Genomic DNA, 461373 nt, shown 5'->3' with positions numbered 1-461373 from the left:
CGATCTCCGGTCATCTGCGGGAACTTCGCGGACAGGTCGAGCACATCGCCTCCCGTTTCCTGGAGTTCACCACCGAGCATGTCTTCGCCCGTTATCTCGGCCATCGTCCGCCGACCGAGGCCGATGCGGCCGAAGCGGCGTCGATGGTGCGGCGGCTGCGGCCGCTCGCGCAGCAGACGGTGGACGCCGAACTGGCCCGGGCCATGCGGACGTTCGCCACCCGTCATCTTCAGCACCATCTGGGTGCGGAGGGACCACCGCCGGCGGACAGTGAGCCGCGTTCGGTGTCCCTGCCGCCGGAGACAATGCGGGCGGTGCACGGCCTGGTTGGGCAGGTGCACGCGGCGGCGTTCATCGCGGCAGCGACCGAACGGGAGGTGCAGGCCCGGACATTGGACGCTCTTGCCTCAAAAGCCAATAATTCCCAGCAATTTGATCAAAGAGCTTGAAACGGGGCGCCGTTGTCCACAGAAGCGTCAATTCCCTTGTGGATAACTACAGTTGGCTGTGGATCAAACCTGTAGAGCGATTTTTTTCGGTGGCACCGGGACGCGACGCGAGGCACGCTGACGGGATGAACGAAAGACCCGACGAGTCAGACACGACCGGCGCGACCGACGAAAGACGCACCGTCAAGGTGTCGAAGTATCTCTCGAAGCATCTGCGGCACCAGCCGGAACGGATCGGCATCACCCTCGACGAGAACGGCTGGGTGGCGGTCGAGGAGCTGATGCGCGCCGCGGCGGCGCACGGCTTCCGGTTCACCCGCGCCGAGCTCGACGCGTCGTCGCACGCCGCACCGATTGGGGCGCTTCGGCGATCGACGAGCAAGCGTGCATCCGCTGCCGGCCAGTGGCCACGCCATGCCCTGAGGTCGACCTGGACCTTCCCACCGCCGAGCCGCCCGCGTATCTCTACCACGGCACCGTCGCCCGCAGCCTGGACGCGATCCGCGCCGAAGGCCTGCGCCCCATGAAGCGCCACCACGTCCATCTCTCGCCCGACCGCGAGACCGCGACCCGCGTGGGCGCCCGCCGAGGCCGACCCGTCGTCCTGTCCGTGGACGCCGGAGCGATGCACCGGGCGGGCCACCTCTTCCGCGTCAGCGCCAACGGCGTCTGGCTGGCCGACGCCGTACCGCCGGAATTTCTGCGCTTCCCCGGCGCATAAGCGGGACGGGGAAGCGCGGCGGGGAAGCGGCGCACTCAGCGGCGCAGCTGGGCGAGGCCCTCGGTCGCGATCTGCTCGAAGACCGCCTGGTCGGCGGCGAAGTCCGAGTCCGGGATCGGTGCGTGGATCACGATCTCCGTGAAGCCGAGCTCGAAGTGCTTGCCCGCGAAGTCCACAAAGGCGTCGAGGGACTCCAGCACCTTGCCCGGTTCCGGTGTGAAGCCGGTGAGCATGATCTTGTCCAGCTCGGCCACGTCCCGCCCGATGTCGGCGCACGCCTTGCCGAGCTTCTCGACCTGCCCGCGGATCGCCTCGACGGACTGCTCGGGCGTGCCCGTCTCGAACAGCTTCGGGTCACCCGTGGTCACCCATGCCTGCCCGTGCTTCGCCGCAAGCTTCAGCCCGCGCGGCCCGGTGGCGGCGACCGCGAAGGGCAGCCGCGGCCGCTGTACACACCCGCGGATGTTGCGGGCCTCCACCGCCGAGTAGAAGGTCCCCTCGTACGTCACGGAGTCCTCGGTCAGCAGCCGGTCGAGGAGGGGGACGAACTCACCGAAGCGGTCCGCCCGTTCGCGAGGCGTCCAGGCCTCCTGGCCCAGCACCGTCGCGTCGAAGCCCGTGCCGCCCGCGCCGATGCCGAGCGTGATCCGGCCGCCGGAGATGTCGTCGAGTGAGATCAGCTCCTTGGCGAGGGGGACCGGATGCCGGAAGTTCGGCGAGGTGACCAGGGTGCCCAGTCGCAGCCGCTCGGTGGCGGCGGCCGCCGCGGTCAGCGTCGGGACCGCGCCGTACCACGGGCCGTCGCGGAAGGTACGCCACGAAAGGTGGTCGTAGGTGTACGCGGTGTTGAAACCGAGCTGCTCGGCTCGGGTCCACTCGTCGCGGCCACCCTGGTGCCAGGGACGGACAGGAAGGATCACGGTACTCAAACGCATGCTTCGAGGTTACGTGGCTCAGAAGCGGCCCGTGCACTCTCACATGTGCGCCCGCCCGCACACCCGTGCGCCGGCGTACGGGAGAATGGATCTGTGACCTCAGCTACCGATCCCCGCGCCCTGCCCGCTGCCCCCCGGCTGATCGCCACCGATCTCGACGGCACTCTGCTTCGTGACGACAAGTCCGTCTCGGACCGCACCATCGCCGCACTCGCCTCCGCCGAGGAGGCCGGGATAGAGGTCTTCTTCGTCACCGGCCGCCCTGCCCGCTGGATGGACGTCGTCAGCGACCACGTCCACGGCCACGGTCTGGCGATCTGCGCGAACGGCGCCGCGGTCGTGGATCTGCACGCCGGCGGGAAGGTGATCGAGGTCCGCCCCCTGGAGCGGGATACGGCCCTCGATGTCGTACGCACGCTGCGCGATGCCGCTCCCGGGACATCTTTCGCGGTCGAGACGACCACCGGCATCCACTACGAGCCGGACTATCCGCCGTTCCATGTCGACCCGGGCGCCACCGTGGCGGTCGCCGAGAAGCTGCTCCGCGACGAGGGGCCCGGCTCCGCAGCCCCGGTGATCAAGCTGCTCGCCCATCACCCCGAGCTGACGCCCGACGGTTTCCTCGCACTGGCCCGTACTGCGGCCGGCGAGCTCGCGTCCTTCACCCGCTCCAGCCAGACCGCGCTGCTGGAGATCAGCGGCCTGGGTGTGAGCAAGGCAAGCACGCTGGCACTCTGCTGCGCCGAGCGCGGGATCTCCGCCGACGAGGTCGTCGCCTTCGGTGACATGCCCAACGACGTGGAGATGCTGACCTGGGCGGGAACCTCGTACGCGATGGGCAACGCTCATCCGGACGTGATAGCCGCGGCGTCCGGGCGGACCGTCGCCAACAACGAGGACGGCGTCGCGGTCGTCATCGAGCAGATACTCGCCCGCCGCCTGGAGCACGACAAGCACGGCAAGGGCTACGAAGGCAATGAGCACAGCGAGGGCAACGACAGCCACTAGAGCGGGACCCCGTGCTCGCGCAGCCAGACCGCCGGATCCACCCCGGACCCCAGATATGGCGTGAGCCGCACCTCGAAATGCAGGTGCGGCCCCGTCGAGTTCCCCGTCGTGCCCGTCTGCCCGATCCACTGCCCGGTCCGCACCTGCTCGCCCTGATCGACGGTGACCGCCGCCAGATGCGCGTACTGCGTGTAGTAGCCGCCCGGGTGCTGCACCACCATCTGGATCCCGAAGGCGCCGCCGCAGGAGACCGAGAGCACGCGCCCCGCCCCGACCGAGCGCACCGGGGTCCCGATGCCCACCGCGAAATCCTGTCCGGTGTGCCGGTGTGCCCAGTGCTCACCGGCACTGTCGAATCCGGCCGACAGCTCGTAGTGCTCCACCGGCGTCACCCACTCGGTGCCCGGCGGCGGCGCGCCCCCGGTCTCTTTGAGATCTACGGCACCCGCGCACTTGCCCGCCGCGACGCTTTCGTCCGCCTCCGCCTGGAGCGTCCACTGCGCGGCCTCCAGCTTTGTCTCGATGCCCTGCTTGATCGCGGCGAGCTTCTCCTTGCGTACGTCGAGTTCGCGCCAGGCCGACCTGGCCCGCGCCTCGGCGACGGAGAGCCGCCGCTCGGCCGCCCGGGCCCGGCCGATCAGCTGGTTCACGGCCCTCTCCGCCTGCCATGCCAGCCGCTGTCCGCGCATCAGCTCATCGGGGTTTCTGGCGAGCAGCATCCCGGCGGTGAGCGCGAGCGGGCCGCCGGTGCGGTACTGGGCGCGCGCCACACCGCCCACCGCGTCGTGGATCGCGGCGAATTCGAGCCGCTGCCGGTTCAGGCGCTCCTGCAGCAGGCCCGCGGCGGTGCGCTGTGCGTCGGCCGCGCGCCTGCCCTGTTCGTACGTCGCGGTGGCCTTGGCAGCGTCCTCGTACAGCCGCGCCACCTCGGCACTGGCGCTCGGCCCGTCGGACGCCGTGGCCGGGGCCACAGCCGTACCGATGAGCGCGCACAGCAGCACCGGGACGAGCAGCAGCCGGTCGCGGTGTCTCAGGCACATTCCCGGATCGTCACCCGGCGCCGGGACGATTCCCGGTACCCGTGAGGTGTCGTACGCCCGACCGGCCCAGCAATTAGTCCTATTTCGTGAAGAAAGCCGGTTGCGCGGCCTCTCCGATCCGGGCGGAGAGCAGGTCAGCGGCTCGTTCACGCTCCAGCATCCTGCGCAGGGGGCCATCGGCCGCGGCGAGTTCCGCGTACGAGCCGCGCTGCACCGTACGTCCCGCCTCCAGGACGACGACCTCGTCCACGGCGTCGAGACCCTGCAGCCGGTGCGTGATCAGCAGGGTCGTCCGGCCCTCGGTCGCCGTCAGCAGATCCGCCGTCAGCGCGTCCGCCGTCGCCAGGTCGAGATGCTCGGCAGGCTCGTCGAGCACGAGCACCGGGAAGTCGGCCAGGAGCGCACGCGCCAGGGCCAGCCGCTGCCGCTGGCCGCCGGAGAGCTGCGCACCGTGCTCGCCGACGAGGGTGTCGAGACCGTCGGGGAGCGCGTCGACCCACTCCAGCAGCCGGGCCCTGTCCAGCGCCTGCCGGAGTTCGTCCTCCGTCGCCTGCGTCCGCGCAAGCCTCAGGTTCTCCCGTACGGAGCTGTCGAAGAGGTGGGCGTCCTGCGCGCACAGCCCGACGAACCGCCGGACCGCGTCCCCGTCGAGCGCGGCCGCCTCCACACCGCCGAGCGTGTACGCCCCCTCCCTGGCGTCCAGGAAGCGGAGCAGCACCTGCGCGAGGGTGGTCTTGCCCGAGCCCGATGTGCCGACCACGGCGATGCGCCTGCCCGCGGTCAGGGTGAGATCGAAGCCGTCGAGCGCGTCCCGCTCCTGACCTGCGTACCGGGCACTCAGTCCCCGCAGTTCGAGCGGGAACGCCGTTGCGGGCGGGGTGGCAGTGAGCTCCGGCTCGTGTACGGGAAGAGGCGCGTCCAGTACCTCGTGGACGCGCTCGGCACTGCGCTTGACCCGCTGCCGGTACTGGACGGCCAGCGGCAGTGAGGTGACGGCCTCGAAGGCTGCGAGGGGGGTGAGCACCACGACGGCGAGGGACACCCCGTCGAGCCGTCCGTCCCGCACCGCCTGCACGCCGGCGAACGCGGCGCACACAACGGTCAACCCGCAGGCCAGGGCGGAGAGCCCGCCACCGAGCGCGGTGGCCGCGGCGCCGCGCGAGGCGATCCGCGTCAGCCGCGTGTCGGTCGCCCGCGTCCGCTCGATCCGTCCCTTCAGGGCTCCGGCGACCGTCAACTCGGCGCTCCCGCCGAGCAGATCAACGACATGGGTAGCCAATGACCCGCGTGCGGGGGCGAGTTGCCGCTCTGCCCGCCGGGCGAAGGTCCCGCTGACCAGCGGTACGGCAACACCTGCGAGGAGCAGTCCGACGGCAAGCACGGCCCCGGCCTCGGGCAGCAGCCATGCGGTGAATCCGACCGATCCCGCACCCACGACGACGGCCACGCCCGCGGGCAACAGCCAGCGCAGCCAGTAGTCCTGCAGCGCGTCCACATCGGCGACGAGCCGGGACAGCAGATCCCCGCGCCGGGTCTGCCGCAGCCCGGCGGGCGCGATGCGTTCCAGCCTGCGGTAGACGGCGACCCTCAGCTCGGCGAGCATCCGCAGCACGGCGTCGTGCGACACGAGGCGCTCGGCGTAGCGGAAGACGGCCCGCCCGATACCGAAGGCCCGGGTCGCCGTCACGGCCACCATCAGATAGAGGACCGGAGGCTGCTCCGAGGCCCGCGAGATCAGCCACCCCGAGACGGCCATGAGCCCTACGGCGGATCCCAGCGCGAGGCTCCCCAGAAGCAACGCGAGCCCGAACCGCCCCCGCAGCTCCCCGGCCATCCCCCGCACCCGCGCGAGCCCAGCGGTTCCGGACGGCGCGAAGCCGGGCGTATCGCTCCCGGCAGGGCCACGCCCGGAGAGCTGTCCGACACCGTACGGCGCAGCCGCCGCGGGCCCCAGCACGGAGGGACGGACCACACTGTCAACGGCACCTTCCGGCGAAGCCGACGGGCCCGGCACCACAAAAGAGCCCCGCGAGCCCCCCACCTCCACCACTCGGTCGGCCACCGCGAGAAGCGCCGGCCGGTGGACGACCAGAAGCACCGTCCGACCGGAGGCCAGCCGCCGTACCGCGTCGACGATGCCTGCCTCGGTCTCGCCGTCCAGCGCCGCCGTCGGCTCGTCGAGCAGCAGCAGCGGCCGATCCGCGAGGAACGCCCTGGCCAGCGCGAGCCGTTGCCGCTGACCGGCCGAGAGACCGGCCCCGTCCTCGCCGAGCGGCGTGTCCACGCCCTGGGGGAGTTCCGCCACGAAGTCGTGTGCCCCCGCCTGCCGCAGCGCTTCCTGCACCGCCGCCTCATCGGCATCCGGCCGCGCAAGCCGCACGTTCTCCGCGACCGTTCCCGCGAAGAGATACGGCCGCTGCGGCACCCACGCGATCCGCTCCCGCCACCGCTCCATGTCCAGGGCGGAAAGGTCCATGCCCCCGACCCGCACGTGCCCCGCCGCGGGCTCCACGAACCCCAGCAGCACATTCAGCAGCGTCGACTTCCCGCCGCCGCTCGGCCCGACCAGCGCGACCGTCTCCCCGGGCTCGACCACCAGTGACGCCCGGTCCAACGACGCCTCGCTGCGCCCCGCATGGCGGACGGTCACCCTGTCCAACTCCAGCCGCAGGCTGCCCGGAGTCTCCCCGGTACCGCCCGCCCGCGGCTCCCTTTCCAGAACCTGGAAGATCTCCTCCGCGGCCGAAAGCCCCTCCGCCGCCGCGTGGTACTGCGCCCCGACCTGCCGGATCGGCAGATACGCCTCGGGCGCGAGGATGAGGATCACCAGACCCGTATACAGATCCAGATCCCCGTGCACGAGCCGCATCCCGATGCCGACGGCGACCAGCGCCACCGAAAGAGTCGACAGCAGCTCCAGCGCGAAGGACGAGAGGAACGCGATCCGCAACGTCCGCAACGTGGCCCGCCGGTACTCCGCCGTGATGGAACGGATCGACTCGGCCTGCGCCTTCGCCCGTCCGAAGACCTTCAGAGTGGGCAGACCGGCGACCACATCGAGAAAGTGCCCCGACAGCCGGGACAGCAGCCGCCACTGACGGTCCATCCGGGCCTGGGTGGCCCAGCCGATGAGGACCATGAACACCGGGATCAACGGCAGCGTCACCACGATGACCGCCGCCGAGACCCAGTCCTCGGTCACAATCCGCGCCAGCACCGCCACCGGCACCACGACCGCGAGCCCCAACTGCGGGAGATAGCGCGAGAAGTAGTCGTCGAGCGCGTCGACTCCACGCGTGGCGAGCGCGACCAGCGACCCGGTGCGCTGCCCGCTCAGCCAGCCCGGCCCCAGCTCAGCGGCCCGCTCGAGCAACCGCCCCCGTAGCTCCGACTTGACCGCCGCGCTCGCCCGGTGCGCGGCCAGTTCGGTCAGCCAGGAGACGACCGCCCTGCCGATGGCGACCGCGGCGAGCAGGATCAGCGGTGTCCCGAGACCGGCGGTGGAGAGCCCCTTCTGGAAGGCCCCCACCACCACGTCGGCAATCAGCATCGCCTGGGCGACGACCAGCGCCGCCCCGACAAGTCCGAGGAGCACCACCGCGATCAGGAATCGGCGGGTGGCCCGGGCGTACCGGAGCAGACGCGGGTCGATCGGTTTCACGTGAAACATCCCCCACTAGTGGGCATCGACGATGTGCTGCGTACCGATCCGCTTGCGGAAGACCCAGTACGTCCAGCCCTGGTAGAGCAGCACCAGCGGAGTGGCGATGCCTGCGCACCAGGTCATGATCTTCAAGGTGTACGGACTCGACGAGGCATTGGTGACCGTCAGGCTCCACTCCTCATTGAGCGTGGACGGCATGACGTTCGGAAAGAGCGTGAGGAACAGCATCGCGACGGCGGCCGTGATCGTGACGCCGGAGAGCGCGAACGACCAGCCTTCGCGCCCCGCCTTGATGGCCACAATCGCGCCGACGAGCGCCACCACCGCGACCACCACCGCGACCAGACTCTTGCCGTCGCCGTGCGAGGCCTGGGTCCAGGTCAGGAAGCCGAGCGCCAGGGCGGCGGTGAGCAGCCCCAGCTTCAGGGCCAGGACACGCGCCCGTACCCGGATGTCGCCCACCGTCTTCAGCGCGGCGAACACGGCGCCGTGGAAGGTGAACAGGGTCAGCGTGACGAGCCCGCCCAGAATCGCGTACGGGTTGAGCAGATCGAAGAAGGTACCGACGTACTCCTTCTGTCCGTCGATCTTCACGCCGCGCACGATGTTGCCGAAGGCGACGCCCCACAGCAGGGCGGGCAACAGCGACGTCCAGAAGATCGCATGCTCCCAGTTGGTCTGCCAGCGCTCCTCCTCCCTCTTGTGCCGGTACTCGAAGGCGACTCCGCGCAGGATCAGGCAGACCAGGATGAGCAGCAGCGGCAGATAGAAGCCCGAGAAGAGGGTGGCGTACCAATCGGGGAAGGCGGCGAAGGTCGCACCGCCGGCGGTCAGCAGCCACACCTCGTTGCCGTCCCAGACGGGCCCGATGGTGTTGATCAGGACTCGCCGCTCGGTCCGGTTCCTGGCGAGCATTTTGGTGAGGACGCCGACCCCGAAGTCGAAGCCCTCCAGGAAGAAGTAGCCGATCCACAGGACGGCGATGAGTACGAACCAGACGTCGTGAAGTTCCATGCCTCAGCAGCTCCTCAGGGCCTCAGTACGAGAAGGCCATCGGCCGGTCGGCGTCACGGTCGTCGCCGCCGATCTTGGTGGGCGGGTTGAGGTCGGCCTCGGTGAGCTCGGGCGGTCCGGCCTTGACGTACTTGACGAGCAGCTTGACCTCGATGACGGCGAGCACCGCGTAGAGCAGGGTGAAGACGAGCATCGAGGTGAGCACCTCGCCCTGCGAGACACCGGGGGAGACCGCGTCACGGGTGCGCAGTACGCCGTACACGACCCAGGGCTGCCGCCCCATCTCGGTGAAGATCCAGCCCCAGGAGCTGGCGATCAGGGGGAAGGCCATCGTCCACAGGGCGATGATCCAGTACCACTTGGTGAGCAGGGGGTTCAGCGCCTTGCTCTTGAAGAGGACCAGATGGGGCACTTCGTCCTCGCCCGTCCGCAGGCTCGCCGACAGCATGAACTTCTTGCGGGTGAGCCAGAGCCCGATCAGGCCGATGGTGAGGGACGCCATGCCGAAGCCGATCATCCAGCGGAAGCCCCAGTAGGCGACGGGGATATTGGGCCGGTAGTCACCGGGCCCGAACTTCTCCTGCTCGGACTTGTTGACGTCGTTGATGCCGGGGACGAACGAGGTGAAGTCGTCGTTGGCCAGGAAGGACAGCAGTCCCGGGATCTCTATGGCGACCTTGTTGTGGCCCTTTTCGACGTCGCCGTAGGCGAAGACCGAGAAGGGCGCGGGCGCCTCGCCGTCCCACAGCGCCTCGGCTGCGGCCATCTTCATCGGCTGCTGCTTGAACATGACCTTGCCGAGCAGATCGCCGCTGACAGCGGTGAGCAGTCCGGCGACGACGATGGTGACCAGCCCGAGCCGCAGCGAGCTCCGCATCACGGGGATGTGCTTCTTGCGCGCCAGATGGAAGGCGGCGATGCCGACCATGAAGGCGCCACCGACGAGGAAGGCGGCCGTGATGGTGTGGAAGAACTGGGTGAGCGCGGTGTTCTGGGTGAGTACGTGCCAGAAGTCGGTGAGTTCGGCCCGCCCGCGCTCCTTGTTGATGCGGTAGCCGACGGGGTGCTGCATCCAGGAGTTGGCGGCCAGGATGAAGTACGCGGAGAGGATGGTGCCGATCGACACCATCCAGATGCAGGCCAGGTGGATCTTCTTCGGCAGCTTGTCCCAGCCGAAGATCCACAGTCCGATGAAGGTGGACTCGAAGAAGAACGCGATCAGCGCCTCGAAGGCGAGCGGGGCGCCGAAGATGTCACCGACGAAGCGCGAGTAGTCGGACCAGTTCATGCCGAACTGGAACTCCTGGACGATGCCGGTGACGACACCCATGGCGATGTTGATCAGGAAGAGCTTGCCCCAGAACTTCGTGGCCTTGAGGTACTTCTCGTTCTGTGTCCGCACCCATGCCGTCTCCAGGCCGGCGGTGAGCGCGGCGAGCGAGATCGTCAGAGGAACGAAGAGGAAGTGGTAGACGGTGGTGATGCCGAACTGCCATCGCGCCAGAGTCTCGGGCGCCAGAGCCAGGTCCACGTCGTCTTCTCCTTACATCGCCGTAGTGATCGGCAGCTTGCCCCTCCAATCCCATCGATCTCGGGACAATCAGGGCGAGCTTGTGAACGCGTTCACATTCACAAGCAATTATGGCTCATGCGAAATCCATACCGTCGGGCGGGGTACCCCTTCCCCGAAAGCTCAACATCTTGTTGAATTCGGCGCATGCAGATACGTATCTCATGGCCCGCCGGGCACCTGACCGCAACCCTCGACGAAACCCCTACGAGCAAGGCGCTCGCAGGGGCTCTGCCGCTCACGTCCACCGCCCTGACCTGGGGCGACGAGGTCTATTTCGAAACGACCGTCTCCCCCGCCCTGGAGGCGGACGCACGACAGGTGGTCGAGCCGGGCACGGTCGCGTTCTGGACCGAGGGCAACGCGCTCGCGCTGCCCTTCGGCCCCACCCCGATCTCGGAGTCCGAGAAAGAATGCCGCCTCGCGAGCCCGTGCAATGTCCTCGGCCGGATCGACGGCGACCCCCGCCTGCTGGCGACGGTCCGCTCCGGCGACCCGGTCCGCGTCGAACGGGCCGAGGCGGCTTAGGCCCCGTCCGGCTGATCTTGCCAGGCTCGAGGGCGTCCCCCTAGAGCTCCTTGCGGAACGCCTGGGTGGTGTGCAGGAAGAGGTCGTTGGCCTCGGTCTCCCCGATCGTGACCCGCACGCCCTCACCCGCGAAGGGCCGGACCACGACACCGGCCTTCTCACACGCCGCCGCGAAGTCGAGCGTGCGCTCGCCCAGCCGCAGCCAGACGAAGTTCGCCTGGGTCTCCGGCACCGTCCAGCCCTGCTGGACCAGACCGTCGTAGACCCGCGCGCGCTCGCAGACCAGCGAGCCGACCCGGCCGAGCAGCTCGTCCTCGGCACGCAGCGAGGCGACCGCCGCGTCCTGCGCGAGCTGCGAGACACCGAACGGCACCGCGGTCTTGCGCAGCGCCGCGGCCACCGGCTCATGGGCGATCGCGAAGCCGACCCGCAGTCCCGCCAGGCCGTACGCCTTGGAGAAGGTGCGCAGCACCGCCACATTGGGGCGGTTGCGGTAGATCTCGATGCCGTCCGGGACCTCGGCATCGCGGATGAACTCGCGGTACGCCTCGTCCAGCACCACCAGGACGTCCGAAGGCACCCGGTCGAGGAACCGTTCCAGCTCGGCCCTGCGCACCACCGTGCCGGTCGGGTTGTTGGGATTGCAGACGAAGATCAGCCGGGTCCTGTCGGTGATCGCGTCGGCCATCGCGTCCAGATCGTGCACCTCACCGGCGGTCAGCGGCACCTGCACCGACTTCGCTCCGCTGATCTGGGTGATGATCGGGTACGCCTCGAAGGACCGCCAGGCATAGATGACCTCGTCCCCCGGGCCCGAGGTGGACTGCAGCAAGGACTGCGCGACGCCGACCGAGCCGGTGCCGGTGGCCAGATGCGTCACTGGCACGGCGAAGCGGTCCGCCAGTTCGTTCATCAGGCCGGTGCAGGCCATGTCCGGGTAGCGGTTGAACCCGTGCGCCGCGGCGATCGCGCTCTCGATCACACCCGGCAGCGGCGGATAGGGGTTCTCGTTGGACGACAGCTTGTACGCGACCGGGCCGCCGGCAGCCGCGGGCTTGCCCGGCTTGTAGGTGGGGATGCCGTCCAGCTCAGCGCGCAGCTTGGGGCTCGTCTCGCTCACCGCAGGTCCTCCTCGTGCCTTCTCGTAGCTTTCTCGCACCTTGGGCAGGTTCGAATACTGCTCACCTTATGAGGATTCCCGGCCACTGCGAATGGCCGTGGCCAGGAAAGGGGGAGCGCTCACCTCCGCGGCGCGCGCCGGTAGCTCACGCCGTGGCGCGCATCACCCGTAGTGGTGAGTTGAGACCTCTTCGAAACATCGACCATTCGACAGGCCTGCGCGACCCGGCACCCGAGACGCCCTGGGCGTACCCCCCAACTTCCTTGACTTCCAAGGTAGTTGGGCGTCAATGATCATGCAGAAACGTGCCTGTCAACGCGTGCATATGCGACCGGCTCAACCACCCACGCGAGCCCTACTATCGGCTCGCCATGACAGCAGCAGGGAAGCACCAGGTGAGCCGGACGGAGACATCCCGCCGGAGCAGCCGGCAGAGTCGGGCGGGCATCCGAGACGTGGCCGCCGCGGCCGGTGTCTCGATCACGACTGTCTCAGACGCGCTCAACGGCAAGGGCCGGCTCCCGGACGCCACCCGCCAACATGTCCGCGAAGTCGCCGACCGGCTGGGCTACCGCCCTTCCGCGGCGGCCCGAACCCTCCGTACCGGAAAATCAGGCCTCATCGGCCTGACGGTGACGACGTACGGGGATGAACCTTTCACCTTCACCGAATTCGCGTACTTCGCCGAAATGGCGAGAGCCGCAACCTCGGCCGCGCTCGCCCGCGGCTACGCCCTTGTCATCCTGCCCGCAACCTCACGCCACGACGTCTGGTCGAACGTCGCCCTCGACGGCACCGTCGTCATCGACCCCTCCGACCATGATCCGGTCGTCACCGAACTCGTCCGCCAGGGCCTGCCCGTCGTCTCGGACGGCCGGCCGGCCGGAACCCTTCCGGTCACCGCCTGGGTCGACAACGACCACGAAGCCGCCGTACTCGATCTGCTCGACCATCTCGCCGACGCGGGCGCCCGCCGGATCGGCCTGCTCACCGGCACCACCACCGACACCTACACCCGCCTGTCCACCACCGCCTATCTGAACTGGTGCGAGCGCGTGGGCCAGGATCCGGTCTACGAGTCCTACCCCGCCCACGACCCGTGCGCTGGCGCAGTCGCAGCCGACCGGCTGCTCGCCCGCCCCGACAGACCCGACGCGGTCTACGGGCTCTTCGACCCCAACGGCACCGATCTGCTGGCCGCCGCCCGGCGGTACGGCCTGCGCGTCCCCGAGGATCTGCTGCTCGTCTGCTGCAGCGAATCGACCGTGTACGCCACCACCGAACCGCCCATCACCACGCTCTCGCTCAAACCGCGCAGGATCGGCACAGCGGTCGTCCAGCTCCTCATCGACGCCATCGAAGGCATCAACGAAGACCGGCCGGTTGAACAGGTGATACCCACCGAACTGATCGTGCGGACGTCCTCGCAGCGCCGCCCTCCGCGAACGACCGTGAGCGCCCCGCGATCACCTTCACCGGACTAGACCTGATAAATCGGGATGAAACAACCGGCGCACCAGGGATGCTGACGGATTCACCACCCCTGGTGCGTCACACAGCGCGGAGCTCATTCCTATGATGGGCGCACGACACCGCGGACCACCCCGACCAGGCTGGGCCGAGAGGTGAACGGCGGCGCGACGGTGGTGGAGGGGTCGATGACTCAGGGGGCCGGTCAAGGACCCGTGGTGCGGACGGCGACATTGCGCGATTTCCGTGTGCCGCCGTATGCGCAGGTGCCCGTGCAGTCACAACAGTCACCTCAGTCGAGCCATCCCGGCAACGCGGTCCCCGAGGGCGAAACCCCGGACGGCTACACCCCCACCGCGCGCGACCTCCCGGTGATCAGCGCCGGCGGTCCCGGCGACACCGTCCAGGTGCAGATCGCGCCCGACGAGGCGCCCGCGCCCGAAGGCCTCGGCCCGCTCTATGTCGTCGGCGATGTCCATGGCTATCTCGACGAACTCGTCGCCGCCCTCACCGAACAGGGCCTCATCGACGCCGAAGGCCAATGGGCGGCGGGCCATGCCCGCCTCTGGTTCCTCGGCGACTTCACCGACCGCGGTCCCGACGGGATCGGCGTCATCGACCTCGTCATGCGGCTCTCCGCCGAGGCTGCGGCCGCCGGCGGCTACTGCAAGGCCCTGATGGGCAATCACGAACTGCTGCTCCTCGGCGCCAAGCGCTTCGGCGACACCCCGGTCAACTCCGGCGCCGGCACCGCCACCTTCCAGGCCGCCTGGCTGCTCAACGGCGGTCAGAAGTCCGACATGGACCGGCTCCAGGACGTCCATCTGCAGTGGATGGCGCGCCTCGACGCGGTGATCGAGGAGGACGAGCATCTGCTGATGCACTCCGACACCACCGCGTATCTGGAGTACGGCTCCAGCATCGAAGACGTCAATGACACGGTGCACGCGATCCTCACGCGCAATGACGCCGACGAGTGCTGGGACCTGTTCCGCAAATTCACCAAGCGCTTCGCCTTCCGTGACGACGCGGGACCGCAGGCCGTACGCGAACTGCTTTCGGCCTATGGCGGCAACCGCGTCGTGCACGGCCACAGCCCCATTCCGTATCTGCTGGGCGAGGTGGGCACCGAGGACGGCGAGGACGGAGCACGTCCGGTTGTCGAAGGCCCGCACGTATACGCGGACGGGCTCGCGATCGCCATGGACGGCGGCGTGACCATGGCCGGAAAGCTGCTTGTCGTCCAACTTCCTCTGTCCAATTGAGCAGAGCCCTGCAGGCGATTTACGGAAAGCCCCTGTCACCCCGTGCCGTAACCGCTCTACCATCGGCTTATCCGTAGCAGGCTCTCCTCCGTTTCTGCCCAACCGCCCGATCCATGCGGGCAACCCGGCCCTACGGAGCATCGGGGGATGCACATGAACAGCGCTCCGCACCTGCTGACCGAGGACCGCGCCGAGTACGAGCGCATCCTCGACGACGCGCTGCGCAACGCCCATGACCGTCCGGACCTCGCTGCCGTGGGGCAGCGCCTGAACGCCGAACAGCTGCGCACGATGGCCCTGAACGCGACGGCACTGATCACCACCGCCGCCGCTGCCGAGTACGAGCACTACACAAAGGTCCGCGAGGAGATGCGTTCCCCCGCGGCCGCCGCTTCCACGCGGATCTCCGTGCCGGCCTCCGCGGCGGACGGGGCCTCCCAGAACGGCGCCGGGTTCGCCGCCGTCATAGCCGTGCTGGCCCCGGTGCTCGCGGGGACAGCCGCACTGATCTTCCTGCTGGTCGGCTACATCCTGAAGATGCTCAGCCCCACGCCCTCCTTCGCCGCGACCATGGTCGCGGCGGGCTGGTTCTTCGCGGCCCTCACAGCGGCCGCCATTCTGGTCGCCGCGATAGGGCTGCTGCTGACCGCGTTGCGCAATGGCGCGACCCAACTGCCGGCCGAGGAGTCGACGGGCGAACTACCCGACGAGGTGTCCCGGGCCAAAGAGGCCTGGCGGCACGCCCTGCTGGAGCGCGGTCTCCTGCCCTTCCTGCGAGCAGCGCTCGCCGACCCCAGCGCCGACCCGACCTCCGCGGCCCCGCCGCGCCATGTGAGCCGTATCCCGAAGGTCGGCTACAGCGGCCCGGACTACTCCAGCCCGAGCGAGGGCTCGACGTCGGGCCAGCGCCCCACCTTCACCAGCCCGGACTTCACCAGCCCGGACTTCGGCGGCCCCGAGCACCAGCCGGAGTGACCCCCGGCCGGTGCTCGGGCGACACGACCCAGCGGCGGGGCATCACTCCGCGATCGGCAGATAGACGCGATTGCCCGCGGCGGCGAACTCCTTCGACTTCTCCGCCATACCCTCCTCGATCTCCTGCTTCGAGCCACCGTGCCGGCGCCGGATGTCCTGCGAGATCTTCATACTGCAGAACTTCGGACCGCACATCGAGCAGAAGTGCGCCGTCTTCGCCGGTTCTGCCGGGAGCGTCTCGTCGTGGAACTCCCGTGCCGTGTCCGGGTCGAGGGCCAGATTGAACTGGTCCTCCCACCGGAACTCGAACCGGGCGTCGGACAGCGCGTCGTCCCACTCCTGGGCGCCCGGGTGCCCCTTGGCGAGGTCGGCCGCATGGGCAGCGATCTTGTAGGTGATGACGCCCGTCTTGACGTCGTCACGGTTCGGCAGGCCCAGGTGCTCCTTGGGCGTGACGTAGCAGAGCATCGCCGTGCCCCACCAGGCGATCATCGCCGCCCCGATGCCGGAGGTGATGTGGTCATACGCGGGGGCCACGTCCGTGGTGAGCGGGCCGAGCGTATAGAAGGGGGCCTCCTCGCAGATCTCCTGCTGGAGGTCGATGTTCTCCTTGATCTTGTGCATCGGGACGTGACCAGGTCCTTCGATCATCGTCTGCACATGGAAACGCTTCGCGATCGAGTTCAGTTCCCCGAGCGTGCGCAACTCAGCGAACTGCGCTTCGTCGTTGGCGTCCGCGATCGAGCCGGGTCGCAGACCGTCGCCGAGGGAGTACGTCACGTCGTACGCGGCGAGGATCTCGCAGAGCTCCTCGAAGTTCTCGTACAGGAACGACTCCTTGTGGTGCGCGAGACACCAGGCCGCCATGATCGAGCCGCCGCGCGAGACGATGCCGGTCTTGCGGTTGGCGGTCAGCGGGACGTACGGCAGCCGGACACCCGCGTGGACCGTCATGTAGTCGACGCCCTGCTCGGCCTGCTCGATGACCGTGTCCTTGTAGATCTCCCAGGTCAGTTCCTCGGCCTTGCCGTCGACCTTCTCGAGCGCCTGGTAGAGCGGCACGGTGCCGATCGGCACGGGAGAATTGCGCAGCACCCACTCACGGGTGGTGTGGATGTTGCGGCCGGTGGAGAGGTCCATGACCGTGTCCGCGCCCCAGCGCGTCGCCCAGGTCATCTTCTCGACCTCCTCCTCGATGGAGGAAGTGACCGCGGAGTTGCCGATGTTGGCGTTGACCTTCACCAGGAACCGCTTGCCGATGATCATCGGCTCGATCTCCGGGTGGTTGACGTTGGCGGGAAGAACCGCGCGACCTGCGGCGATCTCCTCGCGTACGACCTCGGGGGAGACGTTCTCGCGGATCGCGACGTACTCCATCTCCGGCGTGATCTCGCCACGGCGGGCGTACGCGAGCTGCGTCACCGCCTGCCCGTCGCGTCCCCGCCGGGGCTGGCGCGGGCGGCCGGGGAAGACCGCGTCGAGGTTGCGCAGACCGCCCCTCGGCGAGGTGTGCTTGATCCCGTCGTCCTCGGGGCGGACGGGGCGGCCCGCGTACTCCTCGGTGTCGCCGCGGCCGATGATCCAGTTCTCCCGCAGCGGCGCAAGCCCGCGGCGGACGTCGGTCTCGACGTTCGGATCGGTGTACGGGCCGGACGTGTCGTACAGCGTCACGTCCTTGCCGTTGGTGAGGTGCACCTGGCGGACCGGCACCCGGAGGTCGGGACGCGAGCCCTCGACGTATCCCTTGTGCCAGCCGATGGACTTCCCGGCCTCGGGCTGATTCGAGGCAGGCGTGCGTGCATCCTGAACGGTCATCGTGACCTACTCCCTACGCCGGCATTACCCGGTAACAGGTTCGGCGGTCGGCGCAGCCGCTTCCGTACAGTTCGTACGGATTTCAGCGCCCTCTCAGCCCGGTGCTCCGAGCTCCCGCGTGTGCAAAGGTGCCACCACGCTAGCGTCATTTCTGGCGTGCTGAACAGTGGGCCCCGTCGTTCTTGCGATGATCGGTCGGTGACCTCATCGCCGACACCCCCGCCGCAGACGCCCGAGCCCCATGGCCACTCGCACAGCCATGGGCCCGCCGCACCCGTCTCGCAGCACCTCCGCAAGGTCATCGCCGCGGTGCTGATTCCTTTCGCCACGGCCGTCGTCGTGGGCCTCGTCGTGCTCTGGCCGGGCGGCGCTCCCGGCCATGAGCGCACCGGTGTCGGCTTCGACCGGCAGACCGAGCAGGGCAAGGTTGTTCGGGTCGACAAGGTCGACTGCAAGGACGTGAACGCCGCACAGGTCCCGCCGACCGGCGACACCTCCACACCCGAGGGACGTGAGGCGGTCAACGCCCAGCAGGGCACGTGCAAGAAGGCGACGGTCAAGGTCACCACCGGCAAGGACAAGGGCCGCACCTTCGTCGAGATCGTCCAGCCGGACGCGACCCGTCAGTTGAGCGAGGGCCAGGGTGTGGTGGTGGCGTACGCCCCCGACGCGCCCCGTGATCTTCAGTACTCCGTGACCGACGTGGACCGCGAGTTCCCGTTGGCGCTGCTGGCCGGGATCTTTGCGCTCGTGGTGGTGCTGGTGGGGCGGATGCGCGGTGTGATGGCGCTGATCGCGCTCGCTGCTTCCTTCGCCGTACTGACCCTGTTCATCCTGCCCGCGATCCTGCAGGGCTCCAATCCACTGATCGTCGCGGTGGTCGGAGCGAGCGCGATCATGCTGATCGCGCTCTACCTGTGCCACGGACTGAGCGCGCGCACGTCGGTCGCGGTGATCGGCACCCTGATCTCGCTGCTGGTGATCGGGCTGCTGGGCTCGCTGTTCATCGGCTGGGCGAGTCTCAGCGGCAACACCGACGACAGCACCGGCCTGATCCACGGCCTGTTTCCGAACATCGACTTGAGCGGTCTGCTGCTGGCGAGCGTCATCATCGGCTCGCTCGGAGTGCTCGACGATGTGACGGTGACCCAGACCTCGGCGGTGTGGGAACTGCATCAGGCGGACCCGGACATGGGCCGGCGGGCGCTCTACCGGGCCGGTATCCGCATCGGCCGGGACCACATCGCGTCCGTCGTCAACACGCTCGTACTGGCTTACGCGGGCGCCGCATTGCCGCTCCTGCTGCTCTTCTCGATCGCCCAGAGCAGTGTGGGGACGGTGGCCAGCAGCGAGTTGGTGGCAGAGGAGATCGTACGGACCCTGATCGGTTCGATCGGCCTGGTCGCCTCGGTGCCCGTGACCACCGCGCTGGCGGCGCTGGTGGTCTCCGCCGACCGGCCGGGTCCTCTCCCGGCGACGGGCCGGGCTGCGATGCGTGGCGGCAGTGGCCGCCGCCGTAAGAGGTAGCGGGCACAAGCCGTAGATGCCCCGGCGCCGCTCAGCCGGCGTTCTCCTCCGCGAGAATGCGCCCGAGGGCCTCGTCGAGATTGCACTCGAAGTCGACGACCGTACGCTCCTGCCCCAGCGGCACCAGCTTGTCCGTGCGGTCGAGGAAGGCCACGAGCGGCGCAGCACTCACCCGGAACAGCGCCCGGTCGCAGCCGACCTGAAGCCGGATGGCCACATCGGACAGCTTCCCGGGACGCGTCGGCGCGATGTGCACATCGCCGTCCCCGCTCGGACCGTTGATGCCGTCCACCAGCAACTCCCGACCGAAGGTCCAGGTCACAGGCGCATCTCCGGGCAGGTGAAAGGTCATCCGCACGGCGAACGGATCCTTCGTCTCGTACCGGATCTCCACCGGGATCCGGAAGGAGAGTTCCTCGGAGACAAGGAAACTCATGAGGACCTCGGCCTGGACCGACTCGCGCATCATGTACCCCGCAGTGGATGAAGCAGTGAACGGAAGCTCGTCAAAAAGGCCAGGAAAGATCCCCATGGCCCTCTTGACGTAATCGTCCAGTACGCGCTCGAAGATCACAAGGAGTGAGTTTTCAGATACTGATAGAGAGCGTCAGGGAGCTGAGCACGTCCCACACCTCGACTGCAGGGGTACATGGGGTGTCGGTGACGGCGACGACAGGAAGCGGAGGGCCCGCCTCGCGCGCGAGCTGCCTCGCGGGGACTCCGTCCCGATGGGAGCCCGCAGCCTCCAGAAGCCGCAGCGCCCGCCGCGCGGGGTGTCCTCCCGGCCGGGCTAACGCCCGTCCGGATATGTCCTCTTGGTCACTACCAGTCGCTGCGCGAGCTGGAGGACGACATGAACTTCCGTACGACAAAGACGAGTCCACCGACAAGTGCGGCGAACAGCAGGACCTTGAAGAGCAGTCCGATCACAAAGCCGATCACGCTCGCGATCAGGCCGCCGAACAGCACAAGGGCGATGACGGGCACCGCGACCCACTTCACCCACCACGGCATCCCCGCGAATATCTCCCGCACAGCCATCGTCCCTACCTCTTTTCTCTGGGTTCCTGGCTTCGATGCTATGCGCGAGGGGTGACGTCCGGGGGCCCGCGAGCCCTTGATCTCCCCTGAGCGAACCCCTAGGGACCGGGCAGGGTTCCGGTCAGCTCTCAGGGGGAGAAAAGACCACCATGACCCGCAGATCCTCGGTGATGTGGTGGAACTTATGGGCCACTCCGGCGGGGACATAGACCACACTGCCCCGTCCGACCTGGGTCGTCTCCATCCCGACCGTGATGGAGGCGCGGCCGCTGACGACGAAGTAGACCTCATCCTGGCGGTGGGGCAGCTGGGGGTCGAGATCACCGGCATCCAGCGCGTACAACCCGACCGACATGTTCCGCTCGCGCAGAAACTGGAGATATGCGCCGTCGTTGGCGGCGCGCTCCGCCTCCAGCTCATCCAGTCGGAATGCCTTCATGGTCCGTCCGCCCCTGCCGTAGGTCCGATCACGTCTGCCACGATCAGACACATGATGAATTTCCTAGTCAAGACGATCGCCAATGCGGCAGCCCTGCTGGTGGCCATCTGGCTGCTGGAGGACATAACCCTCACCGGGGACAGCACCGGCAAGAAGGCCTGGACGCTGGTCCTGGTGGCGCTGCTCTTCGGTCTGGTCAACTTCCTCGTCAAGCCTGTCGTGAAGCTGCTGACCCTGCCGCTGTTCATCCTCACCCTCGGGTTGATCACGCTGGTCATCAACGCCCTGATGTTGCTGCTGACCTCCTGGCTGGCCGACCAGTTCGACCTGAACTTCCACGTCGAGGGCTTCTGGACCGCCGTGCTCGGCGGCCTGATCATCTCTGTCGTTTCCTGGGCGATGAATGTCGCTCTGCCGGACAAGGACTGAACACCGAGTGAGTTCTGCGTATCGCGTCTGCTTCGTCTGCACCGGCAACATCTGCCGCTCACCCATGGCCGAGTCCGTCTTCCGCGCGCGCGTGGCCGAGGCCGGACTCGACGGGGTGGTCGAGGTGGACAGCGCGGGCACCGGAGGCTGGCACGAGGGCGACGGCGCGGACGGCCGCACCGTCGCCGTGCTGGAGGCGAACGGCTACGAGTCCGGGCACAGCGCCCGGCAGTTCCGCGCCTCCTGGTTCCCGCTCCTCGATCTGGTGATCGCGCTGGACGAGGGGCATCTGCGGGAGCTGCGGCGGCTCGCGCCGACGGCCGCGGACGCCTCAAAGGTGCGGCTGCTGCGGTCGTACGACCCGTCCGCGGCCGGAGACCTGGATGTTCCGGATCCGTACTACGGCGGTATGGACGGTTTCGAGGAGTGCCTTGAGATGGTGGAGGCGGCGAGCGAGGGGTTGCTCGACGTCGTACGGATGGCAGTCGAGGAGCGTGCGGCATGAGCGGCGGCATGAGTGCAGGCGACGGCGGAAGCCTGGGCGACGGCACCAGGGCGGTGCGGGCCGGGCTTCCCGAGCCGGTGAAGTACGAACCGACCCTGCCCGGACCGGTCTTCGCGGCCCACTTCCACCTCCCGGGCGAGCCCACCGGTCCTTACACCTACGGCCGTGACGAGAACCCGACCTGGACCCATCTGGAGCGGGCGATCGGCGAGCTCGAGGCGCCGGGGGAGTCCGTAGGCACCGTGGCCTTCGCCTCGGGGATGGCGGCGATCTCGGCGGTGCTCTTCTCTCAGCTGAAGGCTGGGGAAGCGGTGGTGCTGCCGGACGACGGCTATCAGGCGCTGCCGCTGCTGCGGGAACGTCTCGAGGCCTACGGCGTCGAGGTCAGGACCGCGCCGACGGGCGGCGACGCTCAACTGGGCGTGCTCGACGGCGCGCGGCTGCTGTGGATCGAGACGCCGTCCAATCCGGGGCTGGACGTGTGTGACGTACGGCGGCTGGTGGAGGCGGCGCACGCGGCCGGCGCGCTGGTCGCGGTCGACAACACCCTCGCGACGCCGCTCGGTCAGCGGCCGCTGGAGCTCGGCGCGGACTTCTCGGTGGCCAGCGACACCAAGGGCATGACGGGCCACGGAGATATCCTGCTCGGCCATGTGACCTGCCGGGATCCGGAGTTGGTGGCGGGTGTACGGCGCTGGCGCAAGGTGGTCGGGGCGATTCCCGGCCCGATGGAGGCGTGGCTCGCGCACCGCTCCCTGGCCACGCTTCAGCTGCGGATCGAGCGGCAGTGCGCGAATGCGCTGGCGCTTGCGGAGGCACTGGGCGGCCGGGGCGAGGTGAGCGGGCTGCGGTATCCCGGGCTGCCGTCGGACCCCTCGTACAAGATCGCTTCGCAGCAGATGCGGCGCTTCGGCTCCGTGGTCTCGTTCGTGCTGCCGGATCGGGGGCACGCGGAACGCTTCCTGGGCGGGCTGCGGCTGGTGGACGACGCGACGAGCTTCGGCGGAGTGCGTTCCACCGCTGAGCGACGCGGTCGCTGGGGTGGCGACGCGGTTCCGGAGGGCTTCATCCGCTTCTCGGCGGGCGCCGAGGACGCGAAGGACCTGGTGGCGGATGTGCTGCGGGCGCTGGACAAGGCGGCACGTTAGGGCGGAGTCGCTGGTTCCGGACAGTTCGGGTTGAGGCCGGCAACTCGGGGCGGGGCGCACGAAGCCGCGCGCGGTAGTGGACCGGGGGCGTACGCCGGAGTACAACGGCGCGCTGAGCGGCACTACGCAAAACGAGCGGTCCGAGCCTCCCCCCTCATGGCTCGGACCGCCCTCGGTTCTCTGCGCGAAGAACCGCGCGAACAAGGCTAGTTGACTCTGCGTCAGTGTCCAATCACAGTAGCGACAGCGACCTATCGACTTATTTATAGTTGTCCGGTCCGCGGGCATCGTCGGTCGAGAGGGGCTTGGCATGGATCTGGCCCTGCTGCGCACATTCGTCACGGTGCACCGGGCCGGCTCCTTCACCCGTGCCGCCGCACTGCTGGGGCTCTCCCAGCCCGCCGTGACCGGGCAGATCCGCACGCTGGAGAAGCAGCTGGGGCGGCCGCTGTTCCTGCGCCAGGCCCGCGGAGTGACCCCCACGACCATCGGCGACGAACTCGCGCACCGGGCCGCCCCTCATCTGGACGCCCTGGTAGAGATCGCCGAGACCGGTCTCGACGAGGAGTCGGGCGTACGGACCCTGCATCTGGCGGGTCCCCCGGAGTTCGTGTCGCTGCGCGCCCTGCCCGCCCTCACCCCGCTCATATCCCAGGGCCTCGCGCTGCGAGCCTCTTTCGGGAACGCCGAGGAGACGCTGGAAGGTCTGGCCGCCGGACACCACGATCTGGCTATCGCCACCGCCCGTCCGCGCGGCGAGCTGCTCACGGCGACGCCGCTCTGCGACGAGGAGCACGTCCTGGTCGCCTCGCCGCGCTGGGCGGCCCGGCTGGGTCCCGGAGTGCTGCGCGGCGGGCATGTGGTGCTCGAGCAGTTGCCCGTCGTGGAAGTCCACGAATCCCTGCCGTTCGTCTCGCGCTACTGGTCCGCCGTCTTCGACTCCCGGCCGGCCGCCGCGGGCGCCGTGATCGCCCCCGACCTGCGGGCCGTCCTGGAGACCGCGGCCTCGGGCGCGGGCCTCGCCGTGCTGCCGCGCTATCTGTGCGAGGGGGATCTCCGCAGCGGGCGTTTGGTGGCACTGCTCGACCCTCCCGTACCCCCGCTGCGTACGTACTTTCTCGTCGTCCGGACCGGCACACTCGCACTCCCGCACATCGCGCGGGCGCACGAGTGGCTGCTGCGTGCTGCGGTCGACTGGTGACCGCATGGCTGCCGGGAGTTTCAGAACGGGTCTGGCGGGCCATTTTCTAGCCATGACCGAACGGCCAGTGGTCAAGCGCACCGCACGCGCCATCCTGCTCGACGGCGACGATCTCGTCCTGATCAAGCGCACCAAGCCCGGCGTGGATCCCTACTGGCTCACGCCCGGCGGCGGAGTCGAGCCCGAGGACGCCACCGTGGTGGACGCGCTCCACCGGGAGGTGGACGAAGAGCTCGGCGCCAAGATCACCGACGTGGTGCCCTGCTTCGTCGACACCGTCGAGCACATCGCCGACGGCGGTGTGACGGGGGTCAAGGTGCAGCACTTCTTCGTCTGCCGGCTGGAGTCCATGGACCCCTCGCGACGGCACGGCCCGGAGATCGACGAACCCAGCGGGGAGTACGAGATCGTACGGGTGCCGTTCAGCCGGGTCGGCATCGCCGCCGTCCATCTCGTACCGCTGTCGCTGCGGCACTACCTGGACGGCAATATCGAGGGTGTGCGCGCGATGCACGCCCCAGACCTGGGCTGACCCTGCCCGCCTCGGCTGTCGTGCGCTAGTCGCCCGCCGCGACGAGCTCTTCGAGGGAGTCGTGGCGGATCCGGGCGGACGGGATACCGATGCGGCGCAGCGCGTCCACACCGCTGCGGATCATGCCGGGCGGCCCCGAGAGATAGGCGTCGTACTCGTACCACGGGCCGAACTCCCGCACGGCGTCCGGGAACTGCGCACGGTCGTCCACCACCGGGCGCACCGACAGCCACGGGTGCGTCTGCTGGAGCCGGAGCATGGTGTCGATGTCGTACAGGTCGTAGTCGGTACGCGCCCCGTAGAAGACCTCCACCGGGCGCTGCTCACCGTGCTCGGCGACGTCCTCGACCAGTGCCTTGATCGGCGCGATACCGGTGCCGCCGCCCAGACAGAGCAGGCCGTTGTCGGTGGAGTGGTCGACGGTCATGGATCCCGCAGGAGGCCCGAGCCGCAGCATGTCGCCGGGGCGCGCGTGGCGGACCAGGGCGTTGGAGACCCAGCCCGCCGGTACCGCCTTGACGTGGAAGGAGAGCAGACCGTCGGCGCGGGGCGCGCCGGCGAAGGAGTAGTGCCGCCAGATCCGCGGCCACCAGGGCGTTTCCAGGCTGGTGTACTGCCCGGCCACGAACGCGTACGGCTGGTCCGGGCGCACGGTGATGATCGCGATGTCGGGGGTCCGGAGATCGTGCGACACCACCTCGGCGTGCCACCAGGCGGGCGCCGTCCGCTCGTTCTCGGCGGCCGCGTCGATCATGATCTGCGAGATCGTGGTGTAGGTGCGCACCCAAGCGGCCTCGGTCGCCTCGTCCCAGGTCGAGGTGGCGTACCGGGTCAGCGCTCCGAGCAGGGCCTCGCCGACGGCGGGATAGTGCGCGGGTTCGGTGCCGTACTTGCGGTGGCCGCGGCCCAGGTGCTGGAGGTAGTCGGTGAGCACCTCCGCGTTGTCCATGTGCTCGGCGGCGGTGAGCAGGGCCTTGAGGAGCCGGTCGCGCTGGGCGTCCATGGCGGCGGGGAAGAGGCTCCGTAGCTCGGGGTGGCGGACGAAGAGCAGGGCGTAGAAGTACGAGGTGACCTTGTCCGCGACGGGCCCGATCTCCGCCATGGTGCGGCGGATGAGGATCGCGTCGGGCGAGGCGCCGCCGGCGGGCGCGACGGGCTGCGGGTGGGGATTGTCACGGGGGGCTTCGCGCGGCTGGCCGGCTTCGCGTGGGGCCTCGCGCGGCGCTTCGCGCGGCTGGGGGACTTCGCGCGCTTCTACGGCTTCGTAGGGCCGTTCCGCGGCTTCCTGTGGTCTGCCCGCTGTGCCGTGAGGCTGTGCCGCGGGTTCGTGAGCCTGGTCCACGTGGCCCGCGCTATGGAGACGCCGCGGGCTCTCGACGGGCCAGATCGCATCACGGGGCCAAGGAGCTTGATGGGGGTGGGGCGCTTCACGGGGGCTCGGCACGCGAGGATCCGCCCGGCTTTCGCGGGCACGGGGATCCTGGCGCCCACCCGCGGTCTCGGCCGCCCCGGCCGGCGGGGCTTCGTCGACGGGAGTCGTGGGCCGCGGCTCATCCCTCGCCGCCGGCCGCGCCGGACGAGAGGTGACGGAGCCGACCGGGCGTATGGAAGCGACAGGACGCCTCGGGGCCGTTATCCGCTCCTGGCCCGCGTCACCCGCGGAAGCCTCCTCACCAGGGTCGGTCCGGCCCTGGACCGGCCGCTTACGAGGGGTGAACCATCCGCCCCCGCTGCTCTCGTCCGAAGTGCCATTGTCGGCCGACGTGGTGGTCGGAGCGTCCATTGTCTGCCTCGCCTCGAACATCTTTCGGTCGGTCCGCACTTCCGTGGCTCGGAACGTGCTTCATTCCCCGCTTCGCTCAGGACTACTGCCAGCCCACACTAACCACGACCGCAAGCTGAATCGGGACGACTGAGCAAGAAATGTGACATTGCCCGCAGCGCCCGTTGTCGCAGCATGCCAGGGAGCACCAACACAGGGGACAAAGAGCGGAAAGTCCGGGCATCCGGACCCGCTTTTTCGTTAGGCTCCATTGCCCCCATGTCCAAATTCCGGGTCGCCCGGACCACCTCCGGGCTCCTGAACTAGCGGCGGAATCGCACCAGTTCGTAGGCCTCGCGCAGATCGCCCCCCGTATAGGCATGCGTAGCCAGGCCCGACAGATGGTGATCGGCGTTCATCGCCACCGTTGTGGGCACTACCGCGAAGATCTCCGCGTCGGACATGGAATCACCATACGCAACACATGTGTCCAGACCTACCCCGAACTCTGCACAGAGCCGATTCGCGATCTTCACCTTCGCGGCCGCATTGAGAATGCCCGCCGGCTCCACAGGCCGGGTGAACGGAACGTCGGGAAAGCGTGATCCGTGCGCCGCATGAGCCCCCCAGCCCAGCAGCCGCTCCACAAAGAAGGAGGGTGAGAGTGAAATGACGGCGCAGTAGTCCCCGCTGTTACGGATCTCCCGCCACACGTCCTGGATACCGTCGAGCCAGGGTGCAGCCTCGAACGCTGCCGAGACATGAGCCTCCGTGAGACCGCCCCAGAGCGCATGCACATGCACCGCATACTCCGGCGGGCCTATCGTTCCGGCGATCAGTTCCCGCTCCAGCTCGCCGATCTCCTCCAGCAGCCCCAGCTGGCGGGATATCTCCACGGTCGCCGCCGAGCCACGGATCAAAGTGCCGTCGAGATCGAAGATGTGAAGTCTGGGTCTTCTCTTCCGGTACGCCATGTACGCCGAGGTTAGTACGCGGGGCTACTCCCGCTGTCAGACGCGATACGTCTGCCCGCCCGGCACGGTGTTTCACGTGAAACCACTCAAGCGCCCCGCCCGCCGGGCTCTCCTCGTCGTCCATGTCGCCGCATCCGCCGGCTGGCTGGGGCTCACACTCGGCCTGCTCGCGCTCTCCCTCACCGCAGCCACCACAGAGTCCGCCGCCATGATCGAGGCCGCCTGCCGCTCGATGAAGGTCTTCACGGACTGGCTGGTGATTCCTCTCGCCCTGCTGACCCTGTTCAGCGGCCTCGTGCTGTCGCTCGGAACACAGTGGGGTCTCGCGCGACACCGCTGGGTCTACGCGAAGTTCTGGCTGACGCTCATCACCATCACCGCATCCATCTTCGCGCTGCGTCCGGGTGTCAATGCCGCGGTCGACACCGTGGCCTCCGGGGCGACGCTGACGGACCCTCTGGGCCTGGTGATGGGACCCGTCGTCTCCTTCACGACGTATGTCTTCATGACGGTTGTCTCGGTACTCAAGCCATGGGGTCTCACCCGTCGCGGTCGGCGCTTGCGCGGCCTGATCACTTCTCGGAAAGCGCTGGACGAGCGATCACTACGTCCGACAGCCTGACCCTTATGTCGACACCGCTCTCCGAGCTGCCCATCCGCCGTCTGACCACCGACGACCTCACATCCTGCGCAGATCTCTCCGAGGACCGGGGCTGGCCGCGCGAGGAGCACAAATGGGGTCTGCTGCTCACGGCCGGTACGGGGTACGGAATCGATGACCCGGAGGGCAAGGGTCTGGTGACCGCCTGCGTGGTCACCTCCTACGGCCCCGGGCTCGCCGCGATCGGGATGATGCTTGTTGCCGAGCGGTACGCCGGCCGGGGCGTCGGGCGCCGCCTCATGCAGCACGTTGTGAACGAGGCCGGGGACATCCCGCTGACGCTGCACGCAACGCCGTACGGGCAGCCCCTCTATGAGCAGCTGGGCTTCGTCGAGACCGGCCGCGCCGAGATGGTCCGCGGCCACCTGCGGGTCCCGGAGTCTGCCCCCGAGGCAAAGGTGATCACCCGGCCGGCGACGGCCGAGGACCTTCCCGCGATCGTGCGTCTCGACGCCGAGGTCTTCGGCCTCGACCGCACCCACATGATCACGCGGCTGCCGGCCTTTGCCGATCAGCTCCGCGTCGCGGAGGAGGACGGGGTCCTCACCGGGTACGCCGCGGCCTGGCCCAATATGCAGACCCATGTCGTCGGACCGCTGATCGCCCGGGACACGGAGACCGCGAAGGCCCTGGTCGCTTCGCTGGCGGCGGGCACGGACCGGCCGCTGCGTACGGACATCGACGTACGGCACGAGGAGCTCATCGCGTGGGTGAAGGAGCACGGCCTGGAAACGGTCGCCTTCAACACCGTGATGACCTATCGCATCCCAGACCTTCCCGGCGACTGGACTCGCCGCTTCGCGCCGCTGTCGGTGGCCGCGGGCTAGCCTTTGGGCAGGCGAGATAATTGCAAACGCGGACTATTGCGTTCGTCGTCTATCCTGGGCAGAGCCGCTCCGGCACGGAGGAGGAAGACAGATGACCGCGACCGACCCCGCACTCACCGCGCTCTCCCAGAGCTGGTGCGCCCTCTCTCTGCTCCACGGGAAGATCGAGGCACACGTCGAGCGCGCCCTGGAGAACAAGCACGGCCTGAGCATGCGCGAGTACTCCCTCCTCGATGTCCTCAGCCGCCAGCACAGCGGCCCCGGCGGCCATCTGCAGATGAAGCAGGTGGCGGACGCCGTCGTCCTCAGCCAGAGCGCCACCACCCGGCTCGTCACCCGGCTCGAGGACCGCGGCCTGCTGACCCGCTATCTCTGCGACACCGACCGCCGCGGTATCTACACCGATGTCACCGAGTCCGGTCTGGCCCTGCTCGCCGAGGCCCGGCCGTCCAATGACGCAGCGCTGCGCGAGGCCCTCGACGAGGCGGCCAAGAACCCTGAGTTCGCTCCCCTGGTACAGGCCGTCGAGGAACTGCGGGTCCCCGCGTAATCTGCGGACCATGAGCGATCTGGACATACGGCCCGCGGTTCTCGACGACATCCCGGCGATCGTGGCGATGCTCGCCGACGACCCGCTGGGCGCGCAGCGCGAATCGCCGGACGACCTCGCCCCGTACACCGCCGCCTTCGAGCGGCTGAGCCAGGACCCGAACCAGATCCAGGCCGTGGCCGTGCGCTCGGACCAGGTCGTCGGGACCCTCCAGCTCACGATCGTCCCGGGGCTCTCCCGGCGCGGCTCGACCCGCTCGATCATCGAGGGCGTACGGATCCACGCCGACGAACGCGGCCTCGGTCTGGGCACCCGTCTCATCGAGTGGGCCATCGACGAATCCCGCCGCCAGAACTGCCAGTTGGTGCAACTGACCTCCGATACCTCCCGCACCGAAGCCCACCGCTTCTACGAGCGGCTCGGCTTCGAGGCATCCCATGCAGGTTTCAAACTCCTCCTCTGACCAAGGGAGTTCAGCGTGCACCGGATCAGTGACGAGCAGCGCCGCATCCGGCTCGGCCGCCGCCATCTGCTGGCTCCGTCCGTACGAGCCGACTCACCGGTGGCGGTCGCCGACGCGCTCGTCGCGCTGCATGCCACCGATGCCGCGACCGTCTTCCTCTCCGCCTGCGCACGCCTCAACGACCCGAGCGTCCAGGCAGTGGAGCAGTCTCTGTACGAGGACGTGACGCTGGTCCGGCTCCTCTCCATGCGGCGCACGCTCTTCGCGGTCTCCGCCGAACTCGCCCCGTATGTCGACGCCTCCACCGCTCGCGCCATCGCGGCCAAGGAGCGCAGGACACTGCTCAGCCACCTGGAGGAGGACGCGAACGGTCTGGACGAGACCTGGCTGGCCGAGGCAGAGGAAGCGGTACTCGCCGCCATCGCCACGCGTGGCTCCGCCACCGGCAGCCAGCTCTCCACCGACGTGCCCGCACTGAAGACAAAGATCACGGTCTTCCCCGGCAAGAAGTACGAGACGGTGCAGGGCGTCGCCACCCGTGTGATCCGGCTGCTCGCCGCGGACTGCCGCATCCGGCGGGACCGGCCGCGCGGCTCCTGGACCTCCAGCCAGTTCCGCTGGACGGCAGGCGACCCCTGGCCCACGCTGTCGCCCACCGAGGCATGGTCCGAACTGGCGCGACGCTGGCTCCAGTCGTACGGACCGGCCACCGAGTCCGACCTCAAGTGGTGGACGGGGTGGAGCCTCGCAGACTTGCGCAAGGCACTGGCTGCCGCCGGGGCGGAGGAGGTCGACCTCTCTGAGGGCACCGGTTATGTGGCTCCCGGCGACACGGCATCCGAGGAGCCCCTGGAACCCTGGGCCGCCCTGCTGCCCGCGCTCGACCCGAGCGCCATGGCTTGGGCCGACCGCCGCTTCCACCTGACCGCGGACCACAGCGTGGCGCTCTTCGACCGCTCGGGCAATGTCGGACCCACGGTGTGGTGGAACGGGCAGATCATCGGCGGCTGGGCTCAGCGCGCGGACGGTGAGATCGTCTGGCGGCTGCTGACGGACCCCGGCTCTGAGGCCACCGCCGCCATCGCAGCAGAGGCCTCGCGGCTGTCGGGCTGGGTGGCCGAAGCCCGGATTACGCCGCGCTTCCGTACCCCGCTGGAGCGGGAGTTGACCGCCTGAAGCGGGCCCGGGATCCTCCTCGCTCCCGTTTCACGTGAAACATCAGCTCCGTCTCACGCCTTGAGTCCGCGCCAGCCCTCCTTGTCCACGCCACCCGGAACAGCCGCCCCCGGTTCATACGGCTCACGCGTGAAGACGAACGAGGCCAGATCGAGATGGCTCACCGAGCCGTCCTCGAGCCGCACCGCACGAAGCGTCTCCCCCGCGTAGTAGCCGGTGAGTCCGGTCCAGGTCCCATCTGCCTCCGCGGCGAAACGCGACCCGCGGCCGGGACCGCCGAGCGGCTGCAGTTCCACGCCTCGGTCGGCGACCAGACGCAGCCCGAAGGATTGAGTCCCCCAGTACCAGGGCCCGGTCAGCTCGAGCAGCGCGTGGTCGACCTCCGGCAGCGGCCGCCAGGGATCGGGGATACGCGGTTCGGCCTCGGCCACGATCCGGACGAGATCGGCGGCCACGGCCCCGGCGGACGGCCCCGAGGTGGCGTTGGCGAGCGCGACGGCCGCGATGCCGTCGTCCACGCTCACCCAGAGCCCAGCGAGGAAGCCGGGCAACGAGCCCGTATGCCCGACAAGGGTGCGGCCGTCCTTCCGTACGATCTGCATCCCCAGGCCGTAGGTGCTGTCCCACTCCCCGGCCTCGGCCGGCACGGACGGCGTCCTCATCTCCCGCACGGACGCCGCGCTCAGCACGCGCTCGTCGCCCTCGGCGAGGAACGCAGCAAAGCGGCAGAGGTCGGCGGCGGTCGACCAGAGCTGTCCGGCCGGGGCCATCAGACCAAGGTCCTCGGAAGGTTCGGGGAGCATCACATCGGCCCAGGGATGCACCGCCCAGCCACCTGCATGAGGGGCCTCGGGCCGCGCGCTCGTACGGCGCAGGCCCAGCGGTTCCAGGATCTCGCTCCGCAGGACGTCCTCCCAGGAGGCCTTCCGTACCGCCTCGATCAGTGAACCCAGAACGGTGTAGCCGGGGTTGGAGTAATGGTGGCGCCGCCCGACCGGATGCATCCGCGACTGGTCTCCGAGAACGTCGGCGAGTTCGGGGCGCAGCGAGCCAGGCGTGCGCTCCCACCACGGCGCCGTGGTCTCCGCGCTCAGGCCGGCGCTGTGACCGAGCAACTGAGCGATGGTCACGTCCCCGACCCCGGTGCCGGGAAGGTGCTGCTCCAGCGGGTCGTTCAGGTCGAGCAGACCTTCGTCCCGCAGCCTCAGCACCAGGACGGCCGTGAAGGTCTTGGTGATGGAGCCGATGCGGTACTGGGTGTCGGCGTCCGGCGCATGTCCGTCGACCGAGCTGCGGGAGCCCGACCACACGAGCTGCCCGTCGCGCTGCACCCCGGCGACAAGGGAGGGCGCGCGCCCTTCGGACTGGGCAACGGCGATGCGATGAAACAGCGCCCGCCGCGTGGCAGGAAGGAGCTCGTCATAACAAGAGGTCATGAGGCAGGTCTATCTGGGCCGCCACGTCACGTCGAGCGCATGACGTGACATTACGCGGCGCGCGGACGAGAAGCCGTCCGTAACGAACGTCGTCCGGGCAGCGGCCACCGGCTCAGGCTTGCAAAGCGGACCGGCGGTCCGTACGATCCAGCTATGCGGACTGTCGGTCCGAATATGTTCGAACAGCCTGTCGCGAGGAACCACCATCGCGGGAGGTATCGCCCATCTCATGACGAGAGGCGATGTCCCGACGGGTCAGGATCGCTGCATCCTCGAGCGGAAACGGAAACCTTGATCATGACCATGCCCATGACGCCTTCCGAGCTGTACCGCCACGGCCTGCAACTGCTGCTGGAGAAGGACATCCCCGGCTGGGTGGACCTGTGGGACGACAATGGCGTCCTCGAGTTCCCCTTCGCGCCCGAAGGCTGGCCCAAGCGGCTGGACGGCAAGACCGCGGTCGGTGACTACATGCGCCACTACCCCGACCACGTCGACCTCCACGACTTCCCCGACGTGAAGATCCACCAGACCACCGACGCCGAGACGATCGTGGTCGAGATGCGTGGGGTCGGCCGCCTGGTGGAGACCGACAGCCCCTTCGACATGACCTACATCGCCGTGGTCACGGTCAAAGACCAGCGCATCACCTCCTACCGCGATTACTGGAACCCCCTCGCCGTTCAGCAGCCCGGCGCCGACTTCGCAGGAGCGAACTGATGAGCACCCCCAGCGCCACCCTTGTCATCGGGGCCACCGGCACCACCGGCCACCGCGTCGCCGCCGGCCTGATCGCCGAGGGCCACCGCGTCAAGGCCGCCGGCCGAAGCGCCACCCCGGCGGAGGGCACCCAGGCTGTCCGCTTCGACTGGAACGAACCCGCGACCTGGGGCGAGGCCATCGACGGCGTCGACCGCGTCTACCTCATCCCGCCCATCGGATCCTCGGACCCGGCCGAGGCCATGCTGCCCTTCCTCCGCCGGGCCCGCGCGGCCGGCGTGCACCGCGCGGTGCTGCTCAGCTCGTCGGCGATCCCCGCAGGCGGTCCGGCGGTGGGACGGGTCCACCAGGCCCTGCCCGGCCTGTTCGAGCAGTGGGCGGTGCTGCGGCCCTCCTGGTTCATGCAGAACTTCACCGGCTCCACCCCCCACGCGCGCAGCATCGCCGAAGAGGGCGCCATCATGTCGGCCTCGGGAGACGGCCGCGTCGGGTTCATCGACGCGGAGGACATCGCCGCCGTCGCCGTACGCGCCCTGACCGACGATCAGGCCCCCAACACCGACCTGATCCTCACCGGGCCGCAGACGCTGAGCTACGCCGACGTCGCAGCGACCATCGCCGAGGTCACGGGTCGCCCGGTGGTGCACCGGCAGCTGACATTTGAACAGCTGCGCGACCGTTGGGCGGCCGAGATACCGCTGGAGTTCGCCACGATGCTGGCCGGCCTGGACGTCGCCATCGCAGAGGGGGCCGAGGACCGCACCTCGGACACCGTCCAGCGCCTCACCGGGCGCCCCCCGGGCACCTTCCGTGCCTTCGTTGAAAGGGAGGTGTCTTGAAGCAGCTGATGTTCCACGACGACCCGGCGTTCTGGTTCGAGACCCTGCGCAACCTCGGTCTCGCCGCCTACGGCGGCTCGGACGTCGGCGAAGTCGTGGCCACCGCCTCCCGCGTCACCCCCGGCGACTACGACGGCTGGCACGACGCGTGGCTGTCCACTGCCGGGCGCCTGGAGACCGAGGCGCGCGGGAGCCACCCCATCAGCGCCCGCGACGGACTGCTGCGCGCCTCCAGCTACTACCGGGCGGCCGAGTTCTTCCTCCACGGCAACCCCGACGACCCGCGCATCGACCATGCCTACGAGCGCAGCGTCGCCTGCTTCCACGACGCCGTCGCCCACTTCACCGACATCACGCCCGTGGAGATCCCCTACCAGGACAGCGTCCTGCGCGGCTACTTCTACCGGGCGGCGGGCGAGGGCCCGAAGCCGGCACTGGTGATGCACAACGGATTCGACGGCGCAGCCGAGGAACTGCACTTCTTCGGCGCACTCGGCGGACAGGAACGCGGCTACCACGTCCTGACGTTCGACGGCCCCGGGCAGCCCTCAGCCATCCACCGGGACGGGACGACCTTCCGTCCGGACTGGGAGAACGTGGTCGGTCCCGTCCTGGACTTCCTCACCAAGGAACCGGGCGTCGATCCGGCCCGCATCGCGCTGCTCGGCGTCAGTCTCGGCGGCTATCTCGCGCCCCGCGCGGCGGCTTACGAGCCGCGCCTGGCAGCCGTTGTCGCCGTCGACGGTGTCTTTGACGCCGTCTCCGCTCTGACCGCTCACCTCCCGCTGTCGCACGAAGAAGCCGTCCGGCGCGCGGCAGCCGAGCACGACGAGGAACTGGACCGGATGATCGCCGCCGCCCGCGCCGAGAGCCCGATCATGCGCTGGGCCTTCGACCACGGCCGCTACGTCACCGGGACCTCGACGGACCGGGAGTTCCTTGCCGAGTACGCCCGCTACAACTTCAGGGACGGGAGCGCCGCGAACATCACCTGCCCCGTGCTGGTGTGTGAGGCGACCAACGACCTGTACTACTCCGCCACCGAGGAATCCGATCCGCGCAAGCTGTACCGGCACCTCACCGCACCGAAGACACTCCTGAGCTTCACCGAGGAAGAAGGCGCCGACGCCCACTGCCACCCGGGCGCCCTCCGTCTTTCGGTGGCGCGCATCTTCGACTGGCTCGACGACACGGTCAGACCCGTTTCGCGTCACGCGGACCGCTCGGCTGCCCGTCCCTGCATGCGGGAAGGGCAGCCGGGCGCGAGCCACTGCTGACGCGAACCCACCGATACCATTCCGGGGGGCCGGGACAGGCCGAAGACCAAGGAGGACCCGTGGCCCAGCGCACAGAGCGCGCGGACGCCCTACGCAACCGAGAAGCGATCCTGGCTGCCGCCGACGCCCTGTTCGCCCACAGCAGCAGCCCCCACAGCGTGTCGATGGACGACATCGCCGCGGCCGCGGGTGTGGGCAAAGGCACCCTCTTCCGCCGCTTCGGCGACCGTGCCGGCCTGATCGGCGCCGTGATCGCCTCCCGCCTCGAACCCCTGCAGCAAGCCGTGCGAGAAGCACAGGATGCAGGCGGGTCCTCACCGCGGCAGCAGGTGCTGGACCTCCTCAACGCCTCGCTGCGCTTCAAGATCGAGAACCGGCGCCTGATGTCGGCCGCGGAGGACGCCGGGCTCAGCAGCCCCTACCAGGCCGCGCACTACGGCTGGTGGCATGAAATCCTCCGCGTGGCACTGGAGCACGTGCCCGGCGTCCACAACGCTGATTTCACCGCACACGCACTGCTGGCCGCCATCCGTGCCGACCTCGTGGCCCACCTGATCGACGATCAGAAGATGGCGCCCGAAGCCCTGCGCTCCGCGCTCGCGGCCTACATCGACAACGTCCTCGGCAACAGCCCCGACACCAGCCAGCACGAGCAATGAGGCCTGGAGCGACCGCTCCCCGGTTCATGGACCCTCAAGGATATTGAGCGCGCGTCTCGCGGTCGGCCGTCCGGCGAGGTCCGGGACCGGTACTCCAAGAGGCCCGGGCAATGCCGGGAGTTCGTGTCCTACTGGGCCGCGTCAAGGGCCGCGAGGACGGCGGCCGGCTCACTGCGAGCGGTGCAGTCGGGGTGGATGTCGATCCAGCGCAGGATGAGCTCGGCATCGGTAATGACAACGGTGGGCATCGGCATCGTGTCAGTGCCGTCAGCCCGCGTACCGCAGCTCGGGATCCCGCACTGCTCCTGGGTCAGGTCTGTGCCATGTCCACGAAGCGGGAGTAGTGCCCCTGGAAGGCGACCGTGATCGTCGCCGTCGGGCCGTTACGGTGCTTGGCGACGATCAGGTCCGCCTCGCCCGCGCGCGGTGACTCCTTCTCGTACGCATCCTCGCGGTGCAGCAGGATGACCATGTCGGCGTCCTGCTCGATGGAGCCTGATTCACGCAGGTCGGAGACCATCGGCTTCTTGTCCGTACGCTGCTCGGGACCACGGTTCAGCTGCGACAGCGCGATCACCGGGAGCTCCAGCTCCTTCGCCAGCAGCTTGAGGTTTCGGGACATGTCCGAGACCTCCTGCTGACGGCTCTCCGCGCGCTTCGAACCACCGGACTGCATCAACTGCAGATAGTCGATGACGACCAGCTTCAGACCATTGCGCTGCTTGAGGCGTCGGCACTTCGCCCGGATCTCCATCATCGAGAGGTTCGGGGAGTCGTCGATATAGAGCGGGGCCTGCGACACATCCGGCATACGGCGCGCGAGCCGGGTCCAGTCGTCGTCCGTCATCGTTCCCGAGCGCATGTGGTGCAGCGCCACTCGGGCCTCGGCGGACAGCAGACGCATCGCGATCTCGTTGCGGCCCATTTCGAGGGAGAAGATCACGCTCGGCAGGTTGTTCTTGATGGAACAGGCACGGGCGAAGTCCAGCGCCAGCGTGGACTTACCCATGGCGGGACGTGCCGCGATGACGATCATCTGGCCCGGGTGCAGGCCATTGGTGAGGGAGTCGAAGTCCGTGAACCCGGTGGGAACACCGGTCATCTCGCCACTGCGTGACCCAATCGCCTCGATCTCGTCGAGCGCGCCCTCCATGATGTCGCCGAGCGGCAGATAGTCCTCACTGGTGCGCTGCTCGGTGACGGCATAGATCTCGGCCTGGGCGGAGTTGACGATCTCGTCGACATCTCCGTCCGCCGCGTATCCCATCTGCGTGATCTTGGTGCCCGCCTCCACGAGGCGCCGCAGCACCGCGCGCTCATGGACGATCTCCGCGTAGTACGAGGCGTTGGCCGCGGTCGGGACCGACTGGACCAGGGTGTGCAGGTACGGCGCACCACCGACCCTGGTGATCTCGCCCCGCTTGACCAGTTCGGCGGCGACGGTGATGGGGTCGGCCGGCTCGCCCTTGGCATAGAGGTCGAGGATCGCCGTGTAGACGGTCTCGTGAGCGGGCCGGTAGAAGTCATGGCCCTTGATGATCTCCACGACATCAGCGATGGCGTCCTTGGAGAGGAGCATGCCGCCGAGGACGGACTGCTCTGCGTCCAGGTCCTGCGGAGGCACGCGCTCGAAGCCGGGGGAACCGCCGTCCCAGCCCCCGGTGTCCCTGCCCCGCTCGTGCTGGTCTTCGCGGCCACCGCGGCCTTCGCCGCGGCGCTGGCGGGAGACGGAAGGACGTTCGCTGGGACCGCCGTCGGCTGCCCAGGGGTCGTCCAAGGGCTCGGAAATGCTCACCCGGGCCACCTCCTCCCGTCCGCCCCGCGGACCTCGCCGTGCCACTCTTTCTACGGCACGACACTGACAAAACGAACGGCCAGACTCCGCTTCGGGCGCGTCGGGCGACGGTCCACGGTAGGCCCGTCTGCACCGTCAGCCAATCTGGTTATCCACAGGCCATGTGGACGAAGGTCCAGATGCTGTGGAGAACCCTCCGGAACCTGTGCACGGACCGGGGGACAGCACTGTGGACAAAGTCATAACCATCCCGCCACACATGCCCTGACCTGGAATTTCTCCGTCCACCGGCTGTGGGGGAGAAAAACTTTGCCGACTGGATCAAGATCAGAACAAACGGCACACAGTCGAGCCCCTATATTGACCATCGGTAAGGACTGCAAGACAGTTGCATCTCTTACCTGTGGAAGATTAGATTGCCGCCATGACTCAGGCTCCGACGGCACCGAAGGCTCTCCGGCGACGCCACGACCGAGAGATCGTCGCACTCGCCCTCCCCGCCTTCGGCGCCCTCGTCGCCGAGCCGCTCTTCGTGATGGTCGACAGCGCCATCGTCGGCCATCTCGGCACACCACAACTCGCCGGTCTGGGAGTCGCGGCGGCATTGCTCATGACCGCCGTGAGCGTCTTCGTCTTTCTCGCCTACGCCACCACGGCCGCCGTCGCCCGCCGCGTCGGCGCGGGCGATCTCGCCGCCGCCATCCGCCAGGGGATGGACGGCATCTGGCTCGCGCTGCTTCTCGGCGTCGCCGTTGTCGCCGTCACCCTGCCCACGGCGCCCTGGCTCGTCCATGCCTTCGGGGCCTCCGACACCGCCGCCCCGTACGCCACCACCTACCTCCGGATCTCCAGCCTCGGCATCCCAGCGATGCTGATCGTGCTGGCCGCCACCGGAGTACTGCGAGGCCTCCAGGACACCCGGACCCCGCTGTACGTAGCCATAGGCGGCTTTGCTGCCAACGCGGCACTCAACGCAGGACTCGTCTACGGTGCCGGCCTCGGCATCGCCGGCTCCGCCTGGGGCACCGTCATCGCACAGGCCGCCATGGCCGCCGCCTTTCTGATCGTCGTCGTACGAGGAGCCCGACGGCACGGCGCCTCACTGCGTCCCGACGCCGCCGGCATACGGGCCGGCGCCCAAGCCGGCGTCCCCCTCCTCGTCCGCACTCTCTCGCTGCGTGCCGTCCTGATGATCGCCACCGCCGTGGCTGCCCGCCTCGGTGACACCGAAATCGCGGCCCATCAGATCGTTCTCTCCCTGTGGAGCCTGATGGCCTTCGCGCTCGATGCGATCGCCATCGCCGGACAGGCGATCATCGGCCGCTATCTCGGTGCGGGCGACGCCGAGGGCGCCCGTCAGGCCTGCCGCCGGATGGTGCAGTGGGGCGTCGTCTCCGGTGTGGTGCTCGGCATCCTGGTCGTGGTCTCGCGGCCACTCCTCATCCCCCTGTTCAGCAGCGACTCGGCCGTGCACAACACCCTTCTCCCGGCCCTGCTGGTCGTTGCCGTCTCCCAGCCGATCGCGGGCGTGGTCTTCATCCTCGACGGCGTACTGATGGGAGCAGGCGACGGCCCCTACCTGGCCGGGGCAATGCTGCTGACCCTGGCGGTCTTCGCGCCGGTGGCCCTGCTCATTCCTGCGCTGGGCGGCGGACTGACCGCCCTGTGGTGGGCCATGACGCTGATGATGACGGTCCGCATGCTGACGCTCTGGCAGCGAGCGCGCTCCGGCCGCTGGATCGTCACTGGCGCGACCCGCTGAACCGTGACCCGCTGAGCGTCGATGTTTCACGTGAAACTTGCTGTTTCACGTGAAACTTTGCTGAACGCACAGCAGAAGGGCTGTACCCCACGGGGTACAGCCCTTCGTACTAATCAGCCGAGCGCAGCGTTACGCGGCGACGACCTCGACGCCCAGCTTTGCGGCGACCTCGGGGTGCAGACGCACGGACACCTGGTGCGAGCCCAGGGTCTTGATCGGCGAACCGAGCTCAACGCGACGCTTGTCGACGTCCGGACCACCGGCGGTCTTGATCGCCGAGGCGATGTCGGCCGGGGTGACGGAGCCGAAGAGACGGCCGGCGTCGCCGGAGCGAACAGCCAGACGCACCTTCACGGCCTCGAGCCGGGCCTTGATCTCATTGGCCTGCTCGATCGTCGCGATCTCGTGGATCTTGCGGGCGCGGCGGATCTGCGCCACGTCCTTCTCGCCACCCTTGGTCCAGCGGATCGCGAAACCACGCGGGACCAGGTAGTTGCGAGCGTAGCCGTCCTTGACGTCAACGACGTCGCCGGCAGCACCGAGGCCAGAGACCTCGTGGGTGAGGATGATCTTCATGATTCGGTCACCCTTCCCTTATCGCGCGGTGGACGTGTAGGGCAGCAGCGCCATCTCACGGCTGTTCTTCACGGCCGTGGCGACGTCACGCTGGTGCTGCGTGCAGTTGCCGGTAACGCGGCGGGCACGGATCTTGCCGCGGTCGGAAATGAACTTCCGCAGCATGTTCGTGTCCTTGTAGTCCACGTATACGGTCTTGTCCTTGCAGAAAGCGCAGACCTTCTTCTTCGGCTTGCGCACAGGCGGCTTCGCCATGGTGTATCTCCTGTGTGATCAAGAAGTGGGGTACGAGCAGCCCTTAGAAGGGAGGCTCGTCCGAGTAGCCGCCGCCGGAACCGCCGGAGCTTCCGCCCCAGCTGCCCCCACTGCCCTGCTGCTGGCCGCCGCCGGCCGGCGCGCTGGTGGCCCAGGGGTCGTCGGCGGGTGCACCGCCGCCGCCCTGCTGCTGGCCACCGCCACTGGGACCGCCGCCCCAGTTGCCGCCGCCCTGCTGCTGACCGCCGCCGTAGCCACCCTGGCCACCGCGACCGGTGGTCTTGGTGACCTTGGCCGTGGCGTTCTTGAGGCTGGGGCCGACTTCCTCGACGTCCAGTTCATAGACCGTGCGCTTGACGCCCTCGCGGTCCTCGTAGGACCGCTGCTTCAGCCGGCCCTGCACGACGACGCGCATGCCTCGCGTAAGCGACTCCGCGACGTTCTCCGCCGCCTGACGCCAGACCGAGCAGGTGAGGAACAGGCCTTCGCCGTCCTTCCACTCATTGGTCTGCTTGTCGAAGATGCGGGGAGTGGACGCGACACGGAACTTCGCGACCGCCGCACCGGAGGGGGTGAAGCGCAGCTCGGGGTCGTCGACGAGATTGCCGACGACCGTGATGACGGTCTCGCCTGCCATGGGTGAACCTCTCGGCGGGATTGCTGCTGGCTGCTTGCTGCTACTCGAAACCCGATGACCTCTGAGCTAGGTGCTCAGTGGGTCTCGGGACGGAGGACCTTGGTCCGGAGGACCGACTCGTTCAGGTTCATCTGGCGGTCGAGCTCCTTGACGACCGCAGGCTCGGCCTGCAGGTCGATGACCGAGTAGATGCCCTCGGGCTTCTTCTTGATCTCGTAAGCGAGACGACGACGGCCCCAGGTGTCGACCTTCTCAACCTTTCCGTTGCCCTCACGGACGACGGAGAGGAAGTTCTCGATCAGCGGGGAGACAGCGCGCTCCTCGAGATCGGGGTCGAGGATGACCATCACCTCGTAGTGACGCATGTGGAACCCACCTCCTTTGGACTCAGCGGCCACGGTCGTTCCGTGGCAGGAGGGTCGTGATGCGTAAGCAACGGTAGCCGCCGCCACTGACAATCCCGGGGGATCGTCTCTGGCCTGGACAGACACCGGTGCAGACCGTTCAGACTACCCGCAGACGTGCTTCCGGTTGAAATCCGGTGGTCACGGGCCGCACCCTGTACGCATCGGGTGTGCGCGGCGTCACAGTGTGCCGCGTTCCGGACCGCCAGGAGGTGCTTCATGGCACAAACAATGCGACCGAACCCCACAGGCTCTCTCTTCGCCACGGACGGCAAACCCCATCCGCTCCAGGACACTCTGATGGTGGTGACCCTGGTGCTGGGCGCGCTGTCGTTCACGACGGCGCAGTTCGACAACCTTCATATCCTCAGCTCCTGGTCCGGTCTCATCGGAGTTCTCACGGGCGCATACGGCCAGTTCATCTCGGCCACGACCCGTGAACGCTTCCTCCTGATCCTCGGACTCGGCGCCTCCGCCTTCGGCTTCTACCTCGCCATGGCAGACGGCGGGCTCTTCGGTGGCTTGATCGGCTACTAGCCCCGTTCTCCCACGGCAACGCGGGGCGTTCCCACGGCCCAGTAGGCTTCGGCGCGAGAGCCGGAGCCCCTGTACCCATGGGGACACACCTGCCGAGGAGCGCCCCGCATGAGCCTGACCCTGAGGACCATCAGCCGAGAGCAGCATCTGGCGTACATCCAGACCCTGCCCTCGGCCAGTCATTGCCAGGTCCCGGCATGGGCTGATGTGAAGACCGAATGGCGGTCGGAGAACCTGGGCTGGTTCGACAGGAGCGGTGAACTGGTGGGCGTGGGCCTGGTGTTGTACCGCCAGCTGCCCAAGATCAAGCGCTACCTCGCGTACCTGCCCGAAGGCCCGGTGATCAATTGGTACGCCCCGAACCTGGACGACTGGCTGCAGCCGATGCTCGCCCACCTCAAGCAGCAGGGCGCCTTCTCCGTGAAGATGGGCCCCCCGGTGGTCATCCGCCGCTGGGACGCACCGGCGATCAAGGCCGGCATCCAGGACCCGGATGTGAAGCGCCTGCGCGATGTCGAGGCGACGCACATCGAGCCCCGCGCCTTCGAAGTGGCCGACCGGCTGCGGAAGATGGGATGGCAGCAGGGCGAGGACGGCGGTGCCGGCTTCGGTGACGTACAACCGCGGTACGTCTATCAGGTGCCGCTGGCGAACCGTTCGCTCGACGATGTCCTCAAGGGCTTCAACCAGCTGTGGCGACGCAACATCAAGAAGGCCGAGAAGGCCGGCGTCGAGGTCGTCCAGGGTGGTTATGACGACCTGGCCGAGTGGCAGAGGCTGTACGAGATCACTGCTGTACGCGACCACTTCCGGCCGCGCCCCCTCTCGTACTTCCAGCGCATGTGGACGGTCCTGAACAACGAGGACCCCAACCGCATGCGGCTGTACTTCGCGCGGCACGACGGCGTGAACCTGTCCGCGGCCACCATGCTGGTCGTCGGCGGGCACGTCTGGTACTCCTACGGCGCCTCCGACAACATCGGCCGCGAGGTCCGGCCCTCGAACGCGATGCAGTGGCGGATGCTTCGCGACGCCTACGCGATGGGCGCGACCGTCTACGACCTTCGCGGCATCAGCGACTCGCTCGACGAGACCGACCATCTCTTCGGTCTGATCCAGTTCAAGGTCGGCACGGGCGGCGAAGCCGTCGAGTACGTCGGCGAATGGGACTTCCCGCTCAACAAGCTGCTGCACAAGGCGCTCGACATCTACATGTCGCGACGCTGACGATGCGGCCGACCTCTTCACGGGCGACGCCGTAATCTCGTAGATCTCGCTCATACCTCTGATACACCGCAGCCACCAGAAAGGTTCCGGGCCGGCCATGGCGCTCTCCCTCTACGTCGACACCGCGCGCTGGCGGGCGCACCAGAAGTCCGTGATCGACCAGTTCCCCGGCCTCGTACCGGTCTGCAAGGGCAATGGCTACGGCTTCGGTCACGAGCGCCTCTCGGAGGAGGCCTCCCGCTTCGGCTCCGACATGCTGGCCGTCGGCACCACCTATGAAGCGGCCCGGATCAAGGACTGGTTCAGCGGCGATCTCCTGGTCCTCACACCCTTCCGCCGGGGTGAGGAGCCGGTTCCGCTGCCCGACCGCGTCATCCGTTCCGTCTCGTCGGTCGACGGTGTGCACGCGCTGGTGGGCGCACGGGTCGTCATCGAGTGCATGAGCTCCATGAAGCGCCACGGCGTCAGTGAGCAGGACCTGGGCCGGCTGCATGCCGCCATCGAGGATGTACGGCTCGAAGGCTTCGCCCTGCATCTGCCGCTCGACCGTACGGACGGCTCCGACGCGGTCGAGGAGGTCATCGGCTGGATGGACCGCCTGCGTGCTGCCCGGCTGCCGCTGCACACCATGTTCGTCAGCCACCTTCGCGCCGAGGAACTGGCCCGACTCCAGCAGCAGTTCCCCCAGACCCGCTTCCGCGCCCGCATCGGCACGCGGCTGTGGCTGGGCGACCACGAGGCGACGGAGTACCGCGGCGCGGTCCTCGACGTCACCCGCGTCGCCAAGGGCGACCGCTTCGGGTACCGCCAGCAGAAGGCCGCGTCCGACGGCTGGCTGGTGGTGGTCGCGGGCGGTACGTCCCACGGCGTCGGCCTGGAGGCCCCGAAAGCCCTGCACGGTGTGATGCCGCGCGCCAAGGGCGTCGCACGCGCGGGCCTCGCGACCGTCAACCGGAACCTTTCGCCCTTCGTGTGGGCGGGCAAGCAGCGCTGGTTCGCCGAGCCCCCGCACATGCAGGTCTCGATCCTCTTCGTGCCCGCGGACTCCCAGGAGCCCAAGGTGGGCGACGAGCTGGTGGCTCATCTGCGCCACACGACGACGCAGTTCGACCGCCTCGTGGACCACTAGGCCGTACGAAAGCGGTGGCCCGGGGTCCGGGCCGCCCGAGGCTGCCTTAGGCCGACGGGCGGGCGTCTCCGGGCGTCTTGGGCTGCGTCCCCCACTCGACTCTGGGTCCATCCACCGCGTGCGCCGCATGCCGCGGCGGATGGGCCGCCCGTCCCACCACGAAGATGTCCTCGGCCCCGTCGAGCACACCGCCCGACGGGTCGTCCGACCCGTCCTGCCGTACGCCGTCCCGCTCCGGCATCAGGATGTCCCGTACGACCACCGCGCACAGATACAGCGTCCCCAGCAGATGCAGAGCGATCGCCAGCTGGTAGCCCTCCGGCGGCAGCCCCTGGTGCTTGGGGCTCGTGGTGTACGCGAGATACATCCAGATGCCCAGGAAGTACATGACCTCGCAGGCCTGCCAGATCAGGAAGTCCCGCCAGCGCGGCCTGGCCAGCGCGGCGAGCGGAATCAGCCACAGTACGTACTGCGGCGAGTAGACCTTGTTCGTGAGGATGAACGCGGCGACGACCAGGAACACGAGCTGCGCGAAGCGTGGCCGCCTGGGCGCCCCGAGCGCCAGCGCCGCGATTCCGGCGCAGGCCAGGAGCATCAGCAGCGTCGCGTAGGTGTTCACCGAGTCGACATCGAGCGGCTCGCCCGTGCGCTGCGTGATGATCAGCCAGAACGAGCCGAAGTCGACCTGCCGCTCCTGGCTGAAGGTGTAGAACTTCTTCCACCCCTCGGGCGCCATCAGCATCACTGGCAGGTTCACAACCAGCCAGGCGCCTGCCGCGCCGAGCGCCGCCGTGGCGAACTCCCGCCATTTACCGGCCCGCCAGCACAGCAGCAGCAGCGGGCCCAGCAGCAGTACGGGATAGAGCTTGGCAGCGGTCGCCAGCCCGATGAGGATGCCGAAGGCCAGTGCCCGGCCCCGTGACCACATCAGCATCGCGGCGGCCGTGAGGGCCACCGCCAGCAGGTCCCAGTTGATGGTTGCGGTGAGCGCGAAGGCGGGCGCCAGAGCCAGCAGCAAGGCGTCCCAGGGGCGGTGGCGGTGGGTGCGGGCCACACAGACAGCGATGACCGCGGTGCAGATCATCAGCATGCCCGCATTGACCATCCAGTACGTCTGCTCCTGGTTCTGAATGGAGCCGCCGGCCAGATTGAGCCACGAGGCGACCTGCATGAACAGCCCCGTCAGGACGGGGTACTCGAGGTACTGCATGTCGCCCGGCAGCCGGTCGAAGTACGGAATGAGCCCTTCGGAGAAACCCCGCCCCACGTAGAGGTGCGGAATGTCGGAGTAGCACGCGTGCGTGTACTGGGAACTGGTACCCCTGAACCAGGCCCAGTTGTAACACGGCATCTTCTGCACCATGCCCAGCGCAAACATCCCGATGGCCACCAGAGCGACGACGCGTACGGGCGAGAACCAGCCACCGCTGCCGCGCAGGGCGAAGCGGCCTGCCGGACCGCCGATCAGCTCGCTTCCGGACGCGGCGACGGAGTCCCGCCGCGTGGGCCGTACGTCCGGCCGCTGCGTCCGGTCCTGGTACACGCTCGTCTCTTCTGCGCTGGGCATGCTGCACATCCTGCCGTACGAAGTCGGGGACACGGCCAGGGCCGCCGCCCCGGAACGCACATGCTGTGCGTTCCGGGTGCGGCGGCCCTGGCGTTACGCGGAGCTGATCACGGGCCGCTACCCCGAGCCTCCGATGAAGCCTCCGTTGCCATTGCCGCCGTTGCCGTTCGTGCCTGGCGATGATGTCGACGGACTGATCGTCGGCGTGCTGGTGGGATCGGTGGTGCTTCCGCCGCTGCCGTTGCCGCCATTGCCACCCGTGGTGCCGCAGGTGAAGTCCTTCCACGGATCGCAGGACTGGCTCGGGCTGGGCCTTCCGGACGGGAAGCCGGACGGCGTGTTCGACGGCGTCGGGGACGGGGTGCCGGACGGGGTGGCGGTCGGCGACGGCGGCGGGCTGGAGGCGCCGCCGCCCCAGACGGCCTCACCGTCGATGGGCTCCGGCTCGGGGAAGGGCTCGACCGGCTGGTCCTTGAGCGCTTCCGACATGTACGTCTGCCAGATCTCGGACGGGAAGGACGCACCGTGGATCTTGTCCTGACCGCCGGTGCCGTACATCTCGAGGAATTTGCGCTTCTTGTTCTTCTCGTTGTCGTCGAGGCGGTACATGTCGATCGCGGTCGACAACTGCGGCGTGTAGCCCACGAACCAGGCCGACTTGTTGCCGTCGGTCGTACCGGTCTTGCCCGCGACCTGACGGCCGGGAATCCGGGCGTTCTTACCGGTGCCCTCGCGCTCGTCGACGACGGACCTGAGCACGTCGGTCACATTGCTCGCGACAGCGGTGGTGAAGCGCTGCTTGGGCTTCACCTCGTGCTCGAAGACCGTCTTGCCTTCGTTTTCGACGCGGGTGACGGAGAACGGATCGTTCTGCTTGCCGTTCGCCGCGAAGGTCGCGTAGGCACCGGCCATGCGGATGGCACTCGGGGACGAAATACCGATCGAGAAGGACGGGACGTTCGACTTGTTCAGGCTGGACTCGAGCAGACCCGCGTCGATGGCCGACTGCCGGACCGTCGGGATACCGAGGTCCATGCCCAGCTGCACGAAGGGCGAGTTCGCAGAGTGGACCATGGCTTCACGCAGATCGATGTCCCCGTACGACTCGCCGCCGTCGTTCGTCTGGAGCCACTCCTTTCCCTCCTCGTTGTGCCAGATGGAACCGTCGTAGTCCTTGATCTTGAGCTTGTTCTTGCCGCTGTACCTGCTCTTGTCGGGGTCGACGATCTTGCGCTCGGACGTGCCCTGCTCCTGCCCGAGCTCGGGGTTGCGGACCCCGTCGCGCAGCGCGGCGGCCAGGACGAACGGCTTGAAGGTCGATCCGACCTGGGCACCGGTCTCGTTGGCGTTGTTGGTGAAGTGCTTGGTCGCGTTCTCACCGCCGTAGATGGCGACGATCGCCCCGGTCTTCGGATCGACCGACGCACCGCCGAACTGGACATGGGTGTCGGTGTCGGGGCGCTTCTTGGGCTTGATGTTCGCGTCCTGGACCTTCTTGACCGACTCCGCGAGCTTCCTGACCTTGGCCTTGTCGAAGGTCGTATGGATCGCGTAGCCGCCCTGGGAGAGCCTGGTGGCGTCAATGCCCTGGTCGTTGTTGTTGAGGAAGTACGACTTGGCGAGGTCGACCAGATAGCCGACCTGGCCACCCAGCTGCGCCTTCTTCGTGATCGGGTTGGGCATCTTGAACTTGGTGAACTTGGCCCGCTCCGCGGGAGTGAGGTGCTGGTCCTTGACCATCTCGTCGAGGATCCAGCTCCAGCGTTCGACGGCTCTGGCCGTGTTCGCCTCCGGCGTCGCCGTGACGTCGATGTCCGTGGCGCCGGCGGGGTCGTAGTAGGTCGCGCCCTTCAGAAGCGATGCGAGGAAGGCGCACTGCCCGGCATCCAGATCTTTGGCGTCCTTGCCCCAGTAGGTACGGGCCGCGGCCTGGATTCCGTACGCACCGCGTCCGTAGTACGACGTGTTCAGGTAGCCGGCCATGATTTCCGGCTTCTCCAGGTCCGTGCCGACCCTTATGGAGATGAACAGCTCCTTGAACTTCCGGGTCAGAGTCTGGGACTGGTCACCGAGCATGGCGTTCTTCACATACTGCTGTGTGATCGTGGAACCACCCTGGGTCCGCCCGCCCGTGGCCATGTTCTTCAAGGCTCGGGCGATGCCCATCGGGTCGATGCCCGAGTCGTTCTTGAATGTCTTGTTCTCCGCCGAGATCACCGCGTTCTGCATGTCCTCGGGAATCTCAGAGATCGGGACAATCTGCCGGTTGATCTCACCACCGGTGGCGGCCATCTGCGAGCCGTCGGCCCAGTAGTAGACGTTGTTCTGCGCCTTGGCGGTCAACTGCGGGTCCGGCACCTCAACCATCGCGTACGCGATGGTCGCCGCGGCCATCAGGCTTCCGATGAAACCCAGGGTGAGCCCGGTGACCAGCTTCCACGACGGCACCCAGCGCCGCCATCCGTACTTGTTGTGGCGCGGATAGTCGATCAGGCGCTTCTTGGACGGCCCTCCGCCACGACCGCGGCCGGGGCCGTCATGCCCCCCACCGCCTCCGCCGCGGCGTCCGCCGCCCCGGCCTCCATGACCGGCGCCCGCGCCTTCGTCGACGCGCCTGCGGCTACCGCCGCGCTGGGCGGCCCGGCGGGCCTCGGCCCGGCTGCCGTACGGACGCTCCTCGCCGTACGAAGCGGAGGGTGATCCCGAAGTGGAACCCCGGGACGGGGCTGCGCGGCGGCCGGAGGGCTGCTGGGCAGCGCGCCTGGACCCGGCACGCCCGCCACCCTGCGGCTGCGGCGGTTTGCGTCGGTGCTCGCTCATCGAACGACTACTCCTCGGGCAGGCGAGACGCCTGGAAGCGGCAGTTGAGTTCCGGTCCCCCCGAAATGAATACGGACCAGCCCCGCGAAGGGCTCATCCGCTGTGCATCCACGACGAGGACGCACACAGGCGTCACTTGGTTCCCGGCGGTCTGCATGGCGCACATGGCGCACAGACTACGCACGGTCAAAACCCGCCCAGCGCCAAAGTTCCCCACAAATCAGGCATATCGCCGCCTGTGAATTAAGGATGTGACGCCGTTCACCATGGCCCCTCTTGTCGCAGGAGGCACGTCGTTCTATCGTGCTGATGTATCGAGTCGATACATCAGCGCGGCATAGGCGACCGAGACGGCGAGGGAGGCAAGGGTGAGCAGACGCTCGGGCATCCTTGAGTTCGCCGTGCTCGGTCTGCTCCGTGAGGCCCCGATGCACGGGTATGAGCTGCGGAAACGGCTCAACACCTCGCTGGGAATCTTCCGGGCCTTCAGTTACGGGACGCTCTACCCCTGCCTCAAGACGCTGGTTACCAACGGCTGGTTGATCGAGGAGCCGGGAAGCGCTCCCGAAGACGCGCTCGCCGCCTCACTCGCAGGGCGCCGAGCCAAGATCGTCTACCGGTTGACGGCAGAAGGTAAGGAGCACTTCGAGGAACTGCTCTCGCACACCGGCCCGGACACCTGGGAGGACGAGCACTTCGCGGCTCGTTTCGCCTTCTTCGGGCAGACGGAGCGCGAGGTGCGGATGCGGGTGCTCGAGGGCCGCCGCAGTCGGCTGGAGGAGCGCCTGGAGAAGATGCGCGCCTCGCTGGCGCGCACCCGTGAGCGCCTCGACGACTACACGCTTGAGCTGCAGCGACACGGAATGGAATCCGTGGAGCGCGAGGTGCGCTGGCTGAACGAGCTCATTGAGAGCGAGCGAGCGGGGCGGGATCAGCGACAGCCCGCCCCCGAGAGCTCAGCTCAGCAGGACACCACATCTGGAGAGACGGGCGGCCTGCCCCGGCACAGGGGTGCCGAGTCATCCGGGGGCACACCCCCCGGAAGCTCCACCCCGCCGGATCCGTCCGACGACACCGCCAAGTGAAGCGCTGCGATCCGCAGGGTTTCATCCGGAATACCGAGAACACACAGGGAGCAACCGGAATGGGTTCGGTTCGCGTAGCCATCGTCGGCGTGGGCAACTGCGCCGCCTCGCTGGTGCAGGGCGTCGAGTTCTACAAGGACGCCGACCCGGCCGGCAAGGTGCCGGGTCTGATGCACGTCCAGTTCGGCGACTACCACGTCTCTGACGTCGAGTTCGTGGCCGCCTTCGACGTGGACGCCAAGAAGGTCGGCCTCGACCTGGCGGACGCCATCGGCGCCAGCGAGAACAACACCATCAAGATCTGCGACGTGCCGAACACCGGCGTCACCGTGCAGCGCGGACACACCCTGGACGGCCTGGGCAAGTACTACCGCCAGACCATCGAGGAGTCCGCCGAGGCCCCGGTCGACATCGTCCAGATCCTCAAGGACAAGCAGGTCGACGTTCTGGTCTGCTACCTGCCCGTCGGCTCCGAGGACGCTGCGAAGTACTACGCGCAGTGCGCCATCGACGCCAAGGTCGGGTTCGTCAACGCCCTCCCGGTCTTCATCGCCGGCACCAAGGAGTGGGCGGACAAGTTCACCGAGGCGGGCGTCCCGATCGTCGGCGACGACATCAAGTCCCAGGTCGGCGCCACCATCACGCACCGGGTGATGGCGAAGCTCTTCGAGGACCGGGGCGTCATCCTGGACCGCACGATGCAGCTGAACGTCGGCGGCAACATGGACTTCAAGAACATGCTCGAGCGTGAGCGCCTTGAGTCCAAGAAGATCTCCAAGACGCAGGCCGTCACCTCGCAGATCCGTGACCGCGACATGGGCGAGGACAACGTCCACATCGGTCCGTCGGACTACGTGGCCTGGCTCGACGACCGCAAGTGGGCGTACGTCCGCCTCGAGGGCCGTGCCTTCGGCGAGGTGCCCCTGAACCTCGAGTACAAGCTCGAGGTCTGGGACTCCCCGAACTCCGCGGGCATCATCATCGACGCCGTGCGCGCCGCGAAGATCGCCAAGGACCGTGGCATCGGCGGCCCGATCCTCTCCGCGTCCTCCTACTTCATGAAGTCCCCGCCGGTCCAGTACTTCGACGACGAGGCTCGCGAGAACGTCGAGAAGTTCATCAAGGGCGAGGTCGAGCGCTAAGCGTTCAGCTGATCGTCTGCCGAGGGTCCCCGGGTAATCCGCCCGGGGACCCTCGGCGTGTGTGACGCTTGATCGCATGCCTGTCGTACGTGATCTGCGCGTACTCCTGCGCCTTGCCGGCTTTCGCCGGCTCCTGACGGTCCGGCTGCTCTCCCAGTCGGCCGACGGCGTCTATCAAGTCGCGCTTGCCACGTACGTGGTGTTCTCCCCGGAGAAACAGACCTCGCCGGCTGCCATCGCCTCGGCCATGGCCGTGCTGCTGCTGCCGTACTCCGTGATCGGCCCGTTCGCGGGCGTCCTGCTGGACCGCTGGCAGCGCAGGCAGGTCTTCCTGTACGGGAATCTCCTGCGGGCCCTCCTCGCGAGCGGCACCGCGGTGCTGATCCTCCTCTCCGTACCCGACTGGCTCTTCTACGCCTCGGCCCTCTCAGTCACCGCCGTCAATCGTTTTGTGCTGGCCGGTATCTCCGCCGCGCTGCCGCGGGTCGTCGACGCGGACCGACTCGTCATGGCCAACTCCCTCTCACCGACAGCGGGCACACTCGCGGCGACCGCGGGCGGCGGACTCGCCTTCGCGGTACGCCTGGTGTCCGAGGAGTCCGATGCGGCGGTGGTGATGCTCGGCGCTGTGCTCTATCTCTGCTCGGCGCTTGCCTCGCTGCGGATGGCGCGTGAACTTCTCGGCCCCGACCAGCAATTGGTCCAGCCCCGCCTGGGTGCCGCGCTGGCGTCGACGGCACGCGGTCTGGCGGGCGGGCTGCGGCATCTGGCCGAGCGCCGCGCTGCCGCCCAGGTGCTGTTCGCGATGACTCTGATGCGCTTCTGCTACGGCGCCCTGACCGTGATGGTGCTGATGCTGTGCCGGTACGCCTGGTACGCGAACGAGTCGGACGGCCTCGCCCTGCTCGGTGTGGCCATCCTCATCTCGGGCGCCGGATTCTTCGCAGCGGCGGTGGTCACTCCGTATGCGGTCGACCGACTCGGCCAGTTCGGCTGGGTGGTGGCGTGCGCGGGAGTGGCAGCCGTCCTCGAGCCGGCCCTGGGGCTGCCCTTCGAGCCCGCGCCGATACTGGTCGCCGCGTTCATCCTGGGGCTCATCACCCAGGGCGCGAAGATCGCCACGGACACTGTGATCCAGACGTCCGTGGACGACGCCTACCGCGGCCGGGTGTTCTCCCTGTACGACGTGCTGTTCAACGTCGCCTTCGTGGGCGCTGCGGCGATCGCCGCACTGATGCTGCCCCCTGACGGCCGGTCGGTTCAGCTGGTGGTCGTGGTGGCGGTCATCTATGCGGCGGTGGCGGCAACGATGGCCCGTTGGAGGCATGTTGGCGCGGTGATATAGCGTGCCCGCGTCAAAAGATCGACGCACACGCCAATCGGGGGACTCCCACATGACCTATCCGCCGCAGCAGGGCCCAGGCCCCTACGGACAGCCTGACCCGTACGCACAGCAGCCTCAGCAGCCGTACCCGCCGCAGCCCGGCTACGGATATCCGCAGCAGCAGCCCCACCCGCAGCAGCCTCAGGCGGGATACGGGTACCCCCAGCAGCAGCCGACGCAGCCTTACCCGCCGCAGCAGCAGTGGGGGGCGCCGCCGCCCCCGGCGCCCTCGTCCGGACGCCGGGGTCTCGGCATCAAGAACATCCTGAAGATCATCGGCGTGGTCATCGCCCTCATAGTCTTCGCGATCGTCTACTTCACGAGCCAGGACGACGCCGAAAACGCGAAGGTCGGCGACTGCATGCACAACAGCGGCTCCAAGATCACTCCAGATCTCGAGGTCGTGAAGTGCGGTGACGCGAAGGCCGATTACAAGGTGGTCGAGGTTCACGCCGACACGACCGACCAAAAGCTCTGCGAGGGCAAGGCCGACGTCGGTTACTTCGAGCAGACGCGCGGCGGCCGGCGCAGCTCGGGCAAGCAGTTTGTGCTCTGCCTGAACGAGATCAAGAAGTAGTCGCGGAAGCAGCCGCATACTCCGAGGGGCGATGTTTCACGTGAAACATCGCCCCTTGCTCGTCGATCGGCGCCATGTTTCACGTGAAACATGGCGCCGTTTCAGGCTCAGCGGGCGCGCTCGGCCTCGGTCGCCCACCATTCCTTCAGTGCTGCGACCGCCGCATCATGCTCCATCGGCCCGTTCTCCAGGCGCAGCTCCAGCAGGAACGCGTATGCCTTGCCGATCACGGGGCCGGGACCAACACCCAGGATCTCCTGGATCTGGTTGCCGTCCAGATCGGGCCGGATCGCGTCCAGCTCCTCCTGCTCCTTCAGCTGAGCGATGCGCTCCTCAAGCCCGTCATAGGCCCGGGACAGGGCACTCGCCTTGCGCTTATTGCGCGTGGTGCAGTCGGAGCGGGTGAGCTTGTGGAGCCGGTCCAACAGTGGGCCTGCGTCGCGTACGTACCGACGCACCGCCGAGTCGGTCCACTCTCCGGTTCCGTAGCCGTGGAACCGGAGATGCAGTTCCACGAGCCGCGAGACGTCCTTGACCATGTCGTTGGAGTACTTGAGAGCGGTCATCCGCTTCTTGGTCATCTTCGCGCCCACCACCTCGTGGTGATGGAAGGAGACCCTGCCGTCCGTCTCGAAACGCCGGGTGCGCGGCTTTCCGATGTCGTGGAGCAGCGCGGCCAGCCGCAGGACCAGATCCGGCCCGTTCTCCTCCAGGTCCATGGCTTGTTCCAGGACGGTCAGAGAGTGCTCGTACACGTCCTTGTGCCGGTGGTGCTCATCACTCTCCAGCCGCAGCGCCGGCAGCTCGGGCAGCACATGGTCGGCCAGGCCCGAGTCGACGAGCAGCCCCAGCCCCTTGCGCGGATGGGCGGAGAGGATCAGCTTGTTCAGCTCGTCGCGCACCCGTTCAGCGGAGACGATCTCGATACGGTCCGCCATCTCCTTCATCGCGGTGACGACGTCGGGCGCGACCTCGAAGTCCAGCTGCGCGGCAAAGCGAGCGGCCCGCATCATGCGCAGCGGATCGTCGGAGAAGGACTCCTCGGGCGTACCGGGAGTCCTCAGGACGCGCTCGGAGAGATCCTCCAGGCCTCCGTGAGGATCGATGAACTCCTTCTCCGGCAGCGCCACAGCCATCGCGTTCACGCTGAAATCGCGCCGTACGAGGTCTTCCTCGATCGAGTCGCCGTACGACACCTCGGGCTTGCGTGACGTCCTGTCGTACGCCTCGGAGCGGTACGTGGTGACCTCGATCTGGTAGCCCTGCTTCTGGCAGCCCACCGTGCCGAAGGCGATCCCGACTTCCCACACCGTGTCGGCCCATGGACGGATGATCTTGAGTACGTCCTCGGGACGGGCATCGGTCGTGAAATCCAGGTCATTGCCGAGCCGGCCGAGCAGCGCATCGCGGACCGAGCCGCCGACCAGGGCAAGACTGAACCCGGCCTCCTTGAAGCGGCGGGCAAGGTCGTCGGCGACAGGGGACACCCGCAGCAGTTCGCTCACCGCGCGGCGCTGCACCTGACTCAGTGCAGTGGGGTTGTCTTCATTGGCGTTCGGCACAACAGAAAAGGGTACGTGCCCCGGCCGGCCGGAGCGTCCCTGTTTATGGCTGACCGACGGCCCATCCGATCTTGTGGGGCACTCCGCGGCACTTCGACACAGCGCACCTCGTTACCATGCGTGGACGCAGGAACCGAGAACCACCACCGGCAGCAGACGACAAGGGACGGGCGAGCGCGTGGCCGAGGCGGCAGACTTCCAGGGGATGAGTCCCTCTCCTGCCCGCCGGTGGCTGCGCCGCACAGCCTCCCTGATCCTGGGCGTACCGCTTGTGGCCGGACTGCTGTGCGGTCCACTCACACCGGCCGCACAGGCAGCCGAGGGCGCCTCCGGGTCCCACGGAGTCGATGTGTCTCTCGACACTCTGACGCCGGCCACCCCCGGCAAGAGCGACACGCTCGCGATCTCCGGCACGGTGATCAACAAGGGCAAGCAAACCGTCACCGACGCCGAGATCGATCTACGGGTCGGACCGGTGCTGTCCGGCAGGATCGCCGTCGACCGCGCCGTCGAGCGGACCGGCAATACGACGGACCTCGATGCTTCAAAGGTCGACGCCAAATACACGATCAAGATGCCGAAGCTCATCTCCGGCGTCGGGAGGGACTTCACCCTCCATGTCCCGGTCAAAGAACTGAACCTCGACGACGACGGTGTCTACCAGCTCGGTGTGTACCTCTCGGGCCAGACGGCGGCCCAGCCGTTCGAGCAGGTGCTGGGCGTTGAGCGGACCTTCCTGCCCTGGCAGCCCGACGCGACCGAGAAGAAGACCCAGTTCACCTATCTCTGGCCGCTGATCTCCTCGACCCATCTCACCTCCGAGACGGGGTCTGACGAGCAGCAGACCCCCGTCTTCGAGGACGAGACGCTGGCCACGGAGCTTGCCCCGGGCGGCCGGCTGGAGCAGCTCGTCTCACTGGGCAGCCAGCTGCCCGTCACCTGGGTCATCGATCCGGACCTGCTGGCCACGGTCGACGCGATGACCAGGAGCTACCAGGTCAAGAGCGGGAACACCACCGTCGCGGGCAAGAACCAGGCGATCGCCAAACGCTGGCTGAGCTCCGTAGAGGCCGCCGTCCGGGGCAGCAAGGTCGTCGCCCTGCCGTTCGCCGACCCGGATCTGGCGTCTCTGGCACACCGGGGCAAGAACGTCTCCGGATCCCTGAGCCATCTGCAGCCGGCCACCGAAGTCGCCGAGACGACCGTCGAGACGATCATCCATGTGAAGCCGTCCACCGACTTCGCCTGGCCCGTGGACGGCGCCATCGACTCGTCGATCGTGGATGTCGCCACCTCGGCAGGCGCCCACAAGGTGATCGCCCGAAGCGACAGCCTGAGCGACAACCTGTCGTACACGCCCACCGCCGCACGCCCGATCGGCGGCGGAACAACGGCCGTGGTCGCCGACACCCGGCTCTCCATCGCGTTCCAGGGCGACATGATCAAGACGGAGAACTCCACGCTCGCAGTGCAGGAGTTCCTCGCCCAGACGCTGGCGCTGACCCTTCAGGACACCGACAAGCAGCGGAGCATCGTCGTCGCCCCACAGCGCCAGCCAACCGCGTCCCAGGCGCAAACCATGGCACGCGCACTCAAGGCACTCGACGCTCAGCGCTGGACGCAGCCGCTCGATCTGATCGCGGCGGCGGGCGCCGCCCCCGACGCCGATGCCACGACCGACGTGCCCGTCACGTCCCGCTACCCCGATCGGCTGCGCAAGCACGAGTTGCCGGTCCAGGCGTTCCAGGACATCAGAGCCACGCAGAACACCCTCGACAACTTCAAGGTCATCCTCACCGCGAAGGACCGGGTGGAGACCCCCTTCGGCAGGGCGATCGACCGGGAGATGTCCACCTCGTGGCGCGGCAACCGGGTGGAGGCCCAGCTGTACCGCGACAAGGTGCAGGGCTATCTGCTGAGCCTCACCGACGAGGTGCAGCTGGTCGAGAAGTCGCTCATCACGCTCTCGGGGCGCAGTGCGACGATCCCGGTCACGGTGCAGAACAGGCTGGTCCAGGGGATCGACCATCTCGTGCTGCGGCTCAGGTCGGAGAATCCCACTCGCCTCAACCTCGACGACGACAAGGGCGTCGCAGAGCAGCCGATCAAGGTCGAGGGTGGCCACAGCCAGTCGGTGAAGTTCGCCGCGGCGGCCAACGCCAACGGTCCGGTGCAGATGAGGGCACAACTCTTCACCGAGGACGGCAAGCCGTACGGCGACCCCATGATGTTCACGGTGAAGGTCTCCGAGGTCACCCCCACTGTGATGCTCGTCATCGCCGGCGGGGTCCTGCTGCTCGTCCTCGCAGGGATCAAGATGTACAGCCAGCGCAAGCGCGCTGCTGCCCGCCAGGCGGCCGCGGAGGACACGGAGGGGCCCCAGGCCCCCGATGCCTCGGAGGAATCGGCAGACTCGGACCACACGGACGGCACAGAGGGCTCGGGCGAAGGCATCGACAGTCCTGATGCTGGGCAGCCGAGTGACCCGACACCGGACACCGGACCCGAAAGCGGTGACCCATCGGGCGCGGGTGAGAAAGTGGACCGTTGAGCGATGTCGTGGCCGGTCGGCCGGGGACGATGAGGTGGGGTGGCAATGAACGCGCCGTACGACGGTGACCGCGGTCAGGGCGCGGGCGGAGACCCGGCTGCCCAGGGTCCGCCGCCGCCCCAGCCCACCCCGGACCCGTATGCACAGGACCCGTACCTCCAGGAGGCCTACGCCCCCGATCCGTACCGGGCGCAGGACCTGTCCGCGCAGGACCCGGTGGCCGAGGCCCTCTACGACCGCGCCTCCCACCCGCCGCCGCCCCCCGGCACCTACCAGGAGCCTCAGTCGCTCTACCAGCAGCCGCCCAACCCCCAGCACGCTCCGGACCCCCGTATTTGGGCGCAGACCCCGCCGCCCGAGCCCTCCGGTCCCTCCCGCCACCTGCCGTACGGGGACGACGCCAGGACCACCCAGTTCACCGGTGTGGACGACCTGGTGACCCGGGCCGGTGAGCAGGAGCCCGAGCCCGACGCCTTTGCCCACCTCTTCCGGGACCAGCAGGACGCGGGCCGGCCGGCTCCGGACCCCGAGCCGAGCCCGGCGGCACCCGCGCCCAGGAAGCCCGGCGGCCGAGCCTCCGGCCTGCTGAAGTCCAGTGCGGTGATGGCGGCCGGCACGCTGGTCTCCCGCCTTACCGGTTTCGTACGCAGCCTCGTGATCACCGCGGCTCTCGGTGCCGCCCTCCTCGGCGACACCTTCACGGTGGCGTACACCCTGCCGACGATGATCTACATCCTCACCGTCGGCGGTGGCCTCAACTCCGTCTTCGTCCCGCAACTGGTGCGCGCGATGAAGAACGACGAGGACGGCGGAGAGGCGTACGCAAACCGTCTACTGACGCTCGTCATGGTGTCGCTCGCCGCCATCGTCGCCGTCGCGGTCTTCGCGGCCCCGCTGCTGATCCAGCTGATGTCGGACACCATCGCCGGCAACGAGGCAGCCAACAGCGTCGCTGTCACCTTCGCCCGCTACTGCCTGCCCACCATCTTCTTCATGGGCATTCACGTGGTCATGGGCCAAATCCTCAACGCCCGTGGCAAGTTCGGCGCGATGATGTGGACCCCGGTCCTGAACAACATCGTCATGATCACCACGTTCGGCCTCTTCATCTGGGTGTACGGCACCTCCGCCGAGTCGAACATGGGTGTCCAGTCGATCCCGCCGGAGGGTGTCCGGCTGCTGGGTATCGGCACCTTGCTGGGCCTTGTCGTCCAGGCGCTTGCGATGATCCCGTACCTGCGTGAGACCGGATTCCGGTTCCGTCCGCGCTTCGACTGGAAGGGCCACGGCCTCGGCAAGACCGTCAAGCTCGCAAAGTGGACCGTGCTGTTCGTCCTCGCGAACCAGGCGGGTGTGCTGGTCGTCACCCAGCTCGCCACCGCTGCCGGTGAAACCTCCGGCAGGCAGGGCGCGGGATTCATCGCCTACACCAACGCACAGTTGATCTGGGGCATGCCGCAGGCCATCATCACCGTCTCGGTCATGGCCGCCCTGCTGCCCCGTATCTCTCGTGCCGCCCACGACAACGACCCGGGTGCCGTACGCGACGACATCTCCCAGGGGCTGCGCAATTCCGCGGTCGCGATCGTCCCGGTCGCCTTCGCCTTCCTGGCGCTCGGCGTTCCGATGTCCACGCTGCTGTTCTCCTCGAGCGGCCTTGAGGCCGCCCGGGGCATGGGCTTCATCCTTATGGCTTTCGGCCTCGGTCTCATTCCGTACTCCGTGCAGTACGTCGTGCTGCGCGGCTTCTACGCGTACGAGGACACCCGCACGCCCTTCTACAACACGGTCATCGTCGCCGCCGTCAATGCGGCCGCCTCGGCGCTCTGTTACGTGCTCCTGCCCGCCCAGTGGGCCGTGGTCGGCATGGGTGCCTCCTACGGTCTCGCCTATGCCGTCGGCGTGGGCATCGCCTGGCGCCGGCTCAAGAACCGCCTCGGCGGCGATCTGGACGGTGCCCATGTCATGCGGACGTACGCACGCCTGTGCATGGCTTCCGTCCCCGCCGCGGCGGCCGGAGGCGCGGTCGCATACTTCGTCCTCAAGGGGCTGGGCAACGGGGCGCTGGCTTCGCTCGCCGCGCTGGTCGGCGGTGGGATTGTGCTGCTGGGCGTCTTCTTCGTGGCTGCGAAGCGGATGCGTATCGATGAACTGAACGCCATGGTCGGCATGGTGCGCGGGCGCCTCGGACGCTAAGAGCGCGCCGTCCCGCACAACCATCGTCGGCCGCCGTGTGTCGTGCATAGCGGCCGACTGTGGGCACAATTGGCATGGCTGTTGGATATGCACAACGGATGGGGAGGCAGGAACGACGGTGGCGGAACGTAGCACGGCTGCCGTCGACGTGGCCGACAACAGCGGAGATGATCCGCTGACCGCGAAGGCGGGCAAGGCCACGACCGACGGGGCGGCGGAATCCCAGGACACGGCGGAGAAGACCGCACCGGACACGGGCAGCGAACGGCAGGGCACCGAACCCACCATCGCCACGCCCGAACTGCACAGTGGTCACAAGCTCGCCAGACGCTACAGGCTCGAGGAGTGCGTCACCCGTCTGGACGGTTTCAGCAGCTGGCGTGCGGTCGACGAGAAACTGCGCCGCGCCGTCGGCGTGCATCTGCTCCCCGCCGACCACCCACGGGCCCGCTCCGTACTCGCGGCGGCCCGCTCCTCGGCACTTCTCGGCGACCCGCGCTTCGTACAGGTCCTCGACGCCGTCGAGGAGAACGACCTCGTCTATGTCGTCCATGAGTGGCTTCCTGACGCGACGGAGCTCACCGCTCTGCTCGCCATGGGGCCCATGGAGCCGCATGACGCCTACCAGCTCGTCGACCAGCTGTCCCAGGCCATGGCCGCGGCACACCGTGAGGGGCTGGCTCACCTCCGGCTCACCCCGGGAGCGGTGCTGCGGAGCTCGACCGGGCAGTACCGGATCCGCGGCCTCGCCGTGAATGCCGCACTGCGCGGAATCACGGCCGACGGGCCACAGCGCGCCGACACCGAAGCCATCGGCGCCCTGCTGTACGCGGCGCTGACCCAGCGGTGGCCGTACGAGAGCGACGCATACGGTCTCTCCGGGCTGCCCAAGGGCGTCGGGCTCATCGCTCCCGACCAGGTGCGGGCCGGCGTGCACCGCGGGCTCTCCGAGCTCGCCATGCGCGCTCTGGTCAACGACGGCGCCACGGCCTCCCGCCAGGAGCCGCCCTGCACCACGCCGGACGAACTGGCAAAGGCCGTCGCGGCGATGCCCCGCATCCGCCCGCCGGAGCCTGCGTTCACCTCCCCGCCCGAGTACCAGCGGACCACGTACCAGCAGGGCGCTTACGGCCGCCCTGCGCCCCGTCCCGGCCCCGCGGCAACCCAGCCGGTGGCCGCCCCGCCGCCACCGCTCCAGAGCCGCACAGGCAGGGTCCTCAAGTGGACCGTGGCCGCTCTGCTCATCGCCGCACTGGGGCTGGGCAGCTGGCAGATCGCCGACAAGCTGATCGACCGCGACAAGGACCCGGTCGACCCGGGCACGTCACAGTCGAACAGCGGCGAGAAGAACAGCGAGGACAAGTCCGGTAAGCCGGTCGACATCACCAGTGCCCGTGACTTCGACCCGCTCGGGGACAACTCCGAGAAGCCTGACGGGATAAAGAACAGCTACGACGGCAACCCGTCGACCTACTGGAACACCGACGGTTACCGGGGCAGCGGCGACTTCGGGAATCTGAAGTCCGGTGTCGGCATCATTCTGGACCTGGGCGAGGTCCATCAGGTCGGCACCGTGGACATCTCCTTCCTCGGCGGCGACACGTCCGTCGAACTGCGGACTGCTGCCGAGGATGCCTCGTCCGAGCCCACATCCCTCGACGGCTTCAAGAAGGTCGCGGACGGATCCGGTTCGAATGTGTCCCTCAAGCCCGGCAAGCCGGTGCAGGCACGGTACGTTCTGGTCTGGCTGACCAATCTGCCACGGAGCGACGAGGGCAACTTCCGGGGCAAGGTCTCGGAGATCAAGATCACTAGCTGACGGCACCGAGGGAGGGGGCTCACCGTTGGACGACGCGACACTCGGCGACGCAAGCGACCAGGACCTTCTGGCACGCCATGTCGCGGGGGACCCGGATGCCTTCGGTGAGCTCGTACGGCGCCACCGCGACAGGCTGTGGGCCGTCGCCCTGCGCACACTGGGCGACCGCGAGGAAGCAGCGGACGCGGTCCAGGACGCTCTGGTGTCCGCCTTCCGGGCCGCCCATACCTTCCGCGGCCAGTCCGCCGTCACCACCTGGCTTCATCGCATCACCGTGAACGCCTGTCTCGACCGGGCCCGCAAGGCGGCCTCACGCAAGACCTCCCCCGTCGACGACACGGAGCGTCTGGAGCAGCTTCTCGAGCCTCATGAGTCCGCCGAGGCACCGGCGGAGCGGCAGGATCTGCATCGCGAGCTCCTCGCCGCGCTGGCGAAACTGCCCGTCGATCAGCGGGCCGCACTGGTGCTGGTGGACATGCAGGGCTATCCGGTCGCCGAGGCGGCCCGTGTCCTCGATGTACCGACCGGAACCGTCAAAAGCCGGTGTGCTCGCGGTCGGGCACGGCTGTTGCCGATGCTCACTCATCTGCGCGGTGATGCCGGGGATAACACCGAGCTCAGCGTGGGAAGGAACCGGACGCCGGGGACATCCGTCCCACCGGCGTCGGGACAAAGGGACGCAGGGCCGAATGACCCTGCAGCCGTGAAGGGCGGAGGTGGGCGCGCGTGACATCGACGACCGACACGAGTCGGCACCCTGACGTCTCGGAAATCTCCGACCTCACCGAGGGTCTGCTCCCCCCGTCCCGTACAGCCGATGTGCGCGAGCATCTGGACGGCTGCCCGTTGTGCGCCGACGTACGCGAGTCGCTTGAGGAAATCCGCGGACTGCTCGGCACGCTGCCGGGCGCTCATCGGATGCCCGCCGATGTCGCCGGTCGCATTGACGCCGCTCTGGCTGCCGAGGCTCTGCTGGACTCCACCGCACCCGAAGAGACGGCACATGTTTCACGTGAAACAGCGCCCGCCCCTCAGCCGGCCGACACCACTCCCGCCGACCGCCCCTCGGGACACCCGCGCGCTGCCACAGGGCCCGGCCGCAGCCGACCCGGACGGCGGCGGCGGAAAGCCGTCCTCGGCGCCGTCTTCGGCGTAGCCGCAATCGGAATGAGCGTCCTGCTCCTGCAGTCGCTGCAGTCCACCGGTGTCAACGACGCCGACTCTGCGAAGAAAGATGCGGGCGTCAGTTCCGCGGCGGGCTCCTCCCAGGACTTCTCGGACTCCGACCTCAAGGGCCATGTCCAGGCGCTGCTCACTGCCGGCTCAGATCAGCCGGAGCCGCGGATCGAGAAGGGCCCATCGCTCAACAGCGAGGCCAATCCCCCTTCGCCCAGGCACAAGCCGACCGTGGCAGTGCCGCCCTGCATCCAGAAGGGCACCGACCGCACCGATGCCCCGATCGCCGTCGAGAAGGGCGAGTACAAGGGCGACGACGCCTACCTCGTCGTGCTGCCCCACTCCACGGACAGCCAGCAGGTCCAGGCGTACGTGATCGATGCAGCCTGCGTCGAGTCAGCGCCCACATCTGCGGGGAAGCTCCTGCTCACCAACTCGTACCCTCTGCGCTGACACACGCCGCCGCGCCGCGCGGGCGTCCCGGGAATGCAAGCCCCGTAGGATCCGTTGGGTGGGGTGAGGGTCACAGACCCGCCCCGGTAGGCAGCAGGCAGTTCGCAGAGACGAGGAAGAAACCCGTGAGCGACGTCCGTAATGTGATCATCATCGGCTCCGGGCCGGCCGGCTACACGGCGGCGCTCTACACCGCGCGCGCATCGCTGCAGCCGCTGGTCTTCGAGGGAGCCGTCACCGCCGGCGGTGCACTGATGACCACGACCGAGGTGGAGAACTTCCCCGGCTTCCGCGACGGCATCATGGGTCCGGACCTGATGGACAACATGCGTGCGCAGGCCGAGCGCTTCGGCGCCGAGCTGGTCCCGGACGACATCGTCTCCGTCGACCTCAGCGGCGAGATCAAGACCGTCACCGACACAGCGGGCACCGTCCACCGGGCCAAGGCCGTCATCGTCACCACGGGCTCCCAGCACCGCAAGCTCGGCCTGCCGAATGAAGACGCGCTCTCCGGGCGCGGCGTCTCCTGGTGTGCGACCTGTGACGGGTTCTTCTTCAAGGACCAGGACATCGCCGTCATCGGCGGCGGCGACACCGCGATGGAGGAGGCGACCTTCCTCTCCCGGTTCGCCAAGTCCGTCACCATCGTCCACCGTCGTGACACCCTGCGTGCCTCCAAGGCCATGCAGGACCGCGCCTTCGCCGACCCGAAGATCTCCTTCGCCTGGGACAGCGAGGTCGCGGCAATCCACGGCGAGCAGAAGCTTTCCGGTCTGACGCTGCGCAACACCAAGACCGGCGAGACCTCTGAGCTCCCTGTCACCGGGCTGTTCATCGCAGTTGGCCATGACCCGCGCACCGAGCTCTTCAAGGGACAGCTCGAGCAGGACGACGAGGGCTACCTGAAGGTGGAGGCGCCGTCGACGCGCACCAACCTGACGGGTGTCTTCGCTGCGGGAGACGTCGTCGACCACACCTACCGCCAGGCCATCACGGCTGCCGGTACCGGCTGCGCTGCTGCCCTCGACGCCGAGCGCCACCTCGCCGCTCTCGCCGACGGTGAGAACGCCGCCGAGGCTGAGAAGACCTCCGCGGTCTGACCCTCTGCATTCCATCCCCCTCACACCCCGCAAAGTAGTAAGGAGGCCGCCGTGGCCGGCGCCCTGAAGAACGTGACCGACGACACCTTCGAAGAGGATGTCCTCAAGAGCGACAAGCCCGTGCTGGTGGACTTCTGGGCCGCCTGGTGCGGACCGTGCCGCCAGATCGCGCCATCCCTCGAAGCCATCGCGGCCGAGCACGGTGACAAGATCGAGATCGTGAAGCTCAACATCGACGAGAACCCGGCCACTGCCGCCAAGTACGGAGTCATGTCCATCCCGACGCTGAACGTCTACCAGAACGGCGAGGTCGCCAAGACCATCGTCGGCGCCAAGCCGAAGGCCGCCATCGTCCGCGACCTCGAGGGCTTCATCGGCGAGTAGTCGGCGAGCAGTCACAGCGCCGCTGTTTCACGTGAAACACGAAGGGGCTCATCCCCACTAGGGATGAGCCCCTTCTCACGTTCGCGGTCAGAGCGGCCGCAGCACCGGCTCCTTCTGCACAGCTCCGAGCAGACGGTCCAAGGCCAGCTCCACATCTTCCTTCCAGGAGAGCGTCGTCCGCAGTTCCAGCCTCAGGCGGGGATACGTCGGATGGGGTCGCACCGTCTTGAAGCCGACTGCCAGCAGATGCTCGGCGGGCAGCACACAAGCGGGCTCCTTCCAGCGCGCGTCTCCGAACGCCTCGATCGCACGAAAGCCCCGCCGCAGCAGATCCTTGGCCACTGTCTGCACGATGACCCTGCCAAGTCCCTGTCCCTGATAGCCAGGATTGATCCAGGCGGTCATCAGCTGGACGGCGTCGGGTGAGACGGGACTGGTGGGGAAGGCCGTGGAACGCGGCACGTAGGCGGGTGGCGCGTACAGGACGAAGCCGACCGGAACCTCGTCGACGTAGACGACTCGGCCGCAAGAGCCCCACTCCAGCAGCACAGCCGAGATCCAGGCCTCCTTCTCCAGCTCGGGGGTTCCCGCCTTTACCGCGGCTTCTCCACTGACCGGATCAAGCTCCCAGAAGACACACGCACGACAACGCTTGGGAAGGTCCGAAAGGTTGTCCAGCGTGAGCGGTACAAGCCGACGCCCCATGAAGGCTGTTCCTCGCTTCCGTCACCCGCCGCGCTACGAGCGGCTGCCAGCGCGCTCCGCTCCTGGAGCAGGCTGCTGATAAAGCCTCCGACTGCCCCCAGGCCCAGGCCCGCTGTCACCAGTTGGCTGCGGCTCACCGTTCGCATTGCCCTCGCCCTCCCTCTGAGGTGGATCAAGGTGGATGCGCCCTACCAGAACGCATCGTATCCACCCAGCCCCGACACGGGTACAGGCCTACAGCAAAGGGCGGGCCATGTCCGGTCAACCCACCGGAACATGGCCCGCCCTTTACGACATTGGCGAGAGCCTCAGCCCTCGTCGTCCTCGCCCGGCTCCTCGGCGAGGCCCTTCTCCAGGACCCGTCCCTCACCGGGGGCAAGGGTGCCGAGAATGCGCTCCAGATCGTCTATCGACGCGAACTCGACGACGATCTTCCCCTTCTTCTGACCGAGGTCGACCTTCACCCGGGTCTCAAAGCGGTCGGAGAGCCGTGACGCGAGATCGGTGAGCGCCGGCGACAGCCGGGCCCCTGCCCGCGGGCTCTTCGGCTTGGTCGTGCTCTTGGTGCTCGAGTTGATCAGCGTGACGATCTCCTCGACCGCCCGCACAGAGAGCCCTTCGGCCACGATCCGGTGCGCAAGCCGGTCCTGCTCCTCGGAATCGTCCACCGAGAGCAGCGCCCTCGCATGGCCGGCCGAGAGCACCCCCGCGGCGACCCTGCGCTGGACAGGAGGCGACAGACGCAGCAGGCGCAGAGTGTTGGACACCTGCGGACGCGAGCGCCCGATCCGGTCGGCCAGCTGGTCGTGGGTGCAGTTGAAGTCCTTGAGCAGCTGGTCGTAGGCGGCAGCCTCTTCCAGCGGGTTCAGCTGCGCGCGGTGGAGGTTCTCCAGCAGCGCATCCAGGAGGAGCTTCTCGTCGTCCGTGTCCCGGACGATCGCGGGAATCCGCTCCAGACCGGCCTCACGGCAGGCCCTCCAGCGGCGCTCGCCCATGATGAGCTCGTAGCGCTCCGCGCTCAACTGCCGTACGACGACGGGCTGGAGAAGGCCCACTTCCTTGATGGACGTGACCAGCTCCGCGAGAGCGTCCTCGTCGAACACCTCACGCGGCTGACGCGGGTTGGGCGTAATGGCATCGAGCGGCAGCTCGGCGAAGTGCGCACCGGCCGGCTCCGCGGGCTGCGGTACGGCCTCCGGCTCCTCCGGTGCGAGGGTGATCGGATCCGGCGAAACAGCGGCCGCCGGCAGCGTCGTCACCTTGGCGGCCGCAACACCCCGCTCCGCGGTCAGCACCGGAGCCGCTCCCGGAGAGCTCGAACCCCCTGCAGGGGGCGCCTGCTTCTCCTGGGGAGCGGCAGGGATCAGCGCACCGAGCCCACGCCCCAATCCTCTACGTCGCTCGCTCACTGGATCCCCTCCGAGATGTTCTGCTGGCTGTTCTGGCCGACCACATGGGCCTGCTGCGGGTCGTAGTGGATCCCGACCCCTCGCAGTGCGATCTCACGCGCCGCTTCGAGATACGACAGAGACCCACTGGAACCTGGATCGTAGGTCAGCACCGTCTGTCCATAGCTGGGGGCCTCCGAGATACGCACCGAGCGCGGGATGCTCGTACGGAGCACCTCCTCGCCGAAGTGGCTGCGCACCTCGTCCGCCACCTGTGAGGCGAGCCGGGTTCTGCCGTCGTACATGGTCAGCAGAATCGTCGACACATGCAGCGTCGGGTTGAGATGCCCGCGCACCAGGTCCACGTTCCTCAGCAGCTGCCCCAGACCTTCCAGCGCGTAGTACTCACACTGGATGGGGATCAGCACCTCCGCACCGGCGACCAGCGCGTTGACGGTCAGCAGACCGAGCGAGGGCGGGCAGTCGATGAGGATGTAGTCCAGCGGCTGCTCATAGGCCTGGATGGCTCGCTGCAGTCGGCTCTCCCGCGCCACCAGCGACACCAGCTCGATCTCCGCACCGGCGAGATCGATGGTGGCGGGGGCGCAGAAGAGACCTTCGACGTCCGGGACCGGCTGGACCACCTCGGAGAGCGGCCTGCTCTCCACCAGGACGTCATAGATCGAAGGGACTTCGGCGTGGTGATCGATCCCCAGCGCCGTGGAGGCGTTGCCCTGTGGATCCAGGTCGACAACCAGAACACGCGCGCCATGGAGGGCGAGCGAAGCGGCGAGGTTGACCGTGGTGGTGGTCTTCCCTACGCCGCCCTTCTGGTTGGCGACAACCATGACGCGTGTCTGCTCAGGTCGGGGCAGACCCTCGCCGGCACGCCCCAGCGCCTCCACGGCCAGCTGGGCAGCACGGCCGATGGGGGTGTCGTCCATCGGGGGCGGTGTTTCACGTGAAACATCCTCCCCCGGTGACTCTGTACGGGGACCGGGGACCGGGTCGGTCATCGGTCCCGCGATGTTGGCGTCGGACCGCAAGGATTCACTCTCCTCGACTACAGGCTCGCGATGAACAGAGCCTGCCATGCTTTCGGGGTCGTGAACCAGCGAGGCAGGTGGTTCTGTGGGTGAATCCACCTCTGTGGACAACTCCGTAGCCCTCACGAGGGGCTTTCGGTCCCGCATCGGGGCGGCAGCACGGCCGCGACTGATGATTCCCTGCAGCAGTGAGCGACGTTTCACGTGAAACACGATGCACGCGCCGCAGGACTACACCCGCACGACACTCCGAAATGCGTACGTATGGAAGCTTGTATGGAGCATTACTCATAGGCAGTACGAACTGTATGGATCAGCGGCGCCGACGAGTGCGGCTGGTCCGGGCAGCCTTGGCCCGCTTCGCAGCGAATCGCACACCGCCAGGACTCTCCCCGACCTCCACACGGACCACCGTGGACAGCGGATCGACAATCCCCTCACCGACGTGCAGTACCGAGGTCTCCACCACACCGAGCTTGCTCAGGGCGGCACGGGCCCCCTGAATCTCCTCCTCGGCGGTGTCGCCCTTGAGGGCGAGCATCTCTCCGTACGGCCGCAGAAGGGGCACTCCCCAGCCCGCCAACCGGTCCAGCGGCGCCACGGCACGTGCGGTCACCACATGCACCGGAGGCAGCTTGCCGAGCACTTCCTCGGCCCGGCCCCGGACCACGGTCACATGCTCGAGACCCAGCAGTTCGACGACTTCCTGGAGGAAATTCGTCCGGCGAAGCAGCGGTTCGAGGAGTGTGATCTTCAGATCCGGGCGGACAAGCGCCAGCGGAATACCAGGGAGGCCGGCCCCCGAGCCCACATCGCAGACCGTGACGCCCTCAGGCACTACCTCGGAAAGTACCGCGCAGTTCAGCAGATGCCGTTCCCACAGCCGAGGCACCTCACGAGGACCGATCAGTCCACGCTTCACGCCGATGTCCGCGAGCAGCTCCGCATACCGCACGGCCTCCGGAAAGAAGTCTCCGAAAACCGTCCGCGCCTCCGCTGGCGCCTGGGGAAGCTCTGCTTCCTCCGTCACGGGAACCGTCCTTCCGTACCGCACTGTCGCACTGTGGACTGTGGACTGACTATCAGGCTGACAAAGATCGGCCCCGCCTGCGAACAGACGGGGCCGACGGACAATGGAGGTCAGGCAGGGAGCACGACGACGAAGCGCTGCGGCTCCTCGCCCTCGGACTCACTGCGCAGACCCGCGGCCGCGACCGCGTCGTGGACGACCTTGCGCTCGAAGGGCGTCATCGGGTCGAGCTTGACCGGCTCACCGGTGCTCTTGACCTCGTCGGCGGCCTTGGCGCCGAGCTCGGCGAGCTCGGTGCGCTTCCTGGCCCGGAAGCCCGCGATGTCCAGCATCAGCCGACTGCGGTCTCCGGTCTCCCGGTGTACGGCGAGCCGGGTGAGCTCCTGAAGTGCTTCCAGAACCTCCCCGTCACGGCCGACGAGCTTCTGCAGATCGCGGCTGCCCGAGTCACTGATGATCGAGACCGCGGCCCGGTCGGCCTCGACGTCCATGTCGATGTCACCGTCGAGATCGGCGATGTCGAGCAGACCCTCGAGGTAGTCGGCCGCGATCTCCCCTTCCTGCTCGAGGCGGGTCAGGGTGTCGCCACCCTCGGCGGCGGCGGAGATGGTGCCTTCCGTCACGGATGGACTCCTTCTTACTTACTTCTTGGACGAGGGGTGCTTGGGCCGCTGCTGGCCCTTGCGCTGCCCGGACTTGGGCTGCTGGCGTGGGGTACCCGAGGCGGGCTTGCCCGGCTTTGCGCCCTGAGGCGTGTCCTTCTGCAGCGAAGGCTTCGGGGCCGAGTCTGCGGCATCGGTGCTCTTGGGTGCGCCCTGCTGGGCACTGGCGGACTGCCGCTTCGCCTTGGTCTGGCGCTTGGGCTGCTGCCGCCTCTGGGCGGCGCCGCCCTCGGTCTCGGTCTCGGCGACGTCGCTCTTGATCACCGTGCCGTCCGCCTGAGCGGCGAAGCCGGCCTTGGTGAGGCCCGTGATGAACCGGCGCTCGTTCTCGTTGCGGTCCGGGCCCTTGGCGACGATCGCCCGGATCACGGTCCGCTTGCGTCGCGACTTGACCTCGCTGTGGGCGGTGACGCCCTTCAGCAGCCGCTGCAGGTACTGGTCCTGGGCCTTGCTGCCCGGCGTCGGGTTCTGGTTGATCACGTACATCTGCTGGCCCATGGTCCACACGTTGGTGGTCAGCCAGTAGACGAGGACACCGACGGGGAAGTTGATGCCCATAACGGCGAAGATGACCGGGAAGATGTACATCAGCATCTTCTGCTGCTGCATGTACGGCGTCTTGACCGTCAGGTCCACGTTCTTCTGCATCAGCTGGCGCTGCGTGTAGAACTGCGACGCCGACATCATGACGATCATGATCGCGGTGACAATGCGCACATCGGTCAGCGAGGCGCCGAGTGCGGCGACCTCCGCCGTGCTGTCCGTGAACTTCGAGGCGAGCGGGGCACCGAAAATGTGTGCCTGACGGGCGCTGTCCAGCAGCGATTCATTGATGACGCCGACAGTCTTACCCGAGGCAATGCTGGAGAGCACGTGGTAAAGGGCGAAGAAGAACGGCGACTGCGCGAGGATCGGAAGGCACGAGGAGAGCGGGTTGGTGCCCGTCTCCTTGTACAGCTTCATCATCTCTTCGGACTGACGCTGCTTGTCGCTCTTGTAGCGCTCCTGGATCGCCTTCATCTTCGGCTGGAGCGCCTGCATGTTCCGGGTCGACTTGATCTGCTTCACAAAGAGCGGAATCAGACAGATCCGGATGAGGATCACCAGCGACACGATGGACAGTCCCCAGGCCCAGCCCGTGTTGGGGCCGAAGACTGCCCCGTAGAGCGAGTGGAACTGGACGATGACCCACGAAACAGGTGTGGTGATAAAGCTGAAGAGACTGGCAATCGTGTCCACTAATCAGGCTCCTTGAGCATTGGGCGAGGTCTCTGCTGCCGGACTCGGGGGTTCGGGGGTCGACCCCCGGGGAGGCACATCGGCGGCGGAGTGCCCGCCCTTGCTGCCACGCAAGGCATCACGCAGCATTTCGTGCCACCGCGGACGCTTGCGCGGCGGCACATGATCAACGCCACCCGGCGACCATGGATTGCATCGCAGGATGCGCCAGGCGGTCAGTACTGTGCCCTTGACCGCGCCGTGCCGGTCGATGGCCGTGTATCCGTAGTGGGAGCACGACGGGTAGTACCGGCAGACAGGGCCCAGCAGCGGGCTGATCGTCCACTGGTACAGCTTGATCAGAGCCAGCAGCGGGTACTTCATCGCGCGCCCCCTCCCAGCAGCCGCTGGAGGGCGGCATCCAGGTCTCGGGCCAGCTGTTCATAGGAGGCGTCGCCCGCACCGGGCAGCGCCCGTACGACCACCAGGCTACCGGGGGGCAGCTGAGTGAGTCGTTCACGTATCAGGTGACGCAGTCTTCGCTTGACCTTGTTGCGGACGACTGCGCCGCCTACGGCCTTGCTTACGACGAAACCCGCACACGTCGGGGGAGCGCTCTCCCCAGGCGCGTGCGGGTCCGTTGCACCGCTGTGTAGATGGACGACGAGGAGCGGGCGACCGGCCCTGCGTCCTCGGCGTACCGCGGTCGCGAAGTCCTCGCGCCGCCTCAGCCGATTCTCGGTAGGCAGCACGTCATGACCTGTTAACGATCAGGCGGACAGGCTGGCGCGACCCTTGCCACGGCGGTTCGCGAGAATCGCGCGGCCGGCACGGGTACGCATCCGCAGGCGGAAGCCGTGGGTCTTCGCGCGACGACGGTTGTTCGGCTGGAAGGTGCGCTTGCTCACTCGGGGGCTCCAGAAATGATTCGTAGATGGCGGGACATCGCCTGGCTGTCACCGTGCGCCCACGAGAAGCTCGCGTTTACGCCCGAGTGCACCGCTTCACGATCACAGACCGTGATCATTGCCCATCGGAGGCAGGCGGCAGCAGCCATCGACAACTCGACCTGGTTACGGTACGCGCGGCTACGCCATCCGGTCAAACCAGCCTGATGGCGTGGTCCACTGTGCACAGGCTGTGGACAACAACTTGAACCGCGCGGGTCGCCCTGACTACCGTGGCTGAACTCCAATTCCTTTCCTGCCTGTCTTCCCATCCCGTCCCGAGAACCACACATTCGTGGGACCTGCGAGAGAGCGTGCCTTGTGGCTGACGTACCTGCCGATCTTGCCGCAGTGTGGCCACGAGTGCTGGAACAGCTCCTCGCAGAGGGCCAGCAGGGCATCGAGCCCAAGGACAAACAGTGGATCGAGCGCTGCCAGCCGCTCGCACTGGTGGCCGACACAGCGCTGCTCGCCGTCCCCAATGAATGGGGCAAGCGTGTCCTCGAGGGCCGGCTGGCTCCTCTGATCAGCGAGACCCTGAGCCGTGAGTGCGGCCGCCCCATCCGGATCGCCATCACGGTGGACGACTCCGTGGGCGAGCCTCCGGCCTCGCAGCAGCCCCCGGCCCAGCAGGCTCCCCGCTACCAGGGCCCGCAGCACGACGATCCTCGCGACTCCCGGCAGAGCGACCCCTACGACAGCTACGGGCACCGGCCCGGGGGAGACGACGGCCTGCCCGACGTCCGCCCCGCCTACCCCGAGTACCAGCAGCGACAGCAGCAGCGCCCGGAACCCGGCGCCTGGCCACGCACACAGGAGGATCTGTCCTGGCAGCAGCCGAGGCTCGGCGGCTTCCAGGACCGCGACCCCTCCGCAGAGCAATGGCGCGAGCCGTACGCCACCGCCCGGCCGCGCCAGCCCCAGCACGACTACCGGCAGCCGCAGTCGCCCGAGCGCCAGCCCTACGAGCAGCATCGCCCGGAGCGGCACGAGCGGCCCGACCACCAGACGCCGCACCGCGGGACTCCCACGGGCGCTCCCGGACCGCTGGGCGCGCAGCCCTCGCCGGCACCCGGCCCGGGTGAGCCGCATGCCCGGCTGAACCCGAAGTACCTCTTCGACACCTTCGTCATCGGCGCGTCCAACCGGTTCGCGCACGCCGCGGCGGTCGCGGTCGCCGAGGCGCCGGCCAAGGCGTACAACCCCCTGTTCATCTACGGGGAGTCGGGACTCGGCAAGACTCACCTGTTGCATGCCATCGGGCATTACGCCCGCAGCCTCTATCCAGGCACGCGTGTGCGGTATGTGAGCTCCGAGGAGTTCACCAACGAGTTCATCAACTCGATCCGCGACGGCAAGGGCGACACGTTCCGCAAGCGCTACCGCGATGTGGACATCCTGCTGGTCGACGACATCCAGTTCCTGGCGAGCAAGGAGTCGACACAGGAGGAGTTCTTCCACACCTTCAACACGCTCCACAACGCCAACAAGCAGATCGTGCTCTCCTCGGACCGGCCGCCCAAGCAGCTGATGACGCTTGAGGACCGGCTGAGGAACCGTTTCGAGTGGGGTCTGACCACCGACGTACAGCCGCCGGAACTGGAGACCCGTATCGCGATTCTGCGCAAGAAGGCGGTGCAGGAGCAGCTCAACGCCCCGCCGGAGGTGCTGGAGTTCATCGCGTCCCGCATCTCGCGCAATATCCGTGAGCTGGAGGGTGCGCTGATCCGGGTGACGGCGTTCGCGTCGCTCAACCGGCAGCCGGTGGATCTCGGGCTCACAGAGATCGTGCTGAAGGACCTGATCCCGGGCGGCGAGGACTCGGCCCCCGAGATCACCGCGAGCGCCATCATGGCGGCTACCGCCGACTACTTCGGTCTGACGGTGGAGGATCTCTGCGGATCCTCGCGCAGCCGGGTGCTGGTGACCGCCCGCCAGATCGCGATGTACCTGTGCCGCGAGCTCACTGATCTGTCGCTGCCGAAGATCGGCGCGCAGTTCGGCGGCCGCGACCATACGACCGTGATGCACGCCGACCGCAAGATCCGCGCGCTGATGGCCGAGCGGCGGTCCATCTACAACCAGGTCACCGAGCTCACCAACCGCATCAAGAACGGCTGACGCGACCAGCGGCTCACCAGCACAAGAGGCCTTCGAGGGCGCTCCGGGACGACGTTCCGGAGCGCCCTTCGGCGTTCCGCGGCCGTTTGCGTACCTGTCCTGCGGATGTCCGGTGTTCGAATACATGGCGACGGGAGGGTGTTCTCCACAGATCTGGGGACGATCTTCCGTCCACAGCCTGGGGACTGGAAAGTTGTCCAGATCGCATCCACAGGGGCGGCTGCCGAGATTTCATCACACCAGGTCAGGTGGCTGTGGATTTGTGGTCAACCGTGCTCCACAGTCTGTGGACGCAGGATCCGTCCACAAGGCGCGATCGAAGTTGTCCACCGGCGGCCCACAGGCAGCGCCGCGTTGCCCACAGCTTCGCGTGGCTTCTCCACACCCTTGTCCACTGTTCGGCAACGAAACGCCCGAGCTCACCGGGTCGAGTGAAAGGCGTCACACCAACGTGGTCGGTTGGGCTGTGGGGAACGTGGGTAAAGCTGGGGACAGCGCTGGGGAGAAGTCCCCCTCTCCTGTGCATCGGATGTGCAGAACTTTCGGGCGTCCACAGAAGCACCGGGTTGTCCACCGGTGCCACCCACAGGCCCGGTGGACAAAAAAACGGGTCTGACCTGCATGGATGACGTTATCCACGGTTTCCACAGGCCCTACTACTACTCCCACTTAGAGTTACCGGGGAATTCGCTTCGAAGAAGGCCCTGTGCACAACTCGAGCCCGGAGCCCCCGACACCTCTTGCCACGACTTGACCCCGACCCGCACCGACTGTCGGTGCCGTACGTCAGACTGGTCCCCGGCGACACAGCCGACGACGAAGGCCAGCAAGGGCGAGCCAGCAACAGCAGGAGGCGGTTCCGGTGAAGATCCGGGTGGAGCGCGATGTACTCGCGGAGGCGGTGGCCTGGGTGGCCCGCAGCCTCCCGGCCCGTCCGCCGGCGCCCGTACTCGCGGGCCTTCTTCTGAAGGCGGAGGACGGCGCCCTCAGCTTCTCGAGCTTCGACTACGAGGTCTCGGCGCGCGTCTCCGTGGAGGCGGAGGTGGACGAGGACGGCACCGTGCTCGTCTCCGGCCGACTCCTCGCCGACATCTGCCGCGCTCTCCCCAACCGCCCCGTGGAGATTTCCACAGACGGTGTGCGGGCGACCGTCGTCTGCGGCTCCTCGCGATTCACACTCCACACCATGCCTGTGGAGGAGTACCCGGCGCTGCCGCAGATGCCGACCGCGACCGGCACCGTGCCCGGTGAGGTCTTCGCCTCCGCCGCCGCACAGGTCGCCATCGCCGCCGGCCGTGACGACACGCTCCCCGTCCTCACCGGCGTACGGATCGAGATCGAGGGCGACACCGTCACGCTGGCCTCCACCGACCGCTACCGCTTCGCGGTCCGTGAATTCCTGTGGAAGCCGGAGAACCCGGAGGCGTCCGCCGTCGCGCTGGTGCCCGCCAAGACCCTGCTGGACACCGCCAAGGCGCTGACCAGCGGTGACACGGTCACACTCGCGCTCTCCGGCTCGGGTGCCGGTGAGGGGCTCATCGGTTTCGAGGGCGCCGGACGGCGGACCACGACCCGGCTGCTCGAAGGCGATCTGCCGAAGTACCGGACGCTGTTCCCCACCGAGTTCAACTCGGTCGCCGTCATCGAGACCGCGCCCTTCGTCGAGGCCGTCAAGCGTGTCGCGCTGGTCGCCGAACGGAACACTCCGGTCCGGCTCAGCTTCGAGCAGGGCGTGCTGATCCTGGAGGCCGGTTCCAGCGATGACGCACAGGCTGTGGAGCGCGTCGACGCGAACCTGGAGGGCGACGACATCTCGATCGCCTTCAACCCGACCTTCCTGCTCGACGGCCTGAGCGCCATCGACTCGCCGGTCGCCCAGCTGTCGTTCACGACCTCCACCAAGCCCGCGCTGCTGAGCGGCAAGCCCGCCATGGATGCCGAGGCCGACGAGGCGTACAAGTACCTGATCATGCCCGTGCGGCTCTCCGGCTGAGACGGCGAAGACGGCCGAACGGCTGATCCTGACGGGCCTGCTCGGGCGTGAGCAGGCCCGTCAGGCCGTCCGTACCGCCCGGGCGTAGGCTCGGAGCCGGTACGAATCGGCATACAACGCGTAAGGAATCTGTGATGGAGCTCGGTCTCGTCGGCCTTGGCAAGATGGGCGGCAATATGCGCGAGCGCATCCGCCGCGCAGGCCACACCGTCCTTGGCTACGACCGCAATCCGGACCTCGCCGATGTCCACAGCCTCGGCGAGCTTGTGGGCAAGCTCAAGGGCCCGCGGGTCGTGTGGGTGATGGTCCCGGCCGGAGCGGCGACCCAGTCCACCATCGACGAGCTGGCCGAGCTGCTGGAGCCGGGCGACGTGGTCGTCGACGGCGGCAACTCCCGCTGGACGGACGACGAGAAGCACGCGGTCGAGCTGGGCATCAAGGGCATCGGCTTTGTCGACTGCGGTGTTTCCGGCGGTGTCTGGGGCCTCGAGAACGGCTACGCGCTGATGTACGGCGGCCACGCCGAGCATGTCGCGAGGGTCCAGCCGATCTTCGACGCGCTCAAGCCCGAGGGCGAGTTCGGCTCCGTCCACGCGGGCAAGGTCGGCGCGGGCCACTTCGCGAAGATGGTCCACAACGGCATCGAGTACGCCATGATGCAGGCCTACGCCGAGGGCTGGGAGCTCCTGGAGAAGGTCAACTCGGTCACCGACGTACGCGAGGTCTTCCGCTCCTGGCAGGAGGGCACGGTCATTCGTTCCTGGCTGCTGGACCTGGCGGTCAACGCGCTGGACGACGACGAGCACCTGGAGAAGCTGCGCGGTTATGCACAGGACTCCGGCGAGGGCCGGTGGACTGTGGAAGCCGCGATCGACAACGCGGTGCCGCTGCCCGCGATCACCGCTTCGCTGTTCGCGCGCTTCGCGTCCCGTCAGGACGACTCCCCGCAGATGAAGATGATCGCGGCGCTGCGCAACCAGTTCGGCGGCCACGCGGTCGAGAACAAGAACTAGTCCCGAGCCGGGGGAGGTCGGCGTACATCCATGCACGTCACGCATTTGTCGCTGGCCGACTTCCGCTCGTACGCCCGGGTCGAGGTCCCACTCGACCCGGGCGTCACCTCGTTCGTGGGGGCGAACGGGCAGGGGAAGACCAATCTCGTCGAGGCGGTCGGCTATCTCGCGACGCTGGCGAGCCACCGGGTCTCATCGGATGCGCCGCTGGTGCGGATGGGCGCGGACCGTGCGGTGATCCGGGCGGCCGTCACCCAGGGCGAGCGCTCCCAGCTGATCGAGCTCGAGCTCAATCCGGGGAAGGCGAACAGGGCCCGTATCAACCGGTCCTCACAGGTCAGGCCGCGTGATGTGCTGGGGATAGTACGGACGGTGCTGTTCGCGCCCGAGGATCTCGCGCTGGTGAAGGGCGACCCGGGCGAGCGGCGGCGGTTCCTGGACGAGCTGATCACGGCGCGCTCGCCGCGGATGGCGGGGGTGCGCTCCGACTACGAGCGGGTGCTCAAGCAGCGCAACACCTTGCTGAAGTCCGCGGCCATGGCGCGGCGGCACGGCGGGCGCGGGATGGACCTGTCGACGCTGGACGTGTGGGATCAGCATCTGGCGCGCGCCGGGGCGGAGTTGCTGGCGCAGCGGATCGATCTGATCGCGGCGCTGCAGCCGCTGGCGGACAAGGCGTACGAGCAACTGGCGCCGGGGGGCGGGCCGGTTGCGCTGGAGTACCGTTCCTCCTCCGGTGCCGCTGTGGGTGTCGGTGAAGGTGTTGTGGGAGAGGGCTCGGTGCATGGTCGGGAAGCCCTGGCCGAGCAGCTGATCGGCGCGCTCGCCGAGGTGCGCAAGCAGGAGATCGAGCGGGGCGTGACGCTGGTCGGGCCGCACCGCGACGACCTGGTGCTCAAGCTGGGACAGCTGCCCGCCAAGGGGTACGCCAGCCATGGCGAGTCCTGGTCGTACGCGCTGGCGCTGCGGCTGGCCTCGTACGACCTGCTCAGAGCTGAGGGCAACGAGCCGGTGCTGGTCCTCGACGATGTCTTCGCCGAACTGGACGTGCGGCGGCGCGAGCGGCTGGCGGAACTGGTCGCTCCGGGCGAGCAGGTGCTGGTGACGGCGGCAGTGGACGACGATGTGCCGGCGGTGCTGGCCGGGGCGCGGTACCTGGTGGCGGACGGTGTGGTGGGGCGGGTATGAGCGAGGAGCCGAATCAAGCGGCCGAGCCGCCGGCGGTGCCCGAGTCCTCGGGCGTCGACCTGGCGCGGGTCGCGCTGCGCGCCGCGAAGGAACAGGCGAAGGCGCGCGGCGCCGCGGCACAGCAGAAGAAACAGGCCAGGCGGGGCGGCGGGCTGCGATCGGGAGCGCGGGCGGACGGGCGTGATCCGCTCCCGCTGGGTGCGGCGATCAACCGGCTGATCACAGAGCGGGGCTGGGAGACACCGGCCGCGGTGGGCGGTGTGATGGGTCGCTGGCCGCAGATCGTGGGCGCGGACCTGGCGAACCACTGTGTGCCGCTGCGGTACGAGGAGGACCCGGATCAGCGGGTGCTGACCGTGCAGTGCGATTCCACGGCGTGGGCGACGCAGCTGAGGCTGCTGGCGCCGCGGCTGGTGGCGCGGCTGAACGAGGACCTGGGGCACGGGACGGTACGGCTGATCAAGGTACTGGGGCCTGGTGGGCCGCCGAGGACGTACGGGGCGCTGAGGGCGCCGGGGAGTGTGGGGCCGGGCGACACGTACGGGTGAGGCGGGGCCCTGGGGCTTCGCTCCCGGGTCCCGGCGCGGGGGTCTCGCGTCGAGCCCGGCCCAGCGGGGCCGGGCTCGCGTCAGCGGGCGTGCGGTGTTCGCTCAAGGCGGATTTGGGGCTGACGCCCCACGCCCCGGCGCTCCAGCGGCTCCGCCGCGGAGAAAAAGCTCGGGCCTGGCCCGCACCTTAAGCGGCAGCTTCGCGCCGCAGCCGTCCTCGCGGGGGTGGCGCGCGCCCCGCCCGCTGCCACCCAGACCCAGGGCACCCCCCACGCCGCCCCGCTGCCGCCGACGCCCCGAGCGGCTGCCGCCCAGGGGCACCCCACCCCACCCTGCCCCGCAGCCGCAGCGGCCCAACGCCCCCCCGACCCGCCCGGAGCCCCGCGCCCCGCCCCCTGCTGCCCGTGCAACGCCGCCCATCCCGTAACACCCGAAACCCCCCGATGCGGGTGAGGTGTCCCTCACCGTAGCCAGTGGTTGACAGCCCGAAGCGCTCAATGCCCGTGTGAGCCTCCTGGAGCCCCTTCCCAGATATGGGGAGTCGGACCGACACGGTTCAGGGCGGCACATGAGGACGCAGCTACCGGCAAACCCCCATTCGGGTCGGCGGTACCGGTAGACTGGTGCACAATCCCGCCCACTCGCGGAACATGTCGAACGACGCAGCCGCTCCCGCCTGCCCGGAGAACGGCTTGTGCTGTGCCAGAAAGGGCGCTTCGTGGCCGATTCCGGCAACCCCAACGAGAACATTCCGTCCACTCCTGCCGGTGGGAACGGCGAGGTAACCGCCTCGTACGACGCCAGCGCGATCACGGTCCTCGAGGGCCTGGACGCGGTCCGCAAGCGACCTGGCATGTACATCGGTTCAACCGGTGAGCGTGGACTCCACCACCTCGTCCAAGAGGTCGTCGACAACTCCGTCGACGAGGCCATGGCCGGTCACGCCGACACGATCGACGTCACGATCCTCGCCGACGGCGGCGTGCGCGTCATCGACAACGGCCGCGGCATCCCGGTGGACATCGTCCCGTCCGAGAACAAGCCGGCCGTCGAGGTCGTGCTCACCGTTCTGCACGCGGGCGGCAAGTTCGGCGGCGGCGGCTACGCCGTCTCCGGCGGTCTGCACGGCGTCGGCGTCTCGGTCGTCAACGCCCTGTCGTCGAAGGTCTCCGTCGAGGTCAAGCGCGACGGCTACCGCTGGACGCAGGACTACAAGCTCGGTGTCCCGACCGCGCCCCTCGCTCAGAACGAAGCCACGGGCGACAGCGGCACCACGGTGACGTTCTGGGCCGACAGCGACATCTTCGAGACGACCGAGTACTCCTTCGAGACGCTCTCCCGCCGTTTCCAGGAGATGGCCTTCCTCAACAAGGGCCTGACCCTGACGCTGACGGACGAGCGCGAGTCGGCGAAGGCCACCGTAGGTGCCGACGCCCCCGAGGAGCCGGACGAGGAACCGCCCGCACGCTCGGTGAAGTACTACTACGAAGGCGGCATCGTCGACTTCGTCAAGTACCTCAACTCCCGCAAGGGCGAGCTGATCCACCCGACCGTCATCGACATCGAGGCCGAGGACAAGGAGCGCCTGCTCTCGGTCGAGATCGCGATGCAGTGGAACTCCCAGTACACCGAGGGTGTGTACTCCTTCGCGAACACCATCCACACCCACGAGGGCGGTACCCACGAAGAGGGCTTCCGGTCCGCTCTGACGGGCCTGGTCAACCGGTACGCGCGCGACAAGAAGCTGCTGCGCGAGAAGGACGACAACCTCTCCGGCGAGGACATCCGCGAGGGTCTGACCGCGATCATCTCGGTCAAGCTGGGCGAGCCGCAGTTCGAGGGCCAGACCAAGACCAAGCTGGGCAACACCGAGGCGAAGACCTTCGTGCAGAAGGTCGTGCACGAGCACCTCACCGACTGGTTCGACCGCAATCCCAATGAGGCCGCGGACATCATCCGCAAGTCCATCCAGGCGCAGACGGCGCGCGTCGCGGCCCGCAAGGCCCGTGACCTGACCCGTCGCAAGGGCCTGCTGGAGTCGGCCTCGCTGCCGGGCAAGCTGAGCGACTGCCAGTCGAACGACCCCACCAAGTGCGAGATCTTCATCGTCGAGGGTGACTCCGCCGGCGGCTCGGCGAAGTCCGGCCGTAACCCGATGTACCAGGCGATCCTGCCCATCCGAGGCAAGATCCTGAACGTCGAGAAGGCGCGGATCGACAAGATCCTGCAGAACACCGAGGTCCAGGCGCTGATCTCGGCCTTCGGCACCGGAGTCCACGAGGACTTCGACATCGAGAAGCTCCGCTATCACAAGATCATCCTGATGGCGGACGCCGATGTCGACGGTCAGCACATCAACACCCTGCTGCTGACCTTCCTCTTCCGCTTCATGCGGCCGCTGGTCGAGGCCGGGCACGTGTACCTCTCGCGCCCGCCGCTCTACAAGATCAAGTGGGGTCGGGACGACTTCGAGTACGCGTACTCGGACCGTGAGCGCGACGCCCTGGTCGAGCTGGGCAAGCAGAACGGCAAGCGGATCAAGGAAGACTCGATCCAGCGCTTCAAGGGCCTCGGCGAGATGAACGCCGAGGAACTGCGCATCACCACGATGGATGTGGACCACCGCGTTCTCGGCCAGGTCACGCTGGACGACGCCGCGCAGGCCGACGACCTCTTCTCGGTGCTGATGGGTGAGGACGTGGAGGCACGGCGCTCGTTCATCCAGCGCAATGCCAAGGACGTCCGCTTCCTCGACATCTGAGTCGGTCTCAGCTGACCGCACGAAAGGACTGAAGACCAGCAATGGCCGACGAGAACACCCCCGCCACGACCGAAGAAGAAGAGCCGACCCTGCGGATCGAGCCCGTCGGGCTCGAGACGGAGATGCAGCGCTCCTATCTCGACTACGCGATGTCCGTCATCGTCTCGCGTGCGCTGCCCGACGTACGGGACGGTCTCAAGCCCGTCCACCGTCGTGTGCTCTACGCGATGTACGACGGCGGCTACCGGCCCGAGAAGGGCTTCTACAAGTGCGCCCGCGTCGTCGGTGACGTCATGGGTACGTACCACCCGCACGGCGACTCCTCGATCTACGACGCGCTCGTACGTCTCGCCCAGCCGTGGTCGATGCGCATGCCGCTCGTGGACTCCAACGGCAACTTCGGTTCCCCGGGCAACGACCCGGCCGCCGCCATGCGGTACACCGAGTGCAAGCTGATGCCGCAGTCGATGGAGATGCTCCGGGACATCGACGAGGAGACCGTCGACTTCCAGGACAACTACGACGGCCGTAACCAGGAGCCGACGGTTCTGCCGGCGCGCTTCCCGAACCTGCTGGTCAACGGCTCGGCGGGGATCGCCGTCGGTATGGCCACCAACATCCCGCCGCACAATCTGCGCGAGGTCGCGGCCGGCGCGCAGTGGGCGCTGGAGCACCCCGACGCCACCCACGAGGAGCTGCTCGACGCGCTCATCGAGCGGATCAAGGGCCCGGACTTCCCGTCCGGCGCTCTGGTCGTGGGCCGCAAGGGCATCGAGGAGGCGTACCGCACCGGTCGCGGCTCCATCACGATGCGCGCGGTCGTCGAGGTCGAGGAGATCCAGAACCGCCAGTGCCTGGTGGTCACGGAGCTTCCGTACCAGACCAACCCCGACAACCTCGCGCAGAAGATCGCCGACCTGGTGAAGGACGGCAAAATCGGTGGCATCGCCGACGTACGCGACGAGACCTCGTCCCGTACGGGCCAGCGCCTGGTCATCGTCCTCAAGCGCGACGCCGTCGCCAAGGTCGTGCTGAACAACCTCTACAAGCACACCGACCTGCAGACGAACTTCGGCGCGAACATGCTGGCGCTGGTCGACGGCGTGCCGCGCACGCTCTCGCTCGACGCCTTCATCCGCCACTGGGTGCACCACCAGATCGAGGTCATCGTCCGGCGTACGAAGTTCCGCCTGCGCAAGGCGGAGGAGCGGGCGCACATCCTGCGCGGTCTGCTCAAGGCGCTGGACGCGATCGACGAGGTCATCGCGCTGATCCGGCGCAGTGACACCGTCGAGATCGCGCGCGCGGGCCTTATGGGCCTGCTGGAGATCGACGAGATCCAGGCCAACGCCATCCTCGAAATGCAGCTGCGCCGACTGGCCGCCCTGGAGCGCCAGAAGATCGTCGCCGAGCACGACGAGCTGCAGGCCAAGATCAATGAGTACAACGCGATCCTGGCCTCGCCCGAGAAGCAGCGCCAGATCGTCAGCGAGGAACTGAACGTCATCGTCGAGAAGTTCGGCGACGACCGGCGCTCCAAGCTGGTGCCCTTCGACGGTGACATGTCCATCGAGGACCTGATCGCCGAGGAGGACATCGTCGTCACCATCACGCGTGGCGGCTATGTGAAGCGTACGAAGACGGACGACTACCGCTCGCAGAAGCGCGGCGGCAAGGGCGTACGCGGCACGAAGCTGAAGGAAGACGACATCGTCGACCACTTCTTCGTCTCCACCACGCACCACTGGCTGCTGTTCTTCACCAACAAGGGCCGGGTCTACCGCGCCAAGGCCTACGAGCTGCCGGACGCCGGCCGGGACGCGCGCGGTCAGCACGTCGCCAACCTGCTGGCCTTCCAGCCGGACGAGCAGATCGCCGAGATCCTGGCGATCCGCGACTACAACGCCGCGCCCTACCTGGTGCTTGCCACCAAGGGCGGTCTGGTGAAGAAGACGCCGCTCAAGGACTACGACTCGCCCCGGTCGGGTGGTGTCATCGCGATCAACCTCCGCGAGACGGAGGACGGCAGCGACGACGAGCTGATCGGTGCCGAGCTGGTCTCGGCCGAGGACGATCTGCTGCTGATCAGCAAAAAGGCGCAGTCGATCCGGTTCACCGCGACCGACGACGCGCTGCGTCCGATGGGGCGTGCCACATCGGGCGTGAAGGGCATGAGTTTCCGTGAGGGAGACCAGCTCCTCTCGATGAATGTGGTGCGGCCCGGTACGTTCGTGTTCACTGCTACTGATGGTGGGTACGCGAAGCGGACCGCCGTCGACGAATACCGCGTCCAGGGTCGTGGCGGCCTCGGTATCAAGGCCGCCAAGATTGTGGAGGACCGTGGTTCACTCGTGGGCGCGCTGGTGGTCGAGGAGACGGATGAGATCCTCGCCATCACCCTTGGCGGCGGTGTGATTCGTACGCGAGTCAACGAAGTCAGGGAGACGGGCCGTGACACCATGGGCGTCCAACTGATCAACCTGGGCAAGCGCGATGCCGTGGTCGGCATCGCTCGTAACGCCGAGGCCGGTCGCGAGGCCGAAGAGGTCGAAGGGACCGACGAGGTCGAAGCGACCGATTTGGCCGGCGCCGACGCGGCCGAGGCGGCAGTCGAGGGCAGTGAGCCCTCGGCAGGGGAGCACGAGGAGTAAAGCGTGAGTGGAGCCACGGGCGCCGGATCGGCCGCATCCGGAGCGAACGGTGCCCGTGGCCCTGCCGCGGACTCCCAGGGGGTTACGGTGACGGACACCCGGGGGCCCATGCCCCCGCACGAGACGTATGGCGGCGAGCAGCCGGCGCCGCAGCAGGCCGCGCAGCCGTACCACCCGCCGCAGGCATACCCCACGCCCCAGGGCGGGGGCGCGCCTCAGCCGGGCGCGGCTGTACGCCGGCCGCGCACCGGTGCCCGTACGACGCCTCGGACGCGCAAGGCGCGGCTGCGGGTGGCCAAGGCCGATCCCTGGTCGGTGATGAAGGTCAGCTTCCTGCTCTCCATCGCGCTGGGCATCTGCACGGTGATCGCGTCAGCGGTTCTGTGGATGGTCATGGACGCGATGGGTGTCTTCTCCACCGTCGGCGGGACGATCAGCGAGGCGACCGGCTCCAACGAGAGCAATGGTTTCGACCTTCAGTCGTTCCTGTCGCTGCCGCGGGTGCTCATCTTCACCTCGGTCATCGCGGTGATCGATGTGGTGCTGGCCACAGCTCTGGCCACCCTCGGAGCCTTTATCTACAACCTCTCCGCGGGTTTCGTGGGCGGCGTCGAGCTCACCCTCGCCGAGGACGAGTGAGACAGGACAACCGATTTTGGGACTGGCCCCGACGTGCGCTAATCTTCATGAGTCAGCGCGCAGCGCGGCGGGGCTATAGCTCAGTTGGTTAGAGCGCATCCCTGATAAGGATGAGGCCACAGGTTCAAATCCTGTTAGCCCCACCAGCTTGATTCGGCCCGGACGGAGTTTCTCCGTCCGGGCCGATCGCTTTGTCCGGGGCCGGAGTTGGGGCGTGCGGAGGTCGTACGCTGGTCCTACGCAGGTCACCGATCGGTATCGGTCGGTGTGTATAGTCGGGCGCCAGAAGTCCTCATACGTCAAGGAAAGACGAGGTCGCGCGGTGAAGAAGCTTCTCCTGGTCGCACTGGCCGCCATCGGCGGGCTCCTCGTGTACCGCCAGATCCAGGCGGATCGCGCCGAGCAGGATCTGTGGACGGAGGCGACCGACTCCGTGCCCGCAGGTTCGGGTGTGTGAGACGCAGCAATCTTGAAACCACTGAGCCCCGGTCGCTGAAGCGGCCGGGGCTCAGTGCTGCCCGCCCCCTTTCTTGGCCGTCCGGTGCCGTTGCGGGACCGTGACAATCTTGGTCTTGAGTTCGCCTGAGCAAATCATTAGCTTGCAAGAGCAAACTTCAGTGCTCGGGAGGGGAACACGAGTGAAGGCACGACTGGGCCGCCGCGCGACGGCGGCAGTGATCGGGGTGGGGGCACTGCTCGCCCTCGGGGCGGGCCCGCTGCCGGGTGCGAGCGCCGCGGGGCAGACAGCCCGGGCCGAAGGGCCGGGGGACGGGAAGAGCGGCCTGGTGATGGTCCTCGACTCCTCGGGATCCATGGCGGACGACGACGGCGCAGGGCAGACCCGGATAGCCTCCGCCCGCGCGGCCATCGGGACGGTCGTCGACGCCCTTCCCGACGGCTTTCCCAGTCCGGCACCGCGACGGCCGCGGCGGCCGGCTGCCTCTGCTTGCCAAGAAGGGGGACAAGCAGGGTGATTCGGCCGCCCGCGAAGACAGCCGAGCGGCTGCCGGGGCAGGATGGTCCGGCACCGCGACCGCCGCGGCGACCGGCTGCGCGGTCGTCCTGATCGTGGGCCTGGTGCTCGTACTGGTACGGCGGACAAGGAGAAGCGCGTGAAGAGGCAGCGCGGCACGGGCCGGGTGACGCTGGCGGCCATGGCGGCGATGTGCGCGGTGGCGGCGCTGCCCGGGCAGTCATGGGCGGCCGGCGAGCCCAATCCGTACGCCTTCGACAGCGAGGCCAAGACCGTCAAGGGCGCCCCGGTCAACAGTGACGGGCCGTCCCTGACGGCCGGATCGACGTACAAGGACACGATCAAGCCGGGCGAGAAGCGCTACTACCGGGTCGATCTCGATGCCAAGACCAACGCCTACATCTCGGCCGTCGCCGTCCCCAAGCTGGCGACGAAGGTGTCGTACGCGGACAAGCTCTCGGTGAGCATCGAGGACCGCTCGGGGTACAAGTGCGGCGACGAGGACGCCCAGTTCGGATCGGCCTTGTACGCCAGGCCGGTCGCCGCGTACGCGGACCGGACGATCGCCAAGGACACCAGCAACTGCCAGGAGGCGGGCGCCTACTACGTGCTCCTGCAGCGGTCGAAGGCAGACACCTCCACGCCCGAGCCGTGGGATGTGGAGATCCGTTTCGCCTCCGAGTCCGGGCTGAAGTCCCAAGGCCCCACCGCGCCCGCCGAGAACTGGCCGTCCGCGTCCCCCCCGGCGCCCGGAGGCGGCCCCGGAAAGCGGCACGGCGGCACGAGCTTCACCCATGCCACGAGCCTGAAGCAGGGCGAGTGGCAGGACACGATCACCCCCGGCCAGAGCCTCTTCTACCGGGTGCCGGTCGACTGGGGGCAGCAGCTCTTCGCCAGCGCCGACCTCGGAAGCAGTACGGCGCCCGACAGTGCGAAGAGCGTCAACAATGCCCTGGTGCTGTCCCTGCACAACCCGGCCCGTGGATACGTCGATGACGCGTCGAGTCTGTACTACGACGGCAAGCAGAAGTCGCTGGCGCTGGACCCGCTGCCGCCGGTGGCGTACGAGAACCGATACGACTCCACGAGTTCCACCAACGCCATGCGGTTCGCCGGCTGGTACTACCTCTCGGTCACGCTCAACCCGGAGATCGGCAAGGAGTACGGCACGAAGCCCATCCCGCTGACGCTGCGCGTGAACGTCGAGGGCGAGGTGCGGAGCGCCCCGGCGTATAACGGACCCGCGGGGGACTTCCAGGTCACCAAGGACGACCAGGAGGCCGCGGACAGCGGGAAGAGCGCGCCGGAGGCGGCGAAGGGCGACACGATGCAGCTGGTCGCCGCCGCGGGGATCGGCGCGGGGACCGTGCTGGTGCTGGGGCTCGGCGCATGGACCCTGCTGGCGCGGCGGCGGACGGCCGGGGCGCCGGCGCAGGGACCTGCTCCCGCGGCTGCGGTGGCTCCCGTCACGGATGCTGCCGCTCCGTTCCCGGCTCAGGGACCGGCGGCGGGGCAGGTGCCAGGACAGGTGCCCGGTGGGCACGGTCAGATTCCGGGCCAGGCACCTGGCCAGGCGCCCGGGCAGTACGGCCCGCCGCCCACCTGGTAGTTCAGGGCCGCGGGATCAGGCCTGGGTCAGCGCCCAGATGCCCACCGCGAAGCAGAGCAGCGCGACAAGCAGCACCGGGACCGCGACCTTCGGGGGCGGTCCCGGTCGCTTGCGGCCCGCCGTCGGAACTGGCGCGTGCGCGTGCGGAACCTGCGGGCTCTGCGCGGTGTAAGCGCGGGTAAGAGCTTGTTCGTACGGCACCGGGGCGGTCGGAGCGGTCGGGGACTGCACGGACTGCTCGGGCGCGGGGGCGTACAGCGGGGAAGCGCTGTGGGCCGGTACGGGCGTGGGGGTGGGAGTCGGCGTGGGCGTCGGCTCCGAGGTCGCCGGCATCGGGGGCGGAGTGGACGGCTGGGCCGTGTAAGGGAGTTGGGCGGACGGCTGCTGCGGTGGCGGGGCCAGATGGAAGCTGCCCGTCTGCGACGGCGGGAGCGGCTGCTGTACGTGAGCCTGGGCAGCCGGTGCGGTGTCCCGTGCGGGGCCGGTCGGGCCCTCGGGACCGAATCCGGCGGGGAGCGGGCCGATCTGGTCGAAGATCTCGACGGGCTCGTCGTCGGCGCCGGGCTCCGGGAGCATCTCGACAGCCGCCGTGAGCGCCTTGCGCGCTCCCGTGGCAGTACGGAACCGCACCTGCGGATCGGGCTGCAGCAGACCGGCGAGCACCTGCCACAGCGGTTCGGGGATGCCCTGAGGGGCACCAGGAGTGCCGATGTTGGCGAAGTGCTCGACCAGCGCCCTGGAGTCGGGCTTCTTGCCCTGGAGCAGATAGAGCGCGACGAGACCCACCGCGAAGAGATCGGCCGTGAAGTCCGGCTCCGCGCCCATCATCTGCTCGGGCGCGAAGTAACCGGGCGTGCCCACCACATAGTTGGTCTCGGTGAGCCGTGGCTCACCCTTGCGCATCGAGATCCCGAAGTCGGACAGCCGCAGATGCGGCCGTCCGGTCCCGGTGGCTTCCATGAGGATGTTCGCCGGCTTGATGTCGCGGTGCACGACCCCCTCCGCGTGCACCGCGGCCAGACCGGACAGCAGCTGATCGAGCAGCGTGCACACAAAACGGGGCGGCAGCGGGCCGTAGTCCCCGATGACATGCGCCAGCGACCCGCCGCTCACCAGGTCCATGGTGAACAGCACCTTGTCGTCGTCCGCGGCCCAGCTGGCCGGGGCGAGGACATGGGGATGATCGATCCGCAGGGCCTGTTCGCGGACGAAGCGCAGCAGGGTGTGCGCATCGCTCTGCTGCAGCACCTTGGCCGCCACATAGCGACGGCGCCGCTGGTCCCAGGCCCGCCACACCGCACCGACACCACCGCGACCGATCGGGTCGATCAGTTCGTACCGACCAGCGAAGACCTCACCCATTGCGCTGCGCCCGCTCCCCGTTCCCTCGTGAGGCCAACTGCCTCGGTCAGCTCTGATGCGACTCGTAGTGGGCGACGGCGTCGGCCGTGCGACCGGCGCCGTACACCCGGAGGAACTCTGCCAGTTCGGGGTGGCTCGGGGCGAGAGAGTCCGCCGCATCGATGATGTCGCCCGCCGCAGCAACCGAACGAAGCAGCGACTGGATCTCGCGTACGACACGGCGAACTGTCGGCGCTCCGGAGCTGCTTGTGCTCTGGCTGGTGCCGGTCAGCACGGAGCCACCCTGCGATTTCTTGATCTCTTCCATCCGGTCCGTCGCCTCGACCGCGCTGACACTGCCGTCGGCGACCTGACTCGCCAGATCCTGCAGAGCCTGCACCCGCTGGACCACCGCGGGATTGCCGATCTTGGCGCGCTGGCCGCTCATCAGCTGGGAGAGCATCGGAGCCGACAGCCCGAGCACCGCGGCAAGGCGGGCCTGGTTCAGGCCCAGATCATCGATGAGCCGACGGAAGAGCGCCCCCAGCGGCTCTCCGTACCAGCTGCGCTGCAGCTCTCTGGCTCTTGCGGTTGTTTCCTGCTGCACGGCGTCCATTGCGTCTCCCCATCGCTTTTCCCCAAAGCGGGCTTCGCTGCTGCGAACCTCGACGAGCATCTTACGGAGAGTGGTCGCCCACCGGGAGTCCCAATCCTTTTGCAGGATTCCGGGGGTCACCCGGTACTCTGGTCTGCGGCGGTGGCCGAGGCACGCTTCTGCTCGGCCGTACCCACCCTTCCGGGGCCTTAGCTCAGTTGGTAGAGCGCTGTCTTTGCATGGCAGATGTCAGGGGTTCGACTCCCCTAGGCTCCACAGCGACAAGGGCGCTCCGATCTGTCGAGAACAGATCGGAGCGCCCTTTTCACTGCCTTGTACTGCCTCTCCGCCCCGCCCGCACCGTGGAATGGGCCGTCCGGGTGGTGTTCATCGGAAGAGCTGCGCAGCGGCGGCGTCGCTCCCCCACTTCCCGAGATGCGTACACATCATGAGAAAGGTATGTAGATCGCTCAACCCGAAAGCGAGGGGTCATGGCCGCCATGAAGGTCAGAAATCTGTGGACCGCGTTCATCACCGCGTTCTTTGCGCTGCTTGCCTCGGTGGGGCTGACCACCGCCACCGCCACCGCCGCCGCGCGCCGGCCGGCCGTCGGGACTCCCAAGGCGCCGGTCCTGCCGCAGCAGGTGCGCCGGCAGCCCGTCCGGCCGACGGTGCCCGCGCCCAGCACGCGATGGAGCCCCGTTACACAGTGGAGCCCCGTCGCGCGCGACAGATCGCTGCCACCCACCATCAAGCAGCGCATCCGCGCCGAGGCCCATGGATCGTCGCCGGCCACCCGTCACCTGCCCGCGACCGACGCCGACAGCGCCGACATCGCGGACATCGGGTCGAGCCCGGCCCCTGCCCGCGTCGCCGACACGGCGCCCGCCTCGGCATGAGGCGCCGGGATCGCCCACCTCTCCCGGCGCCACCTGCCACACGGGCGGCATGCGATCAGCGCTGATCGTCGCGGTCACCAGCCTCCGCCTCGTCCTGCTTCGCCTGCACCTCGGGGTCCAGGTCTCCCTGCTCACTGCCGTCGACGGACGACAGCGGGGCTCGGTCGGAGACCTCCGTGGCAGCGGGCGGTTCCACCAGCCAGTCGGGGTTGGCCTGCTTGTCCCACCACTTCCAGGCCGCGACTGCCCCACCGACCAGCACACCGATGATCGCGAGACCCTTGGCGAGCCGCGCGGCCTTCGAGCGCCGCTCGTGCTTCCTCATCAGCTTCTGAATTTCCTTCGCCGTCACCTGTCCGCGCAGTGCGGCCAGTGCGGCAGCGGAGCGGGCAAGAGCCTCCTCCCGTACGGGCAGAGCGACGGCCACCGCCTGCTCCACACGCGGAACGGTGTAGTCCGCCGCCTGACGAGCCGCCCTCCGAGCCTGAACCGCGGCTCGGTGCGCTGCCTCGTCCACCTTCGGCGGCACACGCGGCGCAACACGCGCGTCGTACTGAACACGGGCCTGAGTAGCGGCCTTGGAGACTTTGGGCGCGAGCCGTACGCGGGCCTCGTGCGCATAGTGCGCGGCCTGGTCCTTGGCCGTACCGGCGTAGGGCGCCACCACTTCCGCGGCGTGCAGCACGCTGTCCTTCGCCGTACCGGTCGCGGCGCGCACGCTGTCCATGCGGGTCACGGGATCCTCCTCCTCGGTGGCGTTCTGGGTGGCTGGGCTTTACTTCCAGTTAGGCATAGTTTCGCCTTTCCACCCGTTTGGAAATCATGCCTGTTGAGTGCGGCCTCGGCATGCGGGGCGGGCATCCGGGTCATGTAGGGACCTTGCGGACGACGATGCCACGGTTCGCCCCACAACGCGCCGCTTCGTCGAGGACTCGACGCCTTTTATCCGTGGACTGCTCTCGCGTGCGAGGATCGTGGGACGTCAGAGCAGACTTACGGAAGGCAGATCGTGGCCGAGCAGCTGTACGCCACCTTGAAGACCAACCAAGGCGACATCGAGATCCGGCTTCTGCCGAACCACGCGCCCAAGACGGTCAAGAACTTCGTGGAGCTCGCCAAGGGTGAGCGTGAGTGGACCCACCCGGCGACCGGAAAGAAGTCCACGGACAAGCTGTACGACGGCACGGTCTTCCACCGCGTGATCAGCGGCTTCATGATCCAGGCCGGTGACCCGCTGGGCAACGGCACGGGCGGCCCGGGGTACGAGTTCCAGGACGAGTTCCACCCGGACCTCGGCTTCGACAAGCCGTACCTGCTGGCCATGGCGAACGCCGGCCCGGGCACCAATGGCTCGCAGTTCTTCATCACCGTGTCGCCCACCGCCTGGCTGACCCGCAAGCACACCATCTTCGGCGAGGTCAGCAGCGAGACCGGCAAGAAGGTCGTGGACGCGATCGCCTCCACCCAGACCAACCCGCGCACCGACCGCCCGCTGAGCGATGTCGTGATCGAGTCGGTCGTCGTGGAGACCCGCGAGGGCTGAGCCCCGCGGTGCCCCTGTGCTGCCCCCGGGATCCTCAGGGACCCGAGGGGAACCCAGGGGAACCAATTCGCCCCGCTCATCCGTATGGATGGGCGGGGCGGTGTGTTGAGCTAGGGAGACAGAGGGACCTCATGGACCAGGCGCCAGGCAGTGGGCAGCAGCCGCAGGACGCGCACGGCCCCAGCTGCTACCGGCATCCGGGCCGCGAGACGGGCATCAGGTGCACCCGTTGCGAGCGGCCCATCTGCACGGAGTGCATGGTCAGCGCGTCGGTCGGATTTCAGTGCCCGGAATGTGTCCGTTCGGGATCCGGTACGGGACACGCGCCGTCGGCCACGCGACCGCGGACCATCGCGGGCGGCACGGTCACCGCTGATCCGCGCCTGCTGACCAAGCTCCTGATCGGGATCAACCTCGCCGTCTTCCTGCTGCAGCTGTCGCTCGGGGACCGGTTCACCGACCAGTTCGACCTGATCGGGCGCGCCTTCGTCCCGGTGCTCGGAGATGTCGAGGGCGTCGCGGAGGGGCAGTGGTACCGGCTGCTGACGTCGATGTTCCTGCACGGCAGCTATATCCACATCGCATTCAACATGCTCAGCCTGTGGTGGATCGGCGGCCCTCTGGAAGCCGCCCTCGGACGCGCGCGCTACCTCACCCTGTACGTGCTCTCCGGCTTGGCGGGCAGCGCGCTGACGTATCTGCTCGCCGACGCGAACCAGCCCTCGCTCGGCGCTTCCGGCGCCGTCTTCGGCCTCTTCGGCGCGACCGCCGTACTCATGCGGCGAATGAACTACGACATGCGGCCGGTCATCGCGCTGCTGGTGATCAACCTGATCTTCACCTTCAACCCGGCGTTCAACATCGCCTGGCAGGCCCATATCGGCGGGCTCGTCGGCGGTGTGGTCGTCGGGTACGCCATGGTGCACGCGCCGACCGAGCGCCGAGCTCTGGTCCAGTACGGCACCTGCGCACTGATCCTGGTCGCTGTGATCGTCACCGTGGTGGCCAGGACCGCCGCGCTCACCTGAGCGAGACCTTTCCCCAAAGTTGTCCACAGCGTGTGGTCGATCTTGTGCATGCTGTGGGGAACAAGCGTGCCCCTTGTCGCTGAGCTGGGTTTTCCCAGCAGGGACAAGGGGCGGGACGCTTCATCAAGATGGCCGATGCAGTCACACCGGCGTCAATGCTTTGAGGGTTATCCACAGATCGTCTGAACTTTTCCCCACTGTGGACAACGCTGTGGATAACCTCGGGGCAGGGCTTGACGACGAGGCTGCGGAGAAGCTACTTCCACTGGGTCGATACGCCGAAGCCGGCGGCGATGAAGCCGAAGCCGGCAACAATGTTCCAGTTGCCGAAGCTCTTGATCGGAAGGTCGCCCTCAGTGACATAGAAGAGGACGATCCAGGCCAGTCCGATCAGGAACAGCGCGAGCATCACCGGTGCGACCCAGCTGCGGCTGGTCAGCTTGATGCTGGTCGCCTGCTTCGACGCCGGCGGCGGCGTGAAGTCGGCCTTCTTGCGGATACGTGACTTCGGCACGAGGGACTCTCCTGTCGATGCGCTGCGTGACCGCGCAGGGAACTGTGGCTTGACGCCAGGGGCTGGAGCGAGGGGGACCACCGCCTCCCCCGGGCGTCCGTTAGCGTAGTGCTTCCGCGGCGCCTAAGGAGATAAGGGTACGTTGAGCAATTCTGCCGACTCCCCCCAAGGTCCGGACAACCGCTTCGACGAACAGGAAGGTGGCGAAGCTCGATGAGGGGTGGTGGTCGGGTGACGGGCGGGACCGTCCGGCTCCTGACGGCTGCCGTCTTCGCCCTTGCCGGGCTGATCTTCGTGACCAGCTTCAATACCGCCAAGGGCACCAATATCCGTACGGACGCGTCGATGCTGAAGCTCTCCGACCTGATCCAGCAGCGCAGCACCAAGAACGCCGACCTGGACGAGTCCACCGCGGCGGTACGGGACGACGTCGACGCCCTGGCCCGGCGCGACGACGGCTCCACCAAGGCCGAGGACGCCAGGCTCGGCGCCCTGGAGAAGGCCTCGGGCACCTCGTCGGTCAGCGGACCCGCTCTCAGCGTCACCCTCAACGACGCCCCGCCGAATGCCCAGGCAGCCCCCGGCTACCCCGAGCCGCAGGCCAACGACCTGGTCATCCACCAGCAGGACCTGCAGGCCGTCGTGAACGCCCTGTGGCAGGGCGGCGCCAGAGGAATCCAGGTCATGGACCAGCGGCTGATCTCCACCAGCGCCGTGCGCTGCGTGGGCAACACTCTGATCCTCCAGGGCCGCGTCTACTCCCCGCCGTACAAGGTCACGGCCGTCGGCGACCGGGGCGCGCTCGAGAAGGCGCTCGCCGAGTCCCCCGCGATCCAGAACTACCAGCTGTATGTGAAGGCCTACGGGCTCGGCTGGAAGGTCGACGAGCGCAAGGCGGTGACTCTCCCCGGCTACTCGGGCACAGTGGATCTCCACTACGCGAAGCCCGTGCAGTAGCCCCTGGGGGGACGGTGGGACGGACGCTATCGGTACGGCTGATCGTCAGGACCTTCAGCGAACTCTGCATCACCGCCGGCACCTTGATCGTGCTCTTCGTCGTCTACGTCATGTTCTGGACCGGAATCAAGGCAGCCGACGCCACCGACGGACAGATCGACAGGCTCCAGGAGCAGTGGTCGCAGGGTCCGGTCCAGGCTCCCGCTGCCACCCCGGCTCCGGAGCGCACGACGACACCCGCCCCTCCCGCCCCCGAGCGGTACCGCGATGGGCATCCCTTCGCGGTCATGTACATCCCCCGCTTCGGCAGGAGTTGGGACTGGCCGGTCCTGGAAGGCACCTCGACGGGCACCCTCAAGAAGGGCCTCGGGCACTACGCCTCCACCACCGTCCTCGGCGGCAGCGGTAACTTCTCGGTCGCCGGCCACCGGCGCACGTACGGCGATCCCTTCAAGGACTTCCCGGAGCTGCGGCCGGGTGACGCGGTGGTGCTGACGGACGGGACGACCTGGTTCACGTACCGCGTCGACCGGGAGCCCTACCGGACCGTCCCGAGCGACACCGGCGTCATCGACCCCGTCCCCAGGAAGTCGGGCTTCGACGGGCCGGGGCGTTATCTGACGCTGACCACCTGTGATCCGGAGTGGGGCAGCAGCCACCGGCTGATCGCCTGGGCGCATCTGGACGCCACCCAGCCTGTGACCGACGGCAAACCGGAAGCTTTGCGCAGCTGACCCATGTGCCCCTGCGGCCCTTTAGTCTGGTGCGGTACCAAACGGAAAGGGACAGCATGTACGGCTGGATCTGGCGGCATCTGCCGGGCAACGCATGGGTGCGGGCAGTTCTCTCGCTCGTGCTGATCCTCGCGGTCGTCTACGTGCTGTTCCAGTACGTCTTCCCGTGGGCGGAGCCGCTGCTTCCGTTCAACGATGTGACGGTCGACGGAGCGGGGGCGGCCCGATGAGCGCGCGCATCCTCGTCGTCGACAACTACGACAGCTTCGTCTTCAACCTCGTCCAGTACCTGTACCAACTGGGTGCGGAGTGCGAGGTCGTGCGCAACGACGAGGTGGCGCCGGCGCATGCGCAGGACGGCTTCGACGGGGTGCTGCTGTCCCCCGGGCCCGGAGCGCCCGAGCAGGCAGGTGTGTGCATCGAGATGGTGCGCCACTGCGCCGACACCGCGGTGCCGGTCTTCGGCGTCTGCCTGGGGATGCAGTCGATGGCGGTGGCGTACGGCGGCGTGGTGGGCCGCGCTCCCGAGCTGCTGCACGGCAAGACCTCGCCGGTCACGCACGAGGGCAAGGGCGTCTTCGCGGGGCTGCCTTCGCCGTTCACGGCGACCCGCTACCACTCGCTGGCCGCGGAGCCGGCGGAGCTCCCGGACGAGCTGGAGGTCACGGCACGGACCGCGGACGGCATCATCATGGGGCTGCGCCACCGTGAACTGGCTGTCGAGGGCGTGCAGTTCCACCCCGAGTCGGTCCTCACCGAGCACGGGCATCTGATGCTCGCCAACTGGCTCGAGCAGTGCGGCGACACCGGGGCGGTCGGGCGTTCGGCGGGGCTCGCACCGGTGGTGGGCAAGGCTGTGGCGTGAACGCCCGGCGTCCTGAGGACGGGTATGAGTACGACCCGCTGACGGATCCTTCCCCTACGGCTCCGCCGTGGGGAGACCCCATGCCGCCGGGGGAGCAGGGGTCGCCGTGGTTCGGGGCGGCGGACACTCCGGACGCGGGGCAGGCTCACGCCGCTGAGGCCGAGGTGCCCCAGCCTCGGGAGTGGTCTGGCTACCGCCAGTACTCCGGAGACGACCCGGAGGGTTATCAGCGGGACTGGTACGCCCAGCCGCAAGCAGAAGCGGAACCTGGGACGGCGCTGTACGAGACCGTCGCGATCCCTCAGCAGATGTCCGGGCCGATACCAGTACCGGACGACGAGACCGTCGCCCTGCGTACGGAGGACACCCGGCGCGCGGCACAGACGCCCGCGGGTCCCGGCCGTGCCGAGCGGCGCCGGGCTGCCAAGGCCCGGGGCCACAGGCGCCCGGGGCCCGCTTCTGCCGCCCCGGACGCCTCCGCGACGCCCGCCAAACCCCTCTCACGCGTCGAGGCCCGCCGCGCCGCGCGTGCCGCGAAGGACAGCCCCGCCGTCATCGCGAGCCGCGCCATCGGTGAGCTCTTCATCAGCTTCGGTGTGCTGATGCTGCTGTTCGTGACGTACCAGCTCTGGTGGACGAACATACGGGCGGGGCAGCAGGCCAGCCAGGAGACGAACAAGATCCAGGACGACTGGGCGAAGGGCCGCCAGCCCGGTGCGTTCGAGCCCGGGCAGGGCTTCGCCATCATGCACATCCCCAAGCTGGACGTGGTCGTCCCGATCGCCGAGGGCATCAGCAAGCACAAGGTCCTCGACCGCGGCATGGTGGGCCACTACGGCGAGGGGAAGCTCAAGACCGCGATGCCTTCGGACAAGGCGGGCAACTTCGCGGTCGCGGGTCACCGCAACACCCACGGAGAACCGTTCCGGTACATCAACCGTCTACAGCCGGGGGACCCGATCGTCGTCGAGACGCAGGACGCGTACTACACGTACAAGATGGCAAACATCCTCCCGCAGACCTCACCGTCGAATGTGAGTGTGATCGCTCCGGTGCCGGAGGGCGCCGGATTCGACGGACCGGGCAGGTACATCACGCTGACGACGTGTACGCCGGAATTTACGAGTACGTATCGAATGATCGTGTGGGGCAAGATGGTCGACGAACGACCGCGCAGCAAGGGCAAACCCGACGCGCTCGTCGGCTGAAAACGGTTGGTTCGGTTGGTTCGGTGGGTGCGGTGGGACTTCAAGACGGGAAAAGGTGCAGTGTCACGTGCGCGTAGCCGGGCCGCCGGTGTCATCAGTGTCTTCGGCGAACTGCTGATCACCGCGGGCGTGGTGCTGGGGCTCTTTGTCGTCTACTCACTGTGGTGGACGAACGTCCTCGCCGACCGTGCGGCCTCCAAACAGGGCGACCAGATGCGCGACGGCTGGGCGAGCAGCCCCGGCGCCCTCGACACCAAGGACGGCATCGGCTTCCTCCACGTACCCGCCATGAGCAACGGCGAGGTGCTGGTGAAGAAGGGCACCGACTCCCAAAGCCTCAACGACGGCATCGCGGGCTACTACACGGACCCGATCAAGTCGGCGCTCCCCTGGGACGGCAAGGGCAACTTCACGCTGGCAGCACACCGCGACGGCCATGGAGCGAAGTTCCACAACATCCACAAGCTGAAGGACGGGGACCCGATCGTCTTCGAGACGCGGGACACCTGGTACGTCTACAAGGTCTTCAAGGAGCTTCCGGAGACCTCGAAGTACAACGTGAACGTGCTGCAGCCGGTCCCGAAGGAGTCGGGCAGGACGAAGCCGGGCCGGTACATCACGCTGACGACGTGCACGCCCGTCTACACGTCGGACTTCCGCTACATCGTGTGGGGCGAGCTGGTGCGCACGCAGAAGGTCGACGCGGACCGTACGCCGCCGGCGGAGCTGCGCTGACTGAACTCGTCGGAGGAGTTCAGTCGTCCTGGGATCCTCTGTACGTTCAGCGCGGTGCCCGCGCTCTTTGCCTCCAGCAGCCCTCGGTGTACGGCGGTGATGCCGCCCTCGGTGCGCGGAGCAGATGGCAGGCAGCAGGAGGCCCCGGTCACCCGATGAGGGGTGCCGGGGCCTCCTGCTGTTGCGGGCCGGGGCTAGCCGAAGATCCCGCCGTCGTTCCCGCCGTTGTTCCCGCCCCCGCCGCCGTCAATGGTCTGCACATTGACCTGCTGGCCGGGAGTCGCCGGTGAACCGGCCGCCGGGTCCTGAACAATGATCCGGGCCCTGTCGTCGTTCGGACCGTTGACGGCGCCGAGCTGCAGACCTGCCTGAGCGAGGAGCTGCTTGGCCTCGCCGATCGTCTTGTTGAACAGCTGAGGCACCTGAGCGGTCTGCTGCGGGCCCTTGGAGACCTGCAGCGTGACCGTGGCACCCTTGGCGGCCTTCGAGTTGCCCGTCGGGTCCTGCGAGATGACCGTGCCCGCCGGCTGGTCGGAGTCCACGTCCGCCCGCACGACGGTGAACTCGAGAGTCTCGAGCTGGGCCTTGGCGGCGTCGAACTGCTGGCCCACGACCGGAGGCACGGTGACCTTGGCCTGCTTGGCCACGGTGAGCGTGACCTCGGTGCCCTTCTCGGCCTCGGTGCCGCCCGTGGGATTCTGCGAGAGGACCGTGCCCGGGTCCTCCTCCGAGGACTCGGATTCCACGATCTTGACCTTGAAGCCCTTGTCCGTCAGGGCCTTCTCGGCCTTGTCCCGGGACTTCTCGGTGACGTCCGGGACCTCGACCTTGGGTGCGCCCTCGGAGACGACGACCTGGATGGTCTCGCCCTGCTGCATGTTGCCGTTGGCCGGCGTCTGGCTGCAGATCTTCTTCTTCGGCTGCTCACAGCGCGCCGTACCCGATTGGGCGACCTTGACGCCGGCGTTCGTCCCGAGCGTCTGGGCTTCCTGCAGCGTCTTACCGACGACCTGCGGCACCGGCACATCGCCGCCGCCGCCGTCACCGCCGCCGAAGACCGCCTTGCCGATCAGCACCGCGCCGACGAGCACCAGGATGCCCGCGAGGATCAGCAAGATCGTCGAGGTGTTCGACTTCTTCTGGCGGCGGCGGTCCGGGCGGTCGTCGTAGCCGTAGCCCCCGTCGTCCGGGTTCATCGGCGGAAGCATCGACGTCTGGCCCGCCGGGTCGGCCTGGCGCAGCGCCGTGGTCGGCTGGTCCTCGGGGGCGTATCCGCCGTAGCCGACTGCGCCCATCGCCGCCGTCGCCGCGACCGGCTGGCCGTCGAGGCAGGCCTCGATGTCCGCGCGCATCTCGTCGGCCGACTGGTAGCGGTAGTCGGGGTCCTTGACCAGGGCCCGCAGGACGATGGCGTCCATCTCGGGCGTGATCTCGGGGTCGAAGTTGCTCGGCGGCTGCGGCTCCTCGCGTACATGCTGGTACGCCACCGCCACCGGGGAGTCCCCCACGAAGGGCGGACGGACGGTGAGGAGCTCGTAGAGCAGACAGCCGGTGGAGTACAGGTCGGAGCGGGCGTCGACCTGCTCGCCCTTGGCCTGCTCCGGGGAGAGGTACTGCGCGGTGCCGATGACCGCCGCGGTCTGGGTCATCGTCATCCCGGAGTCGCCCATGGCGCGGGCGATGCCGAAGTCCATGACCTTGACCTGGCCGGTGCGCGTCAGCATGACGTTCGCGGGCTTGATGTCGCGGTGGACGATCCCGTTGCGGTGGGAGTACTCCAGCGCCTGGAGGATGCCGATGGTCATCTCGAGCGTGCGCTCGGGAAGCAGCTTGCGCCCGGAGTGCAGCAGCTCTCTGAGCGTGGAGCCGTCGACGTACTCCATGACGATGTACGGGATCGAGACCCCGTCGACGTAGTCCTCGCCCGTGTCGTAGACCGCGACGATTGCCGGGTGGTTGAGCGAGGCGGCCGACTGGGCCTCACGGCGGAACCGGGCCTGGAAGGACGGGTCACGGGCGAGATCGGCCCGCAGCGTCTTCACGGCGACGGTGCGGCCGAGCCGGGTGTCGTGGGCGAGGTAGACCTCTGCCATGCCACCACGGCCGAGCACCGAGCCCAGTTCGTACCGGCCGCCGAGGCGACGCGGCTCTTCCATAACTGTTCCAGCCCTCTCCGTCAGTCCCGACCGCACCCGTGTGTGGTCCGGCGGTGTGCTGTTCGCGCATACGCTACCGGCCACGCACCACCTGATCGGCCCGCGACCGTCACCTGATACCCGACCGGTATCGCAATGTGCAGGTATGGGCGCCGGACGTGATCCGCGTCACTTCTTGCTGTCCAGTACGGCCTGCATCACGGACTTGGCGATGGGGCCGGCGAGACCGCCGCCGGTGATGTCGTCGCGCTTGGCTTCGCTGTCCTCGACGATGACCGCGACTGCGACGGGCGATCCGTCGGCGGTCTTGGCGTACGAGATGAACCAGGCGTACGGGTTCTTGCTGTTGTTCTCGCCGTGCTGGGCGGTACCGGTCTTGCCGCCGACGGTGACGCCGTCGATCTTGGCCTTGCCGCCGGTGCCGTTCGGGCTCTCGACGACGTTCTGCATCATTTCCTGGAGGAGCTGCGCGTTCTTCTGGGAGAGCGGGCGGCTCATCTCCTGCGGTTCGGTCTTCTCGATGACGTCCAGGTTGGGCGATTCCAGCTGGTCGATCATGTACGGCTTCATCAGCTTGCCGTCGTTGGCAATCGCCGCTGCGACCATGGCCATCTGAAGGGGCGTGGTGGCGGTGTTGAACTGGCCGATGGAGGAGAGGGCGTTGCCGGGCCTGTCCATGTTCTTGTCGTAGACGGAGCCGGCGGCACGTACCGGGGTGTCGATCTCCGGGTTGTTGAAGCCGAACTTCTGCGCCGTCTCCAGCATCTTGTCCCGGCCGACCTGGTCACCGAGCTTGGCGAAGACGGAGTTGCACGAGACTTCCAGCGCCTTCATCAGGCTGGCGTCCTTGCAGCCGTTGGCGTGGTTGACCATCGGCGTGCGGGTGTTGGGGAGGATGTACGGCTCGGGGGTGTCGGTCGCCGCGTTGATGTCGTCGATCACGCCGTGCTCCAGCGCGGCGGCCGCGGTGACCACCTTGAAGGTGGAGCCCGGCGGGTAGACCTCGCGAAGCGCGCGGTTGAGCTTCGGCTTGTTCTTGTCCTTCTCCAGCTTGTTCCACGCCCGCTCGTCCGATGCGCCGTAGCCGGCGAAGGAGGCGGGGTCGTACGAGGGAGTGGAGGCCAGCGCGAGAATCCTGCCGGTCTGCGGGTCGATGGCCGCGACGGCGCCCTTCTTGTTGCCCAGGCCCTCATACGCGGCCTTCTGCGCGGCGCCACTGAGCGTCGTGACGACGTTGCCACCCTTCTTCTTGTCGCCGGTGAACATCGCCATCGTGCGGTCGAAGAAGAGCTGGTCGGAGTTGCCGGTGAGTATGCCGTCCCTGAGCTTCTCGATCTGGTTGGCGTCGAATGCCTGGGACGCGTAACCGGTGACGGGTGCCCACATGGGGCCGTCGACGTAGGTGCGCTTGAACTTGAAGTCCGTGTCCTTCGTCTCCACGGAACCGGTGATCGGCTTGCCGTCGACGATGATGTTGCCGCGCTCGGCGGCGTACCGCTCGATCAGGACACGGCGGTTCTTCGAGTTGGTATTGAGATCGTCGGCCTGGACGTACTGCAGCCAGTTGGTGCGCACCAGCAGGGCAAGTACCAGGAGCCCGCAGAAGATGGCGATCCGGCGCAGGGGCTTGTTCACGGTCGGACCACCTGGGTCATCTCGGCGTCGGGGGACGGAGCGGGAGCCGGCGCGGGACGGCGCGCGGTGTCGCTGATACGGATCAGGATGCCGATCAGCGCCCAGTTGGCGATCACGGAGGAACCGCCGTACGCCACGAACGGCATGGTCATACCGGTGAGCGGGATGAGGCCCATGACACCGCCGGCGACGACGAAGACCTGGATGGCGAAGGCGCCGGAGAGGCCGATCGCCAGGAGCTTGCCGAAGGGGTCGCGAGCGGCGAGGGCGGTGCGTACGCCGCGCTCCACGATCAGGCCGTAGACCAGCAGGAACGCCATCATTCCGGCCAGGCCCATCTCTTCACCGAACGTGGAGAGGATGAAGTCCGAGTTGGCGGCGAAGCCGATGAGGTCGGAGTCGCCCTGGCCGAGGCCGGTGCCGAGGGTGCCGCCCGAGCCGAAGGACATCAGCGCCTGGCCGATCTGTTCGCTCTGCGCCCAGGTCTTCTCGGCGAACGGGTTGAGCCAGAAGTCCACACGCTGCTGGACGTGCGGCTCGAAGGAGGCGACGCCGACCGCGCCGACCGCGGACATCAGCAGACCGAAGACGATCCAGCTGGTGCGCTCGGTGGCGACGTACAGCATGATCACGAAGAGGCCGAAGAACAGCAGCGAGGTGCCGAGGTCGGTCTCGAAGACCAGGATGAGGATCGACATCGCCCAGACCATGAGGATCGGTCCGAGGTCACGGCCCCGGGGCAGATACAGGCCCATGAAGCGGCGGCTGGCCAGCGCGAGGGCGTCCCGCTTCACCATCAGGTAGCCGGAGAAGAAGATCGCAATGATGATCTTCGCGAACTCGCCGGGCTGGATGGTGAAGGGACCGAGACTGATCCAGATCTTGGCGCCGTTCACCGCCGGGAAGAACACCGGCAGAATCAGCAGGACCAGGGCCGCTGCCATGGAGATGTAGGTGTAGCGCTGCAGGATGCGGTGGTCCTTGAGCAGGATCAGTACGCCGACGAAGAGGCCGATGCCGATCGCGGAGTACAACAGCTGCTTGGGGGCGTCCGGGCTGAAGCCTCCGAAGAGCTTCTCGGCGCGCTGGATCAGCCGGGGCGACTGGTCCAGTCGCCAGATCATCACCAGTCCGAGGCCGTTGAGCAGCGCGGCCAGCGGAAGCAGCAGCGGGTCGGCGTACTTGGCGAACTTGCGCACCGCGAGATGGGCCACACCGGCGAGCAGGCCAAGGCCGATGCCGTAGCCGAGCACTCCGGCAGGCAGCTTGCCGTCGAGTGCGAGACCCACGTTGATGTACGCGAACACCGGGATGACGACTGCGAAAGCGAGCAGCATCAGCTCGGTGTTGCGGCGGCTCGGTGCTTCGATCGCGCCGATCGTGGTGGTGTTGGTGACAACGCTCATGGTGGAGAAAGGCCCCCTACGGCCGATTACTGCTTTCCGCAGTTCGCGGCCAGCTTCTGCTCCTCCTCCGAGAGGGTGGGGCCCGGAGTGGGAGTAGGTGCGGTCGGCTTGGTCTGTGCGTTCTGGGTGGTGGGCTTGCCGGTGGTGCCGCCGGCCTCGCCCTCACCGGGCGGCGGAGTGCTGGCGCGGTCCGCGGCGTCGCGGCGCTGCTCGTCCTTCTTGCAGGCCGCGGACTGGTCGGCGAGCTCGTCGACCTTCGCCTTGGCCTTGCTGAGGCTCTCGGCGGTGATCGTCGCCTCGACCTGCTTGCGCTGGTAGGGCGGGAGGTACTTGAGTTCGATCTCGGGGTGGTCCTTCTCGACGTCCGAGAGCGAGACCCAGGCCAGGTCCTGGCTGATGCCCTGGTAGAGCGCCACGTGCTCGTCCTTGGAGCCGACGTAGTACTGGGTCTGCGTCCAGCGGTAGCCGCCGTACAGGCCGGCGCCGACGACCCCCAGGGCGAGCACGATGTAGAAGCTTCTCTTCAGCCACTTGCGGCCGCCGCGCGGCTTGATGAAGTCGTCGTCGGTGTATGCGCCGAAGCTGCCCTCGGGCGGCATCCCGCCGTATCCCATGTCGTCGCCGCTGCCGGGCGGGCCGAAGCCACCGCCGGGCTGCTGCGGGGGTACGGGGCGGCCGAGGCCGGCCGCGCGGCCCGCCGGGGTCTGCATGGCGCCGCCGTCGTTCAGCTGGAGCTGGTTCTCGGCGACCGCGCCGACGACGACCGGGGTGTCGCTGAGCTGCCCGGCCAGGGTGTCGTTGGAGTCGGCGTCGAGGACGTCGGCGACGATGCACGTGATGTTGTCCGGGCCGCCGCCGCGCAGCGCGAGCTGGATGAGGTCCTGGATGGTCTCCTGCGGGCCCTGGTAGCTGGCGAGAGTCTCCTCCATCGTCTGGTGGGAGACCACACCGGACAGTCCGTCCGAGCAGATCAGATAGCGGTCGCCGGCGCGGACCTCGCGGATGGAGAGGTCGGGCTCGACATGGTCGCCGCTGCCCAGCGCGCGCATCAGCAGGGAGCGCTGCGGGTGGGTGGTGGCTTCCTCTTCGGTGATCCGGCCCTCGTCGACGAGGCGCTGCACCCAGGTGTGGTCCTGTGTGATCTGCGTCAGCACGCCGTCGCGCAGCAGATAGGCGCGGGAGTCGCCGACGTGTACGAGGCCGAGGCGCTGCCCGGTCCAGAGCAGGGCGGTGAGAGTGGTGCCCATGCCTTCGAGCTGGGGGTCCTCCTCGACCATGAGCCGCAGCTGGTCGTTGGCGCGCTGTACGGCACTGCCGAGCGAGGTGAGGATGTCCGAGCCGGGCACGTCGTCGTCGAGTGTGACGAGGGTGGAGATGACCTCCGACGAGGCGACCTCGCCGGCGGCCTGTCCGCCCATGCCGTCGGCGATGGCCAGAAGGCGGGGACCGGCATAGCCGGAGTCCTCGTTGCCCTCCCGGATCATGCCCTTGTGTGATCCGGCGGCGAAACGCAGAGACAGAGTCATGCGCACCTCGCCCGTCGGCTCGGGGTACAGCCGGTCTCGAGCCACACTGCCCACCCTCCGGTCGGGAGCCCGTCCCGGTCCGCTGTCGGGACCGCTGCGGCTCGCTCGCTCCGCTCGCTCATTGTCGTACTACTTCCGCAGCTCGATGACGGTCTTGCCGATGCGGATCGGCGCGCCCAGCGGAATCGGTGTCGGGGTGGTGAGTCGGGTCCGGTCGAGATATGTGCCGTTGGTGGACCCGAGATCCTCGACGATCCACTGGCCGTCACGGTCCGGGTAGATCCTGGCATGCCTGCTGGACGCGTAGTCGTCGTCCAGCACGATTGTGGAGTCGTGCGCCCGGCCCAGGGTGATTGTCTGCCCTTGCAGCGCCACCGTGGTGCCCGTGAGGGTGCCTTCGGAGACGACCAGTTTGGTGGGCGCACCGCGCCGCTGGCGGCCGCTCGCCTGCTGCCGCTGCTGCGGAGGCGCGGCGGTCTGGCGTGCCTGCTGGGGGCGTGCGTCGGCATTGCGGCGCGAACCGCGTTGCGTGACGCGCGTACCGAACAGGTCGCTGCGGATGACCTGAACGGCCACGATAACGAACAGCCACAGTACGGCCAGGAAACCTAGCCGCATGACCGTCAGGGTCAGCTCTGACATTGCCCCCGCTTCACCCTTCGGCTTGCCGGTAAACGATGGTGGTGCTGCCCACGACGATCCGCGAGCCGTCGCGGAGCGTAGCGCGGGTGGTGTGCTGCCCGTCTACCACGATGCCGTTGGTAGACCCGAGATCCTGGATCGTCGAGGGCGTTCCGGTCCGGATCTCACAGTGCCGGCGCGATACGCCGGGGTCGTCGATCCGCACATCGGCGTCGGTGCTGCGACCCAGCACCAGCGTCGGGCGGGAGATCTGATGGCGGGTGCCGTTGATCTCGATCCAACGTCGTACTTGAGTGCTCGGCATCGGGCCTGGGCCCGGTGCCGGGCGGCGGTCCGCGACGGGCGCGGGGCCGGGTCGGCCGGCGCCCGGAGGGGGCGCGGCCGGCATGGGAGGCGCTGCGGTGGGCGGGTAGCCGTAGCCGCCGCGGACGCCGCCCTGGGGGGCGGCGGCGTGGCCGGGACCGGCAGGTGCCCGCTCGGGCGACTGTGACGTACTCGACGCGAGGGTGCGGCTGCGCACCCGGTACAGACCGGTGTCGAGGTCGTCCGCCTTCTCCAGGTGGACCTTGATCGGCCCCATGAAGGTGTAGCGCTGCTGCTTGGCGTAGTCGCGTACCAGTCCGGACAGTTCGTCGCCGAGCTGGCCGGAGTACGGGCTCAGGCGCTCGAAGTCGGGCGCGCTGAGCTCCACGATGAAGTCGTTGGGGACGACAGTCCGCTCGCGGTTCCAGATCGTCGCGTTGTTGTCGCACTCGCGCTGGAGGGCGCCGGCGATCTCGACGGGCTGGACCTCGGACTTGAACACCTTGGCGAAGGTGCCGTTGACCAGACCTTCGAGTCGCTGCTCGAACTTCTTCAGGACTCCCATGAGGCACCTCCTCCGTCGTTGCCGTCCTGGTACTGCTTACTGATCGTATCCACGCGTCGGGAAATCGGCTGGTTCCCCTTGTCTGCCCCGTCGATGAGTGTCACCTCTCACACGGATCGTAGAGGCGGCCTCCTGACAGTGTCCCGCACACGGGGTGCTCCAAGGAGGAGCGGGGGCGGCCGCCTTCCGTTCCCTGTTCCCCGGCACCGTCCGCGAAACAATCGGATGTGAATCCACCCTGTGCAGCGTGCTAATCTTCTGCATGTCGCCAGGCGCTCCACCGGCAGGTGGGGACAGGCGGCAACACCCAATGCGCGGGTGGCGGAATAGGCAGACGCGCTGGATTCAGGTTCCAGTGCCCGAAAGGGCGTGGGGGTTCAACTCCCCCCTCGCGCACAGAGAGAAACCGACGAAACGGGTTCTCACCAGAGACGAAAGTCCTGGTGGGGGCCCGTTTCTCGTTGGTCGGGAGCGCGACCGGCCCGAGTTCGGTGTGTACGGGGCGTTTCGACGTGAATGAGCCCACACCATGACATGCCTCACGGTGCGGGCTCTGCTTGTTTGATGATCTTCAGTTGGTATGCGCTGGCGTTGATCTCTAGCCGGTGGGTGCCAGGAATCCCGTGGGTGTCCATTTGCCCAGCGGCTTGGTGCGGCGCCGGTGGTGCGTGCGTCTGCGCGGGCGCTCCCCGTTGAGGGCGAGGGTCTCCACCCAGTTCTTGATCTTCCGGCGGTTGGCGTGGGCGAGCTGGAAGGCGAGAAGGATGGTCTGGGCCGCAATGCCGCGGATGCGTCGGGTGCCGGAGGCCTCGATGGCTTCGGCGAGGGGGTTCTTCGCGTAGCCGTTGTAGCCCTCGACGCTGTTGCGGAGGCGGAAGTAGACCTTCTGCCATTCCTCGTCGCCGAACTCGAGGGGCTGCCAGTGCTTGGCCCCCTCGGCCGGGGCGAGCGTGATGCTGCGTTGGCGGCAGACCTTCGGCGGGCCGGCGGGGCTCGGCTCGGGGTCGACGAGCGGAAGGTGGATGCCGCGGCCCATTGATCTCGATTTGATGGGGCACTGAACCTTGCCGGCCGCGGCCGGGCACATCATGCGCTGGTGCCCTTCGGGGTCCTCGTTCTCTTTGGGCATGAGGCGGTAGGACTTTCGGGCGGCGATGAGCCGGATCCAGGTCTCGCGGTCGATGCGCTCGGCACAGAGGTCCTTAGTGGCATCGATCAAGGGCTCGGGCATCGAGGGGCAGTACCAGGTTCCTTCGACCAGGATCGCGCCCTGGGTTTCGGCCTGCTTGCCGAGCTGATTGATGCGGTAGTCGTACACGGGCTTGTAGCCGAGGGCGCGGACGGGCAGCTGCCACTCGTCGGGCTCCGAGTTGTTGTACGCGAGGTCCCCGGCGACGTAGCCCGGCTTGTAGCCCCGCTGACGTAGTCGGCTCAGGACCTTCAGTCCGTTGTAGCCAGGGCGGCAGCCCGGCTTGTCGAGGGAGACGCCGAGGACAAGGGCTGGGAGGACGTCGGGGTTGGGGGTGTTGTCGTCCAGGAGGATCTCGTCGTAGCGGGCGTCACGGGTGACGGCGAGGGCGGCGTCGTAGCCGAACAGGTACTTGGCCTTCTTCTTCAGCGAGGTTTTCTTCCCCTTCCTGCCCTTTTTTGCGGGCTTGCTCTTCTTGCCGCGCTTCGTCGGCGGTCGCACGGCGTCTGCGGCGGGTGCGGCGTCCGGGTCGCGGTGGTCACCTTCGCGGACGTACCAGCCGGCGTCGGGGTCGGTGGCGAGTTCGGGGCCGTTGGTCTTGCGCCCCTTGGAGAAGGTACGGATGGGGGTGGCGTCCACGGCCAGGGAGCCGTCCGACAACTCGGCGAGCAGGTCCTTCAGGGGACGTACGGATGCGTCCAGGAGAAACTCGGTGAACAGGGCGAGCCGGTGTTCTCGTTCGGCGAGAGCCTCCGGGTCTGCGGCTGCCGTGAGCCGTGCTGCTTTCTCGCGGGAGAGGCATTTGTTGGCCGGCAGGGGTGAGGGGTCCATCGCCTTGCGCATCGCGTGGAAGAGGCGCCGCACGACGGCGTAGCCGGCTTCGAAGCCCTGGTCGTGGTCGGGGTAGTCGGGGATGGCGAGGCTTTCGCGAGCCTCACTGCTGATCCCGAAGAAGAGGATGTCCGTGACCCGCTCCAGCACGACCCTTCCACCATGGATCTGGGTGCACAGGTGGAGGCCGATCAGCAGTGTGCGCAAGGAGAGGTTGCGGGGTCGGCCGCGGCCCAGGTGGACGAACTCCTGCAGCATTGGGACGAGGCCGCTGTTGTCGACTTCTTCACAGGCTGCCGCGACGTCGGGGTCGGCGAGCAGTCTGCGTTCCGCACGCATGGCCAGCAGTCGCTCGTGTCGGTCCTTGGGCACCCCGCTCGGGGCGCTGCCGCCCATCAGTCGCCTCTCAGGAGCCTGGCGGCCTCGTCGGCGGGGATGCCTGCGAGGTACGGGAGGACTCGGGACAGGCCGTGCAGGGTGTCGACACCGGCAGCGGCCACGATCACGGTGATGGGGAGTCGGGCATTGAACAGGTCGACCAGCCACGTTGTGCGCAGGCGGCCCATGACCAAGCGGGGAACGCCCTGGCTGGGCTTGGTCCGGGCCAGGAAGTTCGTCACGGTGTTCGTCCCCCGGCCGTAGGAGTTCGGGCGAAACAGATAGCTGGCGGTTCCGGGTGCCGTGAGCCGCTCGGCCGCCGCTGCCAGTACCGGCTCCCAGGGGCGACGGCAGAGGATTTCGCGCTTTCGCTCGCCACGGGTGGCCACGACCACCGCGCCGCTTTCGTAGGGCGAGGAGCGGACGTCGTGGACTCGCAGGGGGATGACTTCTGGAGAGTCGAGGCCGACGCCTGCACCGAGGGCAAGGAGCGTTTTGCAGCCCCAGCGCAGCTCATCGGTCGGCTGGCCATTGGCCCACCCCCACAGGTCCGCCAGCTCCCTGCGGCTGTAGGGCCGGTTTCGGCTTGAGCCGGAGAGCTTTGCGGGTTCGCCCGTGACGCAGTCCCCTCCGAAGACGACCTCGCGCAGCCGCAGGAGCCGGGAGCGGTAGTTGCCGCGGGTGCTCTCCTCCACGTGCGGGCAGCCCACCGCGATGAAGCGTTCGATCACCTCACGCTGGAGCCACACCTCGGCGTTGACGGGCAGGCCTTCACCCGAGCAGAAGAGCGCCAACTGTGCCAATGTGCCGAGGAGTTCTCGCGCTTTGTGCGGGAGCACGGGGTCAGCGAGCAGGACCACACGGCGCACTTCGTCGCCGACGCGGCTCCACCCCGCGGGGGAACCGTTCGGTCGATACGAGTTGATCCGTTGAGTCATCACATGTCGCCAGACCAGCACCCCAGCGGGCGGGGTGCTATTCGAATAACATGTATCCGTAGCAGTGACCGCGCGCGACCGGGGAGGACCGGATGGGTCAGACTTCATCTCATGCCCCAAGGAGATGCCCGCAGACTGCCGCCGCGCGCCTACTGCGCCGACGGTGCGTGGCCTGAGGCCCTCATGACCGACCATCACGGGGCGCGGGTCGCTCAGGCCATGGCTGCCAGGCTCAAGGCCGCGCTCGACGACAAGGGCTGGTCGGTTGCCCAGCTGTCGCGGATCAGCGGCGTCGCCCGCTACACGATTGCCAAGGCGATCGCTGGGGAGGCGTGGCCCGATCTTCTGACCATCGCCAACCTGGAAAAGGCGCTGGACTGTGATCTCTGGCCGGGGCGCGACGTATGACGCGGAGCCTCGCCGCAGGGCAGAGGCGTCGAATGGGAAGCGTGTACCAAAGGGCTGTTCGAAGCTGAACAAAAGGCCGGTCATCCCTTCGAGCGAAGGGCCGGTCCAATTTCGTCGTACGCTACCGGCGGCGCTTGGCCGCCCGTAAAATGCAACGTGACGAACTGATCCGGCGCTGTGGAAGGTATCGGTGGGGTTCGTCGCCGTTGGCCGTCACCTTGGCCTCGACTCCTTGGTGACGGCCTTCCCTATTTCTGGATCAGGTCTGCTGATATTGCGTGAACTGGTAGAAGGCGTTCGGCAGCTTAGTGAGCGATCCCGCCTTTGCCAGTTCGTCCATGGCAACGCGAACGCTCTTGGTTTTGGGTACCTCGTCGAGCGCGTGCGCTACGTCGGACACCTTCCAGCGTCGGTGTGGATCTTGGCTGAGGAGGGCCAGGATCCTCATCTTGCGCGTGGGGGGCTGAGGGGCAGCCGTGTCTGTGCCCTCGGCGTCCGTCGGCCGGGCCTCGGGCTGACGCTGCTCCGGGATGCCTGCGTCACGCCAGCCGGCGAGGGTGTCCTTGACCTTCAGGAGCTGGCGCATTTGCCTCGCCACCTGGCGCAGCTTGTAAAGCTCCTGGTTCAATTCAGCCTCCTTCTTCTCCAGGGCCTCTAGGTAGTTTTCTGGATCGCCAGACAGTTCGGGCCAATCAAGAGTCTCGTTCATTTGCAGAACCCTACCTATGAGAGGGCATAGGCCACCGCCCTCGCAAGTGGTACTTCACCCGATGTAGCGACGTGATCAATTACCTCGCGCGAGCACCGTCGAACGAAATCGAAAAGACATGGACGGATATGCCGGGGTCTGCCTTTTCTGGAAAAACGTTTCCCTGTCTGAAGTGGGTAATGCGGAGGTAGTGATTCATGCGGTCGTGCTGGGCTCATAGGCCTGCATGGTCGGGGAAGTTACCTGCTTGATAGGTGCAGGGGGGTATATCCCTGTCCCGACGCCTGGAGGTCCCGACCAGCAGTGGGGTGATCCCCCGTGATGAACCACGGAGCAGGCAGCCCTGCCCGGTCGACGGAGCGCCAGTCGAGGCCATTGCCTACCTCTGCTGGTTGCCCCGGGTTCGTTCGCTGCCTCTGAGATGTCGTCCGCAAGGTAGGGGGTGACGGTGCGTCCCTGGATTCGCCTCGCCTGGGGGCGGACCGGCTACAGGCTGGATCCGTCGAGAGCCTCGCCCGCGCGGCATCACCTGGTGCCGGGCACTTCCAGTGAGCAAGGCGCGGAACCGGTACCGCACAACTCCCTGCATCCATGTGCCTGGCTGTACCTGCCACGGCGCAGGGGCGATGACAGGTACAGCCAGGCACATGGACGCAAGGGGGTAGCCCGATATGGGCGCGCCTGCGAACTTCTCTGGTGCAGGGGGCCCCGGCTCCTGCCTCCGTGATCAGGACCGGAGGTAGTCAGTTGCCGCTCGGGGTACCGCTGGTGTGCGCACAGCCCTGGCCCCCGGACGAGCGAGAGACGGCATCGGCTGGGACACATGCCACTCGCGCCTACCTGTCACTCATGCCAGGTAGGGTGTCCCGACGACAGGCCAGAAGAGCTGCCACTGCAGACACGAGGGCGAGTGCGAGAAACAGGCCGTCGTAGCCGCCCAGCGGTCCGGCCAGCGCTGCCCCGGCCCAGGGGGCAACAGCTCCCGCGACTGTCGCGGGAGCTGTGAGGAGAGCGGAGAGCCGTATGCCGCGGTGCCCCAGCGGTCTGCGACTGAGGTGGCATGCAGCAGGGTGAGATTCCCGCGTACGACGCCGTCGAGGACCGCGAGCAGGAACAGCAGCGCAATCGGGCCGGGCACGAGGGTGATTCGCGGTCCGGAATGGACAGCTCGCTCGCCGCTAAGGCTTGGAGGTCAGGCGGCACGGCGGTCGGTGTCCGTCCCGGCATCGTCGCCGGTTGCATGGACGGCGGAGACATCGGGGGGTTGATCGGCTGGTGACGGTTCGGCGCCCGGTAGCCGCAGCCGTTTCAGCGCCAGGGCGTTGAGGGCGACGATGATGCTGGACCCGGACATGGACAGCGCGGCGATCTCGGGGCGCAGCACCAGAGAGAAGGCGGGCTCGAACACGCCTGCGGCGATGGGCAGGGCGATGGTGTTGTAGCCGATGGCCCAGCCGAGGTTCTGCCGCATCTTGCGCAGCGTGCCGCGGCCGATGCGCAGCGCGGTGGGCACATCGAGGGGGTCTGAGCGCATCAGGACGAGGTCGGCGGTTTCGATGGCCACGTCCGTGCCGGCGCCGATGGCGATGCCGAGATCGGCCTGAGCGAGAGCGGGGGCGTCGTTGACGCCGTCGCCGACCATGGCGACCTTGCGGCCGCCGCGTTGCAGCTCGGCGACCTTGGCTGCCTTGTCCCCGGGCAGGACATCGGCGATCACGGTGTCGATGCCGAGACGGTCCGCGATGCGCTGGGCGGTGGCCTGGTTGTCGCCCGTGAGCATGACCACCTCGACGCCCAGGGCGTGCAGCTCGGCCACGGCGGCGGCCGAGGTCTCCCTGGGCGCGTCGGCGATGCCGATCAGGCCTGCCGCCCGGCCGTCGACGGTGGCGATGACGACGGTGCGGCCGGTGGAAGCCAGTTCGTCTCGCCGGGTGGCCAGTTCGCCGAGGTCGACGCTTTCGCGTATCGCCAGTCTGCGGTTGCCGACCGCGACCCGGTGGCCGTCGACAACGGCGGTCGCGCCGTGGCCGGGGATGTTCTCGAAGTGCCGGGCGCTGGCTGCGTCCACGGCTCGGCTCTCGGCGTAGCGTACGACGGCTTCGGCCAGCGGGTGCTCGGACTCGCGCTCCACTGCCGCGACCAGCCGCAGTAGTTCGCCCTCGTCCCATCCCGGGGAGATGATCAGGTCGGTCACTTCCGGTTCGCCCTTGGTCAGGGTGCCGGTCTTGTCCATGACGACGGTCTGGATGCTGGCCGATGCCTCCAGGGCGACCGCGTTCTTGAACAGCACGCCGCGCCGGGCTCCCAGTCCTGTGCCGACCATGATGGCCGTGGGGGTGGCCAGGCCCAGAGCGTCCGGGCAGGTGATGACGACGACGGTGATGGCGAACAGCATCGCGGTGCCCAGAGAGCGGTCTGTGGCCAGCAGCCAGACCGCCAGCGTCGCGGCGCCGCCGATCAGGGCGACGAAGACCAGCCAGAACGCGGCCCGGTCGGCGAGCCGTTGACCCGGTGCCTTGGAGTTCTGGGCTTCCTGGACGAGCTTGACGATCTGTGCCAGCGCGGTGTCGGAGCCGACCTTGGTGGCGCGCACTCGGAGCGTGCCGTTGGCGTTGATGGTCGCGCCGACGACCTGCGAGCCGGGGGCTTTGTGTACCGGCAGGCTCTCCCCGGTGACCATCGACTCGTCGACCTCGCTCTCGCCCTCCTCCACAATCCCGTCGACGGCGACCTTGGTTCCGGGACGAACCAGCAGCAGGTCGCCGACCTGGACCTCGGCCGTGGGAATCTCCACCGCTTTACGTTCACGGACGACGAGTGCCTTGGGAGGGGCGAGGTCGAGCAGGGTGCGGATGGCGTCATTGGCGCCGCCCCGGGCGCGCATCTCGAACCAGTGGCCGAGCAGCACGAAGGAGGCCAGCACGGTGGCCGCCTCGTAGAAAACGTCGCCGCCCCCGGTGAGCGTGATGATCAGGGAGTACAGCCAGCCGGAGCCGACGGCGACCGCGACCAGCACCATCATGTCCAGGGTGCGGGCACGCAAAGCCCTTAGGGCGCCGTCGAAGAAGATCGAGCACGCGTAGAAGATCACCGGCAGGCTCAGCAGCAGTGCCCACACGTCCTGGCGCAGCCCGAAGGGGACCGGCGCGTCGATGCCGAATACGTCCTCGCCGATCGGCGACCAGATGACGATGGGGATCGAGAACAGCAGCGCCACCAGGAAGCGGTTGCGCATGTCGGCCACCATCGCCGCCATCGACATGGGCTCGTGCCCGCCGTGCCCCATCAGCTCGTGCGGCGACGGCAACTGCTCAGCCTCGGTGGGGGCCTGGGGCGCGGCGCGCTCGACGTGCTCAGCGCGTTCCGGTGACACGGCCCGGGCGGCCTCCCGCGCGGCTCGGCCCTCCTGAGCCACATGCCGGACCTCCGCGACTTCGGCGGGAGGATCCGGCTCGGCCATCGGGTCACAGACATGGGACGGCACCAACTGGCCGGCGCAGTGGTAGCCGCATTCCTCCACCCAGCGGCGAAGCTCGGCCAGGGACGTACGCCGAGGGTCGAAGACCACGGTCGCCGACTGCGCGACCGGGTTGACCTCGACCTGAAGGACGCCGGGGCGCCGCCCCAGCACGGCGGCGACGGTGCTCTGCTGCGACGCCCAGGACAAACCGCGCACATCCAAGACCGCTGTACTGCGCTCTTTGTGAGGACTCTCGTGATGCTGTGCGTGGTGATCACGGTCATCTGGATGATGCTGCACGGTCACTCCTCCTTTGACGAGCGAGACCGGGGTTACCGACGGGAGGACAGCCGCTGGTGCCCGCCTGCGGCCGAACGTCGCCGCGCCCTGGGGCCGGGCAACGGCAGACAGGGAGGGCCGACGAGCACGGCCAGGATCCGCGCCGTCTGGAGGGCGGACGCGGCCAGCGCGAGAGAGCTGCCCAGGACGAGGATCCCCGTGGTCGGGCCGGGAGCGGAGCGCAGGCCGTGGGACAGCGCGCCCATCGCGAGTACCGCTGTTGCGGTGAGCGTCCAGAACCAGCGTCGTGCGCGTCGTACGGCAGTGGTGTCCATCAGTGCCCCTTCGGGCTGGTAACCCACACCTGGATCGTGATCGCGACAAGTGCGAGCAGCAAGACCCCGGCCACCCCGAGGGCAAGCTTGCGCTCGCGCCATCGTCGTTTCGGGCTGCGGTCGAGGAACGGCACAAGGAAGATCAGTCCGAACACGCCCGCAATGACATACGCGATCGACGCGACCCCGAACCACTCCTCCATGGGGAAGAACCACCAGAACATCCACAGTGGGCGAGTGACCTCGATCCCCTCGACCGGTGTCGGGCCGACCACGGGCGGCACCAGCACGCCGAGGATGGCCACCACGCCCAGCAGCACCAGGCCGAATGCGGCGACCCTCTGCAGGTGGGCTGTGAACGGTTCGGGTACTTCCTCCTCGGGGGCCGGGATCTCCGGATGGGGCGAGATCTGGTGCCGTTTGACCAGCAGCGCGTGCCAGACGAAGAGGAGCAGGACCAGGCCGGGGATGATCACCACGTGCGCGCTGTACAGGCGCAGCAGAATGGGCACCCGGTCACTCAGCTCCGAGGTGAACCAGATCCCCGCCCCACCGAGCAGCTCGGCCACATCCAGATTGTGGATCAGCGCCTCGAATCCCTCCTGGTCCCATTTCAGAACAGTGCCGGTGAACACGGCGAGAAAGGTGAGCAGGAACATCGCTGCGCCCACAACCCAGTTGCCCTCCCGCGGCTTCTTGTACGAGGCGTGGAAGAACACCCGCAGCAGATGAAGCAGGGCAAAGACGAACATCGCCTGCGCCGCCCAGTAGTGCAGGGCGCGGGCAAAGCCACCGAGCCAGACGTCGGTCACCAGGTCGCGCACTGACTGGTTGGCGTCCTCCGGGATGGGCACGTAGAACTGCGCGATGTAGATCCCGGTGACCAACAGGATCACGAAGGAGACGGCGGTCAGGCCGCCCAAGCTCCATGTGAGGTTGTTGGCGTGCTCGGGCACTGGGTAGGCCAGCGCCTTGATGCCCATGCGTTCGTCAACCGCATCGATGGCACGGCGCCATCTGCCGGGATGGACGAGCCTGGTCGACGCGGAGTCGGGGGCCGGCGACGGCTGGCCGGTGGTCATCGCTCCTCCCGGGCAGCGCGGTGTTCGAGTTCGCGGATCGTGTGCGGCGGGCGCAGCCTGTGCGAGAGCCACAGCCCGCTGACGACGGCGGCGAGGGCCAGGCCGAGCAGGGCCGCATCCCCGCCGTCGGCGACGCCCCGCGCTGGCCGGAACTCCTCCAACACCACGCTCGTGCCGGTCTCGGTTCCCGTCGCGAACCGGCCGCTCTCCGGGGCGGAGGGCAGCCTGCCGCCGAGCGCGTCCAGCAGCAGTACGCGCGCCCGCCGAAGGACGTTTTCGTCCTCGTCCGGGCCCTCGACCACATCGAGAGCCTGACGAACGAGACCGAGGTCGACGCCCTCTCTGTCCGGGGCCTTCAAAGCGTCCTCGATACGCTCGGCCACCCGCGCCTCTCCGGCGTCGTTGGCGATCAGAGCGACGGCCTGCTCGACGAGCACCGGCGCCTCCCGGCTCTCTTCCTCATCCGCACGGGCCTGGCCGGGGAACACCGCGCTGAGCAAGACGAGCGCCGTGACGACCAGTGCCGCGGCACTCTGGAGGGCGAGGCAGCCGTACCCGGTCGAACGCCGGCCCTCCCTCCCGACTGGCGGGTCCTCACTCATGAGCGCCTCCCTACTGCGACGCATGGCAGCACCGCTGTCTCTCTCGAGACTGGCGGGTACCGGGAGCAATCCCTGCCCGTGACCCGCCGATCCGCTGAGGCCATCACTCCTCCGCGCGCTGACGGAGGCGAGCGACGGGCGCCGGTCCGATCCGGCGACGACCACGCTCATGGACGGCCATTGACTCGGTGGCGGGTGTGGTGCCGCTCCGCGGGGACCGGGGGTTCTTCTCCGGGGTTTCGCCGTGCTGGCCGACGTGGGGTGCGGATTCAGTCTTCGCGCCAGCCGAGTTTGATCAGCAGGTTCTTGGCTTCGTCGGCGACCTCGGTGTCGGCTACGACGTCGTAGCGGGCGGCCACGATCTGACTGCGGGAGGCGAAGTCGCGGTGGCCGCCGCTGAGGGCATGGCCGGCGAAGCCGAAGACCGCACCGAAGACGGCGCCGTAGGCCAGCCCGCTCAGCATCAGGACCAGGACGTGGTGGCTGCCTGCGGCGAAGAGCGACAGCAGCAGCCCGATCAGCAGACCGAACCAGGCGCCGCTGCCGGCACCGGCCAGTGCGGCCCGGCCGCGGGTGAGGCGGCCGAGGACGGTCTCGACCATGCGCAAGTCCGAACCGATGATCGCGGTGCGTTCCACCGGGAATTTGCTGTCGGACAGGAAGTCGACAGCGCGCTGGGCGCCGGTGTAGGTCGGGTACGAGCCGACGACCGGACGGTCGACTTCTGCGGTGTGCGTGTGCTGGGTCATCGAAGGACTCCGTTCGTCGAGGAGCGGCCTGCCCCGCGATACGTCCCGTGCCGATGGGCGCCGCAGTGGGTGAGCGCGGCGGAAGGGCAGGGCGGCGATGTCGCGGAGGGCCACGGAACGCGGCCCGGCCCCAGGTGGGCGGCTGTTCGCCGAGCAGGAATCTCTGCCCCGCGTACGGTCGGCTTCGTCGAGCCTGCTCCTCGGGTGCCGATCCGGACAGGATCCGACCGGCCCCCGGGTGTGGGCCGCTGGTCCCTACTCCCGTCGGCTATCGCGGGTGAGGGTGGACTCCAGACCGAGCGTGCGGCCCGTCCATTCACCGGCCCGCACCGAAGGGCCGGGTACACCCCGGGGCGAAGGTCGCGCCCCAGACCGGGCCGCCGGAGCCTGGACGTGTCCGCCGACACGACATGGCCTGCACGTTCGCTCCCCCGTCGAGAGAAGGCGCTATGAGCAGCATCGCTCACCGCATGGCCGCCCTGTTCCGAATCAAGGCGAACAAAGCTCTGGACAGAGCCGAGGACCCGCGCGAGGTTTTGGACTACTCCTACGCCCAGCAGCAGGAGATGCTGCAGAAGGTGCGGCGCGGCGTCGCCGATGTGGCCACCAGCCGCAAACGCGTCGACTTGCAGATCAACCAGCTGCAGCAGTCAGGCGTCAAGCTGGAGGCACAGGCCCAGCAGGCACTCTCCGCCGGCCGCGAGGACCTCGCTCGCGAGGCTCTGACCCGACGCACCGCCGTGGCCTCTCAGGTCACCGACCTGCAGACTCAGGAGGCGTCGCTGCAGGATCAGGAGGAGAAGCTCACCCTCGCCTCGCAGCGCCTGCAGGCGAAGGTCGACAGCTTCCGCACCCGCAAGGAGACCATCAAGGCCACCTACACCGCGGCCGAGGCGCAGACCCGTATCACCGAGGCCGTCACCGGCATCGGTGAGGAGATGGGCGATGTCGGCCTGGCTATGCAGCGTGCCCAGGACAAGACCGAGCAGATGCAGGCCCGCGCCGGCGCACTGGACGAGCTGATCGCTTCCGGGGCGCTGGAGGACGCCACCCTTCCGGCCGGCCGTGACGACATCCAGGCCGAGCTCGAGGCCGTCACCGCGGGCCAGGACGTGGAGGCGGAGCTGGCCCGGATGAAGGCCCAGCTCCCGCCAGCTTCCGCCCCGCCGGCGGTGGAGGGCGCAGAACTCCCGAAGGACCCGCCGGACCAGAAGGAGACGTCATGATCATGCGGATTCTCGGCGAGGGCCAGTACGAGATCGCCGACGAGCACCTGACCCGGCTCAACGAGCTGGACTCCGCCCTGCAGTCGGCCGCCGACGCAGGCGACGAAGCGGCGTTCGCCACCGCCCTGTCGGCCCTTCTGGACGCTGTGCGCAGCCTCGGTACAAGCCTGCCGGACGACAGGATCACGCCGTCCGAGCTGGTGCTGCCCGATGCGGACACGAGCCTCACGCAGGTGCGGGAGCTGCTCTCCGACGAGGGTCTGATCCCGGGGTGATGGCGATGCGCAGCCGTTTCGAGCCCGACCGGCAGCTGACCGCCCGCATGGCGGTCACGATGTTCCTGCTCGGGCTGGTGTACGTGGCGTTCGTCGCCGCGCTGATCGTGCTGCTCAAGTCCGTCGTCCTAGTGGTCGTCATTGCCGCAGGGCTGCTGGTTGCGCAGTTCTGGTTCTCCGACCGGATCGCCCTCTATGCCATGCACGGCCGACTCGTCACAGCCGAGGAACAGCCACGGCTGCACGGGGTCATCGACCGGCTGTGCGCCACCGCGGACATGCCTAAACCCCGCGTGGCCGTCTCCGAGATGGACCTGCCCAACGCGTTCGCCACCGGCCGCAACGCCGACCACGCCGTCGTCTGCGTCACCACCGGACTGCTGCGCCGCCTGGAGACCGAGGAACTCGAGGGCGTCCTCGCCCACGAGCTCTCCCACGTCGCACACCGCGACGTCGCCGTGATCACCATCGCCTCTTTCCTTGGCGTGATCGCCGGTCTCATCGTCCGCTTCGCCTTCTACTCCCAGCTGTTCGGCGGACGCAACCGCGACCAGAACACCGCCGCCCTGCTCGCGATCGTCATGGCGGTCTCCGCCCTCGTCTACGCCATCAGCTTCCTGCTCATCCGGGCGCTGTCCCGCTACCGCGAACTGGCCGCCGACCGCGCCGCCGCGATGCTCACCGGGAAGCCCTCCGCCCTCGCATCCGCACTGACCAAAGTCAGCGGCGACATCGCACGCATCCCCACCCAGGATCTGCGCACCGCCCAGGCGTTCAACGCATTCTTCTTCACCCCCGCCCTCGGTCCCGGTACGGCGCTGGCCGCCATGTTCTCCACCCACCCCAGCCTGGAACGCCGCCTGGAGGCGCTCGCGGAGATCTCCGCACAGCTGGGCGAGGCGGCATGACCGCCCACCACCGCTCCGGCGGCCCGGACTGGCGTATTGCGACCGAGCCGGACCTGAGCAGAAGGAGCTGACGGCCCGTGGGTTTCCTCGATGCCCTGTTCGGACGGAGCAAGCCTGTCAAACCCGACCTCGACCAGCTCTTCGGCCTGCCCTCGGCAGCGATCACCCTCCAGGCCGCCACTGGCTTCACCCCCACCGGAGCAGGCTCGGTGTGCTTCGCCACCATCGAGGGCGGGGCATTCACCCAAGTCCAGCAAGACGTCCGGGCCCTGCTGGACGCGGACTCCGAACGGAGCGGTAGGCCGGTGGAGTTCAGCCGCGACGACTACGGCTACTCGTGGCTGCTCTCCCGCCGCACACCCGACAACCTGTCCGCCCTCGTGAGCGACCTGCACGCGGTGAACACCGCCCTGCAGGACAGCGGCTTCGGACCCCAATTGCTCTGCTCCCTGGTCACCTTCCACGACGCCGAGCTGCGCCCCCTCGCGCTGGTCTACCTCTACAAGCGCGGCACCTTCTACCCCTTCGCGCCTCTGCCCGGCCAGAAACGCGACAACCCGCTCGAACTCCAGATCAAGGCCACGGTCAAGGACGACCTGCGCATCGAAGAAGACCTGACCCGCTGGTTCCCGCTCTGGGGCGCCCCCGGCCTGTGAGCCGCCCGCTCCGTGCCGGCGCGGTCAGCAGCGTCTCATCCACGGCGGTCCGGGGATCTGCCCTGCCCCCGCGGCTCAAGGGCGCCTGATGCCGCCGCCCGGCACTGCTCGCATCTCTTGGCGGAGTGCCCCGGGCACCGGAGGTTGGGTGGCACGCGAGCACTCCGCGTGCCACCCAACCGCGACGTCACGAACGGTAGGCGACGTTCGCCATCATCCCGGCCTCGCCGTGGTAGGCGTTGTGGCAGTGCAGCATCCACTGGCCGGGGTTGTCGCCGTCGAAGAAGACGGACAGCTTCTTCTTGGGCAGGACGATCGCGGTGTCCTTGCGCGGGCCGGAGTCACCGAGCTGGTAGGTGTGGCCGTGCAGGTGCATCGGGTGCCACATGGTGGTGTCGTTGACGAAGTCCAGCCGTACCCGCTGGCCCTCCTCGACCACGATCGGGTCGGCGTCCGGGTTGGCCATGTCGAACGGCCTGCCGTTGATGGCCCAGTTGTAGTGCATCATGCCGCCAGTGAGCTTGATCTGGTGCGTGACGTCGGTCCTGGCGGACTTCAGGCGCACGTCGTCGGCCGCGCGGAGCTGGGAGGCGGTCATGATCATGCCGCCGAGTTCCTTCGGCCGTACGGACGCCGACGGGGCGCTCCCCGAGCCCGTACGGACGAGGGCCAGGCCGCCTGTGTTCTTGCCTTCGGCCGTGGCGACCAGGGGGAAGACGCCGTCGCCGAGGACGACCAGGACGTCGTAGCGTTCGCCCATGCCGATCAGCAGGGCGTCCACCTGCTGGTGCTGGACTGGGTAGCCGTCGGTGTGGGTGATCGTCAGCTTGTGGCCGCCGAGCGCGACCCGGTAGGCGGTGTCAGAACCGGCGTTGATGATCCGCAGCCGCACCTTACGGCCGGGCTTGCCGGTGTAGACGTCTGGGTCGGCCGGGATCCGTCCGTTGACCAGGTGGTACGGGTACTTCACGTCACCGGCGTCGCCGCCAAGCAGGTCGCTCTCGGCGCTCATGAGCATGAACTTCGACGACATGCCGCCCGACGAGGAGGACGGGGACGGGGACGCCGCGTCCTCACCCGTGTCCCCCATGTTGTGCATGTCGTGGCCTTCCATGCCCGAGCCGGAGCCGCCGCCCATGTCCATGCCGCCCATGCCCTGCCTGAGCTCGGCGAAGACCTCGTCGGGCGTCCCGGTCACGCCGTCGATCCAGTCGTCGAGGACGACCACCCATTCGTCGTCGTACGCCAGCGGCTCGCGCGGGTCCTCGACGATCAGCGGGGCGTACAGCCCACGGTCGAGCTGGACGCCGACGTGCGGGTGGAAGAAGTACGTGCCGGGGACATCGGCGATGAAGCGGTACGGGAAGGTGCTCCCGGCCCGTACCGCGGTCTGGGTGGCGGGCGGCACGCCGTCCATGTCGTTGCGCAGCGTGATGCCGTGCCAGTGGATCGAGGTGGTGGTCCCGCCTGGCAGCTGGTTGGACAGCTCAGCGGCCAGGGTGTCTCCGGCGGACAGCCGGACCTCCTTGCCGGGGGTCTGCCCGTCGAAGGTCCAGGTCTTGGCCCGGACGCCGCCGCCCAGGTCGAGCATGGCGGGCGCCGCGGTCAGGGTGATCTTGTGCTCTTTGCCGGTGCCGGCCCGCCTCTTGTCCACCCGGGCGACTGCGGAGCCGGACGGGCTGACGAAGGCGGGGGTGCTGCCGGAGTTGCTGCAGGCGGCGAGCGCGCCCGCGCCGACGGCGCCGAGTCCGGCGAGCAGGACGGAGCGGCGGTTGATGCTTTTCACGATGTGAGTCCTCTGGTTTCGAGCTGCGTGCGGGGTCGCGGACGTAAGACGGCACGCGGGTGCCGTGGGCGCGGCCTAGATGCGCAGTTGAGAGAGGACCGACAGGTCAGGCGGCGCGCGGCCGATCGTCCCGGCGGGCAGTGGGCCGGGCTCGGCCTGGGACGGGATCGCCGGTTGCTCGGCATGGAGCTTGGGCGGCATGGCGAGCTTCACCACCTCGACGTTCGCGGTGGAGCAGTGCTGCATGCCTGGGGTGGAACAGGCATTGTGGTGAGAGCTCTGCGCTGACTGGTGCGCGCCGAGCAGGTCTGTGTGGTCGGCGGCGGAGCCCTTCGGCATCGCGGCAGCGGACGAAGAGGAGGCCACACCGGGCATGGCGTGTCCGGCATGTGTGGCGGAGGGCACGGAGGAAAGGGCAATCGCAGCCGTCTCATGGTGGACCAGTACAGCCAGTGCGGCACACACGGCGATGACCGTGCCGCGCACCCAGCGGACGGCACCGGCGCGGGTTGTCGCTATCACCATCGCCTCCGCCTTGGCTTCTCTTCTCCGAGTCCCGTGGGTGGGAGCTCGCTGCCTGCTCAATATACCCCTACGGGGTTTATCTGGCCTTTGGGTCGCGGAGGCGGTCACAGGCGCAGTGTGCGGCGCAGGGTGAGGGCGAGTTCGTCGAGCTTGGCCTCGCCTTCGGCCGGGCCCGATCGTGCGGCATCGGTGACGCAGTGCCGCGCGTGGTCGTCGAGAAGGCCGAGTGCGACTTCCTGCAGGGCTCGGCTGACTGCACTGATCTGGGTGAGTACGTCGATGCAGTAGCGGTCGTCGTCGACCATGCGCGTGATACCGCGTACTTGGCCCTCGACCTTGTGCAGCCGGGCCAGGTGGTCGGACTTGTGGTCGGCATAGCCGTGCGGGGCCGCGCTCGGTGCCGGGTCCGGGATGGTGGTCACCTGCTCCCTCCTCCTTCATGTGTCCCGCCTGCCGCCGGCGCGCGGTAGCGGTCCGGGTCGACGTCGAAAGTGGCCGCGCACTGCGCGGAGCAGAAGAGGTAGCTGCTGGTGCGGGTGTCGCGCCGTTCGGCGGCGGTTGCCGGGTCCAGGCGCATACCGCACACCGGGTCCACCGCCCTCGCCTCGGTGCCCTGCCCGTGGTCTTCCACGGCCCCGGGCTGGTGGTGCAGCTGTCGGCCATCACCCGCGGTCGCAGCGTGGGCCGGGGGCCGGTCGGCAGCGGACTCAACTCTGGGTTCGACGGATTCCGCCGCGGCCGACGGCAGCGGGCTGGTACGCCAGCGGCGCAGGCGGCCGGAGTTGGTGACCACGGACAGGGAGGACAGCGCCATCGCTGCGGCGGCGATGATCGGGCTGAGGCGGATGCCCCACACCGGGTAGAGGGCGCCGGCTGCGAGGGGGATGCCGACGGCGTTGTAGATCAGGGCGAAGAAGAGGTTCTGCCGGATGTTGCGCATGGTGGCGCGGGAGAGCCGGATGGCGGTGACCACGCCGGTCAGGGAGCCGGAGATGAGGGTGATGTCGGCGGCTTCGATGGCGACGTCGGTGCCGGTCCCGATGGCGAGCCCGACGTCGGCGGCGGCGAGGGCGGGGGCGTCGTTGATGCCGTCGCCGACCATGCCCACGGTGCGGCCCTCGCCCTGCAGACGGCGGATCTCGTCGGCCTTGTGCTCGGGAAGCACCTCGGCCAGCACCCGGTGGACGCCCACCTGTTGGGCGATAGCGGCGGCGGTGCGGGCGTTGTCGCCGGTGAGGATGACCACGTCGATGCCGAGCCCTTGCAGGGCGGCGATGGCCTGGGCGGAGTCGTCTTTGACGGTGTCGGCCACGGCCAGCACCCCGGCTGCCCGGCCGTCGACGGCGGCGAGTACGGGCGTCTTGCCCTGCGCCGACAGTTCGGCTGCGACCGGGGCGAGGGCACCAGTGTCGATGCCCACGTCCGAGAGCAGGCGGGCGGTGCCGACCAGCACGGCGCGGCCGTCGACGGTTGCCTGCACGCCCTTACCGGTGACCGAGTCGAAGCTGCTCGCAGCGGGCACGCTGAGCTTCCGCTCCCGGGCACCGGTGCCGATTGCTCCTGCCAATGGGTGCTCACTGTCGGCCTCGGCCGCCGCCACCAGTGTCAGCAGTTGGGACTCCTCGAAGCCGTCAGCCGCGTGAACATCGGTCAGGACAGGCTTTCCCGCGGTAACGGTGCCGGTCTTGTCCAAGACGACGGTGTCGAGTTTGTGGGCGGTCTCCAGAGCTTCGGCGGAGCGGATGAGGATGCCCGCCTGGGCGCCCTTGCCGGTGCCGACCATGATGGACAGCGGGGTGGCCAGGCCCAGTGCGCAAGGGCAGGCGATGATCAGCACGGCGACCGCGGAGACCAGGGCGAGTGTGAGCGCCGGGGCCGGACCGACCGTGTACCAGAGCGCGAACGTGGCGATGGCGATGGCGATGACGGCGGGCACGAAGTAGGCAGAGACCGCGTCGGCCAGCCGCTGGATCGGCGCCTTGGACGCCTGGGCCTGCTGCACGAGGCGGATGATCTGGGCCAGTATCGTGTCGGCGCCGACCTTGCTCGCGCGTACCCGCAAGGAACCGGTGGTGTTGACGGTGGCGCCGATGATCGTGTCGCCCGCCCGTTTGGTGGCGGGCATCGGTTCGCCGGTGACCATGGACTCGTCCACCGCCGAGGACCCGGACAGCACCCGGGAGTCGACGGGGATCTTCTCCCCGGGCCGGATCACGATCTCGTCGCCCACGACGACGTCTTCCACAGGGACTTCCGCCTCGGTTCCGTCGCGCACCACGCGTGCGGTACGGGCCTGAAGGCCCAGCAGCGCGCGGATGGCCTCGCCGGTTCCGGCCTTGGCGCGCGCATCGAGGAGACGTCCGAGCAGGATCAGGGTGAGGATCACTCCGACCGCCTCGAAGTACACCTCGCGCACGTCCTCGGGCAACAGGGAGGGCGTGAGGGTGACCAGCAGGCTGTAGCCGTACGCAGCCGAAGTGCCCAGCGTGATCAGGGAGTTCATGTCCGCGCCGCGGTGGCGCAGGGTCAGCCAGCCGATGCGGTGGATCGGCCACCCCGTGTAGAACATCACCGGAGTGATCAGAGCCAGCTGGAACCAGTGGTTGAGCATCCAGCCCGGCACCCAGTCGGCGCCGAAGAGTTCATGCGCCATCACGGCGAAGAGCACCGGCGCCGTCAGCACCGCGCCGAGGGCCACACGACGCGTCAGGTCATTGATCTCCGCGCGCCGCTCGGCGGCCTCTGCTGCCTCGGCCTCGGCCGCTGCGGCATCACCGCCCGGCGCCCCGGACGCAGCAGCGCCCCGGACCTCGCGACCCTCCGAAGGGCCTTCCCCACTGTCCGGTTCGACGAGCAGCGTGCCGTGGATCATGTTCATCCCGCAGGCGAACCCGAACGAACCCGCCTCGGCCGGATGCACCCGCACGGTGGTACGCGCATACGCCGGCAGCCCGGCACTCACCCGCAGATCAGGGAAGACCACCCGGTTGGTGCACTCACCGCTCTCCTGCCGGTCGAAGACCAGCTCCACCGGAATGCCCTGCCGGACCTTGATGACGTCGGGGCTGTAGCCGCCGCGCACCGTCACCTCGACCCGCTGCACCCCGCCTTCCAGCCGCGCGGTGCGAGCCCTGCGCGGCCCGAAGAAGAACCACCCCAGACCGGCGATCAGCACGGCGGCGGAGATCACTACGACGACATCGGCGCCACTCATGGCGGACCGTCCTCCCTGTGTGTTCGCTCCCTCCAGCCTCGCTCGCCCCTACCCGTACCAGGTAGGGGCTGACCGGCCCCACCGCCCGGGACCAGTGGACCCTGTGCCCTCAGGCCAGGACGGGAGGACCTTGGAAGCACCACAAGAACGAGCCCGGACAGCGCGGGCCCTGCGCCCGCCGCCCGGGTGACCTGAGGACGTGATGGTGATGATGTTCTGGTACGACCACGACGTCAGCGGATGGGGCTGGTTCGCGATGTCGGCCAGCATGATCCTGTTCTGGGCACTGATCATCACTGCCGCCGTCCTGCTTTTCCGGGCCCTGGGCCGCCCCCACGAGCACAGCCACAGTCCGGCCGGGCCGTCGCCCGAGCAGCTGCTCGCCGAGCGGTTCGCCCGCGGCGAGATAGACGAGGAGGAGTACCAGCGACGCCTGACCGCCCTGCGCTCCTCCCGCCCCCTCACCAAACACTGACGTCCTCCCAAGAAGGGGTCTCCGCCATGAAGAACAACCGGAATTACGGCCTGTACGCGATCGCAGCCGCCATCGTCGTGGTCGGCGCGCTGGCTCTCGGCGCATCGCTGGGCAGCCTGGCCTGGCTCGCCCTCGTGGCTGCCTGCCCGCTGATGATGTTCTTCATGATGCGCGGCATGCACGGCGGCCACGGCGACGGTGACCAGCACACCGACCAAAGCGATCCGCTGCGCAAGCACGACAACCACCAGCACCCCGGATCCGGTCGGTTGTAACCGGCCGGATCCCCGCGTCGACGGCGTGGCGAGGAGAACGCCATGAGCGCCGTGATGGCCACAGTGATCGGCACGCTGATCCTGGCGGGCATGGTCTACGACATCGCGCGCCTGATCACGCCGAGGGAGAGCCGATGCCCTTCCCTGGCACGCCTGCGTGGCCGGCGCGCCGCCCTGGAAGACGCTGAGCAATGGTGTGTGGGCCTGCGCATGCACGGCCGGATCGACGCGGCCACCTACCAGCACCGGATGAGCGGCCTCACCCGCGGCCGGCGCAGACCAGCCAAAGACCGAGAAGCATCAAGGAGGACGTGATGGCTGATGCCGCGTACGGCCTGTGGCCGCTGGTGGTTCTCAACACCCTGCTGTTCATCGTCTTCGCCGCGAGCTTCTTCCACCCGAAGACCAAGCGGGACTGGCGGGCCATGGGCGCCTACAGCGCCTTCCTGGTGGCGCTGTTCACCGAGATGTACGGGACCCCGCTCACCATCTACCTGCTGGGCAGCTGGCTCGGGAATCAGTTCCCGCTGCTCAAGGACACCCACGCCGGCGGGCACCTGTGGAACGACCTGACCGGCTGGACCGGCGACCCGCACCTGAGCCCCTTCCACCTGGCCAGTTACGTCGCCATCGGCGTCGGCTTCTGGCTCATAGCCGCCGCCTGGAAGGTCCTGCACGAGGCCGCCCAGCACGACAAACTCGCCACCACCGGCCCCTACGCCTGGGTGCGCCACCCGCAGTACGACGGCTTCCTGCTCATCATGATCGGGTTCCTGCTGCAGTGGCCCACCATCCCCACCCTGATCATGTTCCCGATCCTGGTGTACGTGTACGCCCGACTGGCCCGCAGCGAGGAACGCGAGGTCGCCGCCCGCTTCGGCGAGCAGTGGACTGCGTACGCCGCCAGCACCCCCGGCTTCTGGCCCCGCCGACCCCGCCAAGCGCCGCCTGCCCGGAAGCAGGGCACCCCCAGCACTCCCAGGTCTGCGCCCGGGCCCCACTCACGAGCCACGCGGAGGTGACCCGGCATGGAAGCCCTCGTCTGGATTCTGATTGTCCTCGGGGACCTGGCCGCCGCGGCGTGCGCCGTGCATCTCACCCGGCGACACCGGCGCGACCCCGAGCTCCTGGTCCGTTCCATCCACCGCACCGCCCCTATCCTTCTGGCCGCCGGTGTGCTTCCCCTTCCCGCTCTCCTTGCCGCTGGCGCGTCTGCGGCCGCCTGGGGCCTGTGGGGCGCCACCACCATCGCCGCCGCCCTGGTCTACGCCACCGCCGACACCCTCCGCGACCTGCCTCGCGCTCAGCCGGCGTCCTGCACCGGGAGCAGGCCGTGAGCGGGCGGAACGTGCGGGGAACACCGCCCGGCGGCCTCCGCGCCGAGATCGCCTCATCCGGGCCGGCCGGCGCACCGCACGACAGCAGCGAGACCGAAACAGCCCAGCCGCCCACCGGCCAGGCGGTCCTGGATGCGGCCGGGATCGAGAAGGCATACCGGCGTGGCGTATGGCCGACCCGGCACCAGATACCCGTGCTGCACGGCGTGGACCTCACCCTGGCCCCGGGTGAGGTGGTCGGCATCGTCGGCGAGAACGGCTCCGGCAAGAGCACCTTGATGAAGATCCTGGTCGGCGCGCTGGCCGCCGACGCGGGCACGGTGACCCGCATGGGGCGGATGGGCTACTGCCCGCAGGACCCGGTCGTTTACGAACGCCTCACCTGCGACGAGCACTTCGAGCTGTTCGGCCGCGCCTACGGCCTGTCCCCGGAGGCGGAGCGACGCTCGCGCCGCGAGATCTACACAGCACTCGGCTTCGAACGCTACGCCGGCACCCGCGCAGATCGCCTGTCCGGAGGGACTCTGGCCAAGCTGAACCTGGGCCTGGCGCTGCTGGCCGACCCGGACGTGCTCTTGCTGGACGAGCCGTACGCAGGCTTCGACTTCGACACCTACCTCAAGTTCTGGGACCTGGTCGCCCAGCGCCGCCAGTCCGGCCGCTCAGTTGTGATCATCAGTCACTTCGTGACCGACCAGGAGCGTTTCGACCGGATCGTGGAACTGCGGGACGGCCGGGCGGTCCCCCGATGACGACCCTGACATTCGCCCGCCGGTTCCTCATCGAATCCGCCCGCACCCCGGTCAACCTGCTGGTGCTCGTCCTGGTGCCGGTGGTGTTCGTGGTGGTGGCCGCCAAGCCGCTGACGGATACGGCCGAGCTGCTCGGCGGCCCCGGCGGTCCGGCGGTGCAGACCGCCACCGCCGGCTGGGCCGCCGGGTTCATCGCCGCGATCGCCATGTACTTCCAGATGCGCGCCGCCCGCGCGGCGGACCGGCGCCTGGTCCTGGCCGGGCTCGCGCCCTTCCGGCTGGTGGCCGCCCGCATGGCCACTGGCCTGGTACTCGCGCTGCTGGCCACGGCGGCAGCCCTGCTGGCCCTTCAGCTGAGGACCGGACTCGGGGACGATCCGGGACGGGTGCTCGCCGGGACGCTGATGTACGCGGTGATCTACCTGGCGATCGGGGCGCTGATCGGCGCGCTGGTCGCCAGTCCGGTCAACGGCACCGTGCTGGTGCTGTTCGTGTGGATCCTGGACGTCTTCTTCGGCCCCGTACTCGGCGCGGCGGACCGGCCGGTGACCCGCATCCTGCCAACGCACTTCGTCACGCTGTGGATGGTGAACCTGCCCTCCGGCCACGGCGGGCAGATCGGCGATCTCGGCTGGGCCCTGGCTTGGGCAGCCGTAGCGACCGCCGTCGGCTGGGCGGTGATCACCGCCACCAGCCGAACTGCCCGGACCCGCCACCACACCCAGCCCGGCTCGGCCGTCGGCCAGATCGCGGCAGGAGTGCGCATGGGCCTGCGGGAAGCCGGCCGCAACCACGTGCTCTGGGTGCTGCTCATCGCCGTACCTGTGGTCTTTGTCCTGCTCGCAGTGGCCACAACTCCCGACGAGTCCACCTCCCTGACGGTGCGCGAGCAGGGCCGCACCCTCTCCCAGCTGGTCTGGCTCCCCGACGTCCACGGGGGCACCATGGCTCCCATCGCCATCGCCTCCCTGGCCACGCTCGCCGGACTGTTCACCGTTCTCAACGCCCGCTCCGCCGACCAGCGCCTGACCTTGGCCGGCTTCCGTCCAGGCAGCCTGCTCGTGTCCCGGCTGGCCGTCGTCACCGTGCTGGCGCTGCTCGCGGCCGCAGCCTCCCTCGCCGTCACCGCGACCGTCTTCGATGCCCGCCAATGGGGCCTCTACATCGCGGCCAACACCCTCATCGCGCTCACCTACGCCCTGATCGGTGTCCTGATCTGCCCGCTGTTCGGCCGTGTCGGTGGCGTGCTCATCGCCTTCCTGGTGCCCTTCCTCGACATCGGCATCGAGCAGAGTCCGATGCTGCACCCCCAGCCCCCCGCCTGGGCGCACGCCCTGCCCGGCTACGGCTCCGGCCGTGTCCTGATCGACGCCGCCCTCACCCCAACCTTCGACGAAACCGGGGCCCTGCTCCTCGCTCTCGCCTGGCTTGCCGCCCTGACCGCCGCCGCAGCCGTCCTGTTCCGCCGCGCCGCCACCGCACCCCGCTGACACCCACACCCGCACCCGTGTGAGGCACGGCTCCACCGCCGACTTTCAGGTGAGCAGTCGAGGCGGACGGCCGTACTGCCATGGCGAGCGGCGCCACCGACGGCATCATCATCGCCACCATCATGACCACCCACAGCAGCAGGAAGAGCGGAAGCGCCAGGCCCATGGTGCCGGGCTCCATCCCCATGTGGCGGGCCTGGCCGACCGTAAGTTAAGGGTGGTCCGGTCGGCCAGTTTGGAGCAGTGCAGGCTCGGGCTCCGGATCAGCGGTGCAGGGGCTGGAAGCGCCGCAGCCGCAGGCTGTTGGAGACGACGAAGACGGACGAGGACGCCATGGCCGCTCCGGCGATCATCGGGTTGAGCATTCCGAGGGCCGCCAGCGGCAGCGCAGCCACGTTGTAGGCGAACGCCCAGAATAGGTTGGCCTTGATCGTACGAAGGGTGCGGCGGGCCAGCTGGATCGCGTCGGCCGCGGCGCGCAAGTCGCCCCGTACCAGGGTGAGATCGGATGCGGCAATCGCCGCATCGGTGCCAGTGCCCATCGCAAGCCCGAGGTCGGCCTGGGCGAGGGCGGCCGCATCGTTGACGCCGTCGCCGACCATCGCCACCACCCGGCCCGCGCCCTGAAGCCGCTGGACTTCGGCGACCTTGTCCTCGGGGTGGACTTCGGCGATGACCTGATCGATACCGACCTGAACAGCGACCGCGCGAGCCGCCGCCGTGTTGTCGCCGGTCAGCAGGACGGGCGTGAGCCCGAGCCGCTTGAGGTCGGCCACCGCCTCGGCACTGGTCGCCTTGACGGTGTCGGCGACCACCAGCGCACTGCGGACCTGTCCGGCCCAGGCGACGAAGACCACCGTGCGGCCCTCTGCTTCGGCCGCGTCGCGGGCGCGGGCCAGTTCTGCCGGCAGCGGCTTCGCCTGCTCCAGCAGCCAGGAGGCGCGGCCCGCGAGTACGGTGCGGTCCTCGACCTGCCCACTCACGCCCCGGCCATGAGTGTTGGCGAAGCCGGTCACTGACGGCAGGGTGCCGAGCCTTTCCCGCGCGGCCACGGAGATCGCGGAAGCGATGGGATGCTCGCTCGCGTCCTCCAGCGCGCCGGCGAGGCGCAGGACTTCGTCCTTGTCCTCCCCCTCGGCGGGCACAACGTCGACCAGGCTCATCCTGCCCTCGGTGACGGTTCCGGTCTTGTCCAGCACGACGGTGTCGATCCGCCGGGTGGACTCCAGCACCTCCGGTCCGCGGATGAGCAGACCGAGTTGCGCGCCGCGTCCGGTGCCGACCATCAGCGCGGTGGGCGTCGCCAGTCCGAGAGCGCATGGGCAGGCGATGATTACTACGGCGATGGCCGCGGTCAGCGCGGTGGCGCTGGAGGCGCCGGTCAACATCCACACGGCGAAGGTGCTCGCGGCGAGGGCGATGACGACCGGGACGAAGACCGCCGAGATGCGGTCGGCCAGGCGCTGAACCTCTGCCTTGCCCGTCTGCGCGCGTTCCACCAGTGCGGCGATCTGCGCCAGTTTGGTGTCCGCGCCGATCCGGGTGGCCCGTACGGTCAACCGTCCGTGGCTGTTGAGGGTGGCGCCGGTGACCTGCGAGCCGGGCTCGACCTCCACCGGCACGCTTTCGCCGGTCAGTAGCGACTCGTCGACGGCCGAGGCGCCCTCGGTGACCTCGCCGTCCGTGGCGATCTTCTCGCCGGGCCGCACGACGAAGAGGTCACCCACAGCCAAGTCCTCGACCGGGATGCGCACTTCGGTGCCGTCGCGCAGCACGGCGACGTCCTTGGCGCCCAGGTCCATCAGAGCCCGGATGGCGTCCCCGGCCCGTCGCTTTGCCCGGGCCTCGAAGAACCGCCCGGCCAGCAGGAAGGCCGTCAGCACGACGGCGACCTCCAAGTACAGGTGCTCGCCGCCCAGTGCAAGGGTCCCCGCGCTCCACAGGTAGGCAGCCAGCACACCCAGAGACACGAGAGTGTCCATCGTCGCCGAACCGTGGCGCAGGTTCAGGGCCGCTGCCCGGTGGAACGGCCACGCACCCCACGCGACCACCGGGGTGGCAAGCAGCAGCGCCACCCACTGCCAGCCGGGGAAGTGCAGGGCAGAGATCATCGACACGAGGACCACCGGCAGCCCGAGCAGCGCCGATGCGATCAGGCGGCGGCGTAGAGCGGCGATGTGGGCGCTCTCGGCATCGGCCGCTTCCGTCTCCTCCCCCGGCTCGGCCGAGGGCTGGCCGCGAGTCGGCGTGGCACCGTAGCCGACGGCTGCGACGGCGGCGATCAGCTGCTCGGGGGAGACATCGGGGCTGTTCCGGGTGATGTGCGCGGTCGCGGTCGCGAGATTCACTGTCGCGCTCACTCCGGGCAGCTTCCCCAGCTTCCGCTCGACCCGCGCGACACACGAGGCGCAGGTCATGCCGGTGATGGCCAGTTCTATGGAGTGACCGGCATCGGCTGGGGTGGTGGTAGTCATGGCAGGGATCCTCTCGCTTTCAATGTCGTACAGAATTGGGTGCCCGAAGCAGGCGTGCCCGGCCCGCTTGACCACGTCGGCGCACCGGCCGCTTCACGGTGCTACCGCCATCGCCGCCGTACAGCCTGGCCCTGGTCTGTGGTCATGACCGCACGGTAAAACCTTGCCCTTAGGGCAAGGTCAAGCGCAGACTGGCACCACTCGCACGAACGGAGTCGCCATGCTCACCGTCGGCCGTATCGCTGCCCAGACCGGGCTGAGCCCCAAGGCTGTCCGCCTCTATGAGGCCAACGGCCTCATCGACCCGCCCGAGCGCACCTCCGCGGGCTACCGCACCTACACGGACGAAGCGATTCCCGTGCTCGGCTTCATCCGCCAGGCTCAGGCACTCGGCCTCAGCCTGAAGGAGATCAAGGAGATCCTCGACCTCCAACGCCGCGGAGAGCAGCCCTGCGGCTTCGTGAGCGACCTTCTCGATCAGCATCTCGCCGACATCGACCGCCGCATCGCCGACCTCCAGGCGCTGCGGACGACGCTCCGCAACGCCCGCGCCCAAGCCGACCAGGCGGCCGGCCGGGGGGAGAACGCCGTGGTCTGCCGGATCATCGAAGGCGCGTCAACAGGGTCCGATCCTGCGGCCTCACGAGTCGGGTGAGGAACGCGCGAGGGGTGTGCCGGGGCGGTCTCGCCCACCGGTAGGCTGCCCGCGTGGTCACGGCCTGGTCGCCATCCGGCAAGCCTCGGGCCCGCTTTTCGGCGGGCCCGATGCGGGTGCTGTGGTTGGCAGCCCTGCTGTTCGGTTTCCTGTACTCCCATTGTGCGAGCGCGGAGAGCGCAGCGGGACACCTGACCGCCGGTGCCGTCGTGTCCTCGGCGCATCCGGCGCACAGTCACACGGCGGAGCAGAATCGGGTGGCCCCCGACCACAATGACGACGACCAGGAGCCGACCCATCCGGCCGAGGAGTGCGTGTCCGGGCAGCCTCAGCAGGTATCGGGGGTCTCGGCCCCGCCCCTCACCCCGGTCGTCGGGCAGCTGTCATGGGACCGAGTTGTGGCAGGCAAGTCCGGACCGGCCGTGGCCCCATCAGCCATTCCCCCGTTGAGTAGTCGTACGAGTTCCGTGATTCAGCAGGTCTAGAAGTGGGCCTTTTGCCCCGATTGGCCATGGTTCGAGAGTCGTCCTCTCGCGCCGCATGCTGCACCCGCACTCGTAAGGAACAGAACTCTTGTCGACCCAACTCATCGACATGCCCACGCTCGACGAGCAGCCCGCGACCGCCGGGGGCGGACGAGCCGCACGGCGCAAGGCGCAGGCGCACCGGGCCCGGAAGAGGTCCCTGCCTGCGCGCTATCTCGGATACGTCGGCTACTTCGTCGGCGCCGGTCTCATCAGCGGCGCAGTAGTCCACCACCCGCTCGACCCAGCCCGCTACACGAGGATCGCCGTGTACGGCGTCCTGGTCTTCCTGGCCGCCACCGTCATCAACGAATTCATCCTCGCCCGCGAGCGGCCGGGCTTGCCGCGGATGCTGGTGGTCATCGGCGCCTCGCTCCTGCTGTCGTTCGGCATCGGCATGCTCAGCGGGGGCATGCAGCACTTCGACGACTTCCCGGCCCGTGGAGCCGTACTCATACCCGCTGGCATGACCATGTCCTTCGTCGCATACGTCATCAAGGACGCGGACACGCCGTGGCACCGCATCTTCAGCCTGGTGGGGCTGGCCGTGCTTCTCATCGCAAGCGTCAGCTTCGTCGGCCTGCGCCAGGTGGCGGCCTCCATGGGTGAGTCCTCGAAAGACGGCGGGCACAGCCACGGAACAGAGGAGGAGCCGAAGCAGGACGAGCCCGGTCCGAGCCACCCGGAGCCGTCCCCGCCCACTGCGCCGACCGCCAGCGCCTCCCCGCCTGATGGCGGCGCAGCAGAAGAGCCGGGTCACGACGGCGGCCACGCTCACTGACTGAACGGGATCATCTTGCCGGGCGTACTACACAGCGCCTCGGTTATCGTCGGCAGCGGAGGTAAGCGTTCATGGTGCACCGGTACACACGAGCAGTCGGCGTGGCAGCACGCCTGTTGCTCGTCGTCGTGCTGGCACTCGGCGTGTTCATCATGCATACCGTCGGTCACCCCAGCGGGGCCTCCGGCCGTATGTCCGCCGCGCCTCATGCGGTGGGCGCTCACGGGGTCGGCACGGTCTCCGTGCACGGTGAGCGAGACGGCGGCGCACACCCGGGAACGCTCAGCATCACGGACAGCCCTGTCCACGGCTCCGAGCCGGCCGACGCTGTGTCGGCGCCGCACGACCCCGGCATGGGGATGGACATGGCGTCCCTGTGCTTGGCGGTGCTCGGTGGCTGGGCGCTGGCCTCTCTGCTGTATGCGGCGTTCACGGCACGACGCGAAGGGCTGGCCGATCTCGCCGCCCGGGTGATCACGCTCGTACGCCCCGATCCCCCGCCCAGACCGCCTGACCTCGCGCAACTGTCGATCCTGCGGATATAGGCCGACCCTCCCGCGCGGGGGGCCCGTGAGGGCTGCCCGCCGAGACGACGACGCATCTATCCGCAGAATCGAACAACGAGGTACACAGAACATGACCGTCTACAAGCGTTCCTTCCGCATGCCCCTGCACCGCGGTGTCGCGGTGGTGGGAGCCGTCGCCGCGGGGACCCTGCTGCTCGCCGCCTGCGGCAGTGACACCTCCAGCGGCGGCCACAACTCCGCCGCCAGTCAGCAGTCGACGAAGTCGCCTGCCGCGGGAGCGTTCAACGACGCGGACGTGGCGTTCGCCCAGTCGATGATCGTCCACCATCAGCAGGCCCTGGAGATGTCCAAGCTGGCCGACGGCCGGGCGTCCGATCAGGAGATCAAGACCCTGGCCGGGCAGATCGAGAAGGCTCAGGATCCCGAGATCAAGACCATGCAGTCCTGGCTCAAGACATGGGGCAAGCCGGAGTCGTCCAGCATGGACCACGGCGGCATGAATCACGGCGGCGGCTCGATGCCCGGGATGATGTCCGAGAAGGACATGTCGGACCTGACGGCGGCCAAGGGCACGGACTTCGACCGCAAGTTCGCCACGTTGATGATCGCCCACCACAACGGGGCGATCGACATGGCGAAGGACGAGCAGGACAAGGGCGGCGACGCTGCTGCCAAGAAGCTCGCGGACGACGTCATCAAGAACCAGTCCACCGAGGTCAAGCAGATGCAGGGCATCCTCGACCGGCTCTGATCCGCCCCATGCTCCACACTGTTCCGGGCCTTCCGCACGAAGGCCCGGAACAGCGTCCGCCTGGAGGACGGCGCCCACATGGACACCGCAGTTCTCGTCGCGGCCGTGGAAGCGGCCGGCGACTACATGGAACGGCTCGCCGACTGACGAGACCGTGTGAAGGCCGAAGGCCCGACCGGGAGATGCTCCCGGCCGGGCCTTCGATCATGTTCAGGAGTCGAGTGCGATTGCGTCGAGCTCGAAGCCCGGAGGGGTGAATCGGGACGCCCAGACGGATCTGGTACTGCCTACCCCAGCAGAAGCTAGGGAAGGGGAGCGAGGTTCGTGTCGTAGCGGCGCGGAGTGATGATGGAGGGGTCCTTGTAGGTCTTGGGAATACCCAGCCGCTCAGGCTCGCACCACGGGCGGATGAAGTGCTCCTGCCCCGTCACCTCGTTCACCGTGCGGCCCGAAGACCATGGTTCGACATTGCCGTTGAGTTCCGGGTCGGCGCCGAGTGTGCCGTAGACGTGGTCAGGCACCAGCCGCTTGGGGTGGCTCGGTTGCGTCTGCCAGAGGGCGAACAGCCGGTCGACGTTGGAGTGCAGCAGGAATACGAAGGGGTCGCGGAAGGAGATGTGCTGGCCCCCCATGTTGACGAATCCGTGCATCTCGTTGTGGCTGTCCTCGAGGAGCGCGGTCATGTCCGCGTAGTCCTCGGCCGCGACAACGTCGTCGTCTCGGTTCTGGCTGACAGGTGAGCCGTTGACCTGTCGGCGGACCGCTTGCGGCTTGTCCGCCGGGTTGTTGTTGGGGTCGAAAGAGTTGTCGGAACGGAAGGGGATCGCCTGGGGGTCGTAGTAACCGGCGGCGTCCCAGGGATGACCGATGGGCTTGAGGTCCGCCCCGCCATGGCCCATGAAGTCCGGGGTGAAAAGACTCAGGGGACCTGTGAGGCCGTTTCCGAGGTTCGCGTTCGGGATCGACCTGGGGTCTTCGGTCCAGTCCCAGTAGTGCAGGGACAGGCGTGGGTCGATCACCCGTAGTTGGTCCTCGCACCGGTTGACGACCTCCCGGTGCCAGGGCAGGAACTCCGCCCCGCCGTGCACATGCGTGATCTTGTGGATTTCGTCCTGCTTGAACCACCAGGTCACGCCGCCGGGGACGGTGTCGTTCCGCGTGCCGTCCCATTTCGGTGCGTTCATCTTCAAGAACGCGTCGCGAAGCAGGTTCCGCTCCCCGGGGTCCACGGAAGCGATGTTCCGGCGGATGCCGTCTCCCAGAGCCACGGCCGCTCCTTCGCTCGATGCCGGGTCGCCTCGACGGCGAGATTGGCATGGATTTGCCCCACCCGCACACTTTGCCGAGTTGGTGCGAGTTTGGCAGACACGTTGCGTGTGGCGGTGCAGCCGCGCCGTAGGGCGAACGTGCGGGGCCGTCGGGCTGGGCGCGGCCGCATTGGCTTGGTACGCGCTGCACCACCCCACCCGCCGAGCCTCCAGCGACCTGATCTGGTGAGACCGCACGGGTCGTGAGGGACGGCCTGATTATCGCGGTACGACAAGGCTTCCACCGGCATCCGGTGGGAGCCTCGCGTCAGTCCGCCTCGTCGGGATCGGCCTCCGTCGGAGCCGGGCGCATCCCGTCCAGGGTGACCGCGACGAGCCGGTGGACCGCTGCCTTGGAGGGCAGGCTGCCGGCTGCGGTCAGCGCGTGCAGGCAGTAGTTTGCCAGCTCGCCGGGCGCGATGTCGTGCCGGAGGTCGCCCGCCTTTGCGCCCTCGGCCAGCAAGTTCTGGATCATGCTGTGGAGTTGCTGCTGTGCGTGGGTGACGTGGGGGTTCCGGTGCAAGAACGCCGCGAGTTCGGTGTCGCGATGCCCGCGGGATTCGTGGGCGATGAGGGCGAACGCCTTCAGTACGGCTTCGAGTCGTTCCGCGGGGGTGTCGGCCTGGTCCCGGACTTCGGAGAGTTGACCGAGGTGCTCGGTGATCTGTCGTTCGTGCCAGGCGAGCAGGATGGCTTCGACGTCCGGGAAGTACTTGTACAGCGTTGCCCGCCCGATGCCGGCTTCCTTGGCGATCTGCGACATCGTCACCGACGTCGGCCCGTGCTCGGCGACCAGTGCCGCGGTGGTGTCCAGAACCGCGGCACGCACCGCTGCGCGGTGCGTATCGATCGTCTCGTTCCACAGCTTCGGCACCGCCCTAGTGTACGACCCGACGACATGGAGACAGTATGGGTTGACAGTGACGATGTGTATCGATAAAGCTGGTGGCGTCACGGAGGCCCGGGCCAATCCCGCTACGGGAAGGACACGAGGATGGCTGACTCGACCCCCCACCTCCATCACGGGTCCATGACCCCACCGGAACCCAACGACCTCTACCTAAGCCCGCCGCCGTGGGACATCGGTCGGCCTCAACCGGCGTTCCTCGCCCTCGCTGCCGCCGGCGCCGTCCGGGGCCGCGTCCTGGACGTCGGCTGCGGAACCGGCGAGCACACGCTCATGGCGGCCGGTCTCGGTCTGGATGCGACCGGCGTCGATCTCGCCTCCCGGGCGCTGCGCGCCGCCGAGGCCAAGGCGCGCGACCGGGGCCGTACAGCGCGGTTCCTTCACCACGACGCCCGGCAGTTGGCCGATCTACAGGAGCCCTTCGACACCGTGCTCGACTGCGGGCTCTTCCACATCTTCGACGACGACGACCGCACGGCATACATCGCCGGCCTGCGTTCCGTGGTGCGCCCGGGTGGCCGCTACTTCATGCTCGGCTTCAGCGACCGGCAGCCGGGCGAGTGGGGCCGGGTGCGCAAGCTGACGCGGGACGAGATCGAAGCCTCATTCGCCGACGGGTGGCGCATCGACTCCATCGAGCCCGCCACGATCGACATCACCACCGACCCAGACGGCATTCGGGCCTGGCTCGTCGCCATCACCCGCATCTGAAACTTCCGCAGGGCTGTACCCCCTGCCCGCGCAACAGCCCGTCAATGCCTGTGGGGCATTGCCCGAGGCGCCAACCCTGCGGAGGAGCCCGAAAGGAATGCCATGCCGACCGCCGAAATCCACATCGAGACCGAACGCCCGAGCCGGTATCTCGTCCAACTCTGCAAGCACTTCAACAACAAGGGCAGGCACCTGAGCCACCAGCTGCGCCCCCATCAGGGCGGTGATGCACAGGCACTCCGTGAGATGCAGGCAGTGGCAGCCCAGGCGGCCGTCGAATGGTCGGACACGCACGGAAGCGTCAGCCTTCCCTGGGGCCGGTGCACCCTGCAGGCCATCCCGAACGTGCTGACGTTGCGCGTCGAAGCTGCCGACGAGGAGAACCTGCGGCGACTGCAGGACCTTGTCGCCGGGCATCTCGAACGGTTCGGCAGGCGGGACCAGCTCAAGGCGAACTGGCAACGGACGGACGCATCCACGCCCTCACCCGGCGAAGTCATCAGACCGACCGGCATGCCCGAAGGAGGAGCCACAAGGCACCGGCGACACCTCCGGACGATAGGCCTCGTCGCGGCCGGAACGCTCCTCATCGCTGCACACCTCGGGCTGGGTGGAGCACTGCTGACGGACTGGCGGTGGACGGGATGGGCAGCCGGAGTCATCGTGGCGGTCGTTCTCGTCAAGGTCATCGTTCTCACCGGCCTGGGCCGCCTGGTCATCCGCCGCGGCAAAGCCTCCAAGTCCCGCTGAAACCTGCGGCACCTCCACTGCCGGGCTCTTCCAGACCTGAAGGGCCGGGACATCGAGAGCGCCCGATCGGTGCGGGATGCCCTGGCCCTTCGCATCGGGAACCTGGCGATCGAGATGGGGCGTGAGGCGGACGCGTGATGGTGTCGGGTGTCTGTGGACACCCTTGCGGTCCAGTTCACCGGTAAGCAAACGAGCCGATGGTGATCACACCCCTGCGGACGAGTTCGTCGACGTAGGGATTCGGGCGGAGTGCCGATCCGTAGGCCCATTCCATGACGTCCAGCCGCCACGGTGCTTCTCGGTAGTCGAGGGACCTCATGTCCACGATTCTCATGGCCACCTCGGATGCCGACGGGTTGGAGCACAGCAGCCGATTCGCAGCGGAGGCAGCCGCAGCAATTCTCAGCGGATCAGTCCACGGGACGCGTTCCTGCGTAAGGCCCAGCCCGCGGCGTGATCGCAAGTGGCACAGGAGTGCCGGGTCTTCGCTGCGACGGCGCATCATGGCCGGGGTTACAAGCATGATCATCACGGCAGTGAGGGATGCGAACTGCCTGTCGCCGGCAGTCGGATGCCCGTCGAGCCAGGCGTTGATCCTCTCCTGATGCACGAGCAAAGAATCATCGGTGACCGGGAGGGGTCTGTGGAGGGTGATCGGGTACTCGCACCTCTCGTCGTATCCGTACGTGTGCCTCCGCTCATCCACCCTGGCATCGCACAACCGCGGAAGCGTGGAGTGCCGACCGTAGTGGACCGGGGAGAGGCACCGAATGCATTCGGTGGCCAGGAAGACGCGATGCTCGAGGCACGCGAAGGTCCACGGCAGCATCCAGCGCAGTGGCCAGCGGAAGCCATTTTTACGCAGGCATTGGGCACACCAGCGTGCTCGGTGATCCGAAAGCCAGGCCGATGAGCTCCACTGCGCGACGGCTGCTGAGTCTGTCCACGGGGTGAGAGGCAGATGAGGGAGGGCGTTGCCGGCGTAGCGAGCGAGTGTCATCTCGTGGAGGACGGCTTCGCCCACCCCCGTCTCCCTGTGCACCCGGCGAGCCGCTGGCTCGGACAACCGTGTCTGGGCCATGGACAGCGCACCGTCCCGGTGGAGATGAAGTTCTCGAAGCAGAGCCGCAGTCTCAACCTCGCGGTGCTTGGCCATGGCGTTGACCCAGCTGGCCAGCGACTCTCCGTCGAGCGGCTGCAAGACGGCATCGTTCACGCGCGGCCCGGGGACGGCCGCGCGTCGCGACCGTGAAGGGGTTGCTCCCATGCAGCAGATCTTGGATGCGCATGCCGCTGTCGAATCGCCGATCGGCGCCACACCACCGATGTGAGTGACGATCGCAACGCCGCCGTTTACGTACGGCTGCGCGCCCCACGCCACCCGTATGACATTTAGTGGGTGCGATTCGAATAACCTGCCCGCAGGGTGGGCCTATGACGACCGCCCGGCGCCCCGGACCGTACAACTTCGTATTCCCGGTGATCCTGGATCCGCTGAGGGGACGGATTCTGCTGGTGCGACGCCGGGAGCCGTCGGGCCCCTGCTGGACCGTGGCGAAAGTGCCCATGCGGGCCGGTGCGACGTACCACCATGCAGCGATGCGGTTTCTGCGTCGCCGACTGCAACTGCCCCCGGTCCGTATCGCTCCAGTGGTTGGGCGGTTGTTCGCCGTCGACGATGCGGACAAGCGCGGATACGTCGTACTCGTACTGCCCACCAGCGGCAGTTGGAAGGACAAGCCCGGCCGGATGCTGGGGCCCGAAGCCCGCTGGTGGACCGTATCCGAGCTTCGGTCGGAGCGGGCCACGGTCGAGCCCGGGCAGATACTCGATCTGGTGGACGGCTACTGGGAGGGGTGGCTGCCCGACGGCGAGACGTCGCTGGTGTGAGGGCCTCCTTGAAGGAGGTTCGCGAGACCGCTGGTGCGAGGCCCCCTGCAGCGACCGCCTCGCCTCGCTGGGCTGACAGTTGGGCCAGCCCCTGCCCCGACACCACGCGGCCCTTTCCCGATGTGACGCATGTCGCTCAGGAAGGGCCCGGTAGTCGACGTAGTGGTTCACCTGCGCTGTTTCGATTGTGTGCGATGGATGCAGCCGGATGTTCGCGTGGCGTTTGCGACCGGGGCGGCAGGACCGCCTGAACGAGCCGTTAAGATCACGGCATGGTCACGGCCTGGTCGTCTTCCCGCAGCTCGCGGGCCCGCTCGTCGGCGGGTCCGCTGAGCATGCTGTGGGTGGCGCTCACGCTGTTCGCCTTCGCGTACGCGCACGTGACCGCCGAAGGCACCACAGGCCATCTCGGTGCAAGTGCAACCGTGACCGCAGCAGCCGCCCTTCACGACCACGCGGTCCAGGAGCCGCCGGTCGATCACCACGATGGTCATCACGGCCCGTCCCATACAGCTCAGGACTGCGTGCCCGGCCAGCCCCAACAGACGCCCGTTCTGGACGCGCCCGGTGCCTGTGCCCTCGCCGACGAAGGAGCTCCTCCGGCGCCGCGACCCGCTCTGGTCGCCTTCGGTGACGTGGCGTCGGCCAGGCAATTGCCGAGCACGCCGATAAGAGCCACGGTTCTGCAGATCTAGGATCCGGCGACACTTCGCCGGCCATCGACGCCTTCCCGTTTGATCACGACTCCGGGACAGCCCCCTGGGCTGCGGGCGCGATGCGGCCGGCTGTCGCCGCACCGGTCTTGCCCGAGCGCGCCCAGGCGCCTCGGCAGGCTGATTCCTGCGGCGTTGTCCTGACACTGCCCGCCCCGCCCGCCGTTCCCTGCGCCTTGAGGTGCACGCCGGCCGCATGCGGAGGAACCGTGCTCTCGTCATCCCGCACTCGCCCGCTCTCCAACTCCCCTGTGCAGTACCGGCTGCTCGCCCTGCTCCTCAGCGGGCTGCTGCTGATCGTCTTCGACTGTGTGCAGCTGCTGCACGAGCCTGGCCAGGCTCACGGCCCGGTCCGTACGGTCTACGGCGCCCAGCCCGGCGACGAGCAGGTGCCACGCGCCGAGGCGCCTGCTGACTCCTGCTCGCCTGCCGGTTCAGGCGTGGAGTCCGCCGGACGACAGTCGACGCGTACGCCCGGGCTCACGGCGGGGGCGCCCGAAGCCGCAGCGACGCACGCGGCCGCACCCGGCAAGGATTTCTGGCCGGCGTCGACGGGGCTCCGAACATCCACGTCCGGGCGCCTCACCCTGTGCTCCCTCTGCCGCTGGCGGACGTAGGCCATGCCCGTCGCGCCGCAGCATGCCGCGGCCGCCGCCCCCGGCGGCGCACGCGAGACCAGCACCCGAACGTGCCATTCACCGAACGATGAGAGCGGAACTGATGCACTCTCCGAAGACCACCCCCCTCACCAAGCCCGGCCACGCCGCCCTGTCCGGGCTAGTGGGCAACACTCCTCTCCTGCACGTCAGCGAGCCCTTCGCACCGGCGGGACGCGGCTTCTGGGCAAAGCTGGAAGGCTTCAATCCCGGCGGCATCAAGGACCGCCCCGGCCTCCACATGGTCGAACGCGCCCGCGCCCGCGGCGATCTGAAGCCCGGAGCGCAGATCATCGAGTCCACCAGCGGCACGCTCGGCCTCGGCCTCGCCTTGGCCGGAATGGTCTACGGCCACCCGGTCACCCTGGTCACCGACCCGGGCCTGGAGATGTCCATGACCCGGCTGCTGAACGCCTACGGTGCCCAGGTCAACGTCGTCTCCGAGCCCCATCCCACCGGCGGCTGGCAGCAGGCTCGCCGCGACCGCGTCGCGCAGCTGATGCGGCAACACCCCGATTCCTGGTGCCCGGACCAGTACAACAACCCCGACAACACCGCCGCGTACACCCCGCTCGCGCTGGAACTCGCCACGGAACTGGCCCATATCGACGTCCTGGTGTGCAGCGTCGGCACCGGAGGTCACTCGGCGGGCGTCTCCCGCGTTCTGCAGCAGCTCTACCCCGACCTGAAGCTCGTGGGCGTGGACACCATCGGCTCCACGATCTTCGGACAGCCCGCCCGGCCCCGCCTGATGCGCGGGCTCGGGTCGAGCATCTATCCCCGCAATGTCGCCTACGAGAACTTCTCCGAGGTGCACTGGGTCGCTCCGGCGGAAGCGGTGTGGGCTTGTCGGCAGCTGGCCGCCTCGCACTACGCCACCGGCGGATGGAGTGTCGGCGCAGTCGCCCTGGTCGCGGGATGGCTCGCCCGCACCCTGCCGGAGGACACCCGGATCGCGGCGATCTTCCCCGACGGGCCGCAGCGCTACCTCGGCACGGTGTACGACGACGACTACTGCGCCGCCCACGGTCTGCTCGACGTCCCGCCCGCATCCGAACCGGACGTGATCGGCCGCCTGGACGAGAAGGAAGTCACCGCCTGGACCCGGTGCACGAGCGTGGTCGACCCGCTCACCCTCGCCCAGGACGCGCGGGAGGAGGACCGGTGAAGAGCATGATCGCGCAGGTCCGCACGTACGAACGCAGCGTCCAGCTGCTGATGGTGAACCAGTTCACTATCAACCTCGGCTTCTACATGCTGATGCCGTACCTGGCCACGCACCTGGCCGGGCCTCTTGGCCTCGCCGGATGGCTTGTCGGCCTGATCCTCGGCGTACGCAACTTCAGCCAACAAGGCATGTTCCTGGTCGGCGGCACACTGGCCGACCGGCTCGGCTACAAGCCGTTGATCATCGCTGGCATGGTCCTGCGCATCGTCGGCTTCGTAACCCTCGGGCTCGTCGACTCCGTACCCGCGCTGATCGCCGCCTCGGCCGCGACCGGCCTGGCCGGCGCCCTGTTCAACCCGGCCACTCGCGCCTACCTCGCCGCTGACGCGGGAGAGCGGCGAGTGGAGGCGTTCGCGTTGTTCAACGTCTTCTACCAGGCCGGAATCCTGCTCGGCCCGCTCGTCGGCATGGTGCTGACCGGCATCGACTTTCGCATCACCTGCCTGACGGCGGCCGGCATCTTCGCGGTCCTGAGCATTGTGCAGATCCGGGCGCTGCCCGCACGACGGGCCGACGACGCCAAGGCCCAGGCGGACGGTGGGCGGGAGAGTGTCCTGTCGCAGTGGCGGAGCATCCTGGTCAACCGGCCGTTCCTGCTGTTCTCGATCGCCATGATCGGCTCGTACGTGATGTCCTTCCAGGTCTATCTCGCGCTGCCGCTGGAGGTCCGACGCCTGGGCGGAGAGGGCGAGTTCGGTACCGCGGCGGTGGCGGTGCTGTTTGCCGTGTCGGGACTCAGCACCATCCTCGGCCAGACCAGGGTGACCGCCTGGTGCAAGGCCCGTATGGAGCCCGGGCGCGCGCTCACCTGGGGCCTTTCGACCATGGGATTCGCGTTCGTGCCGCTGCTGCTGGCCACGGCAATGCCGGTCCCGGACGGCGGAATCGGACTGTGTCTGCTCGCGGCGGTGCCGCCCGCGCTGTCCGCACTGCTGCTCGCCCTGGGCACGATGATCGCGTACCCGTTCGAGATGGACACCATCGTCCGGCTCTCCGGGGACCGCCTCGTCGCCACGCACTACGGCCTGTACAACACCATCTGCGGCGTCGGCATCACCATCGGCAACCTCCTCACCGGCGCCGCACTGGACGCCGCCCGCGCTGCCGGAGTGTCCGCCCTGCCGTGGATCGCGCTGTTCCTGCTGGGCCTTGCGTGCGCCGCCGCCGTGTACGGCCTGCACCGCACTGGTCGCCTCGCACCTCCGGTACCCGCTGCCCAGCCCGAACCAGCCACGGCCTGACGCCACCCGGGTTCCGGGAGCGCGGGGGGTGGTGGAGCAGGTGCCCGACGAATCGCCGGTCATCGCGCTGGCGCGAGCCTCGGACCGGGCCGACCTCTTGGTCGTCGGCTCTCGTGGACTCGGCGGTTTCCTCGGTCTGGCCCTCGGCTCCGTCAGCCACCACCTCTTGCAGTTCTCCCAGTGCCCCCTGGCCGTCATCCCGCCGCGCCCCGAGAACATTGCTGCCTGACAGGCCCGGGCCGAACGACCAAAGCCCGAGCGGGAACAACTCCTGCCCACAAAGCGCTATTCCGTATACCCCACCGGGTATGAGGCCTCGGGGTGGCGACCGCTGGGGACGGAACCGACCGGCGGAGGAGCGTGAGACCGATGGCGACGGCAGTGAACGACCGGCTCCACAGGATCGACGAGAGCCGTGCCGAAGAGACCGCTCTGGTGACCAAGTGCGGACGCAGGATCGAAGTACGGTGCCTGCGGCTCGGACGTCCGGACCGGCCGGGCCCGGTCAGCCGGATTGCTCTGGACGTCGGAGAGGACCAGGGCGGCGAGCCGGGAGTCTGGGCGGCACTCACCCCGGACGAGGCGCGCGGCCTGGCCCGCCTGCTTCTTCAGCAGGTCGGTGCGACCGAACAGCCCGCCGATGGTCGGCCGCAGGACGGCACTTCCTGATGTCAGAGTTGGCCGCGGAGCGTCGGACATGCACGAGCCCCGCATCTCCTCCCTGCGTGATCAGCTCTGTGGAAACACCCGCCTGGCTGTAACGAGGCGTCGGCGCACGAGAGGGCCGATCGGCCCCCGGACCACCCTGCCGGCCTCTCGATCAGGGAAGCCGTGCGCAGTCGACTGGGCACCGGCAACCGTTGTCACCGCCGGAAGGGGACCGGTCAGCAAACCAGCCGAGGGACGCCGACGTACACCGACTCGATGTCGGCCACGTCGGCGACGACGCCTACACCGTCGAGGTCCGCGGTCACCACATCCGGGTCGACCAGCCCATCGAAGCGGGCGGTACGGACACCGCACCGACACCCACCGAGCTGTTCGCCGCCTCCCTGGCCACCTGCGTATCCTTCTACGCAGGCCGCTACCTGCACCGCCACGACCTGCCCCGCTCCGGGCTGCGAGTGCGTGCCGAGTTCGTCATGGCGACCGACCGCCCGGCCCGTGTCACCTCCGTGCGCGTAGTGGTCGTCCCACCGCCAGAACTCCCCGAACAGCGCCGCGCCGCCCTTCTGGCCGTCGCCTCGCACTGCACCGTCCACAACACACTCGAACAGCCACCGGAGATCGACATCGAACTGGCGCCATGAGCGGGTCTGTGATGACGGTGATCAGCCGCGCCGCAGTGTGGCGAGCGTCGCGGCGAGGTCGGCCGGGCGGGCACGGTTGTGGGGCAGCTTGCCCAGCATGACGGCCATGCCGCAGGTGTCGGTGAGTGCGGAGAAGACGAGGCCGCCCGCGACGCCGGCCGAGAGGATCTGGAAAGCCGGATGCACCAGCAGGCCGAGGAGCAGGCCCAGGAGCACCACGGCGCCCGCGGTGAAGCGCACCTGCCGCTCCATGCTCCACCGCGCCCGGGTCTCGCAGGCCGCCGGGTGGTGCAGGTCGTGTCCCTCGGCGGCCCACGCGCTGGTGCCGCCGACGAGGTTGGCCGCGGGGATGCCCTGCTCGGCCAGGAGCTTGCAGGCGTTCTCCGAGCGGGCGCCGGAGGCGCACACCACGAGGACGTCGCCCCGGTCGGCAGCGTGCCGGATCTCGGGCAGTGCGCGCCGGATCTGGTCCAGGGGGATGTTGAGGGCGCCGGGCAGGTGGCCGGAGGCGTACTCGCCGGGGGTGCGTATGTCGATGACGGTGAGTTCGTGCCGCCGGGCGCGGGCCTGGTCTGTACCGAGGGCGGTGGGGGTGTGGGGGGTGGTCATATCAGGTGTGATCCTTAACGGTCGCTGCCGTCCCGAACTGAGACGTACAGTACCCCTAGGGGTATTTTTGAGGAGTGATCGTGGAACTGGAGCTTGAGGGCGCGTCCCTGAGGGCCGTGCTGAACCGGCTGCGGCGGGCGCAGGGCCAGATCTCCGGCGTGATCCGGATGATCGAGGAGGGGCGGGACTGCGAGGACGTCGTCACGCAGCTGGCCGCCGCCTCGCGGGCGCTCGACCGGGCCGGGTTCGCGATCATCGCCACCGGCCTGCAGCAGTGCGTGGCGGACATCGAATCGGGTCGGAAGGACGGTGAGGACGCGGAGGCGATGCGCGCGCGGCTGGAGAAGCTTTTCCTGTCGCTGGCGTAAGGAATTTTGGTCGGGCGGTCACAAGACCGCCTCCACCAGCATGAAGCCGGCCACCGCCAGCAGGACCAGGGCGAAGACCCGCTGAAGCGTCTGCCCGGACAGCTTCGCCGACAGGCGCTTGCCGTCCCAGGCACCCAGGATCGCCGCCCCGGCGAACGGTCCTATGACGGCCCAGTCCAGGCCGTCGGCCGTACCGGCGCGCATCGCCAGGGCCGCCAGCGAGTTGACGGTGATGACGAGCAGGCTGGTGCCCACGGCCGCCCGTATCCGCATGCCGAGGACGTTGACCAGCGCGGGGACCGCGAGGAAGCCACCGCCCACGCCGAGGACGCCGGTGACCGCGCCCAGCCCGGCACCGGCAGCCCCTGCCCGGCCCGGCCGTACGTGAATGATGCTCTCCGAGGAAGACCGGGGCCTGAGCATGCGTACCACGGCGAACGCCACGGTCAGCACGGCCGCCGGCAGGCGCCCGGCGAGCGCGCCGCCCAGCATCGCCGGGCCGACCCCCGCCGCGGCGAACAGCAGCCCGGTGCGCCAGCGAACGTGTCTGTCGCGGGCGTGCGCGGACAGCGCGGTGGCGGAGGTGACGGTGACGATGACCAGGCTTGCGGTGGTGGCCGCGACCGGGGTGAAACCGAGCAGGTAGATCAGGGCGGGGACGGCCAGAACACTGCCACCCCCTCCGAGCGCGCCCAGCGCCAGGCCGATGACGGCACCGGCGATCAGTGCGAGCATCACAGCGCTCACGCGACGGTCCCGTTCCTGCCGCGCGAGTCCACGACCGGCAGTCCTGCCTCGGCCCAGTCCTGCATGCCGCCCATGACGTCGACGGCCTCGACGCCGTGGGCCTGGAGCAGTTCGGCAGCCCGTCGGGATCGGTTGCCCGACCGACAGATCACGACGACAGGCCGTGCCTGCGCCTCGGCGGGCAGTCCGGCACCGGTGACCAGCGCCGTGAGGGGCAGGTGGACGGCGCCGGGGGCGTGGCCGGCCTGCCACTCGGCGGGTTCGCGTACGTCGAGCAGCACGGGGGTCCCGCCGTTTCCGGCCGCTTGCGCGTGCCCGGTGCGGGCGGCGGCCTCCTGCACGGTCACCCGCCCTGGGCCGCCCCGGCCGCGTCGAAAGAGGCTCATCGTGGTTCTCGCTCCTGTCCGTCTTGTGGGTGCGGTGATCTGCGGCGGCCGTCGTCAGAGGGTGTCGACGGTGAGTCCTGCCCTCTCGGCCGAGTCGAAGGAGTCGTCGACGGCGACGACGTCACGGCCTGCGGCGTCCAGCAGGGAGGCTGCGATGGCGGCGCGCATGCCGCCCGCGCAGTGCACCCACACCTGCCCTTCGGGGACCTCGTGGACGCGGCGGTGCAGGGCGTGGATGGGGATGTGGACCGAACCCTCGATGATGCCCGCCGACCGTTCGGAGGCCCGGCGGACGTCCAGCACGACGACGCCGTCCTTGGAGTGCCCCGCAAGATCGGCGAACGTGGCCCGTGAGAAGGAGGCGAGGTCCTCGCCCTCGCGCGCCCAGCGCGCCGGTTCTCCGGTGGCTGCGGCGGCCGGGCGGTCGATGCCCACCCGGACCAGCTCGCGCTGGGCGGCGGCGAGCTGCCCGGCGGACTCCGCAAGCAGCGTGACCGGCTTGCCCCACGGGATCAGCCAGGCCAGGTAGGTGGCGAGCTGTCCCTCGGCCTCGAAGTTGAATGAGCCGACGACGTGTCCTTCGGCGAAGGCGACCCGGTTGCGCAGGTCGACCACCCATTCCCCGGCGGCCAGCCGGGCGGCGATCTCCTCGGCGTCCGCGACGGCGGGCGGGCTCAGGTCGACCGGCGCGGGGCCGGCGGCGTTGGCCGGGCCCATGTGCGTGTAGTACGCGGGGATGTCGTCCAGGCCGGCCAGCAGGTCGGCGACGAAGGTGTCCACGTCACGGGTGAGCGCCTCGTTGGACGCCCTCTCCTTGCCGATCGTGGTGGACTCGCCCTCCGCCTGACCGGAGGAGCAGAAGCTGCCGAAGCCGTGTGTGGGCAGCACCGCCGTATCGTCCGGCAGCTCGGTGGCCAGGCGGTGCGCGGAGGCGTGCTGGGCCCGGGCGAGGTGTTCCGTCAGCCGTGGTTCGACCAGATCGGGTCGGCCGACGGTGCCGATCAGCAGCGAGCCGCCGGTGAACACCGCGACGGCCGTCCCGTTCTCCTCCAGCGCGTAGGACGTGTGGTGCGGGGTGTGGCCGGGCGTGGCCAGCGCGCGCAGAATCAGTCCGGCGGTGGCGTCGATCTCGGAGCGGTCGCCGTCGTGCACCGGTACGCGCTCGTAGGAGACCCGGGCCCCGGCGGGGACGAGGTAGGCGGCGCCCGTGAGCCGGGCCAGCTCCAGGCCCCCGGTGACGTAGTCGTTGTGGACGTGTGTCTCGACGACGTGGGATATCCGCACCCCGCGCCGCGCCGCTGCCGCGATCACCTGGTCGATGTCACGCGGAGGATCGACTGCCACCGCCGTCCGCTCGCCGCCTGCCAGGTAGCTGCGGTTGCCGAGCCCGGCCACCTCGATCGTGTCGATGAAAAACACGAGGCACTCCCTTCCAGTAAAATTACCCCTGGGGGTATATCTGGACGGTAGCACGAGTACCCCCGGGGGTATTTTTGAAAGCAAGGGGCAGCCCTGTGGGACGGCTGACGGGTACTTGGCACAGGGCCGGACACCCGTCCCACCCGCACCGCACAAGCCGAAGAAAGGCCATCGCCATGCGTTACGACCGCACCGTGCACCTGGACGCCGACTTCGCCACCACCGTGGCCCGCGTCCGCGAGGCCCTCGCCGAGCAGGGCTTCGGCGTCCTCACCGAGATCGATGTCACGGCGACGCTCAAGGCCAAGCTCGATCACGACATGGAGGACTACGTCATCCTCGGCGCCTGCAACCCGCAGCTCGCCCGCCGCGCTCTGGAGGCCGACCGCACCGCCGGCCTGCTGCTTCCCTGCAACGTGGTCGTCCGCAGAGACCGCGACCGCACCGCCGTACAGGCCCTCGACCCCGGCACGATGGTCACATTGACCGAACTCGATGCCCTGCGCCCAGTCGCCGAGGAAGCCACCCGTCGCCTCGACGCGGCGCTGGCCTCCCTGACCGAGGCGAGGACGGCCGGCTGAGCCGCCTCACAAGCCCAACGGAGTCCGGGCCGACTGACCGTCAGACGCCCGGTTTCCCCTGGCATGAACCGCCCGTCCGGTGAGCAGCTGCTGAACGAGGAAGCCGAGGGCTGCCGAGCGGCGCGTGGAAGAGAGCGTGTATCGAGCGGGGCTGGACAGTCGCCGACCAGGGCGGCGGGAAACGATCTCCATCAGCGCGGGAAACGATCTCGGCTGCCATTGCTCAGCCGCTGACCAGCGCATTCCGTCGGTTCCCCGCAGAGAGAAACCGACGACACGGGTTCTCGCCAGAGACGAAAGTCCTGGCGGGGGCCCGTTTCGCGTTGGTGGGGCCGTGACGGCCCGAGTTCGGTACGTACCGGGTGGTTTTTACGTGAATGAGCCCACACCATGACATGCCTCACGGTGCGGTCCCGCTTGCTTGATGATCTTCCGGTGGTGTGCGATGTCACCCGGTGCCTGTCGCGGTGACCACGATGCGCTGTGTGGTCGGCAGCAGGCCTCGCAGACGGCTCCCTGCCGGTCCCGCCTGCGTTGACAGGCCTTCCCCCAAGTCCTCCATGCCACATGGCGGAATTCTGTTCAGGACGGGTTCTATGTGCGCCAGCAAGATGCATGCCGACGAGGTGAGCACCGACGCAGCTCTTGTGCGTCGGCTCATCGCCGCTCAGTTTCCGCGGTGGGCGGGCCTTCCCGTCGAGCCGATCGACTCCGCCGGCACATCCAATGCCATGTATCGGTTGGGCCAGGACATGGTCGTACGACTCCCCCGCCTCGCGGGGGCCGCCCATGACGTCGAGAAGGAACACCGGTGGCTGCCACAGCTTGCCCCGCTGCTTCCCTGCGACATTCCCGTTCCGCTGGGCAAGGGCACGCCCGCTCTGTCGTATCCCTGGCATTGGTCCGTGTACCGATGGCTCGACGGTGAGAATCCCAGCGTCGGATCCATCGCCGAACCCGGCCTGCTCGCCGAGGACCTGGCGGAGTTCGTCACCGCGCTGCACCGGATCGATCCCACGGACGGGCCACCCTCCTACCGGAGTGAGCCCTTGGCCGACCGGGACACCGCGACGCGCGCCGCGATCGCGGAACTGCGTGGAATCGTCGACACCGATGCGGCGACCACTATCTGGGAAGCGGCCCTGCGGGTTCCGGAGTGGTCCGGCCCGGCAGTCTGGCTTCACGCGGACCTGCAGCCGGGCAATCTGCTGATGGCCCGCGGACGGCTCAGCGCAGTCATCGACTTCGGGTGTCTGGGGCTGGGCGATCCCGCCGTCGACCTGATCTCGGCGTGGTACCTGTTGCCGGCCGACACGAGGGGGGCCTTCCGGGCCGCCCTGGAAGTTGATGACGCGGCCTGGGCACGAGGTCGCGGCTGGGCGCTGTCGATAGCGCTCCTAGAACTGCGGTACTACCGGCACACGAATCCGGTGATGGCGACCATCGCTCGACATGTCATCGAGGAAGTCCTCACCGACCACGATCGCGCCGAATGACACCGACATGACGTCGTGGCGCACGGAGCGGGCGGAGCGGGTGGGCGCACCGGGTCAGTCCCAGAGCGCCTCGCCGAACAGCACACCGGCGAAGACGGCGCCCAGCCCGGCGACCACGCCGGCGATCACGTTGACCGCCGCGTAGAACTTCGCCCCGTCCTCGACCAGCCGCAGCGTCTCGTAGCTGAACGTCGAGTACGTCGTCAGCGCCCCGCACAGCCCGGTCCCCAGGAACAACTGCACGTGCGAGGACGCCGCCCCGGCCGTCACCGCCCCGGTCAGCACACCCAGTACGAGACAGCCGACGACATTGACCGCGAAGGTTCCCCACGGGAAGACCGAGTCGTGCCTGGTCTGCACCGCCCGGTCGGTCAGGAAGCGCAACGGGGCGCCGATCGCCGCCCCCAGCGCCACCAGCAGCCAGTTCACTTGGACGTCTCCCTGCCCGCGTAGCGGATGACCTCGCAGTCGTCCAGGATCACCAGCCCCTCCGTGACCAGCTCGTCGAGCTGCGGCAGGAAGGCGCGGATGCGTTCCTCGTCATCCACGATCACGATCGCCACCGGCAGATCCTCACTCAGGGACAGCAGCCGGACGGTGTGAATCAACGAGGAGGCGCCGAACCCCTCAATCCCCCGGAACACACTCGCGCCCGCCAGACCCGCCTTGTGCGCCCGGTGCACGATCTCCGTGTACACCGGTTTGTGATGCCACAGATCCGATTCCCCGATGAAGATCGTTACGCGCAGTGCCCTGCCCGTCAGCCTGGTCATCCCTGCCTCCACGCCAGTACGCGGCGCGCCACCCACACCGCACTCCACACCGCCGCGAGCGGCGTCGGTCCCAGATACGCCGGCCTTGTACCGGCCTGGCCGCCTTCCTTCAGACGTCGAATATCCACCGCATACCTCGAGAACATCGTGAACCCGCCCAACACGCCTACTCGCAGGGCGCCCGGCGCAGAGCGCCCGGACCTGGGCGCGCCCCTCGCAAGGTGCGACGTTCGTCGCTCCCCGGCAAGACGAAAGTGGGGCGTGAGCGCCGGGGCGTGCTGATTAGGGTGCCACCGTGGACGCTTCATCGAGAATCCGAGCGGGCTGGGCATGGCTGGCGGCGCCCGAGCTGTGGTCGAGGCGGCGGACCGCCGGCGAGCTGGTGCTCGCGCTGGTGCTGGGCCTCATGGCCGCCGGGACCGAGGAACTGCTGGGCAGCGAGGGACTGAGGCTGCTGTTCGTCGGTGTGTCGGCCGCGCTGCTGTCTCTGCTGCGGCGCCGGATGCCGACGCCTGTCCTGGTGATAACCGGGGGGCTGGCGCCGCTCATGAGCGGCTTCGCGCCGCTGCTGATGGTCGTGGGGTGGTCGGCGGGGCGCAGGATCGTGGGCGCCGGGCGGGCGCTGGCCGCGTTCACCGTCGCGTACGTCCTCTTCATCGGCACCACGCTCGTGGACTCCTGGTCGCAGCAGGCGCAGATGACGGCGGTGCTGCTCTCCACCCTCTACTTCCTGGCGACGACGGTCGTGCCGGGGCTGGCCAGCCGCTACTGGACGCAGCGCAGGACTCTGCTGCACGCCCTGCAGGAGCGCAACAGCCAGCTCCTGCGGGAGCGGGCGATGGTGGCAGGGCAGGCACGGCTGCTGGAGCGGCAGCGGATCGCCCAGGACATGCACGACAGCCTCGGCCACCAGCTGGCGCTGATCTCCGTACACACCGGGGCGCTCGAGGTGGACCCCGGGCTGACACCACGGCAGCGGGAGGTCGTCGGCGTGCTCCGGGACGCTTCCGTGACCGCCATGCACGAGCTGCGCGAGGTCGTCGGGATTCTGCGGGACGGGGTCGAGGCTGCGCCGTCCGTCGACGAGTCGGGGCGGGCCGCGCGCGGGACTGCCGGTATCGCGGGGCTCGTGGAGGCGGCGCGTGCGGCGGGCAACGCCGTGGAGCTGCGGTGCTCGGGTGGGGCGCGGCCCCTTGCGGCGGCGGCCGACCATGCTGCCTACCGCATTGTGCAGGAGTCGCTGACCAATGCGTACAAGCACGCGCCCGGGGCCGCGATAGGCGTGGAGCTGAGATACGAGCCGGACTCCTTCGTCCTCGAGATCGTCAGCGGGGCCCCGGTGGCGCCGGCGCCGGGCGAGGTGGTCAGTGGCGGGCAGGGGCTGACCGGGCTGCGGGAGCGGGCCCGGCTGGTCGGCGGCATCGTGCACGCGGGTCCGGCGGACGGCGGGGGCTTCCGGGTGGCAGGGGTGCTGCCGTACGGAGTCGGGGAGGCGGCGCCGTTCGTCGCGACGGAGGACGACTTCCGCCAGCAGTCGCCACAGGCCGCACTCGGGAACGGTGGTCCGGTCATGGGCTGGACTGTTTCGGAGCGGGAGCTGGCGATGGGTGGACAGAAGAGAAGCAGGGGCGGCGGTCTGGCGCTGGGCTGCGGGATCGCTGTGGCGGCGTTGCTGGTACTGGGGGCAGCGGGCGTCTTCGGGCTGTTCTTCCTGGTGGGCTCGATGAGTGAGGGGATGATCGACCCGGTCGAGTACGAGAAAGTGAAGATCGGGGCCGCCGAGGACGAGGTGCGTGACGGGCTGCCGAGCGGGGACACGATCGCGACCACCGGACTGAGCGGCAAGGGCCCTCAGGAGCCTGCGGACTCCGAATGCCTGGTGCTGATGTCCTCGGAGGTGGGAGACAACTTCGACACCGAGCCGGTGTTCCGGTTCTGCTTCAGGGACGGCAAGCTGATCGAGAAGAAGTCCTACGAGGTCAGCCGATAGGTGCAGTTGGCCGCGCCGGTCGAGCGGCGCTGGGCGGCCCGCCGGGCGGCCGAGGCCGAGCCGACATGGTGCCGCTGGGTGTGGGGGGTGCAGTGACACAGTCGCCGATCCGGGTTGTCATCGCTGATGACGAGCCGCTCATCAGGGCCGGGATCCGGATGATCCTCACCTCCGACCGCGGGATCGAGGTCGTGGCGGAAGCGGCCAACGGGCGCGAGGCGATCGAATTCGCACGTTCGCACAGCGCCGATGTGGTGCTTCTCGACATCCAGATGCCGGTGATGGACGGTCTCACGGCTCTGGGAGAGCTGCGCAGGGCGGCACCGGCGGCACGGGTGATCGTGCTGACGACATTCGGCGAGCGCGAGAACGTACTGCGGGCGCTGGAACACGGCGGCGCAGGCTTTCTGCTGAAGGACACCGCGCCCGCGGAGCTGATCGGGGCGGTACGCGCGGCGGCCGCGGGGGATGCGTATCTCTCGCCCGGTGCGACCCGGCATGTGGTGGACCAACTCGCCTCGGGGCGGGCGGCGGCGCGCGGTGAGCAGGCGCGGACGAGGGTGGCCGCGCTGAGCAGTCGCGAGCGGGACGTGCTCGCCCTGCTTGGGGAGGGGCTGTCCAACGCGGACGCCGGGCGGCGGCTGCATATGAGCGAGGCCACGGTGAAGACGTATGTGAGCCGGATCCTGGCGAAGCTGGAGTGCGAGAACCGGGTGCAGGCGGCGCTTCTGGCGCGGGATGCGGGGCTGGACGCGGTGTGATGGGAGGGGGGCGCGTGCCGCCGGGACCGTTCGGCACGCGCGGCTGGCTGCCACGCGGACCAGCGGTGTGATTGACGTCGTTCCACGTGGAACATCCGTGTTGCCTGTTTCACGTGAAACGCCGGGCTCAGTGAGCGGGCGCTAGGGGGTGTCTGCTCCGGTCGCGTTGTAGCGCAGCAGATACGCGGCGAAGCGGGTCAGATCTTCGGTCGGCCAGTCGGCGAGGCGCTCCTGGTAGGCGGCGCGGCGACTCGCGTGGGTGGAGGAGAGCAGTTCGGTTCCTGCCGCGGTGGGGTGCAGGACCTGGACGCGATGGTCGTCGGTGTCGGGCCGCCGCTCGACAAGACCGAGCTTTTCGAGGGCGGAGACCTGTCTGCTGACGGTTGACTTGTCGAGCATGTAGTGCGCCGCGAGGTCGGTGGCGCGGCAGCCCCGCCGGCCGTCGATGTGTGCCAGCAACGTGTAGGAGACCAGCGGCAGTTCGGGGTGGAGTCGGGCGGCCGCGGCGCGGGCACGGCGGGCGAACGCTGTGAGTTCACGCTCGATGGTGTCGACGGACTCGTCACGTGTGGCTGACATGGTCCGCCCTCCTCGATCTCGGTTGCATAATACAACGTTTAAGGGAAGGGAGCCTCTGGGAGATCGGTTGCGGAGATCTTCGCAGGCGGTGGAGGCGGCGAACGTTATCCACAGGGGGAGACGGCTGTCGCGGAGCGGCGGTACGGTCAGTAGCAGTTGATGTTGAAGGTGTGCGTGTACGACGACGGGGGAGGCAGCGCGTCATGGGCGAGGCTGAGACGGGGATGCCGGTGCGGCAGGCGGAGTTCGGCGGAGCGGGAGCCGACGGGTCACGGGATGCGGCAAGGGCATCCGGGGACGCGGCGGGTGTGGGGGCACGCATTCCGGTGGTGCCCGGATTCGCATGGCGTCCGGGGCAGCGGACGGCAGGTGCTCAGAATGGCGCCAGGTCGCCGAAGGAGGCGGGGAAGGCGCTGCGGGACCGGATTCCGCGGGCCTCGCACGACTCACTCGTGCTTCGAGCGGCGCGGCCCGACGCCGTCCAGGCCGTCGAGGAGTCCAGCCGGGGCCGAGTGCCGGAGCTCACGCCGATACGGGTGGGCCGCATGGCCGCCTCGCCGTTCGCCTTTCTCCGCGGCTCGGCCGGCCTGATGGCCCACGACCTGGTGGGCACTCCGGCCACCGGAGTGAGCGCGCAGATCTGCGGCGATGCGCACGCGGCGAACTTCGGTCTGTACGGCGATGCCCGCGGCCGCCTCGTCATCGATCTCAACGACTTCGACGAGACCGTCGTCGGCCCGTGGGAATGGGATCTCAAGCGGCTCGCCGTCTCGCTGGTCCTGGCCGGGCGCGTGGTGGGCGCGGACGAAACCGTCTGCCGGGCGGCCGCTTTCGACGTCGTGGGAGCCTACCGGCGCACGATGCGGCTGCTGGCCAGGCTGCCCGCGCTGGACGCGTGGAACGCCATCGCCGACGAGGAACTCGTCTCCCACACGGACGCGCGGGATCTGCTGGGCACGCTGGAGCGGGTCTCGGAGAAGGCCCGCAACAACACGAGCGCGCGCTTCGCCGCCAAGTCGACCGAGGCTGTGTCCGGCAGCGGCTCCGCCGCGGGCGACGGGGGACGGCGCTTCGTGGACGCGCCGCCGGTGCTGCGGCGGGTGCCGGACGCGGAGGCGGCGGCCGTCGCCGCGTCGCTGGAGGAGTATCTGCACACGGTGTCCGAGGACCGGCTGCCGCTGCTCGCCCGGTACTCGATCCATGACGTGGCCTTCCGGGTGGTCGGGACCGGGAGCGTGGGTACGCGGTCGTATGTGGTGCTGCTGCTCGACCACCGTGGCGACGCACTGGTGCTGCAGGTGAAGGAGGCACGCTCCTCGGTACTGCTTCCGTATCTGACGGCTGCCGGCTTCCCGGTTCCGGACGTGGAGCACGAGGGACGCCGGGTGGTGCTCGGCCAGAAGCGGATGCAGGTGGTCAGTGACATCCTGCTCGGCTGGACGACAGTCGACGGACGGCCTTTCCAGGTACGGCAGTTCAGAAACCGCAAGGGCAGCGTGGACCCGGCGGCCCTTGCGCCGGACCAGGTCGACGACTACGGACGGATGACCGGAGCCCTGCTGGCCCGGGCGCACGCGCACAGTGCCGACCCGCGGCTGCTCGCCGGATACTGCGGAAAGAACGAAGAGCTGGACGAGGCGGTGGCCGGCTTCGCCATGATCTACGCGGACCGTACGGAGGCGGACCACGCGGATCTGCTGTCGGCGATCAAGAGCGGGCGGATAGCCGCTGAGCTGGGGGTGTGACGGGGCGCTCGGCCGCGCCCGTAGGCTGGGCGGGTGACCCAGGATGCACCCGGGGGCCCGACGACCCGGAACGACGAAGAGCAGGACGCGCAAGCGCGGCCCGAGGCCCGGCTTGAGAAGGCGGTGCGCGCGGCCGAGCAGGCGCTGATCGAGTTCGAGATCGCGCTGGAGACGTTCCGGGTGGAGGTCGAGAACTTCTCCCGGCTGCATCACCAAAAGCTCGGCCCGATGTACGCGCGCCTGGACGAGTTGGATGCCCAGATCGCCGAGGCCATGGCCGCCCGCACCGGCGACCCGGAGGATCTGCGCAAGGCGCAGGAGGCCCGGGCGATGGTGATGCCCATGCCCGGCGTCGACGAGCTGTTCAACGACTGGATGGACGCCGACGGCCTCTCCCCTGAGGCCGCCGCGATGCTCACCGACCAGCCTGTGCGGGCGCCGAAGCGGGTGCGGCCGAGCGAAGAGGCGCGCAAGCTCTACCGCGAGCTGGCTCGCAAGGCGCATCCGGACCTGGCTCAGGACGAGGAGGAGCGGACACGGCGCGACGAGTTCATCACACGCGTGAACGGTGCGTACGGGCTCGGCGACGTGGCGTTGCTGAAGGAGCTGGCCGCGGAGTGGGAGGCCGGTCCCGTGCCGGCCCAGCAGCGGTTGAGCGAGAGCGAGGAGCTCTACGCCCGGCTCGAGTGGCTGTCGCAGCGCAAGGAGCTGCTGACGGCGGTCGCCAGGGAGCTGGAGGAGAGCGCGATCGGCTCGATGCTGCGGATGGCGCCCGAAGACCCGGACCGGCTCCTGGAGGAGATCGCCGAGCAGCTGCTCGCGCAGGTCGCCGAGCGCGAGGCGGAACTGTCCAAACTCGTGCAGTAGGTTTTCCGAGGGGTCTCGGGAGACCTGATACCGGCGAACCCCGCCGACGTACGTACGAGAGAAGGCATAGCCCATGAATTTCGCCCCGCTGCCCTCGGTGGACGCCGCGGCGGTACCGTCCGAGGGCCTTGTGCTGGACGTCCGGGAGAACGACGAGTGGGCGGCCGGGCATGTCGAGGGCGCACTGCATGTGCCGATGAGCGACTTCGTGGCCCGCTTCGGTGAGGTGACCGAGGCTGTGGCGGACAAGGGCCGTGCCTATGTGATGTGCCGGGTCGGCGGGCGGTCCGCGCAGGTCACCCAGTATCTGGTGCAGCAGGGCATCGACGCGGTGAACGTCGACGGCGGCATGCTCGCCTGGGACGGCGCCGGGCGTCCGATGGTCACCGACAACGACAGCCCGGCGTTCGTTCTCTGAGCTTCTGCCTGAGCTCCTAGCCGAGGGGATGGGCTGCCAGCAGGTCGCCCAGCGCCTCCTCATGTGCCGCTGCCGGGCCGAGCGAGAGCTCGAGCTGCTTGGCCCAGGCGTGATAGCGGTGCAGCGGATAGTCGGTGTCCGCGCCGAAGCCGCCATGCAGATGCTGGGCGGTCTGTACGACACGGCGTACGCCCTCCGAGGCCCAGATCTTGGCCACGGCCACATCGCCGGATACGGGCAGTGGCCCGCCGACACCCGCACTCCCCCGAGCCGGGCCCAGCCGCCAGGCCGCCTGCCAGAGGGTCGCCTCCATCGCGCGCAGATCGATATAGCGGTCGGCGGCCTGGACGGCGACTGCCTGGAATGTCGCGACCGGGAATCCGAACTGCTCGCGTTTTCCGGTGTATTCACTGGTCATCGAGAGCACCGCCTCACCGAGACCGAGCGCCAGCGCACAGATCCCGGTCGCCAGGAGCTGGCGCAGCCACTCCCAGGCGCCCTCGGCGTCGATCAGCTCGCGGCTCCCGATCTGTACGGAATCCAGGCTGACCTCGGCGAAACGCTCACCGCTGGTGGAGATCTGCTCGGCGAAAGTGAGACCGTCACGGTCCCGGGGGACCACGGCGACAACGGCCCTGCCGTCATCGGCGTGCGCCGGTATGGCAATGCGGTCCGCGGACTGAGCCCAGGGCACGCCTGTCTGCACGCCGTCGAGCACCCAGCCGTCCCCGTCCCCGCCCCCGAGCTCGGCGTCCCGACGGGCGGCGACGGCGAGCTCGGCGGGGTCGTGACCGGTGCGGCCATTGGCACCGACGGTGAGGACCAGCTCACCGCGGCCGACCCGGGGGAGGATCTCCTCGCTCAACTCGGCGCTGCCATAACGCTCGACGGCCATGGCGACCGCGCTCGTCTCCAGCAGCGGCACCCGCGCGAGTACCTTCGCCGACTCGCGCAGGACCAGGCAGAGCGCGATGGGGTCGAGGCCCGCCCCGCCGTACTGCGGAGACAGGACCAGGCTCAGCAGATCCCCGCCCGCGAGCTTGGCCCACAGCGGTCGGTCGAACTCCTCGGCCACCGCGCCTGGGGTGAGCGCGGGGCTCGGTACTCCGTCGGGAGCGACGCCCGAGAAGGCCGCTTTCGCCGCCTCGACGGCCGCCTGCTGCTCCTCGGTGAAGGTGAAGTCCACAGTCCTGTCCTCCCACGCACCGGCGCTGCCTCATCCATATCTGACGGACCGTCAAGATAGAGCAGGTCCCGGAAAAAGAACACAGCGCGGGAGGACCGAGGGCGCGCCCGCTCGGCGCGCCCCGGCTCAGCGGTCGAAGTCCAGCTCCACTTCCGGCGTGGCCGGATGGGACTGGCAGGCCAGCACATAGCCCGCCTCGGTCTCCTCCTGCTCCAGCGCGAAGTTGCGGTCCATCCGCACTTCGCCCGAGACCAGGAAAGCCCTGCAGGTGCCGCAGACACCGCCCTTGCACGCGTACGGCGCGTCCGCGCGGCTCCGCAGAACCGTCTCGAGCAGCGACTCCCCTTCCCGGACGGGCCACTTGCCGGACCGGCCGTCGAGAGTCGCGGTGAGCTCGGCGTGGGCCGGGGCGCTCACCGCGGCCTTGATCGGCTCCGAGCCGTCGTCGACGTGGAAGATCTCCTCGTGGATGCGGCTGCGGTCCACCCCGAGCCCGCGCAGCGCGCGCTCGGCGCCCTGGACCAGACCGAAGGGGCCGCAGAGGAACCAGCCGTCCACGTCCGACACCGGCAGCAGCGCCGGCAGCAGCCCGGTCAGCCGCTCCTGGTCCAGCCGTCCGGACGGCAGCCCCGACTGCTGCTCCTCCCGGGAGAGCACGGTGACCAACTGCAGACGGTCGGGGAAGCGGTCCTTGAGGTCGGCGACCTCGTCCAGGAACATCGTCGAAGCCGCGGTGCGGTCGCTGCGTATCAGACAGAACCGGGCCTCCGGCTCGGTCGCCAGCAGCGTCGCCGCCATCGACAGCACCGGGGTGATGCCGCTGCCGCCGACGATCGCGGCGAAATACCCGGGGCGGGGAGCGAGGAGGAAGCGGCCCATTGGGGGCATCACCTCGACGGTATCGCCGACTGCGAGCTCCTTCAGTGCGAACGTCGAGAACTCGCCTCCGTCCACCAACCGGATGCCCACACGCAGCATCGGATCAGCGTGTCCCGGGGCGGCCGGGGCGCAGATCGAGTAGGTACGGCGGATCTCCTCGCCCTGCACCAGACGGCGCAGGGCCAGATGCTGGCCGGGGGTGTGTCGGAAGGTCTCGCGCAGCTCGGGCGGCACCTGGAAGGTGACGGCCACCGAGTCGTCCGTGAGCTGTTCGACCTCGCTCACCCGGAGCGGATGGAACATCTACAACTCCTTGAAGTGGTCGAATGGTTCGCGGCAGCTGACGCAGCGGCGCAGAGCCTTGCAGGCGGTGGAGGAGAACCTGCTCAGCAGTTCGGTGTCCGTGGAGCCGCAGTGCGGGCAGCGCACGGAGAGCGTGAGCGCCACCGGTCCCTCAGCAGCGTGCGGGCGGGGCGGTGCTATCCCGAACTCGGCGAGCTTGCGCCGCCCTTCCGCGCTGATGTCGTCCGTCGACCAGGCCGGGGAGAGAACCTTGACGACCGAGACGTCCGGCACCCCGTTCTCGTGCAGGATCTGTTCTATGTCCGAGGTCATGGTCTCGATCGCCGGGCAGCCGGTGTAGGTCGGAGTCAGTTCCACTTCGACCCTGCCGGGCCCGAGGATCTGAACCCCGCGCAGCACACCGAGCTCCTCCAGGGTCAGCACCGGCAGCTCAGGGTCCGGCACGGAGCCGGCGAGCCTGCGCAGCTCCTCCTCGAGGCGTGTGTCGGTCACGTTGGTCACCATGACGCCCCCGGGTGGCTGCGGTGCAGATGCTGCATCTCGGCCAGCATCCGCCCGAAGGACTCGGTGTGCAGACCCTGGCGGCCCGCCCCCGCGGCCCAGCCGCCCGAACGCGGCCCGTCGGGCACGGTCAGCGTCGACCGCTCCAGGACGGCGCTGACGCTCTCCAGCCAACTGGACTGCAGTGCCTGCCAGTCGATGTCGATCCCTTCGACCGGCTGGAACAACTCGCCGGTGAACCGCCACAGCGCATCGCAGGCGCGCTGCATCCGCTCATGGCTCTCGGCCGTGCCGTCGCCGAGCCGGGCCGTCCAGTGCTCGGCGTGGTCCTGGTGGTACGCGACCTCCTTGACCGCCTTCGCCGCGAGCCCGGCGAACTCGCTGTCGCCGACCGCCAGCTGCCCGTACAGCAGCCGCTGGTAGACGGAGAAGTAGAGCTGGCGGGCGATGGTGTGCGCGAAGTCGCCGTTCGGCTGCTCGACCAGCTGGAGATTGCGGAAGGCCCGCTCCTCGCGCAGATACGCCAGCTCGTCCTCGTCACCGACGAGGGAGAGCAGCACACGCGCCTGCCCCAGCAGGTCCAGTGCGATATTGGCGAGGGCGACATCCTCCTCCAGGACGGGCGCGTGGCCCGCCCACTCCCCCAGGCGGTGCGAGAGCACCAGTGCGTCGTCGCCGAGGGCGAGTGCCGCGGCGTTCACCGTGGTGCTCACAGGTGCTTCACCCCTTCCGGGATCTCGTAGAAGGTCGGGTGCCGGTAGGGCTTGTCGGCGGCCGGCTCGAAGAAGGGGTCCTTCTCGTCGGGCGAGGATGCGGTGATCGAGGTGGAGGGAACGACCCAGATCGACACGCCCTCGTTCCGCCGGGTGTACAGATCGCGGGCGTTGCGCAGGGCCATCTCCGCGTCCGGGGCGTGCAGGCTTCCCGCGTGGGTGTGGGACAGCCCGCGGCGCGAGCGGACGAAGACCTCCCACAGCGGCCAGTCGGTCGAGCTGCTCATGCCGTCGCCTCCCCGGGCTTCACGTGCTGTGCTTCATGCTTGCTTGCGTAGGCCGCGGCCGCTTCCCGGACCCAGGCACCCTCTTCGTGGGCCCTGCGCCGCTGCGTAATCCGCTGTTCGTTGCAGGGGCCGTTGCCCTTGAGGACTTCCTGGAACTCCGACCAGTCGATCGCGCCGAAGTCGTGGTGGCCCCGCTCCCCGTTCCACCGCAGGTCGGGGTCGGGGAGGGTGAGTCCGAGAGTTTCGGCCTGCGGGACGCAGATGTCCACGAAGCGCTGGCGCAGCTCGTCGTTGGAGTGCCGCTTGATCTTCCAGGCCATGGACTGCACGGAGTGCGACGACTCGTCGTCCGGCGGGCCGAACATCATCAGCGAGGGCCACCACCAGCGGTTCACCGCGTCCTGCGCCATCTCGTGCTGGGCGGGAGTGCCCCTGGAGAGGGTGAGCAGCAGCTCGTAGCCCTGGCGCTGGTGGAAGGACTCCTCCTTGCAGATCCTGACCATCGCCCGGGCGTAGGGACCGTAGGAGCAGCGGCAAAGCGGCACCTGGTTGGTGATCGCGGCGCCGTCCACCAGCCAGCCGATCGCGCCGACATCGGCCCAGGTCAGCGTCGGGTAGTTGAAGATCGAGGAGTACCTCTGGCGGCCGGCGTGGAGCTTGTCGAGCAGCTCCTCGCGGCTGGTGCCCAGGGTCTCGGCCGCGCTGTACAGATAAAGGCCGTGGCCTGCTTCGTCCTGGACCTTGGCCATCAGGATCGCCTTGCGCCGCAGCGAGGGCGCCCGGGTGATCCAGTTCGCCTCCGGCTGCATGCCGATGATCTCGGAATGGGCGTGCTGTGCCATCTGGCGCACCAGCGTCGCCCGGTAGGCGTCCGGCATCCAGTCGCGCGGTTCGATGCGCTCGTCGGCGGCTACGGCGGCGTCGAAAACCGCCTCGTACGTATCCGCAGTCACTGCCGTCATCCGGGCTCCCCTACCGACCGATCGTTCGGTTCATTGACTTCAATGGTGAGTCGACGGCCCGTAGGGTGTCAACCCTGTGGATAACTGAGGTGGACCGATGGGGATCGGGGCGGGATGGACTCCTACGAGGACGAGGACGCCAGAGGCGCCGGGGGCCTGAGCTCCGAGCCGCCTGCGGGCCACGGCCCCGAGCCCGTCCCAGCAGCCCGGCGGGTGTCGGCCGGCGGGCCCGAGCTCGCAACTCAGGCGCAGCCCACGCCCGGCCCGGGCCCTGCGCCCGGCAGGGGCATCGCGGCGCTCTCCCTCCCGTATCAAGTGGCTGCCGCCGTCTCGCTCGCGATCATCGCCGCGCTCGCCTGCATCCACCTGACCATGGTGTTTCTGCACGTCGCGCCGCCCAACACGGTGACCAAGGAGCACGGCGAAGTGGTAGACGGCTGGATCTATCCCGAGTTCGAGCAGAACTGGAAGCTCTTCGCCCCGAACCCGCTCCAGCAGAACGTCGACGTAGAGGTCATGGTCGAGTACACGGCCTCCGACGGCAGCCGCGAGAACTCCGGCTGGATCGACCTCACCGCCGATGACGGCGAGGCGATCCGCGGCAATCCCCTCCCCAGCCATGTCCAGCAGAACGAGCTGCGCAGGGCCTGGGACTTCTATGTCAATTCCCACGACAACCAGAACCGCGGCAACGGCCTGCGCGGCCAGCTCTCGGAGAGCTATGTCCGCCGCATCGTGATGACGCGGCTCGACAAGCGCGACCTTGGCGGCTCCGTCGAGCGCATCCAGCTCAGGTCGGCGACCCGCTCGGTCAAGGCCCCGGAGTGGAGCGACGAGAAGATCGACACCCGCCCCGCCTACCGCGTTCTGCCCTGGTGGACGATCACCGCGGCAGATCTGCCCGGGGGAGTCCGTAACGGTCGTGCGGAGGCGGGCCAGTGAGCGGCACTCCCGACCGCAGGGCCGCGCGCGCCGTCCAGCGCATCACCTCCACGGCCATGGGCCCGTACCAGAGCGCCGTCATCCGGATCGGCTTCGCCGCCACCTGGCTGCTCTTCCTGCTGCGCGAGCTGCCCAACCGCCATGAGATGTACGGCCCCAACGGCTCCTGGAGCTGGGACATGGCGCGGCAGCTCATCGCGGGCAATGACGCCTTTACCGCGTTGATGTGGGCGGACAACACCCTCTGGTTCGAGGTCGTGTACGGCCTCGCCGTGCTCTCCAGCGCGCTGCTGATGCTCGGCTGGCGGACCCGCACCATGTCCGTGCTCTTCATGATCGGCGTGCTCTCGCTGCAGAATCGCTCCATCTTCATGGGCGACGGCGGGGACAACGTCATCCACCTGATGGCGATCTATCTGGTCCTGACACGCTGCGGACAGGTCTGGTCCCTGGACGCGCGGCGCGCGGCACGAGCCGCCCCGGATGTGCGGGGTGTATCACCGCGTGACCGGGTCGGCCCGGCACTGTGGGCCGTGCTGGGATTCGCCCTGGTGATAGCCACCTTCCTGAACCAGACCGGCTGGTACGTCCTGCTCCTTGTCTGGGGACTCTGGGTGGGACAGGGCCTGTGGTGGATGGCCGTCCGGTACGCGCCGAACAGCGAACCGCGCGCCCTCCTGGACGTTCTGGCCAACCTCGCGCACAACGCCGCCCTCGTCGTGATCATGGCTGAGGTCTGTGTGATCTACGCCACCGCCGGCTGGTACAAGATCCAGGGCTCGCGCTGGCAGGACGGAACCGCGCTGTACTACCCGCTCAAGCTCGACTACTTCACGCCCTGGCCGGCCCTTTCGGACCTTCTGGCCTCCGGCGGCGTGATGGTGATGGTGCTGACCTATGGCACGGTCATCGTGCAGGTCGCCTTCCCCTTCACGCTCTTCAACCGGCGCGTCAAGAACGTCCTGCTCGTGGCCATGATGATGGAGCACGCGGCGATCGCCGTGCTGCTGGGGCTGCCGTTCTTCTCGCTGGCGATGATCGCCGCCGACGCTGTCTTTCTGCCGACCAGCTTCCTGGTCCGGCTCGGCGGGTGGACGGCGCGCGGCAGGGACCGGCTGTTCTCCCGGGCGGGCGGGGTGGGGACCGAGCAGCGGCGGGGGAGTCAGGACCAGCCCCGTACGCTCGTTGGGTGAGCACCACCGAAGAACCGATTCAGTACGACGACGCCTACAGCCCCGAGGTCGGCGTCGGGCCGCATCCCCTGCCCTGGCCGCAGGACGAGTGCTACGACCCCTCCCTGCTGGCAGAGGGCGACCGGCGCAATGTGGTCGACCACTACCGGTACTGGACGCGCGAGGCGATCGTCGCCGATCTGGACACACGACGGCACGGTTTCCATGTGGCAGTGGAGAACTGGGGCCACGACTTCAACATCGGTTCGGTGGTGCGCACCGCCAATGCGTTCCTCGCCCAGGAGATCCACATCGTGGGCCGGCGGCGCTGGAATCGGCGCGGTGCCATGGTCACCGACCGCTATCAGCATGTGCGCCATCACCCGGACACGGCCTCACTGACCGCGTGGGCCGCCGAGGAAGACCTGCCGATCATCGGGATCGACAATCTGCCCGGGGCGGTGCCGCTGGAGCGGACCGAGCTGCCACGGCGGTGCGTTCTGCTCTTCGGTCAGGAGGGTCCCGGGCTGACGGAGGAGGCGCGCAAGCACGCGAGCATGGTCTGCTCGATCGCGCAGTTCGGCTCGACGCGGTCGATCAACGCGGGAGCGGCGGCCGCGATCGCGATGCATGCCTGGGTAGAGCGCTACGCGGAGATCAACACTCCGTAGTGCTCCGCCGAGGCCGATCCGGCAGGCCTTGAACCGAGGACCGCGCACCGCCGTGACCCTTTGCAAGGCCGTGACCCGTACGTCCCACGGGTCACGGCCTGCTCAGGAGCTTCAGGCCTGGCGCCGGACCTCCACCACACGGAAGCGGTTCGAGACGAACGCTCCGTCGCACAGGGCCGCGTTCGCCGCCGGGTTGCCACCCGAGCCGTGGAAGTCGGAGAACGCCGCCGTCTGGTTGACGTACACCCCGCCCGTCAGGTTCAGGGAGAGCTGCGCCGACTCGTCCAGGCAGACGTCCTCGATCGCGCGCTCGGTCTCTTCCGAGGTCGTGTACGCGCCGACCGTCATCGCGCCCTTCTCACGGACCGTGCGCCGCAGCAGCTCCAGGGCGTCGGCCGTCGAGTCCACGGCGACCGCGAAGGACACCGGGCCGAAGCACTCCGAGAGGAACACGGCATCCGCGTCGGTTCCCTCCCAGAGCTTCCGGGCGCCGTCGAGCTTGACGATGACCGGCGTACGGACGACCGCGTCCGGGAACTCCGGGTTGGCGATCTTCCGTGAGGGCAGAGCCACCTCGCCCAGTCCGGCCGCCGCGTCCAGGCGCGCCTTCACATCTGGGTTGACCAGCGCGCCCAGCAGGGCGTTCGCCCGGGCGTCGTCGCCGAGCAGGCCGCCCACGGAGGCCGCGAGGTCGGTGACGACCTCGTCGTAGGACTTGGGGCCCACGTCCGTGGTGATGCCGTCCCTCGGGATCAGGAAGTTCTGCGGGGTGGTGCACATCTGGCCGCTGTACAGGGACAGCGAGAAGGCCAGGTTGGACAGCATCCCCTTGTAGTTGTCGGTGGAGTCGACAACGACCGTGTTGACGCCGGCCTTCTCGGTGTAGACCTGCGCCTGGCGGGCGTTCTCCTCCAGCCAGTCACCGAAGGCGGTGGATCCGGTGTAGTCGATGATCTTGATCTCGGGGCGGACGGCCAGGGTCTTGGCGATGCCCTCGCCCGGTTGCTCGACTGCCAGAGCGACCAGATTCGGATCGAAGCCCGCCTCGGCGAGCACCTCGCGGGCCACGCGCACTGTGAGCGCGAGCGGCAGCACCGCGCGGGGGTGCGGCTTGACCAGCACGGGATTGCCGGTGGCCAGGGAGGCGAAAAGCCCCGGGTAGCCGTTCCACGTCGGGAAGGTGTTGCAGCCGACCAGCAGGGAGATGCCGCGGCCGGCCGTCGTGAAGGTCTTCCGCAGCTCCAGGGGGTCGCGCTTGCCCTGAGGCTTGGACCAGTCGGCTGCCGCGGGGGTGCGGGTCTGCTCCTCGTAGGCGTACGCCACGGCCTCCAGGCCGCGGTCCTGGGCGTGCGGTCCGCCCGCCTGGAACGCCATCATGAAGGCCTGCCCGCTGGTGTGCATCACCGCGTGCGCGAACTCATGGGTGCGGGCACTGATCCGCGAGAGGATCTCCAGGCAGACCAGGGCACGGGTCTCCGGCCCGGCCTCGCGCCAGGCGGTCATGCCCGCGCGCATCGCCGGCAGCAGGACGTCCAGATCCGGGTGCGGGTAACCGATACCCAACTCCGGGCCGTACGGCGAGACTTCGCCGCCGGTCCAGCCGTCTGTGCCCGGCTGGTCCAGCTCGAAGCGGTTGTTGCGCAGGGCCTCGAACGCGGCGAGGCCGTCGGCCGGCGCGCTCTCTCCGTACGCCTTGGGGTGCTCGGCGTGCGGCGACCAGTAAGCGCGCGTGCGAATCGCCTCGAGGGCCTGGTCGAGCGTGGGCCGGTGGGTCTCGGTCAGCTGCATGAAGGACCAACTCCTCGTCGAGCTGGGCAGGGAAGGAATGACAGAGTTAGAGTAACCGAACGATCGGTCGGTACAAGGGGGCCTGGCAAACCTGTGGACAACTCATCGGGGAGGATCACTCCCATGACCGCCATCGATCAGAGCCGGACCGTCGCCGTGGTCGGCACCGGCACCATGGGGCAGGGCATCGCGCAGGTCGCCCTCGTCGCAGGCCACCCCGTGCGTCTTTACGACGCCGTCCCCGGACGGGCGGGCGAGGCGGCGGACGCCATCGGCGCGCGCCTCGACCGGCTGGTCGAGAAGGGCCGGATGGACGCGGCCGCCAGGGATGCGGCCCGCGCCGGGCTGCACGCCGCGGCGGAACTGGCCGAGCTGGCCGACGCCGCGCTGGTCGTCGAGGCGGTCCTCGAACAACTCCCGGTCAAGCAGGACCTGTTCACGGCGCTCGAGGAGATCGTCGCCGACGACTGCGTACTGGCCACCAACACCTCCTCACTCTCGGTGACCGCCATCGCGGGCGCTCTCAGGAACCCGGGCCGTTTCGTCGGCCTGCACTTCTTCAATCCGGCGCCGCTGCTTCCGCTGGTCGAGGTGGTCAGCGGCTTCGCCACCGAGGAAGCGGCCGCCACGCGCGCGTACGAAACGGCGAAGGCCTGGGGCAAGACCCCGGTGCGCTGCACCGACACCCCCGGTTTCATCGTCAACCGCATTGCCCGGCCCTTCTACGCCGAGGCCTTCGCGGTGTACGAGGAGCGCGGCGCCGATCCGGCCACCATCGACGCGGTGCTGCGCGAGAGCGGCGGCTTCCGGATGGGGCCCTTCGAGCTGACCGACCTGATCGGCCAGGACGTCAATGAGGCCGTGACCCGTTCGGTCTGGGAGTCCTTCTTCCAGAGTCCCAAGTTCACGCCGTCGCTCGCCCAGCGCCGGCTCGTCGAGTCGGGCCTGCACGGGCGCAAGAGCGGCCGCGGCTGGTTCTCGTACGAGGAAGGCGTCCCGCGCCCCGAGCCGCACACCGCACCGGCCACCGAGCCGCCGTCCCACATCACCGTGGAGGGCGGCCTCGGGCCCGCCGGGGAGCTGCTCGGGATGATCCGGGAGGCGGGCATCAGCGTCCGCGAGGCGGATGAGGACCAGGGCACCAGGATCGTGCTGCCCAGCGGCGGACAGCTGGTGCTCGCCGACGGGCAGACCTCGGCGGAGTTCCGCGATGTCGTCTACTTCGACCTCGCCCTCGACTACCGGACAGCGACCCGGATCGCGCTCTCCGCCTCCGAGGTCACCGGCTGGGAGACGCTCAGGCAGTCGATCGGCCTCTTCCAGGCTCTCGGCAAGAAGGTCAGCGTCATCGGGGATGTCCCCGGGATGATCGTGGCCCGTACGGTCGCGATGCTCGTGGATCTCGCCGCCGACGCCGTAGCCAAGGGAGTCGCCACCCCTCAGGACATCGACACGGCGATGCGGCTCGGCGTCAACTATCCGCTGGGGCCGGTCGAATGGGGCCGCCGGCTCGGCCGCTCCTGGGCTCACGAGCTGCTGGACGAGCTCCACGCGCGCGTGCCCACCGGGCGCTATGCCCCATCCCTGGGGCTCTACCGGCAGTCGTACGTGCGGCTGGAGAAGGACGAGGCAGGCACATGACCACGGCCAAGCGGGACACCTACACGCCGGAGACGCTGCTGACCGTCGCAGTCCGGATCTTCAACGAGCGCGGCTATGACGGCACCTCCATGGAGCATCTTTCCAAGGCGGCGGGCATCTCCAAGTCCTCGATATACCACCATGTGGCGGGCAAGGAGGAGCTGCTGCGCCGGGCCGTCAGCCGGGCGCTCGACGCCCTCTTCGTGGTCCTCGACGAGCCGGGGGCGCTGCGTGGACGAGCCATCGAGCGGGTCGAGTACGTCACCCGGCGCACCGTAGAGGTGCTGATGGCCGAGCTGCCCTATGTGACCTTGCTGCTGCGCGTACGGGGCAACACGAAGACCGAGCGGTGGGCCATGGAGCGGCGCCGCGAGTTCGACCAGCGGGTGGCCGATCTGCTCAAGGCCGCCGCGGCCGACGGCGATCTCCGTGCGGACATGGAGATCCGGCTGGCGACCAGGCTCCTCTTCGGCATGGTGAACTCGCTGGTCGAGTGGTACCGCCCGCATCCCGGCAGCGGCTATGAGGGCGAAGAGGTCGCCGAGGCGGTCGTGAGGCTCGCCTTCGACGGCCTGCGTACGGACTCCTAGAGCTACAGGCCTCCGGAGCTGCACGACAGGGCCGGGTCTACTGCAGCGGTTCCACGTCCGGTGGCGCGCCTGAACCGGGCCCCGGGTCGAGATCCGTCTCCTCGAAGACCAGCAGGGTGCGCGTGGACAGCACTTCCGGGATGGACTGGAGCCGGGTCAGGACGAGCTCGCGCAGCGTGCGGTTGTCCGGGGTGTGGACAAGGAGCAGTACGTCGAAATCGCCGCTGACCAGAGCGATGTGGGCGGCTCCGGGCAGCGCCTGCAGCTGCTCGCGCACCGTGCGCCAGGTGTTCTGCACGATCTTGAGCGTGATGTAGGCGGAGGCACCCTGACCTGCGCGCTCGTGGTTCACCCGGGCGCTGAAGCCGCGTATCACGCCGTCGTCGATGAGCCTGTTGATACGTGCGTACGCGTTGGCGCGCGAGACATGCACACGCTCGGCCACGGAGCGTATCGAGGCGCGGCCGTCGGTCTGGAGGATCCGAAGGATGTCCCGGTCGATGGGGTCGAGGGGCCGCGCCGGAGTGGTCTGCTCCGTCCGGTCCCCGCCCTCGGCCATTTGTTCAGCTGCCATATCCCCCCGCCTTCTCAGCATGGACGACCTGTCTCCATCTCAGGCTGTGGAGAACCGTTTGTCCACAGGCTGAAGGTGCCTGTAGCCAAAATGCGTCCACGACCGAACAATCGGTAGGGAGGCGGGCCACACTGTCGTGCCGCTTCGTCGTCGCTCCCGTGAGGAGGTGCTCGCCTTGAGGAAGAGCAGCATGACGGTCCAGGAGCTGCCCGGTGGCGCTGCCGCCTACCGGCCCACCCCGCCGCCGGCGTGGAAGCCCCGTACCGACCCCGCACCCCTGCTCCCGGACCCGGAGCCGTACCGCGTGCTCGGCACGGACGCCGCCGCCGGTGCCGACCCCGAGCTGCTGCTGCGGCTGTACGCGGAGCTGGTGCGCGGCCGCAGGTACAACGCCCAGGCGACCGCCCTGACCAAGCAGGGCCGGCTTGCCGTCTACCCGTCGAGCACCGGGCAGGAGGCGTGCGAGGTGGCGGCGGCGCTGGCGCTCGAGGAGCGGGACTGGCTCTTCCCCAGCTACCGCGACACCCTCGCGGCCGTGGCACGCGGGCTCGACCCCGTACAGGCACTGACGCTGCTGCGCGGTGACTGGCACACCGGATACGACCCGCACGAGCACCGCATAGCGCCCCTGTGCACCCCGCTCGCCACCCAGCTGCCGCATGCGGTGGGACTGGCGCACGCCGCCAGGCTCAAGGGCGACGACGTCGTCGCGCTCGCCATGGTCGGCGACGGCGGCACCAGCGAGGGCGACTTCCACGAGGCACTGAACTTCGCCGCCGTGTGGCAGGCCCCGGTCGTCTTCCTGGTCCAGAACAACGGCTTCGCGATCTCGGTACCGCTGGCCAAGCAGACGGCCGCGCCCTCGCTCGCCCACAAGGCCGTGGGATACGGAATGCCCGGCCGACTCGTCGACGGCAACGACGCGGCCGCGGTGCACGAGGTGCTCGCCGATGCCGTGGCCAGGGCCCGGCGCGGCGGCGGTCCGACGCTGATCGAGGCCGTGACGTACCGCATGGACGCCCACACGAACGCCGACGACGCGACCCGCTACCGGGTCGAGAGCGAGGTCGAGGCCTGGCGTGCGCACGATCCGATCCGGCTGCTGGAGCGGGAGTTGACCGAGCGAGGACTGCTTGACGAGGACGGCATACGGGCGGCTGCCGACGCCGCCGAGACGATGGCCGCTCAGCTGCGCGAGGGGATGAACGCCGACCCGGTGCTCGACCCCATGGACCTCTTCGCGCATGTCTACGCCGAGCAGACCAGCCAGCTGCGGGAGCAGGCCGCGCAGCTGCGGGCCGAGCTCGACGCCGAGGGAGAAGCGCGATGACCACGGCAGCGGTGAAGCCGGCCTCGATGGCGCAGGCCCTTCAGCGGGCGATGCGGGACGCGATGGCCGAGGACCCGACCGTCCATGTGATGGGGGAGGACGTCGGCACGCTCGGCGGAGTCTTCCGGGTCACGGACGGGCTGGCCAAGGAGTTCGGCGAGGACCGCTGTACGGACACACCGCTCGCCGAGGCGGGCATCCTCGGCACGGCCGTCGGCATGGCGATGTACGGGCTGCGGCCGGTGGTCGAGATGCAGTTCGACGCCTTCGCCTACCCGGCGTTCGAGCAGCTGATCAGCCATGTCGCGCGGATGCGGAACCGGACCCGGGGCGGGATGCCGCTGCCGATCACCGTGCGCGTGCCGTACGGCGGCGGAATCGGCGGCGTCGAGCACCACAGTGACTCGTCCGAGGCCTACTACATGGCGACTCCGGGACTCCACGTCGTCACGCCCGCGACCGTCGACGATGCGTACGGGCTGCTGAGGGCCGCGATCGCCTCCGACGACCCGGTGGTCTTCCTGGAGCCCAAGCGGCTGTACTGGTCGAAGGCCCAGTGGTCGCCCGAAGCGCCGTCCGCGGTGGAGCCGATAGGACGCGCCGTGGTGCGCCGGCCGGGGCGCAGCGCCACGCTGATCACGTACGGGCCCTCCGTGCCGGTCTGTATGGAGGCTGCCGAAGCAGCCGCGACCGAGGACTGGGACCTGGAAGTCGTCGATCTGCGCTCGCTGGTGCCCTTCGACGACGAGACTGTCTGCGCGTCCGTGCGGCGCACGGGACGGGCGGTCGTCGTCCATGAGTCCACCGGTTTCGGCGGCCCTGGAGGAGAGATCGCCGCGCGGGTGACGGAGCGCTGCTTCCACCATCTGGAGGCTCCGGTGCTGCGCGTGGCCGGTTTCGACATTCCGTATCCGCCGCCGATGCTGGAGCGGCACCATCTGCCGGGAGTGGACCGGGTTCTGGACGCGGTGGCGCGGCTGCAGTGGGAGGCGGGGAGCTGATGGCTCAGGTGCTCGAATTCAAGCTTCCGGACCTCGGTGAGGGCCTGACCGAGGCGGAGATCGTGCGCTGGCTGGTGGCGGTGGGCGACGTTGTCGCGATCGACCAGCCGGTCGTCGAGGTCGAGACGGCCAAGGCGATGGTGGAGGTGCCGTGTCCCTACGGGGGCGTGGTGACCGCGCGTTTCGGCGAGGAGGGCACGGAACTTCCCGTCGGGGCACCGCTGTTGACGGTTGCGGTGGGGGCGGCGGACCTGAGCGGGGTCGGCGGTAACGGCTCCTCCGGCTCGTCCCGTACCGCTGAGGCCGCCGGTTCTGCCGGAGCCGCGGAGGAGTCTTCGGGCAATGTGCTCGTCGGCTACGGGACGGGTGCGCCCGCGGCCCGTCGCCGGCGGATACGGCCTGCCGGGCCCCTCGCGTCCGTGCCGACGGCGCCGGCTCCCGCGCCCGCTCCCACGTCCGCTCCGGCTCCTGCCGCTGCTCCGGCGCCCGAGCGCCGGCCGGTCGGTGCGGTGGCGGTCGATGAGGCCGTGCCGAGCGGGCCTGTGCCCGTCATCTCGCCGCTCGTCCGCCGTCTTGCCCGTGAACATGGCGTCGATCTGCGCGCGTTGGCCGGTTCCGGGCCTGACGGCCTGATCCTGCGCGCCGACGTCGAGTACGCGATGCGGGCCGCAGAGGCACCGGCCGCGCCCGCCCCTGTCGCCGCAGCCCCCGCCTCCGCCGTGACGCGCGGCGAGCGGATTCCGCTGCGCGGCGTACGCGGAGCCGTGGCCGACAAGCTGTCCCGCAGCCGGCGCGAAATACCGGACGCCACGTGCTGGGTCGATGCGGACGCGACCGAGCTGATGGCCGCGCGGGCCTCGATGAACGCGGCGGGCGGTCCGAAGATCTCGCTGCTGGCGCTGCTCGCCCGGATCTGTACGGCCGCGCTCGCCCGCCACCCGGAGCTCAACTCCACGGTGGACATGGATGCCAGGGAGATCGTGCGGCTTCCCGAAGTGCATCTGGGCTTCGCGGCGCAGACCGAGCGTGGCCTGGTCGTTCCGGTCGTACGGAATGCGCACAGCCGCTCGGCCGAGTCGCTGAGCGCTGAGTTCGCGCGGCTGACGGAGGCGGCGCGGCAGGGGACGCTGACTCCGGCCGATCTGACGGGCGGGACGTTCACCCTGAACAACTACGGGGTGTTCGGTGTCGACGGCTCCACGCCGATCATCAACCACCCGGAGGCGGCGATGCTCGGGGTGGGCCGGATCGTGCCGAAGCCGTGGGTGCACCAGGGCGAGCTGGCCGTACGCCAGGTCGTGCAGCTCTCGTTCACCTTCGACCACCGGGTGTGTGACGGCGGCACCGCAGGCGGCTTCCTGCGCTATGTCGCCGACTGCGTCGAGCACCCGTCGGTGCTGCTGCGCAGCCTGTAGCGACAGCCGTACGTCGGTCCTGGGCACGCCCCAGAAAACAGGAGAGATCACTCGGGGCTGCCCGCCCAGACGATCGCGGCCCATACTTCAGGCATGACCGCCTATGACGCCATCGTGCTCGCCGGGGGTGCCGCGAAGCGGCTGGGCGGGGCCGACAAGCCTGCGGTGAGAGTGGGCGGTCGGGCCCTGCTCGACCGGGTGCTCGGGGTGTGCCGTGACGCGGGGCGCACCGTCGTGGTCGGGGGGCGCCGGGCCACGGCGCGCCCCGTGGTGTGGGCCCGCGAAGAGCCCCCCGGCGGCGGGCCGCTCGCCGCGCTCGACGCCGGGGTGCGGCAGGTCGAGGCAGGAGCCGTCCTGGTCCTCTCGGCCGATCTGCCGTTCCTGGGGGAGCGGACCGTACGGCAGCTGATCGGCACCCTGGGCACGAGCGGGCGCGAGGCGGCGCTGCTCACCGATGCGGGCGGACGCGACCAGCCCCTCGTCGCCGCGTACCGCACCGAACCGCTGCGCCGTGAACTCGCCCTTCTCGCCACCGAGTACGGCAGTCTGACCGGGCTGCCCTTGCGTCTGCTGACCCAGGAGCTGGATCTCGCTCGGATCGACGCGGAGCCGCTCGCCTCCTTCGACTGCGACACCTGGGAGGACATCTCCGCCGCTCGGGCCCGCATCAGGGACCATGGGAACGTGCTGGACGAATGGATCACCGCAGTCAAGGACGAACTCGGCATCGAACTCGACGTCGACACCGGCGTCCTGCTCGACCTCGCGCGGGATGCCGCGCACGGCGTCGCCCGCCCCGCCGCACCGCTCACCACGTTCTTGGTGGGCTACGCGGCGGCCCAAGCAGGAAGCGGCGGCCCGGCGGCGGTCGCCGAAGCCGCCCGCAAGGCGGCCGCGCTCGCCGCGCGCTGGGCGGAGGAGGCCGAACAGGGAGCCCCGGGAGCCGGTCCCGCCCAGGCTTCAGGGTCTGCCGAGCCGGACAAGGGCGACGCCGGATGAACGGTCGGGACCAGGAGGCCGAATCCGACGGCGTCGAGGAAGCCCTCGCGCTCGTCGCCCGCCAGACGCGGCACGAGGACGCCCCCGGTTCGGCTCACGGCTCCGACGCCTTCTCCGCACCGACGGGCGAGGCGGCCGCGGACCGGCACCGCGCGACTTCGTGGCCCGACGCCCGGGCTCTCGCCGCGCGTATCGGGCGCGCGGCGCAGCCCCGCACCCGGCGGGTCCGGCTCGATCAGGCTCTCGGCCAGGTGCTGGCCGAGCCGCTCACCGCGCTCTGCGATCTGCCCTCCTTCGACACCTCCGCCATGGACGGCTGGGCCGTCGCCGGTCCCGGGCCCTGGACCATTCGCAGCGGCGGCTCGATTCTCGCCGGGCACGGCGAAACCCCGCCACTCCCCGACGGTGCAGCGGTACGCATCGCCACGGGCGCGCGTATCCCGCCCGAGGCCACCGCGGTGATCCGGAGCGAGCACGCCCGCACCGACGCGGACGAGGGCCAGCTGTATGCCGAGCGCGAGGTGGTCCAGGGACAGGACATCCGGCCGCGAGGACAGGAATGCCGGTCCGGCGACCACCTCCTGCCCGCCGCCTCCCTGGTGACCCCTGCCGTGCTGGGTCTCGCCGCGGCCGCCGGTTACGACGAGCTGGTCGCGGTTGCGCGGCCGCGCGTTGAAGTGTTGGTACTCGGCGATGAATTGCTCAACGCCGGACTCCCCCACCAGGGCCTCATCCGCGACGCCCTCGGGCCGATGATCGGGCCCTGGCTGGGTGCCCTCGGCGTCGATGTCGTCGCGACCCGGCGCCTCGGTGACGACGCCGAAGCCCTGCACCGCGCTGTCACGACCTCCGACGCCGATCTCATCGTCACCACCGGGGGCACGGCCGCGGGTCCCGTCGACCATGTCCACCCGGTCCTGCGGAAGGCGGGCGCCGAGCTGCTGGTGGACGGGGTGGCCGTGCGCCCCGGCCATCCGATGCTGCTGGCCCGGCTCGCGCCGCACGGCGAACTGCCGTCCAGGCACCTGGTGGGGCTGCCCGGCAATCCCCTGGCTGCCGTGTCCGGGCTGCTGACACTCGCAGAGCCGCTGTTGAGCGGACTTGCGGGGCGGCCGGCGCCCGTTCCGTATCGCGCGCCGCTACGTGACGAGGTGCATGGGCACCCGTACGACACCCGCCTTGTGCCCATCGTCCACCGCGCCGACCGGCTGGTGCCGCTGCACTACAACGGGCCCGCCATGCTGCGCGGGATCGCCGCGGCCGACGGGCTGGCCGTCGTGCCGCCGGGCGGGGCTCGGGCCGGTGATGAGCTGGATGTTCTCGACCTGCCGTGGACCTCCTGGGCGCCGTCGATTGCCGACGGAGGGTGTTTCACGTGAAACGTCCCGGCCGGGACGCCATGGCTTGAACGGCCAAGTCGCGGAGTAGCCTCGCGCCCATGCATGCGATCACGATTCCCGAACCTGGTGGTCCCGAGGCGCTTGTCTGGGCAGAGGTGCCCGATCCCGTACCCGGCGAGGGCGAGGTCCTCGTCGACGTCGTGGCCAGCGCCGTCAACCGTGCGGATCTGCTGCAGCGGCAGGGCTTCTACGACCCGCCGCCCGGCGCGTCCCCGTATCCCGGTCTCGAATGCTCGGGGCGCATTGCCGCGCTGGGCCCCGGGGTCTCGGGGTGGGCCGTGGGCGATGAGGTGTGCGCGCTGCTGGCCGGCGGCGGATACGCGGAGAAGGCCGCCGTGCCGATGGGGCAGTTGCTGCCGGTGCCGCAGGGGATGGACCTGGTCACGGCGGCGGCGCTGCCCGAGGTGACCTCGACGGTGTGGTCCAACGTGTTCATGATCGCGCACCTGCGGCCCGGAGAAACGCTGCTGGTGCACGGCGGAGCGAGCGGGATCGGCACGATGGCGATCCAGCTCGCCAAGGCGGTGGGGGCGCGGGTCGCCGTGACGGCGGGCGGGCCTGAGAAGCTGGCCCGCTGCGCGGAACTGGGCGCGGACATCCTCATCGACTACCGCGAGCAGGACTTCGTGGAGGAGCTGCGGAAGGCGACGGAGGGGGCGGGGGCTGACGTCATCCTCGACATCGTCGGCGCGAAGTATCTGGACCGGAATGTGCGGGCGCTGGCCGTCAACGGGCGCCTTGCCGTGATCGGTCTGCAGGGCGGCGTCAAGGGCGAACTGAACCTGGCGACATTGCTGGGCAAGCGGGCGGCGGTGACGGCGACGTCGCTGCGGGGCCGGCCGCTGGGCGAGAAGGCGTCGATTGTGGCGGCGGTACGGGAGCACGTGTGGCCACTGATTGAAGCGGGCCGGGTGCGGGCGGTGGTGGACCGGAGGGTGGCTTTGGCGGACGCGGCGGAGGGGCACCGGGTGCTGGAGTCCGGGGCGAATGTGGGGAAGGTGCTGTTGGTGTCGCCTGCGGGTGAGTGAAGGCGGTGGGGGTACGGGTCCACGCCGCGGGGGCGGTTCCCGCGCCGCACCAGCCCGGGGCGCGTGCCGGGGCTCGCCGCACGAAGGGTCGGATCGCCCGGGGTACCCCGGGCGCCCGCCCTTGAGAACCGGCCGCACGGGATGCCGTGTCCGGGGAGGTGCTCCCACCGGCTTCCCGGGGCCGGGCTCCAGCTCGCGGGCGTCGCCCGCCCGCCCTTGAGACGGGGGTACCGCGTACCCCCTCCACCCGCTTTGTGTGCGGGCTTCGCCGCACGGGCTGATCTGCCGGCGGGGCGCTGCGTGCCGACGCGCCGCTTGTCGGCTCCGCCGGGGCCACGCGTGGGAGCTGGGGTACTGCGTACCCGGTCGCCCCGCGGTGTGCGGGCCTCGCCGCGCACGGTTCCTGCGCGGCGAGGCCCGTACGCTGTCGCATCGCGGCTTCGTCGCAACCGCCGCCGCGCGGAGCAAGATCTCCCCGCCCACCGGCAAGCCGCGGGCAAAAAGACCGGCGGGCCGAGGTGTTCGTGCCCCGGTCCGCCGTTGTGTCGCGCGAGGATTCGCGAGGTCGAGTTACAGGTACGGGCCCGAGCGGATCGCGCCGTGCTGGCCGTCCTCGTCGTCCTCGTGGCTCGCTCCCGGCGGGAGCGCTCGGCGCATCTGTTCCAGCTGGGCGCGAGCCGCCATCTGCTGGGCGAACAGCGCCGTCTGGATGCCGTGGAAGAGGCCCTCCAGCCAGCCCACCAACTGGGCCTGCGCGATGCGCAGTTCGGCCTCCGAGGGGATTGCCTCGTCCGTGAAGGGGAGCGAGAGGCGTTCGAGTTCCTCGACCAGTTCGGGGGCGAGGCCGTCCTCCAGTTCCTTGACGGAGCTGGCGTGGATCTCCTTGAGCCGGACCCGGCTCGCCTCGTCCAGAGGTGCTGCTCTGACTTCCTCCAGCAGCTGCTTGATCATGCTGCCGATCCGCATGACCTTGGCAGGCTGCTCGACCATTTCCGTCACCGGGACCTCGCGCGACTCGTCGTCACTGTGACTGCCGCCGAGTGCCATTCCGTCCTGTCCCACGACAAGGACATGGGGGCTCTCCTGCGACCGTTCATTCCTCGGCATCTCCATGCCGCCATTCTCTCGCACATGTGCGTCACCACACGGTGTGCCCCCGTACGAGGGTGATCCACCCTCGTACGGGGGCACAAAACCGCTGGACATGGCCGGATGCGACCGTCAGGTCGCCTCTCGGCGGGAGAGCGCACCGCGGGAGCGGGTCACCAGTGCCGCCAGGAGCGCCGCGCCGACCGGGACCGCGACGAGCAGCGCGGCCAGGGTTTCCCAGGGCACGATGATCGGCACGTACGGCACCGAGTCTGCCGAGGCGAAGCCCTGGTCGAGCGCCTGCTCGTGGAACTTGATCTGATCGCGCCTCTCGGTGAGCCGAAGCCCGACCGCCGGGAGAACACCCGCCGCCGAGCCGAGGAGCACACCCATCGCGGCCACCACCCCGCACTGGAACCCGCTGAGTGTCCTGCGCACCCGCGGCGGGGCGCCGACCGCGGCCAGGGTCTTCAGGTCGGCTTCCGCATCGGCCTGGGCGAGGCCTGTGGCGATACCCGCAGCGCCGATGGTGATGAGCCCGGCGAAGACGGTCAGCGACAGCAGGATGATGCTGTTCTCGCTGGTGTAGCCATCCTCGACATCGAGATTGATGTCCGAGCCGGTCTTGTCGAGCTCGCCGTCCAGACGCTGGCGCTGCGCGCTGCTCGGCATCTTGTCGGTCGAGTAGTACGCCCCGAACGGCACCGTGGTCACACCCGCGGCCTTGGCCGCCGCAGGCGGCACGATCATGGCGACGCCGTACGAATTGGCGGTTCCGGAGACCTGGTGCGCGGTGAACGACTTGATCTCGCCCGGCGCCTCCTTGCCCTTCTCCATGGCCTCGTCGGCCTTCTTCGGGTCGGTGATCAGGCGGATGTTGATCTTGCCCTTGGCGTCGAGATTGCGCTTGTCGAACGAGACGATCTGCCCGTCCGCCAGCGCCTTCTCCGCCGCCGCGTCGTTGATCTCGAGCACGTTCAGCAGCTTCGCGTCACCAACCACCACACCCGCGTCGACATAGGCGGAGCCCGAGAGTTCCTTGCAGCGCCAGTCCTTTGCGAGTTTGCGGCGCTGCTCCTTGCTGAACTTCTCCGTGGGGTCCTCGTCCGGGTGGGCAGGGTCGGTCATCCACAGCGGGCACTGGTTGGCCTTGGGCACGACGACCTCGTAGCGGCCGCAGCCCTCGTTGACGCTGTACATCGGGCAGGAGGCTTTGCCGACCGAGATCCGGTCCACATCGGCCCGCACATCGATGGGCAGCAGCTTCTGGACGGTGGCGCGCAACGCGGGGACATCCCTGCCGCCGGCCTCGTCGAGCATCACGGAGACCGCGCCGTGCGGCAGCCGTGCCTCGTAATCGGCCTTGCCCTGCGCCTCGTTGCTCGCGGTGTACGTCGCCACGGCCACCGTGCCCGCGACGGCGGCCAGTACTGCGGCCACCGCGGGAGCCGTGCGGCCCCGGTTGCGTACCGCGTCACGCAGCGCGAGGCGCGGCGAGAGCGGCAGGATGCGCCCGGTCCGGCCGAACAGGCCCACCAGCGCGGGGGTCAGCGCGACCACGCCCAGCTCGGCGATGGCGCTGCCTCCGGCGACGACGATGGGCTGGTCCGTCATCAGCGAGCCGTAGAGCGCGATCGCCGCGCCCAGCAGGACCGCGATCAGGCCGATCACCGGCAGCACCCGGTTGCTCTTGCGTACGCCACGACGGCCGGTGAGCGAGGCCAGCACGGACTGACGGGACGAGGTGACCGCCGGGACGATCGCGGCCATCAGGCCCGTGAACACAGCCAGCAGACCGATGCCGAGCAGTTCGAGCGGCCGTACGTCGAAGCTTCCGAAGCGAGCGCCCATGTAGTCCTCGAGGACCGGCTGCAACGCGAAGGTGAGCAGCAGACCGAGGACCGTGCCGACCACGGCCGCGGCGAAGCCGATCACCAGGCCACCGGCGAGGACGATGGCACGGATATGGCGGCGGTCTCCTCCGTTGGCGCCGACCAGACCGAGCTGGCGGCGCGAGCGGCGGGCGCCGACCGCGAAGGCGGGCCCGGCCAGCAGGCAGATCTCCAGCATGGCAAGGCCGACGACGGTGGCGACCGCGGCGAACTCGGCTGCATTGGCGGCCGCGCTGTCCTCGAAGGTGCCCCAGCCCTCTTCCTGGTAGATCGGAACGTCGGCCCTGGCGGGCGGATCGAGGGCCACGGCGCGCGAATTGACCGTCACACCCTTGGCGTTGGTCGCTTTGACCATGTTCCACGTGAAACCACCGGAGACACTCACCAGATGCGTGGTGCTGGTCTCGGTGCCGGGCAGCTCGGCCCTGTCGAGGGCCTTGTCGAGCGGCGCGAGAAGCGCGCCCGGCAGCGCGTTGACCTGGTCGGTCTTCAGCGCGTCGGGGAGTTCGTACGAGCCGACGATCGTGTACTCGCGGTCCAGCCCGCGGGCCGTGAGCTTGGAGCCCACCTTCAGACCGCTGGACTCCAGAAAGTGCGTGGTCGCGGCGACTTCGTCGGACTTCTGGGGCAGGCGGCCTTGGTCGACGACCATGATCCCCTTGGCCATCGGGTCCGAGGCCTTCAGCTCACGGATCTCGGTGTTCAACAGACCGTGCGTGGTGCGCAGCTTGCCCGAACCCAGCGAGTCCGTAAGGGTCTTGGTACCCGGCGGCAGCGCCTTGCTGATGTCCGTCTTGCCCTCGGGCCACGGCTTTCCGTCGAAGTCCCCCACCGGCGCGTAGCTGCCGGCGTCGGGCGTCTGCTTGATGGGTACGCCGCCCAGACCGGGGTCGGCCAGCCGGGCGTCGGCGGCGCCCAGCTTGCGCTCAAGGCTCTGCTCGGTCGACAACTCGGCGCTGCGCAGGGTCAGATCCGCGGCGCTCACGCCGAGGATCGGGAGGGCGATCATCGCGAGGACGAGGAAGCTGCGTCCCTTGGAGCGCAAGGCGTCGCGGCGGGCTATGCGGATCGCGGCCCGCCAGGAGTGGTACCAACTGTTCACAGTTCCGCCGCCTGGCCCGAGAGCAGCGAGTCGGCCTGGCTGCGGATGGTCTGGTCGACGACCGCGCCGTCACGCAGGAAGACCACTCGGTCCGCCCAGGCGGCGAAGCGTGGCTCGTGGGTGACGAGAACGCCGGCCGCTCCGCCGTCGCAGCGGGCGCGCAGCAGGGCGAGCACGGACTCGCCGGTCTCTGAGTCCAGGGCGCCGGTCGGCTCGTCGGCGAGGACGAGCCGCCGCTCGCCGACCAGGGCACGGGCGATGGCCACGCGCTGCTGCTGGCCGCCCGACATCTCGTCGGGGAAGCGGTCGGCGAGATGACCGAGGTCCATCTCCTCCAGCGCGGCGACGGCCTCGGTACGGGCCTTGCGTGCGGAGATGCCATCCAGCTCGCGCGGCAGGGAGACGTTCTCGGCGGCGGTGAGCGCCGGGATGAGGTTGTAGTCCTGGAAGACATAGCCGATGCTGCGGCGGCGCAGGGCGGCGAGCGTCTTGCGGTGGGCGGTGGTGATGTCGGTGTTCTCGACGATCACCCGGCCCGAGGTGGGGGTGTCGAGGCCGCCCGCGATGGTCAGCAGCGTGGACTTGCCGGAGCCCGACGGGCCCATGACGGCGACGAGTTCGCCGGGGAAGACATCGAGGTTGATGCCGCGCAGGGCATGCACCTCGGTGGCGCCGCTGCCGTGGACTCGGGTCAGTTGCTGGAGTTGCAGGACGGGCTGTTGTGACTGCTGTGACGTGCGGTCGGACATGAAGGGGTCCCCCTTGGACGGACGGCGAACGAACGAGCGGATGTACGAAGAAGTCGAGAAGCGAAGAGGCTGAAAGAGGCAGGACGCTAGGTCGGCGGCGCGGGGCGCCCCGGCGCCGGTGCCGCGGACCGCCCCTGCGCCGACGACGAGGCGGGCTGCGCGGGAGACCCGATCAGAGAAGCGGCCGTCGGGCGTTCGGCTCCCCGATTCGCTGTCGCGGAGAGCCTGATGAGACGGACCTCGCAGTGGTCGAGCCAGCGGGCCTCGGCCTCGGTCTGGAAGATCAGCTGCTCGAGCACGAGGAGCCAGGCCACGTCGTCGCGCTCGGCCGAGCCCCCGCTCTCGATCGCGGCCAGTGCCTGCGCCTTGAGCCGGGTGTAGTCCTGCATCGCCTTCACGGTGTGGTGGCGCTGGGACTGGATGACATTGCGGATGTCCACGCCGGGCGCGCCCACGGCCATGGCGAGCTTGATGGCGAGTTCGTCGCGGGGCGGGCTGCTGCGGTCCACGGGCGTGGCGAACCAGTTCCTCAGCTCGGTGTGCCCGGCCTCGGTGATGACGTAGAGCGCATGGCCGGCGCCGTCCTCGCCGCTCTGGGCGACCATGCCGTCGCGCTCCAGGCGGCTGAGGGTCGTATAGACCTGACCGACGTTCAGCGGCCAGGTGGCACCGGTGCGGGATTCGAACTCCGTACGGAGCTGAGAGCCGTAGCGAGGGCCGTGCTCAAGGAGGGCGAGAAGCCCGTGGCGGATGGACATACTCAGTATGTATACCGAGTATGCCGCCGACGGCAACCCATCGATAGGCGGAGCCTGTGCATCCGTCTTAAGGAGGACGGCGCGTTCAACGACGCCGCAGCCGCACCCCGAGGAAGCCGATTCCGAGCCCCATGAGGGCCATTCCGATCCCCAGCGACATCGGGGAAATCTGCTGAGCGACGGGCTGGGGGAGGGCCTGAGGTGCCTGCTGACGTGCGGCCGCGGGCGCACTGGGGATCGGCGCGGGCGACGCAGAGGCCTCGGCTTCCTCCTGCTCGCCCGTCGTGAGTTCCTCGTCCTCCGCGGGAGGGGGCTTCCGCTGGGACGGGCGCGTACGGGACGGGGCGGCCGAAGCGGATTGTGACGCGGAAACCGAAGGGGAAGGTGATTCGGACGGCCTACGGCCCGGCCGGTCCTCGCGATCCGCCTCCCCGGGCTCGTCCCGGTCCTGCGACGCGTGAGTCCTGTGCTTCTCGGGAGTACGTCCCGGCCGCGGGCGCCCCTCACCGGCCGGGCGGCCCGCGAGAGAAGAGGAGACGGCGGGCGTGGCCGCCGCCGGAGTCAGCTCGGGAGCCTCGGACTCCTCGGCGTACGCGACGGGCGTGGCCAGCAGGAGGAGCGAGGCGACTGTGATCGCACAGTGGTGTGTGCGGAGCGCTGGAGTCACCGGGTGACCCCCTCCCGTGCCGAGTCGCCGAGATATCGGACTCAGCGTCACATACCATGGCAATTCCGGCATCCCGGGCGGGCGCACGGGGGAATCTTGGGGAATCTTGAGAGAAATCGCGACGGCACCAGGAGAACGGCCCGGCACGCATGGTGCGCGCCGGGCCGTTCCCGTCGAGCGATGTGAAGCGATGTGGAGCGCTGAGGTCCGGGTCAGCCGGCCTTGCCCGTGGAGATCGTGAGTTCGAACTCCTGGCTCTTCGGCACCACGGCCTCGCCCGAGCTCGGGTACTGCGAGATCACCGCGTCCTTGGGGTACTGAGGGTTGTCCTCCTCGACCACCTTCCAGGTCCAGCCGGCCGCCCGCAGACAGTCCTTCACCGAGAGGACGTCCTTGTAGAGAAGCTGAGGGGCCTGGACCTTCGACGGGTCGGTGCCGTCCTCCATGGCGTCCGAGCACTTCGTCTTGTCGATCGTCCGGGTCCGGTCCGGCGCCAGAGCCCCGTCCGCATTCGCCGACTCGCTCGCACTCGGGTCCCCGCCGACGTTGTCGTCGCCCGGGTCGCCGTTGTTCAGCGCGATCGCCGTGATCAGGCCGCCGACCGCCAGCAGGGACACCACGATGGCGCCCACGACGACCGGCATGTTCCGCTTGCCACCTCGGTTGCCCCCGCTGCCTCCCGGGACCGCTGTCTGCGGAGAGATGGAGTACGGAGGCGGCGTCGAGACCCCCTGAGCGGGCGCCTGGTATGCCGGTACCGGGGCCGGCGTGTGCGGGTACCCGTAGTGCGGCGCCGGAGCCGGCGCGGGTGCCGGAGTCGGCGGGCCGTACGGGCCCGGCTGGTAGGGCGTCTGCACGCTCTGCGGCGCCGGAGTCGACTGGTCCAGCGGCGGGAAGACCGCCGAACCCACCCCCGCGCCACTCGTCGTCGGAGCGCCGCCGATGATCACCGGCGCGCCCGTCCGACCGGCGCTCGCCACCCGCGCGCATTCGTCGCGCATCGCGGCGGCGCTGGGGAAACGCTCGTTCGGGTTCTTCTTCAGTGCCCGAGCGACCAGCGCGTCCATCGCGGGGGTGACGGAGCGGTTGATCGTGGACGGAGCGACCGGCTCCTCCTGCACATGCGCGTACGCGATCGCCAGCGGCGAGTCCGCGTCGAACGGCAGCCGGCCGGTCAGCAGCTGGAACAGCATGATGCCGACGGAGTAGAGGTCGGACCGCGCGTCCACACCGCGGCCCAGCGCCTGTTCGGGCGACAGATACTGCGGCGTACCGACCACCATGCCGGTCTGGGTCATGGAGGTGACGCCCGACTGCATGGCGCGCGCGATTCCGAAGTCCATGACCTTCACGACATTGCGCTTGGTCATCATCACGTTGCCGGGCTTGATGTCCCGGTGGACCAGGCCCATCTCGTGGCTGGTCTCCAGCGCGGCCAGCACATCGGCCGTCACCTTCAGCGCCTTGTCGGCGGGCATCGCGCCGTACTGCGCGATGTCCGCCTGCAGTACGGATCCGAGCGGCTGGCCCTCGACGTACTCCATGACGATGTACGGCATCAGCGAACCGTCGAGTTCGTCCTCGCCGGTGTCGAAGACCGAGACGATGTTGGTGTGCGACAGCTTGGCGACGGCCTGCGCCTCGCGCCGGAAGCGCTCACGGAAGGACTGCTCGCGTCCGAGCTCGGTGTGCAGCGTCTTGATGGCGACCTGGCGGTCGAGCGCCGAGTCGTACGCGAGATATACGGAGGCCATGCCGCCCTCGCCGAGCAGGTCGCGGAGCTGATAGCGCCCGCCGGCGACCGAACCTCCCGCATAGCGGCCCTGTGCGCCGTCGTGGCTCATGCTCTGCTTCCCCCTCGGCGCGAAGGCCGCGATGCCCGCGTTGCCCACAAATGCCCGCGATGCCTGCGATGCCTGCGATCCGCATTCCCGTGATCCGTATGTACGGGCCAAGTCTGCCCGAGGGCACAGACACGTCAAGCCGGGTGCCCGTTCCGTGACCGTACGCACAAGAAGAGACTCGGAAGCGTTACAGGAACCGCATGGAATTTGCGCGGCAGCGGCGGCAGCGGTTGGATGGCCGGTCCCTCTCGAACCGGCGCGCCCCGCGAAGGCTGTAGCGTGACGTGGCAGAGGACCCCTGAGGACTTAAGAACACCCGCACGCACAGTACACACAGTGCACGCGGACAGATACGACGGCGAGGACTGATGGCACCCGAACCCGAAGCAGGCGGCGGCGGAGTGCCGGGTGCGGCGGACAACTGGGGCGTCGGCGGACTGGTCGGCGACGGCCGCTACCGCCTGACGCACCCGCTCGGACGCGGCGGCATGGCCGAGGTGTTCGCGGCGGAGGACGTACGGCTCGGCCGCACGGTCGCCGTCAAGCTGCTCCGTTCCGATCTCGCCGAGGACCCGGTCTCCAAGGCCCGCTTCACGCGCGAGGCGCAGTCGGTCGCCGGCCTCAACCACCATGCGGTGGTGGCGGTGTACGACTCCGGCGAGGACGTGGTCGGCAAGCAGACCGTCCCGTACATCGTGATGGAGCTCGTCGAAGGGCGCACCATCCGCGACTTGCTGCTCAACGCGGAGGCCCCGCCGCCCGAGCAGGCGCTGATCATCGTCTCCGGTGTGCTGGAGGCGCTCGCGTACTCCCACCAGCACGGCATCGTGCACCGCGACATCAAGCCCGCGAACGTCATCATCACCCACTCCGGTGCGGTGAAGGTGATGGACTTCGGTATCGCGCGCGCTCTGCACGGCGCGCAGTCGACGATGACCCAGACCGGCATGGTCATGGGCACGCCGCAGTACCTCTCCCCCGAGCAGGCGCTGGGCAAGGCCGTCGACCACCGGTCCGATCTGTATGCGACGGGCTGTCTGCTCTACGAACTCCTCGCCCTGCGGCCCCCGTTCACCGGTGAGACGCCGCTGTCGGTGGTCTACCAGCACGTCCAGGACATCCCGTCGCCGCCGTCCGAGGTCTCGGACGCGGTGCCGCCGGAGCTCGACGGACTGGTGATGCGCTCGCTGGCGAAGGACCCGGACGACCGGTTCCAGAGCGCGGAAGAGATGCGCGGCCTGGTGCAGTACGGGCTGCAGATGCTTCATCAGCAGGGCAGCCACACCGGTACCTGGAACACCGGACCCGTCGACCTGCACGAGGGCGGATTCACGCCGGCGATGGGGACGACCGCGCCGACCGCGGTGCACCACCTGGTGCACGGCGAGACCTCGCAGAGCCCGATCCTGCCTCCGATGAACCCGAACGACGGCGGGTACGACGGCGGTGGGGACGGCCGGGACCGCCGCGGCGGCCGGGGCAAGATGTGGCTTCTCGCGGTGCTCGCCGTGCTGGCGATCGCCGGTGGTGTCGCGTTCGCGCTGAACAAGGCGAACGGCAACGGCACGGACCAGAAGCCCACCACGACGGTCTCCGAGACCCCGTCGACGCCGGACACCACGCCGACGCCGACGGAGGAGGACACCGAGCAGAGCGAGGAGACCGACCCGACGGGCGACGAGCAGCAGCCGTCGTGGACGCCCTCGTACACGCCGTCGGTCACGCCCAGCGATCCGCAGACGCCTTCGCAGGAGCCGACGACGGCCGATCCGACGGACCAGCCGACGGATCCGACGGATCAGCCGACGGATCCGACGGATCAGCCGACGACTGCGGATCCGACGGACGGTCAGACGGGGAACCCGGCCGACCCGGGCTCCGGCTGACGGACACTCAGGGGGCTTCGTTCGCGGGGTCTCAGCCGGCGAAGGCGTCCCGTACCGCCTCGTACTCCCTCGTCCACCACACCGCCAGGGCCGACGCCGCAGGAAACTGCGGGTCGGCCCTTCGGTCGTGCAATTGGTAGCGCCAGCGCAGTATCCAGAAGTCGTTGAGCCGCTCCCACCACACCCGGTGCACCGCCGCCGCCAGTTCCGCTGCGTCCGCGCCGGCCGCCCGGCGGTAGGCGCGCGCGTACGCACGTACCTTCCCCAGCTCCAGCTCACCGGCCGGCTGGACGAAGAAGATCGCCGCCGCCCGCACCGCCTCCTCCGCGCGCGGGTGCACCCCCAGCCGGTCCCAGTCGACGATCGCGGCCGGTTCCGCGCCCCGGTAGAGCAGATTCAGCGGGTGGAAGTCGCCGTGCACCCAGCAGCCCGGGGAGGCCGGAGGCGGTCTGCGGTCGGCATGGCGTTCCAGCAGCGCGCGCCGTTCGAGGAGCCTGCGCTCGGCCAGATTGTCGAAGGCGTCCCGGGGGCGGGCGGCGCGCGCGAGGGCCAGCAGTTCGTCGATGAGGGCGAAGGTCTCCTCGGGGTCGGCGCTCTCGTGCCGGCCGCGGTGGGTGGCGTCCACCTCCATGACCCGCTCCAGACAGGTGTGGACGAGACCGAGGAGGGAGCCGAGCCGCCGGGACTGGGGTGTCGTCAGCTGCGCGCCGTCGCGGTGCCGCCCCTCGATCCAGGGGTGCAGGGCGTAGCACCGTCCGCCGATCACCGCGACCGTGTCGCCGTGCGCGTCCTCGACGGGCGGGGCGACCGGGACGCCGAGCTCCTGCAGCCGCTGGGTGGCCCGGTGCTGGCGGGCGATGGCCTCGTGGTCGCCGTCGAGATGGTGCTTGAGGAAGTACGCGCCACGGGTGGTGGCGAGCCGGTAGCCGCGGTTGAGGAGCCCCTGTGTGACGGGCTCGCAGGAGAGTGGTTCGCCCGGGTTCTCGTAACGGCGCAGCAGGACACCGACGGGTGGGGCAGTTGCAGATGAGCGCGGCACTCGCCAGATGTTAGATCACGCAGCGTGGCCGGCGGGATGCTCTTCGGGATAATCCAGCATCTGTGCGGTGGACAACCGTGGCTCGGTGTATAGGAACCCGAACGGGTGACCCCCTGACCGGAGGGTGTCGGTGGCCCTTGGCGCCGGCCGTGTACGGCGGGCGCCAGGTGCCACGTCCCGTGCGCCGCCAGCAGCTCATTGCCTTGGAATACGATGATTTTTACCTCTTCGCGTACGAAAGGGGTGTCACACATCTACTCTTCCCGTGCCCGGGGTGCCCGGGATAACGTGCCGGTGTTCCGGCGGCCTGCAAGGCTGTGACCAGTGGTTGTTCCCGCATTTCTCGATTTACTTGGAAATCCAAGCAAAATCGCAGGTCAAGTGGGGTTTCGCAGTAGTGCGACCCACTGGGTAACGTGCCTTTGGCAGGCGCTCGCCGGGGCACCTGTCACGCCTGATTCCCGGCCGAGCGGCACCCACCCCGTGCACGGGTACGGAAATAGGCGAGCCGCACTGGCCACACCGGCAACCCCGGGGGCCGGACCGACGGAGGAGCACGCACGTGACCGTGGAGAGCACTGCCGCGCGCAAACCGCGACGCAGCAGCAAGCGCGTGAGCGCCGCGAAGAAGCCGCAGAGTTCTGAGCCCCAGCTCGTACAGCTGCTGACGCCCGAGGGTGAGCGCGTCGAGCACCCGGACTACGAGATCGACCTGACCCCGGACGAGCTGCGCGGGCTGTACCGGGACATGGTCCTGACGCGGCGTTTCGACGCCGAGGCCACCGCTCTTCAGCGGCAGGGCGAGCTCGGTCTGTGGGCGTCGCTGCTGGGCCAGGAGGCCGCACAGATCGGCTCCGGCCGGGCGCTGCGCGACGACGACTATGTCTTCCCGACCTATCGCGAGCACGGCGTCGCCTGGTGCCGCGGGGTCGACCCGACCAATCTGCTGGGCATGTTCCGCGGTGTGAACCACGGCGGCTGGGACCCCACCACCAACAACTTCCACCTGTACACGATCGTCATCGGCTCGCAGACGCTGCACGCCACCGGCTACGCCATGGGCGTGGCCAAGGACGGCGCCGACTCCGCCGTGATCGCGTACTTCGGTGACGGCGCGTCCAGCCAGGGCGACGTCGCGGAATCGTTCACGTTCTCCGCGGTCTACAACGCCCCGGTCGTCTTCTTCTGCCAGAACAACCAGTGGGCGATCTCCGAGCCGACCGAGAAGCAGACCCGTGTGCCGCTCTACCAGCGCGCCCAGGGCTACGGCTTCCCCGGCGTCCGCGTCGACGGCAACGACGTCCTCGCCTGCCTGGCCGTGACCCGCTCCGCGCTGGAGCGTGCCCGCCGCGGCGAGGGCCCGACCCTGGTCGAGGCGTTCACCTACCGGATGGGCGCGCACACCACCTCGGACGACCCGACGAAGTACCGTGCGGACGAGGAGCGCCAGGCCTGGGAGGCCAAGGACCCGATCCTGCGGCTGCGTACGTATCTGGAGAACGCCGGACACGCCGACGAGGCGTTCTTCATCTCCCTGGAGGAGGAGAGCGAGACGCTCGGCAAGCGGGTGCGTGAGGCGGTGCGGGCCATGCCCGACCCGGACCATCTGGCGATCTTCGAGAATGTCTACGCCGACGGGCACGCCCTCGTCGACGAGGAGCGCGCCCAGTTCCTCGCGTACCAGGCGTCCTTCGCCGAGGAGGGCAACTAATCATGGCCGTACAGAAGCTTCCCCTCGCCAAGGCGCTCAACGAGTCGCTGCGCAAGGCACTCGACACCGACCCCAAGGTCCTGATCATGGGTGAGGACGTCGGCAAGCTCGGCGGCGTCTTCCGGGTGACCGACGGACTGCAGAAGGACTTCGGCGAGGACCGGGTCATCGACACCCCGCTCGCCGAGTCCGGCATCGTCGGCACGGCGATCGGTCTCGCGCTGCGCGGCTACCGGCCCGTCGTGGAGATCCAGTTCGACGGCTTCGTCTTCCCCGCGTACGACCAGATCGTCACGCAGCTCGCGAAGATGCACGCCCGCGCGCTCGGCAAGATCAAGCTGCCGGTCGTCATCCGCATCCCCTACGGCGGCGGCATCGGCGCGGTCGAGCACCACAGTGAGTCCCCCGAGGCCCTGTTCGCGCATGTCGCGGGCCTCAAGGTCATCTCGCCGTCCAACTCCTCCGACGCGTACTGGATGCTCCAGCAGGCGATCCAGAGCGACGACCCGGTCATCTTCTTCGAGCCGAAGCGGCGCTACTGGGACAAGAGCGAGGTCGACACCGAGGCCATCCCTGGCCCGCTGCACAAGGGCCGCGTCGTCAAGGCGGGCTCGGATCTCACGCTCGTGGCGTACGGTCCGATGGTGAAGGTCTGCCTGGAAGCGGCGGCCGCGGCCGCCGACGAGGGCAAGTCGGTGGAGGTCATCGACCTGCGCTCGATGTCCCCGATCGACTTCGACACCATCCAGACCTCCGTGGAGAAGACGGGCAGGCTCGTCGTCGTCCACGAGGCCCCGGTCTTCTACGGCTCCGGCGCGGAGATCGCCGCTCGCATCACAGAGCGGTGCTTCTACCACCTGGAGGCCCCGGTGCTGAGGGTCGGAGGCTTCCACGCCCCCTACCCGCCGGCACGGCTCGAGGAGGAGTACCTTCCGGGACTTGACCGGGTGCTGGACGCCGTCGACCGCTCGCTCGCGTACTGAGGAGTGCCGTGACCATGACTCAAGACACTTCGCTCCGCTTCCGAGAGTTCAAGATGCCCGATGTGGGCGAGGGACTCACCGAGGCCGAGATCCTCAAGTGGTACGTCCAGCCCGGAGACACGGTGACGGACGGCCAGGTCGTCTGCGAGGTCGAGACGGCAAAGGCGGCCGTCGAGCTGCCGATCCCGTACGACGGCGTGGTGCACGAGCTCCGCTTCGAGGAGGGCACGACCGTCGACGTCGGCACCTCGATCATCACGATCGACGTGGCGCCGGGCAGCGGTGACGCGGCCCCGGCCGCTGCCGCTCCCGTCGTCGAGACGCCTGCCGAGGCGCCGGCCGAAGAGGCCGAGCCGAAGGGCCGCACGCCCGTCCTCGTCGGCTACGGCGTCGCCGAGACCTCCACCAAGCGCCGCGCCCGCAAGGGCACGTCCGCCGTCCCGGAGCAGGCCGCGGCGGCCGCCGCGATCCAGGCCGAGATGAACGGCCACGGCGTCGTCGGCCAGGCCCGCCCGCTCGCCAAGCCCCCGGTCCGCAAGCTCGCCAAGGACCTGGGCATCGATCTGGCGACGGTCACCCCGACCGGGCCCGACGGAGTCATCACGCGGGAGGACGTCCACGCGGCGGCCGCCCCGGCTCCGGCACCCGTCCGGGCCGAGCCCGCGCTCGCCGCGCAGCCCGGGCCCGCGCCTGTCGTGGCGGGCGCCCGGGAGACCCGTATCCCCATCAAGGGAGTACGCAAGGCCACCGCGGCGGCGATGGTCGGCAGCGCCTTCACCGCGCCGCACGTCACGGAGTTCATCACGCTCGACGTGACACGGACGATGAAGCTCGTCGACGAGCTCAAGGCCGACAAGGACATGTCGGGGCTGCGGGTCAATCCGCTGCTGCTGATCGCCAAGGCGCTGCTGGTCGCGATCAAGCGCAACCCCGCCGTCAACGCGGCCTGGGACGAGGCCGCCCAGGAGATCGTGCAGAAGCACTACGTCAACCTGGGCATCGCCGCGGCCACGCCGCGCGGTCTGATCGTGCCGAACATCAAGGACGCGCACGACAAGACCCTGCCCGAACTGGCGCAGGCGCTCGGTGAGCTGGTCTCCACCGCCCGCGAGGGCAAGACCACTCCCGCGGCCATGCAGGGCGGCACGGTCACGATCACCAACGTGGGCGTCTTCGGCGTCGACACCGGTACGCCGATCCTGAACCCGGGTGAGTCCGCGATCCTCGCGGTCGGCGCGATCAAGCTCCAGCCCTGGGTCCACAAGGGCAAGGTCAAGCCGAGGCAGGTCACCACGCTCGCGCTCTCCTTCGACCACCGGCTGGTCGACGGGGAACTGGGCTCCAAGGTGCTCGCGGACGTCGCGGCGATCCTGGAGCAGCCCAAGCGGCTGATCACCTGGGCCTGACGGCCCGGAACACCGAGGTCCCGTGACGCGATGCGTCACGGGACCTCGTGTTTTCAGCGGTGCGTCAGTCGCGCTGCGTGCCGGCCGGGAGCGTTCGAACCGTCATCGTCTGGGCGGTGGTGGAGCCGAATCCGAAGTCCAGCAGCTTCGCCGCGTCCTTGGTGCGCTCGGTGACGCTGGAGCTGGCGAGGACGACGCCGACGTAGGTCTTCGTGCCGCGGGTGGCGGCGAAGACGAGGCAGGGGCCGGCAGCCGTGCCGGTGCCGGTCTTCACGCCGATGGCCCCGCTGTACGAGCCGAGGAGCGCGTTGGTGTTGTACCAGGTGTACGTGCGGGTGGCGCCGGTGCTCGTCGTCGCGACGGTCTTGTACGACGTGGCCTTGACGACATCGCGGAAGGTCGCGCTGCTCATCGCGTGGCGGGCGAGCTTCGCCAGGTCCCACGGGGTGGAGTAGTTGGCGCCCGCCGCGGAGATTCCGTCGAACGAGTCGAAGTGCGTGTTCACCAGGCCGAGCTGCTTGGCCTTGGCGTTCATCTTGCCGATGAACGAAGACGTGCGCGCGGCGGTCGTCGTCCCGGTGCCGTAGGCGTCGGCGAGGGCGTACGCGGCGTCGCAGCCGGACGGCAGCATCATGGCGGACAGCAGCTGACGGACGGTCAGCTTGTCACCGGTGCGCAGGTCCGCGGTGCTCGCGCCCTGCCGGACGACGTAGTCCCGGTACGCCTGCTTGACGGTGACCTTCTTGGTGAGGTCCACGCCGGGCGTGGTGAGGACCGTGATGGCCGTCACCAGCTTCGTCGTGCTCGCGATCTGGCGGCGGGTGTTGTTGGCCTTGCCGTAGACCGGCTTGCCGTCCGCCTGGTCCAGCAGGAAGCCGCCCTTGGCGCTGATGGTCGGGATCGGCACCGCTGCCTGGGCGGTAGTGGCCAGGGGCGAGGCCGCCAACAGCAGGCCGCCGGCGAGGGCGACGCCGGCGGCTCTGCGCAGGCCCTTGCTTTTGAGTATCAAAGGGAACGCTCCGATAGTCGCGTTTGCGTCGAAAGTCCGTTAAGTCCCGTGACTTTCAAAGTCGATGGGGCCCAGGGAAAACAGGGTCCCGACATGAGACTCGTGAGCAGAGCGAATGGATGTACGGAAGTTGCGTACTTCTTGTTCCGGGCGCCCAAACCCCTTGTCCGTCCTGCATCGTGGACCAGGCTTCCTGATGCACCTGTGTTGTATCTAAGCTGTGCGCATGCCCGCCGCCGCCCCTGCCGCAGAACGCGTCTACACCCACATCAAGCAAGCCGTCCTCGACCGCCGCTACGAGGGCGGAACCCTCCTCACCGAGGGCGAACTGGCCGACGCCGTCGGCGTATCGCGCACCCCCGTCCGCGAAGCGCTCCTCAAGCTGGAGGTCGAAGGGCTGATCAAGCTCTACCCGAAGAAGGGCGCCCTCGGTCCTCGCCGTCTCCGCACAGGAGATCGCCGATGTGGTCGAGACCCGGATGCTGGTCGAGGAGCACGCCGCCCGCAAGGCCGTACCGGCCTCACCGCAGCTGATCGCCCGCCTCGAAGAGCTCCTCGAACAGCAGAAGCGACAGGGCGAGGAGGGCGACCTGGCCGCCGTCGCCGTCACCGACCGCTGCTTCCACGCCGAGATCGTCCGCAGCGGGGGCAACGCGATCCTCTCCCGCCTCTACGACCAACTCCGCGACCGGCAGCTGAGGATGGGCGTCGCGGTCATGCACTCCCACCCCGACCGGATCGCCAAGAACGTCGCCGAGCACAGCGAGATCCTTGAGGCACTGCGCGCCGGAGACCCGGACGCGGCGGCCGCCCTCGTCCACCGGCACGTCGGCTGGTTCAGCAACCTGGCGCGGGGCGAGGTCCGGTGAGCGCCTGCGCCGCCGCCCTGCCGGGGGATCCACCCGGCGGACGGCGGGCCGCCGCGGTCTGGGGCATCGGCGTCGCTGTCTACTTCGTCGCCGTCATCTTCCGTACGTCCCTGGGCGTCGCCGGACTCGACGCCGCCGACCGCTTCGACGTCAACGCCTCCGCGCTGTCCACCTTCTCCATCCTCCAGCTGCTCGTGTACGCGGGGATGCAGATACCCGTCGGCCTGCTGGTCGACCGCCTCGGCACCAAGAAGGTCCTCACCATCGGCGTGGTGCTGTTCACGGCCGGGCAGCTGGGCTTCGCGTTCTCGCCCTCGTACGGCACGGCCCTCGCCTCGCGTGCGCTCCTCGGCTGCGGCGACGCGATGACCTTCATCAGCGTGCTGCGGCTCGGCACCCGCTGGTTCCCGGCGCGGCGCGGACCCCTCATAGGGCAGGTCGCCGCGCTCTTCGGGATGGCGGGCAACCTCGTCTCGACCATCGTCATCGCCCGGATGCTCCACGGCCTGGGCTGGACCGCCACCTTCGCGGGCAGCGCGGCGGCCGGACTGGTCGTGCTCGTCCTGCTCGTGCTCTTCCTCAAGGACCACCCCGAGGGCCATGAGCCACCGCCCGCCCGGCACGCCGGATCGGCATTCGTACGCAAGCAGATCGCCCAGTCCTGGCGGGAGCCCGGCACCAGACTCGGCCTGTGGGTGCACTTCACCACCCAGTTCCCCGCGATGGTGTTCCTGCTGCTGTGGGGGATGCCCTTCCTCATCGAGGCACAGGGCCTGTCCCGGGAGACGGCGGGCGAGCTGCTGACCCTGGTGGTGCTCTCCAACATGATGGTGGGCCTGGTGTACGGGCAGATCATCGCGCGCCACCATGCGGCCCGGGTCCCGCTCGCTCTCGGCACGGTCGGGGCGACCGCACTCGTATGGGCCGCCACCATTGTGTACCCCGGCGACCCTGCCCCGATGTGGTTGCTGATCACACTCTGCACGGTGCTCGGGGCATGCGGGCCCGCGTCGATGATCGGCTTCGACTTCGCCCGCCCCGCCAATCCCCCGGAACGGCAGGGGACGGCGTCGGGCATCGTCAACATGGGCGGCTTCGTGGCCTCCATGACGACACTGCTGGCGGTCGGGGTGCTGCTGGACGCGACCGGCGACAACTACCGGATCGCGTTCTCGTCGGTGTTCGTGCTGGAGGCCGTCGGGATCGGGCAGATCCTGCGGCTGCGGGCGCGCACGGTGCGGCGGGAGCGGGAACGGCTGGTGGCGAGCCGGGTGGAGGCCGTGCACGTACCGGCGTGACGACGCGGACCGTCTGCCGCGCGGACCCTGTGAGGCGCGACCGGTTCGGCGCGGACCCTCCGGCGTGAACCTGCGGCGCGCGCGAGGCGGATGCCACGCGCGCCCGGCTCCTCCGCTACGGAGTGACCGCGAACTCCCGCAGGATCGCCGCGCCCAGCTCCGCGTCCCCGTCCACCTTGACCCGGTCCTGCACCGCGGCCGCCCGCACCCGCCCGCACGCCAGGCGGACGTAGGTCTCCCAGTCCATGGCGAGGGTCACGACGGGCCCGAGCGAGGGCGCGCCGTCGACCGTGCCGCGGCCGTCCGCGTCCACCCGGACCGTCCGCAGGAACTCCACCGGACCGTGCACATCGAAGACGACCGCCGAATTCGCGGGCGCGCCCGCGTCCTTGGCGACGACCTTCGGCAGGGCTTCGAGCAGACAGTCCCGCGCGACATACGCGCCGGGGGAGTCGAGGTTGCCCGGCTTGCCGAGCGCCACCCGCAGATCCTGCTCGTGCACCCACGTGTCGAACGCCCGCATCCGCATGGCGAGTTCAAGGGTCTGCTCGGCGCCGAGCGGGGCACGGACCATGGTGCCGGGGGCGCGGCTCTCGTTGCGCAGCTGACGGGCCCGCCGGATGATCGTGTACTCCAGCTCCGAGGTCATCTCCGGCGCCGTGTGGTGCCGGCGCACATCGACCTGCATCTCCATGTAGCGGGCGAACTCGCTCTGTACATGGTAGAGATCGCGCGGCAGCGTATGGATCGGCCGGGGATCGCCGAGCATCTCGCACTCCATGCCGATGACGTGCGAGACGACATCGCGGACCGACCAGGCGGGACACGGCGTCGGCCGGTTCCACTCGCCTTCCACGAGCGGCTGCACCAGCTCTGCTATCGATTCGATGGAGTGGGTCCAGGCGTCGGCGTAGGTCTGGAGGCTGGGATGGACGGTCACGGGACCCCTCGGCGGTTCTGCGGTACGCGGGCTGGGCTGCTGACTGCTGGGCTGCGTGGGAGGCTCGGCAGTTAAGTTACGCTGCCGGACGGCACCCCGGCAGTGCTTTCGTGTGACGATCGTAGGCCCGCGTTGACGGCTCGAATGCCAGGACGGTGGTAGTGTGCGCGCCTCTCTCATCCAGATCGCAGTAGACCCGGACGAAACAGTCAATTCTCGTAGGGCGCGGGCCGCTTCGCTGGTACGCGAACAACAGGACGCCGATCTGGTGATCCTGCCGGAACTGTGGCCCGTCGGCGCCTTCGCCTACGACTCCTTCGCCGAGGAGGCGGAGACGGTCACCGGGCCGACGTACGAGGTGATGGCGAAGGCGGCGAGCGACGCAGGCGTGTGGCTGCACGCGGGCTCCGTCGTCGAGAAGGCCGCGGACGGCACTCTCTACAACACCTCCCTCGTCCTCTCCCCCGCCGGTGAACTGGTCGGCACCTACCGCAAGATCCACCGCTTCGGCTTCGACAAGGGTGAGGCGGTGATGATGGGCGCGGGCGACGAACTCGTCACCGTCCCGCTGCCGGGCCTCACCGTCGGCTTGGCGACCTGCTACGACCTGCGCTTCCCCGAACTCTTCCGCGGACTCGTGGACGCCGGCGCCCAGGCCTTCGTCATCCCGGCCGGCTGGCCGGCCCGCCGCCGCGAACACTGGACCCTGCTGGCCCGCGCCCGCGCGGTCGAGAACCAGGCCTACGTCCTGGCCTGCGGCACCGCGGGCACCCATGCGGGGGTCGAGCAGGCGGGCCACAGCATTGTGGTCGACCCGTGGGGCGAGGTCCTGGCGGAGGCGGGGCCGGGCGAGGAGGTCCTGCGGGTGGAACTGTCCGCGGAGAAAGTGACGACGACGCGCGAGCAGTTCCCGGCGCTGAAGGACCGGCGGCTGGGCCTGGACGCGCCCTAGCGTCCAGGCGGGCTGCGACCTTCGGCCGCATGTCCTCAACGCCGGACGGGCTGAAAATGCGGCCCAGCGGCATATTTCAGCCGCCGCCCGGAACTAATCGTCGTCGCCGTCCCGCTCCCTCTCCGCCATGCGGATCACGCACACCGCCACCGCGATCATCAGCGCCGGATCCGCGTCCTCCCGGACGACATTCACCGCGTACGTCTCCCGCACCCGGAACCACTGCTTCGAGATGTGAGCCAGCAGTTCGCCGTCGTACTCGATCACGAACTCCCGGTGCAGGATCCGGCCGCTGACATCCAGTTCCGTGCCCTCGACGAGTGCCACCCGGTAGTGGTTGCGCAGCAGCGAGAGCCGTTTCCTGCGGATCGTGGCGAGCGGCGCGTCGCCCCGTTCGACGGTCATCGTGTCCCTCAGGCTCAGCAGCTTCTTGCGCAGCGTGATGAGCACAAGCCCGCTCGGGTCCTTGAGCTCCAGCGTGTCGCGCAGCCGCAGCGCCTTGCCGTCGACGAGGAAGGCGCGGCGCCCCTGCTCGTCCTCGATCCAGTAGTCGTCACCGATCGCGAAGATCTTGTCGCGTACGAGGTATTTCATGGCTGGAATGCGTACCCGGTCTCGTGCGGTTGGATGGGGGTATGGCTACACGTGCACGCGTTCGGGCCCCCGAGCTCATCGGCAGGGGCGGCTGGCTCAATACGGGCGACACCCAGTACACCCTCGCTGACCTGCGAGGACGCATCGTTATCCTCGATTTTTGGACATTTTGCTGCATTAACTGTCTGCATGTCCTGGACGAGCTGCGCGAGCTCGAGGAGAAGCACCGCGACACCGTGGTGATCATCGGGGTCCACTCGCCGAAGTTCGTGCACGAGGCGGAGCACCAGGCCGTCGTCGACGCCGTCGAGCGCTATCAGGTGCATCACCCCGTGCTCGACGACCCCGAGCTCGCCACCTGGAAGCAGTACGCCGTACGGGCCTGGCCCACCCTCGTCGTCATCGACCCCGAGGGCTATGTCGTCGCCCAGCACGCCGGCGAGGGGCATGCGCACGCCATCGAGAAGCTCGTCGAGGAGCTGGAGGCGGAGCACGCCGCCAAGGGCACGCTGCGGCGCGGTGACGGGCCGTATGTCGCGCCCGAGCCGGTCGCCACGCATCTGCGCTTCCCCGGCAAGGCGCTCGTGCTGCCCGACGGCGGTTTTCTGGTCTCCGACACCACGCGCCATCAGCTGGTGCGGCTGGCGGCCGACGCCGAGACGGTCGTCCAGCGGTACGGCGACGGTGAGCGGGGGCTCGTCGACGGCGGCCCCGAGCGGGCCCGGTTCAGTGAACCGCAGGGGCTCGCCCTGCTGCCCGGGGGGCGCGTCGTCGTCGCCGACACGGTCAACCACGCCCTGCGTGTGCTCGACCTGGAGAACGCAGAGACCACCACCGTCGCCGGGACCGGCAGGCAGTGGTGGCAGGGCTCGCCGACGAACGGCCCGGCCCGCGACGTGGACCTCTCCTCGCCGTGGGACGTGGCCTGGTGGCAGGGCGAGGTGTGGATCGCGATGGCCGGCGTCCACCAGCTGTGGGCGTACGACCCCGAGCTCGGCACGGTCCGCGTCGCCGCGGGCACCACCAACGAGGGCCTGGTCGACGGACCGGTCGCCGAGGCGTGGTTCGCCCAGCCGTCCGGGCTCGCGGCGACCGAGGAGCGGCTGTGGGTCGCCGACTCGGAGACGAGCGCGCTGCGGTACGTCGACCGCGAGGGCGCCGTGCACACCGCCGTCGGCACCGGACTCTTCGACTTCGGTCACCGCGACGGTGCGGCCGGACAGGCCCTGCTCCAGCACCCGTTGGGCGTGACCGCGCTCCCCGACGGTTCGGTGGCCGTCAGCGACACGTACAACCACGCGCTGCGCCGCTACACACCTCCCGTTCAAGAGGGGCACAGCGGCGAGGTGACCACCCTGGCCACCGATCTGCGGGAGCCGAGCGACGCCGTGCTGGTCGGCGAGGACATCGTCGTGGTGGAGTCCGCGCGGCACCGGCTGACCCGGCTGCGGCTGCCGGAGGAGGCGGTACGCGTCGATGCCGTCGCTCACCGCACCCAGCGTGCCGCGACCGAAGTCGCCGCGGGCAAGCTGCGGTTGGACGTGGTCTTCCAGGCCCCGGCCGGCCAGAAGCTGGACACCCGGTACGGGCCGTCTACCCGGCTGCTCGTCTCCTCGACCCCGCCGGAGCTGCTGATCTCCGGTGAGGGCGCGGGCACGGACCTGGCGCGCGACCTGGAGATCGATCCGGCGGTCGCCGAGGGCGTGCTGCATGTGTCGGCGATGGCGGCGTCCTGCGACGACGACCCGTCCAACGAGTACCCGGCGTGCCATGTGCATCAGCAGGACTGGGGTGTTCCGGTGCAGGTGAGCGCGGACGGGGTCACGCGGCTGCCGCTCGTACTGGCCGGGATGGACCAGGAGTAGCGGCGCTACTTCCCAACACGCCCTAGTGGAAGAGCCCCTGTCGCAGGGGCTGGCGGCCCGCCGCACCGTCCAGGCAGCCGTCCACCCACAGGCCGGGGTCGTACGTCGCCTTGCGCCCGCCCCAGCCGGCGGACCGGATCTCCGCGCACCCGTCGGCCAGGAGCTTTCTCACCTCCTGGCCGGTCGGGTCGTACATCCGGACCCGTCGGCCCTGGACGTAACCCGATTCGTACGCGATGTCCTCGGCCCACGGCGGCCGCTCGTTGTACCGCTGAATGACGAACCAGCACCCTGCGGCAAGGACCGCGACCGCCGAGGCGAGTGCGAGGAACAGGGTGCGGCGCGAGGGGCCGGGCCGGTGGGTGACCACCGCGTGATGACCGAGGAGAACCATGGTCATCACCGTTGCGTACGGCTGCTTTCGCAGTTGTTTCGCAAACCCCCAACCGGCCCCTGGGCCAGGGGACTTCAGGCCTCCAGGAACGCGGTGAGGGCGTTCGCCAGCAGATAGGGGTCCTGTGCGCCGCACAGTTCACGCGCGCTGTGCATCGACAGGATCGCCACGCCGATGTCGACGGTCTGGATGCCGTGCCGGGCCGCGGTGATCGGGCCGATGGTCGTGCCGCACGGCATCGCGTTGTTCGACACGAACGTCTGCCACGGCACCCCGGCCCGCTCGCAGGCCTCGGCGAACACCGCGCGGCCGCTGCCGTCGGTGGCGTACCGCTGGTTGACGTTCACCTTGAGGATCGGGCCGCCGTTGGCCCGCGGGTGGTGCGTCGGGTCGTGCCGTTCGGCGTAGTTGGGGTGGACGGCGTGGCCCGTGTCGGACGAGAGGCACACCGTGCCCGCGAAGGCGCGCGCCCTGTCCTCGTACGCACCGCCGCGCGCGAAGACCGAACGCTCCAGCACATTGCCGAGGAGCGGACCGTCGGCGCCGGTGTCGGCCTGCGAGCCGTTCTCCTCGTGGTCGAAGGCGGCGAGGACGGGGATGCAGGGCAGCTCCCCGGACTCGGCGACGGCGGCGAGCGCGGCCGTGCCCGCGTGCACAGAGAGCAGGTTGTCCATCCGGGGCCCGGCGACCAGTTCCCGGTCGCGGCCCAGATAGGACGGCGGCTCGATGGAGTGCACCATCAGGTCCCAGCCGGTGACGTCGCCCTCGGCGAGGCCCGACTCCTGCTCCAGGAACCGGATCAGATCGCCTTCCTCGACCTCGCCGAGACCCCAGATCGGCTGGAGGTGCTTCTGCCGGTCCAGCTTCAGGCCGTCGTTGGCCGAGCGGTCCAGATGGATGGCGAGCTGCGGTACGCGCAGCAGCGCACGGTCGATGTTGACCAGGCGGTGGCTGCCGTCGCGAAGGGTGAGCCGGCCGGCGAGACCGAGGTCCCGGTCCAGCCAGGTGTTGAGCAGCGTCCCGCCGTACACCTCGACGGCGATCTGCCGCCAGCCGTACGCGCCGGTGTCCGGCAGCGGCTTGACCCGCAGATTGGGCGAGTCGGTGTGGGCGCCGACGATCCGGAACGGGGTGTGCGGCTCGGCGCCCTCGGGCACGTACCAGGCGATGATCGCGCCGCCGCGCAGCACGTACTTGCCGCCGTGCGTACCGTCCCAGGCGTCCGTCTCCAGCACCTGCCGGAATCCGGCCTTCTCCAACCGCGCGGCCGCGTTGGCGACAGCGTGGTACGGCGACGGGCTCGCCGCCAGGAAGGACATCAGGTCGTCGGTGTGGCCGCGGTCGAAGCGGGCGGTTCTCGCGCTCATGGGGTCACCTTAACGAGGGAAAGCCCTGGCCCGTCTGCCGATCGGGGCACCCAGGCCGGCGGCGCGTCGATCCCGGGGCCCGGTCATGGAGGTGGCCCGCCCCCGGAACTGGGGGCGGGCCACCTCAAGGACGCATCGGCGTGACTAGAACGCCGCCTCGTCGAGGTCCATCAGCGAGTTGTCGACCGTCTCCGCGAGCGCGCGCTCGGCCGAGACGCCCGGCAGGACGTTCGCGGCGAAGAACTTCGCGGCCGCGATCTTGCCCTGGTAGAAGGGCACGTCCTTCGCGGAGGCCGTCTGGAGCTTCTCCGCCGCGACCGCCGCGCCGCGCAGCAGCAGGTAGCCGACGACCACGTCGCCCGAGGCCATCAGCAGGCGGGTGGTGTTCAGGCCCACCTTGTAGATGTTCTTGACGTCCTCGCCGGTGGCGATGAGGTCGTTCGTCATCGTGCCGACGATCGCCTCCAGGTCCACCGCGGCCTTGGCGAGCGCGTCGCGGGCCGGGGCCAGCTCATCGCCCCCGGTGCCGACCGCCAGGAACTTCTTGATCTCCTCGGAGAGGGTGTTCAGCGCCTGGCCCTGGTCGCGGACGATCTTCCGGAAGAAGTAGTCCTGGCCCTGGATGGCCGTGGTGCCCTCGTAGAGAGTGTCGATCTTGGCGTCCCGGATGTACTGCTCGATCGGGTACTCCTGCAGATAGCCGGAGCCGCCGAAGGTCTGCAGCGACTGGGCCAGCTGCTCGTACGACTTCTCCGAGCCGTAGCCCTTCACGATCGGCAGCAGCAGGTCGTTCAGCGCGACGAGCGCCTTGGCGTCCTCGCCCGCGGCTTCCTTGAGGGCGATCTCGTCCTGGACGGATGCGGTGTAGAGGACCAGGGCGCGCATGCCCTCGGCGTACGCCTTCTGCGTCATCAGCGCGCGGCGCACGTCCGGGTGGTGCGTGATGGTGACCTTGGGCGCAGTCTTGTCCGCGAAGTTCACCAGGTCCTGGCCCTGGACGCGCTCCTTGGCGTACTCCAGCGCGTTCAGGTAACCGGTGGACAGGGTCGCGATGGCCTTCGTGCCGACCATCATCCGGGCGAACTCGATGATCATGAACATCTGGCGGATGCCGTCGTGCTTGTCGCCGATCAGCCAGCCCTTGGCGGGGTGCTGGTCGCCGAACGTCATCTCGCAGGTGTTGGAGGCCTTGAGGCCCATCTTGTGCTCGACGTTCGTGGCGTACACGCCGTTGCGCTCGCCCAGCTCGCCGGTCTCCCAGTCGAAGTGGAACTTCGGCACGAGGAAGAGCGACAGGCCCTTGGTGCCCGGGCCGTGGCCCTCGGGGCGGGCCAGCACGTAGTGAAGGATGTTCTCCTCCATGTCGTGCTCACCGGAGGTGATGAAGCGCTTCACGCCCTCGATGTGCCAGGAGCCGTCCTCCTGCTCGACGGCCTTGGTGCGGCCGGCGCCGACGTCCGAGCCGGCGTCCGGCTCGGTGAGCACCATGGTGGAGCCCCAGCGCTTCTCGACGGCTATCTGGGCGACCTTCTTCTGCGCCTCGTTGCCCTCCTCGAAGAGGATGCCCGCAAAGGCGGGGCCCGAGGAGTACATCCAGATGGCCGGGTTCGAGCCGAGGAGCAGCTCCGCGTACGACCAGATCAGGGAGCGGGGCGAGGTGGTGCCGCCGATCTCCTCGGGCAGGCCCAGGCGCCAGTACTCGGAGTCCATGAAGGCCTGGTAGCTCTTCTTGAAGGACGCCGGGACGGGCGCGGTGCTGGTCTTGGGGTCGAAAACAGGGGGGTTGCGGTCGGCGTCCGCGAAGGATTCGGCGAGCTCGTTCTCGGCGAGACGCGCGATCTCTTCGAGGATGGTCTTGGCAGTGTCGACGTCCATCTCCGCGAACGGGCCGGTGCCGTACAGCTTGTCGCGCCCGAGGACCTCGAAGAGGTTGAACTCGATGTCGCGGAGATTCGACTTGTAGTGCCCCATGGCGACGGCTCCGTAAGGATCGGGAGGCGGGATTCTCATCCACGTACCAGTTAGTAACTAACATGATGCTACCCGCCGGTAATAAGACGCAACCCTAACGGGGCAACTGTGACTCAGTACTCTTGCGTGCATGTACGGCTACGACCAGACCCCGGGCGCTCAGCAGCAGTACGTACCGCAGCAGCCCTCCTACGGGGAGCAGCCGCTCTACCCCGAGCCGTCGCCCCCTTCGCTCGCCGACGCGGTGCGGGCCTTCACCACGGCGTCGCTGTCCGCGGAGGACTTCCAGCAGATCTTCGCGACCTCGAAGGTGTACTGCCCGCGCGGTGACAATCCCGGGTTCCTGGCGCTGCACAACACCCAGCAGCCGGTCATCCCGATGTTCACCTCGCTCAAGGAGCTGCGCCGGTACGCGGGCAAGGAGTCCAAGTACTTCGTGATCACGGGTGCCGAGGTGATCGACCTGCTGCCGACCGGGTACGGCTTCGTCCTGGACATGGAGGGCGACCACCGCATGGTCTTCGACGCGAAGGCCGTGGAGCAGATGGTCGACTTCGCGATGCGGCGGATGTATGGCTGAGCGGCAGGCCTGCCTGTAGGGCGCCCGGGGGGAATTCCTCCCGGGCGTCTCGCGTTCCAGGTGCAAGAAGTTCAGTCTTCAACTAAACTGGACGCACAAGGAGGCCACGTCATGCCTGCAGTGACTGTCGAGAATCCGCTCACCCTGCCCCGCGTAGCCGCGCCCGCCGATGCCCTGTCGCGCCCCGTGCTCGCCGTGACCACGGCGCCCAGCGGGTTCGAGGGCGAGGGCTTCCCGGTGCGGCGTGCGTTCGCGGGGATCAACTACCAGTACCTCGACCCGTTCATCATGATGGACCAGATGGGTGAGGTGGACTATGCGCCCGGCGAGCCCAAGGGCACGCCCTGGCACCCGCACCGCGGCTTCGAGACCGTCACGTACCTGATTGACGGAACGTTCGTGCACCAGGACAGCAACGGCGGCGGCGGAACGATCCGCAACGGCGACACCCAGTGGATGACGGCGGGCTCCGGCCTGCTGCACATCGAGGCGCCGCCGGAGTCGCTGGTCATGTCGGGCGGACTCTTCCACGGGCTCCAGCTGTGGGTGAACCTCCCGGCGAGCGACAAGATGATGGCCCCCCGCTACCAGGACATCCGCGGCGGCCAGGTGCAACTGCTCACCTCGCCCGACGGCGGCGCGCTGCTACGGGTCATCGCCGGTGAGCTGAACGGTCACGAGGGCCCGGGCATCACGCACACGCCGATCACGATGATCCACGCGACGCTGCGGCCCGGCGCTCAGATCGACCTGCCGTGGCGCAAGGACTTCAATGGCCTCGCATACGTCCTGGCCGGGCGCGGCGCGGTCGGCACCGAGCGGCGGCCGGTGCGGATGGGGCAGACCGCGGTGTTCGGCGACGGCGACTCGCTCACGGTGTGGGCGGACGACACCCAGAACGGCTCGCACACCGGTGACCTGGAGATCGTGCTGCTCGGCGGGCGTCCGATCCGGGAGCCGATGGCGCACTACGGGCCGTTCGTGATGAACAGCCAGGCGGAGCTGAGGCAGGCGGTCGAGGACTTCCAGGCCGGACGCCTCGGCTCGATCCCGGCCGTGCACGGACTGGGCGAGCCGGGCGTGGGAGAGACCCAGGGCTGAGGGGGTCCAGGGGGCGTGAGCCAGGAGTGAGGGTCCGCGGCGACCTTCGGCACCTGGGCGCGGACCGGCCGGTCGACCTGGGCGTGGACCGGCCGGTCGACCTGGGCGTGGACCGGCCGGTCGCCGGATCTGATGGGGTGTCACCCTCCTGGCCCCGGTGGGCGGGACGGGGTGTGTGCGCTGTGGTCACGTGGGAGCGTGCAGACCCTTCTTCCCGAGCCCGTGCGGCGGCTTGCCGCCTGGTGCGTGGTCGCGCTCCTTGTGGCCGGGGTCGCCGCCGTCGGCGTATGGCTGGTCGTGGAACTCAAGACCGCCGTCACGCCCGTGCTGCTCGCACTGCTCGGGACCGCCCTCCTCGGGCCGCTGCACCGGCGGCTGGTGAGGATGAAGGTGAACCGGTCCGTCGCCGCGGCACTGACCTGTGTGGCGGTCGTCGTCGTGATCGGTGGGGCCACGTACATCGTCGTCAGCGCGCTGATCGACAGCGGCGACCAGATCGTCGACTCCCTGCGGCGGGCCGGCCGGGATCTCGCCGAGCGCTTCGGGGCCGCCGGGACCTCGCTCGACGATCTCGCCAAGAACTCGAAGGAACTGCTCGGCAGGTTCGGGGGGACGGCCGCGTCCGGGGTGATCAGCGGGCTGAGCGTGGTGGGGGAGGTGATCGCCGCCTCCGTACTCGCGCTGCTGCTCATGTTTTTCTTTCTGCGGGACTCCCACAAGGCGGCCGGTCTGCTGCGGTCCCTCGCCCCGGGCTCGACGGGCGATGCCGCCGAGGCCATGGGGCGGCGGGCCTTCGGGGCCGTCGAGGGCTTTATGCGCGGGACGACGTTGATCGCGCTCATCGACGCGGTCTGCATCACCGTCGGGCTGCTGATCCTGCGCGTCCCCGGAGCGGTCGGTCTGGGCGCGCTCGTCTTCGTCACGGCGTACATCCCCTACCTCGGCGCCTTCCTCTCCGGCACGGTGGCCGTCCTTGTCGCGCTCGCCGACCGCGGGTTCGTGATCGCCTTGTGGGCGCTGGGGGTGGTGATCGCCGTGCAGGTGCTGGAGGGGCATGTGCTACAGCCCGTGATCCAGAGCCGTACGGTCCAGATGCACCCGGCCGTCGTGATGGTGGCGATCACCGCGGGGGCGTCCGTCGCCGGGATTCTCGGGATGCTGGTCTCCGTACCGCTGACCGCTGCCGCGTTCGGCGTGATCGGCGAGCTGCGCAGCCGCTACTCCGCCGACGCGGGCTCCGGCGACAGTTCGGGCTCCGGCGGTGGTTCGGACTCGGGCGAGGGTCCCGGCTCGGACCCGGGTTCGGGCTCCGGCGCGGACGATGCGTAGAGCGCCTGCCACAGCGTGCCGACCGGTGGCATGCGTATGTCAATGAGCCGGACGGGGGCCGGGCGGTAACCTTGACGGGCCCACCCCCTCTCAAATTGCTAAGACTGGATGAACGACGATGCATCGGTACAGGTCCCACACCTGCGGCGAGCTCCGCGCCTCTGACGTCTCCACCGACGTCCGGCTGAGCGGCTGGCTGCACAATCGCCGAGACCTGGGCGGCATCCTCTTCATCGATCTGCGCGACCACTACGGCATCACGCAGCTCGTCGCCCGCCCCGGCACCGCCGCCTACGAGGCGCTCGACAAGGTCAACAAGGAGTCGGTCGTCCGCGTCGACGGACAGGTCGTCTCGCGCGGCGCCGAGAACATCAACCCCGAGCTGCCCACCGGCGAGATCGAGGTCGAGGTTTCCGCGGTCGAGCTGCTGGGCGCCTCGCAGCAACTGCCGTTCCAGATCAACACCGACGACGGAGTGGGTGAGGAGCGCCGCCTGGAGTACCGCTTCCTCGACCTGCGCCGCGAGCGCATGCACCGCAACATCATGCTGCGTACGGCCGTGATCTCCGCGATCCGGCACAAGATGACGGCGCTCGGCTTCAACGAGATGGCCACCCCGATCCTGACCGCGACGTCCCCCGAGGGCGCGCGCGACTTCGTGGTGCCCTCCCGGCTGAACCCCGGCAAGTTCTACGCGCTGCCGCAGGCCCCGCAGCAGTTCAAGCAGCTGCTGATGATCTCGGGCTTCGACCGCTACTTCCAGATCGCGCCCTGCTTCCGCGACGAGGACGCCCGCGCCGACCGCTCGCCGGGCGAGTTCTACCAGCTCGACGTCGAGATGAGCTTCGTCGAGCAGGAGGACGTCTTCCAGCCGATCGAGAAGCTGATGACCGAGCTCTTCGAGGAGTTCGGCAACGGCCGGCACGTCACCTCGCCGTTCCCGCGCATCCCCTTCCGAGAGTCGATGCTCAAGTACGGCAACGACAAGCCGGACCTGCGCGCCCAGCTGGAGCTCGTCGACATCACGGACGTCTTCGAGGGCTCGGAGTTCAAGGCCTTCGCGGGCAAGCACGTGCGCGCGCTGCCGGTGCCGGACACCGCCTCGCAGCCGCGGAAGTTCTTCGACGGCCTCGGCGACTTCGCCGTCGAGCACGGCGCGAAGGGCCTTGCCTGGGTGCGCGTCGGCGAGGACGGTTCGCTGACCGGCCCGATCGCCAAGTTCCTCACCGAGGAGAACGTCAAGGTCCTCACCGAGCGTCTCTCGCTCGCCCCCGGCCACGCGATCTTCTTCGGCGCCGGCGACTTCGACGAGGTCTCCAAGATCATGGGCGCGGTCCGGGTCGAGGCCGCCAAGCGCGCCGGTCACTTCGAGGAGGGCGTCTTCCGGTTCTGCTGGATCGTCGACTTCCCGATGTACGAGAAGGACGAGGAGACCGGCAGGATCGACTTCTCGCACAACCCCTTCTCGATGCCGCAGGGCGGCCTCGAGGCCCTGCAGACCCAGGACCCGCTGGACATCCTGGGCTGGCAGTACGACATCGTCTGCAACGGTGTCGAGCTGTCCTCCGGCGCGATCCGGAACCACGAGCCCGAGATCATGTTCAAGGCCTTCGAGATCGCGGGCTACTCGAAGGAGACGGTCGAGCACGAGTTCTCCGGCATGCTCCGCGCCTTCCAGTTCGGCGCCCCGCCGCACGGCGGCATCGCCCCGGGCGTCGACCGCATCGTGATGCTGCTGGCCGACGAGCCGAACATCCGCGAGACGATCGCCTTCCCGCTCAACGGCAACGCGCAGGACCTGATGATGGGCGCGCCGACCGAGCTGGAGGAGGCGCGGCTGCGCGAGCTGAACATCGCGCTGCGCAAGCCGGTCGCCGACAAGGACAAGTAGCAGGTACGCACAGGGGCCCCGACCGGAAGGTCCGGGGCCCCTGTGCGTTCACATACCTCGGCCGCGCACACGCCGTACGCGCGAAGGGCCCCGGAACCGCCCAGGTTCCGGGGCTCGCCGGTTTCAGTCCGAGCAGCAGGCGGCGGCGTGCCCCCCGTGCCGCTGGCGGGTGGCGCGTCGGCAGGGGCTGGTGAGCAGGATCTGGTGGACCAGCTGCTGGAAGGAGAGCAGGGCGGTCACGGGCGGAAGCGCGGCCACGGCCATGGGGATCGGCGACCTGGGCGCGTGGGCGACGCACAGACACATCGCGACGGCGGAGAAGAGCACCACCACGGCCCAGCTGTGTGCGGCGCGGCGGTCGTGCAGCGCGGCCCGCAGGATCGACAACGACGCCACCAGCCACGGCCCGTAGACCAGCAGCGGCCACCATCCGGCCAGCCCGTGGGCTTCGGGGGACGCCATGCGGCGCAGCGGATCGTAGGCGATCAGCCCGCTGAGCACGCTCAGCATGCCGACGATGGCCGCGGTCAGTGCCGCGATGATCAAGCTCAGCACCTTCACCCGCGGCGCCCGGATGCGGCGGACGCAGCGCACCAGCAAACTCGGACGCCTGCGGGCACCGCGCCTGCGGGGGAGGGGCGGGACGGACGAGACGGTGGGTGCGACGGGGTCGGGGGCCGCGGCCTTGAGAAGCTGGGTGAGATCGCTCTCGAAGTCCCAGTGGGTGTCCGGATGGACGTCCAGGCCGTCGGGGATGGTGGGGTCGAGCACATCCGCGCCGAGGGCGTCCGACGGAAACTGATAGTGATACGGAGCCGTGCCCAACCCGTCGTCGGGACGGGGCCAATATCCGCTCATGCCCGCCTCATCGGCGCCGGGGCGGCGCCGAAACGCCGGGTGAAATCTGCCTGGATCTGCTCCAGGGCGCCAAAGAGGTCGTCGAGCAGATCGGAGCAGTCCGCGTATCCGGACGCGCGCGCGAACCCCGGATCCCGCTCCTCGTAAAACTCTGCCACCGCTGTGTTCTGCGGGCTCATCGTCGCCATGCCCTCCCAACGATGAAGAAATTCGTTGGATACGCCCAGCTTGAAGACAATGTCCGATTATTCATGCGTTTAACGCTTCTTCACTTCAATTGTCGATGCGCTATAACTACGGGAAGTTGCGGTCCCGGGATGCGCTCGTCACCCTTGGTGGGGAGACAGGCGGCAGCTGCGGCTTCCAGGAGTACACCGCGCCGATCGGCGGCGTCGCCGCGCCGGAACATTGTGATCCTCGTGCGTTTTCCGTGCCTCCGGTTCTGTGTCTTTGGGCGACGCCTCGCGCATTCTCCTTCCGAAATGCAACGAATGATCGCATACATCCGATTTGATGTCGCCGGGACCGACGTCGCCCCGAGCCCCGACCCAGAAGCAGCAGCACCTTCAGGCTCTCGAACCGAAAGGCCCGCACATGTCCCTCCGCACAGGACTGTTCCCGGCGGTCGCGCTGGCCGTCGCAGGTCTGCTGCTCACCGGCTGCGCGGGCGCCGGCGGCGAGGCGGCGCCCGGGGCGCAGAGATCCGCGGGCGCCGCCTCGACGGGTTTCGCCGGGCACCTCGGCCCCCAGGCGCAGATGGTCCGGTCGCAGGAGATCCCCTTCCTCGGCCCCCAGACCCGCGCCAGGATCTCCAAGGCGACCCAGCAGGCGGTCGTGGTGGTCGGCGAGGGACCCGACTCCAACCAGTCCGCCACCACTCTCTACGAGCGCATCCCCGGCCTGGGCTGGAAGGCCGTGTCCGATCCCTGGCCGGCACACAACGGCCTGCGCGGCTGGACCGACGACCACGAGGCCGCCGACCACCGCTCGCCGATCGGGGTTTTCGGCCTCACCGACGCGGGCGGCAAGCTTCCCGACCCGGGCACCAGGCTTCCCTACGACCAGGAAGCGGCCTTCGACGCGCCCGGCACCGGCTTCGAGGGCGAGCCGCTGAGAGGCTCCTTCGACCATGTGGTGGCCATCAACTACAACCGCGAGCCGGGCACCACCCCGCTGGACTGGACCCGGCCGCTCGGCGACGAGAAGGGCGGCGGGATCTGGGTCCACGTCGACCACGGCGGGCCGACCCAGGGCTGCGTGGCGCTGAAGCTGGACCGGATGAAGGAGCTGCTGGTGTGGCTGGACCCGGCGAAGCGGCCGGTGGTCGTGATGGGCGACGTGGCGGCGCTGAGGCGCTGAGGCCGAGCCGCCCAGTACGTAAGCGAAAGGGCCCGGGACCTGTGCAGGTCCCGGGCCCCTTCACACAGGCACCAGGGGGTGTCCGGCGGATCATGCTGGGCTCGCGACGCCCTGCGACTCCGTCTCCTGCGTTGTCGTCGGTCGGCATGGCTCCGCCATGCCTCCCTCCTCCGCCTTGGATCCGAAGCCGCATGACGCCGCTCCCTGATCCAGCCTGATCCACCGGACACCCCCTAGCCCTTCTTCGGGTCCTCCAGGCGCGGGAACAGCACCGCGCCCTTCGTCACCGTGGCACTCGCCGGGAGCCTGCCCCACTCGCCCGCGTGCTGGATCCGCTGGTCCGCGAGGGCACCCAGCGGGGCCTCGGCACCGAGCGAGTCCCACAGGGCCTGCGAGGTCTCGGGCATGACCGGGTTGAGCAGCACCGCGACGGCGCGCAGGGACTCGGCCGCCGTGTACAGGATCGTCGCGAGACGGGCCTGGCCCTGGGGCGACTCGTCCTTGGCGACCTTCCACGGTTCCTGCTCCGTGATGTACCCGTTGACCTGCTTCACGAAGTCGAAGACCGCCAGGATGCCGCCCTGGAAGTCCAGCTCTTCGCCGATCTTCCGGTCGGCCTCGGCGACCGCCTTGGCAAGGCCCTCCTGGACCGCCTTCTCCGCCTCGCCGGACGCCGTCGCCTCCGGCAGCGCGCCGCCGAAGTACTTGCCGACCATCGCCGCGACACGGGACGCGAGGTTGCCGTAGTCGTTGGCGAGCTCGCTGGTGTACCGGGCGGTGAAGTCCTCCCAGGAGAACGAGCCGTCCTGGCCGAACGAGATCGCGCGCAGGAAGTACCAGCGGTACGCGTCCACCCCGAAGTGCGAGGTCAGGTCCTGCGGCTTGATGCCGGTCAGGTTCGACTTCGACATCTTCTCGCCGCCGACCATCAGCCAGCCGTTGCACGCGACCTTGCCGGGCACCGGCAGACCCTGCGCCATCAGCATCGCGGGCCAGATGATCGCGTGGAAGCGCAGGATGTCCTTGCCGATCAGGTGCACGTTCGCCGGGAAGGTCTCCTCGAACTTCGCCGGGTTCTCGTTGTAGCCGACGGCCGTCGCGTAGTTGAGCAGCGCGTCGATCCACACGTAGATCACGTGCTTCTCGTCCCACGGCACCGGGATGCCCCAGTCGAAGGTCGAGCGCGAGATGGACAGGTCCTGCAGGCCCTGCTTGACGAAGTTCACGACCTCGTTGCGGGCGGACTCGGGCTGGATGAAGCCGGGGTTGGCCTCGTAGAACTCCAGCAGCTTCGATCCGTACTCGCTGAGCTTGAAGAAGTAGTTCTCCTCCTTGAGGATCTCCACCGGCTTCTTGTGGATCGGGCAGAGCTTCTGCCCGGCGAACTCGCCCTCGCCGTCCAGCAGGTCACCGGGGAGTTTGTACTCCTCGCAGCCCACGCAGTACGGGCCTTCGTACCCGCCCTTGTAGATCTCGTCCTTGTCGTACAGGTCCTGCACGAACTCCTGCACACGGTCCGTGTGCCGCTTCTCCGTCGTACGGATGAAGTCGTCATTCGCGATGTTCAGATGCTCCCAGAGGGGCTTCCATGCCTCCTCGACGAGCTTGTCGCACCACTCCTGGGGCGTGACGTTGTTCGCCTCGGCAGTGCGCATGATCTTCTGACCGTGCTCGTCCGTGCCGGTGAGGTACCACACCTTCTCGCCACGCTGACGGTGCCAGCGTGTGAGCACGTCGCCTGCGACGGTCGTGTAGGCGTGGCCCAGGTGAGGAGCGTCGTTGACGTAGTAAATGGGGGTCGAGACGTAGTACGCCTTCGCCCCCTGCTTCTCGGATCCAGTGGCCGCCATGGTCGAAATCCTAACGGCCCGCGCAACGTCCACTCACCTCGATAAGCGGTGCGGAGAGGTCTGCGAAACATCCCCTCCCCTAAGAAGGGCGGCATCCTGGGAGGAGGGGCGGTGCAAGGGGAGCCAGGGGATCGGGGGGAGCTGGGGGAGGACACGATGCGGGTACTGGTCGCCGAGGACGAGGAAATCCTGGCCGAGCTGGTCTCCACCGGGCTGCGACGGGCCGGATTCGCCGTCGACACCGTCTACAGCGGGGACGCCGCGCTCGCGTATCTCGGGCTGCACGACTACGACGTCGTCGTCCTCGACCGCGATCTGCCGCGCGTCCACGGCGACGAGGTGGCGCGCGAGCTGGTCGCCTCCGCGTCCCGCACCCGGATCCTGATGCTGACCGCCTCCTCGTCCCTGGAGGACCGGGTCGAGGGCCTCGACCTGGGGGCGGACGACTATCTGGGCAAGCCCTTCGAGTTCCCCGAGCTGGTCTCCCGGGTACGGGCGCTGCGTCGGCGCAGCGCCAGGCCGGTGCCGCCGCTGCTGGAGCGGCACGGGGTACGGGTCGACACGGTGCGGCGGACGGCCGAGCGGGACGGGCGGGATCTCGATCTGTCACCGAAGGAGTTCTCCGTCCTGCAGATCCTGCTGGAGGCGGACGGTGCGACGGTCTCGGCGGAGGAGCTGCTGGAGCGGGCCTGGGACGCGCACACGGATCCGTTCACGGGCGCGGTGCGGGTCTGTATGAGCAAGCTGCGCGCCAAATTGGGGGAACCGGCGCTGATCCGTACGGTTCAGGGTGTGGGGTACGTCCTGTGAACCGTCCCCACATGGGCCCGGGTTCGACGATCCGGACCCGGATCGCGCTCGTCTACGGCGGGGTCTTCCTGGTGCTCGGCGCGGTGCTGCTGGGCATCGTCAATCTGCTCTCCCGCGCCGGTACGGAGAACGAGGTCGCCGCGATCAGGGCGCGCGTCGTTTCCGCGCTGCCGGTGGAGGACGTGCGCGGGGTCACGGTCGTCCAGCTGACCGACGGCGTCCGGGACGCGGCGGGGCAGCAGATGCTGATCTGGTCGGTGTTCGCCCTGCTGGGGACGGCACTGTGCGCGGTCGCGGTGGGCTGGTGGACGGCGGGGCGGGTGCTGCGGCCCGTACACGCGATGACGGCGAAGGCACGGCGGCTGTCCGAGCGGACGCTGCACGAGAGGATCGCGGCGAGCGGTCCCGACGACGAGCTGAAGGAACTCGGCGACACGCTGGACGCGCTGCTGGCGCGGCTGGAGAAGGCCTTCGACAGTCAGCGGCGGTTCATCGCGAACGCCTCGCACGAGTTGCGTACGCCGCTGGCGACACAGCGTACGGCGATCCAGGTGGGGCTGGACGCGGACTGTTCGCCGGACGAACTGGCCGCTGTGAAGCGGGTGTTGCTCGACAACAACCGGCGCAGCGAACGGCTCATCGAGGGGCTGCTCGTACTCGCCCGGAGCGAGCGGGGGCTGGCCGAGCGGGAGGACGTCGACCTGGGAGAGCTCGTGGCGCAGGAAGCGGCGCGCTACGAGGTGAAGGCGGCGGCGACTGTGTCCGGTGGCGTGGTGCGCGGGAACCGGCTGCTGCTGGCGCAGCTGGTCGGGAACCTGGTGGCCAACGCCGTCGCGTACAACGTGCCGGACGGGACGGTCGACGTCGGAGTCGAGTCCGGGCTGCTGACCGTGACGAACACGGGGCCGGTGGTGGCGGCGGCGGACATCCCGGCGCTGTTCGAGCCCTTCCGGCGGGGCGAGGGGCGGGACCGGATGGGGCCCGGGGCGGGGCTCGGCCTGTCGATCGTCCGCTCGATCGCCGAGGCCCACAGCGGCACGGTGACGGCCGAGCCCGGCCCTGCGAGCGGGCTCGCCGTCACCGTGTCGCTGCCGGTCGTGCCTTAGGTCGTGTCCGCAAAGTCTCGCCTGGCCCGCGACGCCCTGCACGCACGCTCGCTGCGCACCGAACGCCGCGGGCCCCGCCCTTCGGGCGGACGGCGATACTTTGCGGACACTCCCTAAGGGCGCCAGGCCTCCAGAACGCCGCTGAACAGCTCCGCGTCCGGGAGCTCGCGGGGCGCGGGCCCGGCGTGGAAGAACCCGGCGTTGCCGGCGGTCAGCTTGCGGAGGTAGTCGAAAGCCTTCGCGTCGTGCTCGCCGAACGCGACGAACTGCCAGAAGACGGGCTTGTCGGCCGCCTCCGACAGCGCGGCCGTGGCCGCGGTCTTCGACTCGGGCGCGCCGTCGGTCTGGAAGATCACCAGTGCGGGCACGGTGGAGTCGGCCTTGGCGTGCAGGGCGAGGACCTCCTCGACGGCGAGGTGGTAGTTCGTACGGCCCATCCGGCCCAGGGAGTTGTGGAGCTCGTCGACGCGGCCCTGGTGCTCGGCGAGGGTCAGCTCACCGGTGCCGTCGATCTCGGTGGAGAAGAAGACGACGTTGACGGTCGCGCTCTCGTCGACATGCGCGGCGAGGGCGAGGGCCTGCTCGCCGAGGTGCTGGGCGGAACCGTCCTTGTAGAACGGCCGCATGGACCCGGACCGGTCGAGCACGAGATACACCCGTGCGCGAACCCCGGTGAGCTCGTGCTTCTTGAGCGCGGCACCGGCGGCCTTGTAGTGGTCGGCGAGCTGGGGCGCGAGGGCCTTGACCTGGGCGAGCGTGTGCGCGGGGGCCTGGGCGGGCGGCGGGGTGGTGGGCTCGGCCGCGGCGACCGGCTCATCGGCGGGGGCCGCCTGCGGCTCGGTTTCCGTAACCGGCTCGGCGGGTTCGGCCTTGTCGGCCGGGGCCGCGGGGGCGGGTTCGGTCTCGGCGGCCGGAGTCCCGGTCTCCGGCTCCGCCGGTGCGACCTCGGTCGCGGTGACGGCGACGGGCTCGTCGCTCTCGGCGTCAGCCTGCGGCTCGGTCAGCGCAACCGGCTCCGCCGGAGCAGCTTCGGCGTCCGGGGCCGCGGGGGCGGGTTCGGTCTCGGCGGCGGCCTCGTTCTCCGGCTCCGCCGGAGCGGTTTCGGCCGCGGTGACGGGGACGGACTCTTCGTCCTGGGCCGGGGTGACGTCTTCGGCGTCAGCCTCCGGCTCGGCCACCGCAACCGGCTCCGCCGGAGCGGCCTTGACGGACGCGGCCTCCACCAGCGGCTCCGCCGGAGCGTCCGCGGCTTCGGTCGCTGCCGACGCGGCGACCGGCTCGGGCTCGGCGTCTGCCGCGGGCTCGGTGGCCGTTTCGGGCTCGGCGACCGGCTCGGTGATCGCAACCGGCTCCACCGGCTCGGCCACCGGCTCAGCTTCGGCAGGAGCAGCCTCCGCCTCGGTGACCGGCTCCGCGGGAGCGGCCTCGGGCTCCGCTGGCGCCACCTCCGCGTCCGGGGTTACCGATTCCGTAACCGGCGCCGCAGGGCGCGCGGCCTCGGGCTCGACCGTGACATCCCGCTCGGCGGCCGGGGCTGCCTCGGGCTCCGCTGGCGCCGCCTCCGCGTCCGGGGTTACCGATTCCGTAACCGGCGCCGCAGGGCGCGCGGCCTCGGGCTCGACCGTGACATCCCGCTCGGCGGCCGGGGCTGCCTCGGGCTCCGCAGGCGCCGCCTCCGCGTCCGGGGTCGCCGATTCCGTAACCGGCGCCGCAGGCCGCGGCTTGGACGGTTCCGCGGCCGCCTGGGCCGGGACCTTCGGGGTCGGGTTGTCGAACGCCGCCGAGACCAGGTCCGCCGCCGCCCTTTCCGCCGGGGACGGCGACGGGACCGTCGCGGTCGGCGGTTCCGAACGCTCGGTCTGGGGCGGGACGGAGGCTGCCGTCGACTCGCCTCGCTCCGAACGCTCGCGTCCGAACACCTTGCGCAGCAAGCTCCGAATGCCCATGGGCGAGGCCTTTCGCATGAGTTGAGTGCGGAGAATGTCCACATGTGGCCGGAACGCTCCGCATCCTGGCCACGGCGGACACGTAAGGTTAGCCGCCGCCCGTGGCGATCTCCGGCAGGGGCGGCCCTCAAGCGCCCGCACATGTCAACCCGGCCTCAGCCGGGCCGCATTCATTCGCCGTTCACTTCCCGGCTGCCACATTGAGCACGTTTACCCCTAACGTCGCGGCGGAACATATTCCGACACCATGTCGGCGCGGGTGCGCCGGAGGAGGACGAAGTGCGCAAGCTGCTGCCGCTGTTGAACACGAACGCCCACGCGGGCGGACGTTCCGCTCTCACCTGCCGCTTTCGCTGTGGCGATGCCTGTTTCCATGAGGTACCGAACACCAGCGACAACGAGTACGTCGGCGATGTCATAGCCAGCGCCCTGTCGCGGCGTTCGATGATGCGCGCCGCCGCCGTGGTGACCGTCGCCACTGCCGCCGGTACCGCGACCGTCATCGGCGCCGGTGGCGAGCAGGCCTCCGCCGCGCCCGTCGGTGCCGCCGACAGCCTCGGGAGCGGTGGCAGGACGGACGGCGCCCGCGGTCTCCGCTTCGCCGCCGTCGCGCCGAACAAGGACGACAAGGTCACCGTCCCCGCCGGGTACTCGCAGAACGTCGTCATCCGCTGGGGCGAGCCGATCCTCCGTGGCGCCCCCGCCTTCGACGCCGACAAGCAGACCGCCGCGGCGCAGGCCGGCCAGTTCGGTTACAACAACGACTTCCTCTCCCTGCTCCCGCTGCGCGGCGAGTACGGCCGTCAGGTACTCGTCGCCAACCACGAGTACACCGACGAGGTCCTGATGTTCCGCGGCTACGACGCCGCGAACCCGACCCGCGAGCAGGTCGAGATCGCCTGGGCGGCGCACGGCCTGTCCGTCGTCGTGGTCCAGGAGGAGAGCCGCAGCGGCAAGCTCACTCCGGTCACCCGCCACCCGCTGAACCGCCGCCTCACCGCGACCAGCGAGTTCAAGGTCACCGGCCCGGCCGCGGGCAGCGCCCTGCTGCGTACGAGCGTCGACCCGACCGGCACCAAGGTGCTCGGCACGCTCAACAACTGCGCCGGTGGCACCACCCCGTGGGGCACCACCCTCCACGGCGAGGAGAACTTCAACCAGTACTTCGCGAACGGCGGGGTCAGCGCCACCGACAAGCGGTACGGCCTCGCGGCCGGCGCCTCCGAGCGCAAGTGGGAGCGTTTCGACAAGCGCTTCGACATCGCGCAGGAGCCCAACGAGTCGCACCGCTTCGGCTGGGTCGTCGAGCTCGACCCGTACGACCCCGAGTTCACCCCGCGCAAGCGCACCGCGCTCGGCCGCTTCAAGCACGAGGCCGCGCAGCCCCGCCTGACCGACGACGGCCGCCCGGTCGTCTACATGGGCGACGACGAGCGCTTCGACTACTTCTACAAGTTCGTGTCGAGCAAGAGCATGAAGAAGGGTTCGAGCCGCGCCGCGCGCGAGCACAACCGCACGCTCCTCGACGAGGGCACGCTGTACGTCGCCAAGCTGACCGGCGACTCCCCGGCGGCGGAGATCGACGGCACGGGCAAGCTCCCCAACGACGGTGAGTTCGACGGCAGCGGCGTCTGGATCCCGCTCGCCACCGGCAACACCTCGCACGTCCCCGGCATGACCGCCGAGGAGGTGTACGTCTTCACCCGCCTCGCCGGCGACAAGGTGGGGGCCACCAAGATGGACCGCCCCGAGGACGTCGAGCCGTCCCCGCGCACCGGCCGCGTGTACGTCGCGCTGACCAACAACAAGGACCGCGGCGCGGCGGGCAAGGCCGCTGCCGACGAGGCCAACCCGCGCAACGCCAACAAGCACGGCCACATCCTGGAGCTCGCCGAGCACTGGGACGACCCGACGTCCGACGGCTTCGCCTGGCGGCTCTTCCTGGTCGCGGGAGACCCGAACGACCCGGCCACGTACTTCGCGGGCTACCCGAAGGACAAGGTCAGCCCGATCTCCTGCCCGGACAACGTCGCCTTCGACCCGCACGGCAACCTGTGGATCTCGACGGACGGCGCCCAGCTCGGCTCGCACGACGGTCTGTTCGGCGTGGCGACCAAGGGGGAGCGGCGCGGTGAGCTCAAGCAGTTCCTGACCGTCCCGGCCGGTGCCGAGACCTGCGGCCCGATCATCCAGGACCGCCGGGTGCTCGTCGCCGTCCAGCACCCGGGCGAGCTCGACGGCGCGTCCGTCGAGAAGCCCGCGAGTGTCTGGCCGGACGGACCGGGCAAGATCGTCCGCCCGGCGGTCGTCGCCGTCTGGCGCAAGGACGGCTGCGACATCGGCGTCTGACGCCTGTCATGAGGTGGCGCGCACCTGTGCGCGCCACCTCATGAATTCGTCCGGCGCGGGTCCCGTGTACGACCACGGGACCCGCGCCGCTTGCCGCCCGAGCAGCCCGAACAGCTGCCGGGCCTCGTCGGCCAGGCCCGCGTAACAGGCCGCGTGCGTCAGATAGTTGAGCTCGCCCATCTCCTCCGGGGCCGCCGGGCCCCGCCCGCGGCCGCCGATCCAGCGGTCCCAGGTGCGTCGTACCTCGGTCACCGCCAGCTCGTGGTGCCAGTGCCTGCCGAAGTCCCGTACCGGCGCTGGACCCGTCGCGCCCTCGGTGACATGGCGGTACTCCTCCACCCGGGCGATCTGCACCAGTACCGGCAGCGGCGACCCGGGCGGCGCCGCGCCCGCCGCGTCGCGGGCGAAGTCGTACATCCGGCCGTGTGTGCCGTGCCAGCGCGCCGAGTGGTAGCGCAGCAGCTGCACATGGCCCTCGATGTTGTGCGGGTCGCGCCGCCGCAACTCGTCCCACCAGCCGCGCAGTTCGCGCCGCGACACCCCCGTCTCGTACAGCCGGGCCACCGTCAGCAGCGACACCCACGGCATCGGGTCGTCCGGCTCGGCGTCGGCCGCGCGCAGGCAGGCCAGCACCGTCGCATCGAGCCGTTCCTGGTCGAGCGCGGCCCTGCGGCCGGACTCGATCGCCTGGTGGAAGACGCGTACGACCTCGGTCGCCGCCCGCAGCACCTCCGCGTCCGGGCTTCCGGGCTCCGCCGCCCGCCAGGCCTCCACCGCCGACGAGCCGGCGGCCGCGTGCGCGAGCAGCCGCAGCCGGTGGGTCCGCAGCGGCCAGTCGGCGCCGGTGGCGCGCAGCAGATCCCGTACGCCCTGCCAGCGGCCGATCACGATGTCGTGCACGGCGTCGGCGAGCGGCCGATCGCCGAACGCGGGATCGAAGTCCGGTACGAAACCATCACGTCGGCGGCGCGCGGCCATCTTCGGCACGTCCCTCAGAAGTCTGTCGCCAGCGCCTGGTCGGCGTAGTCGGTGTGCTGCGAGGCGGAGTTGGCGTACCGCTCCTCGGCGGCGATGGCCCGCGTCGCGTCCAGTCTGGCGGGTCGGTAGTACGAACTCCCCTGCCGCCAGTAGTGGATCAGCGGCACGAGACCGGCGGCGAGACCGCCGATACCGATCGCGATCGATGCCGCGCTCAGCCTGCTCAGTGCCTCGACAAGAATCCAGAGCATGAACAGCGCCCCGAGCAGCGGCCACGCTCCGCCGAGGACGAAGTCCCGTACGGACGTGAGCAGGGTCTTGCGGTACGCGACGACGGCGGCGATGCCCGCGAGGCCGTAGTAGAACGCGATCTGCAGGCCGATCGCGGAGACCGCGGCGGAGAGCACGTCGCCGACCGAGCCCAGCGCGGTGGAGGCGACGAACATCGCGAGCGCCACCGCCCCGACGACGGCGACCGCGACCCCGGGGGTGTTCCAGCGGCGGTGCACGGTGCCGAGCGCGGCGGGCATCGTACGGTCGCGGCCCATCGCGAACAGTGAGCGCGTCACCTGGATCAGGGTGGTCTCCAGGGTGGCGACAGTGGACAGCAGCACCGCCACGACCAGCAGTTTCCCGCCGACGCCCGGCCAGATCGCGTCCCCGAGCGCGCCCAGCACATTGGCGCCGCCCGCCCGGATGTCCTCGCTGGTCAGGATCATGTTCACGGCGATGGTGAAGGCTTCGAAGAGGAGGAAGACGACGCCGAGACCGACGAGCGAGGCGAGTCCGGCCGTGCGGCGGCTGTCGCGGGTCTCCTCGCTGAGATTGCTGGTGACGTCCCAGCCCCAGTAGTAGAAGGCGGCGACGAGCGCGCCGGAGGCGAAGCCCGCCGGTCCGTCGAAGTGCGAGAAGCCCAGCCAGGACCAGTCGAAGGCGGCGGCGTAGCCGGTGTGCAGCAGCGCGGCCACGACGAAGAACAGCAGAATCGCCAGCTCCACGCCGGACATCAGAAGCTGCGCGCGCACGGTCAGCCGCGCCCCGCCGGCGACGACGAGCAGCATCACCAGGAACCAGGCGGCGCCGGTGGCCGTCGCGAGTGCTGTGTTCCCGGCGAGGTCCGGGTCGAAGAGCGCGAGGGTCATGGCACCGGCGGGCAGCGAACCGGCGACCATGAAGATCGTCGCGGAGACGACGAGGGCCCAGCCGGACAGAAAGCCGAGAAAGGGGTGGACGGTCCGGCCCACCCAGGAATAGCTGGCGCCCGCGTTGACGTCGATCCTGCCGAGTCGGCCGAAGGCCAGGACGATGCCGAGCATGGGGATCGCGCAGTAGAGCAGCGCGGCGGGTCCCGCGAGACCGACGGAGGCGACGAGTACGGCGGTGGTGGCCGCGATCGAATAGGCGGGGGCACTGCCCGCGACGGCCATCACGATCGTGTCGAAGGTGCCGAGGACATTGGGCTGAAGCCCTCTGCCGGAGTTGGTGCGCATGGGACTCTCCGAATGCCCTGGTGGTGCCTGGTGCCGGATGTGCTTGTGTCACACGACATGTGTCGGCACGTCAGAAACGAATGCCCGCTGCAGAGTGAAGGCCCCGCGAGAAGGCCTCCGTGAAGGGAGAACGTGCGCATCGTAGTCGGATGCGTGCGCTGGGGTGAGGGGGTGGGGCTGCTCCCGGAGGCTGGGTGACGCGGTGGGCCGGGGTCCCCGCTCTCTTGTGCGTCCGCGTCGCGGTGATCGGCGCGGCGGGCGCCGAAGGTTATTGCCGGTGCGGGCGGCGCGGGCGGACTCGTAGAGTCGGTATATGACTGCAGACGTTTCGGACGAGGGAACGGTACGGGTCGACACCTGGATCTGGTCGGTCCGCCTCACAAAGACCCGCTCGCAGGCCGCCTCGGCCTGCCGGGCCGGACATGTCCGGGTGAACGGCGACCGGGTCAAGCCCGCGCATGCGGTGCGCTCGGGGGACGAGGTGCGGGTCTTCCACGCCGGGCGGGAGCGGGTGGTGGTCGTCTCGAAGACCGTCCGCAAGAGGGTGGGCCCACCGGTGGCGGTCCAGTGCTACGTGGACAACAGCCCGCCGCCCCCGCCGAGGGAATTCGTGGCCCCGGTGGCGATCCGGGACCGGGGCGCGGGGCGCCCGACGAAGAGGGACCGGCGAGAGATGGAACGCTTGCAGGGGGGCGGCGGCCCGGTCCGCTGAGGCCGGGGACGCGGGTCTGGGGGTCCGGGGTGCGAGCCGGCGCGGGGCGCGGGTCTTGGGCGGTCCGGGGTGCCCGATGCTGTGTGGTGCGGGTGGGCCGCTGCGCGGGGCCTTTTCCCCACCCCCGCCCTCCCCCTACGGCCTGGCGGCCGTGGGAGGTACCCCCATCCCTCAACCGGGGCTCCGCCCCGGACCCCAGAGGGTTGGTGGGGGCTAACGCCCCCACACCCCCTTGCGGCAGCTTCGCGCCGCCCGGCGGGCTCGGGCCTACACCGTTCCGGTGGGGAGGGGCCGTGCAGGGTCGTCCCCGCAGGCGATTGGCGGCCAACACCGGGTGAGCGTTACGAACCCCTCATCGCCGCCGACGCCGAGGAGTCGAGCCCGGAGGGGACCCGGAACCCGTGCCCAACGGTGCCGGGCTCCCCGGACCGCCAGGCCCGGGCGTACCGGAACCCGCGCCATGCGGCGGGCCCGCGCAGGGGACCCCAAGGCCCCCTCACCCCGAACCGCCCGGCGACGCGATCGCCCTCGCCGCTCTCACCTCCTGCCGCAGCGCCCCCAGCACCCCCTCCTCGCCCCCCTCCAGCTCCGCCTTGACCTCCACCAGCACCTCACTCGCCCTCACGCCCTCCGCCAGCTCCCGCAGCTGCTGCTCGATCTCCGCCACCTCCGCCCGCGTCGGCGGCTCCGCCCCGTGGTTGACCCGTACCCGCGCCGCCGTCGTCGCGTCCACGATGCGTTCGACGGCGACTACCAGCGGCCACCAGGCCGCCGCCCGCGCCCCCGTCGGCGGTGGTTCCGTCAGGGCGCGCTGGAATTCCGTGCGGACGGAGGACAGGTCGCGGTAGATCCGCCGTCGGCGTCGCACCCGTTCCGCCTGGTCCGCCGCCGACTCGGACCCGAACGCGTACGCCACGTACCCCGCCGTGTCCTCCACCGCCGCCGCGAGCCGGTCGCCGATGCGGGTGTGCCAGCTTTCGGGCCAGAGCAGATAGCCCGCCACGAGCGCGATCGCGCAGCCTATGAGGCTGTCGACCAGGCGGGGGAGGACCAGGTCGAAGCCCTGGTGGTTGAGGAAATCGGAGAGCAGCAGGATGACGGGGGTGATGGCCGCCGTCTGGAAGGCGTAGCCCTTCGCGGAGAAGGCCGGGACGAGTGCCGCGAGGACCATCATGACCGGCACGTCCCACCAGCCGCGCGGCACCTGGGAGAGCACGGCCGCCGCGACGACCAGACCGCCCGCCGTACCGAGCGCGCGCAGGACCGCGCGGGAGAAGACCGAGCCGAAGTCCGGTTTGAGTACGAAGGTGACGGTGAGGGCGACCCAGTACGAGCGCGGCACGGGCACCAGCGAGACCAGGGCCTGGGCGAGGCCGATGCACAGGGCGAGCCGCAGGCCGTAGCGCCAGGACGGTTCGGAGAGCAGGAGGTCGCGGGCCGTGCGGCGGGCGCGGATGCGCAGGGCCGCGGGCCTGCCGAGCCGGTCGTCGACGTTGTAGGGGTCGGGGTCCGCCTCGTGGACGACGACCGCGGCGTGCCGCAGCGCGGCTTCGACTGCGCGGTCGGCGGGGCCTTCCGGCTCGGGCAGCTCCAGCCGGGGCGCCTCGCCCCGGCCCTGGTCGACCGCGTCCGCCAAGTCCCGTACGGCCCCGGCGATTTCGGGCTGCCGCGAGGCCCGCCCGTACAGGTGCGCCGCTGCCGCCGCCTCGACGAGCGGGATCAGTACGTTGAGCTGCGCGAGCAGCCGTACGAGCGGGCTGCTCCGCCCGTGGTCGCGGGCCCGCCGGGCGAGGATCAGGTCGTAGGAGGTGTTGAGGGACTGGGTGACGGCCTGGCGTTTCTCGTCGTACTCCGTCGTGCCCGCCGCATCGAGGAGATCGGCGACCGAGCGGTACGTGGCGGCGACCGCCGCTCGCTCCGGCATGCGTCCGCGCAACGGCCAGGCCAGCAGCGACAGTACGAGGACGAACAGACCGCCGAGCGTGAGCAGCATCGGGGCCTTCCACCAGGGCCCCGGCATCGGCAGCCCCGCGCCCACCACCGCGTTGAGCAGGAGCAGCAGCCCGGACACGGAGGCCACCGCGCCGATCGACGAGATCATTCCGGAGACCAGCGCGACGAAGGTCAGCGCGGCGACCGCGAGCCAGCCCTCTCCGTAGACGAGCGTGCCGAGCGTGACGCCGATGGCGCCGAAGAGCTGCGGGACGGCGATATTGAAGATCCGCATCCGGTACGCGTCGGCGGTGTCGCCGATGACGCCCGACAGCGCGCCCATCGACACCAGCGCGCCGTACATGGGCTGCCCGATCGCGAGCCCGACGGCGAGCGGCGCGGCGAGCGCGACGGAGGCACGGGCGACGGCGGCCCAGGGCACGGGCGCGGACTGCGGCCGCAGGCTGTTGAGCAGCCACTCGGGTGGGGACAGGCGCCCCGTCGGCGCCGCTGATCCGGAGGATCCCGTGGAAGTCCCGCCCTTGTCTTCACGCATGGTCATCAAAAGACCTCGAAGTGGGCGGCCTGCGCAACTCCCCCGCGTACCTCCCCTTCGCTAATCCCCTGAGGGAAGGCGGGCGGGCGGTCAGCCCAGGTAGCCCTCCACCTCGTCGGCGGGCTGCACCCTCGCCGTGTCCGGGTCCTCCCCGAACTCCGCCTTGGCGCGGCGCCGGCGCAGCAGGTCCCAGCACTGGTCGAGCTGGATCTCGAGGTCGCGCAGCCGCGCCTGCTGGCCGGAGTCGAGGCCGTGCTCCTCGGACGTGCGCGCCCGCAGCGCGCGTTCCTCGGCGACGAGTTCGCTGATGCTGCCGAGTATCTGGTCGTTGTCCATGGCTCCTGCTCTCAGAGTACGAAGACCGTCTTGCCGCGTGCCCCGCCCGCGCGGGACCGCGCGAGCGCGTCCGGCGCGTTCTCCAAGGGGAGTTCGGCGTCCACGGGCGCCCGCAGGGAGCCGTCGGCGGCGGCCGCGGCCAGGGTGTCCAGCAGGGCGGCGGAGGGGTGCTGCCGGAAGTCGATGCCCTCGACGCCGGCCGGGAGCCGGGCCTCGCCCGCCACGCCGCGCGTGGTCAGCGCGCGGCCGCCGGCGTGCACGAGGGCGGCGTTCGCCGCGAAGGAGGACGCCTCGGCCGACACCAGGTCGACCAGCACGTCGACGCCGTCCGGGCAGGCGTCCCGTACGGCAGACGGAAGATCGTGGGAAGTGGTGTCGATGGTCGCTGCCGCGCCGAGCGCGGACATCCGGCCGTGCTCGTCGCCGCGTACGGCCGCCAGGACCTGGACGCCACGGGCCGCGGCGAGTTGGGTCAGGAAGGTGCCGACGCCGCCCGCGGCGCCGATGAGCAGCAGGGACTGCCCGGCGCCCACATTCGCCGCGTCCAGCAGCTGCGCGGCGGTCATCCCGGCCGAGGGCAGCATGGCCGCCGTTCTCAGCGGGAGGCCGTCGGGGACGAAGGCGATGGCCGCGTCCTGCGGCATGACCACGTACTCGGCGTACGTACCGGTGCCGACCGGTGGCCTGGTCGCCTGGCCGAAGACCGCGTCACCCACCCGGAAGCGGCTGTCACCGGGGCCGACCACATCCACCCTGCCCGCGAAGTCCGAGCCGATGACCAGCGGGAAGACATGCGGGACCCGGCCGGCGAGCGCTCCGTCGGCGGCTTTCCAGTCGAAGGGGTTGAGGGCCGCGTACGCGATCTTCACCAGCACCTCGCCCTCGCCGGGCTCCGGCTTGGGTACCTGGATCAGCTCGGCCTCGGCCTTGAAGGCCCTGACCGCGACAGCGCGCATCCGGAACGCCTCCTGACGAACGGCCCCCGCGACTCACCGACACTCCCACGACCCCACTCTTACGCGGGCGCGCACTCAGCGCACGTCGTGCAGTTCGAGCCCGACGAGCAGCGCGCGGTGATCGGTGTCCGCCAGGTCCAGGAAGCGTGCCGAGCGGACCGAGAAGTCCTCGCTGACCAGCACATGGTCGATCTGCGCGCCCAGCGGGCGGCGGACCGCGGCCGGCCAGGACGGGGTGCGGTCCGCGCCCACGAGGGTGGCGCTGTCGCGCAGCTGACCGGCGTCGAGGATGCGGCGGAAGGCGGCGTGGTCCTGGGTGGCGTTGAAGTCGCCCGCCACCAGGGTCGGCTCGCCCTTCACCCCGCTCGCGTACGAACGCAGCCGGCCGAGATCGCGGCGCCAGTCGCCGATGACCCCGGGCATGGGCGGCAGGGGGTGCGCCAGCTGCACATTCACCGGGTGCCCGGCGACGACGGCGACCGAGCCGGGCATCGCGAGCTCACTGTCGATCCCCGGCGCCGCGCGCAGCGGATACTTGCTGAGGATCGCCGATCCGGCGGCCGAGTAGCCCTCGACGACATTGCGGTACGGGTAGTCGGTGCGGGAGACCCTGGCCGCGAGCGCGTCCGAGCAGGTGCTGTCGCATTCCTCGACGAACACCAGGTCGGGCTTTTCCCGGCGGATGGTGGCCAGAAGCCCCTCGGTGGCGTTCCCGAACTCGATGTTCGATGCGAGCACCGTGACGCGGGCGACGACCCGCCCCGGCGGATCGTCGGTCAGCCCGGTGTCGTACGGCCTGACGAACCACCCCGTGACGGCGAGTACGGCAGCGGCCCAGATCATGCCGGTGCGCCAGCGCGCGAGCAGGGCGAGCAGCAGCCCGGCTCCCGCGGGCAGCAGTAGCCAGGGCAGGAAGGCGAGCAGCTGGGGGACGGGCGTGATCCCGTCGGTGTCCGCGACACGGCAGCCCACGACCACGCTGGGAGCGAGGAGCAGCAGGCCCGCGAGCCAGGCAGCGGCGCGCCGTCCGTCCGAGGAGCGGAAGGATGTGTCCGCCGGCGTGTCCGGGGCCGCCGCCGATATGGCGCTGTTCACAACCGGCCTCCGAGCCGCGGGATGGTCAGTCCTCCTTCGGAGCATACGGGCGGAGGGCGTCGATCAGCAGCTCCACCCCGAAGGTGAACTCCGCATCGTGATCGATCACCGCGAGCTTCGGCGCGAGTTTTGCCACCGCCGGGAAGCCCGAGTTCGCGAGCTGCTCCGTGCGCTCCCGTACCACCGACTCGTCCTCACCCTTGACCGACGGCGAATGGAACTCCCGGAGCAGGGAGCCGACCTGGAAGGCGATGAGCAGCCGCAGGGCGTGCACGGCGGCGGCCTCGTCGAAGCCGTGGTCGAGCAGGACGGCGAGGGAGCAGTTGATGGTGGGGAGCGCGCCGGGCGAGGACAGCTGGCGGGTGAGGACGAGCTCGCAGGCGCGCGGGTGGCGCAGGGACGCCCGCCGGAAGGCGTGCGCGACCGAACGGATGCCGTCCTCCCAGCCGCCGCCGGAGCGGCGGGAGAGCTGCATGTCATGGGTGATGAACTCGGTGACTCCGTCGAGGACGTCCGCCTTGCTGTCGACATGGTTGTAGAGCGACATCGCCTGGACGCCGAGGGTGGTGGCGATCCGGCGCATGGAGAGCGCGTCCACGCCCTCGTTGTCGATGATCGTCAGCGCGGCCTCGACGATCCGCTCCCGGGACAGCGGCTCGCGGGGTTCCCGCTCCTCGCCAGGGGCGGATGTGTTGCGCTCCGTGGGGTGTTGACGGGATCTTCCGTCAGACATCGAGGGGCTCCTGGGTGGGTTTCGCGGACTCGTGCCCTACTCCTTGACGACTTACAGCGTAAGTGCTTCTCTCGGTTCCGTACTTACGGCGTAAGTACGGAATGGACTGGCCTGGAGGGCCCGGAAGATGAGCAAGGAAGCGCGCGAGGCACTCGTCCTTGCGCACATGGCGAGCGAGAACCGGCACGCGTACGACGACACCCGGAAGACCTTCGGTCACCCCCGGTACGAGATCGTCGCGACGGGTCAGCTCTTCGACGGGCCCGCGGAGGCCGCCGGTTACTACGAGGCGACCCGCAGGGCATGGCCCGTCCGGCGTGATGAACTGGTCTGCGAGCGCGTCCACTTCGCCCCCGCGACCGTGCCCGCCCGGCTCGGCTTCGCGCCGTCGCTCCTTCTCCCCGCGTAAGCCGGAGGCGCGCACGCATGTCTGTGCCCACCGTCCATCATCTCGACTGCGCCCCGATGCATCCGGTCGGCGGCGCCCCGCTGGTCGCCCACTGCCTGCTGGTGGAGACCGGCAGCAGCCTCGTCCTCATCGACACGGGCCTCGGCTCCGCGGATGTGGCCGACCCGCGGCGGCTCGGCACGTTCTTCCGGCGGACCATGCGGCCCCAACTGGCCATGGCGCACACGGCGTACCACCAGATACGGGCGCTCGGATACGACCCGCGCGACGTGCAGGACATCGTGCTCACGCATCTCGACCTCGACCACGCGGGCGGTCTCGCGGACTTCCCCGACGCGCGGGTGCATGTGATGGCCGACGAGTACCGCGCGGCGATGCGCCGCGACACGCGCCTCGACGCCGGCCGCTACGTCACCGCGCAGTGGATCCACGGCCCGCGCTGGACCGTCCACGACACGGCGGACTCCAACTGGCACGGCTTCGCGGCGTCCCGTGTCCTGCGCTTCCCGGACGTCCTGATGGTCCCGCTGCCGGGGCACACGCGGGGCCACTGCGCGGTGGCGGTCCAGCAGCCGGACCGCTGGCTGCTGCACGCGGGCGACGCGTACTTCTTCCACGGCGAGATGGACCTGCGCAGGCCGCGCTGCCCCCGCCCGCTGGCGCTGCACCAGCGGCTGGTGGCGGAGAACCACGGCCAGCGCCTCACGCAGCTGGAACGCCTGAGGGAGCTGCGCAGGGCGGACCCGAGGCTGATCCGGATCTTCTCCTCGCACGACGCGCAGGAGTTCGCGACGCTGAGCACGGAGAGTTTCGGCCACGTGAGGTGACGGGTCGGGGGTCCGGGACGCGGTGTGACATGCGCCCCCAACTATGGCCGTAGCGCTCGCAGTTGGGGTGCCGTCCCGTGGTCGGGGGAGGCCGGGACGGGCGCCTGAGGGACGCCCGCGGCCCGGCTGCCGCGGCGCAGGCCGATGAGCTTGGCGACCGTGTCCAGCCAGCGTGCGGCGCGCGCCTCGTCGTCTGGTGTGCCCGCGGCCTGCGCGGCGGTCTCCAGCCAGTCCCGCAGGTGGGCGGACGCGGCAGTGGACGGCAGGGGCTCGGGCAGTCCGGCCGCGTACGAGAGGCCGCCGGCCCTGACGATCTTCGCGACGTACGCCACCGAGCGCGGCAGCACTCCGAGCCGGTCGAGGGTGACGGCGGCGGCGATCGCACCATCGCCGAAGAGCGCGGTGCGGAACGTGGCGCGGCTGAGGCCGTGGCGCAGCAGCGCCTCGATGTCGGTGGTGGCGAGCACCTCGTCGTCGGTGCGTGGGGAGCGGTCGTGGACCATCGTCGTTCCGTTCCGGTCCGGCTCAGCGGACGGTGATCGTATAGAGGTAGTAGGCGGGTTCCTGGTCGGCGTTCCTCGGGGTGCTCGTGGCCGTCGGGACCGGCGACGCTGCGACCTCGTTGGCGCTGCTGCACCGGGCGTAGGGGCAGAACAGCAGCTTCACCGTCGCCTTCCCGGGCGAGAGTGCGGTGAAGTCGAAGAACTGAGCTCCGTCACTGACACTGTCGTCCTCGCGGAAGCCCCGGTACTCCAGGACTTCCGGGTCCGGGCGCGGGTCCGCCAGGTACCAGTTCTGGCCGAGCTCTGGGCTGGCCGGGACCTTCAGCGTGAACTTCTCGCCGTGGTCGACCGAGACAGTCCGCTCGTCGGTCTCGTACTCGGAGTCGCCGCAGCCGGTGAGGACGAGGAGCAGGGCGGCCAGCACGGGCGCCGTACGCAGGGAAGACGGCATGGACACCCTCAGTTCCGCTCGATGTAGACGGTTTCGACATCGCCGTGGTGGGCCTTTGAGTAGCGGTCGTCGGTGGCCGCGCTGAGGTCGCCGTTGATGAAGTCGTCCTCGCTCACCCACGCGGTGGTGCCCCAGGGGTTGTAGACCTGTAGCTTCCCGTCCTCGTGCCCGACGATCACCAGGCTGTGGCCGACCCAGTCGCCGTTCTCGTCCTTGCGGGAGATGTTGATGGGGACCGGCTTGCCATCGGCCACGGACTTCTCGATGTCGGGCAGGACACCGCGCCGGTCGTCGGCGCCGTCCATGTCCTGCGTGTCGTACTTGTCGCCGGTGTGCGGGCCGATCTCCTTGTTCGAGATCTCCTCCTGCCCGTCGGAGTCCATACCGGCCGGGTGGCGGTCCCACCACCAGCCGTCGTAATCGCCGTCGCCCTCCTCGTTCATCCGGAACTGCTCGTCGTGCAGACGCTCGCGGAAGTGATCGGGGTCATTGTCCTGGCCGTCGGGACCGCCGGTGAGCTCGAGGGCGTAGACCGGATCGACCAAGGCGCGCGCGGTGACCGTCGAGGACGGCACGCAGGTCGCGTCGTCCTGGGACCAATTCTCGTCACCGAACTTCTGGTCCTCCTTCCCCTTCTGCCCCGGGGTCATGCCGGTGGTGACCGGCGCCAGGTGCTCGTGGAGCCACGTCGAGTCCTTGCCGTGGATCTTCCCGCCGAACTTCTCGACCTCGCCGACGTCGTAGCCCGAGGCGAGGGCCTTCATGAGGTACGCCTTCTCCTGCGGGCTCGACGCGTTCGCCAGGAGCAGTTCCATACGGGCCCGTTCGGCGGGCGAGAGGTTCTCCATTGCGCGGCCCGAGCGTTCGAGGTCGTTGGCGCTGAGGATCTCGTTCAGTTCGGCGTCGCCGCCGACGTTGCTGGTGTCGGCGAGGGCGAGGCGGTCGGCGGCGGTCAGTTCGTCGGTGTCCATCTGGCCGGCGCGGGCCTCGGCGGCGAACTTGTTGAGGTCGCGGGCCGCGACGCGGGCGGCGTCGTCGGCGTCGGCGGCCGCCGTGTGGAGGTCGTCGACGCCGTGGGAGGCCAGCGAGCGGGCCCGCAGACGGAGGTCCTCCTCGTCGTCGTCCTCGTGCCAATCGTCGAAGAAGCCGTCCTTGCCGCCGAGCATGGTGCGGGCTTCGCGCAGCTTGCCGCGGCCGGTGCCGTCCTTGGTCTGCGCGATCTCCAGCGCGTCGGACAGCGCGATCAGTGCCTTGCCGCCGCCCTGGAACGCCTCGATCATCTGCTGGGCGTCGCGGGAGGCGGCGCCCACCACGTCGGAGGCGAGGACGCTCGTGTCGCCGACCCAGACCTGTGGCAGACCCTTGCGGGCGATCTTGTCGATCCGGTCGCTCACCTTGTCGGCCTCGTCGGTCTGGCCGGTGTAGCGCTTGCCCAGGGCCTCGATCACCTTCGGGTCGCCGACCGGTGCCGAGACGCCGAGGGCGTCCTCGATCGCGTCGATCAGGTCGTTCTTGCTGCCGGCCGAGGAGATGCGCCCGCGCAGGCCGTCGAGCTTCTGCCTGCGGTCGTTCGTGGATTCCGTCATGGACGCGTGCCCCGTCAGTAGGAGGCCAGCGCGGACGGGCGCTGGGCATGGGCCGGCATCGTGCTGACGCCCGGGTCGGCCGCCGAACCGACGGAGACGGCCTGGGCCCCCGTACGGACGTCGATGTCGGAACCGCGGTACGCGTGGCTGGAGAGGCGGACCTTGTCCGCGAGTTCGTGCAGGGCCGCTTCGAGGACCTTGGTCTCGGCCTCCCAGGCGGCCGCGAACGCGTTGAACGCGGGCCCGGTGTCGGAGCCGCCGAGGGCGTCCTGCGTGTAGCACATCGTGCTGGCGACGGCCTTGCGGATCTTGCCCACGTCGTTGCCGGAACCGTCCAGTTCGCCGGCCTGGCCCGACATGCCCTTGTGCCCGACCTGGTAGCCCTTCGCAGAGGTCATGACTTTTCCCCCGTTTCCCGCGTCCCCGACCCCGACGCACCTTCCGGACAGGGAAGTTGGGCCAGGTCACAACCGTCAGGAAGTTAGCAGATGACTGCCATGGACACGCCCGGCGCCACAGGTTCCCCACAGGGCTCCCGCGCATGTGCCACCGGCGACGAGCGTCGCCCACCGCAAGAGCCGAAGGTGCGGCACTCCGGCGGTCTCGGTGAGCCGCGGTGCTACGTGACCAGTACCTCGTAACGTCCGACCGTCGCAGGGCCAGCACCCCATCAACGACAGCAGACAGGCCCGGTGTTGGGCGCTCGCGGGCGGTTGGGCCTCGTACGGCCGAGCCTTCTGCGAGGCCCACCCGATCGAACTCCTCGAGCCCGCGCCCCCCGCCACCGCCCCACCCCCCACGCCCCCACCGCAATCCCCACCCCCACCCCCGCCACCCACCACGACGTCGTCCGCAGCGTCTCCGTGAGGGCGTCGTACACCGCCCCCGCCGCCGCGCGGTCGACGTCCGGGGGGAGGTCGTCCAGGGCGAGGCCGTGGCCGATCGTGACCGCGAGGCGCAGCAGGGCGCCGCCCACCGCGAGGGCGAGGCCGAGGCCGATCAGGGCGCGGACAACCCGGCGTGCGGCGAGCAGAACCGCGGCCACCGCGAGCAGCAGCGTCGCCACCGGCAGCCACACCCCCGCGATCTGCAGCCCGTCGAAGACCTTGCGCGCCACGCCGAGCTTGTCGGACTCCAGGATCGTGATCGGGGTGCGCTCCACGGGGATGTGGTCCGCGAACGGCACCCCTTCGTCGCTGAGCTGTTGCTTGACCTGCGCGATGACGGGCCCCAGGTCCATGCTCACGCTGTCCCCGTTGTCGCTGGTCAGCGTCTGCTCGACGGCGGTGTGCGCCGCGCGGTTGACCGTGTTCCAGGCAGTTTTGTAGGCGTCGGTGCCGGAGAAGGAGAACACGGCCTCGTGCAGCAGGTTCCGTACACCTTCGTGGAAGGGACCCGCGTCGAACTTCGCCATGGCCTCGTCGGTGATGCGGTCGGCGACGGCGTTCTGCACGGCGGGGTCGGCGGCGAGCGGCGCCATCGTGGCGACATAGCTTTCGGTGTCGCCCATCTCCCGGTCGGCCCAGACGGCGAGCGCGCTCAGCGGCGTCAGGAGGGCGACGAGGACGAGCAGCACCGCCGACGCCGCTGAGAGGAAACTCCGCACAGCTCAAGGGAACGCGGGCCGAGGGCCGCTCGCGAGCGGTGCGCCGCCGACCGGGCGGGTGCGCGGCGCAGTGGGGTGACTGGGCGTCAGCCGCCGCCGGGGCAGTCCAGTCCCGGGTCCATCGCCTGCAGGATGCGCACGCTGATCTCGCGGAGCTGGTCGAACTGTTCGGGCTCCAGCGCGTCGACGACGAGCGACCGTACGGCCGTCACATGCCCTGGCGCGGTCGCGACGACCTTGCCCCAGCCCTCGTCGGTGAGGACGGCGTTGGTGTAGCGGCCGTCCTCGGTGCAGGGCTCACGGCGCAGATAGCCGCGGTTCTCAAGGCGTTTGACGACATGGGAGAGGCGGGAGAGCGAGCCGTTGGCGAGTACGGCGAGGGTGCTCATCCGCAGGGTCCTGCCCGGGGACTCGGAGAGCCCGGCGAGCACGAGGTACTCGAACTGGTTCAGTCCCGCGTCTCGCTGCAGCTGAGCGTCCAGCGCGGCGGGCAGCTTGATCATGGCCGCGCTGAAGGCCCGCCAGGCGGCGAGCTCCCGCTCGTTCAGCCAGTGCGGGTCCTCCGGATCACGGTCGTGCGCGTTCATGGCATCGAGCCTACCCGAGTCACTTGACGTTTCAAGTGACCGCTTCTACGGTGAGGACCAACTGGGTTGAAGCTTCAACTCATCCCGCGATCCGAAGTCGAAGGAAGTCCCCGCCATGAACATCACCCTCTGGACGGTCGCGGGCCTGCTGGCCGCGCTCTTCCTCGCATCCGGCGCCGGCAAGCTCCTCCAGCCGAAGGCGAAGGTCGTCGCGAGCAGCGGCGCCTGGGCCGAGAGCTTCCCGCCCGGCGCGCTGAAGGGCATAGGCCTGGCGGAGGTGCTCGGTGCGATCGGGCTGATCCTGCCCGCCGTCTTGGACATCGCGCCCGCCCTCGTCCCGCTGGCCGCCACCGGCCTCGCCGTGGTGATGGTCGGTGCCGCCGTCACCCACGGCAGGCGCGGCGAGACCAAGAACGTCGCGGTCAACGCCGTACTCCTCGCCCTCGCCCTGGTCGTGGCCTGGGGCCGGTTCGGTCCGTACGCGTTCTGAGCCCGTCATCCCCGCCCGTCGTCCGAGCCTGTCGCCGGACTTGCCAGGCGGTGGGCGCGGGTGTGCTCTGAAAGGAGGACACGGGGGACGAGAGGAAAGGAGCTCTCCGCCATGGCCGCACACGCAGCGGTGCCCGCACGGCACCACGGTTCTCTCGGCTGGGCGATGCCCGTCAGCCTGGGCCTCGCCTACGGCACCTACGTGCTGTTCATCCGCCACGCCTGGGGTGACGTCACCTGGGGCGATGTCCTTTACGCCTTCGTCGCCGGCGTGATTCTCGCGGCGCTGGCGTTCGTTCTCGGCCGGACCCAGCACCTGCTGCCGCGTGAGCTGCGCGCCGGGGCGTACGGGGCACTGTGCGGCGTAGCCATGGGCTTCCTGTACAGCCTGACCGGCGCGAGCGTGCTGAGCTCCGTCGGGATAGGGGCGATCTTCGGCGCGGTGATGCTCGCCGTGTCCTTCTACCTCTTCTACATGAGAGAGGACTAGGGCCTGTCGTTCGGATCTTGCCGGGTTCGCGTGCCCTGGCACGCACTCCCCCGTAGCCCTTCGGGCACGGGAGGTGCCCCCATGCCGCGTTGCGTCAGTCGCCGACGCTCCGCGTCGGCTCCATCCTCCGCCTTGCGATCGCACGCACCAGACCCCGCTCACTGATCCGGCCTGATCCAAACGACAGGCCCTAGCGGGTGCCCCTGCCGGGGCACCCCCTGTGACGGCCTACGCGATACGGGCCGCCGGCACCCGCGCACCCGTCCTAACGCCCGCGCCGACGCTGCCGGTCATCAGGCCCGCGAGCTCACCACCCGCGCGTTCGATCCGCTGCGGCAGCGTGTCGGTGAGGGCGTCGCCCGTCCCGCCCCAGTCCTCCGAAGCCGCGTACACCGCCGTCGGCACGACCAGCGCCCGCAGATAGGCGAACAGCGGTCGCAGCGCGTGCTCCAGCACCAGCGAGTGCCGCGCCGTTCCACCGGTCGCAGCGATCAGCACCGGCTTACCGGTGAGGGCGTCGGGCTCGATCAGGTCGAAGAACGACTTGAACAGACCGCTGTACGAGGCCGAGAACACCGGCGTCACCGCGATCAGCCCGTCCGCCTCCGTCACCGCCTCGACGGCCTCGGCGAGCGCGGGCGCCGGGAACCCGGTCACCAGGTTGTTGGCGATCGGCACGGCCAGCTCGCGCAGCTCGACGACACGCACCTGCACGTCGATGTCCTGCTCGCCGAGCCCGCCGCGTACGGACTGAGTCAGCCGGTCGGCCAGCAGCCGGGTCGACGACGGCACGCTCAGCCCGGCCGACACGGCGACCAGCTTCAGCGTTGTCATGGATCATGCCTCCTTCGTGGCTACGGCTACGGCGGGGTGCGGCGGCGCGGTCTGAGGCACACCCGCCGGCCGCAGGTTCGCGAACTCCTTGCGCAGCACCGGTACGACCTCCTCGCCGAGGATGTCGAGCTGCTCCAGGACCGTCTTCAGCGGCAGTCCCGCGTGGTCCATCAGGAACAGCTGGCGCTGGTAGTCGCCCACGGCCTCGCGGAAGCCGAGCGTGCGCTCGATGACCTCCTGCGGGGAGCCGACGGTCAGCGGGGTCTGCTCGGTGAAGTCCTCGAGCGAGGGCCCGTGTCCGTAGACGGGTGCGTTGTCGAAGTAGGGCCGGAACTCGGCCACCGCGTCCTGGGAGTTCTTGCGCATGAAGACCTGCCCGCCGAGTCCGACAATGGCCTGCTCGGGGGTGCCGTGGCCGTAGTGCGCGTAACGCTTGCGGTAGAGCTCGACCATCTTCCTGGTGTGCTCCATCGGCCAGAAGATGTTGTTGTGGAAGAAGCCGTCGCCGTAGTACGCGGCCTGCTCGGCAATCTCGGGAGAACGGATGGAGCCGTGCCAGACGAACGGCGGGACGCCGTCCAGCGGGCGCGGCGTCGCGGTGAAGCTCTGCAGCGGCGTACGGAACTTGCCCTCCCAGTCCACGACGTCCTCGCGCCACAGCTTGTGCAGCAGGGCGTAGTTCTCCAAGGCGAGCGGGATGCCGTGACGGATGTCCTGACCGAACCACGGATAGACCGGCCCGGTGTTGCCGCGGCCCATCATCAGGTCGACCCGGCCGTCGGCCAGGTGCTGGAGCATCGCGTAGTCCTCGGCGATCTTCACCGGGTCGTTGGTGGTGATCAGCGTCGTGGAGGTGGACAGGATGAGGTTCTCGGTGCGGGCGGCGATGTGCCCGAGCAGGGTGGTGGGCGAGGAGGGCACGAAGGGCGGGTTGTGATGCTCACCGGTCGCGAAGACGTCGAGTCCGACCTCTTCGGCCTTCAGCGCGATGGCGACCATCGCCTTGATCCGCTCGTGCTCGGTCGGCGTACGGCCGTTGGTCGGATCGGTGGTCACATCGCCGACGGTGAAGATCCCGAACTGCATCGTGTTCGCCTCCAGGGGGTCCAGTTGGTTGAATCTTAAACTGCCAGCTGGAACGGAGGAGGGGTTTCGTCTATTCCGCCGCCCGTACTCTGGAGCGACGGAGTCACGGTGCCACGGAGTGACTGACGCAACGGTGACGCGAGGAGCGACGGGTGAGCGAGAGCGAGAGCTGGAAGGAGCGGGGGGTTGCGCTGCGGGTCTTCGTGTACATCTTCGCGACGCATCTGTTCGCCGGGTTCGTGTACCTGCTGTTCTACGTGGGGGAGCATGCGCAGAAGTAGGCGGACCCGCAGCACCCCGGACCGCCCGGCTCAGCCCCGCCCCGCCGCCGTCGCGAACAGCTGGCGGAACGCGTCCGCCGACTCCGAGCCCGAGCGGCCGAACGGTGCGTCGAAGTCCCAGACCAGGAAGAGCAGGAACGCGATCAGCGCGCTGAAGAGGCCGGCCATCAGCAGCTCCCTCGGCGTGCGGCCGATCTGCAGCGTGAAGATCAGGCCGACCGTCACCAGCGCGCCGGTGATCAGGCCGAACCACACCACACCCGGCAGCGTCGCCCCGGCGTTCTCCGCGCGGGCGTTGCGTGCGTCGTCCGCGATCGCGATCTGGTCGAGCATCGGCTGGTAGGCCTGCGCCTCCAGTTCGCCCGCGGGCGCCCTCTCCGCGATGCCGGTACGGACCGCCGCGAGCAACTCCGAGCCACGGTCGGGCAGTTCGTTGTGGTTGACCATCCTGGGCCATTCCACCCGGACGACATGGGAGACGTACTGGTTGATGTCCGCATGCAGCTTCTCCCGGACGTCGGGCGGATAGACCTGAGCCCGCTGGGACACCTCGTGCAGGGCCTGCGCCTCGCGCCGTACATCGTCCTGCGCGGCGCTCCGCGCCTCCCACACACCCGCGATGGCCAGACCGAGCACGATCGCGTACACGACGCCGACCATCATCGTCATGTATTCGAGGACGTCGGGCGTCTCGCTGCCGTCCTCCTCCGCCACCCCCGCCCTGCTCAGCCGGTACTGCCTGAACAGCACGATGACGAGGACGAAGGCGCACGCGGCGGCCATCGCGAGGACCAGGACCAGCCATTCCGACATGACAGTTCTCCGGAGGGTGTGTGGGGAGCCGGGGAGGGGACGGTGGTTCAGGAGCGGCCGCGCCCCGAGGTGGCGGACCGTGAGCGGGGTCGCAGCGCTGCGGCCGCCAGGACTGCCGGGGTGGTTGTCACCAGCATCAGGACCGTGAGCGGGGTCCCAGTGGCGGCCGGTTTCCCGGTCGCCCGGCGGTAGTTGCGTACGGCGTGGACGCGCGGCCGCGCTGTGGGCGTCGCCCCGGGAGCCGGAGCCGGAGCGGCAGGCGGATCCGCGACGGGTGCCTTCGAGGGGGCGGCCCCCGGGGGCTGGGGCGAGGGCGGCTCGGGCTCAACCGGCGCGGGCGACGGCGGCGGGGGCGGCGGGCCCGCCGGAGTGCTGGGCGGTGCCGGAGCCGACGGCACGGGCCGCGTGGGAGTGGGCACGGGAGCAGGTGTCGGCGTCGGTCTTGGCGCCGGCGGGCAGCTCCCGATGTGAACCGACAGCGGCCCGATGTCCACGCACACGGCGATGCCGCACCCCTGCGAGCCCAGAATCGCCACGATCCCCAGTACGCACAACTGCTTCCATCCCGCCACAACGGCACGCTACGGGCGCACGCCCTGGCCGGACTACCACCATCACCCGTACGACTGATCAGCACACTTGTCGGACTGTCGCGACCGAGTAGCCGAGATCACCCGACCTACTCTTTTGCACCTTGTTGCATAATCGCTTCGGGGTCGCTACAACTGGACCGTCGACCCCTGCGCGAGGAGGCGCCCCCCATGAGCCCGAACCCGAACCCGTACCCGCATCTGCTGAGCCCGCTCGACCTCGGGTTCACCACCCTGCCCAATCGGGTGCTCATGGGCTCCATGCACGTCGGCCTCGAAGAGGCGGAGAACGGCTTCGAGCGGATGGCCGCCTTCTACGCCGCCCGCGCCCTCGGCGGCGCCGGCCTCATCGTCACCGGCGGCATCGCGCCCAACGACCGCGGCCGTCCGTACGAGGGCGGCGCCAAGCTCACCACCGAGGCCGAGGCGGAGCAGCACAGGACCGTCACCGACGCCGTGCACGCCGAGGGCGGGCGCATCGCGATGCAGATCCTGCACTTCGGCCGGTACGCGTACCACGCGGACCTCGTCGCTCCGAGCGCCATCCAGGCACCCATCAGCCCTTTCGTCCCGCACGCCCTGACCGATGCCGAGGTCGAGGAGACCATCGAGGACTACGTACGGGCGGCACGGCTCGCGCAGTCCGCCGGGTACGACGGCGTCGAGATCATGGGCTCCGAGGGCTACTTCATCAATGAGTTCATCGCGGCTGCCACCAACCACCGCACCGACCGCTGGGGCGGCCCGTACGAGAACCGGATCCGGCTCCCCCTGGAGATCGTCCGCCGCACCCGCGAGCGCGTCGGCCCCGACTTCATCCTGATCTACCGCCTCTCCATGCTCGATCTCGTCCCCGGCGGCTCCTCGCTCGAAGAGGTGGTCACGCTCGCCAAGGAGATCGAGGCGGCCGGAGCGACGATCATCAACACCGGGATCGGCTGGCACGAGGCCCGTATCCCCACCATCGCGACCTCGGTGCCGCGCGGCGCGTACACCTGGGTGACCAGGAAGCTGATGGGTTCCGTCTCCGTCCCCCTGGTCACCAGCAACCGCATCAACACCCCCGAGGTCGCCGAGCAGCTGCTCGCCGAGGGCCGCGCGGACATGGTGTCGCTGGCCCGCCCGTTCCTCGCCGACCCCGAATTCGTCGCCAAGGCGCAGGCGGACCGCGCGGAGACCATCAACACCTGCATCGGCTGCAACCAGGCCTGCCTGGACCACACCTTCAGCGGGAAGATCACTTCCTGCCTGGTCAACCCGCGCGCCTGCCACGAGACCGAGCTGGTGCTCTCCCCGACCCGGCTGCGCAAGCGCGTCGCCGTGATCGGCGCGGGTCCCGCGGGGCTCGCCTGCGCGGTCTCGGCGGCCGAGCGCGGCCACGAGGTGACCCTCTTCGACGCGGCGGACGAGATAGGCGGCCAGCTGAACGTCGCCAAGCGGATCCCCGGCAAGGAAGAGTTCAACGAGACGCTGCGCTACTTCCGTACGCAGCTCGAACTGCACGGCGTCGAGGTCCGCCTCGGCGTCCGCGCGACCGCGGACGAGCTCGCGTCCGCCGCGTACGACGAGATCGTGGTCGCCACCGGGGTCACGCCCAGGACCCCCGAGATCGAGGGCGTCGACCACCCGAGCGTCCTCAGCTACCTCGACGTCCTGCGCGACGGAGCCCCCGTCGGCGAGCGGGTCGCAGTCATCGGCGCGGGCGGTATCGGCTTCGACGTCGCGGAGTTCCTGACCGACGGCGGCGAGGGCGCAAGCCTGGACGCCGAAACGTACTTCCGGCAGTGGGGCGTCGACACCGGCTACAGCGCGCGGGGCGGACTGAGGGCACCCGAGCGCCCGAAGCCGCCGCGGTCCGTCCACCTCCTGCAGCGCAAGAGCAGCAAGGTCGGCGCGGGTCTGGGCAAGACGACGGGCTGGATCCACCGGACGGAACTCAAGCACCGCGGTGTGACGATGACGGCCGGGGCGACCTACGAGCGCATCGACGACGAGGGCCTGCATGTCAGCGTCGACGGCACGACCACCGTGCTCCCCGTCGACACCGTCGTGCTGTGCGCCGGCCAGGAGCCGCAGCGCGGACTGTACGAGGAACTGAGCGCCGCGGGCCGCTCGGTGCACCTGATCGGCGGCGCGGACGTGGCGGCCGAGCTGGACGCCAAGCGCGCGATCGATCAGGGCACGCGGCTGGCGGCGAGGCTCTAGGTCGTGTGTTCAAAGTCCCGTCTGCCCGGCGACGCCTGGCACGCACCCTCGCCGCGTTGTCGTCAGTCGCCGATGCTCCGCATGGACTCTCCCCCTGCCTTCGGCGGGGGGACCCCCATCCTCCGCCTTGCGATCGCACGCACCAGACGCCGCCGGGCCCGCCCTTCGGGCGGACGACGCTACTTTGAAGACACTCCCTAGGGCATCCCTAGGATCTGGCCATGTCCCTCCCACACGCGATCCTCACGGCCCTGCTCGAAAAGCCCTCGTCCGGCCTTGAGCTGACCCGCCGCTTCGACAGGTCGATCGGCTACTTCTGGTCGGCCACGCACCAGCAGATCTACCGCGAGCTGGGGAAACTGGAGCAGGCGGGCCATATCCGGGCCCTTCCCGCCGCGCAGCCCACCCGCGGGCAGAAGAAGGAGTACGAGGTTCTGCCCGCGGGCCGCGAGGAGCTGACGGCCTGGGTCGCGAGGTCGGAGGACCCCAGACCGGCGCGCGACCCGCTGCTGCTGCGGCTGCGTGCTGCGGGTGTGGTGGGCAGCGCGGGTCTGGAGGCCGAGCTGGAACGCCATCTGGGGCTGCATCGGCGCCAGTTGGAGGAATATCTGGCGATCGAGGAGCGCGACTTCCCACCTGACCGGCAGGCGACGGAGCAGGACCGGCTGCGGCATGTGGTGCTGCGGGGCGGGATCGAGCTGGAGACGTTCTGGACGAAGTGGCTGACGGAGGCGCTCGCGGGCTTCCGTACGGGAGCCTGACGTTTCCGACGTCCGGCCTTCCGTCTCCTGCGGACGGAGTAGCTCGGCATGCGGCATCTGACGACCCGTGAGACGGTCGCCGCGTGACCGATTCCATGTTCGCCGTCTTCGTCGCGGCAGCTCTCGCTCTGATCGTGACCTCCGTGCGCGGCTTCTCCCGCGCCGGAGGTACGGACCCGTCCGCCGAGGCGCGCTCCGTGACGCTCGCTCTGTACGGCTGTGGTGTCGCCGTACTGACGTTGGCCCTGTTCATCGCGAAGACGTAGCACGGCAACGGGCATTGTCAGTGGCGGCTGGCACGATTGTTCGCATGACTGGGACGACTGTTTCGATCACCGACTACTGGGACGCCGCCGCGCCCGCCTTCGACGACGAGCCGGACCACGGTCTGCGCGCCGAACAGACGCGCACCGCATGGGCCGGGCGCCTGCGCTCCTGGGTTCCGTCCGGCCCGGCGGATGTGCTCGACGTGCTCGACGTCGGCTGCGGCACCGGGTCCCTGTCCCTGCTCCTCGCCGAGTGGGGCCACCGGGTCACCGGGGTCGACCTGGCGCCCCGCATGGTCGACGAGGCCCGCGCGAAGCTGGGCGCAGCGGGGTTCGCGGCCCGTTTCCTGGTCGGCGACGCGGCGCTGCCGCCGACGGGCGACGAGCGTTATGACGCCCTGCTCTCGCGGCACCTGCTGTGGACCCTTCCTGATCCCGAAGCCGCCCTGCGCGAATGGGTCCGGCGCCTGCGGCCGGGCGGTGTGCTGGTCCTGATCGAGGGCTGCTGGCGCGAGGCGGGCCAGACGGGTATGCCCTATGTGGCCGGAGCCGAGTCCCTGCCGTGGCACGGCGGCGTCGGCGCGAAGGCACTGGCGGCCGCGGTGCGCCCGCTCGTGGCCGCGCTGCGCATCGAACCACTCAGCGACGACCCGCAGTTGTGGGGACGCCCGGTGACGGACGAACGGTACGCGCTCATAGCCCAGGTCTAGGCAAACGCCCAGGTCTGGGACACCGCCCAGGGGTACGCTGACGCCGTGCCCCGAGTGGTGGAACTGACGTCCTATCCGGTCAAGGGATGCGCGGGCGTTGCGCTGACAGAAGCGCTGATGACCTCGGCGGGTCTCGCTCATGACCGCAGCTTCATGGTGGTCGGCGAGAACGGGGTGTTCCGCAGCCAGCGGCGCGATCCACGACTTGCGGTCGTCCGCCCCGCGATCACGGCCGACGGCGGACAACTCACGCTCCACGCCCCGGGTGTTGACCCCGTCCGTATCGACGTCGACCGGGCGTCGGCGCGGGTCGGGGTGGAGCTGTTCGGTACGGCGTACCAGGGCATCGACCAGGGCCGCGCAGCCGCCGACTGGCTCTCCGGCGTACTGGGCACACCGAGCAGACTCGTGTGCGTGCCGCCGGAACACGGGCGCCTGACGGACGGGTTGACGCCCGGCACCTCCGGCTATGCCGACAGCAGCCCGGTGCACATCCTGTCGGTCTCCTCCCTTCAGGCGCTGAACCGGCGGATCGCGCAGACGGGCTCCGGCCCGCTGCCGATGACCCGGTTCCGCCCGAACATCGTGGTCGACGGCTGGGACGAGCCGCATACGGAGGACCGGGCCCGGCGCATCACCGTCGGGAGTGCAGAGCTCGGTTACGCGAAGCTCGCGATCCGCTGTGCGGTCACCCTCGTCGACCAGAGCAGCGGCGCGAAGGCGGGCCCGGAGCCGCTGCGGACGCTCGCGGGCTATCGGCGGGTGGCCGAGGGCGGTGTGGCGTTCGGCTCGAAGTTCTCGGTGGTACGGACGGGCGAACTGGCCCTCGGCGATGACCTCGTCGTCGGCGAGTGGGACGGCTGAGGCGTCCGACCGGGGAGCCGACGAGCTCAGCCGGCCACGCTCTGCGCCGCCAGGTGCGAGGTGAACCAGTCCCGGGCGAGCTCGGCGACCCGGTCCAGGGCCCCCGGCTCCTCGAAGAGGTGCGTGGCGCCCGGCACGATCTCCAGCCGGTTCTCGCAGTGCAGCTGCGTCTGTGCCTGGCGGTTGAGATCGAGGACGAGGGCGTCGTGGCCGCCGACGATGAGGAGTGTGGGAGCGCGTACGTCGCCGAGGGAGGGCCCGGCGAGATCGGGGCGGCCGCCGCGGGAGACCACGGCCCCGATGTCCGCGCCGGAGTCCGTCATGGCGGCGGCCCGCAGCGCCGCCGCCGCTCCGGTGCTCGCTCCGAAGTAGCCGATCGGGAGGGATTCGCGGTCCCGCAGCCAGCGGGTGGCGTCGGCCAGCCGCCGGGCCAGGGTCTCGATGTCGAAGACGTTGGCCCGGTCCGACTCCTCGGCGGGAGTGAGCAGATCGAAGAGCAGCGTGCCCAGGCCCGCCCGGTTCAGGGTGCCCGCCACGAAGCGGTTGCGGGGGCTGTGGCGGCTGCTGCCGGAGCCGTGGGCGAACATCACGACCGCCGCGGCACCTGCCGGCAGGGTGAGGTCCCCGGCGAGAGCGACCCCTCCCGCGTCCACATCCACCTCGGCCTCGGAGCCTGTCGAGGCGCCGTGCGCCGACGCCTGTGCGAGCAGCGAGGCGACCTCCTCGTCGGGAGTCTGTGAGAAGTCCATGTACCACTCGCCGACGGCGCGGAAGGCGCGCGGCGTGGACAGGCACACCACCTCGTCCGCCTCAACGCGCAGCCACTCGACGGCGTCGGGCGGTGCGACCGGCACGGCCAGCACCACGCGGCCCGCGCCCTGTGCCTGTACGACCTGGCAGGCCGCCGCGGCCGTGGCGCCGGTCGCGATCCCGTCGTCCACGATGATCACGGTCCGGCCGGTGAGTGCGAGCCGCGGCCGGTCGGCCCTGAAGCGCCTCGCCTGCCGCGCGAGCTCCGCCTCCTCGGCCCGCTCGACCGACTTGAGCTCGTCCTGCCCCGCCCTGCTCATACGGACGATGTCGTCGCTGATGACCCGCACCCCGCCCTCGCCGATGGCCCCGAATCCCAGCTCCCGGTGGTACGGGACCCCCAGTTTGCGGACCACGATCACATCGAGCGGCGCCCCGAGCGCCCGCGCCACCTCGAAGGCCACCGGCACTCCGCCCCGGGGCAGGCCCAGAACGACGGGCTCCTCCCCCTGTACGTGCCGTAGCGCTTCGGCAAGCTGTCGTCCTGCATCGGTGCGGTCGGTGAAGAGCACGGTGGTTCACTTCCCCGCGCGTATTGCCCCTTTTGTGGCTATTTTACTAGGCGGCGATACGGTCCTCCGTATGGAACGCATCGGAGCCGCCCTGATCGACATCGACGGCGTACTCACCGTGTCCTTCAAGCCACTGCCCGGAACCGTGGAGGCCATGCAGCGCCTGCGGGCCGCCGGCGTCCCGCTGGCGCTGGTCACCAACAACACCTCACGCACCCGCGCCACGATCGCCGCGAAACTCGCCTCGGCGGGCTACCCGGTCACCGCCGGTGACATCCTCACGGCCCCCGCCGTCACGGCCGCGTACCTGCGCGAGCACCACCCGGGCGCCCACTGCCTGTTCCTCAACAGCGGCGACGTCCAGGACGATCTCGACGGCGTGACACTCGTCCCCGAGGCCGACGACACCGCCCCCGACGTGGTCGTCTTCGGCGGTGCGGGCAAGGAGTTCACCTACGCCTGTCTCAACCGCGCCTTCCGCGAACTCCAGCGCGGCATCCCGCTGATCGCCATGCACCGCAACCTCTACTGGCGCACGTCAGGGGGCCTCGACCTCGACACCGGGGCCTTCCTGCTCGGCCTGGAGCGAGCCGCCCGCGTCGAGGCGACAGTCACCGGCAAGCCCGCGGAGGCGTTCTTCGCCACCGCCCTGGCACACCTCGGAGTCACCGCGTCCGAGGCCCTGATGGTGGGCGACGACATCGAGTCCGACGTCCTCGCGGCGCAGCGCTGCGGCATCACCGGGGTCCTGGTCAAGACGGGCAAGTACCTCCCGGAAACCCACGCGTCGGCTTCGGGCACCCCCGACCATGTCCTCGACTCCTTCGCCGACCTGCCCGCGCTGATGGAACGGGCGGGCCGATGAGGCTGACTCCCGAGGATGCGCGAGCGCGGTTCGCGGCGGCACCGGTCGCCCGCCTGGCCACGGTCGGGAGCGAGGGCACGCCGCATCTGGTGCCGTTCACCTTCGCCGTGGAGGGCGACCTGGTGTGCTTCGCGGTCGACCAGAAGCCCAAGAGCACTCGCGATCTGCGGCGGCTGCGCAATATCCGCGCCAACGATCAGGTGTCGGCACTCGCCGATCACTACGCGGACGACTGGTCCCGGCTGTGGTGGGCGCGGGCCGACGGGCATGCCGAGGTGGTCGAGGAGGGTGAGCGGCTCTCCGCTGTCATGGAGCTGCTGCGCGCCAAGTACGTGCAGTACCGGGAGCGTTCTCCTGAGGGGCCGGTCGTCGTGATCAGCGTGACTCGCTGGTCCGGCTGGGCCGCCACCTGACGGCCCCGGCCGGCGCGGCGCTCAGAGCCAGCCGTTGCGGCGGAAGCTGCGGTAAAGGACGAAGCAGGCCACCGCCATGACGCCGAGGACCAGCGGGTATCCATAGGTCCAGCGCAACTCCGGCATGTGGTCGAAGTTCATGCCGTAGACGCCGCACACCATCGTCGGTACGGCGATGATCGCCGCCCATGCCGTGATCTTGCGCATGTCCTCGTTCTGGGTGACCGTCACCTGTGCGAGGTGGGCCTGGAGGATCGAATCGAGCAGGCCGTCGAAGGACGTGATCTGCTCGGAGACGCGGTTGAGGTGGTCGACGACGTCACGGAAGTACGGCTGCATGTCCGGGCCGAACGGCGGCAGCGAGTGGGTGGTCAGGATCTGGAGCGGGCGGTCCAGCGGTGCCACCGCGCGCTTGAGTTCCAGCAGTTCGCGCTTGAGCTGGTAGATGCGGCCGGCGTCGCCGCGGCCCGCGTGTTCGGTGAAGACGGCGGTCTCGACGGCGTCGATGTCGTTCTGTACGGCGTCCGCCACGGTGAGGTAGTCGTCCACCACATGGTCGGCGATCGCGTGCAGTACGGCGGCCGGGCCCTTGGCCAGCTGCTCGGGCGAGGCCTCCAGGGCCTCCCGCAGCGGGCCGAGTGACCCGTGCCTGCCGTGCCGGACGGTGATCACGAAGTCGGGCCCGGTGAAGACCATGAGCTCGCCGGTGTCGACCACCTCGCTGGTGGCGGTGAGCTCCTCGTGCTCGACATAGCGGCAGGTCTTGAAGACGGCGAAGAGCGTGTCCTCGTACCGCTCCACCTTGGGCCGCTGGTGGGCCTGCACCGCGTCCTCGACGGCCAGGGGGTGCAGGCCGAACAGCTCGGCGATACCGGCGATCTCCGTCTGCGAGGGCTCGTGCAGCCCGATCCACACGAAGCCGCGGCCCGTCTTGCGGACCCGCCGCAGCGCCTCGTCCACGGGGGCACCATCGGGCTGCCGTACGCCGTTCTCGTAGATCACGCAGTTGACGACGGTGCTGCCCAGGGGGGAGCGGGACGGGTGAGAGAGGTCCACCGTCCTGCGGTAGGCGCGGCGCACCGCACGGCGGAGATTGCGGATCATCGGCACAGCTGGGCTCCTTCGGACAATCGTCCGCCAGTGTGCCATCGGTCGCGCCGGCGCAGAGTGCCGCCTCTCGCTCCGGGTCAGCCGCAGCTCAGCGTCGGGGCCGCCCAGTCCGCGTGGTCGTAGTCGATGCCGTCGCCGCTGTCGGTGACGACCAGCCTGACCTCCAGGCCGCCGGTGAGATCCGCGGTCAGCTGTCTGGCCGCGTCGGCTCCGGTGACGCGGCCGCTGTCGGCGACCAACGCATCGTCCCGGTAGATCCGGAAGACCACGGAGCCGTTCGTACCGCCCGCCTCGTCGTCGATGCCGACACCGGTGGTCAGGGCCGAGCAGCCGCCGCCGAGGTAGTACGTGATCGTGGAACCCGCGTGGGTGCCGAAGCCCTTGGCGTAGGCCGTGCCGCCCACGGTGAGGGTCCTGCCGTCGCCCGCGGGCTTCTCGCCGTTGCTCAGGTCGCGTTCCACCGGCCCCCAGCCGTTGACCGCCGACGTCCACGACAGGTCGCTGAGCGCATGCGTCCCGGCGGCCGGGCCGTTGCCGCAGACGAGCCTGGCGTCCGCCCAGTCGGTGTGGTCGTAGTTGATGCCGTCGCCGCCGTCGGTGACGACGAGCCGCAGTTTCGTACCGCCGGTGAGGTCGGCGCTCATCCGCTTGGGCGGATCGTTCGCCGTCCGCAGCCCGCTGTCCGCGAGCAGGGCACTGTCTCTGTAGATACGGAAGACGGCCGAGCCGCCCGCCGTCGACTCGTCGTCCACGCCGACGTCGACGCTGAAGGACCGGCAGGTGCCGCCCAGGTGATACGTGAGGTCGCTCGCCGCGTGCGTGCCGAGGCCCTTGGCGTACGCCGTCCCGCCGATGGTGAGGGTCCTGCCGTCTCCGGCGCGCTGTTCGCCGTTGCTGCGGTCGCGCTCGACCGGCCCCCAGCCGTTGATCGCCGATGTCCACGGCAGATCGCTGAGCTGGTTGACCCCGGCCGGGGGCGGTACGGGAGCGCCCGGCGTCACGCGGTACATCACGGTGCCGTGGGCGGGCACCGAAGCGCTGATGGCACCCGTGGTGGTGCCGGTCTGCTTGGACCAGAGGTCTTTGAGCGCGTACGAGGAAGCACCGCCGATCCCGATCGCGTCGACGGTCGTCGAGATCGTTCGCGCCGAGGAGGTCTCGTTCGTCAGGGTCACCGAACGGCCTCCGTCCGCCAGGGGTTTGGACATCACCACCAGACCGCCGGAACTGGACACGACGGTGCCCTGCCTGCCCAGAGCGTCCTGGTCGACCGCGATCACGTCGGTGTTCTTCAGGATCGCGAGGGTGGCGGCGGATGCGCTGCGCAGATCGCTGCCGATCAGCAGTGGCGCGGCCATCTGTGCCCAGAGGCTGAAGTGGGTGCGGTATTCGGTGTCGGTCATCCCGCCGTTGCCGACCTCCAGCATGTCCGGGTCGTTCCAGGCCCCGCGCCCGGCATACGGAGCGAGTCCCTGGTTCTGGTGGGCGATGCCGATCATGCTGGACCAGGAGTCGCTGATGTCTCCTGTCGTACGCCATGAATTGCCGACGCCCGCCGCCCAGTTCCAGGGCTGGTTCTCGCCCCACTCGCAGATGCTGTAGAGGATCGGCCGCCCGGTCGCTTCGAGCGCGTCGCCCATCGCCTTGTAGCGCTGCCGTGCGTCGGCGCCGGTGTTGTTGCAGTTGTCGTACTTCAGGTAGTCCACGCCCCAGGACGCCCACAGGTTGGCGTCCTGCTGCTCGTGCCCGAGCCCGCCGGGGAAACCCTGGACGTCACAGGTCTTGGTCCCGGCGCTGGAGTAGATCCCGAACTTGAGCCCCTTGGAGTGCACATAGTCGGCAACCGCCTTGATTCCGCTGGGGAAGCGCACCGGGTCGGGGACGAGGTTGCCGTTCGCGTCGCGCTGCGGAAGGGCCCAGCAGTCGTCGATGTTGACGTAGGTGTATCCGGCGTCCTTGAGCCCCTGCGAGACGAAGGCGTCGGCGACGCCCTTGACCATCGCCTCGTTGAACTCGGCCCGGCAGTGGGTGGAGTTCCAGTTGTTGAAGCCCATCTGGGGCGTCAGGGCGAGGCCGTTGTCGACGGCCGCTGCCGGGGGCGCGGCGGCGACCTGCGCGGTGACGGTGGCGAGCGTCGTGGCCGCGGCCCCGCCGGTGAGGAGGGCTAACGCGGCGGTGACGGCCGCCAGGCGCTCTCTGAGGGTGTGTCTGGTGTGTCGTTCGGTGTGCATGTGCGGCTCCAGAGGGGGTCAATGGCGCACAAACAAACGGGGGCGAACGAAAGTCACCACATCTCAGCGTCGAGGCAGGAACATGTCAAGAGATTGCGCGAGTGATGCCGCAGGTGCGGCACCGGCGGTTGCTCAGGCGGCGTACCGACCCAGGATGTGGCCCATCGCGGCCAGCACGGACGGCTCGACCCGGTAGTAGACCCAGGTGCCGCGCCGCTCCGAGCTGAGCAGGCCCGCGTCCTTGAGCTTCTTCAGGTGGTGGCTGACAGTCGGCTGGGAGACGCCGACGTCGGAGATGTCGCAGACGCACGCCTCGCCGCCCGCGTGCGAGGCGACCGCCGAGAAGAGCCGCAGCCGGACCGGGTCGCCGAGGGCCTTGAACATGGCCGCGGTGCGGACCGCCTCCTGCGCCGTGAGGGGGCGTTCGGTCAGCGGCGGGCAGCAGGGCTCGCCATTCGGCTCCAGCAGGGGCAGCACCTTCGCATTCGACATATGTCTATGTTGACACATGTCGAACCAATGCGCCGGAAGCCGGGGTCTCGGCTCCGTGAACTTATGCCGGAAATAGATGGGAAAGGAGCACAATCTATTCAGGGGGGAACGAGAAACGGCACCGCCCGGAGAGTGATCAGATGCCAGCGAACCGGCCTCTTTCGCGCTACGCCCCGGATCACGGACTCACCACGCGCATGGTGACGACGATGTTCCTGATCGGGCTGCTCTATGTCGTCTTCGTGGGCGCCCTGCTGGCGATCCTGCGGGGCTCCTGGCCGCTCATCCTGCTGATCGCGGGCGCTGTGTTCGTCGCGCAGTTCTGGTTCAGCGACCGGATCGCGGCCTTCAGCATGGGCGCGCGTGAGGTCACCCCCGAGCAGGCGCCCGAGCTGCACGGCGTCGTCGACAGGATCTGCGCGCTCGCCGACATGCCCAAGCCGCGCGTCGCGATCGCCCAGAGCGATGTGCCCAACGCGTTCGCCACCGGTCGCAACGAGAGGACCGCCCTGGTCTGCGCCACGACCGGCCTGCTGCGCCGCCTGGAGCCGGAGGAACTGGAAGGGGTCCTCGCGCACGAGCTGTCGCATGTCGCCCATCGCGATGTCGCGGTGATGACCATCGCGTCGTTCCTGGGTGTGCTGGCGGGCGTGATGACCCGTATCGCGCTCTGGGGCGGCTTCGGCCGGGCGGACAGCAGCCGCGACCCCAACGCCGCCATCGCCATGATCCTTGTGCCGGTGGTCAGCGCCGTCGTCTACGTGATCAGCTTCCTGCTGACCCGCGTGCTCTCCCGCTACCGCGAACTGTCCGCCGACCGTGCCGCCGCGCTGCTCACCGGCCGCCCCTCGGCGCTCGCGTCCGCGCTCACCAAGGTGACGGGCGAGATGGCGAGGATCCCGACGGAGGATCTGCGCAAGGCGGAGCCGTACAACGCCTTCTGGTTCGCGCCGGCGTTCTCCTCGAAGCAGAGCCTGAGCCGCCTGTTCTCCTCGCACCCGACGCTGGAGCAGCGCCTGGACCAGCTGGCCAGGATCTCGGCGCAGCTGGCCCGTCCGTAAGACGCAGATGCCGACGAACTGAGGTACCTCGTGGGACTCCTCGACACCATCCTCGGCCGCAGCAAGCCCGTACGCCCCGATCTCGACCAGCTCTTCGGCCTGCCCGGGGCCGCGATCACCCTCCAGGCCGGCGCCGGTTTCACCCCGACCGGTATCGGATCGGTGTGCTTCGCCAGCGTGGAGGGCGGCGCCTTCGCACAACTCCAGCAGGATGTACGGGAGTTGCTGGACGCGGACACCGGTCGCGGCGGCGTCCCGGTCGAGTTCAGTCAGGACGCGTACGGCTACACCTGGCTCCTCGCCCGCCAGCCCGCCGAGGACACGGCCTCCCTGGTCAACGACCTCCACGCGGTCAACACCCTTCTCCAGGAAGCGGGATTCGGCCCCCAGCTGCTCTGCTCCCTGATGGTCTTCCGCGAGACGGCGGGCGATCGCCCCCTGGCCCTCGTCTACCTCTACAAACGCGGCACCTTCTACCCCTTCGCGCCGCTGCCCGGCGCGGTCGAGAAGCGCGACAGCGCCCTGGAACTCCAGACCAGGGCGCTGCTCACCGACGACCTGCGCATCGAGACGGACCTGGCCCGCTGGTTCCCGGTGTGGGGCGCCCCGGGCCTGGGGGCCCGGCGGACCTGAATCTCACCGGATGTGTCAGGCGTTCACCGCGCGGGTTGGCCCCGGAATGGCTAGCGTGACAAGCGGGGACAAACCATCGAGCAGGAGAGAGTCATAGCCATGGCCGCACTACCTGAGGGCACGCCGTGCTGGGCGGACGCGATGTTCAGCGACGTCGAGGGTGCGAAGAGTTTCTACGGAGATGTGCTGGGCTGGACGTTCGGGGAGGCGCAGTCGGAGTACGGCAACTACACGCAGGCCTACGTCAACGGCAAAGCGGTGGCCGCTGTCGTCCCGCCGATGCCCGGCGCGGAGGGGCAGTCGGCGTGGTGTCTGTATCTCGCGTCGCCGGACGCCGCCGCCACGGCCGCGAAGATCCGTGACAAGGGGGGCGAGGTGCTGATGGAGCCGATGCAGGTCGGCGACTTCGGTTCGATGCTGCTGGCCCGCGACCCTGGCGGTGTCGCGTTCGGGGTGTGGCAGGCGGGTGTCCACGAGGGCTTCGAGGAGAAGGCCGTACCGGGCGCGTATGCCTGGGCCGAGGTCTTCACGCGCGAGCCCGAGAAGGCGGACGCCTTCTTCCCCGCCGTCTTCCCGTACAAGGTGCAGCGCGTCGAGGACCCGGAGATGAAGGATCTGGACTTCACCATCTACAACCTCGGCGACGACACGGTCCTGGGGCGGATGAAGATGGGGGAGGAGTTCCCGCCGGAGGTGCCTGCGTACCTCAACGTGTACTTCACCGTCGAGGACTGCGACGCGGCGGTGGCCAAGGCGACCGAACGCGGCGCGGTGCTCCGGTTCGGGCCGATGGACAGCCCGTTCGGGCGGTTCGCGGCGCTGACCGATCCGCAGGGCGCGGCGTTCTCGGTGATCGACATGACCACGACCGCCGGCGATATGCCGAAGATGTCGGACGTGACCTGAGGGCGGTCGCAGGACCTCCCGCACCTCCCTTTACCTGCTGATCGCGGCGGACCGCGGTGACCGCGTCCGACCGCTCAACGGAGCAGCCCCGGGCCCCAGGTCCTGTCCGGCCGATCTTGCCGGGCTCGCGTGCCCCGGCACGCACATCCGCTGCGTTGTCGTCAGTCGCCGACGCTCCGCGTCGGCTCCATCCTCCGCCTTGCAGCTGCACGCACCAGACCCCGCTCACTGACCCGGCCTGATCGACCGGGCAGAACCTAGTCGGCCCGGGGCTGCTCCGCCGTCGCGGCGAATTCACGGCCCGCACATGCGGGCATCCCGTGCCCGACGCCCGGCCGCCATCCCCCGGTTACACGCTCACGTGACTGATCGTCATGTTCCCGACACTGAGGAGCACATTCGTGAGCAGGCCCCGTTCCGTCCGGCCGGCCGCCCTCGTACTGGTCACGTCTCTCGCGGTGCTCGCCGCGGCCGTGCCCGCCGAGGCGCGTACCCCTGCCTCCGGTTCACTGCCCGCCGTCACACCCCGGGCGGAGACGCCCACGCTGTACGACGACGAGGCGGGCGGCAATGCCAACGCCGACGACCCCGCGATCTGGCGCAACGCCGCCGACCCCGGTCGCAGTCTGGTGATCGCCACCGCCAAGGAGGGCGGACTGCGCGTCTACGACCTCGACGCCCGCCAGGTGCAGTCGATCCCGGCGCCCGCCGGGCCGCGGCCCGGTGACGCCCCGGGCAGGTTCAACAACGTCGACCTGGTCCAGGGGCTACGGCTGAGCTCCCAGAAGGCCGACATCGCCGTGACCACCGACCGCGGCAACGACCGGCTGCGCGTCTACCGCATCGACCGCGACCGTCCCGGCGGACCGCTCACCGATGTCACCGACCCCGCCGCCGCGCCGGTGTTCTCCACGGGCCAGGACGAGATCAACGACCAGAAGACCGCCTACGGCCTGGCCACCTGGACGGACAGGGCCAGCGGCCGCTCGTACGCCCTGGTCAGCCGCCGCAACCGCACCGCCGTCGCCCTGCTGGAGCTGACCGCCCGGCCCGGCGGCACCGTCGGCTACCGCAAGCTGCGCACCCTCGACCTGCCGTCCGCCTTCCGGCTGCCCGACGGCTCCTCCTGGACCCCGTGCGCCGAACCCGGTGAGCTGCCCCAGGTCGAGGGCATGGTCGTCGACCCGGCCAGCGGCATGCTCTACGCCGGGCAGGAGGACGTCGGCATCTGGCGCTTGCGCGCCGATCTGACCGGTCGGCCCCAACTCGTCGACAAGGTACGCGAGTTCGGCATCCCGGGCGTCTACGACGAGGAGACCGAGGAGTGCACCGCGGGAGCCGACCCCGGCTTCGGCGGCAAGCGTCTCGCGGCCGACGTCGAAGGGCTGACGCTGCTCACCGAGCGCGACGGCGACGGCTACCTCATGGCCTCCAGCCAGGGCGACAACACCTTCGCGCTGTACGACCGCGAGCTGGAGGACGACAACGAGTACGAGGGCGGCTTCCGGGTCGCCGCGGCCACGGGAGCCCTCGACGGCTCCGAGGAGTGCGACGGCGCCGCCGTGCTCAACGCGCCGCTGGGCAGGAAGTACCCGCACGGCCTGCTCGTCGTCCAGGACGGCCACGACACACCGGCAGAGGGCGAGCGGGAGGCCACCGGGTTCAAGTTCGTCGATCTGGGCGATGTCATGGACCGCGTCAAGGACTGAGCCAAGGACCGAGTACCGGCCGGTCCCGCCGCCCCGCCAGGAGCGGCCCGGCGGGACCGGCCGGGCGGCTTGCGCCCAGGGGGTGGCGGGAAGCCGGGAACTGGTGAACACTCGCGGAACCCCGCACACGTCGCGCGCCTTCCCTAGGCTGGAACCGACCGGTCCAGGACGCGTGACGAGGTGGGTGGGCCGCCTCTGAGCGCGGCGCGGCCGACAGGGCCCGGTCGGAGGCGAGGGATGATGAAACGTCCGACGAGAGCGCGAGCACGGGGGCGCTGCGGACTGTGACCCAGCGGATCCAGGTTTTCGGCGGGGCGGCGCTGGCCGCTGTCTATGTGCTGGGCAAACAGCACGACACCCTCCAGCTGGCCGAATCGGCCGGGGGCTCCGGTGCCCTGTACGGGCTGTCGCCCAGCTACTCCCTGTCCGGCCGGGCTCCCGTCGTGGACGCCTTCCGTACCGGCCGCCCCCTGTGGCTCAACGCAACGGGACTCGCCTCGTACGGCGAAAGCCCTCCCGAGACCCTGCCCGCCCATGTCTCGCTGGGCGCGCTGCCGCTCGGAGCGAACGGCAGTCCGCTCGGCTGCCTGGTCGTCGTCGACGAGGTCGCCGACGGCTTCGACGCCGAACGGCGCAACTTCCTGGAGCTCTACGCCGACCAGGTCGCCGCATGGCTCGAAGCGGGCGGCGAACCGAACAGTCACGCCATCGGCCGTACGGGCCGCCGCGCGGTTCTGGGACCCGCTCTGGACCGCTTCTCCGTCGGCTCCTTCACCCTGGTCCTGAACACCGGGCAGATCGACGCGGACGACCGGGTGCTCGATCTGGTCGACATCCCCAGGGATGACTTCGACGGACGTGTCGAGACGCTGCTCGAACACACCGTCCCCGACGATCTGCCCGCGCTCATGTCCATCGTCGAGCCGGGCCATATGACCTCCACCGGCCGAGAGCTGGAATTCCGTATCCGCCGCCCCACGGGTGAGCTGCGCTGGCTGCGCCTGCGCGCCCGGCGGCTCGCGGAGCGCGGCGGCAGGCCCGAGCGGGTCCTCGGAGTCGTCGCCGACGCCGCGCATCTGCGGCCCAGCGCGGACGAGGTCTCCAAGGTGCAGCGGCTGTCCGTCGCGCTGGCCGGTGCGATGACCGTCAGGGACGTCAGCCGGGCGGTGGTGTCCGCCCTGCGCGACCCGCTGGAAGCCGACCGGGTGGCCCTCGCCGAACTGGAGGGCGACCGGCTGGTGGTCTCGGTCCTCGACCCGCCGGAACCCGACGCCTGGCCGGAACTGTGGCGTTCGGAATGGCGCTCCGAGTGGCCCGACGCGCCCGCCCGCGCCCTGCCCACGCTGGAGGCCGCGCTGCGCGAGGGCCGCATGAGCCTGTGGACGGCGGGATCCAGCCTGGAGCCGAACCTCGCGGGCATCGGACCCGGCGGCCTCGCCGTGCTGCCGCTCCCCGCCGAAGGCCGGGTGGTCGGCGCCTGCCTGATCGGATGGGACGAGCCGCACGCCTTCGGTACCGAGGAGCGGTCCCTGCTCACCGCGACCGCGGGCCTGGTGGGACAGGCCCTGATGCGCGCCCGTGCGCTCGACGCCGAGCACGAGCTCGCGACGATGCTCCAGCGCAGCCTGCTGCCCCGCAAGCTTCCCCGGCTGTCCGGAGCCGTCGCCGTCGCCCGCTATCTGCCCGCGACGGTGGGCCTCGCCGTGGGCGGCGACTGGTACGACGTGATCCCGCTCTCCGAGAACCAGGTGGCGCTGGTCGTCGGGGACGTCCAGGGACACAACGCGGGCGCCGCGACGATCATGGGCCAGATGCGTACCGCCATCAGGGCCTACGCGGTGGAGGGCCACCCGCCCGACGTGGTGGTCTCCCGCGCCAATCACCTGCTCGTCGGCATGGAGACCGACCTGTTCGCCACCTGCTGCTATGTCGCCATCGACATGGAGGAGGGCAACGCCTGGTGCGTACGGGCCGGGCATCTGCCGCCTCTGCTGCGGACGCCGGACGGCCACACCCGGGAGGTGACCATCGAGGGCGGACCCCCGCTGGGCGTACTCGCCGAGGCGGAGTTCCCGATGACCGCGGTCGCGCTGGCCCCCGGCGCGGTACTCGCCCTGCTGACGGACGGCCTGGTCGAGTCGTCGAGCCTGCACCTGGACGACGGCATGCGCCGCGTGTGCGACCTACTGTCCGCCGCCGACCCGTCCGACGCCGGGCGGATGGCCGACGATCTGCTCGGCGGCTCCAACCGGCGTGACGACGACGTGGCCCTGCTGCTCCTGCGCTACGACGGGATCGGGGTGCGGCCGCTGCGGGTGAGCTGGACCGTGTGGCGACTGCCCGACGCCGTCGCCCACGCGCGCCGCTTCACCTCCCGCACCCTGCGCTCCTGGCAGGTGACGGAGGAGGCCGACACCATCCTGCTGGTCGTCTCCGAGCTGGTCACCAATGCCCTCGTCCACACCCAGGGCCAGGTGCGCCTCGACTTCACACTCGCGGGGGCGCGCCTTCGGGTGGCGGTGAGCGACGCCTCTCCGCGCGCGCCCGTCAAACCATCGAACGTGAACTGGGACGCGACCGGCGGCCGGGGCATCCTGCTCGTCCAGGCGGTGTCGGCGTCGTACGGCTCCGTGCCGCTCAGCGGCGGCAAGCAGGTGTGGGCGGACGTCACCCTGTCGCCGCGCGAGACCTGACCGGCGGGGTGGTGCGCACGCGCGCGGTGACGGACGTGCGCACCCCTGCTGTCCGACGGGCTACGGCTTCCACCAGGCGGCCGAGGCATCGCGCAGCGTGTTCGTTCCGCAGTGCACCTCGCCCATGCCGACGTGATACGTGTGCCAGTCGTCGAGGTACGACACCTTCATGCCCGCGCCCGTGTACGCGGCGGTCACGGCGGTGGTGAAGATGTCCTTGCCGCCGACGACCGGTCCCCACTGCCGCGGAGCCAGATAGCGGTTCCTGCCGAGCACGATCCCGTTGACCGCCCCGGGAACGTAGGCGCTGGTCATGACGGTTTCCGCGGCGGCGCCGCCCGCGCGGTGCCGAGAGAGTTCCTTCTGCTGGCCGTACTCGCGGACCGCGTCCGGTGCCTGGCCGGCGCCCATCCGCGTCAGCCGCGGCATGCTGTCACCGCTCTCCTCGCCCGTACCCCGCGTGTACAGGGCGGGCACCCGCACGACCTCGGCTTCGGTCGCGCCCGTCTCGCGCATGAGCACCGCCAGATTCGCCGTGATCCGCTTCGCGGCCATGGTGTTGTCGGCCACCAGCCACTTCGAGGCGAGTGCCTGGTCGATGGTCTCCTTGGGGGCGGGCAGGTCCTTGCTGCCCGGCACCGAGAACATCCGCGTCCTGCCGTGACCTGCCGCCTTCGCCTCGCGCAGCAGCCGCAGCCCGGCATCCGGGTCGGCGATCGCGATCTTCCAGCCACGCGGGGTGTCGGCCGGGAGGAACTGGACGAACTCGTCCACGTGGCCCACGTGCAGCCACGAGGTGTCCAGGAGCAGCGGGTCCTGGAAGCCCTGGGACTTCAGCAGCGTACGCATGGCCTGTGCGGGCTTGGAGCCGTTGTCCTTGCGCTCGCCCATGATGATGCGCCCGGCGGGGAAGGACCGGCCGCCCTGGCTGTACGGAGGGATGGTCTCCAGATTCCCCATCGAGTTGAGGGTCCACTCCTCCGAGTCACGGACCCCGGACACCTGCACCACACCGACGCCGTTGCCACGCAGCTTCTCGAACAGCTCCCGGCCCGCCGTGCGGTCCGCCTGCGCGGAGCGCAGCATCACGCGCATGACCTGCTGCCGCCCGCCGGGACCGGCCATGCTCACATAGCCGGGCTCGACGAAGTCCTGCGCCCAGATGTCCCCGTACTTCTCGAAGGTCACCAGCGGCTTGGACAGCCCCGCCGTCTTGGCCTGCGCGGCAAGGCCCTTGACGAAGGCCTGCTGCCTGCGCGCGTAATAGTCCTTCCCCGGCACCTTGGTGACCATCAACTGCTGGGCGTTCTGCAGGTGATGGTGGGTGAGCAGCGGGGCGACGCGCAGGGTGACATCGTCCGACGTGCTCTTCCCGCCGGAGGTCACGGTCAGCCGGATCACGGCCCGGCCGTCCCAGACCTTGCTGTCCCGTATGACGTCGGTGCTCTCGACCCCGAGCTCCGCACCGGAGCGCAGCTCGGCGGCGGACAGCCGGGTCTTCGCGGTGACCAGGGCCCAGCCGGTGGTGCGCTTGAGGAAGACGCGGGTGTTCTTGCCGCCGTTGACGACCCGCAGCGCGCCTGTCGCGGTGGCGGGCAGCTTCGTCATCGGCACGGAACGCACCCGCGCCAGGTCGGCCAGGTCGTCGGCGCCGTTCACCTTGGCGTCGGAAGCGTCGTTGCAGGCGGCGAGTTTGGCGTCCGGCAGCGGCTTGCCGCCGGGGCCCTTCACGGCGCACCGCTTGCTGTCGTCGTCGATATTGGGCAGGAAGACCGCGCCCCTCCCGGGGGCCCAACTGTCCTCACCGTCCGTGTCGGTGGCGCCGCTGACATCCACCCGTCCGTCCCGGTTCACATCTGCCCGGAGGTCCACCAATGGCGGCGGCTCGACGGCGAACACCGGTGACACGGGCGCCAGTACGGCCCCGATCACCGTTATGGCCAGTGCCGCGTGTCTCGCATGGCTCGTACTCACGCTGCGTCCCTTCCTGAGGTTCGGGATTCCGAGCCGGAAGAGGGCATGAGAGGGCGGTGAGTTGCCTGTGGGCGCGAGGGATCATCCTGGGGACGTGGTGAGGGGAGACCGGTGGAGGAGGCCGTGTCAGCCCGGGGCATGACGAAGAATCAGGCGCGCTGGGATAAGGGCGGGTTGGACCTCCTCAAACGCCGGAGGGGCTGAATTTCAGCCCGTCCGGCGTTTGAGGACATGCGGCCGAAGGTCGCATTCGGGGAGCTTGGGGGTCCCCCGGACGGAGTCTGGGGGAGGGCGGGTCGGGGCTGTATCGATGTGCGGCTCCGCCGCGTGGAGCCCGCCGCAGGCGCGCGCTCTACTCGCTCAGCCGCACCAGCGCCAGCGTGATGTTGTCCGGACCCCCCGCCTCGATCGCCGCCTTCCACAGCTCGAACGCCGCCCTCCCGTCGTCATGCACCCGCAGCAGCTCGTCGATCACGTCGTCCGGCAACGGATCGGTCAGCCCGTCGGTGCAGATCAGGTAGCGATCGCCCGTCGACAGCGTCGAGGCCCTCACATGGGCCGTGACGGCCTCGAATTCGAGGCGCCCGCCGAGCGTCTGTGTGACGGCCGACGTCGTGCGCCGCCCCGGCTCCGGCGGCGGGCTGTCGTCCACGCTCACCTGGCGAAGCCCGTCCCCGGCAGCCTCGTACACTTTGCTGTCCCCGACGTTGAACGTCAGCAGTGACTCCGCGAGCACGACGGCACCCGCCACCGTCGTCCCCATCGTGGCCAGTTCGGGTCGGCCGTCGGCAGCCGCGTACACCGACTCGTTGCACACGTCCAGCGCGTCACGGAGGGTCGCCTCACCGTCCAAGGAAGGCCCGAACGAGGCGAGTTGGCGGGCGACCAGCGCACTGGCCACCTCACCGGCGGGCTGCCCGCCGAGCCCGTCGGCCACCGCGACGACGAGCGGCGTGCCGAGCGGGAACACCAGGGTCTGAGGGTTCTCGGTCACGGTGCCGCACAGCGTCCACGGCCCGACGACCAGGCTGTCCTCGTTGTGCTCGCGGATCAGCCCCACGTGGCTCAGGGCGGTCACGGCTATGTACGGCACTGAAGGTCCCGCCTCTCAGCTGGGCAGGCGCGTGCTCCTCACCACCATTGTGACGCGGGGGGCGCGCCGGGGCAGCGGGCCGGACCCTGTTCCGTGCCGCAAGGCTCCGGAGTGCCCCTGCGGCAGGGGTGCCATAGCGTTGGTTGAAGTCGTGGGGGCCTTGCGGAAGGATCACCATGCGCAGCTATCCGCCCATCGCGGACCACGGGCTCATCGGGGATCTGCAGACCGCGGCCCTCGTCTCCTCCGAGGGCGTCGTCGACTGGTTCTGTACGCCGCGCTTCGACTCGCCGAGCCTGTTCGCGGCGCTGCTCGACCTTGAACGCGGCGGGCATTTCGCGATCACCGCCGATGCGCCCGACGCCACCGTCCGGCAGCTCTATCTGCCGGACACGGCCATCCTGGTCACCCGATTCCTCACGGCCGACGGGGTGGGCGAGGTCCTCGACTTCATGCCCCTGGACCTCCCCGAACTGCCCACGGCCCGGCACCGCATGGTGCGCGTGATGCGGGTGACGCGCGGCACCGTCCGTTTCGCCCTGGAGTGCAGACCGCGGTTCGACTACGGCCGTGCCGAGCACCGGCTGACCCTGGAGTCCGGAGTCGCTCACTTCAGCGGGCCGGGCGCCGAGGCCTTTTTGCAGACCATAGGAGGGGTGACGCTGGAGCGCGACGGGGAGGACGCAGTGTCGACGGTGGTGCTGCGGCAGGGGGAGCGGGCCGCCGCGATGCTGACCGTGTGCGAACCCGGTGGCGAGCAGCCGCCACCGATGACCGAGCACGACGGACGGCAGGCGTTCGACGACACCCGGGACTTCTGGCACGGGTGGATCCGCCGCAGCCGCTACCGGGGCCGCTGGCAGCAGATGGTTCACCGCTCCGCGATCACGCTCAAGCTCCTGACGTACGCGCCGACCGGCGCACCCGTGGCGGCGGTCACGATGGGGCTGCCGGAGCAGGTCGGCGGCGAACGGAACTGGGACTACCGCTACACCTGGGTGCGCGACGGCTCCCTGTCCGTGAAGGCTCTGGTCGACCTCGGATTCGAAGAGGAGGCCCACGCCTTCCGCCTCTGGCTCGGTGCGCGTCTGAAGGCGGGCAAGACCGTCACCGGTGAGCCGCTGCAGATCATGTACCGGGTGGACGGCGACCCTCACCTCGCGGAGGAGGTGCTCGGCCACCTGGAGGGCTATCGCGGCTCGGCTCCGGTACGGGTCGGCAACGGGGCCGCCGACCAGCTCCAGCTCGACATCTACGGCGAGGCCGTCTACGCGCTCGCGGAGACCAGGAACGTCGTCCTCCTCGCCGGCTATGACGGCTGGCAGGTCGTTGCCGGACTGCTCGACTGGCTGGCCGGGACATGGGACCGGCCCGACGAGGGCATCTGGGAGACCCGCGGCGGCCAGAAGGACTTCACGTACAGCCGTCTGATGTGCTGGACGGCCTTCGACCGCGGTATCCGGCTGGCCACGGAACTCGCCCGCCCGGCCGACGTGCCCGGCTGGACCGCCGCCCGTGATGCCGTGCTCAAGCAGGTGATGGACCGCGGCTGGAGCCGTGACCGCCGGGCGTTCGTCCAGCACTACGGGGACGAAGTCCTGGACGCGTCCCTGCTGTTGATGCCCACCGTGGGATTCGTGTCGCCCAAGGACCCCCGCTGGCTGTCGACGCTGGACGCGATGGACGCAGAACTGGTCTCCGACAGCCTCGTCTACCGCTACGACCCGGCCGCCTCCCCGGACGGACTGCGCGGCAGCGAGGGCACCTTCTCGCTGTGCAGCTTCCTGTACGTGGACGCACTTGCCCGCGCGGGCAGGCTCGCCCCGGCCCGGTACGCCTTCGACAAGATGCTCACCTACGCCAACCATGTCGGCCTGTTCGCCGAGGAGATCGGTCCCACGGGCGAGCAACTGGGCAATTTCCCCCAGGCGTTCACGCATCTGGCACTGATCACAGCGGCCATGTCGCTGGACGAGGAGCTCGACCGGGCGGAGGCATGACGCACCCCTGAAATTCAGCTCAGCCGTCTGGGTGACGGTTGCAGTGAGTCACCGGGGCGCCCCGAGCCGGGGTGGTGATGATGTTCCCGACATCACGTTTCCCACCCGCCTGTCTGTGGCGCTCCCGGTCCGCCGGGGGCGCCACACGCACGCGCGAACATGAGGAGTGGCATTGGCCGCTGAACAGGGCAACGAGCAGGAGATCGGCAACCTGACGCTCGGGGGGCGGATCGCGTCCGTACCGCCGATGCCGTATCCCGTACCGGACCCGGACCAGAAGTGGGATCTGCCGAACGGTTTCGCGCGGGTCTACTACGGCGAGGGCTCAGATGGTGTCGAACGGCCGGTCATCATGGCCGACGGGTTCAATCTGGGCAGGAGCAACCTGGACTGGCTCTACGCGGGACTCGACCGGGACTACCCGCTGATCACCAAGCTGCGGCAGCAGGGCAGGACCGTGATCCTGCTCGGCTTCGACGAGCGCACCGCGTCCATCCTCGACAACGCCGAAGCCGCGCAAGAAGCCATCCTGCGCACCGTCGCCGAGCAGCGGGACAACACCCCGCTGGCCGTCGGCGGGTTCAGCATGGGCGGTCTGATTACGCGTTATGCCCTGGCCCGACTCGAGACGCAGCGTATGGACCACCGCACCGGTCTGTACTTCTCCTACGACACCCCCCACCGCGGCGGCGTGATCCCCATCGCGATCCAGGCGTTCGCCCACTTCATCCCGGGCCAGGAGAATCCCTTCGCCAAGCAGATGAACAGCCCGGCCTCCCGGCAGATGCTGTGGCGGCACTACAACAGCGCGGACGGCTCGGTCCGGCGGGACCCGATGCGCGACAAGTTCCTCGAAGCGTTGAGCGCAGTCGGCGACTGGCCTCGGATTCCACGAAAGATCGCCGTCGCCAACGGCACCGGCAACGGCAACGGAATCGACGTCCCACCCGGCGAGATGGCCCTGAAGAGCACCGGCCTCATCGCCTTCCCCGGCTCCACCTTCTACACCCAGGCCGCCGGCGACGGTGTCACGGTCGCTGAACTCAGGCGACTGCTGCCGCCTGCCTCGAAGACCGTCAAGACCGACGGGCTCCCGGAACTCGACGGCGCCCCCGGCGGCACCCTCGACTCCTACCAGATCATCGCCAAGGCTCTGGAGGAGAAGGGAGGCAGGACCGATCTGCGGCACCCGACGGTCTGCTTCGTCCCTTCGGTCAGCGCCGTCGCCATCCGGGACATCGGCAACCAGGACGACCTCTACGTCAAGATCGACGGTCTCGACCCGGAGGAGAGCGAGCTGGACGAGTTCCTGTGCTCCTCCACCACCACTGCCCACACACAGGTCACCGCCGAACTGTGCGAGTGGCTCCTGGCGCGGCTTCCGTAAAGGACTGCTCCCCGCACACACTGAGCGCTTCGGTTGGCGAACCGCCAACCGAAGCGCTCAGTCACATCCTGTGCTACGACCCGCTGATCAGTTCCTGACCTTGACGGGGGTCAGGGTGAATCCGTTGTTGGGCTTGCCCATGAGCAGGTCGGGCAGCCCACCGCTGAGGGCGAACGTCGACCCGTGGGGACCCGCGGCGATGCCGCTGGTGACGGGGGCGGTCACGGTGTCGGTGACATTCACCGTGGCGTACTTCCAGTCGCCGCAGGGGCGCACCCGCTGGATCTGGGCGGGCTTGCCGGTCAGGAGGCCGCTGCTGACCGCTGCGATGGAGCCGTCGGGCAGCACCCGGATGCCGGCGGTGAGGGCGGCCAGCGGCTTGGAGAGCTCGACCTTCCGTGCCCGCTCGGGGTGGTTGAGCGGTACCCGGACCAGAGAGCCGTCGGCCTTGGCGATGATGAGGCGGTTGTCGGGCGTCCAGGCCACCGCGGTCATCCCGATGCCGGACAGGAAGTTGGGAACGTCGACGGTTCCCTTCAGGAGATCGCTGCGCAGGAGGACCGAGGCGCGGCCGTTGCGGTCGATGCGGAACACCGTGGGGGTGAGCTGGTCGACGGCGTACGCGGTGCCGTCGGGGGCCACCGTCACGTCGGCGATCAGGTGCTGCTTGCCGTCGGCGGCGACCTTGGCCAGATCGGCGTACCAATGCTTCCGTCCGCCGGCCAGGTCGTAACTGCCCACTCCGGCGACGCGGAAGGTGGTCTCCTTGGAGGAGCGGTCGGCGAGGCCGTAGTCCACGTTGCTGGCCAGCACGCGGTGCCTGTCGCGGTCGACGCGGACGGCCTGGACGGACACCAGGCTCGGGTCGTCGACGAGGGTGCGCACCGTTCCGTCGAGGCCGACGGTGGAGATCGTGCTGTGCTTCAGCGAGCCGACGACGAAGTTCTTCGACTGGCGGTTGTAGTCGGCCGAGTGGGGGAACACACCCGGGCCGTTGGCCTTGATGACGCTGTGCGCGGCGTTGTCGGTCTGCTCGATCCGGTGTCCGTCGTGGCCGGGAGCCGTGGAGGCGGAGGCCGTCATGACGGCCGTACCGGTGGTCAGCACTGCCGTGAAGGCGGCGGCAGCGAGCGCGAGCTTGAGCTTCATGGAAATCTTCCTCCGTCTGTTGAGGTGTTCTTCGCGAAAGGCTGTGAGTGAGGGAGCGCGGCGTCGACGCTGCCGCGGACGGCGTTGGAGTCCGGGCGGACCGACTGGGAGATCAGTTGGTGATCTGACGCCCGAGCAGGGCGGCCAGGTGGTCGATCGCGGGGGCATCCGTCGGGGCGGTACGGGACATGGCGAACGGGCCGTCGGGGGCGGGCGGCAGCTGCGCCACCAGACCGCGGGCGAACTCGATCTCCCGCTCGACCGCGGTGTCGTCGAACAGCGCCTTCTGGCCGGTGGCCTGGGCCAGGTCCCAGCCGTGGACCAGGTGCTCGATGGTCTGCAGGTGCAGTGCCACGGCGCCGGGCACCTCCCCGATCGGGGCCCGCACGGTGCGCTCCAGCGCTCCGGGTCGAGCGAAGGCGGCCGCCAGAGCGCCGGCCGACTCGCGGACGGCCGCCTTCAGCGAGGCCGGCGTGGACTCGGTGCCGGCCGACTGCTCGGGGCCCTGCGAGGTGGGCTGCTCGGCCATCACGTCGGTGAACACCCGCTGTCCCGTCACCAGGTGGTCGACCAGCTGCGACACGTTCCAGTCGGAGCAGGGCGTGGGCGCGGTCCACTGGTCTTCGGCGACGGCCTCGACCAGCTGGGCAACGGTGTCGACGATGCCGGCGAAAGCCGTCACGGGGGTTTTGGACATGGGAGATCTCCATTCATGGTCAAAAGGGGGCAGGGCGGGGTGTTCCGGTGGCTCGCCGCTTGCGGGCACCGCCCCGGTGGACATGTCTGTCGAAGGGCACGTCGTGCCCTGGTTGCGGAGGTGGGACGAGCGGGAGCGGCAGCGTCATCGGCGATGGCGTCGGCGACGGCGACGGCGAGGTGGCCATGACACGCGCCGCTCAGGTCACTCGAGGCCCGGTTATCGGCAGTGGGCAACCGCCGGGGCGCTCGTCCGGGTGTGACGCATCGTCCGGCCGGCTGCGGTTCGGTTTCGGTTCGTCAGCCGGGCGGTTGGATCAGGCAGGCGATCGGATCAGGCGTGCGAGGACGTACGGGTGTTGGGGCTGTCGGCCGTCGCCACCTCCCCGGCGGGGTGGAGGGTCTGGTTGAGCAATCGCAGCGCCGCTTCGGAAGCCGATCCGGGCTCGGCCGTCGTCACGACCAACCGGACCCCCTGTCCCCGCGGCACGGGCAGCGAGTGCTGCAGAACGTCCATCTCCCCGACCAGCGGATGGCGCATCCGGTACTCGGCAAGATCCCAGGCCCGTACCCGGTGCTCGGCCCACAGGGTGGCGAACTGCGGGCTCTGCATGGTCAGTTCACCGATCAGGGATGCCAGGCGTGGGTCGTCCGGGTATTCGCCGACCGCCTGCCGCAGCTTGCCCACCACGTCCCTGGCCTTCCTCGGCCAGTCGACGTACAGGTCCCGCGTGTGGGCGTCCAGGAACACCAGCCGGGCCGTGTTGGGCCGCTCGGCCACCCGATCCGGGCTGTCCGCGTCCAGGTGCCCTGCGAACAGGGCGTGTCCGGCGCGGTTCCAGGCCAGCACGTCCGAACGCCTGCCGAGGGCGACCACCGGTGCATCACCGAAGGTGTCCATCAACTGCCGTACGGCCGGGGTGACCCGCTCGGCCGGCAGCCGGCGCCGGCGCGTCTGCTGCCGCCCGTCACCCGCCAGGTCGTGCAGGTGGCGCCGCTCCGCGTCGTCCAGCCCCAGCGCCGTGGCGAGCGCATCGAGGACCTGCGGCGAAGCGTTGAGCGACAACCCCTGTTCCAGCCGCGTGTAGTAGGCCACGCTGACGCCCGCCAGCTGTGCCAGCTCCTCGCGCCGCAGACCCGGGACCCGCCGCCGCTCGCCGTATTCCGGGAGCCCCACGTCCGCCGGCTTCAGCTGGGCCCGGCGCGTTGACAGGAACTCCCCGAGGAGGGATTTGCCGTGCCGTTTGTCGTTCATGCGGTCGAGTATGGTCCGGCTCGCATTTTCTAGCCTGCCACTGCGAGTAACAGGCTCGGAGACCGCGGAGACCAGGCTGTTCGTCCCGGGAAGGGGACACGACGCCCGACGGCTCGGCGCTCAGCACACACCCGTGAGCCAGTCGGTCACCGTCAGGTTCCCCAGTCACCGAAAAGTGCGTTCTTCCCTGCCGGGCACACACTCTCCTACGGTTTCCGAGTAACCACCGGAGAGCGTTTGTGCCTCGGGTTCTGTGGGAGCGAGCCCGCGGGCTCGCAGGCAAGAAAGCAGGCGGCATGCCCATCACCCTGGTTAACCCCGAAGGACTCCCGAAGGTCGACATCTATCGGCAGGTATCGATCGCGACCGGGTCGAGGCTGGTCCACATCGCCGGCCAGGTCGCCCGCGATGCCGACGGGGGCCGAGTCGGCGAAGGTGACCTCGCCGCCCAGGTCGAGCAGTGCTACCTCAACATCGCCACCGCCCTGGCCGAGGTCGGCGGCTCCTTCGCCGACGTGGTGAAGCTGACCGTCTACGTGGTCGACCTGACCCCCGACAAGATGCCCCCGTTCCTGGAGGGGGTCGCCCGGGTGGCCGCGAAACTGGGGGTCACCCCGGTACCGCCGCTCACCGGGGTGGGCGTCGCCGCACTGGCCGAGCCCGACCTCCTGGTGGAGGTCGAAGCCACCGCGGTCCTCGACTGAACAGGGGCTCTTCGCCCGGAGGTGCGTGCCGCTCGATCCGCCGTGCCGGATACCGGAGCGAGCCAACCAGAACGCTCTCGGGCCATACAGAGAGCTCAGTCACACGAAGGCGTGCACTCGGCGTGTAGGACGTGCGCAAGAAATCGAACACATGATTGAATTCCGGCCATGCCCCACGCTGCTTTCCCGCCCGACCTCGTGCAGGCCCAGCGCGACTAGAACCGGACATACGCCCTGCTCGCCGAGCATCAGCTCCACACCACGGTGCTGCGCCGCCGCCTGCTGGACCTGTCCCTCCGGCTTGTCCGGCATCCGTTCTGGGCCACCGAGCAGGGCCGGTCGCCGGCGGCCCGGGTGGAGCTGCGCCGCCAGGCGCGCGCTCAGGAGGAGGAAGGGGAGACCTGTGGTCGATCGCCTGAGCGGGCGGCAGGAGAGCATTCTGCGGTGCATCACGGAGTGGATAGCTGAACACGGCGAGGCCCCGACGATCCGGGAGATCGGTGAGAGTGTCGGTCTGTCGAGCACGTCGTCGGTGGCCTACCAGCTCCGCCGGTTGGAACAGGCCGGGCTGATCAGCCGCAGCCGCCGGAGCTGGCGCTCCTGCCGCATCGGCAACTGACCTGTGGGCCCGGCCCGTTGGGCTGGAGCTCATGCATCGCGGAGCCTGAACACCGCAGCGCCGGCTGGCGGATTGGCCCGCAGCCGGAGCCGGTCATGGCCCGGGCGGGGCCGGAGGCGTACGGCTCACCGTCCGGCCCAGCGCCGCCGCGGCCCGTGCGAACTTCGCCGCGTCCACCACGGCCGCGCCGCCGACGTCGTTGTTGAAGTACACGTACACGTCGTCCTCGTCCGGCCAGGCGTCGGCGATCCGCCCGGCCCAGGACGTCAGGGCCTGGCGGCCGTAGCGCGGCGGCGGCTCGGCGATGCCGCCATGGAATCGCACGTACCCCCATGACGCCGTGCGCCACAGGGGCGTCACCGGACGGGACGCACGGTCCGCCCAGCACAGGGCGCTGCCGTGCCCTTCCAGTACCGCCCGGAGCTCACGCTCCGCCTCCCACCACGAGGTGTGGCGGAATTCGACGGCCACCCGGACCGTGCGGGGAAAGCAGCTGAGGCAGGCGTCCAGAGCCGCGATGTCTTTCCGGAAGTTGGGTGGCAGTTGCAGGAGGACGGGTCCGAGCCGGTCGCCGAGGCCCTCGGCGTGGTCCATCAGCCGGCGCACCGGCTCCTGGGGGTCGTGCAGCCGCTTCAGATGGGTCAGATAGCGGCTGGCTTTGACCGCCATGACGAATCCCTCCGGCGTCCGCTCCCGCCAGGAGGCGAAGATCTCCTTGGTCGGGAGCCGGTAGAAGGCGTTGTTGTTCTCCACGGTGGCGAACTGCCGGGCGTACTCCTCCAGCCACAGCCGCTGCGGTTGCTTGGGCGGATAGAGAACACCGCGCCAGTCCTTGTACTGCCACCCCGAGGTTCCGACGAGCATGGGCATGCTTCGATCCCTGCCCGCGAGAGGCAGGGGCATATCGCCCCATTCGTCCGGCCGGACCTTCGCGAAGCCCGCGGCACCCGTGAGTTCAGGGCGCCGTGAAGAGGGTCGGGAAGCGGGGAGCGAGCCAGGGCTTGCGGCCCCAGGCGACGACGCGGCCCCGGGCGATGGCGCCCCACGGCTCGCAGCGGCCGAGCGCCATCAGCAGGAAGGTGACCGGTTCCGTGAGGATCGTGCAGTCCGGGCGGTCAGGCGGCTGCGGGCTAACGGCCACATCGCCGTCAGTGAACGTCACGCCGAAGCGGGCGCCGCCCCACAGGCGGATCGTGTAGCGGGCGTTCAGCCCCGCGCTGTTGGCGGCGTCGACCACCCGGGGCATGGCCCTGATCAGGAAGGGCAGGGCCAGCTCGACCCGGACGCGGTCGATCATGTGCGGGCGGCCCAGCGCGCGGGCGAGGTCGTAGCCGTGGCCGAGCATGTGCGTCAGCAGGTACGAACCCAGCTCGGCCGGGCTCATCGGGCCCAGCGGAGTGAACAACGCCCCCTCCCCGGCCCCCTCGCCCGCCCGCTCGTCGACCGCCTTGAGGAATGCGGCGGCCTGCTCCACGATCATCCCGGCCAGCGGATCGGCCCCGCGCTCGCCGAACTCGGCGAGCGCGCGCTCATTGGCCGCGGCCAGGCTCTGCGGGGTGCCGTCCCCGTGGCTGCGCTCCTGCCCTGCCACGATGTCGGCCATCAGCCCATTGGCCTGCGCCAGATGAGCTGCCGCCGCCCCGAGGCTCCACTCCGACCCGGGCACCGGAACACCCGTGTCGGCAACCCCGCGCAGCAGCGCGGCGATCTCCTCGGCGGTGCCGCGTATGGCGTCACCGAGCCCCTCGGGCAGAGTGCCTCGCAGGTCCTGCCCAGCCACTGGTGCCACGCCTCTCCCCTCGTCACCGATTCCGTACGGGATCGCCCGCGGTACACAACCAGGCAGGGAGAGCTGCGACAAGACCTAGCGCACCACTGATGCCACGTGCACCTGGCTTCACTTCGAAGGCGGCAGAATCACCCAGTCCGCGTCGGGGGCCGACTCCGTACCGTCGGAGTAGACCGCGGTCACCCGGTAGAAGTGCGTGGTGCCGGGCGCCGCGCTGGAGTCCGTGTACGAAAGCTCGGTGACCGGCTCGGCGGTCAGCTTCTCGTACGTGCCCGTGGCGGGGTTCCAGCGGTGGACCAGATAGCCCGACGCGTCGGCGACCGAGTTCCAGGAGAGCTCTGCCGCGGTACCGGCTTCGGTGTCGTTCCTCGTCGCGCTGAGCGTGAGCGGGGAGCCGTCGGGCGTCGCGACGGACGGCGTCAGATCCAGTTCGGTGACGACCACGGCATGGGCGGTGCCGGTCCATTCGAAGCTGGAGTTGCCCACGGTGTCCACGGCGTCGACGAAGTAGCACCTTTCCTCCCCGTCGGGCAGCCGCTCGTGGGTGTAGGACGTGTCGCCCGGAGCGAGGTACGCGTACGCCGAGCCGTAGCAGACGCGCTCGTCGTCGTCACCGATCAGCTCGCCGCTGTAGACCACGTACCGCTTGAGGTCGGGCTCGGTGTTGGCGGCCCAGTTCAGGACGATGCCGTACGCGGTTGCCTCGGCGGTGAGCCCGGCGACCGCCGCGGGCGGCGTCAGGTCCCTGTCGAGCGTGGTGACGGTCACCGTTGCGGAGGGCACCGACTCGACGGAGCGGTTGTCGTACCCCTTGATCACATAGTGGTTCGTGGTGCTGTTGCCCGCCGAGGAGTCGGTGCAGGTGTACTGCCACCGGCCGTCGGCGAGCGCTGTCGAGGTGGTGCTGCACCTCACCGGCTCGGTCGAGGTGTCCACGGGGAGCGTCGTGGAACGGTAGACATGGAAGCCGTAGTGGTCGCCGTCCGTGGCGGGGTTGATCTTCCACGTCAGCACGGCCTCGCCGGGCCCCGGTGCCGCGGTGACGTCGTGCGGCGCCGCGACGGGGCGGCGGGCTTCGGCGGCGGGGTTGTACTCCGCGGTGTACGCGGAGGCGCGGCCGGCCCCGTCCACCGCCGCCACTCGGTACATCCATGTGTCGGACCGCGCGACCGTGGTGTCGGTGAAGCTCGCAGCCGTGGTGGTGCGGATCAGGTCGTCCCCGCTGAGGTTGTCGCGCAGCACGTAGTAGCGGACCGCCCCCGGGACCGGCTTCCAGCTGAGCCGGATGCCGGCGTCCTCACCGCGTGCGGTCAGCCCGGTCGGGGTGGTGACGGCGATGGTGGTCACCGGCTGATCGATGCTGCCGAGGGAGGCGTTGCCGGCCTTGTCGTAGGCCCGGACCTCGTAGTAGTAGGTGCGGCCCGCCTCGGGCGTGATGCCCGCGTACGCGGTCGCGGTGGTCGTCGCGACGAGGGTGAAGGTGCTGGTGCCGTCGAGCCGCCGGTAGACGCGGTAACCGGCGAGATCCATTTCCTTGTTCGCGGACCACGACACATTGGCCTCGGCGGTTGCGTTGTCGAGGGACGCCTTCACCCCGATCGGCGCGAGCGGCTTGACCTTGTCGACGGTGGCCGAAGTCCTCGGCGCGTAGACGAACTTGACGTACGCCGAGCCCGTCCAGTTGACGTAGTCGACGCGCAGCGTGTGCCTGCCGGACGGAATGGTGAGGTTGAGCGTCCGGGTCTGCGTCGTGGAGACGTTCTTCCAGACGTCGACCTTGCGTACGCCGTCGACGTAGACCCGTATGCCGTCAAGGGCCGAGGCCGTGAGGGCGAAGGGGCCGCCCGAGCCGAAGTCCCTGGTCATCGACCAGCGGACGCCGAAATTGTCCCTCGGGAGACCGACAGCGGTGGCTCCGGTGCCCCAGTTCTCGGCGATCACGGAATCGCAGTCGGTCTTCTTCGGTGTACCGGAGAAGGTCGTGTTCGCGAAGAGCTGCCGTGTGAAGGAAGAGGACGGGCAGCTGACGGCAGCCGACGCGGGCGTGGCCGCAACGGCGGTGAGCAGACCGCAGGCCGTCATGGAGACGACGGACAGCGCGGCGGCGGCACGAAGCCGCCGACGGGGATTGGGGGTCACGGGTGAGAACAGCCCTTTCAAGCCCGAAAGACGAAGATGTCGCGGTGGGATGGAAGCGAACGGGCAGTTCAGGTGGGGCTGATCTTCCGCCGAGCCCGGATACTACGTGGCGCGATCTTGCCCGTACAGGGCGGTGTGACCGCGTGCCCTGCACCCCCCGGGCAGGCGGTCCGGCGGACTACTGCCCCGACCGGTCCGCCGCGTTCTTGGCGGCGGCGAGCAGGTCGATTCCCAGCTTGTCGGTGCGGCCCGGCGAGCCGCCGAGCCGGTGGACGAGCACCCAGTTCCCCGTCTGGGGGAGCGCCCCGGCGAAGGCCGAGGCATCGCGGGTCGCCCCGTTGTGCCACAACAGCTGCCCGGCCGACTGCCAGGAAGGCGCGGGTTCCCCCAGCGCGCGTTCCATCAGCAGCTGGGTGACCACGCTCGCCAACGCGCGGGGCGTGGCCCACAGCCCGCCCGCGGGCAGGATCGGCCCGTCCATGGTCCATCGGGCGCGTTCCCGGCCGAGCAGGTTCCGCGCGCCCAGCAGCCGGTCGGCCGGCGGATGCGCGGTGACCTCGTCCACCCCCAGGGGTGTGAGTACGTGCTCACGCACCAAGTCCTCGTACGGCTGCCCGGCCGCGGAGACCAGGGCCGCGCCGAGCACGGCGTAACCGAGGTTGGAGTACTCCTCCTCCTGTCCCGGTCGCCGCACGGTGATCTCGTCCAGTCGCCCCAGGAGGGCCCGGAGCGCGTCCTCGTCGAAGGCCGCGTAGGGATCGCTGCCGGTCAGGCCCGGCGGGAGACGCGGCAGGCCCGAGGTGTGGTCCGCCAGCGTCCGTAGCGTGATCCCTGATCCGGGCGTTGTCGGGAGCCATTGCTCCACCGGATCGTCGAGGCCGAGCAGGCCCGCCCGAGCCATCCGTATCAGTGCGGTGCCGGTGAGCACCTTGGTCAGGGATCCGATCTCGACGAAGGCGGCCGCATCGTGCCCGTGCCGGGCCAGCGGTGGAGCCGAGCTGCTGAGTACGCAGACCGGAACGCGCAGCCGATGAAACAGCCCGACATTTGCCACAGTTGACCCCACGTTCGACTCCACCACTGACTCCACCGTTCGCAACCCGCCTGACGATCAGCCGCATTTTCCCATTCACGGGAGCAGCAGAGTTCACGATTGCCTGAATTCAGAGGTCTATGTATCGTCGCAGTGTGCTGACACTTGCCACCGAGCTCGACGTCCTGGCCCGCTTCGGCCGGGCGCTCGCCGATCCGATCCGCTGCCGCCTGCTGTTCGCCCTGCGCGAGGCGCCCGCCCATCCGTCCGACCTGGCCGACGAGTTGGGGATCTCCCGGACGCGGCTGTCGAACCACCTGGCCTGTCTGCGCGACTGCGGCCTCGTCGTGGCCGTCCCCGTCGGCCGCCGTACGCGCTACGAACTGGCCGACCCTCGACTTGGTCATGCCCTCGACGACCTGCGCTCCGCCGTCGTAGCCGTGGAAACCGACCGCACCTGCCCGGATGCCGCCGAGAAGAGCTGCTGCTGATGGCCGCGACGTCCCCCGGCGCCGCGACACCCCTCGGCCCTGCCCCCGCCCGACGGGACGAACTGGCCCGTCGCATACGCCTGTTGGTCGCCGCCACCCTGACGTACAACGTCGTCGAGGCGGCCGTCGCCATCACCGCGGGCACCATCGCGTCATCCACGGCGCTCGTCGGCTTCGGCCTGGACTCGGTCATCGAGGTCTCCTCCGCCGCGGCGGTGGCCTGGCAGTTCTCCGCCCGTGACCACGCGTCGCGCGAGGCGCGGGAGCACACCACCCTGCGGATCATCGCCGTGTCCTTCTTCGTACTCGCCGCCTATGTGACCGTCGACGCCGTGCGGGCGCTGGCCGGCGCGGGCGAGGCGGACCGCTCCGTCCCGGGGATCGTGCTCGCCGCCGTGTCGCTCGCGGTCATGCCCTTCCTGTCCGCCGCTCAGCGCAAGGCCGGGCGCGAACTGGGGTCGGCCTCCGCGGTCGCCGACTCCAAGCAGACCCTGCTCTGCACCTACCTGTCCGCCGTACTGCTGGTCGGCCTGCTCGCCAACGCCACGTTCGGCTGGTCCTGGGCCGACCCCGTCGCCGCCCTGGCCATCGCCGCCGTCGCGGTCAAGGAAGGCCGCGAGGCATGGCAGGGCAAGGGCTGCTGCGCACCCCCGGTACCTGCCGCCTCCCCATCAGCGGATGCCGAGGCCGATGCCTGCGCCTGCGGGCCGGGCTGCGGCTGCGGCTGACACCGGATTACGGTGGCTCCATGGCGGAACCGCTGGATGTACTGGTGGTGGGTGCCGGCCCGACGGGACTGGCCCTGGCCGCTCAGCTACGGGCGTACGGCACCCGGTTCCGCATCATCGACCGCAGTCTCGACCGGGCCCGCGAGTCACGCGCTCTGGCCATCCAGCCGCGGACTCTGGAGGCGCTGGCCGGGTTCGGTGTGACGGACGAGCTGGTCGCGCGCGGCAACCGGGCGGTGCAGGTGCGGATGCATGTGCCCGGCCGGGTGCTGCGGCTGCCGCTGTTCGACATCGGCTGTGCGGACACCCCGTATCCCTATGCGCTGTTTCTGTCCCAGGCCGAGACCGAGGCCGTGCTCGGCGCGCATCTCGCCGAGCGCGGTGTGGCCGTCGAGCGCGGCACCGTGCTGCGGGACCTGTCGCCACAAGACACGTACGTCACCTGCCGGTTGAGTCACGGTGAGGGTGAGCGCGAAGAGATCCGTGCCCGCTTCGTCGTCGGCTGCGACGGCGCGCACAGCACCGTACGCGGCCTCGCGGGCATCGGCTTTGTGGGCTCCACCTACCCGCAGACGTTCCTGCTCGCGGACCTGGAGGTCGACGGCCTCGAACGCGGTGCCGCCCATGCGTACCTCTCCGAGGCCGGGATGCTGCTCTTCTTCCCACTGGAGTCACCGGCCACCTGGCGAATGCTCGCCATGCGCCCGCCGGACGCACCGGACGAGGAAGTGAGTCTGAGGCAGCTGCAGGCGATCACCGACCGATACGTGGGCTCGGCGGGCTCCGCGGCCGAGCCGGGCGAGGGGCTGCGCCTGCGGGATGCCGTCTGGATGACCCAGTTCCGGCTGCAGAACCGCGGTGCCGCCCACTACCGCGCCGGCCGTGTCTTTCTCGCGGGCGACGCGGCCCATATCCACAGTCCGGCCGGCGCCCAGGGCATGAACACCGGCATTCAGGACGCGCTCAACCTCGGCTGGAAGCTCGCCCTCACCTGCCGGGGCGCCGCCCCCGAAGCGCTTCTCGACACGTACGAGAGCGAACGGGCGCCGGTCGGCCGGAACGTGCTGCGCTTCACCGACCGCGCCTTCACGATCGCCACGAGCCGAAACCCGTTCATCCGTCGTGCGAGGACCCAACTCGCCCCGCGCCTCATGCCGTTGGCGCTTCGCTTCACCACCCTGCGGGGCAGAGCGTTCCGTACGCTCTCCGAACTCGCCATCCATTACCGGCGGAGCCCCCTCACCGAAGAGGGGAACCGCCGTCCGCGCGGCGGCCCCCGGGCGGGCGACCGGCTGCCCGACACTCCCGCCGGTCTGCAGGCCCTGACATCGGGCCCCGGCTACCACGTGCTGCTGTGCGGTCAGCGTGACGCCTGGGAGTCGCAGGACCTGGCGGCCCTCGGCCGAAGCGGCCTGGTCACCGTCCACCACCTCGGCGACCAGGGCCCCTGGCCGGGCACCGCGCACGGCCTGGTCCGCCCCGACGGTTACCTCGCCTACCGCGCGGGCGGAACCGACCTGTCCGGCCTCCGCCACCACCTGGACCGCTGGCTGCCCGCGCCACACCACAACTGACGGGTTTCACGGGCGTCGTACGACCGGCCGCGATTCCGTCAGCGCGAGGAGGCCGCGGCGCACGGTGGCAGCGAGACGATCAGCCAATGCACAAGGCGATCAGGCACACCTGCGTCGGTGATGTGGGATCGCCCGTCGACGTTGTCGGCAAGAGGTTCACAGTCGTTGTGCTTGCGCCGGGGCGTTCGGCGGAAGCGGGCGCCGTCGGCTCCGGGGCGGGGGCGTTGCCCGCAGGCGTCGCCGGGGCCGGATCGGCTGCGGAGGGCGGCGTTGCGTCGGGGGGCGCGAGGGGTTGGGCCGTTGCCGCGGTTTTCAGCTGTCGGCTCGTCGTCGCTGTGGCAGGCGCAGTACGAGGCGTGGCGGCCGTGGTGCTCTGCTGTCCGCTGGTTGCTGTCGGCGGGCGAGTGCTGGGATGCCGCGAACCCGGGGTGTCCGGTTGCTCCGACGCCGAGTCGGTGGCAGCGGTCCCAGGGGTTGGCGCGGTTACCGGATCCGGCGGTGAGGCCGCGTGTGTGTGGCTGCTGGAAGGCCTGGTGGTCGGCAGCGCGGCAACGGTCAGTCCGCCACCGACGAGGGCAACGGCCGTCGCGGCCACGGCCCGGCGCTTGTTCTTCTTCCAACGCGCCAGCTGCCGACGCCGAGCCGCCCGGCCCTGCCCGGTGGAGTCGGTGCCTTCGTGGCCGCTGGAGGAACCATTGCCGTACGCGCCCGCCGCCGTGTCTTCGGACGCGCCGCTGCCGGTGGGTGCGGCAGCGGACTTGGGGGTGCCGGGGCGGGGCTCCGGAGCAGGGACATCTTCCGCGTCCCAGGCCTGCCTCGTCCTTTCGGGAGTGGCGACCGAGCTGTGGAGGCGATGGGTGGGCGGGGCTATGTCCGGAGCGTATGCACCGCACCCCGGACACACGAGGGCACCGTTGAGATTCCGGCGGCACGAGTAGCAGTAGTCCATCTGCGATCTTCCTGTGCTGACTGCACCGCCAGGGACGCCGGCGACCTGTTTCGCGTTCGCATTTCGCTTCGCATGCGGGATCGAGCGGCCAGTAACGCTACTGGCGCCCGCGGAAGGTGATGCGCAGCCCTTGTGACGCTGCTGCAAAGATCTACTGGCGGTAGTGCGTGGTACTCCCGGACATGTCGTCACGCATGCCGGGATGAGAAGCGGGACTACGCGGCGTACCGCATCCGGTGCGCGGATGGACCGACCGACGGCGCTGCGGCGCGGTCTACTCCCAGGGCCAGCTGGAGTCCTGGCTGGATTCCAGGAGCGGGATCAGCCGGAAGGCGGCGTCGCTGAGACCGCCGAAGGTATGGCGGTGCGGCCCCGCGGCGGTGTGGCCGTAGGCGTAGCCGGCCAGGTTCCAGGTGTAGACCGGAATGTGCCGGGGCACCGCCCGGAGCGGGTCGACTGAGCCTGCTCGTCGGTGACGACGATCACGCGGTCGTGTTCGCGGTAATTCCGGGTGACCGCTCCGGCGGTGTCGGTGCCGCCGAGGTTGTGGAACCGGTCCAGCACCCGCAGGACGGACTCGCCCGGGCCGACCTCGATCCGCCGGCTGTCGGTGCCGAACTCGATCAGCTCGGCGTGCTCGGCCCGGACGGCCAGTGCGGTGCCGAAGATGGCGGCGGAGTCGGCCCGGTTGAGCTCGGTCCCGGCACTGGGCAGGTCGAACATCGAGCCCGAGCGGTCCACCAGGACCAGGGTCCGGCCCGGCAGTGCGGGCACGTTGGCGAGCGAGTGGCCGAGGGCCGATTCCAGGGACTGCGCCCAGCGCGGCGAGGGCGCGTTGCGGTGGGCGGCCAGGTAGCGGAACGGGAACTGCCGGGAGCGGGCCACCTCGTACGGGTCCGAGATCCGGCGGGCCACGTCGGCGGCCACCCGGTCGCTCACACCGGCAAGGTCGAAGTTCCGCAGGTTGCGGACCAGGGCCATCGGACCCATCGAAGGGATCACAGCCTCCCAGACCGCGGCGTCGAGCGGCCCGTGCAGCCAGCCCGCCACCGCCTCCCACGTCATTCCGGCCGCCGCGAGCCGCTCGGCCCCGTCCGGTCCGGTGACCAGCGCATACCGCTCGTCGGCCGGGACGGACATCAGCTCGTGGTGTGCGGTGAGGAGCTGTTCGCCGGTGGGCAGCACGGCACGGTCAGGGTGGTGGCGCCGGTCCAGTGCATACCGGAACAGCTCCCCCTGCCACGGCCTCTCCGGGGCGGGCGCGGGGTGGGTCAACTCCAGGACGTCGCCGAAGCGGTAGGGCCGGGAGCCGCTGTCGTACTTGAGCAGTGCGTGGCCGGTGTAGAGCCGGCGCACGGCATCCGCGACCCCGCGCTTGACCGGCTGGGGCAGCCGCCTGCCGTAACGGGAGGTCCAGTACGCCAGCAACTCACCCGGCTCGTCCGGGCGTTGGAGCACGGCGTCGACGGCCTGCCGGGAGAATCCAGGCGCCCCGGCATCCAGCCGGGCACGGGCGAATTCGGCCGCGCCCACGAGCGACGCCGTCCGCATCCGGGCCTCGGTACGCAGCCAGCCGAGCAGGCCGAGGGTCCACTCGGGTGCGCTGACCGCGAGTTGGCGGACCAGCTGGGTGTAGCGCTCGTCGCGGGACTCGGCGCTCTCGTAGAAGCTGCGCTGCCCGACCAGGTTGGCGACGGCGAGCAGGAGGAGTTCGGACTTCGGGTCGCGGAGGTAGCCGGTGCCGCCCTGGTGGTTGGTGACCCACGGCATTGTGGGGACCGCCCTCGGGGAGGCCCCTCGCGGCGGGGTGGCCCACCGGCCGTGGGTGGAAAGCGGGGAGGTCGCTCCGCCTGCGGTCATGCCCGGTAGTTCGGCCTGGATCTCTGCCCTGGCTTCGGCCTTGGTCCGCTGGCGGCTGAACCGGGTCATGCAGAAGTCCCCCTGGTGAGGGGTGGGTTGGAGGTCACGCGGGCGCCGGACGCAGTGTCGTCGTGCGGGTCTGGGTGCGGCGCGCGGTAGTGAGCGCCTCCCGAGATCAGAGATGGGCACCGGTGATTTTTTGACAGGAAGTAACCGGGGCGCGGGCGCATCGGAAGGCGCGGGACGGGACGCTACCGGCTGCGGCTCGGAAGAGCATCCGAATTAAGTGTCATCCGGGGCTGCCTGATGCGGTCACGGTGGCTGCTGTACGTCATTGCTGTACAACAGCCACCTGTTGATCAACCCCTCAGGGGCTCGATCACGAGTGCCGCCCTCGTTCGGGGGCGGGGTGGGGTTTCGTCAGGGGCGGTGCCAGCCCCAGTTCCAGTTCCAGTTCTGCCAGTTGCCGGTGATGGTGGTGGGGTCGGTGGCGGTGTGGGTGGTGGTGTCGCCGCCTCCGGTGACGGTGGCGGTGTTGGTGACTGAGGCGGGGGCGTTGCGGGCGATGCGGACTCTCAGGGTGATGGGCGGGTAGCTGTTCCCGGCGGCCAGGACGCTGCTGCGCGTGCAGGTGAGGGTGGACCGGGTGCAGCTCCATCCGTTGCCGCTGATGCTGGCGGCGGAGAGTCCTGCCGGGAGGGTGTCCTGGACGGTGACTGTGGTGCCGTCGGTCGGGGCAGTCCCGTCGTTGCCGACGGAGATGGTGTAGGTGCCCTGGCGGCCTCGGACGAAGTTCCCGGTGTGGCTCTTGGTGATGGTCAAGGACGGCGCCGACGGCGGGGTGAACGGGCTGATCGCGACGCCCTGCGGGCCGGTGCCGACGGGGACGGTCGCGGTGACCGTATTGGTGCCGGTATCGATCACCGACACAGTGTTCACGCTCGGGTTGGTGACATAGGCGTGCCCGCCGTCCGGGGTGACCGTCACGCCGAACGGGTTGGAGCCGGCGGCGACGGTGGCGGTGACCGTGTTGGTGCCGGTATCGATCACGGACACAGTGTCCGAGAGGAAGTTGGTGACGTAGGCGTGCAGGCCGTCCGGAGTGACCGCCACACCCCTTGGGGTGGTGCCGACGGTGACGGTGGCGGTGACCGTGTTGGTGGCCGTTTCGATGACCGACACATTGTTCGAGCTCTGGTTGGTGACGTAGACATGCAGGCCGTCGGGGGTGACCGCCACGCCGTACGGGCCGCCGCCGACGGCGACGGTGGCGATGACCGTATTGGTGGTCGTATCGATCACCGACACATTGCTGGTGTCGTTGTTGGCGATGTAGGCGCGATCGCCGTCTGGGGTGATCGCCGCACCCGCCGGACTGCCGCCGACGGCGACGGTGGCGATGACCGTATTCGTGGCGGTATCGATCACCGACACATCGTCCGAGTTCTGGTTGGTGACGTAGACGCGCTCGCCGTCTTGGGTGACCGCCACGGCGGACGGGTTGGTGCCGACTGTGACGGTATCCGTGACCGTATTCGTGGCGGTATCGATCACCGACACATTGTCCGAACCGAAGTTGGCGACGTACGCGCTCTCGGTCGGGGCGGCCCAGGCCGGTGACGAGGCGACGGCAGGCAAGGCCACTCCCGCCAACATCGCCAGCCCAGCCACGCAGGCCCTCAGCCACGCCCATGACCACGGCCGAAGCCCGCTCCTCTCGGGCCCTGGACCGCGATAGGACCCAGTCTGTCTGTTTGCTCATGCGTCTGACCACCGGTACCTCCGTCGCACGAAAAGGGGCGACCTCCGCCGGTCGCGCCGACAACAAGCCGCCGATCACCCAGTGTGATCGTGCGTCAGTTTAGGTGCCGATGAATCGATTCTGACGATATGACACCTTTTGTCCGGTGAACCGGTACGGGGGCCCCGCCGCCTCCCCGTACGCGCGATCAGGCAATGCGCGTGAGCAGCCGGCTGTCACAGTTTCAGGATGTGCTGCTCCTGGCCGCGGTGATGATGGTGTCGAGCCTGTCGCGGGCGCTGGCCAGTTCACCGATCTGCTTGTCGATGCGATTGCGCTCGGCCGTCAGCAGCGCCAGGGATTCCGGCGTGCTCACTCCTGTGTAGACACAGGGGAGGAGCTCCAGGATCGTCCTGCTCGGCAGCCCCGCGGCGTACAGCTGCTGGATCAGCAGCACGCGGTCGACCGCGCTTTCCGGGTAGAGCCGCTGCCCGCTCGGGCTGCGTTCCGAGGTCAGCAGATTCTGCTCCTCGTAGTACCGCAGCGCCCGCACGCTCACGGACGTCCTCATGGCGAGCTCGCCGATGCGCACAGCGCCTCCTCGTGATCCGGGCCACATGACTTGCCTCTGACGTCAGCGTCAGGTTTTAGCGTAGCTCACGGAGCTGCCCATGGACGGCCCGCACATTCCACGAATGCAAAGGACAGCACTGTGACCAGCTTGTTTGACAGCTACCAGCTCGGAAACCTCCGGCTCCCCAACCGCGTGGTGATGGCCCCGATGACCCGGGCCCGGGCAACGGCCGACGGAATCCCGAGCCCCCTGGCGGCGACTTACTACGCCCAGCGGGCCACCGCCGGGCTGATCGTCAGTGAAGGCGTGCAGCCGAGCCTGCGGGGCCAGTCGAACCCCAACACCCCCGGGCTGCACACCGATGAGCAGGTCGCCGCGTGGCGGCCGGTGACCTCCGCCGTGCATGCCAACGGCGGGCGGATCTTCGCCCAGCTCATGCACGCCGGCCGGGTCGCGCACCCCGAGACCGTCGGCCACCATCCCGTCGCCCCGTCGGCGATCGCTCTGAAGGCAGAGCTGTACACCGGTCCCAAGGGGCTGCTGCCCGCTCCCGTCCCGCGCGCCCTGTCGACCGAAGAGGTCAAGGGTGAAGTGCAGGTGTTCGTGGACGCCGCGCGCCGTGCGATCGACGCCGGGTTCGACGGCATCGAGCTGCACGGGGCGAACGGCTACCTGATACACCAGTTCCTGTCCTCCAACGCCAACCAGCGCACCGACGCCTACGGCGGTTCCGTGCCCGGCCGCATCCGCTTCGCCGTCGAGGTGGCCGAGGCGACCGCGGACGCCATCGGCGCCGACCGCGTCGGTATCCGTCTCTCCCCCGGCGGCCAGGTCTGGGAGATGGCCGAGGACGATGTCCCGCAGTTGTACGGGGCCCTGCTCGACGCACTCGCCCCGCTCGGTCTCGCCTACGTCCACGCCCTGGTCACCGCGGACGACGCCCTCATGATCACGCTGCGCAAGGCCTGGCCCGGCGCGTTCATCGTCAACCCGGGCGGGCAGATCGGCCCGGTCCCGACCGACCAGGCGCTCGGAGAACGCTGGCTCGCCCAGGGCGCGGACCTGATCGGCTACGGTCGCGCCTACCTCGCCAACCCGGATCTGGTCGAGCGGCTTCGTACGGGACTGCCGCTGCGTGACACCCCCGACAAGGACACGTGGTACTCGGGCGGCGACACCGGATACGTCGACTACCCCAGCTACCAGCACTGAGCCGGACTGAAGCCCGGCGCGTCCCGCACCGCACCACGGCTCCGCACCGGGCACCTTCGGTGGGCTACTTCACCGCGCTCAGTGTCGCGAAGACCACGACGTTGCCCTGGTAGCCGGTGCGCTTGGTGTAGCCGCCGCCGCAGGTGATCACCCGCAGTTCGGGCCGGTCGGAGCTCCCGTAGACCTTCTCGTCCGGGAAGCTCTTCTTGTCGTAGACCTCCACGGCGTCGACGGTGAACACGGCCGTGCGCTGGTCTGCCCGGCTGATCTCGATGATGTCGCCCTTGGTCAGGGCGCCGAGGTCGTAGAAGACGCCCGGGCCGGTGCGTGTGTCCACGTGCCCGGTGGTGACGGCAGTCCCTGTCGCGCCGGGAGCCGTGCCGTCGCCGTACCAGCCGGCAAGGCCGGGGCTGTCGGCGGGCGGGGGCCGTAGCGCCCCCGCCGCGTCGAGGTCCAGTCGTGTCATGGGCGCGTCGACCTCGATGGCGGGGACCCGAAGCCGGACAGGATCCGACGCGGGCAGCGGCTGGACGGTGGGGGGCGCGGCCGGGGCGGCGCCGCTGGGAGTGGGCCGTACAGCGGTGGGGACAGAGGTGGGGAAGGCCTGGGCGGCCGAAGGCTGCGGTGGCTGCTCGTCGCGTGCCGCGTTGATCACGAGCAGCGTGCCCGCCATCAGTGCGCAAGCCAGAAGCTTGACCGAGGGGATGAAGGGGTGTGGGGAAGCGCTGGTCTGGTGCCCGGATTCCATCGCGGTTGAGCCTTTGCCTCGCAGCGGGGTGAGGACCTCGCGGCCCCCGGACCGATGCGGTGTCCGGGGGCCGGTGTGGCGGGAGTTGGGCGGTCAGGTCCGGACACCGCTCGGGCGGCGCCGCATCCTGAGCACACCCCCGGCGGCGGCTCCGGCGATCAGCACACCGCCGAGGGCGAGCTGAGTACTTTTGTCGTCGGCCCCGAAGCCGGCGTCGACCGGGCCGCTCGGGGAGCCGGCGGTGATCAGGTGCGTATCTGTGATCTTGATCCGTGGTGGGCACTTCACCGTGACTCCGTGGACGCCGGGCCCGGTCTCTTCCGGGACCTTGAACTGGCCGGTGAGCACCCCTGCCCTCTCACCCTTGAACAGGTGGAACGCTCCTCCCGCCTCCGCCTCGCCCTTGCCGTAGGTCTCCTTGCCGCAGGCGGTGGTACTGACGGTGATCGTGGAGCCCGGGGATGCCTTCCCCGGGCGGATCTGGATGCCTGAGCCATCGGCGGCGACAGCGGCCGGGACCGACAGGGCAAGGGCACCGACAACCAGGCCGATACCTGCACCAACTCGTGTGTAACGCATGAGGATCCTCCAACGGAGCAGTGTCCGGCCTGTCTGCGCGGCGCCTCTGCTGTGCTCCGCTCATGAGGCAACCGACAGTCCGTCAGCTCCGCAACATGACGGATCGCCACATGTGTCACCCGGGTAGGCGAAGTGGCGGCTTTCGCTTGATCATTTACGCAGGTCATCGGAGCAGAGCCCGCCACGGTGGAGGAAACGGCGCAGGGACGGCGAACGGGCTAGGGAGCGCTCTGCCAGGAGGCTGCGCTCTTCCGGAAACGCAGGCAGTGGTCCGTGCACGTGATGTCCGGAAAACGCGTCAGAGCCCTGAGCCGTCCGGAGACGAGTCAGGGCCCTGATCAGGCATTTTGTTGTGTCTTACGCAGAGCGGGTGACGGGAAGCGCCCTGTCCGCCCCCTTCGATGTCAGGCGTGGATGTCAGTCCGGGGGCGGTGCCAGTTCCAGTTCCAGTTCCAGTCCTGCCATCTGCGGGGGCTGATGGTGGTGGGGTCGGTGGCTGTGTGCGTGGCGGTGTCGCCGCCTCCGGTGACGGTGGCGGTGTTGGTGACCGTGCCCGGGGTGGCGTTGCGGGCGACGCGGACGATCAGGGTGATGGGCGGGTAGCTGCTCCCGGCGGCCAGGACGATGCTGCGGGTGCAGGTGACGGTGGACCGGTTACAGCTCCATCCGGAGCCGGTGATCCGGCCGGCGGTGAGTCCTGCTGGGAGGGTGTCCTGAACGGTGACCGTGGAGCCATTGGTGGGCGCTCCCGTTGTTGCCGACCGTGATGGTGTACGTGCCCTGCCGACCTGGATCGCGACAACGTCACCACCTCAGCGGGTCTGGCGGCCGTGGCCGGACCGCATCGGCCGACAGGCACTGACTCGCCTCCATGGCAATTGCGCGACCAGATACGGCACTCCAGGCAGAACCCGCCCGTACCGTCCTGGAGTTGGCCGCGCGGGTCAGTGGACAAACGGGTAAAGTCGGCGAGCCGTTGATGGGACTCTTCCACTGCCAGAGTTCGGCATCTGGAGCGGCTGATCACCCGGAAACGCAAGCCCGTGTACTGAAACAGAACATCGGACGGTGATGATGAGCGATTTAGTTCGCTTTAAGACTACGCAAGGCTCTGTGCTGATCGAAGTTGACGAGAATTCCTTCGGAGTTGAGCGTGTAGCTCGCGATCGCAACGGAGTGATCGAAGCGGGACGTCGGTTGGACGACGCCTTACAAGCCGCACGTCCCACCATTCGCGCGGTGATCGAGACCGTGCGGGAGATGGTGCCGGACGAGTTCGAGGTCGAATTCGGGATCAAGTTGAACGCCGAGGCCGGCGTTGTCGTGGCGAAGACAGCCGCAGAGGGACACTTCACCGTCAGGCTTGCGTGGCAACGCTCGAGCGAGGGACCGGCTGGTGCTTGAAGCGACGATTGAGCGGCCACCCTGGCTGCTGAGGGTCCGTCGTAGCGCGAGTGAGGCACCAGTAGGCGCAGGGATCTTCGTGGGTGAGCGGCATATCGTCACCTGCGCGCATGTCGTCATGGCCGAGGCGGGGCCAACGCCCTTGGTGGACACCGTGTATGTCGAGTTCCAGCACGCCGAGCCGCACAAGTCGATTCCCGCCAGGGTGGTGGAAGGCGGATGGCACCCCGATCCGAATGACGGCACAGGTGACGTGGCCGTTCTTGAACTGCAGCTGCCTCCGCCCCAAGACGCCATGCCCGCGCCTCTTTGCTCGACAGAGGTGGGGGTTTGGGACCACCGGTTCCGTGCGTACGGCTATCCGCGGGGACATGAGGAAACCGGAGTGCCCTCACGAGGAGTGGTGATCGGCGCAGCGGGTGTCGAGCGGCTGCAGCTGCAATCGGACTCCGCCCTTGGCTTCGCGCTGGAACGGGGCTTTTCGGGATCGCCGGTGTGGGACGTCGATCTCGCGGCAGTCATCGGGATGGTCGTCACGAGAGACCGCCCCCGAGGGGACGGCGGCGACCCGCGGACCGGTTACGCGATCCCCGTAGAGGTCATTGGTCGCTACTGGACGCCATGGCCGCTGCCCATCAACTCCCGTGCTCCGGCCGCGGAACCATCCGGCATCGGAGCGACGGAGCGTGAGCATCTCAACAAGCTGGCTCGCATTCATGAGCGCAGTATCCAGATCCTCGAACAGCAGGAAGCGCGGTACGCGGGAAGTGCCCCCGTGCATCTCCTGACCCAGCTGGAGGACGAGCGCTGCCGACTGTCCGAGCTGAGGCGTCGGCTCGGACCAGAAAAATGAGAGGTGCGGGCCGTTGCCACGGAATTCACCCGTCTACCGCATTGGAAGCTCCACCTTCAGCGTCAGCTACGGACTTCTGGAGGACTCGAATGCCGAAGTTCTCGTAAGTTCTGACGACAACTACCTGACCATGGGTGGGGGAGTTTCTCGGTCTCTCCTGAGGTCGGGCGGCTCGGATGTTCTCAAACATTCCCGGAAGATGATTCCGCTGAGCATCGGCGATGTGGCCGTGACGACCGCAGGGAAACTCCCTGCGAAATACATCTTCCATGCGGTGACAATTGACCTGGACCGCAGAGTGTATCCGGACCATCGATGCATCAGAGACCTGGTGAACCGGGCCCTGGATTTGGCGGAATTTCTCCGTATCCGGACCATTTCCTTCCCCGCTCTGGGGACTGGTGTCGCAGGTTTTCCTTTCTATGACGCTGCCGCAGCCCTGGTCCCGACGATCTGTGACCGGCTCGCCCAGAACATGTCGCTGCAGGAGGTCAACCTGCTCCTTACGGCGCGAGAAGGCGTCAGGGAGAATGATCTCACCGTATTTTACGAACGTGCCGCCTCGCTGGCATCGGTGGCCGCGCAAGGGCAGAGGCTCGCCGCGTCCATGGGGCGGCTGCAGGATATCGTCGGTGACACAACCCCCTCGGACCTCAAATCCAACCTGTCGGACCTGCTGTCGGAAATCAGGGACGAACTCGCGACCATCGCGAGGAGCCCTCGGTCTGTCGAGGAAATCGACCGGCAGCAGGAGAGTCACGTCGCAAGTACCGGAAGACATGTCGTCGAACTGATCGACGGCGCGGACGGTCTCGGGAAATGGAAAGATCTCAACGTCGAGAGAAAAGCGCTCCAAACGAGACTTGAAGGGCTGAGTACGCTCCTCAACGTCCACTACGGTTCGTTGAACAAACTGGAAATCGAGAAGGCTCGCTATGCCGGAGTCGGAATCCCGGTCATTCTCGAGAACCAGATCGAGGAAGTGAACGCGGAGATCAGGCGAGTGGAAGAACTGACGAGAGAAACACGGAGAAAGGTCGAAAGCCTGCCGGAAGGGTGACGGTCCGGCGAACTTCGTTCGGCCGCACGTGGGTTGGGGCTCGCGCGAGGGTCGGCTGCTGGACCGGAGACGGCCAGGCCCGTGGCGGGCCACGGCTGGCGTCTATCGCTTCTGAGCCCCTTGCCGTCCTCGTTCAGGACGGCGACAAGGACGAAGGCGTGCGGCCCGTGGCCCAGTTGGTGCCGAACACCAGGACCCGCGCCTTCAACGTGCCCCCGGCCGTGCCGTCGTACCGCCACAGCGCGTCGGCGCCGTCCACCGTAAGCAGATAGCCGAAGCCGTCACCGTTGAGGTCGCCGGCGCCGAACACCGTCCGTTATGCCTGAGGTCGCCGCCCGCTGAGCTGGCGTGGAGCGCATATATCCGCGTGTGGTGCGGCCGAGGGCGGGCCGCGATCTATAGGTTGGGCGGGTGCACCGCCTTTTCCGATGGCCTCGCAGATCCGATCACACTCGGTCGGCATCGCCGACGGACCACGCGGGAGCCGTCTACGGGTCGCTCCTTGCGGCTTCGGTGATTGCCACTGCCAGCGCGGTCGGTGACTTCCCGCGCGTCCAGGTCATCGTGATGCTTCTCGTGACGGGCACGGTCTTCTGGGCGGCCCATGTCTATGCGAGCCTCGCCGGCGAGCGACTGGTTGGCCAGCCCGTTGGCTGGGCCGAGGTCCGACGGGCCGGACGGCGCGAGTTGCCTATCGTTGAGGCGGCCGTGCTGCCCGCGGCGGCCTTGGTGGTGAGCCCACTCCTGGGGCTGGGGCCGAGCGGCGCGGGGTGGCTCGCACTGTCGGTCGTGGGGGCGCAGCAGTTCTCCTGGGCCCTGTTCGGAGCTCTGAACGCCGGTGCGTCCCGCACCCAGGCGGTCATCGAGGGCCTGGTCAACCTGGCCTTCGTGTCGCTCATCGTGGCGGCGAAGGCGGCCCTCGGGCACTGACGGGGTCCGACCGGGGCCTTCGCCGTTCCCGCCGACGCTGCCTGTTCGGTCGGCCCTATCGGCCCACGCCCGGCCGAACGGAGGACTCGATGTCCGCGATGCCAACCAGATCTGGCGGTCGTCGCACGCGGATGGCGTGACATTCCGTTCCCCCCCGGGACGGTAAGGACATGGCCGCCTCGCTGGTCCGGTGCGGCACATGGTGAAGATGCGGCCATGATCGTACACAAGTCCCACACAGAGAACCTGAATTCGAAGGGAGGGGCACCGACCAGCACCAGGCACGCCCGACGCAGGGCATCGAGACTCTGGGCCTGGAACGAGCGACGAAGCTTCTCGGCCGGGACGCGGCAATGCGTCCCCGCTGCCCGAATCCTCTCTCCACTGCCGGCGAACATTGCCCTTCCGGCGCTGGAGGAGCGGCCGACCACTGCGGTCCCGCAGTGACAGGACTTGCGCAGACCCGGCAGGCCGGTCAGTGAGACGGCAGCCGCGCCCGTACCCACTCCCAGGGCCTTGCCGAAGCCGCGCCTGTTGTTCATGTGCGTCTATCTCGGTGCCTATGGCCCGATGCGCCCCGAAGAACAGGATCGGCAGGCCGTCACAGAATCCATCGGGCCAGGGCCCTGTCTACGGCGCTTGCCATTCCGCCTGGAGCTGCGGAGCTACGACGGCCCCTCCATTGGACGCGGAGAGAGAGGTGGCGGGGCTTCCGCTGTTCTGGAAGACCGTGAGGGAGATCACGTCACCGGCATTCAGCTCAAGAATCGTGGACACCTCCTGCGAAATTCCAGGAGCGCCCCCGGTGTCTGCGGTGTCCTGCTCGTCGTAGGCCTGGAGAACGCCGTTGACGTAGATGCCCATTTGACGGCTCCCCGGAGCCGGAGTGATGGACCAGAGAAGCCTTGCCTTGAGGAGGTAGCGCCCGGGGGTGTTGACCACCAGACTGTCGGACGCGTCATCGAACATCGCGTCTGTGTCGTAGGCGGAGCCATCGAAAGTGATCTGAGTCGCGGCGCTGCTCGGGATGGCCTGGTTCGTTGTGGCGAAGATACTCGCGCCGACATCGAGCGTGGGCCCGGTCGCCCCGGTCGCCCCGGTCGCTCCCGTCGCCCCGGTTGCACCGGTTGCGCCGGTCGCCCCGGTCGGACCCGTTGGTCCCGTCGCTCCGGTCACTCCGGTCGGACCCGTCGGTCCCGTCGCGCCGGTCGGACCAGCGGGACCGGTCGGACCCGTCGGACCCGTCGCCCCCCTGCAGCGGTCCGTGTCGCCGAGGATCGACACGCCCTCGCACCTGTCGTCTCCGCCGCCAGGACCGCTCGCCGCGCTCACGCGTTCGCCCATGCTCTGAGCCGCGACCGCGACCGGACTGACAACCCCGGCCGCCAGGACCAGCGCGAGGGAGACGATCGTGCCGCGTGCCTTCCACTTGCCTCGACGGGGCAAAGGCCCCAGCGGGGACCTAGTCCTCGTGTCTGAACTCATGAACTTGCTCCCTGTTTCAGTCGAATTGGCCGAACCCAGGGCTGAGCTTGACCCGTGCGCAGTCGATCGATCCCCCTACTCGATAAGAACGCGCCGATTGTCAGCAGATCGGAGTAATCGACATATCCGGAGGGGTGCGTTTCGTCCGCCGATTCCCACTCGGGGCCGCGCGGGCAATCGGACTGAGCGTCCGACTTCGTGTCGGTGGAGCGGCTCTGATCGGTGTTCTGCCCGGTTCGAGAGGATCTAGCCTCTGAACTGGCCCTTAGTCGTGTGCCCCCGGCAGGATTCGAACCTGCGACATCCGCTTCAGGAATTGGGTCTCGCCCGGCGTGGTGGAGGACGTCGCGAGCAGCGATCTTGACCCACAACAGGACCACACCCTCCTCAGGCTCGGCTGCCCCTCCCCATCGCCACGTCATCGGGGCCACCTACACCCGGTTGGGCAGCCTTGTCGTACCGAGCAGACAGCTGTCGAGGAGGTTCGCCACGTTGAACACCCCTGAGATCCTTAGCACTTGGCTGGGCATGATCTACGCTAAAACCTCACACCAACGTCAGAGGCAAGAGGCGTGCCGTGTGCCACAACCGGGAAGCTGCACACACTGGGAGTCGCGTCACGATTTCCTCGCGTCTGGAGTCATCACGTCACACCGTCCGTGCCCCGTGACGGCCTTGTCCCGGCTCTGTGACACCGGGAGTTCAAGTGCTGCGGTGCGACGGGGCCGTTGCTACGGTCCCGCTTCGGGGTGCGGCCGATTGGGCCGCCTGTGAACAGGGGGACGTCCAGATGAATGCCAACCGCCTCAGACCCGTTGTCCTCGTGCTCGCGGCCGTGGGCCTGACCGCCGTGCTCACCGGATGCAGGGAGGACGGGTCTGCCGCCGGGGCTGACGCGGCGCCGAGCGCGGGAGCCAAGGCCACTCCGTCGCCAAGCACGACTGCCGGCGAGCACGACGTGACGCCCAGCGAGGGCGCCACGTCCCCCTCGTCGCCCGCTGCGGGCGGTAGCGGCAAGCCCGCCGGCAAGCCCGACGCCAAGCACACCGGATCAGCCGCGACCAGCGCGCCCGCCGCTGACTGTGCCGGCAAGCCGCCGAGCCCGGACCAGGTCGACCCCGACGAGATCGCCGTCTACCGAGTTGAGGAACTCGACGGCAGCACCGGGAAGGTGAACCTGGTCATTGAGCACGGTGCCTGGGGATGCCCGGGGAAGGACACTGACGGCGCGCCCTTCGTCGTCACAGGCGAGCACAGCCGCTGGGCTCTCGACCAGGCTGCGTATGTCACCGCCACCAACCCCATCACCGAAAGCAGCGAGAACCAGCGGATCGGCGTGCAGGAGCTCATCGACTGGATCAATGCGCACCCCGACTCCGGCCTGGTGTTCAGGTATCAGACTGGTTCGGACGGCGCTATCCACCGCCTGGAGCAGGTCTTCACGCCGTAGTCAGTGCGGAGCCCTGCTGGTCTCCGCCCTGGCTGCGGGTACGTCTGGGGTGTGAAGTGGCACTGCCCCTACCCAGGAGCGAAGGTTCTTCCCGAGTCGGAAGCGACCGCCGCTGGGCGCAAGCCGTCGGAACCGACTTCCATGAGGTACGCATCGAAACCAACGCGCACCACCTCACCTTGCTCTTCTCCGACCTCCAGGTGCGCTCGACCAGCCGTACCCTCGCCTGCCAGGGTTGACACCGGCCAGCAGTGGGTACCAAACCGGGTCGTTACGAGGGTGCGAAGGACGATCGCCATGACAGGGACTCAGCAGATCTTGTTCATCCAGGGCGGCGGCGCGGGCGCGCACGACGAATGGGACGACAAGCTGGTCGACAGCCTGAGGCGAGAGCTCGGGGACGAGCACGAAGTCCGCTACCCGCGTATGCCCGACGAGGGTGACCCGAGTTACGCCCGGTGGAGCCCGGCCATCCGGCGCGAGATGGCGGACCTGGACGACGGCGCGGTCGTGGTCGGCCATTCGGTGGGCGGGACGATCCTCATCCATGCACTCGCCGAGCAGCCGCCGGAGCCCAGGCTTGCGGCGATCGTGCTGATCGCCGCCCCGTTCGTCGGCCAGGGCGGCTGGCCAGGCGACGAATTCGAGCTGCCCGGCGACCTCGGCGCGAGGCTGCCGCACGGCGCGCGGGTGCATGTGTTCCACGGACTCGAGGACGAGACCGCCCTACCGTCGCATGCCGACCTCTATGCCCGCGTGATTCCGCAGGCGCAGGTGCACCGGCTGCGCGGGCGCGATCACCAGCTGAACAACGATCTGAGCGTAGTGGCCAAGGCGATCAGTCCCGACAGACCCTGACCCCTTCAACCGCACTCCCGAACGCTGTCCCTGCAACGGAGGACGTAGCGTTGCTCACGCGAGGCCACGGCGGCTACGAGGCGTGAGTTGCGCGGTGAGGGTCCGCACACCAGTCCGTGAGCTCCCTTGGGTCGCGGTCATGGACTCCATCCAGCGAGCTACTCGGCCGCCGGAAGGCGGCGTCGTGGGTTTCGAACCCGCGTTCTGAGCTTGGGAATCACGGGACGCTTCCAGCGGACATGCCTGCTGACCTGTGGAAACGACCAGAATCGGGGTGTGCTCCAGCCTCGCCTTGTGACTGTGGTTGACCGATGAACGCTGCCCTATCTGGTGCGTATCTGGTGCGTATCTGGTGCGTATCCGGTGCGCTCGCCGTGCAGGCGCATCCTGCGTCATTGCTGAGCCAGTGGGGCTTCCTCCGGGCCAGTCGTCTTCGCTTTTCCCTTGGACGGCGGAAGTCAGCACCCGGCTCTGACATCTGACGCCGGCCGAGAGCACGGCCAGGGACCGCCGTGCCCGCCATGGGCGACAAACCTGATGGGCAGCCACCTACTTGCGCACGGCCCCCGCCTTCCCCTCACGCCCCTGCCTCTACCCTTGAGGACTTCGGATTGATGGTTCACGAACAACCACGGAACGGAGCGTGCGGTGACCGCGGGGGAAGCGCATGGCGGAGAGCTGACGGGCAAGGTACTCGGCGGGCGTTACCGGGTGACCTCCATGATCGGGCGCGGCGGCATGGGAGTGGTCGCCCGGGCGGTGGACGAACTCCTGAACCGAGAGGTCGCCGTCAAGGTCCTGAGGGCTTTCACCGACACCTCCGCAGCCGAACTGGCCGACGTGCGGACCCGGATGCAGCGGGAGGCGCAGGCCGCCGCCCGTATCCGGCACAGCGGCGTGGTCACCGTGCACGACGTGACCGAGGAGCAGGGTCTCCCGGTCATCGTCATGGAACTCGTCGACGGGCCCTCGCTCGACGACGTGCTGACGGAGCGCGGCACACTGGAGCCGCACGAAGCCGCCGCGATCGGCGCCAAGCTGATGGACGCCCTCGACGCCGCGCACCGGGCCGGCGTACTCCACCGGGACGTCAAGCCGGGAAACGTGCTGATCGAGCACGGCGGCAGGGTCGTGCTCACCGATTTCGGCATCGCCAGCATGGAAGCCTCCGGCGACGATGCCATGGCCAAGCTGACCCAGAGCGGTCAACTCGTCGGTTCCCTCGACTATTTGCCGCCGGAGCGGGCGCAGGGCAGGGAGCCCGGTCCCGCGTCGGACATCTGGTCGCTCGGCATGACGATCTACGCGGCCGTGGAGGGCACTTCGCCGTTCCGCCGCACGTCCGCGTGGTCCACCCTTTCGGCGATCGTCACCGAGCCCCTGCCGGAGCCCCGCCGGGCGGGACCGCTCACGCCGGTGCTCCAGGCGCTGATGGCGAAGGAGCCGGAGAACCGGCCCACCGCGGAACAGGCGCGCGGCATGCTGGAGCGCGTCGCCTCGGGCGGGACGGTGCACCTCGCATCCGCCGCACCGGCGCCGACACCCGCTCCCGCTCCCACGGTGGGTCCCGGGGCTGCGGCCGCCGCCGCACCTGCCCCCGGGTTCGGTCCCCCGCTGTTCCCCCAGCCCGCCCCGCAGTCTGAGCCTCCGCACGCCGGCTACGCGCAGCCCGACCTGCTGCCGCACGGCGCGCCGGTCGGGGGCCACGCCGGAGTGCCCGCTCCCGAGACGAGCCGTACGGCAGCCCGTCGCACACGGCGCCGCAGCAACCGCACCGCCGTCGCGGCAGCGGCCGCCGTCGTGCTCCTCGCCGCAGGCGCCGGCATCACCTACGCCCTGACCTCCCAACAGGGCGGCACGACCACGGACGGCGCACAGGCGACGCCGCCCGGCGTCGGCTTCCCCACGGACAACCCCTGGCCGACCGGGGGCAGCACCCCGTCGTCCGCCGGTTCTCCCGGCACGTCATCGAAGCCGTCGACCTCGGAGGAGCCGGACGGTCACGAGGACGAGGAGCTGGGCCCCACGAAGAAGCCCGGCGTCGAAGGCGACAAGCCGACCGAGAGCCCGTCGGCCTCCCCAGAGACCAAGCCCAGTCCGACGGTGAAGGAGCCCACTCCCGTGTCGACGGCCTGCACCGGCTGGGGCCACGAGAACCGCGGCGACGGCTACGGCTACCTGGCCGAGACGTCCCACCTCTACACCGGGCCGTACGCGGAATGCCAGTTCGTGACCGTGGTCAAGACCGGTGTGAAGCTCTACTACCACTGCTACATCACCAACGCCTACGGCAATAAGTGGATCTACGCCCGTATCGATGGGACGAACACCGAAGGCTGGGCCCACAGCACCAAACTCACCAAGGAGAGCGGCACCCTGCCCCGCTGCTAGGCAGTGCTGTATAGGGGCGCAAGCCGGCACGAGACGCTTGGACCGGTCCAGACAACAACAAAGCCCCGGGCCGCCGGCCTGGGGCTTTTCCATGGGCGGGTGACGGGAATCGAACCCGCGCTCTGAGCACGCTCTGCCGAGTTGTGCTCAAGCGAGGCCGACTTCGACGAGATCAAGACGGTTCGCGCAACCGCCAGGCCATGGATGGAAGGAGCAGCGACGTCCCGCCACGGCGCGAAACCGCCGCCCACCCCCCGTGCGGCCCTTGCTTGATCTATCGAAAGTCGATAGATTCTCATCGTAACTCGATGGAAGGGTGGGTCATGGGAAAGCTGACAGTGCGTGCGCTGCGCGCCGTGCTCGTGGTGGTGCTCGCCGGCACCGTGTTCGTACAGGCAGGGATGGTGTGGGCGTTGGCCACCGACCCGGAGGACGGGTCGCTCCCGCTGACCCCGCTGCGCGTGATCACGATCCTGGGCATGATGTCGGCCCAGGTCGCCCTGGTCTGCGTATGGCGGCTGGTGACGATGGTGCAACGCGGAACCGTGTTCTCCCACACCGCCTTCCGGTACGTGGACGTCATGATCGGCGCGATTGTGGCGGCTGCCCTCGTGTGGTTCGCGGTCACGGCCCTCAATGCGCCGGGCCAGCGGGCCGACCCGGGCGTCACTGTCATCATGGGCGGGGTTGGCGTGGCCATCCTGGGGGTCGCGCTCATGGTGCTCGTGCTGCGGATGCTGCTCGCCCAGGCCGTCGCGCGCGACGTCGAAGCGGCGCAGATGCAGGCCGAGTTGGACGAGGTGATCTGATGCCGATCGCCGTCGACATTGACGTGATGCTGGCCAGGCGGAAGATGTCCGTGGGCGAGCTCGCGGAGCGCGTAGGGATCACGCCCGCCAACCTGGCGGTGCTCAAGAACGGCCGCGCCAAGGCGGTGCGCTTCGCGACGCTCGCCGCGCTCTGCGAGGTGCTCAAGTGCCAGCCGGGCGACCTGCTGCGCTGGGAGGCCGAGGACGCCGCGGGCGGATGACGTACTAGTCCTGGCGGCCGGCCGTCGTGAAGCGGCCCGGATCGTCCTCGGTCAGCCAGCCGCGGTCCACGAGCCGTTTCAACTTCGCACGCAGCCCCTCGACCTTCGACTTGTCGGTGTGTGGTGACCGTCCGATCCGACCGGTGAGGCTGGGCGTGCCGGCGTTAGCGGGGGTGGATGCGGTCGTCGGCTGCTGGACTGCTGGTGCGGGTCAACTCCCGTTGCCGCCATGCTCCGGGTGGGTCTCCGTGATGGCGGCGGAAGGCGGCGGCGAACGCGTAGGGAGAGCCGTAGCCGGTCACGTTGGCGATTTTCGCCAGGCTCAGCTCGCCGTTGCGTAGGTAGTCGCGGGCCAGGGTCATGCGCCAATCCGTCAGGTATTGCATCGGGGTCTGGCCGAGCGCGTCTTTGAAGGTTCGTGCGAAGGCCGCCCGGGACAGTCCGCTGATCTCGGCGAGCTCGGGGACCGACCATGGGTGCCCGGCATCCTCGTGTATGGCTTGCAACGCTGCGTTCAGCCGGGGATCTGCCGACGCCTGGTACCAGCGAGGTGCGGTGGTGCTCTGACGGAAACTGGTACGGATGGCAAGAACCAGAAGTATGTCGAGGAGCCGGTCCAGCACAGTGGGCTGACCTGGCTCCGGGAAAGCCAGCTCGCGGGACAGCAGGCCGATCACGTCGCGCAGGGGATCGCCGACGGCCGCCGAGAGTGGTAGCACCCGGGGCAGCGCATCGAGCAGGCCGCTGCCGATGTCCCCCGAAAACCGGTAGGCGCCACACAGGAACACCGTGGCCTGTGGGTCGTCCGAGCGTCCGTCGCGCCCGTGATGCGCCCGGAACTCCTCCGGTTCGAGGCAGTCGGCGCCGGGTTCATGGCCGATGTAGTGATCGGGGCCCCCGCGGACAAGCGTCACGTCGCCCGGCGAGAGCTCCATCGGGCTCTCAGAGGCGTCGTCGAACCACAGCCACCCCCGCCCCCGTACGACAGCGTGCACCGCGAGCTGGATAGAGCCCCCCAGCCGCAACCCCCAGGGGGGCGTGGCCACCGTTCGAGCGAAAACAGCGCCCGAGGCGCGCGCTCTCGCGAGGTGGTCGTCCAGCAGATCCATGCGCCAAGTATTAAGCAGGACAATCACGGCGGTCAATTGTCCGAGTGTTTGAAACAAAGAACTGAGCGGATCACGCATTGATTCGCTCGAGCGGTGATCTCACCATGGAGCCATGACCGATTCACAGCAGACGACACTTGTCCTCGGCGGTACCGGACGAACCGGATCGCTGGTGGCGCGGAAACTCGTCGAGCGGGGTCTGAATGCGCGTACTGCCTCGCGCCGCGGCGCCGACATGCGGTTCGACTGGGACGACCCGACTACGCATGCCCGTGCTCTGGAGGGCGTCGACCGCGTCTACCTCGTCACGCCCGTCATGCGGGTCAAGTACGCCGGCCCGGTGTCCGACTTCCTCGATCTTGCCGCGGGAGCCGGGGTGCGGCACGTTACGTACCTCAGCGCCTACGGCAGCGACCAGGCACCACCGGAGGTCGACATCCGGGCCGTCGAACTCGACCTGGCGCGCCGAGGAGCCTTCACGCACTCCATCCTGCGTCCCGCCTGGGTCATGCAGAACTTCAGTGACGAACACACGCCGGTCATCGAAGGCGCCATCACCGTACCGACCGGCGGCGGCGCGGAAGCCTTCGTCGATGCCGCGGACATCGCGGCGGTCGCGGTCGAGACGCTGGTAGCCCCTGATGCCCATGCCGGCGCGCAGTACGCGCCGACCGGCCCTCAGGCGCTCACGGTCGGCGAGGTCGCCGACATCATCGCCGACGTGATCGGCGGACCCGTCACCCACCACGACATCGACCCTGACGCATGGATCGGCGGTGCGATCGCAGCCGGCGTCGTACCCGCCGATTACGCCGTGATGCTCCGCTGGCTGACGGGGACCATCATCTCCGGCAACGGTTCCCGGCCGAATGACGACATCGAGAAGGTCACGGGCAGGCCGCCGGTCACCTTCCAGGACTTCGCCCGGCGGAATGCTGCCGCATGGACCCTCCAGGCGTCCAAGTGACCACGCTCATCGCCGACTTCGACGACTTCGCGGCGCTGGACCCCTTCTTCCGAATCATCGAGGAAGGACTGGCAGGTTTCGTTGACGGACGGCACTTCTTCGATCTCCTGGCCGAAGACGTCATCTTCGACTACGTGATCTCCGTTCCCGGATACCCGCGACGGGTCGAGGGACGCCGGGCCGTGGCCGAGCTGTACCGCGGCTACGGCAGCACCATGGTCCTGCGGAGCGCGGACGAACTGGCCGTTCACCGGGATCATGAGGCGTCGGTGATCGTGCTTGAGTACGCGGTGCACGGGCAGGCAGTCCAAACCGGGCGGACCTACGACAACCACTTCGTCTCAGTGATCACCATCAAGGACCGCAAAGTCACGCACTGGCGGGACTACCTGGACCCCGTCGCAATCTTCAACGCGATCGGATGGCCTGCACAGTAACGGTCGACTCGCGGGGAGGACACTGGCCGCCGCCTACCGGCCCAAGAATAGGCGGTGGCCCATGGCCCGCCCGCGCGCCGCGACGCCGGGATCAGCATCGTCATCGACCTCGTCCACGTCCTGGAATACGTGTGGAGCGCGGCATGGTGCTTCCACGAAAGCGGTGATGCGGCGGTCGAGGACTGGGGCGCCGTCCAGGCCCTGGCGATCCTCGCCGGCCACTCCCGCCGGGTCACCGAGACGATCACAGCCCAGGTGGACAACGCAGGGCTGAAGGGGGACCGGCGCCGCGGCGCCGACGCATGCGTCCGCTACGTGACCGGGAAGGCCGAGTTCTTGCGCTACGACCGGGCGCCGGCAGCCGACTGGCCGATCGCGACCGGCGTGATCGAAGGCGCGTGCCGGCATCTGATCGCCGACCGACTCGACATCTCCGGCGCCCGCTGGGGCCTCGACGGTGCCGAAGCCGTTCTCAAACTCCGGACCGTCCACAGCAACGGCGACTTCGACACCTACCGGCGCTTCCACGTCGCTCGCGAACACGAACACCTCTATCAAGCCGCCGGCCAGGGCGAATACGACCTCACCACCTGATCGACGACCTCACTCGAAACGAGCTGCACCCATCAGAGGTTGGCAGCCCAGTTCAGGTAGGCCACCTCTTGGCCGTCTCCGAATGCTTCGCACAGGGCGTAGCTCGACACCTCCTCGCTGAGCTAACGCTCGTGGGCGGCCAGGGTGGCTGCCCGCCAGAGCTGCTGACTCAGCTGAAGGCGAGTTCGCAGAGGGTGTTGGAGACGGGGGAACCCGATGACGTGATCTACTCCATGAACGCCTTCCCGTACATCGCTCCACACCGGCTGTTGCCTGCTGTCGCCGCAGCGCTCAAGCCCGGCGGGACGCTGTGCTTCACAGTCCTGCACACCAACTCCCACGGCCACGGCCCCTCCCCGGTCAGCGCGAGGCCCGAGATCCTGCCTTTGCGTTTGGTCCGCTGACTCGCCTCACTTGATCTAGTTTTCAAGAGCTCGGGATGATTGGCATGCGTGATGCTGGCGGCGAGCCGGTGTTGCCTGGTCGATCAGGTACGAGGGTGCGTCCCGGCCCTGCTCAAGGCCGTTCGGTGCTTGTCCGGGGCAGCCTTACGCCTCCACGGGGGTGGTCGGTCGTGTCGCGTAACGGTGGCGCATGGCGTCGCTGGCCGCAGGGCCTGCGGTGAAGACGTAGGTGTCGCTGTCGTCGAGTCGGCGGCCGGTTTTGGCGTCGATGACGACGGGCTCGACTTCCTCGCCGCTGTGCGCGTCGATGAGGATCATGCTGCGTTCGGCCGCTGCGAGACGGGAGTTGCCCCACGCGGCCAGGGCGACGATCACCGGTCGCAGGGAGTGCCCGAGTTCGGTGAGGACGTACTCGTGGCGTACGGGGTTGGTCTGGTAGGGCCGGCGCTCCAGTAGTCCGTCCGCGACGAGGGTTTTCAGCCGGGTGGTGAGCATGCTGGAGGAGATGCCCAGACTCTCCTGAAACTGGTCGAAGCGTGTGTAGCCGTCGAAAGCGTCGTGGAGGATCAGCAGCGTCCACCACTCGCCTACGTGTTCCACCGTCGTGGACAGTGGGCACTCCCGGTCCTCCAGCCTGATCCGGCTTGCCACGGCGACCATCCCCTCAGTTACTGCTAAAGTCGAAGTTAGTAGCTTCTATTTTAGCAGTAACGACGGGAGCGGTGCCTTCTCTGCCCGCACCCCGGATCGGAGCACACCGTGACCACATCCATCAGCGAATCCCTCGAAGCCCGACGCGCTCTGGTCACCGGCGGCAGCAAGGGCACCGGAGCCGCCATCGCCCGACGTCTCACCCAGGCCGGCGCGACCGTACTGGTCACCGCCCGCAGCCGCCCCGACGACATCGAGGAGAAGACGTTCATCACCGCCGACCTGTCCACCGCCCAGGGCGCCGCCCACGTCGCCGCCGAGGTGGACGCCCGTGTGGGAGGCGTCGACATCCTGGTCAACACCCTCGGCGGGTCCGAGGCGCCGGCCGGAGGGTTCGCCGCGCTCGGCGAGGACGACTGGGCCAGGGAGCTGAACACGAACCTGCTGGCCGCCGTCCGCCTGGACCGCGCGCTCCTGCCGCACATGATCACCAAGGGCAACGGGGCAGTCGTGCACGTCACCTCGATCCAGCGCCGCATGCCGCTGTGGAACGGCACCCTGGCCTACGCCGCCGCCAAGGGCGCCCTGACCACGTACAGCAAGGGCCTGGCCAACGAGGTCGCCCCGCACGGCGTCCGCGTCAACACCGTCTCGCCCGGCTTCGTGCAGACCTCGGCCGCCGACAACCTCGTCGCCCGGATCGCCCACGACGCGGACATCACCCAGGAAGCTGCGCTGGGCCGGCTCATGGAGTCCCTGGGCGGCATCCCGCTGGGCCGTCCCAACCGGCCCGAGGAAGTCGCCGAGCTCGTGGCCTTCCTCGTTTCCGACCGCGCCTCGGCCATCGTCGGCGCCGAACACGTCATCGACGGCGGCACCACCCCCACCGTCTGAACCCGCCACCACCCCAAGGAGCGTCATGCACGACAACCAGCCCCGCACCAGCACCCCGGACATCCTGCCCGACGTGATCACCCGCTACCTGAACGCGCACCGCGCCCACGACACCGCCACCGCAATCACGGCGTTCACCGGTGAAGCCACGGTGATCGACGACGGCAACACCTGCGAGGGCACCGAGGCGATCGAGGCGTGGCTCAACCGATCCGCCACCGAATTCACCTACACCATCCACCTCACCGACGCCCAGCAGACCGACGCGACCCGCTACATCGCCACCCACCACCTAGAGGGCAACTTCCCCGGCGGCACCATCGATCTGCGCTACCAGTTCACACTCCGCGGCGGCCTCATTGAACGCCTCGTCATCGAACCCTGAGTCCCTTCCAACGCCACCCGCTGCCGCCTCATGCGAGAAGCCCCGCCGCCCCGCAATCTCGGTGACTCAGACTCACCTTCCTGCCAGGTCAGGCCGCCACTCGCAGGGGCCGTCCGCCCCAGCGGATGCCGCCGGGTGGTGACGCCGTACGTGCGGTACTCGTCCATGCTCGGGGCGCGATCGGGCGCCGGCTGGAGCAGACTGGCGGAGGACTGGACGGCACCACGGCGCAGGCGTGCGCCCGCATTTGCTGCGTCCCCGACGCGGCCCGCGTCCGCCGCAGGCTCGGCCGCCCCACCCAGGTGATCAGGCAGCAGGACCCGGCCAGTGAGCCGACGCGGCCATGACACCTGCAGCGGCCGGGCCGCACATGTGGGTACCGGCGGACGACTGCGAGTTATGGCGGGAGTTGGTCGGGGAGAAGGTGCCGCTTCCCGTCGCGCCGGAGCAGGAGGAGGACGACCAGATCACCTTCGCCGAGCAGGAGATTGACCGGACATGCCGCGCCGGCGAAGAGGGAGGGTTCGTCAGCGATGCCCGGCCCATCCGCGATCTGGGACAGCCCACCGGTGGCGTGACCCTGCCACGGATGCCGCTGCAGCGGTCCGTGAAGCCGACGCTGATCACGTCCGTCGGGCGGGCTGCCGCCTCGGCCGCGCTGGGGTGCCCGCCCTGGGAGTTGGGGCTGTGTGCAGGCTGCGGTCAGCTGATGCATCGGCACGGACGCCATGCGGCCATGCACTGCGCGGTGTGCCGCGCCGAACTTAACGGCCGATAGCTGGGGAGCCTTCGCACAGTCCCGGGTGAACTGAAGAAGGCCGATGAGGATCCCGACGTTTGAGGAGCTGTTCCGCGACTGCCAGAGGACGGCCGTCCATCTGGAGATGCGCGACGCCTACATGAAGTCGGACCCGGCCTTCATCGACTCGAAGGCCGGCGTGACACTCGACCCGGCCGAGCGCTGGGGCGACTGGCACAGCATCGTCACGGAGGCGACCTCGCGAGGCGTCGAGGTCCGCCGGGCCCGCGTCCTCTCGACTCCCGTCAGCGAGTACATCCGCTTCGAGTACGACGTGACGGATGAACTGAACATCGCTGCCGGTGAAGACGTGTGCTGGCTCTCCCGGCGAGAGGCGACGGCCCTCGCGCTTCCGGGCAACGACTTCTGGCATTTCGACTCCAGCCTCGTCCTCGTCAACCACTTCGATGGCGACGGCGAGAACATGGAGGTGGAACTCACGGACGATCCTGAGGTCGCAAAGCTCTGCGAGTCGGCCTTCGAGGCCGTGTGGGCTCGGGCAACCCCGCACGCAGAGTTCCAGTCGGCCTGATACTCGAACGGCACCATCGCAGCGACATGACATCGCCATCTTCGAGCGTTCAGGCAGCCCGCAGGGCCCTGGGTAAACGCCTGAGCGAACTGCGGCTCGAAGCCGGGCTCACCAAGCGAGCGTTGGCCAGCAGTCTCGGCTGGCATGAGTCGAAGTGTTCGGCGTCAGGCGTCGCTGCCGGAGGGCTTCCGGGGTCGTTTGTGCTGGCCGGAGGTGCCCTAATGGCACGCGAATGGCACGCCGCCCCAAAATGGTCTAGACAGAAAACAAGGCCCTAGTCTCTGACCAGGGCCTTCGTCGTGGAGCGGGTGACGGGAATCGAACCCGCGCTCTGAGCTTGGGAATCACCGGCCCCTTCAGTAGGAAACGGGCGCTGGCCTGTGCAGACGCGTTGCTGACTGGGCTGCGGTGGGGTTCCTCTGAGCCGTGGTTGACCGCTGTTCGCCGCCAAATCGGGCACGCATCGGGCACGGCGGGGACCCTACCCACTGCGTTGAGCCGCCCACCACGCCGTAGAAATGACGGACCGAGCCCTCCCGGACGATCTCATCGATCAACGACCGTCCGACGTCGAACCGTCATTGTTGACTACGCTGAGCATGGGCGTGCCTTCCCAACCGACGGTGCAACGTCGGTCTACTCGGTGACCTATCGATCACTCGGGAAGGTACGCCCGTCGCGCGCCAACCCGAGCCCGATCCACAGGTCTTGAGCATTGCTCCGAGTTGGCCCGTCCGGCCAACTGAAGCGCTAACGCGTGAGTGTGCGATCGCTGGGCGTGACCTGTGGGTCGCTCCACTCTCAGGACTTCGACATGCTGGCAGCCATCGAAGCTGCGCCACTCGAGGGCGGCGTGTGCCAGTGGTGCCAGGCGCTGCGATGGGTGGCGCCGGCCCAGGCGCTGAACTTGCCGTGTTTTTCGCTTGATACATGGACGACTAGACCGGGGTCCTGCCAGCTCCTGTGCGGCCGTTCGTGATCTGCTCCTTCTGCCGGATGAGCAGTACGGCGGGGACCAGGACCAGGAGCATCGGCGTCGGCTCGACGACGACGGCGCCGACGGCGCTCCACGCGGCCAGGCCCCAGCCGACGGACGACGGCACCCGCACGCCCTGTCGGCCGAGCCACGAGACGAGCAGGCCGAGCAGCAGCAGCGGTACGGCGAAGCTCCCGATCGAGATCCAGAACGCGCCGCCCGCGCCGCGCGGCTCGATGAACTCCTCGCGCGGCAGGCCCCACAGGGCACCGCTGAACCAGGCGTCGAGGTGCCCGGTGTTCTGCGCGCCGAGGACGAGAAGGTGCAGGGCACCCAGGAAGACCAGGATGCGCCCCGCGCGTACGGCTGTGTTCCCCATGACGACCCCCATGCAGATTTCGAGACTATTAGTTTCGGAACTAGGATTATCGTAATATGGTGGCCATGGCAACCACGGGACGGCCACGGGATGCGCGGGTGGACGCGGCAATCCTCGACGCCACGCGCGAGCTCCTCGCCCGGGACGGCTACGCCGGGCTGACGATGGACGCGGTGGCCGAGCGGGCGGGGATCGGCAAAGCGGCGATCTACCGGCGCCATGCGACCAAGCAGGAGATGGTGTTCGCTGCGGCGATCCATGAACCGGAGCTGCCGGGCAGACCCGACACGGGCAGTCTCGCCGGGGACCTCACGGCGCTCGTCCAGGAGATCGTGGACCATCTGACCAGTCCGGCGGCCTCTGCGGCGGTGCTCGGCCTCTTGGCGGACCTGGGGCCCGACAGCGCCCTGGGAGTCCGTTTCCGGGAGCGGTTCGTCACCCGCGAACTCGCCGACATCGAGAGCCTGCTCGACCGCGCGGTCACCCGCGGCGACCTGCCGCCCCCGCCGTCCCGTCCGGACGCCTCGACCGTCCACGCCCTGGTGACCGGCCCGGTCTTCGCCCTGCTGTATCTCCAGCGCACCCCGCCGGACGGTCTGTCCGAGCGCCTGGGCCCACTTATCGCGACAGCCCTCACCGCCGCCCAGGCGTCGCCCGGCTCCTAGCCGGACGCCCCCTTGGCCGCCCACGGGCTGGCAAGCCCCTGCGGCCCTGTCACGCCCGGGACGGAGACGACCTCCCAGGACCGCAGGATGCAGACCGCAGGCCGACCCGCCGGGCCACAGGCCGAGTCACGCCGAGACGCAGGCCTCGAGCCACCGCCGACGCCGCAAGATGAGGGGCGCAGGCCGAGTCACCGCCGACGCCGCAGGACGCAGGCAGCAGGGCCACGCACGACACCTGGGCGAACCCCACCGGCTAGACGTGGGCGGGGCGTTGCGCTGATATCGCCATGGCTCGTCACGCTGCGATCGTCTCAGGGCGCTCTATCAGCACGCCACGTTCGAAACAGGATCCGGCGCGGACCAAGGCGACGAGGTGGGGTGCGTTTACCGCTCGCCAGCGGGCCTGGGCGGATTCGACGAGCTTGAAGACCATGGACAAGTCTTGAGCATTGCTCGTTGGTCCGCGGTTGCTGGCCCTCGGTCGGGGCCCGTGTGAGTCGGTTGGTCGGTTGGCCTCCGGTGGTGGCGCAGGTACGTGGGCAGCGCGCAGGGCTCGGTCTTCCTCCTGCTCCAGCCAGCGTTTCGTCTGCTGGAGCTGTTGCAGCTGGACCCGCTCCAGAAAACGCAGTAGCTCCAGCCGCGATGGTTGGCGCTCGGCCATGACGGTCTACGCCGCCTTGTCCTCGGCCTGCTCATGGGCGTGCTTGAGCGCCATCCGCGCATCGACCACGCCCGCCGTCAGGGTCGCCCAGTACGGATGCGTGCTCACCGTGACCGACAGATCGAGCAAACGCCGGCGCAACCGCTCCACCTCCGCTGCCTGCTCGTCGGTGTAGCCCGGGCTGTCCGGAAAGGACACCACCCGGTCGCCGAGTACGTGCTTCTCACTCGTCCAGCCTGGCTCTGGGGTCACCGACCAGGGCAGGGCCCTGCAGAGCGCCGCGTACTCAGCACGCGTCCGGTGCAGGTCGAGCTGTGCGGCCCGGAGGTCGTCGGGGAAGTCGTACGTTTCAGCCACACCGGAATGGTACGTCTGTTCGATTAACGATGGCGAGCATCTATCCCTCCGTCTTCCTGAACGCGTTCAAAATACATGTCACTATGTGCTATGCCCTTCGTGATCACCTCTCCCTGGCGCCGACTCGGCCGTGTGGGCCTGTGCCTCGCCGATGCCACCGGTCGCTACCTGCTGATTTGGGTGGCTGCATGGCTCGTTTATGCCCTGACGGCCCCACGCCAGCACGAGCTTGTGTCCTACCTGCCCCGCACCCGCTCGTACTGGGAGGACACCGCCTACTACCTGTGGGACGACTCCATTGCCTGGGTGGGGCTGGCGGTGGGGATCCCCTCGCTGCTGATAATCCTGCTGTTCGGGCTGTTCAACGAGCGCAAGGGGATGGCATTCCGTATCCGTCTAGCGGGGCTGCTCCTCCTGCCCACATGGTTCTTGCTCTTCCAGAACTTCGTGGCGCTGCTCTTCGTCCCAGTCCTGGCGCAGATCGTCTTCGCGCTCTGCCTGATGCCGGTTCCCCTGGTTCGCTTTCCTGCACAGGCCGCGAACTGATTGCCCAGGCGGGTGCACGTCGAGTGGTGGCGGGTGGGCGAAGCCTTGCGGGTCGACGTACACAACCCCGGCTTCCCTGCGCAGGTGCGGATGCGGCAAGCCTCCGCCGAAGGAGCATGGGCGAGGGCTCTGTCTGGTCAATGAGCGTCGGATCCCTGGAGGGCCGGCGCGAGCCCCTTCGGCGGGACGATGGTGTCGTTTCTGGTCGACGAGCTTGGCCGTCGTGACCCTCCGGTTTCCTGCTGGCGAGCCAGTGCCCCGAGGAAGGCCAAAGGGCAGGTACTGACATCAGTACCTGCCCTTTGATCTCTGTGGGGGTGGCGGGATTTGAACCCGCGACCTCTTCGTCCCGAAGCAACTTGGGCGGACGCTCGACCTTGGCCCGGTTTGCCTCTCACCTGCTGGGATGGTCCGCAGGTGTGCGCGGTCGTCCGCCGCTGTGCGTCGGCGTTGTCACGCAGTTAGACACTCGCCGCGTTCAAGGGCGCTCAGTAGTGATCGACGCACCCGTCTCCGTCGAAATGAACGAAGCGAAGGTGGCGCGCCAACTCGTTGACGGCACGTTGTGACGGCGTGGCCTCGGGTGGGTCGGGCAGGAACGAAAGCCATCCTTCTGTCGCGGCTGCTTCGGCCACGAGGTGTGCCAACCGTTCGATGAGTTGGAGATATACGAGGTCTTCTATGGGCTCACTGGACACGTGCCAAGCATGGCCGTCGGCTGGGTGCGCGGACCACTGCTTTGTAAGCGTGGCGCCGACCTCAAAGCGGTCGTGCCAGGTCAGCAGGCCCGCAGGGGTGCTGAACCTGCCGGCGGGTGCTTGCACCTTCCCGCGCCCAACTGACCGTGAATGACCGCACGATCTGGCACGCATCTGGCACGTGACTACCGGTCGGTCCCCGGATCGCCAGTGGTAGGGTCACGCTCTTCGCCAGGCTCTCCCTGTGCGGAGTCCCCGCGGTAGGTCCTGCCATGTCCGATCCTCTTGACCTCGATCTGTACGCAATGTGGCGGCACGCGCTCGCCGAGGCTGACCGGGTCTTCGCGTCACCTCCCGAACTCGACCGCCCGGTGGACGGCTGCACGTACTGCACCGCGGAGTCGGAGCTGCACATTCTCGGTGGCGATCCCGCTGCCGTACCGGATGATCTCCTCGGGCATTTCATGCGCGAAGTCGTCAGCCACTGGGACGCGGACCAATACCCCGTCCTGTGGCGTCGCCTCATGCCCCATGCGCTGCGCTATTGGGGGCCCGAGGGCCATGGCGTCGATCCATCCCGGGAAATCGGTCATCTCGGCCAACACGGGGCTAAGTTCGTTGACTGGCCCGCGCCCGAACGTGCCGTGGTAGAGCAGGCCTTCCGAGCGCTGCTGGCCCTCGCCCTGGTTGATGGCACTCCCGGGGACATCGCTGAACTCTTGGAAGGAATCGCCCACGCAACGGGTGATCTGGAGCGGTGGTTGGAGCACATCGCCGGGCTCTCCGGCTCCGAGGCGGACGCCGGCCTCGTCCGCCTCGCCTTCGACTGGGCCACCGACCTTCTCTGGGAAGAGCTTCAGTTCACCTGGTGGTACGACGGCGACCCCCAGGTGATCGCTGCCTGGCTGCCCACCCAGCGCTCCCGCATCACCACCTTCGCCACACAGCACCCGCGCTGCAAGACCGCGGCGGACGCGCTGATCGCGATCGACCGACTCCAAGCCGGTGGCCATAGCCCATGGCTGTACCCGCACGCCATGAACGAGTTCCTCAGACTGGCCCCATGACCAAGACCGGTCGATGTTCCAGCACAGACGACATCGGCCCCGCGTACCCCCGCTTTAGGAGCGCGGTGGGGCGATCATGAGCGTGACCTGCGGATTCCGTACCGCGGGCGGAGTCCGGCCGAGCTCACCCCTGGGGACCCCGGTTCCCCGTGAGTCCCCGTCCGTTCTGGCACAAGAGTGGCACGGCCACAGGACCGTTCCTTGGGCTCCCGCGATGCGAACTGCGGGCGGTGCGGTCGCTGAGGGCTGCTCGGCCGACCATGATCGGCTCGTAGACAGCACGGTCAAGATCAGGCAGGATCGGCGGATGTTGAGGTGGGAACGGCCGGTGGTGGTCGCCGTATGCGGGTCTCCGGGGGCCGGAAAGACCACCGTTGCCTGCGCAACGGCGCGTCGCCTCGGTGTGCCGTTCCTGACCCGGGATGAGATCAAGGTCGGTCTCGGGCTGTCCTCGGCTTCCGTCGGCAAGGGCGGCGGTGTTCAGCTCAACCCGGACTTCCACATCGCCGACGGTGCTTTGAGCCTCCGCGCTGAGGCCGTGATGGTCAACACAGCCCGGCTCCTCGCCTCCTCAGGGGTGAGCTTCGTCGTGGAGTCCTCCGTGTTGTCGCACAAGCTGCTAGATGCGCTACTCGCATCTGACGCCCGAGTGCTCGCTGTTCACGTCGTCGCCCACGAATCGGTCATCGACGAGCGCCTCCGCGCCCGAGCGGCCGAAGGCGGGGCAGTCGACCGACAGCTCTCATCTCAGGTCCAGCGAGGCGAGATGAAGCGGTCGATTTTCGATCCGCCGGGTGGAGTCGATGCCGTCGTTGAAGTCGACACTTCAGATGATGGCGATCCGGACATCGAACCCATCGAGGCAGCCGTCGTCGCCCTGATTCGGTGACCGAGCGCCGCTCAAAAGTACCCAGTTTGGAAGATCGCGTATGCGGATCGGGGCTGAGCTGGCGAGACGGTGACCTGCGTGTTCCTGGCCTGGTCACCGCGGCTCCCCGCTGTTCCCCGCCTGGTACCACCGGACCGGGCACGCGGGGGGCACGTTTGGCTCTGCCGCGGTCTCGGCTCCCATCGCGCCCCGTCTGCTCTGGTGCCTTGATCGGCGCTCACAGGGCCAGTGAGGCAGCCCATTGAGTCAGACGTCTAGGGCGTGTATCGAATGTGCGGGTTACAGCCACTCGTTGATGGCCGCCACGAGGATGGTTGCCTCGTAGCGGACCGCCAACTTGTCGTACCTCGTGGCCACGGCTCGGTGCCTCTTAGCGCCTCAGGCCGCTGCCGTGACCGTGCCGGTCCGGTTGCTGCAGTGGACTGACCAGGAAGGTCCACCTCACCTCGGCGGGCGGGGTTGATCCCTGGCCTGTCTCGTCACCGTCAGGTGCAAGGGCTGAAGGGCCGGTGGCTGCACTGTCCTTCGCTACTTTGGGCTCACCCAGTGCGCCGTGATTTGGGTGCGTCCGTCGCCGTTGCTGAGGATGGCGGCGTTGCCGGACTGCCCGACGCGGTACGCGTGGAGCGTCACCTTGTCCTTGGCCTTGAATTCAGCCAGGAACGTCTGCCCGGTGGTGGTCTGGCTTGCATGATTTGTGCCGTTGATGCCGGTCAGTGCCTCACTGTCGGGGAGGAGCGCGCCGTTGTTGAACAGCGCTGTGTGGACATACTCGAATTCCCGGCTCGCGGGCACCTCGACATATGAGCGGGCGCCATAGGAGATCTCCCACACGCCGGGGAAGGGGATCTCGAGTTCCGGGACCTCGAAGATGTGCTCGTAGGCGCGGTCGGCGCCGGTGAGGGAGTGGCTGAAGCCGCGGCCGGAGGAACAGGCCGAGCTGCGTTGCAAGGACGTAGACCTGGAGGCGATGACCGTTCGCGTGCGCATGGCCGCGCCCGAGCTGACGACCGGCCGTCGCGCGCCTGGCGACACCAAGTCGGAAGCGGGCAAGCGGCTCGTGGTTCTGCCGGCCTTTCTGCGCACGGACCTTCGGCGGCATCTCGACTGGTACGCGGAGAAAGGACTGGACGGACTGCTGTTCGTGGGGGAGAAGGGCAAGCCTTTCCGGCGGTCCACCTTCGGGCGGAAGTGGCGCAAGGCGCGTGCCAAGGTCGGCATGCCGGAGAGCTTCCGCTTCTACGATCTTCGTCACACCGGGCACACCCTGGCGACCCGTTCCGGGGCCACCCTCAAGGACACCATGGTCCGCGCTGGGCAGTCGTCGGAGAAGGCGGCTCTGATCTATCAGCACTCGGACGTGGAGCGTCAGCACGAGGTCGCAAGCGGGCTGGACCAGCTGGTGCGGGCCGCCCGGCAGAAGGACAAGGAGAAGCCTTCTGGGGCGGATCTGGTGCACGGCGCTTAGCGCGGTCTAGACAACAACAAAGCCCCGGGCCGCCGGCCTGGGGCTTTTCTATGGAGCGGGTGACGGGAATCGAACCCGCGCTCTGAGCTTGGGAAGCTCATGTTCTACCATTAAACTACACCCGCGCGGCGGGCCGTGACCGGCACCGCATCGTCGCACACTGTACCCCATCGCTGGCCCCCGGTGTATTTCGCCGCGGGGCCTTTGCGCTGTCCGGGGCCCTGGCCGCGGGTCCTCTCGAAGGTCGGATGTGGCTGCGGGGCGCGGGAGTTGAGGCGTAACGTTGCACGGCGGAGTGCCGCGTGCAGCCCCGTCCCCTTCATCCTCTAATGTGGCCGTTCGTCCGCATTTGGTTGGGGAAGGGACCCGATGGACTTGATGGAGCGCACCGTCGTCCGCTGTGCCGAGGGGCATGTCTTCAGTACCGCTTCGTTTCCGATGCAGCAGCTCGGCGCCGATCGGATCGGGCCCGGGCGGCTCATCCGGTGTCCGCGTTGTGCGCGGCTGCGCAGTGTCGTGCCCGTGGAGCCCGCCAAGCGGTAGCGGGAGACGTAGCGGGACGTAGTGGAACGTCAGGGAGAGGCACGGAGAGGAGCGCGCGGGGCCGTCCGATTGGGGTGGGCCCGTGCGCTCTGCGTATCCTCGGGACGTGCTTCTCTCAGACAAGGACATCCGGGCCGAGATCGACGCCGGGCGGGTCCGCATCGACCCGTACGACGCAACCATGGTGCAGCCCTCGAGCATCGATGTGCGGCTGGACCGCTACTTCCGGGTGTTTGAGAACCACCGCTATCCGCACATCGACCCCGCCGTCGAGCAGGCCGATCTGACGAGGCTGGTCGAGCCCGAGGGTGACGAGCCGTTCATCCTGCACCCCGGGGAGTTCGTCCTCGCCTCGACGTACGAGGTCATCTCGCTGCCGGACGATCTCGCCTCGCGGCTCGAGGGGAAGTCCAGCCTGGGGCGGCTCGGGCTGGTCACGCACTCCACCGCCGGCTTCATCGACCCGGGGTTCTCCGGGCACGTCACGCTCGAGCTGTCGAATCTCGCGACGCTGCCCATCAAGCTCTGGCCGGGGATGAAGATCGGCCAGCTGTGCATGTTCCGGCTGAGCTCGCCGTCCGAGTTCCCGTACGGGAGCGAGCGCTACGGCTCGCGCTACCAGGGGCAGCGGGGACCGACCGCCTCGCGGTCCTTCCAGAACTTCCACCGGACTCAGGTGTGAGCCATGGCTGATGTCCGGGAGAACCTGACGTACGAGAAGTTCGGCGGCGCGATCCGTCAGCTCGCGCAGACCATCGCCGACGACGGCTACGAGCCGGACATCGTGCTCTCCATCGCGCGCGGCGGCGTCTTCGTCGCGGGCGGCCTCGCGTACGCGCTCGACTGCAAGAACATCCACCTGGTGAACGTGGAGTTCTACACCGGCGTGGGGACGACGCTGGAGATGCCGGTCATGCTCGCGCCGATGCCGAACGCCATCGACTTCTCACAGAAGAAAGTCCTCATCGCCGATGACGTCGCCGACACCGGCAAGACGCTCAAGCTCGTGCACGACTTCTGCGTCGACCATGTCGCCGAGGTGCGCAGCGCCGTCATCTACGAGAAGTCGCACAGCCTCGTGAAGTGCGAATACGTGTGGAAGCGCACGGACGACTGGATCAACTTCCCGTGGTCGGTCGAACCGCCCGTCGTGCGGCGCGCGGGTCAGATTCTGGACGCCTGACCGGGCACGAGCAACTGACGTGACCCCGGCATCCGTCGGGGCCACGTCTGCTGCCCGGAACCGGGGCGCCACGGATGGCGGACACGATCTCAGAATGTGGGCATCTCACGGTCGTGGGCCCGAGCACCAGAAGCGACGTGGCTAGCATGGCGGGATGAGCGACGACACCTCCGATGACGCCAACTACAGCCACTCACCGACCTCGGGGTCTGGAAGACCCACATCGCTGCGTACGCTCAGGCGTGCTGCTCGGTGGGAGATGTTCGCCCTTCTTGTCGTGCTGCTCATCCTCGCTTTCGCCTTCGCCTAGCCAGTCGTCGACGGCGCGCAGGCCGGGCCCGGTGGCAGAGGGCTGTACGTCCGGCTCGGACGGGAAGGCGGCGGACATGCGCAGGGCCCCCGCCTCATCGGCGGGGGCCCTGCGCAGTCTCAGATCGTGCCCAGCTTGATGATCGACAGCAGCGCGATCAGTTGGATCGCCGAGGCTCCCAGCGCCTTCGGCCACGGCAGATCGTGCGACTTGCTCACCATCGACGTGAACAGCGCGCCCGCCGCCAGCCAGGTCGCCCAGCCGAGCACCTGGACCAGGGAGTTCTCGCCGCCCAGGAAGAGCGCGAAGACCAGGCGTGGCGCGTCCGTGATGGACATGATCAGCATGGAGAGGCCGACCGTCGGCTGCCAGGCGCCGTCGCCGCCGAGCTGGCGGGCCAGGGTGTGGGTCACCGCGCCCAGGATCAGGCCGCCGATGACGAACGCCACCGCCGTCGTCAGGACGTACGGAATGGCCGTGGAGATCGTCGCGTTGATCGTCTCCTCGCGGGCCTTGTCGAAGCCGAAGAGCGCGAGCAGGCCGTAGAGGAACGTGACGATCAGCGCCGGGCCCCACACGGGGTAGTCGCGCATCTGCCAGAACGTCGGGCCCGGGCGCAGCACGATGCCGCTCAGCAGCTGCTTCCAGTGCAGCCGCGGGCCCGCCGGCGCAGCTGTTGAAGCGCCCGCGCGGTAGGTCGCGCCGTTGCCGTACGGGTCCTCGTCGATGCTGAACGCCTGCGTGTGGCCAGGGGAGTTGGCATACGGGTCGCCGTGCGGGTGCTGCTGCTGGTACGGGTCGCCGAAGTACTCCGGTTCGCCGTACGGGCCCTGGGGCTGCTGCTGTTGTTGGTAGCCGCCGCCCGCCTGGGGCCACTGCGGCGGTTGTTGCTGCGCATGCGGCGGCCCCGCATGGCCGCCACCGCCCCGGTAGGGCGGCGGTGCCTGCTGCGGTTGCTGCTGCTGCGACGTGCGGTTGTCCCGGCCGCGTCCGATCCTGAATCCAGCCACGTAATCGAACGTACCTGGTCCCGGAGAGTGAGGTGCCCGCGCTCGGGGAACCCACAGGCCTTTGCTGCCGACCTGTGACATCCCCTAGGGGATCCCGGGGGTGGCTGCGGAGGCGGTTCAGTGCAACCGGTTCGGTGCAGCTGGTTTCAGCGCAGCCGGTTCAGTGCAGCCGGTTCAGTGCAGGAAGACCGACGTGCTGAAGGTGAGCAGCGCGGCCGTCCGCGCCGAGGCCGGATACAGCACCACCACATCCGCCCGCTCGCCCCGGTGCGTACGGGTGAGAAGGTCGGGGCGCTTGTCGCCGTCGAAGTCCGCGTACTGCAGGACATCGGTCACCGGGCTCGTCTCGCCCGCCGGGAGGGCGGGGGACGGCGGGACGGACACGGCGGTGTAGCCATAGCGGCCGCCCGCGCGGCCCGGGCCCTGCGGGCCGCCGAGCAGCAGTTTCCCCTTGGCCGCCGCGCCGGGCTCCGGGGCGCGGGCGGAGACCACCAGGTCGTCGTAGCCGTCGTCGTTGGCATCGGTCCGAGGGGAGGGCGCGGACAGGGCGGGGCCGCCGCCCTGGACCGGGGCCGCGGCCGCGCGCGGGGCGCCGGTGCGGGCGAAGGGCCCGCGCAGGAAGCTGACCCGGCCCGCGGACGCGGTGACCGCGAGGTCGGTGGAGCCGTCGCCGTCGAAGTCGCCGCAGACGGGGTGGTCGGGCCACTCGTTTCCGTAACGGGCCTGCTCAGGGATGCGCAGGACGACCGCCTTGCCCGCGAGCCCGGCCGGGGAGCCGAAGAGGACCTGGAGCGGTACGGGTGGGCGGCCGATGCCGTCGTACGGCGGGTCGGTGGCCACGATCAGGTCGGAGAAGCCGTCCTTGTCGAGGTCGCAGGCGGCCTCGGCGTCGAAGGCGGCGGGCAGGGTGCCGCCGACGGGCGCGGCGTTGGTCCGCGGGGTGAGCAGGCGGTGTACGGAGGGGTCGAGGGTGCTGGGGCCCGCGGTGCCGTAGACGACGCCGATGCCCGCGTCGTCGCCGTGGCTGTCGCCCGGGGCCTTCACCAGGTCGTTCAGTACGAGGTCGCGGTGGCCGTCGCCGTTGAAGTCGGCGGGGACGCGGCTGCCCTTGCCGCGGGGGACGGGCAGGGCGGCCGCCCGGGCGGCGAGCGGGGCGGTGTCGCCGTTCTTGGCGGGGGCGGGCCGCTGGGGCTCGGGCGTGCTCGTGCAGCCCGCCAGCAGCACCGCGCAGGCGCAGGCCGCGATCGCTGCCGCCGCGGGCCCCAGTCCTGTCCGCACAACCCACCTCGTCCGTCTCGTCGTACTCAGCCGCCTCACGATGCTCGTTCGGTTCGCCTCAGGGCAATGGCTCCGGCGAGATCGCTGGCCAATGGTTATCCGGTGAGCATCCGTAGCTTCGTGGATGCCGCAGCCGCAAAGGGCTACAGACACGGCAGATCAGGCATCAACTCACCGGCCTGGGCCGCGCGATGCCGCGCCGCCGCGGCAACTGGCGTACGCGTACGCATGAGGCAACTGACAGACAGAAGCGGCCGGTTCTGCCCCCGAGGCAGATCCGGCCGCTTCTGTGTAGTGCAGTCTTCCAGTCTTCCGGAACTACTTCACCGGCTCGGGCTCCGGTGCGTCCTGCGACTCCGTCTCACCCGCGGGTTCGGCCGGAGGCGTCTTCACCGAGTCGAGGAGCAGCTGCGCGACATCCACGACCTGCAGGCTCTCCTTCGCCTTGCCGTCGTTCTTCTTGCCGTTGACGGAGTCCGTCAGCATGACGAGGCAGAACGGGCAGGCGGTCGAGACGATGTCCGGGTTCAGCGACAGCGCCTCGTCCACACGCTCGGTGTTGATGCGCTTGCCGATCCGCTCCTCCATCCACATGCGCGCGCCACCGGCGCCACAGCAGAAGCCGCGCTCCTTGTGACGGTGCATCTCCTGCTGGCGCAGGCCCGGGACGGCGGACATGATCTCGCGCGGCGGCGTGTAGACCTTGTTGTGGCGGCCCAGGTAGCAGGGGTCGTGGTACGTGATCAGACCCTCGACCGGCGTCACCGGAATGAGCTTGCCCTCGTCGATGAGGTGCTGAAGCAGCTGCGTGTGGTGGATGACCTCGAACTCGCCGCCCAGCTGCGGGTATTCGTTCGCGATCGTGTTGAAGCAGTGCGGGCAGGTCGCGACGATCTTCTTCGACGACTTGGGCTTCTTGGTCGTCTCGTCCTCGTCGTCCTCGCCGTAGGCCATGTTCAGCATGGCCACGTTCTCCTGGCCGAGCTGCTGGAACAGCGGCTCGTTGCCCAGGCGCCGGGCGGAGTCACCCGTGCACTTCTCGTCGCCGCCCATGATCGCGAACTTCACGCCCGCGATGTGCAGCAGCTCCGCGAAGGCCTTGGTGGTCTTCTTGGCCCGGTCCTCCAGGGCGCCCGCGCAGCCGACCCAGTACAGGTAGTCGACCTCGCTCAGGTCCTCGACGTCCTTGCCGACGATCGGGACCTCGAAGTCGACCTCCTTGGTCCACTCGACGCGCTGCTTCTTGGCGAGCCCCCAGGGGTTGCCCTTCTTCTCCAGGTTCTTGAGCATCGTGCCCGCCTCGGACGGGAACGCGGACTCGATCATCACCTGGTAGCGGCGCATGTCGACGATGTGGTCGATGTGCTCGATGTCGACCGGGCACTGCTCCACGCACGCACCGCAGGTGGTGCAGGACCACAGGACGTCCGGGTCGATGACGCCGTTCTCCTCCAGCGTCCCGATCAGGGGGCGCTCGGCCTCCGCGAGAGCGGCGGCGGGGACGTCCTTGAGAGCCTCGGCCGAGGCCTTCTCCTCGCCCTCCATCGTCTTGCCGCCGCCGGCCAGCAGATACGGGGCCTTGGCGTGCGCGTGGTCGCGCAGCGACATGATCAGGAGCTTGGGGGACAGCGGCTTTCCGGTGTTCCAGGCCGGGCACTGCGACTGGCAGCGGCCGCACTCCGTACACGTGGAGAAGTCGAGGATGCCCTTCCAGGAGAACTGCTCGACCTGGGAGACGCCGAAGACGTCGTCCTCGCCCGGGTCCTCGAAGTCGATCTCCTTGCCGCCGCTGGTCATCGGCTGCAGGGCACCGAGAGCGGTGGAGCCGTCGGCGTTCCGCTTGAACCAGATGTTCGGGAAGCCGAGGAAGCGGTGCCAGGCGACACCCATGTTGGTGTTGAGCGAGACCGTGATCATCCAGATCAGCGAGGTGCCGATCTTGATCATCGCGGTGAAGTAGATCAGCGTCTGGAGCGTGGGGACGCTCAGCCCGTTGAAGGCCAGGACCAGGGGGTACGAGACGAAGTACGCCGGCTCGTAGCTGTCGACGTGGTGGATCGCGCCCTCGAGCCCGCGCAGGGCGAGGATCGCGAGGCCGATCGTGAGGATGACGTACTCGACGAAGTACGCCTGCCAGGCCTTGGAGCCCGCGAAGCGCGACTTGCGGCCCGCTCGCGAGGGCAGGTTGAGCAGCCGGATCGCCATCAGCACGACGATGCCGACCACGGTCATGATGCCGATGAACTCGATGTACATCTCGAACGGCAGGAAGCCGCCGATGACCGGCAGCGTCCAGTCCGCCTCGAAGAGCTGGCCGTACGCCTGCGCCAGGGTCGGCGGGAGCGTCAGGAAGCCGATCGCGACGAACCAGTGCGCGAAGCCCACGATCCCCCACCGGTTCATCCGGGTGTGGCCGAGGAACTCCTTGACCAGGGTGATCGTGCGCTGCTTCGGGTCGTCGGTGCGGCTGCCTGCCGGGACCGGCTGACCGAGCTTCACGAAGCGGTAGATCTGCGCGACGGCTCGGGCGATGAGCGCAACGCCGACCACGGTCAGGACCAGCGACACGATGATCGCGGCGAGTTGCATTTGGGGGCTCCTCGGGCCTGCGAGGGTGGGAATCTCGACAGTCTACTAAGCGGTAACTTAATCAGTCCGTGCTGAGCGTACCCACTTATTCCGCCGCACTGTAGCCACGCAGCCGGTGATCTGTGTCGCTCAGGCAAGCCTGACCGGACGGGCCGCGCGGCGTCCGGCGATCGCGGTCGGCAGGGTCCGGACCAGGATCAACAGGTCCAGTCCCAGCCAGTGCTGCTCCACATAATGTAGATCGAGCACGCCCATTTCCTCCCAGGGGAGCTCGGAGCGGTCGCTGATCTGCCACAGACCCGTGATTCCGGGGCGTACGCAGAGTCGGGCCCGGCCCGCGACGGAGGCGTCGTCCCCGGGCGGTAGCGGCCGGGGGCCCACGAGCGACATCTCCCCGCGCACCACATTGATCAGCTGCGGCAGACTGTCGAGGAAGTGGCGGCGCAGCAGCCGTCCGGCGGGCGAGGCCGGTGTCGTACGGAACGACAGCATCGCAAACGTGGACCCGCCCAGGCCCGTCCTGTCGCGGCGGGTCAGGAGCGGGCCCCGGGTGGTCGAGGCGACGGCGGCGGTGAGGGCGAGCAGCACGGGGGACAGGAGCAGCAGCAGGATCAGGCTGCCCGTCAGGTCGATGGCTCGCTTCGCAGGCATGGACGCACGCCCTTTGGCTTCTCTTGACCGCTTTTGCGGCTCCGACTCTCCCAGATGGGGGCATTCGTGAAGGGGTGCGCCACGCGCTGCGGCGGACTTGGGGTGCAGGTCGGGGGGTGGGCTGCAGGTAAGTGCCGGATAAAAGTTGAGTGGGGTCGACTCAGCTCTGTTGACGTCGTCGACTCGGTCATGCATCCTTGAGCCAGATCCACTCAAGTCAGCTGGAGGAATTGAAATGGCACGTGCGGTCGGCATCGACCTGGGCACGACTAACTCCGTCGTCAGCGTTCTGGAGGGCGGCGAGCCCACCGTCATCACCAACGCCGAGGGTGCCAGGACCACGCCGTCCGTCGTCGCCTTCGCGAAGAACGGTGAGGTGCTGGTCGGCGAGGTAGCGAAGCGTCAGGCAGTCACGAACGTCGACAGGACCATCCGGTCGGTCAAGCGCCACATGGGCACCGACTGGAAGATCGAGCTCGACGGGAAGACCTTCAACCCGCAGCAGATGAGCGCCTTCATCCTGCAGAAGCTGAAGCGCGACGCGGAGTCCTACCTCGGCGAGAAGGTCACCGACGCGGTGATCACCGTCCCGGCGTACTTCAACGACTCCGAGCGTCAGGCCACCAAGGAGGCCGGCGAGATCGCGGGTCTGAACGTCCTGCGTATCGTCAACGAGCCGACGGCGGCCGCCCTGGCCTACGGGCTCGACAAGGACGACCAGACCATCCTCGTCTTCGACCTCGGTGGCGGCACCTTCGACGTCTCGCTGCTGGAGATCGGCGACGGCGTCGTCGAGGTGAAGGCCACCAACGGTGACAACCACCTCGGTGGTGACGACTGGGACCAGCGCGTCGTCGACTACCTGGTGAAGCAGTTCGCCAACGGTCACGGCGTGGACCTGTCCAAGGACAAGATGGCTCTCCAGCGTCTCCGCGAGGCCGCGGAGAAGGCGAAGATCGAGCTGTCGTCCTCGACCGAGACGAACATCAACCTGCCCTACATCACGGCCTCCGCCGAGGGCCCGCTGCACCTGGACGAGAAGCTCACGCGCGCTCAGTTCCAGCAGCTCACCGCGGACCTCCTGGAGCGCTGCAAGACCCCGTTCCACAACGTCATCAAGGACGCCGGCATCCAGCTGTCCGAGATCGACCACGTGGTTCTGGTCGGCGGCTCGACCCGTATGCCCGCCGTCGCCGAGCTCGTCAAGGAGCTCACCGGCGGCCAGGACGCCAACAAGGGTGTGAACCCCGACGAGGTCGTCGCCATCGGCGCCGCTCTGCAGGCCGGTGTCCTCAAGGGTGAGGTCAAGGACGTCCTGCTCCTCGACGTGACCCCGCTGTCCCTCGGTATCGAGACCAAGGGCGGCATCATGACCAAGCTGATCGAGCGCAACACCACGATCCCGACCAAGCGTTCCGAGATCTTCACGACGGCCGAGGACAACCAGCCGTCCGTGCAGATCCAGGTCTACCAGGGCGAGCGCGAGATCGCGGCGTACAACAAGAAGCTCGGGATGTTCGAGCTGACCGGTCTGCCGCCGGCCCCGCGCGGGGTCCCGCAGATCGAGGTCGCCTTCGACATCGACGCCAACGGCATCATGCACGTGACCGCGAAGGACCTGGGCACGGGCAAGGAGCAGAAGATGACCGTCACCGGCGGCTCCTCGCTGCCGAAGGACGAGGTCGACCGGATGCGCCAGGAGGCCGAGCAGTACGCGGAGGAGGACCACCGCCGCCGCGAGGCCGCCGAGTCCCGCAACCAGGGCGAGCAGCTCGTCTACCAGACCGAGAAGTTCCTCAAGGACAACGAGGACAAGGTCCCCGGTGACGTCAAGACCGAGGTCGAGACCGCGCTCACCGAGCTGAAGGAGAAGCTCAAGGGCGAGGACACGGCCGAGATCCGCACGGCGACCGAGAAGGTCGCCGCGGTCAGCCAGAAGCTCGGCCAGGCGATGTACGCCAACGCCGCCCCCGAGGGTGGCGCGGCCCCCGGCGCCGAGGGCGCCCAGGCCGGCGAGCAGCCCCAGGCCGAGGACGATGTGGTCGACGCCGAGATCGTCGACGACGAGAAGCCGAAGAAGGACGGTGCCGCGTGACGGAGGAGACCCCGGGCTTCGAGGAGAAGCCCGACGTCCCCTCAGGCGCCACCTCTGACGACGCCGCCGCGTCCGCCGAGTCCTCCGAGAAGGAGGGCACGGCGGCCCCGGCAGGGGACGCAGCAGCAAAGATCGCAGGCCTGACGGCTCAGCTGGACCAGGTGCGCATGGCGCTCAACGAGCGCACCGCGGACCTCCAGCGGCTCCAGGCCGAGTACCAGAACTACCGCCGTCGTGTGGAGCGCGACCGGATCACGGTCAAGGAGATCGCCACGGCGACTCTCCTGACCGAGCTCCTGCCCGTGCTCGACGACATCGGCCGTGCGCGTGATCACGGGGAGCTGGTGGGCGGGTTCAAGTCGGTTGCCGAGTCTCTCGAGACGGCCGCGGCCAAGATGGGCCTGCAGCAGTTCGGCAAGGAGGGCGAGCCCTTCGACCCGACGATCCACGAGGCCCTGATGCACTCGTACGCACCGGATGTCACCGAGACCACGTGCGTCGCGGTCCTGCAGCCGGGGTATCGCATCGGCGAACGGACCATCAGGCCCGCACGGGTCGCGGTGGCCGAGCCCCAGCCGGGCGCGGCGCCCGCGGCCTCGAAGGACGAGACGGCGAACGACGAGGAGAGCGGTGGCCCGGAGGAGGGTGCGTGATCTGGTTCCGCGCGGATAAGGGGCTGGGAGTCGCGAGCCCGCGCGGAGCCGGGGCAGGCACCCTACGGGCTGACGCAATGAGTGTCCGAGAGGAGGGACGTCGATGAGCACGAAGGACTTCGTCGAGAAGGACTACTACAAGGTCCTCGGCGTCCCCAAGGACGCCACCGAGGCCGAGATCAAGAAGGCGTACCGGAAGCTCGCCCGCGAGTTCCACCCGGACGCCAACAAGGGTGACGCCAAGGCGGAGGAGCGCTTCAAGGAGATCTCGGAGGCCCACGACATCCTCGGCGACCCCAAGCGGCGCAAGGATTACGACGAGGCACGCGCCCTCTTCGGCAACGGTGGCTTCCGCGCCGGTGCGCCGGGCGGCCCCGGCGGCTCCTTCAACTTCGACCTGGGCGACCTCTTCGGCGGCGCCCAGGGCGGCACGCAAGGGGGCGCCGGCGGCTTCGGCGGCGGTCTCGGCGATGTCTTCGGCGGGCTGTTCAACCGCGGCGCCGGCCCGGGTACGCGTACCCAGCCGCGCCGTGGCCAGGACATCGAGTCCGAGGTGACGCTCAGCTTCACCGAGGCGGTCGACGGGGCCACGGTCCCGCTGCGGATGTCCAGCTCGGCCGCCTGCAAGGCCTGTTCGGGCACCGGCGACAAGAACGGCACGCCCCGCGTGTGCCCGACCTGTGTCGGCACCGGCCAGGTCTCGCGCGGCGGCAGCGGCTCCTTCTCGCTCACCGACCCGTGCGTGGACTGCAAGGGCCGCGGGCTGATCGCGCAGGACCCCTGCGAGGTCTGCAAGGGCAGCGGGCGCGCCCGTTCCTCGCGCACCATGCAGGTCCGGATCCCGGCGGGCGTCTCCGACGGCCAGCGGATCCGGCTGCGCGGCAAGGGAGCTCCTGGTGAACGGGGCGGCCCGGCGGGCGACTTGTACGTCGTCGTGCACGTCGACTCCCATCCGGTCTTCGGCCGCAAGGGCGACAACCTCACGGTCACCGTGCCCGTCACCTATACGGAGGCTGCGCTCGGCGGCGAGGTGAAGGTGCCCACGCTGGGCGGTCCGCCGGTCACGCTGAAGCTGCCCGCGGGGACACCCAACGGTCGTACGATGCGTGCCCGCGGCAAGGGCGCGGTCCGCAAGGACGGCACCCGCGGCGACCTGCTGGTCACCGTCGAGGTCGCGGTCCCCAAGGAGCTGGGCGACAAGGCGAAGGAAGCGCTGGAGGCCTACCGCGAAGCCACCGCGGACGAGGACCCGCGGGCCGAGCTGTTCCAGGCCGCGAAGGGAGCATGAGATGGACGGTCGTCGCCGCAACCCCTACGAACTGACCGACGAGTCGCCGGTGTACGTCATTTCGGTGGCGGCCCAGCTCTCGGGCTTGCATCCGCAGACGCTGCGGCAGTACGACCGGCTTGGTCTCGTGTCCCCCGACCGCACCGCGGGACGGGGCCGCCGATACAGTGCCCGTGACATCGAACTGCTGCGCACCGTCCAGCAGTTGTCGCAGGACGAGGGCATCAACCTGGCCGGAATCAAGCGCATCATCGAACTGGAGAACCAGGTCGCTGCGCTTCAGCAAAGGGTTGTCGAGCTGTCGGCCGCAGTCGAGGGAGCGGCTGCGGCGATGCAGCAGCGCGAGGCCCAGGTGCATGCCTCCTACCGGCGCGATCTCGTGCCGTACCAGGATGTGCAGCAGGCGAGCGCGCTGGTGGTCTGGCGACCCAAGCGTTCCGAATAGGCCATGTCTCGGCCCGAAGGGGCGGTGGAGCAACGCGAGTTGCTCCACCGCCCCTTCTGCATATGAGTTTCGGTCAGGTTCAGGACTGGTGTTCCAGCATTCCCGACTGGGCGATCAGATAGCCCAGCTGGGTCCGGCTGCCGCTGCCCAACGAGGAGCCCAGCTTGGCGATATGGGCCCGGCAGGTACGGACATTCATCCCGAGCCGGCGGGCGATGGCCTCGTCCACATGCCCTTCTACCAGCAGCTTCGCGATCGAGCGCTGGATGCCGGTGATGCCGTCCAGGTCCGGTCCGTACGAGATCGGCTCCTCCCACGCGATGCCGTGCAGCCAGAACTGCTCGAAGACGCCGACCAGATACTCGACGATGCCCTTGTGCCGCAGTTCCAGCGCGGACAGCCGGTCGCTGCTCGCCGGGATGAAGGCCACTCTCCGGTCCACGATGATCAGCCGGTCGATGATCTCCTCCAGCGTGCGCACCTCTACGCCGGAGGGCCCCACTTGCTCCATGTAGGCGAGCGTGGCGGGGTGGTGGCGGGCCGTGTGCTGGTAGAGCGTGCGCATGCGTACGCCGCGGTCGATGAGCGGCTCCACGCGGCGCAGCGCCTTTTCCAGGATGTGCGGCTGTCGCCCGCTGCCGGGCTGGACAGTGAGAAGCTCCTCGGTGCAGTCTGCGGTGACCTGGTCGAGGGTTGTGTTGATGCGGTTGAGGCCATCGAGGACGGTAATCCCTTGTGGGACCGTGGAGTTCTGAGCGGTGAACGCCATGAATGGCTCAAGAGCATCGGTCAGAGCGACAGTTCGTCGTCGGCGCTCTTGGATCTCCCGCTCAATGGGGTGTATCAGCTGTGTCAGCGCAGTGGTCGGCGGGACCGGTCGGAGCCACTGAGCGTCGTCGGGATCCGGGTGCAGCAGGGCGAGATCGAAGAGGCAGGGTGTTGATTCCGCCTCTGACCGGGCTATACGCCCGGTGCGCAGTGCGGTGATGTAGAGACTTTTCCCCGCCTCGCACAGCTCGCCGTCTGCGTGAGGGTGTCCCGTTTCGCCCTCATTAGATGGCATATGCACCCCCTCAGGCTCCTGCATTACAGGAACATGATGCCTGCCGTCGCTGGTGCAAGCGTTCGGAGTGAGACATCGTCTTATGCGCGGGGGAGGAGGAATGATCAAAAGAGGTGGAGATCACCCATGTCTAGGACGCTACGTGCTCTTTGTGCTCTTGCCATAGCGGCGGCCGCGCTCGGTGCGGTGGCCTCCGGTGAGCCCTCCTGGGGTAGCTCTCCCGCCGGCGCGGTGACGGCAGCTCCTGGGGAACCGTCGTGGGGTTTCGCTCCCACTGACGCTGTGGCCGGAACGCCCGGTGAGCCCTCCTGGGGCGTCGTGGCACCGGCGGATGCGTCGGCTCCCGGTGAGCCTTCATGGGGTGTCGCTCCGGCTGACGCCGCGGGCACGCCCGGTGAGCCCTCATGGGGTGTCGCTCCGGCCCGCACGGACGCATGACCGTTCCACCGGACGACCGGGTCTTCCGGCGTGAGATGGCTACGGCTTATCGATCGGGGTGGCATTTCATCGACCTCGTCACGGCAATCCCCCACCGTGGCGACTCGTTGATGGTCACCCTCTTCGGAGAGCCGATCGTCGTGGCGCGCGAGGAGGACGAAGACGTCCGTGCGTATCGGTGCCTTCGCCGGCCCCGTGGAGCTCCGCAGCCCGTCCGCTGTGCCATCCGGTACGGCATGATTTTCGTCAATCTCGATCAACGCGATCACCAGTTGGTCGAGCCCGACACCACCACCGCCACCCCCCGCAGTGCCTGAGCGGTTCCCCCGTCGTTGTAAATCGCTCAGGCGCTTCCCCCACACAGCGGCGCCATCGTGGACCTGAAACGCGATGGCGCCGCTGTGCTTTTCCCGTACGGAAGGCCCGGTAGGGCCGGTACGGGAACGTGAGCCCGGCTATGCCCGGCCCATCGCCCGTGTCAGGGCGATCTCGATCAGCACCCGGTCCGGATTCGGGGCCGGTGTGCGCCCGTAGCGTTCCGCGTAACGCTCCACCGCGTCCGCGATGAGCTCGGGCTCCGTACGGACCCTCGCGCGGCCCTCCAGGGTCGCCCAGCGCCCCTTGTCGACCTGGCAGACCGCGACCGGCGCCCCGTCCGGGCCCGCGGCCAGGATGTTGGCGACCTTGTGGCTGTGCTTATTGGTGATGACGCGCGCGAATCCGCCCTCCGGGTCGTACGTGACGCCGACCGCGACGACGTGAGGGGTGCCGTCCGCGCGCGGGGTCGTCAGTGTGCACATGTGGTACTCACGCCAGAAGGTGAGGAAGGACGCGTCGGGACTGCGCGGATCGATGGCCATGCCCCGGAACCTACCGGCGGCGGCTACCGTTTCACAGATTGAGTGGAATAGACTCAACTTTGTGCACGCTGAATGAGTCAGTGTGAGGGAAACAGGCCCCTACCAGCGAGGAGGAGAGACCGCAGTGGACGCCGAGCTGACCAACAAGAGCCGGGATGCGCTCAACGCCGCCACCAGTCGGGCGGTGTCCGCCGGGCATCCCGATCTGACCCCCGCGCATCTGCTGCTCGCGCTGCTCGCGGGCGAGGACAACGAGAACATCGTCGATCTGCTGGCCGCCGTCGAGGCGGACCAGGTGGCCGTGCGCGCCGGGGCCGAGCGGGTGCTCGCGGCCCAGCCGAGCGTGACCGGCTCGACCGTCGCCCCGCCCCAGCCCAACCGGGAGCTGCTGGCGGTCATCGCCGACGCCGACCGGCGGGCCAAGGAGCTCGGCGACGAGTATCTGTCCACCGAGCACCTGCTCATCGGTATCGCCGCCAAGGGCGGGCAGGCCGGAGAGGTGCTGGCCCGGCAGGGGGCCACGGCGAAGAAGCTGCAGGACGCGTTCGAGACGGTAAGGGGAGGGCGCCGGGTGACAACCCCCGACCCCGAGGGGCAGTACAAGGCACTGGAGAAGTTCGGTACGGACTTCACCGCCGCCGCCCGCGAGGGCAAGCTCGACCCGGTCATCGGCCGGGACCAGGAGATCCGCCGGGTCGTCCAGGTGCTGTCCCGCCGCACCAAGAACAACCCGGTGCTGATCGGTGAGCCCGGCGTCGGCAAGACCGCCGTCGTCGAAGGGCTCGCGCAGCGCATCATCAAGGGCGACGTCCCCGAGTCCCTCAAGAACAAGCGGCTCGTCTCGCTGGATCTCGGCGCGATGGTCGCAGGTGCGAAGTATCGCGGTGAGTTCGAGGAGCGGCTGAAGACCGTCCTTTCCGAGATCAAGGCGAGCGACGGCCAGATCATCACCTTCATCGACGAGCTGCACACCGTGGTGGGCGCGGGCGCCGGCGGCGACTCGGCCATGGACGCGGGCAACATGCTCAAGCCGATGCTGGCGCGCGGCGAGCTGCGCATGGTCGGCGCCACCACGCTCGACGAGTACCGCGAGCGGATCGAGAAGGACGCGGCCCTGGAGCGGCGCTTCCAGCAGGTGCTGGTCGACGAGCCGACCGTCGAGGACACGATCGCGATCCTGCGCGGGCTCAAGGGCCGCTACGAGGCGCACCACAAGGTGCAGATCGCGGACAGCGCGCTGGTCGCCGCCGCGACCCTGTCCGACCGGTACATCACCTCGCGTTTCCTGCCCGACAAGGCCATCGACCTCGTCGACGAGTCCGCCTCCCGGCTGCGGATGGAGATCGACTCCTCGCCGGTCGAGATCGACGAGCTGCAGCGCGCCGTGGACCGGCTGAAGATGGAGGAGCTGGCGCTCAAGAACGAGACCGACCCCGGCTCCAGGCAGCGGTTGGAGAAGCTGCGCCGCGACCTCGCCGACAAGGAGGAGGAGCTGCGCGGTCTCACGGCGCGCTGGGAGAAGGAGAAGCAGGGCCTCAACCGCGTGGGTGAGCTGAAGGAGAAGCTCGACGAGCTGCGCGGCCAGGCCGAACGGGCCCAGCGCGACGGCGACTTCGACACCGCGTCCAAGCTGCTGTACGGCGAGATCCCCGACCTGGAGCGTGAGCTGGAGGAGGCATCCGAGGCGGAGCAGGAGGCCGCCAAGGACACCATGGTGAAGGAGGAGGTCGGCCCCGACGACATCGCCGATGTGGTGGCCTCCTGGACCGGCATTCCGGCCGGGCGGCTGCTTGAGGGCGAGACGCAGAAGCTGCTGCGGATGGAGCAGGAGCTGGGCAAGCGGCTGATCGGCCAGAGCGAGGCCGTCCAGGCCGTGTCCGACGCGGTACGCAGGACGCGGGCCGGGATCGCCGACCCCGACCGGCCCACCGGCTCGTTCCTCTTCCTCGGCCCGACCGGTGTCGGCAAGACCGAACTGGCCAAGGCGCTGGCGGACTTCCTCTTCGACGACGAGCGGGCGATGGTCCGTATCGACATGTCGGAGTACGGCGAGAAGCACTCCGTCGCCCGCCTCGTCGGCGCCCCGCCGGGGTACGTCGGCTACGAGGAGGGCGGCCAGCTCACCGAGGCTGTCCGCAGGCGCCCGTACTCCGTCGTCCTGCTCGACGAGGTGGAGAAGGCACACCCCGAGGTCTTCGACATCCTGCTGCAGGTACTCGACGACGGGCGGCTGACCGACGGCCAGGGGCGGACGGTGGACTTCCGCAACACCATCCTGGTCCTGACCTCGAACCTCGGCAGCCAGTATCTGGTCGAGCCGCTCACCAGCGACGAGGAGAAGAAGCAGCAGGTCCTGGAGGTCGTACGGGCCTCCTTCAAGCCGGAGTTCCTCAACCGGCTGGACGACCTGGTGGTCTTCTCCGCGCTGAGCAAGGAGGAGCTGAGCCGGATCGCCGAGCTGCAGATCGGGCGCCTCGCCAAGCGTCTGGCCGAGCGCCGGCTGACGCTGGAGGTCACTCCTGAGGCGCTTCAGTGGCTGGCCGACGAGGGCATGGACCCGGCGTACGGGGCGCGCCCACTGCGCCGTCTGGTGCAGACCGCGATCGGCGACCGGCTCGCGAAGGAGATCCTCTCGGGCGAGATCACGGACGGCGACACGGTGCGGGTGGACCGTTTCGGGGACGGCCTGATCGTCGGACCGGCCACCGGAGAGACTGGACCGGCCACCGGAGAGACTGGACCGGCCACCGGAAAGACGCTGTAAGGGCCGCCGTAAGAGTCGCTCGGACTACGCCACGAGCGGACCCGTCGGGTGGGGGTTGCCAGCCCCCGCCCGAGATGGGGGAGGATGGCGGGAACCGTACGAAGGGAAATCCACGGTGACCATCGATCCGTCCTCGATTCCGAATTTCGGGGGCCAGCCCCAGCCTCAGGCCGCAGGACCGGCGGGCCCCGTCGTTCCCGACCAGGACCTGGTCAAGCAGCTCCTCGACCAGATGGAACTGAAGTACGTCGTCGACGACGAGGGTGACCTCGCGGCGCCGTGGGAGGAATTCCGTACGTACTTCATGTTCCGCGGCGAGGACGACCAGCAGGTCTTCTCCGTGCGGACCTTCTACGACCGTCCGCACGCCGTCGAGGACAAGCCGAAGATCCTCGACGCGGTCGACGACTGGAACCGCCGCACGCTGTGGCCCAAGGTCTACACCCACCTCCACGAGGAAGAGGAGGACGGCCCCACCATCCGCCTCATCGGCGAGGCCCAGATGCTGATCGGTACGGGCGTCAGCCTGGAGCACTTCGTCTCCTCGACGGTCAGCTGGGTCCGTGCCGCCATCGAGTTCGACAAGTGGCTCGCGGAGCAGCTCGGCCTGGAGACGGCGGACGAGAAGCCCGCCGACGAGAAGCCCGACGACGAGGCCTGAGCAGGTACGTCCCGCAGGCGAACGACAGCCCGGCCAGTGCGACGGTCACCACGACCGCCGCCCTCGGCCGGGCTTTTGTCAGCGCGACGGCCCGCCGCGGCGCCTTCTCACGCCTATCGTGAGGGCCGGATCTCCTGGTTGACGGACTCACTCGGGAAAGCGGGATCGCATGAACACGGCAGGGACGGCTGATACGCGCGGCGTCGTGGGCTCGGCAGGATGGAGTCCTGCTGCTCGGGTACACGGCATGGGCACGTCGATCTTCACCGAGATGACGGAGCTGGCGCGGAGTACCGGAGCCGTGAACCTCGGGCAAGGGGTGCCGGAGCTGGCCAGTCCGCCCGCGCTGCTCAAGGGCGTGGCGGACGCGGTGCTCGGGGGCAGCAACCAGTACCCGCCGGCTCATGGATTCCCCGCGCTGCGCGAGGCCGTCGCCGCTCATCAGCTGCGGCGGTACGGCCTCGACTACCGGCCGCAGGGGGAGGTGCTGGTGACGACGGGCGCGACGGAAGCCCTCGCCGCGGCCCTCCTGGCGCTCTGCGATCCCGGCGACGAGGTCATCGCCTTCGACCCGTGCTACGACGCCTACGCCGCCGACGCCCGCCTGGCCGGGGCCCGGCTGGTCGCCGTTCCCCTCGTCCTCGACGGCGACGGGTTCGCCCTCGACGTGGACGCGCTGCGCGCGGCCGTTTCCCCGCGTACCCGGGTCCTGATCCTCAACACCCCGCACAACCCCACGGGCATGGTCTTCAGGGCCGAGGAGCTCGAAGCCGTCGCGGACGTGTGCCGTGAGCACGCGCTGACGGTGATCACGGACGAGGTCTACGAACACCTCGTCTACAGCGACGGCGCGCGCCATCGGCCCATTGCCGCTCTGCCGGGGATGCGGGAGCGGACGGTGGTCATCTCCTCGGCGGGCAAGACCTTCAACACGACGGGCTGGAAGGTCGGTTGGGTCTGCGGACCCGCGCCGCTCGTGGCCGCGGTGGGCGCGGCCAAGCAGTTCCTGACGTACGCCTCGGGTACCCCGTACCAGGAAGCGCTGGCGCAGGCACTCGGCTCGGTGGAGGAATGGGCGGCCGGTCTGCGCGACACGCTGCGCGCGAACCGCGATCTGCTGAGCGAGGGCCTGGCGGAGGCCGGACTGCGGCCCTTCCGCGCGGATGCCGGCTACTTCGTGCAGGCGGACGTGCGGCCGTGGGGATACGCGGACGGGGTCGAGTTCTGCCGGAGGCTGCCGGAGCGCGCGGGTGTCGTGGCCATCCCGACGTCGGCGTTCTACCTGAGCGCGAACGCTCCGGCCTGGCTGGTCCGCTTCTCGTTCTGCAAGCGCGAGGACTCGATCCGCAAGGCCGTCGACCAGCTGATCAACGCGCGCTGATCGCAGCCGGGCTGTGCCGCACCCGGAAAGGCCGCCACTCGCGTTGCGCCGCGCGGCCCGGTCCGGGCATGTATCGCCGCAGAGGACTTCGCGGTGTTAGAAAGGCAATGTGGTCAAACGCTCCGACCGATTCCGGAGCGCACCGGTTCGGTCACTGACCGACAAGCACCCCCGGAGCGTTGCGGGGCAGGTCTTCACCCTGCAGGTGGCCTTGGTGGTGCTGCTTGTGGCGGCCGCGGTGGTCGCGCTTGTGCTGCAGTCCCGGTACGACAGCAGCTCGGAGGCGAAGCGCCGCTCCATTGCCGTGGCGCAGACGTTTGCGAACTCACCGGGTGTTCTGGCTGCGCTGAAGACCCCTGATCCCTCCAAGGTGCTGCAGCCGGTCACCGAGGCGGGGCGCAAGGCGGCCGGCGTCGACTTCATCGTGGTGATGGACACGAAGGGGATCCGCTACACGCATCCCCAGCCGGGCCGGATCGGGAAGAGGTTCGTCGGCACCATCGAGCCCTCGCTGGCCGGCCGCGTGTACACCGAGAGCGTCCATGGCCCGCTCGGCCACGAGGTACAGGCGACCGTCCCCATCTACGACGTCAAGGGCAATGTCGTGGCCCTGGTGTCCGCCGGCCTCAAGGTCAAGAACGTGACCAGCGTGGTGGACAGACAGCTGCCGATCATCCTCGGTGCCGGAGCAGCCGCGCTCGCCGTTGCCACAGCCGGGACGGCGCTGGTGGCCAGGCGGCTTCGGCGGCAGACCCACAGTCTGGGCCCGACCGAGATGACCCGCATGTACGAGCATCACGACGCCGTGCTGCACTCTGTCCGCGAGGGTGTGCTCATCGTCGACAACGACGGTCAGCTGCTGCTCGCGAACGACGAGGCCAGGCGGCTGCTGGACCTGCCGCCCGACGCCGAGGGGCGGCACATCTCGGAACTGCCCAGCCTTGATCCCCCCACGGTGGAGCTGCTGACATCGGGCCGCGTGGCCACGGACGAGGTGCACCTGGCCGGGGAGCGGCTGCTTGCGGTGAACCAGCGGCCCACGGATCGTCACGGTGGCCCCGAGGGGACGGTCGCGACCTTGCGTGACTCCACGGAGCTGCGGGCGCTGTACGGCAAGGCGGAGGTGGCCCGCGGGCGGCTGCAATTGCTGTACGACGCCGGTCTGGGCATCGGTACCACCCTCGACGTGGTGCGTACGGCCGAGGAACTGGCGAGGGTCGCGGTCCCCCGGTTCGCCGACTTCGTCACCGTCGATCTTGCCGATCCGGTCCTGCGAGGGGAGGAGCCGAACGGTACGGGCGTCGACATGCGCCGTACGGCGGTCCACGGCATCCGGGACGACCATCCCCTCTACGAACTCGACCGCCTGATCGACTTCGTCCCCTCCACACCGCAGGCACGCGGTCTCGGCAGCGGGCTTTCGGAGCTGGTTCCCGACCTGGCCGACGCGTCCGGCTGGCATGCCCAGGACCCGGAGCGGACACGGATGATCGTCGACTACGGCATCCATTCGCTCATCACGGTGCCCCTCCAGGCGCGGGGCGTCATCCTCGGCATGACCAACTTCTGGCGCTCGGAGAAGCCCCAGCCGTTCGAGGAGGACGACCTGTCCCTGGCCGAAGAACTGGTCGCCCGGGCGGCGGTCAGTATCGACAACGCCCGCCGCTTCACCCGTGAGCACACCCTGGCCGTCGCCCTGCAGCGCAGCCTGCTGCCGCGGGCCCTGCCCGAGCAGAGCGCCCTCGATGTCGCCCACCGCTACCTGCCGGCGCTGTCCGGCGTGAGCGGCGACTGGTTCGATGTGATCCCGCTTCCCGGCAGTCGCGTGGCGTTGGTCGTCGGGGACGTCGTCGGCCACGGCCTGCACGCGGCCGCCACGATGGGACGGCTGCGCACGGCGGTGCACAACTTCTCCACGCTCGACCTGCCGCCCGACGAAATCCTCAACCACCTCGACGATGTGGTCGGGCGGATGGACCAGGAGGAGGAGGGGGCGGCCGCGGGTGCGGGGGTCATGGGCGCCACGTGTCTGTACGCGATCTACGATCCCGTCTCCCGCCGCTGCACCATGGCGCGGGCCGGGCACCCCCTGCCCGCGCTGGTCCACCTCGACGGCAGTGTGTCGTTCCCCGATCTTCCGGCCGGGCCGCCGCTGGGCCTCGGCGGTATGCCGTTCGAGACCGCCGAGCTGGAACTGGCGGAGGGTACGCAACTCGTCCTGTACACCGACGGGCTCATCGAGGACCGCACCCGGGACATCGACGTGGGGATCGAGATGCTGCGCAAGGCACTGGAGTCCCATCCCGACCGGTCGCCGGACGCGAGCTGTCAGGCGGTGCTGGACGCGCTCCTGCCAAGTCGGCCGAAGGACGACGTGGCGCTGCTCATCGCCCGCACACGGGCGATCCGGCCCGACCACGTCGCCTGCTGGGACGTGCCGCTGGATCCCGCCGCCGTGGCAGGGATGCGCGCCGCCGTGGCCGAGAAACTGGACGACTGGGGTCTGTCCGAGCTCGCGTTCGCCATGGAACTGGTGCTCAGCGAGCTGATCACCAACGCCATCCGCTACGGCTCCGCACCTGTCACGATGCAACTGCTCCACGATCGCACCCTGACCTGCGAGGTGGCCGACGGCAGCAGCACCTCGCCCCATCTGCGGTATGCGGCCACGATGGATGAAGGGGGCCGCGGCCTGTTCCTCGTCGCGCAGATGGCCGAACGCTGGGGCACCCGCTACACCCCCGAGGGCAAGGTCATCTGGGCGGAGCTGGCGCTGCCCCGGTCCGACGGGAGCGTGGACGGCGCGGTGTAGGCCCTGTCCTGCCGGGACGGCACGGCTTCGGGGGTGTCCGACGTCCCCTGCGCGGCGACGACGCGGCGAAGCTCTGGAGTTGCTCAAGTCTGCTTTGGGTTCCCGGGGCCGGGGGCATCCCCCTCACACGCAAGAAGCGGTCACGCGACGACGCGGGGAGCTCGCTTCGGGGGATGGAAGGACGGTGAGTGCAGTGCCAACGTTCATCGGGATTCTGATCATCGGGTTCGTGTTCGTCGTGATCATCGCGATGGCCGCCGGTTCCAAGCGGGCAAGGAGCGGCAGGGGGCGCCGGAGCAGCGCCGCGGGGGGCGGCAGCTGGTGGGCCGGTGGCGGTGATTCGGGCGGCAGCTCGTGCGGGGGCGGCTCTTCCTGTGGCGGGAGTTCGTCCTGCGGGGGCGGCGGGGGATGCGGTGGCGGAGGCAGCTGACACGGGGCAGCTGGTCCGCGACCACTGAAGGCACCCGGCGGAGCAACTCCCGCCGGGTGCCTTCTTGTTGATGGCGGGCGAGGTGACCTTTGTGGCCGTTCGTAGTTGAACAGTTGAACCGTCAGGCCCCCGGGGGGATGGAAACCCCTGCAAGTTGGGTAAAAATGCTGTGAGCGTCGCTTACTTCATGATTCCCTCGCTGTCGGAACCTTGTTGGAACCATCCAGCCCTCGGACCTGATGTGGACCCGAGCAGGCGCTCCTCCCGGATCTTCTTCAACTCCCCTCAGGGGCGCTGCCGGTCCACGTGTCCACCCGCCGAAGCGTGTTTGCGGAGCCGACCCATGCTCACGACCCTCCATACCGCCTACACAGACACCCGCGCCGACGACCTCGCCTGGGCGCTGGGCCGGGAGCCGCTGCCCGCCCTCGCCGTCCTCGACCTCGAACTGTCCGGAGCGAAGCTCCAGTTGAGGCTGCTCGGCGCCTCGCACCAGGTGCTGCTGGAGGAGGAACAGGGCAGCTGCTCCGAGACCGTCGCCTGTATGCCGGGCAGTAGCACCCCGCTCCCTCTCGGCGTCGCCAAGCGGATCGGGGACTGGGAGTACGAGTTCGCGGCACGCGTCGAGACGCTGTCGAGCGGCTCCTTCGCCGGGCGCGCGCAGGAGCTCCTCGCGCTGGTCGCCGATCACCCCCATGGACTGGCCGGCACCTTTCCCGGATCACCGCACGCGTTCACGGCGATGCTGGCGCAGCGGCTCGACGGCCAGGTGCGGTGGCGCACATGGCACGCCTATCCGCAGGAGGGCCAACTCGTTGTCACCCGAACGCGGGTCGGTGCCCGTATGCCTGCAACGCTGTAGTGAACCCTTGTGGGTGACAAGCCGCACCGTACCCCTGACGTAGCGTTACGAACATGATCGACCGGCCGCCGACCTCACCGCCCCCGTGCGCGGTGCGGCTGCCCGTGCGCCCCGACGCCGGCCGGTATCTGGTGCTCACCGCCGTCTTCGTCTGCGCCGCCTGCGGACTTGTCTACGAGCTCGAACTGGTCGCTCTCGCTTCGTATTTGATCGGCGACTCCGTCACCCAGGCGTCCGTCGTGCTGTCGGTGATGGTCTTCGCCATGGGTGTCGGCTCGCTTCTCGCCAAGCGGCTGCGCTGCCGGGCCGCGGTCGGATTCGGTGTGCTGGAGACGGTGCTCGCCCTGGTCGGCGGCTGCTCGGCGATGGTGCTGTACGCCGCGTTCGCCTGGATCGGCGAGTCCCGCTTCGTGCTGGTGGGCTTCTCGCTCGCCATCGGGGTGCTGATCGGCGCGGAGATCCCCCTGCTGATGTCCCTGATCCAGCGCATCTCCCGGCGCGACGCCGAGGGCACGGTCGCGGACCTGTTCGCCGCGGACTATGTGGGTGCCCTGGTCGGCGGGCTCGCCTTCCCGTTTCTGCTGCTGCCCTGGCTGGGTCAGCTCACGGGCGCGCTGTTGACGGGAGCCGTCAACGCGGTGGCGGGCGGCTCGCTCGTACTGTGGCTGTTCCGGCGGGATCTGACGGCGCGTTGGCGCGGCTGGCTGCTCGTCGCCAATGTGACGGTGCTCGCCGTGCTGGCGACCGCGACCGTCATGGCCGACGACTTCGAGCGGGCCGCACGCCGGGCGGTCTACGGCGACGAGGTGCGCGTCGCCGTCCGCACCGGCGTCCAGGAGGTCGTCCTCACCGGCAGCCGTTCGGGGCCGCCGGATCTCTTCCTCGACGGACGGCTGCGGGTCAGCGGGCGAGACGAGTACCGCTACCACGAGGCGCTGGTGCACCCGGCGATGCTGGGGCCGCACGCCCGGGTGCTGATCCTGGGCGGGGGCGACGGGCTGGCCGCGCGCGAGGTGCTGCGCTACCGGGACGTCGAGTCGGTGACCGTCGTCGAACTGGACCCGGGCGTCGTCCGGCTGGCACGCAGCGACCCGGCGCTCGCCGCGCTGAACGGGCACGCCCTGCGCGACGCACGGGTGCGCGTCGTCATCGCGGACGCCTTCACCTGGCTGCGCGTGCCGCGCGGGACGTACGACGTGGTGATCTCGGACCTGCCCGATCCGGGCATCACACGGAGCACGAAGCTCTACTCCCAGGAGTTCTACGGACTTGCCGCGCGGGTCCTCACGGGCGGCGGGCGGCTCGTCGTACACGCGGGGCTGCCGGGCACGGGCCCGCGCACTTTCTGGACGGTCGACGCGACGCTGCGGGCCGCCGGGTTCCGGACCAGTCCGTACTGCGCCACCGGGCCGCTCGCGGGTTTCGTGCACGGGGCCGGGCGCTCGGGGCGGGCGGCGGCCGTGCCGCGCGGCTGGGGCTTCCTGCTGGCGGCCGTCGGGTGGGCGCCGCAGCTCGGGCTTGCCTCCTCGGCGCCGCCACTGCGTGCGCTTGACGCGTCCGAGCTGGCGGCCGGGGCGTGGTGTGCGGAGCGTACGAGGCTGCCGGATCTGCCGCCCTCCACGCTGGTGCACCCGCGGTACACCGACTGAGCAGCGCATCGAGTGAGCCGTACACGGACCGAAAAGCAGACGTGGCGGGCGCGTCTGAGTAGGCTCGGCTTCCATGGAGCATGAGGTGTTCGTTCCGGTTCCGGCAGAGACCGTCCGAAAGGCGCTGCGGGACCCCGTCCGGGTCGCCCGTTGTGTGCCGGGGCTCCAACAGGACGCGGACGAGTCCGCGGGCCCGCTCGCCGGCCGGCTGAAGGTGCGGATCGGCGGGCACACGATCACCTACCGCGGCACCCTGCGCATCGTGGAACGGGGCGAGGTCTTCGCGGTCGAGGGCGACGGCGTGGAGGCGCGCGGCACCGGCTCGGCCAAGGTGAGCCTGACGATCCGGCCGGAGCCCGCCGAGGGCGGCACTACGCTCACTTTTACGGGGACGTCGAGCGCCGAGGGCCGGCTGGCGGAGCTGGAGGACGCGACGACGGCGTCCGCCGCGCACCGGCTCCTCGACCGCTTCGCGGACCGGCTCGCGACGACCGCGGAGGACCCGGCGGTGGAGGACGCGCCGGGCGACGATGCGTCTGCCGACGATGCGGCGGTGGCTGAGACCGCGGTGGAGGACCAGGACGGCGGCGCCGCGGCGCCGTCCGCCTTTGACGCGCCCTCCCTCGACCCCGTCGCCGACGAGGAGTTCGACGCGGCCGATTTCGACGAGGGCGAGGCGCAGGCTGTTGACGGACCCGAAGAGCCGGAGGAGTTCGGCGAACTGCCTGAGCTTCCCGTCATCCCCGACGAGCCTCCCGCCGAGGCGGCGCACGCCCGCCGCACCATGATCGGGCGCAGCGCCGAAGAGGTCGACCACGCCCCTCCGCGCGGGCGTTACGCCCCCACGCCCGCCCCCGAAGCCGGTACCGCCGCGGCCACCCTGCGCTGGATCGCGCCCGCCGCCGCGCTCGCGCTCGCCTCCGCCGTGGTCGTCGGCCGGGCGCTGCGCCGCCGCAAGTAGTCACCGCCAGTACTGTCGTGGTGTGAGTAGCGAAGAGAGCGTCCGGCTGGCCGCCGGAGACGTCGAGTTGACCGTCAGTCCGCAGAACGGCTGCCGTGTCGCAAGCCTGAGCATCGGCGGGACCGAGGTGCTGCGCCAGGGCGACCGGTACGGGTGCTTTCCGATGGTGCCCTGGTGCGGCCGCGTCAGGAACGGCCTGTTCCACAACGGCGATGTCGCGCATCAACTGCCGCTCAACTCCCCGCCGCACGCCATCCACGGCACCGGCCGCGACACCGCATGGCGCACCGCCCGTACGGCCAAGAGCGAGGCGTCCTTCACCTACGACCTCGCCGAGCCCTGGCCGTACACCGGACGTGTCACACAGACCTTCGAGCTGGCCGAGGACTCGCTGACGCTCGCGATGGGCATCGAGACGTACGACACCTCCTTCCCGGCCCAGGCCGGCTGGCACCCCTGGTTCCGGCGCAACCTCGGAAGCGGCGAGGACGCGCGCGTCGACTTCAGCGCGGCGTGGCAGGAGCAGCGCGGGGAGGACCAGCTGCCGACCGGACAGCGCATCGCGCCCCGGCCCGGGCCCTGGGACGACTGCTTCGGGATGCCCGACGGGGTCTCGGTCACCCTCACCTGGCCCCAGCAGCTGGAGCTGACCGTGGCCAGTCGCGCCGAATGGGTCGTGATCTACGACGAGCAGGCCGAGGCGGTCTGCGTGGAGCCGCAGTCCGGTCCGCCCAACGGCCTCAACACCCACCCTCGGCTCGTCACACCGATCGAGCCCCTGGAGATCACGACGACCTGGCGCTGGCGCCGCCTCTAGTGTGTTGTCCGGTCGATCTGGCCGGATCAGGGAGCGGGGTCTGGCGATGGGGGCACCTCCCGTGCCCGAAGGGCTACGGGGGAGCATCGCAAGGCGGAGGATGGAGCCCACGCGGAGCGTAGGCGACTGACGACAACGCAGCGAGGTGCCGTGCCAGGGCACGCGAGCCCGGCAAGATCGGCTGGGCAAGACCTAAGCTGGCGGGCATGACTGACGTACGTGGTGAGCTGCTCCAGCAGATCAAGGACAAGGCCGTGGTGCACGGCAAAGTGACCCTCTCCTCGGGCATTGAGGCCGACTGGTACATCGATCTGCGCCGGATCACGCTGGACGGCGAGGCCGCGCCGCTGGTCGGACAGGTGATGCTCGATGCCACCACCGACCTGGACTACGACTGCGTGGGCGGGCTGACCCTGGGCGCCGACCCCGTGGCCACCTCGATGCTGCATGCGTCGGCGGCGCGCGGGCAGCGGCTCGACGCCTATGTCGTACGCAAGGCGGGCAAGGCGCACGGAATGCAGCGCCGCATCGAGGGCACCGACGTCAAGGGCCGCCGCTGCCTGGTCGTCGAGGACGTCTCGACCACCGGCGGTTCGCCGCTCACCGCCGTCGAGGCGGTACGCGAGGCGGGCGGCGAGGTCGTCGCGGTCGCCGTGATCGTCGAGCGGGGCGCGGCACCGGCCATCGCCGAGGCGGGGCTGCCCTATGTCAACGCCTACTCGCTCGACGAGCTCGGTCTCGCCTGAGACCGGTCCGCGAGCAACTCGTGACCTGGGTCGCGAGAGGTCCTCTGACCTGCGGTGATGATGAGGGGCCGGCTGTTTCACGTGAAACAGCCGGCCCCTCACGCAGGCCCACGACGCACGCAGGGTGGAGCCGCGCCAAGAGTCTGGAAAGATAGGCCGCGACGATGACGTCGCCCCCAGGTCAGGGCCAGCACCACACACCCGCACATCACAAGGAGCGGACACATGCCCATCGCGACTCCCGAGGTCTACAACGAGATGCTCGACCGGGCGAAGGCAGGCAAGTTCGCCTACCCGGCCATCAATGTGACCTCGTCCCAGACCTTGCACGCTGCGCTGCGCGGCTTCGCGGAGGCCGAGAGCGACGGCATCATCCAGATTTCGACCGGTGGCGCCGAGTTCCTGGGCGGCCAGCACAACAAGGACATGGTCACGGGAGCGGTCGCGCTGGCCGAGTTCGCGCACATCGTCGCCGCCAAGTACGACATCACCGTCGCCCTGCACACGGACCACTGCCCCAAGGACAAGCTCGACGCCTATGTCCGTCCGCTCATCGCCGTCTCGGCCGAGCGCGTGGCCCAGGGCCAGAACCCGCTGTTCCAGTCGCACATGTGGGACGGCTCCGCCGAGACCCTCGCCGACAACCTGGCCATCGGCCAGGAGCTGCTGGCACAGGCCGCCGCCGCCAAGATCATCCTCGAGGTCGAGATCACCCCGACCGGCGGCGAGGAGGACGGCGTCACCCACGAGATCAACGACGAGCTGTACACCACGGTCGAGGACGCGCTGCGCACCGCCGAGGCGCTCGGCCTGGGCGAGAAGGGCCGCTACCTGCTGGCCGCCTCGTTCGGCAACGTTCACGGCGTCTACAAGCCGGGCAACGTCGTGCTCCGCCCCGAACTGCTGAAGGACCTGCAGGCCGGTGTCGCCGCCAAGTACGGCAAGGCCGACCCGTTCGACTTCGTCTTCCACGGCGGCTCCGGCTCCACGGCCGAGGAGATCGCCACCGCGCTGGAGAACGGCGTCGTGAAGATGAACCTCGACACCGACACCCAGTACGCCTTCACCCGCCCCGTCGCGGACCACATGTTCAAGAACTACGACGGTGTGCTGAAGGTCGACGGCGAGGTCGGCTCCAAGAAGACCTACGACCCGCGCACCTGGGGCAAGGCCGCCGAGGCCGGTATGGCCAAGCGTGTGGCCGAGGCCTGTACGGCCCTGCGCTCCACGGGCACCAAGCTCAAGTAGACGACGTCCGCACCGCCGGGCCCGGCACCCCCTCGCGGGGTGCCGGGCCCGCGGCATGCCCCGGGAGGGACTCATCGTGAGCTATGACTTCGACACCCCCGTCGACCGGCGCGGCACCTGGTGCATCCAGTGGGACGGGGTCGCCGACCGCTTCGGCGCTGACGGGCTGCTGCCCTTCACCATCTCCGACATGGACTTCACCTCCCCGCCCGAGGTCCTCGAAGCGCTCCAGCGCCGGGTCGCCCACGGCGTCTTCGGCTACACCGACTGGCGGCACGAGGACTTTCTGTCCGCCGTGGCGCACTGGTTCAGCAGCCGCTACGACACCGAGATCGACACCGGACGGGTCGTGTACGGGCCGTCCGTGCTCAACCAGCTCTCCCAGCTGCTGCGGATGTGGTCAGAGCCGGGCGACGGGGTCGTCGTCCACACACCGACGTACGACGGCTTCCTGAAGGCGATATCGGGCCTCGGGCGGGAGCTGCGTGGGGTGCCCGTCGGTGACATGGCCGCACTGGAGCGGCAGCTCGCCCGTGCCGACAGCAAAGTGCTCGTCCTCTGCTCGCCCCACAACCCCACAGGACGGGTGTGGACGGGGGCCGAGCTGGCCGAGACGGCCCGGCTGGCGGCCGCGTACGACGTCGCAGTCGTCAGCGACGAGATACACGCCGACTTCGTCCACCGCGGCTTCGTGGCGGACGGGCAGCGCCATCTGCCGTGGACGCGGTTCGGAGCGGGCCGCTGGGCGCTGATCACCTCGGCCACCAAGGCCTTCAACTTCCCGGCGCTGAGCGGCTCGTACGGGATCATCGGCGACCCGGACGACCACGCGGCGTTTCTGCGCCGGATGCAGACCGGCGAAGGGCTCGCCTCGCCGGCCGTGCTGTCGCTGACCGCGCACATCGCCGCGTATCGCGAGGGCGGGCCGTGGCTGGACGAGCTCGGCGCGTATGTAGCGGGGAATCTTCGGATGGTCGCCGAACGGCTGGGCTCCGCCTTCCCCGAGCTCGGCTGGCAGCCGCCGCAGGCGGGCTATCTCGCCTGGATCGATCTGCGGGCGCTGGGCATCGACGACGCGGTGCTGCAGCGTGAGCTGATCCAGCGCGAGAAGGTCGCGATCATGCCGGGCACGACGTACGGGGTCGAGGGCTTCGTACGGTTCAACGTCGGCTGCCCGCGCGCCAAGGCGGAGCGGGGTGTGGACGCGCTGATCCGTGCCCTCCGCCGACTCGTCTGAGCCGGTGGCGGCTGGGATGATCCGGGTATGGACAAAGCCCCGGGCGAGATCAGGCTTTCTACTGCCACCGGCCGCTGGGTGGTTCTGACGACCGTGCTCGGGTCCAGCATGGCGCTGTTGGACTCCACGGTCGTCAATGTCGCACTGCCTCGCATCGGTGAGGACCTCAACGCCGACATGGCGGTCCTCCAGTGGACCGTCAACGCCTACACGCTCACCCTGGCCGGTCTGATCCTGCTCGGCGGGGCGCTCGGCGACCGCTACGGGCGGCGGAAGATCTTCGTCCTCGGCGTGGTCTGGTTCGCCATCGGCTCGCTGCTGTGCGGCCTGGCACCCAACGACATTCTCCTGGTGGCCGCGCGTGCCCTGCAGGGCGTCGGCGCGGCGCTGCTCACCCCGGGGTCGCTGTCGCTGATCCAGGCAAGCTTCCACCCGGACGACCGGGCGCGTGCGGTGGGGCTGTGGTCGGGTTTCGGGGGCGTCGGCGCGGCGGTCGGCCCGTTCCTCGGCGGCTGGCTCGTCGACGGGCCCGGCTGGCGCTGGGTGTTCCTGATCAATGTGCCGCTGGCCGCGCTGTGCGTACCCGTCGCGCTGCGGCATGTGCCGGAGTCGCGCGATCCGCAGGCGCACGGCCGGTTCGACGTACTGGGCGCGGTGCTCGGCGCGGTGGCGCTGGCGCTGATCACGTACGGGCTCATCGCGCCGCAGGTGTGGGCGGGCGTCGCGGGCGTGGTGGTCGCCGTCGCGTTCGTACTCGTCGAGCGCTCGCGGCCGGATCCGATGCTGCCGCCGTCGATCTTCGCCTCTCGGCAGTTCACCGCGGCCAATCTGGTGACGGTGTGCGTGTACGCGGCCTTCTCGGGCTTCTTCTTCCTGACCGCCCTGCAACTCCAGGTGGTGGCGGGCTACTCGGCGCTCGGCGCGGGGACCGCGTTGCTGCCCACGACGGTGCTGATGCTGCTCTTCTCCGCGAGATCGGGCGAGTTGGGGGAGCGGATCGGCCCGCGCATCCCGCTCACCGTGGGCCCGTTGCTGTGCGCGGGCGCGATGCTGCTGATGCTGCGCGTGGGCGAGGACGCCTCGTACGTACGCGATGTGCTGCCCGCCATGGTGGTCATGGGCATGGGCATGGTGACGCTGGTCGCGCCGCTGACCGCGACCGTCCTGGCGTCCGTCGAGACCGCGCGGGCGGGGCTCGCGAGCGGCATCAACAACGCGGCGGCCCGCGCGGCCGGACTGCTCGCGGTGGCGGCGCTGCCGCTGCTGGCGGGGATGGGGCCGGAGGCGTACCGCTCGGCGGAGCAGTTCGGGGAGACGTTCCGGCGGGCGATGCCGATGTGTGCGGGGGTGCTGGTGCTGGGCTCGCTGATCGCGTGGACGACGGTACGGAGGCCGGCACCGGCAGACGTTCTGGCGCGGGCGCGGCCGCAGTGCCGGGTGAACTGCGGGGTCTCGGCGCCACCGCTGGAACAGGCGGAGGAACGGGTGACGGGGTCCGCGGGACCCTGACACGGGGCTCCGCCCCCTGCCTGGGCGGTCTGGGTGCGGGTCGTGTTGTGGCCCGGTGCCGCGGGGTGCGGCTCTGGGCGGTCCGGGGTGCGCCGGTGCCGTGTGGTGCGGGGTGGGCCGCTGCGCGGGGCCTTTTCCCCACCCCGCCCTCCCCCAGACTCCGTCCGGGGGGACCCCCAACCTCCCCGGTCCTCAAACGCCGGACGGGCTGGATAGGCCGGTCGGCGTTGTGGGTGGGTGGTTTGGGGGGGCGAACTCTGCCCGCCCGCGCCTCTGGCGTTCCGGTGGGGAGGGGCGGTGCAGGGTCGTCCCCGCAGGCGATTGGCGGCCAACACCGGGTGACCAACACGGACGCCTCATTGCCGCCGACGCCGAGGAGTCGAGCCCGGAGGCGACCCGGAACCCGCACCCACGGCACCGGGCGCCCCGGCCGAGCAACGAACGCCCGCACCGGGCACCCCGGACCGCCCCGCACCCGGACCGCCCCGCGCCCCGCCGCGGATCTCGCCAGGACCTGTGACACTTGGGCCATGTCCATCCATGAAAACCTCCTCGGGGGACTGCCCCCGACCCACCTGCCCGACGAGCCCGAGCCGCGTGAGCTGCTCGCGGCCGGGACGGCGCCCGCCGAGGTCGCCGCCAAGTACCCGACCTCCTCGCTGGCCTGGGCACGGCTCGCCGACGACGCCTTCGAGAACGGGCGCGTCGTGGAGTCGTACGCATACGCCCGCACCGGCTACCACCGCGGCCTCGACGCGCTCCGGCGCAGTGGCTGGAAGGGCCACGGCCCCGTGCCGTGGGAGCACGAGCCGAACCGGGGCTTCCTGCGGGCCCTGCACGCGCTGGCCCGAGCCGCGCAGGCGATCGGGGAGCAGGAGGAGTACGAACGCTGCTCGACGTTCCTGCGGGACTCCTCCCAGACCGCGGCGGACACGCTGAGCTGAGGCGCGGACACGCTGCGTTGATCATGGAACCGAAGGCCCGTATCCCCTGTCTTGATCGGGGGAGCGGGCCTTCGGCCTGTCCGCCCGCACACCGGTACCGCTGGGGAGGGGTCTGTCTTGGGCAAGCGTGCCGACGCCCGTCGCAAGGATTCCCGCCGCCGGGCCTTACGCATACTCCCGCTCGCCGCCGCCCTCGTCGTCCTCGCGCTCGGCGGCGGCGCGGCCCTGGCGCACTGGCAGGGAAGGGAACAAGCCGTGACCGGGGCCGCCCAGGACACCGTCCGGCCGCTCCTTCCGCCGTCACCGAGCCCCGAGGCCGCCGACCCCGAGGCGGCCGCGCCCGAGGCCGCCGATCCCGAGCCGCGCACCACCCCCTCGGCCCCCTCGCGAAACCGTCCGCCGGTCCCCGAGCCGCCGGCGAAGCAGAAGCCGTCCGCCAAGGTCCCGGCCTCGGGTGCGGGCACCTTCACCACCGCCCGTGGCACAGGCCGCCCGTCCGGCTCGGGCACGCTGCGGCGCTACCGCGTCCAGGTCGAGGACGGCGTCGACATCCCCGCGAAGGACGCCGCCGCCGAGATCGAGCAGATACTCGCCCATCCACGCGGCTGGGGCGCGCACGGCCGGGGTTCCTTCCAGCTCGTCGAGACCGAGGCCGACGCCGATTTCGTGATCAGGATCGCCACCCCGGCCACCGCCGACAGTCTCTGTCTCAAGCAGGGCCTCGACACCCACGGCGAGCTGAACTGCGAGACCACCGACGGTGTCGTGGTGAATCTGCGCCGCTGGATGCTGGGCTCGCCGACGTTCAAGGGCACGCCCGACGAGTACCGGCATCTGATCATCAACCATGAGGTCGGGCACGAGATCGGGATCAGCCGGCACCTGGGCTGCGGGGGCCCCGGAAGGCTCGCTCCGGTGATGATGCAGCAGATCAAGGGGCTGGACGGCTGCCGTTCCAATGCCTGGCCGTACGACGAGGACGGGACGTACATCACAGGCCCGGAGCTCTGACCCGTGAAACGAACGTCGGCTTATGATGCCGGTGGGGACCGGGGCTCCCGTGCCAACAGGAAGGGGCGGACCGCTACCCGGACACGTCGAGGAGACAGCGATGTCACATGACGCGGCCCCGAATCTGGATTTCGCGGGCACCACTCCGTACGAGGACTATGTCCAGGCGGACGTTCTCACCCACCTCCAGAAGACGCTCTCGGACGATCCGGGAGAGATGGTCTTCCTGGTCACCACACAGGTGATGGAGCTGTGGTTCACCGTCATCGTCCATGAGTGGGAGACGGCGGCGCGCGCCCTGCGCGAGGACGATCTGCCCGTCGCACTCGCCGCCCTGAAGCGCAGCACGTACGAGCTCGAATCGCTCAATGCCTCCTGGAAGCCGCTGGCGCACCTGACGCCCGCGCAGTTCAACGCGTACCGCAGCGCCCTGGGCGAAGGCTCCGGCTTCCAGTCCGCGATGTACCGGCGGATGGAGTTCCTGCTCGGCGAGAAGTCGGCGTCGATGCTGGTGCCGCACCGGGGCGCGCCGCGCGTGCACGCCGAGCTGGAGAAGGCCCTGCACGAGCCGAGCCTGTACGACGAGGTGCTGCGGCTGCTCGCCCGGCGCGGGCTGCCGGTGCCGTCCTCGGTCCTGGAGCGGGACCTGTCGCAGAAGTACGAGCCGTCGGAGGACGTCGAGAAGGTCTGGGCGGCGGTGTACGGCGGCGAGGACCAGGACAGCGACATGGTCCGTATCGGCGAGGCGCTGACCGATGTCGGCGAGCTGGTGTGGCGCTGGCGCAACGACCACCTGGTGGCGACGCGGCGGGCCATGGGCTCGAAGGCGGGAACGGGCGGTTCGGCCGGGGTTGCCTGGCTGGAGAAGCGGGCCCGCAAGAACGTCTTCCCGGAGCTGTGGACGGCGCGCAGCCATGTCTGAGTCACTGGCCCACAGGGCCGCGGCGCTCGACGCCGCCGACGAGCTGGCCGGTGCGCGCAAGCTGTTCGCGCTCGACGAGACGGTCTATCTGGACGGGAACTCGCTGGGCGCGCTGCCCGCGCATGTACCCGCGCGGGTCGCGGATGTGGTGAGCAGGCAGTGGGGCGAGCTGCGGATCCGCTCCTGGGACGAGAGCGGATGGTGGACGGCACCCGAGCGGATCGGTGACCGGATCGCGCCGCTGGTGGGGGCGGGGCCGGGGCAGGTGGTGGTCGGCGACTCCACAAGTGTCAACGTTTTCAAGGCGGTTGTGGGGGCGGTACGGCTGTGCGGGGACGACTCCCGTACGGACATCGTGGTCGACGCGACGACGTTCCCGACGGACGGTTACATCGCCGAGTCGGCGGCCCGGATGACGGGCAAGCGCCTGGTGCCCGTCGCCCCGGCGGACCTGCCCTCGGCCCTCGGGCCGAGCACGGCGGTCGCGCTGGTCAACCATGTCGACTACCGCACCGGCCGCCTTCACGACCTGCCGTCGCTCACCGCGGCGATCCACGAGGCGGGCGCGCTCGCGGTCTGGGACCTCTGCCACAGCGCGGGCGCGCTGCCGGTCGGCCTGGACGAACACGGCGTGGACCTGGCGGTCGGCTGCACGTACAAGTACCTGAACGGCGGGCCGGGTTCGCCGGCGTATCTGTACGTCGCCGAGCGGCATCAGGCGGCGTTCGACTCCCCGCTGCCGGGTTGGAACTCGCACCTGGACCCCTTCGCGATGACGCCCGGCTTCGAGGCGGCGCCGGGCGCGGTCCGGGGGCGGGTCGGGACGCCGGACATTCTGTCCATGCTGGCGCTGGAGGCGGCGCTGGATGTGTGGGACGGGGTCTCGATCGATTCCGTACGGGCGAAGAGTCTGGCGCTGACGGACTTCTTCCTGGAGTGCGTCGAGGCGTACGTGCCCGAGGGGACGATCGCCTCGCTGACGCCGGTCGAGCATGCCGCGCGCGGCAGCCAGGTCGCGCTGCGGTGCGCGGACGCGCCCGCGGTGATGGAGCGGCTGATCGCGCGGGGCGTGGTGGGGGACCTGCGGCGGCCGGACGTGCTGCGGTTCGGGTTCACACCGCTGTACGTGGGCTTCGGTGATGTGGAGCGGGCGGCGGCGGTCCTGGCGGAGGTTCTGGCGGGCTGAGGGCGTCCCCGGGGGCGCTGCCCCCGGACCCCCGCGCCTCAATCTCCCCCAGACTTCGTCCGGGGGGACCCCCACGGGGCTGAATTTCCGCCGGTCGGCCAGAACATTCTGGCCGACCGGCGGAAACCTCAGCCCGTCCGGCGTTTGAGGACATGCGGCCGCATACGGGGAGGTTGGAGGTCCCCCCGGACGGAGTCTGGGGGAGGGCGGGTACGGGACCGCCCCGCGCAGCGAACCGGACACCGTCCGGCCCGGGCCACCCGGACCCCGGAAGGACCGGCACCGCCGGACTGGTACCGTCCCCGCTGGTCAGGTCAATTCCGCCACTCCGCAGGAAGGCTGGAGCGCAATGCCGGACCCCGTCGACCCCGTCGCCCGTGACGCCGCCGAGGCCGAGTCGGTGTTTTCGCATCCCGCCGTCGCGCCGGACGTGTCCGTCGCGTACGGGGACCATCCCGACCAGGTCGTCGACTTCTACGCGCCCCACGGCGGGCAGGCCGGTGCGCCCCTCGTCGTCGTGCTGCACGGCGGCGCCTGGCGGGCGCCGTACGACCGGTGGCATGTCACCCCCTTCGCGGACTTTCTGGCCCGCCGCGGGCTCGCCGTCGCCAACGTGGAGTACCGGCGCGGGCGCGACATTCCGCAGCAGCACGGGAGCGGGCCCGTCGCCGGGCGGTGGCCGGAGACCTTCGACGACGTCGCTGCGGTGATGGACGCCCTGCCCGCCCTCGCGCGGAAGGCCCTGCCGCAGGCGGACGTCCGGCGCATCGTGGTGACCGGGCATTCCGCGGGCGGGCATCTCGCGCTGTGGGCCGCCGCGCGGCATGTGCTGCCCGTCGGGTCGCCGTGGCGGCCGGCCGCGCCGCCCGCGCTGCGCGGGGTCGTCGCGCTCGCCCCGATCGCGGACTTCGCGACGGCCGTCGAGCTCGATGTGTGCGGTGGCGCGGTGACCCAACTCCTCGGCGGCGAGGCGGAGTTCGAGGCGAGGAGCGCGCACTCCGATCCGGCCGCGCTGCTGCCGACGGGCATTGCCACGACCGTCGTGCAGGGCCGTACGGACATCGTCGTGCCGTACGCCGTCTCCGAGTCGTACGTCGACGCCGCGGCCAAGGCGGGGGAGACGGTCGGGCTGACCCTCCTCGAAGAGGTCGGGCACTTCCCGCTCATCGATCCCGCCGCCGACGCGTGCGCGGTCGTGGCGGAGGAGATCGCTCAACTCGCCTGGTAGAGCCTTTCATTGAGGACTGAGGCTGACCGCAAGCCTTTCTACGGTGTGCTCATGACGAATCCCGAGAACATCCTCGTGACCGGAGCCACCGGAACCGTCGGCCGACAGGTCGTCGCCGAACTCCTCGCCCGCGGCCACCGCGTGCGCGCCCTCACGCGGGACCCCGCGAAGGCCGAATTCCCGGCCGGTGTCGAGGTCGTGCGGGGCGATCTGACCGACCCGGACTCGCTCGCCCCCGCGCTTGAGGGTGTCACCGGCCTGCATCTGATCACCTTCGGCGGGGCCTACTTCGCCCCGCTGGAGACCGGCCCGCGGATCCTGGAGCTGGCCCGCGAGGCGGGCGTACGCCGCGTCACCGTGCTGCACGGCGGCGAGCCCTCGCTGCTGGAGGACGCCGTGCGCGCGGGTGAGACGGACTGGACCGTGATCATGCCGGTCGAGTTCATGTCGAACGCCCTGCAGTGGGCGGACGGGATCAAGAACGCCGACGAGGTGCGCGAGCCCTTCACCGACCGGCTCAGCGCCATGGTTCACGAGGGCGACATCGGCGCCGTCGCCGCGGTCGCTCTGACCGAGGCCGGTCACGGCGGTGAGGAGTATGTGATCACCGGCCCCGAGGTTCTCACCCTCAAGGACAAGGTGAACGCGCTGGCGGCGGCCCGAGACCGCGAGATCGCGCTCGTCGAGATGAGCGAGGAGGAGGCCGTCGAGCAGTGGCGGGCGGCGGGCCACCCGCAGGAGGTGATCGACTTCCTGCTGGACGCGTACGGGAACACGCCGCGAGTGGGCCGCACGGTCGCCGACACCGTGGAGAAGGTCACCGGACGCCCGGCGCGGACCTTCGTTCAGTGGGCGGCCGAGCACGCGGACGCGTTCCGGCCGTAGGGTGCGCCTGACCAGGAAGTACCGCGAGTAGTCGCAGGTAGTACTCAGGACGGACGCGGCAGGATCCGCAGCGATGCTGACGACCGCGTGCGTCCGTCCGCTTACCGTTCTGTACGTGACCGAGACGAACCGCAGCCCCGAGTACCGCCTGGCCGTGGGCGCCCTGAGCGGGCTCCGCCAGGACCTCTTCCACGACGCCTTCGCCTACCGGCCGCTGCCGCGGAGGCGCACGGACGGGCCGATATCCCGCCGGCTCCCGGGCCGGCTACGCGACTACGCGGCCTGGACGCCGCATGCGGCGGTCGGCGCCGTGGCGATGTTCACGCTGCTCCTTGCCTACGGCGGCGAGGCCGTAGGACCGGCGTTGGTGCTCACCGGGTTCATCCCGGCGGCCGCCGTGGTGATGACGCTGCTCAGGCCGGTCGGCGCGTGGTGGCTCTCGCTGGCGGCGACACCCCTGGGCATCGCCTCCGGCTTCTACTTCGACTGGCCGTGGTCGCCCAGTGGCTTTGCTTCGCATCTGGCGGTGATGACCGTGGTGGCGCTGCGGACCCGGCCGCGGACCGCGGCCTGGATGTGGCTGCTCACCGCCGGATACGGCGTGTTCGCCGAGGTCGTGCTCTCCCGGGGCATCAGCTCCAACACTCCGGAGATGCTCTTCGTCGCCGCGCTGGTGCTGCTGGTGGTGACGGTGGGGCAGGTACGCCGCGAGGCCAAGGAGGAAGTCGCGGCCCAGCAGACGGTGACGGCCGTCGAGCGCGACAAGCGCACGCTGCTGGAGGAGCGCACCACCATCGCGCGTGAGCTGCACGATGTGGTGGCCCACCACATGTCGGTGGTGGCGATCCAGGCCGAGGCGGCGCCGTACCGGGTGGAGAACCCGCCGCCCGAGCTGGAGCGGGCGTTCGCCACGATCCGGGAGAACGCGGTGGCCGCGCTGACCGAGCTGCGCCGGATCCTCGGAGTCGTACGGGCCGAGGACTACCAGGCCCCGGACGCACCGCAGCCGGTGCTCGGCGACCTGGACACCCTGCTCGCGAATGTTCGTAACGCGGGCCTGGAGACGGAGAAGACGGTCACCGGCGCGGTCCGCACGCTGCCGCAGGGCGTCGAGCTCTCCGCGTACCGGATCATCCAGGAGGCACTGAGCAACGCACTGCGCCACGCGCCGGGAGCGACGGCGAAGATCGAGATCTCCTACGTCCTCGGGGGCCTGGGCCTGCGGGTCGTGAACACCGCGCCCCGGGGCCTGGTCAAGCCCTCGCCGGGGGCCGGGCACGGCATCACGGGCATGCGGGAGCGTGTGACGATGCTGGCCGGCGAGATGACCGCGCAGCCCACGCAGGACGGCGGCTACGAGGTGACCGCCTTCATTCCCGTCGCCGCGGCCGAGACCGCATCCGAGGAGACCTCATGACGATCCGCGTCCTCATCGTCGACGACCAGATCATGGTCCGCGAGGGCTTCTCTGTCCTGCTGAACGCGATGCCCGACATCGAGGTCGTCGGCGAGGCCGTGAACGGCCGCGAGGCGGTCGCCAGGGTCGCCGAGCTCGCCCCCGACGTCGTCCTGATGGACATCCGTATGCCGGAGCTGAACGGCATCGAGGCGACCCGCGAGATCGTCGCGGCGCACGCCGATTCCAAGGTGCTGGTGCTGACCACCTTCGACCTCGACGAGTACGTGTACCAGGCGCTGCGCGCGGGAGCCTCCGGCTTCCTGCTCAAGGACGCCTCCGCACGCCAACTGGCCGACGGCGTACGGGTGGTGGCGGCCGGCGAGGCACTGCTCGCCCCGACGGTGACGCGCCGCCTGATCACGGAGTTCTCCAAGCTCTCCCAGAACCCGCGGCCGCCCGCGCTGGCGCAGGTCGGCGACCTGACGGAACGCGAGACGGAGGTCCTTGTGCTGATCGCGCAGGGCCTTTCGAACGCGGAGATCGCCTCGCATCTGGTGGTCGCCGAGTCGACGATCAAGACGCATGTGAGCCGGGTGCTGGTGAAGCTGGGGCTGCGGGACCGGACGCAGGCGGCGGTGTTCGCGTACGAGGCGAGGCTGGTCACGCCCGGCTGAGGGGATTGCCCGGACACCCCCTAGGGCCCGGCTGAGGGGATTGCCCCGACACCCCCTAGGGCCCGGCCGTACCTTCGGCTAGCGTCGGCCCATGGCCGCCTTCGACCCCTGGTCACCCGCATTCCTCGCCGACCCCTACCCCGCCTACGCCGAGCTCCGCGCCCGCGGACGCGTCCACTTCTACGAGCCCACCCGCCAGTGGCTCGTCCCCCGTCACGCCGACGTCTCCGCGCTGCTGCGGGACCGGCGGCTCGGCCGGACGTATCTGCACCGCTTCACCCACGAGGAGTTTCGGCGTACGCCGCCGCCCGCCGAGCACGAGCCGTTCCACACGCTCAACGACAACGGGATGCTGGACCTGGAGCCCCCGGACCACACCCGTATCCGGCGCCTGGTCTCGAAGGCGTTCACGCCGCGCACGGTCGAGCGGCTGGGCCCGTACGTCCAGGGGCTGGCCTCCGAGCTGGTGGGCGCGCTCGTCGCGGACGGCGGCGGCGATCTGCTGACGGCCGTCGCCGAGCCGCTGCCGGTCGCCGTCATCGCTCAGATGCTGGGCATCCCGGAGTCCGACCGCAAGCAGCTGCGTCCCTGGTCGGCGGACATCTGCGGGATGTACGAGCTGAGCCCGTCGCAGGAGACGGCGCATCGGGCCGTGCGGGCGTCCGTCGAATTCTCCGCCTACCTGCGGGAGTTGATCGCCGCCCGCCGCAAGGAGCCGGGCGACGACCTGATCTCCGGCCTCATCGCGGCGCACGACGAGGGAGACCGGCTCTCCGAGCAGGAGATGATCTCCACCTGCGTCCTGCTCCTGAACGCGGGCCACGAGGCGACGGTGAACGCCACCGTCAACGGCTGGTGGGCGCTGTTCCGCCACCCCGAGCAGCTGGCGGCCCTGCGCGCCGACCGCTCGCTGCTGTCCACAGCTGTGGAGGAGCTGATGCGCTATGACACCCCGCTCCAGCTCTTCGAGCGCTGGGTCCTGGACGACATCGAGATCGACGGTACGACGATCCCGCGCGGCTCCGAGGTCGCCCTGCTCTTCGGCTCGGCCAACCGCGACACGGACGTCTTCGCCGACCCGGACACCCTGGACCTGTCCCGCGAGGACAACCCGCACATCTCCTTCAGCGCGGGCATCCATTACTGCATCGGCGCGCCCCTGGCACGTATCGAACTGGCCGCGTCCCTGGGGGCCTTGCTGGACCAGGCTCCGACGCTGCGTCCGGCGGCGGAGCCGGAACGCAAGCCGAACTTCGTGATCCGCGGTCTCAAGGAGCTGCGCGTGGAGCTGTAGAAGCAGCGCGTCGAGCTGTAGCCCTGTCCTTAGCCCACGCAGGTCATCGTCTCCGGCCGTTCGTGGGACGGGTGCGCCGCCCGGGTTGCGGTTGTCGGCCGGTTGGGGCACCCATGCCCTCGCGCCGGGCGACCCGGCAGACGAACAGGAGACATCAGCATGCTCAAGATGCGAGCGACTCGCGCAGCGTGGCGCCTTTGGGCGCCGGCCGTGACCGTCGCGGTCACCGCGGCCACGGCGGGAGTGGTCTCGGCCGCGCCCGCCTCGGCCCAGACCATCGTGAACTGCCCCGGCCAGAACCTCCAGACCGCGATCGACAGCGCGGACTCGGGGTCGATGATCATGGTTGCGGGTACCTGCGTCGGCAACTTCACCGTCGACAAGGACCTCAGCCTCGTCGGCTTCAATGGCGCGGTTCTCGACGGCAATGCCGCGGGTACGACCCTGTCCGTCGGCGCGGGTGCCCACGTGCAGATCACCGCCGTGGACATCACCAACGGCTCCGCCGACAACGGCGCCGGTCTCCTCAACAACGGCACGGTGACGCTGAACTCCTCCACCGTGCGCGACAGCAACGCGAACTTCTACGGCGGCGCCGTCCTCAACGCCGGCACGATGACGCTGAACGCCTCCACGGTGCACACCAGCACCGCCGATGTCGGCGGCGGTATCGCCAACTTCTCCAGCTCCACGCTGACGCTGAACGCTTCCACGGTACGGAACAACACCGCTCTGTCCGGGGGCGGCGTCGCGAATCTCGGCGGCACTGTCCTGATGAACTACTCGGCGGTGACGCTGAACACCTCGGTGGGCGGCGCCGACACCGACGGCGGCATCAACAACAGCAGCGGTTCGGTGTCCCTGCTGGCCACCGCCGTCACCGGCAACACCCCGAACAACTGCAGCGCGGCCATTGAGGGCTGCACCGACTGACCCGAAGACCCCGGCGCCGGGCCGACGGCCCGGCGCCACGCTTCTCACGGCCTGATCTCTCGGCCGCTCCCGCCTTTCGCCCGCCTGTCCCCCGCTTGTGCGGCCCCGGCCCTACCCGCCCCCCGCCGCGCCCGCCGTCGACGGCAGGGTCAGGCCCCACGCACCCGGTCTCAGTGTCCATGTCCGGGTCCGGACCGGGCCGGTGATCAGTGCGTCCGCCCGGTAGCGGAAGTCCGCGCCCGACACCGTCACCGTCAGGGCCCGCGCCATGACCGGTTCGGTGTGGGCGCCGTGCCGCACAATCACCTCCGCGCGCCCGCCCCCCGCCCGTACCGTCACGGCCTCCACCAGGCGGTCCAGGTCCGTCAGCAGCACCCCGTCGGCTTCCACCCGCAGCCGTTGGGTCCGTACCGCGGGAGCGGGCGGTGCCGGGCGGACCAGGGTGCGCACCAGCGAGCGGCAGGTGTCCCACACGGACGCGCCGCCCGCGCCGTTCGCCGTGGGAACCGCCACCGGCCCCGCGGCAGCCGGGATCGCCAGATCCCCCAGCACCACCCCGTCGCTCTCGTCCACCAGCAGATCGAGCCGCCGTACGACCCCGTCGAGCACCGCGCGGGCCGCGGCCACCGCCCCCCGCGGCACCCCCAGCGCATGCGCCAGTTCTACGGAAGGCCCCACCGGGACCATCGCCAGTGCCCCGTCGCCGAGCCAGCGGTCACGGTGCAGCAGTGCCACCGCACGCAGCAGCGTCCGGTCGTCACCCACCACCACGGGCCTGCGCGACCCCCTGCGGGCCAGTGCCCGCGCGAATTCCTCCGGCCCCTCGGGGAGACAGATTTTCGCCTCCGACCCGCCACACAGCACATCTTTCGCGATCCGCACGGACTCGCCGTCATTCCGGCGGGCGACCGGGTCGATGACCACCAGTAGCTGGTCGTGAGCCGACACCTCGGTCCTTCCTCGGGTAGCATCTTTGTGCAAGAGCCCCTTGCGCTATTGCGCCAGGGGCTTCGTCTATTCCGGGGCAACCGGTCCGAAGACTCAGGCACGGCTCAGGCCCCCTGACCTTGGTCTTGCCCCGCCCGGAAGGGGTGTACGCCTGTGCCCGCACTTGTGCTGCTCGGTGCTCAGTGGGGTGACGAGGGCAAGGGAAAGGCCACCGACCTCCTCGGTGGATCCGTCGATTATGTGGTGCGCTATCAGGGCGGCAACAACGCCGGCCACACGGTTGTCGTGGGCGACCAGAAGTATGCGCTGCATCTCCTCCCTTCCGGAATCCTCTCGCCGGGATGTACCCCGGTCATTGGCAACGGCGTCGTTGTGGACCCGGCGGTTCTGCTCTCCGAGCTGAGCGGGCTGAACGACCGCGGCGTCGACACGTCCAAGCTCCTGATCAGCGGTAACGCCCATCTGATCACTCCGTACAACGTCACCCTCGACAAGGTGACGGAACGGTTCCTCGGTAAGCGGAAGATCGGCACGACCGGCCGCGGAATCGGCCCGACCTACGCCGACAAGATCAACCGCGTCGGCATCCGCGTCCAGGACCTCTACGACGAGTCGATCCTGGAGCAGAAGGTCGAGGCGGCGCTGGAGTCCAAGAACCAGCTGCTCGCCAAGGTCTACAACCGGCGCGCGATCGAGGCCGGGAAGATCGTCGAGGAGATGCTCCAGTACGCGGAGCAGATCAAGCCGTACGTTGCCGACACGACGCTGATCCTGAACAACGCCATCGACCAGGGCAAGGTCGTCCTCTTCGAGGGCGGCCAGGGCACGCTGCTCGACGTCGACCACGGCACGTACCCCTTCGTCACCTCCTCGAACCCGACCGCGGGCGGCGCCTGTACGGGCGCGGGCGTGGGTCCGACGAAGATCAGCCGGGTCATCGGCATCCTCAAGGCGTACACCACGCGCGTCGGCGCGGGTCCCTTCCCGACGGAGCTCTTCGACGACGACGGCGAGGCGCTGCGCCGTATCGGCCACGAGCGCGGTGTGACGACCGGCCGTGACCGCCGCTGCGGCTGGTTCGACGCGGTCATCGCGCGGTACGCGACGCGGGTCAACGGCCTGACCGACTTCTTCCTCACCAAGCTGGACGTCCTGACCGGCTGGGAGCAGATCCCGGTGTGTGTCGCGTACGAGATCGACGGCAAGCGGGTCGAGGAGCTGCCGTACTCCCAGACCGACTTCCACCACGCGAAGCCGGTGTACGAGTACCTGCCGGGCTGGTCCGAGGACATCACCAAGGCGAAGACCTTCGACGACCTGCCGAAGAACGCGCAGGACTATGTGAAGGCGCTGGAGGAGTTGTCGGGCGCGCCGATCTCGGCGATCGGTGTGGGCCCGGGCCGCACCGAGACGATCGAGATCAACTCGTTCCTGTAACAGGGATTCGAACGACAGGCCCTAGGGGCGCCCCGGATGGTGCGGGGCGCCTCGTGTCGTCCCTCGGCGTTGCGCCAGGTCACCTTGGTGGTGAACGGCCCGGCGCTTTCGGCGAGTTCCTCGGTGCGACCCACGCATGCCGACGTACAGCGCGTCGGCCGGGGTAACGATGGAGGCACCTGCGCAGGGCTGTGTCACCGGCACCTCGTAGGCTCCCGCCCATGAGCGACGGGGAATCCGGCAGACGGGTCATCGACGGGCGCTTCGAGCTGGAGGCCCGGCTCGGTGGCGGCGGTATGGGCATGGTGTGGCGAGCGCGCGATCTGGCGCTGGACCGGGCCGTGGCCCTCAAGGAGGTGCGGCCGCCCGATCCCGGGCTCGCCGAGCACGACCCCGAGGCCGCGGCGATGCTGCGGGAGAGAGTGCTGCGGGAGGCGCGGGCGCTCGCCCGGGTCAACCATCCCCACGTGGTGACCATCCACCACATTGTGGACGGCGCCGAGCACACCTATCCGTGGCTCGTCATGGAGCTGGTCACCGGCGGATCGCTCCAGGACCGGCTGAACAAGGGGCCGATGACGCCGGTCGAGGCGGCCAGGATGGGGCGGGACGTGCTGGCCGCGCTGCGGGCCGCGCACGACGTCGGCATCCAGCACCGTGACGTGAAACCCGCCAATGTCCTGATGCGGCCCGACGGGCGCCCCGTCCTCACCGACTTCGGCATCGCGGCGATCCGGGAGTCGACCTCGCTGACCATGACCGGGTCGATCATCGGCACGCCCGACTACATGGCGCCCGAGCGTATCTCCGGCGACGACGGCGGCCCGGGCTCGGACCTGTGGTCACTGGCGATGATGCTGTACGTCGCCGTCGAGGGGAACCATCCGCTGCGCAGGGGGACGACGCTGGCGACCTTGGCCGCCGTGCTCAAGGAGGAGCTTCCGCCTCCCCGCCGGGCGGGTGCGCTGGCAGGGGTACTGGCCGCCGTTCTCGTCAAGGACCCGGCCGCGCGGCCGGACCCTGAGACCGTCGACCGGATGCTCGCGGAGGCGGCTCAGGGTGAGGCAGGCACACAGAGCGGGACCGGGGGGACCACGTCGTACCGGCTGACGCCCCCGCCGGGACCGGCGACCCCGCTGCCAGGACCGGCGACCCCGCCGCCCGCACCGCCCGGGTTCGGGCCGCCGATGGGCTTCGGACCCGCGACTCCGCATGATGCAGTGCGCGGCCCCATGGGGCCGCCGACCCCCTACCCCATGGGTCCTACACGGCAGACACCGCCCCGGACGGGCACCCGTGCGAAGCGCCGGATCGCGATCGCGTCGTCCGTCGCCGCGACCGTGCTGGCCGGCGTCCTGGTGTGGTCCCTGCTGCCGGACGGCGGCGGGCAGGGCGATGACAAGGGCGCGAACTCACTGGGTGATTCGTCGGCCACCAGCTCGCGGACCCCGACACCGACCTCGACATCCTCCGCCTCGCCGGAGAAGTCGGAGCCGGAGAAGACGGACAAGGTCGACCTGCTCACGCCCGCCGGCATCCGGATGGCGATCAAGGAGATCAAGGAGAAGACAGGCACCAACAGGGCGGGTGACTTCACCGTCTACCCGGAGCACATCTCCGTGTCCGTCATGGTCAAGGGGAGCGACAAGCGCTACGACAGCTGGACCTACCGCGCCGGCGAGGGGGCGACCAAGGGCATCATCAGCAGCACGCTCATGGGTGGCGAACTCCCGTTCAGCCTGGACGAATTCGACTGGGATGTCGTCCCTGCTCTGCTGGCCAGGGCCGAGAAGGACCTGAATGTGAAGAATCCGACCTCACGCTACCTGATCGTCAACGGGCGCAACGAAACGTTCGACACGCCGCCGAACCTCGCCGTCTACCTGGCCGACGACTACGAGAGCGCCTACATCGAGGCCGACCCCAAGGGCAAGGTGACCCGGGTCATGCCGGCCGAGGGGGGCTGACCTGCCCTCCTCCCGCACCTCGACCCACCGGGTTCCTGGGGTTGAGGCTCGCCCCGGTCGGCCTCTCGGCCGCCCGGGGCGCTCTGCGTTCTCACAGACCCGTTCTTGTCGACCCGTTCTTACGGACGCCGGTACTCGCGCGGCGAGTTGCCCGTGTCGAGGAAGGACCGGGTCAGCGTGCTGCCGCTCACCGTCAGGACCGACGACCCGGCCGCCGCGCAGTCGCCGCTCAGCACCCGGGAAGGCCCGATCACGACGCGGTCCCCCGCCGAGAACAGCTCGGCGTCCGACGTACAGGTCGCGCCGTCCGTCGTCGTCGTGAAGGTGATGACGCTGCTGCCCACTGCGCCCTGTTTGACGGTCAGCCGCTGCGCACCCTTCGAGCCGCTCAGCGACCGCTCCCACGAGCCCAGGAAGCTTCCCGGGATCCGGTCGGAGCCCGCCCTGCGCAGTGTCGAGGTCCGGCCGCCGCTCGCCGTCCACGCGAGGGTGCCGTCGGAGCGCGCTGTCAGGGTCTGCTCGCCGATGGCGGAACACTTTCCGGCGGGCGTGCTCGCGGTGACTCCGGTGTCGATACGGATCGAACCGCCGCCTGCCGCAAGCAGCTTGCCGGTGCCCTTGCACAGATAGCTCTCGCCCACGCTGATGCTCGCGACGACCGTGTCGCCGACCGTGCCGGGGGAGAGGGTGATCCGGCGCTCCGACCCGGTGTCGGCACCGTCGCGGAAGACGCTGCCGGTCCAGGACCCGGCATACGCGGCGGGCAGCGCGGCCGGTCCTGCGGGCTTCCCCGGCGCTCCCGGCTTCTTGCCCGCCGGGTCCTTGGCTGCCGGGTCCTTGGCATCCGCGCTCGCGCCGCTCCCGGGCTCGGACGAGGACAGCGACTCCTTGCCCTTGCCCTGCCCGACCGCGCCGGGCGCTCCGGTGGTCGGCCCGCCGCCGCCCGGTCGGCTGCTCACGGTGTCTCCGTCACCGCGCAGGAGCGTGACGGCGGTGAAGGACGCGCCCAGCAGCGCTGCCACGGCGACACCGGCGATCGCCACGGTGCGCCGGGAGCGCTTGCGTGCCTGGGTGCCGGTGGTGTCGGGTGCGTCGGCGCTCGTGAGGTGGGCCTGTACCCAGGGGCCGTAGGGGGCTCCGGGCATGGGAGTTGCGGGCGCGCCACCGGAGGTTCCGGGTGCCGGGGCGGCGGCGTACGCCGGTGGGTTCGCGGCGGCGCCCCTGGACGGCGTATCGGCGTCGAGCAGCGACACCGCGTGCTGCCCGAGCTGTGCGATCAGAGCCGCGGGCAGCCAGGGCGCGGCCGGATCGGCGGGGCGCGTGCGCTCCACGATCTGCTCCGGCGTCGGCCGCTGTGCCGGGTCCTTGGCCAGACAGTCCGCGATCAGCTGCCGCAACTCCCCGTCCACACCGCTCAGATCGGGCTCCTCGCTCACGATGCGGAACATGACCGCGTGGATCCCGGTGTCCGAACGCCCGAACGGCAGCCGCCCGGTCGCCGCATACGCCAGCACCGAGCCCAGCGAGAAGACGTCGCCCGCGGGACCGACCCGCTCGCCCTGGATCTGCTCGGGCGACATGTAGCCCGGCGACCCCACCACCACGCCGGTCTGCGTCAGTTCATCGGACGCGTTCTCCAGCGCGCGGGCGATGCCGAAGTCGATGACCCGGGGACCGGCGATGGTGACCAGGACGTTGGACGGCTTCAGATCCCGGTGCACGAGACCGGCCCCGTGCACACTCCGCAGCGCGCCGGCCAGCCCGTACGCCAATGTCCGCACCGACTCCTGAGGCAGCGGCCTCTCTCGTACGACCTGCAGCAGCGAGGGTCCGGCGACATACCCGGTCGCCACCCACGGCTCCGCCGCCTCGGTGTCCGCGTCCAGCACGGGCGCGGTCCACTCCCCGCCGACCCGGCGTGCGGCGGCCACCTCCTGCCGGAAGCGGTGACGGAACTCCGGCTGCCCGGCGAGCTCGGCCTTGATGAGCTTGACGGCCACCGTGCGGCCGCCTGCGGAACGTGCGAGGTAGACCCGTCCCATACCGCCCTCGCCGAGGCGGCCGAGCAGACTGTACTCACCTATGGAGGGCGGATCCTGGGGCGCGAGCTGTTCCATGCGCCGAAGCCTACGAGGCTAGGGGGTGTCCGGCGGAACAGGCTGGGCTCGCGACGCCCTGCGACTCCGTCTCCGGCGTTGTCGTCGGTCGGCATGGCTCCGCCATGCCTCCCTCCTCCGCCTTGGATCCGAAGCCGCATGACGCCGCTCCCTGATCCAGCCTGATCCGCCGGACACCCCCTAGCCCTCGCCGCAGATCCGCAGCCCCTTGGGCGTCGCGCACGGCAGGTGGCCGTGCGTGCGGATGACGTCCTGCCCGTTCCCCCGGCTCATGTAGCCGAGGAAGCTGGAGGCCAGTGAGTCCGCCGGCGGCTGGCCGTAGGTGTACGCGTACTCGATCTCCCGGTACGGGTACTTGCTCTCGCCGATGTCGTCCACCGACGGCGGATCCCCGTCGATGTCCAGCCGGTGCAGCCCCTTCAGCCCGGCCCCGGCGCGCAGTTCGCTGTAGCCGATCGCTCCCGGCAGCCGCGCCACGGTGGCCAGCACCTGTTCCGTACTGTCGAGTTCGCAGCGCAGGACCTTCGCCTCGCCGTCGTCCTTGCTCTCGCAGTCGCGCGAGGAGTTCGCGGGCTCGTTGCGCAGCAGCACCCGGCGCTGGAACACCTCGCGCGTACCGGAGTTGGCGTCCCTGCTGACCAGCAGGACGGGCAGAGCTGGCCCGCCCAGCTGCTTCCAGTTGGTGATCTCGCCGCGGTAGAGCCTGCGGATGTCGCCGGTCGACAGATTCCGCACGGGCACCTTGTCGTTGACGACGAGCGCGAAGACGGAGACGGCGACGCGGTCCTCGCGCAGCTGCGGATAGCCGCCGGGCTTGGGCCCGTCGGCGAGGGCGATCAGCGCGGGGGAGCCCTTCGTGGACTGCGCGCCCGCCTCCGCGAGCGCTCTTATCCCCGCAGTGCTGCCGTGCGCGTCGACGATGACGGTGGAACCTTCGCAGTCCCTCTCGTACTTCTTCGCCAGCTCCTTCACGACGGGCGCGAAGGCGGTCGAACCGGTCAGCCTCAGCGTGCCCTTGGCACAGCCGATCGGGGGCCGGGTGTCGTCCCGTACGACGATGATCGTGGCGAGCGTGACCACGCAGACGGTCAGCAGCACGGTGATCCAGCGGGCCGCCCGGCTGAACAGCGGGGCCTTGTCGTCGGGCGTCGTGCTGCGGTTGGGCATCACATCGCCGTCGCGGATTCCGCCGGTGACCTTGACCTCGCAGCCGATCGGGCCGCCGGTGAGGAGCACCAGCAGCTTGAAGTGCTGGCCCCGGTTGAGCGGGACCCGCGGCAGATGGATCGTGCTGCCGGAGTGGCGCATGCCCGCGGCCGGGGTGAAGTGGTCCATCAGATACTCGGCACCCGGGGGCTGGGTGACGGCGATGGCCCGTACGGTCCGGTCGGTGAACTCGGCGGTCAGGCCGTGGATTTCACGTCCGGTGTAGTCGTCGTTGGCGATGCTCTGCGAGCCGTCGTTCTCGATGCGCAGCAGGACGAGTGTGGCGTCGGACATCTCCGGGGCCTCATTGAACAGCCCGAGCCGGAAGTTGGGCCGCCCGGCGCGTACGTCGCTGCCGATGGGGGTGTCCAGCTGGACGCGATACCCGATGCGTTTGCGCCGCGGCACCCGTCGCTCGTACCAGAGCACGGCCACAGAGGCCAGGATGCCGAGCGCGGCGGTGAGCACGGCCACGGCGTTCTCGGCACTGAGCCACTCCACGGGGTCTTCTCCTCGTCGTCTGCTCGCACGCATGGCGGGGCGGCCACCGTAAGAGGTGGGCGGGGGGAGGGGGAGGGGTTTGAGGGGGCCGACGCCGGATGTTCGCCGGGGGTTCAGCGGGGCGGGTGCCGTCACCCTGAGGGGTGAAGCGTCTCGATGAGCCGGGCGGTCGAACTCTGATGCTGGCATAGTCCGTTAGCACTTGCCCCCGAGCGGAAGAAGGTCGTTGTGACCATCCAGTTAGACCGGCCCAAGGTGGTATACCGCTGGTATACTGCCGTCATGGCTGACACCACCGTCAAGGTTGACCCCGCTGTCCGCGACCGCCTCCTGGTGCTTGCCCGTGAGCGCGGCATGACGATGCGCGATGTAATCGCCGAGCTGGCCGGAGCCACGCCCACCAAGGAAGAGCTCCAGAAGCGGTACGAGGAGACCAAGGCCTACTGCGAGACGCACTTCGGTGTGACGCTCACGGACGAGGATCACGACAGGGCCGAAAAGGTCTGGCAGGAGCTCGAGGCCGGTCGGCCCGTGGACAGTCTGTGAGCGGATCCACCGCGGTGATCTACGACGAGACCGCACTCCTCGCGCTCGGCTCGGGCAACCGGCTGGCCTCACAGTTTGTGTCCAACACGGAGCACGGCCCGACGAGGCACGTGTACGTACCCGCCCTCAGCCTGATGGCTGCCGATGGCATGCGGAAGGGGCTTGCGGAACATGTGGGAGCCCTGCCCGCCGCCGAGATCGTGGAGCTGGACTTCTCCGGTGTGTGCGCGGTGGGGGCGCTGATCCGTGACGGGGTCGAGTGGCGGATCGGGCACGCGATCCACTTGTCGCGCCCGACCGTTGACTATCCGGACGGCCGGCCCGTGGTGACCGCAGAACCCGAGCTGTACGCAGACATGCCGCTCGTACGGACGATCAGGCTGCCCGAACAGCGCTGACCGCCAACTCGGCGCGGGGCCCGGCTCGCACCCGGGCCCCGCTGCCTAGGCGACGCCGGTGACGAAGGACGACCAGGCGGTCGGGGTGACCGTGAAGGTGGGGCCGTCGGGGTTCTTGGAGTCGCGGATGTGGATGGCCTCCGGGCAGGTGGCGACCTCGACGCATTCACCGCCGCTGTCGCTGCTGTATGAGGACTTGCGCCAGTCGAAGGCCACCTCGATGCATTCGCCGCCGCTGCTGTCGCTGTAGCTGGACTTGAACCATCGCAGGGTGTCGCTCATTGCTGTTCTCCCGCCAACCGCTCGATGAGGCCCAGCGATTCACGAGGACCCAGGGCCTGTGCCCGGATCTTCGCATACCGTTGCGCGTAAGTGCTCACCTTTGCAGGGTCCTTGATCAGCAGGCTCTCGAACTGGATCTCCAGGTAGACCAGGTGGTCGTGGTCCGGCGTTTCCACCAGAGTCATTCCGCCATTGTTGCCTGCGTGTTCGCCGCTGAGACCGCAGTCCAGCGGCAAGACCTGCAGCGTCACGTTACGCCGCCGCGCACACTCCGCAAGGTGCCGCATCTGGCCACGCATCACCTCCTCGCTGCCGATCGTCCGCCTCAGTACGGACTCCTCCAGGATCAGCTCGATCAGCGCCACCGGCTCCCGCTCGAAGAGCGCCCGCCGTACCATCCGGACCTCGACCAGCTCCTCCACCCGCTCCTCGGGGAGCGGCGGATAGCCGCCGCCGATCAGCGCCTGCGCGTACTCCTCCGTCTGGAACAGGCCGTGCACGACGAGCGTTGCGTACAGCGACAACCCCAACGCCCGCTGCTCCAGCAGCGCGTAGTCCTTGAACTGCGCCGGGTACTTGTCCAGCCGTACGTACTCCCGCGCCTGCTCGAAGATGCCCATCCCGTCCCCGAGCACCCGCTCCAGCTCCACGAGCATCTCGTCGCTGGCGGGCTGCGCACACGTCTCCATCGCGCTCACTGCCGCCGCCGAGAAGCCGAGTTCGCTCCCTAATTGCTCCTGCGTCAACCCCTTCCGAGCACGCATCCTGCGGGCGATATCCGCTACCAAACGCGTCGCCGAACCGGCCGTTTCCTTGTTTTCCGCTCGTGCCATGTGCGATCACCAATCGACTCAACCGGACTCAACCGGTCACCATCAGTCCCCGCCGAATTCGACCCGTCTACAAGGCAGTTCGCGCAGGTCAACCCCTTCGCGACGCCCTGCGCAAGGCCATGGAAAACGCTAGCCGAGGTCACACAGACTGTCCTTGTGGATACGCAAAGTCGCCAACTGAACCTCGATTGGATTCCGGCTTCCGGATTCCAGCTCCGTAAGGCGGGCGTGCAATTCGACGCTGTCCGCGTCGACGACGAAGACGGCCGCAGCCTCGCCGATCTGATGGAGCGGATGACCGGCGGGGACCCCGGCCCTGTCGTCATAGAGGCGTACGGGCGGCGGTCGGTCTACTTCCTCGTACCGGCGGGGAGTACGTCCCACCGCCCCTGGCCGCGCGGCGTGACCCGTCTCAACTCGGGGCCGGCCCATGTGAGTTACGTACCCATCCCCGCCCTGCGCGGCCGCACCTGGCCGCTGTCCTGGAGGTTCCCGCCGGCCGCAGAGGGGCGGTTCGTGCACCCCCTCCTCCTGCTCAACGCAGCGGCCGCATTGCTGCATGGTAAACAGCTCAGGCGGGAGCCCCCCGACCTTGACTTCAGGCTGGAGATCGCAGATTGAGTTACCCCTTCGAGCTGGACGGCGAGACGCTCTGGGACGCGGGCTACTACAGCGGACGGCTGTACGCCTCCCTTGCGCGGGGCGCGGCGGAGTTCGTGGAGCTGCCGACCGGCCTCACACCGAGCGATCAAGGCGGCTGTGACGTGGAGCTGCCGACGTTCCGGGCGTTCGTGGAGGGCCTGTACGGCACCTACTCCTCGACCCGGAATCCGGTGCCGCACGGGCTGATGCGCGGCTTGTTGGTCACCTCGCTCGTCCTCCTGGAGCGCGCAGGGGCCTCTATCACGCTGAAGCCCGAGCACGAGGAGGCCTTCGGGGAAGAGAAGGCCGCATTGGCGCGCGCCATGGGATAGGGCACGGCCCGACAGGAAGCAGCCCCGCCGGAATCCGTTTCGGCGGAGCTGGTCAAGTGGGCGGTGCTCAGCCCGACTTCGTGTACGTGAGCGGCGCCCCGCCCGAGCCCACCAGTTCGCGGACGATCGTCGTGTCGTTCGGCATGTCCAGGCGGCTCCACTGGCCCGGGGCGCACTGCTTCGGGTCGCCCGATGTGACCTGGGTCGGGCCGAGTTCGAGGGGCGGGCCAGAGGCCCGGAGGGTGGCGGACCAGGTGCAGTCGTAGTTCGGGCCGGTGCCCGACAGGGTCATGACCTGGGTGCCCGTCGTGCCCCGGGTGATCGTCATGGTGCGGGTGTTGTTGCCGTCTGCCGTGGCGAAGGAGGCCTGCCAGGTGCCGACGTACTCCGCGGGGACGCCGCCCTCCTGGGTGCCGGGCGAGGTCGGGGGCTGGGAGGAACCGGCGGGCGTGGACGGCTTGTTCGTGCTGGGGGTCGTCGGCGCGGAGGTCGTGGGGCCCGGCTTGGCGTCCGCCGGGGACTTCTTGCCGTCGTCGCCCATGAGCGCGTACACCGAGCCGCCCGCGGCCACCGCGACCAGCAGGGCGACCGCGATCAGGGCGATCGTGCCGCCCCTCTTGCGAGGCGGGGGCGGGGGCGCGTAGGGGGCGGGCATCGGCTGGTACGGCATCGGCGGGGCGTGCGTGACCGGGACCGCCGCGTGCGGGTAGCCGTAGGCGGGCAGCGGCGGGGGCGCTGTGGGCAGCGGCGTCGGGCCGGGTGGCTTGGGGGCGGGCGCGGTCATCGTCGGCGGCTGGACCGGCGCCGCTGCCTGCGGCTGTTCCACCTCCAGCAACTGGACCGCATGGCGGCCGAGTTGGGCGATCAGCGCGCCCGGCAGCCAGGGCTCGGCGGTCGCGTCGGAGGTGGTGAGCTCCAGGATCCTCTCGATCGTCGGGCGCGCCTCGGGGTCCTTGTGCAGGCAGTCCCGTACGAGACCGGCCAGGCTCTCCGGAAGGCCCTCCAGGTCCGGTTCCTCCTGCGCGATACGGAACATCAGCGCGTGCACCCCGCTGTCCGCCGAACCGAACGGCATCCGGCCCGTCGCCGCGTACGCGAGAACCGAGCCGAGGCAGAAGATGTCGCAGGCGGGCGTGACGCGGTCGCCGCGTACCTGCTCCGGAGCCATGAAGCCGGGCGAGCCGACGAGCGCGCCGGTGCGGGTCAGACCGCCGTCGGTGACGGTCTCCAGGGCGCGGGCTATGCCGAAGTCGATGACGCGGGGGCCGTCGATGGTGACGAGGATGTTCGACGGCTTGAGGTCGCGGTGGATGAGGCCGGCGGCGTGGATGTTGCGCAGGGCGTGCGCGAGGCCGGAGGCGAGGATACGGACGGAACGCTCGGGCAGGGGGCCGTGGTCGCCGGAGACGACGGTGTGCAGGGCGGGTCCGGCGATGTAGCCCGTGGCGACCCAGGGCACGGGCGCCTCGGTGTCGGCGTCGAGCACGGGCGCGGTCCACTCGCCGCCGACGCGCAGAGCGGCCCGTACTTCCTGGCGGAAGCGGTTTCGGAACTCCTCCTGCTCGGCGAGCTCATGGCGTACGAGCTTGACGGCGACGGTGCGGCCGCGGTCGTTGCGGGCGAGGTAGACCTGCCCCATGCCGCCCGCGCCGAGGCGGGCCAGCAGGCGGTACTCGCCGATGTGCCGTGGATCTGCTGGTGCCAGAGGCTCCATCGCCGTGCGCCCTTCCCCCGTACCGCTTCGCTGCCGACGGACCGAGGATAGTGCGCGCCGAACCGGGGCTTACAGATCAGGATCCGGCGGGAGCGGCCCGAGGCTGTCCATGGCTTTGGAGAGCTGCTCCAGGATCCGTGCGGTCTCGGCGAACTGCTCGGGGCCCAGTGCCTCGGCGAGACGGGCGGCAAGCGCCGCGTGGCCGGGGTCGATCCGGGTGATCGCGGCGCGGCCGTCGTCGGTGGGGCGCAGGAGTTTGGCCCGGCGGTGGGCGGGGTTGGCTTCGTACGCCGCGAGGCCCCGCTCGACGAGCAGATCGGCGATGCGCTGCACGCTCTGGCGCGTGATGCCCATGGCGCGGGCGATCCCGGCGACGGGCAGCGGCTCGTGCAGTACGGCTCCGAGGACCTGCCACCAGGCCGCGGTCAGCCCGGCGGGCTTCGCCAACTCCTCGGAGACGGCGAGGAATTGGCCGTTCAGCCGGAAGACGCCGAGGGCTGTGCGGCTGAGCAGGTCCTGTTCCTCGCGGCTCATGAGTCGAGGACCGCGAAGGCGGAGGCGTCCGAGTCGTGGAACAGCCGGTACCAGGCGTCCAGCTTCTCGCCCTCGTACACACCGAGCCTGGCGAAGACCTCGCGCGCGAACGCGACGGGCTCGGTGGGGCCCGCGGTGATCAGATCGCGGTCGGTGACGGCGTCGGCCTCGCGGTAGTGGTCGCCGCCCTTGTAGCCGGTGGCGCCGAGGTAGAAGGAGACGGCGCTGGTGTGATCGCGGTCGTCGAGCAGCCCCTCGCGGGCGAGCCCGGCGGTGGCACCGCAGATGGCGGCCACGGGGACACCGGCATCGAGGAAGGCACGCGCCTTGGCGGCGAAGGGGGCGAGGTCGTCGCCCGCGTCCCACAGGTGTGCGCCGGTGAGGATGAGCAGGGCGCTGTCCTCGGGGTCGAGCTCGCCGAGGGCGAGATCGGGCTGGATACGGACGCCGCCCATGGTGGTGACGGGGCCGGTGGTGGGGCCGACGGTGCGGACGGTGAAGCCGTTCTGGGTGAGGTGCGCGGTGGTGTGGCCGGTTTCCCAGTCGGCGAAGGTGTCGTAGACGGCGAGATGAACGGTGCGGGTGCTCATGGTGGCCCTCCTGGCTCGATGACAGCAATCTGTCATATCGACAGCCTGCTGTCAATGGGCTGAGGGCGGGGCTCGGGCCTAGCTCGGGGCTCCGCCCCGAACCCGGCGCCTCAATCGCCGACGGACCTGAAATGTGCGGCAGGGCCGCACATCCAGCCCGTCCGGTGATTGAGGACATGCGGCCGGAGGTCGCATACAGGCGGGGGCAAAGCCCGCCGCAGGCGACCCGCTGACGCGACACAGTGCCCAGGAACAGCGCCACGGCCATACACCGTGGCCATGTCCCTCCCCAGCCGCCCCTCCTTACGCTTGCCCGCATGACCCCTCATCCCGACCCCCAGGCCGGCGCGGCCGTGAAGGCCGCAGACCGTGCGCATGTGTTCCACTCCTGGTCCGCCCAGGGCCTGATCGACCCGCTCGCCGTCGCCGGTGCCGAGGGCTCGTACTTCTGGGACTACGACGGGAACCGCTACCTCGACTTCACCAGCGGCCTTGTCTACACGAACATCGGCCACCAGCACCCCAAGGTCGTCGCCGCGATCCAGGAGCAGGCCGGCAGGCTCACCACCTTCGCGCCTGCGTTCGCCGTCGAGGCCCGTTCCGAGGCCGCACGCCTCATCGCCGAGCGGACCCCGGGCGACCTCGACAAGATCTTCTTCACCAACGGCGGCGCCGAGGCCGTGGAGAACGCCATCCGGATGGCCCGGCTGCACACGGGCCGCCCGAAGGTCCTCAGCGCCTACCGCTCGTACCACGGCGGTACGGCGACCGCGATCAACCTCACCGGGGACCCGCGCCGCTGGGCCTCCGACAACGGCACCTCCGGTGTCGTGCACTTCTGGGGGCCGTTCCTCTACCGGTCGCCGTTCTACTCCGAGACCGAGGAGCAGGAGTGCGCCCGCGCCCTCCAGCACCTCGAGGACACGATCGCCTTCGAGGGCCCGGCGACGATCGCCGCGATCATCCTGGAGACCATCCCGGGGACCGCGGGCATCATGACGCCTCCGCCCGGCTATCTCGCGGGCGTACGCGAGATCTGCGACCGGTACGGGATCGTCTTCGTGCTCGACGAGGTGATGGCCGGATTCGGCCGCACCGGCGAGTGGTTCGCGGCCGACCACTTCGGTGTCGTACCCGACCTGCTGACCTTCGCCAAGGGCGTCAACTCGGGCTACGTACCGCTCGGCGGTGTCGCCATCTCCGCCGAGATAGCCGCGACCTTCGAGACCCGCCCCTACCCCGGCGGCCTCACCTACTCCGGGCACCCGCTCGCCTGCGCGGCCGCCGTCGCCACGATCAATGTGATGGCGGAGGAGAAGGTCGTCGAACAGGCCGCCCACATCGGCGCGACCGTCCTCGGCCCGGGCCTGCGCGAACTTGCCGAGCGGCACCCGAGCGTCGGCGAGGTGCGCGGTACGGGTGTCTTCTGGGCGCTCGATCTCGTACGGAACAAGGAGACGCGCGAGCCGCTGGTGCCGTACAACGCGACCGGCGCGGCGAACGCCCCGATGGCTGCGTTCGCGGCGGCGTGCAAGTCCCATGGCCTGTGGCCGTTCGTGAACATGAACCGCACGCACGCGGTGCCGCCGTGCAACATCTCCGAGGCGGAGGCGAAGGAGGGCCTGGCGGCGCTGGACGCGGCGCTGTCGGTCGCGGACGAGCACACCGCGTAAGCCGACCCGGGGGCGCTGCCCCCGGACCCCCGCGCCTCAAACTCCCCCAGACTTCGTCCGGGGGGACCCCCACGGGGCTGGAATGTGCGGCTGGGCCGCACATTCAGCCCGTCGGGCGTTTGAGGACTACGGCCGAAGGCCGTACTGGGGGTCTGGGGGCTTGCCCCCAGTTCGGGATGGGGGTACCTCCCACGGCCGCCAGGCCGTAGGGGGAGGGCGGGGTGGGGACAAGCCCCGCCGCAGGCGGTCTCACCCCCGCCCCGCCTCCACCTCCAAGAACCGCCTCTTCCGCGCCCCCCGGTACATCAGCGCCTCCCACCCCATCGCCCCCAGCGCCGCCGCGCACCGAGCCAGCCCCGGCTCCTCCTCCTGCGCCGCACCGGCGCCCCGCGGACCCAGCCAGTCCACGCACACCATCCCGGCCCTGTCCGACGCGCGTACGCGATAGCCCGTCGCCGTCCTCGCCCCCGACGCGTCCACGGCCGAGGGCGGAATGCCCGCCGCCTCCAGGACGAGGGCGACCGCGCGCACCATCCGGTTGAGCTCCCACGCCGCGGGTGCCGTGTTCGTCAGGCGCCGGATCTGAAGCAGGCCGTCCAGCGCGGCGCGCACCTCCGCGGCCCGTACTTCCGCGGCCCGTGCGGTGAGATCGGGCCGCGGACCGTCACCCGTCGCCGCCTCGAAGACGTCTGTCATGTCAGAATCCCCTGTCCGCACCCGGTTCGTGACGTCTGGCCTATCGTGTCCGGGACCCCGGCGAAGGAGAAGGCCACGATGCAGGGCAACGGCAGCACTTCCGCTGTCACCCGCAACACCCTGCGACAACAGATCGCGGACGCGCTGCGCGACGAGGTCCTGGCCGGACGTCTGCAGCCCGGGCAGGAGTTCACCGTCAAGCAGATCGCCGAGCAGTACGGCGTCTCCGCCACGCCCGTCCGCGAGGCCCTCGTCGATCTCTCGGCCCAGGGCCTGCTCGACTCCGACCAGCACCGGGGCTTCAAGGTCCACGAGTTCTCGGTCGAGGACTACCGCGGCATGGTCGAGGCGCGCGCGCTCGTCGTGGACGGCGTCCTCCACCATGCGCAGAAGCGCGGCATCACCGCAGTGCCCGGCAAGGCGCTGGTGTCCGTACGCCGCCGGGCCGAGGAGGCCGCCCGCGCGGCCCGCGCCGGGGACCTGGACATCCTCATCGGCTACGACCTGCGTTTCTGGCGCGAGCTCTGCGCGCTCGTCGCCAACCGCTACATCTGTGACTTCCTGCACCGGCTGCGCGTCCAGACCTGGGTGTTCGCCGTCCCGTATCTGCGCGCTCTGCGCAGCGACGAGGAGTTGCGGCAGTGGCTGTGGAGCGGCCACGAGGAACTGGTGGACGCCGTCACGGCCGGCGACGCCGAAGGCGTGCGCGCGGCCGTCGGCGCATACGACGAGCATGCGCTCGCCTGGGCGGATCGGCTGGAGCAGTGAGCGTGGATCTGAGCGTCGTCGTCCCGGCGTACAACGAGGAGGGGCGGCTGCGTCCGACCCTGGACGCGATCTGCGCCCATCTGCGCGCGGAGCCCGGCCGCTGGGGCGACTGGGAGCTGATCGTCGTCGACGACGGCTCCACCGACGCCACCGCCCAAATAGCCAAGGAGGCCGCGGCCGATGAGCCGCGCATCCAGCTCGTCAGCGGCAACGGCAACCGCGGCAAGGGCAGTGCCCTGCGCCTGGGCGTGCTCGCCTCGTACGGCCGGCGCGTCCTGATCACGGACGCCGACCTCGCGACTCCCATAGAGGAACTGGACCGTCTCGACAAGCAACTCGCGGCCGAGGACAGCGCGGCGGCGATCGGCTCGCGCGCGCACCCCGACTCGCACATCGAGGTGCACCAGCGCCCGCTGCGCGAATGGATGGGCCGGATGGGCAACCGCCTCATACGTGCCGTCGCCGTGCCCGGCATCCATGACACCCAGTGCGGCTTCAAGCTTTTCGACGGCGACAGGGCGCGTGCCGCCTTCGCCGACTCGCGGCTCGACGGGTGGGGGATCGACGTCGAGATACTGCGCTTCTTCCGGCGCGCGGGCTGGCCGGTGACGGAGGTTCCGGTGCGCTGGTCGCACCAGGAGGGCTCCAAGGTCAGACCGCTGGACTACGGCAGGGTGCTGCTGGAGCTGCTCAGACTGCGCGCCCGTGCCGTACGCCGCGTCGACCTGGCCGTCGTCGGGCTCTTCGTCCTCGCGTCCGTACTGCTCTACAAGAATCTGTGGGCGGACCTCGACCGGGGCTATCTCGCCGACTCGGGGCAGGACCAGAACCAGTGGGAGTGGTTCTTCGCGGTCACCGCCGACAATGTCGCGCATCTGCGAAATCCCCTCTTCACCACGCTCCAGGGCTTTCCGGACGGCGTGAACCTGATGGCGAACACCGTCATGTTCGGACTGTCCGTCCCCCTCGCCCCCGTCACGCTGCTGTTCGGCCCGACCGTCACCTGGGCGCTGGTGCTCACGCTCGGGCTCGCGGCGACCGCCGGCGCCTGGTACTGGCTGATCGCCCGGCGGCTGGTGACCAACCGGTGGGCGGCCGCGTTCGGCGCGGCCTTCGCCGCCTTCGCGCCGCCGATGATCTCGCACGGCAACGCACACCCCAACTTCCTTGTGCTGTTCATGATTCCGGTGATCATCGACCGGGCACTGCGGCTGTGCGAGGGGCGCAATGTCGTACGCGACGGGGTGCTGCTGGGCCTGTTCGCGACGTATCAGATCTTCCTCGGCGAGGAGCCGTTGCTGCTCGCGGTGGTGGGCATGCTGCTCTTCGCGCTCTCGTACGCGCTCGCGCGCCGCGATGTGGCGCAGGCGGCCCGGCGGCCGCTGCTGCGCGGGCTCGCCGTCGCGGCCGCGGTCTGTCTGCCGCTGATCGCCTTCCCGCTGGGCTGGCAGTTCTTCGGCCCGCAGAGCTACAAGAGCGTGCTGCACGGCGACAACGCGGGCAACAGCCCGCTGGCTTTCCTGGAGTTCGCGGGCCGTTCACTCGCGGGCTCCGACGAGGGTGCCGACCCGCTCGCGCTGAACCGCACCGAGCAGAACGCCTTCTACGGCTGGCCGCTGATCGCGCTCGCCGTGGCGATCGTGGTGCGGCTGTGGCGGCTCGCACTGGTCAAGGCGCTTGCCTTTACGGGTCTTGCCGCGGCGTTCCTCTCGCTCGGGCCGAAGTTCCGCATCCCGTACACGGACACCGTGCTCACCGGCCCGTGGCGTGCGCTGGCCCATCAGCCGCTCTTCGAGTCGGTCATCGAGTCGCGGGTGGCGCTGATCTGCGCCCCGGTGCTGGGCGTTCTGATCGCGCTCGCCGCCGACCGGCTCGTGGTGACGAGGGACCGGGTCAACCAGGTGGTGGGCCTCGCGGCGGTGGCGGCGGCGCTGCTGCCGGTGCTGCCGACGCCGTATCCGGTGCGGGAGCGCTCGCAGGTCCCGGAGTTCATCACGCAGGGCATGTACCGCTCGTACCTCGGCGAGGGCGAGTCGGTCGTCACGGTGCCGCTGCCCAATCCCGGCAGCGCGGAGGCCCTGCACTGGCAGTCGGCGACCGGCCTCGGTTTCCGGGTCGCGGGCGGCTATTTCAACGGGCCGTGGGGGCCGGACCGCATCGGCATCTACGGCGCGACGCCGCGGCACACCTCCAACCTCCTCAACGAGGTGCGCAACAGCGGGCGCGTGCCCACCATCGGCCCGAACTGGCAGGCGCAGGCGCGCTCCGACCTGGCGGCGTGGAAGGCGGGACTCGTGGTGCTGGAGCCGCAGTACAACGACGCGGCCCTGTATGCGACCGTGGAGAAACTGCTCGGGCGCCCGGGGAAGCGGGTGGGCGGCGTGTGGGTATGGGATGTGCGGGACCCGAAGGACTCGGTTCGGACAGACAGCTGACCGGCACCCTTCGCCGAACGTGTCCCTGCCACTACGCTGTCCCGTCCGTGCCCGACCCTGTTCCCGATCTTGTGCCTGATCGTTCGACCGACCCTTTGCCCGACCTTGTGCCCGACCCTGTGCCCGACACCCTGGAGAGCGAGCCTTCCCTTGGCCTGTGACCTGTGGCTGGTCCCCCTCGTCGACGTGCTGTGCCACAGCCCCGACAACCCCTTCGCCGAAGAGATCGCCGCCTACGACAAGGCACTGACCGACGCCGGACTGCCGACCGTCCCCGTCTTCGCGTACATGCCCGGCCTGTCCGGGGATGTGGCGCCGGTCGCGGGCTTCGACTACGACGCGCTGCACTTCCTGCGGCGTGCCTACCTGCTGCAGCTGTGCGGGCTCGCGGTGACCCCGGTGGACGAACTGGGCGGTGACTACGAGCAGTTGCTGGAGATGTTCGAGGCGACGGCACAGCAGTCGCATCTGGTCTGGCACTACGACCACGCAGGGGCGTACGTTCCCGTCGACTTCACCTCGCCGCTGTTCAACGACGAACTGCTCGCCGGGGGCGGTCCGCTTGGCTCCACGCAGGGTCTGCTGCGGGAGCTGGAGTTCGTCGCGCCGTCGATCGGTATCGACCCGGCGAACCCGCCCGAGGCACCGCGGCCGCCGGACCGGCCGACGTCGCTGGAGGAACCGGCCGGGCCGATTCCGTACGACGAGAGCCCTTTCGCGCGGGAACGGCACGTGTGGCTCGGGCTGCACGCGGCGGCGACGCGCAGCCTCGGCCAGGGCTCAATGATCATTTTCAGCTGACGCACATCCTGCGCACATCCGCTGAACGCGCGTCCTTAAGCTCCGGGACATGTCCGCCCGGTAGGACCGGTGCATGTCACAGACGAGTACCCCGGCGACGGGGGAGATCGCGGACGAAGCGCTCCCCCGGCCCACGCGCTTCGCGGACGTCAAGGGCTGGTTCTGGCCCGTGGACCAGCTGCTCTTCGACTGGTTCCTGTCCTATCAGCGGGACACGGATCCGGACGGGAGAGGGGATCTGCTCGAGCTCGGCGCGTACCTGGGCAAGAGCGCGATCTTCACGGCCGACTATCTGCGGGAGGGAGAGGAGTTCACGGTCTGCGACCTGTGGGACTCGCCGGCACCGGACGACTCCAACAGCGCGGAGATGGACCGGTCGTACTCGACGCTGACGAGGCGGGCTTTCGAGGCCAACTATCTGTCGTTCCACGACGAACTGCCCACGATGGTGCAGGCACCGACCTCCGTGATCACCTCGCGGGTGAGCGCGGGGAGCTGCCGCTTCGTGCATGTCGACGCGTCGCATCTGTACGAGCATGTGCACGGCGACATCGAGGCGGCGAAGACGCTGCTGCAGCCGGAGGGCATCGTGTCCTTCGACGACTTCCGCGCGGAACACTGCCCCGGGGTCTCGGCCGCGGTGTGGGGCGCGGTGGCCACGTCGAGTCTGAAGCCGATCGTGATCACGGGCACGAAGCTGTACGGCACGTGGGGCGACCCGGCACCGGCACGCGAGGCGCTGCTGACGTGGCTGGAGTCGCGTACGGACCTGTGGCACGGGGTGGAGGACGTGGCGGGCCTGCCGCTGATCCGCATCAAGGGCAACAAGGCGGAGGTGCCGCCGCACCCGAAGTCCCGCCACACGCCGTCCCCGAAGCCCGAGCCGGCCGCACCCGCGCCCGTGCCCGCCGTCGCGCCAGCCGCGGCACCACGCCGCCGCCCGTCCCGCGCCCGCCGCCTGGCGAAGGACCTGCTGCCCCCGATCGTGACGAGGGCGATCACGTCCCGCCGTTAGCTTCTACCCCTGGCCCCGGGGGGCGGAAGCCGAGCCGCAATGCGGCACGAAACCGCCGCTTCCCGGGGTCCGGGGGCTCCGCCGGACGAAGTCCGGTGAGTTGGCGCGGGGGCCCGGGTCGGAGCCACGGCGTCCGGCCCTGGCGTCCGGCCCTGGCGTCCGGGTCCGAGCGCGGGGTCCGGGGGGAGCCCCAAGTCCGCGAACGGTCCCGCGGGCCGCCGCCTCAGCGCGGCGCCTCCGGCGGTCGCTGTCGCGGCATGTTCGGCCGCGCCCCCGGCGGCAACGGCACCCGACCCGACGGGTGCCCCTCCACCCCCCGCCCCGGCGCCGCCCCCGTCGACTGCATCACCAGCGGCGCCGGGCCCGAGCCGAACTCCACCATCCAGTCCGACGTCTCCGCCCGCACCAGCTCCGCGACGTCCTCCGTGAACCGCCGCAGTACCCCCAGGCACCTCTCCGTCGCCTCGCTCGCCGTGCCCTCCGCCGGGCCCAGCACCTCCCGTACGCACTCCGACGCCCAGTCGAACTGCAGCCCCAGCAGCTTGCGCTGCACCGCCTGCGCCGTGGCGACGTTCCTTATCCAGCCCGACGTCAGGCCGAAGTACCGGTCGCACGCCAGGCATGCCGCTCCCAGCAGCAGCGACAGATACCCCCACCTCGACGTCCCGTCCCGTACGCCAGTCACCTCCAGGAGGGGGAGCACGGCCCCGGCGATCACGCCCAGAGCCGTGCCGATGCGCAGCACCCGCGCCGCCCGGCGTTTCCACACGCGGTCCACCAGATACCACTGAGCCGTACGCAGCGCGCCCGCCTCGACCCACCGGTACAGCTCGTCGAGGCGCTCCGCCGGTTCTCCCCAGTCGCCGAGCGGAAACGGCCTCCCGGCCAGGTCACGGCGCGGCGCCTCGCCGCGCTCGCCCCGGGCCGGCCCCCCGGGCTGCATGTCCGGCTGGCTCACCGGTGCACTCCTCTACGACGTGGAACGAGGTGGAACGAGGTGGAACGACGTAACACTGCGTGTACATACGGTGCGCGCGTGCATTCTGATGCGCATGCCCTTCCTACCGCCGAATGGTGGGCTGTGCGCCAGAAATACCGATATTTCCGCCCACAAGAGGTCCTTGATCAGCTAAGGGTGTGCGCGCCCACTCACTCGAAAGAGTTGGTCACCGCAGGGTGGGGCGAGCCGCCCGGCGAGCACGTAGGCTCGCCTTACCGAATATTCGTCGTCGAAATGCCAGGAGTGACCGTGATTCCCGGTGGTGGCCAGCCCAATATGCAGCAGCTCCTCCAGCAGGCCCAGAAGATGCAGCAGGATCTCGCGCAGGCCCAGGAAGAGCTGGCACAGACCGAGGTCGACGGTCAGGCGGGCGGCGGCCTGGTGAGAGCCACCGTCACCGGCTCCGGCGAGCTGCGAGGCCTCGTCATCGACCCCGAGGCCGTCGACCCCGACGACACCGAGACCCTCGCGGATCTGGTCGTCGCCGCCGTCCAGGCCGCGAACGAGAACGCGCAGCAGCTTCAGCAGGAGAAGCTCGGCCCGCTCGCCCAGGGCCTGGGCGGCATGCCGGGCCTGCCCTTCTAAGGCGCAGGCGCACCAACTACCGTAAGCACCACAGCACTCCACGAGAGGCGTTCCGTTGTACGAAGGCGTGGTTCAGGACCTCATCGACGAACTGGGCAGGCTGCCCGGCGTCGGTCCCAAGAGCGCGCAGCGGATCGCCTTCCACATCCTCCAGGCCGAGCCGACCGACGTACGCCGGCTCGCCCACGCGCTGCTCGAGGTGAAGGACAAGGTCCGCTTCTGTGCGGTGTGCGGCAATGTCGCGCAGCAGGAACAGTGCAACATCTGCCGTGACCCGCGCCGCGACCACTCGGTCATCTGCGCGGTGGAGGAACCGAAGGACGTCGTCGCGATCGAGCGGACCCGGGAGTTCCGGGGCCGCTACCACGTGCTCGGCGGGGCCATCAGCCCCATCGAGGGCGTCGGCCCCGACGACCTGCGGATCCGTGAGCTGCTGGCCCGCCTCGCGGACGGCACGATCACGGAGCTGATCATCGCCACGGATCCCAATCTCGAGGGCGAAGCCACTGCCACGTACCTGGCGCGCATGATCAAGCCGATGGGCCTGAAGGTCACAAGACTGGCCAGCGGTCTGCCCGTGGGGGGAGACTTGGAATACGCCGACGAGGTCACGCTGGGGCGTGCCTTCGAGGGGAGACGACTTCTCGATGTCTGACGCCAATCTGCACGCCGTCAATCAGGACCCGGACAGTTTCGCGGTCCAGATCGCCGACTCGATCGAGTCCTTCATCGTCGCGACCACGGAAGTCGCGAAGGGCGACGAGCCGGACAGCGCGGTGCCCTTCCTGCTGCTGGAGGTCTCCCAACTCCTGCTGACGGGCGGCCGGCTGGGCGCGCACGAGGACATCATTCCGGACGAGCGGTACGAACCGGACACCGGCCCCGACGTGGACGTCGACGACCTGCGCGAGCGCTTCGCCGTGCTGCTCGACCCGGTCGACGTCTTCTCCGAGGTCTTCGACCCGTACGAGCCGCGCAAGGCCCCGGTCGCCTCCCGGATCTCCGACAACCTCGCGGACATCGTCACCGACCTGCGCCACGGCCTGGCCCACTACCGTGCGGGCCGCACGAGCGAGGCGCTGTGGTGGTGGCAGTTCTCGTACTTCTCCAACTGGGGCCCGACCGCCTCCGCGACACTGCGGGCGCTGCAGTCGCTGGTCGCCCACGTCAGGCTGGACCAGCCGCTGGAGGAGCTGGACGGCCTGGACACGGACGAGGACCTTGCTGAGGACGCGCTGGCCGAGGAGGCCGGCAAGGTGATGGCGCAGGAGATCGCGGGCCCGCTGGGCCTGCGTACGGCCACCTGAGGGCTCTCCGCGGTGGCCGGGGAGCGGCCTCCCCGCACCGGCCCGGGGTGTGACCCGGCCCACACCTCGCGTAGCGCGCATCAGGCGGGGCAGGAGTCGGTCCGAGCGGCCGTGCCCCTTCCTGATGATCACGTGGTGAGCGGGACATCTCACGATGTGACAGCACCGGGTGGGAGTCCGGCCGTTCGTTAGACTGAGCCGACCGCAGTAGTGCGGAACGAAACGGACTGAGCGAGGAGCGCACGTGGGCCTTGTCGTGCAGAAGTACGGAGGCTCCTCCGTTGCCGATGCCGAAGGCATCAAGCGCGTCGCCAAGCGAATCGTCGATGCCAAGAAGAACGGCCACCAGGTGGTCGTCGTGGTATCCGCGATGGGCGACACGACGGACGAGCTGATCGATCTCGCCGAGCAGGTATCTCCGATCCCTGCAGGGCGCGAATTCGACATGCTGCTGACCGCCGGAGAGCGGATCTCCATGGCCCTGCTGGCGATGGCGATCAAAAACCTGGGCCACGAGGCCCAGTCGTTCACCGGCAGCCAGGCAGGCGTCATCACCGACTCCGTCCACAACAAAGCGCGCATCATCGATGTGACGCCGGGCCGGATCCGTACGGCGCTGGACGAGGGCAACATCGCCATCGTGGCGGGCTTCCAGGGTGTGTCCCAGGACAAGAAGGACATCACCACCCTCGGCCGCGGCGGGTCGGACACCACCGCCGTCGCCCTGGCCGCCGCCCTCGACGCCGAGGTCTGTGAGATCTACACCGACGTCGACGGCGTCTTCACCGCCGACCCCCGGGTCGTGAAGAAGGCGAAGAAGATCGACTGGATCGCCTTCGAGGACATGCTGGAGCTCGCTGCCTCCGGCTCCAAGGTGCTGCTGCACCGTTGCGTCGAGTACGCACGCCGATACAACATCCCGATCCACGTCCGCTCGTCCTTCTCGGGGCTGCGCGGCACCTGGGTCAGCAACGAGCCGCAAGGGGACCAGCAGGTGGAGCACGCCATCATCTCCGGAGTCGCCCATGACGTCTCCGAGGCCAAGGTCACGGTCGTCGGAGTGCCGGACAAGCCGGGCGAGGCCGCGGCCATCTTCCGTACGATCGCCGATGCCGAGATCAACATCGACATGGTCGTGCAGAACGTCTCGGCGGCCACCACCGCCCTGACGGACATCTCCTTCACCCTCCCCAAGACGGACGGCCGCAAGGCCATCGACGCCCTGGAGAAGGCGAAGGCCGGGATCGGCTTCGAATCGCTGCGCTACGACGACCAGATCGGCAAGATCTCGCTCGTCGGCGCGGGCATGAAGACCAACCCCGGCGTCACAGCCTCCTTCTTCGAGGCGCTCTCCGACGCGGGCGTGAACATCGAGCTGATCTCCACCTCGGAGATCCGTATCTCGGTGGTCACGCGCGCCGACGACGTCAACGAGGCCGTGCGCGCCGTGCACACCGCCTTCGGTCTCGACTCCGACTCCGACGAGGCGGTCGTCTACGGAGGCACCGGGCGATGACCCGCAAGCCGACGCTCGCGGTCGTCGGAGCGACCGGAGCCGTCGGCTCGGTGATGCTCCAGATCCTTTCGCAGCACGCGGATGTCTGGGGCGACATACGGCTGGTCGCCTCTCCGCGCTCGGCCGGCCGCAAGCTGGCCGTGCGCGGCGAGGAGACGGAGGTCGTCGCGCTCTGCGAAGAGGCACTGACGGGCGTCGACGTCGCGCTTTTCCTCGTACCGGACGCGGTGTCCGCGCAGTGGGCGCCGATCGCCGCGGCCAACGGTGCGGTCGTCGTGGACAATTCGGGCGCCTTCCGGCTGGATCCGGATGTGCCACTGGTCGTCCCCGAGGTCAATCCGCATGCCGTACGGGTCCGCCCGCGCGGCATTGTCGCGAGTCCGCACGACACCACGCTCGCGATGGTTCCGGCGGTGGGCGCGCTGCACGCCGAGTTCGGGCTGCGCGAACTGGTCGTCTCCTCCTACCAGGCTGTCAGCGGCGCGGGACGTGACGCCGTCGCGGCGCTGCGCGCCCAGCTGTCGCTCGTGGCCGGTACGGAGCTGGGCGCCCGGCCCGGAGACGTGCGCAGGGCCGTGGGCGACGAGCTCGGGCCCTTCGCGGCACCGCTGGCGCTGAACGTGGTGCCGTGGTCCGGGACCCTCCAGGAGGGCGGCTGGTCCTCGGAGGAGCTGGGACTGCGGGCCGAGACGCGCAAGATCCTCGATCTGCCGGGGCTGCGGGTGGCGGCGACGTTCGTCCGCGTACCGGTGCTCACCACCCACTCGCTCGCCGTGCACGCGCGCTTCGAGAGCGAGGTCACAGTGGAGCGGGCGCACGAGATCCTGGCGACCTCGCCCGCAGTGGTGCTCTACGACAATCCGGCGGCCGGGGACTTTCCCACACCCGCCGATGTGGTGGGGACCGATCCGACGTGGGTGGGGCGGGTGCGGCGGGCTCCGGACGACCCCTGTGCGCTGGACCTCTTCGTCTGCGGCGACAATCTGCGTAAGGGTGCCGCGCTCAACTCCGCGCAGATCGCGGAGGCTGTCGCGGCGGAGATCGGGCCTGCGCTCGCCTCCGGCTGATCCTTCTCGGTCTTCTCCGTCTCCTCCGTCCGTCTTCCTTGTCCGCTTGCGGCTTATTCGGGGCGGCAGAACCGGAATGCTTTGTAGGATCTGTGAACGCCCTGTGATCAAGTCGAAGGTCTGTACCACTTGAACTGGGGTGCAAAGATGTTCGACGATGCGCTTCCCCCCTTCCTGCAACCGGCAGTTGGGCGGGAAGCGTCTTTGCGGTTGCCCCTTCACGGTGCCGTGAAGAAAAGGGGCATTGGGGAAGAGCGGGTACGCATGGGCGCATTTGATTCACCGTCAAAAACGGTGGCGTACGCGTACAACCCTGACGGGGGGAAGCGTGTCCAACAGGCGTGGCAGAGGTTCTCGACATCACCAGGGTGGTCCCGGTCCGCGGCGCTGCAGTGCGCCCGCTCCGCAGGCCCCGCCCGTCCGGCGGCATGCCGGTGATCGCCCCCATGCCCGCGCCCCGCACCACCCGCATCTCGTCCCAGCGCGAGGGCGCTGAGGACGTCATGGCCGCGGGTACCACAGTCGATCACCTCACTGAGACCTACCGCGCCCACTACCGGTCGCTGCTCGGTCTCGCGGCCCTGCTTCTCGACGACACGGCCTCCTGCGAGGACGTCGTCCAGGAAGCGTTCATACGCGTCCACTCGGCGCGCAACCGGGTGCGGGACCCGGAGAAGACGCTGGCGTATCTGCGCCAGACCGTGGTCAATCTGTCGCGGTCGGCCCTGCGCCGCCGCATCCTCGGGCTGAAGCTGCTCTCCAAGCCGATGCCGGACATGGCGAGCGCCGAGGAAGGCGCGTACGACCAACTGGAGCGGGACGCGCTGATCAAGGCGATGCGCGGACTCCAGCGCCGCCAGCGCGAGGTGCTGGTGCTGAGGTACTTCGCCGACATGACAGAGGCTCAGGTCGCCGAGACGCTGGGGATCTCCCTGGGCTCGGTGAAGGCGTACGGCTCGCGGGGCATCGCGGCGCTGCGCGTCGCCATGGAGGCCACGGCATGAGCGGGCACAGGCACAGGTTTGAGCGGTACGGGCCGGACGGGCCGTTTGACGACCGGACTGGGAACGGAATTGTGAACAACGGGCCGGAAAATGAGCTGGGCGGCCTCGGAGGCCTCGGCGGGGACGAAGTTGCCCTGCGGCGGCTGCTGCAAGGGGCCGTGCAGGACCTCGAGCCCTCCGACGGAGCCCTCGACCACCTGCGAAGGGCGGTACCCGCGCGGCGCGCCCGCAAAAGGCAGGCGCTGGTCGGTGCGGCGGCTGCGGTGATGCTGATCGGCACCGCCGTCCCCGCCTTCGTGCATGTGGCGAACTCCAGCGGCAGCGACAGCGCCAACCCCGTCAACGCCGGACACGGCGAACAGGCGCAGGGCGGCACCGGGTCCGAGACGGGCGCCGAGGACGGCGAGGCGGGGACGAACAGCCCCTCCGCCGGCGGCCAGGGCACCGGGCAGAACCAGGGCGGCGCGACCCAGACGCCGGGACAGCAGCCCTCCGGCGCCAAGGACGGCACGGTGGGCGGTGTCGTCAACCCGTCCGTCAGCGCGCCCGCGAGTTCCCCGGTCTGCGAGGCCGGCCAGCTCGGCGTCACCGCGGCACAGGCGGCGCCGGATGCCGAAGGCAAGGTGTACGGCACCTTCCGCGTCACCAATGTCTCCAAGACCGACTGCGCTGTGAGCGGCGACGGCACGGTCGGCTTCAAGGCGCTGGGCGCGGCCGACGCCGCCAAGATCACGGTCGTCGAGCACGCGGCGGGCGACGCGGCGACCGGACTGCCGGACCCCTCGCTGGAGCCGGGCTCGCTGCTGCTGAAGCCGGACACGGCGTACGAGGTGAAGTTCGCCTGGGTCCCGAAGGACAGCTGCCCGACCACCGGAGGCTCGCCCGAGCCCACGCCTTCGGACGGCGGCTCGTCGGGCACGAGCACCGGTACGGGTACGGGCACGACCTCGGAGAACAACCAGCCCCAGCTCGTCCCCGCGGAGGGCGGCGGCACGGCGGACGGCAGCGTCGCAGTGAGCCACACCACGGCGGTGGGCGCGCCGAGCGCGGAGACGACGATCCCCAACGCGTGCTCGGGCACGGTCTACCGCACGGGTGTGCTGAGCGGTCAGTGACGGGCGGGCGGGTCCGGCGCCTGCGGCGGGCTCAACCGCCATTCCGTAACTGGGACAAGCCCCAGAGCCCGTATGCGACCTTCGGCCGCCTGTCCTCGAACGCCGGACGGGCTGTATGCGCGGGGGCCGGGGCGGACGGTGCCGCGGCCCTGGTTACACCGGCTCCGGCTCCAGGCCCAGCGCGCGGTCCCGCTCCGCCTCCGCCTCGCGGCGCAGCAGCCGGAACCACATGAAGAGTACGAAGCCCGCGAAAACGAACCACTCCCCGGTGTAGCCCAGGTTCTGGAACGCCTTCAGGTCCAGCCCGCTGCCCTCAGGCACGGACGCCGGGACCGGCTTCAGCCCGCTGTCCGCCTCCGTGAGCGTGACCCACGCGTCGTACACGTCGTCCGGCACGAGGTTCACCAGCGATGCCGCGCTGATCATCCCCAGCTGCCCGCTCGGCAGCCCGCCCGCCGCGTGCACCCCGTCGGTGCCCGGGGTCTCCGAGGCCTGCAGGGCGCCGGCCACGGCGACCCGGCCGGCCGGTGCCGCGGGGGCGGGCGCGCCCTGCCGCAGCCAGCCGCGGACCACCGGCAGCGTCCGGCCGCCGTCGGTCTTGAGCAGCGTCAGCACATACGAGCCGTGCTCACCGTCCAACTCCCGGTCCGGCACCAGGAACTGCTTGCCGTACCGCCCGCCGGCCGTCACCTGCCGCCCCGACGTCTCCTGGTCGACGGGCAGCAGCTCGTCGAGAGGCGCGGCCTTCTGCTCATCCGGCGCGGGCTTCTGCTTGGCCTGCTGATGCGTGTGGACGCGGTCCTCGAACTTGCCGAGCTGCCACGAGCCCATGAAGACACAGAAGGGGATCGCCAGCACGACGAAGATATTGATCCCCCACCAGCGGGGCGTCAGCAGGAACCGGTACACACCCCCACGGTACGGAACGTGCCGACCGTCCCTCGGCCCGCCCCCCGTTCCCGCCCCTGTTCCCGGAGTCCGCTCCCCGTCTCCGCTACCCCAAGTCCACCCCCTGCCCCAGGTGCTCGGCCGCGAACGCGATCTCCAGACCCACCTGCTTGATCCGCTCCTCCACCACCAGCGAGCCGTGCCCCGCGTCGTACCGGTACACCTCGTGCACCGCGCCGCGCGCGGCCAGCCGGTCCACATAGTTCTCGATCTGGCGGATCGGGCAGCGCGGGTCGTTGACGCCGGCCGAGATGTAGACCGGGGCACGGACCGCATCCACATACGTCAGCGGCGAGGAGGCCTCGAACCGCTCAGGGACCTCGTCCGGCGTACCGCCCAGCAGGGTGCGGTCCATCGCCTTCAGGGCCTCCATCTCGTCGTGGTACGCCGTGACGTAGTCCGCGACCGGCACCGCCGCCAGGCCCAGCGCCCAGGCCTCGGGCTGGGTGCCCAGGCCGAGCAGGGTCAGATAGCCGCCCCATGAGCCGCCCGCCAGGATCAGCTTCCGTGGATCCGCGAGCCCGGAGGTGACCGCCCACTCCCGGACCGCCGCGATGTCCTCCAGCTCGATCAGCCCGACCCGGTGCTTGAGGGCGTCCGTCCACTCCCTGCCGTACCCCGTCGAGCCGCGGTAGTTGACCCGTACGACCGCGTAACCGTGGTCGATCCAGGCCGCCGGGCCCGCCGCGAAGGCGTCGCTGTCGTGCCAGGTCGGCCCGCCGTGGATCTCGAAGACGGTCGGCAGCGGGCCCGTCGAACCCGCCGGCCTCTGCACCAGCGCGTGGATACGGCCGCCCGGCCCCTCCACCCAGGCGTCCTCCACAGGCACCGACGCCGGCGCCTTCATGCCCGGGGGATCGAGCACGACACCGCCCGACGTCGAGCGCACCTGGGGCGGCAGCGCGGCCGAGGACCACAGGTACTCCACCTCCCCGTCCGGCCGGGCCGTCGCACCCGAGAGCGAACCGGCGAGCGTCTCGATCCGCACCAGCTCCCGCGTCGCCAGGTCGTACCGCCACAGCTCGCCGCGCGCCTCGAAGCTGTGCGCGACCAGAAGCCCCGAGCCGTCCGGATACCACTCGGCGTTCACATCGCCCGGCAGGTCGATCGCCAGATCGGACTCCTCGCCCGATGCGACGTCCCAGATCATCGGCTCCCAGCGGCCGCGCCGCTGATGCCCGATGAGCAGCCGGGTGTCCCCGTCCACCGGAGCGAAACCGAGGACCTCCAGCCCCAGTTCCTCAGTGCCCCCCTTTGTGTCGTCCAGCTCGGCGACGGGGCTGCCGTCGAGGCGCACCACCCGCAGCGCCGAGTGCATCGCGTCCCCGTGCTCGGTGTGCTCGATCGCGATCAGCGTCCCGTCGTGCGACAGATCGCCGACCCCGGCCGACTCCCGGTGCCGGTAGATCTCGACCGGCTCCGCGTCCTGCCGCGCGACGTGAATGGTCGTGCCGTCCTCGTCGGTCGAGCGGCCGACCACCGAGGTGCCGTCGCGGCCGATTGCCAGGCCCGCCGGGTACGAGGGGCCGAGGCCCGGTGCGGCGGGCTCGTCGCCCCCGCCGCCGAAGGGCTGGCGCATCCACACGCCGAACTCGTCCCCGTTGGTGTCCGAGAACCACCAGATCGACGCGCCGTCGGGGGAGAGCACCCCGTCCGTCGTGCCGTTCGGCCGGTCCGTCGCCTGCCGCTGCTCGCCGGTCGCCCGGTCCCAGGCGTACAGCTCGTACGTCCCCGTGGCGTTCGACACGAAGAGCGCGCGGTGCGGTGCGTCCTCCGCCCAGTCGGGCAGGGAAACGCGCGGCGCTCGGAAGCGCTTCTCCCAGTCGGGCATGCCGGGCAGCTCCGCCGTGCCCGGCAGCTCCGGCGTGGAGTCAGTGATCTCAGTCATGACCCCATTCTGCGCCGGACCCCCGACAATCCGTTCGCGTCGTCCGCAGCCTGTGGATAACTTCGACGGCATGTACTCCCCGACCCCCTCGGACTGGCGCGAGGCCAACCGCTCCCGCTGGGACGAACGTGTCCCCATCCATGTGGCGAGCGACTTCTACGACCTGGAAGCCTTCCGCTCGGGCAAGGACGTCCTGCGCGACTTCGAGGCCGCTGAGGTCGGCGACGTGAGCGGCCGTACGCTCCTCCACCTCCAGTGCCACATAGGCCTCGACACCCTGTGCTGGGCACGCCGCGGCGCCGACCAGGTCGTCGGCCTGGACTTCTCGGAGCCGGCCGTCGAGACGGCACGCGGCCTCGCGGCTGACCTCGGACTCGGCCCGGACCGTGCGGCGTTCGTCGCCGCCGATGTCTACGACGCCGCCGAAGCCGTCCCCGACTCCTCGTACGACATCGTCTACACCGGCGTCGGTGCGCTGAACTGGCTGCCCGACATCACGCGCTGGGCGGAGACCGCCGCGTCCCTCGTCGCACCTGGCGGCTTTCTCTATCTCGCCGAATTCCATCCGCTCACCGATGTCCTGGACGACGCGTCGGGCTCGCGGATCGTCAACGACTACTTCGCGCGAGACGCCTGGGTCGACCAGACACCCGGCACCTACGCCGACTTCGACGCGCCCACCGTCCACAACCGCAGCGTCGAGTGGCAGCACCCGGTCGGCGAGGTCGTCTCCGCGCTCAGCGCCGCGGGCCTGCGACTGGAGTTCCTGCACGAGCACGACGTCTCACTGTTCGAGCGCTTCGGCGTCCTGACACGGCACGAGGACGGCTACTACCGCTTCCCGGCCGACCGGCCCCGTGTACCGCTGATGTACTCGCTCAAGGCCTCGCGAACATGATCACCCAGAGCCGATTGTCAGTGGCCGGGTGCACACTCGCCGTATGAACCGATCGACCTCAGCGACCGAGCTGCACACAACAGTTGAGACGTACTGGTCCTCGGCCGAAGCCCGCGACTGGACGGGCTTCGCCGCGACGCTGGCCGAGGACGTGGTCTACGACCTGCCGCAGACCCGCGAGAAGATCCGCGGCAAGGAGGAGTGCGTCCGGTTCAACCGCGAGTATCCGGGCGACTGGCACGTGCGCATCCAGCGGATCGTGGCCGACTCCGACCAGGCCGTCACCTGGATCCACGTCACCGTGGGCCTGGAGGAGATGTACGCGGTCACCTTCTTCACCGGCGACAAGGAGGGCCGGATCACGACCGTCACGGACTTCTGGCCCGAGGCGTACGAACCGCCGCCTGGCCGCGAGCACCTGGTCGAGCGCTACTGAGAAGCGGGCGCGGACATGGTGCGGTGTACGGCGACGGCCGCCGTGTAGCCGGGATCCGCGGGCAGGTCGGCCAGCAACCAGTCGGCGTTCACGGCCGGTTGGGGCCCGGCCCCGACATAGGTGAGGGCAAGGCCCTCGTTCAGGCCGACTCCGGTCGCCTTCAGCAGAGCCTCCTTACGTGTCCAGCAGCGGGCGAAGGCGATGGCGCGGTCCTCCGTGGGCAGCGCCGCGAGGTGTGCACGCTCCTTCGGGTGCAGCTGCGATGCGACATCGGCGACGATGCCGGGGTCGCCGGGGACGCCTTCGACGTCGATGCCGACGAGTGCCGTTGCGAGGGCGATCATCACCAGGCCACTGGTGTGCGAGAGCGAGAAATGCACGGGGCTGCCGGGGACGACGGGCCGCCCGTGCGGGCCACCGCAGTGGGCGCACGGCTCGCGCGAGAGTGTCACCGCATCGGGGGCCTGTCCCAGCCGCTCACCCAGCAACCGGCGAAGCATCACGTGCGCCACGGCGTAGGAGTCGCGGTCGGCGTCGCGCACGAAGGCGGCCAGGCGCGTGGATTCGTCCCTGTCGAGGATGTGGCGCTGGGCGAGGACATCGGCAATGTGGTCGGGGACCCGGCCGGACCACAGCAGATCCACGCCCGGCAGCGTCCGGGCCTCGCGGCCGAGGGGGATGTCGGTCGGCATGCTGTGGTCCTCCGCCTGTGGTTCGACGCCGTCACAATGATCAACGGGCCGGATGTTGCGTTGAATTGGCCGGCTCCAGAGTCGACCGTACGGGAACGGGAGTCGCCATGATCTCCGAGGACGCAGACCCGGGCAGCCCCGGCGCTGTCCGCCCCGGCCGCCGGACCGTCCGGGTCCGGGCTTCCGTTCCGCGGGCCGCGGGCTACGCCCTGTTTGCGTACGTCGGCTGAAGCGGCAGACGGACCCGGGGGCGTGCCAAGGGCCCGACCCGCGCGGCATACGTCGTCGAGGATCAGGCCCTTGAGCAGGTGAACAGGCTTACGCGGCTCAGATGTTGACGCCGAAGTCCTGCGCGATGCCCCGCAGACCAGAGGCGTACCCCTGGCCGACCGCGCGGAACTTCCACTCCGCGGCATTGCGGTACAGCTCACCGAAGACCATCGCGGTCTCGGTCGAGGCGTCCTCGCTCAGGTCGTAGCGCGCGAGCTCGGCGCCGCCGGCCTGGTTGACGACGCGGATGAAGGCGTTGCGCACCTGGCCGAAGGACTGCTGGCGGCTCTCGCCCTCGTGGATCGAGACCGGGAAGACGATCTTGTCGACCTCGGTCGGCACGCCCGCGAGGTTGACCTTGATCTGCTCGTCGTCGCCCTCGCCCTCACCCGTGAGGTTGTCACCGGTGTGCTCGACGGAGCCGTCCGGGCTCTTGAGGTTGTTGAAGAACACGAAGTGCTGGTCGGACACGACCTTGCCGTTGGCATCGACCAGCAGGGCGCTGGCGTCGAGGTCGAAGTCCGTGCCGGTGGTGCTTCGTACGTCCCAGCCGAGGCCCACGACGACCGCGGTCAGTCCCGGGGCCTCCTTGGTCAGCGAGACATTGCCGCCCTTGGAAAGGCTGACACCCATGGAAATCCCCTGCGCAATCCGGCGCGGGCCGCGCCTCTTGACGATTCCTTTGCCCAAGGGGGCAACGAGCGGTCCCCCTCTCTGGTTCCCGTACACCCGATGTCATCGTCCGGATGGCCCTCACCACGCTTCGCTGCCCTCGGCCCGCTCCGCCCTGTGGGCGGCCCCCTTCCCGTTGCGGATCCTCAGCGCCAGCAGCGGGAAGACAAGGACGGACACCATGGCCGCGCCGACCAGCGCCGCCGCCTCGCCCGCCTCCAGTACGTCCTCGTCCAGCCCGATGGTGGTGATCGCGACCACGAGAGGCAGGCAGGTGGACCCGTAGAGCATCAGGGCCGCGCGGTCGCGGCGGACCAGGTCGCGGGGGGCGAGCGCGTACACCGGAGCCCCGCGCACCAGCAGGAACAGCAGCAGGAAGACCGGCAGGAGTGCCAGCGAGCGGCCACCTTCCAGCAGTGAGGCGAGGTCGAAGTCGATACCGGTGACGACGAAGAAGATCGGGACCAGGAAGCCGAAGCCCATCGCCTCGATCTTCCCGAGGATCTCCGCACTGCTCTCGGGCACCGAGCCCTGCAGGAGAAGCCGGGTGAGGATGCCTGCCGCGAAGGCGCCCAGCAGGGTGTCGAGGCCGAAGGCGTTCGAGAGCGCCAGCATCGCGGCGAGCAGCAGCATGACGAAGCGGACGGCGAACTGACCGCTGCTGTGCAGGGTCCCGGCGACGATCCGGGAAAACCATGGCCGTCGCGGCCGCAGCGCCCAGAAGATCGCCGCAGCGGTGATGCCCGCGAAGACGAACAGTACGACGGCGGACTTCCCGGGACTCCGGCCGCTCAGCAAGAGGGTGATGGCGATGATGGGGCCGAATTCACCGACCGCCCCGAAGGCCAGCATCACGGTCCCGAAGCGGCCCTGAAGGTCGCCGCTGTCGCGCAGGATCGGCAGGACGGTGCCCAGCGCGGTACTGGTGAGCGCCGTGCCGATGACGAAGCTCGTGCCGGTCTGCCCACCGGTGAGCGCGAACGCGATGCCCAGGCCGAGGACGAGCGAGACCGCCCACGCCCAGGTCGCCCGGCGCAGGGTGTCGCCGCGCACGCTGCTGAAGTCGATCTCGTACCCGGCGAGGAAGATCAGCATGGACAGGCCGAGATTGGACAGGGTGTCGATGAACTGGCTGTGGGAGGCCCAGCCCAGTGCGTCGGGTCCGACCGCGATGCCGAGCAGGATCTCGAAGATCACCAGGGGGACGGGAGCCCAGCGGGCGACACCGTAGGCGAGCAGGGGCGCGACGACGGCGATCGCCATGATCAGGATGAGTGTCCCGTGATGCGACATGGCTCGTATGTAGCATCAGGCCGGACATCTCAGACGGACCTGTCAGCTGAGATCGTTGCGCCCGAGCCGCTCCCCGGCCCGCCTGCGCACCCGGCGCGTCACGGCGGTCGCGGCGGCGGTCAGAACGACGAAGCTGTACAGGATCTGAAACATGGTCACCAGTCGTGCGGTCTGGCTCTGCGGCACCACGTCCCCGTAGCCGACGGTCGCAAGCGTGACGACGGTGAAGTACAGGGCGTCGAGGCGTGTCTTCAGTCCCATGAAGGCGTTCGGGTCCTTGGCGAGTGTGTAGTACGTCCCGGAGAAGAGCAGGACCGCCAGGAACATCAGGACGGGAATGACGATGACGGGGTGGGTGCCCGGCTTGTCGACGTACGCGTTCATGATCTGACGCAGCAGCAGGTACGTGACGATGGCCATCCCCACGAAGAAGATCGTCCAGCTGAGCAGGGGGCGGTGCGGTCCGAACTTGTCGAGGGGGAGCAGGAAGTACGCGACGGTCGTGGCGACTACGAGACACAGGGGTGGACCCAAGACCCGTACCGGGCCAGGATCGGTTGTGCGGTGCACCACGTGAGCCTCCCGCCCGAGGTCGCGTCCCGCCGAAGCACGCCCCCACCACGATCGGCCGCCCCGGCGATCCGCCGCCACCCGACAGCGGCCGAACGGTGCACCGGCGCATGAGCGCCCTGCGCCCGAATCACCCGGACGGGCGTTCCCGTATGGCGGCGGGGTGGGCCCGGGCCGACGCTCGAGGTCCCGGACGCGGCCGGCGTACGGGACCGACCGGAGGACCACGCCATGAGTCAGGACCAGCCGATAGGAACACCGACGTACAAGGGGCCGCAGCCAGGAGAACCGAACAGCCCGTGGGTGACCGGCGGTCTCGCCTTCGCCGCCGTGCTGATGCTGTGCATCGGAGTGCTCGGCGTACTCCAGGGCATCGCCGCGATCATCGAGGACGATGTGTACGGCCGGGTCGGCAACTACGTCTACCGCATCAACCTGACCGGCTGGGGCTGGATCCACCTGATTATCGGCGCCTGCCTCGCGATCACCGCCGGGGGCCTGTTCAAGGCCGCCACCTGGGCACGGGTGCTGGGTATCTGCCTGGCCTCGCTCAGCCTCATCGCCGAGTTCATGTTCCTGCCGTACTCGCCGATCTGGTCGGTGGTCATGATCGCGATCGACGTGTTCATCATCTGGGCGCTGGCGGTGTACCGCAGCGACGCGCCGAGCAGGGCCTGATCAGTCCGTCGCGCCCTACTTCCGCTCCCCTTCGAGGAGTTGGGAGACGACGAAGCCGAGAACCGAGCAGACGATGACCAGCGGCATCTGGTCGGCCGCGTCAGTGCCGAGCAGGAGGAAGGAGAGCACGGCGCTGGTGACCGGGAGGCGGGTGACCACGGCGGTGGCGGTGGCGATCCCGAGCGCGAGCCCCGCCGCCGTACCGAGTCCGGGCAGCCCCGAGCAGGCGATCCCGATGGCGGCACCGAGCAGCACAGACGGGAAGATGGGGCCGCCGCGCAGGCTGCCCAGACAGATGCCCCAGGCGAGGCCCTTGAACAGGACCAGAGCGGCCAGCGCGCCGATGGACCAGGCGTGGGGGTTTGCGGCCAGGGTGCCCAGGGTCGCCTGGCCGGACAGGGCGGCCTCCTCCGGCGAGCGGTCGGTGACCAGGGCGTACGCGGAGATGCAGACGCCCACGGCCCCGGCACAGGCGATCGTACGGACGGCGGTGCTCCGCCCCGTCCAGGCCGCCGTCAGATAGCCGAGGCGGTGACCAGTGGTAAGGATCGCCGCGATCAGCACCGCCACGGGAATCCCCCACAGGAAGTCCCCCGCGTCCGGGCTCGCGTCCGGCGGCACCTCGGGCAGGGTGAGCGCCCCGGTCGACAGCCCGGTCCACTGCCCGAATCCGGTGAAGACCAGCGCCCCCACACCGCTGGCCAGCAGACAGGGCAGCAGCAGGAGCACCAGCTGCGGGCCGCCGAGACCGGCGGCCTCGACCATCATCACGGCGGCCACCAGAGGGCCGCCGAGAATGGTGGAGATCGCCGTCGTGGAACCGGCGGTGCCCAGTACGAGCACGGTCTTGGGGTCCGCGTCCCTGTTCACCGCTCGCACGATGAGCAGCGCAAGGCCGCTGCCCACCGCCATCAGGGGAGCTTCCGGACCCAGCACCACGCCCAGAGGCAGCGTCGCGAGGGCGGCGAAGAGCACGCCCGGCAGCTCCTTCGGCCCGAGCGGCGGGCCGAAGAAACCGTGGACGGGCACATGGCCGCCATGCCCCGGCGCGCGTGTGACGACGGGCGCGAGCAACAGCCCGGCCAGCAGCAGCGCGGGCAGCGGCCACCACCAGGGCGCCCGGTCGTATCCGGCCGCCTCCGGCAGGGACTCCCACACCCAGTGCTGCAGCTCGTGCTGCAGGCTCACGAAGTAGAAACAGGCGAGCGCGATGGGCACACCCAGGACGACGGAGACCAGCAACAGGCGTACGTAGCCGGGGCTCAACAACGTCTGACGCAGCGCCGGCTGGCCGGAACCGGGCCCTTGGCCCTCGGGCGCGGGGGGTGCGGACTGGCCTTGGGGCGCGGGGACTGCGGACATGGAGGGTGCGCTCTCCTCGATCTCCGGCGGGCCAGGGGCGGTGGGCCCAGTCAACGCCGACGTGATCAAGGGCGCACTCCGGGGACGGCGGTGGGGTGACGGGTCTCCCCGCCACCTCATGGGCGGACTGCTTACGAAGATGTTCGTCAGGTACTTGTTTGTGGCGAACATGTTCGTTACGTCGAGGCATGGCAACTCACGGCAATGGCCCCCTCAGTCGTCGGGAACGCCCGGCCAAACCCGCTCTGACCCGGGCGGGCATCATCGCCGCCGAAGTGCGGATCATGTGGTCCGAAGGTCTGCAGAAGGTCACCATGCGCCGCCTGGCGCAGGAGCTGGACACCGGCCCGGCATCGCTGTACGTCTACGTGCGCAACACCGCCGAACTGCACGCGGCAGTCCTGGACGAACTGCTCGGCTCCGTAGACATGACCCCGGTCAGCGCCGACGGCGACTGGCGCGACCGCTGATCGAGGTGCTCACCTCCTGCACGACGGTGCTGTTCGCCCACCCGGAACTGGCACGCGCGGCGCTGGTCGCCCGCCCCAGCGGTGAGCACTATCTGCGGCTGGTCGAGGCGTTGCTGGCTCTGCTGGACGAGGGCGGCGTGCCGCCGGGACAGGCCGCCTGGGGCGTGGACGTACTACTGCAGTACGCCACCGCGATGGCCGCCGAGCACGCCGGCCAGGACCGGGCCGCCGACACCCAGGACGACTGGGACGCCCTGACCCGAGCCGCGCACGGCCTCGCCGACGGGAGCGCCTTCACCACCGACCTGCTCATAGGCGCCGACGGAGCCTCGTCGAGGATCCGCCCGCTGCTCTCTGCGGCCGTCCCCGCGTACACCGGCGTGTCCTTCGTCGAGGTGGACCTGCTGGACGCCGACCGGCGCTACCCCGGCAGCGCGGCCGTCATCGGCGGCGGTTTCTTCTTCGCGCTCGACGGCGGCAAGGGCCTCATCGCCCACCGCGAGACCGACGGCAGCCTGCACGTCTTTGTCGCGCGCAAGGCACCCCAGGATTGGATCACCGGCATCGATTTCACCGACTCGGATGCCGCCAAGGCGGCCGTCCTCGCCCACCTCGACGGCTGGGACGACAGCCTGCGCGCACTGGTCGCCGAGGCCGACGGCGCCTTTGTGTCGCGGCACATCCTCGCCCTGCCCACCGGACACCGCTGGGAACGGATCCCCGGTGTCACGCTGCTGGGCGACGCCGCCCACCTGATGTCCCCGTTCGCCGGCGAGGGCGCCGCCCACAGCCAGGCGGGCTGACCCGCGCGGCCCGCCCCCTTGCGCCACGGGTCCGTACGACGACGAACCGTGAAGGAGCCCCGATGAGCACGATCGCGATCATCCTGGCCAGCACCCGCCCCGGACGCGTCGGCGAGGCCGTCGCCCACTGGGTCCTGGAGCAAGCCGCCGGCCGCACCGACGCGCAGTTCGACCTCATCGACCTGGCCGAGGTCGACCTGCGGCAGATCGACGAACCCCTGCCGCCTGCCCTCGGCCGCTACACCCAAGCCCACACCATCTTCTCCCAGACTGCTCCCACGCTCACGACAGTGCGGTGTCAGCTTTGGAGTGCATCTGTTGGTCGTGCTCGCATCTCAGGCTTGCTCACGGTCAAAGCTCGCGCATGGCCAATGCAGATCCGTCCGGATGTACTGAGACGGGGCCTCCCCACTTGGAATCCCAAGTAGCTTGCGGCCAGGCGTCACGACGGACGTAGACCTCATCCCGGTACCTCTGGACGTGGCCCCCTTCCAGGTGGCGGTAGAGGTGCTCGGCGACGCCGGAGAACGCCTCGACACGTGTCCGGTTCAAGCGAAAGACGTGATCCGTGCCGACGAACGGAATACCGCAAAGCTCTTGCCGCGCATCTTGAACACTGCCGGTCGCGGCGTGTGCGAAACCCGTGAAGTGGCGTTGGCCTTGACGCTTGGTGAGGTACCGCACCGTTGCCTCCCCATCGCCAGCGAAGGCAGTGAGCCCAGCGGCAAACGTGCGGGCAAGGACGTGCCCAAACCAGGAGTAGTGCTCTGGCTGGACGTGGAAGCCAGGCTCGGAGGAGGGAGTCTCGCCGTCTGCGGACGGCGGCTGTATCCCTGGATAGATGTTCAACTCCTCAACATGATGATCCAAGTCTCTGTCGCCTGCGCCAAGTGACTCTCTCAGGAAGCCGCCCTTCCCGAGTGTCTGTAGACCGTGCACGGTGAGCGGTCCTTCCATGGGAAGTTCAGTGCTGAAAAGCAGACTGGGCGTCTCGTTCCAGGATCCGATGTGCACCGCCTCAACGTGCGCTGAAGCAGAAGCGAGCTGGTCGTGCGAAGTGGAAGCGTTGCTGTGGTTCCCCTTGGACTCGATTGGAAAGACCCGCGAGGGCTCTCCCGGCTTCCACACCTCGGCGAAGAACCGCGGACGGTACCGGTAGCCGGATCGATGCCCCGCGTCCCGGCTGGTCAGGGCCCAGCCAGCCCGAAGAACCGTGTCCGCGGAAATGATCGATACGGCGTGGTGAGGGTAGCGCCGCCCCAAAACGTGTTTGGCCAGCGACAGCGCGAATCCGACACCAAGCTCGCCAGACTGGAGTGCCTTGTAGTAGTCCGCCGTTTCACGGCCTTCGGCGGAAAGGCTCATGTACGCGTCCGGCCGACCCGCAAAAAGGGCCTGACTGTACTTCAAGCTGCCCCAGTGTTCGGCAAGGCCACGACCGGCTCCTCTCCGAGCCAGAGCGATAGCCCGTCCGAACGTGTGCAGCACGTGCCATGGAGTCAGCCGAAAGGAGCCGATCTCCTTCGCGGCTAGCGGCTGCAAGGCTGGCTTGCGACGAAGCGCGTCGAGCTCCCTCTCCCTGCGCTTCTTGTCATCCTCCACTGCTACCGCATCTACGTCGCCAACTAACGCCCCGCTTGAGTGGACTGCGACGTTAGTTGGCCGTATGAGGTCCTTCAGTACCTCTGATGCTGGCTTCAACCTGCTCCCCCTAGGTTCAGACCGAGCGCTGCAGATGACATCGCAACCTAGAAGGCAAACCAAGGGTGTACACAAGTACGCATAGGCGCATGGCCGCCAGCAACAACCGTTGCAGTAACGGTTGCAGGGAGCCTGGCACCAACCCAGGAATGCGGACCTCCTGGCAGGGGCCGGTCTGCGGGCGTCGCCGAACCCGCCGCACGGTCCATCAGCCCGAGGGCTCCCCTGGGACGCGTTCGTGGACTCCATCCAGTGAATGACCACCCGCCTTGCTCGATATCCGCTTGAGGAGTTCGATCGGGCGCAGAGGTGGATCTTGGGTTCGGCAGTCGTGACGACCGGACAGGGGTGCCCATGTGCGCCCCTGCCCGGGGTCGTTGATGTCAACAGCGGATGTCAGAGACCTTCTGATCCCTAGCTGAATGGGGATCGGTCATCGGTGTTCGAACTCGTCGCCGAAGGGCTCTGGACGCGGTTTGGCGGACACGGACCGCGCCCTCTGTTCCTCCCGGGCCAATTAAAAGGATCAAGAGATGGATGAGAGGGCGTTCTTCCTAGCGGCCCTCAGCTTGAGCGGCACCTGCGATGGAGGGAGCCCGCCGCCCCACCGAAGCGTTGGAGCGCGCCTGCACTTGCACGGATCAGTGAGCTCTTTCAGCGTTGCCTCTCGAAGGTGAGGATGGCTGCGGCGATTGACGACATTCGGTTCGGCTGCACCGGGAGCTTCGGAAGACCCCGGCGGACGGTACACCGCGGTACTGCCGCCCCCGCTGAAGCCCCACCAGTTCAGGTCTTCGTCACCTGCTCCGGTGGCAGGCTGGGCCTCGATGCGGCGCAGCAGGTCACCAAGAGCACGGGATGTGCTTCGGGTGTGCGGGTGCTCCTCGCCGAGAAGCCGGGTCTGGCCGTCGAGTGCTGCCCGGTACTCGGCTTCCGCCGCTGCCAGGTCGCCCCGCTGGCCGAGCACCCACGCCAGTGCATGCCGGGTGTGCAAGGTGTGGGGATGGTCGCGGCCCAACATCCGTGAACGGTCCTCCAGCACTGCCCGGTACTCCGCCTTGGCCACCGCCAGGTCGCCCCGCTGGCCAGCGATCCAGGCCAGGTTGTGCCGGGTCCACAGGGTGTCGATGTGATCGGTACCGAGGATCCGTGAGCGGCCTTCGAGGACCGCCCGGTATTCCGCCTCAGCCCCGTCCAGGTCTCCGCGCAGGTCAAGTACCTGGGCCAGGGCATGTTGGGTCCACAGGGTATGGGGATCGGCGTCGCGCAGTAACCGGCGCTGGATGTCGAGCAGTGCGCGGTACTCCGACTCGGCCGCTGCGAGGTCACCGGCCAGGTCGGTGAGCCGCGCACGTTCGAGACTCAGCCTCAGGGCAGTTCGACCGTCGGAGGGCAGCGATGCGCACACTGCGGTGGCGCGATCAACCGTGGCTTTTGCGAGGCCGTGCAGGCTGGCGTCCCTGGCGTACTCGATGCAGGCGATGGCCGCGACGGTCACGGTCTCCGCATCCGGACCGACGTCCCCGTCCCCCGCCTGTTCAAGCAGACGGTGCAGATGGGCTGTGGCGAGGTGCCAGAAAGGCCAGTCGGCCGGGCGGCGAGGGTCATGTCTGGCCGCACCGTCCTGCAGGCCCTGGGCGACCAGCGCGACGTACTCACCACGGCACTGGCGGACCTCGTCGAGTTGCCGGGTGACTTCGGCGACAAGCGGATGCAGGGTCACTGTGTAACCGGCCGGGTCGTCAGCGTCGCTGTCGGGGACCTGGGTGGTGACCAGGGCGTATTCGGCGAGCGCGTTGATCGCTTGCTGGAGATCGGCCCTGGGCTGTAGCTGGAATAGCGGGGAGGTGTGAAGGGCCGAGCAGGGCAGCACCTCCGTGTATGGGATGGGTGCGTCACCGAAGTGCGCCAGCAGCCGCAGCAGCGGCCGGGTGTGGCCCAGCTGCCGCCGGGCCAGGAGATCGAGGGTGACCTCCCATGTCGCGGTGGCTCGTTGGCGCGGCAGGTGCGATGGCTGGCCCGTCGGGCTGTCCAGCAGTTCGTTGAGGCGGTCGCCGAGTGCGATGCGATACGCCCAGAAGGTTCGAGGGCAGCGAGGCGCGCCAGGCCACGGGGGATTACGGTCTGCACGGGAGAGATAGAGACCGGCCTGGTGGAGCAGCAGTGGCAGGTGGCCGAGTCGGTCCGAGAGCGCGGCCGCTTGGGCTCCGGCTCCCGCTGTAGGGGCCCGGTCGAGGAGCAGTTCTGTCGCTGCCCGGCGGGAGAGAACGCCGAGCGGGTGCAGACTCACCCAGGTCCCCCACGCCTCTTGGTTCTGGTTGCGGCTGGTGATCAGCAGCCGTCCTGGTGTCGGCGGGCGGCGGATCCAGCCGTTGCCGTCCTCTACGTGGCCGTCCGCGCCCGCCAGTAGTCCCAGGTCGTCGGCGTTGTCGACGACGAGCAACCATGGTCGCGTCCGTTGCTCCAGCGCTTCCCACACAAGGTCGGGGGCGTCACCGGCCGAGCCCGACCAGGCGAGCCTGAGCCGCTCGATGCCGACACCCAGCCGCACGGCAAGAGCACGTAAATGAGCGTCGAACGTAGCGGGGTCCACGGCGGACAGCTGCCACACCTCGGTGCCCCGAGCCCGGGCTTCCGCCGCGACGGCCAGTGCGACCGTAGTCTTGCCGGACCCTCCGATCCCGCACACCACGTGCACCGTCCCGGAGGGAGCAGCGAGCAGGGACTCGGTGCCGCGCAATCTGCGGCGTGGGTAGTGCCTGCTAGCGTCCCGATGACCGGCGGTCGGTAGGAACTGGAGGCCCCATGCTCGACTCAGGAAAACCCACGCCCGACCCTGTCGCAGCGGACCCGGTCGCCGGCCTGGAGCCACCGGCCGCCACGCTCCCGCTGCACGTCCGCAGCGCGGGTGAGAGCTTGCTCGTCCAGCCCTCAGTAGTGTTCGACCTCTTCGCCGTCCGGGACCTTGTAGCAACCGGACACTAGGTCCAGGCTCAGCATCGGCGGGTCACTCTTCGCCATTTTGATGACATTGACGCTGACCTTCTTCTTGTCGTTGTCGGCGGTCAGGGTGATGCTTCTGTTCTTGCTGTTATTCGGTCCGTATTCGACGATCTCCCACCCGTGCTTGGGCAGTTCTCTCTTGAGCCGCTCCATCGCTTCGTCGAGGTCGCTTGCCGAGGCGGGGGTGAAGCTCCACGGATGGAAGATGCGGAAGTATGTCTTTGTGTCCTTGCCTGAGCAGCCCGTCACTCCCGGAAGGTTTTCTGACGCCTTTCCCTTCACGCCAATCAGGTCGTAGATACCGCTGGAGACCTTTTTCATCGTGTCGGTGGCGTCACGCGAGGTGCTCGTGCCTGCGGACGGGACGCCATCGCTCTTGTCGTCAGTCATGCCACATCCGGTCAGGATAGTAAGTACAAGGGGTACGGCGAGCACGAAGGCACGCGTTCTGGTCTTCACGTCTGAGCTCTCCTACTTCGAACGCATTACTTCTTCACTCGTCAATGGGTTGGGCGGCGGCTTCAAGTCCACTTCATCGCCCTTCCCCACTACCACCAGGGCCTGATTCTTCAGACTTGTCGACCCCTCATCCCAGTAACCGCTGTGGCCTTCGGTGTCCGTGGTCATCTGGTTGGCGCCGAATTTCTCATCGCTGGGAATTCTGAAGTTCAAGCCGTCCCCGCCGTGTCCATAGCGGCCGAGATCCGGGACCACGTCCCCCTTGGCTTCCTCGTTCCACACATGGCCCTTGGGGACATCCATCTCATCGGCACCCGACACCTTGACGCCGGGGCTGCCCGCGAAGACGACGTCATCGGCGTTGAGGTCCCCTGTCTCGGCCGCCGCGCCGACCAGGGTCGTCCCGTACGAATGGCCGATCACGGTACGGTGCGGTGCCGTATCGCCGGTGTGTGACGTTTCCAGGCCGTCCAAGAACCGGTTGAGCGCCGGTGCGCCGTCGTACGCGTAGTGCTCGAACGGGGCGTCCTTGGGTACGGAATCAGGCGCGTCGTATCCGAGCCAGGTGATGGTGGAGACGGACTGACCACCGGCTTTGGCGTCGGCCGAGTTCCACACATTGACCGAGCGGTTGATGTCGCCCTCGATCGTTCCGAGCTCCGCCGTCGTACCCGGCACGTAGACCGACTGGTGATCCGCGGTGTCCGGGTTTCCGTTGGCGAGGATCGCGCGGCCGTCGCCCTCGGTGCTGAAGCCCAGCAGATACGCCTCGGGCAGTCCTTTCGTGCCGGTCTGGTCGAAGCGGTTCTGGATCGCATCCATGCCGTCGATGGATTTGTGGGCGCTCTTCCGTGCTTCTTCCCATTCCTTCCACGCCACGCTGTCGACCTTGACGCCCTTCATGATGGTGCCGGTCATGGGGTTGATGTAGTCCGTGTGCCGCGTGGGCTCCGGATGCTTCTTGAGCCACGTGTCGTATTCGACCTGCGCGGCACCTCGGGCCTCGGCGAGCACCATCCGGTTCGCGTCGTCGCGTACGGCGGAGGGAAGGCCGTCGAGCGCTCCGATGCTCGCGGGGTGCATGGAGACGTAGGCGTCGCGCTGCTCCTGGGAGAGGCCGTTCCACCAGTTGGCGTTGTCCTGGGGCGAGTCGTTCTTGGGCGGTGGCTTGATCGTGTCGAGGTAGGCATCGGCAGCCTCGCGCACGCCCCCCGTGTCCGACGTGACGTCCGTCCAGTCCTGGGCGGACACTGTCAGGTCGTCATCGGCCTTGAGGGCCTGTAGTTTCGGCGCCCACTTCGTGTCCGCGTCCGTGGCTTCCTTGAGCGCGTCGGCGATCCGGTTCGCGTACCCCATCGCCTTGCCGTAGTTCGGGTTCGGGTGGATGTTCGCCGCCTGGCGCTCCAGGGCATCGGAAGTGGGGCTGCCTCCGGCACTCCCCGTCACCGTGCCGCCATCAGCGACCTTCTCGTCGCCGGGCTTCTTACCTGCTGGATATGTGACCGAGCCGTCCTCGTTCACCGTGCAGCCCTGGGCGTCCCCGATCGCCGTGTCCAGCTTCCGCTTGGCGGCCGCCATGTCGTAGGCGAACCCGTTGAGGGCTGTGCTGATCACGCCGCATTCGGTCTGGATGTAGTGGAAGTTCTTCGCCAGGGCTTGAAGCTGCTTCTGTGCCGCCTCCGCTGCCTCACCCTGCAACGTCTTGCGCATGCCTGCGGCCACGGTGTTCTCGACGCGATCCTTGGCTGCCTGGGCCACGTTGCCCATGGAGCGGTATCCGTCGGCGGCGTCCTCGTACTCGGAGGGCTTGAAGGCCTTGAGGGTGGCGTAGTCCATCCCGCCCGTCACCGGCCCTTCGCCTGGCCGCCGACGGCGTCCGTGTCCGCGTACTTGAGGTTCAGCTTGCCCATCTCGCCCTTGACCGCCTCATCGGACGTCAACAGGTCGCGGCCCACCTGCTCCAGGATGCTCTGGAGTGAGCCGCACCGCTCGCTGACGCTTTCGGCGTACTTTTTCCAGGAGTCGTACACGTCTTTCTGCGCGGCCGCGCTCAGACAATCCGTGGTTGCGCCGAGCCCTGCCTGGCCGTCCTCCAGTTTGGTCAGCCCGCCGCCGATGCTCTGGCGAAGGGAGCCCACCCCTTCGCCGGCCGTGGCCCACGCCTTCTTGCTGGACTTCAGGCCGCCTGTCACGGCGCTGGGCCCGGAACTGGGCTCAACCGGAACGTGGTTGAGCCGCATCGCTGCGGACTGCCGTTCGGTCACATCGGCTTTGATCTGTTCCCACTCGTCCCACGCCATGCGTAGCCCCCGTTTACCCCTGTGGATCACTCCAGCCAAGAACACTACATCGCACCAGCACACAGCCCATGAGTACCTGTGCCTATGCGAATGAGCACCTGCCCCGGGACTTGGCTGTTCCAGCCGGCCCGTACGGGGTGGTACTCGAAGAAGGCCCCGCAGGAGGCGCGTCCTGTACCCGTTATGGCGGACCCCTGGCCGGGGGTGCCGGCGCGGGGCCGGAATGCCTCGGGCCGCGCGGACGCATGCTGGCTGCCCATCGCACGGTGCCTCACCCCGCACGGGCTCAGGCACTCTCACAAGACGGTCATGGAGGAGCTCGGGATCCCACCCAAGCTCATGGATGAGCGTCTGGGGCACGAGGACGGCTCGGTTCAGGCGCGTTACTCACACATCACCGCGCGGATGAGGAATCGGCTCATGGACGAGCTGACCGAACAGTGGGAGGAGGCGCTGGGTGCACGGTTGGCCATGCATCCGCGGTCCCCGGTGCGTGCGCTCGATGCCTTACTGAGAGCGCGTCAGGGGTGATGACTGGGGAGTGGTTCCTTGATCCACTCCCCGTTCACTCCTCAGAAGCCCCGGCCAACGAGTCAGGGCCGGTTTCCCGTAAAGGAAAACCGGCCCTGACCTGCTGTTTCGCTGTCGGGGTGGCGGGATTTGAACCCACGACCTCTTCGTCCCGAACGCGATCAGGACCCTCGTCACCTTGATGTCAGGCCGCTGACCTGCTCGCTCCCCTCCAGCACAGTCCATGACTGTCCGGGACGGTCGTGGTGCGCCCGCCCCGTTTGGCCCCCCGTTTGGCTCCCACCTCGGTTCAGTCGGGGGGTGAGACAGGTAAGGGTTTCGGCATTGCCCTGCCTGGGACGTTGGCGGCACCACCTGCTGTCACTCGCAGGAGTTCGAGAGCTTGTCCGAGTTTTCTCCCAGCCGACGGCGACGCCTCTGTCGCACCAACAGCCCTGTGGCAACCACCAGCAGGGGTTCATCCGCGCGGGGAAACATAGTGCCCTGGTTCTCGTTGGGGACGCCTGCTCGATCCACTGGCCTTGTCGACGCAGGGAGTCGAGAACTCCAGGCGGGAGTCACACGGCAGACGAGGGGCGAAGCACTTCGGCCTGAGCCTGCTTGGACACAAGAGCAAGGTATGATGCCGCGCTCGACTGAAGCTGTCTCGTAGACTGTCGCGGTACCAGCCCGCAAGGATCTTGAGAGAAGGATCGTGGACAGTTCGACGCCCAGTCTCGCAGCAGCCGAACAGGAGGCGTTGCCGGGCCTCTTCCACGGCTCGCCAAGTGAGCGTGGCGTCCTGTCGCCGAAGAGGCCAGCAGTTGAGACCGCCGGCATGGCAGACGTGTTCCCCTATTACGCAGGTTTCGCATTCGAGTGGGCAACCAAACAGCTCAGCAGGGACGGCTCGCACGTCGGTAGTGACATGACGGTCCTCGATCCCTGGAACGGCAGCGGCACGACCACGCTTGCTGCGCAGTCGCTGGGCATCCGATCGATCGGGGTGGATCGCAACCCTGTAGCAAACGTCATCGCGCGATTGCGGGGAGAGACGTGCCTAAAACCCCAGCTCACCGAGGCTCCGCCCCCCGGATTCGGCCGACGGTTCTACAAAGCCAGTGACCCACTTAACGCCTGGTTCAGTGACGGTACCGCGAGAAGGTTTAGGGACTGGACAACCGCGCTTCGAAATGCTGACGGATCTCTGAACGCCGTCGGTGCTGTGGCCGTCTTCCGGGTTATTCGTAGAGTCACGAAGAAATTCGAGGGCAGCAATCCCACCTGGGTGAAGCGATCCAAATCCCCAGAGGATCGCATTCGGATTCCAGCACGCGAGCTTGATGATTTTCTGCTGACCGAGCAGAAAGCTCTGCGTTCGCGCATAGCAACTCAAGATCGCCCCGAGGTCGGCACGACAATCCTGACCGCTTCCTCGGATTCATTGCCTCTGCGTAGTAATTCCGTCGACGTAGTTCTCACGTCTCCGCCCTACCTCACGCGGATTGACTACGCTGTCGCTTATGCGCGCGAATTGGCTATCTTGGGGCATGACATCAGTGCCGACAGGTCTCTTAGATCGAGCCTCATGGGGACAACGTTGATCCGTAAGGGTGAGACGTTTTCACGCCAGTTCAGTCCTGTCGCGCAGGAACTCCTGGTAAACATTTCCGGCCATGATAGCAAGGCATCGTCGGGCTACTACCTGAAGCAAGCCCAGCAGTACCTGGCTGACTTGACCGATGGCCTTAACGAGATTTCGCGCGTATGTAAGGAAAGGGCTCTTGTGCATCTAGTGGTACAGGATTCCTTTTACAAGGATGTCCCTGTTCCACTTGCAGAAATCTGCATAGATGAGGCAGCCGCTCGGGGGTGGGTTCTGGAAGAGCGCGAGCAGTTTGTTGTTCGGCGGTCACTAGTCACGTTGAACACTCCGGCCCGAGCATACAAGAAGAGCAACGTCGCAGAATCAGTTATCACCTTGAGAAGGGGATGAAGTGGCTTCGGGTGGGGATGCACCGGCGGAAGAATTGATCCAAGCGGTTGACAGAAAGATCACCGCCATCCGAACGAAGAGCAATGACTTTTCGTTCAACGAACTTGTCGATATGTATGATTCAGACGAGCTCATTATTGACCCAGAATTTCAAAGAATGTTTCGCTGGACCGAAGGAGCGCAGTCTCGTTTCATCGAATCCCTCTTGTTGGAACTTCCAGTTCCTCCGATCTTCCTAATTGAAAGAGAGGATCGCGTTTACGAACTTATTGATGGCCTTCAGCGGCTCTCAACTTACCTGCACTTTAGGGGCGAACTCATCCTCGAAGGCAAGAAGTTGAAGCCTTTGGTTCTCTCGGACTGTGACATCGTTCCTGAGCTCAATGGGCGAACCTTCGCCAACCTCCCCCGAGCCCTGGAGATCAAGATCAAGCGCAGTTACATCCGTGCGGAGATTTTGCGAAAGGAGAGTGACCCAAGACTCCGTTACTACATGTTCAAGCGTTTGAACACCGGTGGTGAGAACCTTTCGAAGCATGAAGTGCGTAACGCTACAATTCGCCTACTGTCGAACGGCTTCAATCAATTCATCATTGACCTTTCTCGAAATGACGATTTCAAGTTCGGCGTGGAAACGCTGACAGAGAAGTCGCGGAACGAAAAATTCGATCAGGAGCTAATCCTTCGATTCTTCGCCTTCAAGAATGCTGGCGCTGGCTACCGTCATGACATCGCAGACTTCATGACCGACTACATGGAAGCTGTATCAGATCCAACTGGTGCCGAGACGTTTGACTATGAAACCGAGAAGGCTACCTTCGAGAAAACCTTCGATATCATCAAGAAGATGGCGGATCACCTCGATATCGGACCGAGGATCTTCGGAACCGTGGATGCGCGTACAGGAGAGCCTCGTTGGCAATTTTCTGTATACCATTTCGAAGGCATAGTCCTGGGCCTGCAGAAGGTTCTGGATCGCATCGATCCTGAAGATACTGGCCAAATCTCTTTTTTGGCTGAAGTCGTACGAAAAGGTAAATCTGATCCTTCCTTTAGGGCGGCAACGGGGGGCGGCAAGAATGATCGGATTTCTCTCCGTACGCGCGTAGGGTTCTTTGCTGACGGTTTCACTGGAGCCCTTAGTTGAACGTCTCCGAGATGCGTGCTGAGCTCGAAGATGACATGAGTTGGCGGTTGGATGAGATCCGCCACCTGGTGAACCATCTTCTTGGGGACAAAAAGGCCGGAGAGGCTTCTGTCTATTCTCTCCGTGCCATTCTTGTGATGCAGTACGCTCATCTTGAGGGGTTCACGCGCAACGCCTTGGCGCTGTATATTAAGGCGATCAACGCGCAGGCGATAGCCGCTAAGGACCTCCGGCCCGAGCTCCTCTCAGCGGCTTTGGCCGCTGAGTTCGATGGCCTGCGCAGGGGAGCAGATCCCAGGGATGGGGAAGGCAAGTTGGCCACACGTGCGCGACAGCAAGTCGCTTTCGTGCGTAAGCTCCAAGAGCTTTCCGATGGGCCGATTTCTATAGCCGCAGAAGTGGCAGCGTCGATGGAAATGAATCTAGGATCTGATGTTCTGAAACGGGCATTGGTCAACTTGGCAATTCCTGTGGATCGCGTGGCTAATGATCAGTACAGCTCCATTGAGTTCGTGAAGCGGGTTCGCAACGACATCGCACATGGAAGTCGTAAGGAGAACATCCCGGAAGGAATGTTCTCCGAACACCTAAAGAGGTGTGAACGCTTCATGAATGGGCTCGCCCGCGTCCTGACTCAAGCTTTGTCGGAACAATGGTTCAGGGCAGCCACCTAAAATTTCCCCCTAAGAGTTAGGTACTCTCCTTCCCCTCCTAGCGTGTCGAGGCTTAGCGAGGCATGAACCCAGGCTTCTGCTCGGCTAGCGCATGCAGACGTGCGAGGTAGTCCTGTGCCGTTGGCTCGGAGCCGTAACGGTGCCGCATCTCGGCAGCGAGTTCGCGGCTGGTCATGATGAGCGACGGCACCGACTGCCGGTCGCCTTCGAGGGCGCGCTCACCCATGCTGAGCGCCTGTTCCAAGTCGCCTTCACGTGCCGCCGTGACGCCCAGCGTGACGCGGGCTTCCGCGTTGCGCATCGGTGAGCGCTCGGTTCCGTCGAAGTCTGTTCCCGCCCTCAGCACTTCTTCGGCGAGCGTGCGCGCTAGCTTGTCCTCACCGACCAGGCGGTAGCAGTCCATCGCGTAGAAGTCGAACTTGGCGGGGTCCACCACAAAGTGATTGTCCAGGTTCTCGGGGTGCGGCATCGCTTCGAGCATTCGCCGTCCCTTGTCGAGTGCTACCTCAACCTGCCGGCGGTCCCCGAGCCGCGCCCACGCCTTGGCTTCCTGTGCGGCAAGCTGCACGGCAACGCCGTGGTGCTGTGCTGTGTCCGCTCCGGCCTGCGCTGCCGCGATGACGCCGCGATAGTCGCCGGTCGTGAGCGCGAACCATGCCCGCATCTCGTGCGCCCACCCGGCCACCTCTGCGTGCTCAGCCTCGTTGGCGAGGGAGAGTGCGGCGCGGCGCGTCGACTCAGCGGCGTGACGCTCGCCGGTGTCGTACTCGACACAACCGACCAGTAGAGCGAGCCAGCCGGACAGTGCGAGTACTTCGCGGTGCTGGGCGAGCGTGAGGCTTTTCGTGTGGAGGTCGACGACGCGGCGAAGCCATTGGCGCCCCTCGATGAGGAGTTGTTCGCTCGGCATGAACGGGTACTCCGAGGAGAGCCGGTCCGTCGTGATCCGCAGGGCATCAAGCGTGGCGTTGTCGACGTCGGACCGGTTCAGTCGGCTTACGATCTCCAGCGTCTCCATGCCGCTCGCTGCCAAGATCTCCTTGTGTCCATCCCGGCGCGATGGGGCTGGGAAGAGCGCATGCGTCAGGGCGAGAAACGAGAAGGTCGAGCCCTTCCGCGCCCGCCTGCACGAAGAAGAAGGCAACGCGCTGCGCGACCGTCTCGCCGCATGGGCCGAGCAGGCCCGAGGCTGGGTCATGGGCGCATGGCCGGAGATGCCCGAGGGCGTCACCGACCGCCCCGGCGATGTATGGGAACCCCTCCTCGCCGTCGCGGACGCCGTCGGTGGCAACTGGCCCCGCCGGGCTCGCGAAGCCTGCGCGGCCCTAGTCAAGGCCTCCCAGGCCAACGACAAGGGCAGCCTCGGCGTGCGGCTGCTGACAGACCTGCGAGACCACGTCCTCATCGGCGTCGACAAGCTGCCCACCGTTGCCATCCTCGACCGCCTCAACACTCTCGACGACGCCCCGTGGGCCGACCTGAACGGACGGCCGCTCGACAACCGGCGACTGTCCAAGATGCTCAGCGAATACATGACGGCGGACAACGAGCCCATCGGCTCCCGCAACATCCGCACCGCCGGTGGAGTCCTCAAAGGCTTCTTCGCCAAGGACCTCGAAGACGCGTGGGCCCGCTACTGCCCACCCCCACCGGGCGCTACATCCGCTACACCGCTACAGCCCAGCTCAGAGCCCCTGAATCTGTAGCGGCAAACCGAGATGTAGCGGCTACGGCTGGTCCCCCGCGAACGGTCGTAGCCGCTACAGCCCATCCATCCGCTACACAAAACACGCCGCTGACCTGCGATGTAGCGGCGTAGCGGATGTAGCGGCCCTGACGGGAGGGGGCCGAGCGTCCGCGACTCCCCGCCGAGGAGGCATCACCGCATGAGCACGGCCACAGCACCTGCTGAACAGCTCCTCTACAGGCCCGAAGAGGCCGCAAAAGCTCTCAGGATTGGCCGCTCGATGGTCTACGAGGAGATACGGCTCGGGCGACTGCAGACAGTTCGCATCGGCCGTCGTCGACTCGTGCCGCCTGAGTACATCGCGCAGTACGTCGAACTCCTCAAGCGCGAGGCAGAAGCCACCGCCTGAACTCCCCCACCTATCTCACCAGGGCCGCACCTTCAGGGTGCGGCCCTGGTCTTTGGAGGCACAACACAGCATGACCGAGACCGCGAAGCGCGCCCGAAGGGCAGGCCACGGTGAGGACACGATCTATTGGGACGCGGCGAAGAACTGCTATGTGGGGGCTGTCTCACTGGCCACGCCCCGAATGGCAAGCGCCGTCGACCGAAGGTGTACGGCAAGACGAAGACCGAAGTCCGCCAGAAAATCAGGGACTTGAAGAAGGAGGTACAGACTGGTGTCAAGTCGCCTGCCAACTACACCGTGATGGAAGCAGTGAGCGACTGGTTGGAACGAGGTCTGAAGGGACGGGACGCGAAGACTGTCGGCAAGAACCGCACGATGGCGGGCAAGCACCTGATCCCGCTCATTGGAAAGGCCAAGCTGAGGGAACTCAGCGCGGACGACGTTGACGACTGGTTGGACGACAGGGCCGAAGCTCTCGCGACACGGAGCCTTCGCGACCTGCTCGCCATCCTGCGCCGCTCTATCGCGCACGCTCAGCGCAGGGACATGGCTGTGCGTAATGTCGCCCTTCTCGTCAGCGTGCCCGAGGGTCGCCCCGGCCGTCCCAGCAAGGCACTGAACTTGGAGCAGGCGAAGGTTGTTCTCGCTGCTGCGCGTGGATCGCGACTGTACGCCTACCTCGTTCTCTCGCTCCTCAGCGGCGTTCGCACGGAAGAGGCGCGGCCCCTCACCTGGGATCACGTCTTCCTGGAAACGAAGGACGGTGTTCCGTCGCACGTCGCCGTATGGCGCTCGGTGCGCAAGCACGGCGAGACCAAGACCAGGAAGAGCCGACGGACCATTGCTCTGCCGAAGCAGGTGGTCGACGTACTCGAAGAGCATCTGAGGTGGCAGAAGCAGGAGCGCGCGTCGAAGGGGAAGGAGTGGAGTCCGACCGGCCTTGTCTTCACGACGCGGAACGGCGAACCGCTTGATGCCGCCAACGTTCGGCGCGACTTCAAGGCCATCGTGAAGAAGGCGGGGCTGAAGCCCGAGTGGACGCCGCGGGAGCTGCGGCACAGCTTCGTGTCCCTGCTCTCCGACCACGGCATCCCTCTGGAGGCGATCGCTCTGCTTGTCGGGCACAGCAGTCAGGCCACAACGGAGGCTGTCTACCGCAAGCAGCTCCGGCCCGTGATCACGAAGGGTGCCGAAGCGATGGACGACATCTTCGCTGAAGATCAGGAAGGGGAAGATACGGAAGACGAGGAAGAGGGCGACGCGCGCCTGATCAAATTCGTTTGGCCCTCGGTTCGGCCTCAGGTATGAAAGCGGCCATTGCGTTCGCAGAAGCGTCCGTCGGCGTGTCGTGGCCTACTCCAGCTTGGCCAGTGCCGCACGCGGTCCGAACCGCGGACTGAAGAGAGCCCCCAAGGAGATGACTCCGAGGGGGCTTCTCATGGGTCAGTCGCTGTGGAAATCGTGCCAGGCTTCACGTACCTCGGTAAGGGTGTCGAAGGTGGCGGTAGCCGCGTCGCTCACACCGTGAGCCAGGTACTGAATTCCGAACAGAACAAGCCCGGCAATGGCCAGTCCTGCAATGATCTTTTCCTTCATCCGTGCTCGGATCCCCTCCTAGCGTGCAGGGCCGATCCGAACGGACTTGCTCGGACCGGAGCTCATCAGGCTGGTCCGAGCGCAGGAAAGCATCCCGGAGCAGCCATGGGTATGCCATGTCGCCCTCGATTTCTGCTTTCCGTTTTCTTTCAAATGTTCGACTTGAAGCCCTGCCCGTCTAAGAGACCACTGACGGACACAGATGAGGCACCGCGTTGCGCGGCACGAACGGATATCACGTTACAGGGTGTTCGGACGTGCTCCGTCCATCTGCACGTCGGGTTGTGCACCTCTGTCCGGGGCGTGCGTCGCTCTGGTCGCTTCGTACCCCAGCGGAAGCAGATGGTCGACTGCTTCGACCGGGCTCCACGGAGGGGGCGAGGCGATGGACGACACCTCCGAAGATGATCAAGGGAGGGGGGAGGAGAGGCAGCGCCGTGGCCTGATCAACTTCGTTTGGCCCCCTGTTTGGCCCCCCGAGCACGACAGAGGGCACATACGGATCTCCGTATGTGCCCTCTGACCAGCGTCGGGGTGGCGGGATTTGAACCCACGACCTCTTCGTCCCGAACGAAGCGCGCTGCCAAGCTGCGCTACACCCCGATGTCACCGCTGTCGCGGCGACATCGATTACTTTAGCCCACCCGCGCCCCTGGACGAAATCCGGTTTTCGCGCATCTCCCGGGGCCGCCTCAGTCCCGCGCCACCAGTGTGAGCAGCGTTGCTTCCGGCGGGCACGCGAACCTCACGGGCGTGTAGCGGCTCGTGCCGCAGCCCGCCGAGACGTGCAGGTAGGAGACGTTTCCGGCGTTCTGGTGGGTCGAGAGGCCCTTGACGCGGGCCGTGTCCAGGTCGCAGTTGGTGACCAGGGCGCCGTAGAAGGGGATGCACAGCTGGCCGCCGTGGGTGTGGCCCGCCAGGATCAGGGGGTAGCCGTCCGCCGTGAAAGCGTCGAGCGTGCGCAGGTACGGGGCGTGGACCACGGCCAGGGAGAGGTCGGCGGCCGTGTCCGGGCCGCCGGCGACGCGGTCGTAGCGGTCGCGCCTGACGTGTGGGTCGTCGAGGCCCGTGAACGCGAGTTCGTAGCCGTCGAGCTTCAGGCTGCCGCGGCTGTTGCTCAGGTTCACCCAGCCCGCCGTGTCGAAGGCGTCGCGCAGCTCTTCCCACGGGTTGTGGACCACGCCCACTGCCGGGGCGTTGCCGTTCAGGCCGTGTCGGCCCTGGGCCTTCTCGATCAGATAGCGGCCCGGGTTGCGGAGCGTGGGGCCGTAGTAGTCGTTCGAGCCGAAGACGTAGACACCGGGGTACTCGAGAAGCGGGCCCAGCGCGTCGAGGACCTCGGGTACGCCGTCCGGGTCGGACAGGTTGTCGCCGGTGTTGACCACGAAGTCCGGGCGCAGGCCCGCCAGGGACTGGAGCCATGTCCGTTTCTTGCGCTGGCCGCACACCATGTGGATGTCGGAGACCTGGAGTACGCGCAGCGGGCGCATCCCGTGCGGCAGGACGGGGACCGTCAGCCGTCGGAGGCGGAAGGAGCGGGCTTCGAAGCCGGCGGCGTAGGCGAGGCCTGCCGCGCCGACTGCCGTGATTCCCAGGGGTACTCCGTAGCGTGCGCGCATGCGCCCATCGTTGCAGACCCGGCGTGGTGGGGGAGCGGGCGGGCGGCGGCCGCCCCTTCCCGCAGGGGAAGCGCGATGAGCAGACCGAGACAGATCCAGACGTACGTATTGCTGCCGAGGAAGCCGTCGATGCCCGTAGCGTCCCAGCTCCACAGCCATACGACGCTGCTGCACAGGATGACGTAGATCCCGCCCGCCCAGCGCAGCAGGCGGCGCCGTCTCGGGTCACCCCTCTGAAGGCGCAGACCCGCGTCGATGAGGACGGCCAGTGCCGGGAACACCCAGACCAGGTGGTGCACCCAGGTGACCGGGCTGATGAGGCAGGCCGTGAGGCCGGTCACGGCGAAGCCCGCGAGTTCGTCTCCGGCGGCCACGGCCCGGCGGGCGCGCCAGGCCCACAGGCCGAGGATCACGATCACGCCGAGCGCCCAGACCGTGCGGCTGGGGGCGTCGGATTCCGAGAGCCGGGCGACGACTCCCTGCCAGGACTGGTTGGAGACGTACGCGAGCGAGCCGACCCGGTCGGTGTTCCACATCGCCTCGGTCCAGTAGACCCGCGAGGCGTCGGGCGCCACCCACATGGCGAGCAGTGTGGCGCCGGTCGCGACGCCCGTGGCGGTGGCGGCGGCTCGCCAGCGGCGGGTGACCAGGAGGTAGCCGATGAAGACGGCCGGGGTGAGCTTGATCGCGGCGGCCAGGCCGATGCCGAAGCCCGCGAAGCGGCCGCGGCCCGTGGACAGGAGCCAGGCGTCGGACAGTACGAGTGCGAGGAGCAGCAGATTGACCTGGCCGAAGCTGAAGGTGTCGCGGACGGGCTCCAGCAGGACGAACAGACAGCCCGCGACGGCAAAGGTGAACCACCGGCTCCAGCCCTGCCGCCGGACGACGGTTCCGGCCGACCAGTACAGCACCGCTCCGGCCGCCGCGAGGTTGAGCAGCACGCTGATCGCGACGGCGCTCTGCCAGTCGACCAGGGTCATCGGGAGCATGCACACGGCGGCGAACGGCGGGTAGGTGAAGCCGTAGTGCGTCCCCGGGACCAGATAGTCGTAGATGCGTCCGCCGTCGGTCCACGACTCGACGGTTCCGTAGTACACGCCGAGGTCGAACCAGTCCCGATGCAGCGGGACCGTGGCCAGGAAGAGTCCGACGGCGGCCGCCAGCCCCCCGACGAGGGACAGCCGTCCGCGCGTGGTCGTCGGCCAGGTCATGGCCGTGGCTCTGGTCATCGACATGTGGCGCTCCCTGGCATCGTCCGGCGGCTCCCCGGCCTCTTCGTCATGCGGTGCTCCCCAGCGGGTCCGTCCCGGCGCGGGCCGTGGCGCGCTCCGTCATGCGGTGGGCGCACCACAGCGCGAGTACGGCGAGGACTCCGCCGCAGGTCGCCAGCGCCACCTGCGGTCCCTCGGGCGCGAAGCCGCTCGGCAGTACGGCCAGGGCCAGGACTCCGCTCGCGACGGCGACCGTCCGGCGCACCCAACTGTCGGGTCCGGCCGCGGCTATCAGGAACAGCCCCCACAGCACGTACCAAGGCCTTATCGCCGGTCCGAGGACGGCCACCGCGATCAGGCTCAGCCCGAGTGCGTACACCGGGCGCAGCCGGTGGTGGCGCCGCCAAGCGAGCAGTACGGCCAGGGCGGTGGCGCCGAGGCCCGCCAAGTGCCAGGCGGGCGCGGCGAATTGGGCGAGCCCGCTGCCCGCGTTTTCCAGCAGTGCGCCGGTCATACGGCCGAGGGAGGAGGTGAGCGACCAGTTCTGCGGCGAGACCGGGGTGTCCAGGGCGCCTATCCATCCGTATCCGGTGCCGGTCAGGGCGGTGGTCACCGCCGTGGTGGCGGCGCTGATCCCCAGGACCGCCGCCGCGGCCCTCACCCGTGGCGTACGGCCGTCTAGCTGCCGGGCCCAGAGCAGGGCGACGGCCAGCAGCCCCAGCGCGGCGGGCGCTTTCACCAGGGCCGCGAGCGTGACCAGGACGACCGCGACGATCGGCCAGCGCCCCAGCGCCGCCACCAGACCGGCGCCCAGCAGGCCGAGCATGATCGCGTCATTGTGGGCACCGCCGACAAGATGCAGCAGCACCAGCGGATTGAGCGCCCCGAGCCAGAGCGCGGCTGCCGGGTCCGCCCCGCAGTGCCGGGCCAGCGCGGGCAGGCAGCAGACCATCACGGCGACGCCGAGCAGGGCGACGAGCCGCATCCCGAGCACGCCGGTGAATACTTCGCTGCGGGTGAAGTCGGTGATGGCGCGGGCGCAGGCGAGAAAGAGCGGTCCGTACGGAGTCGGGGTGTGCTGCCACAGCGGCGCCACCTCGGCGGGCAGCGGTCCGCCGAGCCGCGAGGGCCCGTGCGTGTAGACGTCGATCTGCGCGTCGACCATGGCGCCCTGCGCGAGATAGCTGTACACGTCCCGGCTGAACAGCGGCGGCGCAAGCAGCAGCGGGGCCGCCCACAGCCCGAGCGTGAGCAGCAGGGTGCGCCGCCCGGGCGGCTTGGGACCGCGGACCGCCCGCCCCAGCAGCGCCCAGGCCGCTACCAGCAGGACGAGTCCGAAGTACGCGGCGACCAGTCCGAGGGCGGCCCGGCCCGACTCCGGTGCGAGAGCATTCCGTACGGGCAGGGCGCCGGCGGTCACGCCACCCGCGGCAAGCGCTGCCGAGCCCACCAGGCCGAGCAGTTGGCAGCGGCGGGTGTCGACGGAGACGGGGAGCACCAGCATCTGGGCAGCGTGTCAACGGGCGGTGTCCGAAAGGCGACGTCGTCATCGCCATCGTGCGGCCGCCATATGTCGGCAGTCTTACAAACATACGCACGAGGGGTTCCGCGGCCTGTCCGGGCCGCCGCCGCGAAATGCACGGGCAGGGACATCGACCCACCTGCCACACTGGACCCCATGACCAGCCTCAAGTCCAAGCTCCAGGAAGACCTCACCGCCGCCATCAGGGCGCGCGACGAACTGCGCTCCTCCACACTCCGGCTGACCCTCACCGCGATCACGAAGGAGGAGGTCGGCGGCAAGACGGCGCGCGAGCTCTCCGACGACGAGGTGCAGAAGGTGATCGCCAAGGAGGCGAAGAAGCGCCGCGAGGCTGCCGAGGCGTTCCAGCAGGGTGGTCGGACCGAGTCGGCCGAGCGGGAGCTGGCCGAGGGCGTGCTGCTCGACGCGTACCTGCCCCAGCAGCTGTCCGACGACGAGCTGGGCGCGATCGTGGCGCAGGCCGTCGAGGAGGCCAAGGCCGCCGGCACCGAGGGGCCGCGGGCCATGGGGGCCGTCATGAAGATCGTGAACCCGAAGGTGGCGGGGCGTGCCGAGGGCGGCCGGGTGGCCGCCGCGGTGAAGCAGCTCCTCGCGGGCTGAGCCGCGCACAGACACAGCACGACCGAGGGGACCCGGCCGCCCGGCCGGGTCCCCTCGGTTCGTACATGACTACCTCTACGCGACTGCTGCTGACTTCCTACGGGAATGCGCCGGTCGTCCCGCCGTTCCCCTGGCCGCGGTTGTTCCCGCCGCCGATCAGGTCCGGCGGGATCGAGATGTCCGGGAACGGGTCCTGCCCGCCGTTGTCCTGACCCCGGTGGTCACCGGGCTTGCCGCCCTCCGGCTTCTCCGGCTTCTGCTTGGGCGGGTCCGGGATCGGGACGGTGATGAACGGCGGCGCTTCCTTGCCCTCCAGGGCCCCGGTCATCGCGTCGCGCCAGATGGGTCCGGGGACCTGACCGCCGAAGACCTTGTCCTGGTACTCGCCGCCGATGTAGATGCGCTCCATCTTCACCTGCTGGGTGGGGCTGCCGACCCAGACGGCGGCGGACAGGTTCGGGGTGTAGCCGACGAACCAGGCGTTCCTGCGGCCGTCGGTCGTACCCGTCTTGCCCGCGTTGTCACGGCTCTGGAGACCGGCCTGCTGACCCGTACCGGAGTCGATCACTCCGCGCAGCAGGGTGTTGATGGTGTCCGCCGTCTGCTCGGACATGACCTTGCCGCAGGTGGACTTCGGGACCTCGAGGTTCTTGCGGTCGGCCGTCTCGATCGACTCGATCGCGGTGGGGGTGCAGTACGTGCCGCGGTTGGCGAAGGTCGCGTACGCGTTGGCCATGGTCAGCGGCGAGATACCGGTGGAGCCCAGGGTCAGCGGCGAGGGCTCCTCGGGGAGCTTCTTGCCGTTGCCCTGCACCACTCCGAGCTTCTGCGTCATCTCCATGACCGGGCAGAGACCGATGTCGGCGATCATCTGAACGAAGTAGGTGTTGACCGACTTCGCCATCGCCTCCTTGAGGGCGTACGGACCGACCTCCTTCTCGTTCTCGTTCTCCAGCCGCTGGTTGCCGAGGTTGACCCACGGCTTTCCGCTGCAGGTCGCCACCTGGGAGGGGTAGGGCATCTCGTAAGGCGCCGGATACACCTGCGTCGGCGGCTTGCCCTGCTCTATCGCCGCTGCCGCCACGAAGGGCTTGAAGGTCGAGCCGACCGGGAAGCCGTAGTTCGAGCCGCCCATGCCCTGGTTGACCGAGTAGTTGATCTGGGTCTCGGTCTTGCCGAAGCCGTACGGCCTGGACTGGCCCATCGCCACGATCTTGCCGGTGCCGGGCTGGACCATCGTCACTGCGGTGGCGACTTGGTCCGTCTTGTAGACGTGTTCCTTGATCGATTTCTGGGCCGACTTCTGGGCCTGCGGGTCCAGCGTCGTCTTGATCGTCAGGCCGCCCTGGTTCCAGACCTTGGCCCGGTCCTCCTTGGTCTTGCCGAAGACCGGGTCGGACAGGAACACCTCGCGTACGTAGTCACAGAAGAAGCCCGCGCCGTTGACGGCCGTGATGCAGCCGTTCTTCGGCTTGCTGACCTTCAGACCGATCGGCGCCGCCTTCGCCTTGTCCGCTTCCGCCTGGGTGATGTCGTGGACGTCGGCCATGCGCTGCAGCACGGTGTTGCGACGCTTGGTCGCCTCCTGTGTGTCGTTGACCGGGTCGTAGCGGCTGGGGGACTGCACGATGCCCGCGAGCATCGCCGCCTCCTCCAGCTTCAGGTTCTTGGCGGACTTGGAGAAGTAGCGCTTGGAGGCGGCCTCGATGCCGTACGCCTGCTGCCCGAAGAAGGTGATGTTGAGGTAGTTCTCCAGGATCTTCTTCTTGCCCAGCTCTTCCTCGACCTGGATCGCGTACTTCAGTTCCTGGATCTTGCGGCCGATCGTCTGCTGGGTGGCCTGGGCGACCTTGTCGGCGTCGTCGCCGGCCTCCTCGACGAAGACGTTCTTCACGTACTGCTGGGTCAGGGTCGAGGCGCCCTGGGAGACGGCGCCCGACTGCGCGTTGCGGTTGAGCGCGCGCAGGACGCCCTTGAGGTCGATCGCGCCGTGCTCGTAGAAGCGTGAGTCCTCGATCGCGACGATCGCCTGCTGCATGTACGGGGAGACGTCCTTGAGCGACACCACCGTGCGGTCGCGTGAGTAGACCGTGGCGATCTGCCCGCCCTGCGAGTCCAGGATCGTGGTGCGCTGACTCAGCGGCGGAGTCTTGAGATTGGCCGGGATCTCGTCGAATCCCTTGACCGTTCCCTTGGCCGCGAGGCCCAGCGCACCGACGGCGGGCAGGGCGATGCCTGCCAGCACGGCTCCGGAGAGCACGCTGACACCGAGGAACTTGGCGGCCTGCTGGGGCCCTGTCAGACCTCCGCCGGAGCGCTTCTTTGGCATGGGGGCAGCCTACGTTCTCATTCGCCGGACACGCGTATAGGCCTTGGCCTAAGCTGCTCACAACTGTCACAGCAGTGCGGTTCTGCATCAAGGCCTTCCCGGATTCCCGCTGTACCCGAAGCCGGCGGGCTGCTGTCCGAATCCGCCTCATGCGTCGCCCGACGTCCGTTGTGACTCAACTAATCTGTCCCTTTTTGTCGGGATAGTGACGTATGCCCTCAGCTCACTCCCCTGGGTGATCTGCCGCGTACGCATAGTCCGTTCGGGCCATTCAAGATTGGGCCCGAAGGGGGTGTTGCGCTGTGCCCACCTTCCGTAACGTCCTCAACTGGCAGCGGTGAATATGCCGCTGCCGCCGTGGGGGAGCCTCGATTCGGGAGAGGACGGCGCCGGCATGGGCTGGGTAACCGACTGGAGTGCGCAGGCAGCCTGCCGCACTACCGATCCGGATGAACTGTTCGTACAAGGGGCAGCGCAGAACAGGGCCAAGGCGGTGTGCACCGGTTGTCCGGTGCGGACCGAGTGCCTGGCCGATGCGCTCGACAATCGCGTCGAGTTCGGCGTCTGGGGTGGAATGACCGAGCGGGAACGGCGCGCACTGCTGCGCAGGCGTCCCACGGTCACCTCATGGCGCAGGCTGCTCGAGACCGCGCGTACGGAGTACGAGCGCAGCGCGGGCATCCTGCCCGTGGGCCTCGACGACGACGAGACATACGAGACGTACGCGGCGGTGGGGTAGCCCACCGCTGTTTGTTTATACGGCGCTTCTTAGGCGGCGCTTGTCTTCACGGCGTCTGTGTCTGTGTACACGGCGTCCGATTACACAGCTCCGGCCGGAGCGGAACCGCCGGTCGCGAGCCGGTCACCGATGGCCCGCAGCCCCGCGAGATCGTGTACATCGCCGGGCAGGGCGGGCACTTGGGTCACCGCCACCTCGGGGTGGAGCGCGGTGAAACGGTCGCGCGTGCGCTGTTCGCGCGCGAGCACCTGCATCCGTTCGGCGTGCAGGCGCAGCAGACCCGCCGTCAGCTGTTCTGTGGTGTGGTCCGCGGGCGTGTGTTCCTCGGGGGTGGTGTCGTCCACGGGCTGGGAATCGGGAGAGGCGGCCGTGGAGTCACGAACACCAGTCTTCCCGGACCTTTGATCCACAATGCGGCCCTCATCAAGATTTTCTGCGGCCGCCAGCGCCCGCTCGGCCGACAGGCGGGCGGCGCCGCTGCCATGGACCCGGTTGAGCACCAGACCGGCCAGCGGCATCTCCTCCGCCGCCAGCCGCTCCACGAAGTACGCCGCCTCCCGCAGCGCGTCCCTCTCGGGCGCCGCCACCACCAGGAAGGCGGTACCGGGCGCCTGCAGCAGCCGGTAGGTGGCATCGGCGCGGGTGCGGAAGCCGCCGAACATGGTGTCCATCGCGCCGACGAACGTCTGCACATCGCGCAGGAGTTGACCGCCGAGCAGTTTGCCGAGTGTCCCCGTCATCATCGACATGCCGACATTGAGGAACTTCATCCCCGCCCGGCCGCCCATCTTCGCCGGCGCCATCAGCAGCTTGATGAACTTCCCGTCCAGGAAGGACCCGAGACGCCCGGGCGCATCGAGGAAGTCCAGCGCCGAGCGCGAGGGCGGAGTGTCGACGACGATCAGGTCCCACTCGTCACGGGCGCGCAGCTGCCCCAGCTTCTCCATCGCCATGTACTCCTGCGTGCCCGCGAAACCGGCCGACAGGGACTGGTAGAAGGGGTTCTCCAGGATCGCCCGGGCCCGATCGGCGTCCGCGTGCGCCTCGACGATCTCGTCGAAGGTCCGCTTCATGTCGAGCATCATGGCGTGCAGTTCTCCCTCGCCCTCGATGCCCTTGACCCGGCGCGGGGTGTTGTCCAGGGAGTCGATGCCCATGGACTGGGCGAGCCTGCGGGCCGGGTCGATGGTGAGGACGACGACCTTGCGACCGCGCTCCGCCGCCCGTACACCGAGGGCCGCGGCGGTCGTGGTCTTGCCGACGCCTCCCGCGCCGCAGCACACGATGATGCGGGTCGCGGGGTCGTCGATCAGCGGGTCGACTTCCAGAGCGGCCGCCGCGTCCAGGGTCATGAGCCGGTCCCTTGCTTCCGCAGTTCCTTCGACAGCCGGTAGAGCCCCGCCAGGTCGACTCCCTCGCTCAGCAGAGGGAGTTCGTACGTGGGCAGGCCGAAGCCGGCCAGTGCCGCGCGCTGCTCGCGCTCCAGCTCCACGCGCTGGGCGTGGTCGGCGGCCTGCTCCAGGAGCGGAGTGACGAGCTTTGCCGAGCCGCTGACGCCCGCCGCCGTGAGCGTTTTGGCGATGTCCGCGCGCCGGTCGCCCGCGGCGTCGCGCACCGCCTCCTCGTCGAGGATGTGGGGGCGCACCATGTTCACGATGACCTTGCCGACGGGCAGGTCGGCGGCGCGCAGCTCGGCGATGCCGTCCGCGGTCTCCTGGACGGGCATCTCCTCCAGGAGCGTCACCAGATGGACCGCGGTCTCGGGGGACTTGAGCACGCGCATCACGGCCTGGGCCTGATTGTGTATCGGGCCGAACTTGGCCAGGCCCGCCACCTCGTCGTTCACATTGAGGAAGCGCGTGATGCGGCCGGTGGGCGGGGCGTCCATCACCACGTAGTCGTAGACGTAGGGGCCCTGCTTGGTCCTGCGGCGTACGGCCTCGCAAGCCTTGCCGGTCAGCAGTACGTCGCGGACACCGGGCGCGATGGTTGTCGCGAAGTCGATCGCGCCGAGCTTCTTGAGCGCGCGTCCCGCGGTGCCCAGTTTGTAGAACATCTGCAGATAGTCGAGGAGCGCGCGCTCGGCGTCGATGGCCAGCGCGAACACCTCGCCGCCGCCCGACGAGACGGCGATTTTCCGCTCCTCGTAAGGAAGCGCCTCCGTCTCGAAGAGCTGTGCGATGCCCTGTCTGCCCTCGACCTCCACAAGGAGAGTGCGCTTTCCCTCGGTTGCGAGGGCCAGCGCGAGGGCGGCGGCCACCGTCGTCTTACCGGTACCACCCTTGCCGCTGACGACCTGGAGCCTGCTCACGTATTCGAGCCTAATTCCTTCTTAAGCACTCCGGTGGCTCCGGGTGGGGTAGCCGGGGTGTTCGAGTAGTGAGGTCCGTTACGCCTGATTCGAGCTGGGCTTGTGAAGCCTCTGGTTAGAGCGTGCGGGCGGGCCTTGCGCTTGTGGTGGTGGCTGCACGGGCACCGGACGGATGCCTTCGCTCAACCCGGCGTGAACGCCTGAGTGAAGAGTGGCGGCGTCCGGCGCCTCCGCGGCCGCCACCACTGACGCAGTGGGTGGCGATGTTCCATGGGCGCCGAGCGGACGTCTCCGCTGGACCTGGCCTCGATGCCTCTAGCCAGAGCGACGACGCTCGGCACCTATGAAGCGTCAACACCTACTCGCTTGATCACTCGTTGGTGTTGGTGGTGCGAGCCCTCCGCACGGTGACCTCTTGTTGCCCCCGAGCCGTATGAGCTCCCGAGTAGACCGAGGCCCGCGCGGTGCGCTGGTGCCACGAACACGGCTAGTGAGGCGTCGGTCCAGCCTGTGCGGTTGAGACCTGGAATTAGGTAGCCGCGTGGCCCGCATGCGCTCGTGACCAGCGCAAACACCTGCACCATCGGGGAAGGAACTACCTTGATCTACTGCGGAATCGACTGGGCGGAAAGGACGCACGACGTCGCCCTGGTCAACGACTCCGGCGAGTTACTGGCCAAGCGGCACATCACCGATGATGCCGCCGGCTACAAGATCTTGTTGGACCTGCTCGCCGAGTACGGCGACACCGAAGACGATCCGATCCCGGTCGCCATCGAAACCTCCCGCGGCCTGCTCGTTGCGGTGCTGCGGCAGGGAAAGCGGAAGGTCTTCGCGATCAACCCGATGGCCGCGGCCCGCTATCGCGACCGTCACTCCGTCTCGCGCAAGAAGTCCGACCCCGGCGACGCCCTCGTTCTCGCCAACGTGCTGCGGACCGACATGCACGCCCACCGTCCTCTGCCCGACGACAGCGACCTGGCCCGCGCCATCGCGGTCCTTGCCCGCGCCCAGCAGGACGCGACCTGGAACCGGCAGCAGATCGCCAACCAACTCCGCTCTCTCCTGCGCGAGTACTACCCTGCAGCCCTGGACGCCTTCTCCACCTGGCAGAACGGACTGTGCCGGCCGGAGGGTCGCGAGCTGCTCAGGCTCGCCCCCACGCCGGCCAAGGCCGCACGGCTGACCCGCACGCAGATCCAGGCCGCGCTCAAGCGAGCAGGCCGCCAGCGGGGCATCGCCGACGAAGCCGCGCGGCTCCGTGAGGCCTTCCGCGCCGACTGGGCCCACCAGTCCCCCCTCGTCGAAGACGCACTCGGCAAGCAGATGCTCGCCCTGTTGGGCCAACTGGAAGCCGCCTGCACGGCGGCCGACGACCTGGCGAAGGCGGTGGAAGAGACTTTCCCTCAGCACCCGGACGCTGAAGTGATCTTGAGCTTCCCGGGTCTCGGCGTCCAACTGGGCGCCCGGGTGCTGGCCGAGATCGGAGACGACCACGCTCGCTTCGCGGACGCCCGCGGTCTGAAGGCATACGCGGGCGCCTCGCCCATCACCCGGGCCTCCGGCAAGAAGTCCAGCATCACCCGACGGCGGATCAAGAACGACCGCCTCAACCACGCCGGCTACCTCTGGGCCTTCGCCGCCCCGAACGGCTCCCCTGGCGCCAAGGCGCACTACCGTCGACGCCGAGACGAGCACGGGGATTGGCACGCGTCCGCTCTGCGCAACCTCTTCAACCGAATGCTCGGTCAGCTCTACCACTGCCTGCAGGGCCACGAGCTGTTCGACGAAATGACGGCGTTCCCCACTCGGCTTGCCGCTGCGGCTTGACTCTTAGCTTCGTGAGGCGTCTAACCAGTCGGGCTGTCGCCCATGCAGGAGGCTGCCTGCGGGCTGCGTCACGAGGCGGCTGGCCGGTGCGGCTACAGTCGGCTCCATGACCAAGTGGGAATACGCGACCGTGCCCCTTCTCGTGCACGCGACCAAGCAGATTCTGGACACCTGGGGCGAGGACGGCTGGGAGCTCGTCCAGGTCGTTCCCGGGCCGAACAACCCCGAGCAGCTCGTGGCGTACCTGAAGCGGGAGAAGCAGTCGTGAGCGGCGTTGTCGAGGCGAAGCTCGCCGAACTCGGGCTGACGCTGCCGGAGGTCGTGCCGCCGCTGGCGGCGTACCAGCCGGCGGTGAGGTCGGGTGCGTACGTCTACACCGCCGGCCAGCTTCCGATGGTGGGGGGCAAACTTCCGGTCACCGGCAAGGTGGGCGCCGAGGTCACCCCCGAGGAGGCCAAGGAGCTTGCGCGCACCTGTGGGCTGAACGCGTTGGCCGCGGTGAAGTCGGTCGTCGGCGATCTGGACCGGGTCGCCCGCGTCGTGAAGGTTGTCGGCTTTGTCGCTTCGGCCGCGGACTTCACCGGCCAGCCCGCCGTGCTGAACGGCACCAGCGAGCTGCTCGGCGCGGTGTTCGGCGACAAGGGTGTGCACGCGCGCAGCGCGGTGGGCGTCGCGGTGCTGCCGCTGGACGCTCCGGTCGAGGTCGAGATCCAGGTGGAGCTCGTCCAGGACTGATGCACTGTCGAGGACTGAACTGCTGAGGGACTTACGTGCCGTGCGGGCCTGAGCCGCCGTGCGGGACTGACTGATCGTTCAGCACGGAGCGGAGCTTGTGCGAAGTCGAAGCTCCAGGTCAAGCATCGTATGGGGCCCCGTGTCCGCCGGTTTTCCGGCGGACGCGGGGCCCTACTCGTCTTCGGTAATCCCTTGCATCTCTCTTGACGTGGACGCGTCGACGGGTGTGACCTGTCCATGGTTAGGAACGTTTCCTAACCATCTGAACGCAGGAGGGATCCGTGGCACCAACCCCCCACCGGTCGCGCAGATCGGTCTGCGCCGCACTCGTGGCCGCGGCCACCGCAGCGTTAACCGTGGCCCTTCCGGCCCTGAGTACTGCCCAGCCCACCGCCCGAACGACCGTGAACGCCGCACCCGTCCGCTACGAAGCCGAATCGGCAACCATCTCCCAGGGCGCCGTCGAGTCCAACCACACCGGCTTCTCCGGCACCGGTTTCGTCAACTACACCAATGTCGCCGGCGGTTATGTCGAGTTCACCGTGAACGCCCCCGCCGCGGGCAGCGCCACCCTGGCCCTCGGCTTCGCCAACGCCACCACCGGCAACCGCCCGCTGAACATCTCGGTGAACGGCAGCGTCGCCGCGGCCAGTCTGGCCTTCCAGCCCACCGGCGCCTGGACCACCTGGTCCACCGTGACCACCACGGTGACGCTCAAGGCGGGCACCAACACCGTCCGCGCCACCGCCACCGCCGCCGAGGGCGGCCCCAACCTGGACTTCATCGACGTCACTCCCGCCGACGGCCAGGCAGGCACCGACTACGAGGCCGAGTCCGGGACGATCTCCCAGGGCGCCGTCGAGTCCAACCACGCCGGGTACTCCGGCACCGGCTTCGTCAACTTCCAGGCAGTGGCGGGCGCTTCTGTGGAGTTCACTGTCGACTCCGCGCAGGCCGCGGGCGCCAAGCTGGACTTCCGCTACGCCAACGGCTCCACCGCGAGCCGCGCGATGGACATCACGGTGAACGGCACCCCGGTCGCCGACGACCTCGCCTTCCCCGTCACCGGCGCCTGGACCACCTGGAAGACCGTCACGGCCAACGCGGCCCTCAAGGCGGGCTCCAACAAGATCCGTGCCACCACCTCCGCGGGCGACGGCCCCAACCTGGACAAGCTCACCGTCACCGCGAGCGGCCCGGCCGACACCGAGAAGCCGACCCCGCCCGCCGATCTGCGCAAGGACAAGGAGCCGACGGCGAGCACCGTCTCGCTGGCCTGGGACGCGTCCACCGACAACGTCAAGGTCACCGGCTACGACATCTACCAGCACGGCCAGCTGATGAAGAGCGTCGACGGCAGCACGCTCGCCGCCACGGTGGAGGGCCTCAACCCCGAGACCTCGTACGACTGGACGGTCTTCGCCCGTGACGCCGCCGCCAATGTCTCGGCCGCGAGCAACGCCGTCACCATCGCCACCCTGCCCGCCCCGCCGGACAACGAGGCGCCGAGCGTCCCGGGCAACCTGCGCTCCACCGGAAAGACCGCGACCAGCGTCGACCTCGCCTGGAACCCCTCCACGGACAATGTGAAGGTCACCGGGTACGACATCTACCGCGACGGCGCGGCCGCCGGAAGCTCCGACTCCACGTCGACGACCATCGCTGGCCTGAAAGCCAACACCGCGTACAAGTTCAAGGTCAGGGCCTTCGACCTGAAGGGCAACAAGTCCGGGTTCGGACCGGAGATCACCGTCACGACCGGCGGCAGCCGGCCCGGCGGCGTCCCCGACCCGGGCACCGTCTCCACGCTCGCCGGCGGCGTGGACGTGGCCTGGGGTTTGGGCTTTCTCCCCGACGGCTCCGGCATCTACACCGAGCGGAACACCTTCAACGTCTACCGGCTCACCAAGTCGGGCCAGAAGACGCTGATCGGCAAGGTCCCGGGCGCGGTCGGCACGGGCGGGGAGGGCGGTCTGCTCGGCATCGAGATCAGCCCGGGCTTCACGACGGACCACTATCTCTACTTCACCCACTCCGCGTCCGAGGGCAACCGCATCGTGCGGATGAAGTACGAGAACAACGCGCTCAGCGACTACAAGATCCTTCTCCAGGGCATGGAGAAGAGCCGCTTCCACAACGGCGGACGGCTGCGCTTCGGTCCGGACGGCAAGCTGTACGCGTCGATGGGCGACGCCCAGAGCGGCAGCCGGGCTCAGGACAAGAACTCGCTCAACGGAAAGATCCTGCGCATCAACCCCGACGGCACCGTCCCGTCGGACAATCCCTTCGGCAACGCCGTCTGGTCGCTCGGCCACCGCAACCCGCAGGGCCTGGACTTCGACTCCCAGGGCCGCCTGTGGCAGGCGGAGTTCGGCAACAGCATCATGGACGAGGTCAACCTGATCCAGAAGGGCGGCAACTACGGCTGGCCCAACTGTGAGGGCACCAGCGGAAGTTGCTCCGGCTACATCGCACCCAAGAAGACGTGGCCCACGTCCTCGGCCTCACCCAGCGGCCTGACCATCATCAACGACCACGTCTTCGTCGCCACCACCGTCGGCGAGCGCGTCTACCGGCTGCGTATCGACGCCAACTCCAACCTGGTCGAGCAGAAGACGTACTTCCAGGGCACTTACGACCGGCTGCGCACCGTCGAGGTCGACCACGACGGCGACATCTGGCTCACCACGTCGACCGACAAGGACGGCACGGCGGGCAACGACAGGGTCCTCTTGATCGACATCGTCTACTCGGGCGGCAGCCCGCAGCCCGGCGAGTTCAAGCTGACCAGCAGTGCTTTCAACGACAACGCCACCATCCCGGCGAAGTACACCTGCGCCGGGGACGGCACGGCGGGCCAGGATCCGTCGCCGCCGCTGGCCTGGGGCGCGGGCAGCTCCGGGGCGAATAGCTATGCCATCGTCTTCGCCGACGTCGCCAACAGCGGCAACAAGCTGCACTGGGCGATCTGGGACATCCCGGCGGCCAGGCTCTCCCTCCCCGAGGGTCTCGGATCGGGCTTCGACGTCCCCGGCCAGGACGGCGCCAAGCAGAAGGCCATGGGCAGCGGGGCGAACGCGCAGAAGTTCTTCGGGCCGTGCCCCGGAGGCTCGACGCATCCGTACACCTTCATGCTGTACGCGGTGAACTCGGCGACCGTGCCAGGGATCGGCTCGGGTTCGTCGATGGCCCAGATCGAAACGGCGATCAAGAACGCGAGTACCGCGAACGTGAAGCTCCGCGGCAACTCCAACGCCGGCACCTGAGCGCAGGCGCCGCGAGGGGCGGCGCTTGCGGCCGCCCCTCGAACATCCCGACGAGAGCGGATAGCCTCCGGCCATGTCCAATGGTCAGTGGTACCCGCCGGAGTGGCCGGACCGGATTCGCGCACTCGCGAGCGGTGAGCTCACCGCCGTGACGCCGAAGCGGGCCGCGACCGTGATGCTGTTGCGCGACACCGCGGACGGCCCTGCCGTCCACATGCTGCGCCGACGCGCCTCCATGGCCTTCGCCGGAGGCGCGTACGCATATCCCGGCGGCGGCGTCGACCCGCGCGACCACGACCATCTGGTGCGCTGGGCGGGTCCCTCGCTGCAGGCCTGGGCCGACCGTCTCGGCGTGGACCAGGCATCGGCCCAGGCCATCGTGTGCGCGGCCGTGCGCGAGACGTACGAGGAGGCGGGCGTCCTGCTCGCGGGGGAGACGCCCGGCACGGTCGTCGGCGACACGACGGGCGACGACTGGGAGGCCGACCGGCGGGCGCTGGTCGAGCGGGAGCTCTCCTTCGCGGACTTTCTGGACCGGCGGGGCCTGGTACTGCGCTCGGACCTCCTTGCCGCATGGGCGCGGTGGATCACCCCCGAGTTCGAGCCGCGGCGCTACGACACCTGGTTCTTCGTGGCAGCCCTGCCCGAGGGCCAGCGGACGCGGAACGCGTCGACGGAGGCGGACCGCACCGTCTGGATCCGCCCGGTCGAAGGGGCCGCGGGCTACGACAAGGGCGATCTGCTGATGATGCCGCCCACGGTCGCCACGCTGCGGGCGCTGGAGCCGTACCGGACAGCCGCGGACGCGCTCGCCGCCGCCGGGGAGCAGGACCTCACTCCCGTACTGGCCCAGGCACGGCTGGACGACCAGGGGCAGCTCGTGCTGAGCTGGCCGGGGCACGACGAGTTCACCAAGCACATCCCGACGGAGGGCTCGCGATGACGGAGAACGCCGCGATACGGCGGCGTGCCGGAGGTGCGCGATGACCGAAGCAGCCGCTCTGCCCGGGCAGCCGCGCGGGGGCGTGCTGTCGGGACCCGCCACCGCACGCGCCGTGAACGTCCTCGCGCCCAATGCCTCCGCCATGACCCTCGACGGCACGAACACCTGGATCGTCTCCGAGCCCGACTCCGAGCTCGCCGTCGTCATCGACCCGGGCCCTGACGACGACGGCCATCTGCAGACCGTCGTCGCGACCGCCGAGAAGGCGGGCAAGCGGGTCGCCCTGACCCTGCTCACCCACGGCCACCCCGACCACGCGGAGGGCGCCGCCCGGTTCGCGGAGCTGACGGGTACGAAGGTCCGCGCCCTCGACCCGGCGCTGCGTCTCGGCGACGAAGGGCTCGCGGCGGGCGACGTGATCAGGGTCGGCGGCCTCGAGATGAGAGTCGTCCCCACGCCCGGCCACACCGCCGACTCGCTCTGCTTCCATCTGCCGGCCGACCGGGCCGTACTGACCGGCGACACGATCCTCGGGCGCGGCACGACGGTCGTCGCCCACCCGGACGGGCGGCTCGGCGACTACCTCGACTCACTGCGCAGGCTGCGCTCGCTCACGGTCGACGACGGGGTGCACACGGTCCTGCCGGGCCACGGGCCCGTACTCGACGACGCACAGGGCGCGGTCGAGTTCTATCTGGCCCACCGGGCGCACCGCCTCGCCCAGGTGGAGACGGCCGTCGAGGACGGGCATGTCAGCGCGGCCGACGTGGTGGCGCAGGTGTACGCGGACGTGGACAGGTCGCTGTGGCCGGCGGCGGAACTGTCGGTGCGGGCGCAGCTGGAGTATCTGCGCGAGCACGGCCTGATCTGAACCCGTCCTGAACTGAGTCCTGTCCTGATCTGAACTGTGTTCCGGGCGGAAACCGCCGGCAGGCCCCCAGGCGTCGGGTTCATTGGCCGGTGCTTTACGCTCCGCTTACTTTCTGACACCGTTCCTGGGGGGACCAGCGTGTTTGTGCTCTTCATCCTGCTCGTCATCGCGGCAGCCGTGATGTTCTTCGTCAGCCGCGGCAGCGACAAGCGCGGGCTCAAGCTCGGCGCGCTGGGGGCGCTGCTCGCTGGCCTCTTCGCGGGGATCGCCAGCTGTGTGCATGTCATCGGCGCTTATGAGGTCGGCGTCCCGGTCACCTTCGGCAAGGTCGGATCGCCCATGACGCCGGGGATGAACATCACCTCGCCGTTCACCAACGTCACGACGTTCTCCACCCGCCCCGTGGACCTCAGCCTCTCCGACAAGGACGTGGTCGAGGTGCGCTCCTCGCAGGGCGGTGTGATGTACGCGGAGCTCACCGTGAAGTGGGCGGTGACGCCCGCCAAGGCCGTCGAGCTGTACCGGCTCGCGGGCAGCGAGGACGCGATTCAGCAGCGCCTGGTCTTCCCGGACAGCCGGGAGATCGTCCGTAACGTCTTCGCCCGCCACACCAGCGAAGAGGGCTACAGCTCGGCCCGGGAGACGATCAACAGCGAGATCGCCGACCGGATCAAGGAGCGGCTCGCTCCGCGCGGGATCGACGTCACCACCGTCAATCTGCGCAATGTGAAGCCGTCCGACCGGCTGCAGGACCAGATCGACCGCAAGATCCAGCAGCAGCAGGCGACCGAGCGGGCGACGGAAGCGGCACGCACCGCCAAGGCAGAGGCCGAGCGCCGCCGGATCGAGGCCGAGGGCATCGCCAAGGCCAACAAGATCCTGAACGACTCGCTCACCGACAAGGTGCTGACCAACCAGTGCATCGACGCCTTCAAGGAGGCGGCGGCGAAGCACCCGGTGTACGCGGTGCCCTGCGGCGGCGGCAGCGCCAACCCGCTGATCGTGGACGGCACCAAGAACTGACGCAGACATGCGGGAAGGGCCGCTCCCGGTGGGGGCGGCCCTTCCCGTACTCCCGTACGAGCTGACTCAGCGCGAACGCTTGGCGAGGCGCTCCACATCCAGCAGGATCACGGCCCGCGCCTCCAGCCGCAGCCAGCCGCGCTGCGCGAAGTCGGCCAGCGCCTTGTTCACGGTCTCGCGGGAGGCGCCGACCAGCTGGGCCAGCTCTTCCTGGGTCAGGTCGTGGACGACGTGAATGCCCTCCTCCGACTGCACGCCGAAGCGGCGCGACAGGTCGAGGAGCGCACGGGCCACACGGCCCGGTACGTCGGAGAAGACCAGGTCGGACATCTGGTCGTTGGTCTTGCGCAGCCGGCGGGCGACGGCGCGCAGCAGCGCGGTGGCCACCTCCGGCCGGGCGTTCAGCCAGGGCTGCAGATCGCCGTGGCCGAGGCCGAGGAGCTTCACCTCGGTCAGCGCGGTGGCGGTCGCGGTGCGCGGGCCGGGGTCGAAGAGGGACAGCTCGCCGATGAGCTCGCCCGGGCCGAGGACGGCGAGCATGTTCTCGCGGCCGTCGGGGGACGTGCGGTGGAGCTTGACCTTGCCTTCGGTTACCACGTAGAGGCGGTCGCCGGGGTCGCCCTCGTGGAAGAGCGCGTCGCCGCGGGCGAGCGTCACTTCACTCATCGAGGCGCGGAGCTCCGCGGCCTGCTCGTCATCGAGCGCCGCGAAGAGCGGGGCGCGCCGCAGAACGTCGTCCACGTGTTCTCTCCTTGTCGACCTGCTCAGGGACCGTGGCCCATGATGCCGGACCGGGTACCCGAGGTGCGGGCGCAGGTCGGATCCCTGGCCGTAAAACCGTGCGATCAATCACACCAAGTCTGACGCACTGGAGCGCCTGTTCGTGCGGCAGGGGCCCGATTGGGTCCTGATTGGCTGTGACCGGGGCGGATGTCAGTGCCTGCCCGTAGGCTGACCGGGTGTCCAATTCGCCGGTGAGAGCGCAGGCCAAGGGGGCTGGGAGCGTGTCCGGAAAGCAGAATTCCGCTGTGGGCGAACAGCCCCCGCTCGGCCCTAAGAGAACGAGCAAATCGCCCAAACCGGAATCGCGGCTGGCCATGGTCCGCCGCGCGCGCCGGATCAATCGGGAGCTCGCCGAGGTCTATCCGTACGCCCACCCGGAGCTGGACTTCACCAACCCCTTCGAGCTGCTCGTCGCCACGGTCCTGTCCGCCCAGACGACGGACCTGCGGGTGAACCAGACGACGCCCGCGCTCTTCGCGAAGTACCCGACACCCGAGGATCTCGCCGCCGCGAATCCGGAGGAGGTCGAGGAGCTCATCCGCCCGACAGGGTTCTTCCGGGCCAAGACCAAGTCGATCATGGGCCTCGCGACCGCGATCCGTGACGACTTCGGCGGCAAGGTCCCCGGCCGCCTCGACGACCTGGTGAAACTGCCGGGAGTGGGCCGCAAGACGGCGTTCGTGGTCCTCGGCAATGCGTTCGGTGTGCCCGGCATCACCGTCGACACCCACTTCCAGCGCCTGGTGCGCCGCTGGAAGCTCACCGAGCAGGAGGACCCGGTGAAGATCGAGGCGGAGATGGCCGCGATCTTCCCCAAGAGCGAGTGGACGATGCTCTCGCACCGGGTGATCTTCCACGGCCGCCGTATGTGCCACGCCCGCAAGCCCGCCTGCGGTGTCTGCCCGATCGCGCACCTCTGCCCGGCGTACGGAGAGGGCGAGACGGACCCCGAGAAGGCGAAGAAGCTGCTCAAGTACGAGAAGGGCGGCCAGCCCGGCCAGCGCCTGAACCCGCCCCCGGACTACCCGGGCAAGCCGGCCCCGCCGCTCGGGGCGGGCGGGTGACGTCCCCGAGAAGGAGCGGCGGAACCATCCACGCGCCCCGAGGCGTTGTGAACGAGGGGGGCCGATGATGCGCGCAGGAGAAGAGACGTACGAGCAGAACTACGACCACGAGGTGGTCGTCACCACCGACGGTCTGCCCGCCTGGCTCGACCCCGTCGTGCGCGCCGCGGACACCGTCGAGCCCGAGCAGCTCAGCCGTTTTCTGCCGCCCGAGAGCGGCCGCGGCCGGCAGTCCGCCGTCCTGATCCTGCTGGGCGAGGGCAGTAATGGGCCCGAGCTGCTGCTCATGGAGCGCGCCGGGAGCCTGCGCTCGCATCCCGGGCAGCCCTCCTTCCCCGGCGGTGCGCTCGATCCCGAGGACGGCGATCCGGCCACCACCGGGCCACTGCGCGCCGCGCTGCGCGAGGCCGAGGAGGAGACGGGCCTCGACCCGGCGGGCGTCCAGATCTTCGGCGTGCTGCCCAAGCTCTACATCCCGGTGAGCAGTTTCGTCGTCACGCCCGTACTGGGATGGTGGCGCACCCCGAGCCCTGTCGGAGCGGTCGACCCCGCCGAGACCGCGAGGGTCTTCACGGTGCCCGTGGTGGATCTCACGGACCCGGCCAACCGTGCGACGGCCGTGCACCCGAGCGGGCACAGCGGTCCGGCCTTTATGGTCGAGGGGGCTCTGGTCTGGGGTTTTACCGCGGGTGTGATCGACCGCATTCTGCATTTCGCCGGATGGGAACGACCATGGGACCGCGCCAAGCAGGTCCCGCTCGACTGGCGCTCATGACAGGCTGAACCCCGCCGCTCCAGCCGATCGGAGCAGGCGCCGACGAATCTGCGAGGCAAATGACGGTGAACGTGCTGGACATTCTGTTGCTGGTCGCCGCCGTGTGGTTCGCGATCGTCGGCTACCGACAGGGTTTCGTCGTCGGCATCCTTTCGGTGATCGGTTTCCTCGGTGGCGGTCTCGTCGCCGTGTATCTGCTGCCCGTGCTCTGGGGTCAGCTGACGAACGATTCCGACGTGTCCACCACGGCAGCGGTCGTGGCCGTCGTCATCGTGATCGTCTGCGCCTCGGTGGGGCAGGCCTTCACCACCCACCTCGGCAACAAACTCCGCAGGTACATCACCTGGACGCCCGCGCGTGCCCTGGACGCGACCGGGGGCGCGCTGGTCAACGTCGTGGCGATGCTGCTGGTCGCGTGGCTGATCGGCTCCGCACTCGCCGGGACCGCCCTGCCGACGCTCGGCAAAGAGGTCCGCAGCTCCAAGGTGCTGCTCGGGGTCTCCCGGGTGATGCCGAGTCAGGCCAACACCTGGTTCACGGACTTTTCCTCCGTCCTCGCGCAGAACGGCTTCCCGCAGGTCTTCAGCCCGTTCTCGAACGAGCCCATCACCGAGGTCCAGGCGCCCGACCCGGCGCTCGCGGGCAGCCCGGTGGCCGCCCGCGCCCAGCGGTCCATCGTCAAGGTCGTCGGCACGGCCCAGAGCTGCGGCAAGGTGCTCGAAGGCACGGGCTTCGTCTTCTCCGACCGCCGCGTGATGACCAACGCCCATGTCGTCGGCGGCGTCGACGAGCCGACCGTCCAGATCGGCGGTGAGGGCAAGCTGTACGACGCGAAGGTCGTGCTCTACGACTGGCAGCGCGACATCGCCGTACTGGACGTGCCCGATCTGAAGGCGCGGCCGCTCCAGTTCGCCGACACGGACGCGCGCAGCGGCAACAGCGCGATCGTCGCGGGCTTCCCGGAGAACGGCTCGTACGACGTGCGCTCAGCCCGCGTCCGCGGCCGGATCAACGCCAACGGCCCGGACATCTACCACCGCGGCACGGTGCGCCGTGACGTCTACTCGCTGTTCACGACGGTCCGTCAGGGCAACTCCGGCGGCCCGCTGCTCACGCCCGACGGCAGGGTGTACGGCGTGATCTTCGCCCGTTCGCTGGACGACCCGAACACCGGTTACGCGCTGTCGGTCGACGAGATCCGCGAGGACATCTCGTTCGGCCTGACCGCGAACCAGCAGGTCGACAGCCAGGGGTGCGCGCTGTAGCCGTCAGCCGTACGGGGTGCTGTTCGGGGCGGCGTTAGGCCGTACGAGGTGCTGTACGGGCCGACCGTGAGCCGTACGAGGAGCCGTACGGGCCGGCCGTGAGCCGTACGAGGAGCCGTACGGGCCGGCCGTGAGCCGTACGAGGAGCCGTACGGTTCAGCCCTGAGCCGCCTGGGCTGTCAGCCGCGGGTATGCCGCAGCCGAGCCGAGACCCATCGGGCCCGGCGCTGCAGGATGCGCGGAATGCCGATCCCCTGCCCGGGATGCTCATGGCCCTCACCTTGGGAGCCACCCCTCTCGCGGGTGACCGGCCCATTGGCCGAGCGGCGGTTGCGTGCTGCGTCACCGTAGTCGTACGTCCAGCCCATACACCGACGTGTGCCCGTGCCCCATGGTCGGTAACCGCGCCGGGGGCGGCCAATTGGCCTATGCGCCGGGCAATTGGCTGTTCGTCGTACAAGCGTTCAAGGATGTGGGCGCAGGGCCACCCGCCGGGCTAGCGGTCGGGTTCCGGGTCCTTCAGCCAGGCGATGAGCTCCTTGGAGAACCCCGCCGGATCCTCCTCATGCGGAAAGTGGCCGAGGCCGTCGAACAGCCGCCAGCGGTACGGCGCTTCGACGTACTCGCCCGAGCCCGCCGCGCTGCGCGTCCGCATCGCCGGGTCCAGCGAGCCGTGCAGATGCAGCGTCGGCACCCGCACCGGGCGCTTCATCCGGCGGTTGAACTGGATCCCGTCCGGCCGCGCCATCGACCGCACCATCCACCGGTACGGCTCGATCGAGCAGTGCGCCGTCGACGGGATGCTCATCGCCCGCCGGTAGACGTCGATCGCGTCCTCCTCCGGCAGCTGCGGCCCGGACCAGTCCTCGATGAGCCGGCCCACCAAGGCCGCGTCGTCCGCGAGGAGCTGACGCTCCGGAATCCAAGGCCGCTGGAAGCCCCAGATGTACGAGCCCGCCCGGCTCTGCGAGAAGTCGGAGAGCATCGCCGACCGCCAGCGCCGGGGGTGCGGCATCGAGGAGACCGCGAGCCGGCGCACCAGCTTGGGCCGCATCACCGCCGCGGTCCACGCCAGATAGCCGCCGAGGTCGTGGCCCACCAGAGCCGCGTCCGGCTCGCCGAGCGAGCGCACCACGCCGGTGATGTCGAGCGCGAGGTTCGCGGGGTCGTAACCCCGCGGCGTACGGTCGCTGCCGCCCACCCCCCGCAAATCCATCGCAACCGCCCGGAAACCGGCGTCGGCGAGCGCGGTCAGCTGGTGCCGCCAGGTCCACCAGAACTGAGGAAAGCCGTGCAGCAGCAACACCAGAGGCCCATCGCCCATCTCGGCGATATGGAAGCGCGCACCATTGGCCGCCACGTCGCGATGGGTCCAGGGACCATCGATGCGTACAGGGCTTCCAGAACCGGTATCAGGGGCCGTCATGCAGACGAGCGTGCCACACGTGAGCACCCCACGGTCGCCATGCCCACCCGGGAGGGAGCGACGAGCGAGAGACAGAGGATGCTCCGCCGGTGCTCACGGGCCCCGCGGCCGTGGTCCTCAGACCGCGACCTTGTCCTGCGCCGGGCGGGTGTGCGGCTTGACGCCCTGCAGTACGGCGGCCGTCTGTTTGGCCGACGCGATGGACTTCTCCGGCGGCTTGACCTTCTTGAACTTGGCCACGGCCAGCAGCGCGAGCAGCGCCGCGAGCACCAGATACGTACCGCCCACGATCAGGAACGACCACGCCAGACCGAGACCCAGATTGTGGATCCCGTACGCCGCCGCGAAGCTCAGCACCGGCAGCGAGAAGAGCACGAACACTCCCGCGACGGTGAAGGCCGCACCGCCCATCACGCCGCGCTGGACGTCCTGCCGCAGTTCCGCCTTGGCCAGGGCGATCTCGTCGTGCACGAGCGCGGACATCTCGGCGGTCGCCGAGGCGACCAGCTGGCCGAGACTGCGCTCGGCGCCGACGACGTTCGCCGCGGTGTTGCCGGGGTCGCTCATCGCTGACTCCCTCTCCTCATCGGCGGATCCGATGTCAGTTCCGATCTCAGTTCCGATGTCAGATCATGCCGGACTGTCGCCGCCCTCGCGCGACGCCCCCGCCAGTTCGGCCTTGCGACGGTGCTCCGCGGCCTTCTCCTCGTAGATCGCAGCCATCCGAAGGTGGTATTCCGGCTTGTCCTGTTCATAGATGTCCGGGATGCCGTCCTGGTCCTCGTCGCGCTCCTCCGCCTCGACGAGCGCGTTGTACTTCCGTACGCGCAGCTTCAGCAGAATCGCGGCGAACACGGCGGCGATCAGGGAGCCCATGAGGACGGCGGCCTTGACCTCCTCGGTGAGCACCGGGCTGCCCGCGAAGGCGAGTTCGGCGATGAGGAGGGAGACGGTGAAGCCGATTCCGGCGAGCGCGGCGACGGCGAAGACGTCCGGCCAGGCCAGATCCTCATTGAGCTCGGCCCGGGTGAAGCGGGCGGCGAGCCAGGTGCCGCCGAAGATGCCGAGGGTCTTGCCGACCACCAGGCCGAGGACGACGCCGAGGGGCTCCGGCTCGGTGAAGACGTCGCTGAGCAGGTCGCCGGAGACGATCACTCCCGCGGAGAAGAGCGCGAACAGCGGTACGGCGAGTCCCGCGGACAGTGGCCGTACGAGGTGCTCGATGTGCTCGGCGGGGGAGTGCTCCTCCCCCTCGCGCCTCGTGCAGCGCAGCATCAGGCCCATGGCGACACCGGCGATCGTGGCGTGGATGCCGCTGTTGTACGTCAGCCCCCAGATGACGAGAGCCATCGGGACGTACACGTACCAGCCGCGCACGCCCTTGTGCAGGAGCAGCCAGAAGACACCGAGGCCGACGACGGCACCGCCCAGCGCCGCGAAGTTCAGCTCGTCGGTGAAGAAGACGGCGATGATCAGGATCGCAAAGAGATCATCGACGACGGCGAGGGTGAGCAGGAACGCGCGCAGCGCGGAGGGCAGCGAGGTGCCGATGACCGCGAGGACGGCGAGCGCGAAGGCGATATCGGTGGCGGTCGGAACGGCCCAGCCTTCAGTGGACCCGCCGCCGGCAGTGGTGACGACGAGATAGACGAGCGCGGGCATGGCCATCCCGCAGACCGCGGCGATCACGGGCAGCGCGGCGGCCTTGGGTTCGCGCAGCTCACCGGCCACGAGTTCGCGCTTGAGCTCGATCCCGGCGACGAAGAAGAAAATGGCGAGCAGCCCGTCGGCGGCCCAGTGCTCGATCGAGAGATCGAGGCCGAGGGCGGAGGGGCCTATGTGGAAGTCGCGTACGGATTCATAGCTGTCACCCAGGGGGGTGTTGGCCCAGATGAGTGCGGCGACGGCGGCGACGAGAAGAAGGACACCACCCACGGTCTCGGCCCGCAGCGCGTCCGTGACGAACGTCCGCTCGGGGAGGGAGAGACGTCCGAGGAACTTACGGGGGGTGGAGGTGGGCGCGGCCACGTCGGGGGACCTCCGGTCGGGTGGGCAGGACGGAGCACATGCCGACCAGACTTCCCGGCGCACCTAGGTTTCTTGCTGCGTCATTGACGCGGTCCTTAGTTTACCTAGAGCGCAAGGGCGTATCCGGTGAGCCTCACTTTAAGGGGCATAAGGGACACGCGTCGCGCTGTCGCGGGCGGTTGTGTGCGCCCGCGGCTTGGAGTCACCGCGTCAGGGGTCGTGGGGGCCGGGGTTGTCGAGGCCCGCTCCGACAACCCACACGAGGGAGGGGTCCTGCCGCACGCGGCCGGACCCCTCCCCAGGCGACTGAATCAGTCCTCGCTGGCCGCCGTCGGCAGCTTCGTCTGGATCAGATCCATCACCGACGAGTCGGTGAGCGTCGTGACATCGCCAAGCTGCCGGTTCTCCGCGACATCCCGCAGCAGCCGCCGCATGATCTTGCCCGAGCGGGTCTTCGGCAGCTCCGCCACCGGCAGCACCCGCTTCGGCTTCGCGATCGGCCCGAGCGTCGCGCCCACGTGGTTGCGCAGGTCGTTCACCAGGTTCTCGTCCTCGCTCGCCGTACCCCGCAGGATCACGAACGCCACGATCGCCTGACCCGTCGTCTCGTCCGCCGCGCCGACGACCGCCGCCTCGGCGACCTTCGGGTGCGAGACCAGCGCCGATTCCACCTCGGTGGTGGAGATGTTGTGCCCGGAGACCAGCATCACGTCGTCGACGCGGCCGAGCAGCCAGATGTCGCCGTCGTCGTCCTTCTTGGCGCCGTCGCCCGCGAAGTACTTGCCCTCGAAGCGCGACCAGTACGTGTCGATGTAGCGCTGGTCGTCGCCCCAGATGGTGCGGAGCATCGAAGGCCACGGCTCGGTGAGGACGAGATAGCCGCCGCCTCCGTTCGGAACCTCGTTGGCCTCGTCGTCGACGACGGTGGCGGAGATGCCGGGCAGGGCGCGCTGGGCGGAGCCGGGCTTGGTCGCGGTGACGCCGGGCAGGGGGCTGATCATCATGGCGCCGGTCTCGGTCTGCCACCAGGTGTCCACGATCGGGCAGCGGTTGCCGCCGATGTGCTCGCGGTACCACATCCAGGCCTCCGGGTTGATCGGCTCACCGACCGAGCCGAGCACCCGCAGCGAGGACAGGTCGAACTTGGCGGGGATGTCGTCTCCCCACTTCATGAACGTACGGATCGCGGTCGGCGCCGTGTACAGGATGGTGACGCCGTACTTCTGCACGATCTCCCAGAAGCGGCCCTGGTGCGGAGTGTCGGGGGTGCCCTCGTACATGACCTGGGTCGCGCCGTTGGCGAGCGGCCCGTACGCGATGTAGGAGTGGCCGGTCACCCAGCCGACGTCGGCCGTGCACCAGTAGACATCCGTCTCCGGCTTGAGGTCGAAGACGGCGTGGTGGGTGTACGCCGCCTGGGTGAGGTAACCGCCGGAGGTGTGCAGGATGCCCTTCGGCTTCCCGGTGGTGCCGCTGGTGTAGAGGATGAACAGCGGGTGCTCGGCCTCAAAAGCCTCGGGAATGTGCTCGGCGGACTGGCGCTCGACGAGTTCGTGCCACCACGCGTCGCGGCCCTCGGTCCAGGCGACGTCCTGGCCGGTGCGGCGCACGACGAGGACGTGCTCGACGTTGTCGACGCGGTCGATCGCGTCGTCCACGGCAGGCTTGAGGGCGGCCGGCTTGCCGCGGCGGTAGCCGCCGTCGGCCGTGATGACGACCTTGGCGTCGGCGTCCTGGATACGGGTCGCGAGCGCGTCGGCCGAGAAGCCGCCGAACACCACCGAGTGCGCGGCGCCGATGCGGGCGCAGGCCAGCATCGCCACGACCGTCTCGGGGATCATCGGCATGTAGACGGCGACGCGGTCGCCCTTGCGGACACCGAGCTCGGTCAGGGCGTTCGCGGCGCGGCTGACTTCGTCCTTGAGCTCGGCGTAGGTGATCGCGCGGCTGTCGCCGGGCTCGCCCTCGAAGTGGATGGCCACCCGGTCGCCGTTGCCCGCCTCGACGTGCCGGTCCACGCAGTTGTACGCCACGTTCAGCTTGCCGTCCGCGAACCACTTCGCGAAGGGCGGGTTGGACCAGTCGAGGGTCTCGGTCGGTTCGGTGGCCCAGCTGAGCCGCCTCGCCTGCTCGGCCCAGAAGCCAAGCCTGTCAGCCTTGGCCTGCTCGTACGCCTCCGCCGTCACGTTGGCGTGCGCGGCCAGCTCCGCCGGCGGTGTGAACCGCCGCTCTTCCTTGAGCAGGTTGGCCAGGCTTTCGTTACTCACGACATCTCCCTTTCCCAGGGCGTCCTATGTGCCTATGTGTCCCAAGCCATAGCTCATCAGCCAGAGGGCTGGGTGACAAGAGCCTTCCGGAAATTGGTTTAGACCTATTGGGGCTGTGGGTGGAGCTATGGGTGGCCCCTCCTCCCCGGGCGGTGGGAAAGAGGGGCCATACGGTCTCACGGACGCGGCCGACGAGCGGTTCAGGCGCGCAACTCCTGCAGAGCCGAAGGAGCAGGTGCGACCCGGTCGAAGACCTCGTCGATCTCGTGCTCGTCGCTGCTCGCGAGGAGATACGCCTGGGCCTCCCCGACATGGAAGTACATGCCGTGCAGCTTCAGCGTCCCTTCGGCGAGCCGCCTCGCCACCGATTCATGGGCGCGCAGATGCTCCAACTGCTGGACCACATTGGTCAGACACAACTGCTCCACCGCGTCGGTGGGCATCCGCCCGGAAATCCTCGCCCAGGAACGGTGCCTGCTCCTCATCCGCTCAAGGCTCGGCTGTCCGTGCCGCAGCCAGCGCCGCAGCGGGGTCTGGACGCTTGCAGGCTGCCCGTTCAGCAGCGCCTGCATCGCGCCGCAGCCGGAGTGGCCGCAGATGGTGATCGAGTCGACCTCCAGCACATCGACGGCGTACTCGATGGCCGCGGCCACCGAATCGTCGCTGCTCTCCGCCCCGGGCAGCGGAACCAGATTTCCCACATTGCGTACGGTGAACAGATCGCCCGGGCCACTGGCCGTGATCATGCTGGTGACCAGCCGGGAGTCGGCGCAGGTGAGGAAGAGCTGCGAGGGCCGCTGCCCCTCGCGCGCCAGCCGCGCCAGCTCGTCGCGCACCAGCGGGGCCGTATTTCGCTGGAACGAGCTGAGTCCGCTGGCCAGTTGATGCGCGTACGCCTGCCGAGGGCGGTCGTCGCAGCAGTGATGGTTGCGCCAGGGTGTCCAGGGGCGGCAGCAGCCGTGCGTCTCCGAGGCCGGCTCGCTGATCCGCCCGCCGGCCCGGCCGGTGAACTCCACCGTCCCGCCCTGCGCGACGTGCGAGGCCTGCCAGCCGTGCAGCGCCTCGTACGCCGCATGGTCCATGAAGGAACCGTCCAACTCGACCACACAATGCGCCCCTTGGGGCACCTGGCCGAGCGTCCGGCTCAGCCGGGGCACGGCCAGAAACGTCAATTGTCCACGCACCCGGACCAGGTGGAGCCCCTCCCGCTCGTCCGTGGTGATCCGGGTCCGGGTCAGCCGGCGCAGAGCCACCGCGACGGCCACCGCGATCCCGATGGCCACACCTTCCAGTACGCCCGCGAGCACGACCGACGCCAGCGTCACCGCGTACACGAGGATCTCCCGGTTCCGCCGCACGCTGCGCAGATGCGTGATGCTGACCATCTGGACGCCCACGACCATCACCAGCGCCGCCAGCGCGCCCAGCGGGATCAGATCGAGCACGGGCACCAGCAGGAGTGCGGCGACCGTGATCCACAGACCGTGCAGCATGGTGGCGTTCCGGCTCACAGCGCCTGCGGACACATTGGCGGCGCTGCGGACGGCGACCCCGGTGACGGGCAGCCCGCCGAGCGCACCGGCGACGACATTCGCCGCCCCCTGCCCCGCCAGCTCACGGTCGAGACGGGCGCGCGGAATGCGACCGCCCGGCTCCTTGCGGGCAGCCACCAGGTTGTCGACGGCGACCGCCGACAGGAGCGATTCCACGCTGGCCACCAGGGTGATGGTGAGGACGGCGGCGAGGATGCCGAGCACCGGCCCTTGGGGCAGCTCGGGCAGGGCATGGCTGCTCCAGGACGGCAGATCGACCCGCGGCAGGCTCAGCCCCGCGACCACGGCGAACGTGGTCGCTCCTGCCACCGCGGCGAGTGCGGCCGGGATCTTCCGTGCGACCCGCCCCACGTGCCCGGGAATCCGCGCCCACACCAGCAGTACGGCAATGGTCAGAAGGCTGGCCGACAGCGCGGCCGGGTGAACGTTGGCCAACTGGGCGGGAAGGGCACGGACATTGTCGATCGCGGAGCTCTGCGGGGTGGCGCCGAGCACGATATGGAGTTGTGCGAGGGCGATCGTGACGCCGATGCCGGCCAGCATGCCGTGCACGATCGCCGGGCTGACGGCGAGAGCGGAGCGGGCCACCCGCAGGGCGGCCAGCCCGAGTTGGGCGATTCCGGCGAGGACCGTGATGGCGCAGGTGGTGCGCCAGCCGTATTGCTGGATCAGATCGGCGGTGACGACGGTCAGCCCGGCGGCGGGACCGCTGACCTGAAGCGGCGCTCCGCCGAGCCGGCCGACGACGATACCGCCGACGGCAGCGGCCACCAGCCCGGCCTGGAGGGGTGCGCCGGTGGCGAGCGCGATGCCGAGGGAGAGCGGCAGCGCGATCAGAAAGACGGAGATCGAGGCGGACAGATCGGCGCCCGCGATGCGGAAGCGGTGGGGCGGGCGGTCCTTGCTCTTTCGGGACTTTCGGGTCGTGCGGGGCTTTCGGGTTGTGCGGGAGGGGTCTTCGGTGCGGGTGGGGACGCAGGCAGACATGGTTCCCGTCTCCTCCGGGGCAGCGCGGTCGCGGAATGTGGGGACGCGGCCGTGGGTCACGGCGTGCAGCGGCGGGATTCTCAACTCTCGGTAAATGGATCGTAATGCAGAGTAAAGACTGAGGCATTATTTTCGGGGCAAATGGGGCAGCATTTCACCCGTTCCGGTGATTAGTACTTTGAACGCGGCTCGTCGCACCCTTCCCCCACCTACCGCGATGCGAGCTTGACGGCGCCATGGGCAATGCGTCGTACAGGCATATAGGCATAAGAAAGTGGGTGGGCGGATGAAGGCCGCCACGAGGAGGATCGCCGTAGGGGTAGTCGCCACGGCGCTGATCGCAGAACTCGTCGGCTGTTCCGTACTGGACGCGGCTGACAACTCGGCCGCCGCCAAGCAGGGTGCCCCCGGAGCGAAGAAGGGTGCCCCGGCTCCCAAGAGCGCGGTACGCCTCATCGGCGACGGATCCACCGCGTTCACCGGACCCCAGTCCGGTCTTCTCAAGCCGCGGCGCCTGAAGCCGGGTCAGCAGCCGCCGCAGTTCGTGGTGTTCTCCTGGGACGGGGCCGGCGAGGACAGCCAGAAACTCTTCTCGCACTTCCGCAAGGTCGGCAAGAAGTACGACGCGACCATGACCTACTTCCTCAGCGGCGTCTATCTGCTCCCCGAGGAGAAGGCGAATCTCTATGACCCGCCCCAGCATTCACCCGGCCGCTCGGACATCGGCTTCAACGACACCCAGGGCATCCGTGACACCGTGCGTCAGTTGCGCGGCGCCTGGCAGGACGGCAACGAGGTGGGGACCCACTTCAACGGCCACTTCTGCGGCAATGAGGGGGGCGTCGGCCAGTGGTCCGTCGACGAGTGGAAGAGCGAGATCAGCCAGGCCAGGTCATTCGTGAAGAACTGGCGGACCAACGCGGGCCTGGAGGGCGAGCAGCCGCTGCCCTTCGACTACGACAAGGAGCTCATCGGCGCCCGCACCCCCTGCCTCGAGGGCCGCACGAACTTCGTGCGCGCCGCCGCCGAGCTGGGCTTCCGCTACGACACCAGCGGCATCAACGACCAGATCTGGCCCAAGAAGGACCTTGGCCTGTGGGACCTCTCCCTGCAGATGGTCCCCGTCCCCGGCCGGGCTTTCGAGACCCTGTCCATGGACTACAACTTCATGGTCAACCAGTCCGGGACGGTCAAGGGTGACCCCTCGAAGTTCGAGTACTGGGGCAACCAGATGCGCGACGGGCTGGTGAAGGCCTTCGACCGCGCCTACAACGGCAACCGCGCGCCGCTGATCATCGGCAACCACTTCGAATCCTGGAACGGCGGCACCTATATGCGCGCGGTCGAGGAGACGATCGCGACGGTCTGTGTGAAGCGGGACGTGACGTGCGTGTCGTTCCGGCAACTGGCCGACTGGCTGGACGCGCAGGATCCCGAGGTCCTGCGGAAGCTGCGCACGCTCCCGGTCGGTCAGGCCCCGAGGAACGGCTGGGCGGCCTTCCTCGCCACCCAGCCGGCGGGCGCACCGGGCTCTACCAAGGTCAAACAGGCTGAGCGGCACTGACATCGGGCGCCCGCACTTCCTCCTTGGGTGCCCCTCGCGCCGTTCGGCGCCGGGGGCGTCCCCTCAGCCGGGCTGAGGTACGGGGGCAGGCTCGGCCAGCACGAAGGCGGGGTCGACCTGCGCCGCGAGGTCGGCTCCCGTCTTCGCGTTCCCCCAGCTCTCCGCGTTCTTCAGGTGGAAGTGCACCATCTGGCGCGTGTAGCGCTCCCAGTCGCGGTCTTCGTACGAGTCCTCCGCGGCGTTCTGCAAGGCCTGCAGGGACATGCGGTTGTCGGCCTCCAACTGCTCGAAGCGTGGCGGCCGTCCCTTCTCCATCGCCCGTACCCAGCCGGAGTGCCCGACGGTCACCAGCAGGTCCTCGCCCACCTCGTCGCGCAGGAAGTCGACGTCGTCCGGGCCCTGCACCTTGTTGCCGACGACCTTCAGGGCGACGCCGAAGTCCTGTGCGTACTCCTTGTACTGGCGGTAGACCGAGACCCCCTTACGGGTCGGCTCGGCCACCAGGAACGTCATGTCGAAGCGGGTGAACATCCCGGAGGCGAAGGAGTCCGACCCCGCTGTCATGTCGACGACCACATACTCCTCGGGGCCGTCGACCAGGTGATTGAGGCAGAGCTCGACCGCGCCGACCTTGGAGTGATAGCAGGACACCCCGAGATCCGATTCGGTGAAGGGACCCGTGGCCATCAGCCTGATGTCACCGTCGTCGAGGCGCACGCCGACCGCGCAGGCGTCGTAGACCGGGTTGTCCTCGCAGACGCGCAGCAGCCGCGAGCCCTCCCCCGGGGGCGTTGTCTTGATCATCGTCTCGGCTGAGGCGATCCGGGGATTCGAGCCCCGCAGGTAGTCCTTGATCAGCGACAGATGCGCGCCCATCGCGGGCAGCGCGGCGGCCTCTGCCTCATCGAGCCCGAGCGCGGCCCCGAGATGCTGATTGATGTCGGCGTCCACCGCGACGACGGGGGCTTCATTGGCGGCAAGGTGGCGGATGAAGAGCGAGGACAGCGTCGTCTTGCCGCTGCCGCCCTTCCCTACGAAAGCGATCTTCATGTTCACCTAGGGTAGTGGGTCGATCGCATGACGTGGTCGGACTGCGTGAAGAAGACCACTCCAAGGTGGGGCGTGGGCCGGGGGCGCGTAGCCTCGCTACCTATGAGTACGAATGCCTCGTCGGTCGATCCCCTCGCCACCCTCGGCTCCCTGCCGGGCGTCGCCGACTCCGTGGACTCCGTACGCAAAGCCGTCGACCGGGTCTACGGTCACCGGGTCATGCGGCGGCGCAGCACCGAGGTCACGTCGGAGGCGGCGCTGCGCGGAGCTCGGGCTTCCGCCGCGCTGTCCGGTGCGGACTGGGCGCTGGAAGAGGTCCGCAGGCGGACCGACTTCGGCGTCGAGCCCGAGGCGCGCACGGTGGGTGCGGCCCTGCGGCTGACCGCCGAGGCGGGTCAACTCCTGTCCATCTGGCGGCAGTCGCCGCTGCGTGTGCTCGCCCGGCTGCATCTGGTCGCGGCGAGCGGCGCCGGTGACGACGCCGCGGTGGGCAGGCCGCGCCTCGCGGGCGAGGAAGTCGACGAGCCGCTGATCGAGGCTCCGCTTCCGGATGCGGACGAGGTGACCGGCCGACTCGACGGACTGGCCGAACTGATCATCGCGGGCAGCTCCGCCCCGGCTCTGGTGACCGCTTCCGTGGTCCACGGCGAGCTGCTGGCGCTGCGCCCGTTCGGTATGTACAACGGTCTCGTGGCGCGGGCCGCCGAGCGCATCGTGCTGATCGGCAGCGGGCTTGACCCGAAGGCGATCTGTCCTGCCGAGGTCGGTCACGCCGAGCAGGGCCGGGCGGTATACGCCGCCGCATTCGAGGGGTATCTGTCGGGCACGCCGGACGGGATGGCCGCGTGGATCGCGCACTGCGGGCGTGCGGTGGAACTCGGGGTCAGGGAGTCGACGGCCGTGTGTGAGGCATTGCAGCGCGGCGCTGCCTGAACTGTGGCCGGATAAGTTCCTGAAAGAGCCCCGAACAGGGTTGCGGCGGTACCGGAATTGGTACCGCCGCTGGCATGTCCGCCGAGTTACCAAGCGTCCTCGATATATTGCCCATCAGGTCGGGAACTTCTGCCCGTCACCTGGTGCGGCTGGCCCGTAATCGACGGGTCGACGTCGCGTGGGTGCTCAGTTTTCATGCTTCGGTCCGTGGGCCTTCATGCGTTAAAGGTGATCCTTTCGGATGTCCTTGGTCTCGCGGGCCGTTGATTCATTTGTACTCCAGCGGGAGGGGATTCGGAACCCCTGGCTGCACATCTTTACTTTTAGGTTCAAACACGGACGTATATCTACACAGCGGCGGCAGTGGCAATCTGAGCAGCGGTATTGCGTCGCCGGCTGGCGTACCAGACGAGCCCGGCGGTCGCGGCCGCCGCCCCCACCGCAGCCACCGCGACCAGGGCGGGACGCGGTGGCATCGACAGGGCAGGCAGCCGCTGTTTGAGGCGGACCGGACGGTTGAAAACGAGAATCGGCCAGCCGCGCGCGGTCGCCTCCCGGCGCAGTGCCCGGTCCGGGTTCACTGCATAGGGATGGCCGACGGAGGAAAGCATCGGGACGTCCGTCGCCGAGTCGCTGTAGGCGTAACAGCGCGCCAGGTCGTACCCCTCCGAGGCGGCGAGCTCTTTGATCGCTTCGGCCTTGGTCGGCCCGTATGCGTAGTACTCCACCTCCCCGGTGAAGCAGCCGTCGTCGCCGACCACCATGCGGGTGGCCACCACCCGGTCGGCGCCGAGCAACTCGCCGATCGGCTCGACCACCTCGGCGCCGGAGGTGGAGACGATGACGACGTCGCGGCCCGCGGTGTGATGCTCCTCGATGAGGGACGCGGCCTCGTCGTAGATGATCGGGTCGATCAGGTCATGGAGGGTCTCGGCGACGATCTCCTTGACCTGCTGGACGTTCCAGCCTTTGCAGAGCGCCGAGAGGTACTGGCGCATCCGCTCCATCTGATCGTGGTCGGCGCCGCCGGCGAGAAAGACAAACTGGGCATAGGCGGTACGCAGTACGGCGCGGCGGTTGATCAGCCCGCCTTGGTAGAAGGACTTGCTGAAGGTCAACGTCGAAGACTTCGCAATGACCGTCTTGTCCAGGTCGAAGAAGGCGGCTGTGCGCGGCAAGGAGTGGTTTTCCACGAGCCTGAGCATAGGTGCCCGCCATTCGGCGTACGCTCGGGCGCGTGGGTTTGCCTGAGAAGGCTCTCGGGTACACCATGGAAGTCACGGATCGTTCGCGACCGTGCTAACCCGGTCCGGCTCCTCCCCCCCCGAGTCGGCCGGAGAGACGACCCCCGCTCTCCCCCCCGGCGGGGGTCGTCGCATGTCCGGACGCCTTTTCGTCCCGCTGCTGCGATCCATGGTGATCGTTCTCCCCTCGTGCGAGCTGCGCCGTCGGCGGTCTTCCACCACTCTGCATGGTCACTGTGCGTAGCGGAAGTGCTGCTCCCGGGAGTCACCGGTACGAGCGAGCGGGATATTCACAAGTGGCTAGTTGTCCACAGCTTTTCAGCAAGATCCACACGATTTCCCGGTGCGCTGCACGGTGATTCCAGCCGCAACGTTCGCGGACCGCAGGAATCGCAGATCTCGGCACGAAGCGAGATCGAAGTAATCAGGGGGTGGAGTACGTGGCTGGATCCATCACGTCCACACGGCCGCCGGCCGTCGAAGGGCGGCGGGACGGGCCGCTGATCGTCACCGAGGACATGGAACTGCTCGACGATCTGCTGCGGTTGTGTGCCGCGGCGGGGGCCGAGCCGGACGTCCATCACTCGGTGCCGGAGCGGAGGGGAAGCTGGGAGGGGGCGCCGCTGGTCCTCGTCGGCGACGATGCGGCCGCCCGCTGTCGTGGCGCGGCGCGCAGACGCGGTGTGCTTCTGGTCGGACGCGATCAGGATGACCCGGACGTCTGGCGGCGGGCGGTGGAGATCGGGGCCGACTGCGTGCTGCGGCTGCCCGACGCCGAGAGCTGGCTCGTCGACCGGATCGCCGATGTGGTCGAGGGGGTCGGACGGCAGGCGCTCACTGTGGGGGTGATCGGCGGCAGGGGCGGGGCCGGGGCATCGACGCTGGCCTGCGCGCTGGCGGTGACCGCGGCGAGGACCGGGCAGCGCACCATGCTCGTCGACGGCGACCCGCTCGGCGGAGGGATCGACGTGCTGCTGGGCGGAGAGAAGGCAGAAGGCAGGCGTTGGCCGGATTTCGCAGCTTCCAAGGGACGGGTTGCCGGCGGGGCGCTGGAGGAGTCGCTGCCCGAATTGCATGCCCTGCGGGTGCTCAGCTGGGACAGAAGCGACTCGGTGGTCATTCCGCCGGAGGCGATGCGGTCGGTGCTGGCCGCGGCACGCAGGCGCGGCGGGGTGGTGGTCGTGGATCTGCCGCGCCGGGTGGACGAGGGCGTGGCGGAGGCCTTGGCCCAGCTGGATCTCGGACTGCTGGTGGTGCCGGGCGAGTTGCGGGCCGTGGCTGCGGCGAATCGCGTGGCGTCGACGGTGGGAATGGTGCTCCAGGACCTGCGCGTGGTGGTGCGCGGCCCGTTCGCGGCGGGCCTGGACGAGCAGTGGGTCGCGGACGCCCTGGGACTGCCCCTGGCCGGTGAACTGCCTGCGGAGGCGGGCCTGTTGGCCGCGCTGGACTCAGGCGCTCCACCGGGCGGGACGCGCGGGCCGCTGGCCAGGTTCTGCGCCGCCTTCTGGGATCGCGCGCTGACGGGTGGCGGGGTCTCATGAGCACCGGACTGCTGGACGCCGTGCGACAGCGGCTCGCGGCAAGCGGCGCCGAGCCCACACCGGCACGGGTGGCGGCCGCGCTGCGGGCCCAGGGACGTCTGCTGGGGGACGCCGAAGTGCTCGGCGGCACCGAGGAGTTACGGTGCGAACTGGTCGGGACCGGGCCCCTGGAGCCACTGCTGGCCGATCCTTCCGTGACGGATGTCCTTGTGTCCGCGCCCGACCGGGTGTGGGTGGACCGGGGCCGTGGACTTGAGCTCACGGGAGTGACGTTCGCCGACACGGCGTCGGTGCGCAGGCTGGCGCAGCGGCTCGCGGCGGTGGCGGAGCGGCGCCTCGACGACGCCCGGCCCTGGGTGGATGCCCGGCTGCCGGACGGGACCCGCATGCATGCTGTGATCCCGCCGGTGGCGGTCGGCTCGACGTGTCTGTCGCTGCGGGTCGTCAGGCCCCGGGCATTCTCCGTGCAGGAGCTCGTCGCGGCAGGGACGGTGCCGCCCGGCGGGGACCGGGTGTTGAGGGCTCTGATCGATGCCCGGCTCTCCTTCCTGATCAGCGGCGGGACCGGATCGGGCAAGACGACCTTGCTGTCGAGCCTGCTCGGCCTCGTGGGGGAGCGCGAACGGATCGTGCTGGCTGAGGACTCGGCGGAACTCAGACCCGAACACCCGCATGTGGTCCGGCTGGAGTCGCGTACGGCGAACCAGGAGGGCGCGGGCCGGGTGACGCTGCGGGACCTGGTGCGCCAGGCGCTGCGGATGCGCCCCGATCGGCTGGTCGTCGGGGAGGTGCGCGGCGCGGAGGTCACCGAACTGCTGGCCGCGCTCAACACCGGGCACGAGGGCGGCTGCGGGACCGTCCACGCCAACGCCGCGGCGGATGTACCGGCCCGCCTTGAGGCGCTCGGGACGGCGGCGGGGCTCGACCGGGCGGCGCTGCACAGCCAGTTGGCGGCTGCTCTCGCGGTGGTGATCCATCTCGTACGGGACAGGGGCGGGCAGCGGCGGATCGCCGAGGTGCATGTCCTGGACCGGGACGCCGCGGGGCTGGTGGTGACCGTGCCCGCACTGCGGTGGGGCGCGGAGGCCTTCGCGTACGGGCGGGGCTGGGAGCGGCTGCGGTCGCTGATCGGAGGTGCGCTGTGATGGCCGGCGAGCAGGTGTACGCGGCAGCGGTGTGTGCCGGGGCGGCTGCGTGGCTGACGGTCGGGCGTGAACAGGGGCTCAGGCGGGCGCGGTTGCTGCTGGCGGGCGGCGGCGCGGTGAAGGCCTCCCCGTGGTGGTCGTGGAAGGGGGTGCTGCCGCGGCTCGGGCTGCGGCGGGAGTGGCTGTGCGTGCCCGTTGCCCTTGTCCTCGCCGTGCTGGGTGAGTCGGTGCTGCCGCTGATCGCGGGGGCGGTGGCAGTGCCGCTGGTGAGGCGGCGGCTGCGGGCCCGGGAGCTGAGGCGCGAGCAGGAACGACGGGCCGACGGGGTGGTCACCCTGTGCGGCGCGGTGGCCGGTGAACTGCGCGCGGGGCTCCAGCCGGGGCAGGCGCTGCTGTTCGCCGCGAGATCCACCGGGGTGCTGGGCGATGCGGAAGCGGGGGTACTCGCGGCCGCGCGCTTCGGGGGCGACGTTCCCCAGGCACTGCGGGAAGCGGCGCGGGAGCAGGGTGCGGATGGGCTTGCGGGAGTCGCTGCCTGCTGGCGGGTGGCCGTGGACAGCGGTGCGGGTCTGGCCGCCGGGCTCGACCGGCTGGAGGCGGCCTTACGGGCGGAGCGGGACCAACAAGCCGATCTGAAAACCCAGTTGGCAGGTGCGTGGTCCACCATCGGGCTGCTCGCCCTGCTTCCGCTGGCGGGTCTCGGGATGGGCTGGGCGCTGGGCGCCGACCCTCTGCAGGTTCTGCTGCACACCCCGGCGGGCCTGATGTGCCTGGTGGTCGGCGGCTTGCTGGAGACAGCGGGTCTCTGCTGGGCAGGGCGGATCGTGCGTCAGGGAGGCGAGCCGTGACCGGGGACGCCGTCCACAGGCTGGGGCTATTGGTGTGCGTCGTGGCCGCGGTGGCCTTCCTGGCCTTCACGATCGCAGCAAGGCGGCGTCGTCGCGCCGTGCGCAGGCGGATCCAGGCGCTGTTGAGGGTGGAGCGCGAGCGGCAGCGACGGCGGCCGGAGTACGCGGCATCGGCGAGGCGTTGGGCGGCGCCGTTGGGTGCGGTGATCACCAGCTGTGTCCTCGTCGGCGGGGTGATCGGCTGCCTTGTCGGGCTCGGCGGGGCGTATGGAGTATCGCGCTGGCAGCGAAGCCGTAAGCCGGCCGCGGGAGCCGAGGACCAGGAGGCGAGCCGCCAACTTCCGCTTGCCGCCGACCTCCTGGCGGCCTGTATCTCCGCCGGGGCGGGTCCCCGCGAGGCGGCGGAGGCGGTCGGGGAATCGCTGGGCGGGCCGGTCGGCGAGCGGCTGGCGCGGGCGGCAGCGGAGTTGCGGCTCGGAGGTGAGCCGGCGCGGGCGTGGGGGTGGTTCGGGCGGATACCGGGCGCGGAGGCGCTGGGCCGCTGCCTGGAGCGAGCCGACTCGACCGGGGCTCCGGCCGCGGAACCGGTGTCCCGGCTGGCCGAGCGCTTCCGGGCGGACCGGGCGCGGGCGGTCGCACAACGAGGCCGCAAGGCGCAGGTTCTGATCACGGCTCCGGTCGGGCTGTGCTTCCTGCCCGCCTTCCTCGCGGTGGGCGTGGCCCCGGTCGTGATCGGCCTGGCGGACGGACTGCTGAACGGCAACTGAGCAGGTGCAGCTGTGCAACTGAACGAGAACTCTTGGGGGTTGACATGTGGAATCCGGTACGGGGATGGCTTCGCGGGCTGTCGCGCAGGATGCGTAAGGACACGATGCGCAAGGACGCGGGCATGACCACGTCCGAGTACGCCATGGGGACGATCGCTGCGTGCGCCTTTGCCGCCGTTCTGTACAAGGTTGTCACCAGTGGCGCTGTCTCGGGGGCGCTCCAGTCGGTGATCGGGAAGGCGCTCGATGCGCAGTTCTGAGGGAGCCGACAGGGGGTCCGTGACGGCGGAGGCGGCCGTAGCGCTGCCCGCCCTGGTGGTCTTCGCCATGGCCCTGGTCTGGGCGCTGATGGCCGCGTCCGCGCAGATCCAGTGTGTGGACGCGGCCCGGGCCGGGGCGCGCGCCGCCGCCCGGTCCGAGCCGCGGGCGGCCACGCTGGCCGCCGCCCGCTCGGCGGCTCCCAGTGGCGCCAGCGTCACTCTGGGGCGGGCGGGTGACCTCTGGCGTGTCCGGGTCGAGGCGAAGGCCCCGGGCCCGGGTGCCCTGGCTCTGACGCTCAGCGCTGAGGCGGCTGCGTTCGCGGAGGATGCCGCGGGCCAGGAGGTCGCCTCATGAACCGGAACCGGCGAGGCCGAGGCCGGGACCCGGACCAGGACCGCGACCGGGGTTCCGCGACCGTGTGGGTGGCCATGGCGACCACCGTGCTGTGTGCCGTCTTCGCCGTCGTCCTCGCCATGGGGCAGGCCGTGGTCGCCCGCCATCGCGCAGGCTCCGCAGCCGACTTGGCCGCACTGGCGGCTGCCGATCAGGCTCTGCGGGGCACGGCGACCGCCTGTGCGAAGGCGGCCGAGGTGGCCCGGGCGCAGGGTGTCGCGGTGGTGCGCTGTGCGGTGCGGGGTGAGACCGCCGACGTGACGGCGCAGGCCCGCTTCGGCCCGTACGCCCCGGCGGTCAGGTCGCGGGCGGGGCCACCGGGGCCTCCTGCGCCGCCGGGGCGTCCCGCAGCAGCTCCGTGAGCAGGCGGACCGCGCCGCGCTTGTGCAGCGGGTCGTTGCCGTTGCCGCACTTCGGGGACTGGATGCAGGACGGGCAGCCCGCCTCGCACTCGCAGGACGCGATCGCCTCACGCGTGGCCGTCAGCCACTCACGGGCGGTGTGGAAGGCCCGCTCGGCGAAGCCCGCGCCACCCGGATGGCCGTCGTACACGAAAACAGTCGGCAGAAGCGTGTCCGGGTGGAGCGGCACCGAGACGCCACCGATGTCCCAGCGGTCGCAGGTGGCGAAGAGCGGCAGCATCCCGATGGAGGCGTGCTCGGCGGCGTGCAGGGCGCCGCCCAGCTGCTCCGGATTGACCCGGGCGGCGTCCAGCTGGTCCTCGGTGACCGTCCACCACACTGCCCGGGTGCGCAGGGTGCGCGGCGGAAGATCGAGTTTGGTCTCGCCGAGCACCTCACCGGTGATGAGTTTGCGGCGCAGGAAGGAGACGACCTGGTTGGTGACCTCGACGGAGCCGTAGCAGAGGCGTCCGTCGCCCCACGGGACCTCGGTGTCGGTTTCGAGTACGGAGACGGAGGTGGTGTCGCGGGCGGTGGTGGAGTACGGCGGGTTGGCCTCCTCGACGAGGGCGGCCGAGTCCTTAAGGTCCAGGTGCTTCACCAGGTACGTACGGCCCTGGTGGAGATGGACGGCCCCGTCGTGGACCGAGGTGTGGGCGGCCGATTCGTCGACCGTGCCCAGCAGCCGGCCGGTGGCGGCCTCCACGATCTGGACCGGGCGGCCGCCCTCGCCCCGGATGTCGGTGAGGTCGGCGGCTCGCTCCCGGCGGGTCCAGTGCCAGCCGGAGGCCCGGCGCCGGAGCAGCTTGGCGGCCTCCAGCTGGGGCATGAGCTCGGCGGTCGTAGGGCCGAAGAGCTCAAGGTCGGCGTCCGTGAGGGGAAGCTCGGCAGCGGCAGCGCACAGATGGGGGGCAAGGACGTACGGATTGTCGGGGTCGAGGACCGTGGACTCCACCGGCTGCTGGAACAGCGCCTCGGGATGGTGGACGAGGTAGGTGTCCAGCGGATCGTCGCGGGCGACCAGTACGGCCAGGGCGCCCTGGCCCGAGCGGCCCGCGCGGCCGGCCTGCTGCCAGAGCGAGGCCCGTGTGCCGGGGTATCCGGCGATGATCACGGCATCGAGGCCCGAGACGTCGACGCCGAGCTCGAGAGCGGTGGTGGCGGCGAGGCCAAGGAGCTCGCCGGAGTGCAGGGCCCGCTCCAGGGCTCGGCGCTCCTCGGGGAGGTAGCCGCCCCGGTAGGCGGCGACGCGCGGGGGCAGCGAGCTGTCCACGGCGGCGAGGCGTTCCTTGGCGATGACGGAGATCAGCTCGGCGCCGCGCCGGGAGCGTACGAAGGCGACGGAGCGGACGCCCTGGACGGTCAGGTCGGTCAGCAGGTCCGCGGTCTCGGCCGTGGCAGTGCGGCGCACCGGTGCGCCCTTCTCGCCGTGCAGCTCGGTGAGCGGGGGCTCCCAGAGGGCGAAGACGAGCTCACCGCGCGGCGAGGCGTCGTCGGCCACTTCATGGACGGGCAGGCCGGTGAGGCGGCCGGCGGCCAGAGAAGGTTCCGCGGCAGTGGCGGAGGCGAGGAGGAAGACCGGGTTCGCACCGTAGCGGGCGCATACGCGACGAAGGCGGCGCAGCACCTGGGCGACATGGGATCCGAAGACGCCCCGGTAGGTGTGGCACTCGTCGATGACGACGTAGCGCAGGGAGCGCAGGAAGGAGGACCAGCGGGGGTGTGAGGGAAGTATTCCGCGATGCAGCATGTCCGGGTTGGTCAGGACGTACGTGGCGTACTGCCGGACCCACTCGCGTTCCTCGACCGGCGTGTCGCCGTCGTAGACGGCGGGACGCACCCGGTTGCCGAGCGGCGCGGCGAGCTCTTTCACGGCGCGGCACTGGTCGGCGGCCAGAGCTTTGGTCGGGGCCAGGTAGAGGGCTGTGGCACCGCGTCCATTGGGGGCGTCGGCGCCGTCGAGAAGGGTGGTGAGGACGGGCGCCAGGTAGGCCAGGGACTTGCCCGAGGCGGTGCCGGTGGCGATCACCACGGATTCGCCGTCCAGGGCGTGCTCGGCGGCGGTGGCCTGGTGGGCCCACGGATGGTCGATCCCCGCCTGCTGAATGGCGTTGATCACTTCCGGGCGGATGCGGTCGGGCCAGACTGCATGGCGGCCCGGCCTAGGGGGCAAGTGCTCCGTATGAGTGATGCGCGCGGCACGGCTCGCCCCCGCGGCAAGCCGGTCGAGGACCGAAGCCGGGGAGGGGCGGTTGTCCCCGCTCTCGGCGGGTCGTCTGGGACGGTGATTCTTGGCCATCGGCACCGAGTGTGTCACCGGCGTGACGGACAATGGTCCCAAGGCGTCGTGCATGGCTGCTGGTAAGTGATTGAATGCCATCGCGGCTGGCGACCGTCTCTGGCTCCGCCGGGGAGACCTGAGGGGGCGGCCGCTCGATAGCAAGGTGCTGGAGGATCCGTGGACCTGTCCCTGTCGACTCGCAATGTGTCCGGCCCTGGTGGCGACCGTACGGTCGTCGAGGTCGGTGGCGAGATTGATGTGTATACCGCGCCCAAGCTGCGCGAGCAGTTGGTCGAGTTGGTGAACGACGGCAGCTACCACCTGGTTGTCGACATGGAGGGCGTGGACTTCCTCGACTCCACCGGCCTCGGCGTGCTCGTGGGTGGCCTGAAGCGCGTTCGCGCGCATGAGGGTTCGCTGCGCCTGGTCTGCAACCAGGAGCGCATTCTCAAGATCTTCCGGATCACGGGTCTGACCAAGGTGTTCCCCATTCACACCACGGTCGACGAAGCTGTCGCGGCCACCGACTGACGGTCGGCCGCAGACTTCCGGAAGAAGTGAGGGGCACCGGGCATCCAGCCCGGGCCCCTGAGATGCACGCCCGTACGTCCGAGGGGGATTGCATGGCCACCGTTGAACTCCGCTTCAGCGCCCAGCCTGAGCATGTCAGGACCGCCCGTCTGGTGGCCGCTGCCGTGGCTCGCCGGGCAGGGGTCGACGAGGCCGTGCTGGACGAGGTCCGTCTCGCGGTCGGCGAGGCGTGCAGCCGTGCGGTCGGGCTGCACCGCAGCCATGGCATCACGGCCCCTGTGAGGGTCGTCCTGACCGAGGAGGAGAAGGCTTTCTCCATCGAGGTCGGGGACGAGGTCCCGAGCGCGGGCGCCGAGGGGTCCTCCGGGGCCCCAGGGGCCCGTGACGCCACGGACGAGGACCTGGACTCCGAGGGCGAGGACGAGATGGGTCTCGCCGTCATCAGCGGTCTCGTCGACGACGTGGAGGTCACGTCCACCGAGGAGGGGGGCGTGATCCGGATGAGTTGGCCGACGACGCCCGTCACCGTCGTGCCCTGATCGCGGATGATCGACAACGGTGCCGAACTGTCGGCGCATTGATCGTTTTCTTTGGAAAGAGGCCCTGCTGAGCAGGGCCTCTTTCCATTTCTCTAGATCATTTATCGCGCGTCAATGCCTTTGCCCCATTACCTCTTTCGGGGGGTGTTTGGGAACCCGATCATTTGCTGAGGAGCAAGTGAAGGTCAATTCCAATTGCCGCGCCCTGTTTTGATCAGGTTCCGCTACCTACAATCCGTCCACATCTTGAGCTCTGAGCGTCAAGGAGGACGAATGGCGGGGCTCTTCATCCCAGAACTGACCGACCACCCCACTTCTCTCGCAGCCGCGGTACTCACCGACAGCAACCGGCTGATCGTTATCGTCATCGCCGCGGTCGCGGTGGCGGCACTGATCGTCGCCCAGGTGCTGACGCGCCAGGTGCTGGCCGCCGGCGAGGGCACTGATTCCATGAAGAAGATCGCGGCAGCCGTGCAGGAGGGCGCGAATGCCTATCTGGCCCGGCAGTTGCGCACCCTCGGCGTCTTCGCCGTCGTGGTGTTCTTCCTGCTGATGCTTCTTCCGGCCGACGACTGGTCACAGCGTGGCGGACGTTCGGTGTTCTTCCTGGTGGGTGCGCTCTTCTCGGCGGCCACCGGATACATCGGCATGCGTCTGGCCGTACGAGCAAATGTGCGCGTGGCGGCTGCTGCGCGTGAAGCGACACCGGCGGAGGGCGAGCCGGAAAAGGATCTGACGGCCGTCTCGCACAAGGCCATGAAGATCGCTTTCCGGACGGGAGGCGTGGTCGGCATGTTCACGGTGGGCCTTGGCCTGCTCGGTGCCTCCTGCGTCGTTCTCGTCTACGCGGCCGACGCGCCCAAGGTGCTCGAGGGCTTCGGCCTCGGCGCCGCGTTGATCGCCATGTTCATGCGTGTCGGAGGCGGCATCTTCACCAAGGCCGCCGACGTCGGCGCCGACCTGGTCGGCAAGGTCGAGCAGGGCATCCCGGAGGACGACCCGCGCAACGCCGCCACCATCGCCGACAACGTGGGCGACAACGTCGGTGACTGTGCCGGTATGGCGGCCGACCTCTTCGAGTCGTACGCGGTCACGCTCGTCGCGGCGCTCATCCTCGGCAAGGCGGCATTCGGCGACGCCGGACTCGCCTTTCCGCTGATCGTCCCGGCGATCGGCGTGGTCACCGCGATGATCGGTATCTTCGCGGTCGCCCCGCGGCGCGCCGACCGCAGCGGGATGACTGCCATCAACCGCGGATTCTTCATCTCCGCGCTGATCTCGCTCGGCATGGTGGCCGCGGCGGTGTTCATCTATCTGCCGTCCACGTACGCCGAGTTGGACGGTGTCACCGAGGCCGCGATCAAGTCGCATCCCGGAGACCCGCGGATTCTGGCGCTCGTCGCCGTGGCCATCGGCATCGTGCTCGCGGCCCTGATCCAGCAGCTGACCGGGTACTTCACCGAGACCACCCGGCGTCCCGTCAGGGACATCGGCAAGTCCTCGCTGACGGGACCCGCGACCGTCGTGCTGGCGGGTATCTCCATCGGTCTGGAATCCGCCGTCTACACCGCGCTGTTGATCGGTCTCGGTGTGTATGGGGCGTTCCTGCTCGGCGGTACGTCGATCATGCTCGCCCTGTTCGCGGTGGCTCTGGCCGGTACCGGTCTGCTCACCACGGTCGGCGTCATCGTCGCCATGGACACCTTCGGACCCGTCTCCGACAACGCCCAGGGCATCGCCGAGATGTCCGGCGACGTCACGGGCGCGGGCGCCCAGGTGCTCACCGACCTCGACGCCGTCGGCAACACCACCAAGGCCATCACCAAGGGAATCGCCATCGCCACGGCCGTCCTGGCCGCGTCCGCGCTCTTCGGTTCGTATCGCGATGCCATCGCGACCGCGGCCAGGGACGTCGGCGAGACGGTCGGCGAGGGTGCTCCGATGAACCTCGTGATGGACATCTCGCAGCCCAACAATCTGGTGGGCCTGATCCTCGGCGCCGCGGTCGTCTTCCTCTTCTCGGGTCTCGCGATCAGCGCGGTGTCCCGTTCGGCGGGCGCAGTCGTCTACGAGGTGCGGCGGCAATTCCGCGAGCACCCCGGGATCATGGACTACACCGAGCAGCCGGAGTACGGGCGCGTCGTCGACATCTGCACCAAGGACGCGCTGCGCGAGCTGGCCACACCGGGTCTGCTCGCCGTACTGACCCCGATCGCCGTCGGCTTCTCGCTCGGCGTGGGGGCCCTCGGCTCCTTCCTGGCCGGCGCGATCGGCACCGGCACGCTGATGGCCGTCTTCCTCGCCAACTCCGGTGGCGCGTGGGACAACGCCAAGAAACTCGTCGAGGACGGACACCACGGCGGCAAGGGCAGCGACGCCCATGCCGCCACCGTCATCGGCGACACCGTCGGCGACCCGTTCAAGGACACCGCGGGACCGGCGATCAACCCGCTGCTGAAGGTGATGAACCTGGTGGCGCTGCTGATTGCGCCCGCGGTGATCCAGTTCAGTTACGGGGACGACTCCAGCGCCGGAATCAGGGCGCTGGTGGCGGTGCTCGCGATTCTCGTCATCGTCGGCGCGGTGTACATCTCCAAGCGGCGCGGCATCGCCGTCGGTGACGAAGACAACCATGCGGAGCGGAGCGCGAAGTCACCTGATCCTGCGGTGGTTTCGTAACACCTGCTCAAGAGGCGGGCGGGCGGCGCGTATTGACGTGCCGCCCGCCCGTTTGTGCGCCGTCGTGAGCCTTGTCTCTCTTGGTGCAAATGGCTTCAATAGGTAACAGATCAGACATACGGCACGCGGTTGTCGCCCACTTGGCGTGTATGTTCCGGGGCCGAGAGCCTTGGAAGGGACCAATCCGGTGAACAAGAAGCTTGCGGCCGCACTGTCCGGCGGCGCGGTACTGGTACTGGCGCTGTCAGGCTGCACCGACGACGACGGCGACAACAAGGTGAACGACTGGGCCAAGACGTTCTGCGACCAGGCGCAGCCGCAGATCAAGAAGAGGGCCAACGCCGAGCAGGCCATCATCTCGACGGCGGCGGACGGCAAGCCCGCCGACATCCAGGCCGCCGACTCGAAGGCCTTCCAGGACCTCGCCGATGTGAACAACTCACTCGCCACCGCGGTCAAGGCAGGCGGAACGCCGCCCATCGACGATGGTGCGAAGGTCCAGCAGGACGCGGTCGCCGAACTCCAGGCGACGGCCAAGGCCTACCTCGCTCTGAAGAAGCAGGTCGACGGGCTCAACGCCAAGGACCAGCAGAAGTTCGCGGACGGGCTGCAGGGCGTCGCCGACGGTCTGGCGACGATCGAGAAGATGAAGCAGGACGCGGTGAAGAAGCTGCAGTCCGGTGACCTGGGCAAGGCAATGGCCAAGGAGCCCGGCTGCCGGACGGTGAAGGTCTCGAGTCCCCCCGCGGGCGGTTCCGGCTCGGACTCCCCCTCCACCCCGGCTTCGTCGAAGGCACCGGCGAAGGCGTCGGCGAAGGCCGCGCCGAAGCCCTCGGTGACGGTCTCGGCAGGAAAGCCGAGCGAGCTGTAGGAGCCGGCGGGCAAGAAGGGGGCCCGGCCGTGCGGCGTTTGTCAGTGTCGGCCGCCACAATGGGCGGGTGAGTACGACCAGCCCTGCCCCAGGCCTTCCTTCGCCCGACCGCTCGCCCCGGCTGCGCGAAGCCCTCCTCGCCGCCGACTTCACCGCTGACGGACTGCTCGACCTGCTCGGCGCTCCCGCCTATGCCGCGCTCGCCCGCAGTGAGACGGTGCCTGCCCTGCGCGCCACCCGAGGGGACGGCGTCCTCGACACCCTCGTACAGCTGTTTCTGCTCCAGCGCTCCGTCGCCTCCGGGCGGGCGCGGGCAGCCCTGCCACTCGACGAGTGCCTTGCCGACGGCTGGGTGGTGCAGGACGGCGAGGACGTACGCGCAACGGTCGATGTGAGGCCGTACGGCGGTCCCGAGGGCCAGGACTGGTTCATCGTCTCCGACCTGGGCTGCGCGGTCGGCGGCGCGGGTGGTGCGAGCGGCCAGGGCGAGGGAGTTGTTCTCGGGGTCGGCGGGGCATCCACCACGCTCGCCGGGATCACCATTCGTACGTCGGTGTCCTCCGCGCTCGACCTGGGCACCGGCTCCGGCATTCAGGCGCTGCACGCCACCCAGCACGCGATCCGCGTGACGGCCACCGATCTGAACCCGCGCGCCCTGCACTTCGCGCGGCTCACGCTGGCGCTCTCCGCAGCCCCGGAGGCCGATCTGCGCGAGGGCTCGCTCTACGAGCCGGTCCACAAGGACACCTTCGACCTGATCGTGTCCAACCCTCCGTTCGTCATCTCCCCCGGCGCCCGGCTCACCTATCGGGACGGCGGGATGGGCGGGGACGATCTGTGCCGTTCGCTCGTTCAGCAGGCGGGGGACAGGCTGAACGACGGGGGATACGCCCAGTTCCTCGCCAACTGGCAGCACGTGGAGGGGGAGGAGTGGCAGGAGCGGCTGCGTTCCTGGGTGCCGCGCGGCTGTGACGCCTGGATCGTCCAGCGCGAGGTGCAGGACGTGACGCAGTACGCCGAACTGTGGCTGCGGGACAGCGGCGACCACCGCGGTGACCCCGCTCAGTACGCCGCGCGGTACGAGGCGTGGCTGGACGAGTTCGAGGCTCGTAAGACCAAGGCCGTCGGCTTCGGCTGGATCACGCTCAGGAAGTCCGGTTCCGAGCGCCCTTCGATCGTCGCCGAGGAGTGGCCGCATCCTGTCGAGCAGCCGCTCGGCGCCGGCGTGCAGGCGCACTTCGAGCGGCAGGACTATCTGCGTACGCATGACGACGCGGCGCTGCTCGCCGGTCACTTCACGTTGGCCCCGGAGGTCGTGCAGGAGCAGGTCGGGCTGCCGGGCGCGGAGGACCCGGAGCATGTGGTGCTGCGTCAGAACCGCGGCATGCGGCGTGCCACCAAGGTCGACACGGTCGGCGCGGGCTTTGCCGGGGTGTGCGACGGGACGCTCAGTGCTGGACGGATTCTGGACGCGATCGCCCAGCTGCTCGACGAGGATCCGGTGGTGCTGCGTGATCGCACCCCGCAGGCGCTGCGGCTGCTGGTCGAGGAAGGCTTTCTGGAACCGGTCCGTCCATGAGGTGAATCCGGCCAACATCAAACAGAAGAAGAGGAGGGTCGGCCTCCGGGTGGGTGAACCGACGCGGCGTTCACCCGGAATTCGCACCCGTGTCGCCCGGAGGTGCCAGCCTCGGCCTCCGGGAGACCTCGGCTTCAGGGAAGGACCGGGTACGGGCATGGAGAGCGGGCCGGCGATCTTCGCGGGGACGGCGTTCACGCTGTTCGGGGCCGGGCTGCTGCTGTGGACGGGAGCACGTGTGCGCCACCGCGCGCCGGTCGCACACGGAGTGAGTCCCGCCACGGCCGTCGCGCTCGCCGCCCTCTTCGGCGCGGGGTTCCTCGCTCTCGGTCTCTGGTGCTTCGGCCGCGTCTGATCTGGGGGCATCTGGGCGCCGAAGCGCCGTCGTGCTGCTCCGGGGCGGCAGGAATGGCCGGACTCGGGTTACCGTTCGAGTGGCCGTTGCGGGCTTTTGCCGTTTGACACGGGGGCGGGTTGTACCGTCACACTCCGCAGCGACAGCAGCGTCACAGCCGTGCCGCACCCAGTGCCGTGCAGCCGTGAGCGCCCACAGAGCGTCGACCGGAGAGAAGAGCGAAGTTGTCCCCGACCAGCGAGACCGCACAGGGCGGCCGCCGACTCGTGATCGTCGAGTCGCCTGCCAAGGCGAAGACGATCAAGGGCTACCTCGGCCCCGGCTATGTCGTCGAGGCGAGCGTCGGGCACATCCGCGACCTCCCCAACGGCGCCGCCGAGGTGCCGGAGAAGTACACCGGCGAGGTGCGCCGCCTCGGTGTCGACGTCGACAATGACTTCCAGCCGATCTATGTCGTCAACGCCGACAAGAAGGCCCAGGTCAGGAAGCTCAAGGAGCAGCTCGCCCAGTCCGACGAACTCTTCCTCGCCACCGATGAGGACCGCGAGGGCGAGGCGATCGCCTGGCACCTGCTCGAGGTCCTCAAGCCCAAGGTCCCCGTCCACCGGATGGTCTTCCACGAGATCACCAAGGACGCGATCCGCGAGGCCGTCGAGAACCCGCGCGAGCTCAACACGCGCATGGTCGACGCCCAGGAAACCCGCCGTATCCTCGACCGTCTCTACGGCTACGAGGTATCGCCGGTCCTGTGGAAGAAGGTCATGCCGCGGCTGTCCGCCGGCCGTGTGCAGTCCGTCGCGACCCGTCTTGTCGTCGAGCGTGAGCGCGAGCGCATCGCCTTCCGCTCCGCCGAGTACTGGGACCTGACCGGCACCTTCTCCACCGGCCGCGCCGGGGACGCCTCCGACCCCTCCGTTCTCACGGCCCGGCTGAACACCGTCGACGGGCAGCGTGTGGCCCAGGGCCGTGACTTCGGCTCGGACGGGCAGCTCAAGTCCGCCCACGTGCTCCACCTCGACGAGGCGAACGCCCGGGCGCTCGCCGCCGCGCTGGCCGATGCGTCGTTCGCGGTCCGGGCCGTCGAGTCGAAGCCGTACCGCCGCTCTCCGTACGCACCTTTCCGTACGACGACGCTGCAGCAGGAGGCCTCCCGCAAGCTGGGCTTCGGGGCCAAGGCCACCATGCAGGTCGCGCAGAAGCTGTACGAGAACGGCTTCATCACCTATATGCGTACGGACTCCACCACGCTGTCCGACACCGCCATCTCGGCGGCCCGGGCGCAGGTCACGCAGCTGTACGGCGCCAACTATCTGCCGGACAAGCCGCGTGTGTACGCCGGGAAGGTCAAGAACGCGCAGGAGGCGCACGAGGCGATTCGCCCTTCGGGTGATCGTTTCCGCACTCCGGCCGAGACGGGTCTGACCGGCGACCAGTTCAAGCTCTACGAGCTGATCTGGAAGCGGACCGTCGCCTCTCAGATGAAGGACGCGGTCGGTAACAGCGTCACCGTCCGGATCGGCGGCCGCGCTGCCGACGGCCGGGACGCCGAGTTCACCGCGTCCGGCAAGACGATCACCTTCCACGGCTTCATGAAGGCTTACGTGGAGGGCGCCGACGACCCGAACGCCGAGCTCGACGACCGTGAGCGGCGCCTGCCGCAGGTCTCCGAGGGCGACGCCCTGTCCGCCGAGGAGATCTCGGTGGACGGCCACGCGACCAAGCCGCCGGCCCGCTACACCGAGGCCTCCCTGGTCAAGGAGCTGGAAGAGCGCGAGATCGGCCGCCCCTCGACCTACGCGTCGATCATCGGCACGATTCTGGACCGCGGCTATGTGTTCAAGAAGGGGACGGCGCTCGTGCCCTCCTTCCTGAGCTTCGCCGTGGTCAATCTGCTGGAGAAGCACTTCGGCCGTCTCGTCGACTACGACTTCACGGCGAAGATGGAGGACGACCTCGACCGCATCGCGCGGGGCGAGGCGCAGGCCGTGCCGTGGCTGAAGGCTTTCTACTTCGGCGAGGGCGACGACAGGGGCGCCGCCTCCGGCGCCCGCAACGGCGACTGGGACCACCTCGGTGGCCTGAAGGAGCTGGTGACGGACCTCGGCGCGATCGACGCCCGGGAGATCTCCAGCTTCCCGGTCGGCGAGGGCATCATGCTGCGCGTCGGCCGGTACGGCCCGTACATCGAGCGAGGCGAGAAGGACGCGGAGGGCCACCAGCGCGCCGACGTGCCCGACGACCTTGCTCCCGACGAGCTCACTGTGGAGTTCGCGGAAGAGCTGCTCGCCAAGCCGAGCGGCGACTTCGAGCTGGGCGCCGACCCCGTGAGCGGCAACCAGATCGTCGCCAAGGACGGCCGCTACGGCCCGTACGTCACGGAGATCCTTCCCGAGGGCACCCCGAAGACCGGCAAGAACGCGGTCAAGCCGCGCACAGCCTCGCTCTTCAAGTCGATGTCCCTGGACACCGTCACGCTCGACGACGCCCTCAAGCTGATGTCCCTGCCGCGTGTGGTGGGCAAGGACGCGGACGGCGTCGAGATCACCGCGCAGAACGGCCGGTACGGCCCGTATCTGAAGAAGGGCACGGACTCGCGCTCCCTGGAGACCGAGGACCAGCTCTTCAACATCACGCTGGACGAGGCGCTGGCGATCTACGCGCAGCCCAAGCAGCGCGGTCGGGCCGCGGCCAAGCCGCCGCTGAAGGAGCTGGGCACGGACCCGGTCAGCGAGCGGCCGGTGGTGGTCAAGGACGGGCGCTTCGGTCCGTACGTCACCGACGGCGAGACGAACGCGACGCTGCGCACGGGCGACAGCGTCGAGGACATCACGCCGGAGCGCGGGTACGAGCTGCTCGCCGAGAAGCGGGCCAAGGGGCCCGCCAAGAAGACGGCGAAGAAGGCTCCGGCCAAGAAGGCACCCGCGAAGAAGGCCGCGGCGAAGAAGACCGTCGCCAAGAAGGCGGTGGCCAAGAAGACCGCCGCGAAGAAGACGACGTCGGCCGCCGCGGCGAAGAAGACGACCGCGTCGGCGAAGGCCTCGACGAAGGCGTCGGCGGACGAGTAGCGGTTTGCCTGCGGGCGCTTCGAACGGGAGGTATCGCACCCTCCGTACAAAGCGCCCGTATGTTCGGACAGGCCTCCGGGGAGCGGTGCGCTCCGGATAGGCTGGGCGGATGACGCGAGCCGAGCAGCCAGCCGAGCAGCAGGCGGTCGTGAGCACCGCCTCAGAGACTGCCTCAGACTCCGACGCAACCGACGCACTTGGCGTGGATTCCCGTGAACGCGCGGTGCGCGCCCTGCTGCGCTTCCCTCCGCTCAGGCGATTGTGGAACGCCCAGGTCGTGGGCGGGATCGGTGACTCCGTCGCCCTCCTTGTCCTCCTCCTGCTGACGCTGCAGGCCTCGGTCCTGGCGGGCACCTTCGGGGAGGGCTATCGCGGAGCGGCCTTCGCCGTCGCCGCCGTGCTCGGTGCGCGAGTGCTGGCCACGCTGCTCTTCGGCGCCGTCCTGCTCGGCCCGCTGACCACTCTCACGTCACCCAAGGGGCCGCTCGACCGGCGCTGGACCATGATCGGGGCGGACGGGCTGCGGCTCGCGCTCTTCGTCGTCGCGCCGCTGTGGATCGACTGGACCCCGGACAACGCCCCGGCGATCCTGCTGATCACCGTCTTTGTCGCGGGCGTCGCCGAACGCTTCTGGACGGTCGCCCGCGACGGTGCCGCTCCCGCACTGCTCCCTGCCCCGCCGCTGGAGGGCGCGGCCGTCCGCCCGCTCCCCGACCACCTCGACGCGCTGCGCAGGCTGTGGCTGCGTACGGGCTTCGCCGTCATCCCCGCCGGTGCCGCGGTCCTGCTCGTGGCCACGCTGATCGGAAATCTGCTCGGCTCGGGCATCGACTGGTTCTCGCTGCACCAGGCGGCCCTCGGTTCGTATGTCGCGGCCGGCCTCTTCGCCGCGTCCATCTCGACGCTGTACTTCGTCGAGCTGCCCGGCTCGCAGACCCCGCGGCCGCGTTCACCGCTCGAAGGGCTGCGCCGTCCGTCCACCGGCAACGGCCTGGACAGGGGGCGTACGGGCGCCATACCGCTGTTCGTCCTCGCCTGCGGGTCGGTCGCCGCCGCGATCGCGTCCGCCGTGGCCGTCTCCGTACTGCACGCCTTCGACCTGGGCGGCGGGCCCGCCGCCTTCGCGCTGCTCGTGCTCGCGCTGACCGGCGGCGCCGGTGTCGGCATCCGCGGCGCCGCCGCCGTACTGCCCACGCTCTCGCGCCGGCGGCTGCTCGCCATCGCGCTCGCCGTCACCGGCATCGCGCTGCTCGCGATGGGCCTGGTGCCCGACACGGCGAGCGTGCTGTTCATCGCTCTGCTCGCGGGACTCGCGGCCGGTGTCGCGGCGAGCACCGGGCACGCGCTGATCGACCAGGAGGCCGAGGACTTCCGGCGGCCCCGGATCACCGAGCACCTCCAGGCGGTCGTACGAGTCTCCATCGCCCTCGGCGCGCTGGCGGCTCCGCTGCTCGCCGCGGCGATCGGGCCGCACCGGCTCGCGAGCGGGGACTTCGTCTTCGCGCACGGCGGCGCGGCGTTCACGCTGATGCTGGTCGGCGCGCTGCTGCTGCCTGTCGCGGCCGTGGTGCTCGCCAAGACGGACGACCGGTCCGGAGTTCCGCTGCGCCGGGACCTCGGCGACGCCCTGCGCGGCGGGGCCGACCCGGCGCAGGCACCGTCCCCGACCGGGTTCTTCATCGCCATGGAGGGCGGCGACGGGGCCGGGAAGTCCACACAGGTCGAGGCGCTCGCGGAGTGGATCCGGGCGAAGGGCCACGAGGTCGTCGTGACGCGTGAGCCGGGCGCCACGCCGATAGGGAAGCGGCTGCGGTCGATCCTGCTCGACGTGTCCTCGGCGGGGCTCTCGAACCGCGCTGAGGCGCTGCTGTACGCCGCCGACC

Annotated in this window: 426 protein-coding genes, 5 tRNA genes, 17 pseudogenes and 1 riboswitch (2 of these 449 only partly in view); of the genes and pseudogenes, 262 read left to right on the top strand and 186 right to left on the bottom strand. The window is 69.2% G+C overall.

The window, feature by feature from the left end; translation table 11 throughout:
- Together OOK40_RS14305 and OOK40_RS14300 are read left to right on the top strand one after the other, a co-directional pair.
- A protein-coding gene (locus OOK40_RS14305; protein ID WP_266480710.1) for a MerR family transcriptional regulator crosses the window boundary here: on the top strand, positions 1–449 show its 3' end. It extends 505 nt beyond the left edge of the window; only the last 449 of its 954 coding nucleotides appear in the window; the start codon falls outside the window, past its left edge; its stop codon occupies positions 447–449.
- Positions 450–574: 125 nt separating this feature from the next.
- Positions 575–1170, top strand: a pseudogene (locus OOK40_RS14300) (RNA 2'-phosphotransferase).
- A 35-nt stretch (positions 1171–1205) separates the two neighbouring features.
- Here the strand turns inward: OOK40_RS14300 and OOK40_RS14295 are convergent.
- Positions 1206–2105 (bottom strand): LLM class flavin-dependent oxidoreductase, encoded by a 900-nt coding sequence (locus OOK40_RS14295; protein ID WP_266480708.1) that lies wholly within the window; start codon positions 2103–2105, stop codon positions 1206–1208.
- Between the two features lie 93 nt (positions 2106–2198).
- Between OOK40_RS14295 and OOK40_RS14290 the strand changes: the two genes are divergently transcribed.
- Positions 2199–3113 (top strand): Cof-type HAD-IIB family hydrolase, encoded by a 915-nt coding sequence (locus OOK40_RS14290; RefSeq protein ID WP_266480706.1) that lies wholly within the window; start codon positions 2199–2201, stop codon positions 3111–3113.
- Here OOK40_RS14290 and OOK40_RS14285 read toward each other — a convergent pair.
- From OOK40_RS14285 to OOK40_RS14270, 4 genes are all read right to left on the bottom strand, one after another.
- Positions 3110–4153 (bottom strand): M23 family metallopeptidase, encoded by a 1044-nt coding sequence (locus OOK40_RS14285; RefSeq protein WP_266480703.1) that lies wholly within the window; start codon positions 4151–4153, stop codon positions 3110–3112. The genes OOK40_RS14290 and OOK40_RS14285 overlap by 4 nt on opposite strands.
- A gap of 79 nt (positions 4154–4232) precedes the next feature.
- Complete coding sequence (gene cydD / locus OOK40_RS14280) at positions 4233–7814, bottom strand: thiol reductant ABC exporter subunit CydD (RefSeq protein WP_266480697.1); 3582 nt, start codon at positions 7812–7814, stop codon at positions 4233–4235.
- A 15-nt stretch (positions 7815–7829) separates the two neighbouring features.
- The gene (gene cydB / locus OOK40_RS14275) at positions 7830–8831 is read right to left on the bottom strand and encodes a cytochrome d ubiquinol oxidase subunit II (RefSeq protein WP_266480693.1); all 1002 of its coding nucleotides are present in this window, start codon (positions 8829–8831) and stop codon (positions 7830–7832) included.
- 22 nt (positions 8832–8853) lie between these two features.
- The gene (locus OOK40_RS14270) at positions 8854–10362 is read right to left on the bottom strand and encodes a cytochrome ubiquinol oxidase subunit I (RefSeq protein WP_266480691.1); all 1509 of its coding nucleotides are present in this window, start codon (positions 10360–10362) and stop codon (positions 8854–8856) included.
- A gap of 186 nt (positions 10363–10548) precedes the next feature.
- Between OOK40_RS14270 and OOK40_RS14265 the strand changes: the two genes are divergently transcribed.
- Positions 10549–10929 (top strand): cyclophilin-like fold protein, encoded by a 381-nt coding sequence (locus OOK40_RS14265; RefSeq protein WP_266480689.1) that lies wholly within the window; start codon positions 10549–10551, stop codon positions 10927–10929.
- 40 nt (positions 10930–10969) lie between these two features.
- On the opposite strand, the gene hisC is transcribed toward OOK40_RS14265, so the two are convergent.
- Complete coding sequence (hisC, locus tag OOK40_RS14260) at positions 10970–12049, bottom strand: histidinol-phosphate transaminase (protein WP_266480687.1); 1080 nt, start codon at positions 12047–12049, stop codon at positions 10970–10972.
- A 371-nt stretch (positions 12050–12420) separates the two neighbouring features.
- Between hisC and OOK40_RS14255 the strand changes: the two genes are divergently transcribed.
- From OOK40_RS14255 to OOK40_RS14245, 3 genes are all read left to right on the top strand, one after another.
- Positions 12421–13533: a LacI family DNA-binding transcriptional regulator gene (locus tag OOK40_RS14255; protein ID WP_266480684.1), complete on the top strand. Its 1113-nt coding sequence runs from the start codon at positions 12421–12423 to the stop codon at positions 13531–13533.
- Between the two features lie 174 nt (positions 13534–13707).
- A complete protein-coding gene (locus tag OOK40_RS14250) occupies positions 13708–14784 on the top strand; it encodes a metallophosphoesterase (RefSeq protein WP_323136062.1) in 1077 nt (358 codons plus the stop codon).
- Positions 14785–14931: 147 nt separating this feature from the next.
- On the top strand, positions 14932–15759 hold the full coding sequence (locus OOK40_RS14245; protein WP_266480682.1) for a hypothetical protein: 828 nt from the start codon (positions 14932–14934) through the stop codon (positions 15757–15759).
- Between the two features lie 42 nt (positions 15760–15801).
- On the opposite strand, the gene thiC is transcribed toward OOK40_RS14245, so the two are convergent.
- The gene (gene thiC, locus OOK40_RS14240; RefSeq protein WP_266480680.1) at positions 15802–17574 is read right to left on the bottom strand and encodes a phosphomethylpyrimidine synthase ThiC; all 1773 of its coding nucleotides are present in this window, start codon (positions 17572–17574) and stop codon (positions 15802–15804) included.
- Positions 17568–17702: riboswitch (TPP riboswitch) on the bottom strand. Its footprint overlaps the gene before it by 7 nt.
- A gap of 70 nt (positions 17703–17772) precedes the next feature.
- On the opposite strand from thiC, the gene OOK40_RS14235 reads away from it, so the two are divergent.
- On the top strand, positions 17773–19101 hold the full coding sequence (locus tag OOK40_RS14235) for a YibE/F family protein (RefSeq protein ID WP_266480678.1): 1329 nt from the start codon (positions 17773–17775) through the stop codon (positions 19099–19101).
- Between the two features lie 31 nt (positions 19102–19132).
- On the opposite strand, the gene OOK40_RS14230 is transcribed toward OOK40_RS14235, so the two are convergent.
- The 3 genes from OOK40_RS14230 to OOK40_RS14220 all read right to left on the bottom strand — a co-directional run bounded on the left by OOK40_RS14230 (position 19133) and on the right by OOK40_RS14220 (position 20581).
- Positions 19133–19567 carry an SsgA family sporulation/cell division regulator gene (locus OOK40_RS14230; RefSeq protein ID WP_266481716.1) on the bottom strand — a complete coding sequence of 145 codons (435 nt, stop codon included), beginning with the start codon at positions 19565–19567 and terminating at the stop codon, positions 19133–19135.
- A 356-nt stretch (positions 19568–19923) separates the two neighbouring features.
- Positions 19924–20136 carry a DUF5326 family protein gene (locus OOK40_RS14225; protein ID WP_266481709.1) on the bottom strand — a complete coding sequence of 71 codons (213 nt, stop codon included), beginning with the start codon at positions 20134–20136 and terminating at the stop codon, positions 19924–19926.
- A 127-nt stretch (positions 20137–20263) separates the two neighbouring features.
- The gene (locus tag OOK40_RS14220) at positions 20264–20581 is read right to left on the bottom strand and encodes a cupin domain-containing protein (protein ID WP_266480676.1); all 318 of its coding nucleotides are present in this window, start codon (positions 20579–20581) and stop codon (positions 20264–20266) included.
- 51 nt (positions 20582–20632) lie between these two features.
- Between OOK40_RS14220 and OOK40_RS14215 the strand changes: the two genes are divergently transcribed.
- The 5 genes from OOK40_RS14215 (at position 20633) to OOK40_RS14195 (ending at position 24396) form a co-directional block, all read left to right on the top strand.
- A complete protein-coding gene (locus tag OOK40_RS14215) occupies positions 20633–21010 on the top strand; it encodes a phage holin family protein (RefSeq protein ID WP_266480674.1) in 378 nt (125 codons plus the stop codon).
- 7 nt (positions 21011–21017) lie between these two features.
- Entirely contained in the window at positions 21018–21515 is a 498-nt protein-coding gene (locus OOK40_RS14210) for a low molecular weight protein-tyrosine-phosphatase (protein WP_266480672.1), read from the top strand.
- A gap of 8 nt (positions 21516–21523) precedes the next feature.
- On the top strand, positions 21524–22663 hold the full coding sequence (locus OOK40_RS14205) for a cystathionine gamma-lyase (RefSeq protein ID WP_266480670.1): 1140 nt from the start codon (positions 21524–21526) through the stop codon (positions 22661–22663).
- A 310-nt stretch (positions 22664–22973) separates the two neighbouring features.
- Positions 22974–23864 (top strand): LysR family transcriptional regulator, encoded by an 891-nt coding sequence (locus OOK40_RS14200; RefSeq protein WP_266480668.1) that lies wholly within the window; start codon positions 22974–22976, stop codon positions 23862–23864.
- Positions 23865–23916: 52 nt separating this feature from the next.
- Positions 23917–24396 (top strand): NUDIX domain-containing protein, encoded by a 480-nt coding sequence (locus OOK40_RS14195; protein WP_266480665.1) that lies wholly within the window; start codon positions 23917–23919, stop codon positions 24394–24396.
- Positions 24397–24421: 25 nt separating this feature from the next.
- Here OOK40_RS14195 and OOK40_RS14190 read toward each other — a convergent pair whose 3' ends face one another.
- Both OOK40_RS14190 and OOK40_RS14185 read right to left on the bottom strand, forming a co-directional pair.
- Positions 24422–26179 (bottom strand): globin domain-containing protein, encoded by a 1758-nt coding sequence (locus OOK40_RS14190; RefSeq protein ID WP_266480663.1) that lies wholly within the window; start codon positions 26177–26179, stop codon positions 24422–24424.
- Positions 26180–26481: 302 nt separating this feature from the next.
- Positions 26482–27132, bottom strand: a complete 651-nt coding sequence (locus OOK40_RS14185) for an HAD family phosphatase (protein ID WP_266480660.1) — start codon at positions 27130–27132, stop codon at positions 26482–26484.
- A gap of 76 nt (positions 27133–27208) precedes the next feature.
- Here OOK40_RS14185 and OOK40_RS14180 point away from each other — a divergent pair, with 76 nt between their 5' ends.
- The 5 genes from OOK40_RS14180 to OOK40_RS14160 all read left to right on the top strand — a co-directional run bounded on the left by OOK40_RS14180 (position 27209) and on the right by OOK40_RS14160 (position 30809).
- Positions 27209–27754, top strand: a complete 546-nt coding sequence (locus OOK40_RS14180) for a DUF2269 domain-containing protein (RefSeq protein WP_266480657.1) — start codon at positions 27209–27211, stop codon at positions 27752–27754.
- A gap of 5 nt (positions 27755–27759) precedes the next feature.
- Complete coding sequence (locus OOK40_RS14175; RefSeq protein ID WP_266480654.1) at positions 27760–28620, top strand: GNAT family N-acetyltransferase; 861 nt, start codon at positions 27760–27762, stop codon at positions 28618–28620.
- 91 nt (positions 28621–28711) lie between these two features.
- The gene (locus OOK40_RS14170) at positions 28712–29170 is read left to right on the top strand and encodes a MarR family winged helix-turn-helix transcriptional regulator (protein WP_266480651.1); all 459 of its coding nucleotides are present in this window, start codon (positions 28712–28714) and stop codon (positions 29168–29170) included.
- A 10-nt stretch (positions 29171–29180) separates the two neighbouring features.
- Entirely contained in the window at positions 29181–29633 is a 453-nt protein-coding gene (locus OOK40_RS14165; RefSeq protein WP_266480649.1) for a GNAT family N-acetyltransferase, read from the top strand.
- A gap of 15 nt (positions 29634–29648) precedes the next feature.
- Positions 29649–30809, top strand: coding sequence for a winged helix DNA-binding domain-containing protein (locus tag OOK40_RS14160; RefSeq protein ID WP_266480645.1), 1161 nt, complete (start codon positions 29649–29651; stop codon positions 30807–30809).
- Between the two features lie 53 nt (positions 30810–30862).
- Here the strand turns inward: OOK40_RS14160 and OOK40_RS14155 are convergent, their stop codons facing one another.
- Entirely contained in the window at positions 30863–32245 is a 1383-nt protein-coding gene (locus OOK40_RS14155) for a serine hydrolase (protein WP_266480643.1), read from the bottom strand.
- A gap of 297 nt (positions 32246–32542) precedes the next feature.
- Between OOK40_RS14155 and OOK40_RS14150 the strand changes: the two genes are divergently transcribed.
- From OOK40_RS14150 to OOK40_RS14135, 4 genes are read left to right on the top strand one after another with little or no spacing between them, the layout of a single operon-like run.
- Positions 32543–32965 (top strand): nuclear transport factor 2 family protein, encoded by a 423-nt coding sequence (locus OOK40_RS14150; protein ID WP_266480640.1) that lies wholly within the window; start codon positions 32543–32545, stop codon positions 32963–32965.
- Entirely contained in the window at positions 32965–33804 is an 840-nt protein-coding gene (locus tag OOK40_RS14145) for an NAD(P)H-binding protein (protein ID WP_266480637.1), read from the top strand. The genes OOK40_RS14150 and OOK40_RS14145 overlap by 1 nt, the downstream gene beginning before the upstream one ends.
- The gene (locus OOK40_RS14140) at positions 33801–35081 is read left to right on the top strand and encodes a S9 family peptidase (RefSeq protein ID WP_266480635.1); all 1281 of its coding nucleotides are present in this window, start codon (positions 33801–33803) and stop codon (positions 35079–35081) included. The genes OOK40_RS14145 and OOK40_RS14140 overlap by 4 nt, the downstream gene beginning before the upstream one ends.
- A 59-nt stretch (positions 35082–35140) precedes the next feature.
- Positions 35141–35740: a TetR/AcrR family transcriptional regulator gene (locus OOK40_RS14135; RefSeq protein ID WP_266480633.1), complete on the top strand. Its 600-nt coding sequence runs from the start codon at positions 35141–35143 to the stop codon at positions 35738–35740.
- Between the two features lie 310 nt (positions 35741–36050).
- On the opposite strand, the gene dnaB is transcribed toward OOK40_RS14135, so the two are convergent.
- On the bottom strand, positions 36051–37535 hold the full coding sequence (gene dnaB, locus OOK40_RS14130; RefSeq protein ID WP_266480630.1) for a replicative DNA helicase: 1485 nt from the start codon (positions 37533–37535) through the stop codon (positions 36051–36053).
- 424 nt (positions 37536–37959) lie between these two features.
- On the opposite strand from dnaB, the gene OOK40_RS14125 reads away from it, so the two are divergent.
- On the top strand, positions 37960–39297 hold the full coding sequence (locus tag OOK40_RS14125; protein WP_266480628.1) for an MATE family efflux transporter: 1338 nt from the start codon (positions 37960–37962) through the stop codon (positions 39295–39297).
- Positions 39298–39426: 129 nt separating this feature from the next.
- Here OOK40_RS14125 and rplI read toward each other — a convergent pair whose 3' ends face one another.
- From rplI to rpsF, 4 genes are all read right to left on the bottom strand, one after another.
- Positions 39427–39873, bottom strand: a complete 447-nt coding sequence (gene rplI, locus OOK40_RS14120) for a 50S ribosomal protein L9 (protein ID WP_142214744.1) — start codon at positions 39871–39873, stop codon at positions 39427–39429.
- Positions 39874–39891: 18 nt separating this feature from the next.
- Positions 39892–40128: a 30S ribosomal protein S18 gene (rpsR, locus tag OOK40_RS14115; protein ID WP_003956534.1), complete on the bottom strand. Its 237-nt coding sequence runs from the start codon at positions 40126–40128 to the stop codon at positions 39892–39894.
- A gap of 43 nt (positions 40129–40171) precedes the next feature.
- Positions 40172–40765, bottom strand: coding sequence for a single-stranded DNA-binding protein (locus OOK40_RS14110; protein WP_266480625.1), 594 nt, complete (start codon positions 40763–40765; stop codon positions 40172–40174).
- A 74-nt stretch (positions 40766–40839) separates the two neighbouring features.
- Complete coding sequence (rpsF, locus tag OOK40_RS14105) at positions 40840–41130, bottom strand: 30S ribosomal protein S6 (protein ID WP_004950685.1); 291 nt, start codon at positions 41128–41130, stop codon at positions 40840–40842.
- 258 nt (positions 41131–41388) lie between these two features.
- Between rpsF and OOK40_RS14100 the strand changes: the two genes are divergently transcribed.
- From OOK40_RS14100 to OOK40_RS14090, 3 genes are all read left to right on the top strand, one after another.
- Positions 41389–41706 carry a hypothetical protein gene (locus OOK40_RS14100; protein ID WP_266480624.1) on the top strand — a complete coding sequence of 106 codons (318 nt, stop codon included), beginning with the start codon at positions 41389–41391 and terminating at the stop codon, positions 41704–41706.
- 108 nt (positions 41707–41814) lie between these two features.
- A complete protein-coding gene (locus tag OOK40_RS14095; protein ID WP_266480621.1) occupies positions 41815–42933 on the top strand; it encodes a peptidoglycan bridge formation glycyltransferase FemA/FemB family protein in 1119 nt (372 codons plus the stop codon).
- A 97-nt stretch (positions 42934–43030) separates the two neighbouring features.
- Positions 43031–44062: an alanine racemase gene (locus tag OOK40_RS14090; RefSeq protein WP_266480620.1), complete on the top strand. Its 1032-nt coding sequence runs from the start codon at positions 43031–43033 to the stop codon at positions 44060–44062.
- A 46-nt stretch (positions 44063–44108) separates the two neighbouring features.
- On the opposite strand, the gene OOK40_RS14085 is transcribed toward OOK40_RS14090, so the two are convergent.
- Both OOK40_RS14085 and OOK40_RS14080 read right to left on the bottom strand, forming a co-directional pair.
- Positions 44109–45629 (bottom strand): glycosyltransferase family 87 protein, encoded by a 1521-nt coding sequence (locus OOK40_RS14085; RefSeq protein WP_266480617.1) that lies wholly within the window; start codon positions 45627–45629, stop codon positions 44109–44111.
- A 117-nt stretch (positions 45630–45746) separates the two neighbouring features.
- Positions 45747–48449, bottom strand: coding sequence for a transglycosylase domain-containing protein (locus tag OOK40_RS14080; protein ID WP_266480615.1), 2703 nt, complete (start codon positions 48447–48449; stop codon positions 45747–45749).
- Positions 48450–48817: 368 nt separating this feature from the next.
- Here OOK40_RS14080 and OOK40_RS14075 point away from each other — a divergent pair, with 368 nt between their 5' ends.
- The 4 genes from OOK40_RS14075 to OOK40_RS14060 all read left to right on the top strand — a co-directional run bounded on the left by OOK40_RS14075 (position 48818) and on the right by OOK40_RS14060 (position 52637).
- Positions 48818–49534, top strand: coding sequence for a PadR family transcriptional regulator (locus OOK40_RS14075; protein ID WP_266480614.1), 717 nt, complete (start codon positions 48818–48820; stop codon positions 49532–49534).
- A gap of 59 nt (positions 49535–49593) precedes the next feature.
- A complete protein-coding gene (locus tag OOK40_RS14070) occupies positions 49594–50676 on the top strand; it encodes an inositol-3-phosphate synthase (protein WP_266480612.1) in 1083 nt (360 codons plus the stop codon).
- 76 nt (positions 50677–50752) lie between these two features.
- Complete coding sequence (locus tag OOK40_RS14065) at positions 50753–52021, top strand: MFS transporter (RefSeq protein WP_266480611.1); 1269 nt, start codon at positions 50753–50755, stop codon at positions 52019–52021.
- 49 nt (positions 52022–52070) lie between these two features.
- A complete protein-coding gene (locus OOK40_RS14060; RefSeq protein WP_266480609.1) occupies positions 52071–52637 on the top strand; it encodes a hypothetical protein in 567 nt (188 codons plus the stop codon).
- A 107-nt stretch (positions 52638–52744) separates the two neighbouring features.
- Here OOK40_RS14060 and OOK40_RS14055 read toward each other — a convergent pair whose 3' ends face one another.
- Positions 52745–54199, bottom strand: coding sequence for a CCA tRNA nucleotidyltransferase (locus tag OOK40_RS14055; RefSeq protein ID WP_266480606.1), 1455 nt, complete (start codon positions 54197–54199; stop codon positions 52745–52747).
- Between the two features lie 178 nt (positions 54200–54377).
- Here OOK40_RS14055 and OOK40_RS14050 point away from each other — a divergent pair, with 178 nt between their 5' ends.
- The 7 genes from OOK40_RS14050 (at position 54378) to trxA (ending at position 63878) form a co-directional block, all read left to right on the top strand.
- A complete protein-coding gene (locus tag OOK40_RS14050; protein WP_266480605.1) occupies positions 54378–56750 on the top strand; it encodes a DUF6049 family protein in 2373 nt (790 codons plus the stop codon).
- 45 nt (positions 56751–56795) lie between these two features.
- Complete coding sequence (gene murJ / locus OOK40_RS14045; RefSeq protein ID WP_266480603.1) at positions 56796–58946, top strand: murein biosynthesis integral membrane protein MurJ; 2151 nt, start codon at positions 56796–56798, stop codon at positions 58944–58946.
- A gap of 118 nt (positions 58947–59064) precedes the next feature.
- Positions 59065–60765 carry a protein kinase family protein gene (locus OOK40_RS14040; protein ID WP_266480602.1) on the top strand — a complete coding sequence of 567 codons (1701 nt, stop codon included), beginning with the start codon at positions 59065–59067 and terminating at the stop codon, positions 60763–60765.
- Positions 60766–60790: 25 nt separating this feature from the next.
- Positions 60791–61495: an RNA polymerase sigma factor SigM gene (sigM, locus tag OOK40_RS14035; protein ID WP_266480600.1), complete on the top strand. Its 705-nt coding sequence runs from the start codon at positions 60791–60793 to the stop codon at positions 61493–61495.
- The gene (locus tag OOK40_RS14030) at positions 61492–62394 is read left to right on the top strand and encodes an anti-sigma factor (protein WP_266480599.1); all 903 of its coding nucleotides are present in this window, start codon (positions 61492–61494) and stop codon (positions 62392–62394) included. Before sigM ends, OOK40_RS14030 begins: the two co-directional genes overlap by 4 nt.
- Positions 62395–62519: 125 nt before the next feature.
- Entirely contained in the window at positions 62520–63494 is a 975-nt protein-coding gene (trxB, locus tag OOK40_RS14025; RefSeq protein ID WP_266480596.1) for a thioredoxin-disulfide reductase, read from the top strand.
- A gap of 51 nt (positions 63495–63545) precedes the next feature.
- On the top strand, positions 63546–63878 hold the full coding sequence (gene trxA / locus OOK40_RS14020; RefSeq protein WP_142214727.1) for a thioredoxin: 333 nt from the start codon (positions 63546–63548) through the stop codon (positions 63876–63878).
- Positions 63879–63965: 87 nt separating this feature from the next.
- Here the strand turns inward: trxA and OOK40_RS14015 are convergent, their stop codons facing one another.
- The 9 genes from OOK40_RS14015 to rpmH all read right to left on the bottom strand — a co-directional run bounded on the left by OOK40_RS14015 (position 63966) and on the right by rpmH (position 70835).
- Positions 63966–64583 carry a GNAT family N-acetyltransferase gene (locus tag OOK40_RS14015; RefSeq protein WP_266480593.1) on the bottom strand — a complete coding sequence of 206 codons (618 nt, stop codon included), beginning with the start codon at positions 64581–64583 and terminating at the stop codon, positions 63966–63968.
- Between the two features lie 308 nt (positions 64584–64891).
- Positions 64892–65992 (bottom strand): ParB/RepB/Spo0J family partition protein, encoded by a 1101-nt coding sequence (locus OOK40_RS14010; protein WP_266480591.1) that lies wholly within the window; start codon positions 65990–65992, stop codon positions 64892–64894.
- Positions 65989–67065, bottom strand: a complete 1077-nt coding sequence (locus tag OOK40_RS14005) for an AAA family ATPase (RefSeq protein WP_323136061.1) — start codon at positions 67063–67065, stop codon at positions 65989–65991. The genes OOK40_RS14010 and OOK40_RS14005 overlap by 4 nt, the downstream gene beginning before the upstream one ends.
- A 265-nt stretch (positions 67066–67330) precedes the next feature.
- On the bottom strand, positions 67331–68047 hold the full coding sequence (gene rsmG / locus OOK40_RS14000) for a 16S rRNA (guanine(527)-N(7))-methyltransferase RsmG (protein WP_266480587.1): 717 nt from the start codon (positions 68045–68047) through the stop codon (positions 67331–67333).
- 110 nt (positions 68048–68157) lie between these two features.
- Positions 68158–68670 (bottom strand): R3H domain-containing nucleic acid-binding protein, encoded by a 513-nt coding sequence (locus OOK40_RS13995; protein ID WP_266480585.1) that lies wholly within the window; start codon positions 68668–68670, stop codon positions 68158–68160.
- Positions 68671–68688: 18 nt separating this feature from the next.
- Positions 68689–69948, bottom strand: coding sequence for a membrane protein insertase YidC (gene yidC / locus OOK40_RS13990; RefSeq protein ID WP_266480582.1), 1260 nt, complete (start codon positions 69946–69948; stop codon positions 68689–68691).
- Between the two features lie 3 nt (positions 69949–69951).
- Positions 69952–70311 (bottom strand): membrane protein insertion efficiency factor YidD, encoded by a 360-nt coding sequence (yidD, locus tag OOK40_RS13985; protein ID WP_266480578.1) that lies wholly within the window; start codon positions 70309–70311, stop codon positions 69952–69954.
- Positions 70308–70679 carry a ribonuclease P protein component gene (rnpA, locus tag OOK40_RS13980; RefSeq protein ID WP_266480576.1) on the bottom strand — a complete coding sequence of 124 codons (372 nt, stop codon included), beginning with the start codon at positions 70677–70679 and terminating at the stop codon, positions 70308–70310. Before rnpA ends, yidD begins: the two co-directional genes overlap by 4 nt.
- A gap of 18 nt (positions 70680–70697) precedes the next feature.
- Positions 70698–70835 (bottom strand): 50S ribosomal protein L34, encoded by a 138-nt coding sequence (gene rpmH, locus OOK40_RS13975; RefSeq protein ID WP_006381191.1) that lies wholly within the window; start codon positions 70833–70835, stop codon positions 70698–70700.
- A 360-nt stretch (positions 70836–71195) separates the two neighbouring features.
- Between rpmH and dnaA the strand changes: the two genes are divergently transcribed.
- From dnaA to OOK40_RS13915, 12 genes and pseudogenes are all read left to right on the top strand, one after another.
- Entirely contained in the window at positions 71196–72995 is a 1800-nt protein-coding gene (gene dnaA, locus OOK40_RS13970; protein WP_323136060.1) for a chromosomal replication initiator protein DnaA, read from the top strand.
- Positions 72996–73857: 862 nt separating this feature from the next.
- Positions 73858–74988: a DNA polymerase III subunit beta gene (dnaN, locus tag OOK40_RS13965; protein ID WP_266480574.1), complete on the top strand. Its 1131-nt coding sequence runs from the start codon at positions 73858–73860 to the stop codon at positions 74986–74988.
- Positions 74989–75122: 134 nt separating this feature from the next.
- On the top strand, positions 75123–76001 hold the full coding sequence (gnd, locus tag OOK40_RS13960) for a phosphogluconate dehydrogenase (NAD(+)-dependent, decarboxylating) (RefSeq protein WP_266480571.1): 879 nt from the start codon (positions 75123–75125) through the stop codon (positions 75999–76001).
- Positions 76002–76031: 30 nt separating this feature from the next.
- Positions 76032–77189 carry a DNA replication/repair protein RecF gene (gene recF / locus OOK40_RS13955; protein WP_266480569.1) on the top strand — a complete coding sequence of 386 codons (1158 nt, stop codon included), beginning with the start codon at positions 76032–76034 and terminating at the stop codon, positions 77187–77189.
- Positions 77186–77737: a DUF721 domain-containing protein gene (locus OOK40_RS13950; protein WP_266480566.1), complete on the top strand. Its 552-nt coding sequence runs from the start codon at positions 77186–77188 to the stop codon at positions 77735–77737. Before recF ends, OOK40_RS13950 begins: the two co-directional genes overlap by 4 nt.
- A gap of 694 nt (positions 77738–78431) precedes the next feature.
- Positions 78432–80498 (top strand): DNA topoisomerase (ATP-hydrolyzing) subunit B, encoded by a 2067-nt coding sequence (gene gyrB / locus OOK40_RS13945; protein ID WP_323136059.1) that lies wholly within the window; start codon positions 78432–78434, stop codon positions 80496–80498.
- Positions 80499–80539: 41 nt separating this feature from the next.
- A complete protein-coding gene (gene gyrA, locus OOK40_RS13940; protein WP_266480564.1) occupies positions 80540–83149 on the top strand; it encodes a DNA gyrase subunit A in 2610 nt (869 codons plus the stop codon).
- A gap of 87 nt (positions 83150–83236) precedes the next feature.
- Positions 83237–83788 (top strand): DUF3566 domain-containing protein, encoded by a 552-nt coding sequence (locus tag OOK40_RS13935; RefSeq protein WP_266481689.1) that lies wholly within the window; start codon positions 83237–83239, stop codon positions 83786–83788.
- Positions 83789–83857: 69 nt separating this feature from the next.
- Positions 83858–83934 (top strand) — tRNA-Ile (locus tag OOK40_RS13930).
- A 176-nt stretch (positions 83935–84110) separates the two neighbouring features.
- Positions 84111–84245, top strand: coding sequence for a DLW-39 family protein (locus OOK40_RS13925; RefSeq protein ID WP_003958712.1), 135 nt, complete (start codon positions 84111–84113; stop codon positions 84243–84245).
- A gap of 181 nt (positions 84246–84426) precedes the next feature.
- Positions 84427–84696: pseudogene (locus tag OOK40_RS13920) on the top strand (hypothetical protein); the annotation flags it as partial.
- Positions 84697–84900: 204 nt separating this feature from the next.
- Positions 84901–86370, top strand: a complete 1470-nt coding sequence (locus tag OOK40_RS13915) for a hypothetical protein (protein ID WP_266480560.1) — start codon at positions 84901–84903, stop codon at positions 86368–86370.
- A 15-nt stretch (positions 86371–86385) separates the two neighbouring features.
- Here the strand turns inward: OOK40_RS13915 and OOK40_RS13910 are convergent, their stop codons facing one another.
- Both OOK40_RS13910 and OOK40_RS13905 read right to left on the bottom strand, forming a co-directional pair.
- A complete protein-coding gene (locus OOK40_RS13910) occupies positions 86386–87732 on the bottom strand; it encodes a serine/threonine-protein kinase (protein ID WP_266480557.1) in 1347 nt (448 codons plus the stop codon).
- A 46-nt stretch (positions 87733–87778) separates the two neighbouring features.
- Entirely contained in the window at positions 87779–88327 is a 549-nt protein-coding gene (locus OOK40_RS13905; protein ID WP_266480554.1) for a DNA-binding protein, read from the bottom strand.
- 182 nt (positions 88328–88509) lie between these two features.
- Here OOK40_RS13905 and OOK40_RS13900 point away from each other — a divergent pair.
- Positions 88510–88582 (top strand) — tRNA-Ala (locus tag OOK40_RS13900).
- A 215-nt stretch (positions 88583–88797) separates the two neighbouring features.
- Complete coding sequence (locus tag OOK40_RS13895) at positions 88798–89205, top strand: DUF6344 domain-containing protein (protein WP_266480552.1); 408 nt, start codon at positions 88798–88800, stop codon at positions 89203–89205.
- A 55-nt stretch (positions 89206–89260) separates the two neighbouring features.
- On the opposite strand, the gene OOK40_RS13890 is transcribed toward OOK40_RS13895, so the two are convergent.
- Complete coding sequence (locus OOK40_RS13890) at positions 89261–89941, bottom strand: DUF5324 family protein (RefSeq protein WP_266480550.1); 681 nt, start codon at positions 89939–89941, stop codon at positions 89261–89263.
- Between the two features lie 273 nt (positions 89942–90214).
- Between OOK40_RS13890 and OOK40_RS13885 the strand changes: the two genes are divergently transcribed.
- Together OOK40_RS13885 and OOK40_RS13880 are read left to right on the top strand one after the other, a co-directional pair.
- Positions 90215–90748: a peptidylprolyl isomerase gene (locus OOK40_RS13885; RefSeq protein WP_266480547.1), complete on the top strand. Its 534-nt coding sequence runs from the start codon at positions 90215–90217 to the stop codon at positions 90746–90748.
- 131 nt (positions 90749–90879) lie between these two features.
- Entirely contained in the window at positions 90880–91776 is an 897-nt protein-coding gene (locus OOK40_RS13880; RefSeq protein ID WP_266480542.1) for a rhomboid family intramembrane serine protease, read from the top strand.
- Between the two features lie 256 nt (positions 91777–92032).
- Here the strand turns inward: OOK40_RS13880 and crgA are convergent, their stop codons facing one another.
- Positions 92033–92290 (bottom strand): cell division protein CrgA, encoded by a 258-nt coding sequence (crgA, locus tag OOK40_RS13875; RefSeq protein ID WP_142214706.1) that lies wholly within the window; start codon positions 92288–92290, stop codon positions 92033–92035.
- A gap of 231 nt (positions 92291–92521) precedes the next feature.
- On the opposite strand from crgA, the gene OOK40_RS13870 reads away from it, so the two are divergent.
- The 6 genes from OOK40_RS13870 (at position 92522) to OOK40_RS13845 (ending at position 96789) form a co-directional block, all read left to right on the top strand.
- Entirely contained in the window at positions 92522–93247 is a 726-nt protein-coding gene (locus OOK40_RS13870; RefSeq protein WP_266480538.1) for a DUF881 domain-containing protein, read from the top strand.
- Between the two features lie 14 nt (positions 93248–93261).
- Positions 93262–93981 (top strand): class E sortase, encoded by a 720-nt coding sequence (locus OOK40_RS13865; RefSeq protein ID WP_266480536.1) that lies wholly within the window; start codon positions 93262–93264, stop codon positions 93979–93981.
- A 56-nt stretch (positions 93982–94037) separates the two neighbouring features.
- Complete coding sequence (locus OOK40_RS13860) at positions 94038–94211, top strand: hypothetical protein (RefSeq protein ID WP_266480533.1); 174 nt, start codon at positions 94038–94040, stop codon at positions 94209–94211.
- Positions 94208–94846, top strand: coding sequence for an aminodeoxychorismate/anthranilate synthase component II (locus OOK40_RS13855; protein ID WP_266480531.1), 639 nt, complete (start codon positions 94208–94210; stop codon positions 94844–94846). The genes OOK40_RS13860 and OOK40_RS13855 overlap by 4 nt, the downstream gene beginning before the upstream one ends.
- Before the next feature lie 80 nt (positions 94847–94926).
- Positions 94927–96054 carry a class E sortase gene (locus OOK40_RS13850; RefSeq protein WP_266480529.1) on the top strand — a complete coding sequence of 376 codons (1128 nt, stop codon included), beginning with the start codon at positions 94927–94929 and terminating at the stop codon, positions 96052–96054.
- Positions 96055–96114: 60 nt separating this feature from the next.
- Entirely contained in the window at positions 96115–96789 is a 675-nt protein-coding gene (locus OOK40_RS13845; protein WP_266480526.1) for a class E sortase, read from the top strand.
- A 194-nt stretch (positions 96790–96983) separates the two neighbouring features.
- Here the strand turns inward: OOK40_RS13845 and pknB are convergent, their stop codons facing one another.
- From pknB to OOK40_RS13815, 6 genes are all read right to left on the bottom strand, one after another.
- Positions 96984–98945 carry a Stk1 family PASTA domain-containing Ser/Thr kinase gene (pknB, locus tag OOK40_RS13840; protein WP_266480524.1) on the bottom strand — a complete coding sequence of 654 codons (1962 nt, stop codon included), beginning with the start codon at positions 98943–98945 and terminating at the stop codon, positions 96984–96986.
- A 168-nt stretch (positions 98946–99113) separates the two neighbouring features.
- The gene (locus tag OOK40_RS13835) at positions 99114–100580 is read right to left on the bottom strand and encodes a penicillin-binding protein 2 (protein WP_266480521.1); all 1467 of its coding nucleotides are present in this window, start codon (positions 100578–100580) and stop codon (positions 99114–99116) included.
- Positions 100577–101986, bottom strand: a complete 1410-nt coding sequence (locus OOK40_RS13830; protein ID WP_266480519.1) for an FtsW/RodA/SpoVE family cell cycle protein — start codon at positions 101984–101986, stop codon at positions 100577–100579. The genes OOK40_RS13835 and OOK40_RS13830 overlap by 4 nt, the downstream gene beginning before the upstream one ends.
- A gap of 26 nt (positions 101987–102012) precedes the next feature.
- The gene (locus tag OOK40_RS13825; protein ID WP_266480517.1) at positions 102013–103512 is read right to left on the bottom strand and encodes a PP2C family serine/threonine-protein phosphatase; all 1500 of its coding nucleotides are present in this window, start codon (positions 103510–103512) and stop codon (positions 102013–102015) included.
- Positions 103513–103641: 129 nt separating this feature from the next.
- Positions 103642–104154, bottom strand: a complete 513-nt coding sequence (locus tag OOK40_RS13820; protein WP_266480513.1) for an FHA domain-containing protein — start codon at positions 104152–104154, stop codon at positions 103642–103644.
- 10 nt (positions 104155–104164) lie between these two features.
- Complete coding sequence (locus OOK40_RS13815; protein ID WP_266480511.1) at positions 104165–105022, bottom strand: DUF3662 and FHA domain-containing protein; 858 nt, start codon at positions 105020–105022, stop codon at positions 104165–104167.
- Between the two features lie 312 nt (positions 105023–105334).
- Here OOK40_RS13815 and OOK40_RS13810 point away from each other — a divergent pair.
- A tRNA-Leu gene (locus OOK40_RS13810) sits at positions 105335–105418 on the top strand.
- A 202-nt stretch (positions 105419–105620) separates the two neighbouring features.
- Here the strand turns inward: OOK40_RS13810 and OOK40_RS13805 are convergent.
- Entirely contained in the window at positions 105621–107438 is a 1818-nt protein-coding gene (locus OOK40_RS13805; RefSeq protein WP_266480509.1) for a hypothetical protein, read from the bottom strand.
- Positions 107438–108280 (bottom strand): hypothetical protein, encoded by an 843-nt coding sequence (locus OOK40_RS13800; protein ID WP_266480508.1) that lies wholly within the window; start codon positions 108278–108280, stop codon positions 107438–107440. Before OOK40_RS13800 ends, OOK40_RS13805 begins: the two co-directional genes overlap by 1 nt.
- A gap of 189 nt (positions 108281–108469) precedes the next feature.
- Here OOK40_RS13800 and OOK40_RS13795 point away from each other — a divergent pair, with 189 nt between their 5' ends.
- Positions 108470–108766: a helix-turn-helix transcriptional regulator gene (locus OOK40_RS13795; RefSeq protein ID WP_266480505.1), complete on the top strand. Its 297-nt coding sequence runs from the start codon at positions 108470–108472 to the stop codon at positions 108764–108766.
- Positions 108767–109025: 259 nt separating this feature from the next.
- Here OOK40_RS13795 and OOK40_RS13790 read toward each other — a convergent pair whose 3' ends face one another.
- The 7 genes and pseudogenes from OOK40_RS13790 to OOK40_RS13760 form a co-directional block, all read right to left on the bottom strand.
- Positions 109026–109475, bottom strand: a complete 450-nt coding sequence (locus tag OOK40_RS13790) for a hypothetical protein (protein WP_266480503.1) — start codon at positions 109473–109475, stop codon at positions 109026–109028.
- Between the two features lie 836 nt (positions 109476–110311).
- Positions 110312–110616 (bottom strand): annotated as a pseudogene (locus OOK40_RS13785) (MFS transporter); the annotation flags it as partial.
- A 51-nt stretch (positions 110617–110667) separates the two neighbouring features.
- Positions 110668–113235 carry a cation-translocating P-type ATPase gene (locus OOK40_RS13780; RefSeq protein ID WP_266480502.1) on the bottom strand — a complete coding sequence of 856 codons (2568 nt, stop codon included), beginning with the start codon at positions 113233–113235 and terminating at the stop codon, positions 110668–110670.
- Between the two features lie 32 nt (positions 113236–113267).
- The gene (locus OOK40_RS13775) at positions 113268–113549 is read right to left on the bottom strand and encodes a hypothetical protein (protein WP_266480498.1); all 282 of its coding nucleotides are present in this window, start codon (positions 113547–113549) and stop codon (positions 113268–113270) included.
- Complete coding sequence (locus OOK40_RS13770; protein ID WP_266480495.1) at positions 113549–114631, bottom strand: cytochrome b N-terminal domain-containing protein; 1083 nt, start codon at positions 114629–114631, stop codon at positions 113549–113551. Before OOK40_RS13770 ends, OOK40_RS13775 begins: the two co-directional genes overlap by 1 nt.
- Positions 114628–115233 carry a hypothetical protein gene (locus OOK40_RS13765; RefSeq protein WP_266480494.1) on the bottom strand — a complete coding sequence of 202 codons (606 nt, stop codon included), beginning with the start codon at positions 115231–115233 and terminating at the stop codon, positions 114628–114630. The genes OOK40_RS13770 and OOK40_RS13765 overlap by 4 nt, the downstream gene beginning before the upstream one ends.
- A gap of 269 nt (positions 115234–115502) precedes the next feature.
- Complete coding sequence (locus OOK40_RS13760) at positions 115503–115982, bottom strand: general stress protein (RefSeq protein ID WP_266480492.1); 480 nt, start codon at positions 115980–115982, stop codon at positions 115503–115505.
- 449 nt (positions 115983–116431) lie between these two features.
- Here OOK40_RS13760 and OOK40_RS13755 point away from each other — a divergent pair, with 449 nt between their 5' ends.
- From OOK40_RS13755 to OOK40_RS13740, 4 genes are all read left to right on the top strand, one after another.
- Positions 116432–117208, top strand: a complete 777-nt coding sequence (locus OOK40_RS13755; protein ID WP_266480490.1) for a PspA/IM30 family protein — start codon at positions 116432–116434, stop codon at positions 117206–117208.
- Positions 117205–117483, top strand: coding sequence for a hypothetical protein (locus tag OOK40_RS13750; protein ID WP_266480489.1), 279 nt, complete (start codon positions 117205–117207; stop codon positions 117481–117483). The genes OOK40_RS13755 and OOK40_RS13750 overlap by 4 nt, the downstream gene beginning before the upstream one ends.
- A gap of 5 nt (positions 117484–117488) precedes the next feature.
- Positions 117489–118391 carry a zinc metalloprotease HtpX gene (gene htpX / locus OOK40_RS13745; protein ID WP_266480487.1) on the top strand — a complete coding sequence of 301 codons (903 nt, stop codon included), beginning with the start codon at positions 117489–117491 and terminating at the stop codon, positions 118389–118391.
- Positions 118392–118468: 77 nt separating this feature from the next.
- Complete coding sequence (locus tag OOK40_RS13740; RefSeq protein WP_266480485.1) at positions 118469–119047, top strand: hypothetical protein; 579 nt, start codon at positions 118469–118471, stop codon at positions 119045–119047.
- Between the two features lie 187 nt (positions 119048–119234).
- Here OOK40_RS13740 and OOK40_RS13735 read toward each other — a convergent pair whose 3' ends face one another.
- The 4 genes from OOK40_RS13735 to OOK40_RS13720 form a co-directional block, all read right to left on the bottom strand.
- On the bottom strand, positions 119235–120833 hold the full coding sequence (locus OOK40_RS13735; RefSeq protein ID WP_266480483.1) for a multicopper oxidase family protein: 1599 nt from the start codon (positions 120831–120833) through the stop codon (positions 119235–119237).
- A 75-nt stretch (positions 120834–120908) separates the two neighbouring features.
- On the bottom strand, positions 120909–121358 hold the full coding sequence (locus OOK40_RS13730; protein WP_266480481.1) for a hypothetical protein: 450 nt from the start codon (positions 121356–121358) through the stop codon (positions 120909–120911).
- 104 nt (positions 121359–121462) lie between these two features.
- Positions 121463–121780, bottom strand: a complete 318-nt coding sequence (locus OOK40_RS13725) for a metal-sensitive transcriptional regulator (RefSeq protein WP_323136058.1) — start codon at positions 121778–121780, stop codon at positions 121463–121465.
- The gene (locus tag OOK40_RS13720) at positions 121777–124572 is read right to left on the bottom strand and encodes a heavy metal translocating P-type ATPase (RefSeq protein WP_266480479.1); all 2796 of its coding nucleotides are present in this window, start codon (positions 124570–124572) and stop codon (positions 121777–121779) included. The genes OOK40_RS13725 and OOK40_RS13720 overlap by 4 nt, the downstream gene beginning before the upstream one ends.
- A 208-nt stretch (positions 124573–124780) precedes the next feature.
- Here OOK40_RS13720 and OOK40_RS13715 point away from each other — a divergent pair, with 208 nt between their 5' ends.
- From OOK40_RS13715 to OOK40_RS13685, 7 genes are read left to right on the top strand one after another with little or no spacing between them, the layout of a single operon-like run.
- Complete coding sequence (locus OOK40_RS13715) at positions 124781–125047, top strand: SHOCT domain-containing protein (protein WP_266481655.1); 267 nt, start codon at positions 124781–124783, stop codon at positions 125045–125047.
- A 26-nt stretch (positions 125048–125073) separates the two neighbouring features.
- Positions 125074–125322, top strand: coding sequence for a DUF2933 domain-containing protein (locus OOK40_RS13710; RefSeq protein ID WP_266480476.1), 249 nt, complete (start codon positions 125074–125076; stop codon positions 125320–125322).
- A 42-nt stretch (positions 125323–125364) separates the two neighbouring features.
- Positions 125365–125637: a hypothetical protein gene (locus OOK40_RS13705; RefSeq protein WP_266480473.1), complete on the top strand. Its 273-nt coding sequence runs from the start codon at positions 125365–125367 to the stop codon at positions 125635–125637.
- Positions 125637–126344 (top strand): isoprenylcysteine carboxylmethyltransferase family protein, encoded by a 708-nt coding sequence (locus OOK40_RS13700; protein ID WP_266480470.1) that lies wholly within the window; start codon positions 125637–125639, stop codon positions 126342–126344. Before OOK40_RS13705 ends, OOK40_RS13700 begins: the two co-directional genes overlap by 1 nt.
- A 6-nt stretch (positions 126345–126350) precedes the next feature.
- Positions 126351–126659: a hypothetical protein gene (locus OOK40_RS13695; RefSeq protein WP_266480468.1), complete on the top strand. Its 309-nt coding sequence runs from the start codon at positions 126351–126353 to the stop codon at positions 126657–126659.
- On the top strand, positions 126656–127411 hold the full coding sequence (locus OOK40_RS13690) for an ABC transporter ATP-binding protein (protein ID WP_266480466.1): 756 nt from the start codon (positions 126656–126658) through the stop codon (positions 127409–127411). The genes OOK40_RS13695 and OOK40_RS13690 overlap by 4 nt, the downstream gene beginning before the upstream one ends.
- Positions 127408–128901 carry an ABC transporter permease gene (locus OOK40_RS13685; protein WP_266480464.1) on the top strand — a complete coding sequence of 498 codons (1494 nt, stop codon included), beginning with the start codon at positions 127408–127410 and terminating at the stop codon, positions 128899–128901. The genes OOK40_RS13690 and OOK40_RS13685 overlap by 4 nt, the downstream gene beginning before the upstream one ends.
- Before the next feature lie 79 nt (positions 128902–128980).
- Here the strand turns inward: OOK40_RS13685 and OOK40_RS13680 are convergent.
- Both OOK40_RS13680 and OOK40_RS13675 read right to left on the bottom strand, forming a co-directional pair.
- A pseudogene (locus OOK40_RS13680) lies at positions 128981–129112 on the bottom strand (DUF2182 domain-containing protein); the annotation flags it as partial.
- 52 nt (positions 129113–129164) lie between these two features.
- Positions 129165–131375 carry a cation-translocating P-type ATPase gene (locus OOK40_RS13675; protein WP_266480462.1) on the bottom strand — a complete coding sequence of 737 codons (2211 nt, stop codon included), beginning with the start codon at positions 131373–131375 and terminating at the stop codon, positions 129165–129167.
- Positions 131376–131595: 220 nt separating this feature from the next.
- Here OOK40_RS13675 and OOK40_RS13670 point away from each other — a divergent pair, with 220 nt between their 5' ends.
- The 4 genes from OOK40_RS13670 (at position 131596) to OOK40_RS13655 (ending at position 134613) form a co-directional block, all read left to right on the top strand.
- The gene (locus OOK40_RS13670) at positions 131596–132030 is read left to right on the top strand and encodes a heavy metal-responsive transcriptional regulator (RefSeq protein ID WP_266480459.1); all 435 of its coding nucleotides are present in this window, start codon (positions 131596–131598) and stop codon (positions 132028–132030) included.
- 573 nt (positions 132031–132603) lie between these two features.
- Positions 132604–133335: a hypothetical protein gene (locus OOK40_RS13665; protein ID WP_266480456.1), complete on the top strand. Its 732-nt coding sequence runs from the start codon at positions 132604–132606 to the stop codon at positions 133333–133335.
- A 101-nt stretch (positions 133336–133436) separates the two neighbouring features.
- Entirely contained in the window at positions 133437–133880 is a 444-nt protein-coding gene (locus tag OOK40_RS13660; RefSeq protein WP_266480453.1) for a DUF6153 family protein, read from the top strand.
- A 91-nt stretch (positions 133881–133971) separates the two neighbouring features.
- Positions 133972–134613, top strand: coding sequence for a DUF305 domain-containing protein (locus OOK40_RS13655; protein WP_266480451.1), 642 nt, complete (start codon positions 133972–133974; stop codon positions 134611–134613).
- A gap of 302 nt (positions 134614–134915) precedes the next feature.
- On the opposite strand, the gene OOK40_RS13650 is transcribed toward OOK40_RS13655, so the two are convergent.
- Together OOK40_RS13650 and OOK40_RS13645 are read right to left on the bottom strand one after the other, a co-directional pair.
- Complete coding sequence (locus OOK40_RS13650; RefSeq protein WP_266480447.1) at positions 134916–135881, bottom strand: tyrosinase family protein; 966 nt, start codon at positions 135879–135881, stop codon at positions 134916–134918.
- Between the two features lie 307 nt (positions 135882–136188).
- Complete coding sequence (locus tag OOK40_RS13645; protein WP_266480439.1) at positions 136189–136794, bottom strand: TetR/AcrR family transcriptional regulator; 606 nt, start codon at positions 136792–136794, stop codon at positions 136189–136191.
- A gap of 156 nt (positions 136795–136950) precedes the next feature.
- Between OOK40_RS13645 and OOK40_RS13640 the strand changes: the two genes are divergently transcribed.
- Both OOK40_RS13640 and OOK40_RS13635 read left to right on the top strand, forming a co-directional pair.
- On the top strand, positions 136951–137538 hold the full coding sequence (locus tag OOK40_RS13640) for a class I SAM-dependent methyltransferase (protein WP_266480435.1): 588 nt from the start codon (positions 136951–136953) through the stop codon (positions 137536–137538).
- Positions 137539–137640: 102 nt separating this feature from the next.
- Positions 137641–138288, top strand: coding sequence for a DUF2218 domain-containing protein (locus OOK40_RS13635; protein ID WP_266480432.1), 648 nt, complete (start codon positions 137641–137643; stop codon positions 138286–138288).
- 175 nt (positions 138289–138463) lie between these two features.
- Here OOK40_RS13635 and OOK40_RS13630 read toward each other — a convergent pair whose 3' ends face one another.
- Both OOK40_RS13630 and OOK40_RS35435 read right to left on the bottom strand, forming a co-directional pair.
- Positions 138464–138898 carry a hypothetical protein gene (locus tag OOK40_RS13630; protein WP_266480429.1) on the bottom strand — a complete coding sequence of 145 codons (435 nt, stop codon included), beginning with the start codon at positions 138896–138898 and terminating at the stop codon, positions 138464–138466.
- A gap of 234 nt (positions 138899–139132) precedes the next feature.
- Positions 139133–139444 (bottom strand): annotated as a pseudogene (locus OOK40_RS35435) (TniQ family protein); the annotation flags it as partial.
- On the opposite strand from OOK40_RS35435, the gene OOK40_RS13625 reads away from it, so the two are divergent.
- From OOK40_RS13625 to OOK40_RS13585, 9 genes are all read left to right on the top strand, one after another.
- The gene (locus tag OOK40_RS13625) at positions 139443–139619 is read left to right on the top strand and encodes a hypothetical protein (RefSeq protein WP_266480426.1); all 177 of its coding nucleotides are present in this window, start codon (positions 139443–139445) and stop codon (positions 139617–139619) included. The pseudogene OOK40_RS35435 and the gene OOK40_RS13625 sit on opposite strands and share 2 nt — an antisense overlap.
- A gap of 103 nt (positions 139620–139722) precedes the next feature.
- A complete protein-coding gene (locus tag OOK40_RS13620; protein ID WP_266480423.1) occupies positions 139723–140178 on the top strand; it encodes a hypothetical protein in 456 nt (151 codons plus the stop codon).
- 344 nt (positions 140179–140522) lie between these two features.
- On the top strand, positions 140523–140873 hold the full coding sequence (locus OOK40_RS13615; protein ID WP_266480421.1) for a hypothetical protein: 351 nt from the start codon (positions 140523–140525) through the stop codon (positions 140871–140873).
- Positions 140874–141100: 227 nt separating this feature from the next.
- Positions 141101–141508, top strand: coding sequence for a hypothetical protein (locus OOK40_RS13610; protein ID WP_266480419.1), 408 nt, complete (start codon positions 141101–141103; stop codon positions 141506–141508).
- A 103-nt stretch (positions 141509–141611) separates the two neighbouring features.
- Entirely contained in the window at positions 141612–142715 is a 1104-nt protein-coding gene (locus OOK40_RS13605) for a PLP-dependent cysteine synthase family protein (protein WP_266480417.1), read from the top strand.
- A complete protein-coding gene (locus OOK40_RS13600; RefSeq protein WP_266480415.1) occupies positions 142712–144016 on the top strand; it encodes an MFS transporter in 1305 nt (434 codons plus the stop codon). The genes OOK40_RS13605 and OOK40_RS13600 overlap by 4 nt, the downstream gene beginning before the upstream one ends.
- A gap of 28 nt (positions 144017–144044) precedes the next feature.
- Positions 144045–144245: a universal stress protein gene (locus OOK40_RS13595; protein ID WP_266480413.1), complete on the top strand. Its 201-nt coding sequence runs from the start codon at positions 144045–144047 to the stop codon at positions 144243–144245.
- A gap of 140 nt (positions 144246–144385) precedes the next feature.
- Positions 144386–144685 carry a hypothetical protein gene (locus tag OOK40_RS13590; RefSeq protein ID WP_266480411.1) on the top strand — a complete coding sequence of 100 codons (300 nt, stop codon included), beginning with the start codon at positions 144386–144388 and terminating at the stop codon, positions 144683–144685.
- A gap of 191 nt (positions 144686–144876) precedes the next feature.
- On the top strand, positions 144877–145326 hold the full coding sequence (locus tag OOK40_RS13585) for an OsmC family protein (RefSeq protein WP_266480410.1): 450 nt from the start codon (positions 144877–144879) through the stop codon (positions 145324–145326).
- Positions 145327–145347: 21 nt separating this feature from the next.
- Here the strand turns inward: OOK40_RS13585 and OOK40_RS13580 are convergent, their stop codons facing one another.
- The gene (locus tag OOK40_RS13580) at positions 145348–145935 is read right to left on the bottom strand and encodes a rhodanese-like domain-containing protein (RefSeq protein WP_266480408.1); all 588 of its coding nucleotides are present in this window, start codon (positions 145933–145935) and stop codon (positions 145348–145350) included.
- An 80-nt stretch (positions 145936–146015) separates the two neighbouring features.
- Here OOK40_RS13580 and OOK40_RS13575 point away from each other — a divergent pair, with 80 nt between their 5' ends.
- The gene (locus tag OOK40_RS13575; protein ID WP_266480405.1) at positions 146016–146303 is read left to right on the top strand and encodes a metal-sensitive transcriptional regulator; all 288 of its coding nucleotides are present in this window, start codon (positions 146016–146018) and stop codon (positions 146301–146303) included.
- Positions 146304–146321: 18 nt separating this feature from the next.
- Here OOK40_RS13575 and OOK40_RS13570 read toward each other — a convergent pair whose 3' ends face one another.
- The 3 genes from OOK40_RS13570 to OOK40_RS13560 are packed head-to-tail and all read right to left on the bottom strand — an operon-like array spanning position 146322 to position 148855.
- Positions 146322–147050 (bottom strand): sulfite exporter TauE/SafE family protein, encoded by a 729-nt coding sequence (locus OOK40_RS13570; RefSeq protein WP_266480403.1) that lies wholly within the window; start codon positions 147048–147050, stop codon positions 146322–146324.
- Entirely contained in the window at positions 147047–147436 is a 390-nt protein-coding gene (locus OOK40_RS13565) for a rhodanese-like domain-containing protein (RefSeq protein ID WP_266480402.1), read from the bottom strand. The genes OOK40_RS13570 and OOK40_RS13565 overlap by 4 nt, the downstream gene beginning before the upstream one ends.
- A 54-nt stretch (positions 147437–147490) precedes the next feature.
- Positions 147491–148855: an MBL fold metallo-hydrolase gene (locus OOK40_RS13560; RefSeq protein WP_266480400.1), complete on the bottom strand. Its 1365-nt coding sequence runs from the start codon at positions 148853–148855 to the stop codon at positions 147491–147493.
- Between the two features lie 176 nt (positions 148856–149031).
- Between OOK40_RS13560 and OOK40_RS13555 the strand changes: the two genes are divergently transcribed.
- Both OOK40_RS13555 and OOK40_RS13550 read left to right on the top strand, forming a co-directional pair.
- Positions 149032–149436, top strand: a complete 405-nt coding sequence (locus OOK40_RS13555) for a DUF302 domain-containing protein (RefSeq protein ID WP_266480397.1) — start codon at positions 149032–149034, stop codon at positions 149434–149436.
- A gap of 596 nt (positions 149437–150032) precedes the next feature.
- Positions 150033–150932, top strand: coding sequence for an aminoglycoside phosphotransferase family protein (locus OOK40_RS13550; RefSeq protein ID WP_266480394.1), 900 nt, complete (start codon positions 150033–150035; stop codon positions 150930–150932).
- Between the two features lie 54 nt (positions 150933–150986).
- Here OOK40_RS13550 and crcB read toward each other — a convergent pair whose 3' ends face one another.
- From crcB to OOK40_RS13535, 3 genes and pseudogenes are all read right to left on the bottom strand, one after another.
- On the bottom strand, positions 150987–151361 hold the full coding sequence (gene crcB, locus OOK40_RS13545) for a fluoride efflux transporter CrcB (RefSeq protein ID WP_266480392.1): 375 nt from the start codon (positions 151359–151361) through the stop codon (positions 150987–150989).
- Positions 151358–151705, bottom strand: a complete 348-nt coding sequence (locus OOK40_RS13540) for a DUF190 domain-containing protein (RefSeq protein ID WP_266480389.1) — start codon at positions 151703–151705, stop codon at positions 151358–151360. The genes crcB and OOK40_RS13540 overlap by 4 nt, the downstream gene beginning before the upstream one ends.
- A pseudogene (locus OOK40_RS13535) lies at positions 151702–151872 on the bottom strand (chromosome condensation protein CrcB); the annotation flags it as partial. The pseudogene OOK40_RS13535 and the gene OOK40_RS13540, both read right to left, overlap by 4 nt.
- Positions 151873–152000: 128 nt before the next feature.
- Here OOK40_RS13535 and OOK40_RS13530 point away from each other — a divergent pair.
- Both OOK40_RS13530 and OOK40_RS13525 read left to right on the top strand, forming a co-directional pair.
- Complete coding sequence (locus OOK40_RS13530) at positions 152001–153695, top strand: sensor histidine kinase (protein ID WP_266480386.1); 1695 nt, start codon at positions 152001–152003, stop codon at positions 153693–153695.
- Positions 153696–153787: 92 nt separating this feature from the next.
- A complete protein-coding gene (locus tag OOK40_RS13525; RefSeq protein ID WP_266480384.1) occupies positions 153788–154456 on the top strand; it encodes a response regulator transcription factor in 669 nt (222 codons plus the stop codon).
- 141 nt (positions 154457–154597) lie between these two features.
- Here the strand turns inward: OOK40_RS13525 and OOK40_RS13520 are convergent, their stop codons facing one another.
- Positions 154598–155035 carry a MarR family winged helix-turn-helix transcriptional regulator gene (locus OOK40_RS13520; protein ID WP_266480382.1) on the bottom strand — a complete coding sequence of 146 codons (438 nt, stop codon included), beginning with the start codon at positions 155033–155035 and terminating at the stop codon, positions 154598–154600.
- Positions 155036–155238: 203 nt separating this feature from the next.
- Here OOK40_RS13520 and OOK40_RS13515 point away from each other — a divergent pair, with 203 nt between their 5' ends.
- The 3 genes from OOK40_RS13515 (at position 155239) to OOK40_RS13505 (ending at position 158065) form a co-directional block, all read left to right on the top strand.
- Complete coding sequence (locus OOK40_RS13515; protein WP_266480379.1) at positions 155239–156780, top strand: DUF2252 domain-containing protein; 1542 nt, start codon at positions 155239–155241, stop codon at positions 156778–156780.
- Between the two features lie 33 nt (positions 156781–156813).
- Positions 156814–157647 carry a hypothetical protein gene (locus OOK40_RS13510; protein ID WP_266480377.1) on the top strand — a complete coding sequence of 278 codons (834 nt, stop codon included), beginning with the start codon at positions 156814–156816 and terminating at the stop codon, positions 157645–157647.
- 73 nt (positions 157648–157720) lie between these two features.
- Positions 157721–158065, top strand: a complete 345-nt coding sequence (locus tag OOK40_RS13505) for a rhodanese-like domain-containing protein (RefSeq protein ID WP_266480375.1) — start codon at positions 157721–157723, stop codon at positions 158063–158065.
- Positions 158066–158081: 16 nt separating this feature from the next.
- On the opposite strand, the gene OOK40_RS13500 is transcribed toward OOK40_RS13505, so the two are convergent.
- From OOK40_RS13500 to paaA, 6 genes are all read right to left on the bottom strand, one after another.
- Positions 158082–159251: an acyl-CoA dehydrogenase family protein gene (locus OOK40_RS13500; protein ID WP_266480373.1), complete on the bottom strand. Its 1170-nt coding sequence runs from the start codon at positions 159249–159251 to the stop codon at positions 158082–158084.
- Between the two features lie 126 nt (positions 159252–159377).
- Positions 159378–160433 (bottom strand): 2Fe-2S iron-sulfur cluster-binding protein, encoded by a 1056-nt coding sequence (locus OOK40_RS13495; protein ID WP_266480370.1) that lies wholly within the window; start codon positions 160431–160433, stop codon positions 159378–159380.
- On the bottom strand, positions 160434–160937 hold the full coding sequence (paaD, locus tag OOK40_RS13490; RefSeq protein WP_266480367.1) for a 1,2-phenylacetyl-CoA epoxidase subunit PaaD: 504 nt from the start codon (positions 160935–160937) through the stop codon (positions 160434–160436).
- Positions 160931–161647 carry a 1,2-phenylacetyl-CoA epoxidase subunit PaaC gene (gene paaC, locus OOK40_RS13485; RefSeq protein WP_266480364.1) on the bottom strand — a complete coding sequence of 239 codons (717 nt, stop codon included), beginning with the start codon at positions 161645–161647 and terminating at the stop codon, positions 160931–160933. The genes paaD and paaC overlap by 7 nt, the downstream gene beginning before the upstream one ends.
- Positions 161644–161934: a 1,2-phenylacetyl-CoA epoxidase subunit PaaB gene (paaB, locus tag OOK40_RS13480; RefSeq protein WP_142214685.1), complete on the bottom strand. Its 291-nt coding sequence runs from the start codon at positions 161932–161934 to the stop codon at positions 161644–161646. The genes paaC and paaB overlap by 4 nt, the downstream gene beginning before the upstream one ends.
- Positions 161931–162896: a 1,2-phenylacetyl-CoA epoxidase subunit PaaA gene (gene paaA / locus OOK40_RS13475; RefSeq protein WP_266480360.1), complete on the bottom strand. Its 966-nt coding sequence runs from the start codon at positions 162894–162896 to the stop codon at positions 161931–161933. The genes paaB and paaA overlap by 4 nt, the downstream gene beginning before the upstream one ends.
- A 114-nt stretch (positions 162897–163010) precedes the next feature.
- Between paaA and OOK40_RS13470 the strand changes: the two genes are divergently transcribed.
- The 3 genes from OOK40_RS13470 to OOK40_RS13460 are packed head-to-tail and all read left to right on the top strand — an operon-like array spanning position 163011 to position 165681.
- The gene (locus tag OOK40_RS13470; RefSeq protein ID WP_266480357.1) at positions 163011–163838 is read left to right on the top strand and encodes a DUF5819 family protein; all 828 of its coding nucleotides are present in this window, start codon (positions 163011–163013) and stop codon (positions 163836–163838) included.
- 56 nt (positions 163839–163894) lie between these two features.
- Positions 163895–165031: an HTTM domain-containing protein gene (locus OOK40_RS13465; protein ID WP_266481653.1), complete on the top strand. Its 1137-nt coding sequence runs from the start codon at positions 163895–163897 to the stop codon at positions 165029–165031.
- A complete protein-coding gene (locus OOK40_RS13460; protein ID WP_266480354.1) occupies positions 165028–165681 on the top strand; it encodes a TrmH family RNA methyltransferase in 654 nt (217 codons plus the stop codon). Before OOK40_RS13465 ends, OOK40_RS13460 begins: the two co-directional genes overlap by 4 nt.
- A gap of 111 nt (positions 165682–165792) precedes the next feature.
- Here the strand turns inward: OOK40_RS13460 and paaN are convergent, their stop codons facing one another.
- Positions 165793–167469 carry a phenylacetic acid degradation protein PaaN gene (gene paaN / locus OOK40_RS13455; protein WP_266480351.1) on the bottom strand — a complete coding sequence of 559 codons (1677 nt, stop codon included), beginning with the start codon at positions 167467–167469 and terminating at the stop codon, positions 165793–165795.
- 123 nt (positions 167470–167592) lie between these two features.
- Between paaN and OOK40_RS13450 the strand changes: the two genes are divergently transcribed.
- Both OOK40_RS13450 and OOK40_RS13445 read left to right on the top strand, forming a co-directional pair.
- Positions 167593–169110, top strand: coding sequence for a 3-hydroxyacyl-CoA dehydrogenase (locus OOK40_RS13450; protein WP_266480347.1), 1518 nt, complete (start codon positions 167593–167595; stop codon positions 169108–169110).
- A complete protein-coding gene (locus OOK40_RS13445) occupies positions 169107–169700 on the top strand; it encodes a TetR/AcrR family transcriptional regulator (protein WP_266480344.1) in 594 nt (197 codons plus the stop codon). The genes OOK40_RS13450 and OOK40_RS13445 overlap by 4 nt, the downstream gene beginning before the upstream one ends.
- Before the next feature lie 37 nt (positions 169701–169737).
- Here the strand turns inward: OOK40_RS13445 and OOK40_RS13440 are convergent, their stop codons facing one another.
- Complete coding sequence (locus OOK40_RS13440; RefSeq protein ID WP_266481651.1) at positions 169738–170259, bottom strand: Lrp/AsnC family transcriptional regulator; 522 nt, start codon at positions 170257–170259, stop codon at positions 169738–169740.
- 205 nt (positions 170260–170464) lie between these two features.
- Here OOK40_RS13440 and pdhA (OOK40_RS13435) point away from each other — a divergent pair, with 205 nt between their 5' ends.
- From pdhA (OOK40_RS13435) to OOK40_RS13410, 6 genes are all read left to right on the top strand, one after another.
- Complete coding sequence (pdhA, locus tag OOK40_RS13435) at positions 170465–171604, top strand: pyruvate dehydrogenase (acetyl-transferring) E1 component subunit alpha (protein ID WP_266480341.1); 1140 nt, start codon at positions 170465–170467, stop codon at positions 171602–171604.
- Complete coding sequence (locus OOK40_RS13430) at positions 171601–172605, top strand: alpha-ketoacid dehydrogenase subunit beta (protein ID WP_266480338.1); 1005 nt, start codon at positions 171601–171603, stop codon at positions 172603–172605. Before pdhA (OOK40_RS13435) ends, OOK40_RS13430 begins: the two co-directional genes overlap by 4 nt.
- Entirely contained in the window at positions 172605–174020 is a 1416-nt protein-coding gene (locus OOK40_RS13425) for a dihydrolipoamide acetyltransferase family protein (RefSeq protein WP_266480335.1), read from the top strand. The genes OOK40_RS13430 and OOK40_RS13425 overlap by 1 nt, the downstream gene beginning before the upstream one ends.
- Positions 174021–174113: 93 nt before the next feature.
- Positions 174114–175019, top strand: coding sequence for an NTP transferase domain-containing protein (locus OOK40_RS13420; RefSeq protein WP_266480333.1), 906 nt, complete (start codon positions 174114–174116; stop codon positions 175017–175019).
- Positions 175016–176398 carry a molybdopterin molybdotransferase MoeA gene (locus OOK40_RS13415; RefSeq protein ID WP_266480330.1) on the top strand — a complete coding sequence of 461 codons (1383 nt, stop codon included), beginning with the start codon at positions 175016–175018 and terminating at the stop codon, positions 176396–176398. The genes OOK40_RS13420 and OOK40_RS13415 overlap by 4 nt, the downstream gene beginning before the upstream one ends.
- Positions 176399–176457: 59 nt before the next feature.
- Positions 176458–177447, top strand: a complete 990-nt coding sequence (locus OOK40_RS13410; protein WP_266480328.1) for an NAD(P)H-quinone oxidoreductase — start codon at positions 176458–176460, stop codon at positions 177445–177447.
- A gap of 570 nt (positions 177448–178017) precedes the next feature.
- Here OOK40_RS13410 and OOK40_RS13405 read toward each other — a convergent pair.
- From OOK40_RS13405 to OOK40_RS13380, 6 genes are all read right to left on the bottom strand, one after another.
- Positions 178018–178560, bottom strand: coding sequence for a bacterial proteasome activator family protein (locus OOK40_RS13405; protein WP_323136057.1), 543 nt, complete (start codon positions 178558–178560; stop codon positions 178018–178020).
- A gap of 108 nt (positions 178561–178668) precedes the next feature.
- Positions 178669–181530, bottom strand: coding sequence for an ABC transporter permease (locus OOK40_RS13400; protein ID WP_266480326.1), 2862 nt, complete (start codon positions 181528–181530; stop codon positions 178669–178671).
- Complete coding sequence (locus OOK40_RS13395) at positions 181527–182279, bottom strand: ABC transporter ATP-binding protein (RefSeq protein ID WP_266480324.1); 753 nt, start codon at positions 182277–182279, stop codon at positions 181527–181529. The genes OOK40_RS13400 and OOK40_RS13395 overlap by 4 nt, the downstream gene beginning before the upstream one ends.
- A gap of 86 nt (positions 182280–182365) precedes the next feature.
- On the bottom strand, positions 182366–183037 hold the full coding sequence (locus tag OOK40_RS13390) for a PadR family transcriptional regulator (protein ID WP_266480321.1): 672 nt from the start codon (positions 183035–183037) through the stop codon (positions 182366–182368).
- 85 nt (positions 183038–183122) lie between these two features.
- The gene (locus OOK40_RS13385) at positions 183123–183704 is read right to left on the bottom strand and encodes a hypothetical protein (protein WP_266480320.1); all 582 of its coding nucleotides are present in this window, start codon (positions 183702–183704) and stop codon (positions 183123–183125) included.
- A gap of 212 nt (positions 183705–183916) precedes the next feature.
- Positions 183917–185548, bottom strand: a complete 1632-nt coding sequence (locus tag OOK40_RS13380; RefSeq protein WP_266480318.1) for a protein kinase — start codon at positions 185546–185548, stop codon at positions 183917–183919.
- A gap of 368 nt (positions 185549–185916) precedes the next feature.
- Between OOK40_RS13380 and OOK40_RS13375 the strand changes: the two genes are divergently transcribed.
- Positions 185917–187434, top strand: coding sequence for a protein kinase (locus OOK40_RS13375; protein WP_266480315.1), 1518 nt, complete (start codon positions 185917–185919; stop codon positions 187432–187434).
- A 31-nt stretch (positions 187435–187465) separates the two neighbouring features.
- Here OOK40_RS13375 and OOK40_RS13370 read toward each other — a convergent pair whose 3' ends face one another.
- Positions 187466–188473: a phosphotransferase gene (locus OOK40_RS13370; protein ID WP_266480311.1), complete on the bottom strand. Its 1008-nt coding sequence runs from the start codon at positions 188471–188473 to the stop codon at positions 187466–187468.
- A gap of 562 nt (positions 188474–189035) precedes the next feature.
- On the opposite strand from OOK40_RS13370, the gene pdhA (OOK40_RS13365) reads away from it, so the two are divergent.
- The 3 genes from pdhA (OOK40_RS13365) to OOK40_RS13355 are packed head-to-tail and all read left to right on the top strand — an operon-like array spanning position 189036 to position 192573.
- On the top strand, positions 189036–190184 hold the full coding sequence (gene pdhA, locus OOK40_RS13365; RefSeq protein WP_266480308.1) for a pyruvate dehydrogenase (acetyl-transferring) E1 component subunit alpha: 1149 nt from the start codon (positions 189036–189038) through the stop codon (positions 190182–190184).
- A 2-nt stretch (positions 190185–190186) separates the two neighbouring features.
- Complete coding sequence (locus tag OOK40_RS13360; RefSeq protein ID WP_266480306.1) at positions 190187–191167, top strand: alpha-ketoacid dehydrogenase subunit beta; 981 nt, start codon at positions 190187–190189, stop codon at positions 191165–191167.
- Positions 191168–191181: 14 nt separating this feature from the next.
- Positions 191182–192573: a dihydrolipoamide acetyltransferase family protein gene (locus OOK40_RS13355; protein ID WP_266480304.1), complete on the top strand. Its 1392-nt coding sequence runs from the start codon at positions 191182–191184 to the stop codon at positions 192571–192573.
- A gap of 64 nt (positions 192574–192637) precedes the next feature.
- On the opposite strand, the gene OOK40_RS13350 is transcribed toward OOK40_RS13355, so the two are convergent.
- Positions 192638–193561: a D-alanyl-D-alanine carboxypeptidase family protein gene (locus tag OOK40_RS13350; RefSeq protein WP_266481646.1), complete on the bottom strand. Its 924-nt coding sequence runs from the start codon at positions 193559–193561 to the stop codon at positions 192638–192640.
- 247 nt (positions 193562–193808) lie between these two features.
- Between OOK40_RS13350 and OOK40_RS13345 the strand changes: the two are divergent.
- Positions 193809–194451: pseudogene (locus OOK40_RS13345) on the top strand (GntR family transcriptional regulator).
- On the top strand, positions 194448–195749 hold the full coding sequence (locus tag OOK40_RS13340; RefSeq protein ID WP_266480301.1) for a nitrate/nitrite transporter: 1302 nt from the start codon (positions 194448–194450) through the stop codon (positions 195747–195749). The pseudogene OOK40_RS13345 and the gene OOK40_RS13340 overlap by 4 nt, the downstream one beginning before the upstream one ends.
- 115 nt (positions 195750–195864) lie before the next feature.
- On the opposite strand, the gene OOK40_RS13335 is transcribed toward OOK40_RS13340, so the two are convergent.
- Positions 195865–196689, bottom strand: a complete 825-nt coding sequence (locus OOK40_RS13335) for a maleylpyruvate isomerase family mycothiol-dependent enzyme (RefSeq protein ID WP_266480298.1) — start codon at positions 196687–196689, stop codon at positions 195865–195867.
- A 163-nt stretch (positions 196690–196852) separates the two neighbouring features.
- On the opposite strand from OOK40_RS13335, the gene OOK40_RS13330 reads away from it, so the two are divergent.
- Positions 196853–197641 carry a carbon-nitrogen family hydrolase gene (locus tag OOK40_RS13330; RefSeq protein WP_266480296.1) on the top strand — a complete coding sequence of 263 codons (789 nt, stop codon included), beginning with the start codon at positions 196853–196855 and terminating at the stop codon, positions 197639–197641.
- 93 nt (positions 197642–197734) lie between these two features.
- On the opposite strand, the gene OOK40_RS13325 is transcribed toward OOK40_RS13330, so the two are convergent.
- Positions 197735–198235, bottom strand: a complete 501-nt coding sequence (locus OOK40_RS13325; protein ID WP_266480294.1) for an LURP-one-related/scramblase family protein — start codon at positions 198233–198235, stop codon at positions 197735–197737.
- A 41-nt stretch (positions 198236–198276) separates the two neighbouring features.
- Here OOK40_RS13325 and OOK40_RS13320 point away from each other — a divergent pair, with 41 nt between their 5' ends.
- Positions 198277–200100, top strand: coding sequence for an NHL domain-containing thioredoxin family protein (locus OOK40_RS13320; protein WP_266480291.1), 1824 nt, complete (start codon positions 198277–198279; stop codon positions 200098–200100).
- Between the two features lie 22 nt (positions 200101–200122).
- On the opposite strand, the gene OOK40_RS13315 is transcribed toward OOK40_RS13320, so the two are convergent.
- The 3 genes from OOK40_RS13315 to OOK40_RS13305 form a co-directional block, all read right to left on the bottom strand.
- On the bottom strand, positions 200123–200500 hold the full coding sequence (locus tag OOK40_RS13315; RefSeq protein WP_266480288.1) for a hypothetical protein: 378 nt from the start codon (positions 200498–200500) through the stop codon (positions 200123–200125).
- A gap of 68 nt (positions 200501–200568) precedes the next feature.
- Positions 200569–201861 (bottom strand): M18 family aminopeptidase, encoded by a 1293-nt coding sequence (locus OOK40_RS13310; protein ID WP_266480284.1) that lies wholly within the window; start codon positions 201859–201861, stop codon positions 200569–200571.
- A gap of 144 nt (positions 201862–202005) precedes the next feature.
- Positions 202006–203832 carry an acyl-CoA dehydrogenase gene (locus OOK40_RS13305; RefSeq protein WP_266480282.1) on the bottom strand — a complete coding sequence of 609 codons (1827 nt, stop codon included), beginning with the start codon at positions 203830–203832 and terminating at the stop codon, positions 202006–202008.
- 130 nt (positions 203833–203962) lie between these two features.
- Between OOK40_RS13305 and OOK40_RS13300 the strand changes: the two genes are divergently transcribed.
- From OOK40_RS13300 to aspS, 4 genes are all read left to right on the top strand, one after another.
- Positions 203963–204412, top strand: a complete 450-nt coding sequence (locus tag OOK40_RS13300; protein WP_142214650.1) for an SseB family protein — start codon at positions 203963–203965, stop codon at positions 204410–204412.
- 111 nt (positions 204413–204523) lie between these two features.
- A complete protein-coding gene (locus OOK40_RS13295) occupies positions 204524–205513 on the top strand; it encodes a pirin family protein (RefSeq protein ID WP_266480273.1) in 990 nt (329 codons plus the stop codon).
- Between the two features lie 198 nt (positions 205514–205711).
- Entirely contained in the window at positions 205712–206842 is a 1131-nt protein-coding gene (locus OOK40_RS13290; protein WP_266480271.1) for an AI-2E family transporter, read from the top strand.
- Between the two features lie 118 nt (positions 206843–206960).
- Positions 206961–208733, top strand: coding sequence for an aspartate--tRNA ligase (gene aspS, locus OOK40_RS13285; RefSeq protein WP_266480267.1), 1773 nt, complete (start codon positions 206961–206963; stop codon positions 208731–208733).
- 123 nt (positions 208734–208856) lie between these two features.
- On the opposite strand, the gene OOK40_RS13280 is transcribed toward aspS, so the two are convergent.
- Positions 208857–209591, bottom strand: coding sequence for a DUF2637 domain-containing protein (locus OOK40_RS13280; RefSeq protein ID WP_266480265.1), 735 nt, complete (start codon positions 209589–209591; stop codon positions 208857–208859).
- Positions 209588–209779, bottom strand: a complete 192-nt coding sequence (locus OOK40_RS13275) for a hypothetical protein (RefSeq protein ID WP_266480263.1) — start codon at positions 209777–209779, stop codon at positions 209588–209590. Before OOK40_RS13275 ends, OOK40_RS13280 begins: the two co-directional genes overlap by 4 nt.
- Positions 209780–210185: 406 nt before the next feature.
- Between OOK40_RS13275 and OOK40_RS13270 the strand changes: the two genes are divergently transcribed.
- Positions 210186–210950: a L,D-transpeptidase family protein gene (locus OOK40_RS13270; RefSeq protein ID WP_266480261.1), complete on the top strand. Its 765-nt coding sequence runs from the start codon at positions 210186–210188 to the stop codon at positions 210948–210950.
- A 233-nt stretch (positions 210951–211183) separates the two neighbouring features.
- Here the strand turns inward: OOK40_RS13270 and metG are convergent, their stop codons facing one another.
- The gene (gene metG, locus OOK40_RS13265; RefSeq protein WP_266480259.1) at positions 211184–212800 is read right to left on the bottom strand and encodes a methionine--tRNA ligase; all 1617 of its coding nucleotides are present in this window, start codon (positions 212798–212800) and stop codon (positions 211184–211186) included.
- Positions 212801–212956: 156 nt separating this feature from the next.
- Here metG and OOK40_RS13260 point away from each other — a divergent pair, with 156 nt between their 5' ends.
- Both OOK40_RS13260 and OOK40_RS13255 read left to right on the top strand, forming a co-directional pair.
- Entirely contained in the window at positions 212957–213610 is a 654-nt protein-coding gene (locus OOK40_RS13260) for a response regulator transcription factor (RefSeq protein ID WP_266480258.1), read from the top strand.
- A gap of 11 nt (positions 213611–213621) precedes the next feature.
- The gene (locus OOK40_RS13255; RefSeq protein WP_266481642.1) at positions 213622–214716 is read left to right on the top strand and encodes a cell wall metabolism sensor histidine kinase WalK; all 1095 of its coding nucleotides are present in this window, start codon (positions 213622–213624) and stop codon (positions 214714–214716) included.
- Positions 214717–214829: 113 nt separating this feature from the next.
- On the opposite strand, the gene OOK40_RS13250 is transcribed toward OOK40_RS13255, so the two are convergent.
- Entirely contained in the window at positions 214830–216662 is a 1833-nt protein-coding gene (locus tag OOK40_RS13250; protein ID WP_266480255.1) for a VWA domain-containing protein, read from the bottom strand.
- A gap of 279 nt (positions 216663–216941) precedes the next feature.
- Between OOK40_RS13250 and OOK40_RS13245 the strand changes: the two genes are divergently transcribed.
- Positions 216942–219011 carry a PhoX family phosphatase gene (locus OOK40_RS13245; protein ID WP_266480253.1) on the top strand — a complete coding sequence of 690 codons (2070 nt, stop codon included), beginning with the start codon at positions 216942–216944 and terminating at the stop codon, positions 219009–219011.
- 6 nt (positions 219012–219017) lie between these two features.
- On the opposite strand, the gene OOK40_RS13240 is transcribed toward OOK40_RS13245, so the two are convergent.
- Positions 219018–219989, bottom strand: coding sequence for a hypothetical protein (locus tag OOK40_RS13240; RefSeq protein ID WP_266481639.1), 972 nt, complete (start codon positions 219987–219989; stop codon positions 219018–219020).
- Positions 219990–220003: 14 nt separating this feature from the next.
- Entirely contained in the window at positions 220004–221479 is a 1476-nt protein-coding gene (locus tag OOK40_RS13235; protein WP_266480251.1) for an APC family permease, read from the bottom strand.
- A 313-nt stretch (positions 221480–221792) separates the two neighbouring features.
- On the opposite strand from OOK40_RS13235, the gene OOK40_RS13230 reads away from it, so the two are divergent.
- Positions 221793–222191 carry an RNA-binding S4 domain-containing protein gene (locus tag OOK40_RS13230; protein ID WP_266480248.1) on the top strand — a complete coding sequence of 133 codons (399 nt, stop codon included), beginning with the start codon at positions 221793–221795 and terminating at the stop codon, positions 222189–222191.
- Positions 222192–222687: 496 nt separating this feature from the next.
- On the opposite strand, the gene OOK40_RS13225 is transcribed toward OOK40_RS13230, so the two are convergent.
- The 5 genes from OOK40_RS13225 to OOK40_RS13205 all read right to left on the bottom strand — a co-directional run bounded on the left by OOK40_RS13225 (position 222688) and on the right by OOK40_RS13205 (position 227799).
- Positions 222688–224679 (bottom strand): FUSC family protein, encoded by a 1992-nt coding sequence (locus OOK40_RS13225; protein WP_266481636.1) that lies wholly within the window; start codon positions 224677–224679, stop codon positions 222688–222690.
- Positions 224680–224769: 90 nt separating this feature from the next.
- Positions 224770–225015, bottom strand: a complete 246-nt coding sequence (locus tag OOK40_RS13220) for a DUF2630 family protein (RefSeq protein WP_266480246.1) — start codon at positions 225013–225015, stop codon at positions 224770–224772.
- A gap of 11 nt (positions 225016–225026) precedes the next feature.
- Positions 225027–225971, bottom strand: coding sequence for an NADP-dependent oxidoreductase (locus OOK40_RS13215; RefSeq protein ID WP_266480244.1), 945 nt, complete (start codon positions 225969–225971; stop codon positions 225027–225029).
- Positions 225972–226046: 75 nt separating this feature from the next.
- A complete protein-coding gene (locus OOK40_RS13210) occupies positions 226047–227066 on the bottom strand; it encodes an endonuclease/exonuclease/phosphatase family protein (protein WP_266480242.1) in 1020 nt (339 codons plus the stop codon).
- Between the two features lie 25 nt (positions 227067–227091).
- Positions 227092–227799: a TetR/AcrR family transcriptional regulator C-terminal domain-containing protein gene (locus OOK40_RS13205; RefSeq protein ID WP_266480240.1), complete on the bottom strand. Its 708-nt coding sequence runs from the start codon at positions 227797–227799 to the stop codon at positions 227092–227094.
- 127 nt (positions 227800–227926) lie between these two features.
- Between OOK40_RS13205 and OOK40_RS13200 the strand changes: the two genes are divergently transcribed.
- Together OOK40_RS13200 and OOK40_RS13195 are read left to right on the top strand one after the other, a co-directional pair.
- Positions 227927–228208 (top strand): hypothetical protein, encoded by a 282-nt coding sequence (locus tag OOK40_RS13200; protein ID WP_266480237.1) that lies wholly within the window; start codon positions 227927–227929, stop codon positions 228206–228208.
- Positions 228209–228225: 17 nt separating this feature from the next.
- On the top strand, positions 228226–229035 hold the full coding sequence (locus OOK40_RS13195; protein ID WP_266480235.1) for an MBL fold metallo-hydrolase: 810 nt from the start codon (positions 228226–228228) through the stop codon (positions 229033–229035).
- Positions 229036–229076: 41 nt separating this feature from the next.
- Here OOK40_RS13195 and OOK40_RS13190 read toward each other — a convergent pair whose 3' ends face one another.
- The 6 genes from OOK40_RS13190 to OOK40_RS13165 all read right to left on the bottom strand — a co-directional run bounded on the left by OOK40_RS13190 (position 229077) and on the right by OOK40_RS13165 (position 233768).
- Positions 229077–229538: a hypothetical protein gene (locus OOK40_RS13190; RefSeq protein WP_266480232.1), complete on the bottom strand. Its 462-nt coding sequence runs from the start codon at positions 229536–229538 to the stop codon at positions 229077–229079.
- A gap of 22 nt (positions 229539–229560) precedes the next feature.
- Positions 229561–229989 (bottom strand): hypothetical protein, encoded by a 429-nt coding sequence (locus OOK40_RS13185; protein WP_266480230.1) that lies wholly within the window; start codon positions 229987–229989, stop codon positions 229561–229563.
- Positions 229990–229997: 8 nt separating this feature from the next.
- Positions 229998–231575: a peptidoglycan-binding protein gene (locus OOK40_RS13180; protein ID WP_266480228.1), complete on the bottom strand. Its 1578-nt coding sequence runs from the start codon at positions 231573–231575 to the stop codon at positions 229998–230000.
- A gap of 14 nt (positions 231576–231589) precedes the next feature.
- A complete protein-coding gene (locus tag OOK40_RS13175; RefSeq protein WP_266480225.1) occupies positions 231590–231973 on the bottom strand; it encodes a hypothetical protein in 384 nt (127 codons plus the stop codon).
- Positions 231974–232245: 272 nt separating this feature from the next.
- The gene (locus OOK40_RS13170) at positions 232246–233181 is read right to left on the bottom strand and encodes a hypothetical protein (protein WP_266480223.1); all 936 of its coding nucleotides are present in this window, start codon (positions 233179–233181) and stop codon (positions 232246–232248) included.
- A gap of 86 nt (positions 233182–233267) precedes the next feature.
- The gene (locus tag OOK40_RS13165; protein ID WP_266480221.1) at positions 233268–233768 is read right to left on the bottom strand and encodes a MarR family winged helix-turn-helix transcriptional regulator; all 501 of its coding nucleotides are present in this window, start codon (positions 233766–233768) and stop codon (positions 233268–233270) included.
- Positions 233769–233883: 115 nt separating this feature from the next.
- Here OOK40_RS13165 and OOK40_RS13160 point away from each other — a divergent pair, with 115 nt between their 5' ends.
- Both OOK40_RS13160 and OOK40_RS13155 read left to right on the top strand, forming a co-directional pair.
- The gene (locus OOK40_RS13160; RefSeq protein ID WP_266480219.1) at positions 233884–234258 is read left to right on the top strand and encodes a DoxX family protein; all 375 of its coding nucleotides are present in this window, start codon (positions 233884–233886) and stop codon (positions 234256–234258) included.
- A 111-nt stretch (positions 234259–234369) separates the two neighbouring features.
- Positions 234370–234747 (top strand): hypothetical protein, encoded by a 378-nt coding sequence (locus tag OOK40_RS13155; protein ID WP_266480217.1) that lies wholly within the window; start codon positions 234370–234372, stop codon positions 234745–234747.
- A 228-nt stretch (positions 234748–234975) separates the two neighbouring features.
- Here the strand turns inward: OOK40_RS13155 and OOK40_RS13150 are convergent, their stop codons facing one another.
- Together OOK40_RS13150 and OOK40_RS13145 are read right to left on the bottom strand one after the other, a co-directional pair.
- Positions 234976–235581, bottom strand: a complete 606-nt coding sequence (locus OOK40_RS13150; protein ID WP_266480215.1) for an FMN reductase — start codon at positions 235579–235581, stop codon at positions 234976–234978.
- Between the two features lie 3 nt (positions 235582–235584).
- Positions 235585–236667, bottom strand: coding sequence for an LLM class flavin-dependent oxidoreductase (locus OOK40_RS13145; protein ID WP_266480213.1), 1083 nt, complete (start codon positions 236665–236667; stop codon positions 235585–235587).
- Positions 236668–236819: 152 nt separating this feature from the next.
- Here OOK40_RS13145 and OOK40_RS13140 point away from each other — a divergent pair, with 152 nt between their 5' ends.
- The gene (locus OOK40_RS13140) at positions 236820–236948 is read left to right on the top strand and encodes a DUF6126 family protein (RefSeq protein ID WP_222123134.1); all 129 of its coding nucleotides are present in this window, start codon (positions 236820–236822) and stop codon (positions 236946–236948) included.
- Between the two features lie 30 nt (positions 236949–236978).
- Here OOK40_RS13140 and OOK40_RS13135 read toward each other — a convergent pair whose 3' ends face one another.
- Complete coding sequence (locus OOK40_RS13135) at positions 236979–237761, bottom strand: DUF4239 domain-containing protein (protein WP_266480205.1); 783 nt, start codon at positions 237759–237761, stop codon at positions 236979–236981.
- A 324-nt stretch (positions 237762–238085) separates the two neighbouring features.
- The gene (locus OOK40_RS13130) at positions 238086–238259 is read right to left on the bottom strand and encodes a hypothetical protein (RefSeq protein WP_266480203.1); all 174 of its coding nucleotides are present in this window, start codon (positions 238257–238259) and stop codon (positions 238086–238088) included.
- Between the two features lie 263 nt (positions 238260–238522).
- Between OOK40_RS13130 and OOK40_RS13125 the strand changes: the two genes are divergently transcribed.
- The 5 genes from OOK40_RS13125 (at position 238523) to OOK40_RS13105 (ending at position 243157) form a co-directional block, all read left to right on the top strand.
- Positions 238523–240556, top strand: coding sequence for an NADPH-dependent 2,4-dienoyl-CoA reductase (locus OOK40_RS13125; RefSeq protein WP_266480201.1), 2034 nt, complete (start codon positions 238523–238525; stop codon positions 240554–240556).
- 221 nt (positions 240557–240777) lie between these two features.
- Positions 240778–241317, top strand: a complete 540-nt coding sequence (locus OOK40_RS13120; RefSeq protein ID WP_266480199.1) for a PadR family transcriptional regulator — start codon at positions 240778–240780, stop codon at positions 241315–241317.
- Between the two features lie 83 nt (positions 241318–241400).
- Positions 241401–241583: a hypothetical protein gene (locus OOK40_RS13115; RefSeq protein ID WP_266480196.1), complete on the top strand. Its 183-nt coding sequence runs from the start codon at positions 241401–241403 to the stop codon at positions 241581–241583.
- Positions 241584–241627: 44 nt separating this feature from the next.
- Positions 241628–242293 carry a class I SAM-dependent methyltransferase gene (locus OOK40_RS13110; RefSeq protein WP_266480192.1) on the top strand — a complete coding sequence of 222 codons (666 nt, stop codon included), beginning with the start codon at positions 241628–241630 and terminating at the stop codon, positions 242291–242293.
- Positions 242294–242338: 45 nt separating this feature from the next.
- A complete protein-coding gene (locus tag OOK40_RS13105) occupies positions 242339–243157 on the top strand; it encodes an MOSC domain-containing protein (RefSeq protein WP_266480189.1) in 819 nt (272 codons plus the stop codon).
- Positions 243158–243183: 26 nt separating this feature from the next.
- Here OOK40_RS13105 and OOK40_RS13100 read toward each other — a convergent pair whose 3' ends face one another.
- Positions 243184–244479, bottom strand: coding sequence for a phosphoribosyltransferase (locus tag OOK40_RS13100; protein ID WP_266480187.1), 1296 nt, complete (start codon positions 244477–244479; stop codon positions 243184–243186).
- Positions 244480–244549: 70 nt separating this feature from the next.
- Here OOK40_RS13100 and OOK40_RS13095 point away from each other — a divergent pair, with 70 nt between their 5' ends.
- Both OOK40_RS13095 and OOK40_RS13090 read left to right on the top strand, forming a co-directional pair.
- Entirely contained in the window at positions 244550–245344 is a 795-nt protein-coding gene (locus tag OOK40_RS13095) for an HAD-IIA family hydrolase (RefSeq protein WP_266480184.1), read from the top strand.
- A complete protein-coding gene (locus OOK40_RS13090) occupies positions 245341–245757 on the top strand; it encodes a TIGR03668 family PPOX class F420-dependent oxidoreductase (protein WP_266480181.1) in 417 nt (138 codons plus the stop codon). The genes OOK40_RS13095 and OOK40_RS13090 overlap by 4 nt, the downstream gene beginning before the upstream one ends.
- Before the next feature lie 21 nt (positions 245758–245778).
- Here the strand turns inward: OOK40_RS13090 and corA are convergent, their stop codons facing one another.
- From corA to OOK40_RS13070, 4 genes and pseudogenes are all read right to left on the bottom strand, one after another.
- Positions 245779–246861 carry a magnesium/cobalt transporter CorA gene (gene corA / locus OOK40_RS13085; protein WP_266480178.1) on the bottom strand — a complete coding sequence of 361 codons (1083 nt, stop codon included), beginning with the start codon at positions 246859–246861 and terminating at the stop codon, positions 245779–245781.
- Between the two features lie 83 nt (positions 246862–246944).
- Positions 246945–247370: pseudogene (locus tag OOK40_RS13080) on the bottom strand (NPCBM/NEW2 domain-containing protein); the annotation flags it as partial.
- A 33-nt stretch (positions 247371–247403) separates the two neighbouring features.
- A pseudogene (locus OOK40_RS13075) lies at positions 247404–249098 on the bottom strand (NPCBM/NEW2 domain-containing protein); the annotation flags it as partial.
- Positions 249099–249230: 132 nt separating this feature from the next.
- Positions 249231–249590: a helix-turn-helix transcriptional regulator gene (locus tag OOK40_RS13070; RefSeq protein WP_266480176.1), complete on the bottom strand. Its 360-nt coding sequence runs from the start codon at positions 249588–249590 to the stop codon at positions 249231–249233.
- A 140-nt stretch (positions 249591–249730) separates the two neighbouring features.
- Between OOK40_RS13070 and htpX (OOK40_RS13065) the strand changes: the two genes are divergently transcribed.
- The 5 genes from htpX (OOK40_RS13065) to OOK40_RS13045 all read left to right on the top strand — a co-directional run bounded on the left by htpX (OOK40_RS13065) (position 249731) and on the right by OOK40_RS13045 (position 256592).
- On the top strand, positions 249731–250651 hold the full coding sequence (gene htpX / locus OOK40_RS13065; protein WP_266480174.1) for a zinc metalloprotease HtpX: 921 nt from the start codon (positions 249731–249733) through the stop codon (positions 250649–250651).
- Between the two features lie 30 nt (positions 250652–250681).
- Complete coding sequence (locus OOK40_RS13060; RefSeq protein ID WP_266480172.1) at positions 250682–251284, top strand: hypothetical protein; 603 nt, start codon at positions 250682–250684, stop codon at positions 251282–251284.
- Between the two features lie 99 nt (positions 251285–251383).
- Entirely contained in the window at positions 251384–252190 is an 807-nt protein-coding gene (locus tag OOK40_RS13055; protein ID WP_266480171.1) for a VOC family protein, read from the top strand.
- Positions 252191–252591: 401 nt separating this feature from the next.
- Positions 252592–253899: a phytase gene (locus OOK40_RS13050; RefSeq protein ID WP_266480169.1), complete on the top strand. Its 1308-nt coding sequence runs from the start codon at positions 252592–252594 to the stop codon at positions 253897–253899.
- A 284-nt stretch (positions 253900–254183) separates the two neighbouring features.
- Positions 254184–256592 (top strand): SpoIIE family protein phosphatase, encoded by a 2409-nt coding sequence (locus OOK40_RS13045; RefSeq protein WP_266480166.1) that lies wholly within the window; start codon positions 254184–254186, stop codon positions 256590–256592.
- A 60-nt stretch (positions 256593–256652) separates the two neighbouring features.
- Here the strand turns inward: OOK40_RS13045 and OOK40_RS13040 are convergent, their stop codons facing one another.
- Both OOK40_RS13040 and OOK40_RS13035 read right to left on the bottom strand, forming a co-directional pair.
- Entirely contained in the window at positions 256653–258521 is a 1869-nt protein-coding gene (locus tag OOK40_RS13040) for a protein-arginine deiminase domain-containing protein (RefSeq protein WP_266481633.1), read from the bottom strand.
- 397 nt (positions 258522–258918) lie between these two features.
- Positions 258919–259659, bottom strand: a complete 741-nt coding sequence (locus OOK40_RS13035; protein WP_266480163.1) for a PP2C family serine/threonine-protein phosphatase — start codon at positions 259657–259659, stop codon at positions 258919–258921.
- A 176-nt stretch (positions 259660–259835) separates the two neighbouring features.
- Between OOK40_RS13035 and OOK40_RS13030 the strand changes: the two genes are divergently transcribed.
- Complete coding sequence (locus OOK40_RS13030; protein WP_266480161.1) at positions 259836–261659, top strand: glycoside hydrolase family 15 protein; 1824 nt, start codon at positions 259836–259838, stop codon at positions 261657–261659.
- A 172-nt stretch (positions 261660–261831) separates the two neighbouring features.
- Positions 261832–263046 carry a triacylglycerol lipase gene (locus OOK40_RS13025; protein WP_266480159.1) on the top strand — a complete coding sequence of 405 codons (1215 nt, stop codon included), beginning with the start codon at positions 261832–261834 and terminating at the stop codon, positions 263044–263046.
- Between the two features lie 87 nt (positions 263047–263133).
- Here OOK40_RS13025 and OOK40_RS13020 read toward each other — a convergent pair whose 3' ends face one another.
- The 3 genes from OOK40_RS13020 to OOK40_RS13010 form a co-directional block, all read right to left on the bottom strand.
- Positions 263134–264195: a hypothetical protein gene (locus tag OOK40_RS13020; RefSeq protein ID WP_266480156.1), complete on the bottom strand. Its 1062-nt coding sequence runs from the start codon at positions 264193–264195 to the stop codon at positions 263134–263136.
- 112 nt (positions 264196–264307) lie between these two features.
- Complete coding sequence (locus OOK40_RS13015) at positions 264308–264892, bottom strand: TIGR03086 family metal-binding protein (protein WP_266480153.1); 585 nt, start codon at positions 264890–264892, stop codon at positions 264308–264310.
- A 333-nt stretch (positions 264893–265225) separates the two neighbouring features.
- Positions 265226–266146: a helix-turn-helix transcriptional regulator gene (locus OOK40_RS13010; RefSeq protein ID WP_266480151.1), complete on the bottom strand. Its 921-nt coding sequence runs from the start codon at positions 266144–266146 to the stop codon at positions 265226–265228.
- Positions 266147–266442: 296 nt separating this feature from the next.
- Here OOK40_RS13010 and OOK40_RS13005 point away from each other — a divergent pair, with 296 nt between their 5' ends.
- Together OOK40_RS13005 and OOK40_RS12995 are read left to right on the top strand one after the other, a co-directional pair.
- Positions 266443–266850, top strand: a complete 408-nt coding sequence (locus OOK40_RS13005; RefSeq protein ID WP_266480149.1) for a RidA family protein — start codon at positions 266443–266445, stop codon at positions 266848–266850.
- Positions 266851–267253: 403 nt separating this feature from the next.
- On the top strand, positions 267254–267469 hold the full coding sequence (locus OOK40_RS12995; protein ID WP_266480147.1) for a MarR family transcriptional regulator: 216 nt from the start codon (positions 267254–267256) through the stop codon (positions 267467–267469).
- Positions 267470–267562: 93 nt separating this feature from the next.
- Here OOK40_RS12995 and OOK40_RS12990 read toward each other — a convergent pair whose 3' ends face one another.
- The 4 genes from OOK40_RS12990 to OOK40_RS12975 all read right to left on the bottom strand — a co-directional run bounded on the left by OOK40_RS12990 (position 267563) and on the right by OOK40_RS12975 (position 272451).
- A complete protein-coding gene (locus OOK40_RS12990) occupies positions 267563–268339 on the bottom strand; it encodes a DUF72 domain-containing protein (RefSeq protein WP_266480144.1) in 777 nt (258 codons plus the stop codon).
- An 85-nt stretch (positions 268340–268424) separates the two neighbouring features.
- Positions 268425–269258, bottom strand: coding sequence for a maleylpyruvate isomerase family mycothiol-dependent enzyme (locus tag OOK40_RS12985; RefSeq protein WP_266480142.1), 834 nt, complete (start codon positions 269256–269258; stop codon positions 268425–268427).
- A gap of 108 nt (positions 269259–269366) precedes the next feature.
- Positions 269367–271397, bottom strand: a complete 2031-nt coding sequence (locus OOK40_RS12980; RefSeq protein ID WP_266480141.1) for a PA14 domain-containing protein — start codon at positions 271395–271397, stop codon at positions 269367–269369.
- Positions 271398–271575: 178 nt separating this feature from the next.
- Complete coding sequence (locus OOK40_RS12975; protein ID WP_266480139.1) at positions 271576–272451, bottom strand: serine hydrolase; 876 nt, start codon at positions 272449–272451, stop codon at positions 271576–271578.
- Between the two features lie 134 nt (positions 272452–272585).
- On the opposite strand from OOK40_RS12975, the gene OOK40_RS12970 reads away from it, so the two are divergent.
- The 3 genes from OOK40_RS12970 to OOK40_RS12960 are packed head-to-tail and all read left to right on the top strand — an operon-like array spanning position 272586 to position 275223.
- Positions 272586–272921, top strand: a complete 336-nt coding sequence (locus OOK40_RS12970; protein ID WP_266480137.1) for a helix-turn-helix transcriptional regulator — start codon at positions 272586–272588, stop codon at positions 272919–272921.
- A complete protein-coding gene (locus tag OOK40_RS12965; RefSeq protein ID WP_266480136.1) occupies positions 272921–273649 on the top strand; it encodes a cation transporter in 729 nt (242 codons plus the stop codon). The genes OOK40_RS12970 and OOK40_RS12965 overlap by 1 nt, the downstream gene beginning before the upstream one ends.
- 20 nt (positions 273650–273669) lie before the next feature.
- The gene (locus OOK40_RS12960) at positions 273670–275223 is read left to right on the top strand and encodes an FAD-dependent monooxygenase (RefSeq protein WP_266480134.1); all 1554 of its coding nucleotides are present in this window, start codon (positions 273670–273672) and stop codon (positions 275221–275223) included.
- Positions 275224–276446: 1223 nt separating this feature from the next.
- Here OOK40_RS12960 and OOK40_RS12955 read toward each other — a convergent pair.
- The 3 genes and pseudogenes from OOK40_RS12955 to OOK40_RS12945 form a co-directional block, all read right to left on the bottom strand.
- Positions 276447–277942 (bottom strand): annotated as a pseudogene (locus tag OOK40_RS12955) (TROVE domain-containing protein).
- A gap of 510 nt (positions 277943–278452) precedes the next feature.
- Positions 278453–279676 (bottom strand): beta-propeller fold lactonase family protein, encoded by a 1224-nt coding sequence (locus tag OOK40_RS12950; RefSeq protein WP_266480132.1) that lies wholly within the window; start codon positions 279674–279676, stop codon positions 278453–278455.
- Positions 279677–280017: 341 nt separating this feature from the next.
- On the bottom strand, positions 280018–280365 hold the full coding sequence (locus OOK40_RS12945) for a MerR family transcriptional regulator (protein WP_266480130.1): 348 nt from the start codon (positions 280363–280365) through the stop codon (positions 280018–280020).
- A gap of 120 nt (positions 280366–280485) precedes the next feature.
- Between OOK40_RS12945 and OOK40_RS12940 the strand changes: the two genes are divergently transcribed.
- Positions 280486–281559, top strand: a complete 1074-nt coding sequence (locus OOK40_RS12940; RefSeq protein ID WP_266480128.1) for an alkene reductase — start codon at positions 280486–280488, stop codon at positions 281557–281559.
- Positions 281560–281623: 64 nt separating this feature from the next.
- On the opposite strand, the gene OOK40_RS12935 is transcribed toward OOK40_RS12940, so the two are convergent.
- The 3 genes from OOK40_RS12935 to OOK40_RS35430 form a co-directional block, all read right to left on the bottom strand.
- Positions 281624–282307: a class F sortase gene (locus tag OOK40_RS12935; RefSeq protein ID WP_266480126.1), complete on the bottom strand. Its 684-nt coding sequence runs from the start codon at positions 282305–282307 to the stop codon at positions 281624–281626.
- A gap of 93 nt (positions 282308–282400) precedes the next feature.
- Positions 282401–282886 carry a sortase gene (locus OOK40_RS12930; protein WP_266480124.1) on the bottom strand — a complete coding sequence of 162 codons (486 nt, stop codon included), beginning with the start codon at positions 282884–282886 and terminating at the stop codon, positions 282401–282403.
- Positions 282887–283290: 404 nt separating this feature from the next.
- On the bottom strand, positions 283291–283680 hold the full coding sequence (locus OOK40_RS35430; RefSeq protein WP_353961856.1) for a hypothetical protein: 390 nt from the start codon (positions 283678–283680) through the stop codon (positions 283291–283293).
- Between the two features lie 319 nt (positions 283681–283999).
- Here OOK40_RS35430 and OOK40_RS12925 point away from each other — a divergent pair, with 319 nt between their 5' ends.
- From OOK40_RS12925 to OOK40_RS12915, 3 genes are read left to right on the top strand one after another with little or no spacing between them, the layout of a single operon-like run.
- Positions 284000–284290: a CU044_2847 family protein gene (locus OOK40_RS12925; RefSeq protein WP_266480122.1), complete on the top strand. Its 291-nt coding sequence runs from the start codon at positions 284000–284002 to the stop codon at positions 284288–284290.
- A complete protein-coding gene (locus tag OOK40_RS12920) occupies positions 284283–285143 on the top strand; it encodes a serine protease (RefSeq protein WP_266480120.1) in 861 nt (286 codons plus the stop codon). The genes OOK40_RS12925 and OOK40_RS12920 overlap by 8 nt, the downstream gene beginning before the upstream one ends.
- Positions 285144–285156: 13 nt before the next feature.
- Entirely contained in the window at positions 285157–286203 is a 1047-nt protein-coding gene (locus OOK40_RS12915) for a macro domain-containing protein (protein ID WP_266480118.1), read from the top strand.
- Between the two features lie 133 nt (positions 286204–286336).
- Here the strand turns inward: OOK40_RS12915 and OOK40_RS12910 are convergent, their stop codons facing one another.
- Positions 286337–286513 (bottom strand): hypothetical protein, encoded by a 177-nt coding sequence (locus OOK40_RS12910; protein ID WP_266480116.1) that lies wholly within the window; start codon positions 286511–286513, stop codon positions 286337–286339.
- Between the two features lie 203 nt (positions 286514–286716).
- Here OOK40_RS12910 and OOK40_RS12905 point away from each other — a divergent pair, with 203 nt between their 5' ends.
- Positions 286717–287133, top strand: a complete 417-nt coding sequence (locus OOK40_RS12905) for a hypothetical protein (protein ID WP_266480114.1) — start codon at positions 286717–286719, stop codon at positions 287131–287133.
- A 630-nt stretch (positions 287134–287763) separates the two neighbouring features.
- Here the strand turns inward: OOK40_RS12905 and OOK40_RS12900 are convergent.
- Positions 287764–288579 carry a hypothetical protein gene (locus tag OOK40_RS12900; RefSeq protein ID WP_266480112.1) on the bottom strand — a complete coding sequence of 272 codons (816 nt, stop codon included), beginning with the start codon at positions 288577–288579 and terminating at the stop codon, positions 287764–287766.
- Between the two features lie 829 nt (positions 288580–289408).
- On the opposite strand from OOK40_RS12900, the gene OOK40_RS12895 reads away from it, so the two are divergent.
- The 5 genes from OOK40_RS12895 (at position 289409) to OOK40_RS12875 (ending at position 294347) form a co-directional block, all read left to right on the top strand.
- Positions 289409–290068: a hypothetical protein gene (locus OOK40_RS12895; RefSeq protein ID WP_266480110.1), complete on the top strand. Its 660-nt coding sequence runs from the start codon at positions 289409–289411 to the stop codon at positions 290066–290068.
- A gap of 297 nt (positions 290069–290365) precedes the next feature.
- Positions 290366–290926 carry an alpha/beta fold hydrolase gene (locus tag OOK40_RS12890; RefSeq protein ID WP_266480108.1) on the top strand — a complete coding sequence of 187 codons (561 nt, stop codon included), beginning with the start codon at positions 290366–290368 and terminating at the stop codon, positions 290924–290926.
- Positions 290927–291574: 648 nt separating this feature from the next.
- Positions 291575–293317, top strand: a complete 1743-nt coding sequence (locus OOK40_RS12885) for a serine/threonine-protein kinase (protein ID WP_266480106.1) — start codon at positions 291575–291577, stop codon at positions 293315–293317.
- 323 nt (positions 293318–293640) lie between these two features.
- Positions 293641–294126 carry a DUF2975 domain-containing protein gene (locus tag OOK40_RS12880; protein ID WP_266480104.1) on the top strand — a complete coding sequence of 162 codons (486 nt, stop codon included), beginning with the start codon at positions 293641–293643 and terminating at the stop codon, positions 294124–294126.
- A complete protein-coding gene (locus tag OOK40_RS12875) occupies positions 294126–294347 on the top strand; it encodes a helix-turn-helix transcriptional regulator (protein ID WP_232650045.1) in 222 nt (73 codons plus the stop codon). The genes OOK40_RS12880 and OOK40_RS12875 overlap by 1 nt, the downstream gene beginning before the upstream one ends.
- A 164-nt stretch (positions 294348–294511) precedes the next feature.
- Here the strand turns inward: OOK40_RS12875 and OOK40_RS12870 are convergent, their stop codons facing one another.
- Positions 294512–295456 (bottom strand): AraC family transcriptional regulator, encoded by a 945-nt coding sequence (locus OOK40_RS12870; protein WP_266480097.1) that lies wholly within the window; start codon positions 295454–295456, stop codon positions 294512–294514.
- Between the two features lie 112 nt (positions 295457–295568).
- On the opposite strand from OOK40_RS12870, the gene OOK40_RS12865 reads away from it, so the two are divergent.
- The 4 genes from OOK40_RS12865 (at position 295569) to OOK40_RS12850 (ending at position 297858) form a co-directional block, all read left to right on the top strand.
- Positions 295569–296423 (top strand): NAD(P)H-binding protein, encoded by an 855-nt coding sequence (locus tag OOK40_RS12865; protein WP_266480095.1) that lies wholly within the window; start codon positions 295569–295571, stop codon positions 296421–296423.
- Positions 296420–296860 carry a nuclear transport factor 2 family protein gene (locus tag OOK40_RS12860; protein ID WP_266480092.1) on the top strand — a complete coding sequence of 147 codons (441 nt, stop codon included), beginning with the start codon at positions 296420–296422 and terminating at the stop codon, positions 296858–296860. Before OOK40_RS12865 ends, OOK40_RS12860 begins: the two co-directional genes overlap by 4 nt.
- A 54-nt stretch (positions 296861–296914) precedes the next feature.
- Positions 296915–297454 carry a hypothetical protein gene (locus OOK40_RS12855; RefSeq protein WP_266480090.1) on the top strand — a complete coding sequence of 180 codons (540 nt, stop codon included), beginning with the start codon at positions 296915–296917 and terminating at the stop codon, positions 297452–297454.
- 221 nt (positions 297455–297675) lie between these two features.
- Positions 297676–297858 carry a hypothetical protein gene (locus OOK40_RS12850; protein ID WP_266480087.1) on the top strand — a complete coding sequence of 61 codons (183 nt, stop codon included), beginning with the start codon at positions 297676–297678 and terminating at the stop codon, positions 297856–297858.
- A gap of 144 nt (positions 297859–298002) precedes the next feature.
- On the opposite strand, the gene OOK40_RS12845 is transcribed toward OOK40_RS12850, so the two are convergent.
- Entirely contained in the window at positions 298003–298518 is a 516-nt protein-coding gene (locus OOK40_RS12845) for a helix-turn-helix domain-containing protein (protein ID WP_266480085.1), read from the bottom strand.
- 99 nt (positions 298519–298617) lie between these two features.
- Between OOK40_RS12845 and OOK40_RS12840 the strand changes: the two genes are divergently transcribed.
- From OOK40_RS12840 to OOK40_RS12820, 5 genes and pseudogenes are all read left to right on the top strand, one after another.
- Positions 298618–299403, top strand: a complete 786-nt coding sequence (locus OOK40_RS12840; RefSeq protein WP_266480084.1) for an SDR family oxidoreductase — start codon at positions 298618–298620, stop codon at positions 299401–299403.
- A gap of 25 nt (positions 299404–299428) precedes the next feature.
- Positions 299429–299788: a nuclear transport factor 2 family protein gene (locus OOK40_RS12835; protein WP_266480082.1), complete on the top strand. Its 360-nt coding sequence runs from the start codon at positions 299429–299431 to the stop codon at positions 299786–299788.
- Positions 299789–300131: 343 nt separating this feature from the next.
- Positions 300132–300566, top strand: coding sequence for a hypothetical protein (locus OOK40_RS12830; protein WP_266480081.1), 435 nt, complete (start codon positions 300132–300134; stop codon positions 300564–300566).
- A 43-nt stretch (positions 300567–300609) separates the two neighbouring features.
- Positions 300610–301119, top strand: a complete 510-nt coding sequence (locus OOK40_RS12825) for a DUF6879 family protein (protein ID WP_323136056.1) — start codon at positions 300610–300612, stop codon at positions 301117–301119.
- A 26-nt stretch (positions 301120–301145) separates the two neighbouring features.
- A pseudogene (locus OOK40_RS12820) lies at positions 301146–301280 on the top strand (transcriptional regulator); the annotation flags it as partial.
- Between the two features lie 777 nt (positions 301281–302057).
- Here the strand turns inward: OOK40_RS12820 and OOK40_RS12815 are convergent.
- Positions 302058–302474: a DUF6463 family protein gene (locus tag OOK40_RS12815; protein ID WP_266480079.1), complete on the bottom strand. Its 417-nt coding sequence runs from the start codon at positions 302472–302474 to the stop codon at positions 302058–302060.
- Between the two features lie 65 nt (positions 302475–302539).
- Between OOK40_RS12815 and OOK40_RS12810 the strand changes: the two genes are divergently transcribed.
- On the top strand, positions 302540–303139 hold the full coding sequence (locus OOK40_RS12810; RefSeq protein WP_266480077.1) for a TetR/AcrR family transcriptional regulator: 600 nt from the start codon (positions 302540–302542) through the stop codon (positions 303137–303139).
- Between the two features lie 295 nt (positions 303140–303434).
- On the opposite strand, the pseudogene OOK40_RS12805 reads toward OOK40_RS12810, so the two are convergent.
- Positions 303435–303605: pseudogene (locus OOK40_RS12805) on the bottom strand (IS256 family transposase); the annotation flags it as partial.
- 201 nt (positions 303606–303806) lie between these two features.
- Positions 303807–304157: a hypothetical protein gene (locus tag OOK40_RS12800; protein WP_266480075.1), complete on the bottom strand. Its 351-nt coding sequence runs from the start codon at positions 304155–304157 to the stop codon at positions 303807–303809.
- Between the two features lie 90 nt (positions 304158–304247).
- Between OOK40_RS12800 and OOK40_RS12795 the strand changes: the two genes are divergently transcribed.
- Positions 304248–304703, top strand: a complete 456-nt coding sequence (locus tag OOK40_RS12795; protein ID WP_266480068.1) for a hypothetical protein — start codon at positions 304248–304250, stop codon at positions 304701–304703.
- A 488-nt stretch (positions 304704–305191) separates the two neighbouring features.
- Here the strand turns inward: OOK40_RS12795 and OOK40_RS12790 are convergent, their stop codons facing one another.
- Entirely contained in the window at positions 305192–305401 is a 210-nt protein-coding gene (locus OOK40_RS12790; protein WP_266480066.1) for a hypothetical protein, read from the bottom strand.
- 272 nt (positions 305402–305673) lie between these two features.
- On the opposite strand from OOK40_RS12790, the gene OOK40_RS12785 reads away from it, so the two are divergent.
- Entirely contained in the window at positions 305674–306468 is a 795-nt protein-coding gene (locus OOK40_RS12785) for a hypothetical protein (RefSeq protein ID WP_266480064.1), read from the top strand.
- Between the two features lie 214 nt (positions 306469–306682).
- Positions 306683–307357, top strand: a complete 675-nt coding sequence (locus tag OOK40_RS12780) for an AAA family ATPase (protein ID WP_266480062.1) — start codon at positions 306683–306685, stop codon at positions 307355–307357.
- Positions 307358–307885: 528 nt separating this feature from the next.
- Here the strand turns inward: OOK40_RS12780 and OOK40_RS12775 are convergent.
- Positions 307886–308308 (bottom strand): hypothetical protein, encoded by a 423-nt coding sequence (locus OOK40_RS12775; RefSeq protein ID WP_266480060.1) that lies wholly within the window; start codon positions 308306–308308, stop codon positions 307886–307888.
- On the opposite strand from OOK40_RS12775, the pseudogene OOK40_RS12770 reads away from it, so the two are divergent.
- Positions 308277–308825 (top strand): annotated as a pseudogene (locus OOK40_RS12770) (tyrosine-type recombinase/integrase); the annotation flags it as partial. The gene OOK40_RS12775 and the pseudogene OOK40_RS12770 sit on opposite strands and share 32 nt — an antisense overlap.
- 51 nt (positions 308826–308876) lie before the next feature.
- On the opposite strand, the gene OOK40_RS12765 reads toward OOK40_RS12770, so the two are convergent.
- Positions 308877–308950, bottom strand: a tRNA-Gly gene (locus tag OOK40_RS12765).
- Between the two features lie 524 nt (positions 308951–309474).
- Between OOK40_RS12765 and dcd the strand changes: the two genes are divergently transcribed.
- From dcd to OOK40_RS12750, 3 genes are all read left to right on the top strand, one after another.
- Entirely contained in the window at positions 309475–310050 is a 576-nt protein-coding gene (gene dcd, locus OOK40_RS12760; protein WP_266480058.1) for a dCTP deaminase, read from the top strand.
- A 3-nt stretch (positions 310051–310053) separates the two neighbouring features.
- Positions 310054–310551 (top strand): phosphoribosyltransferase, encoded by a 498-nt coding sequence (locus OOK40_RS12755; RefSeq protein ID WP_266480056.1) that lies wholly within the window; start codon positions 310054–310056, stop codon positions 310549–310551.
- Between the two features lie 154 nt (positions 310552–310705).
- Positions 310706–310861 carry a hypothetical protein gene (locus tag OOK40_RS12750; protein ID WP_266480054.1) on the top strand — a complete coding sequence of 52 codons (156 nt, stop codon included), beginning with the start codon at positions 310706–310708 and terminating at the stop codon, positions 310859–310861.
- Between the two features lie 119 nt (positions 310862–310980).
- Here OOK40_RS12750 and OOK40_RS12745 read toward each other — a convergent pair whose 3' ends face one another.
- From OOK40_RS12745 to OOK40_RS12730, 4 genes are all read right to left on the bottom strand, one after another.
- Complete coding sequence (locus OOK40_RS12745; protein WP_266480052.1) at positions 310981–311871, bottom strand: Yip1 family protein; 891 nt, start codon at positions 311869–311871, stop codon at positions 310981–310983.
- Positions 311872–312045: 174 nt separating this feature from the next.
- Positions 312046–313149 (bottom strand): VCBS repeat-containing protein, encoded by a 1104-nt coding sequence (locus OOK40_RS12740; RefSeq protein WP_266480050.1) that lies wholly within the window; start codon positions 313147–313149, stop codon positions 312046–312048.
- A gap of 318 nt (positions 313150–313467) precedes the next feature.
- The gene (locus tag OOK40_RS12735) at positions 313468–315738 is read right to left on the bottom strand and encodes a (Fe-S)-binding protein (protein WP_266480048.1); all 2271 of its coding nucleotides are present in this window, start codon (positions 315736–315738) and stop codon (positions 313468–313470) included.
- 129 nt (positions 315739–315867) lie between these two features.
- Positions 315868–316389 (bottom strand): sugar transferase, encoded by a 522-nt coding sequence (locus tag OOK40_RS12730; protein WP_266480046.1) that lies wholly within the window; start codon positions 316387–316389, stop codon positions 315868–315870.
- 235 nt (positions 316390–316624) lie between these two features.
- Between OOK40_RS12730 and dnaK the strand changes: the two genes are divergently transcribed.
- The 4 genes from dnaK to OOK40_RS12710 all read left to right on the top strand — a co-directional run bounded on the left by dnaK (position 316625) and on the right by OOK40_RS12710 (position 320870).
- Positions 316625–318484 (top strand): molecular chaperone DnaK, encoded by a 1860-nt coding sequence (dnaK, locus tag OOK40_RS12725; protein WP_266480044.1) that lies wholly within the window; start codon positions 316625–316627, stop codon positions 318482–318484.
- Complete coding sequence (gene grpE / locus OOK40_RS12720) at positions 318481–319137, top strand: nucleotide exchange factor GrpE (RefSeq protein ID WP_266480042.1); 657 nt, start codon at positions 318481–318483, stop codon at positions 319135–319137. The genes dnaK and grpE overlap by 4 nt, the downstream gene beginning before the upstream one ends.
- Before the next feature lie 103 nt (positions 319138–319240).
- Positions 319241–320425, top strand: a complete 1185-nt coding sequence (gene dnaJ, locus OOK40_RS12715; RefSeq protein WP_266480037.1) for a molecular chaperone DnaJ — start codon at positions 319241–319243, stop codon at positions 320423–320425.
- Between the two features lies 1 nt (position 320426).
- The gene (locus tag OOK40_RS12710) at positions 320427–320870 is read left to right on the top strand and encodes a helix-turn-helix domain-containing protein (RefSeq protein ID WP_266480035.1); all 444 of its coding nucleotides are present in this window, start codon (positions 320427–320429) and stop codon (positions 320868–320870) included.
- Between the two features lie 79 nt (positions 320871–320949).
- Here the strand turns inward: OOK40_RS12710 and OOK40_RS12705 are convergent, their stop codons facing one another.
- Positions 320950–321933: a helix-turn-helix transcriptional regulator gene (locus OOK40_RS12705; RefSeq protein ID WP_266480033.1), complete on the bottom strand. Its 984-nt coding sequence runs from the start codon at positions 321931–321933 to the stop codon at positions 320950–320952.
- Between the two features lie 434 nt (positions 321934–322367).
- Between OOK40_RS12705 and OOK40_RS12700 the strand changes: the two genes are divergently transcribed.
- Positions 322368–322688 (top strand): (2Fe-2S)-binding protein, encoded by a 321-nt coding sequence (locus OOK40_RS12700; protein ID WP_142214562.1) that lies wholly within the window; start codon positions 322368–322370, stop codon positions 322686–322688.
- A gap of 138 nt (positions 322689–322826) precedes the next feature.
- Here the strand turns inward: OOK40_RS12700 and OOK40_RS12695 are convergent, their stop codons facing one another.
- Positions 322827–323231: a pyridoxamine 5'-phosphate oxidase family protein gene (locus OOK40_RS12695; protein WP_266480032.1), complete on the bottom strand. Its 405-nt coding sequence runs from the start codon at positions 323229–323231 to the stop codon at positions 322827–322829.
- A 124-nt stretch (positions 323232–323355) separates the two neighbouring features.
- Between OOK40_RS12695 and clpB the strand changes: the two genes are divergently transcribed.
- The 22 genes from clpB to OOK40_RS12585 all read left to right on the top strand — a co-directional run bounded on the left by clpB (position 323356) and on the right by OOK40_RS12585 (position 350784).
- Positions 323356–325995, top strand: a complete 2640-nt coding sequence (gene clpB / locus OOK40_RS12690; RefSeq protein WP_266480031.1) for an ATP-dependent chaperone ClpB — start codon at positions 323356–323358, stop codon at positions 325993–325995.
- A 115-nt stretch (positions 325996–326110) separates the two neighbouring features.
- Positions 326111–326656 carry a YbjN domain-containing protein gene (locus tag OOK40_RS12685; protein WP_266480030.1) on the top strand — a complete coding sequence of 182 codons (546 nt, stop codon included), beginning with the start codon at positions 326111–326113 and terminating at the stop codon, positions 326654–326656.
- A 247-nt stretch (positions 326657–326903) separates the two neighbouring features.
- Complete coding sequence (locus OOK40_RS12680) at positions 326904–328037, top strand: aminotransferase class I/II-fold pyridoxal phosphate-dependent enzyme (protein WP_266480029.1); 1134 nt, start codon at positions 326904–326906, stop codon at positions 328035–328037.
- Positions 328038–328191: 154 nt separating this feature from the next.
- Positions 328192–330849 carry a SpoIIE family protein phosphatase/ATP-binding protein gene (locus tag OOK40_RS12675; protein ID WP_266481629.1) on the top strand — a complete coding sequence of 886 codons (2658 nt, stop codon included), beginning with the start codon at positions 328192–328194 and terminating at the stop codon, positions 330847–330849.
- A gap of 773 nt (positions 330850–331622) precedes the next feature.
- Positions 331623–332141 carry a DUF2617 family protein gene (locus OOK40_RS12670; protein ID WP_266480028.1) on the top strand — a complete coding sequence of 173 codons (519 nt, stop codon included), beginning with the start codon at positions 331623–331625 and terminating at the stop codon, positions 332139–332141.
- Positions 332142–332194: 53 nt separating this feature from the next.
- Positions 332195–333790: a polyamine aminopropyltransferase gene (locus OOK40_RS12665; protein ID WP_266480027.1), complete on the top strand. Its 1596-nt coding sequence runs from the start codon at positions 332195–332197 to the stop codon at positions 333788–333790.
- A 73-nt stretch (positions 333791–333863) separates the two neighbouring features.
- Positions 333864–334751 (top strand): SRPBCC family protein, encoded by an 888-nt coding sequence (locus OOK40_RS12660; protein ID WP_266480026.1) that lies wholly within the window; start codon positions 333864–333866, stop codon positions 334749–334751.
- 22 nt (positions 334752–334773) lie between these two features.
- Complete coding sequence (locus tag OOK40_RS12655; RefSeq protein ID WP_266480025.1) at positions 334774–335568, top strand: aldose 1-epimerase; 795 nt, start codon at positions 334774–334776, stop codon at positions 335566–335568.
- A gap of 206 nt (positions 335569–335774) precedes the next feature.
- The gene (gene pyrE / locus OOK40_RS12650) at positions 335775–336314 is read left to right on the top strand and encodes an orotate phosphoribosyltransferase (protein ID WP_266480024.1); all 540 of its coding nucleotides are present in this window, start codon (positions 335775–335777) and stop codon (positions 336312–336314) included.
- Between the two features lie 225 nt (positions 336315–336539).
- Positions 336540–337562 (top strand): class II fructose-bisphosphate aldolase, encoded by a 1023-nt coding sequence (fbaA, locus tag OOK40_RS12645; RefSeq protein WP_266480023.1) that lies wholly within the window; start codon positions 336540–336542, stop codon positions 337560–337562.
- Positions 337563–337617: 55 nt separating this feature from the next.
- Positions 337618–338799: a MalY/PatB family protein gene (locus OOK40_RS12640; protein ID WP_266480022.1), complete on the top strand. Its 1182-nt coding sequence runs from the start codon at positions 337618–337620 to the stop codon at positions 338797–338799.
- Between the two features lie 27 nt (positions 338800–338826).
- The gene (locus OOK40_RS12635) at positions 338827–340308 is read left to right on the top strand and encodes an MFS transporter (RefSeq protein ID WP_266480021.1); all 1482 of its coding nucleotides are present in this window, start codon (positions 338827–338829) and stop codon (positions 340306–340308) included.
- 530 nt (positions 340309–340838) lie between these two features.
- Positions 340839–341252, top strand: a complete 414-nt coding sequence (locus OOK40_RS12630; protein ID WP_266480019.1) for a DUF3151 domain-containing protein — start codon at positions 340839–340841, stop codon at positions 341250–341252.
- Between the two features lie 117 nt (positions 341253–341369).
- A complete protein-coding gene (locus OOK40_RS12625) occupies positions 341370–342263 on the top strand; it encodes a DUF3152 domain-containing protein (protein WP_266480017.1) in 894 nt (297 codons plus the stop codon).
- A 100-nt stretch (positions 342264–342363) separates the two neighbouring features.
- Positions 342364–343185 (top strand): tryptophan 2,3-dioxygenase family protein, encoded by an 822-nt coding sequence (locus tag OOK40_RS12620; RefSeq protein ID WP_266480014.1) that lies wholly within the window; start codon positions 342364–342366, stop codon positions 343183–343185.
- The gene (gene kynU, locus OOK40_RS12615; protein ID WP_266480012.1) at positions 343178–344371 is read left to right on the top strand and encodes a kynureninase; all 1194 of its coding nucleotides are present in this window, start codon (positions 343178–343180) and stop codon (positions 344369–344371) included. The genes OOK40_RS12620 and kynU overlap by 8 nt, the downstream gene beginning before the upstream one ends.
- A gap of 349 nt (positions 344372–344720) precedes the next feature.
- Entirely contained in the window at positions 344721–345599 is an 879-nt protein-coding gene (locus OOK40_RS12610) for a S9 family peptidase (RefSeq protein WP_266480010.1), read from the top strand.
- 51 nt (positions 345600–345650) lie between these two features.
- Complete coding sequence (locus OOK40_RS12605) at positions 345651–346484, top strand: NAD(P)H-binding protein (RefSeq protein ID WP_266480008.1); 834 nt, start codon at positions 345651–345653, stop codon at positions 346482–346484.
- Positions 346485–346557: 73 nt separating this feature from the next.
- Positions 346558–347901, top strand: coding sequence for a sensor histidine kinase (locus OOK40_RS12600; RefSeq protein WP_266480005.1), 1344 nt, complete (start codon positions 346558–346560; stop codon positions 347899–347901).
- Positions 347898–348557: a response regulator transcription factor gene (locus tag OOK40_RS12595; protein WP_266480003.1), complete on the top strand. Its 660-nt coding sequence runs from the start codon at positions 347898–347900 to the stop codon at positions 348555–348557. Before OOK40_RS12600 ends, OOK40_RS12595 begins: the two co-directional genes overlap by 4 nt.
- A 91-nt stretch (positions 348558–348648) precedes the next feature.
- On the top strand, positions 348649–349851 hold the full coding sequence (locus OOK40_RS12590; RefSeq protein ID WP_266480001.1) for a cytochrome P450: 1203 nt from the start codon (positions 348649–348651) through the stop codon (positions 349849–349851).
- A 159-nt stretch (positions 349852–350010) separates the two neighbouring features.
- A complete protein-coding gene (locus OOK40_RS12585) occupies positions 350011–350784 on the top strand; it encodes a hypothetical protein (protein ID WP_266480000.1) in 774 nt (257 codons plus the stop codon).
- 111 nt (positions 350785–350895) lie between these two features.
- Here OOK40_RS12585 and OOK40_RS12580 read toward each other — a convergent pair whose 3' ends face one another.
- The gene (locus OOK40_RS12580; protein ID WP_266479998.1) at positions 350896–351732 is read right to left on the bottom strand and encodes a diacylglycerol kinase; all 837 of its coding nucleotides are present in this window, start codon (positions 351730–351732) and stop codon (positions 350896–350898) included.
- A gap of 153 nt (positions 351733–351885) precedes the next feature.
- On the opposite strand from OOK40_RS12580, the gene OOK40_RS12575 reads away from it, so the two are divergent.
- Both OOK40_RS12575 and OOK40_RS12570 read left to right on the top strand, forming a co-directional pair.
- Positions 351886–353169, top strand: a complete 1284-nt coding sequence (locus tag OOK40_RS12575; protein WP_266479996.1) for an adenylosuccinate synthase — start codon at positions 351886–351888, stop codon at positions 353167–353169.
- Between the two features lie 221 nt (positions 353170–353390).
- The gene (locus OOK40_RS12570; RefSeq protein WP_266479995.1) at positions 353391–355136 is read left to right on the top strand and encodes a serine/threonine-protein kinase; all 1746 of its coding nucleotides are present in this window, start codon (positions 353391–353393) and stop codon (positions 355134–355136) included.
- 119 nt (positions 355137–355255) lie between these two features.
- Here OOK40_RS12570 and OOK40_RS12565 read toward each other — a convergent pair whose 3' ends face one another.
- Together OOK40_RS12565 and OOK40_RS12560 are read right to left on the bottom strand one after the other, a co-directional pair.
- On the bottom strand, positions 355256–357253 hold the full coding sequence (locus OOK40_RS12565) for a serine/threonine-protein kinase (RefSeq protein ID WP_266479993.1): 1998 nt from the start codon (positions 357251–357253) through the stop codon (positions 355256–355258).
- A gap of 180 nt (positions 357254–357433) precedes the next feature.
- The gene (locus OOK40_RS12560) at positions 357434–358960 is read right to left on the bottom strand and encodes a substrate-binding domain-containing protein (RefSeq protein WP_266479991.1); all 1527 of its coding nucleotides are present in this window, start codon (positions 358958–358960) and stop codon (positions 357434–357436) included.
- Positions 358961–359242: 282 nt separating this feature from the next.
- Between OOK40_RS12560 and OOK40_RS12555 the strand changes: the two genes are divergently transcribed.
- Complete coding sequence (locus OOK40_RS12555) at positions 359243–359506, top strand: hypothetical protein (protein WP_266479989.1); 264 nt, start codon at positions 359243–359245, stop codon at positions 359504–359506.
- Positions 359503–359904: a hypothetical protein gene (locus OOK40_RS12550; protein WP_266479987.1), complete on the top strand. Its 402-nt coding sequence runs from the start codon at positions 359503–359505 to the stop codon at positions 359902–359904. Before OOK40_RS12555 ends, OOK40_RS12550 begins: the two co-directional genes overlap by 4 nt.
- A gap of 45 nt (positions 359905–359949) precedes the next feature.
- On the opposite strand, the gene OOK40_RS12545 is transcribed toward OOK40_RS12550, so the two are convergent.
- Complete coding sequence (locus tag OOK40_RS12545; RefSeq protein ID WP_266479985.1) at positions 359950–360186, bottom strand: DUF397 domain-containing protein; 237 nt, start codon at positions 360184–360186, stop codon at positions 359950–359952.
- Positions 360183–361019: a helix-turn-helix transcriptional regulator gene (locus OOK40_RS12540; RefSeq protein ID WP_266479983.1), complete on the bottom strand. Its 837-nt coding sequence runs from the start codon at positions 361017–361019 to the stop codon at positions 360183–360185. The genes OOK40_RS12545 and OOK40_RS12540 overlap by 4 nt, the downstream gene beginning before the upstream one ends.
- A 156-nt stretch (positions 361020–361175) precedes the next feature.
- Between OOK40_RS12540 and OOK40_RS12535 the strand changes: the two genes are divergently transcribed.
- Positions 361176–361640, top strand: a complete 465-nt coding sequence (locus tag OOK40_RS12535; protein ID WP_266479982.1) for a hypothetical protein — start codon at positions 361176–361178, stop codon at positions 361638–361640.
- A complete protein-coding gene (locus tag OOK40_RS12530) occupies positions 361637–361993 on the top strand; it encodes a DUF6086 family protein (protein ID WP_266479981.1) in 357 nt (118 codons plus the stop codon). The genes OOK40_RS12535 and OOK40_RS12530 overlap by 4 nt, the downstream gene beginning before the upstream one ends.
- Positions 361994–362060: 67 nt before the next feature.
- Here the strand turns inward: OOK40_RS12530 and OOK40_RS12525 are convergent, their stop codons facing one another.
- The 3 genes from OOK40_RS12525 to OOK40_RS12515 form a co-directional block, all read right to left on the bottom strand.
- The gene (locus OOK40_RS12525) at positions 362061–363707 is read right to left on the bottom strand and encodes a serine/threonine-protein kinase (protein ID WP_266479980.1); all 1647 of its coding nucleotides are present in this window, start codon (positions 363705–363707) and stop codon (positions 362061–362063) included.
- A 69-nt stretch (positions 363708–363776) separates the two neighbouring features.
- On the bottom strand, positions 363777–364241 hold the full coding sequence (locus OOK40_RS12520; RefSeq protein WP_266479978.1) for a MarR family winged helix-turn-helix transcriptional regulator: 465 nt from the start codon (positions 364239–364241) through the stop codon (positions 363777–363779).
- Positions 364238–364831: a type 1 glutamine amidotransferase family protein gene (locus tag OOK40_RS12515; protein WP_266479976.1), complete on the bottom strand. Its 594-nt coding sequence runs from the start codon at positions 364829–364831 to the stop codon at positions 364238–364240. Before OOK40_RS12515 ends, OOK40_RS12520 begins: the two co-directional genes overlap by 4 nt.
- A 317-nt stretch (positions 364832–365148) precedes the next feature.
- Here OOK40_RS12515 and OOK40_RS12510 point away from each other — a divergent pair, with 317 nt between their 5' ends.
- The gene (locus OOK40_RS12510) at positions 365149–366504 is read left to right on the top strand and encodes an aspartate aminotransferase family protein (RefSeq protein WP_266479974.1); all 1356 of its coding nucleotides are present in this window, start codon (positions 365149–365151) and stop codon (positions 366502–366504) included.
- A gap of 249 nt (positions 366505–366753) precedes the next feature.
- Here the strand turns inward: OOK40_RS12510 and OOK40_RS12505 are convergent, their stop codons facing one another.
- Positions 366754–367200, bottom strand: a complete 447-nt coding sequence (locus tag OOK40_RS12505; protein ID WP_266479972.1) for a hypothetical protein — start codon at positions 367198–367200, stop codon at positions 366754–366756.
- A 78-nt stretch (positions 367201–367278) separates the two neighbouring features.
- Here OOK40_RS12505 and OOK40_RS12500 point away from each other — a divergent pair, with 78 nt between their 5' ends.
- The 4 genes from OOK40_RS12500 to OOK40_RS12485 all read left to right on the top strand — a co-directional run bounded on the left by OOK40_RS12500 (position 367279) and on the right by OOK40_RS12485 (position 372219).
- Positions 367279–367968 carry a GntR family transcriptional regulator gene (locus OOK40_RS12500; protein WP_266481626.1) on the top strand — a complete coding sequence of 230 codons (690 nt, stop codon included), beginning with the start codon at positions 367279–367281 and terminating at the stop codon, positions 367966–367968.
- Positions 367965–370403 carry a dolichyl-phosphate beta-glucosyltransferase gene (locus OOK40_RS12495; RefSeq protein ID WP_266479970.1) on the top strand — a complete coding sequence of 813 codons (2439 nt, stop codon included), beginning with the start codon at positions 367965–367967 and terminating at the stop codon, positions 370401–370403. The genes OOK40_RS12500 and OOK40_RS12495 overlap by 4 nt, the downstream gene beginning before the upstream one ends.
- Before the next feature lie 150 nt (positions 370404–370553).
- Entirely contained in the window at positions 370554–371204 is a 651-nt protein-coding gene (locus tag OOK40_RS12490) for a hypothetical protein (RefSeq protein WP_266479968.1), read from the top strand.
- 73 nt (positions 371205–371277) lie between these two features.
- Positions 371278–372219: a class I SAM-dependent methyltransferase gene (locus OOK40_RS12485; RefSeq protein ID WP_266479966.1), complete on the top strand. Its 942-nt coding sequence runs from the start codon at positions 371278–371280 to the stop codon at positions 372217–372219.
- Between the two features lie 223 nt (positions 372220–372442).
- On the opposite strand, the gene OOK40_RS12480 is transcribed toward OOK40_RS12485, so the two are convergent.
- Positions 372443–373177, bottom strand: coding sequence for an SLATT domain-containing protein (locus OOK40_RS12480; protein ID WP_266479963.1), 735 nt, complete (start codon positions 373175–373177; stop codon positions 372443–372445).
- A 291-nt stretch (positions 373178–373468) separates the two neighbouring features.
- Here OOK40_RS12480 and OOK40_RS12475 point away from each other — a divergent pair, with 291 nt between their 5' ends.
- The 7 genes from OOK40_RS12475 (at position 373469) to OOK40_RS12445 (ending at position 379813) form a co-directional block, all read left to right on the top strand.
- Complete coding sequence (locus tag OOK40_RS12475; RefSeq protein ID WP_266481622.1) at positions 373469–373804, top strand: YbaB/EbfC family nucleoid-associated protein; 336 nt, start codon at positions 373469–373471, stop codon at positions 373802–373804.
- Between the two features lie 55 nt (positions 373805–373859).
- On the top strand, positions 373860–374459 hold the full coding sequence (gene recR, locus OOK40_RS12470) for a recombination mediator RecR (protein WP_266479960.1): 600 nt from the start codon (positions 373860–373862) through the stop codon (positions 374457–374459).
- Complete coding sequence (locus OOK40_RS12465) at positions 374452–375111, top strand: DUF5063 domain-containing protein (protein ID WP_142214507.1); 660 nt, start codon at positions 374452–374454, stop codon at positions 375109–375111. Before recR ends, OOK40_RS12465 begins: the two co-directional genes overlap by 8 nt.
- A gap of 244 nt (positions 375112–375355) precedes the next feature.
- Positions 375356–376627: an aspartate kinase gene (locus OOK40_RS12460; protein WP_266479957.1), complete on the top strand. Its 1272-nt coding sequence runs from the start codon at positions 375356–375358 to the stop codon at positions 376625–376627.
- Entirely contained in the window at positions 376624–377694 is a 1071-nt protein-coding gene (locus OOK40_RS12455) for an aspartate-semialdehyde dehydrogenase (protein WP_266479954.1), read from the top strand. Before OOK40_RS12460 ends, OOK40_RS12455 begins: the two co-directional genes overlap by 4 nt.
- Before the next feature lie 341 nt (positions 377695–378035).
- Positions 378036–378698, top strand: coding sequence for a SigE family RNA polymerase sigma factor (locus OOK40_RS12450; RefSeq protein WP_266479952.1), 663 nt, complete (start codon positions 378036–378038; stop codon positions 378696–378698).
- A gap of 71 nt (positions 378699–378769) precedes the next feature.
- The gene (locus OOK40_RS12445) at positions 378770–379813 is read left to right on the top strand and encodes a hypothetical protein (protein WP_323136055.1); all 1044 of its coding nucleotides are present in this window, start codon (positions 378770–378772) and stop codon (positions 379811–379813) included.
- 153 nt (positions 379814–379966) lie between these two features.
- Here OOK40_RS12445 and OOK40_RS12440 read toward each other — a convergent pair whose 3' ends face one another.
- Together OOK40_RS12440 and OOK40_RS12435 are read right to left on the bottom strand one after the other, a co-directional pair.
- Positions 379967–380722, bottom strand: coding sequence for an SURF1 family protein (locus OOK40_RS12440; protein WP_266479949.1), 756 nt, complete (start codon positions 380720–380722; stop codon positions 379967–379969).
- An 85-nt stretch (positions 380723–380807) separates the two neighbouring features.
- A complete protein-coding gene (locus tag OOK40_RS12435) occupies positions 380808–382649 on the bottom strand; it encodes a prolyl oligopeptidase family serine peptidase (RefSeq protein ID WP_266479947.1) in 1842 nt (613 codons plus the stop codon).
- 70 nt (positions 382650–382719) lie between these two features.
- Here OOK40_RS12435 and OOK40_RS12430 point away from each other — a divergent pair, with 70 nt between their 5' ends.
- Complete coding sequence (locus OOK40_RS12430; RefSeq protein ID WP_266479944.1) at positions 382720–383547, top strand: bifunctional 2-polyprenyl-6-hydroxyphenol methylase/3-demethylubiquinol 3-O-methyltransferase UbiG; 828 nt, start codon at positions 382720–382722, stop codon at positions 383545–383547.
- Between the two features lie 43 nt (positions 383548–383590).
- Positions 383591–383983: a nuclear transport factor 2 family protein gene (locus OOK40_RS12425; RefSeq protein ID WP_266479942.1), complete on the top strand. Its 393-nt coding sequence runs from the start codon at positions 383591–383593 to the stop codon at positions 383981–383983.
- Here the strand turns inward: OOK40_RS12425 and OOK40_RS12420 are convergent.
- From OOK40_RS12420 to OOK40_RS12405, 4 genes are all read right to left on the bottom strand, one after another.
- On the bottom strand, positions 383977–384675 hold the full coding sequence (locus OOK40_RS12420) for a 4'-phosphopantetheinyl transferase superfamily protein (RefSeq protein WP_266479940.1): 699 nt from the start codon (positions 384673–384675) through the stop codon (positions 383977–383979). The genes OOK40_RS12425 and OOK40_RS12420 overlap by 7 nt on opposite strands.
- Before the next feature lie 327 nt (positions 384676–385002).
- Entirely contained in the window at positions 385003–385578 is a 576-nt protein-coding gene (locus tag OOK40_RS12415) for a TerD family protein (RefSeq protein WP_266479937.1), read from the bottom strand.
- A 120-nt stretch (positions 385579–385698) separates the two neighbouring features.
- Positions 385699–386910, bottom strand: coding sequence for a cation:proton antiporter (locus OOK40_RS12410; RefSeq protein ID WP_266479935.1), 1212 nt, complete (start codon positions 386908–386910; stop codon positions 385699–385701).
- 42 nt (positions 386911–386952) lie between these two features.
- Positions 386953–387444 carry a potassium channel family protein gene (locus tag OOK40_RS12405; RefSeq protein ID WP_266479933.1) on the bottom strand — a complete coding sequence of 164 codons (492 nt, stop codon included), beginning with the start codon at positions 387442–387444 and terminating at the stop codon, positions 386953–386955.
- Positions 387445–387711: 267 nt separating this feature from the next.
- On the opposite strand from OOK40_RS12405, the gene OOK40_RS12400 reads away from it, so the two are divergent.
- Entirely contained in the window at positions 387712–388158 is a 447-nt protein-coding gene (locus OOK40_RS12400; RefSeq protein ID WP_266479930.1) for a hypothetical protein, read from the top strand.
- A 15-nt stretch (positions 388159–388173) separates the two neighbouring features.
- Here the strand turns inward: OOK40_RS12400 and OOK40_RS12395 are convergent, their stop codons facing one another.
- Positions 388174–389520 (bottom strand): chloride channel protein, encoded by a 1347-nt coding sequence (locus OOK40_RS12395; protein WP_266479928.1) that lies wholly within the window; start codon positions 389518–389520, stop codon positions 388174–388176.
- A gap of 188 nt (positions 389521–389708) precedes the next feature.
- On the opposite strand from OOK40_RS12395, the gene OOK40_RS35250 reads away from it, so the two are divergent.
- The 4 genes and pseudogenes from OOK40_RS35250 to OOK40_RS12380 all read left to right on the top strand — a co-directional run bounded on the left by OOK40_RS35250 (position 389709) and on the right by OOK40_RS12380 (position 391221).
- Complete coding sequence (locus OOK40_RS35250) at positions 389709–389990, top strand: TetR/AcrR family transcriptional regulator (protein ID WP_323136054.1); 282 nt, start codon at positions 389709–389711, stop codon at positions 389988–389990.
- 5 nt (positions 389991–389995) lie between these two features.
- Positions 389996–390202 (top strand): annotated as a pseudogene (locus OOK40_RS35245) (TetR/AcrR family transcriptional regulator C-terminal domain-containing protein); the annotation flags it as partial.
- Positions 390185–390772 (top strand): annotated as a pseudogene (locus OOK40_RS12385) (FAD-dependent monooxygenase); the annotation flags it as partial. The pseudogenes OOK40_RS35245 and OOK40_RS12385, both read left to right, overlap by 18 nt.
- A gap of 83 nt (positions 390773–390855) precedes the next feature.
- Positions 390856–391221 (top strand): NADPH-dependent FMN reductase, encoded by a 366-nt coding sequence (locus OOK40_RS12380; RefSeq protein WP_266479925.1) that lies wholly within the window; start codon positions 390856–390858, stop codon positions 391219–391221.
- On the opposite strand, the gene OOK40_RS12375 is transcribed toward OOK40_RS12380, so the two are convergent.
- The 5 genes from OOK40_RS12375 to OOK40_RS12355 all read right to left on the bottom strand — a co-directional run bounded on the left by OOK40_RS12375 (position 391145) and on the right by OOK40_RS12355 (position 398256).
- On the bottom strand, positions 391145–392395 hold the full coding sequence (locus OOK40_RS12375) for a hypothetical protein (protein ID WP_266479924.1): 1251 nt from the start codon (positions 392393–392395) through the stop codon (positions 391145–391147). The two genes, OOK40_RS12380 and OOK40_RS12375, sit on opposite strands and share 77 nt — an antisense overlap.
- 625 nt (positions 392396–393020) lie before the next feature.
- Positions 393021–395234: a tetratricopeptide repeat protein gene (locus OOK40_RS12370; RefSeq protein WP_266479922.1), complete on the bottom strand. Its 2214-nt coding sequence runs from the start codon at positions 395232–395234 to the stop codon at positions 393021–393023.
- A 191-nt stretch (positions 395235–395425) separates the two neighbouring features.
- Positions 395426–395887: a hypothetical protein gene (locus OOK40_RS12365; RefSeq protein WP_266479920.1), complete on the bottom strand. Its 462-nt coding sequence runs from the start codon at positions 395885–395887 to the stop codon at positions 395426–395428.
- An 81-nt stretch (positions 395888–395968) separates the two neighbouring features.
- The gene (locus tag OOK40_RS12360; protein WP_266479918.1) at positions 395969–397792 is read right to left on the bottom strand and encodes an alpha/beta hydrolase; all 1824 of its coding nucleotides are present in this window, start codon (positions 397790–397792) and stop codon (positions 395969–395971) included.
- A gap of 8 nt (positions 397793–397800) precedes the next feature.
- Entirely contained in the window at positions 397801–398256 is a 456-nt protein-coding gene (locus OOK40_RS12355) for a hypothetical protein (protein WP_266479916.1), read from the bottom strand.
- A gap of 108 nt (positions 398257–398364) precedes the next feature.
- On the opposite strand from OOK40_RS12355, the pseudogene OOK40_RS12350 reads away from it, so the two are divergent.
- The 4 genes and pseudogenes from OOK40_RS12350 to OOK40_RS12335 all read left to right on the top strand — a co-directional run.
- Positions 398365–398787, top strand: a pseudogene (locus OOK40_RS12350) (tyrosine-type recombinase/integrase); the annotation flags it as partial.
- A gap of 694 nt (positions 398788–399481) precedes the next feature.
- The gene (locus OOK40_RS12345) at positions 399482–400762 is read left to right on the top strand and encodes a DNA methyltransferase (protein ID WP_266479914.1); all 1281 of its coding nucleotides are present in this window, start codon (positions 399482–399484) and stop codon (positions 400760–400762) included.
- Between the two features lies 1 nt (position 400763).
- Positions 400764–401909: a DUF262 domain-containing protein gene (locus OOK40_RS12340; RefSeq protein ID WP_266479913.1), complete on the top strand. Its 1146-nt coding sequence runs from the start codon at positions 400764–400766 to the stop codon at positions 401907–401909.
- A gap of 11 nt (positions 401910–401920) precedes the next feature.
- Entirely contained in the window at positions 401921–402583 is a 663-nt protein-coding gene (locus tag OOK40_RS12335) for an MAE_28990/MAE_18760 family HEPN-like nuclease (RefSeq protein ID WP_266479911.1), read from the top strand.
- Between the two features lie 52 nt (positions 402584–402635).
- Here OOK40_RS12335 and OOK40_RS12330 read toward each other — a convergent pair whose 3' ends face one another.
- Entirely contained in the window at positions 402636–403601 is a 966-nt protein-coding gene (locus OOK40_RS12330) for an XRE family transcriptional regulator (protein ID WP_266479909.1), read from the bottom strand.
- Between the two features lie 67 nt (positions 403602–403668).
- Between OOK40_RS12330 and OOK40_RS12325 the strand changes: the two are divergent.
- From OOK40_RS12325 to xerC, 3 genes and pseudogenes are all read left to right on the top strand, one after another.
- Positions 403669–404289 (top strand): annotated as a pseudogene (locus OOK40_RS12325) (DUF3631 domain-containing protein); the annotation flags it as partial.
- A 180-nt stretch (positions 404290–404469) separates the two neighbouring features.
- Entirely contained in the window at positions 404470–404679 is a 210-nt protein-coding gene (locus tag OOK40_RS12320) for a helix-turn-helix domain-containing protein (RefSeq protein ID WP_266479907.1), read from the top strand.
- 249 nt (positions 404680–404928) lie between these two features.
- Positions 404929–405987 (top strand): site-specific integrase, encoded by a 1059-nt coding sequence (gene xerC / locus OOK40_RS12315; RefSeq protein WP_323136053.1) that lies wholly within the window; start codon positions 404929–404931, stop codon positions 405985–405987.
- 135 nt (positions 405988–406122) lie between these two features.
- Here xerC and OOK40_RS12310 read toward each other — a convergent pair whose 3' ends face one another.
- From OOK40_RS12310 to mptB, 5 genes are all read right to left on the bottom strand, one after another.
- Positions 406123–406275, bottom strand: coding sequence for a hypothetical protein (locus OOK40_RS12310; protein ID WP_266479905.1), 153 nt, complete (start codon positions 406273–406275; stop codon positions 406123–406125).
- 529 nt (positions 406276–406804) lie between these two features.
- Positions 406805–406878: transfer RNA gene (locus OOK40_RS12305), tRNA-Pro, on the bottom strand.
- Positions 406879–406967: 89 nt separating this feature from the next.
- Positions 406968–407894 carry a metallophosphoesterase gene (locus OOK40_RS12300; protein ID WP_266479903.1) on the bottom strand — a complete coding sequence of 309 codons (927 nt, stop codon included), beginning with the start codon at positions 407892–407894 and terminating at the stop codon, positions 406968–406970.
- A complete protein-coding gene (locus tag OOK40_RS12295) occupies positions 407789–409105 on the bottom strand; it encodes a glycosyltransferase 87 family protein (RefSeq protein ID WP_266481618.1) in 1317 nt (438 codons plus the stop codon). Before OOK40_RS12295 ends, OOK40_RS12300 begins: the two co-directional genes overlap by 106 nt.
- A 67-nt stretch (positions 409106–409172) precedes the next feature.
- A complete protein-coding gene (mptB, locus tag OOK40_RS12290) occupies positions 409173–410609 on the bottom strand; it encodes a polyprenol phosphomannose-dependent alpha 1,6 mannosyltransferase MptB (RefSeq protein WP_266479901.1) in 1437 nt (478 codons plus the stop codon).
- A gap of 174 nt (positions 410610–410783) precedes the next feature.
- On the opposite strand from mptB, the gene OOK40_RS12285 reads away from it, so the two are divergent.
- Positions 410784–411248 (top strand): GatB/YqeY domain-containing protein, encoded by a 465-nt coding sequence (locus tag OOK40_RS12285; RefSeq protein ID WP_266479899.1) that lies wholly within the window; start codon positions 410784–410786, stop codon positions 411246–411248.
- A 97-nt stretch (positions 411249–411345) separates the two neighbouring features.
- Here OOK40_RS12285 and OOK40_RS12280 read toward each other — a convergent pair whose 3' ends face one another.
- A complete protein-coding gene (locus OOK40_RS12280) occupies positions 411346–413577 on the bottom strand; it encodes a transglycosylase domain-containing protein (protein WP_266479897.1) in 2232 nt (743 codons plus the stop codon).
- Between the two features lie 394 nt (positions 413578–413971).
- On the opposite strand from OOK40_RS12280, the gene OOK40_RS12275 reads away from it, so the two are divergent.
- Positions 413972–414316: a WhiB family transcriptional regulator gene (locus OOK40_RS12275; protein WP_177149633.1), complete on the top strand. Its 345-nt coding sequence runs from the start codon at positions 413972–413974 to the stop codon at positions 414314–414316.
- An 80-nt stretch (positions 414317–414396) separates the two neighbouring features.
- On the opposite strand, the gene OOK40_RS12270 is transcribed toward OOK40_RS12275, so the two are convergent.
- Entirely contained in the window at positions 414397–415668 is a 1272-nt protein-coding gene (locus OOK40_RS12270) for an ArsA family ATPase (protein ID WP_266479889.1), read from the bottom strand.
- Positions 415665–416627 (bottom strand): ArsA-related P-loop ATPase, encoded by a 963-nt coding sequence (locus OOK40_RS12265; protein ID WP_266479886.1) that lies wholly within the window; start codon positions 416625–416627, stop codon positions 415665–415667. The genes OOK40_RS12270 and OOK40_RS12265 overlap by 4 nt, the downstream gene beginning before the upstream one ends.
- A 600-nt stretch (positions 416628–417227) precedes the next feature.
- On the opposite strand from OOK40_RS12265, the gene OOK40_RS12260 reads away from it, so the two are divergent.
- From OOK40_RS12260 to OOK40_RS12230, 7 genes are all read left to right on the top strand, one after another.
- Positions 417228–418457: an IS110 family transposase gene (locus OOK40_RS12260; protein ID WP_266479884.1), complete on the top strand. Its 1230-nt coding sequence runs from the start codon at positions 417228–417230 to the stop codon at positions 418455–418457.
- A 106-nt stretch (positions 418458–418563) separates the two neighbouring features.
- The gene (locus OOK40_RS12255; RefSeq protein WP_121891618.1) at positions 418564–418725 is read left to right on the top strand and encodes a DUF4177 domain-containing protein; all 162 of its coding nucleotides are present in this window, start codon (positions 418564–418566) and stop codon (positions 418723–418725) included.
- The gene (locus tag OOK40_RS12250) at positions 418722–419192 is read left to right on the top strand and encodes a RidA family protein (protein ID WP_266479879.1); all 471 of its coding nucleotides are present in this window, start codon (positions 418722–418724) and stop codon (positions 419190–419192) included. The genes OOK40_RS12255 and OOK40_RS12250 overlap by 4 nt, the downstream gene beginning before the upstream one ends.
- Positions 419193–419596: 404 nt before the next feature.
- Positions 419597–422458 (top strand): PQQ-dependent sugar dehydrogenase, encoded by a 2862-nt coding sequence (locus OOK40_RS12245; protein WP_266479876.1) that lies wholly within the window; start codon positions 419597–419599, stop codon positions 422456–422458.
- Between the two features lie 73 nt (positions 422459–422531).
- Positions 422532–423401 (top strand): NUDIX hydrolase, encoded by an 870-nt coding sequence (locus OOK40_RS12240; RefSeq protein WP_266479874.1) that lies wholly within the window; start codon positions 422532–422534, stop codon positions 423399–423401.
- Positions 423402–423441: 40 nt separating this feature from the next.
- Entirely contained in the window at positions 423442–424272 is an 831-nt protein-coding gene (locus OOK40_RS12235) for an MBL fold metallo-hydrolase (RefSeq protein ID WP_266479871.1), read from the top strand.
- Between the two features lie 138 nt (positions 424273–424410).
- On the top strand, positions 424411–425295 hold the full coding sequence (locus tag OOK40_RS12230) for a prohibitin family protein (RefSeq protein ID WP_266479869.1): 885 nt from the start codon (positions 424411–424413) through the stop codon (positions 425293–425295).
- A gap of 66 nt (positions 425296–425361) precedes the next feature.
- Here the strand turns inward: OOK40_RS12230 and OOK40_RS12225 are convergent, their stop codons facing one another.
- Positions 425362–426036 (bottom strand): Crp/Fnr family transcriptional regulator, encoded by a 675-nt coding sequence (locus OOK40_RS12225; protein WP_017947815.1) that lies wholly within the window; start codon positions 426034–426036, stop codon positions 425362–425364.
- Positions 426037–426299: 263 nt separating this feature from the next.
- On the opposite strand from OOK40_RS12225, the gene nth reads away from it, so the two are divergent.
- From nth to OOK40_RS12210, 3 genes are all read left to right on the top strand, one after another.
- Positions 426300–427142 (top strand): endonuclease III, encoded by an 843-nt coding sequence (gene nth, locus OOK40_RS12220; RefSeq protein WP_266479864.1) that lies wholly within the window; start codon positions 426300–426302, stop codon positions 427140–427142.
- A 64-nt stretch (positions 427143–427206) separates the two neighbouring features.
- Positions 427207–427917 (top strand): CoA pyrophosphatase, encoded by a 711-nt coding sequence (locus OOK40_RS12215; RefSeq protein ID WP_266479861.1) that lies wholly within the window; start codon positions 427207–427209, stop codon positions 427915–427917.
- 65 nt (positions 427918–427982) lie between these two features.
- Complete coding sequence (locus OOK40_RS12210) at positions 427983–429182, top strand: MarP family serine protease (RefSeq protein ID WP_266481616.1); 1200 nt, start codon at positions 427983–427985, stop codon at positions 429180–429182.
- Between the two features lie 179 nt (positions 429183–429361).
- Here OOK40_RS12210 and OOK40_RS12205 read toward each other — a convergent pair whose 3' ends face one another.
- The 6 genes from OOK40_RS12205 to OOK40_RS12180 all read right to left on the bottom strand — a co-directional run bounded on the left by OOK40_RS12205 (position 429362) and on the right by OOK40_RS12180 (position 437443).
- Positions 429362–429550, bottom strand: coding sequence for a hypothetical protein (locus OOK40_RS12205; RefSeq protein ID WP_266479859.1), 189 nt, complete (start codon positions 429548–429550; stop codon positions 429362–429364).
- A 128-nt stretch (positions 429551–429678) separates the two neighbouring features.
- Positions 429679–430608 (bottom strand): alpha/beta fold hydrolase, encoded by a 930-nt coding sequence (locus tag OOK40_RS12200; RefSeq protein WP_266479857.1) that lies wholly within the window; start codon positions 430606–430608, stop codon positions 429679–429681.
- A gap of 117 nt (positions 430609–430725) precedes the next feature.
- Positions 430726–431175, bottom strand: a complete 450-nt coding sequence (locus tag OOK40_RS12195; protein WP_266479855.1) for a phage holin family protein — start codon at positions 431173–431175, stop codon at positions 430726–430728.
- A gap of 63 nt (positions 431176–431238) precedes the next feature.
- Positions 431239–432636 (bottom strand): Na+/H+ antiporter NhaA, encoded by a 1398-nt coding sequence (nhaA, locus tag OOK40_RS12190; protein ID WP_266479853.1) that lies wholly within the window; start codon positions 432634–432636, stop codon positions 431239–431241.
- A 311-nt stretch (positions 432637–432947) separates the two neighbouring features.
- A complete protein-coding gene (acs, locus tag OOK40_RS12185; protein WP_266479851.1) occupies positions 432948–434903 on the bottom strand; it encodes an acetate--CoA ligase in 1956 nt (651 codons plus the stop codon).
- Between the two features lie 200 nt (positions 434904–435103).
- Positions 435104–437443 carry a bifunctional SulP family inorganic anion transporter/carbonic anhydrase gene (locus tag OOK40_RS12180; RefSeq protein ID WP_266479849.1) on the bottom strand — a complete coding sequence of 780 codons (2340 nt, stop codon included), beginning with the start codon at positions 437441–437443 and terminating at the stop codon, positions 435104–435106.
- A gap of 286 nt (positions 437444–437729) precedes the next feature.
- On the opposite strand from OOK40_RS12180, the gene OOK40_RS12175 reads away from it, so the two are divergent.
- Positions 437730–439007 carry a hypothetical protein gene (locus OOK40_RS12175; RefSeq protein ID WP_266479847.1) on the top strand — a complete coding sequence of 426 codons (1278 nt, stop codon included), beginning with the start codon at positions 437730–437732 and terminating at the stop codon, positions 439005–439007.
- Between the two features lie 63 nt (positions 439008–439070).
- On the opposite strand, the gene OOK40_RS12170 is transcribed toward OOK40_RS12175, so the two are convergent.
- Positions 439071–440057, bottom strand: a complete 987-nt coding sequence (locus tag OOK40_RS12170) for an ATP-binding protein (RefSeq protein WP_266479845.1) — start codon at positions 440055–440057, stop codon at positions 439071–439073.
- A gap of 102 nt (positions 440058–440159) precedes the next feature.
- On the opposite strand from OOK40_RS12170, the gene OOK40_RS12165 reads away from it, so the two are divergent.
- Positions 440160–440990 (top strand): oxidoreductase, encoded by an 831-nt coding sequence (locus OOK40_RS12165; RefSeq protein WP_266479843.1) that lies wholly within the window; start codon positions 440160–440162, stop codon positions 440988–440990.
- 347 nt (positions 440991–441337) lie between these two features.
- Here OOK40_RS12165 and OOK40_RS12160 read toward each other — a convergent pair whose 3' ends face one another.
- A complete protein-coding gene (locus tag OOK40_RS12160; protein WP_266479841.1) occupies positions 441338–442195 on the bottom strand; it encodes an HAD family phosphatase in 858 nt (285 codons plus the stop codon).
- A gap of 479 nt (positions 442196–442674) precedes the next feature.
- On the opposite strand from OOK40_RS12160, the gene ssd reads away from it, so the two are divergent.
- The 7 genes from ssd to OOK40_RS12125 all read left to right on the top strand — a co-directional run bounded on the left by ssd (position 442675) and on the right by OOK40_RS12125 (position 447551).
- Entirely contained in the window at positions 442675–443775 is a 1101-nt protein-coding gene (ssd, locus tag OOK40_RS12155; protein ID WP_323136052.1) for a septum site-determining protein Ssd, read from the top strand.
- Positions 443772–444920, top strand: coding sequence for a TadA family conjugal transfer-associated ATPase (locus OOK40_RS12150; protein WP_266479839.1), 1149 nt, complete (start codon positions 443772–443774; stop codon positions 444918–444920). The genes ssd and OOK40_RS12150 overlap by 4 nt, the downstream gene beginning before the upstream one ends.
- Positions 444920–445768: a type II secretion system F family protein gene (locus tag OOK40_RS12145; protein WP_266479837.1), complete on the top strand. Its 849-nt coding sequence runs from the start codon at positions 444920–444922 to the stop codon at positions 445766–445768. Before OOK40_RS12150 ends, OOK40_RS12145 begins: the two co-directional genes overlap by 1 nt.
- Positions 445765–446535, top strand: a complete 771-nt coding sequence (locus OOK40_RS12140) for a type II secretion system F family protein (RefSeq protein ID WP_266479835.1) — start codon at positions 445765–445767, stop codon at positions 446533–446535. Before OOK40_RS12145 ends, OOK40_RS12140 begins: the two co-directional genes overlap by 4 nt.
- Positions 446536–446624: 89 nt before the next feature.
- Positions 446625–446795, top strand: a complete 171-nt coding sequence (locus tag OOK40_RS12135) for a DUF4244 domain-containing protein (protein ID WP_266479833.1) — start codon at positions 446625–446627, stop codon at positions 446793–446795.
- Entirely contained in the window at positions 446782–447150 is a 369-nt protein-coding gene (locus tag OOK40_RS12130; protein WP_266479831.1) for a TadE family type IV pilus minor pilin, read from the top strand. The genes OOK40_RS12135 and OOK40_RS12130 overlap by 14 nt, the downstream gene beginning before the upstream one ends.
- Positions 447147–447551, top strand: a complete 405-nt coding sequence (locus OOK40_RS12125; protein WP_266479829.1) for an Rv3654c family TadE-like protein — start codon at positions 447147–447149, stop codon at positions 447549–447551. Before OOK40_RS12130 ends, OOK40_RS12125 begins: the two co-directional genes overlap by 4 nt.
- Here OOK40_RS12125 and OOK40_RS12120 read toward each other — a convergent pair.
- Positions 447487–449970, bottom strand: a complete 2484-nt coding sequence (locus tag OOK40_RS12120; RefSeq protein WP_266479827.1) for a DEAD/DEAH box helicase — start codon at positions 449968–449970, stop codon at positions 447487–447489. The genes OOK40_RS12125 and OOK40_RS12120 overlap by 65 nt on opposite strands.
- A gap of 78 nt (positions 449971–450048) precedes the next feature.
- Between OOK40_RS12120 and OOK40_RS12115 the strand changes: the two genes are divergently transcribed.
- From OOK40_RS12115 to tmk, 8 genes are all read left to right on the top strand, one after another.
- Positions 450049–450402, top strand: coding sequence for an STAS domain-containing protein (locus OOK40_RS12115; protein ID WP_003967428.1), 354 nt, complete (start codon positions 450049–450051; stop codon positions 450400–450402).
- Between the two features lie 92 nt (positions 450403–450494).
- A complete protein-coding gene (locus OOK40_RS12110; RefSeq protein WP_266479825.1) occupies positions 450495–450941 on the top strand; it encodes an ATP-binding protein in 447 nt (148 codons plus the stop codon).
- A gap of 273 nt (positions 450942–451214) precedes the next feature.
- Complete coding sequence (locus OOK40_RS12105; protein WP_266479823.1) at positions 451215–453620, top strand: sodium-translocating pyrophosphatase; 2406 nt, start codon at positions 451215–451217, stop codon at positions 453618–453620.
- 187 nt (positions 453621–453807) lie between these two features.
- A complete protein-coding gene (locus OOK40_RS12100) occupies positions 453808–454491 on the top strand; it encodes a small secreted protein (protein WP_266479821.1) in 684 nt (227 codons plus the stop codon).
- Between the two features lie 67 nt (positions 454492–454558).
- On the top strand, positions 454559–456070 hold the full coding sequence (locus tag OOK40_RS12095; protein ID WP_266479819.1) for a class I SAM-dependent methyltransferase: 1512 nt from the start codon (positions 454559–454561) through the stop codon (positions 456068–456070).
- A gap of 157 nt (positions 456071–456227) precedes the next feature.
- The gene (locus OOK40_RS12090) at positions 456228–456425 is read left to right on the top strand and encodes a hypothetical protein (protein WP_266479817.1); all 198 of its coding nucleotides are present in this window, start codon (positions 456228–456230) and stop codon (positions 456423–456425) included.
- Between the two features lie 224 nt (positions 456426–456649).
- Positions 456650–459490 carry a type I DNA topoisomerase gene (gene topA, locus OOK40_RS12085; RefSeq protein ID WP_266479815.1) on the top strand — a complete coding sequence of 947 codons (2841 nt, stop codon included), beginning with the start codon at positions 456650–456652 and terminating at the stop codon, positions 459488–459490.
- Positions 459491–459599: 109 nt separating this feature from the next.
- On the top strand, positions 459600–461373 hold the 5' portion of the coding sequence (gene tmk, locus OOK40_RS12080; protein WP_266479813.1) for a dTMP kinase. Its footprint extends 1241 nt past the window's final position; the window shows 1774 of its 3015 coding nt (coding positions 1–1774); its start codon is at positions 459600–459602; the stop codon falls past the right edge of the window.

The organism is Streptomyces sp. NBC_01481 (assembly GCF_026339995.1).
Classification (GTDB): domain Bacteria; phylum Actinomycetota; class Actinomycetes; order Streptomycetales; family Streptomycetaceae; genus Streptomyces.
The sequence above is the reverse complement of the archived record's forward strand: the minus strand, read 5'-3'. Positions and strand labels throughout refer to the sequence as shown.

Coding starts and splice junctions, on each gene's coding strand:
- OOK40_RS12545 (WP_266479985.1), bottom strand. CDS start 360,186: ATGAGCGACACCCTGCGATGGTTCAAGTCCAGCTACAGCGACAGCAGC.
- OOK40_RS12705 (WP_266480033.1), bottom strand. CDS start 321,933: ATGCCATCTAATGAGGGCGAAACGGGACACCCTCACGCAGACGGCGAG.
- OOK40_RS12515 (WP_266479976.1), bottom strand. CDS start 364,831: ATGAGCACCCGCACCGTTCATCTCGCCGTCTACGACACCTTCGCCGAC.
- OOK40_RS13010 (WP_266480151.1), bottom strand. CDS start 266,146: ATGAACGACAAACGGCACGGCAAATCCCTCCTCGGGGAGTTCCTGTCA.
- OOK40_RS13005 (WP_266480149.1), top strand. CDS start 266,443: ATGCCCATCACCCTGGTTAACCCCGAAGGACTCCCGAAGGTCGACATC.
- OOK40_RS13695 (WP_266480468.1), top strand. CDS start 126,351: ATGGAAGCCCTCGTCTGGATTCTGATTGTCCTCGGGGACCTGGCCGCC.
- OOK40_RS13770 (WP_266480495.1), bottom strand. CDS start 114,631: ATGACCACCGGCCAGCCGTCGCCGGCCCCCGACTCCGCGTCGACCAGG.
- OOK40_RS13825 (WP_266480517.1), bottom strand. CDS start 103,512: ATGACTCTGTCTCTGCGTTTCGCCGCCGGATCACACAAGGGCATGATC.
- OOK40_RS12160 (WP_266479841.1), bottom strand. CDS start 442,195: ATGCTCAGGCTCGTGGAAAACCACTCCTTGCCGCGCACAGCCGCCTTC.
- OOK40_RS13905 (WP_266480554.1), bottom strand. CDS start 88,327: ATGGACGCCGTGCAGCAGGAAACAACCGCAAGAGCCAGAGAGCTGCAG.
- OOK40_RS13830 (WP_266480519.1), bottom strand. CDS start 101,986: ATGAGCGTTGTCACCAACACCACCACGATCGGCGCGATCGAAGCACCG.
- OOK40_RS12990 (WP_266480144.1), bottom strand. CDS start 268,339: ATGCCCATGCTCGTCGGAACCTCGGGGTGGCAGTACAAGGACTGGCGC.
- dnaJ (WP_266480037.1), top strand. CDS start 319,241: ATGAGCACGAAGGACTTCGTCGAGAAGGACTACTACAAGGTCCTCGGC.
- OOK40_RS12330 (WP_266479909.1), bottom strand. CDS start 403,601: ATGGAGACGCTGGAGATCGTAAGCCGACTGAACCGGTCCGACGTCGAC.
- OOK40_RS14295 (WP_266480708.1), bottom strand. CDS start 2,105: ATGCGTTTGAGTACCGTGATCCTTCCTGTCCGTCCCTGGCACCAGGGT.
- OOK40_RS14150 (WP_266480640.1), top strand. CDS start 32,543: ATGACCATGCCCATGACGCCTTCCGAGCTGTACCGCCACGGCCTGCAA.
- OOK40_RS14245 (WP_266480682.1), top strand. CDS start 14,932: ATGCACATGAACAGCGCTCCGCACCTGCTGACCGAGGACCGCGCCGAG.
- OOK40_RS13405 (WP_323136057.1), bottom strand. CDS start 178,560: ATGGAGATGCCGAGGAATGAACGGTCGCAGGAGAGCCCCCATGTCCTT.
- OOK40_RS13495 (WP_266480370.1), bottom strand. CDS start 160,433: ATGTTCCATCCGCTCCGGGTGAGCGAGGTCGAACAGCTCACGGACGAC.
- OOK40_RS13125 (WP_266480201.1), top strand. CDS start 238,523: ATGAGCCCGAACCCGAACCCGTACCCGCATCTGCTGAGCCCGCTCGAC.
- OOK40_RS13200 (WP_266480237.1), top strand. CDS start 227,927: ATGAGCAAGGAAGCGCGCGAGGCACTCGTCCTTGCGCACATGGCGAGC.
- OOK40_RS35250 (WP_323136054.1), top strand. CDS start 389,709: ATGGCAACTCACGGCAATGGCCCCCTCAGTCGTCGGGAACGCCCGGCC.
- OOK40_RS13700 (WP_266480470.1), top strand. CDS start 125,637: ATGGCTGATGCCGCGTACGGCCTGTGGCCGCTGGTGGTTCTCAACACC.
- OOK40_RS12965 (WP_266480136.1), top strand. CDS start 272,921: ATGGCCGCGACGTCCCCCGGCGCCGCGACACCCCTCGGCCCTGCCCCC.
- OOK40_RS12750 (WP_266480054.1), top strand. CDS start 310,706: ATGAGCGACGACACCTCCGATGACGCCAACTACAGCCACTCACCGACC.
- OOK40_RS13375 (WP_266480315.1), top strand. CDS start 185,917: ATGGCACCCGAACCCGAAGCAGGCGGCGGCGGAGTGCCGGGTGCGGCG.
- OOK40_RS12815 (WP_266480079.1), bottom strand. CDS start 302,474: ATGGGGAACACAGCCGTACGCGCGGGGCGCATCCTGGTCTTCCTGGGT.
- OOK40_RS12120 (WP_266479827.1), bottom strand. CDS start 449,970: ATGGCATTCAATCACTTACCAGCAGCCATGCACGACGCCTTGGGACCA.
- OOK40_RS13120 (WP_266480199.1), top strand. CDS start 240,778: ATGTCCCTCCCACACGCGATCCTCACGGCCCTGCTCGAAAAGCCCTCG.
- OOK40_RS12270 (WP_266479889.1), bottom strand. CDS start 415,668: ATGACCCTGGACGCGGCGGCCGCTCTGGAAGTCGACCCGCTGATCGAC.
- OOK40_RS12400 (WP_266479930.1), top strand. CDS start 387,712: ATGAGTCAGGACCAGCCGATAGGAACACCGACGTACAAGGGGCCGCAG.
- OOK40_RS13445 (WP_266480344.1), top strand. CDS start 169,107: ATGACCACGGCCAAGCGGGACACCTACACGCCGGAGACGCTGCTGACC.
- OOK40_RS12395 (WP_266479928.1), bottom strand. CDS start 389,520: ATGTCCGCAGTCCCCGCGCCCCAAGGCCAGTCCGCACCCCCCGCGCCC.
- OOK40_RS13070 (WP_266480176.1), bottom strand. CDS start 249,590: ATGTCGAATGCGAAGGTGCTGCCCCTGCTGGAGCCGAATGGCGAGCCC.
- OOK40_RS13160 (WP_266480219.1), top strand. CDS start 233,884: ATGAACATCACCCTCTGGACGGTCGCGGGCCTGCTGGCCGCGCTCTTC.
- OOK40_RS14155 (WP_266480643.1), bottom strand. CDS start 32,245: ATGACCTCTTGTTATGACGAGCTCCTTCCTGCCACGCGGCGGGCGCTG.
- OOK40_RS12585 (WP_266480000.1), top strand. CDS start 350,011: ATGCTCAAGATGCGAGCGACTCGCGCAGCGTGGCGCCTTTGGGCGCCG.
- OOK40_RS14015 (WP_266480593.1), bottom strand. CDS start 64,583: ATGGGGCGTCGGCTTGTACCGCTCACGCTGGACAACCTTTCGGACCTT.
- OOK40_RS13155 (WP_266480217.1), top strand. CDS start 234,370: ATGGCCGCACACGCAGCGGTGCCCGCACGGCACCACGGTTCTCTCGGC.
- OOK40_RS13255 (WP_266481642.1), top strand. CDS start 213,622: ATGGGCCCGGGTTCGACGATCCGGACCCGGATCGCGCTCGTCTACGGC.
- OOK40_RS13410 (WP_266480328.1), top strand. CDS start 176,458: ATGCATGCGATCACGATTCCCGAACCTGGTGGTCCCGAGGCGCTTGTC.
- OOK40_RS13655 (WP_266480451.1), top strand. CDS start 133,972: ATGACCGTCTACAAGCGTTCCTTCCGCATGCCCCTGCACCGCGGTGTC.
- OOK40_RS13030 (WP_266480161.1), top strand. CDS start 259,836: ATGCGCAGCTATCCGCCCATCGCGGACCACGGGCTCATCGGGGATCTG.
- OOK40_RS13565 (WP_266480402.1), bottom strand. CDS start 147,436: ATGAGCCTCTTTCGACGCGGCCGGGGCGGCCCAGGGCGGGTGACCGTG.
- OOK40_RS14080 (WP_266480615.1), bottom strand. CDS start 48,449: ATGAGCGAGCACCGACGCAAACCGCCGCAGCCGCAGGGTGGCGGGCGT.
- OOK40_RS14205 (WP_266480670.1), top strand. CDS start 21,524: ATGAGTGCAGGCGACGGCGGAAGCCTGGGCGACGGCACCAGGGCGGTG.
- OOK40_RS12355 (WP_266479916.1), bottom strand. CDS start 398,256: ATGGCGTGGGACGAGTGGGAACAGATCAAAGCCGATGTGACCGAACGG.
- OOK40_RS12175 (WP_266479847.1), top strand. CDS start 437,730: ATGAAGGCCGCCACGAGGAGGATCGCCGTAGGGGTAGTCGCCACGGCG.
- OOK40_RS12795 (WP_266480068.1), top strand. CDS start 304,248: ATGCCCTTCGTGATCACCTCTCCCTGGCGCCGACTCGGCCGTGTGGGC.
- OOK40_RS12150 (WP_266479839.1), top strand. CDS start 443,772: ATGAGCACCGGACTGCTGGACGCCGTGCGACAGCGGCTCGCGGCAAGC.
- OOK40_RS13670 (WP_266480459.1), top strand. CDS start 131,596: ATGCTCACCGTCGGCCGTATCGCTGCCCAGACCGGGCTGAGCCCCAAG.
- OOK40_RS13305 (WP_266480282.1), bottom strand. CDS start 203,832: ATGGGGCACTACAAGTCGAATCTCCGCGACATCGAGTTCAACCTCTTC.
- OOK40_RS13765 (WP_266480494.1), bottom strand. CDS start 115,233: ATGAGTGAGGACCCGCCAGTCGGGAGGGAGGGCCGGCGTTCGACCGGG.
- OOK40_RS13705 (WP_266480473.1), top strand. CDS start 125,365: ATGAGCGCCGTGATGGCCACAGTGATCGGCACGCTGATCCTGGCGGGC.
- OOK40_RS12710 (WP_266480035.1), top strand. CDS start 320,427: ATGGACGGTCGTCGCCGCAACCCCTACGAACTGACCGACGAGTCGCCG.
- OOK40_RS12595 (WP_266480003.1), top strand. CDS start 347,898: ATGACGATCCGCGTCCTCATCGTCGACGACCAGATCATGGTCCGCGAG.
- OOK40_RS13145 (WP_266480213.1), bottom strand. CDS start 236,667: ATGCAGTTCGGGATCTTCACCGTCGGCGATGTGACCACCGATCCGACC.
- OOK40_RS13215 (WP_266480244.1), bottom strand. CDS start 225,971: ATGCGCGCTGTCGCGGTCAGGGCCTTCAAGGCCGAGGCCGAGCTGATC.
- murJ (WP_266480603.1), top strand. CDS start 56,796: ATGAACGCGCCGTACGACGGTGACCGCGGTCAGGGCGCGGGCGGAGAC.
- OOK40_RS12090 (WP_266479817.1), top strand. CDS start 456,228: ATGGAGAGCGGGCCGGCGATCTTCGCGGGGACGGCGTTCACGCTGTTC.
- OOK40_RS14095 (WP_266480621.1), top strand. CDS start 41,815: ATGAGCCTGACCCTGAGGACCATCAGCCGAGAGCAGCATCTGGCGTAC.
- OOK40_RS13805 (WP_266480509.1), bottom strand. CDS start 107,438: ATGGGCGGCAGCGCCCCGAGCGGGGTGCCCAAGGACCGACACGAGCGA.
- mptB (WP_266479901.1), bottom strand. CDS start 410,609: ATGCTGGTGCTCCCCGTCTCCGTCGACACCCGCCGCTGCCAACTGCTC.
- OOK40_RS12680 (WP_266480029.1), top strand. CDS start 326,904: ATGGGCACGTCGATCTTCACCGAGATGACGGAGCTGGCGCGGAGTACC.
- OOK40_RS13815 (WP_266480511.1), bottom strand. CDS start 105,022: ATGGGAGTCCTGAAGAAGTTCGAGCAGCGACTCGAAGGTCTGGTCAAC.
- OOK40_RS12875 (WP_232650045.1), top strand. CDS start 294,126: ATGCCGATCGCCGTCGACATTGACGTGATGCTGGCCAGGCGGAAGATG.
- OOK40_RS12960 (WP_266480134.1), top strand. CDS start 273,670: ATGGCGGAACCGCTGGATGTACTGGTGGTGGGTGCCGGCCCGACGGGA.
- OOK40_RS12540 (WP_266479983.1), bottom strand. CDS start 361,019: ATGGCACGAGCGGAAAACAAGGAAACGGCCGGTTCGGCGACGCGTTTG.
- OOK40_RS13180 (WP_266480228.1), bottom strand. CDS start 231,575: ATGACGGAATCCACGAACGACCGCAGGCAGAAGCTCGACGGCCTGCGC.
- OOK40_RS12845 (WP_266480085.1), bottom strand. CDS start 298,518: ATGGTCGCCGTGGCAAGCCGGATCAGGCTGGAGGACCGGGAGTGCCCA.
- OOK40_RS14185 (WP_266480660.1), bottom strand. CDS start 27,132: ATGGCGTACCGGAAGAGAAGACCCAGACTTCACATCTTCGATCTCGAC.
- OOK40_RS12285 (WP_266479899.1), top strand. CDS start 410,784: ATGACCAGCCTCAAGTCCAAGCTCCAGGAAGACCTCACCGCCGCCATC.
- OOK40_RS12420 (WP_266479940.1), bottom strand. CDS start 384,675: ATGCCGACCGACATCCCCCTCGGCCGCGAGGCCCGGACGCTGCCGGGC.
- OOK40_RS14145 (WP_266480637.1), top strand. CDS start 32,965: ATGAGCACCCCCAGCGCCACCCTTGTCATCGGGGCCACCGGCACCACC.
- OOK40_RS14070 (WP_266480612.1), top strand. CDS start 49,594: ATGGGTTCGGTTCGCGTAGCCATCGTCGGCGTGGGCAACTGCGCCGCC.
- OOK40_RS13795 (WP_266480505.1), top strand. CDS start 108,470: ATGCCCCAAGGAGATGCCCGCAGACTGCCGCCGCGCGCCTACTGCGCC.
- OOK40_RS13320 (WP_266480291.1), top strand. CDS start 198,277: ATGGCTACACGTGCACGCGTTCGGGCCCCCGAGCTCATCGGCAGGGGC.
- OOK40_RS13185 (WP_266480230.1), bottom strand. CDS start 229,989: ATGCCGTCTTCCCTGCGTACGGCGCCCGTGCTGGCCGCCCTGCTCCTC.
- OOK40_RS12565 (WP_266479993.1), bottom strand. CDS start 357,253: ATGGAACAGCTCGCGCCCCAGGATCCGCCCTCCATAGGTGAGTACAGT.
- gyrA (WP_266480564.1), top strand. CDS start 80,540: ATGGCCGACGAGAACACCCCCGCCACGACCGAAGAAGAAGAGCCGACC.
- OOK40_RS13205 (WP_266480240.1), bottom strand. CDS start 227,799: ATGTCTGACGGAAGATCCCGTCAACACCCCACGGAGCGCAACACATCC.
- OOK40_RS13450 (WP_266480347.1), top strand. CDS start 167,593: ATGACCGCCATCGATCAGAGCCGGACCGTCGCCGTGGTCGGCACCGGC.
- OOK40_RS14285 (WP_266480703.1), bottom strand. CDS start 4,153: ATGTGCCTGAGACACCGCGACCGGCTGCTGCTCGTCCCGGTGCTGCTG.
- OOK40_RS13555 (WP_266480397.1), top strand. CDS start 149,032: ATGCGTTACGACCGCACCGTGCACCTGGACGCCGACTTCGCCACCACC.
- thiC (WP_266480680.1), bottom strand. CDS start 17,574: ATGACCGTTCAGGATGCACGCACGCCTGCCTCGAATCAGCCCGAGGCC.
- OOK40_RS12275 (WP_177149633.1), top strand. CDS start 413,972: ATGGGCTGGGTAACCGACTGGAGTGCGCAGGCAGCCTGCCGCACTACC.
- OOK40_RS12700 (WP_142214562.1), top strand. CDS start 322,368: ATGACCGTTCCACCGGACGACCGGGTCTTCCGGCGTGAGATGGCTACG.
- OOK40_RS13420 (WP_266480333.1), top strand. CDS start 174,114: ATGACCGCCTATGACGCCATCGTGCTCGCCGGGGGTGCCGCGAAGCGG.
- OOK40_RS13415 (WP_266480330.1), top strand. CDS start 175,016: ATGAACGGTCGGGACCAGGAGGCCGAATCCGACGGCGTCGAGGAAGCC.
- OOK40_RS12255 (WP_121891618.1), top strand. CDS start 418,564: ATGACCAAGTGGGAATACGCGACCGTGCCCCTTCTCGTGCACGCGACC.
- OOK40_RS12465 (WP_142214507.1), top strand. CDS start 374,452: ATGTCTGACGCCAATCTGCACGCCGTCAATCAGGACCCGGACAGTTTC.
- OOK40_RS12780 (WP_266480062.1), top strand. CDS start 306,683: ATGCGAACTGCGGGCGGTGCGGTCGCTGAGGGCTGCTCGGCCGACCAT.
- OOK40_RS12165 (WP_266479843.1), top strand. CDS start 440,160: ATGAGTACGAATGCCTCGTCGGTCGATCCCCTCGCCACCCTCGGCTCC.
- OOK40_RS14250 (WP_323136062.1), top strand. CDS start 13,708: ATGACTCAGGGGGCCGGTCAAGGACCCGTGGTGCGGACGGCGACATTG.
- OOK40_RS13175 (WP_266480225.1), bottom strand. CDS start 231,973: ATGACCTCTGCGAAGGGCTACCAGGTCGGGCACAAGGGCATGTCGGGC.
- OOK40_RS12695 (WP_266480032.1), bottom strand. CDS start 323,231: ATGGCCATCGATCCGCGCAGTCCCGACGCGTCCTTCCTCACCTTCTGG.
- OOK40_RS12510 (WP_266479974.1), top strand. CDS start 365,149: ATGACCCCTCATCCCGACCCCCAGGCCGGCGCGGCCGTGAAGGCCGCA.
- OOK40_RS12640 (WP_266480022.1), top strand. CDS start 337,618: ATGCCCCGGGAGGGACTCATCGTGAGCTATGACTTCGACACCCCCGTC.
- OOK40_RS12785 (WP_266480064.1), top strand. CDS start 305,674: ATGTCCGATCCTCTTGACCTCGATCTGTACGCAATGTGGCGGCACGCG.
- OOK40_RS12200 (WP_266479857.1), bottom strand. CDS start 430,608: ATGACGGCCCCTGATACCGGTTCTGGAAGCCCTGTACGCATCGATGGT.
- OOK40_RS13430 (WP_266480338.1), top strand. CDS start 171,601: ATGACCACGGCAGCGGTGAAGCCGGCCTCGATGGCGCAGGCCCTTCAG.
- OOK40_RS14060 (WP_266480609.1), top strand. CDS start 52,071: ATGACCTATCCGCCGCAGCAGGGCCCAGGCCCCTACGGACAGCCTGAC.
- fbaA (WP_266480023.1), top strand. CDS start 336,540: ATGCCCATCGCGACTCCCGAGGTCTACAACGAGATGCTCGACCGGGCG.
- OOK40_RS13710 (WP_266480476.1), top strand. CDS start 125,074: ATGAAGAACAACCGGAATTACGGCCTGTACGCGATCGCAGCCGCCATC.
- OOK40_RS13950 (WP_266480566.1), top strand. CDS start 77,186: ATGAGCGAGGAGCCGAATCAAGCGGCCGAGCCGCCGGCGGTGCCCGAG.
- OOK40_RS12170 (WP_266479845.1), bottom strand. CDS start 440,057: ATGAAGATCGCTTTCGTAGGGAAGGGCGGCAGCGGCAAGACGACGCTG.
- OOK40_RS12145 (WP_266479837.1), top strand. CDS start 444,920: ATGGCCGGCGAGCAGGTGTACGCGGCAGCGGTGTGTGCCGGGGCGGCT.
- metG (WP_266480259.1), bottom strand. CDS start 212,800: ATGGCGGCCACTGGATCCGAGAAGCAGGGGGCGAAGGCGTACTACGTC.
- OOK40_RS13440 (WP_266481651.1), bottom strand. CDS start 170,259: ATGGCCGAGGGCGGGGACCGGACGGAGCAGACCACTCCGGCGCGGCCC.
- paaD (WP_266480367.1), bottom strand. CDS start 160,937: ATGGTGACCAACGTGACCGACACACGCCTCGAGGAGGAGCTGCGCAGG.
- OOK40_RS12610 (WP_266480010.1), top strand. CDS start 344,721: ATGCCGGACCCCGTCGACCCCGTCGCCCGTGACGCCGCCGAGGCCGAG.
- OOK40_RS12880 (WP_266480104.1), top strand. CDS start 293,641: ATGGGAAAGCTGACAGTGCGTGCGCTGCGCGCCGTGCTCGTGGTGGTG.
- OOK40_RS13295 (WP_266480273.1), top strand. CDS start 204,524: ATGCCTGCAGTGACTGTCGAGAATCCGCTCACCCTGCCCCGCGTAGCC.
- OOK40_RS12825 (WP_323136056.1), top strand. CDS start 300,610: ATGAGGATCCCGACGTTTGAGGAGCTGTTCCGCGACTGCCAGAGGACG.
- OOK40_RS13590 (WP_266480411.1), top strand. CDS start 144,386: ATGGCGACGGCAGTGAACGACCGGCTCCACAGGATCGACGAGAGCCGT.
- OOK40_RS13605 (WP_266480417.1), top strand. CDS start 141,612: ATGCACTCTCCGAAGACCACCCCCCTCACCAAGCCCGGCCACGCCGCC.
- OOK40_RS13055 (WP_266480171.1), top strand. CDS start 251,384: ATGGCCGCACTACCTGAGGGCACGCCGTGCTGGGCGGACGCGATGTTC.
- OOK40_RS12365 (WP_266479920.1), bottom strand. CDS start 395,887: ATGACTGACGACAAGAGCGATGGCGTCCCGTCCGCAGGCACGAGCACC.
- OOK40_RS13015 (WP_266480153.1), bottom strand. CDS start 264,892: ATGTCCAAAACCCCCGTGACGGCTTTCGCCGGCATCGTCGACACCGTT.
- OOK40_RS13135 (WP_266480205.1), bottom strand. CDS start 237,761: ATGTCGGAATGGCTGGTCCTGGTCCTCGCGATGGCCGCCGCGTGCGCC.
- OOK40_RS13235 (WP_266480251.1), bottom strand. CDS start 221,479: ATGCGCACCAACTCCGGCAGAGGGCTTCAGCCCAATGTCCTCGGCACC.
- pknB (WP_266480524.1), bottom strand. CDS start 98,945: ATGGAAGAGCCGCGTCGCCTCGGCGGCCGGTACGAACTGGGCTCGGTG.
- OOK40_RS13465 (WP_266481653.1), top strand. CDS start 163,895: ATGGGCCCGTACCAGAGCGCCGTCATCCGGATCGGCTTCGCCGCCACC.
- OOK40_RS13640 (WP_266480435.1), top strand. CDS start 136,951: ATGACCCCACCGGAACCCAACGACCTCTACCTAAGCCCGCCGCCGTGG.
- rpsF (WP_004950685.1), bottom strand. CDS start 41,130: ATGCGTCACTACGAGGTGATGGTCATCCTCGACCCCGATCTCGAGGAG.
- OOK40_RS12555 (WP_266479989.1), top strand. CDS start 359,243: ATGGCTGACACCACCGTCAAGGTTGACCCCGCTGTCCGCGACCGCCTC.
- OOK40_RS13390 (WP_266480321.1), bottom strand. CDS start 183,037: ATGTCCATCCGCCACGGGCTTCTCGCCCTCCTTGAGCACGGCCCTCGC.
- OOK40_RS13820 (WP_266480513.1), bottom strand. CDS start 104,154: ATGTCAGAGCTGACCCTGACGGTCATGCGGCTAGGTTTCCTGGCCGTA.
- OOK40_RS13315 (WP_266480288.1), bottom strand. CDS start 200,500: ATGACCATGGTTCTCCTCGGTCATCACGCGGTGGTCACCCACCGGCCC.
- paaA (WP_266480360.1), bottom strand. CDS start 162,896: ATGACGGCAGTGACTGCGGATACGTACGAGGCGGTTTTCGACGCCGCC.
- OOK40_RS12525 (WP_266479980.1), bottom strand. CDS start 363,707: ATGGAGCCTCTGGCACCAGCAGATCCACGGCACATCGGCGAGTACCGC.
- OOK40_RS12135 (WP_266479833.1), top strand. CDS start 446,625: ATGCGTAAGGACACGATGCGCAAGGACGCGGGCATGACCACGTCCGAG.
- OOK40_RS12870 (WP_266480097.1), bottom strand. CDS start 295,456: ATGGATCTGCTGGACGACCACCTCGCGAGAGCGCGCGCCTCGGGCGCT.
- OOK40_RS12335 (WP_266479911.1), top strand. CDS start 401,921: ATGCGTGCTGAGCTCGAAGATGACATGAGTTGGCGGTTGGATGAGATC.
- OOK40_RS13910 (WP_266480557.1), bottom strand. CDS start 87,732: ATGGGTGAGGTCTTCGCTGGTCGGTACGAACTGATCGACCCGATCGGT.
- OOK40_RS13240 (WP_266481639.1), bottom strand. CDS start 219,989: ATGGCCGCGCGCCGCCGACGTGATGGTTTCGTACCGGACTTCGATCCC.
- OOK40_RS12425 (WP_266479942.1), top strand. CDS start 383,591: ATGAACCGATCGACCTCAGCGACCGAGCTGCACACAACAGTTGAGACG.
- OOK40_RS12280 (WP_266479897.1), bottom strand. CDS start 413,577: ATGCCAAAGAAGCGCTCCGGCGGAGGTCTGACAGGGCCCCAGCAGGCC.
- cydB (WP_266480693.1), bottom strand. CDS start 8,831: ATGGAACTTCACGACGTCTGGTTCGTACTCATCGCCGTCCTGTGGATC.
- OOK40_RS13220 (WP_266480246.1), bottom strand. CDS start 225,015: ATGGACAACGACCAGATACTCGGCAGCATCAGCGAACTCGTCGCCGAG.
- OOK40_RS13635 (WP_266480432.1), top strand. CDS start 137,641: ATGCCGACCGCCGAAATCCACATCGAGACCGAACGCCCGAGCCGGTAT.
- OOK40_RS13775 (WP_266480498.1), bottom strand. CDS start 113,549: ATGGACACCACTGCCGTACGACGCGCACGACGCTGGTTCTGGACGCTC.
- OOK40_RS12320 (WP_266479907.1), top strand. CDS start 404,470: ATGAGCACGGCCACAGCACCTGCTGAACAGCTCCTCTACAGGCCCGAA.
- OOK40_RS13110 (WP_266480192.1), top strand. CDS start 241,628: ATGACTGGGACGACTGTTTCGATCACCGACTACTGGGACGCCGCCGCG.
- OOK40_RS12310 (WP_266479905.1), bottom strand. CDS start 406,275: ATGAAGGAAAAGATCATTGCAGGACTGGCCATTGCCGGGCTTGTTCTG.
- OOK40_RS12415 (WP_266479937.1), bottom strand. CDS start 385,578: ATGGGTGTCAGCCTTTCCAAGGGCGGCAATGTCTCGCTGACCAAGGAG.
- OOK40_RS13395 (WP_266480324.1), bottom strand. CDS start 182,279: ATGTCCGACCGCACGTCACAGCAGTCACAACAGCCCGTCCTGCAACTC.
- htpX (WP_266480174.1), top strand. CDS start 249,731: ATGCCAGCGAACCGGCCTCTTTCGCGCTACGCCCCGGATCACGGACTC.
- recF (WP_266480569.1), top strand. CDS start 76,032: ATGCACGTCACGCATTTGTCGCTGGCCGACTTCCGCTCGTACGCCCGG.
- OOK40_RS13505 (WP_266480375.1), top strand. CDS start 157,721: ATGAATTTCGCCCCGCTGCCCTCGGTGGACGCCGCGGCGGTACCGTCC.
- yidD (WP_266480578.1), bottom strand. CDS start 70,311: ATGAAGTACCCGCTGCTGGCTCTGATCAAGCTGTACCAGTGGACGATC.
- OOK40_RS12930 (WP_266480124.1), bottom strand. CDS start 282,886: ATGCGTTACACACGAGTTGGTGCAGGTATCGGCCTGGTTGTCGGTGCC.
- OOK40_RS13580 (WP_266480408.1), bottom strand. CDS start 145,935: ATGACCACCCCCCACACCCCCACCGCCCTCGGTACAGACCAGGCCCGC.
- OOK40_RS12215 (WP_266479861.1), top strand. CDS start 427,207: ATGATGCGCGCAGGAGAAGAGACGTACGAGCAGAACTACGACCACGAG.
- htpX (WP_266480487.1), top strand. CDS start 117,489: ATGCGCAGCCGTTTCGAGCCCGACCGGCAGCTGACCGCCCGCATGGCG.
- OOK40_RS13020 (WP_266480156.1), bottom strand. CDS start 264,195: ATGAAGCTCAAGCTCGCGCTCGCTGCCGCCGCCTTCACGGCAGTGCTG.
- OOK40_RS13090 (WP_266480181.1), top strand. CDS start 245,341: ATGAGGCTGACTCCCGAGGATGCGCGAGCGCGGTTCGCGGCGGCACCG.
- aspS (WP_266480267.1), top strand. CDS start 206,961: ATGCATCGGTACAGGTCCCACACCTGCGGCGAGCTCCGCGCCTCTGAC.
- OOK40_RS12600 (WP_266480005.1), top strand. CDS start 346,558: ATGCTGACGACCGCGTGCGTCCGTCCGCTTACCGTTCTGTACGTGACC.
- OOK40_RS13860 (WP_266480533.1), top strand. CDS start 94,038: ATGTACGGCTGGATCTGGCGGCATCTGCCGGGCAACGCATGGGTGCGG.
- OOK40_RS13380 (WP_266480318.1), bottom strand. CDS start 185,548: ATGAGCCACGACGGCGCACAGGGCCGCTATGCGGGAGGTTCGGTCGCC.
- OOK40_RS12295 (WP_266481618.1), bottom strand. CDS start 409,105: ATGACCTGGCCGACGACCACGCGCGGACGGCTGTCCCTCGTCGGGGGG.
- OOK40_RS12865 (WP_266480095.1), top strand. CDS start 295,569: ATGACCGATTCACAGCAGACGACACTTGTCCTCGGCGGTACCGGACGA.
- OOK40_RS14085 (WP_266480617.1), bottom strand. CDS start 45,629: ATGCCCAGCGCAGAAGAGACGAGCGTGTACCAGGACCGGACGCAGCGG.
- OOK40_RS13550 (WP_266480394.1), top strand. CDS start 150,033: ATGTGCGCCAGCAAGATGCATGCCGACGAGGTGAGCACCGACGCAGCT.
- OOK40_RS12105 (WP_266479823.1), top strand. CDS start 451,215: ATGGCGGGGCTCTTCATCCCAGAACTGACCGACCACCCCACTTCTCTC.
- OOK40_RS13850 (WP_266480529.1), top strand. CDS start 94,927: ATGCCGCCGGGGGAGCAGGGGTCGCCGTGGTTCGGGGCGGCGGACACT.
- OOK40_RS13310 (WP_266480284.1), bottom strand. CDS start 201,861: ATGAGCGCGAGAACCGCCCGCTTCGACCGCGGCCACACCGACGACCTG.
- OOK40_RS13280 (WP_266480265.1), bottom strand. CDS start 209,591: ATGAGCGGATATTGGCCCCGTCCCGACGACGGGTTGGGCACGGCTCCG.
- paaB (WP_142214685.1), bottom strand. CDS start 161,934: ATGAGCAGCTCGACCGACTGGCCGCTGTGGGAGGTCTTCGTCCGCTCG.
- OOK40_RS12110 (WP_266479825.1), top strand. CDS start 450,495: ATGGCCACCGTTGAACTCCGCTTCAGCGCCCAGCCTGAGCATGTCAGG.
- OOK40_RS12890 (WP_266480108.1), top strand. CDS start 290,366: ATGACAGGGACTCAGCAGATCTTGTTCATCCAGGGCGGCGGCGCGGGC.
- OOK40_RS14090 (WP_266480620.1), top strand. CDS start 43,031: ATGGCGCTCTCCCTCTACGTCGACACCGCGCGCTGGCGGGCGCACCAG.
- OOK40_RS12810 (WP_266480077.1), top strand. CDS start 302,540: ATGGCAACCACGGGACGGCCACGGGATGCGCGGGTGGACGCGGCAATC.
- OOK40_RS12505 (WP_266479972.1), bottom strand. CDS start 367,200: ATGACAGACGTCTTCGAGGCGGCGACGGGTGACGGTCCGCGGCCCGAT.
- OOK40_RS14230 (WP_266481716.1), bottom strand. CDS start 19,567: ATGCGCGAGTCGGTCCAGGCCGAGGTCCTCATGAGTTTCCTTGTCTCC.
- OOK40_RS12205 (WP_266479859.1), bottom strand. CDS start 429,550: ATGGGCTGGACGTACGACTACGGTGACGCAGCACGCAACCGCCGCTCG.
- OOK40_RS12630 (WP_266480019.1), top strand. CDS start 340,839: ATGTCCATCCATGAAAACCTCCTCGGGGGACTGCCCCCGACCCACCTG.
- OOK40_RS14100 (WP_266480624.1), top strand. CDS start 41,389: ATGGCACAAACAATGCGACCGAACCCCACAGGCTCTCTCTTCGCCACG.
- OOK40_RS14195 (WP_266480665.1), top strand. CDS start 23,917: ATGACCGAACGGCCAGTGGTCAAGCGCACCGCACGCGCCATCCTGCTC.
- OOK40_RS13165 (WP_266480221.1), bottom strand. CDS start 233,768: ATGAACGCGCACGACCGTGATCCGGAGGACCCGCACTGGCTGAACGAG.
- OOK40_RS13520 (WP_266480382.1), bottom strand. CDS start 155,035: ATGTCAGCCACACGTGACGAGTCCGTCGACACCATCGAGCGTGAACTC.
- OOK40_RS12380 (WP_266479925.1), top strand. CDS start 390,856: ATGAGCACGATCGCGATCATCCTGGCCAGCACCCGCCCCGGACGCGTC.
- OOK40_RS12410 (WP_266479935.1), bottom strand. CDS start 386,910: ATGTCGCATCACGGGACACTCATCCTGATCATGGCGATCGCCGTCGTC.
- OOK40_RS13790 (WP_266480503.1), bottom strand. CDS start 109,475: ATGAACGAGACTCTTGATTGGCCCGAACTGTCTGGCGATCCAGAAAAC.
- OOK40_RS14200 (WP_266480668.1), top strand. CDS start 22,974: ATGGATCTGGCCCTGCTGCGCACATTCGTCACGGTGCACCGGGCCGGC.
- OOK40_RS13260 (WP_266480258.1), top strand. CDS start 212,957: ATGCGGGTACTGGTCGCCGAGGACGAGGAAATCCTGGCCGAGCTGGTC.
- OOK40_RS14065 (WP_266480611.1), top strand. CDS start 50,753: ATGCCTGTCGTACGTGATCTGCGCGTACTCCTGCGCCTTGCCGGCTTT.
- dnaK (WP_266480044.1), top strand. CDS start 316,625: ATGGCACGTGCGGTCGGCATCGACCTGGGCACGACTAACTCCGTCGTC.
- OOK40_RS12485 (WP_266479966.1), top strand. CDS start 371,278: ATGTCACAGACGAGTACCCCGGCGACGGGGGAGATCGCGGACGAAGCG.
- OOK40_RS13230 (WP_266480248.1), top strand. CDS start 221,793: ATGACTGCAGACGTTTCGGACGAGGGAACGGTACGGGTCGACACCTGG.
- OOK40_RS13150 (WP_266480215.1), bottom strand. CDS start 235,581: ATGACAACGCTGAAGCTGGTCGCCGTGTCGGCCGGGCTGAGCGTGCCG.
- OOK40_RS12835 (WP_266480082.1), top strand. CDS start 299,429: ATGCACGACAACCAGCCCCGCACCAGCACCCCGGACATCCTGCCCGAC.
- OOK40_RS12240 (WP_266479874.1), top strand. CDS start 422,532: ATGTCCAATGGTCAGTGGTACCCGCCGGAGTGGCCGGACCGGATTCGC.
- OOK40_RS12935 (WP_266480126.1), bottom strand. CDS start 282,307: ATGGAATCCGGGCACCAGACCAGCGCTTCCCCACACCCCTTCATCCCC.
- OOK40_RS12455 (WP_266479954.1), top strand. CDS start 376,624: ATGACCCGCAAGCCGACGCTCGCGGTCGTCGGAGCGACCGGAGCCGTC.
- OOK40_RS12500 (WP_266481626.1), top strand. CDS start 367,279: ATGCAGGGCAACGGCAGCACTTCCGCTGTCACCCGCAACACCCTGCGA.
- OOK40_RS12180 (WP_266479849.1), bottom strand. CDS start 437,443: ATGTCTGCCTGCGTCCCCACCCGCACCGAAGACCCCTCCCGCACAACC.
- OOK40_RS13730 (WP_266480481.1), bottom strand. CDS start 121,358: ATGGTGATAGCGACAACCCGCGCCGGTGCCGTCCGCTGGGTGCGCGGC.
- rpsR (WP_003956534.1), bottom strand. CDS start 40,128: ATGGCGAAGCCGCCTGTGCGCAAGCCGAAGAAGAAGGTCTGCGCTTTC.
- OOK40_RS12360 (WP_266479918.1), bottom strand. CDS start 397,792: ATGGACTACGCCACCCTCAAGGCCTTCAAGCCCTCCGAGTACGAGGAC.
- OOK40_RS13275 (WP_266480263.1), bottom strand. CDS start 209,779: ATGGCGACGATGAGCCCGCAGAACACAGCGGTGGCAGAGTTTTACGAG.
- OOK40_RS13355 (WP_266480304.1), top strand. CDS start 191,182: ATGACTCAAGACACTTCGCTCCGCTTCCGAGAGTTCAAGATGCCCGAT.
- OOK40_RS12670 (WP_266480028.1), top strand. CDS start 331,623: ATGCTCACGACCCTCCATACCGCCTACACAGACACCCGCGCCGACGAC.
- pdhA (WP_266480341.1), top strand. CDS start 170,465: ATGACGGTCCAGGAGCTGCCCGGTGGCGCTGCCGCCTACCGGCCCACC.
- OOK40_RS14215 (WP_266480674.1), top strand. CDS start 20,633: ATGATGAATTTCCTAGTCAAGACGATCGCCAATGCGGCAGCCCTGCTG.
- OOK40_RS14190 (WP_266480663.1), bottom strand. CDS start 26,179: ATGGACGCTCCGACCACCACGTCGGCCGACAATGGCACTTCGGACGAG.
- OOK40_RS12235 (WP_266479871.1), top strand. CDS start 423,442: ATGACCGAAGCAGCCGCTCTGCCCGGGCAGCCGCGCGGGGGCGTGCTG.
- OOK40_RS13540 (WP_266480389.1), bottom strand. CDS start 151,705: ATGACCAGGCTGACGGGCAGGGCACTGCGCGTAACGATCTTCATCGGG.
- OOK40_RS13515 (WP_266480379.1), top strand. CDS start 155,239: ATGGGCGAGGCTGAGACGGGGATGCCGGTGCGGCAGGCGGAGTTCGGC.
- OOK40_RS14110 (WP_266480625.1), bottom strand. CDS start 40,765: ATGGCAGGCGAGACCGTCATCACGGTCGTCGGCAATCTCGTCGACGAC.
- OOK40_RS12605 (WP_266480008.1), top strand. CDS start 345,651: ATGACGAATCCCGAGAACATCCTCGTGACCGGAGCCACCGGAACCGTC.
- OOK40_RS13880 (WP_266480542.1), top strand. CDS start 90,880: ATGGACCAGGCGCCAGGCAGTGGGCAGCAGCCGCAGGACGCGCACGGC.
- OOK40_RS12300 (WP_266479903.1), bottom strand. CDS start 407,894: ATGCGCGCACGCTACGGAGTACCCCTGGGAATCACGGCAGTCGGCGCG.
- OOK40_RS12590 (WP_266480001.1), top strand. CDS start 348,649: ATGGCCGCCTTCGACCCCTGGTCACCCGCATTCCTCGCCGACCCCTAC.
- pyrE (WP_266480024.1), top strand. CDS start 335,775: ATGACTGACGTACGTGGTGAGCTGCTCCAGCAGATCAAGGACAAGGCC.
- OOK40_RS13225 (WP_266481636.1), bottom strand. CDS start 224,679: ATGCGTGAAGACAAGGGCGGGACTTCCACGGGATCCTCCGGATCAGCG.
- OOK40_RS12635 (WP_266480021.1), top strand. CDS start 338,827: ATGGACAAAGCCCCGGGCGAGATCAGGCTTTCTACTGCCACCGGCCGC.
- OOK40_RS12520 (WP_266479978.1), bottom strand. CDS start 364,241: ATGAGCCGCGAGGAACAGGACCTGCTCAGCCGCACAGCCCTCGGCGTC.
- OOK40_RS13760 (WP_266480492.1), bottom strand. CDS start 115,982: ATGACCCAGCACACGCACACCGCAGAAGTCGACCGTCCGGTCGTCGGC.
- OOK40_RS13895 (WP_266480552.1), top strand. CDS start 88,798: ATGGCCGCCATGAAGGTCAGAAATCTGTGGACCGCGTTCATCACCGCG.
- OOK40_RS13685 (WP_266480464.1), top strand. CDS start 127,408: ATGACGACCCTGACATTCGCCCGCCGGTTCCTCATCGAATCCGCCCGC.
- OOK40_RS13425 (WP_266480335.1), top strand. CDS start 172,605: ATGGCTCAGGTGCTCGAATTCAAGCTTCCGGACCTCGGTGAGGGCCTG.
- OOK40_RS13325 (WP_266480294.1), bottom strand. CDS start 198,235: ATGAAATACCTCGTACGCGACAAGATCTTCGCGATCGGTGACGACTAC.
- OOK40_RS13095 (WP_266480184.1), top strand. CDS start 244,550: ATGGAACGCATCGGAGCCGCCCTGATCGACATCGACGGCGTACTCACC.
- paaN (WP_266480351.1), bottom strand. CDS start 167,469: ATGCAGCTGACCGAGACCCACCGGCCCACGCTCGACCAGGCCCTCGAG.
- OOK40_RS13855 (WP_266480531.1), top strand. CDS start 94,208: ATGAGCGCGCGCATCCTCGTCGTCGACAACTACGACAGCTTCGTCTTC.
- OOK40_RS12665 (WP_266480027.1), top strand. CDS start 332,195: ATGATCGACCGGCCGCCGACCTCACCGCCCCCGTGCGCGGTGCGGCTG.
- OOK40_RS12660 (WP_266480026.1), top strand. CDS start 333,864: ATGGAGCATGAGGTGTTCGTTCCGGTTCCGGCAGAGACCGTCCGAAAG.
- OOK40_RS13675 (WP_266480462.1), bottom strand. CDS start 131,375: ATGACTACCACCACCCCAGCCGATGCCGGTCACTCCATAGAACTGGCC.
- OOK40_RS14220 (WP_266480676.1), bottom strand. CDS start 20,581: ATGAAGGCATTCCGACTGGATGAGCTGGAGGCGGAGCGCGCCGCCAAC.
- OOK40_RS13625 (WP_266480426.1), top strand. CDS start 139,443: ATGGCGTTGACCCAGCTGGCCAGCGACTCTCCGTCGAGCGGCTGCAAG.
- OOK40_RS13250 (WP_266480255.1), bottom strand. CDS start 216,662: ATGGGCATTCGGAGCTTGCTGCGCAAGGTGTTCGGACGCGAGCGTTCG.
- OOK40_RS14175 (WP_266480654.1), top strand. CDS start 27,760: ATGTCGACACCGCTCTCCGAGCTGCCCATCCGCCGTCTGACCACCGAC.
- OOK40_RS12130 (WP_266479831.1), top strand. CDS start 446,782: ATGCGCAGTTCTGAGGGAGCCGACAGGGGGTCCGTGACGGCGGAGGCG.
- kynU (WP_266480012.1), top strand. CDS start 343,178: ATGTCTGAGTCACTGGCCCACAGGGCCGCGGCGCTCGACGCCGCCGAC.
- OOK40_RS12620 (WP_266480014.1), top strand. CDS start 342,364: ATGTCACATGACGCGGCCCCGAATCTGGATTTCGCGGGCACCACTCCG.
- OOK40_RS14255 (WP_266480684.1), top strand. CDS start 12,421: ATGACAGCAGCAGGGAAGCACCAGGTGAGCCGGACGGAGACATCCCGC.
- OOK40_RS14005 (WP_323136061.1), bottom strand. CDS start 67,065: ATGGCAGGCTCTGTTCATCGCGAGCCTGTAGTCGAGGAGAGTGAATCC.
- OOK40_RS12195 (WP_266479855.1), bottom strand. CDS start 431,175: ATGAGCGACCCCGGCAACACCGCGGCGAACGTCGTCGGCGCCGAGCGC.
- OOK40_RS13620 (WP_266480423.1), top strand. CDS start 139,723: ATGACGACCGCCCGGCGCCCCGGACCGTACAACTTCGTATTCCCGGTG.
- OOK40_RS12755 (WP_266480056.1), top strand. CDS start 310,054: ATGGCTGATGTCCGGGAGAACCTGACGTACGAGAAGTTCGGCGGCGCG.
- OOK40_RS13720 (WP_266480479.1), bottom strand. CDS start 124,572: ATGAGTGGCGCCGATGTCGTCGTAGTGATCTCCGCCGCCGTGCTGATC.
- OOK40_RS13300 (WP_142214650.1), top strand. CDS start 203,963: ATGTACGGCTACGACCAGACCCCGGGCGCTCAGCAGCAGTACGTACCG.
- OOK40_RS13190 (WP_266480232.1), bottom strand. CDS start 229,538: ATGGTCCACGACCGCTCCCCACGCACCGACGACGAGGTGCTCGCCACC.
- OOK40_RS13360 (WP_266480306.1), top strand. CDS start 190,187: ATGGCCGTACAGAAGCTTCCCCTCGCCAAGGCGCTCAACGAGTCGCTG.
- OOK40_RS13715 (WP_266481655.1), top strand. CDS start 124,781: ATGATGTTCTGGTACGACCACGACGTCAGCGGATGGGGCTGGTTCGCG.
- OOK40_RS12435 (WP_266479947.1), bottom strand. CDS start 382,649: ATGACTGAGATCACTGACTCCACGCCGGAGCTGCCGGGCACGGCGGAG.
- OOK40_RS12830 (WP_266480081.1), top strand. CDS start 300,132: ATGACACCTGCAGCGGCCGGGCCGCACATGTGGGTACCGGCGGACGAC.
- OOK40_RS12730 (WP_266480046.1), bottom strand. CDS start 316,389: ATGCCTGCGAAGCGAGCCATCGACCTGACGGGCAGCCTGATCCTGCTG.
- OOK40_RS13750 (WP_266480489.1), top strand. CDS start 117,205: ATGATCATGCGGATTCTCGGCGAGGGCCAGTACGAGATCGCCGACGAG.
- OOK40_RS13195 (WP_266480235.1), top strand. CDS start 228,226: ATGTCTGTGCCCACCGTCCATCATCTCGACTGCGCCCCGATGCATCCG.
- OOK40_RS14170 (WP_266480651.1), top strand. CDS start 28,712: ATGACCGCGACCGACCCCGCACTCACCGCGCTCTCCCAGAGCTGGTGC.
- OOK40_RS13270 (WP_266480261.1), top strand. CDS start 210,186: ATGTCCCTCCGCACAGGACTGTTCCCGGCGGTCGCGCTGGCCGTCGCA.
- rplI (WP_142214744.1), bottom strand. CDS start 39,873: ATGAAGATCATCCTCACCCACGAGGTCTCTGGCCTCGGTGCTGCCGGC.
- OOK40_RS13470 (WP_266480357.1), top strand. CDS start 163,011: ATGGACTCCTACGAGGACGAGGACGCCAGAGGCGCCGGGGGCCTGAGC.
- gnd (WP_266480571.1), top strand. CDS start 75,123: ATGGAGCTCGGTCTCGTCGGCCTTGGCAAGATGGGCGGCAATATGCGC.
- OOK40_RS12430 (WP_266479944.1), top strand. CDS start 382,720: ATGTACTCCCCGACCCCCTCGGACTGGCGCGAGGCCAACCGCTCCCGC.
- OOK40_RS12570 (WP_266479995.1), top strand. CDS start 353,391: ATGAGCGACGGGGAATCCGGCAGACGGGTCATCGACGGGCGCTTCGAG.
- OOK40_RS12125 (WP_266479829.1), top strand. CDS start 447,147: ATGAACCGGAACCGGCGAGGCCGAGGCCGGGACCCGGACCAGGACCGC.
- corA (WP_266480178.1), bottom strand. CDS start 246,861: ATGATCCGCAATCTCCGCCGTGCGGTGCGCCGCGCCTACCGCAGGACG.
- OOK40_RS12895 (WP_266480110.1), top strand. CDS start 289,409: ATGAATGCCAACCGCCTCAGACCCGTTGTCCTCGTGCTCGCGGCCGTG.
- OOK40_RS13755 (WP_266480490.1), top strand. CDS start 116,432: ATGAGCAGCATCGCTCACCGCATGGCCGCCCTGTTCCGAATCAAGGCG.
- OOK40_RS14165 (WP_266480649.1), top strand. CDS start 29,181: ATGAGCGATCTGGACATACGGCCCGCGGTTCTCGACGACATCCCGGCG.
- OOK40_RS14125 (WP_266480628.1), top strand. CDS start 37,960: ATGACTCAGGCTCCGACGGCACCGAAGGCTCTCCGGCGACGCCACGAC.
- OOK40_RS14265 (WP_266480689.1), top strand. CDS start 10,549: ATGCAGATACGTATCTCATGGCCCGCCGGGCACCTGACCGCAACCCTC.
- OOK40_RS12735 (WP_266480048.1), bottom strand. CDS start 315,738: ATGCAACTCGCCGCGATCATCGTGTCGCTGGTCCTGACCGTGGTCGGC.